This is a genomic window from Vreelandella sp. 162(4c), assembly GCF_058152265.1.
Window position 1 is genome coordinate 978115 of sequence record NZ_CM176981.1, and the last position, 461373, is coordinate 1439487.

Sequence of the window (461373 nt, forward strand, 5' to 3'; positions counted from 1 at the left end):
TCAAAACCGCCTGTATGGCCGCCTGCTTAGAGAGTGTGACTTGGTCTGAAGCGGTCAATGGCGAAGCCATGACAGATCTAGTGGAGAACGAAGGCGTCACTGCCAGCATGCTTCCCGCACCCGTTATCGATGCGCTGCACGAAGCCACTCAAGATACCCTGGCAACAGAGGCCAACGCCGACCCTCTGGTACGCAAAGTGCACGATAGCTACATGGCGTTTAAAGCCAATCATGACCGCTGGGCGGGCGCCAGTGAGCGTGCCTGGTTAAACGACATTATCGGAGTCTGATATGCGCGCCGTGGCATTTTTTGTCCACGGAGTTGAGGCGGTGGTTCGGCTATTTGGCTGGATCGCCGCCTGGACCTGCGTGGTTTTAGTCGGACTCGTCGCTGGCGACGTATTGATGCGCTATGTGTTCAGCATTGGCGCGATATGGCTGCAGGAGCTGCAGTGGCACTTGATCTCACCTATTGCACTGTTTGGCATGTCGTATTTGCTATTGATGGGCGAGCAGGTGCGCGTCGATGTTTTCTACGAGCGCTTCCCTGTAGGCCTGCAACGGGTGATTGAAGTGATCGGCGGACTCTTGCTGCTGGTGATGGGGCTGTATATCGCCTGGCTGACGCTGCCCTGGATCGCCCAGTCGTTCGCCCGCGGCGAGGCGTCGCCCAACCCCGGCGGCCTGCCTCTGCGCTGGCTTCTCAAATCTCTGATCCCATTCGGTTTTCTCCTTCTCGCGCTGCAAGGGCTGGCCCACGCGCTGCGTCAGGCTTTCGCCCTACCCACACGAGGTGAATAACGCATGTCTCCCAATGAATGGCTCGCGATCGGCATGATCGTGGCTTTTTTTGTGTTCCTGCTGATAGGTATTCCGGTCGGTATCAGTATCGCGGCGACGGCCTTTTTCTTTGGCTACGTTGGCTTTGGGCCAATGCTGTTTAATCTGCTGCCATCACGTATTTACGGCGTAGTGACCAATTACACCTTTATGGCCATACCGCTATTTGTGTTTATGGGGGTGATGCTGGAGAAGTCGAAGCTGGCAGAGGAGTTGATCGATGTCATCGGCCACTTGTTCGGCGGCATTTCAGGCGGCATGGGCGTGGCGATCATCCTCGTGGGAGTGCTGTTAGGCGCCGCCACAGGCATTGTGGGCGCCACTATCGTTACCCTTGGCCTGCTCACGCTACCGACGCTGCTACGCCGCGGTTACCCTAAAACCCTGGCCACCGGGATGATCTGCGCATCCGGCACCCTGGGGCAGATTATTCCGCCCAGCCTGGTGCTGATTCTGCTGGCGGAAATTCTGGGTGAATCAGTCGGTACGATGTTCGCCGCCGCCATGGTGCCGGGACTAACCCTGGCGGCGGTGTATATTATTGCCATTCTGGTGATCGCCAAGCTCTACCCCAACTTAATGCCGCCTATTCCTGCCGAGGAGCGTGCAGAAATGGGCCGGGGTCAGTTGATACGCAAAGTGATTACCGTGGTAGGCCCGCCAGTGGGGTTGGTGTTTGCGGTATTAGGGTCGATTATTGGCGGCATTGCCGCGCCTACTGAAGCAGCCTCAATGGGTGCGCTAGGAGCATTGCTAATTGTAGCCTGCTCGGGGCGGTTAACCTTTGCGCTACTCAAAGAAGTTGCCAAGGCCACGCTGGTGATCTCGGCCATGGTGTTCGTTATTTTGATCAGCGCCCAGGTATTTGGCCTGGCATTTCGCGGATTGGGCGGCGAGCATTTGGTTGCCCGTATGTTCGACTGGGTGCCCGGCGGCGAATTAGGCGCGATGCTATTCATGCTGCTGCTGATGTTTGTGCTGGGTTTCTTCCTGGAGTGGATTGAGATCAGCTATATTGCCCTACCGTTATTTTTACCCTTCTTTGTGCAGATGGGCGTCGATATGGTGTGGCTGGGCATTCTGGTGGGGCTGGTGCTACAAACGTCGTTTCTTACCCCACCCTTTGGCTGGTCGCTGTTTTTCCTCAAGGGTGTAGCGCCGAAAGAAGTCTCGACGCTGGATATTTATAAAGGCGCCCTACCGTTTATCGGCTTACAGTTTGTCGCCGTCGCGCTGGTATTTATCTTTCCCAGCATTGCTACCTGGTTGCCCGAAGCCATTGGCTGGTAACGATCTGCCTTAGCATTTATTTAACAATAAGGATTCAAAGATGCTCCACACCCAACGTAGTTACGGCGGCAGCTGCGTCGCTCCTCATCACCTAGCTGCCAGTGCCGGGCGAGATGTGCTTAAACAGGGTGGTAACGCGGTGGAAGCCATGGTCGCAGCCGCTGCTGCCATTGCGGTGGTTTACCCGCATATGAACGCCCTGGGTGGCGATGGATTCTGGCTAATTCATGAGCCGGGCAAAGCGCCCATTGCCATTGACGCCTGCGGCCCTGCGGCGGGGCTTGCCAGCACAGACTTCTACGCCGGTGAAACGCAGATTCCCGAGCGCGGCCCCAAAGCCGCCCTCACCATGGCCGGTACCATTGGCGGCTGGCATGAAGCGCTGAACGTGGCGTCGGCATGGGGCAAGCAGTTGCCTCTCACCACACTACTGGCTGACGCCATTCATCATGCCGAGGGGGGTATTGCGGTCTCCCAGAGCCAGGAAGCGCTTACCGCCAAACACCTTGAGCGTTTAACCCAAAGCCCAGGCTTTAGTGACACCCTGCTGCTTAACGGCCAGGTACCCCGTGAAGGCGAACGGCTGCGCCAGCCGCGTTTGGCCGCCACACTCAAGCGTTTGGCAGAAGCAGGATTAGATGACTTCTACCGCGGCGAGCTGGCCGCCAGTATGGCGCGGGATTTAGAGGCCGTCGGCAGCCCACTGCGCCTGGCAGACTTTCACGCCTACCGCGCCCAGCGAGTCACACCGCTGGAAGTAACGCTTCAGGATGCCACGCTCTATAACCTGCCTGCGCCGACCCAAGGCATGGCCTCGTTAATGATTTTAGGTATCTACGAGCGCCTAAAAGCCGCCGAGCCCAACGGTTTTGGCCACCTGCATGGCCTGATTGAGGCCACCAAACGCGCCTTTATCCTGCGCGACCAAAACATCACTGACCCCGGCCGTGTGCCAACACCGCTGCAAGATTTGCTCAGCGAAGAGAACATTGGCTTAGAAGCGGCTCAGATCGACCCGCAGCACGCCCTACCCTGGCCCCACGAACCAGCGCCAGGCGACACCATTTGGATGGGCACCGTGGATAGCGAAGGACGTTCGGTGAGCTTTATTCAGAGCATCTACTGGGAGTTTGGCAGCGGCGTGGTGTTACCGAAAAGCGGCGTGCTGTGGCAAAACCGCGGCATCAGCTTCTCGCTTAACCCCGACGACCTGCGCGGCTTAGCCCCTGGTCGCAAACCCTTCCACACGTTGAACCCGGCGCTGGCCAAATTTAACGATGGCCGCACCATGGTTTACGGCACTATGGGCGGTGAAGGCCAGCCGCAAACCCAGGCAGCGGTATTTTCGCGCTACGCGCTGCATGGCATGCCGCTGCAGCAGGCGATTACGGCCCCCCGCTGGCTGCTGGGGCGCACCTGGGGCGAAACCAGCACTAACTTGAAACTCGAAGCGCGTTTTGACGACACCCTAGTCACCGCCCTGGCAACGGCAGGCCACGATGTGGAAGTGCTGCCCGAGGCATTCAGTGACACCATGGGCCATGCAGGCGGTATTGTGCACCATCCGGATGGGTTGATAGAGAGCGCCCACGACCCGCGCAGTAACGGCGGCGCGGCTAGCGTATAGCGCTTACACTGGCACAGCGATGTATAATCGCCCATGCTGAAACTCATGATGATCAAGTGGTGTCACTAGGCTAGTGAGTCCAAACAACACTTGGCCTTAGCGATGTAAGCGCAATGCATAAGGGAGAGGAACAGAGCATGGCGAAAATAGAAAAATCCCCTGACGAGTGGCAACAGCAGCTAACCCCAGAGCAGTACCGCGTAGCACGTGAGAAAGGCACAGAACGCCCATTCACTGGCGATTATCAGGTGCGTGATGCGCAGGGTATTTACCACTGCGTCTGCTGTCATGCGCCGCTGTTTGAGAATGAGCACAAATTCGATGCTGGCTGCGGTTGGCCAAGCTTTGATCGGCCACTGGGTAGCCGCTGCGTTGAGGAGCATACGGATACCACTCACGGCATGCAGCGCACGGAGGTAGTTTGTTCCCACTGCGATGCTCATCTGGGCCATGTGTTCCCCGACGGCCCACCGGAGACTACTGGGTTGCGCTACTGCATTAACTCAGTGTCGTTGGAATTTCACCCCGACGAGTAATCGCTGATAAATCCTCTCAAGGAAACCCAGCAAGGCGGGCGCCATCTGCTAGAATGGCAGCCCGCTTTTTTGTGCCGCTATTTTGTACTTGCAGGAGAAACCCATGCTCGGCTGGTTCCCCGGACATATGAACAAGGCCCGCCGCCAGATTAAGGAGGTGCTGCCTGAAATTGACGTAGTCATCGAGGTACTCGATGCGCGTCTGCCCTACTCCAGCGCCAACCCAATGCTGGCCGAGCTAACCCGCCATAAGCCGGTGCTGAAAATTCTCTCCCGGGCAGATCTCGCTGACCCGGAGCGAACGGCCGAATGGGTGGCTTATTTCGATGCCCAAGAGAATATGCGTGCCTTGGCAGTCACGACGACCAACACCCGCGAGCTAAAGAAAATTCCCAAGCTGTGCCATGAGCTGGCCGGTGCCGTTCGTGCTGACCGGGATGTGCGCGTGATGGTGATGGGTATTCCCAACGTGGGAAAATCCACGCTGATTAACGGCCTGGCCGGGCGAAAAATCGCTAAAACCGGCAACGAGCCAGCAGTCACCAAGCGCCAGCAAAAGGTGCGTATCGATGGGCGTGTGGCACTCACCGACACCCCGGGAGTGCTGTGGCCGAAGATTGAGGACCAGGCCAGCGCCTATCGGCTTGCCGCCACCGGCGCCATTCGCGATACCGCTATCGAGTACGCCGATGTAGCCATTGTTACCAGCGCAGAGCTGGCCAAACGCTACCCCGAAGCGCTCACCGAGCGTTATAATCTCAAAGAGCTGCCCTCTTACACCGCGCCGGATATCCCCCATGACATTGATGCGGATGGCCCGAAAAAGCCCGACTTTCTCGCTATTGCTGGCTTCGACGGTAACGCCATCTTAAAAGATATCGCTGCCCGCCGAGGCGGCCTGCGTCCCGGCGGCGCCGTTGATCTGCACCGCGGCGCGGAAGTGCTGCTTCACGAACTGCGTGATGGCAAGCTGGGCAGGCTAACGCTTGAAACCCCGGCAGACATTCCTCCGCCGCCCGTGCAAAACGACGAAGACAATCAAGCACTTTCCGACGCATAATGGCCTAATAGCTCTATAGCCGACGATGGCTTGTGGACGCTGTTTTTAGTCACTCATGCTTTTTGGACACTTTTGGGCCTCTAGCTACTTTTGGACAGACACCTCATGGATACCCCGCAGTCGCACGAATCACAACCGTTAAAGAAATCTCATAAGCTGCACAATGTCTGCTACGACATTCGCGGCCCGGTACTCGACCACGCCAAGCGCTTGGAAGAGGAAGGTCAACGAATTCTCAAGCTAAACATTGGCAACCCTGCGCCCTTTGGTTTTGAGGCGCCGGAAGAGATTCTCCAGGATGTGATGCGCAACCTGCCCACGGCCCAGGGCTACTGCGACTCCAAAGGCCTCTACTCTGCCCGTAAAGCGATTATGCAGGAGTGCCAGCGCAAACAGATTCCCGGCGTAGGTATCGAAGATATCTTCATCGGCAACGGCGTCTCTGAGCTGATCGTGATGACCATGCAGGCGCTGCTCAACGACGGCGATGAAGTACTCATTCCCGCGCCGGACTACCCGCTCTGGACCGCCGCCGCCCACCTTTCCGGTGGTCACGCGGTGCACTACCTATGCGACGAGCAGGCGGACTGGACGCCTGACACAGCGGATATTCGCGCCAAGATCACCAGCCACACACGTGCCATTGTGCTGATCAACCCCAACAACCCCACCGGCGCGGTGTATCCACCCGCCGTGGTGAAAGAGGTATTGGCGATCGCCAAACAGCACAACCTGGTGGTGTTCTCAGACGAAATCTACGACAAGATCCTTTATGACGGCGTCGAACATACTGCCACGGGCGCACTAGCGGACGATGACCAACTGGTCATCACCATGAACGGTCTCTCCAAAAGCTATCGCTGTGCAGGCTTTCGCTCGGGCTGGATGACTATCTCCGGCACCTTGGCCAAGCTAAACGCTCAGGACTATATCCAGGGGCTGAATATGCTGGCCTCTATGCGACTGTGTGCCAACGTACCCGCCCAGCACGCGATTCAAACCGCGCTGGGGGGCTACCAGTCGATCAATGATTTAATCCTGCCCGGCGGGCGGCTGTTGGCCCAGCGAGACATCACGGTGGAGAAACTGAACGCAATCCCCGGCGTCTCCTGCGTAAAACCTAAAGGCGCGCTGTACGCCTTTCCACGGCTCGACCCCAAGGTCTTCAATATCAAAGACGACCAGCAGATGGTGCTGGATCTGCTGCTACAGGAAAAAATCTTACTGGTACAAGGCACGGCCTTTAACTGGCCAGAGCCGGATCATGTGCGCATCGTCACGCTGCCCTGGGCCGACCAATTAGGCGATGCACTCGACCGTTTTGCCAACTTCTTGTCACGCTATCGGCAGTAGCTTTTGTAGCCATGACTTGAAACTGCCATGAACAGCACGTATCTAAGCCATTAATCTAGTAATGCTTCGATGAACTTTAGGGGAGAACCTGCACCATGATGCGAATTCTGCTGTTTTTAGGCACCAATATAGCGGTCTTGCTGGTCGCCAGCATTACCCTGCGCCTGCTAGGCGTAGAGGGTTACCTGCGCGGCCAGGGCATCAACTTCACCAGCCTGCTGATTTTCTGCTTTATTTTCGGTATGGCGGGCTCCATTATCTCGCTGTTTATCTCCAAATGGATGGCTAAACGCAGCACCGGCACGGTGATTATCGAAACGCCCTCCAACTCTACCGAACAGTGGCTGTTGGACACAGTGGCTGAGCTCTCCCGCGAGGCGGGTATCAAAACCCCGGAAGTGGGTATTTTCCCGGCTCAGCAGTCAAACGCCTTTGCCACGGGTTGGAACAAAGACGATGCGCTGGTAGCCGTCTCGGCAGGCTTAATGAATCGCATGCGTCCAGAAGAGGTGCGTGCAGTACTGGCTCACGAAATTGGTCACGTCGCTAACGGTGATATGGTAACGCTGGCGCTGATTCAGGGCGTGGTGAACACCTTTGTGATGTTCTTTGCCCGGGTCGTGGCGCATCTAGTCGATAACTTCCTGCGCAGCCGCAGCGATGGCGAAGGCGGCCTGGGCTTTATGGGCTACTTTGCGGTGGTCATGGTCGCTGAAATTGTGTTTGGTATTCTGGCCTCGGCTATCGTCGCCTGGTTCTCGCGCTACCGCGAATACCGCGCCGACGAAGCCGGTGCGCGCTTAGCGGGCACCAACGCGATGGTCAGCGCCCTGGCACGCTTGAAAACCGAAACCGAACTGCCCGACCAAATGCCGGATACGCTGCGCGCCATGGCGATCACCAAAGGCCAAACACGCTCGCTGGTGGAAAAGCTATTTGCCAGCCACCCGCCGCTGGATGAGCGCATCCGGGCGTTAAAAGAAGCCGCTTATCGTCAGTAAGTTTTCTCTGCTGTTTATACATTTAAGGCCCGCATCTGCGGGCCTTACTGTTTTTCACTACTTTTTTTCACTACTTAGCTAGTGTTACTACAAACCCTGCCCCACGCAGCATGCCCTCTAGCGCTACCGCCTCCCCTGATAGCTGCACATTGAGCGTGGCGAATTCACGCCGCAGCGGGTAGTTGGCGCGGCAGTCATCAAAGCCTTTACGCATTCCATAATTCAGCGTTTGGCGCTGGAGAGCATCGTGATCACGACGCACGTCATATACCGCTCTCATACAGAGCCGCAGGGCGTCTTCCGGGGGAAGTGCGTGCTGCAGATGCAGGGACGCCAGCGCAGGCGGCGGGCAAATATCAGCAAACGTGAGATCGCTTGACTGGCCGCAGTAGCGGGCTAGCGCCTGCTCAATCATCCAGGTACCGCGCAGCTTGCCATCTAGGCTATGCCCGGCAATATGCGGCGTTGCCAGAGAGACCAAATCACGCAAGCCAGCGTCAATATCGGGCTCTTCCTCCCACACATCCAGTATGGCACTGATATCGCCCTTGCCCGCAAGACGACTACGCAGCGCTAAACCATCCACACAGTCCCCACGCCCCGCATTCAGCACTACGCTACCTGGCGCCAGCTCATCGATACGCTGGGCGTTGAGTAGCTGATAAGTCGCGTGCGGGCCTTCACGGGTTAGTGGTGTATGCAGGCAGAGCACGTCACAGCGCTCGATCAGGGCGCCCAAGGAGTGAAAGCCTTGCTCAGGCTCCTCTTCTGCCCTCTCTACAGCTGCCTTGGGCGGGTCACAGGCCAGCGTTGCCACGCCCATGGCGGTTAGCCGCGCCTGCAGCCGGCTGCCGACATTGCCCGCCCCCACAATACCCACGGTACGCTCGCTAAGTACCCAGCCATCGCGTTCCGCCAGCGTTAGCAGGCCGCTTAGTACGTAATCAACCACCGCTTCAGCGTTGCAGCCTGGCGCACTGGCGAAGGCAATATCGCGCTGAGCGAGCGCTGCCTGATCGATATGATCGGTGCCGATGGTGCAAGTACCAACAAAGCGCACGGGGCTATCGGCAAGCAACTGATCGTTGACCTGGGTAATGGAGCGGACGATGAGCGCATCGGCGTCCTGAAGGTGGGCGGCGTTTATCTCCCGCCCTGGCACGCGGATGAGCTTACCGAAATGGCCGAAACAGCGTTCGGCAGCGGGGATATTGGCGTCGACGACAAGTTTCATAGGCGTTTTGGTATCCGGGCTTTACAATACGCCCGCGACGGCTTGATGGGCAGGCGTGTTTAAAGGGTATTTAAGGAGAGTGTTGTGATCGTACGCTGGGAAACCAACCATGACTATGTGTTGGTTCATATTCACCAGGATATGTTTGGTGACTGGATTTTCAGCCGCGCCTGGGGCCAAATCGGCACTCAGTTTGGCGGTCTGAAACATCAGCTAGCCGATACGCTGGATCAAGCCCATATGTGGCTGGAGGACGAGACCACTATCCAGTCCTCACGAGGCTTTCGCAAGGTGCTGGAAGTGGCCGACCATACCCCCGAAGGCCAAGAAGCCATGCGTCAACTATCGCTACTGGACGTGATGTAAACCACTCGAACCCAGCCATGCACTTGTTAACCACGCACTTGTTAACCTAAGAAACGCCGCCCATGACGCTTATGGGCGCCTTTCGGCGGCGTAGTGTCTGGCGGTACTGTGAACCCCGCCAGCGCGTCTTCATCCAGCCAGCCGCGCTCGCGCAACCATGCACTTAATCGCTCCAGCTCAAAGCCACGATCCAGCTCATTGCCGTCACCATCCACCAGCACCGGTATCCGCAGGCCGTAGCGCTCAACCAAGGCTTCGTCGTCGCTAATCTCGATGTGGTGCAGCCACACCTTTTGATTCGCTAGTGCCGCCACCAAAGCCTCTAACTGGCTGCATAGGTGGCAGCCCATCGTTGTGTAAAGCGATAGCTGAATCATGCAAAAGCTCTCTTATGACGCCTTATGACGAAGTAAAAACACGTGGTGCAGGTTGGTGCGCCGCTGGAAATCGGGGTCGAAGCTACGCCCGGTGATATCCTCAACAGCGTAATGCTCGCTAAGCGCTTCATCGAGTTTAAAGCGCCGCTGGTTATTAGAAAACACCAAGGTTCCACCGGGTGCCAAGCGCGCCATGGCGAGCTCCACAAGCCGCGGATGATCACGCTGCACGTCGAGGGTATCACGCATTTTCTTCGAGTTAGAGAACGTCGGCGGATCCATAAAGATCAGGTCAAACTCAGCATTGGCGGTTTCCAGCCAGCGGAAACAGTCGTCGCGCACCACTCGGTGCAGTCGTGTATCGAGCTTATTCAGCGCAAAGTTGTCCTTGGCCCACTCCAGGTAGGTGTTGGACATATCCACGCTCACACTGTCGCTGGCGCCGCCTAAGGCGGCCTGCACCGTTGCTGTGGCGGTGTAACAGAACAGGTTTAAAAAGCGCTTGCCGCTGGCCATTTCGCCCAGCATCCGACGTACCGGGCGGTGGTCAAGGAATAACCCGGTATCCAGGTAGTCGCGCAGATTGATCCAGAGCCGTGCCTTGCCCTCTTGCACCTCAAAACGCTCGCCACTAGCGGCACGCTTCTGATACTGGGCGCTGCCGGTTTGGCGCTCGCGGCGCTTGATATAGATTTTACTGGCGTCAACGTTAAGCGCCTCGGGCATGACTTCCAAGGCATCGTACAAACGCTTCTGCGCTTGAGCCGGATTGATCGAACTGGGCGCCGCGTACTCTTGCACGTGCACGCGGTCACCGTAGCGATCTACCGCTAGTGCATACTCGGGCATATCGGCATCATACACACGATAGCTGGTCTCACCACTCTGCTTCAGCCATTTCTTCAAGCGCTTCTGATTTTTGATCAGCCGATTGGCAAACATCTGGGCATTGTCTTGGTTTTTGTGAACAGCTTGCTCTTCGCTAGCCTCTTCACTAGGCGTCGCTACTGCACTGTTCTCGTTCTGAACGGGCTTTGTATCGCTCGCGGCAGGCGGATGCTCGGCGCCACCAATCTCCATAAGCAACAGCTTGGCCTCCAGGGCACCGTTTTTGAGTGTGTACTGTTTGTGCGCACGCATACCCAGCCGGTGGCCTAAATCCGGGTTGCCAGTAAACACCGCCAGGGTCCAGCCGGGAAACAGCGCTTTGGCTTTATCACCTAGCTGGGCGTAGAGACGCACCAGTTCGGGCAGCTCGCCCAGCCGCTCGCCGTAAGGGGGATTGGTGATCAGCAGGCCGCTCTCAGCAGTCAGTGTTTCGGGACGCGTCAACTGGGCAAGGCTCTGCCCATGCAGGGTAATCAAGGCTGGGATGCCTGCCCGCATAGCATTGGACTTCGCCGCCGTAAGCGCCGCGGGACTCTGGTCGAAACCTAATAGCTGGGCTTTGCAGCGCTTGCGACCAATCGACGCGCGCGCTTCGGCTTCACGCTTCTGTTCCCGCCACGCTTCGTCATCGTGCCCTGCCCAGCCGTGAAAGCCGAACCGCTCGCGGTTCAGGTTAGGTGCTTGATCAGCGGCCATCATGGCGGCTTCGATCAGTAACGTGCCTGCACCACAAAGCGGATCAATCAGCGGTTCACCGGCTTTGAGGCGCTCAGGCCAGCCTGCGCGCACCAGCAGCGCGGCGGCCAGATTCTCTTTTAGCGGCGCATGGCCTACATCCCGGCGATAACCGCGACGGTGCAGGCTTTCACCAGAGAGATCCAACCCAATAGTCAGGTTCATCCGGTGGAGGTGGGCGTATATGCGCAAATGTGGGGTTTTAGTATCAACGTTGGGACGTTCCTGCCCTGCCAGTTGAAGGGCATCAACTACGCCGTCCTTAACGGTCTGGGCACCAAAACGGGTGTGGCGAATATGTTCGCTGCGGCCGTGGAAATCGACCGCCAAGGTGTTACCCGGCGCCAGGTGCTGCGTCCAGGCAATACGGGCAACCACATCGCGCACTTGCTCAGCGGTATCGATCATCGATTCGCGTACCAGGGTCAAAATGACCCGGTTAGCTAACCGCGACCACAGGCAGACACGATAAGCGATCGCTTGGCTGGCAGTGAAATAGACGCCCGCCACAGTGGTTTTACCCGGCGTGGCGCCCAATGCCACTAGTTCATCGTGAAGCAAGCCTTCAATGCCTTTCGGGCAAGTGGCTAGCAGACTCAAGGGGGCGTTTTGATTCAACTCGGTCATGATAATAACGGCGCGTAAAGGCGCAATATTCCTGTATATAACAAATGAGTTTACGTTTTATGACAAATTGGTAGTCGACAGATGACCCCATCATGGTCTAACAATAAGAGAGTAGCTACTGAAAAACGCATGCGTTTCTTGTCAGGGTCGGTTCAAGACCAGACCTATGGCGTATAAGTGTTCTTTGTAAGAGATTGCCGCTCGGCTCGTTCCGCCCGTGAGTGCCAAACAACAGGGCTGAAGCGGCGTCTCGCTCTTGAAGCAAGCTCTCGGAATAGTGGTTGTTGTTGATAACATAAGTCGATAACACCCTATTTCTTATCAAAGGCTTTCGTGAAAAGAGGTTAGCCAATGAAACGGCAAAAACGTGATCGCTTCCAGCGGGCTTATGTCCACGGCTACAAAGCGGGTGTATCGGGTCGTTCTCGTGACGACTGTCCCAGTCAAGATATCAATTTACGCGAATACTGGATGAGCGGTTGGCGTGAAGGTCGCGGCGACCAGTGGGATGGGATGACCGGCATCTCGGGCATCCACAAAAATCCCTTAGTCATGGCCTAACGTTTTATTTTTCAAGGTTTTAAAAGAAAAATTTTAAGCGAGAGGTTTTCAATGAGCCCACTTTTTCAAGTGGGCTTTTTAGTGCCCCTTTATGCCCACACTGCTTCGCTAATCATCTTCGCGCTCAACCTTTAGCTTTCAGTGCCCTCGCGCATTCACCGACCAGTTTAGGACCTTGATAGATCAACCCCGAGTAGAGTTGCACTAAATCAGCTCCCGCCGCGATTTTGGCCTGAGCAGCAGCAGCACTATCGATCCCACCGACACCTATGATAGGTAACGATGGTAGATGCTCACGCAGTTGGCGAATGACGCGATTGGATGCCTCGAAGACCGGTTTCCCAGAGAGCCCTCCAGCCTCCTCCGCTTGTGAGTCACCCTCTACCCCCGCGCGGGAAACCGTTGTATTGGTGGCAATCACGCCATCAAGTGCATTGCGCTGAATACTTTCTGCCATCAAGGCTACTTCTTCAGCGCTCATATCCGGGGCTATCTTAATCAGCAATGGTACGTTGCGGCCCGTTTGGTCATTGAGCTCTGAGGCTCGTGCTCGAATCGGCCCCAACAGCGCATCCAGCTGTTCGCCGAACTGTAGGCTGCGCAGCCCAGGGGTATTCGGTGAAGAGACGTTAACGGCAATGTAATCCGCATAAGAGTGCACCGCGTCTAAGCATACCAAGTAGTCATCCAGCGCGTGTTCTACTGACGTCGTCAGGTTTTTACCAATATTAATGCCCACAATGCCGCCGTAGTGGCGCTGTTTGACCTGCTGGATCAGGTGCTCAACCCCTTTGTTGTTAAAGCCAAAGCGGTTGATGATCGCCTCATGCTGCGCTAAGCGAAATAGCCGAGGCTTAGGATTGCCTGGCTGCGGCTTAGGCGTGACGGTACCCACTTCGACAAACCCAAACCCCAACGCGCCAAGGGCATCCAGGTGGTCGGCGTTCTTGTCCAACCCAGCGGCAAGACCCACCCGATTGGCAAATCGCAGCCCCATCAGCTCGATAGGATCATTCACCTGCTGACCAAACAGGCGTGCTACCCCACCCACCCGATGCAGTGCATCCAGAGCGCTCAAGGCCATCCCGTGAGAGGTCTCTGGGTCAACGCGAAAAAACAGCGAGCGAGCGAGGTTGTACATAGCGGATCTCTTGAAGCGGAGGCTGAAAACGGGCATCAGTATAACGCAATAAAGCGCGCCCTGGTGGAGAACCAGGGCGCGCTTTTTTAAGTGGATTAGGGTACGTCTACGCTTCGCTATCGCTCTCGGCAAGATCTACCAGCTCGCGTACCGCCACGGCGAAGAGCGCAAAGCCTCCTTCACTGCCACCGCGCACCTCTTCAATAAGGCGGCACCAGCGGCGATGCAGACCGGCGTGCTGATCCAACCACTGCGCAACCCGCTCTTGGGTATCGCGGCTGCCGGCGTCGAGCTTCAACACGCTGGTGGTCAGTGCCAGCTGCTGACGCTCAATGTCGTCGCGGAAAGTCTCACGAGCCTGAGCCTGCCAGGCGTCGCGCACTTCCAGCTGGGTTACCTGCTGAATCATCCACGGTAGCTCCAGGCGGCTGCCAATTTCGTACAGCACTTCCGCCACCCGCTGGGGTTTTTCATTGGTCAGGCGCGCCGCCTGGATAATACCCAGCCCCGCATAAAGGCTTGATGACGCCGCCACGCTGGATGCCAGTGCATCTGGCACACCCGCCTCCAACAACTCGTCACGACGCGAGTTCCAGGCGCCAAGCTCTTCACCACTGAGTAGCTCACCAATACCTTCCTGCAACTGCGCCAAGCGAGGAGCGAAGTACTCAATGGTATCTTGTGTCGAAAGCCCTAAGTGCTGACGCACAAACCAGCGCGTGGCACGGCGGATCAAGCGCATCAGGTCAAGCATCATCGAGTACTGAATGCGGTTGGGCACCTGATTATCGAGGGCTTCAATTTGCGCCCATAGACTGGGCAAGTTAAAGCTATCACGGGCCACGATGTAGGCTCGCGCAATATCGGCACGTCCCGCTCCAGTGGAGTCCATCAGGCGGCGTACAAAGACGACCCCCATATGATCGACCAAGTCGTTGGCGACCTGTGTCGCAACGATTTCACGCTTCAGACGGTGCTCGTACATTTCGTCTTTAAAGCGCTCGACCAGCACTGATGGGAACAGCCGCTCCAGGTGGCGGTGAATATATTGATCGTCCGGTACGTCAGAGGTGATCAAGTCGCCTTTCAGGGTGCTCTTGGCGTAGGAGATCAGTACCGACAGCTCCGGCAGGCGCATCCCTTGATTGTTGCTGGCCCGCTCTTTGAGCACATCATCGGTAGGCAGGAATTCCAGCTCGCGGTCAATCTGTCCGGCAGCCTCCAGCTCGCTGATAAAACGGCGGTAAGGGCCCATTGACTGGTCGGAAAGGGTAGCCGATAGATCCAGCGCCTGACTTTGGCGGTAATTATCCAGGATCACCAGATCCGCCACCTCATTGGTCATTTCCGCCAACAGCTGATTGCGCTGTTTCTCGGTCATGTCGCCGCGCTTGACCACTTCATCGATCAAAATCTTGATATTGACCTCGTGGTCGGAGCAGTTCACCCCACCGGCGTTGTCAATAAAGTCAGTGTAAACGCGCACGCCTTTGGCGGCGGCTTCCATTCGTCCGCGCTGGGTCAAGCCGAGATTACCGCCCTCGCCGACCACACGGCAATTCAGGTCATTGCCGTTGATGCGCAGGGTGTCGTTGGCTTTATCGCCCACATCCGCATCGGTTTCGTCGGAACCCTTCACGTAGGTACCGATACCGCCGTTCCAGATCAAGTCCACCTTGGATTTGAGCATGGCGCGGATCAGTTCATTAGGCGACAGGCGCTCTTCCTTGATACCAAATACCTGCTGCATCTCCGGCGTGATGCTAATCGACTTGGCGCTACGGCTAAAGATGCCGCCCCCAGCGGAGATCAGCTCCTGGCTGTAGTCTTCCCAGCTGGAGCGTGGCAGAGCGAACAATCGCTTTCGCTCGGCAAAGGACGCCTCGGCGTCCGGGTTGGGGTCTACAAAGATATGCAGGTGGTTGAAGGCACCCACCAGTTGGATCTTGTCGGAAAGCAGCATGCCGTTGCCGAAGACATCTCCGGCCATATCGCCGATTCCCACCACGCTAAACAGGTCGCGCTGGGTGTCGAGATCCAGATTTTTGAAGTGGCGCTTAACTGATTCCCAGGCACCGCGAGCGGTGATGCCCATTTTCTTGTGGTCGTAGCCGTTAGCACCGCCAGAGGCAAAGGCATCACCCAGCCAGTGGCCATACTCAATGGAAATTTCGTTGGCGATATCTGAGAAGGTAGCGGTGCCTTTGTCGGCAGCTACCACGAGATAAGCGTCGTTCTCATCGTGGCGGACAACATTTTCCGGCGGCACAACATCGCCGCCCACCAGGTTATCAGTGACATCCAGCAGCGCACGGATAAAGATTTGGTAACAGGCAATGCCCTCTTTCTGGGCGACATCGCGACTGGCATTTTCCGGCATGCGTTTACAGACAAAACCGCCTTTAGCACCAACCGGTACGATAACGGCGTTCTTAACCTGCTGCGCTTTCACCAGCCCCAACACTTCGGTACGGTAATCTTCAAAGCGATCCGACCAGCGCAGGCCACCGCGGGCCACTTTGCCGCCACGCAGGTGAACACCTTCCACCCGCGGCGAGCAGACAAAAATTTCAAACATTGGTCGCGGCTTGGGCATGCCGGTAACCTTGGAAGGCTCCAACTTATAGGCGATGTAATCTTTAAAGCGCCCACCCTCAGCCAGTTGGTAGTAGTTGGTGCGTAGGGTGGCGAGGATCAGCTCCATAAAGCGGCGCAGTAGCTGGTCATCGTTAAGGCTGGCAACTCCTTCCAAGCGCTCATTTAAGCTCGCGATGCACTCGTCGGTGGCGTGGCTCTGCTGCTCAGGATCAAAACGCAGGCGGAATAATTCAACTAACTCACGGGTAATGGCAGGATAGTTGGCCAGCGTAGCAGCGATGTAATCCTGGGACATGCCGAAGCGGATCTGTTTGAGGTAGCGGGCGTAGCCGCGCAGCATGGCCACTTCGCGCCAATCCAGCCCAGCGCCGATAATCAGGCGGTTAAACGCATCGTTATCGGCCTCGCCGGTCCAGATGCGCTTGAAGGCTTCCGTGAATACATCACGCATATCGCCCAGGCTGACATCCGCACCGCTGTGCTCAAGCTCAAAATCGTGAATCCAGTAGCGCTGTTCAGGGGCGTTAATATCGTAGGGGCGTTCACCAATTACGCGCAGGCCAAGGTTTTCCATCATCGGCAGCACGTCAGAGAGCGGAATCTGCGATTCACGGTGGAACAGTTTCAGGTTAACGCCACCACCCTGTTCTTCTAGTGGCCGATAGAGCGACAGCGAGAGGTCGTTCTCGCTATCCAGTGTCAGCAGGTGCTGAACATCAAACACCGCGGTGCGCGCAGAGAAGTCTTCACGGTAGCTGGCCGAGAACGCCTCGCGGAACCGATCCATCAGGTTGTTGGCGCGCTCTTCACCGAAGCCTTCGATCATGGCGTTCTGCAGCTCGTCACGCCAGCTGCGCGCCAGCCGTGACACTTTGCTTTCCAAACGCTTGAGGTCATAGTCGCTGGGCGCGTCGCCATTAAAGCGTAAAATCAATTGAATACGCGCCAGCACCGACTCAGATAAATAGGTATTGAAGTCGCCAAAGTGGGCGTCTAACTCGTCGCACAACACGTTTTGAATCCGCTGACGCAGATCCGTGGAGAACACGTCCCGGGGGACAAACACCAGGCAAGAGTAGAACTTGCCGCTGATATCGGCGCGGATAAACAGCCGCACCTGGCGGCGCTCGCGAATATTGAGGATGCCCAGCGCAGTGCTGGCCAGTGACTCGGTATCGATCTGAAAAAGATCATCCCGGGGGTAAACTTCCAGCACCTGGAGCAATTGCTTGCCGTTGTGACCCTGGGGATTGAATCCGGCAATATCCATCACCGCTTTTAGCTTACGGCGCAGCAGCGGGATATTGCGTGGCGATTCGTTATACACCGTAGAGGTAAACAAACCAAAGAAGCGCCGCTCACCAATTACATTGCCGTCGTCGTCGTAGCGATCAACGGTAATGTAGTCAGGGTAGGTAGGACGGTGCACCCGAGAGTGATGGGCGCTTTTGGCAAACGATAGTAGCTGCGGCACCAGCACATAATCATTGTGCTCATCCACCCCCTCTTCGGTGCGAATACGCTCGCAGTAGCGCGGCTGATCCAGGCGGAAGACGCCCAGCACGCTATCTGCGTCACGCTTTAACTCGCTGCCTTCCAGCAGGTACTCGTCGTAGCCCAGGAAAGTAAAGTTATCTTTGAGCATCCACTCTAAAAAGGCAATCGCCTCTTCGTGGTCGTCAGGATCGATCTGCGGCGGGCAGTTTTTCTCGAGTTCTTGAATCGAGGCGGTGATTTGCGAACACATGGCGTCGAAATCGCCCACAGCGGTACGTACATCGCGAAGCACGTCATTTAGGTTGCTTTCGATTTTCTCAAGCAACGCTACGTCGGTGTGCCGGTCTACTTCGATGACAATTAGCGACTCGCGCGCTTCTGGCGCGTTTTCTGCCCTGGGCGAGGCCAGCGCCTGCAACTGATGGCGCTCATCACGGGCGACCGCCAGCACGGCGTTTTGAATGGCGTGTACCGTCAAACCGCGGCGGTTGAGCTCGATACGCACCGAGTCGACCAAAAACGGCATATCTTCATGGAGAACGGCGACAAAAGTATGCGTCGACTGCCAGCCGTGCTCTTCAAAATCAGGGTTAAATACTCTTACCTTGGGACTTTGTGGGTCGTGATGCTGCAAAAACTGCCAGACCGACAGCGTTGCGCCATACAGATCGTCCAGGCGACGATCCACTAGGTCTTCCACCGGCACGGTGGCATAAAAGTGCCGAGCAAAAGCGTCCACAGTGGCGGCGCGAGCGGGGTCTAACCGCGCGTGTAGCCGCTCCTGGAGCTGCTTCAAAAGATCTTGCCGACTCTCTTCAATCGCAACGTAGTGCATCCATCACCTCGACTGCCTAGGCCATTAAACGGCCAAAAAACGAAGGACAATAGGCCTTTAGGCCAACATAACGGCTAGCTTACGCTACCTATCGTCGCGTCCCTAATCACTTGACGTGTTGTTCATGGCACATACCGTTTACGCATTAGGTCGTATGCTTACTCGCCTGTCCGCCGCTTCAACAGCACTCCACACTCACAGTGGTCGGTAAACGGAAACTGGTCAAATAGCGCAAAGCGTTCTATCCGATGAGTGTTGGTCAGTATGGTCAAGTTTTCAGCTAACGTGGCTGGGTTGCATGAAATATAGACGATTTGAGCGTACTCGCTGAGTTGTTCACAGCTCTGCTCGTCTAAACCAGCACGGGGCGGGTCGACCAGCACGGTGGAAAAATCGTACTCTCCCAGCGCCATTTCCGCCACGCGACGCCCGGCTTTTTCGCCCTTCAGCGCCAGCGAAAACTCCTCCGCTGACATACGACCAATCTGCGCGTTCGTTACCCCATTGGCTTCCAGGTTTACGTTGGCGCTAGCCACTGACGTGCGGGAAATCTCTGTGGCCAGCACGCGGCGGAAGTTATCCGCCAGGGCAATGGTAAAATTGCCATTACCGCAATAGAGTTCGACTAGGTCTTTCTTCGCATTACTCTCCTGCTGGCCAGCGGTGACTTCTCGCGCCCAGCTAAGCATTTTCTGGCAGATATGCGCATTGGGTTGGGTAAAGCTGTTTTCGACCTGCTGGTAGTGCAGCGTGCGGCCATCCACCTCTAGCCGCTCCCATACGTGGTCTCGGGTAAGTACGATACGCTGCTTGCGGGAGCGGCCAATAATCATAATACCCAGCTCAGCCTCCAGAGCGCGGGCTTCGCGCTCCCACTCATCGCCTAACGGGCGGTGGTAAATCAGCGTTATCAGCGCCTCACCTGACAGCGTGGTTAGAAACTCTACCTGGAACAGCCGCCGACGCAGCTCATCACAGCGAAGGCAAGCTTCGCGTAGCTGCGGCATTAGCTGATTGATTCGCTCACTGGCGACTGCGTACTGATCTAACCGAATCACCCGCTTGTTCTTCGGATTCTCAGGGTCTACCTCGAACATGGCGTAGAAGAGGTCGTCCTCTTCGTGCCATATGCGAAACTCGCAGCGCTGACGGTAATAGCCTGGCGGCGATTCAAACACTTCTAATGCCGGTGGTTGAAAAGCGGCAAAGGTACTTTCCAGATAGTCGCGTTTGGCGGCTAGCTGCTCAGCGTAGCGTTCAGGTTCTACAACGGGGATAGCCAAGGCTGCTCCTTTGAATAATTCGATCAGCAATAGTAGTAAATAGTGCTCAGTCGCCCACATTAAGCAATTGGGACGCCTTAAACCCATAGCGGGCTAGACCAGCGGTCAGATTGGCAGCAGGGGCAGTGGTAAAGCAGCGGCCATCCTGCTGATCACTGTTTAGCTCAGAAACGACTTGCGAAACCCGTCGGGCTATCGCATCGCCGGAGTCGACCCAATGTAGCGGCACGGGGGCCAGCTGCGTCAGCCAGGGCTTTAGCAGCGGGAAATGAGTGCAGCCCAGTACCACTGTATCTAGCTCTGGGGTATCCAGCGCCTGATGAGCAGACGATAAACAATGCGCAGACGATGGAGGTGCAACGGCGTGCCATAACGGTGCCAGCGCCGCCTGCATGCGATCAATATTGGGGGTGACACCAGCCAGGTATGCTTCCGCCTCGACCACCAAGGCATCGGCGGCGACGCGAGTAATCACACAGTCGCTGGCAAAACTATCAATCAAGCGCTGGGTGTAGGGCCGCCCTACCGTGGCCTTGGTGGCTAACAGCCCAATATGGCGTGTCTGGCTAATCGCTGCGGCAGGTTTGATAGCAGGTACGGTGCCCACGACAGGGATCGCCAACTGCTCGCGCAAGTTTTCCAGCGCCAGAGTGCTCGCGGTATTGCAGGCGACAACCAAAACACTCGGCTGGCACGCTTCCACAGCGGAACGACATACCGCCACAATGCGGTCGGTCAGGGCTGCATCTTCGCGCAGCCCATAGGGCAACCAAGCATTGTCGCAGGCATAGCACAGGGCAGCATCAGGGTAGTGTTGGCGCAGCGACTGCGCCACCGACAGGCCGCCGACACCGGAATCAAAAATTAACACGGGGCCTTTCCTGACTCTGCCTATCATGGCTCTGCCTAAAAAAAACGGAGCCGCTATTTTAGCATGCTCCGTCATTTTATTGATGCCCCGTAGCGGCCACTTGTCCGCTAGCGCTATACCACAGGCACGTCAGCACCACGCAGTTCAGCATAGAGCTCGGGATAAGCGTCCTGTAGGCGCTCTAGCTCTTTCTCTGCGCCTTCGGGGAGCGCCTGACGCAGCTCGTCCATATCTTCCTCGCTAAAGTGCTCGTCAATCAGCGGGAACAGCCCCTCGCGTTCGTGACGCAAATAGGCACGATGCGCTTCCAAATAATCTTTCAGGTCGTCGGCAAAACGATCCATCGGAATGATGTTATCCATTAACACCATGTCAATGTCGTTGGAGAGGCGCTGTAAGCGCGGCTTTAACTCACGATAGTCATTCGCCATCTGTTCGGTCAGGGCAACGTGCTCTGGGGCCTGGGTTTGCAATCGCTCCACGCAGACGCGTTCCAGAGGGGCTGCAAAACCATCCATATAGGACAAAATATAGTCGACGACCTCGCGCATAAGCTGGAAGTTGGGCCGCTCACCTTGGGCAAGGGTTTTCTGCTTAAGCTGCAGCACATGGAGTAATCTCGCCATGTTGGCATGATCTAGACGCAGTTGGTTTAACATCGAACTGTCTCCTTTATTGTGTCATGCCTACCGTCGAGCCTTCGTGATTGACGGCATGCGATAATAAGCGCGAGGTAACAAACATGTTGTGTCGCTAAAACATATCGTAACCTGAGCGTGTCGTAACTAACGGGGGTTATCAACAACAGTTATCATGAACAATGCCCCTCTCAAGCTATCCTCGCAAGTGTATCTTTCTGATAGGTTACGTCTAAGGTAGTTCTCTAAGACGCAGTTTACCACCTATACTTGTTGGCAATTTGTTGCTCAACGTACTGATTTATAACGGAAGCTTACATGGATCTTTTTGATAGCGCTCAGGCGACACCGGCTGACGATGCTCCGTTAGCCTTTCGTATGCGGCCACGCCAACTGGACGATTACGTGGGCCAGCAAGCGCTGGTGGGGCCAGATAAACCCCTACGTCGCATGGCGGAGTCAGGCATTGTGCGCTCAATGATTTTATGGGGGCCGCCAGGGGTTGGCAAAACCACGCTGGCAGAGCTGTTGGCCCGAGCCTCCCAGGCCCATCTGGAGCACCTCAGCGCGGTGATGGCCGGAGTAAAAGAGATTCGCGCTGTGGTGGAGCGGGCCCAACAGATGTCCTCCACGGTTATCCTCTTTTTAGATGAGATTCATCGCCTCAACAAGAGCCAGCAGGACGCATTATTGCCCCACGTGGAGTCGGGCCTGTTAACGTTGATTGGTGCCACCACCGAAAACCCCTCCTTCGAAGTCAACTCGGCGTTGCTATCCCGTGCGCGGGTATATGTGCTGAAATCGCTTACCCATGAGGAACTGATCACGGTGATGCGCCAGGCACTCAGCGACGTAGAGCGAGGGCTGGGCAAGCGTGACATTCAGGTTGATGACGAAGTATTAACTGCTCTGGCCCACGCTAGCGCTGGCGACGCACGACGGGCGCTGGGATTACTGGAAACCGCTTGCGATTTCGCTACTCAGGAAGCAAACGGCGAAGTACTGCATAAAGAGGTACTCGCCGATGTGATCGGCCATCAGGCCAGCGCCTTCGATAAGCAGGGGGACGCTTATTATGATCTACTTTCGGCCATTCATAAGTCGATACGCTCTTCACGCCCTAACGCAGCATTGCTGTATATGGCCCGCTTTATGCAGGGCGGCGGTGACCCGTTGGACGTAGTGCGCAGACTGACCGCGATTGCCTCAGAAGACGTCGGCAATGCTGACCCTCGCGCGCTACCGCTGGTGATTGCCGCCTGGGATGCTTATTTACGCCTGGGCGATTACGAAGGCCAGCGGGCAATTGCCCACGCGGCAATTCATTTAGCAGTGGCGCCCAAGAGTAACCGCATTGACCGCGCCTGGAGTGAAGCCAAGCAGTACGTACGCCAGCAGCCCCAGGTTGAGGTACCGACGTACCTGCGCAACGCGCCCACTAAGCTGATGGAGCAGTTGGGTCATGGCGAAGGCTATCGCTATGCGCATAACGAACCAGACGGCTACCCGGCGGGAAGCGCCCACGACTGCTGGCCTGAAGAGCTGCCTAAAGCCACCTTCTTCAAGCCAAGTGCCTTTGGTCAGGAGAAGCGCTTTGGGGAAATCATGGCATGGCGGGAAAATCTTGACCAGGAAACAGATCAGGCGCCCTAAGGCGCCTGATGGTTAAACCAGTGGCAGGTTTAACTGCCACTCTCCAGCAATTACTTATCTTTAACGACTGACTCCTCACACCTTACCATTCACGCTTCACCCTTAAAGCTCTTCACGAATAACATCGGTGCCTTCGGGAATTTCGAAATCAAACATGTCCTCAGCAATCTCGCCATTGAGGGTAATATTGCTAAAGGTGATGGCGGTGCGCTGGCCGGTACTGTCCATCATCCACAGCTCGGTTAGCGTATCGGCATCGAACACCATGCTTAGCTCTTCGAACAGCGTATCGGCCGAGATAGGCACTAGGGTAAAGACATCTTCTCCCCCGTCCTGCTCGTAGAACACCTCATAGCTTTCGGTTAAATCGTCCACGCTTCCCGACAGCAGTAACGCAGGGGTATGGGTTACTCGATCGTCCATCTCTTGAACGGTGACTTGTTCAAGGTCGGGATCGTACATATACACATCATCGCCGTCAGAGACCACGGTTTGAGAGTAAGGCGCTTCCACTTCCCAACGCAGCATACCGGGGCGAGACAGCCACATCTCACCACGCGCGCTTTGGAGGCGTTCCCCGCTGCCATCAAGAATTTGCTGCTCAAAATCCGCTTGATAACGCTCAAGCGGATCCAGCCGTTCAGTCAAACGCTCGGCAGCATCGTCTGCCCAAGCGGGAGCACCAAAGGTTAAACCCAAGGCACTTGCCGCAAATGCCAGTGGCGAAGCGCCCATTGCTGAAGTGCGTTTTGTTTGCGTATCGCGCATATAATCTCCCTAGGCAACCGTTGCCCGGTAACTGTTGCTCAAAACTGTTGCTTAAAAATCAAGCAGTGAGGTCGGCTTAACCGGCCATGGCTAACTCAAAAACGTAACAATCAGACGAGAAAAACGCCGCAGGGTTTCACCCGCGGCGCTACTTTCACGCTTATTGCATAATTGTGGCTTTCATCAAGCGGTTAGTGGCCCACCGGAGGCGGGGCAAGCACTTCCCGAGCACCGTTAGAGCCCATAGAGGTCACCACACCGGCGCCCTCCATTGCCTCAACTAAGCGAGCGGCCCGGTTATAGCCAATTTTAAAGCGACGCTGCACGGCGGAAATCGAGGCTTTGCGCGTTTCAGTGACAAACTGCACGGCTTCATCGTAGAGCGCATCCTGCTCCGCATCGTCGCCATCCCCCCCCTCAGCCTCAAGACCCGTTAAGGCATCGGCGGATACGCCACCAGAAAGGATCTCTTCGATATACTCGGGTGCTCCACGGCGCTTCCAGTCATCGACCACGCGGTGTACTTCGTCATCGTCCACAAAGGCACCGTGGATGCGGTTAGGTGGTCCGGAACCTGCAGGCAGATAGAGCATGTCACCATGCCCCAACAGACTTTCAGCGCCGCCCTGATCCAGAATGGTGCGCGAATCAATTCTGGATGAGACCTGAAACGCCATCCGCGAAGGAATGTTGGCTTTGATCAAGCCAGTCACAACATCCACCGAGGGGCGCTGGGTAGCCAGAATCAAATGGATACCTGCGGCGCGTGCCTTTTGCGCCAAGCGCGCAATCAGCTCTTCGACTTTTTTGCCGACGATCATAAACATATCGGCAAACTCGTCGATCACCACGACGATGTAGGGCAGTTTCTCCAGCACTGGATGCGGCTGATGCACTTCCCAGGGCTGCGGTTCCCAGAGCGGGTCTGCCACTTGGGCACCGGCGCGCTCCGCTTCATCCAAACGGCCATTGAAGCCCGCGATGTTGCGCACACCCATGGCCGCCATGAGCTTGTAGCGGCGCTCCATCTCGGCCACGCACCAGCGCAGGCTGTTGGCCGCTTCTTTCATATCGGTGACCACGGGCGCCAGCAGATGGGGAATGCCGTCATATACCGACAGCTCCAACATTTTCGGGTCGACCATGATCAGCTTTAGCTCACTAGGCTTCGCTTTAAGCAGCATTGAGATCAGCATGGCGTTAACGCCCACCGACTTACCCGACCCGGTGGTACCGGCTACTAGCAAGTGGGGCATCTTGCCCAGGTTGGCGACCACAGGGCTGCCACCAATATCTTGGCCTAACGCCATGGTGAGTGGTGACGTCTCCTGCTGGTAACGGTCGGAGTCGATAACTTCGCGCAGGCGGATCATGGCCCGGTTGGGATTAGGTATTTCAATCCCCACCGTGGGACGCCCTGGAATAACCTCGACCACTCGCACACTTTTCACCATCAGGGAGCGCGCCAGGTCTTTGGCAAGGTTACTGATTTTAGACACTTTGACGCCCGCGGCGGGCTTGATCTCAAAGCGGGTAATCACCGGCCCAGGCCAGGTATCCACCACTTCCGCTTTCACACCGTATTCGCGCAGCCGCACTTCAAGCAGCTCAGCCATATCAGCCAACTGCTCGTCACTATAATTGGGTTGATACGGCTCTGCAGGTGTCAACAGCTGCAAGCTCGGCACGTCGCCCTCAGGTTCGTCCAGAGTTTCAAAAGCAGGCCGCTGGCTCTGCAAATGCTCCACGGTCCACAGGGCGGGGCCTTCATCCGCCTCTGGCGTGCTCTCTTCGGGCGCAAAGCTGGGTTCTTGGCGAGCTGCTGGGGTGGGCGTGGACGGAGGAGTAGTCGTTGAGTGCGCTCCTCCATCGCGGCCTTGGGCATACAGCTCATCATCCATCTCTTCATCGTCCCACACCGGCTCAGGCACTACTTCCGCTACACGTTCAGGTTTACGTGCAGGCTCAGGCGCGGTGACGCGCTCAGGGCTCCAGGCAGCATCAGTGTCACCAATATGTGGCTCACCAACACGTGGTTCAGCTTGGCTGCTGCTGGGATCAGCGGTGAGTGATGGCTCACTGCGACGCTCAACGGGCGCGGCATGAACAGTCTCTTTCTCGGCGGGCGCCTCATCGCTGGCAAAGAAGTTACTCCTGGCAGGCGCCGGAGGCTCTTCTTGACGAGTAGCACGCAGCGGGAAGGAAGTCTCGGCTTCTTTGGGTTCATCACCGGGTGCAGGTGCTTGAGTCTCAGGCGCTGCTGACGTTACCTCTGCCTGGACAAAGGCATTTTCCCGCGGCGCTGGGGGTGCCGCTGCTCCCTCCTCTTCTGCCGTTTTAGCCGCTGGCGTCACTGACGGGGCTGCCCCAGGCGCTGAAACCGTCGGCTCCGCGGTAGGTGTCGAAGAGATAGGCGCGGGTGTTTTAGCAGGCACATGCTTATTACTTGAAAACGCTGCGGCCTCCCAGGGAATCGAAGTATCCGTGGTTTCGTTGCTATTTGAAGGACTCGCTTCTGACGCATTGCTCTCTGAAGAGCTGTTCGCCTCACGACTGGAAAGTGGTACAGAGAAGCCTGGCTCACGGCGTTCGCGGCCACTGGGGCTTTTGCCTACTGGCTCTGCCGCAGGCTTTATCTCAGCGGGTGCAGCTTCAGGTTTAGCTTCTTGAGACTGCGCTTCAGGCGCTACTTGAGGCTTGGCCGCAGTTTTGGCAGTTTTAGCAGCCGCTCGCTGAGCAGCGCGCATACGACGCGCTTGGCGACGTGCCGATAACCAGCTACCCAGCCGACATATACGCTTGCCGAGCTCATCAGCCACTTGCAGCCACGACATACCGCTAAACAGCGGAAAGCCGCTTAAAATTAACGCCGCAGCGATTAAACCAACGCCACCACTTCCCACTAAAGGCCTTAACGCACCGACCAAACCTTCGCCCAAAATACCGCCTGAGGCATAGGGCAGCATGCTATCAGGGTGATAAAAGTGCAGCGCCCCCAACATGGTAGTGCCGAAAATAAGTAGCACTAAGCCACCCGCATGGACAGCAATTGCCACGGGGTCGAGTTCAAAACGTACCTGGCGTGAGCGAATCAGCCACCAAGCGGCAAAGCCGAACATACCCGGCCACCACAAAGCGCTGGCGCCAAGCAGTGAGTAGAGAACATCGGCCAGCCAAGCGCCAACCTGCCCCATCCAGTTACCCACATCTGTCTCAGGGCCCTGATAAGACCAGCCTGGGTCAGAGGGTTGGTAACTAAATAGCGCTAATAATAAGAAAACACACAGCGCCAGCAGGATCACCACTACGCCTTCGCGCACGGAGCCTTGTAAGCGCAGGCCAAAACGACGAGCCTTATCCTTTGCGGCGTTAACGCGCGCAGCTGAAGCCGATGATGGTGTTTGACGCGCGCTACGCTGCGTTCGCTTGTTTACTGCTTTATTCACTTTCAAGCGACTCTCCCTTTACACCTCAATGGCGTCTTTAATCCACTTGCGAGTTTGCATGATACCGAGCATCCTTCCGCCGTCACAGAGGCTATCGTAAAGCGCTCAGTACAAGAACGTCGTAACAGGAGCAAGTAATGCTACCTTGGCTTTCCTCGCCACATCCTAATTTTCCAACTACCTCCCAAGCGCTGGCCTCCCCCAATGGCCTGCTGGCCGCCGGAGGGGAGCTCTCGCCCGCTTGGCTGGTAGAAGCCTATCGGCAGGGCATATTTCCCTGGTTCAGCGACGACGACCCCATTTTGTGGTGGAGTCCAGACCCGCGCATGATACTCCTACCTGAGCAATTTAAGCAGCGTCGTAGCCTCACCAAACGATTACGCCATGGTGGCTTTCATATCACCCTGGATCAACACTTCGATCAGGTGATTCAGGCCTGCGCCGCCCCGCGTGGTGAAGAGGCGGGCACCTGGATTACAGACGAAATGCGCGAGGCCTACGGGCTGCTGCACGCTCTAGGCATTGCTCATAGCATCGAAGTCCATCAACACGGCCAATTGGTGGGCGGGCTGTATGGCATCGCCATGGGGCCGGTGTTTTTTGGCGAGTCGATGTTCTCCCACGCTCCGGATGCTTCGAAGGTAGCGCTGGCCCATCTCGCCAGGGCCATGCGCGAACATGACGGAAAACTCATCGACTGCCAAATGCACACGCCTCATCTGGCAAGCCTGGGCGCTATTACAGTCGCTCGCGAGGCATTCATCAACTATCTTAAAAACTGGTTACCCGATAAGGCATTTACGTTTACCACGTCACCCACTGAAACACCCACTGTTCCTGCATCGCTCTGGCTTAAGGCGATTGCCACCGAGGGTAATGCGTAGTGATGAACCATAGTGACGAACTTATTCTGTTCCAACCATTTTTTTACAACGAGGAGGCAGGCCGTGAGTAGTAACACTCCGCGTCGGCCGGTGCGGGATTTGCGCTTTTTCCTTACCGTGCCGCATGCCTGTAGCTATTTACCCGGCAAGGAAGCGACAACGCTGTTTCTCGACCCGCAGGAGTCGCCCGTTCCAGGTGTCTATGACTCGCTGGCGCTGCTAGGGTTTCGTCGCAGTGGGCGCCATCTTTACCGCCCTCACTGTGAGGGCTGCAACGCCTGCCGCTCGGTGCGTATTCCGGTTGACCAGTTTGCGGCTAACCGCACGCAACGAAAAATTTGGCGCCGCAATGCCGATATAAACGTCCGCATTGTACCTGCTCACTTTGCATCTACTCACTACTCGCTTTACGCGAATTACATTCGTCAGCGCCATGCTGACGGCGATATGTTCCCGCCCAGCCGCGAGCAGTACCGCACATTCCTTACCCTTGATGAGTCCTATGCTCACCTGATGGAGATGTACCTCGACGAAGAGCTGGTTGGTGTGGCTGCATTCGACCAGTTGGAGCATGGGCTCTCGGCAATCTACACCTTCTTTGCCGTTAGCGAGACTCTGGACAAGCGCTCACTAGGCACTTTTGCCATTCTTCAGCTCATCGAGCTCAGCCGCGAAAAAGCGCTGCCGCACCTTTATTTAGGGTATTGGATCGAAGAGTGCCGTAAGATGCGCTACAAGCAGGCTTTCGCGCCATTGGAAATACTCGATGGACGCCATTGGCGGCCGCTGATTCGCTAAAAATGCCAGCTTTTTTGCCTTGACGACGGGCTTACGGCACAATATAGCGCTGTTTCTTGAGCGCCCACCTAGCGGCACTCAAATTCTGACCGATAATGACATTACTAACTCATCAGTGAGGACATGCCTATATGGCACGCGAAGATCATATTGAAATGGAAGGCGTTATCGTCGATACCCTTCCGAATACCATGTTTCGGGTTGAGCTGGAAAACGGTCACGTTGTTACCGCTCATATCTCCGGCAAAATGCGCAAAAACTATATCCGCATTCTGACCGGCGACAAGGTAAAAGTTGAGCTGACACCTTACGACCTGTCTAAAGGCCGTATCGTTTACCGCTCGCGCTAAGTCGTTACACCATTAACGCGTTCGGCTGACTTTAACTGTGCCAGCTAGACTGTCCTTTAACGACAGCGCCGATCAGCGTCAATGGCGGTTCACTAAAAACGACAACGCCCCGTCGATGACAGGGCGCTGCGTTTTTATGCATATAGCATGAGTATTAGAAAGATAGCTTTTAGCACGGCTTAGCGCCCTTTTCAGGGCGCATCTGCCATCTCAGTCTCTGTGGAAAGGTGCAACTCGCCCTCCTCCAGGCTAACGTGGACAATACCGCCCTGATCCGCCAGTTCTCCGAACAGAATCATTTCGGCTAATGGCTTCTTCAGCTTCTCTTGTATGAGGCGCGCCATTGGGCGTGCACCCATGTCAGGATCGTAGCCTTTATCGGCCAGCCAATCACGCGCCATGTCGTCTACATCCAGCTGAACACGCTTCTCATCCAACTGCGCCTGTAGCTCGATCAAGAACTTGTCGACCACATTGCGCACCACCGAGACCGGCAGCGAGTGGAACTGAATAATACCGTCCAGGCGGTTGCGGAACTCCGGTGAGAAGGTACGGCGGATCACTTCCATGGCATCGGTGGAGTGATCCTGGTGCTGGAAGCCAATGGAGCGACGCGACGCCTGCTCCGCACCAGCGTTAGAGGTCATAATCACGATAACGTGACGGAAGTCCGCTTCACGCCCGTTGTTGTCCGTTAAGCGGCCATGATCCATGACCTGCAGCAGCAGGTTAAAGACTTCCGGGTGCGCTTTCTCAATCTCGTCCAACAACAACACGCAGTGCGGCTGCTTGGTCACCGCTTCGGTCAGCAGACCACCCTGGTCGTAACCGACGTAGCCCGGAGGCGCACCAATCAGGCGCGATACGGTATGGCGCTCCATATACTCAGACATATCAAAGCGCACCAGTTCAATGCCCATGATATGTGCAAGCTGTTTGGCCACTTCGGTTTTACCCACACCGGTGGGGCCTGCAAACAGGAAGCTACCAACGGGCTTATCGGGAGATTTAAGCCCGGCCCGGGACAGCTTAATAGCCGCAGAGAGACTATCAATCGCCTCATCCTGACCGAACACCAGCATCTTCAGGTCACGATCCAGCTTCTCGAGCAGCTTGCGGTCGGAGCTTGAAACACTCTTCGGTGGGATACGTGCAATGGACGCTACCACGGCTTCCACTTGCTCGACATCGATCGTCTTGGCGCGCACTTCTGGCGGCAATAGACGCTGGTGAGCCCCTGCCTCGTCAATCACGTCAATCGCTTTGTCGGGCAGGAAGCGGTCATTGATGTAGCGATCCGCTAAGCGTGCGGCACTTTCAAGCGCACCATCGGTGTACTTAAGTTCGTGGTGCTCTTCAAAGCGTGAACGCAACCCTTTGAGGATTTTGATGGTGTCTTCCACCGACGGTGCCATCACATCCACCTTCTGGAAGCGCCGTGCCAGAGCACGATCTTTCTCAAAGATGCCGCGGAACTCCTGGAACGTAGTCGAACCAATGCAGCGCAATTCACCCGAAGAAAGCAGCGGCTTGAGCAGATTGGACGCATCCATCACGCCACCAGACGCGGCACCTGCACCAATCACCGTATGAATCTCATCAATGAATAGCACAGCGTTAGGCTGCTTGCGTAGTTCGCTCAGCAGGCTTTTGAGGCGCTTTTCAAAATCACCACGGTACTTGGTACCGGCCAGTAGCGCACCCATGTCCAGCGAGTAGACCACTGCATCGGCAATAACATCGGGAACGTCTTCTTCAACGATACGCTTGGCAAGGCCTTCGGCCACGGCGGTTTTACCTACACCCGCCTCACCGACTAACAACGGGTTGTTTTTGCGCCGACGGGCCAGAATTTGTACCACGCGCTCAAGCTCGTGGTCGCGGCCAATCAGCGGATCAATTTTACCCAGCCGTGCCTGTTCATTGAGATTGGTAGCGTAGCCAGTGAGCGGATGCGCAGCGCCCTCACTGCCACCCTCCTCCGCGTCTTCACTCTCAGGTGAAGAAGGCGAGGGAGACGGCCCGTGACCGGCCACTTTGGAGATACCATGGGCGATGTAGTTGACTGCATCGACCCGCGCAACGTTCTGCTGCTTAAGGAAGTATACCGCCTGACTCTCCTGCTCGGAAAAGATCGCCACCAACACATTGGCACCGGACACTTCGCTTTTGCCAGATGACTGAACGTGGAAGACCGCCCGTTGTAAAACACGCTGAAAACCAAGCGTGGGCTGGGTCTCACGATCACCCTGGCCTTCTGGAATCAGTGGCGTAGTCGAGTTAATAAAATCCTGCAGATCGGACCGCAGCTTGTCGAGGTTAGCCCCGCAGGCCTTCAGTACGTCTACCGCTGAGGCATTATCTAGCAACGCTAGCAGCAGGTGCTCAACGGTCATAAACTCATGGCGCTTTGAACGCGCCACGGTGAAGGCCGTGTTCAGGGTCATTTCAAGTTCTTTGCTCAGCATGGCAGTCCCCTTTTCGCTACTACCTAGGGCGTGTCGCCACCTAGGGCTTGCGTCGGATCAATTTAGTCGACCGGCACTCTCAACATCGGGTACAAATGGCACGGTTGCAAGCCTCACCACCAATTATTTCTCAACGCTTTTAATTGGCGGCCTCAATATCACTTATCAACGGGTGCTCACACTCACGGGCATATTCATTTACCTGATAGCTTTTTGTTTCGGCTATATCGCGCGTAAACACGCCACAAGTGCCCTTTCCTTGGGTATGTACGGCGAGCATGACCTGAACGGCCGTCTCGCTGTCCATGTTAAAAAAATCTTGCAGCACTTCAATGACAAATTCCATCGGCGTGTAATCGTCGTTGTGAAGCACCACCTTATAAAGCGGTGGTTGCGCCAGCGCCGGTTCTGCTGACTGTACCGCTATATCACCATCTTCATCGGGCATATCTGGCCGCGTCATCCCCGCTTTTACGGGTAACACGGTCAAGTATGAACTATCTTGGTTGGGCATAAGCTGCACGGTTGGTTGTCTCGACACTGACCGATGGAAGCGTTTATCAGACCTCACATCGCCAATTCACTAGTGTAGTTTCTTAACTGTAGCCTCTTAACTACTATAATTTCTTAACTACTATAGCTTATTAGCCTAAACGTAAGACGCTTTCGATCAGCAAGGGTTCATGGAAAACTTAAAATATTACAGCGCGCAATAGCGAGTGCAATGCAAAACCCCCGCCCGCCAAGCGGACGGGGGTCATTCAGCCTAATCACAGGCGGGCTCTATTAGCCTTTTGCGACCATGGCAAGCGTTTCGTTGAGAGTCTGGCTGGGACGCATCACCTGAGCCGTCAGCTCGTGATCCGGGTGGAAGTAGCCACCAATATCCGCAGGCTGGCCCTGAACGCTGTTCAATTCATCGACAATGGTCGCTTCTTTGGCCGTTAGCTCGTCAGCTAGGCGTCCGAATAGCGTCTGCATTTCGCTATCTTCGCTCTGCTCTGCCAACGCTTCAGCCCAGTATAGCGCCAAATAAAAGTGGCTGCCGCGATTGTCCAGCTCACCCACTTTGCGCGACGGCGACTTGTTGCTATCCAGGAACTTGCCGTTAGCCTGATCGAGCGCTTTAGCCAGCATTTTTGCCCGAGCGTTATCGAAGGTGCTGCCCAGGTGTTCAAGGGATGCCGCCAGGGCCAAAAACTCGCCCAGCGAATCCCAGCGCAGATGGTTCTCTTCCAGCAACTGCTGAACGTGCTTGGGAGCAGAGCCGCCAGCGCCGGTCTCAAACAGGCCACCGCCATTCATCAACGGTACGATTGAGAGCATCTTGGCGCTGGTGCCGAGCTCCATAATCGGGAACAGGTCAGTCAGATAGTCGCGCAGTACGTTACCGGTGACGGAGATAGTGTCTTCGCCCTTGCGGATACGCTCCAGAGAGAAGCGCATGGCCTCTTCTGGCGTCATGATACGAATATCCAGGCCAGCGGTATCGTGCTCTTTTAAGTAGCTCTCGACTTTCTTGATCAGTTGAGCATCGTGGGCGCGCTGGGCGTCCAGCCAGAAGATAGCCGGCGTTCCGCTTTCGCGGGCACGATTAACCGCCAACTTCACCCAATCGCGAACCGGGGCATCCTTGGTCTGGCACATCCGCCAAATGTCGCCCTGCTCAACGTTGTGCTCAAGCACTACATTGCCGCTGGCATCGGTGACGCGTACGGTACCGTCGGTAGGAATCTGGAAGGTCTTATCGTGGGAGCCGTATTCTTCGGCTTTCTGGGCCATCAAGCCTACGTTGGGTACGCTGCCCATAGTCGTCGGATCAAAGGCACCGTGCTGTTTGCAATCATCGATGACCGTTTGATAGATACCGGCGTAGCAACGATCAGGAATGACGGCTTTGACGTCGTGCAGTTGGTCGTCGGCGCCCCACATTTTACCGGAATCGCGGATCATCGCCGGCATGGAAGCATCGATAATCACATCGCTGGGCACGTGCAGGTTGGTGATCCCTTTATGGGAGTTCACCATCGCCAAACGCGGGCGCTCGGCATAAAGTGCTTGAATCTCATCCTCAATCTGGGTCTGACGCTCTTCCGGCAGTGACTTAATGGCCGAATAGAGATCGCCGATACCGTTATTGGGGTCGAAGCCCGCCTGCTGGAGGTCATCTGCGTGCTTACTCAGCACGTCCTGATAAAACTCGCTGACCACCATACCGAACATAATCGGGTCAGAGACCTTCATCATGGTCGCTTTAAGGTGCAGCGAGAACAGCACGTCTTTGGCTTTTGCGTCAGCGACTTCGTCGGCCACAAAACGACGCAGCGCGTTACGGCTCATGACCGAAGCGTCGACGACTTCGCCTTCCAGTACCGAGGTTTTCTGCTTGAGCACCGTGGTGCTGCCGTCGTTAGCGACCAGCTCGATCTTGAGATCGGTGGCTTTTTCAATCAGCGCGGACTTCTCGCTGCCGTAGAAATCGCCTTCACTCATATGCGCCACATGGGACTTGGAGTCGCTGCTCCACTCACCCATGCGGTGGGGATATTTGCGAGCGTAATTCTTGACCGACAGCGGAGCGCGGCGATCCGAGTTACCTTCACGCAACACCGGGTTAACGGCGCTGCCTTTAGTCTTGTCGTAGCGCGCCTGAATGTCTTTCTCTTCATCGCTCTGGGGCGCTTCAGGGTAGTCAGGAAGTTTGTAACCCTGCTGCTGCAACTCTTTAATCACCGCCTTTAGCTGAGGCAGAGAGGCGCTAATGTTGGGCAATTTGATAATATTAGCTTCTGGGGTCTTGGTCAGTTCGCCAAGCTCCGCCAGGTGATCGCCGATCCGTTGCTCTTCGCTCAGATAGTCAGGGAACTGAGCAATGATGCGAGCGGCCAGGGAAATATCGCGGGTCTCTACCTGAATGCCGGCAGAATCGGTAAAGGCATCGATAATCGGCAGTAGGGAGTGCGTCGCGAGCGCGGGCGCTTCGTCAGTGAGCGTATAGATGATCTTCGGCGTTTTGGTCATTTTTGCGTTAACCTCTCTCTTTTCGCTGCGATGGCAAGAAATCTTGAGCGGAGCGCGAGCTCAACGATGGGCGCCCCATCAGGTAGCCGGAGTATACCAGCGCTGCCCGCCATGCGCATTGTCGACATACCCATTCCTGAGAGTGAATAGAAAGTAAAAAGGGTAACGAGAAGTCATGAGCAACCTTTATTTACTGCATAAGCCTTTCCAGGTACTGAGCCAATTCACCGACCGTGAGGGGCGGCAAACCCTTGCACAGTATGTCGATGTGAAAGATATTTACCCCGCAGGACGGCTTGACTACGACTCTGAAGGCCTACTGCTGCTCAGCGATGATGGCGAGCTGATTCACCGCATTTCTCATCCGCGCCATAAGCAGCCCAAAACCTACTGGGCCCAGGTGGAAGGGCAAATCGATGACACGGCATTGAAGGCGTTGCGCCAAGGCATTGCGCTGAAAGATGGCCCAACGCAGCCGGCCAAAGCGCACAGAATAGATCCGCCTACGACCGCACCACGCCACCCTCCCATCGACCCCAAACGCCACCCCTCGACTAGCTGGCTGGAGCTAACCATAAGCGAAGGCCGTAACCGCCAGGTTCGCCGTATGACTGCTCATGTCGGCTACCCCACCCTGCGCTTGATTCGCGTAGCGATCGGCCCCTGGCGGCTGGATGGTTTGGCACCTGGCGAATGGCGCAAAGAAGCCCTACACGCGCCCAGACCGACGAATACACCCCCAAGTCAGCGACGAATAGCTCCGCAAAAAGATCAGCGTAGGCGGCCCACCACAAAACGCAGGAAACCCTGATGAGCCTTATTCGCAGCACGGCTGCCTGCGTCATCCAGCAGGGCGAGCGCTTTTTGATGGTAGAAGAGCAGCGTGGCGGCCCGCAAAGTGTGTTTAACCAACCCGCTGGGCATATTGAACCCGGCGAAGGTCCCATAGCAGCCATTCTACGCGAAGTAGTGGAAGAGACTGCTTGGCAGGTATCGCTCACCGGATATTTGGGTTTATACGTATTTCATACCGACGAAGGGCAAACGTTTCACAGCCACGGTTTTATTGCTGCGCCGCTTCATCAACTCGACCTTCCCCTCGACCCGGATATCTTCGCCACCCACTGGCTTACCATTGAGCAAATACGGTCGTTAGATCAGCAGGCGCGCCTACGCAGCCCGCTGGTACTCAAACGTATCGAGGATGCACTCAGCGGGCCTGGCTATCCCCTGTCGGTGATTCGCGAGTGAAGCACTCGAAGCCATTACCCCCCATCGTGTATAATCCTCGCCCAACTGCACACTGCTTATTTGCACCCTACTTCAACTGAGGATGCCCATGTCATCCACTGAACCAACTACGCCAGGCTCATCCACCACTGAGTCATCCGCCACAGCCGCTAATGGCAAAGTGATTGTCGGTATGTCCGGCGGCGTCGACTCGTCCGTTTCGGCCCTTCTCCTCATGCAACAAGGCTATGAGGTCGAAGGCCTGTTTATGAAAAACTGGGATGAAGACGACGGAACCGAATATTGCACGGCCAAAGAGGATCTCGCCGACGCCGAGGCGGTCTGCGCCAAACTGGGCATTAAACTGCACACCGCTAACTTTGCCGCCGAGTATTGGGATAATGTATTCGAGCACTTTTTAGCCGAATACAAAGCGGGCCGCACGCCCAACCCGGATATTCTGTGTAACCGGGAGATCAAATTTAAGGTCTTCCTTGAGTACGCTGAAATGCTCGGAGCCGACAAAATCGCCACCGGGCACTATGTTCGTAAAGGGCATGTTAGCCAAGGCGATGGCGATGTTCGCCCGCGCCTGCTGAAAGGCCTGGATAGCAATAAAGATCAAAGCTACTTCCTGCATGCAGTGCCAGAAGCCGCCATTGCCCGTACTCTGTTTCCCGTAGGTGAGCTGGAAAAGCCCGCCGTACGCGCGCTTGCAGAACAGCACGATTTGATCACCGCTAAGAAAAAAGACTCCACCGGCATCTGCTTTATCGGCGAGCGCCGGTTTCGCGATTTCCTCCAGCAGTACCTGCCCGCCCAGCCCGGTACCATTGAAACGCCGGATGGCGATGTCATCGGCAAACATATGGGGCTGATGTACTACACCCTGGGCCAGCGCCAGGGTCTAGGCATTGGCGGGCTTGCCAACTACTCCGAAGACCCCTGGTACGTGGCGGCAAAAGATCTTGATCGCAATGTACTGATCGCGGTGCAGGGTAAGCATGACCAGTTGCTCTACTCCGATACCTTGGTCACAGAGGCCATGGATTGGGTGGCGGGTGAGCCGCCGGTTCAGCAGGGGCGCTTTACCGCCAAGACGCGCTATCGGCAAAGCGACTGCAGCTGTGAAATGCGCGCGCTGCCCGACGGTGGCGTTGAGGTCACGTTTGACGACCCGCAGTGGGCGGTCACCCCTGGCCAGTCGTTGGTGCTTTACGATGGCGACATATGCTTGGGCGGCGGCGTTATTCGCGCTACCTGGAAGAAAGCCGCGGAGGCTGCTGCATGAATCCTACCCCGATTCATCGCGCCCCCGATTCTCCGGCAGTCCGCCAAGCACTTGCCCTTGCTGGCGTCTTTCAAGCCGCCAGCCTGGTCGATGAGCTGGCTCGCACCGGGCAGGTCGACACCCGCGCCTGGGAAACGCTGATTGAGGCCACTGTGGATACTAACCCGGAAAGCTTCGAGGCGATTTATGGCGGGCACCCCAATAATCTGCGCCGCGGCCTGGATACCTTAGAAGCCCTGGTGGGGCGTAAGCAGGCGAACCCGGTGGTGTTGCGCTACGGTTTTTCGCTGCTGATGCTAATGAATAAGCTGCGTACCAATAACGACATGATGGATTCACTGGGCCAAAAATTAACCCGCATTCAGGGTCAAGCCGAGCACTTTGGCACTACCCATGAAAACGTGGTGGCCAGTCTTGGGGAAGCGTACCAAGAGACGATATCCACCTTTAAAACCCGCATTGTGGTGCAAGGGGATCCATCACTGCTGCAGAGCCGCATGATGCCTGAGCGTGTACGCGCTTGCTTAATGGCGGGGATTCGCTTTGGATTATTGTGGCACCAGCAAGGCGGGCGCCGCTGGAAACTGGTATTCCAGCGTAAAGCGCTACGCCGGGCACTGGATAGCCTCGACTAGACGGCTACTCTGTTCTCGATCGACGTCTTTTCAATTAACTTGCTCTCGACTAATTTTCTTTCGAACCTCCTGGAAACGATGCCATGCAACTCTCCGCTTTGACCGCCCTCTCCCCCGTCGACGGCCGCTACGCCTCTAAAGCCGCCGCCCTGCGCGAACACTTCAGTGAATTCGGCCTTATTCGCGCCCGTGTGATTGTGGAGGTTCGCTGGCTACAGCGCCTGGCTGAGCATGCTCAGATTACCGAGGTACCGCGCTTATCTGCTGAGGCTACCGCGTTCCTTGAGCAATTGATTCGTGAGTTTTCTATCGCGGATGCCGAACGCATCAAAGAGATCGAGCGCACCACCAATCACGACGTCAAAGCAGTGGAGTATTTCCTCAAAGAGAAGATCGCAGGTCAGGCCGAGCTACATGCAGTGACCGAGTTCATTCACTTTGCCTGCACCAGCGAAGATATCAACAACCTCTCTTACGGCGTAATGCTCAGCGACGGCCTGAACGCCATGCTGCCCACCATGCACGAGGTTGCCGATGACATTGCCAAGCTAGCCATTGCCCACGCCGCCCAGCCGATGCTGTCGCGTACTCACGGTCAAACCGCCACCCCGACCACGCTGGGCAAAGAGATGGCCAACGTGGCGTACCGCCTTAAGCGTCAGCTGAAGCAGATCGAAGCGGTGGAAGTGCTCGGCAAAATCAATGGCGCTGTGGGCAACTATAACGCCCACCTGACCACCTACCCGGAGATCGATTGGGAAGCCAATGCCCGCACCTTTGTGGAAGGCTTAGGGCTGACTTTTAACCCTTACACTACCCAGATCGAGCCCCACGACTATATCGCCGAACTGTTTGACGCCATTTGCCGCTTCAATACGATCCTGATCGACTTCGATCGCGACGTTTGGGGCTATATCTCACTGGGCTACTTTAAGCAGCGCACGGTTGAGGGCGAAATTGGCTCCTCGACCATGCCACATAAAGTTAACCCGATTGATTTTGAAAACTCCGAGGGCAACCTGGGCCTGGCCAACGCTGTGCTTAGCCACCTTGCGCAAAAGCTGCCGATCTCCCGCTGGCAGCGCGACCTGACTGACTCCACCGTGCTGCGTAACCTTGGCGTAGGCTTGGCATATGGGTTGATTGCTTACCACGCCAGCCTCAAAGGCATCAGCAAGCTTGAAGCCAACCCTGAGCGTTTAGATGCTGATCTGGATAACAGCTGGGAAGTGCTCGCCGAGCCGATTCAAACGGTGATGCGCCGTTACGGTATTGAAAAGCCCTATGAAAAACTCAAGCAACTGACTCGTGGCAAACGTATTGACCAAGCAGGCTTTGCGGCGTTTATTGATACCCTTGAACTGCCCAGCGAGGTCAAAACCGAATTGAAGGCGCTCTCACCGGCCAACTATATTGGTAATGCCCAGGCGCAAGCCGAAGCACTGACACATCAGCTAAACTCTCTGTAACCCATTTGTTGTGACCAACTTGCTGTGACCAACGTTGCTGCGACCACTACACCAGGACACGCCATGAACCATCACGATAAGCCGCTAACACTGCTGGGCGATCTTACCGCTGCAGACTTTCTGGCCAATTATTGGCAGCAAAAGCCGCTGCTGATTCGTGGCGCCATGCCCGACTTCATCAGCCCGATTGAAGCCGATGAACTGGCTGGACTCGCCTGCGAGCCTGGCGTAGAAGCGCGTTTGGTTGAAGAGGAGGGCCCGGATGGCCCTTGGCAGGTCTCCCACGGCCCCTTCGATGAAGCCACTTTTGAACGGCTCCCGGAAAAAAACTGGAGCCTTCTGGTGCAAGCGGTTGACCACTATGTTCCATCGGTGGCTGCGCTAATGAATGAGTTTGACTTCCTACCTCGTTGGCGGCTCGATGACGTGATGATCAGCTACGCACCTCCTGGCGGAAATGTGGGTGCGCACATCGATCAGTACGATGTCTTTTTACTCCAGGCCAGCGGCCACCGCCGCTGGCAGCTGGGCGGCAAGCTCACGGAAGATGCGCCGATCATCCAAGGTATCGATCTCCGCATCCTGAAAGAATTCACCGTAGAGCCCGACTCCGACTGGGTGCTTGACCCCGGCGACATGCTTTATCTCCCTCCCGGCTGGGCGCATCACGGCGTTAGCCAAAGCGATGACTGCATGACCATTTCAGTTGGCTTTCGCGCTCCTTCGGCCGATGAGGCGATCACCTCCTACGCCGACTATTTGGGTGAGCAGTTGCCTGCCTCTCAGCGTTACAGCGATGCGGGCATGGCGCCTGCTCAGCAGGTCGGTGAACTGGACGACGCAGCCGTTGAGCGTATGCGTCAGCTGATTATGTCGACGCTGGATAACCCTACTCAGATTGCCCAGTGGTTTGGCCGGGTGATGACTCAGCCAAAATATGTCGATCAAGTGGTACCGCTTGAAACACCGTTGGACGAAGAGGCGCTTGTTGCTCAACTACAAGAGGGGGAGCCGCTCTACCATATGCCTGGCTCACGCTTTGCCTGGCGTCGCGATGCCAGCGGTACCACGCTATTTGTGGATGGTGACGGCCACGCCTGTTCAACTGAATTAGCCAAACGCCTAGCCGACACCACCCCTCTCTACGCCGAAGACCTTGAGCTTGACGGCGCAACTGCGCTCATCACCCAGTTGGTCAATACCGGCAGCCTCGGCTTTATGAGTGATGAAGGTGATGATGACGAGGAGTATTAATGGCGATTACCCACATTAGCACTGGCAGTTGGGAAACGCTGGGCCCAACGGCCAGCGAGATCCGCCGCAAGGTATTTATTGAAGAGCAGAGCGTGCCCCAGGATGAGGAGTGGGATGGCCTGGATCCGGCGTGCCAGCACTTTCTCGCCATGCTTGATCAGCAGCCGGTAGGCACCGCACGACTGCTGCCCGACGGGCATATAGGCCGCGTCGCCGTACTCGCTAATGCCCGCGGCACCGGTATTGGTGTACTGCTGATGCAGGCCGCGATTGAAGCGGCACGCCATGCGGGCCACTCCCAAGTGGCCCTGAGTGCCCAGGTACACGCACTGGCGTTCTATGAGCGTCTAGGCTTTATCGCCCATGGCAATGAGTTTCTGGATGCAGGCATCCCTCATCGAGAAATGACGCTTTCGCTCGATTAACAAGCCCTCTTGATTGATCTCTAGCACTGCCTCGGCAGTGCTTTTTTATGCGCTCTTGCCGCCATCTTGACGAAAAACGACTACACAAACCCTCCCTTCCTCTACCTCCCTGTCGTCGGGTTACAACGGCCTCTGCCCCCAAGTGTCAATTGTTGAAGGCGCCATCCTCGTGGATAGTTATTGCATTGCAGCGTTAAGCGGATTGGGTCAATCCATCAAGCTCAACGCTGTAGCTGAGGTCTCTAGCGTTACTGCTTCCAGCTTTCAAGACGTTTGCATGAGAGACGATTGACCTAGAGACACAATCACGAAAATCAATAATGCTAAATACAACTTCGCAGGTGCAGCATAAGCAAAAGCTGATTTGCGAAACACTATCCAGCCCGAAGAGGATAAGCTCATGACAGGACTGCTCGACGATATCAAAGCCATGGCCCAACTACGCGAGGCTCAAGGCGGCAAGTGGGAAACCATCAAACCTGAGTATGCCGCTCGCATGCGTGCACAGAACCGCTTTCACACTGGCCTGGATATTGCGCGTTACACCGCCAAGATCATGCGCGAAGATATGGCCGCCTATGATGCCGATACCGCCCAGTACACCCAGTCGCTAGGTTGCTGGCACGGCTTCATTGGTCAACAGAAGCTAATCTCGATCAAGAAGCACTTTGGCACCACCAAACGTAGCTACCTCTACCTTTCCGGCTGGATGGTTGCCGCGCTACGCTCCGAGTTCGGCCCGCTGCCCGACCAGTCGATGCACGAAAAAACCTCCGTCGCGAACCTGATCGAAGAGCTCTATACCTTTCTAAAACAAGCCGATGCCTGGGAGCTTAACCACTTGTTCCGCGCCCTTGATGAAGCCAAAGAGGCTGGCGACAAATCAAAAGAGCAGGAACTGATCGGTAAAATCGATAACTACGAAACTCATATCGTACCGATTATTGCTGATATCGACGCTGGCTTTGGTAATGCAGAAGCCACCTACCTGTTAGCCAAGAAGTTTATTCAAGCGGGCGCCTGCTGCATCCAGTTGGAAAACCAGGTCTCTGATGAGAAGCAGTGTGGTCACCAGGACGGTAAAGTTACTGTGCCCCACGAGGACTTCCTGGCCAAAATCAACGCCGTACGTTACGCCTTTTTGGAACTCGGCATTGAAGATGGCGTTATCGTTGCGCGTACCGACTCACTCGGCGCGGGCTTGACCCAGAAAATTGCCGTCACCAATGAACCCGGTGACCTAGGCGATCAGTACAACAGCTTCTTGGACGGCGATGTGATCGAAAATGCCGCCGACATTAACAACGGCGACGTAGTCATCAAGCAGAACGGCAAGCTGGTGAAACCCAAGCGTCTCGCTTCAGGCCTCTACCAGTTTAAACCCGGCACTGGTGAAGATCGCGTGATTCTTGACTGCATCACCAGCCTGCAAAACGGCGCCGACCTACTGTGGATCGAAACCGAGAAGCCCCACGTTGGCCAGATCGCCAGCATGGTCAACCGCATTCGCCAGGTCGTGCCGGATGCCAAACTGGTCTATAACAACTCTCCGTCGTTCAACTGGACGCTCAACTTCCGCCAGCAGGTGTTCGATGCATGGCAGGAAGAGGGTAAAGACGTTTCCGCTTACCAGCGTGACAAGCTGATGAGCGCAGAGTACGACGATACCGAGCTTGGCCAGCTGGCCGATGAGTGGACACGCAATTTCCAGCGCGACTCGTCTCGCGAAGCGGGCATCTTCCACCACCTGATCACGCTGCCAACTTACCACACGGCTGCCCTGTCCACCGACAACTTAGCGAAAGGCTACTTCGGCGATGAAGGGATGCTGGCTTACGTGAAAGGCGTACAGCGTCAGGAAATTCGCCAAGGGATTGCAACCGTTCGCCACCAGGATATGGCAGGCTCCAATATCGGTGATGACCATAAAGAGTTCTTCCACGGCGATGCCGCGCTCAAAGCCGGTGGCAAAGACAACACCATGAACCAGTTTGGCTAATTAGCAGGTTTCAACACCATAGTTCACTATGTCCCCCTTCAACAGGAGGCCTTCGGGTCTCCTGTTTTTGCTTGGTTATACGTATTTGCACACTGTTTTCTTAATACGCTGTTAAACTCTTGGTTAAGCTTTTTTTGGCGACTGCTCTACCAACTTTGATCTTTTTTCATGAACGCTGGTCAAAGCCGTTAGCATCGGCTATCTTTAACGAACACTGTTCTATAACTGCATCTACTCTGTGCCTGCCCAGTTATGAGCGCTATATGGATAACAGGCCAATGGATGACAGCTATAAAAATAGACACTCTGGAGGTTTTAATGAAACGTCTTCTTCTACCTGTTGTAGCACTGAGCATTCTCACGCTGGCAGGCTGTGCCAATACGTCTGGCTACTCTGGTGATGTCTATCGCGGCAGCCAAGCCAAAACCGGTCAAAGTGTTACTTACGGCACTATCGTGGCGGTTCGCCCGGTGCAGATCCAAGCGGAAAGCCGTGCCGGCGGCCTTTTAGGTAGCGGCGGTGGCGCGGTTATCGGCGGTCTTCTGGGTAGCCAAGTCGGCGGTGGCTCTGGTCGTCAGTTGGCGACTGTGGCAGGCGCCCTGGGCGGCGCTGTGGCAGGTACGGCCGCTGAAGATGCGACTAACCGCGTTAATGCGCTGGAGATGGAAATTCGTCGCGATGACGGTACCGACGTGGTTGTCGTTCAGCGTGCGGATCGCCAGTTCCAAGCCGGCCAGCGTGTGCGTTTGATTGGCAATGGCGCCAACATGAGCGTGGCCCCCTATTAATCGAGAGCGTTAATCTAGCGCTTAAGTATCAAAAAAGCCCGGCCATCAAATGAGAGGACCGGGCTTTTTATTTTATCGCGAACAGCTTAGTGATGGGTTTTATTCCCAGCCCATTTAGCCAGCGCCATGATTGCCCAGCCAATCAGGGCAAGCAGGATGACGACCAGCAGCATTTCAACCGGCTGCACCAGGGTGGTGGCCCCCAACACTGCCAGCGTAATCACCCATAGATAGCGATTGTCGCCATGGCTTTTCAAAAAACCGGGCAACACCTTATCTAACCCCTCGCTAACGCCGCTATTCCAGCGCTGATAGACAAAATAAGCAATCAGGCAAAAAGCGATAAGCCAAATAATCAAGATCGTCATTACATGCTCCAAAAGTGATAGGGCAAAGGAAAAAATGATGGTTGTAGGGTATCCCTGGTCACCCTGACGCGCAATACCGCCGAAAGTGGTGAGTAGGAAAAAGCGTCGCTACCCCCTGACAAGCCGGCGCACACGCGTTACCATATTGGGACATGCACTCACCGAAAGGTTATTCCATGCAAATTGCGCAAAACTCGGTTGTCGCGTTTCACTACACCCTGACCAACGATGCAGGTGAAGTGCTAGACAGTTCCGAAGGCCGTGAGCCGCTTACCTACCTCCACGGCGCTGGTAACATTATTCCGGGTCTTGAAAAAGAGCTGGAAGGTCGTGCAGCAGGCGAGAAGCTGAACGTTGCCGTATCCCCTGAAGAGGGTTATGGCGAGCTGCAAGAGCAGCTGATGCAAGAAGTACCCCGCGATGCGTTCCAAGGCGTTGAAAGCATTGAGCCGGGTATGCAGTTCCAAGCCCAGACTCAAGGCGGCCCTCTGATGGTGACCGTTAAGAAAGTCGAAGGCGATACGGTCGTTGTCGATGGCAACCACCCGCTGGCCGGCCAGCAGCTCAACTTTGATGTTGAGATCGCTGAAGTACGTGAAGCAAGTGCTGAAGAAGTTGAGCACGGCCACGTGCACGGCGAAGGCGGCGTTGAGCACTAAGACGCTCGCGTAACCGCTGCAAAAAGGGCGACCCTATCGGGTTGCCCTTTTTTATGCTTAAAAAGAAGGTTCTCCGTCAGGTATTAGCACCAACTGGCCGTGACGAACGCTGCGCGACGAAGTAACTTCAGCGGCAAACTGCTTGAGCGCCCGCCCCTGACCTTTGAGCAACGCCACTTCCAGGCAACTGTCATGGTTGATATGTACATGCAGAGTCGAAAGCGTCAGGTCATGATGGTCATGGGAGTGACGCGTTAAACGCTTGGACAGCTCCCGAGCGGCATGATCATAGACATACACCAGCGCGCCCATGCAGGGCGAGTCAGGTGCAGCCTCTTCTCTCGCCTGTTTTAAGCCGCTGCGGGTCAAATCGCGAATCGCCTCTGAGCGGTTTTGATAACCGCGCTCGCGCATCAACGCATCCACTTCTGCCACCAGCTCCTCATCAAGCGTTACCGTTACACGCTGCATTCACGCCCCCTGTACTGATTAACTTTGCATGCGCTGCCACCACCGGTAGTATGATGTTATTGTAAAAACATCATACTAGTGACGCTAACAGCATAAAGGATAAAGCGATGACTAAACCAACTCGGCCCATCTTACTGGGTATTGCGCTAAGTTGTTTAGTCGTAGCCTCCACTGCGCAGGCAAAAGAACAGCTGGTACTTGCCATTGGCGGCGAACCCGAACAGGGTTTCGACCCACTGCTGGGCTGGGGGCAGTATGGCAATCCACTGTTTCAGTCGACGCTACTTTCACGGGGCAAGGATCTTGCGCCGCAGCCAGAGCTGGCCACTGAGTGGCGGCTTTCTGAAGACCGCCTGACCTGGACACTCACACTCCGCGAGGACGCCCGCTTTGCCGACGGCACGCCGCTGACCGCTGAAGATGTGGCTTATACTTTTAATGCGGCAGCCCAGGCGGGCGGGCGAGCGGATCTTAGCGCCCTGGCTGAAGCAACCGCACTTGATAAGTACACTGTTTCGCTCCGCCTGAAGGCCCCGCGCATTACCTTTATCGACCAGTTGCTGACACTGGGCATTGTGCCCCGCGCCGAGCGTAATAACGGCTACAGTGATCAGTATGGTCGTCATCCCCTGGGGTCTGGGCCCTATCAGTTGGTAGAGTGGCAGGAAGGCGAGCAGCTAATTGTTGAGCGTAATCCTTACTTCTACGGCCCTACGCCTGCTTTTGAACGGCTGGTATTTCTCTTTACCGGTGAAGACGCCACGCTAAGTGCCGCCCATGCCGGCCAAGTGGATATCGCCTCGGTTCCCCCGGCACTGGCGGCCAATGTGCCAGCACATATGCAGCGGGTGATTATGGAGAGTGTCGATAATCGCGGCATTCTTTTTCCCATGCAGCTTGCTAATGGCGAACACGCCGCCTCCGGCGCGCCGGTTGGTAACAATGTGACGGCAGATATTGCTATACGTCAGGCGATCAACCTTGCGGTTGACCGCGATACGCTGGTGGAAGTGGCACTGCACGGTTATGGGCGCCCCGCCTTTGGCCCGGCGGACGGCCTCCCCTGGAGCGATAGCGATGAGCGCCTTACCGCTCCCGACCTTGACCGGGCGGAGGAGATACTCGACGCCGCAGGCTGGCAGCTACGCGATGATGGCCTGCGCTATAAAGATGGCCTGCCCGCTAGCTTTCGACTTACCTACCCCTCCAGCGATACCACCCGACAGCTGCTTGCGGAAGTCAGTGCTGAGATGGTGCGTCCACTGGGAATTGAGATACAACCCACCGGCCGCCACTGGGACGAAATCCAGCGCGAAGCGCTGCACCAGGATGCCATTATGTTCGGCTTTGGCAGCCATAGCTCCCAGGAAGTTTACTACCTCTTCCACAGTCAGCATGCGGGCAACGGTTTCTACAACAGCGGTTTCTACGCTAATCCAAAGGTGGATGCCCACTTGGACGCCGCCCAGGCGGCGTCTAGCCTTGAGCAAGCCAACCGCGAGTGGCAGGCAGCGCAGTGGGACGGCACCACCGGCTACGGAGTACGCGGCGATAGTAGCTGGGCCTGGCTGGTCAATCTTGAGCATGTCTATTTTACCAATACCTGCTTAGATGTCGGAGATCTAGGTGTAGCGCCCCACGGCCATGGCTGGCCGATCACCGCCAACCTGCTTGAGTGGCGCTGGACGTGCGACTAATTGCGCCTATCGCCAAGCGCATGGCTCGCCTGGCGCTGGTATTAATCTGCGTCGCCCTGGTGTCGTATGGGCTTATGATGGTCTCCCCCATTGACCCCGTTGATGCCTACCTAGGCCCACAAATGGCCCAAGTGAGCCCAGAGCAGCGCGCACTGATTGCCCAACGCTGGGGGTTTGATGAGTCAGCTGCCGTTCAATTTGGCCACTGGCTGCGCCAGTTAGTCAGTGGTGACTTAGGCTGGAGCCACGTATACAACCAGCCGGTCAGTGAGGTAATCGCTCAGCGCTTTCAGCGCTCCATTGCGCTACTCGGCAGTGCCTGGCTGCTCTCTGCGCTGGTGGGGTTTAGCCTCGGGGTTGTGGCGGGTGCCAAAGAGGGCTCCAAGCTGGATAACATCATCAGCACCTACGCCTTTATTACCGCCTCCACGCCCGCCTTTTGGCTGGCGATACTTGCGGTGCTGCTATTTTCGGTAACCCTGGGATGGACACCCACCTGCTGCGCAGGCCCCGCCGGGGCGTTAAACCAGGAAGTCACCCTCGCCACACGGTTGCACCATTTACTGCTGCCAGTGGCTACCCTGGCACTGCTGGGCATCGCCAGTATCACCCTGCACACCCGCACCCGCATGCTTGAGCTAATGCGCTCAGACGTTGCTACTCACGCCTTTGCTCAGGGCGCCAGCCGTCTTGATGTGGCTTGGCGTCACGGTCTTCGCCATGCCAGTGTACCGGCGATTACGCTAGCGTTTGCCTCACTGGGCGAACTGTTTGGCGGCTCCATTTTAATCGAGCAGGTATTTGCCTACCCCGGCTTAGGTCAAGCCACAGTGGCGGCGGGCCTGCGCAGTGACGTCCCACTGCTGCTGGGCATCGCACTCTTTACCGCCCTGTTTGTCAGCGTCGGCAATATGATCGCCGATAGCCTGTATGGCGTTATTGACCCGCGCATTAAGGCAAGTGGTTTATGAGTCAGGCTCAACCGCGCCTTCGTGCCGCCTTCAGCCTGGGTGTCACTGCCCTGCTGGTCATGGGACTAGTCGCTAGCCAGTGGCTGCTGGGTGATTCACCGCAACAGATGCAGTTTGACGCCCGCCTGGCACCGCCCAGCGTTGACCACTGGTTGGGCACCGACGCGCTGGGCCTTGAACTCTGGGCGCGCACTCTGGCGGGGCTGGCACTAAGCTTCTGGGTGGGCTGCTTGGCGGCGCTACTGAGCACGCTGATTGCCTTGAGCCTGGCAGCGATAGCCACGCTGTCAGCGCGGCTGGACGCACTGGTTAGTTTGCTGATTGATACGCTGCTTAGCGTGCCTCATTTGATTTTATTAATGCTGATCGCTTTTGCCCTGGGTGGCGGTACCCAGGCAGTGATTATTGCCGTTGCGGTGACTCACTGGCCAAGCCTAGCCCGGGTGCTGCGTGCCGAGCTGTGGCAATTGCGGCAGGCGCCCTATGTGCGCATCTCCCGCGCTCTAGGTAAATCGCGCTGGTTTGTGCTCCACGGCCACCTGCTCCCCCATCTTATTCCCCATTGCCTGGTCGGCGCGTTACTGCTGTTTCCCCACGCAATTCTCCACGAAGCCGCATTGACCTTTTTGGGCTTTGGTTTAAGCCCCAGTCAGCCCGCTATTGGCGTGTTACTGGCCGACGCCATGCGCTACTTAAGCGGCGGTTACTGGTGGCTGGGAGTATTTCCCGGCTTGGGGCTGTTACTGATGGTGCTGGGTTTCGAGCGCCTCTCAAGCCACCTACGCCGTGCACTTTAGCGCTTTTCAGAAAAATTGGCTGTAAAACTATTGATGGGAGGCCTACCGTGTTAACAATTGATCAATTATCGCTACAGCTACCTCTGTATGCCTCTTGGTGGAAGCGCGACTGGGCCACCTGCCTGGATGAATTTTCACTAACGGTGTTCCCTGGCGAGGTTCATGCGGTGGTAGGCGCCTCCGGTGCCGGAAAAAGCCTATTGGCTTATGCCATTATGGGTTTACTGCCAACACCTGCACGCTTAAACGGCCAGCTTTACTATCAAGGCAAACCGCTTAACGCGTCACGCCAACGCCAGCTTCGCGGCCGTGAGCTGGCGCTGATCCCCCAATCGCTAAGCGCCTTAGATCCGCTGGTGCGTACTCAGCGCCAGGTGACCTGGGCAGCCCAGCGCGCAGGCCAGCCATCAGCACATGCTTGGCACGCCTCCCAACAAGCCCTTGATCACTATCAGCTAGATGCCCGTGCACAGCAGGCCTATGCCCATGAGCTATCCGGCGGCATGGCCCGGCGCGTGTTGACGGCCATGGCCCATGTCAGCCAAGCCAAGCTGGTGATTGCCGATGAACCCAGCGTAGGCCTTGACCCCCACCAGCGTCAGCGGGTGCTGGATGCGCTGCGCGAACTGGCCAACCAGGGCAAAAGCGTGATTCTGATTACCCATGACCTGCGCCATGCGCTGCCAATCGCCGACCGCGTCACCATTATGCGTGACGGCAAGCTGGTCGAAACTGCGCCCGCCTGCGCCTTTCAAGGCAGCGGCGCTTCGCTTACCAACGCTTATTCACAGGCATTGTGGCTGGCGCTGCCGGACAACGCTTTTGCAACGACTGCCATAAGCCGGCGTGAACAGGAGGCGCACGTTGCTTAAAGCACGCCAACTGAGTTTTCACTTTGCCCCCAAGGTACCGCTACTTCAGGACATTTCGCTAACGCTGTGCGCGGGTCAGTGGCTAGGGTTAAGCGGCGACTCGGGGGCGGGTAAATCGACGCTAGGCCAACTGCTGGCGGGCTACTTAGCGCCCCAGGCAGGTGATGTCACCCTGGATGGCGAGGCGCTACCGAAAAGCGGTGTGCAGCCCGTGCAGTGGCTACCGCAATCGCCGGAGCTAGCGGTGAATCCACGCTGGCGGGTAGGTAAGATACTGCGCGAAGCCTGGACGCCTTCTGACGCACAGTGCCAAGCGTTTGGCGTACAAGCAAAATGGCTGTCGCGCTTCCCTCAATCGTTATCAGGGGGAGAGCTGCAGCGGGTATGCGTGTTGCGGGCGCTCGCGCCGGGAGTACGCTTTCTCGTCGCCGATGAGATATCCACCATGCTCGACCCCATTACCCAGGTTGAGCTTTGGCAGGCATTAAAACGGGAGGCGGAACAACGCCAGCTGGGCGTGCTGGTGATTAGCCACGACACCGCCCTACTGGAACGGCTTTGCCCACAGCGCTTGCACTTAAGCGAAGGGCAGCTGAAGCCATGGTAGTTGATGAAAGTTAGCCAACCGCTTGGCGACGCTCAAAGCGCCATAGGCCGAAAGCAATTAGCAGCGTGATACTCAGCAGCAACCACGAACCGACGCTCACGCCCGACCACCCGGCCCAGCGCCAGAACGGCTCCAGCCAGAAGCCGCCCAAACTGGCTCCCACATAGTAAAACACCAGGTAGAGCGCCGAAGCGCTGCCCCGCGCGCCTTGGGCATAGCGCCCTACCCAGCTGGAGGCCAACGAATGGGCCAGGAAAAAGCCAAAGGCATTAACGGTTAAACCGACGATAATCAGCAGCAGCGAATCCGCTAAGGTAATCGCCGTGCCCAGCATTAAAATCATGACCCCCACCATCATGCATGCCGCGGGAGAAAACCGCCCGGCCAGACGCCCGGAAATCATCGAACCGAAGGTGCCGCCGAGATAGGTCAAAAAAATCAGCCCCAGACCACTGGCGGCTAATTGATACGGCGCTGCCGCCAACCGAAAGGTGATATAGCTGTATTGATTGATAAAAATCAGGAAGTTGATACCCCCCAGGCAATAAGCAGCGAGTAGCACCGGGTTACGCAAATGATTGACTAAATCGCTTGCCGCTTTGCGCAGCTCAAAGCGCTGGGGAGTAAAGGCGCGGCTATTGGGCAACAGGCGCCAAAACACTCCACAGCCAATTAGCGTCATAATGCCGACCGCTAGAAATGCCGCCATGGGCCCGCCAATTTCAGCGGCGCCGCCACCGACGATACGCCCACTGATTCCGCCAAGTGAATTAGCGCCAATATAGAGTCCTACAGCGCTTAACAGCGCAGGCTTCTCAAACTCATCGCCCATCCAGGCGATCGCCACCGCTGGCAGCCCGCCCAGCACAAAGCCCTGCACCAGGCGCAAAAACAGCAAGCTTTCAAAGGTGGGGGCGAATGCCAAGGCAATAGAACAGCCGCCTGCAAGCAGCAGAGTAATGCGCATTATGCCTTCGCGACCAATGGCATCCGAGAGTGGCCCAAAGACCAACAGCGCAATGGCTAAGGAGAGAGTTGACACCGACATGAGCAGGCTGACACCTAAGGTCGAGACCTGATAGGTCTCCTTTAACCCCGGCAGCAGCGGCTGTGGTGCGTATAAATTGATAAAAACAAGAAATGAGCCGAGGCAAAGCGCCAAGGTGGCGCGCCACCAGGCGCGCGATTTGGCTTCAATCATGCCGTTCCTAAAACGTGTCCGATCTGGCTACTGGAAAACGCTGCCACCCAGCTGGGCCAGATGCGTTGGCTCCAGCGCGCGACGTGACTGCCAGTAGTAGCGCTGCCAGTAACTATTATTCAGGCTGGAGATAATGACCCCTTTTGAGGTCGAGGCGTGGAGAAAATACCCATCGCCCACGTAGATACCCACATGGTTATAACGACCCGGCGGTCGGAAGAACACCAGATCGCCCGCCTGCAGCTCTTGGCGGTCGATCGGGCGTCCCTCGTGTACTTGACCACGGGTGGAGCGCGGAAGCTCTAAATTAAAGGTGTCACGGTAAACATTGCGAACCAAGGCCGAACAGTCGATGCCTCTTTCTGAGGTGCCGCCAATTCGGTAAGGCGTTCCTGCCCAGCGCTGGTGTTGCGCCATCAGCGCCTCGCGAACCACTGTTGGCGGTGGTACTTGCAAGCTGCGCAAATGCGCATCGATGGGATCAACCGGGGACATTTGTGGGTTCGCCCCCATTCCCGGCAACGTCATTGAAAAGTAATTCTCGGGGGCCTGAATATTGTTTTGTCGCGCTGAACCTGCACAGCCAGCGATCAATGTAACTAAAAAACAGACACTTACGACACGGACAGCGGTCACAGCGGGGCGTGGCGACGCAACCATGCGATTAACCTCGTGACATTAATAAGAGGGCGGTATGACAAAACTCATTTTTTCTAAGCACGACTATAAGCTAATTATCATATGTTTGGCGAGCATCAATGTAATGTGCGCTGATCGCCCGGTAAGGTATCAATATGCAGTGGCGCAAAATGGCGCGGTTTATTGCCTGGAAAATCCAAGCTCACCCATGGGCCAGCCAAAACCGGCGCACCGCATATCCAGGCCACCAGCGCCTGACGAAAACCAGCTAAAAAGCTTTCTCGCTCCGGGGTTTCGCCCATAAAAAACGAGAAGCCTGCGTACATCCCCATGGCGTACTCCTGCCATCCGGCATAGTGATCTGCCGCCAGTTGGTAAGCACGATCCAACACCTTAGCGAAAGCAGCGCTATCCAGCCAGTTTAACTGTCGCGCGGCAATGGCCAAATCGACCAGCTGGGCAATATCCCAGGCCGCCATATCCACCTCATTACAGCCATCTTCGTTGTCGCGCACACGACGTAAGCGAAGCAGGTGGTGGCGTTCATCTTCAGCACAGTCGCCGGATTCAAGAATGGCGATTTCAGCGCTTAAGCGCTCAGTATTGAGGGTATAGGGCGCGTAGTTAATCTGATACTCCTGGCGATCCCCCGATTCGAGCATGTAGGTCAAAAACTCCTGCATATCGCCTGCGTTGCTCAAGTGGTAGTGGCTCTCCACCCACTCGCGAATCTCGGCACACTCACGGGCACTCTCAGGCTGGGGCTCACTCCATACCGCACTGTTCAACGGGCCCACCAGCGACATAGCGGTGAAGTGACTCAAGGTGGGGCGGCTACCCGGTTCGCGCCAAGCGTCGTGACGCCAATCCAACCAGTGAAACAGACTGCCAGGATCTTCAATGTGCCAAATAATTTCATTCACCAGCGAGGCGTGCTCAGGCTCGGGCAGACAGCTCTCCCAAGCGAACCAGGCTTCTAACAACCGTTTGGCATTGGGATAAAAACGGCACAGGCAGCTTCGCAGTGCGCTGGCATACTCCATTAACGGCGCGCGATCGAATAAACCGCTGTCGAGGGACATATGCAGATAGAAGGCGAATTTTTCGGCCATATGGATCGTCGCCGCATGGCGGCTTACCCCTTTAACCGCATTGCGCTGCTTAAGCTCTTCCGGAGTCGGCTGACCAAACCAGCTTTGCGAGGGAGGCAAAACGCCATGCACGGCGTCGGCCGCCAACTGATTAAGATGGTGCGCCTGAGCGGGTAACCAGTAGCGTGCCAGTGCATGAGCGCCTTCATCGGCATGTAAGCCAAGTGACTCCTGCAAATAGAGCGCCGCATCGGCACGCTGCTCTTCCGGCAGCGCCGCGGAGGGGGCTATCTGGCGCAGCATGGCATCCGGTTCGCGTACGCTGGCCAGCGCCAACAACCAGTGATGGGGCGTATTGCGCCACTGCCGAATGCGCGCTTGGGATGCCTTGCGCGTAGGTTCATCCAATAACTCCCCTGGGAGACATTTCCAGGGGCTATTCCAAGGGCTATGGGCGCTGTGCAGCAATAACTGATGCCGCTCGCTGGGTGTTTTACCCCGCCGGTCAATGCCGTCAAACAGGCTCTGCCCGCGCCCGTACGCATTCAGCACGGCATACCAGTCGTGGTAGCGCCGACTGAGTAAATCAGCGGCGTGCCCCGCTAAGTCATCAGCCTCTTCCTGGCTCAGCAAGCCACAGCAGGCGCCAGCCCAGGCAAGTTCCACAATCCGTAGCCAATCCCAAGCCGCCCACTCCAGGGGCTCGCCTTGAGTGACGAACTTATTCAGCACCGGCGCATAGGGCGAATCTTCCACAACGCTACGCTGCCACTCCATGCGTTGGGCGTTGTCCATACTGAGCAATTCGCGTGCTTCAATATCCCAGCGCTGGCGCTCACCTTGAGCGCCTAGCCAAAGTATCACGCCAATTAGCGCATCACGGTCATGGACATCCCACACGTGGGCCAGCCACTCAGTGGCCTCAGGCCAGTCGGTTTGGCTGGCAGGATAGACAATAACCGGCCGGAACAGCGCGCATAGCCGCCAGCTCTGCGCTTCGGGCTGCTGGGGCCATAGCGAAGCGGGAGCCGGCAGTTCAGCCAGGGCATTTTCAAGCGTATCCCAGGTAACCCCCTCGCCATCGGTTTCAAGCTTAGCCAGCGCTTGGCAAGCGTCAATAAAACGGTCATCGGCCCCCACTTCCCAGCCCCGCGCGCCTAACGCACGGCGCAGGTCTGCTAGCCAGGCACGTAGGTCGCTATAATCACTGGTGATGCGGCGAGTTAGGTGATGCGCCCAATGACGGGCTTGATCAGCCTCTAACCAGCCAGCCGCTCCCGCCAACGCGGCCCATTCCAAAGCGCCTAGCAAACGGTCAGCGCTACCTGCGGGAGCCCCCAGCCCGTGGAAGAGCTGTTCGGCCAGCTCGCCTCGATTGGTAATGCCCAGTTGTAGCAGGCGCTGCTCTGCCGCCCCTGCATCGACCGCCAGCGGATGAGGAGTAAACGCCCAATCACACAGCACCAGCTGTTGGGCCCACCAGGCATTTAACACGTCGATCAAGAGGCACCTCGAAAAAGCACAATAGCACCAGCAAATAGCCGGAAGTAAAGCTGCCTAGTGTAACGGAAAGTGGTGCGAACACCGATAGCCTTAGGCCTCGGTATGCATAAAACGACACCGCCCGGCAAAAGGCCGGGCGGTGACATACAGGTAGCAACTCAATCGCTACGCTTTTTTAACCTTACTGATTACCCAAAGAAGCACCACGGCCCCCACGATCGCGGTGACTAGCGAACCGATAAAGCCACCGGACGAAAGGCCCAGAAGGCTAAACAAAAAACCACCTATAACCGCACCAACGATACCGACACCGATGTTACCCAAGATGCCAAAACCGCCGCCGCGCATGATGTTGCCAGCAATCCAACCAGCCAAGCCACCAATGATTAACCATGCAATAAAGCCCATATAGTCTCCTTACTATCTCGATTACGGGTTGCAGTTACGCGTTTTACCTTAGAGTCACGCTTGTTCTACCATAGCACACAGCGTTAGTGTTCGGCGCCTACTCGGTATCGATGCTTGGCAACTCTTAAAGGAAAATTCATGATCCCCGACTCGCTCAATCAACTGATTAAAAGCACTCAAGGACAGCAAACGACACAGTGGGAAGGCCGCGACGTGGTGCTTTTCAATATGCCTTGGGGCGAGTTGGTGGTTAGTCTCCAGGGCGCTCAAGTGCTGCACTTCTGCCCTGCTGGTGATACCGGCTGGTTATGGCTGACGCCTACGCCCCAGGCGCTGCCAGGCGCTATCCGGGGTGGTATTCCGCTCTGCTGGCCGTGGTTTGCCGACGAGCGCTATGCCGATGAGAGCCCCAACCACGACGGCCCTTTCCATGGCCTTGCCCGCCATGCTGAGTGGCGTCTAGACGCTGTTGATGAGCACGCCGAGGGAATTGAGCTCCACCTCTCTCCAGCACAGCCCCTGCATACACTACTTACTGCGCGCCTGGTGGTACAAGCCAATGCCCAGCGCTTAAACGTGGAGCTGATTAGCGAAAACATCGGCGAAACGCCGATTAAAACCAGCGGTGCGCTGCATACCTATTTAGCCGTTGCCGATACCCACCAGTGTCGTCTGGAAGGCCTTTCCGGCGCACGCTATCTCGACAAACTGCGCGACTTTGCGGAGAGCGAACAGCAAGGCACGTTGGCCGTTCAAGGCGCCGTTGACCGCATTTATCACACCAATGAAGCCGTGCTGCTCAACGATGGTGAGCGCAGCCTGCGCATCGGCAAGCAGTCCAGCGACTCCACGGTAGTGTGGCACCCCAACAACGACCTTCCCAGCGACACGCCCGTCGACGTAGCACGACATTTTATCTGCGTTGAAGCCGCCAATACACGCCTAGACCCAGTCTGGCTAGTGCCTGGCGCCCAGCACCTGTTAGGCACCACCCTCAGCCGCAGTTAATCTTCGGTTCATCAATGCTTTGCTATCATGTGCTCAATGGCATTAGAGCTAGGGAGATCCAATGGATCCGCAACAATGGCTAGAAGCCGCCACGCTGGCGTTTAATTTAATCGGTATGGTGGTGTGCTTAGTGGGCCTAACCTTGGCGCAGAAGATGACCCGGCGCTGGCCAGGCTACACACTGGCGGGGGTTGGCTTTTTGATCGCCACCCTACCGATGCTTTCGCAACTGGTATTAATGTTTAGCCAGTAAAGGCTAAGAGAGCCTGCCTGGCTTGGCCGATCGTCGCGAGAAGCGCGGATTTTGAGCCAAATTTATCGATCGATTGAGGCGAATAGCGTGCTATTTAACGAAATCGATCGAATAAAGTTGGCCAAAATACTGGGATTCGCAGTAGATCAGTGTTAAGTCAGACAGGCTCCTACAAAGGGATCGAAAGGATGCGCCAGCCGTTAAGTCGCGAACTGAGCAATTTATTAGAGCGTGGGCGAGATCGCCAGCTGCGCTTGGCGGTCACCGGCCTTTCCCAAGCGGGGAAAACCGCGTTTTTGACGTCGTTGGTCAATCAACTGCGTCATGCGGGCGTTGAGGCGCAGCTCGATTTGCTACCCGCTGCCCGGGAAGGCCGCTTGCTGGGTGCCCAGCGGCTTAACCAGCCCGACTTAGGCGTGCCACGGTTTCCCTACGACCCCGGCATGGCTGCACTACGCGATACGCCGCCGCGCTGGCCGGAGCCCACCCGCGGCATCAGCGAGTTACGCTTACAGCTGCGCTACCGCCCTGCCCGCAGCGGCTGGTTAACCCCTGAAATTGCCCACCTTACTCTGGATTTATTCGATTACCCCGGCGAGTGGCTACTTGATTTACCGCTGCTGCAGCACGACTTTTACAGTTGGAGCCAAGCCCAAGCACTGCATGAAGGCGAACAGCGCCGCGGCCTATTTAGCGAATGGCTTGCCGCAGTGGAGCAGCTCGACCCCGCTGGTGAGGCCGATGAAGCCCAGCTTGCAGCCCTGGCGGAGGAGTATGCCCAAGGCCTTCGCCGCGCCAAAAAGGCCGGCTTTTCTGACCTACAGCCCGGACGTTTTTTACTGCCCGGCGAACTAGAAGGCGCACCCGTGTTGCAGTTTTTTCCGCTGCCGCAGCTCGACGCCTCTCAACACAACACATCGAGAGAAACGCTGGAAGCACTGCCTGCCAACAGCCTTTACGCTACCCTGGCCGCACGCTTTCGCTACTACCAGCAGCAGGTGGTGAAACCCTTTTATCGCGATCATTTCCGCCGCTTTGACCGCCAGATTGTACTGGTGGATGTGCTGGGCGCACTCAATGCCGGGCCGGAGCGCTTTGAAGATCTTTCCCGTGCGCTGCGCCAGTTAATGCACAGCTTTGACTATGGCCAACGCAGCCTACTGACCCGCCTCTTCGCACCGAAAATTGACCGGCTAGCCATTGCCGCCACCAAAGCCGATCACGTCACTCCCGATCAACACGGCCACTTGGTACAGCTGTTGGAGGCCCTGCTGGCAGAACCTCTCAAAGACCTTCGCTTTGCCAACGTGCCGGTTAAAGCGCTCTCGCTGGCAGCGATTCGGGCCACTGAAGCCCGTGAGGTAACCCATGAGGGTAAGCGTTCACCTGCACTGCGAGGCACCACACTAGAGGGCGAAGAGGTGCTGGTTTACCCCGGCGATGTGCCCGCCCGGCTGCCCGCTGCCGATTTCTGGCAGCAGCAGGGCTTCGACTTCCCCGCCTTTCGCCCGATGCCAACCAGCTCAGAAGCGTTGGATCATATCCGCATGGACGCCGCCATCGACTGGCTGATTGGAGATAAACTGACATGACCACCCCACAGCCACGCCGCCACTTCACGCTGGATGACCAGCCTGAAAAGGCCGCTGATGCAGAGACAGTCCTACGTCAGCGCGAAGCCTTTGCTGGCGCCAGCGAGCATCATCCATTGGCGCCCCTTCCCGAAGATAAAGCGCTGCCTGCTGCCAGTTTAGGTGCGCCGCGTAAACGCCGCTGGGGGCTGCTATTTGCCCTGGTGGGTGGTGCCGGGCTAGGCACGGCAGAACTGGTCACCGGCATTCCTGATGCGATGGCTCAGTCGCAGTGGCTAGCCATGGCCTGGCAGCTGTTCGGGGTCAGCCTGATTGGCTTGGGCGGCCTCTCCCTGCTCAAAGAGGTGGGCCGTTTGCGCCGTCTCAAGCGCCACGACAAACTGCGCGGCGATCTGGCCGAGCTGCCGCTACGCTCGCCCAAGCAGGCCCGGGCCATGGCCGAGCAGTTGAGGCGCCAACTTAAGCTCGCCGACGATGACCCGCACTGGCTAGCCTTTCAGCGCGCCAGCCAACCCCACCATAGTGGTGAGGAGATCCAGACGCTGCTGCGTTACCACCTGCTAGCGCCGCGTGACCGGGAAGCCCAGCGCCTGATTACGCGTATGTCCGGTGAAACCGCCATCATGGTCGCCATCAGCCCGCTAACACTGGTGGATATGGCGCTGGTGGCCTGGCGCAGCCTGGCGATGGTGGATCGACTCTGCCGCCTTTATGGTCTCGAGCTGGGCTACGCCAGCCGCCTGCGGCTGTTTCGTAACGTGCTGCACAACATGGCTTTTGCGGGTGCCAGCGAACTGGCTACCGACGCCAGTATGGATATGCTCTCGCTGGATTTAGCCAGCCGCCTTTCCGCCCGTGCGGGTCAAGGCCTCGCCACCGGGCTGCTTAGCGCGCGCCTTGGGTTACGCGCCCAGCGGCTCTGTCGTCCGGTGCCCTTCACTGCCGATGAGCAGCCCAAAATCGCCGATCTACGCCAAGACCTGTGGCGGCAAATCAAACGGCTCGATAAAGAAAAGGTGCCGCAGAATCGCTAAAGGGTTAAACGGCGGCACCCCTCCTTTTCGGCCACAAAATGGGATTCAACGCTGTTTATCCTCATGATGGGGGTTTGACATGGCATCTTCCACTGAGGAGACGTAGTGTATGAACCATCCCAATGATCCTGAGTCGCCTTCGGTAACGAGCGACATGCAGACCGACTATGTCGTCGGCCAGGACAATATCAAGGGGCAGCTTGGCCCCATCGGTTTCGACATCCACAACCGCGTTTTTGTGGTATCCGCGCTTGCTTCCGCTATCTTCATCGTCCTCACCCTGCTGTTTCCAGAGCGAGCGGGGAGCACTTTTCAGTCCATTGTTGCCTTCTCGACGGGAACGTTGGACTGGTATTTCATGATTCTGGTCGACTTCTTTATTCTGTTCTGCTTAGCGCTGGTGGTTTTGCCTTATGGCTCAGTCAGGCTGGGCGGGGCCGATGCGCGACCGGATCACAGCTATCTCTCCTGGTTCGCCATGCTGTTCACCGCGGGAATCGGCATCGGCCTGCTGTTCTTCGGCGTACTCGAACCGGTTTATCACGCCAATGTCTCGCTGCCTCTGGGCATCGCATCCCCCTTCGGCGCCGATGGCGAACTGAACTCAGCGGCTATTGATGATGCCAGCGCCATGGGCCTGGCGGGTACCTATCTACACTGGGGTATCCATGGCTGGGCGGTGTATGTGGTGATGGCGCTAGCGCTGGGCCTGTTTACCTATAACAAGGGCCTGCCATTCTCTATTCGCTCGGCGTTCTTTCCCATTCTCGGTGAGCGTGTCTGGGGCTGGTGGGGCCATGTGATCGATATCCTGGCGGTGTTTTCCACCCTCTTCGGGCTGGCCACCTCACTTGGGCTTGGGGCACAGCAGGCTAATGCGGGGATGAACTTTGTCTTCGGCCTGGAAGTAAGCACCTTGACCCAGGTCATCGTCATCATTCTGGTGACGGCGGTGGCGCTGGTGTCGGTTTGGCGCGGTCTTGAGGGCGGCTTGAAGAAGCTCTCAGAGATCAACATGATCCTGGCCGTTCTGTTCTTCTTTTTTGTGCTTTTCGCTGGCCCTACTCTGCTGGCCATGGCGGGTTTCTGGTCGGGACTTACCACCTATGTCACGGACTTTATTCCTCTGTCCGCGCCCTTTGGTCGTGAGGATGATGCCTACCGCCAGTCCTGGACGATTTTCTACTGGGCTTGGTGGATTAGCTGGGCACCTTTTGTGGGGATGTTTATCGCTCGGGTATCCCGGGGCCGCACGGTGCGTGAATTTATCCTCTGCGTTTTGCTGGTTCCCAGTCTGTTTATCTTTGTCTGGATGGGCGTCTTTGGCTCGACCGCGCTTGAACAGCTCTATGCTGACCCGGCGGGCAGCCTGGTTAAAGAGTATGTCATCGACAACTACAGACCCGAGCTTTCTCTGTTCGGCATGCTGAACGAACTACCCTTGACGGGGCTGATGTCGACCCTGGGCATCGTGCTGGCGCTGATCTTCTTTGTCACCTCCTCGGATTCCGGCTCCCTGGTCATCGATACCATCACCGCCGGTGGTAAAATCGATGCTCCGCGGCCACAGCGGATGTTCTGGGCGGTCGTCGAGGGTCTCATCGCGATTGTGCTGCTTATCGGTGGTGGTCTGACCGCCCTTCAGGCCGGTGTTACCGCCACCGCTATTCCGTTCTCGATTGTGATGCTGCTGATGTGCTACTCGATCATCAAGGCGCTCAATGGCGAGCTACGGCTTATTCGTAAGTAATACCTGCAGTTGAAATCTTTAGGTAACTACAAAAGAGGCCCCCTGCTGAAACCAGCAGGGGGCCCACTATTTCACAACAGGTTCAAGTCAAACCGCTTACGCAATACGCTGCTCGGTCTCGGCATCAAATAGAATCGCTCTGCCCATATCAACACGTAGCGATAAGCGCTCCCCTGCAACCACTGCGCATTTAGGCCCAACACGGGCGGTAACTTCCTGTTCGCCAAGGGGTAAACGCAGCAAGATATCCGCCCCGGTAGGTTCTACCACCGCCACACTGGCACTTAGCAGCGTTCCTTCGGCTTGGGACGTTAATCGCTCATCCTCTTCGCTGAAGTGCTCTGGGCGTAGGCCAAGAATGACCGGCTGGTTAAGCCGTTCGGCCATATCTGGGGCGATGCGCTCCTCCGGCCAGGGTAGCACCAGCTCATCCTCACCTGGCGTGGCAATCCTCAGTTGATACCCACCGTTATCGTCCTCCAGTGTGGCGCGAATGAAATTCATCGACGGCGAGCCCATAAAGCCAGCCACAAACATATCCACTGGGTTGTTGTAGACCTCATCCGGCGAGCCGAGCTGCAGAATATGGCCATCGCGCATCACCGCAATGCAGTCGGCCAGGGTCATGGCTTCGACCTGATCGTGGGTGACGTAAACAATGGTGGTACCCAGGCGCTGGTGGAGCTTTTTGATCTCGGTACGCATATCCACGCGCAGTTTGGCATCCAGATTAGAGAGCGGCTCGTCAAACAGGTACACCTTTGGCTCCCGGGCCAGCGCCCGCCCCATGGCTACCCGCTGACGCTGCCCGCCGGAGAGCTGGGCAGGCTTGCGTTCCAGCAGGTGAGTGATCTGCAGTAGATCGGCTACCCGCTCCACGGCCGCTTCCCGCTCGGCTTTGGGCACCTTGCGCATCTCCAGCCCGAAGCTGATGTTCTGGCGTACGGTCATGCTGGGGTAAAGCGCGTAGGACTGAAACACCATGGCGATATCCCGATCCGCGGGGGTGCGCCAGGTCACGTCTTCACCATCGATATAAATATTGCCAGAGGTCACCGGCTCAAGCCCGGCAATGGCATTCATCAGCGTGGACTTACCGCAGCCCGAGGGGCCAACCAGAATCAGGAACTCGCCGGAATCGATCGAGATGCTGACGTCTTTGAGCACCCGCTCGCTGCCAAACTCTTTGCGCACGTTGTGGATTTCTAAAGCTGCCATAATGAAAATCCTATTGTAAAGCGACTGACAAAACCCACTTATTTGGATGGTTAGAAGTAGCCCGTAGCGGGGGTCTTTCGCCATGGATGGCGAAAGTAGCGCCCAGGGATGGGTTCACAGCGCCCCCGCCTAGGGCTGCTTCTAACCTTTTAAGAAAGGTTGCCATTCACTTAATTGTTATTAACCTTTAACCGAGCCTGCTGTCAGCCCGCGCACGAAGTATTTTCCCGCCAACACGTACACCACCAGGGTGGGCAGCGCGGCAATCATCGCCGCCGCCATATCCACGTTGTACTCGCGAACGCCAGTGGAGGTATTCACCAGGTTGTTTAGCGCCACGGTAACGGGCTGGGTGTTGTGGGCTGAAAACGCCACGCCAAACAGGAAGTCGTTCCAGATTTGGGTGAACTGCCAAATCACTGAGACGACAATAATCGGAGCCGAAACCGGCAGTAGAATGCGCCAGAAGATGCGGAAAAAGCCCGCGCCATCCAACTTCGCCGCCGATACCAGCTCGTTGGGGATACCCACGTAGAAGTTGCGGAAGAACAGCGTGGTGAAAGCGATGCCAAAGACCACGTGAACCAGGATCAACCCGGCGCGGGAGCTGGAGATCCCCAGCCAGCCGAGGGTTTGCGCCATGGGCAACAGCACCACCTGGAAAGGAATAAAACAGCCAAACAGCATTAATGCGAAGACTAATTCAGAACCTTTGAAGCGCCATTTGGTTAGCGCATAGCCGTTAAGGGCACCGATAGTGGTTGAGATCAGCACCGCTGGAATCACAATCGCAAAGGAGTTCCAGAAGTAGCCGCCAACGCCATCGCAGCGCATGCCGGTACAGGCTTCACCCCAGGCTTTTGTCCACGGCGCGAAAGTAGGATTTTGCGGAAACGAGAGCAGCGACCCGGCGCTGATTTCGCTCAGCGGCTTCACCGAGGTCATCAGCATGACCACCAGCGGTAGAATATAGAACAGCGCGGCGAGTATCAGCACACCATAGAGCAGACCACGGCCCAGCCGCGCAGCGGGCGTCTGACGACGAATCACATTAGCCATGCTTGCGGCTCCTTAATTCGGAGTAGAGATAAGGAATCAAAATCGCCAACACGCCGCCCAACATCAGCATGGCGCTGGCAGAGCCCAAACCTATCTGCGCCCGGGTAAAGGCATGAGCGTACATAAAGGTGGCGGGTAAATCGGTGGCGTAGCCAGGCCCGCCGCCGGTGAGCGCGACGACTAGGTCAAAGCTCTTAATCGCAATATGGGCCAAAATCATCACCGCGCTAAACACGACCGGGCGCAGGCAGGGCATCACCACGCGCAGATAAATCCGCGGCAGACTAGCGCCATCCAACTGCGCTGCTTTGATAATGCTGTCGTCGATACCCCGCAGCCCGGCTAAAAACAGCGCCATCACAAAGCCTGACGCCTGCCATACGGCGGCAATCACCAGGGTATAAATCGCCATATCCGGATCGACAATCCAGTCAAAGCGAAACGACTCAAAGCCCCAGCCTTGAACCATCGCCTGAATGCCTAGCTGCGGGTTGAGTAGCCACTTCCACACCACGCCGGTAACGATAAATGACAGCGCCATGGGGTAAAGATAGATCGTGCGCAGTGCCCCCTCTTGGCGAATTTTTTGATCGAGTAGTATCGCCAGCAGCGAGCCAATCGCCAGGCAAATCACCACGAACAGCACGCCAAAAATCATCAGGTTGGTCGAGGCGACCCACCAGCGCTCATTGGCCATTAAGCGTGCATATTGACCAAAGCCGACAAAGTCATAGCTGGGCAGCATGCGCGAGCTGGTTAGCGAGAGCACGAACGTCCACAGCATGAAGCCGTAAACAAAGAACAACGAAATGGCCACCGACGGTGCCAGCACCAGACGAGGCAGCCACGCCTGCAAACCGCCGGATGGCGTCGACCGCTTAGCGCCAGCCCCTAAAGGCGTCGCAGAGGTATTTTTCATGGGGAGGGAATCTCTCATGGAGAAGTATCCTTGCCAAGCAACGAAGGCGCCGCCGTTGCAGCGGCGCCTGAAGAACGCTAACGCTAGAAAAGCCTAGAAAGAGGCCGCTTCGGCAGCGCTCACCATACGTTCTGCCGCTTCTTCAGCAGGCATATCGGCGTCGTTGAAGTAGTTGGTAACCACATCAAAAATGGCACCCTGTATATCCGCACGTACGGCCATGCCGTGGGCCATACTGGGCACTAGGCCACCCTCTTCAGCGGTGCGCTGGAAATCAGCCAACGACTGCTGGGCACAGCTATCGAATTCGCTCATGTCCAGATCTGGCCGCGCAGGAATCGAGCCTTTGGCAAGGTTAAACGCTTCCTGGAAAGTAGGCTCAAGCACTAGGCGGGCTAACGCTTGCTGCGCTTCGCGCTCATCGTCGTCAGTGACCCGGAACATGGCCAGACTATCGATATTGAAGGTGAACGCATCTTCGGTGCCCGGCGCTGCGGCACAGAGGTAATCTTCCCCGGCGGTCAGTCCAGCCGCAGTGAACTCCCCTTTGGCCCAATCGCCCATCAGCTGAAACCCTGCCACTCCTTCAATCACCATTGCCGTGGCAACATTCCAGTCACGCCCGGGCATGCCTTCATCCATCAGCTCGCGGGTACGCTTGAAGTCCTCAAGGGCATCGATCATTTGTTCGCCGCCCAGGGCTTCAGGGTCTAGTTCTACCAATGCCTGCTGATAAAACTCGCTACCCTGACCACCTAACAGTACGCTTTCGAAGACCGTAGCGTCCTGCCAGGATTGGCCGCCATGAGCCAGCGGTACGAAGCCCGCTTCTCGGATAGCCTCACCTGCCTCGAATAGTTCATCCAGCGTGGTGGGCATCTCTACCCCTGCCGCTTCGAGCACTTCGGGGTTGGCCCACAACCAGTTTACCCGGTGTACGTTGACGGGTACCGCCACGTATTGGCCGTCGTGACGCATGATATCGGCCACGACTTCCGGCAGCAGCTCATCCCAGCCTTCCGCATCGGCAACGCCGTTCAGGTCACCGAGCAAGCCAAGCTCACCCCACTCCTGAATTTCGGGGCCTTTGATTTGGGCTGCAGAGGGTGGGTTGCCCGACATGGCACGAGATTTAAGCACCGTCATGGCGGTTTCACCGCCGCCGCCTGCCACTGCAAAGTCCTGCCAACCGTAGCCTTCAGCTTCCATTAACTCTTTAAGCACGTTGGCAGCGCGAGCTTCACCACCGGAAGTCCACCAGTGCAGCACTTCTACTTCACTCGCTTGAGCGGTGGTGGCTAGCGTGGCACCTGCCAGAGCAAGCGCGAGGGTCGTTTTCTTTAACGTCGACATGGAGTAACTCCTTATATTGTTATTGTCCTCTCGGACGTTCGACATCCAAGAGGTTACGCCAAGGTGAGCGTCAACGGGAGTTACCGAGTACTGCATAGTGTTGGGGTTTTATTACAAACCTGTAATAGTTTCCTGGCGGGGTAGCGTGAGAGTTACCACCAGCCCACCATCAGCATGGTTGGCGAGCGTGATATCGCCGCCATGGGCGCGGGCAATATGCCGGGCAATGCCCAACCCGAGGCCACTACCGCCAGTATGTCGGCTACGTGAGGGCTCCAGGCGAACAAAGGGCGAAAACACCCGCCCCAACTGCTCTTCGGGTATACCTGGGCCGTGGTCACGAATACGCATGGTGACAACATCACCGTGATCGATTAGCTGCACATCGGCCTGCTTTCCGTAGAACACCGCGTTCTCAAGCAGGTTTGCCAGGCAGCGTTTAAGCGCTACCGGTTTGACAATCAGCGGCGCGATAAGAGAACCACTTTTAATCTCAATAGTGACCTTACCATCCTGAAGGCTAAGCTCTTCGGCCAGCTCTTCGAGCAGGTGCGTTAGATCAACGGGCGCGGGTTCCTCATGCAGGTCTAAGCCTTTTACCGAGGCCAAGGCACCTTTAACCAAGCTATCCAGCTCATCCAATGAGGCGCAAAAACGCTCGCGCTGATAGTCGTCATCGAGCATCTCAGCGCGCAGGCGCATGCGGGTTAAGGGGGTCTTTAAATCATGGGAAATCGCTGAAAACAGCCGTTCGCGCTCCTCAATCTGCTCACGAATACGCCGCTGCATACGATTGAACGCCGCGGCGGTGGCGGCCACTTCTTTGGGGCCACTCTCCCGTAGTGGCGGCATATCCAAATCATCGCCCAACTGATTCGCTGCCCGTGAAAGCCGCGCCAGTGGCCGGGTCACGCTGGTAATACCCAATAGAGAAAGCGCCAGCACACTCAGCAGCACCAGTAACCCGACCAGCAAACGCTCTTCAGAAAGCCAGCGATAACCGCTGAAAATATCGGGTACGCCCAGCAGCGTGGCAACATAGAGCCAGGTGCCTGGGGCAAGCTCCAGTTGAACCACTAAAATCGGCGGCGAGAGTGGCTCCATCAGCAGGCTGTGCTGCCCCCAGCGGGGCGGTAGGTCGTAAAGCAGTACTTCGTTATTGAGCACACGCAGGTTTTCCGGGCGGGAGAACTCGACAATCACGTCGTCGATATTGAGCTGCTGGGTGAGCACCGAGCGCACATTGTTCACCACCACCTGTTTTTCCGGCCCGGAGCCGATATCGTCGATGGCCAGCCTGCGTTCGTTGACGCTAACAAAAAAGCGCGTGCCACCCATATTACGCAGCTGATCGAGCACAATATGGCGGTAATCAACGGGCAGTGAGCGGAAAAACTTCATGGTGGAGGCGATGCTAAACGCCATATTGGTGGACAGCTCATCAAGCTGTGCCAAGTGGCTGGAGCGCACCTGGGAAGTCCAGATGGCGTAGCTGGCCCCTTGGGCGACAAGCACTCCGGCGATCATGATGATCACGAAGCGCCCGCGCAGCGACGCCGGCAGCCAGCGGGCAGCTCGTCGGGATAAGCGTCGACGAATGGTTGCCCACTCCACGCGTCTCACGTTAATGCATCTACTTGGGCGGTTAACACATAGCCTGCCCCGCGCACCGTTCGAATCAACTGCGAGTGCTGGGCATCTTCACCCAGCCGTTGGCGCAGGCGGCAAACGTGGACATCAATGGAGCGATCAAGCGGCGGCGCGTCCCGCCCACGGGTAAGCGCGTATAGATCATCCCGAGTGAGCACCTTCGCCGGATGCTCTAAAAACACCTGCAATAGCTGAAAATCAGCCCCTGAAAGCGCGGCGCGCTCGCCCTGCAGGTCAATCAACTCGCGGGTCATGCGGTCGAGTTGCCAATTACCAAAACTGACCCAGCGCGCCTGCCCCGCAGGCAACTCTGGTGGAGCACTGCGGGTGCGTCGCAGTACCGCTTTGACGCGCGCCAGCAATTCGCGGGGATTAAACGGCTTGCCCAAGTAGTCATCAGCACCCAGCTCCAGACCCAGAATGCGATCGGTCTCATCGGCGCTGGCGGTAAGCATTATGATCGGCACATCGCTGTGCTTTCGGACGTCACGGCAGATGGTAAAGCCATCGTCACCGGGGAGCATTAAATCGACAATAAGCAAGTCGGGGGCGTGTTCTGCACGCAGAGAATGCAACGCCTGCGCACCGTCCGCTGTGAATACCCGATAGCCATGGCGCCCCAGGTAGTCAGCGAGCAGTTCACAAATCTCTGGGTCATCGTCGACCACAATCAAAGTAGCAGGGGTTGTCGTCATCTCAGCGGGTTCAGCCCTACGCTATTGTCGTTATTGGGCCTTGATGATGGTCGAGGAAACTGTGCATCTCAAGCCCCCTTCGACTAATGATGAAATCACCTGTGGCTACGCTATTTCTGTGTATTAATAAGAATGCTAACAAAAAAATACAATATTTACTTAATGCTTTTGTTTGCTTAGCCGATTAATAATGTAGATATAGAGCAATAACCAGCGCTTTCGCCACTATCATCGGCCACATATTGATGGCGGTTAAGCAAAGCCACAAGGAGGTATTGCAATGACAATCGGTATCGGGCCATCTACTCCGGTGACCTCTCAATCTACATCGGGTAGCCGCACTCAGGGTGTATCAACCAAGGGAACTGAACAAGGCGAAAACGCAACGCCTACTTCTGGTTCATCGAAGCCAACAAGCCAACTTTCCACGTTGGCTCAGCAGTTAAGTGACAGCGCCCTACGGGCCGAAAAGCGTGATGCCAGCCTGGATCGTAAAGCGTTAGGGCAAAAAGCCGATGCACTGCTCAGCCAGATTACCGGCCAAGGCTACCATAATAACCGAGCACGATACGACGCCGAAGTGCCCAACACCGATGACCCAGAACTCTTGGAGCGAGCAAAACAGGCCACCTCCTTTGTTAATGGCAGAGGTAGCAATCCTTTTAGCGGCTTGTCTCAAGATCAATTAGTACTGATTATTTATGACGATAGTGGCACGTTTACGGCCAATGAACAGCGCGCAGCCTGGCAAGAAGATTATGATCAGCGGCAAGTATGGAAACAGGCCGTCGTAGCCCGTGGCAAGCTGGAGTACAGCCAAACAGGCAAGATGACCGACTTCTTCAAAGAAGTGCTTGGCAATTACAACGACCTGCCTCCCATCATGCAGGCACAATATCCCGACTTCTATGCCCCACGCCTTGAGCACCTGATCGAGATGGATTTCAACTTTATGACCCACCGCGCCGAAGGCAAAGGGGCACCTGAAGATATTTTTGACATACTGATGTCGAGCGAAGACTTTGCCAATCTTGGTAAACGCTTTGCTAACTCAACGGTTAGTTGAAAAGAGATAATAGTAAATGCGAAGCAATTCTAGCGCTGAGGAAGATATTTCACGCGAAGCGCTCATGGCCGATGCCAACGCTCTTCCTCAACAGCTTAATCAAAGTCTGCTTGAGGCTTTTATTGGCAAAAACGATGAAAAACCCACTGAACGTAGCTTTATAATGAAAATGTTTGATTGGCTGAAACCACCAGCGAATAAATAAAGCGTAACGTCAGTTTTTGAACAGCTCATCAAGGGAGTTGGCGGTCAAGATCGCTCCAGACCACTCATCCAACTGCGCAGGCGTTGCTTGCTCCAGCCGCTGTTCTGCCCAAACAGGCAGCTCGCCAAATTTTAGGCCAAGCTGTTGAGCTGCTTCAGATTGACCTCAGCCCCAAGTCGCTGCAAGTGACGAAATTAAGAGCCACTAATTAATACGTAACCCTACAGCCCAAAGCGCTTTTTCAGCCATTGGGCAACGGCGGCTTCGCCATGGTGACCGATACGTTCAGCGCCGGTGACACGATCAAATAGCGCAGGGTGGGCATTGGCCATTACCTGGGCCTCCCCTGCTAAATCGAGCATTTCGGTATCGTTAAGATTATCGCCAAACGCTAGGCAATCTGCAGGCGTTAAGCCCAACCGTTCCAGCAGTGATGACAGCGCCACGCCTTTGTTGACCCCACCGGCCATGATTTCCAGAGAATCAATGGTGGAATAGGTAATATGCAGCCCGTCGCCGTGGGCCTCTTGCGCCTGTGCTTCTAACTGCTTTAGCGCCTTTGGGTCGCCTAGATAGAGCACTTTGCCTACACCGTTAGTGTCCATTTGCGCGGGGGACACGACTTCATAGCCAAACCCTGTAGAGGCATGAAGAGATAATAAGTGCGGGGCCTCTGAATCAATATGCCAGCCGCTTTCGCGATAAAGATTAAGCCGTACTTGAGGAGGGCGCGGAAGACCGATTAGCGTCTTTGCATATTCAGGCTCAAGGTGATTAGCCGCCAACAAAGCATCGTTGGGATCATGTATATAAGCACCATTGGTGCTAATCAAGTGCGCCGGAATATCCAACTGATCACGAAACACCTTCATATCGTGGTAGTGGCGGCCAGAGGCGAGTGCGACATGATGACCTTGCTTCACCAATGCTCTTAGCACCTCTACGGTGCTTGCGTGCAGGGTGTGGTCGCTTCCTAATAGGGTGCCATCCAGGTCAGAAACAATCAGGCGAGGTGCCATAGCGCGCTCCGTGAGTATGAATATTCAGCTTAACCGATTCCCTTGAGCGCATGTAAGCCTTTGACTCGCCATTACCAAAGCCAACATCAGGGCCAACATCGCATAGCGACAATTGGCGCAGCCTGCGGGAATCCGTATAGTGGCAGCCTAACTCTCGCCAACTGATTGAGCTCATGCTTCAGAACAACGCCATGCTTGCCCAGCTCAAGCAACAGATTCGTCAAACCACCCCCCGCGCTGAAGGGGTGATCAAAGCTACTGACAAAGGTTTCGGGTTTCTCGAAACCGACGACGGTGAATCCTATTTCGTGCCGCCGCCCGCCATGAAGCAGGTGATTCACGGTGATCGCGTGGAAGGCGTGATTCACGAGAACGGTGACAAAAAGTCCATTGAGCCGGAAAAGCTGATTGAAGCGGGTCTTGATCGGTTTGTCGCCCGGGTGCAGAAGCGCGAAGGTCGCCTGTCCGTCGTACCCGACCACCCGTCGATTAAAAATGTGATCAAGGCACGGATTAAGAACAGCCTTGATGAGGACACCATTGCTGACGGCGACTGGGTCGTTGCCCGCTTGGTACGCCATCCGCTAAAAGCCGACGACCGCGCTTTCTTTGCCCAGATTGATGAGCTGGTCGCCAAAAGCGATGATCCGGCAGTGCCGTGGCGCGTCACGCTTGCACGCCACGCGCTGGAGCAAGAGTGCCCAGATGCGGGCACCGACTGGCCGCTGATTGATGAAGGCCTGACTCGCGAAGATTTAACGTCCACGCCCTTCTTCACCATTGATGGTGAGAAGACCCGCGATATGGATGATGCGCTGCACGTGGCTACTCGTGCGGAAGGCGGCTGGCGGTTGAGCGTAGCGATTGCCGACCCCACCGCTTATGTGGAAGAGGGCCATGCGGCTGATTTAGAAGCTCGCACTCGCGCCTTTACCGTTTACCTGCCCGGCCAAAACGTCACTATGCTGCCAGAGCAGCTAGCGGATGATCTCTGTTCGTTGTGGGAAGATAAGGAGCGCCCCGCGCTGGCCTGTACGCTGGATATTAATGCCGACGGCAGCATGGGCGATTACCGCTTTTTTGCGGCGAACGTTAAATCTCACGCCAAGCTCGTTTACGACAACGTCTCCGACTGGATCGAAGGTCAAGGCGACTGGGCACCCGCGGATGAGATCGCCGAGCAGCTTACTGCGCTGCGTGATTTGACCGAAGCGCGTACCGCTTGGCGCAATGAACACGCGCTGGTGTTTAAAGACCGTCCCGACTACGTGTTTGATCTCGATCCCGCGGGTAACGTATTGGCGGTGCGCACCGAAGAGCGCCGCATTGCCAACCGCATGATCGAAGAGTCGATGATTGTGGCCAACGCCTGCTGCGCGGACTTCCTGGCCCAGCATATCGGCCACGGTATCTTTAACGTGCACCGTGCTTTCGAGCCGGAAAAAGCCGAAGCCGCCCAGGAGTTCCTGGCAGGTCAGGAGATCGTGGTTGAGCGCGAAGCGCTCACCGAGCTTGCCCGCTACACCGAGCTTAAGCGTGCGCTGGAAAGCCGCGATGACGCCTGGCTGGATGCGCGCCTGCGGCGCTTCCAGGGTTTTACCAGCATGTCGGCCCAGCCCGGCCCTCACTTTGGCCTGGGCCTAGCCGCCTACGCTACCTGGACGTCGCCAATTCGTAAGTATGGCGATATGGTCAACCACCGCCTGATCAAACGCGTGTTGAAAGGCGAACAGGCCCCCGCCGAAGCGACCCAGCAGCTTACCGAGCAGTTGACGGAACGCCGCCGCTTGAACCGTATGGCCGAGCGCGACGTGAAAGACTGGCTCTACGTGCGTTACCTAACGCCCGCTGCGCAGAACCAGGATACGTTTGAGGCCGAAATCATGGCCATCAACCGTGGCGGCATGCGCGTTCGTCTGGTGGAAAACGGCGCAACGGCGTTTGTACCCGCGCCCTTGATGCACAGTGACCGTAGCAAAGTGGTCATTGACGATAAAGAGGGCCGTATCCAGATCGAGGGCGAAGAGCGTTACAAGCTTGGTGATCCGTTACGCGTAGTGCTCACCGAAGCGCGTGAAGAGACCCGCTCGCTGGTGGCAAAGCCCACTGATTGATGGGTCATCACTAGCTAGATATTACCTAAAGGGGCAGCAATCACGCTGCCCCTTTTTTAGTGTGTTTGATATCTGGATTCGCTACTAGCTATTGGCAAGTGGTCAAAAAAGCACTTCGTTTCGCTCACTGATTAAGGGCCAGCTAGCGTCTTTTTCAGACACCACCGTGGGTGGAATCGGCCACTCAATCGCGAGACGTTCATCGTTATAGCGCAAACCACTTTCAGCCTCGGGATGATAGGCAGCCGAGACCAGATAGCTGACTTCAACATCGTCGGTCAGCGTCTGAAAGGAGTGCGCAAAGCCTGGCGGTACATACAGCTGGCGCCGGTTTGCGTCGGTTAATTCAAATAACTGATGGTGCAAGTAGGTTTCCGAGTCTTTACGGATATCCACGATGACATCGACAATCGCGCCTCGAATGCAGCGCACCAGTTTGGCTTCGGCATGGGGCTGGCGCTGATAATGCAATCCCCTTAAGGTGCCTCGATGAGCAGAAAAGGAGGTATTCTGCTGCACAAAATCACTCAGCAGGCCATGGCGCTCAAACTCCGCATGGCACATGGTACGGGCAAAAAAACCGCGCTCATCACCATGTGGTTCAAGTTCTATCAGGCGGGCATCCTTGAGGTTCGTTTGATGAAAATGCATGTCTTACTCCGTGAAAGTAGCAGCGACACCAGACGTCAATTCCAGGGCAAACATGGCTTCCTGTTCGGCATAAAGACGGTCGATCAACCGCCCTGGTGGTATACGCACATCATCAAAGGTCAGCGCCGCATCCTTTTCCACATGCCCCACCACCTGGCAGCCCAGCGCTAGCCCGATAGGTAATAGCCGATCCCTGCGTATTACCTCGATATTTTCCGCCACTCCATAGACTTCGAAGCCACCGAGTTCTTCTATTGTTTCGCCCTCCTGCAAAGCTTTCTTGGCTACGGCGATAACGCCCACCCTCGGGCCCTCTAAGGGGGATAACACTGGATCACGGAAAAGCACGGCACGGGCAACGGACGTGGGCACTTCGAAATGGCAAAGGTGGTAGGGCGTTGTGAAGCAGTAATATGGCCCCTCGCCCAACTTGTAGAGTTCGAGATAGTGGCGCTGACGGGGACTGTCGGTCGTCCCTAGCACAAACACGCCCGGCCCCGGCCGCGCCCCAACAACGTAATCCACCAGCCCCGGCCCCTTCGGGTTCAGGTAGGGCTCAAATGCCGATACCGTCTGTTCGATGGGTATTAAGGGCCCACCGGCCACACCATCGGAGAAATCAGGGCCAAGCATGCCGCGCTGCGCCACTTGCATACCGGTGCCGTTGGCGACGATCGCCTGTTCGAACGATATCTTGGTGCCATCAGCAAAAGAGGCCACCATTGCCGGCTTTTGCCCCCAGCGTTTGGCAAAACCTTCCTGGGTAGCCGGGTTGCGATATGGGTCATGCAAGCCTTTAATGTTGCCACACAGTACCGGCTTAATGCCTAGCCCGGCGACGAACCGATAGAGATTCATCTGTACGCCAGGCTGGTCGCCATCGGCAAAGCTGTAGACAGCCCCTGCCGCATCGGCTTTCACTTTCAAGATGGGGCCGATCGTACCGTCGAGTTCCGCGTTCATTTGAATGACGTCTTTGCCACTTTCCAGCGCCGCCAGGACGGCATTCGCCGCGAACTCCAACGAGCCAGTGACTTCAATAATTGCATCCAATCCCTCTGCGCGTGCCAGTGCCACGGCATCCTCGGTGACTGCCGGTCGCCCAGCCGCAATCGCCGCTTCAAGTTCCTGCTGAGTCTCGCAGGCGACTGGCTCAATCCCGGTTTGCTGGAAGACTTTGATCGCTGCATCCAAATGACGATTGGCAATCGCACAAAGGCGCATCCCGGGCGTCGCGGTCATAATCTGCAGACCGATACCGCCCGCTTGAAACCCCGCCCCGACCATCCCCACTCGAATGGGATTACCCTGCGCCTCTCGTTGGGCAAGCGCCGTATCAACAATAATCATTGATGGTTCATTCCTTCCAGAGCTTCCAGGGGGCGCCTTCTGCCCAGGCGGTCTCGAGTACCATTCTGTCTCTCAGCGTATCCATGCTTTGCCAGTACCCGTTATGATGGAAGTAGCCCAACTTCCCCAGCTCGATCATCCGGTTCATGGGCTCGTTTTCCCATACGGTCTGGCTATCGTCGATCGTCTCGAACACTTCCGGATTACAGACGAAGAAGCCGCCATTGATCAGCCCTCCATCTATTTCGCCCTTTTCACGAAAGCCCTCTACCTGGCTGTTGCCCTCTTTCAAACGCAGGGCACCGTAGCGGCCCGGCTGCGTTACTGCCGTCAGGGTGCACCAATTTTTCGAGGCCAGATGTGAGTCGATCAAGGCATTGATATTCAGATCACTCAACCCATCGCCATAGGTCAAACAGAAAGGCTCATCTGCCAGGAGAGACATTGCCTTCTTGAGACGCCCTCCGGTCATGGCATCGGCGCCTGTATCCAGCACAGTGATTTTCCAATCATCATTAACGCTCTGAAGCCAGTCGACGTTACCTGTCTTCAGATCGATGGTGTAATCGGTTCGATTGCCGCGATAATTGAGGAAATAGTCACGGATGTACTCCACCTTATAGCCACCCAGGACGATAAACTCCTTTAAGCCATGATGGGCGTACATCTTCATGATATGCCAAAGGATCGGCCGACCACCCACTTCCACCATGGGCTTGGGGCGAATGGCTGTTTCTTCACTTAAGCGCGTTCCGAACCCTCCCGCGAAAATTGCGACTTTCATAGTCTAGCCTCCGTTTCAGGCCTCAAGGTTAATGTGGGTAGCAGCAGACAAAGCACTCGGGGTGACTGCATCACACATTTGCCAGCGCAGGTTTTCAGATAGACGGCGCGCAGTGATATGTGCCTGCAGCGCATGCAGACGCATATAGCGCGAGGCTCGGAACTGGGTATCGGAAAACTCCATGCTTTTGAGCCCATTGATCAATCCCATGATCGAATCTATTAGCGTCATTTGTGGTTGGTGCTCAGGTGCCAACTTGGCAAACAGGCTGAAATCCACTTGGTAGGAGCGACTGTCCGCCGGGGCTTGGGTATTGATACTCAGCGTGGTGCCGGGAACGGCTTTGGCCACTGCAGTGGCTAAGTCTCGCACTTGATGATTGCGTTCGTTCGATCCGGTATTGATATTGAGTATGCGCCCGCCGTTTTCAGGCTTGCGCTGTACTGCCCAATCGACAGCTCTGGCCATATCGGAGACGTCGATCAAGGGCCGCCAGGGAGACCCATCGCTAAGCACGGTAATATGCTGCTGACTTAGGGCACAGGCAACGAAATCATTGAGCACCAGATCCAGCCGTAAACGCTCTGACATTCCGCAAGCAGTCGCAAAGCGTAAACTGGTAATCACCATGTCGCCCCCAATGCCGGCTAACGCTTCTTCAGCTGCTATTTTCGAGCAGGCATAGGCGGTAACGGGAGCCACGGGATCCAACTCACTGCGCGGAGCCCCTAAAGCGATGCCATAAATGCTGCAACTTGAGGCAAAAACGAAGTTTTCTACCCCCGCCTGAGCCGCTGCCTTGGCAATCTCAACCGTCGCCTGCTGATTGACCTCAGCTGTCACTGCGGCGAAACGGTCTCCCATGGGGTCATTGGAAATCGCCGCCAGTTGAACTACAGCCGTATAACCTTCAAAAAAATCAGCCGGAATATCTCGCACATCCCCCATAAACTGCTGGTCGAGATAGCGCTCAGGAAGAAGTTCGGCATTCGTCAAACAGTGTGCGAAGTAGGCAGTGTCATACCCATGAAGAGTGGCGGATGGGTGACGTAAGGCTAGCTCCCGCACCACAACGGAGCCAACATAGCCCATGTTCCCTATGACCAAGATTTTCAAAATACCACCTCGCCATTATCGTCAATTAAACGAGTTTCCCTACGCTCTTATTTTCAAGCTTATTTAATTCCGATGTTTTTATTCATGCCTACTTGTTGCATTGCATATTTCTGGACTAAAAAGTGTATAGCAGGTAACACAAGGATACTTTAAAGCAATAAAAAAATTGCCACTTCCCAATCAGAAACACTTAAGCCGGACAATATGACTACTGCTTATATAAGTAAAAATCACATGTAAACTAACAACACTACACTCCTGCACTAGTTTTTTAATGTATTAAAAATCAATGTACTATGATCTTTATAATTAAATTTCTTCCGGTAGCCCTCATGAAAAGCCACACACCCACACACATTACAATAAGAAACATAAAAATTACCAAAGATTACATTTTAAAGATAAGTGACACCGCTTTTACTGTCAAGAATAGAGGCGGGTTAAAAATCTAGTCTGCAGTACTATTTTTTTCATGTAATAAAGCAAAAAAAAGAGTGCTTTTTTCAAACATTGCTTTTTATTTCTCTATATACTTTTTATAAAATCTGCCATCAATCAGTCTTACTAGCAGCTCACCCAGCCTATGATAAAGCCTCGGCGTTGATGCCAGTGGTGTTTGTTCCCATTGACTACGGCAGAGGAGTGATTGATGACAAAAAAGAGCGTACCCAGACCGAAGAATTAGAGTGTTATACGCTTGTCAGTTCGCTGCGCGAAGAGGGCCACTTCCTGATGGCACAACCTAGTGAAAAACTTTATTAGCCCATTAAAAAGCAGCAGCGCCTTTGAGGCGCCACTGTTGTTATCAGATTATTAGAACTCTGCTTGTCTTGCAGCCGAGGATAAGGCCATTGCAGGCTTGTACTCTGTTGCTTTTTTCACAACAGCTTCATCTATTTGAAAGGCAGCTACCAGCTCGCGAAGTCGCCCAGCCTGATCTTCCAGGGAAAATGCTGCATTAGTCGACTGCTGAACCAAGGTGCTGTTTTGCTGAGTGGTAGAATCCATTTCAGTAATAGCAGTATTGATCTGCTCAATACCACTGCTTTGCTCCCGAGTGGCAGAGGAGACCTCGACCATCAGCATAGCGAGGCGCTGGATCACCGCTTCCGTCTCACCTATGGTCGCAGCGCCTCGCTCCGCTTGGTCAGAACATAGCTTTATTTTGCTACGCGTATCGTCGAGCATACTACGAATCTCACCTGCTGAAGCGGCACTGCGGCTTGCTAGCGCACGAACTTCTGTAGCGACCACTGCAAATCCACGGCCTTTATCACCAGCACGCGCCGCTTCAACGGAGGCGTTTAAAGCCAGGATATTGGTTTGAAATGCAATCGTATCGATGGCCTCAACGATCTTATCCATGCTTAGCGATGCGGCTGTCACTTCGCGCATTAACTCCACACTTCGGGAAACTTCTTCACCACTGCTTTGCATCTGTTGCGAAGCATTATGGGCCAGCGTATCAGCCTCTTTGGTTGAATCACTATTCTGGCGAACCGTTGCCGTCATCTCCTCCATACTTGAAGCCGTCTCCTGCAAGGCAGCTGCTTGCTGCTCAGTACGAGCGGCGAGCTCCTGCCCACCTTGGGCAATTTCATTGGCTCCGTTCAAGACATTCTCGCTAGAGTCACGTAGTGATGCGACCAAGGTAGTGAGCTCTTTACTCATTTCGGCCATGGAGGTTAATAACTGAGCCGTTTCATCACGTCCTGTGGTTACGATATCGTGTCGCAAATCTCCTTCCGCAACGCGCCTAGCAACCTCAACCGCTCTCCGCAAAGGCAATACAATGCTACGCGTAATAGCAATTGCCAGCGCCAGCGCCATCAACAACGCCACCCCCGCGAAAATACAAAGCTGCCAAATAGCCAAACGATACTCGGCATTTATCGCCTCGTTAGCCGTCTTGACCCCTTCAGCAGCCACTAGGCTAATTTCATCAGCCAACTCCTCAAGCTGGTAGATACTCTCTTTATGCTCACCGAAAGCCAGATTGGCTTGAGAGGTTTCGGTAATACTGCCTAGTTCAATTTGGCGATAGACTGACAAAAAACCCTCTTCATACCCCTGGAGGGCTCTTCCTGCCTGTTGGTACAAAGCATCGAGGCTATCCTTATCGGCAATTTGGCTACCCGCCTGGAAGGCGGCCTGTATTGCTTCGATGGTCGCCGTCCAACTTTGCTGGTAAGCCGCTACCCGATCACTACTGTCGATATTGATGAAGATATCTTTTTCAAAACGCCGCGCTTGCAATGCCAGCCGCTGAATTTCTGCGGCATTGCTTGCGAGTGCTACGTCCGTGTCCAAGGTTTTTTGGGCAGTATCCTTGGTGAAGGTGATGCCCATAATTCCCGCTATTAAAGTGCCCAAAAGAAATAGCGAGACCAAGCCAAAAGCCAGTGCGAGCCGTGTACCGATCTTGAACCGTGAAAGCATTGCCAAATCCTAACAAGTGAAAGAGCTAGGATTTTAGGCAACAAGAATGAAAACTGTAACTCAACCTTTGCAAACTATTGTCAACTTTTATACATAATCAAAGAGTATCTACTATACCAGCGCGTCTCACCTGCGCTAACTTACTGACAGACTAGACATAACCTGAGCAGATATCGGCCAGTTCTATGACACTATCTGCCGATGCTGACAGAAGAACCGCAGCATTTCCCGGGCAGCGTCAGGGCCTTGAGGGTCGGTATAGCTGCCCTTTTTGCTACCTCCTGACCAAGCCATGCCCCCATGGATACGCCACTGCTCTAAGCATGGCTTACCCGAAGCATCACGGTGGGTGGTACAGGTGTAGCCGCGGCCCTTGGAACGTTGCCTTGCACTACCGTCGCTCCTGCTTGACGCGATGTGCTGTACTGGGCGGCCACGCGATCCGCGTTGCGGGGGAGCACGGTGGTGTCGCGGTCGCCATGAAACATAATCGCTGGCACATCCGACGCCCACCCGGCTCCTTTTGCTTTGTTACCGCCAGCGAGGGGCCCTGTGCCTCCCTGCATGACCCCCAAGGCATCGGGGGAACTCTTGACCACGCCGTGGAGCAGCCCAGAGTGCACGCCTACCGCCGCAAAGATATCGGGGTAGATCATCGCCAGAGTGGTCGCCATGGTGGCGCCTGCCGAGAGCCCTGCCACATAGACACAAACGGGCTCCGTTGTCTCTGAACTGACTTATTTCTCCTTTATGGTGAAACGATGACACTCTTTGGGGTTGGAGGTTAGCTTGCACATTGCCGATGTGACGATGTTTCATGCCCCCGCCAGCGGCGGTGTGCGTACCTATTTGCAGGCCAAACACCGTGTTTTCTCGCGTATTCCACAGCTGCGCACCAGCCTGCTGGTGCCGGGGGCGGAGCGGGATAGTCTTGGCGACCACCACACGCTACCGGCGTTACACCTTCCTTTGGGGCAAGGTTACCGCTTTCCGCTACGCGGTTCTCCGTGGCGTGATGCACTGATTGATCTGAAGCCCGATCTGATAGAGGCTGGCGACCCCTATGTAACGGCCTGGGCGGCGCTCGATGCGGGGCAACGCCTCGGCGTGCCTGTGGTGGGCTTTTATCACTCTGATCTTCCGCGCCTGATGGGTGATCGCTTTGGGCGCTACGTTGAGAAACGCTTAACCCACTATGTCACGACGCTTTATAGCCAGTTTGATAGCGTGCTGGCACCCTGTAACGCCATGGCGAATCGACTGAATGACTGGGGCGTCAATAACGTTCGCGTTCAGCCATTGGGCGTCGATTTGGCGCAATTCAATCCCCAGCAGTGTGACTCTGCGTTTCGCCAAACCATGGGTATACCCAGCGACAAAAAGCTGCTGATCTTTGTGGGCCGCAATTCCCGCGAGAAAAATATTGATGTGCTGCTTACGACGATGCGTCAGCTAGGCAGCGATTACCATTTGCTGCTGATGGGGCCCGGCATGCCACATCACGTACCCAGTAATGTCACCATCGTTGATCGCTGTTGTGGCGCCCACGAGGTCGCGAAGGCGCTAGCCAGTAGCGATGCGCTGTTACATGCGGGCACCCGAGAAACCTTCGGCTTAATTGCTCAGGAAGCGATGGCAAGCGGCATTCCAGTAATAGCAGCGAACGCAGGGGCGCTGGCAGAAAACGTGCCGCTGGGGGCGGGTATTTTATGCAAACCGCTCGACCCCGTTGCCATGGCGGAGGCGTGTGTGGCACTGTTCAGTAATGATGTCGCCGCCAGTGGGCGCTATGCGCGCCGCCATGTAGAGCGCCATTTCAACTGGGATGGTGTCATGCATTCCCTGCTGGAGCACTATCAGCAGCTTTGCCACGGCAGCCAACCGTATGCACTCCACCAACACCACTAGTCGCCGTCAGCTACTGAAGTGGCGACCCATCCATGGTGTGATGATTGCCTTAGCGCTGATTGCACCGCTAGTGCTCACTGCTTGGTTGGGTGGCGCTGAAGCACTGCAGCGCGTCAAACACTTCCCACTTGGGCTGCTGTTATTGATGCTGGTGATGGCCTTTCTGTGCTGGAACCTGAATGCAGCAAGGCTACGTTTGATGCTGGGTGGCCGTGCGGGCAGGCTCGGCCAGCGCGGCGCGCTGGGTATCGAGCTGGCGTCCAAGTTTGCCCTGTGCGCCACCCCAGGCGGCAGCGGTGGCCCAGCAACCCTGTTGTTGTTGCTTGCGCGGCGCGGTTTCCCGCCTGCCAAGGGCGCGGCGGTGTTCCTGATTGATCAAGGCTGCGATTTACTGTTCTTCCTGGCCATGCTGAGCGGCCTGGTGCTCTTTTCAATGCTAAGCGACACCCAATGGCCACATCAGTCGCTCGTGCAGTGGGCACTGGTAGGATTAGCGTTCATGGCAGCGCTGGTGATTGTCGTAATGCGTTATCTACCCAGCCTATTGCGTTCACCCGGCGTGAACACGCCATGGCCAAGCCGATATCAGCGACGCTGGCTCGTACGGCGCCTCTTGCGCTGTCGGCATGCGTTAAAGGTCACCCTTAAGCTCCCGCGCAGTATATTGATCACCATGCTAGCGCTGACGACGGCGCACTGGCTCATGCGCTACAGCTTGCTCTATTTGGCAGTACTGGGAGTAGGTGGCCATGCGGACTGGATGTGGACATTCTTGACCCAGATGCTGGCGATGGCAGCCAGCCAATTTAGTTTTCTGCCCGGCGGCGCGGGTGCTGCGGAGGTGGGCGTAGGAAGCCTGTTGTTACCGTTGATGGAGCGCGAGCAGGCCGCAGCAGCGGTACTGGTGTGGCGGTTGGTCAGCTACCATTTATATTTGGCGGCAGGCGCGCCGCTCTTTGTACTGTATAGCTATCGCATGCTGCGTCGCTCACCGACGCCATAGCAACATTAGCCAGAACAACATTAAATGTGCAGAAATGAATAAGGGCGCCCCGAGGAGCGCCCTTATAACGTGCAGCTAAACGTCAATGGCTTACCAGCCAGTCACTTCTTTCAGCGCATCACCGATTTCAGCCAAAGAGCGCACGGTTTTAACACCAGCGTCTTCTAGAGCAGCAAACTTCTCGTCAGCGGTGCCTTTACCGCCAGAGATGATCGCGCCCGCGTGGCCCATACGCTTGCCAGGAGGTGCAGTAACACCGGCAATGTAGGAAACCACGGGCTTGGAAACGTTAGCTTTGATGTAAGCCGCCGCTTCTTCTTCAGCCGTGCCACCGATTTCGCCGATCATGACGATAGCTTCGGTTTTCGGGTCTTTCTCGAACATCTCAAGAATGTCGATGAAGTTAGAGCCCGGAATCGGGTCGCCGCCGATGCCCACACAGGTAGACTGACCAAAACCGTGATCAGTGGTCTGCTTAACGGCTTCATAGGTCAAGGTACCAGAGCGCGATACGATACCGACACGGCCCGGCTGGTGAATGTGACCCGGCATGATGCCGATTTTGCATTCGCCTGGGGTGATAACACCTGGGCAGTTGGGGCCGATCAGACGTACACCCAGTTCATCGCACTTCACTTTGGCTTCGAGCATGTCTAGCGTGGCGATGCCTTCAGTGATGCACACAATCAGCTTGATACCGGCATTCGCCGCTTCAAGAATCGAGTCTTTACAGAACGGCGCCGGTACGTAGATAACGCTGGCTTCCGCGCCGGTTTTCGCTACCGCTTCTTTCACGGTGTTGAAAACGGGCAGACCGAGGTGCTCCTGGCCGCCTTTACCCGGCGTAACACCACCGACCATTTGCGTACCGTAGGCAATCGCCTGCTCGGAGTGGAACGTGCCTTGGCCACCGGTAAAGCCCTGGCAGATGACCTTGGTGTTCTTATCGATCAGGATGCTCATTACTTGCCCTCCGCCGCTTTAACGACCTGCTGAGCCGCGTCGGTCAGACTGGTAGCCGCGATGATGTTCAAACCGCTAGATGCTAGTTTTTCAGCACCCAGCTCGGCGTTGTTACCTTCCAGACGTACGACAACCGGTACGTTGACACCCACTTGCTCAACGGCACCGATAATGCCTTCAGCAATCATGTCACAACGAACGATACCGCCGAAAATGTTAACCAGTACGGCTTTAACATTGTCGTCAGAGAGGATGATTTTGAACGCTTCTGCCACGCGCTCCTTGGTGGCGCCGCCACCAACGTCCAAGAAGTTAGCGGGCTTGCCGCCGCTCAGGTTGACGATGTCCATGGTGCCCATGGCCAAACCTGCGCCGTTAACCATGCAGCCGATGTTGCCATCAAGCGCGACATAGTTAAGTTCCCACTTCGCCGCATCGGCTTCACGCTGATCTTCTTGCGAAGGGTCACGCATGGCCTGCAGGTCAGGGTGACGGTATAGAGCGTTGCTATCCAGACCCAGTTTGGCGTCGAGGCAGTGCAGATTGCCTTCTTCAGTGACGACCAGCGGGTTAATTTCCAACAGCGCCAGGTCTTTGTCGTGGAACAACTGAGACAGACCCAGGAAAATCTTGGTGAACTGCTTGATCTGGTCGCCCTTCAGGCCCAGCTCAAAGGCTAGCTCACGCGCTTGGTACGGCTGCGCGCCGACCAGCGGATCGATTTCGGCTTTGAGAATCTTTTCCGGCGTCTCTTCTGCAACCGTCTCGATCTCGACACCACCTTCGGTGGAGGCCATGAAGACCACACGACGGGTAGTACGGTCAACCACGGCACCGAGATACAGCTCATCGGCGATGTCAGTGCAGGTCTCAACCAAAATCTTGGCAACAGGCTGACCTTTTTCGTCAGTCTGGAAGGTTACCAGGTTTTTACCCAGCCACTGCTCTGCAAATGTTTTGGCTTCAGCCGGGTCTTTAATCAGCTTAACGCCACCCGCTTTACCACGGCCACCGGCGTGAACCTGGGCTTTAACCACCCACATGTCACCACCGATTTTTTTGCAAGCCTCTTCCGCTTCTTCGGGCGTGTCGACTGCAAAGCCTTTAGACACTGGTAGACCATAGTCGGCAAACAGCTGTTTACCTTGATACTCGTGAAGATTCATCGATTCATGCCATTGGTTGCATGTGACTCGAACGATGATCAGTTTCTAAAAAACTGGCCATCCCCGTTCTTTCGATCTTTGTGGATTAAGACAAAGCCGAAAGTTTGCGCCACCCTTAAAAGGTGGCGCTTCGTTGTTTAACTAAATTACTTACGCTTCTTGCGATTGGCCATATGAATCGCGTGACCATCTACCGCAAGCGCTGCTTCATGAATTGCTTCAGCAGTCGTTGGGTGCGCATAACACGTCAATGCCAAATCCTCAGCGCTGGAGCCGAACTCCATGGCAATCACACCCTGGGCAATCAATTCGCCAGCGTGTTGACCCACAATGTGCATACCGAGAATGCGGTCAGTTTCCGCATCAGCGATGATCTTAGCCATGCCATCTGAAGCGTTGTTGGCGAGCGCCCTACCGTTAGCTGCAAACGGGAAAGAACCCGTTTTAATCTCAATTCCAGCAGCCTTGGCTTCCTGCTCGTTAATACCGACCCAAGCCACTTCTGGTGCGGTATAGATCACGCTAGGAATAGCGTCATAATTCATCTCAGCCTTATGGCCAGCGATAATATCGGCCACCATAACGCCTTCTTCAGAGGCTTTATGCGCCAGCATCGGGCCGCGTACACAGTCGCCGATAGCATAAATGCCCGGGACGTTGGTACGGCACTGGTCATCGACAAAGATAAAGCCACGCTCATCCAACTCAACGCTAACGCCTTCGTCAATTACGCCTTTGGTGTAGGGGCGACGGCCAACACAAACGATGAGCTTGTCAAAGGTCATCTCTTGTTCGCCGTTGGCATCGCTGTACTTCACAACGACTTCTTCGCCTTTGACTTCCGAACCGGTCACACGAGCGCCGAGTTTGATATCCAGGCCCTGCTTCTTGAGTAGCTTCTGGGTCTCCTTGGCGATGGCGGTATCCACCATCGGCAGGAAGGTGTCCATGGCTTCAAGCATAGTGACTTCACTGCCCAGGCGACTCCACACACTGCCCAGTTCGAGACCGATGACGCCAGCCCCAATCACACCCAGACGCTTAGGTGCTTCGGTAAATTCAAGTGCACCACTAGAGTCAACGATCAAGCCTTCGGTCATCGGGGTCGGCGGAATCTCAACCGGCACAGAGCCCGCTGCGATAACAATGTTGTCAGCGTCATAGGTGGTTTTTTCACCATCATGGCCAGTAACTTCGACCTGCTTAGACGCGACTACTTTGCCGGTGCCTTCAAGGGCGGTAACACCATTGGCTTTGAACAGCGCGCTAATACCACCGACGTTCTTGGCGATGACCTGATCCTTGAACTCAAGCATCTTGGCAATGTTCGTTGACACATCGCTGATTTCAATACCAATCTCGGCGTAATGGTCACGGGCCTCAACAAACTTGTGCGAGGTTTCCAGCAAGGCCTTCGAGGGAATACAGCCCACGTTTAGGCAAGTGCCGCCGTGAACTGTTTTACCTTCCTTGTTAACCCATTTTTCGACACAGGCCGTTTTTAGGCCCATCTGTGCGGCACGAATGGCGGCGACGTAACCGCCAGGGCCGGCACCAATAACGATCACATCAAACTTATCAGCCATGTTGGCTCCTCTAGCTTGCTGGCCTTCCGCCCGCTTTAACTCGAACCGGGCGGAAGGCTGTGTACGATTGCAGATATATCCTGGTTAAGCAGAAGCGTACTAAATCAATATGACGCTTATGCTTTTTTAGATATCCAGCAGTAGACGTGCCGGGTCTTCCAGCAATTCTTTCAAGGTGACCAAGAATTGAACGGCGTCTTTGCCGTCGATCATACGGTGGTCATAAGAGAGCGCCAGATACATCATCGGGCGAATCTCGACCTTGCCGTTGATGGCCATCGGACGATCCTGGATTTTGTGCATGCCCAGAATGGCAGTTTGCGGCGGGTTGATGATCGGGGTGGACATCAACGAGCCAAAGGTACCGCCGTTGGTGATGGTAAAGGTGCCGCCGATCATGTCGTCCATGCCCAGCTTACCGTCACGACCACGCTTGCCGAAGTCGACAATCTTGCGCTCGACGTCAGCGATTTTCATGCTGTCGGTGTCACGCAGTACCGGTACAACCAAACCACGGTCAGTGGATACCGCAACGCCGATATCCTGATAACCGTGATAAACGATGTCGGTGCCGTCGATAGAGGCGTTAACGTCCGGGAACCGCTTGAGCGCTTCTGAAGCCGCTTTTACAAAGAAGCCCATAAAGCCCAGCTTAATGTCGTGAGCTTTTAAGAACGTCTCTTTGTACTGCGCACGGAGGGCCATGATCTCGGTCATGTCCACTTCGTTGTAGGTAGTCAGCATCGCCGCGGTTTGCTGCGCCTGAACCAGGCGCTTGGCGATGGTCTGACGCAGACGGCTCATCGGTACGCGCTTCTCGATGCGCTCACCTTCGGCAGTTGGTGCCGCGGCAGCTTTCGCTGGTGCAGACGATTTTGCTGCTTTCTTGGCAGAACCGTCTTTGACCGCTTTCTGAACGTCTTCTTTCAAGATGCGGCCACCTTTGCCGGTGCCTTCAATCTTGGCAACGTCCAGGTCATGCTCGGCAACCATTTTACGTGCGGCCGGAGCGAGGATTTTGTCACCGACTTTCTCGTCGGCGCCATCGCCATCGCTGCTGTCTGCTTTAGCGGACGCTGAATCGCCACCGCTTTCGCTTCCACTGTCGCCACCGGCCCCTTCGGTGAAGGTCGCAAGAATCGCTTCAGATTCAACCTGGCTACCCTCTTCGGCTTTAATTTCAGCCAGGGCGCCATCGGCCGGAGCGACCACTTCCAGCACAACCTTATCGGTTTCGATGTCGGCCAGCACGTCATCGCGCTTGACCGCTTCACCGACCTTTTTGTGCCAGGTCGCCACGGTGCCTTCCTGGATCGACTCAGGGAAGCTGGGGGCTTTTACGTCGTGTTGCTTGCCGCCACCGCTGGCTTTTTTCTCTTCTTTCTTACCTTCAGACTTCTCTTCGGATTTTTCAGCGCTGTCATCGCCCGAAGATTTCTCTTCTTTTTTGCTGCCAGACGCGCTGCCTTCGCCGATTTTGCCCAGCACCTGTTCTGACGCAACCGTATCGCCCTCTTCGGCCATTACGTCGGTCAGGGTTCCCGCTTCCGGTGCGACGACTTCCAGCACCACTTTGTCGGTTTCGATCTCAACAATCAGCTCGTCACGCTCAACGCTGTCACCCGGCTTTTTATGCCACGCCGCCACTGTGCCTTCGGCAACGGATTCCGGAAAGGTTGGCGCTTTGATCTCAGTAGCCATGTCGTTTCCCTTATATGTTCTCTAAATCCGGTGGTCGCTTATAAATTAAAAGCGTCTTCCACCAGCTGGCGCTGCTGTTCAGTGTGGACGGACATATAGCCAGCTGCTGGAGCAGCAGAGGCAGGACGTCCTGCAAATTTCAACTCGCGACCAAGGCCATCTTTCAGCATGTCGGCCACTGCACGCATATTGTGCTGGCTGGAGTACCAAGCGCCCTGATTAAGCGGCTCTTCCTGGCACCACACAATATCTTCTACGTTGGTATAGTCTTGCAGCGCTTCCAGAAGCTCTTCTTTCGGGAAGGGGTATAGCTGCTCAATACGCACAACTGCCGTGTCATGACGCTCATTCTCAGCGCGCCAAGCGGCTAAGTCGTAGTAGACCTTGCCAGCACATAGCACAACGCGTGTGACCTTCTTCGGCGCCAGATCTGCCTGGTCGGCGAGTACCATATGGAACTTACCGTGAGCGAGATCTTCAAGGCTCGAAATCGCTTCTTTATGACGCAGCAGCGATTTAGGTGTCATCACCACCAGCGGTTTGCGCAGCGGGCGAATCACCTGACGACGCAGTAGATGATAAATCTGTGCGGGCGTGGTGGGTACGCAGACCTGCATATTGTGCTCAGCACACATTTGCAGGAAGCGCTCCAAACGCGCCGAAGAGTGCTCCGGGCCCTGGCCTTCGTAGCCGTGTGGCAACAGCATGGTTAAACCACACACCCGGCCCCACTTCGTTTCACCCGACGAGATGAACTGATCCACGACCACCTGGGCGCCATTAAAGAAGTCACCAAACTGAGCTTCCCAGATCACCAAGTCATTCGGCGCAGTGGTTGAGTAGCCGTACTCAAATGCCAACACTGCTTCTTCCGAAAGGAAGGAGTCATGAATGGTGAAACGCGGCTGACCATCGGCCATATTCTGCAGCGGAACATAGGTAGTGCCATCTTTCTGATTATGCACCACCGCATGACGGTGGGAGAAAGTACCGCGCCCAACGTCTTGCCCGGTAATCCGGATCGGATGCCCCTGCTCTAGCAGCGTGGCGTAGGCTAGCGTTTCCGCAAAGCCCCAGTTAAGTGCCAAACCACCAGCCTGCATTTTACGCCGGTCTTCATAAATCTTGGCCACCTGACGCTGCACTTCGACGCCGTCCGGCACTTCACACATGCGAGCCGCTAACTGCTGCAGACGCTTCATATCAAACGTCGTGTCGGCATCACCAGACCATTCGTGACCCAGGTAAGGCGCCCAATCAACGAACAGAGAAGCGTTGGGCTCTTGCACCAGTGCATTGGCAACGTGGTTGCCTGCCACGAGATCATCACGATAGGTTTCGATCATCGCTTTAGCGGACTCTTCAGAGAGCACGCCCTGATCAACCAAGCGCTTGGCGTACAGCGAGCGCGCAGAAGGGTGATCTTTGATCTTGGAATACATCATCGGCTGCGTGCCTGACGGCTCGTCAGCTTCGTTGTGGCCACGGCGACGGTAGCAAACGAGATCGATCACCACATCTTTTTTGAACTGCTGGCGATAGTCGAGAGCGACTTGGGTGGCGTGCAGCACTGCGTCCGGGTCATCGCCATTGACATGAAAAATAGGCGCTTGAACCATCTTGGCAATATCAGTGCAGTATTCGGTAGAGCGTGCATCCAGCGGATGCGAGGTGGTGAAGCCCACTTGGTTGTTAATCACAATATGGACGGTGCCACCGGTTTTATAAGCACGGGTCTGAGACATCTGGAATGTCTCCATCACCACGCCTTGACCGGCAAACGCCGCATCACCGTGGACGTTGATCGGCAGTACTTTACTGCCCTCTTCGTCGTTACGGCGATCTTGGCGGGCACGCACCGAACCCTCTACGACAGGCGCGACAATTTCCAGGTGCGACGGGTTAAACGACATCGCCAAATGGACTTCGCCGCCCGGGGACATGACGTTCGAACTGAAACCCTGGTGGTACTTCACATCACCTGAGCCACGCTCGATGACTTTCTTGCCGTCGAACTCATCAATCAAGTCAGCTGGGTTTTTACCCAGAATATTGACTAGCAGATTGAGTCGACCACGGTGCGCCATACCGATGACCACTTCCTTGGTGCCATAACCGCCAGCACGCTGGATAAGCTCGTCCATCATCGGCACAAACGATTCGCCGCCTTCAAGACCGAAACGCTTGGTACCTGGATACTTGGATGCCAGGTAATTCTCCAAACCTTCGGCGGCCGTCAAACGCTCCAGCACGTGCTTGCGCACGTCGGCACTGAAATCAGGCGCACTGCGTACCGACTCAAAACGCCGTTGTAGCCAGCGTTTCTCTTCCGTATCGACGATATGCATGATCTCGCAGCCGATGGAGCGGCAGTAAGTACGCTCCAACGCATCTACGATGTCACGCAGTGGCGCTTTGTCGATACCTAAAAAGAAAGAACCGGTTTGGAACTCGGTATCCAGATCAGCTTTTGAAAGCTGATGAAAGGACAGATCGAGATCGGGGACGGGGGTGGGATTACGCAGCCCTAGCGGGTCGATATTGGCCTTTTGATGGCCACGGAAGCGGTAAGCGTTGATCAGTTGCAGGACTTTTACCTGCTTTTTGTTTTCACCGCTATCGGCAGCGGCGACTACCCGGCCCGGGCGACTTTCGCGCCCCAACTGGTAGAACTGATCACGCACGGGGCTAAGTGGAACATCGTGGGAGGCACTGCCCTCGGGACGCGGCAACTCATCAAAATAGCTGCGCCATTCGTCAGGGACAGACTCAGGATCGGCGAGGTACTGCTCGTAAAGCGCTTCCACGTAGTGAACATTGCCGCCACTAACGTGAGAGGAACGCCACATCAACTCCATTATGCCTTGTTGCATCTCTCGGTCACCCTGCACTGATGGGGTGGTATCGGTATCGTCGCAAACATGCGGCGACATCGCTATTGCCCTGCCGGCGGGGCGGGACATTTGCCGGCGGCGCCGGCCAACGGCCGGAAACCCTGTTCGTCTAGCTATTCTTCATCTAACACTTTATGTCGCATCTAGCGGTCATACTGTGCTTCTAGCGGTCATACGATGTTTCGTCTTCAGTTCATGCTCGAAAGCCGGTACCCCAGGCACCGGCTTTCAAACTTGTCTGATCAGCGGTGCGACGTGACGCCGCACCGCCTGACAAACCCTATGATAACAAGCGAAGCGCCATGATTTAAGTGGCATTATCACCCAACTTAAGTGGCAGGCGCTTTTTTACTAAGATGTCATAGGCTTAGGTAGCATCAGCGAGTAACATTTCGCGAATTTTACCAATTGCCCGGGTAGGGTTGAGCCCTTTTGGGCACACCGCTACACAGTTCATGATGCCACGGCAACGGAACACCGAGAACGGATCTTCCAGGTTGCTCAACCGTTCGCTGGTAGCCGTGTCACGTGAATCGGCCAGGAAGCGGTAAGACTGCAGCAAACCGGCCGGGCCGACAAACTTCTCGGGGTTCCACCAGAACGACGGGCAAGACGTTGAACAGCATGCACATAGAATACACTCATACAAGCCATCTAGCTTGTCGCGCTCTTCTGGCGACTGCAGACGCTCAATGGCCGGTGCAGGCGTATCGTTCTGCAGGTACGGCTGAATACGCTCGTACTGCTTATAGAACAGCCCCATATCCACGACCATATCGCGAATAACCGGCAGGCCCGGCAGCGGGCGCAGGGTCAGCTTGTTGTTTTTGACAACGTCTGACAGCGGCGTGATACATGCCAAGCCGTTTTTGCCGTTCATGTTCATGCCGTCTGAACCGCAGACGCCTTCACGGCAGCTGCGACGAAACGCCAAACCGCTGTCTTGTTCCTTCATCATATGAAGAACATCCAGCACCATCACATCGCGGCCTTTAGTATCGACCTGAAACTCCTGCATGTAAGGTGCGGAGTCGGTTTCCGGATTGTAGCGGTATACGGATACCTGAAGATTGGACATAGTGACTCCCTCTCGTCTATGCGGCGTTTAGTAGGTACGAACCTTAGGCTCGAACGTATCAACGGTTTTCGGCTTGAAGTTAACGTCGCGTTTTTTCAGCTCTTTCGTCGCTGGGAAGAAGAGCGAGTGCTTCAGCCAGTTGACGTCATCACGGTCTGGATAGTCGTAACGCGAGTGGGCGCCGCGGCTCTCTTTACGCTCTAGGGCAGCGATCGCCGTCGCTTCAGCCACTTCCATCAAGTTATCAAGTTCCAGTGCTTCTACACGGGCAGTGTTGAAGGCATTGGACTTGTCAGGCAAGTAGGCATTAGCGATGCGCTCGCGCAGCAGCGCTAGCTTGTCGACGCCTTCCAGCATGTTTTTCTCTTCGCGGAATACGCCGAAGGAGGTCTGCATGATTTCCTGAAGCTCAGCTTTCAGCTCAGGAATACTTTCACCACCCTCAGACTCATTCCAGCGCGTGATCCGCTTCATGGCCGACTCAATGTCAGACTCGGAAGCGTCCAGGTACTCAATGCCTTCGTTCAGCGCGCCTTCAATAAACATGCCTGCAGCACGACCGAAGACCACTAGATCAAGTAGCGAGTTACCGCCCAAGCGGTTAGCACCGTGAACAGAAACACACGCTGCTTCACCACAGGCAAACAGGCCGTTAACGATATGATCGTTACCGCTTTCGTCCATGGTAATCGCCTGACCATGAATATTGGTCGGAATACCGCCCATCATGTAATGGCAGGTCGGTACGACCGGGATCGGGTCTTTTGCCGGATCGATGTGAGCAAACGTCTTGGAGAGCTCAACGATACCAGGTAGGCGCTTACCAAGTACTTCTTCACCCAGGTGATCAAGCTTCAAGAAGACGTGATCGCCCTTCTCGCCACAGCCACGACCTTCCAGAATTTCCATGACCATCGAACGGGCGACAACGTCACGGCCCGCCAAATCTTTGGCATTCGGCGCATAACGCTCCATAAAGCGCTCGCCGTCTTTGTTGATCAGGTAGCCACCCTCACCGCGGCAGCCTTCTGTGACCAGCGTGCCCGCACCGTAAATACCGGTCGGGTGGAACTGCCACATTTCCATGTCTTGCATCGGGAAGCCCGCACGCAGCGCCATGCCAATACCGTCACCGGTGTTAATCAACGCATTGGTTGTGGAAGCATAAATACGGCCTGCTCCACCAGTAGCTAATACTGTGGCCTTGGACTTAATGTGAACCACTTCGCCCGTCTCGATACACATGGCGATACAGCCGACCACATCACCGCTGGCATTTTTGACCAAATCCACTGCATACCACTCATTGAGGAACACGGTATTGTTCTTCAAATTATTCTGGTAAAGGGTGTGCAACAGCGCGTGGCCGGTACGGTCAGCAGCGGCACAGGTACGAGCCGCCTGGCCACCTTCACCGAAGTTCTTCGACTGACCGCCAAACGGGCGCTGATAAATGCGACCGTTATCTAAACGCGAGAACGGCAGGCCCATATGCTCGAGCTCGAATACCGCTTTCGGGCCTTCAGAACACATATACTCCGCCGCGTCCTGGTCAGCGATATAGTCGCCGCCTTTAACGGTGTCGTACATATGCCAGCGCCAGTCATCATTCGGGTCATCGGACGCAATCGCGCAGGTAATACCACCCTGGGCAGAAACGGTGTGAGAGCGGGTCGGGAAAACTTTCGATAACACGGCCGTCTTTTTGCCGGACTTCGCCAGCTCCAGAGCGGCTCGCAGGCCAGAGCCACCGCCACCAATAATAATGGCGTCAAACGTCAGGCTACGCAGATTAGACATGTAATCAAGCTCCCCACAGAATTTGAATGCCCCACACCAAGTACACGAAAATGCCCAAGATGATGACAGCTTGGACACCCACGCGCAGGCGAGTGGACTTGAGATAGTCGGTGGTGACGGTCCACAGACCAATCCAGGCGTGTGCGGCTAAGGCGACGAACGCCAGTAGCGAGAAAATCCGCATCCACGTCTGGCTGAACAGACCGCTCCACGTGTAGTAATCGAGGTTCGGATTAAACAGCAGAAAGGCAACGATAAAGACCGTGTAGAGGGCCAAAATAACAGCAGAAACGCGCTGCATCAGCCAGTCAGAAAGCCCACTACGGCCAAAACTTGTAATGTTAGTTACCATACCCAAACTCCTGCCAGAATAATCAGAACAGCGCTGACCACGACGGTGATCTGCGCTTTTTTAACGCCACCCTCAAGGGTTACCCCAATATCGGCATCCATCAGCAGGTGCTTGATACCTGCTACAAAGTGGAATGCCAGTGCGGATAACAACCCCCAAGCAATCAACTTAGCCAAAAAATTATTGGCCAGTGCATCGCTAACGGCGTCGAAACCCGCAGGAGATGACAAGGACTTGCCCAGCGCCCAAAAAGCGAAAATCAGGCCAACGAACAGGATGACACCCGTGATGCGGTGTGTGATCGACGTCAGCGCCGGCAGTGGGAAATGTATCGTAGTAAGGTCTAGGTTTACGGGTCGTTTGCTATTCACGGCTTTGTACACACTCTCTTGGCCCGCTCTGCGACAGGTCGGGCATGGCCCGAGCGGGCGGTGGTTGCTGGAAGGGGCTCGGCCGTTGCCAAGTCGGGCACGACCACCTACCTGCCGGTCGCGCGCCGTGGATTATAAGAACCTTCGCCCTCGCTTACAAACCGAACTCAGCCCTAACTCGACTATGGTGCAAGAAAATTGTCCGCATCCTGAGTCGATTTTGCGCTGCAGCATGGTTATAGTGACAGTAGATTAGCAATTTGATAAGCCTGTTAACATATCATGTTAGCCTATCGTCAATCTTCTGACGCTTCGCCATAATGTAGGCTTTTTCATCGTATACAAAAACTATTCAAAGCAACAATATTTGTACAACCTGCAGCTAGCGCTTAGGCTAATTGACAAAATGTCGCACACTTCTATAGTGGGCAAGCCTTTTCGCCGGCGCGGTATGCGCAGCAATGACTTTACGTCCCAACCCGAATTCGAAAGGAGGCCAGCATGGCTGACAGGAAAGCGACATTGACGGTAGACGGTCTGGATAAACCGATCGAGCTACCCATGTATTCCGGCACACTTGGCCCCGACGTCATCGACGTACGCGGTTTAGGCGCTGAAGGCCTGTTCACCTACGACCCCGGCTTTATGGCCACCTCTTCCTGCCAGTCTGCCATCACTTATATTGATGGCGGCAAGGGCGTGCTGCTACACCGCGGCTACCCGATTGATCAACTGGCCAAAGAGTCCAATTTCGTAGAAGTGTGCTACACCCTGCTGTTTGGTGAGTTACCCAACGACGAGCAGTACGCAGATTTTGAATCGCGCATTCGTAACCACACCATGGTTCACGATCAGATCAACAACTTCTTTAAAGGGTTCCGCCGCGATGCCCACCCGATGTCTATTTTGTGCGGTGTAGTGGGCGGCTTAGCGGCCTTCTATCACGACCACATGGACATCACTCAAGAGGAAGATCGCGTGATCAGCGCGATCCGCCTGATCGCCAAGATGCCTACCCTGGCGGCAATGTCCCATAAGTATAATGTGGGTCAGCCCTTTAACTACCCGCGCAACGATCTGACCTATGCAGAGAACTTCCTCTACATGATGTTCAGCAACCCTTGCGAAGAGTACAAAATCAACCCGGTATACGCGAAAGCCATGGATCGCATCTTCATGCTGCATGCGGATCACGAGCAGAACGCCTCTACCTCGACTGTACGCTTGGCAGGCTCCACGGGGGCCAACCCATTCGCTTGTATTAGCGCAGGTATCGCGGCACTTTGGGGCCCCGCTCACGGCGGCGCCAACGAAGCCGTGCTGGCTATGCTCGACGAAATCGGTGAAGACTCCGAAGAGAACATCCAGCGCTTTGTTGATAAAGCCAAGGATAAGGACGATCCGTTCAAGCTAATGGGCTTTGGTCACCGCGTGTATCGCAACTTTGACCCGCGCGCCAAGGTAATGAAAGAGACCTGCGACGAAGTACTTGCAGAGCTCGGCATGGCCGACGACCCTCAGCTTAAAATCGCCAAGCGTCTTGAGCAAATTGCCCTAGAAGACGAGTACTTCATCGAGCGGAAGCTGTACCCGAACGTTGATTTCTACTCAGGCATCATTTTGAAAGCCATGGGTATCCCCACCAATATGTTCACCGTGATCTTCGCGGTATCGCGCACTATTGGCTGGATCTCGCATTGGCACGAAATGCTCAGCGAAAGCTACAAAATCGGTCGTCCGCGCCAGCTCTATATTGGCCACGACCAGCGTGACTATCCGAAAAAATAAACCATCCCCGCTTGACAGTACGATCAAAGGCCACCTTCGGGTGGCCTTTTGCGTATGGGCTGATTAACGCTGGTTCATAGACCACCAACGCACCACCACATGCGCTCGCGACCATTCACTAACCTACCAGATGCCTTGAGCAAGCTCTCCCCTTAGAGACCACCCCTTGCCCCTTCTGAGCCTAGGACGCTGCGATAGCCGGATGCAACATTGAAGGACGTCAAAAACGCCTAATTCGACTCCATTATCGCTTGACTTTTTTGCTTCTGGATCCTGCTCAAGGTTTTCCACACTATCTGTGGATAACCCTGTTCACAACCACTTCAAAACGTCCCGAAATCGCCATGGGCAGTGGGCCAGCCTTAAATTGGTTATTTTTTAACCTTCTGTAAGTCATTGTTTTTTAAAGACTTAAGTTCTGTTAAAGATTTTTTGCGTCAACAACAAGGGGTTGTGCACAACCTTTAAGCCAGAATCGCAAAAGTGGACAAGTCAAGCACAAAATCGTCCAAAAATTGTCGATTTGTAGCTCTTTTGTGAACAGCGGGAATACAAAAAGCCAGCAAATGAGAAGACTCATTGCCAGAGAAATAAACGATTAGGAGGGATACTGAATTAGTGGCGTCCCATAGGGGGTTCGAACCCCTGTTACCGCCGTGAAAGGGCGGTGTCCTAGACCACTAGACGAATGGGACGTATATCGAGCTGCTTCGCGAAAGGTACTGATAACAAGTACTACTAATTGGTGGAGCCTAGCGGGATCGAACCGCTGACCTCAACACTGCCAGTGTTGCGCTCTCCCAGCTGAGCTAAGGCCCCACATGTCGCGAAGACGGAGCGTATAATACTGATTCCGCTGGCCTTCGTCAACAGAAAAAACGCCAATTTCCTAAGGATGAGAAATTGGCGCTAGCGCTATCTCATGCGCGGTTAGCTGATTTTACTAAACTATTTCACGAAGCGATCTCACGAAATTCTTTTTCAAAGCGCTTGGCCTGCTTTTTCGAGACGCCGCCCAATACCTCTATCGCACTACGCAGGCGTGCCCGGGTAACGTCTGAACCCAGAATCGCCATGGCGTCCATCACTGAGGTGCTGGACGCGCTGCCGGTAATGGCAATAAACACCGGCGCCAGAAAGGCTTTCATTTTCAAGTCAAAGTGCTCAGCCAGCGTTTTCACCTCGTTCAACAGCGCCTCTTTATGCCAAGCCGAAACGCCCTCGAATCGCCAAACAAGGAACTGAAGCAGTTTGACCAGCTCCTCTTCCTCGAGCTTCACGCTATCAAACGACGCTTTTGTTAGCGCCGGAAGACCAGAGAAGAAGTGCCCTGCCAACGGCATTACCTGGGAGAGCGTCTCTACCCGTGGTCGCACCTGCGGCAGTATCTGCTTAACGTAAGCTTCATTGAAAGCCCAGTCACGCAGTGCGCTCAACAGTGCATCATCATCCAGGTCTTCACGGATATACACACCGTTTAACCAGGTCAGTTTCTCCAGATCAAATACAGGGCCACCTAACGAGACACGCTGAACGTCAAACTCCGCCATCATCTCTTGTAGACTGAATTTCTCGCGCTCATCAGGCATCGACCACCCCATCCGCCCCAAGTAGTTGGTAACGGCCTGGGGTAAAAAACCCATCCGACGATAATAATTGATGGAGGTCGGGTTTTTGCGCTTAGAGAGTTTGGATTTATCGGGGTTGCGCAGCAACGGCATGTGACAAAGTTGCGGCATTTGCCAACCAAAATACTCATACAGCAGTTGGTGCTTTGGTGCGGAGTTAATCCACTCTTCCCCACGCAGCACATGGGTGATCGCCATTAGATGATCGTCGACCACATTGGCGAGGTGATAAGTGGGCATGCCGTCTGATTTAAGCAGAATTTGCGCGTCCACCTGCGCCCACTCCACTTCAATCGTACCGCGCAGCATATCGTTGACCACACAAACGCCTTCGGCAGGCACCTTCATGCGCACTACATAAGGCCAGCCTTCCTGTTCACGGCGTGCTTGCTCCTGGCTCTCCAATGCTAAGTCAGCAGGCTTCAATGCCAGGTGCAAGCCCGCTGCCTTGCGGGTTTCACGCAGTTCATCAAGCTCTTCACTGGTGCGGTAACACTTAAATGCATGCCCGGCATCCAACAACTGCTGGGCGTATTGAGCATATATATCGCCACGCTCGCTTTGCCGATAAGGGCCGTGGGGGCCGCCAACATCCGGGCCTTCATCCCACTCAAGACCCAGCCAGCGCAGTGAATCGAGAATCATCTGCTCCGACTCAGGAGTAGAGCGCACCCGATCAGTGTCTTCAATACGAAGAATGAATTGGCCGCCGTGCTGACGCGCAAAACATAGGTTAAAAAGCGCGATGTAGGCCGTGCCAACGTGGGGGTCTCCTGTGGGAGAAGGTGCAATGCGAGTACGTACGGTCATGAAAACGTCCTATTGGCAAAAATGCATGGCGATATTATACGCACCTTAGGCGCAACCAACAGCGTCGCGCAGGGAACGACTAGCGCAAGAAAGCGTCAGAGAAATTAACTCAACGTTATTTGTCCACTAATGCGCGCTAAAGCACAATCGCTTAGTATGGCACTGCAGCAACATCTTGGGTGCATACCCCAAGCTTGAGATAGACCAATAAAGTATGTTCATAGCTCCACTATCTATATTAGAGAAATTTATAGTGGAAGACATTCAACGAGCTTGTTAGCTCATCATCAGGAAGACGAAATGGAATCGCTAGGCTCACGTATCAAGCAACTGCGGCTTAGGGCCAAGCTCAACAAAGCTGCTCTCGCACGCAAAGTTGGCGTGTCAGATGTCACCATTTCTTATTGGGAATCTGGGGCGATCAAACAGATCGGTCACGAACGCCTTGTGGCGCTCGCTGATGCACTCGACTGCTCCCTGGCAACTCTATTGGAAGGTGATAGCGCCCCCGAGCTATTAACGTTGACCCATACTGGTCCCCTCCCCTGGGAACAGGTACAGGCAACGACCATTAAAGTGCCCAGTCATCTGCCGCTGCACATCGACTGGAAAGCACCGTGCGTGATGGCAACACCCGGCCAAGATACAGATTTTTCACCCGTTAATGCTGGTGACCTTCTGCTGCTTGGGCCAACACATGTGTTTCACAAAGCGGGCCACTATGTAGTGCAACGCGACGATCGTTTCGTCATTGAGCACTTCGCCAAAGCCCCAAGCGACACATCGATTCATGCAGTACTGTTAGCCCATTGGCATCCTGCCTAAAGCGTCTACCTCCCCGGACTCTCTAGCACCTCCACCTGGTCACGCGTTTGTCTTGGCTCACTCCCCACCAAGAAGCGACGTGAGTAGGTGGCCACTTGGCCCAGCCCATGGCGGGATTGGCTTACCAGCTCTCCCGCCAGGTGCTGGCCCTCGTGGCCTATACGTGCCTGAACGGCCTCCGGCTGCACACTGCCTTCGGAAACCTCAACCCGTACTATATAGCCACCGTCAGGTAAGCCGCTGCCAGGGCCAAATGGCCCCGCTGCAAACACGCCATCCTCTATACGTGTCCGCTCGCGCCAACGCACGCTGCTAATCTCTCGCTCGACAATAATCTGCACCAGCGTTTCGTCAGGTAAGTTGCTTTCACCTTCCACCATTAAACGCCGATCGCTGCGCAGCGATACATGCGCAGACATCTCGACGACAAGTGGCGCCACTTCTTCCGCTTCAACAACTTCTATCTCGGCAACTGTCGGTTCAGGAACTGACGTTTGCTCTACGGTTGACGCTGACTCACTCGGCTCGTCTGTTCCGCCACAGCCTGCCAGTAGCGCAGCGGATATCATCAACACGCCAACACTGCTTAATACATTGCGCATACGCACTCCAAAATATTGCCCTGGAGCCTGTCAGGCTTGACCGATCATTGCGAAAAGCACGGACTTGCAGTAGATCAACGTTAAGTCTGACAGGCTCCTAGCAGCTTACCACTGCATAGCCGCTACCACAGTGGAATAGTTGTTTTTGGCCCCGCTACAGGCACCGCTTCCGGTACAATGTGCTTATCATGCTAACAAGACACTTTTAGGAGCAGCGGCTTTGGACATCATTTGGTGGTTGGCCTATGTAGCACTGGGCGGTTTTGTAGGTTTGATGGCAGGTTTATTGGGGATTGGCGGCGGCGGCATTATGGTGCCGATTCTAACGTCTCTTTTTGTACTCCAAGGCGTACCCCACGAGCACCTTGCCCACTTGGCCTTAGGCACCGCCATGGCGGCCATTATTCCCGCCTCTACCGCTAGCTTGCTCTCCCACCATCGGCACGGGGCCGTTCGCTGGGACATCGTGCGCTTTATTACCCCAGGCATATTAGTCGGCACCTTTTTGGCGACCTTTATAGCTGCGCTGCTCCCCACCCGCGGCCTTGCCATCTTTTTCGCCTGTTTTATGGTGCTAATGTCGCTCCAGATGCTAGCAAACATCAAGCCCAAACCGAGCCGCAGCTTACCCGGCCCTATCGGCGTAAGCGGTGTGGGCCTAGGCATCGGCGGTATTTCAGCGCTCGTCGCCATTGGCGGTGGCTCACTAACAGTGCCCTTCCTCACCTGGTGCAACGTCAAACTACCCCGCGCAATTGGCACCTCCGCAGCCGTAGGACTACCGATTGCCGTTGCCGGGGCACTGGGCTACATCATCAATGGCTGGTCTACTCAAGGCCTGCCCAGTGCGGCGCTCGGCTATGTTTATCTGCCCGCGCTACTGCTAATGGCACCCTTCAGTATCTTAACGGCTCCCATCGGGGCAAAGTTAGCTCATAGGCTACCCGTCAAACTCCTCAAACGAGTATTCGCTTTTATGCTGATGGGGCTGGCACTGCAGATGGTGTATGCGGTGTTTACTGCTTAAACCCAGGCTTTAGCGTATGGCCCTTTTTCGGAATGCTAAAATGGGCAGTATATGAGAAACTGCCGCCCCTTTTTGGACGCTTCACGATCGTCGCCATCACTGCCTCGAAATGTGATAAATGAAAGTGCCACGAAGTGCCAAATTTGTGACACCAATTAGCTAAAAACGTGGCTAAACCACTGTAAATATGAACAGTTATGAATGATACCACAACCGCGCAAACCCGCATGAAGTCTGGCATTGCCCGCCCGGAGCTGGATAGAACTTTCTCCGTCGCGCCTATGATGGACTGGACGACCCGCGATTACAGAGCATTTGCACGCACGTTAACTAGGCGTGCACTGCTGTATACCGAGATGGTCACTACCGGTGCTATTTTGCACGGGACGCCTCGTGAGCGCTTTTTGGGCTATAGCGAGGTGGAGCACCCGCTTGCGTTGCAGTTAGGCGGTAGCGATGCCGGTGAGCTGGCGGAGTGCGCGGCTATTGCAGAGGCGTGGGGCTATGATGAGGTCAACCTGAACGTAGGCTGTCCGAGCGACCGCGTGCAGAACAATATGATTGGCGCGTGCTTGATGGGTTACCCCGAAAAGGTAGCCGAGGCAGTGCGGGCGATGCAGGCAGAGGTTTCTATTCCGGTCACGGTGAAGTGCCGTATTGGTATCGATGACCAGGATGAAGATGCCGACCTTGAGCGGTTTATCTCTATCGTTGCTGACGCAGGCTGCGAGGTGTTTACCGTTCACGCCCGTAAGGCGTGGCTGCAGGGGCTGTCGCCTAAGCAGAATCGCGATGTGCCGCCGCTTAACTACCCCCGCGTTCATCGTTTAAAGCAGAGCCGACCTGAATTGCATATTGGCATTAACGGTGGAATTAAAACGCTGGCGGAGTGCCAAGCGCAGCTTACCCATGTGGATAGCGTGATGGTGGGGCGTGAGGCGTATCAAAACCCGTGGCTGCTCGCGGGCGTCGATGAGCAGCTGTTTGGAGAGCAAGGCCCGGCGGCAAGCCGCTTGGATGCCGCAATTGCATTCCGGCCGTATATTCAGCAGCGCCTGGATGAAGGCGCGAAGCTGAATCATATTACCCGCCACCTGCTTGGCTTGTTTCAGGGTTGCCCTGGTGGCAGGCGTTTTCGGCGTCATTTGTCAGAACATGCGCATAAAGAAGGCGCAGGATTGCGCCTATTTGATGACGCGCTTAGCTTGGTGAACGAACCCGAGTGCGTTGTATAAAAAAACCCGCTACGCAAGCGTAGCGGGTTCGTTTTTCTAATAGCGTAAGCTTACTGACCGTTTTCCCGACGGTTCGCCATTACGCCCTGCTCGACACGCTCGCCGATCGTTTGGTCGACGTTCTTCCAGTACTCAAATACCCGTGATAGCACCGGCTCTTCAACACCGTCGGAAACGTGGCCAACAATGTTGTTTACCAATCTGTCGCGGGCAGCATCATCCATTACCTTATTGACCAGGTCATTGGCTTGGTTAAAGTCGCCATCACCCGGGCGCAGCGTGTAGGCGGCGCGAACCAACTCGCCGTCAGTCTCCCATACCGCATCCTCAGGGTACTTTTCAGGGTTGGCGTGCGCGCCCCCTTTGCTATTAGGTGCGTACACCGGGTCGGTGGAGTGGTTAATACGCATCTGACCACCCTGACTGTAGCTGTTAACCGGGACCTTGGGCGCGTTAACGGGGATATGTTGGTAGTTCACCCCTAAACGCGCGCGGTGCGCATCAGCGTAGGATATGACCCGCGCCAACAGCATTTTATCTGGCGAGAAACCTGTGCCCGGTACAGAGTTGCTGGGCTGAAACGCTGCCTGTTCGATTTGGCTGTGGAAATCGACGGGGTTACGATCCAACGTCATCTTACCGACTTCTTGCAGCGGGTAGTCGCCGTGCGGCCACACCTTGGTCAAATCGAAGGGGTTGATGTGGTAGGTCTTGGCATCTTCAAACGGCATGATCTGAACTTGCAGCGTCCAGGTTGGATAATCTCCACGTTTGATAGCATCGAACAGGTCGCGGCGATGGTAGTCGGCATCCGCGCCCGCCATCTTATCAGCCTGTTCCTGGGTCATGCACTTAATGCCCTGATCAGTCTTGAAGTGGTACTTCACCCAGAAGCGCTCGCCTGCAGCGTTGACCCACATATAGGTATGGCTTGAATAGCCATTCATGTGGCGCCAACTGGCAGGGATGCCACGATCGCCCATTAGCCAGGTTACCTGGTGGGCAGATTGCGGAGAAAGCGTCCAGAAGTCCCACTGCATATCGTGGTCACGCAAGCCGTTATCCGCTCGACGCTTTTGTGAGTGGATAAAGTGCTGGAATTTAAGCGGATCGCGAACGAAGAACACAGGGGTATTATTACCCACCATGTCGAAGTTGCCCTCTTCGGTGTAGAACTTTAGCGAGAAGCCACGAGGATCGCGCCAAGTGTCCGGACTACCCGCCTCACCGGCCACCGTCGAGAAACGAGCCAACATCTCGGTTTTCTTGCCCGGCTGGAGAAAGTCAGCTTTGGTGTATTGGCTAACATCGTGAGTTACTTGGAAGTGACCAAAGGCGCCACTCCCTTTTGCGTGGGGCTGACGATTCGGAATCATTTCCCGGTTAAAGGCAGCCATCTGCTCCATCAAATAGTGATCATGCAGAACAATCGGCCCATCAGGGCCTACTGAGAGTGAGTGCTCATCACTGGTAACCGGTATACCCGCATCCGTTGTGGTGTGTTTTGGTTTATCGCTCGTCATCGCTTTTCCTCCATGTCACGGCAGACGTGGCGTATGATCGCCACTCGTTCTAGTACGATGAAAGCTTGGCTATTTATCCTCATTGTTGTCATTTTCATAGCCGCTAACAAAGCCCATAATAGGTATAGTCAACGAGTCACTAACTTGCCATTCGTGAAGGCTATCGCTTGCCTATCAGCTCAATAGTTTTTATTTATGAATAAGCACTTAAGAGAACGAATCAGTGGGCGGCACTAAGCTGGAATTAAAGCTTTCAACGGCGGTTTCGGCCTCTTCAATTTCATCAAAACGGGCAATATGAAACAGCGCTTCGCCTTCGTTGGCCAATGGCAAGCGGCTCATCCCAATCACGATGCCATCCGCCACAGCACGCACTTCGCCCTCGTCGTTACCAAAGGGGTCAGCCACTTTGCCCAGCACTTCGCCTTTGGCAACGCGGGCGCCCAGGCGCACCTTGGGGCGCAAAATGCCGTCAATCGGCGCGCGCGCCCAGCTTGACCCATTGGCCAATTCAGCGGGTGCTGGCGTGCGGCGGCGCTGCTCGCCGGTCAGCATGCCTAGGCGCCGCATTACCCGCAGCACACCGCGCACGCCGGGGGCAATCGCCCACTCGTCAAAACGCAGCGCTTCACCTGCTTCATAGGTCAATACCGGAATGCCGCGAGTCTGGGCGTAATGGCGAAGGCTGCCTTCACGCAGTTCCGCATTGAGTACCACGGGCGCACCGAAGGCATCGGCCATACGCTCGGTTTCACTGCCTGGGCGCAATTGAGCGCGGATTTGTGGCAGGTTAGTGCGATGAATGGCGCCTGTGTGTAGATCAATAATATGGGTGGCGTGATCGACGATTTGTTCGCGGAACAGCGCGGCAATGCGCCCGCCTAGCGAACCCGATTCACTGCCTGGAAAGCAGCGATTAAGATCGCGCCGATCAGGCAGGTAACGTGTTTGCTGTAAGAAACCAAACACATTCACCACCGGCACAGCGATTAAAGTGCCGCGAATGCTATTGATCGCTTTTGCGCGTAGCACCCGGCGAACAATTTCCACCCCGTTGATTTCATCACCGTGAATACCACCACACACCAACAGCACGGGGCCATCCTTACGGCCGTGAACCACTTCCACAGGGATATGCAGCGGCGTATGGGTATATAAACGCGCCACCGGCACATCCACTTGTAAGCGTTGGCCGGGCATAATGGTATGTTCGCCCAACTGAAAAGGAGCTCGCGCCATGCTTTATGTCCTGTTTTTAATCGGTTATTTTCGCGATGTTAGTAAGATTCAAAGCTAGTAACATTGCCTGTTTATACGCTTTCACTGGCAAAATGACGAATTTGTTAACTTACGTTATGCGTTGAGTCAATTATCCATACAGTTTTGAATGTAAAAACTCACTCGCTTAGGTTAAAATATGACCATACAGAGTTGATAACGAGGTTCCGTTTCCATGGCAAGAAAGACCAAAGCTGAAGCTGCTGCTACTCGCGAAGCGCTGCTTGAAGCTGCAGAAGAGGTATTTTTTGCCAAAGGCGTGGCACGCACATCGCTTGAGCAAATTGCTCGCCATGCGGGCCTCACCCGCGGTGCCGTCTATTGGCATTTCAAGAATAAAGGCGACCTGTTCATGGCATTGGTTGAACAGGTACGCATGCCCTTCCAGTCGTTAATGGATGAAGTCGACAAAACGGACACTGCCCTATCACCGTTAGAAGCGATACGTCTTGCCTGCCATGCGGGCTTAGTGCGCCTCGAACAACCGTCGTACCAACGGATACTGTCGATTTTACTGCACCGCTGCGAGTTCTTCAGCGATATTAACCCGCTTGATATGCAAGAAGAGATCGGTAACGAGTGTTATCAGGAAATGCTGGCGGTATTTGTACAGGCTAAAGAGCAGCAACTACTGCGCGAAGATTTAAGCCCGGAAATAGCAACACGGCTAATGCAATCCATGTTGGGTGGTCTTTTCCATGACTGGTTGCGTAATCCTGACGCTTTTGCAATACGTGAACGCGGCGGCGAGCTGATCGATACCTCTATTCGTATGATGCAGCGTTAAACACCTCCCCCATCCCTCGCTGCAATGCAGCAAATATGCTACTACTGGCGCTATGTCTAGCCGTGTGAGCATTCTATGGATACCCTGGAGTTTGTTCGCGTACGCGAATTAGAAGTTGCCGTACGCATTTGGAACCCTTCCGCCCCCCGCACGCTTATCGCCTGGCATGGACTTGCTCGCCACGGCGGTGACTTTAGTGCACTGGCGCGTGAGCTGGGCAGCGAATGGCGTATTCTTGCACCCGATACACCAGGCCGTGGGTTATCAAGCTGGTCGTTATTTCCGGCTCACGACTACCTTTATAGCCATTACGTGACGGTCGCCATCGCTCTATTAGATCACTTTAAACTTGATCACGTTGATTGGCTGGGCACATCGATGGGTGGCCTGTTAGGCATGCTGATCGCTGCTGATTCAGAACACAGCGCACGTATTTCTCGGCTAATCCTGAACGATGTAGGGCCTGAACTGAACAAACAGGGGCTGATTGCCCTTTCCAGCTACTTTGGCGTTACCCACCGTTTTTCTAGCTTTAGCGAGCTCCATCAAGAACTCACCCAGCACTACGCAAGTTTCGGTATCACTAAGGAGTCTGCTTGGCGTGAACTAGCGCTTAACAGTGCCCGTCGGTTGCCAGATGGTAGCTGGACGTATCACTTTGACCCACGCATCGGCGAGCAGTTTGTGCACGATACACCGCGCGACACCTGGGCCGACTGGGCGAGTATTCGCTGCCCGGTGATGGTTATTCGCGGCGAAGAATCAACCTTGTTAGATGCCGAAACGCTGCCCCGCATGGCCGAAGCACAGCCCACACTTGTCACCCTGACCGTACCGAACTGCGGCCACGCCCCCATGTTGGATCAATCTGCACAGGTCGATCCCATTCGCCGCTTTTTAAACCACCCCGTACCACACCCAATTCCAGGCAAGTCATCGCAACCCGGCACTGGCTGGCATTACATCTGGCAGCACCCAGTGCAGTGGTTGGCGCATCAGTGGCGGCGGTGGTGGAAATAAACCGGGATGCCCAAGCCTTGGGCATCCCGGCGGCGACCCTCAATGCGCGTGATAACTCAGTGAGAGGCCGAGTAATGGCTAGCAGGGTGATGTTTTTTGCTTAACCGCAGTTTATTCAAACGAACACGTGTCTCCAGATACTCTTGCTCAGTGACACTGCGGTAAGCCCCCTCTTTAGGCAGGTACTTCACCAATACCCGGCGCTCGCCCTGTACAGGTAAGGCGTCGCGTTTGCTGAGCAGCTTTACTGTGCTGTTAGGCTCATCATCAATTACCGCAAACGCCTGTTCGCCCTCCCCCTGGCGCTCGGTCACCACTACCGTTTGGCCAAGCAAACACCGCCGGGTAAAGGGGCGGTAGCGATGCAGCACGCGGTGTAACGCATTACAAAGCGCAGCCGCCACGGGCGAGGCAACCACCAACGTGGCCCAGAGCACCACCACGCCGACCGGAATACGTATTAAACCGAGCGGCAGCCAGCGCAACACTAGTAGCTCGATCGCGACGGTGAGTGCCGCCGCAATGGTTAGAATGACCGTTAATGCCAGCGTCGCTGGTACGCCCGCAAAGCCTAAAGAGACTAACGTGCTAGCCAAATGATCCTCTTTTAAGCTATCGCGCTCAAAGAGATCTAAGGGGGCTAAACGGATAATCACTAATAGCCAGTAGAGCGCTAATAACCCAAGTAGAAACGTAAATACAATGCTCGGGAATTGCGTCGCTGCGTGCAGTAGCTCGTTCATGGCGTCCTCCTCCCCCGGTACTTAGCCAGGGATGTATTGTACTTTCAGCTTAGTCGACATTAGCTTTCCAGCGCCACTTTTACTTTGACTTAGGTCATCACGACAAAAAAAGGGTGCCACCCGAAGGTGGCACCCATCTCTTTACACATTGGTTTATCCGCTAGGGGCTAAAACTTAGTGGTCATGCTCCAGCGCTGGCTGATTGGAAGCATGCTTTTTCCCCTTCATTTTGCGACCCAACCAATCAGAGGCTGTCGCAATCATGGCGTAGAAAGTGGGGATAAACAGGCTACCCAGAGTAGCAACGGCAAGCATGCCCACAGCGACCGTGGTACCGATATGGTGGCTGCTCACATCGCTGGCACCAGTGGCTAACGCCAGCGGCAAGGTACCGAAGATAAATGCTAACGACGTCATCACAATCGGGCGGAAACGCAGCTCAGCCGACGAAATCGCCGCCTCACGGATGGTTTTACCCTGCTCTTTGCGCTGCAGTTCGGCGAATTCAACAATCAGAATAGCGTTCTTCGCCGCAAGGCCAATGACCACCAACATACCGATCTGCACATACACGCTGGTGTCCAAGCCGCGCAATGCAATCCCGCCGATAGCACCCAGGAAAGCAAAGGGTGTCGCGGTCAATACCGCCAGCGGTAACGACCAACTTTCATACTGAGCAGCCAGAATCAAGAAGACCATTAACAACCCGAAGACGATAGCCAACGTTGCCGCATTGCCCTGGTTTGCTTCCTGGTAAGCCGTCCCGGTCCAGCCCATACCCCAATTAGCGCCTAGTGTCTCTTGAACGATTTCCTCCATCGCCTCAATCGCCTGAACAGAGCTATAGCCGGTGGCAGGACCACCCTGGAACTGGGCACCAGCATACACGCCGAAACGCGATACCACGGCTGCTCCCGTTTGACGCTCAAGCTCGACAAACTCCGACAGCGGGATGCGCTCACCATTACCGCCGCGCACATAAACACTGCTGAGATCCTCGGGCGTTTTGCGGAACTCATCTTCGTTTTGCAGATAGACCTGGAAGTTACGGTTTTGGTAGCTGAAGTAGTTCACAAAGCCGTTACCAAAGGTATTAGCAAGCGTCGACGTAATGTTCTCCAGCGCCACGCCGTAACTTAATGCTTTCTGCTGATCAATGTTCGCGCGGTAAGACGGCACGTTAACGTTGAAGGTTGAAAATACTTGGTTCAAGGCAGGATGCTGATTAGCCTTCTGCATAATTTGCAGCGAAGCCTCGTACAGCTCACGTGTGGTTGCGCCATCAAAGGACTGCAAGTAGCCGGTAAAGCCGCCTGTCGTCGAAAGCCCCATAATGGGCGGCACGTTAAACGCCATCGCTGAGCCACCATCAATGCTGGCGCCCAGCCCCATAATCTGCCTAACAAGACCATCCGCCGTCAGGTCACGCTCCTCCCAAGGGCGCATGTTGATAAACATAACACCACGCGCCGTATTCACAGCCCCCGAAAGAATGTCGTAACCCGCCACAGCAGAGGAGTATTCGACACCGGGGATTTTTTCAACCTCAGCACTGAGTTTCGCCATGTAGCGCTGGGTGCGGTCAAGCGATGCGGCGTCTGGCAGCGATACGCTCACCAACACGACACCCTGGTCGGTTTCCGGCACCAGCGTTGAAGGCGTATTGGCATACAGCCAGTAGGAGCCAACGCCTGTCGCCACCGTCAGCGCAAGCGCCAGCACCCAAAAACGCACCAGACCTTTTACCAGCCACATATAAACGGCGGTAATACCGGCAAACATACGATCAAATAGGCGCAGCGGCGTATTCACCGCACGCTTGAACTTAGATTGACCGGCACCGGCAATTTTATGTTTAATAAAAATAGCTGACAGGGCTGGCGTAAAGGTCAACGCCATTACCGCCGAAAGCCCAACAGAGAGTGCTATGGTAAGTGCAAACTGCTGGTAAATTTGCCCTGTAAAACCACCCAAAAAGGCCACGGGTACAAACACGGCCGCCATGATTAACGACGTTGCGATAACCGGTCCGCCAACTTCCTTCATTGCCCGGATGGTGGCATCGCGTACGCTGATATCATCTTCTTCACTCAGCACGCGTTCGACGTTCTCCACCACCAGAATGGCATCGTCGACCACTATCCCTATCGATAGCACCAGCGCAAACAGCGTTAACAGGTTGATCGAGAAACCGAACAGATAGAAAAATGCGAACGTACCTATGACCGATACCGGCACCACTGACATGGCAATCACGGTAAAGCGCCAGTTCTGTAGGAAAATAAACAGAATGACGATAACAATCAGGAAGGCTTCGACAAACACTTTTACGACGGTACTAACTGAGGCATCAATGAATAGCGTCGTGTCGTAGGGGGTAACATATTCAAGCCCGGGTGGGAATCGCCCCTGCAGTTCATCCATGGTCGCGCGCACGGCATCTGCGGTGGCTAAAGCGTTTGCACCAGGCTGCTGATTGATAATAATCGGCGTCATGGTCGAGCCGTTCAAACGCGCGTCGATACCATAAAAAGAAGCGCCAAGTTCAATGCGTGCCACATCTTCTAAGCGCAGCGATGACCCATCAGGATTAGTGCGTAGGTAAATGTTGCGGAAGTCGTCGACATTATTCAGACGCCCGCCAGCGGTAATCGTATAGGTGTAAGCCCGTGGATCGCTCTGGGGTGTAGCAGCCAGACTACCCGCAGGGATTTCAGTATTTTGCACTCTAATCGCACTCGCCACTTCGCTAGGCGTCAAGTCGTACTGGGCCAATTTATCGGGGTCCATCCAGACCCGCATGGCAAATTCACCACCGCCCAACACTTCTGCGTTACCCACCCCAGGCACCTGACGCAGTTCGTCAAGAATATTCAAAGTGGCGTAGTTCTGCATATAGACGTTATTGTAGTCACCGTTAGGTGAGGTTAACGCTAACAGCATCAAAATAGAGTCTGAACGCAGTTCAACGGTCACACCTTGAGACTGCACGGCCTCAGGGAGCTGTGAAAGCGCTCCTTGAACACGGTTGTTAACGTTGATGGTATTAATATCGCCATCGGTGCCGATGTTGAAGGCCACGCTCAGGCTCATAACGCCGTTATCAGAACTGTTGGAGGTCATGTAGAGCATGTCCTCAACGCCGTTAATGGCTTCTGCAAGCGGTGCCGCGACCGTTTGCGCCACGGTTTCAGCATCCGCGCCGGGGAACTGCGCTTGAACGGATACCGTTGGGGGAACCACGCTGGGATACTGTTCAATGGGCAGTATGCGCATCGACATAACGCCCACCAACGTCACGATAATGGCCAGCACCGTGGCAAATATCGGGCGGCTGATGAAGAAGTTAGAGAAGTTCATTATTGCGCACCCTCTTCTCCTTCAGCGGGCTGACCATCGGCTGCCCCCGCTTCCATCTCTTGCGCCGCTTCGGCCTGTTGCTGCGCCTCTTCTTGCTCGGCTTCTTCGACCACTGCCTCCGCATCACCACTAAACGGTTGAGGGTCAATCGCCATGCCTGGCTCTAAACCAGCAGGGTCGCCGACCACCACACGATCCCCCGGCTCTAGACCCTCACGAATCAACTGCCACGGGCCAGCCACTTCACCCAATGAAACAGTCCTTTCACGGGCTTTGTCCTCGTCATCCAGTACAAACACCTGCGGGCCCATTAGCCCTTGGGTAACGGCTATCTCTGGCACTGCCATCACGTCAAAACGCTTCAAGCCCTCAATACGTACACGTACAAACTGGCCGGGCAATATGGTCGCATCGGGGTTTTCAAACGTTGCGGACGCTTGCACGGTGCTAGTGCCGCTATCCACCCGTGACCCCAGGAAGTCTAAATGACCTTCCAGTTCAGAATCGCTACCCCCACTCACGCCTGGGATGCTTAAACGAGCACGAATATCAGACGTATCACCACCCTCACTCAATTGGCGGCGAAGCTCAAAGGCGTCACGCTGAGGAAGCTGAAAACGCACTTCTAGTGGATCCAGAGGGGTGATTGTCGCCAGTTCGGTACCGGAGGTAACCAGATTGCCCACGTTAATTTGGCTCAAACCAATCATACCCGAGACAGGGGCCGTCACCCGGGAATAGCCTAAATCCAGATTGGCGCTGGTCAAGGCAGCCTCTGCTTGCGCAACACTCGCCTGGGCGACCCGCTGGTCAGCCAATGCCTGGTCATACTGCTGACGACTCACCGAGTTTTGGCTTAACAGCTGCTCGAAGCGCTGGGCATCACGCTGAGCGCGGGCAAGCTCCGCCCGGGCGCTCTGTAAATCGGCCTCACGCTGATTGACCGTTGCCTGGTAAAGATCCGGCTCGATGGTGTAAAGACGATCGCCCTCTTCCACCAACTGGCCGGGTTCAAAGTGGCGCTCCTCCAGAAACCCATTTACACGGGCAACCAAAGTGACTTCATCATCACTGCGCAGCAGTGAGGGATAAGACTTATCCAGCGGTATATCTTGACGCGCCATTTCGGCCACTTCGACCTTATGGGGCGGGGCTTCTTGCTGGGCACCCTGTTGAGGTGCCTCGGTTTGTTCTTGACCACAGGCTGAAAGTGCCAGCGCAGCTACTAGCGTCACCAGACTCGCTCGGCGTGAGTGAATCATCTTCTTCATACGTTAAATTCCCATATATCTTTTTAAGGTGACCGATAGCACGTGCACACCTGAATCACTTCCAACCGACGGGCAATTACATGCCAGGCTGGGGCGGTGCACCGATGTTGAGCGCGGGCTCATAGCGGTCGTTGCCGCCGCTCTCTGGCAAGGTAAAGTTCACCTCATCACCGGTTAACCAAGCATTGACTTCCTCAATGGCATCCACATCCAGGCGCCCAGCCTGCTGACGCAGCGAAAGCAGATTGACGACATAGTCGTAGCGAGCCTCGGCGTAGTTGGCGATGGCGTTATACAGATTTTGCTCGGCGTTCAAAACATCCACGATGTTACGGGTGCCCACCTCATACCCGGCGCGAGTGGCTTCAAGTGCGCTGCGGTTAGAGACGATCGCCTGCTCGCGGGCTTCGACAGTCTCCACATCATTACTGACTTGGGTATATAGCGAGCGAACCTGCTGGATCGACGAACGACGCTGGGACTCGAAATCATACTGGCTACTTTCCAGTTGATAAGTCCCCTGGCGGATGCTGGCGCTGGTACTGCCGCCGGTGTAGACGGGTAAATTAGCGCGTATGCCCACCTGGCTAGAGGAGTCATTCCCGGTGGTGTTATCAATATCACTGTCGCCATACTGATAGTTGCCAAAGGCTTGAAGGGTGGGCAACCGTCCCGCACGGGCAATTTCCACACCGCTACGTGATACCTCAATACCTGCCTGTTGCGCCAAGACTTGAGGGTTAAGCTCAAGGGCTTGCTCTACCCAGTAGTCACGACTGCTGGGCTCAGGAAGTGCAATCGGCATGCTGTCGCCCAGCGCTTCAATGCTGGCGTAACGCTGGCCAGTTAACTGCTCTAATGCCTCAAAAGCCACCTGCAGGTTGCTCTCTGCGGCAATGCGATCAGCCCGGGACTGGTCGAAGGTGGCGCGGGCTTCCTCAACTTCGGTAATCGCAATCAAACCGACCTCAAACTGCTCACCCGCCTGCTCAAGCTGACGGCCAATGGCCCGCTCTTGGGCAAAACGCGCTTCTAGGACTTCGTAAGCACGCAGAATGTCGAAATAGGCGCTAGCTGTATCGATTAGCAACTGCTGTTCAGTGGCTGCCAGCAGGTATACCTGCTGGTCAATCTGGCGCTCGGCCTGGGTGACTTGTCGGCGGGTCACTTCATCATAGAGCGCTTGGGTGGCTTCCAGGGTGAGCGATACGGTGTTGTAACGGTCATCACCGGCACTCGCGCCCCCCGTGCCAGTACCTATTCCTGTTCCCGCTTGGGTCGAACCCTGGCTTTCATACTGCTCATTATGCGCCACAGTGCCCGACGCGTTGATTTGGGGAAGTAAGCCACCTCGAGCAATATCTCTACCTGCTTCAACGCCCAAATATTCTGAGCGTGCCGAGGCAAGTGCAGCGTTATTGTCTAACGCATCACGGGTAATCGTGATGAGGTCGGCAGCTTGAGCAGGCAATACAAAAGAAGCGGTGAATACCGCTAATAGTAAGGGTCGTAAAGGGGCATTGACTGCCCAGTGTGCCAGTCGCATGGGATTGCCTCTAGATATCAGCGTCAGGTTGGCGAACGCACTAAATCACTCAGCGCACTTATTCAATCAAAGCACGGTGCCACTCAAAGTACGGTGCCACTCAGAAAGATGAGCATTATAGTTACATTCATGTATGTATGCTAGCCTTGAACAATCGAAAAATGTGTGAACAGCCTATTGTCAAGTCGCTTCCAGCTTACCTTAGTCCAAAGCATGATGCGTTGGCGATTAATGCGGCGCTCTTTTACGAAATTCCCGTGTGTCGATGCCCCATTTATTTAGCCGTGAAGCAAGCGTCGTGGGCTTTATGCCAAGCAGTTCCGCCGCTCCACCTGCCCCTGAAACTTTACCTCCCGCCTGCTCCAGAGCGGCAATCGTGCTCTCCCGCTGGCGCTGACTCAGCGCATGTTCGGTAAGCAGCGCTACTTCACGTCGCTCCCCGCTGGCTTGGGTCGCCGTAGACATCAGGTTAGTAAGGCCTGTCGTAGGCAGCGGCTCCCCTAGCAACAGGTCGTCAAACATCAAACGTCGATCCTGGGTCACGATGACCTGGCGCTCGATGATGTTCTCCAGTTCACGAATATTGCCCGGCCAGGGGTAGCGCTGCAGAATTTCCAACTGGGCCGGGGGAATGCGCACTCCCGGCTTATTAAATTTCAGGCAGGCACGCTGTAAAAAGTGCCGTGCCAGTAGTGGCACATCTTCTATTCGTTTGCGTAACGGTACCGAATCGATTGGGAACACGTTGAGGCGAAAATAGAGATCTTCGCGAAAATGGCCAGCGTCAATCATGTCACGCAGCTCGCGGTTGGTGGCGGCAATCACTCGCACATCGACTTCTCGGGTACGGTTGTCGCCGACGCGCTCAAACTGCTGATCCTGCAACACCCGCAGCAGCTTACTCTGTAGCTCCAGGGGTATTTCACCGACCTCATCCAAAAACAGCGTGCCGCCGTGGGCAAGCTCAAAACGCCCTGGACGATCCTGTACCGCGCCAGTGAACGCCCCTTTTACATGACCAAAAAACTCGCTCTCAAACAGGTCTCTCGGAATAGCCGCACAGTTGACGCGGATCAACGGCCGATCACTGCGCGTGCTACCCGCATGAATGGCGCGGGCAATCAGTTCTTTGCCGGTGCCCGACTCGCCGCTGATAAGTACGTTGGCACTTGTGGGGGCAACCAGCTCAATCTGCTGGATCAGCTTTGCCACCGCCGGGCTGTTGCCGACAATATCGCGGTGGTTAAGCTCCGCTTTTATCTCTTCTTGAAGGTACTCATTCTCTAGCTCCAAACGCTGCTTGAGTGACTCTACCTCAGCGAGGGCATCACGCAGCTGCTGCTCAGCGCGCTTGCGCTCGCGAATATCGCGAAATAGCACCACCGCCCCGACCAAACGACCCATCTCGAAAATCGGCGTGCTGGTGTACTCAACAGGAATCGCTTCACCATTTTTATGCCAGAACACTTCGTTATCAACGTGATGCACCTGGCCGTCGCTAAACGAAGCATGAATAGGGCACTGCTGCACTGGAAAGTGGCTGCCGTCAGCGTGGGTATGGTGGAACATGAGGTGCGCGTCATGACCCACCATATCCTCAGTACTCCAGCCCAGAATGCGCTCAGCGGCGGGGTTAACAAAGGTGGTTTTGCCCTCGGCATCCAAACCGTAAATGCCCTCGCCTGCTGCGCCCAGAATTAGCTGGTTCTGCTTCTCAATCTGCTCGAAAACTTGCTCGACACGCTGCCAGCCCACCTCGCCCTGGCGGTGCTGGCGTCCTAACTCTGCTTTTGCACGCCGCTGCTCGGCTTTATTGCGATCAATCAGTGTAAATAACAGCTGCGAAGAGCCTTCGATATGCTGGGCGTAGACTTCTACCCGGTAAGGCTGGCGCAGCATGTCTAGCATCACCAGGTCATCCGACCAGGCCGTTTTTTGCACCAGTGTCTCATCGGTAAAACTCACCCATAGCGGCAGTGAAGCACTCAAACGATGGCTAAACGGTGACGTTAAGGAAAGTGCACTTTCAATACACAACAATTCGCAGGCAGCGGGATTAGCCGCTAGCAGCTGATCTGCAATCGGGTCGACAACAATCATTGCAAGCGGTGAATACTCACCCATAAGTGCTGAAGCTTCGGTCTGCGCAGCCACTCGCCCTACCATTGGCTATTACCTCAATGTTTAGAGATGATCCTTCTCTTTAGCTTTCAATTCCCGCGCCACTTACGAGTTTTCGTTAAATAAACAACGAAATATCGTTATTTACGATTTTTCGTGCCTTTTAAAGGCCCCCTCTCAAAGTTTTAAAAATTAAAATAATAAATTAATAAACAAACACTTAAAGATAATAAGCCCTAACTGGCACGCAATTCGCAATGCCTTTGTTAGCGCCGCATGCTTAAACCATTACGCACCAAGACGGCGCAGCCATCTGTTTTTTTGCTCCTGTGAGGTGAACGTCCATGAAAGACAACAACGACCACAGCAGTCTCGGCAACCCGTTCGACCACCGTCAATCTCTCATTCATGGGCGGCACTGTGATTGTCACGACTGCCAGCCTTCAGGTAACACCACCATTACGCCTGTCCAGGCAGGTCCCTCTTCAGCGCCCACCGATACTGAAGCAATGATGGATCGTATGGTGGAGAGTGCCTTGGTTCGCGGTATGTTCGGCCACAGCGACATGCATCGTCGTCAATTTATGAAGTTGATTGGCGGCGGCACGGCCGCAGCAGCATTAGCAAGTTTGCTTCCCATGGATGCCATTAAAGCAGCGATTAAAGAAAATTTAGGCCCCCTGGAGAAAACCCAGCTTAATATCGGATTTGTCCCCATCACCTGCGCCACACCAATCATCATGGCGCACCCCATGGGCTTCTACGAGCGCTATGGCTTGGATGTATCCGTTATCAAGACCGCTGGCTGGGCCGTGGCTCGAGACAAGTCGCTGAACCGCGAATACGATGCGGCGCACATGCTTACCCCAATGCCACTGGCTATGACCCTTGGTGCTGGCTCCAACCCCGAACACTTCATCATGCCTGCCGTTGAGAACATCAATGGGCAAGCCATCGTGCTGCACAACGACCATCAAGATAAACGCGACCCTCAGCAATGGAAAGGCTTTACCTTCGGCGTACCTTTTGAGTACTCCATGCATAATTTCTTACTACGCTACTACGTGGCTGAGCATGGCCTTGACCCTGATCAGGACATTCAAATCCGAGTCATTCCACCGCCGGAGATGGTGGCCAACCTTCGGGCGGGCAATATCGACGGCTTCTTGTCACCTGACCCCTTTAATCAGCGGGCGGTATTTGAACGCATCGGCTTTATCCATCTTCTGACCAAGGATATTTGGGACGGACACCCCTGCTGCGCCTTTGCCACTAGCGCACAATTTGCGCGTGAAAACCCTAATACCTACGGCGCCCTCTTGAGGGCGATTATCGACGCTACCCAGTACTCATCAGACCCAGCCAACCGTTCTGAGATCGCCGAGGCGATTGCGCCCACTAACTACCTCAACCAACCGGTAACCGTTATCGAACAGGTGCTGACCGGCACCTTTGCCGATGGCCTGGGTGAGGTTCAACGAGTGCCTGACCGCATCGATTTCGACCCCTTCCCCTGGGAGTCAATGGCGGTATGGATCCTTACCCAAATGAAGCGCTGGGGCTACATCGAAGGGGACGTGGATTATCAGCAGGTAGCAAGAGACGTCTACCTCGCCACTGATGCCCGAGAAGTAATGCGCGAGCTGGGCTACGACGCCCCCGAACAGAACGCGCGTAATTACCAAATCATGGGTAAAACCTTTGACTACACGCAACCCGAAGCCTACCTCGAGAGCTTTGCAATCGGGAGGAGCTAACATGGATCGCACAACTACTGAGTGGAATTTCAGTCTCAACGTACGCGCCAGTGTGCTCGCTGTGGTGCTTTTGGTTCTAGGCCTGGGTATATGGGAAGGCCTTAATCATGTTCCCCTTCTGACCGGTGGAGCTGGTGAGCTAAGCGAGTACGAACAGCTAATGGCCGGTGCTAATGAAACCGCCAAGGTTCCCCCTCCTTCTGAAGTTTTGGTTCGTGCCTGGGAAGAGTTATCCAACCCTTTTTATGATGCGGGCCCTAACGATAAGGGGATTGGTATTCAGCTTGGCTACTCTCTGTATCGTGTGCTTACGGGGTACCTGCTGGCAGCAGCCATTGCGATTCCACTCGGCTTTCTGATTGGCATGTCGCCACTGATGTATAAGGCGCTCAATCCCTATATTCAGGTATTGCGCCCTATTTCGCCGCTGGCATGGATGCCATTGGCGTTATTCATCATCCAGGATTCCGAAGCCTCAGCGATTTTCGTCATCTTCATTTGCTCTATATGGCCCATGCTTCTCAATACGGCATTCGGGGTCGCCGGGGTGAGAGAAGATTGGGTCAACGTCGCCCGTACCCATGAACTCTCGTCGCTGAAAACCGCGTTCAAAGTCATTCTGCCCGCCGCGGCGCCAACCATTCTAACCGGTATGCGGATCTCCATCGGTATTGCTTGGCTGGTGATAGTGGCCGCTGAAATGCTCGTTGGCGGCACCGGCATTGGCTACTACGTGTGGAATGAGTGGAACAACTTGGATCTCACCAGTGTGATCTTCTCCATCTTAATGATCGGTGTCGTCGGCATGCTGCTGGACATGTCCCTGGCCTATGTGACGCGCTTTGTGACCTACGCCGAATAGAGTAAGAGAGCGAACACAAAGAGCAACCGAGAGGAGTTAACTATGAGTCACGCTTTTGTTGAAGTGCAGCAGGCCGCCAAGCGCTTTCCTGGCGCTACAAAAACAGCACCACCACTAACGGTATTTGAGAACGTTAGCTTTCAACTGCAAAAGGGTGAGTTCGTCTGCATCATTGGCCACTCAGGCTGCGGTAAGTCGACCATTATGAATGCCCTGGCAGGCCTGGATCAGTTCTCCGATGGCTCCATGGTAATGGAAGGCAAAGAGATTAATGGCCCAGGACTTGAGCGCGGCGTGGTATTCCAGAACTACAGCCTGCTGCCCTGGCTCACCACCTTGGAAAACGTGCGCTTTGGGGTTCGTGCCCGCTGGAAAAACTGGAGCGAGCGCGAAGTCACCGAGCACAGCATGAAGTACCTGGAGCTGGTGGGGTTGAAAGAAGTCGTTGATCGCAAGCCTTCCCAGCTTTCCGGCGGCATGCGCCAGCGGGTGAGTATTGCCCGCGCCTTTGCCACCAAGCCAAAGCTGCTGCTACTGGATGAACCGTTTGGGGCGTTAGACGCGCTCACCCGAGGCGTTATTCAGGACGAGCTGGTCAAAATCTGGACTCAAGACCAGCAAACGGTGTTCATGATTACCCACGATGTGGATGAAGCGATCCTGTTGGCAGACCGTATCTTCTTAATGACCAACGGCCCAGAGGCACGTATTGCAGAGGCGGTGGAGATCGACCTGCCTCGGCCGCGTAACCGCGCCGAGATCATTAAGCATCCCCACTTCTATACCATCCGCAATTATTTGGTCGACTTTCTGGTTAACCGATCAGGCGACCTTCGCGTTCAGGAAAATGAACCCCAAGGCATGCGGTACCCACCATCGATTAACCCAGTCAACCTGGACGCAGCGGTTGATGCGCCCACTCACCCACCAGAGGCAACCCCAGCCGCTGGTCATGAAGAAAAACTAGTGAAGTTTACCCCTAAGGAGATTCGTCATGGATAAGCTCGAAATGCGTCATACCCTGCTCGCCGCTAAAGCGCGTAAAAAAATGAGCTGGGACGATATTGGTAAAGCCGTGGGTATGTCACCGGTTTGGGTGGCCTCCGCCTGCTACGGCATGAACAGCGCCAGCCCAGATGTAGCACATAAACTCTGCGATACCTTGGGCGTAGAGAGCAATGTCGCCGATGCTTTGGTAGCTTTCCCCACCAAAGCCTGGGATGAAGCGATTCCCCAAGACCCGTTCATCTACCGCCTGTATGAAGTCGTTGGTGTTTACGGCGAGACCCTGAAAGACGTAGTGCAAGAAAAATTTGGTGACGGCATCATGAGCGCCATCGACTTCACTATGGAGGTCGACAAAATCGAAGACCCCAAAGGCGACCGGGTACTGCTCACCATGAACGGCAAGTTTTTGCCCTATAAGTCTTGGTAAGACTCAAGTGAAAGACTCGACCCTCGCTACGCTGCGCTCAACCGCCGAACGGTAACCGGCACCGAACAGCAGCAGGTGGTTTAATAGCGGGTAAAGCTGAAACAACGCTTCACGCCTCGGCCAGTCGGCCGGGGCGTCGCCGTTCCAGTAGGCGTTAAAAAAGGCCTCCCCTGGAGAGCCAAATAGCGTCAGCATCGCCACATCCACTTCCGGGTAGTGGCGATATACTGCTGGGTCGATAATTGCCGGCCCTTTGGAAGTGAAAAGCACATTCCCTGACCACAAATCTCCGTGCAGCAAGCTGGGCGGTGCATCGGGCAACCAACTCTCCAAATCGTGGGCCAAGCGCTCGATACGACTGCGCAGCTCGCCGTTCAATAGCCCCCGCTGGAGGCACGCTTCACAAAGGGGGAGTAAGCGGCGCTCGCGCTGAAAGGCTCGGCCATCGCTGAGCGAGGCGTTCGGCTGGGGCGTAAGCCCGCAGGCGTTATCCTGATGCCAGCCGTGGGCATCACCAATTACGCTATGCAAACCGCGCAGCCCTTCGCCAAGCGCGGCTTCGCTCTTCGGCCCACCGGGCACGGTGTCCAATGACTCAATGACCAGCCAGCCTTCTGCCAAACCTAACACCTCTGGCACTACCAGCGATGAACAGGCGCCACGCAACGCACGCAGGCCTGCGGCTTCACCGCGCAACCGCGCTGCGTCGTCGTGCTTAATCACCACCGGCCCCTGCCGGGTCTCCAGGCGATAAACGGCAGCAATGTCACCCCCACTAAGCGACTGCAAATCGCCGACGGGGGTTAATTCGATAGATTCCAACAGTTGGCTCAGGGTGGCATCCATACGACTTTCTCCCTGTACCCGATTGTGTCACGGCGTCAGGGTTAGGGCGCACCCTAACCCTGACGCGCTTAAGCTATGAACTCGCTTATTTCTCAGCCTAACCGCTTATCGATCAGGCTTTCCAGCTCCAGCTGGTCATCATGGAAGCGGCGGATGCCATCGGCCAGCTTGTCGTTGGCCATGGCGTCTTGATTATGGCCCCAGCGGAAGGCGGCTTCGCTGAGCGGCTCGGTAGGCTTGCCGCTGCCTTCGCCGGCTTGAATTTGCGCAGCAACGCTGCCTTCAGTGGCATCCAGCTCTTCCAGTAATGCAGGCGAAATGGTCAACCGCGGGCAGCCTGCCAGGGCAAGTACCTGCCCGGTATTACGGAAGCTTGCGCCCATTACCACAGTGTTGTAACCGCCCTGATTGGCACGCTGGCAAACGCCTTGCACAAACTTAACGCCAGGGTCATTTTCCGGCGTGTAATCGTTGCCGGTCTCTTTTTTGTACCAATCGGTCACGCGGCCTACGAAGGGTGAGATCAGAAACACCCCGGCATCAAAGCACGCCTGGGCCTGGGCATCGCTGAACAGCAGCGTCAGGTTGCACTGAATACCTTCGCGTTCGAGCACCTCGGCGGCACGAATGCCTTCCCAGGTAGACGCCAGTTTGATCAGCACGCGGTCGCGGGACACGCCGCGGGCATCGTACAGCTCGATTAACTCGTGGGCCTTGGCAATGCTGGCCTGGGTATCAAACGACAAACGAGCCGCCACTTCGGTGGAAACACGCCCCGGCACAACGGCGGAAATCTCGCTGCCCATGGCCACCGCCAGGCGGTCAACGGCATGTTTGACCTGCTCTTCACGGTTGCCGCCAGAGGCTTTTACGCTGCTCAGCTCTTCGTCGATTAGCGCTTGGTAACCGGACAAGCTAAACGCCTTGAGCAACAGTGAGGGGTTGGTCGTGGCATCCTGCGGCTGATAGCGACGGATAGCCTCAAGATCACCGGTATCGGCGACGACAAGCGAATGTTGCTTTAACTGTTGCAGCTGGCTGGTCATAAAATCTCCTTGATATGCTTTTAAGCGCCGCCATGGCGTTGTTCAAGTGCTGCGCAATATCGCGCATAAATCGGTTGGTAGGCGGCCACATTTTCTGGTTGTGGGTTGGCCAACGACTTGGCATCCAAATGGACGAGCCGCTCACACAGAGCCTCCAGAGTTACGCCCTCTGAACGCTGGTCACACCAAGCCGCTTGTATGGCCGCGCCAAGCGCCGCTGCATCGGTTATCTCGGGGCAAATCACTTGGGTACCGGTAATATCCGCTACCATCTGCCGCCATACGGGGCTGTTAGCGCCGCCACCGATCAAACGAATCTGGCTGGCTCCAGCGGTTAAATCACCCAACAATTCCAGCCCATAGCGTAGCCCGAAAGTGGCCCCCTCCACCACGGCCCGACACAAATTAGCCTGGGTGGTATTCAGGCTGGTCAGGCCAAGGAAGTCCGCGGAGGCGTCGGGCAGCATCGGCACCCGCTCGCCGTTGAAGAACGGTAATACGGTAACGCCTTCGGCGCCTATCGGCGCACTGGCCACTTTCTCGCCAAACGCGGCCAGATCCAAGCCAAACAGCTCGCGTACCCGCGTGGTGGCCGAAGTGACGTTCATAGTGCAGATCAGCGGCAGCCAGCCGCCAGTGCTGGAACAGAAGTTGGCGACCATGGCGCTATCGCACTCAACAGGCATCGCCGAGTAAGCACAAACGGTGCCGGAGGTGCCTAAACTCAGCGTGATGAGCCCCGGGGTAATATTGCCGGTGCCAATGGCGCCCAACATATTGTCACCACCGCCGGAGGAGACAACCACTTGATCACCCAACCCAAGTTCGCGGGCCACCGCCGGGCGCACAACGCCTACTGACTCATGGGCTTCCAGCACGCGAGGAAGTACCCGATGAGGGTCTAACTCAGGAGCAATTTCAGCAAAAACATCGAGCTGCCAGCAACGCTTGCGGGTATCGAAATAGCCAGTACCGGAGGCGTCACCCGCCTCGGTGAGGCGCTCGCCAGTAAGCCAGAAGTTGAGGTAGTCGTGTGGCAGTAGCAGGCTCTCGATGCGCCGATACGCATCCGGCTGATGCTCGCGCAGCCAAGCGACTTTAGACGCGGTATAGCCGGTTTGCAGCACCAACCCCAGCTTCTCTAAGCAGCCTGCCTCGCCACCCAGTCGAGCAACTAAATCAGCGTTCTGGGCGCTGGTCTCGGTATCGCACCACAGCTTTGCGGGATAGACCGGCACGCCTTCGCCATCGAGCGCGACCATGCCATGCTGCTGACCAGAGACACCAATGCCGCGCACTTGGCTAGCCGATACAGCAGCTTTATCCAACGCGGCAAAAAACGCCGCCTTCAAGGCAGCTAACCACTCTGCGGGTGCCTGCTCTCGGCGACCATTTTCGCCCTCGTCCAGGTGATGAGGGCGGCTTGCTTCAGCCAGAATCTTGCCCCGCTCAACGTCTACCACCACTACCTTGGTACTCTGGGTACCGCAATCTACCCCGATATACATCACACTGTTCCTTTGGACGACGCCAGACCCTCTAGCGTAGCGCGTGCGCCACGTTCGTGCAGTGAACTTAGCGCAGTTAAATAGGCTTCCACAAAACGGGTGCTGTCGATTAAGTCGCCAAACAGCTCGCGGTTTTCGATAAAAGCCGCTGGCCGCTGGCGGTTCTCCGCAGCAATCGCCATGAGCGGCGCTTTCAAGCGATCAACAATTTCGATGGGCTCGCCCTGCTCGTCCACCCCTTCAGCGTAGCGTGCCCAGCTGGCCACTACGGCGGCGCTGCGCTCTATTTCACCACCTTGTGCTAACTGTTGGCGAATCACCGGCACTAGCCATTTAGGAATGCGGTCAGAGCTCTCGGCGCAGAGCCGTGCCAGGGTATCTTTGATTTGTGGGTTGGCGAAGCGCTCAATCAGCGTTAGGCGGTAGGTTTCCAAATCAACCCCCGGCACCGGCGCCAGGGTCGGCGTGCCCTCTTCGCGCATATAGCCCAATAAAAAATCAACGAATAGCGGATCTTGGCACACCTCATGGGCGTAGCGGTATCCGGCTAAATAGCCAAAATAGGTCAGCGCCTGGTGGCTGGCATTGAGCAGCCGCAGCTTCATCAATTCGTAAGGTTCAACGTCCTCGACGACCTGAACGCCTACCTTTTCAAACGCCGGGCGGCCAAGGGGGAAGTGGTCTTCCAATACCCACTGAGTGAAGGGTTCGCAGACTACCGGCCAGGCGTCCTCTACTCCAAAGCGCTGACTCAGTTCATCAATATCCGTGGTCGACGTTACCGGGGTAATACGATCCACCATGGCGTTGGGAAACGCCACTTCGCTTGCAACCCAGGCGCCTAGCTCGGCGTCCCGCGCCTGGGCATAGGCGCCGAACATACGTTTAGCGACATCGCCGTTACCTTGAATATTATCACAGGACATCACGGTGAACGGCGCAATGCCCCGCGCACGGCGGCGGACAAGCGCTTCCACTACCAGCCCGAAGCTGGTAGTGGGCTGGGTGGGGTTAGCAAGATCGGCGCGCACCTGGGGATTATTGAGATCGAACTCGCCGCTCACCGGGTGAAAATTGTAGCCGCCTTCGGTCACCGTCAGCGAAACAATGCGAATCGCCGGATCAGCCATCTGCTCAATCACTGCCTCGGTATCTTCCGGTGCAAACAGGTAATTCACCATGCTGCCAATGACCCGCGGCTCATACTGGCCATCAGGGTGTTTCACCACCAGGGTGTAGAGGTAATCCTGCGCTGCCAGCGCCTGCTGCATGCGTTTGTCGCCAGGCATCACTCCTACGCCGACAATGCCCCAATTCAGCGCCTCGCCCTGGTTCATCAGTGCATCCAAATACATTGCTTGATGGGCGCGGTGAAAGCCCCCAACCCCAATATGTACGATACCGGGTGTGAGCGTTTGGCGGTCATACTGAGGTTTGGCAACATCGTCGGTTAGCTTGCCCAGGTTGTGATTATTAAGACGGGTCATGGGACTCTCCAGCCAAGGCCTTCTTGGCGCGATGGGGTGAATAAAGGCAGGTAACAAATGACGCTATCAATGGGCTAAAACAAATGTTCTAAAACAAAGGGGCTAACACAAAGTACTAGCGCCAGCGCTGATCAGGCGGCAAACAGCAACTCTTCACTAATTGAGCGTTAAGCATGTCTTTGTGGTGGGTGCGCTGCAGCGCACCAGTGCGATCCTGGCCCATCTCAAGCCAGCGATTGATCAATCGATCGACTAGCACGACATCATCGACGTCTAGAAATAGCGTCCAATCGAACAGCGGTCGCAGTTCGCGCCAGGGGGAGCGGTCAAGCAGCAGGTAGTTGCCCTCGACAATGACGATACGCTGTTCAAGGGTGATCAGTCGTCCACCGGCACGGGCGAGATCCAACGGGCGGTCAAAAACCGGTACCGCTACCGGATGAGCCGCTTGGCGGATGCGTTCAAGGTCGCAGCGCAGCCCCTCTATATCGAAGGTATGGGGCGCGCCTTTTACCGGCACCTGCTGCTCGCCCAGCACAGCGTTATCGAAGTGGTAGCCGTCCATGGGCACCAGTCCGGCCTGGCCCGGCAGGTGCTGATTAATCGCATCGCAGAGCTGGGCGCTGCGATAGGATTTCCCCGCACCCGGCGGCCCTGCCAGCGCGACCAGGTAGCGCGTGGCACCTTCGGCGGCATGAATAATCTGTTGTGCTAAGGCATCAAGATCAGGGGTCATGGCCACCTCAGCTCATCCAGTTGCCGCCATCGACATTGAGTGTCTGGGCGACCACGTAATCACTGTCGTGACTGGCCAAAAACACCGCCGCGCCGGTGTGATCTTCCGGCAGGCCCATTCGCCCAAACGGCACCGCCTCGCCCACTAAGCGCTTCTTCTCGCCAAGCGGGCGATTTTCAAAACGGGCAAACAGCGCGTCGACCTCTTCCCACATTGGCGTATCCACCACGCCAGGGGCGATGCCGTTAACGTTGATGCGGTGTTTGATGAGATCCAAACCACTGGATTGGGTAAGGCTGATGACAGCCGCTTTGCTGGCGCAGTAAACGCTTACCAGGGCTTCACCGCGGCGACCTGCCTGGGAGGCCATATTGATAATTTTGCCCCCCTGACCACGGGCCACCATCGAACGGGCAACCGCCTGCAGGGTAAAAAACATGCCTTTGGTATTGACCGCAAACTGCTTATCGAAGCTCTCCTCGGTCACCTCAAGCACCGGCGCCATATCAAAGATGGCAGCGTTATTGACCAAAATATCGATGCCGCCAAAACGCTCTATTACCGCTTTAACCATGGCATCAATCGAGGCCTGATCGCAGACATTCAGCTCGACCCCCATCACTTTTTCGGCAGGCGCCTGCTGCTGCAGCGTCGCTAAAGCATCATCAATAGCGGCCCGATCAATATCGGCCACTACTACGCTGGCGCCTTCACTTAAATAACGCTGAGCAATAGCCAAGCCGATACCCCGCGCGCCGCCGGTAATCACCGCGATTTTGTTGTTTAGTTTCATCGTCATGCTCTCGTTAAGGCGAAAAGCTGGAAGCCTTGGCTTGCCACTCGTTCACCAGGGCTTCCAGGCCGTGCATATGCTCTAAAATACGCCAGGCGCCGACTTGAGTAAGGCGCGCCGCTTGATCAACATCCACATGACTGGCGCCGACAAACCCAATCACGCACATTCCCGCGGCACGGGCGGCCGTCACCCCGGCCACGCTATCTTCTACCACTAGACAGTCCCGCGGCATTTGGCCTAAGTGAGAGGCCGCCAATCGGTAGAGTGCGGGGTCGGGCTTGGGGTGTGCTACCTGATCAGCGGTAAAAATGGGCACCTCGCCAAACGCATCGGCCAACCCTGTGCTTGCCAGTGATGCCAATACGCGACTGCGTCGACTGTTGGAAACCACCGCCTTTTCCAAGGTAATGCCACGAACCGCCTTGTCGGCGCCGTCTATAGCTTTAAGCTCCTGCGCCAAACGGGCCTCGATAGCAGTATCCACCTGCTCGGTGGCATCAGACGGCAGCGTGTGGGCGCTTAACGCTTCAAGATGAGCAAGAATAGCCGCCGTGGTCATCCCCAGCGCTTGGCCTAGTTCCTGGTCGATATTCAGATCGGGCAGCCAGCGGGAGAGGTACTCCACCAGCGTACCTTCAGCCAGCGCCTCGCTGTCGACCAGCACGCCATCGCAGTCAAAGATGAGTGTCCTCATGCAGGCTCCTCAGAAGGCGAACCGGGCGCGCGGTTATCGTGTCGGGTTAGCCCTGCCAAGGGATGCTGTTGCAAGCTGGGCAAGGCCAGGCCGCCAGCGTCAAACAGGTGGGCGCGCTCAGGGGCAAAGCCGAAATGCACCGTATCGTTGACCCGATAGGCCACGTCGCCATCGGCCATAATCGTGATGAGTTCGTCGTCCATCTGGACATAAAGCGAGGTTTGGCCACCTAGCCGCTCCAGCACTTTGATCTCGCCACTCAGGGGCCCCTGCTCTTCGAGCACTAAGTGTTCCGGGCGAACACCCAGCTCAAGGGGGGCGTTGGCCTCCAGGTGCTGACCGTCCACCGGCACGCTGCGTTCACCGCCGCCGGGCATACGAATCCCTACGCCTTCAGGCGAAACGCTGGTCAGCGTTACCGGCAGAAAGTTCATTTTCGGCGAGCCGATAAAACCTGCTACAAAGCGATTGCGCGGATGATGGTAGAGCGCCATGGGCGAGCCCACCTGCTCGACCACGCCGTCGTGGAGCACAACGATTTTATCCGCCATGGTCATCGCTTCGATCTGGTCGTGGGTGACGTAGATCATGGTGGCGTCCAGCTCATCGTGCAGACGCGCCAGCTCAATACGCATCTGCACTCGCAGCGCGGCATCCAGGTTGGAGAGCGGCTCGTCAAACAGGAAGATGCTGGGGTTACGCACAATCGCACGGCCAATAGCCACCCGCTGGCGCTGACCGCCGGAGAGCGCTTTGGGCTTGCGGTCTAACAGCGGCTCTAGCTGTAGAATCTTGGCCGCCTCCAGCACCTTGGCGCGACGCTCCTCCTTGGGCACTCCGGCCAAGCGCATGCTGAAGCCCATATTGCCCTCTACCGTCATGTGCGGGTAAAGCGCATAGCTTTGAAACACCATGGCGAGGCCACGGTCTGCAGGGCCAACGTCATTGATACGCTGACCGTCGATCAAGATATCGCCATCCGTCGCGCTTTCCAGCCCGGCGATCATGCGCATCAGGGTCGATTTACCGCAGCCGGAGGGGCCAACGAAGACCACAAATTCTCGGTCATTAACCTCAAGGTCGATACCCTTGATGACCTCGGTGTCGCCGAAACGCTTGGTAATATTGTTCAGTTGTAGTGTTGCCATGAGGAAGATCCTTTACTTGACGGCACCAAAGGTCAGGCCACGCACCATCTGTTTTTGTGTCATCCAACCGAGTATCAAAATCGGCGCAATGGCCATGGTGGAAGCGGCAGACAGCTTGGCCCAGAACAGCCCCTCAGGGCTTGAGAATGAGGCGATATAGGCGGTTAACGGCGCAGCACTTGAGGTCGTTAGGTTGAGACTCCAGAACGCTTCGTTCCAACTCAAAATGACCGATAGCAGGCCCGTTGAGGCGATACCCGGCAGCGTGAGTGGCAGCAGCAGAAAGAACACTTCCTGGAGGGTGGAGGCGCCGTCCATACGCCCTGCTTCAAGAATGTCTTTGGGCATATCTTTGAAGAAGGTGTAGAGCATCCACACCACAATCGGCAGGTTCATCAGGGTATAGATGATGATTAGCCCGGTGCGGGTGTCGAGCAGACCAACGTCGCGGAAAATGAGATAAATCGGCACCAGCACGCCCACTGAGGGCAGCATTTTGGTTGAGAGCATCCACAGCAGCGTGCCTTTGGTGCGTTTAGTGGGCAAAAAGGCCATGGCATAGGCTGAAGGAATCGCAATCAGCAGCGCGAAGAACGTTGAGCCAAATGCCACCGCAACGCTGTTGAGCGCAAAGCGTGCATAGCCGGAACGCGCGTGCACATCCTGGTAGCTCTCTAAGGTGGGCGAAAAAATCAGCGAGGGGTCGGCAATCGCCGCTGTTTCTGTTTTAAAGCCAGTCAGGATCATCCAGAAAATCGGAAAGAAGATCACCAGCGCCACCGACCACCCCAAAAGTGTCAGCAAGATGCGCTTGCTTTGCGCCGACCGCCACCCTGACACCGAGCGTGGCGCTGCGGTTTTGGAACTTAATGTTGTCATCGAAGTACTCCCAAGACACAAGTGCCGGTCTAATCTTCCAGGTTCTTGGCTACCATACGAACCAGGAAGATCGCCACGATATTGGCGAGAATGATCGCAATCACCCCACCGGCGGAGGCAGTGCCTACGTCAAAATCCAGCAACGCACGAATGTAAATCAGGTAAGCCAGATTGGTCGTCGCCAAGCCAGGCCCACCGGAGGTGGTGACGAAAATTTCGGCAAAGATGGTCAGCAGGAAGATCATCTCAATCATGATCACCACGCTGATGGCACGCTTTAGATGCGGCAGAGTGATAAAGAAGAAAATCGCCACCGGCCCTGCGCCGTCCATCCGCGCCGCTTCCACCTGATCCTCATCCAGCGATTGCATGGCAGTAAGCAGAATCAGCAGTGCAAATGGCAGCCACTGCCATGCAACGATGATCACAATCGACGTCAGCGGTAGCGAGGAGAACCAATCGACAGCGGGCAGGCCAATGGACTCAGACAACCACGCCAGCACCCCGTTAGAGGGATGCATCATCATGTTTTTCCACACTAGGGCACTCACGGTGGGCATTACAAAAAACGGTGAGATCGCCAGCACACGAGCGATCCCGCGTCCCGCAAACTCCTGCTGAAACAGCACCGCCAGCAGGGTACCGCCCACCACGGTAATCGCCAGTACCCATCCCACCAGCAACAGCGTGTTGCCCATAGCGGCCCATAGGGCAGGGTCGGTGAGAAGGTATTCATAGTTTTCCAACCCGGCAAAGCCAGTCATACCGGGCATTAGCAGGTTATAACGCTGGAAGGAGAACCATAGCGTCATACCCAGTGGCACAATCATCCAAAGCAATAGCAACGTTACAGCAGGCGCTTGAAGCGAAAGCGTCCGTAGCCCGCCGACCGTCCGGCCAGAAGCACGTGTTTTATTCATGGAAATACCTGCAGAAACAGTGTGGGGGCAATGCCTGCCGGGTTAGCCAAGGCAGGCACTGCGGGTCACATCAGTCTAGATAACCGGCACGCTGCATGGTGCGTTCGGTGGCACGCTGAGCACTGTCTAGCGCCTGCTCCACCGTGGTGTCACCGGTCAACGCCGCGGCAATGGTTTGGCCTACCTGAGTGCCGATCGACTGGAACTCTGGAATGCCCACAAACTGCACGCCCACATAGGGATTGGGCTCCAGGGTGGAGTCGGTAGGATCGGCGTCTTGAATAGCCTTCAGCACGAAGTCTGCAAAGGGGGCTGCTTCGGTGTACTGCTCATTGGCGTAGGTCGACTCACGGGTGCCTGGGGGTACGCTGGTCCAGCCTTCGGTTTCACCGACCAGCTCAATGTACTCTTGTGAGGTCGCCCAGGTAATAAACTCAAGCGCCGCTTCCTGATTCTCTGAAGAGGCTGGGATAGCTAGCGCCCAGGACCACAACCAGTGTGAGCCTTTGGGTGTTTCTGCCACGGGTGCTGGGGCAAAGCCTAAGCTGTCCGCCACATCGGACTCATTGCCGTCATACAGCTTGCCCGCTGCCGAGGTGGCATCTACCCACATCGCGCAATTACCGCGGGAGAACAGCGCCAGGTTTTCGTTAAAGCCGTTGGAACTAGCGCCTGGCGGGCCATAGTCGTTGAGCAGATCGACATAAAACTGGATAGCGTTGACCCAGGCTTCAGAGTTGAGTTCAGGGTTCCACTCTTCGTCAAACCAGCGACCGCCGTAGGTATTCACCAGTGTGGAAACAAAGGCCATGTTTTCGCCCCAACCTGGTTTACCACGCAGGCAGATCCCTGCTACACCCTCTTCACTGCCGTGCAGCTCGCCCGCCCACTCACGCACCTCTTCCCAGGTGGGCTGATCGCTCATTTCAATACCCGCTTTCTCAAACAGATCCTGACGGTAGTACATCATTGAGCTTTCGGCGTAGAAAGGCAGCGCATGCAACGTGCCATCCAAGCTCAAACCATCGCGCACTGAGGTCAGTAGATCGTCTTCGTTATAGTCGTCGGGCAGATTATCCAGGGGGGACAGCCAGCCGCGCTCTGCCCAGATAGGCACTTCGTAAGTGCCGATGGTCATCACGTCGAACTGGCCGCCATCGGTGGCAATATCGGTGGTCATCCGCTGACGTAGCACGTTCTCCTCGAGCACCACCCAGTCCAGGGTGATATCGGGGTGAGCTTCTTCGAAAGCCTCGGTGAGGCTCTGCATGATCACCATATCGTTATTATTGACCGTAGCCACGGTAATTTCGGTTTGCGCCTGGGCATGGCCCGACATGGCAATGGCGGCCGCTAGCGTGGTAACGGGCAAGTGACGTGCGAGTCGCATAAAGCACTCCTATGGGCTGGTATTGGCATTGTTGTCGCCTTGATCTTATTGATCATCTATCGAACAAATGATCGTACGTAAGCCCAAAAAAAGCAAAGCCGATTAGCTTAGACTTTACGCTAATTCATTACCCCTAGCGCATGTTGCAGTGCACCCACTTAGGTTTTAAAGACCTAGAGCGGTTTGAAAGCCCTAGAGTGCTTCAACGATCTGCCGAGCAGCCACTTCGTCAGTCACCAAGCCCTTCAGCCAGCCGCCGCGCAACGCGGCGTGAATCGCCGGGGCTTTTTCGCGGCCACCGGCAATCGCCACCATATGATGCTTACCAAAACGTTCCAGGGGAAGGCTGGTAACTCGCCGCGTAATCGAACAGTCGATCACCTCGCCGTCACGGTTCAGCGGCCAGCCTAGCAACTCCCCTACCGCTTTCAGTCCCAGCAGTTCATCCAGCTCGCTTTCGCTAATAAAATGGTCTTGAAACAGCGTGGCCTGGCGGTCGATGCGCCCAACGCCGATAAAGGCAGCTTCTGACTGCCGCGCCACATCGGCAATCGCCGTAAAGAGACGCTGGGCCAGCATTGCCTCTTTTTCAGCCAGCGACTCTGCCACCACCGGCGCGGGCAGTAAAAAGCGCTCACCACCGGTTTTATCCGCCATCACCATTACTGCATCGTAGCGGTTGGCCGAACCATCTCGGGCGACATTACCCACCAGCGACACAAAGCGATGCTGGGGCCGCTCAACACGACTAAGTGCTTCCACCGCTGCCCGCACCGAACGCCCGGTGCCTAGCGACAGAGTCAACGGTTCGCTGCGTTCAACCAGCTGCGCAATGCGCTCGGCAGCGGCGACTGCCAGGTAGGAGGCGGCGCCGTCGGCTGCGTGACTATCGGCAGGTACCACTTCACAGAAGGTCAAGCCAAAGTGATCACGCAGCGTGCTGCCCAGCGCCATACAGTTAGAGATAGGATGATCAATATGTACTTTGACTAACCCCTCCTGGCGAGCCAACGCCAATAAACGCTGCACACCGGGTCTTGAGACACCCAGTTGGCTGGCGATCTCATCCTGAGTCATTCCACCTACATAGGACATCCACGCGGCTCTGGCCGCCTGATCCAGCTTTACCTCAAATTTATCCATAGGATGGCTCATCTAACAGTCGTGGGTAAACGTCATAAAAGCATCATCATACAAAGCCAAGCCCGCGACCAGTAGTCGCCTATCCGCTAACATAGCCAGAGTTCAACGTTTCACACTGGATTGATCGTTTGGAGGTACAGTATGTATAAGCTCGCATTTTTTGTCCCCGTAGAAGATGCCGAAAGCGTTAAGCAGGCGGTATTCGAAGCCGGAGCCGGGCGTATAGGGGCGTACGAACACGCCTGTTTTCAAACCCGAGGCACGGGGCAGTTTCGCCCAACGGAAGGCGCCCACCCGCACATCGGCTCGGTGGGCAGTTTGGAAAAGGTCGAAGAGTTCAAAGTCGAACTGCTCTGCGATGAAGCGCACATTCACGGCGCCATCGCGGCCTTGAAGCTTGCCCACCCCTACGAAGAAGTCGCTTATGATGTGTGGCAACTCGCCGACCTATAACCAGACTTTTAAATAAAGTATTACGCACTGCCAAAGTAACGCTCACGATCTTCTGGCGTTACCATGCTGATATGCAGCGGAAATTCATTGCGGGGGCGGTCGGCGTAAAAATGCTTGAGGGTGCGTTCAATCGTCATGAAGGCCAGCTCATCCCAAGGGATTTCATGCTCTTCGAACAGCGCGACTTCAAGGCTTTCCGGCCCGGCGCTGAAGCCGCCGACTAGCTCGGCACGAAAAATCATATAAACCTGATTGATATGCGGCAGGTCAATCAGGGTGTAGAGGTTGGCCAGTTCGACCTCGGCACAGGCCTCTTCACGGGTCTCTCTGGAAGCTGCCTGCTGGGTTGATTCGGCATTTTCCATATAGCCGGCGGGCAGTGTCCAGTAGCCTTTGCGCGGTGAAATCGCCCGCTTACAGAGCAGTACTTTACTACCGCTGACGGGCAGCGTGCCGGCCACGATGCGAGGGTTCTGGTAGTGAATCGTGCCGCAGGCATCGCACAAGTAGCGAGGCCGGTCATCGCCTTCCGGGACGGCAAAACGTACTTTATCACCACACTGGCTGCAAAAGTTCATCGCGTATTCTCAACGGCTAGTGAATAGAAGCCTCGACGCGCTTGACGCCAATGACCGCTGCTGGGTAAAAGAGAACAAAGTAACGGGATACCCCATGTTAGAGAAACTGCGTAAACAGCTGCAACAGCTGACTCCTCAACGCTTGGATCACATCGTGATGCCCGAGGCCGCCGTCCTGTTGCCGATTGTCGAGCGCCCAGCGCCTACCTTGCTGTTTACCCGGCGGGCCAGCCATTTGAGCACCCATAGCGGCCAAGTGGCGTTCCCAGGCGGCAAGCGCGAGCCCTTTGATAGCGACCTTTACGCCACGGCACTGCGCGAGGCAGAAGAGGAGATTGCCCTCGACCCCGCTCTGGTGCAACCCCTGGGGCGGCTGTCGGACGTTATTTCGCTGCACGGTATTCGCGTTACCCCCTGGGTGGGCATTATTCCGCCGGATTTACCGCTGATTGCCGACCCCGGCGAGCTAGACGCTATTTTTGAAGTGCCGCTAAGTCACTTTCTAGACGATCACCGCACCCATACCGACGTGATTACCGTGGATGGCGTTGCCCACTACGTGCCCAGCTATCATGTGGACGGCCATGTGATCTGGGGATTATCTGCCATGATGCTGGTCGAGTTACTGGCCGAGGGCTTCGGTATGCCAATTGATTTATATCAGCGCCCCCAGGGGCCGCTGCGCCACCACCCTGAGCGCAAAAACCGCCTATCGACACCCTCGACAACCGTTTCCAGTTCGGCGCCATCGAGATCCAACCAATGACACCCAGTGTTGCTACATCTTCACCTGCGCTTCAGCCCACGACGCAGGTCGCTCTTGTGGATGCGCTGGTTGAACAGGGCTGGTATGTGGGCCGCGGGGTTATTGACCTGGAGCTATGCGGCGCGCTGAATAATGAGCTTCTACACCGGGCGGCCTATAACGGACTGGATGAAGCGGGCATTGGCCGCGGTCAACAGCACCTGCTGCGTAAAGATATCCGCGGTGACGCTATTCACTGGCTTGATCGAGAAAGCGCTGCCCAGCGGCGTTACTTAGACGCCATGAGCGAGCTACAGCAGGCGCTTAACCACGCGCTGTTTTTGGGCTTATTTGAGTACGAAGCCCACTTTGCCCACTACCCGCCGGGGGCTTTTTATCAGCGCCACCTGGATAGCTTTCGTGGTCGCGCTAACCGCGTGATATCCACGGTCGGCTATTTGACGCCGGACTGGCCCAGCGACGGTGGCGGTGAGATGGTGATCTACCATCCGGACGACCCCAGCCAAGAGGTCGCCCGGGTGGTACCCGAAGCGGGTACCTTCGCCTGCTTCTTGTCTGAGACCATTCCCCACGAAGTACTGCCTACTCGCTGCCCGCGTACCAGCATCGCGGGCTGGTTTCGGCGCAATGCATCGCTGGGTGGGGTGTTGGATCCAGCACGCTAGCGCTGCACGATCGTTTAGCTAATCGGCACAATCTGGCCATTCGCTCGCTCTAATATTTCACTTACCTGCTCGTAGTTGGCGCTGGAGGCACCAATACCGTCATGCTTTTCAATTAAGCCAACAACGTTTAACAGCGTTTCCATACCAAATACTTGCTCATCCGTCGCAGTGAAGGCTTGTATGTAACGCTTCCCCCTTCACCCCAGCCGACTTTGATTGGTGAATCGATAATATTGACCTGGGTGCCTACCGGTACCCGCCAGAAGACCGACTCAATATCTTCCGGGTGCATTCGTATACAGCCACGGCTGGCACGCATACCAATGCCATCTGGCTGGTTAGTGCCATGGATCAGGTAACCGGGAATATCCAGCAAAATAGCGTATTCACCCAAGGGATTATCGGCGCCAGGGGGAACCACCGCTGGGGCTGGCTCGCCCCGCTCGGCGGCTTCACGACGAATCGACTCAGGTGGATACCAGGCCGGGTTTTCAAGCCGCATGGTGGTTTCGGTAATTCCCAGCGGGGTGTTATAAGCATCCCGCCCGATACCAATAGGGTATGTTTCGACCCGCGGCGTCTCGCCCTCTGCTACCTCGGGGTAGTAGTAAAGGCGTAGCTCTGCCACGTTAATCACAATGCCGCTACGCGTCTCATCGGGAAGAATATACTGCCCGGGGATCGTCACCTCGGTGCCTTCTCCCGGTACCCATAGGCTGGTATCCGGGTTGGCCATACGAATTTCTTCGTAGCCCACGTTGTGTGCCCGGGCAATATCCAGCAGCGTATCCTCTTCGGTCGCCGTGACGGTATACACCTGGCCCACCATATTGCCCTCTACAGGCAGCAGAAAATGCCCTTTAGGCAGCTCGCTGCTATCGGCCACTGCGCTTGAGGCTAATAGCCAAGCGCCTAGCGCAACGCTACTGACGCAGAGCTGCTTAATAATCTGCAAAGGGTGGGAAGTCATGGTCAGGATTCTCCTTTTTATGTGACCTCACTTTTATCAAACCAAGGATAAAAAGCGAGCCATTTGGAGACGAATATGAACACTGAGCGAAGGCGGGTCAACTCGACAGACTGCCGCACGAGGCGCGGTGTAGGCCCATGAGGGCGGAACAGCAGCGGTTATGTTACTTAAAAGTTTCACTTGAAAGGTTGTATTTTTGAACACAGCGACTAACCTGATAGTCGTCTTGGCGCAGTGAAGCGCAAGATAGCGTCAATTATCCTAGTGCATTAAATAACCAGGGTAATTAACACACTTAGGAATAATAGTATCGGCGTTGCTATCGCTTATTTTAGACGAAGCCAATACCGCCACTATTGATTTATTCGGGTTGTTACGCGGAGTCGTTAAGCCCAATAAAATCGCAAGGAGCAAGCAAAATGAAAACGATCAAACCCGCTATTCTAGGTACACTCATGGTTCCGGCCTTTATGTTTGCCGCTGGCAGTGTAAATGCTGAAGAGAGTACCACCACCATGGAAGCAACTTACCTGACGGAAACGCCAGAAAACACTTTCCATGCTGACGCTTTAACCGGCAACCAAGTCAAAAGCAGCGTCGAAGATGACGAAGATATCGGCACCATCACTGATCTGGTAATCGGTGAAGACGGCCAGATCAATGCTGTTGTTGTTGGCGTTGGTGGCTTCTTAGGTATGGGCGAGAAAAACGTCGCTATTAAATGGGACTCGCTTGAGCTGACCAAAAACGAAGATGACGATGATTATGTCATCACCGTTAATGCGTCAGAAGATGCGCTAGAAGCAGCTGAAGAGTACAATCGCAACGAAGACGAAGACAACAAATAAGCACCAGTCAGTAAATAAAAGCCTTGGCAATTGCCAAGGCTTTTTTAATGCCTATAACTTAAAAAAACACCTAAGAGGCTAAAATTAGTTTAGTCAACAAAATGGCTCGCGCACACTGTTTATACGCGAGCCATCTCTATTAAAAAACTATCTTCTTATAAGCAAATCACAGTCTAAAAAATTTAGGACTTCAGTTTAGCCGTCATGCTAATATCCGCATTAAGTACTTTGGAAACTGGGCAATTCGCTTTAGCCGTTTCCGCTGCTTCCTGGAATGCGGCGTCGTCAGCGCCACTGATCTCAGCCTCCACGTCCAGGTGAATTTTCGAGATACTGAACCCAGCATCGCTTTGGGAAAGAGTCACTTTGGCGCTGGTTTCGATGGCGTCAGCGGTATAGCCTTTCTCGCCCAAAATCATTGAGAGCGCCATTGAGAAACAGCTGGCGTGCGCTGCGCCAATCAGCTCTTCGGGGTTGGTACCTTTTTCATCTTCAAAGCGCTTGCTGAAGGAGTACTTGGCATCTAAAACGCCACTTTCGGTTGAAACGGTGCCTTTACCATCCTTGAGACCACCTTCCCAACGTGCGCTAGCTTTACGATCCATGAACAACTCCTTGTGTGTGCGATTATGCATAGACATGTTATCAGACAAGGCCTAACGGCAGTTGCCGCTCGACCACCTAACCAGCGTAGCTGATTTTCTCCTGTTCTGCCGAACCCGTGCTTCAATCACTTCCATCCCCTTCTATTCGGCCTTAAGCTAGTTAGCTACCTAACTGGATCACCTCTTGAACGTTAAGGACTTGCCATGTCGTCGGCTGATGCGCTGCGCTTGATACTGCTCTCTTCGCTATGGGGCCTGTCATTTATCTTTATGCGCGTGGCCGCCCCCGAATTCGGTGCAGTGCCTTTAGTGCTGGTGCGCATGGGCATTGGCGCGCTGCTATTGATGCCGCTGCTGATCAGCCTGCACTACCTGAGACTCATCTGGCAGCATAAGGGGCCGCTGCTGTTTTTAGGGGTAGTCAATCACGTACTGCCTTTTTCACTGCTGGCACTTGCCACCACGCGCCTTGAAGCGGGCTTTACCTCGCTGATTAATGCCACCACGCCGATTTTCACTGCACTAATTGGTGCGCTATTCTTCGCTACCGCGATACAGCGCCAGCAGTACCTAGGACTTGCCTTGGCACTCCTGGGTGTTTATGTGCTCTCTGCCGATCGGCTCGATTTTGCCCTGGGCGGCGACGGCTGGTTCATTTTGGCCGTTTTAGGCGCCACGTTTTGCTACGGTATTGCGGGCAACTACTCAAAAACACGCCTTGGCCATCTACCAACCCGTGTGCTGGCCGCAGGCAGCAGCGCCATGTCGGCGCTGGTGCTGATGATTCCCGGCATATTGCTGTGGCCAAGCGAACCCATTAGCCCACTGGCGTGGGGCAATGCCTTGGCCTTGGCTGCGCTTAGCACCACGCTGGCTTTTCTGCTCTACTTTGGCTTACTCGCCAGCGCGGGCGCTACTGCCACCTCAACGGTCACTTTTCTGGTGCCGGTGAGCGCGCTGATATGGGGCTATCTGCTGCTTGGCGAAACGCTCAACCTTCAGATTATCGCCGGTATGGTGATAACCCTTATCGGCACGGCGATTGCCACTAAGCTGCTGCGCATTAAGCGTCGCGAGTCGCCGCCGCCAGTCTATCCCCCACACGAATAACGCTGCCTGCGCCTTCAAGCAGCGTGGCATTTTGGCCAAAATGCGCGCCTTTAAGGTTGGGTTGCGTATTGAGTTCAATCAAGGTTTTTAGCGGTTCAGCAGGGGCAGGCACTGCCGCCGTATGCTGATCGATGGTGGTGATTTTGCAGCGCTTACAGGGCTTACGTAACGCTAGCTGAAAGGTGCCATTTTGCTCAGTCAACGTTGCCCAGCGATCTTCCGCCCACGCCTCGTCACTCTCTACGACGATATTGGGCCGAAAGCGGTTCATGGGCACAGGAGCATGCCCGCCTGCCACTAACGCTTGATTTAGAGCGTCTAACGACCCCGTAGTGGCAACCAAAAAAGGGTAACCGTCGGAAAAGTAGGTATGCGCCGCCCCGCCATCAAGGAAATCCTCTTCAACGGCACGGGTAAACTCGGTAGCAAAGCGCACCATGCTAAACCCCTGAACCTGCTCGCCTAGGGCGGCGACCAACCAGCGCGATACTTCATCGCTCTCCGGCAGAGCTTTGCAGTGGTCATTCCACACGCTGACCAGGCGCAAATTTCCCTCTGGCTCGGCCAGCGGTACGCTCATAGGCTCGACGTTAGGATGCGACAGCACCAAGTGCTCATCGGTCAGCGCGACCTCAACGGTGGCAAGCGCCGGGAGTTGGCGCTGGGTCACAAAACGCTGCTGCGCGTCTACCAGCATCCAGCGGCGATCCCAGGCTAGCCCGTGCTCTTGCAGCTCGCTTTGAGTCACGCTGATGCCTTTTAGCGATTTGACGGGGTAAATATTGAGTTGAGTAATCTGCACGACGGCCTCGCGACAAAAGTAAAAGGCTACTTTAGTCATTTACGCCGCTAACGGCTACTTGATAACGCGCTTTATAAGGTCATCCCCACTTCAATACGATAGCCCAAATCAACCACTTTTTGGGTCTGCTTCTCACCGCGAAGCCGCGCTAATAGCTCCCCCGCAGCCGCTTCACCGATGGCCTGACGGGGGGTGACCACACTGGCTAGGCGTGGTGTCATTACATGGCCTACATCGTGGCCGTGGAAGCCCGCCAGCGCCATCTGCCCTGGTACGTCAATGCCCCGCCGCTGACACTCGAAATAGGCCCCAACCGCGACGTCATCGTTGGTGCAGAACAGACCATCCGCCGTGGAGTAGTCAGTGATCACCTGTTGCAGCAGCGCCGCTCCCACACTGTAAGAGGAGCGCTGGGCGCTCTGCAGGGTAACGGGCGTCAAGCCGTGCTCTTCCATGGCGCGGCGATAGCCCTGTTCGCGCTGGCGAGTACGCTCATCCAAGCGTACCGCCAGATATATCACCTGGCGTCGACCCCGTAAGATCATCTCGCTGACCATGTCGTAGGCAGCTTGAACGTTGTCGTAGCCCACCGCCTGCTGTAGCGGAGGGCGGTGGGTGTCCATGATTTCTACAATCGGAATACCGGCGGTTTCCAGCATTCGCAGGCTGCGCGAAGTGTGGTCACGATCTGACAGAATGATGCCGTCGACATTATAGGAGAGCAGCGATGCCAGGCTGCGCTCTTCAAGCTCTGGGCTATAGCCATAGTGAGAAAGCATCAGGTGATACCCCGCCGGCTCCGTCAGCGTTTCGATACCGAGGATAACATCGGCGAATACCTGGTTGGTAAGCGATGGTACCAGCACCCCGATAGAGTGGCTGGTCGATCTGGAAAGCAGATCCGGCGCACGGTTGGGAATATAACCAATCTGTTCGGCAATCGAGAAGATGCGTTCGCGCAGGCCTTCCGAGACCGTTTCAGGGTCACGCAGGCAGCGGCTTACCGTCATTTTGGTAGCCCCTACGTGGTCGGCAATATCCTGCAGGGTGGGACGTTTTTTCTTCAAAAAGTAACTGCCTTATTCAAGGTGTAAGCATTGAGGTCTTCCCTAAAGCTGACCCCAATGCTTATTTTTCCTTTAACTTACTTCCTTTAAATGGGCGAGCGGCTGGGCGTCGGTAGCGTGGCAGCAAATTGCGTAATGATCGCTTGGGGCGATAAGGCAATCGAGGCATTGAAGGCCTCCTCTTCACTGGGCGGTTCCAGGTCGGCCAGTTGACTGGCCAACATGGTATCGCCTTTGAAGAAGTGTCCAGCCCGGGTTTCAAGCCGTTCAAGCAGTAGCTCCCGGCTGCCCTCTAAATAGAGAATCTGCAGCGCTGGGTCGCCTTGCCGCAGCCGATCACGGTAGCGCTTTTTTAATCCGGAGCAGGCAATCACCAGTGACTCCCCCCTTGCCCGATACTCGGCAAACAGCGCCGCCAAGGTGTCCAACCACTCACTCCGATCATCGTCGTTGAGCGGCTTGCCACTGGCCATTTTGGCCACATTGGCGGGTGAGTGATAGTCATCGCCATCGATAAACGTGGCACCCAGAGTCAACGCCAACTGGTGACCAATGTGCGACTTTCCGGAGCCGGACACGCCCATCACCAAAATACGATGCGAGTGGGTCTTCACTGCGGCTCTCCTATTCATTACCAAGAACCTTAATTGCCGCGCACGGCGGTAAGATCAGGCAGCCAAGTCACGATGCCAGGGAAAGCGATCAGAATTACCAGCACGACTAAGAGCGCCACATAGTAAGGCAGCATGGCTTTGACTAACGACTCCATGGAGACTTTACCCACACCACAACCTACGTAAAGGCAGGTACCTACCGGCGGGGTTAGCAGCCCAATGCCCAATACAAACGCCATCAGTACGCCAAAGTAAGCGGCATCAACACCTACCGAAGTCACGATCGGTGCCAGCATGGGCGCCATGATGACCATGGCCGGCGTTAAGTCCATTACGAAACCTACCAACAGCAGCAAAGTCGCCACAATCAGCAGCAGCATAAACGGATCTTGAGTTATCGCTTGCACTTGGCTGACCAGGGTTTGTGGCACCATATTGATGGTAAGGAACCAAGCAATAACCGTCGCAAACGCTAGCAGCATCATCACCATGCCGGTCAAACGAGCAGTGCGAATCAGCATACCGCCGAGCTCTTTGATCTTGAACTCACGGTAAACCACCAGCGAAATAGCCAGCGCATAAAGCAGTGCCGCCACGGCCGCTTCGGTGGCGGTAAATACGCCGCCAATAATACCGCCAATCACGATGACCGGCAGAACAAGTGCAAGCCAAGCATCTTTGAAGGCTTTCCAGAGACGATCCCAGCGGAACTGCTGCACGCCGCCGCCATCCTTTTTGGCAAGAATATAGGTGGTCACCATCAGCGCAAAGCCAATCAACAGCCCTGGAATGATACCGGCTATAAACAGGCGGCTAATCGAGGTTTCAGTGACGATGCCGTACAGAATCAGCGGGATGGAGGGCGGAATAATAATTCCGATCACCGACGACACGGTATTGATTGCGGTAGCATTAGCTGCGGTGTAGCCCTGCTCTTTCATAGAGGGAATCATCATCGCACCAGTAGCGGCCGTATCGGCCACCGCTGACCCACTGATGCCGCCAAAGAACATCGAACCGGTAATGGCAACCTGCCCTAGCCCGCCGCGCATAAAGCCGACCATAGCGCCAGCCAGTTCCATCAAGCGACGAGCAATACCGCCATTACTCATCACCTCACCGACTAAAATAAAGAACGGAATGGCGAGCAGCGGAAAGCTGTTCACCCCACGAATCGACTGCTCGATCATAATCGACAGCGGAATATCTGAGAGTACCGCCATGACCAGCGCCGCCACGCCTAAACCAAAGGCAATGGGCAGCCCAATAACGATAGAGACCAATAAAATGGCCAGGAAAATCCATAGCATGATTAGCGCTCCCGCTCAGAGTGGCGAATAACGTTAAGGCTGACCCACATTCGCCACACCGCTACCACCGCAATAAAGATGACACACAGCACCAGAGAAAGGCTGATAAAACTCAATGGCACATCCATAATCGCTGAGCGCCCGCTTGAACGCGACAGCACTTGGTAGCCACCCCAAATCATTACCACCATTAGGCCGGTAATAATTAGGTGCTGCAGTAAATAGAGCATGTGTGCCAAGCGCAGCGGCAAGCGCCGTACTAAGGCATCAACGGCAATGTGCTCGTAACGGGAAAACGCCGCAGCGGCCCCGATAAACACCAGCCATATAAACAGCATGCGCGCCAGCTCATCGGCCCAGGGCAGTGAGTAATTAAACAGCGCGCGCCCTACCACGTTGCAAGAAACGGACACAATCAACGCCACTAAAATAACGCCGATAAGATACTCCATACCTAAGGTTAGCCAGCGGAACAGTGCAGGGCCTTGGCGGGTATCGGTATCGATTTCCAGCAACTTGCGATTGGGGTCATCCAGATACACCGATGGATCTTCAATCGGCGTGGGGGTATTTGGGGGTGTAGAGGAGAGTGACATAGGAGCTCCAGAAGCACTGACACGTTGGGCAGGCTCGATGGCCTGCCCAACGGTGCGCTAAACGTAAGGTTTAGTTGCTGCTCTCTTCAACGATCTTTTGAATGTCGGCGATCAGGTCTTCGCCAATACGCGGCGCCCACTCTTCATAAACCGGTTGAACGGCATCTTGGAACGCGGCTAACTGCTCGTCGTCCAGGCGAGTAATTTCCATTCCTCGCTCTGCTAGCTGATCCCGAGACCAGTCATCATACTCAGCAGACAGCTGAATTTCATATTCAGCGGACTGGCGAGCGGCTTCCAGCACCAACTCTTGATACTCAGGCGCCATGCGATCCCAAGTACGCTCGGAAAGCATCATGATAAAGGGAGTATAGACGTGGCGTGTTTCAGTGCCATAGTCCTGCACTTCGTTGAAGTTAGAGGTCAGGATGGTGCTCCAGGGGTTTTCCTGACCATCAACCACGCCCTGTTCCATGGCGGAGAACAGCTCACCAAAGGCCATTGGCGTGGGGTTGGCACCTAAGGCTTCCCAAATCGCTAGGTGTACCGGGTTTTCCATGGTACGAACGCTTAAACCGCGCACATCTAGACCTGCAACGTCATCAGGACTAGCCACCGGTCGAGCGCTGTTCGAAAGCTGACGATAGCCATTTTCAGAGAAAGCGAGTGCTTTCAGACCGGTGCCTTCAAAGGCGTCCAGCATGTCCTGGGCAACATCGCTCTGCATGACCGCTACAGCGGCTTCACGACTAGGTAGCAGGAAGGGCAGATCAAAAGCGGCCAGTTCTTCAACGTAACCAGTGGTCGCCGAGCTAGAGGGATAGGTCATATCCAGCGTACCGGTTTGCAGCATTTCCATCATTTGAACGTCGTCGCCTAACTGACTGTTAGGGAAAACGTTAACCGTAATGCGGCCGTCGGTGCGCTGCTCCAGAATCTCACCAAAGTATTGGCTGGATAGGTACTGCGGAGAGCTTTCCGCCAGGCCGATCCCCATGCGCAAAGTATGCGAGCCGTGGTCGCCGACTACCTCGCCTTCAATTTCAGGCGGATCAGAGAGCTCCGGGCTTTGGGCATGGGCCATACCAAATGTCAGGGTGGTCGCGCCGACTAAGGTCAGCGTGTTGCGCCAAATAGAGGTCATAGCGTTGTCTCCAAATACTCATTGTTGTTAATGACTGGGTTGTTAATAGCTGAGTCGTTAATAGCGATGTTGTTAATGGCCGATTCAATGAACGGCAATTTGTTACCGGTAACATTGAGTATGCGAAGGCTAGCTACCCGCCTTGTGCGTGTCAAAACAAAACTGCCAACTTACGACCAACGTCTAGGGATAGCCACTAACTGCTTCCCGCGCTACATTAGGCGATGTATTTCGGATCGGAACCATACTTGTGCAACCATCTTGTAGCGAATTAGAGCTCGATCACCAACTTTGCTTTGCGCTCTATTCAACCTCGTTGATGATGACCAAAGTTTATAAACCCTTGCTCAAAAAGCTGGGACTTACTTACCCGCAATACCTGGCGATGCTAGTGCTGTGGCAAAACGATGGCATCACGGTAGGCACAATGAGTAAGCGCCTACTAACCGATCCTGGCTCACTGACGCCACTGCTCAAGCGCCTTGAAGCCGATCAGTTGTTGAATCGCAAACGCAGCCACGAAGACGAACGCGTGGTCGAGCTTTATCTCACTGAAAAAGGCAAAGCGTTGCGCGAACAGGCGTGCCATATTCCAAGCTGTGTGGTGCATGCCAGCGAGCAATCGATCGAGGCACTGACCACGCTGAAAGAGGACTTAGTGCGGCTGCGTGATAGCCTGCAAAAGAACCAATAGCCTTCGCTTTCTAGCGCAGGGCATAGAGATTTATTTACCATTTATATTGCGCGCAAAATAAAGCTGCGCTAAGTTAATAGCGCAGATTCATAATGAAAACACCGACAGGAGATACAGAATGACGACCACTATTGAAAACGTTGTTTATCGTGCCCACGCCACTGCTACTGGCGGCCGTGAAGGCCAGGCCAAATCGTCCGATGGCGCGCTGGATGTTAAACTCAGCACGCCCAAAGAGCTGGGCGGCGCAGGCGGTGATGGCACCAATCCTGAGCAGCTATTTGCTGCTGGCTACTCGGCCTGCTTTTTAGGTGCGCTTAAGCATGTCGCTGGCCAGGAGAAAGTAAAGCTTCCTCAGGATACGAAAATTGATGGCCACGTAGGTATCGGCGCCATTCCTACCGGCTTTGGCATCGAAGTCGAGCTAAAAATCAGTCTGCCCGGCCTTGAGCAAGACGTTGCCCAGCAGTTGGTCGAGAAAGCCCATGTTGTCTGCCCCTATTCCAATGCCACCCGTGGCAATATTAATGTCACCCTGACACTGGTCTAAGCGTCGTTACCTAGATTAATCATTTAGTGCCCACGCCACCGCTCTCTGGGCATGCAGAGCGGTGGTGTCGTAAAGAGGTACTGTGGTATCACGCTGGTTCACCAGCATAGCGATTTCAGTACAGCCTAAAATCACCGCCTGGGCTCCTTGGGCATGCAGGGAATCAATGATGGCCAGGTAGCGCTGCCGCGATACATCTTCTACTCGACCCTGGCAGAGTTCATCAAAGATCACCCGATGAATAGTGTCGCGCTCAGACTGATCGGGCACCACGACCTCAATACCGAACTGCTTTTCCAAGCGGCCGATATAAAAGTCCTGCTCCATGGTAAAGCGCGTTCCCAATAGGCCGACACGAGTGATTCCGTCAGCGGTAAGCTGTTCAGCGGTGGCATCAGCAATATGCAGTAGCGGAATCGTAATCGCCTGCTCAATAGCGGGCGCCACTTTATGCATGGTATTGGTGGCAATCAGCAGGCAGTCGGCGCCCGCGCGCTCAACACTTTGGGCAGCGTTGCCCAGTTGTTCACCAGCGGCGTGCCAATCGCCCTGCTGTTGCAGCGCTTCAATGTCGGCAAAGTCGACGCTAACCAGCACGATCTTAGCCGAATGAAATCCGCCCAGCGCTGCTTTTACGCCCTCGTTTAGGGCTCGGTAATAGCCTTGGGTCGACTCCCAGCTCATACCGCCCAACACACCAATAACACGCATCCGTCACCTCTGAAGAAAATGAGCTACTTTATTATCAGGCTAATCACCCTCTGCCACGAATAATAGCCGCAGCATTATCGATAAACCATTTATAGCGAGGAAACGAATGAGCGACAATACCTATACACCCCCGCGTGTTTGGAAGTGGGAACCTGGCAACGGCGGTAAATTTGCCAATATCAATCGCCCAATTGCAGGCCCTACCCATGACAAAGCGCTGCCGGTAGGCAAACACCCTCTTCAGCTCTACTCCCTGGCCACGCCTAACGGTGTCAAAGTCACCGTGATGCTTGAAGAGCTGTTGGAGAAAGGCGTAGCTGGTGCCGAATACGACGCTTACCTGATCCAAATTGGCGAAGGCGATCAGTTCAGCAGTGGCTTCGTCGAGGTGAATCCCAACTCCAAAATTCCCGCCCTAATGGATCACTCTACCAATCCCCCCCAGCGGGTGTTTGAGTCTGGCGCAATCCTGCTCTATTTGGCTGAAAAATTTGGCGAGTTCTTACCCAGCGACCCGGCGAAACGCACCGAGTGTCTCTCCTGGCTGTTCTGGCAAATGGGCAGCGCACCGATGTTAGGCGGTGGCTTTGGCCACTTTTACGCTTACGCACCGGAAAAGTATCAGTACCCGATTGACCGCTACACCATGGAAGTAAAACGCCAGCTTGATGTGCTTGACCGCCACTTGGCGGAAAACCGCTTTATGGCGGGTGATGAGTACACCATTGCCGATATGGCGATTCACCCTTGGTATGGCGCACTAGTGAAAAATCGCGTTTACGAAGCGGCTGAATTCTTGGAAGCCCATACCTACAAGAACGTTCTGCGCTGGACTGAAGAGATTGATGAACGTCCCGCCGTTAAACGTGGCCGTATGGTCAACCGCTCTTTTGGCGAGCCGCACGAGCAGTTGCATGAACGTCATGATGCCAGCGACTTTGAGCTTCGCACACAAGATAAGCTGGCTGATAGCGAGTAATTAGTCACCCAAAAAAGGGCCTACGCTTGAACTCTCAGCGTAGGCCCCGGTGCAGCATCAATACTCCAAGCCGAGTTCTGTTTAACGAGAAAAACTAAACTGACTCAATCCGCGAGTTATTCAACGCGTAATTCCAAACTCGATAGAAGTAGAAAATATACCCTAAACCAAAGGTGACCAGCGAAATCAACATCCATAGGATGATATGGCCGATATTGCTGAACAGGTTGATATCGCAAACCATTTTTCGCTCGACGCCAGTGCTGGCATCAACTAGCGATGTGCGATTGATGACAAACCGCGCAAACGAATAGGGAAAGAAAAATAACGCTATGCCAAACGTGATAATACTCAACACCACCCAGACAAGTAGATGGCCAATGATATCTAAAATGGAGAGGTCTGCTTTGATCTTCACAGGTTGCCCTTAGTATGCGTGGAAAGCGGCAGAGCGTAACACCGCAAGCCCCAACCGTGAATTATAAATTAATATAAATTAGGGGAGCTGCCGTTTACTCTCCCACCACTCGGCATAGGAACTGTTATGGGGCGCCAAACCGCCTTCATCGGGGGCGTCATCATCCCACCATACCGGGCCACGCTCGCCGAGGGCTTCTTTAGCGCTTTGCACCGCGTTGCGGGCTTGGCGCAGCGCGTCTTCATCGTCTTGCTGCTGGGCTGTTCTGACCGCCCTGCGGGCTTTCATCAATGCTTTGATATGGGTTCGCTTTTCGTCTTCATCTAAACGCGGGTCAGTGCAGCGCCAAAGCCGATTTTTGGCGACAAAATAGCGTCCATCGGGAGTGTGAGGATACTTGTTAGCCATAAGCAATACTCCTTTCCCGTTGGGCGCTTCTACTCACCTCATTTCACCTAACCGTTTAGAAGCGCTTAGATAGCGTGATAGAGCCGAATTTATCCTGCTCTTCCTGGCCGTCAAATTCACGTGAGCGCTGAACTGCCGCGTAAGTGACTTGCCAATCTTCCCAGGCCAGCGCCAGCCCTGCTGATACGTCGCCTACCCACTCTTTGCGATCAACCGAGTGGCTATTTCTAAACGTATTGCCGTCAAGCGTCAGGTTTTGCGCCATGTAGTAACCGTCTACGCTGGCAAACAGGTACCACTGCCACCCCTCTTTACCGGTCATGTGGTAGCGGCTACCAGGGCTTGGCGTTAGCGTAGGAATGCTAGGCGCCTCATCACCCCAGCGAACGCTATACCCGGCGCTTGCATAGGTGTAAAGGTTGCCCAAAGCGGCGCTAACGCTGGGGCCATGGGCAAACTGCTTACCCATCAAAGGGGAGCTATACCACCACTGGCGACGCATGGCGACGTTGACGATGGCTTCATCGCCAAGCTGGTTATCCCAACCGCTGGGGCGGTCGCTTTCGGTGATGCGGTGCACTTCGCGTTGAATGCTATCGGCAAGCGACGAAGGCCCTACCAAACCAATATCCAGGTGCAGGTCAGTCGCTTGGCGCCAATTGCCCATGGGCACGTCTTCGTAAAGTGAGATACCGCCGTAAACAATCCCGGCGTAGGGGCGATCATCTTCAATCAGTCCACGCTGCTCAATATTGTTTGGCGTATAAATCTGATGCACCAAACGAAAAGCTGCCATATCAGCGCTGCCAATAAGGCTATCGGGTAAAGCGGTGGCCAAGCGTTGCGTCCAGCTTTGTGCTTCAGGCTGAAACGTCCAATTAATCTCAAAGCCACTGGTAAAGTGGCCATCATCGCTGCTGGCCATGCCATCATTTGCGTGCTTAATCGAGAGGACACTATCGTCGGCTTGTGCCAGCGTTGACAGCAGGGTTACTACAGCCACTAGCGGTAGCAGCTGCCATCGTAGAGGGGAGGTACCTTTCATTGCTCGTTCCTTGAGATTGTCCTGGGGAGTGTTTTTTTGAGGCCACTTTTGAAGAACATCAACAAACATTGTTGATTGTATGTAATTGTGCAAAAAGATAGCAAGCATACTTTTACAGTCTTCTACAGAAAAGAGCTAAGTCACTAACATCAAAGGGTGGCTCGTAGGCCACCCCTTCTGCTGTCATTTGTTTAGATTTATTAGCGTAGTCGACTAGACGAAAGTTGGTAGGCCAATGACTTAGTTGAATCACTATCTGTCGCGCAGCAGCCACTGCGGAGTGATTTCATGTTGGCCGTTTTCATCAGTAATAAACAACGATCCTTCGCTGATCATTACTGCCCAGTTAATCGCCCGAGGCAGGTCTTTAGCGATAATCGCTAGGGCCTCTTGTGGCAGCCCCGCCACATGCACATTTTTCAGTGATGCCACGCTGGGCAACACTTTACTCTCCCATTGCTCTACCCGGCCGTAAGCAAGTAGCGACACGCGCTCTGCCCTACGTGAGCACCAGGTAATCCGCTCGGCATCGGGCAAACCCACTTCGATCCAGTGCAGTAGGCGACCGTCTAGGCTTTTCTCCCACAGTGCCGGTTCATCTACATCTGAAAGCCCACGCCCGAAGGCCAGCGTCTCGCTGTACCACAACACATAAGCAAGCAAGCGCGCGGTCATGCGCTCTTCGGTCTCTGACGGATGGCGAGCCACGGTAAAGCGCAGCGTTTCATACACCCCGCGATCCAGATCGGTCAGATTGATATCAACTTTGTAGGGCGTTGCACTAAGAGCCATGAAAATGTCCAAACGAAATTTGCGTCAGTGTACCCGATGCCGGGTGTCTCTGGTGAATAGTCTGACAGGTTAAGCTTTGCGGTGATCGTCCGTGACTGTGCCATTTTTCAGCGTATCGGCCTCGTGCATGGGCTCATGCCATGGCTCTTCGAGCGCGGCTTGATACCAAGTTTGCATTGCTGGCAGCGCTAGCAAGCGCTCGACATATGCCTGGGATTTCTCATGGATCGGCAGGTTGAATGTCTGCACGCGAAACGCCACAGGCGCATAAAACGCATCTACTGCTGAGAAGTGCTCACCCGCTAAAAACGGCCCGCCAAAGCGCTCAATCCCCTGCTGCCATAGCGCATCCAAGCGTGCCACATCGGCCTTAAGATTGGCCGATAAGCTATTCAATTCCACCCGCATACCGCAGTTCATTGGACACTCGTCGCGCAGGGCGCTAAAGCCGCTGTGCATCTCTGCTGTGGCTGAGCGCGCCCAGGCGCGGGCGGTTTTATCACTCGGCCAAACATTAGCGTGCTGCTCGGCCAGATACTCGATAATCGCCAGGGAGTCCCACACCGCCAGCTCGCCTTCATCCGTCACATCCACCAAGCAGGGCACCAAACCTGAAGGTGAGAAGCGAATGAAGGTGGCATGGCTTGCACCCAAACCACCCTCGAACGGCATCAGGTGTTCGTTAAACGGAATCTCCAGCGCTTTCATCAGCACCCAAGGGCGCAGCGACCAAGAAGAGTAATTCTTGTTGGCAATATAGAGATCAAACATGCAGCGCTCCTTATGTGGGAAATCGAATTAGCCGATCAATTAGGCAGCCACCTTAACGTGCTGCCTGAGCCAGTGTATTACCGCCTAATCCCATTAATACGCCACCGCCAATGCGCTGAATGAGCCGAGAGGAGCCATGGGATTTTTGTAACCACTCACGCAACGGGCTGGCCAGCAGCACCACCACAACATCCGCTGATGAGAACAGCACATTAGTGGCGATACCTAGCCAGAGCAGTTGCCACGCTACCGGCATAGCGCTCTCGGGCTGCACGAATTGAGGCAGAAACGCGACAAAGAAAAGCGCGGTTTTAGGGTTGAGCACCTCCACCAAAAAACTGTCGCGAAGCACGCGTTTAGTGGTTGCCAGCGGCACCTCATCATTATGGGCACGAATGCCCTGCTGCCATAGCCTCAGTCCCATCCAGAGTAAATAAAGCCCACCGATGATTTTCATGGCGATATAAGCAGGCGGAATCGCTGCAAACAGCAGCGCCAAGCCCAATGCGGCCGCCACCACATGAACGTAGCAGCCCATATGCACACCCATGACCGCTAACCATCCTGCTCGTCGGCCACGCCCCAGGGTTTGCGCTGCGGTATACAGCATTGCAGGCCCAGGAAGATAGGCAAAACCTAGTGCGGCGAGGATGAATGCGGCCCATTGCATATTGGCGATTCTCTTGAAGGTAATGGTTAGGTTTCGAGAATAAAACGGGGGTGACGTAAGCGCCACCCCCTAAATAAGTAAAGCTGGAATGAGGCGTGGTTTAGAAGTTAGGTTTACGCTTTTCAACAAAGGCTGACATGCCCTCTTTCTGCTCGTCACCGGCAAAGCAGAAGGCGAACAAGCTGGTTTCCAGTGCCAGTGCACTATCCAGATCCTGATCCATACCATCGTGAACGGCCTGCTTGGCACCACGCACTGATTGCGGGCCGTTGCCTTTCAGTTGCTTGGTGAGCTCTTCAGCGTAGCTTTCCAGCTCCGCTTGCGGCATCACGCGATTGACTAGGCCGATACGTAGCGCCTCTTGGGCATCGATTTTGCGCCCGGTAGTCACCAAGTCAATCGCCATTGCAGGGCCAACACGACGCGGTAACCGTTGGGTGCCGCCAAAGCCGGGGATGACGCCCAGCAGTACTTCCGGCTGGCCGAATACGGCGTTGTCACTGGCTACGGCCCAGTCGCAGGCCAGCGCCAATTCGCAGCCGCCGCCAAGGCAAAACCCGTTCACCAGCGCGACCACCGGCACGGGGAGAGTCTCTAGGCGTTTAATAGTACGCAGCGCTTGGCTGGCGAAAGCTCGCGCTTCTTCGGGCGTTTTTTCACGCATTTCAGTGATATCAGCACCCGCGACGAAAGACTTCTCGCCCGCACCGGTAATCAGCACGGCGCGTAGGTTCGGGTGAGCCTCAAGCTCTACTAAGTGCGCTTCCAGTGCGGAAAGCACTTCGCTGTTTAACGCATTCAGTGCTTTGGGACGATTGATGGTCAGACGCACCATCCCGTCGTTATCAACCTTCTCGATGACTGCTTCGCTCATGGCGGACTCCTTATTTGATTTGTTATGGAACATTAAAGTGAACACCACTCAACCCTAGCGAACGCTTGGTTGAGTGGCAATCACTTCTTTACGCCGCACTCTTCCCTTCAGTACAAGCTAATCGTAAGAGTAGAAGCCGCGCCCACTTTTACGGCCTAGGTAGCCCGCTGCGACCATGCGCTTAAGCAGTGGACAGGGGCGATATTTGGGGTCGCCAAAGCCCTCTTGCAGCACGTCCATAATCGCCAGGCACACATCCAGCCCGATTAAATCCGCCAGTGCCAGCGGCCCCATGGGGTGAGCCGCTCCTAGTTTCATAGCGTTATCAACCGCTTCCGGCGTTGCGGTGCCCTCCTGCACGATAAACGCTGCCTCATTGATCATGGGCACCAGCAGGCGATTTACCGCAAAGCCCGGCGCGTCGCCTACCGGCACAGCAGTTTTACCCAACGCTTTAGCTAGGGTTTCAATCTCGGCCACGGTAGCGTCCGAGGTTTGTTCGGCACGAATCACTTCCACCAGTTTGAGCACTGGCACTGGGTTAAAGAAGTGCATGCCCACTACGCGCTCGGGGTGATCGCACACCGCTGCCAAGCGAGTGAGCGACAGCGACGAGGTGTTGGAGGCCAGAATAGCGGTGCTGCTCAAGCGGCTTAGATCGCGAAACAACTTCTCTTTGAGTTCAGGCTGTTCGGGTGCGGCCTCGATAATAATTGCGCAGTCGCCTAGGGCACTCAGCGTGGTTGTGGTAGATAGACGGGCTAGAGCGGCGCTTTTATCCGATTCGCTGATTTTCTCCTTAGCGACCAACTTACCCAAGCCTTTATCGATGTTCGTTTTGGCACGGCCAAGCTGCTCTTCGGCCACATCGTAAAGGCACACGTTAAAGCCACTAGCAGCCACTACCTGAGCGATCCCCTGCCCCATGGTACCGGCTCCTACAACGCCAACAAGTTGGTCACTCATGCACTCTCTCCTCTATCGATTATCGCTACACTAGGGTTATCAATGGTTTTTAGCTTCTTCACGCAGTACGAACTTTTGGATCTTGCCTGTCGAGGTTTTGGGTAGCTCGCTGAAAATAACCGTTTTGGGGACTTTGTAGCCCGCCAAATGTTCGCGGCAGTGAGCGATAATGTCAGCTTCGGTGACTTCGCCGTAACCGACTTTGAGCTTCACAAAGGCACAGGGCGTTTCACCCCACTTCTCGTCGGGCTTAGCGACCACCGCGGCCTCTTCAACGGCGGGATGGCCATAAATAGCGTCCTCCACCTCGATGGTGGAGATATTTTCACCGCCAGAAATAATGATGTCCTTGGAGCGGTCTTTAATCTCGATATAGCCATCCGGATGCCAAACCGCCAGGTCGCCGGTGTGGTACCAGCCGCCCTCCAGCGCCTGCTCGGTGGCTTCCGGGTTCTTTAAATAGCCCTTCATAACGTTATTGCCGCGCATGAGTATCTCACCCATGGTTTGGCCATCCTTGGGCACTGTCTCCATGGTGAGCGGATCAGCCACGCACAGCGCTTCGAGCATGTGGTAGCGCACCCCCTGGCGGGCTTTAATTTTGGCTCGTGCTTCCAGCGGCAATTCATCCCACGCTTCCCGCCATGCGCAGACGGTTACCGGCCCGTAGACTTCCGTCAGGCCATAAACGTGGGTTACCTCAATGCCCAGCTTCTCCACCCCGGCGATCACCGAGGCAGGCGGCGCGGCACCGGCGGTGGTGACTTTGACCGGATGATCGAACTGATGCTTATCTTCCGCAGGCAGGTTCACGAGGCCATTAAGAATAATCGGCGCCCCGCTGAAGTGGGTGACCTTCTCTTCGGCAATGAGCTGCATGATCTTTTTAGGATCGACGCGGCGCAGACACACGTTTACCCCGGCGTTGGCGGCAATCGTCCATGGGAAGCACCAGCCGTTGCAGTGGAACATCGGCAGCGTCCACAGGTAGATCGGGTGGTGGGGCATCGCCCACTCCATGATATTGCTCACCGCATTGAGGTAAGCGCCGCGGTGGTGGTAGACCACGCCCTTGGGTTTGCCGGTGGTGCCAGAGGTATAGTTGAGCGAGATCGCATCCCACTCATCGGCAGGAAGCTGGTAGGCAAAGTCAGCGTCGCCCTCTTGAAGCAGCGCTTCGTACTCCACTTCCCCAATGCTCGGGGTCTCACCAAGAAACTCCACATCGGTCACATCGATGATAAGCGGCTTGTGGGGTAGCTTGGCAACCGCTTGCTGGATGACCTCAGCAAACTCGGGGTCGACCAGAATGGCTTTGGCCTCGCCATGTTCCAGCATATAGCTGATCGCCTCAGCATCCAGGCGAATATTCAGCGTATTAAGCACGCAGCCGGCCAGCGGCACGCCAAAGTGTGCTTCAAACATGGCGGGGATATTGGGCAGCATCGCCGCCACTGTCTGGCCCGGCTGAATGCCCCGCTTTTCGAGCGCCGAGGCAAGCTGGCGGCAGCGCGACCAAGTTTCGCTCCAGGTGCGTCGCGTACTGCCATGTACCACCGCCGGGTAATCGGGATAGATCGACGCCGAGCGCTCGATAAAGGTCAGCGGTGAAAGCGGCACGTGGTTGGCAACAGTTTTGGGCAAGCCTTGCTCAAAGATAGCGGTCATGGTCGGCTCCTGACTTTTGTTGATGTTTTTGAAAGCGTTCGTTTTAAGAGTTTGTTTAAAATGGTTGTTTTGATCGCTTAGAAACAGCGCCGCCGCCTCAAGAGGCGGCGGCGTGAAGCTGCAAATTAGCGTTAGTGAACCTCAAAATCGCTTAAGCACTGCATACCCGCCTCAATCACCGTGCGCTGGGCGCGGCCTACCGGCAGCCATTGAGTGATGGCAAATTCGGCGCTGCGCATCTTGGCAGTATAGAAGGGATCATCACTGCCGTTGTTAAGGGCAGCATGGGCGCTGAGAGCCGCCAGCCCCATCTGCCAAGCACACAGCACGTGGCCCGCCAAGTTCAGGAACGGCGTTGCGTAAGCCTGCACCGCATCTGCGCCGATTTCAGGGTCACTGCCTTGTTCCTGCACAATTGTCTGGGCAGCTTTCAAATCCTCAAGCCCTGCGGCCAAACTACTGCCCAACGCTGACAAAGCGGGGTCGGCATTGAGTTGCTCCACGGTGGCGGAAACGTCGTGAAGCAGCGCAGCGAGCGCTTCGCCATTGTCACGCTGGAGTTTACGTCCCGCCAAGTCGAGTGCCTGAATACCGTTGGTGCCTTCGTAAATAGGCGCAATGCGAGCATCGCGCAGTAGCTGCGCTGCTCCGGTCTCTTCCACATAGCCCATCCCACCGTGCACCTGAATCCCCATGGAGGCGATATCCACTGCCTGATCGGTAGAGAAGCTTTTGATCACTGGAATCAAAATATCCGCGCGGGCCTGGGCGGTTTGGCGGGCTTCGTTACTTTCAGCGTGGCGGGCAGTATCCAACTCGGCAGCGCAGTAGAGCGCCAGCGCACGCAGTGCATCGGTACGTGAGCGCATGGAGAGCAGCATGCGGCGCACGTCTAAATGATCGCTGATACTGCATTCAGCGCCGCCACGGGTTTTGGGAGAGCGCCCTTGGTGACGCTCCAACGCATAGGCAAAGGCGTGCTGGCAGGCACGTTCGGCCACGCCAATACCCTGAATACCGACTTTGTGACGCGCCTCGTTCATCATGGTAAACATATGATTAAGGCCACGCCCTTCTTCGCCAACAAGGTAGCCAATCGCCCCGCCGTTTTCACCAAAGCTCAGGGTGCAGGTGGGCGAGCCATGAATGCCCAGTTTGTGCTCGATAGAGGCGCAGGTGACGTCGTTGCGCTCGCCCAAGGAGCCGTCTTCATTGATCAGGAACTTGGGTACCAGAAACAGGGAAATACCTTTGTTGCCTTCCGGCGCATCGGGTTTGCGGGCTAGCACAAGATGGATAATATTTTCGGCGGCATCGTGTTCGCCCCAGGTGATATAGATCTTCTGGCCGCTGATGCGGTAATGGTCGTTTTCAGGTACCGCGCGAGTGCGTACTTGGGAGAGATCCGAGCCCGCTTGGGATTCGGTCAGGTTCATAGTGCCCGTCCAGGTGCCTTCCACCAGTTTGGGCAAGTAGGTCGCTTTGAGCGCATCGCTACCGTGATGGGCCAGCGCTTCGATAGCGCCAGCGGTCAGCATGGGGCAGAGCCCCAGCGCCATATTGGCACCGTGAAGCATCTCCTGCACCGCACTGGCAACCACTTCTGGCAGGTTCTGACCACCTAGTGCTTCTGATACACCAATACCGTTCCAGCCACCCTCGACATAAGCCTGGTAAGCCGTCGCGAAGCCTTCTGGCGTCGTCACACTGCCATCGGAGTGGCGCTTGGCCCCTTGCTGATCACCAATCTTATTAAGCGGGCCCCAAATGTCACCGGCCAGTTTTGCGGCCTCTTCGAGTACCGCCTCGACCAAGTCTGGCGTGGCCTCTTCAAAGCCCGGCAGGCTAAGCGAACGGTGCGCTAGCAGCTCTTCAAGCACAAAGCGCAAATCGCGTACCGGTGCGGCGTAAACATTCATAGCGAACCTCGGGCTGAAAATTAAACAATTGTTTGAAAGTGTACCCTTGATAGTAGTAACACTCTCTTGCCCACACCATTAGCCCAAGGTATCACCCGCTATGATTAGCGTCCTCACCCGTCTTTACTTTCGCTCACTTGCTTGCTCCACATCATCATAATAAGTGATATGGCTCTCATCTTCCGCAGGCGGCCCTACCACCGGTTCAGCGGCGTCGACGTCCCATACGGCATCTGAGAGATCCTCCAAGTGCTCGTGCTCCAGTGCCCCCTGCATCAACTCCTCGGTGACCACCAGCTCAGCACCAGCAGCGGTCATTGGCGTAGTCGGCGTAAAGGGTGCCACAGGCACAGGCGCCGGGCGCACGCTACGCCGCCAGGAGAAGAACATAACAAAGAACAGACTTAGTGAGCCGAAGGCCCAAAACAGACCCGCATCGCCCATCGCGGTCATCACCGGAGAAATCATTAGCGGGCTGATCGTGGCGCCAATGGAGTTGATCAGCAACAGGCCCTGGCTCATACGCACCAGCGCCCCTGCGGGGGCGCGGTCGGCGGCGTGGCTCACCGCCACCGGGTAGAGCGCAAATACCCCACCGCCAAGCAAGAATAGCAGTACCGCCAACAGCGGCGTAGAGAGCGGCAGCCAAAGCATCGCCGCCGAGATCAGCACGCAGAAACCGCTAATGCCAATCAGTACCATTTGTCGGTCATGGCGATCCGACCAACGGCCAATCGGGTACTGCAGCAGCATCGCGCCCATAATCACCACCGCCATCATCTGCCCCACCTGACTGACACTCATGCCAATACGCTGTAAATAGAGCGGGAGCAGTGTGTACGCTGCGGCTACCACCATCCCAGAGCCTAAACTACCCATCACACCGGTGGGCGTCAGGGTGATCAAACGGTGCGGGGGAAGCGGTTCGGCGTGCTCCATAATCGGTGACACGCGAGGAATCATCGCCATAGGTAGCACAGAGAGCGAGGCCAGTAGCCCAATCACCATAAAGGGCGCAGTGACGCCCATGGCGTTGGTAACACCCAGCAGCAGTTGGCCCAATACACCGGCGGCGTAAAGTGAAATCATATAAAGCGCCAGCAGGCGGCCGCGAACCTTCTGGTCGCCTGACGTGAGCAGCCAGCTTTCGATAACCAGATAAACCCCAACCGTGGCCCAGCCGCCGATAAGGCGCAGTACAAACCAGGCCCAGGGGTCGAAGAACAAGCCTTGCAGCAGCACCGTGACGGCCACTAATGAGGCAAAACTGCCGTAAGCGCGAATATGGCCAATGCGCAGCAACAGGCGGTCATTCACCATTGCGCCCAACGCTAAACCGATAAAGTAAGCCGACGAGACAATACCGATGACCGTGGCCGACTCACCGGCAGCATCCAAGCGCACGGTAATTAAGGTGGCAAGAAAACCGTTGCCAATCCCGAGAATGAAGAGCCCTAACAGGGGCGCCAGCGCCATGGCTAGCAGTTGCCGCGACATGAAAACCTCGTCTTGCCTAAAAGTGGTGAAACAAAGGACTGAAAACAGGCGTAAAAACGCTACTAAGCGTGTTCACAGGAACCGTCATCTCACCTGGCACATCGAGTCAGGCCGGGATAGCGGCGCGCAATTATTACCCCAAAGGGGGCAAAGTCAATGCTTTTCTAACGTTATAATTATTCACGTTAGCGTTTTGTGTAGAATAACCGTGTCTGGCCCAGGAAATTCCACTACTAAACTATTCTTTTGTGCCCACCAACGGAAGGTCTCCTCACTAAAAAAGCTGATATGGGTGGGGTCGCTAATATAGTGCCAGCGGGCAAAAGCCTCCGGCGAAGTGACGCGCTTGGTCATTAAGCCCAGATAGCCACCTGGCGAGAGCTGATCCGCCAACTGCGTAAGCACCTTGCCGGGCTGCGCCAAGTGCTCAACAACTTCTGTGGCGGTGATAAAATCATATATTTGTGTCAAAACTGAGGCATCGGGGGCGTAAAAAAGGTCGTAAATAGCCATCGGGTGCCCCTGCTCTGCGAACATAACCGACAGCGTCGGCCCTGGCCCTGAACCAAAATCAAGACCGCGGGCGTTGGGTTCGAGCTTAGCTAACAGCGGGGTAAATAAACGCCCTAAAAAGCGCCGGTATCCCGTATCATGCGGCGAGTTTTGATGTTTATCGTATTCGGCCTTTTCTGCAGCGGCGCTTAAATGCTGCTCGGGGGGGACAAATACCAGCTTGCACGTGGCACACTGGTAGTAGTCACGACGCCGATCCCGGTGGTAGGGCGCAGTAGTGGGCTCCACACAGAGCGGACAGCAGCGCATCATCGTATTCTCTGGCTTATCGTTACGTATTAAGGAAGGTGGCATGCTATCAGGTCTGGATCATCTTGTTGTAACCGTGACCGATATGGGTCGCGCAGTCGATTTTTACTCACGTGTTTTGGGCCTAGACGTGCGCTATCGCGATGCCCAACGGGTCGATTTAATGCTCGGTGATACGGCACTTCGCCTACATCAAACCGACACCGATATTGCCCCCATTTCAGCCACACCCACCCCTGGCAGCCTGGACTTATGCCTGCGCTGCCAGCTGCCGCTGGATGAGTTCAAGCAGCATTTAGATGCGCTGGCGATAGACGTAGAGCTAGGCCCCGTCGCCCGCCAAGGCGCCACAGGCCCGATTGAGTCGATTTATCTGCGTGACCCGGACGGTAACCTGCTAGAGATTTGCCGCCCCTCTTCGCGTTAATGCTAAGTCTAATGAATCAAGGTATTATATATCGCGCTTAAATAGCGCGCACTGATGTGCCAAGCACCATCACCCACTTCAGCATCTATACAATTGAATGAAAGGAAACGTTATGCTTGATAACGAAAGTGAATCCCCACTCGACGGCCAAGTCGTAAGCGAAGAGCAGAGCTCCCAGCCCGACACAACCATGGCAATGGTTATTTATGCGCTCTATCTGGCCAGTTTTATCCTTGGTTTTACGTCGATTATTGGTGTGGTCATTGCCTATGTCTATAAGGGCAAAGGCCCTACGTGGCTGGACGAGCACTACCGCTACCAGATCCGCACCTTCTGGATAGGATTGGTGTACGGCATTATTTTCTCGATATTGCTCTTTGCAGTGATCGGTTTCCCACTTTTGCTGGCGCTAGCCGTGTGGTTCATTATTCGCTGTGTTAAAGGTTTCAAAGGGCTGCAAGAGAAGCGCGCACCTTCCAATGTAGATACTTGGTTGATTTAACGATGACACCACAGGGGGCTAATAACGCTAGGCGTTTTTCCAAAGCCAGTGCGATCAGTTGGCTGTGGCGTCAACTGTCACGCTGGCCGCTTGCGCGCCTGTGGCGTATTTCTTCGGCGCTCGGCCCCCTGGTTTACCGCTTTAATAAGCGTGAGCGTTGGGTAACCGATCGCAACTTAGCGATCGTTTACCCAGACCTCTCCATTGCTGAACGTAAAACCCTTGGTCAGCACAGTTTACGCCACTCAACGGCTACGATGTTGGAGCTGGGCCACGCCTGGATGGCGGAACCAAACAAGGTAGAGACCAGCATTTTAGCGGTGCACGGTCGCGACAAGCTCGATAACGCCCGCACCGAAGGCCGCGGCGTGATTGTGCTTGCCCCGCACTTCGGCAACTGGGAGGTGCTTAACTTTTGGCTCTCGAGCCATTTCCCTTTCACCGCCATGTACGAGCCACCCAAAATCACCGCCCTCGATCCCGTCATTCGTCATGGCCGCGAGCGTATGGGGGCAAGTTTGGTTCCCACCAACCCCCGCGGCGTTGCGGCACTACTTAAAGCGCTTAAACGCAGCGAAGCGATTGGCATACTACCTGACCAGGAGCCCGACTGGGGCAGCGGCGTTTTTGCACCCTTCTTTGGTCGCGAGGCTTACACCGCCACCCTGCTGCCGAAATTGGTCGCCCGCACCCAGGCACGGGTAGTCACCGGCGTCGCGCTACGTATTCCTGGTAAAGGGTTTGAGATCCATTTTCTGGATGCCGACGAGCGGGTCTATAGCGACGATGATGTGCAGTCTGCCACAGGCGTCAATGCCAGCGTCGAGAGTGCGATTGCCTTGGAGCCTGCACAGTATCAATGGGAGTACAAGCGCTACCGTAAAGTAGTGCAGGAGCAGCAAAATCTAGCCAACTTCCGCGACTATCGTCTTTATTAGGCTGAAAAAGAGAGAACTGATGGCACAACCCCCTATACCCCGCGATGAGATACGCGCTCCGCAGATTATCTACGCGCTTTACTTAGCGGGTATTGTCACTGCCAATATCACCCTGCTGATTGGCGTAATCATCGCCTATGTTTATCGTAAAGAAGCGGCGCCCTGGCTGCAGCAGCACTACCGGTATCTGATCCGCACCTTCTGGATCGGCACGCTCTATGCCGGCATCGCCTTTTTACTCAGCATTGTGATAGTCGGCACCCTGCTCTGGCCGCTGCTAGCGGTATGGCTAGGCGTGCGCTGCGTACTCGGCTGGGTCGATGTTCGCAAAGGGCTAACACCGGCACGCCCTAATAGCTGGCTTTGGTAAGCCGCAAGTCATTCCGCCCTTCACTCATCACCATCCTCGGTGTAAACATCATTTAACTCTCCAAAATCGGCTTGTAGCCAGTGGCGTAATTGGCTCATTCTAGGTGCGTCGCGCGACTCTTCGAGCGTAGGCAACGTGCCGGGAACAAAGCCACGCTTTATAAAGGGCGCCAATAGCTCAGGGTTGCCACTAATAATATGCACCGGTACTGCCGCGCTGGCATCGTCACCGGTAATCAACGGCGCGGCTTGATGATCCCCCAGCACTATCATCAAGGTATTATCATCCACTACACGTTCAGCCCAGCGGCCGGTGACTTTCACAGCGTAGTCCACCGACCAGGCGTAGTGGTCACGAATGCGCTCAATGTCCTGCCACAGCACTTCTGGTGGGTCACCGGCATCCTCCCAGGGGGCAAAAATACGCCCATCGCCAATGGATGACCAATTGTCCAGTACCGGCAGAATCGGCGTCCATGGGGCATGGCTGGAGATCAGTGCCAATTGGGCAAACACCGGTGTCTCACCTAGCAAGTAGCGCTGGGTGTAATCGAGAGTGAATTGATCCGGCATGGTTACCCAGTTGAGAGCAGGCCCGGCGTAAGCGATATCTTTCGCTGCGGCAATTTCATCGAAACCGTAGGCCTCCCCTTCCGGCCACGCCAGGGTAATGGCGGGCATCACACTGAGGGTTCGCTGACCAGTGGCACGAAAATCATCGATCAAAGTGGAGTGGCCGCTGTCCAACATCAGCTGATACCACAGCTGGTTGTCGATCCAGCGGCCGCTGAGGGCTGTCGCGTGGGCTAGCCATGACTGCCCACCACGAATGGGTGAGGCCAACATGCCAGAGACCACGTGAAGGTTATGCTCCCCCAGGCGCTGTTGCATCTCGGCTAGAGTAGGCAGTAGAACGTCGGAGTAACGTGGGTTTTCCAGCGCCGAGATACCGTAGGACTCAATAAAGGTGAGCAGTACATTGCGCCCCGCCAATCCCGGCAGTGGTCGCGCCTCCATGGGTGCGGCCTCCAGCTGTGCAGTAAAGGCGAGGCGGGCGGCGTGGGTATCGGTAATTTGCTGCCACTGAAAACGCGTGGTGTCCACAGCTGGCAAGCGCGCGCTTTCTATCAGCCGTACTCCATTGAGTTCAAGCGCCGCGCCGGTAGTGGCAGTGACCAGCAGCGTTAACGCGACCACGCCAGGCAGGCGCTTAACAGAGTAGGCAACGGGTGGCATCATCAGGCGTGCCAAAACCAGAGTGATGGCTATCAGCAGGGCAACCCCCAGCAGCATTGCGCAAACTGCCAACAGTTGACCTACATTACCTACTAGCAGGTGATAAATTGAGCGCAGCAAAGGTATATCAAGATAAAGATTAAGTGGCCGGGCAAAGGCCATTTGGGTGGCGGCTGCGCCTAGATTCGCGGCGGTTGCCAACATCACCCAACTAACGAGTCCGATGGACACTATGCGGCGCGCTTGGCCGACGGGAAGTAGCAACATGAGCGGCGCAATGATAAGCGCCTCCCAAGCGAGCAAATATGAGCTGATCTCGCCAAAACGCCACCAGAGCGGCGCGATGAGTAAGAAATTCAGCGTTAGAAGCATTAGTAATAATCGACTCATCGCATCCCCATAGGTGCCTACTTTAGCTTACAGTGTCAAAGGTACAGTCTGTCAGCGCTTGGTCTCGTTGAGTAGCTGTACCCAATCGCAAGATAAGAGAGCAAGGAATAAGGCTGCTGAAAAGCGCAATAATCATGTACTGTAATATTTTATCGTATAGTTGTTGTGTAAAAATTTCACGCTTTGCTTGGCTTTAGGCCATGCGCTTTGCAGGCCCTCACCGGAAAGGATTTCGCCCATGCGTTGTAATCAAGTTGGTAGGAAGCCGGTTGCCAAGTGGCGGCCTGGCAAATGGATAGTGTTAATTGGCTGCGCGCTGACCTTGCCAGCGTTGGCCGCAGACGATGCGCACTTCAGGCAGGTTATTGAACGCGCCAAACAGCTTGCTCAAGAAACCTACCAAGCCCCGGAAGAGACCTTACCAGAGGTATTGCGTGAGCTTGATTACGATACCTACCGGCAAATTCGCTTTGATCCCGAACACGCCTACTGGAAAGACGAGAGCCCTTTTAACCTACAGTTATTTCATAGCGGCTTTCTGTTTCAAACCCCGATTGCCTTGAACGTTATCGAAAACGACACGGTAACGCCCCTGCCCTTTTCAGCAGAGGACTACACCTACGATGGCAATGCCGCCGCACTGAAAGAGCAAGACTTAGTCGGCAGCGGCCATGCGGGGTTTCGCCTCCACTACCCTCTTAACAGCGATGACTACGCCGACGAATTTGGTGTATTTCTCGGTGCCAGCTACTTCCGCATTGTCGGGCGTGACCAGGCTTACGGACTATCTACTCGCGGGCTGGCGATCGATACCGCCTCGCCAGATGGCGAAGAGTTCCCGGCATTTCGCGAGTTTTGGCTCTATAAACCCGAGGCTGATGCCGAACAGATTGAACTGCTGGCGTTAATGGATAGCCCCTCGGTCAGCGGCGCCTATCGCTTTGTTATCCAACCCGGTGAGAATACTCAGGTCGAGGTCGAAGCGGAGCTGTTTGCCCGGCAAGATATTGCCAAGCTGGGCGTTGCACCGCTCACCAGTATGTTCACTTATGGTGAGGCAAGCCGCGAGCGGCCGGACGATTTTCGTCCACAGGTGCACGACTCCGATGGCCTACTGATACATGCCGGTAGCGGCGAGTGGATCTGGCGCCCGCTGAGTAACCCATCTCACCTGCATACATCCGCCTTTGTAGACGACTCCCCTCAAGGCTTTGGATTAATGCAACGGGAACGGGATTTTAACCGCTATTTGGATACCGAAGCCCAGTATCACCGTCGCCCCAGCCAATGGATTGTGCCGCTGGATGATTGGGGCCCGGGCCACGTGGAACTTGTCGAAATCCCTACCCCCGATGAGACTCACGACAATATAGTCGCCTACTGGGTGGCGGACGACACCCTGGATGCCGGCGAATCGCGCCGCCTGCACTATCTCACTCACACGCTGAACACTCAGCCTGATGCGCACAATCTTGGCCGCGCCATTCGCACTCGTCATGGCAATGCGGCGGTGCCGGGGCAAGCGGACTCTGCCTCACAAGGCCAGCGCCAGTTTATTGTCGACTTTCAGGGAGGTGCCTTAGAGGAACTCACCGCTGACCAGCCCGTCGAGTTAGACATTAGCGCCCAACACGGCGAGGTACTGCTCCCCCAGGTCACCGCGCTGCCCAACAATGGCTGGCGAGCCAGCTTCCGGCTACCCGCCAGCGATCAACCCAGCGATGTTCGACTAAGGCTCACCTTAAACGGCGAACCAGTTAGCGAAACCTGGAATTACGTGTGGTATCCCGATGACGAATAGCACTTATCAAGCAAACCTTATCTCGCCAGCGCCTGTGTGGATCAAGGCACGTCCATTCAGAGAGCCCAACTAATGCGGCGCATGGCGCTACGACGACTGCGCAGCGCGGGTGGGCTAGCCCGCTCGCTGTTTATTTATTGGCGGCCTGGGCGTCAGCGTGGCCTGCAGCGCCTCTATCAGCCTTTCATACAACCCGGCACCGTTGCCTTTGATATTGGCGCGCATCTAGGCGACCGTAGCGCGGCTTTTCATGCGCTCGGCGCCAAGGTGGTGGCGCTGGAGCCCCAGCCCGACCTCGCCAAATGGTTTAAACGCCTGGTAAAGCCGCCGACCATTACCCTGCTGCCGATGGCGGCGGGCCCTACGGTGGGCTTTGCTGAGATAGCGATCAGCCCCAGCAACCCGACCCTGTCTACCTTGGCCACCGAGTGGCGGGAGCAGATCGGCGAACGCAACGCAGGCTTTAGTCAGGTACGGTGGGAGCAGCGTTTACGGGTGCCGGTGACCACGCTGGATGCGTTAATTGACGAGTATGGCGAGCCCAGCTTTATAAAAATCGACGTTGAAGGTTTTGAGGCGGAGGTTTTGGCGGGGCTAAGTTGCCCGGTGGCCGCGCTGTCGGTGGAGTTTGTGGCAGGCGCCCTGGAAATAAACAACGCCTGCGTGAACCACTTAAGCCGCCTTGGCGAGTACCGCTACAACGTGGTGGCCGGTGAACAACGCCACTTTCGCTGGACCGAGTGGCAAACACCACAAGCGGTTAGCGAGTGGCTAAGCACAGGGGCCGAAGGATTGCCTTCCGGTGACCTGTACGCCTGCCGCTCGGATCATCGATTACTTCTGAATGATGCTTAATACCTAAAGGCTTCTCATTTTATGATTCACCACTGGCAAACCCTCACCGCTCCACAGTTAGCCGAGTTCGCCCAATGCGACCCTGTAGCGGTACTGGTGCTCGGGGCCATTGAACAGCACGGCACTCACCTCCCTTTAGCCACCGACTTGACCATTGGCGAGGGGCTGCAAACCGCTATGTTGGAGAAGCTGGATACCCACCTGAACGTAATCTGCCTACCGCCGATTGCGGTGGGCGCCAGCGACGAGCACGCCAATTTTCCCGGCACGCTCAGCCTACCCGCGCCGCTGGCCATTGCTACTCTTGAAGCCTACGGCGACAGCTTAGCCCACGCCGGCATTCGCCGCCTGGTGCTGATTAACAGCCATGGTGGTAATAAGGCAGTGATGGATTTGGCAGGGTTAACCCTGCGTCGGCGGCATGGTATGCGCGTGGTCAAAGCGACTTACACACGGCTACCACCGCTAGAGGGCGCGATTGCCTTTGAAGAGTTGCGCTACGGCTTACACGGCGGACTGCTCGAAACCGCTATGATGCTCTATTTAGCGCCAACGCTGGTGCAGTTGGACGGCTATCAGGCCACCCCGCCTGCAGCGCCCCAAGGCGATGCATTAGTGAGCGCAGAAGGTGCTGCGGCTTTTGCCTGGCTGGCGGAAGACTTAAGCACCCAAGGTGTCGCGGGCGATGCCAGCCAAGCCAGCGCTGAACTAGGCGAGCAACTGGTTCAACACTACGCAAGACAGTTAGCAGCAGTGGTAAAAGAAACCGCCCAACTACCACCGCTAACCAACTAATGACAGCCCCGTCACTAGGTTCGTGTTGGTTCATGTTTAGCGCTTAGTACGGTTTAACGCTGGCTACTGAGCACATCTTCCAACAAGTGCCCGCCTCGGGTGGCTTTGGCATTTAGATAGCGCTGGTTGTGGTCGGTAACGCTGCCGTACAGCGCCTGGCGTGATACCACTTCAATACCACCCTGACGCAACGCTTCCATCTTCAAGGGGTTGTTGGTCAGCAGTTGAACTTGGTCGATATTGAGCGCATTGAGCATATCCACAGCCACCGCATACTGGCGCTCATCGTCACCAAAACCGAGTACTTGATCCGCATCCACGGTATCCAGGCCACCATCCTGTAAGGTGTAGGCGCGTAGTTTATTGGCTAAGCCAATGCCCCGGCCCTCTTGAGCCAAATAGAGCAGCACACCGCCACCCATGGCTTGAATATCCGCCACGGCGTTGCGTAGCTGCTCGCCGCAATCGCAACGCAGACTGCCGAACAGGTCACCGGTTAAACACGCCGAGTGCAGGCGTAGCGGCACCGCGCCTTCCCAGCGCTCCGGTTTACCGATCACCACAGCAACGTGCTCACGCAGGCCGTCCGGCTCACGGAAAAGCACAAAGCGGCTGTCGGCAGCATCCTCGAGGGGGATATTCGCTTCGCTCACCCGCTTGAGCATGCCCGGCGCCCCAGCAAGGCATTGTGTAGCGTCTTCAGCGCTGACTTGCAGCAGGCGTCCTTCTGCCAACTGCTGCTCAATGGTCGCTGTAGCCTCTTGGCTAACAAAAGCGCAGAGCGCTGCGGGAATCAGCAGGGCTCTGCGCATCAGCGTCACGGCGCCTAGTTCGGCTATTCCGGCGGGCTTTAACCCGCTCAGTAACCCACCCGCAGGTTGTGAAAGCGTTTCCGCCGTGGCCAAGCCATTCAGCTCATTGGTGCTAATGTGAGCTACCAGCGGTAGGCTGGCGGCCTCGGCGGACAAGTTCATGCCCATCGCCGTCAGGCGGTGACGAGTAAGCACCAGCGAAGGCCGCTCGCCTGCTAGCAAAGCCAGCGCTTCGACCGATTCACTGCCTTCCAGCGCCTGCACGAGCAAACGCTGCCCACTGGCATTCACCACCACTGGCAATCCACGGCGGATGTCGAAAATAGCGCGTTCAATCTGGTACATGTAGGCCTCCTGGCTTCCTTACGAGGGGGATGGCGCACGCTCGCGCTGAGCTATTTGCTCTGAACTGAATGAATGGCTGCCCCGAACGGCTTGCTCTTAACCAAGAAGCGCCCGCATGATGAAGCGAATCTTTAAGCGCGGAGGCGTCATGCCCGAATCTCATGTCAACACGATTACACTGGCCGACGCCTGGAATTGGCTGTTGGCACTGCGTCATCGGCGTCCTAGCGATGTGGCGATTAAGGTGTCGCCAACCGGCGAGTGGCAAACGGCTAAAGCGATCACCGCTGAGGCGCGAGAGCTGCTCGATTGCCTGACCCCGCTGGCCAGTCGACCGGCGTGGGTGGTGGCGCAGCTGGGACAGAGTATGGATGGCCGCATTGCCACGGAAAGTGGCCACTCCCACTACATCAACGGCCATGAAAGTTTGGTTCACCTGCATCGTCTGCGCGCTTTGGTCGACGCAGTGGTGGTCGGCGCGGGTACCGCCAGCGCCGATAACCCGCAGCTGACCGTGCGCCATGTTAGCGGCACTAACCCGATGCGGGTGGTGCTGGATCCACGCGGCCGCATTCCCAGCGACTTGGCACTGCTGAACACCAATAACGCCCCGACGCTGCATATCATGGGGTCTGAGCTGCAGGCAACGGCGAGCGTGGCCCACGTTGAACGTTGCGTACTGCCGCTGAATGCCAGCGGTCAGTTCAATCCCAAAGATGTTGTCACCCTGCTGGCCAAAAAGGGCTTGCCGCGGGTACTGATAGAGGGTGGCGGCATTACGGTGTCTCAGTTTATCGAAGCGGGTGCCGTTGACCGTCTGCATCTGTTGGTCGCCCCGCTGCTGATCGGCTCCGGTAGGCCAGGGCTGCAAATGACGCCTATTGAGACCCTTGAGAGTGCGCTGCGCCCGCCCATGCGGACTTTCCGCTGCGGTGACGACACGCTGTTCGATCTGCGACTGCGGGATACTACCGCCTGAAGGTTGCGCTTTTTCACGACGACTCAGCGCCACCCAGATACCCGGTAGGCTCGCCAGCAACACCAGCACCCCGTAAGCCAATGACACCGCCACGCCTTGAGCGGGTGGCAGGCCGACCAGCGCCCAGACCCCGGCAGCGGCGCCTTCACGCAATCCCCATCCGGCTACCGAAAACGGGATCAGCATGGCCAGTAGCAGTACCGGTGTCAGCGCCAGCACTTGCAGCGACGGTAGCTCAACGCCAATCGCCCGAGCCGCACAGACCATTACCAGACCATAGCTCAACACAATCACCAGAGACGAAAGCAACTGCTGGGGCCACACGCCGTGCCGCAACAAACCACGCCTTACATCGCGCGCCAGGGCTTGACACCAGCTCGGCAGCCTTGTCAGCCCATGGCTAAAACGTTGGCGCAGCAGCAGGCCGCTGGCGATGAGCGCCGCAAGAGCGGCGAATGCGCTTAACCCCACCGCTGTGATCACTGACTCACCCAGCGCGGCATGCCAGAGCGGTGAGAAAAGCAGCGCGGTTAGCGTTAGCATCACCACGGCGACCTGCCCCGAGGCGCGCTCAATAATCACCGCTCGCCAGGCGCGCCCCCTAGACTGCGCTTGAGTGGCATGGCGGTGCGCCCGCCCGGCGTCGCCTAATACACCGCCGGGCAACAGCTGATTGACCAGTAGGGCCAGGTAGTACTCCCGTAGCGCGTAAGCAAACCGCAGCGGTACATCAATAAGACCCGCGGTAAACTGCCAGCGCCAGGCGCAAAGCATGATCTGTAGCGTGCTGATGGCTAACGCCAGCACGACCCACTCCGCGGAGAAACGTTGCACCTCCGCCACAATCGCCTGGGGCTCCACCCACAACGCCACCGCACCCAGCAACGCTATGCTGACCACCATGCGGCGTAGCCATGGGCTTCTCCGCGCCAGCTTTTTATAACAAGCCCCCAGTCGAGTGAACATACCTTGATCAGGCCCCATAGGATTAGGCCTCTTCCCTGGGGTTGGCAAACAGAGGCGTAGCAAACAGGTCGCGGTGCCCCACCCAAATACCCCGTTCGCCATTGGCCACCGCCTGCTGGCGCTGCTGTAACCAGGTGGCAATACGCGCCGCCGCTTCCGGGGCTTGCTCGGTGGCAGCTTCGGCCCAGCCTTCGAGTAGCGCCATCATTAACGGCTGCTGTTCTTGACTGCCAGCAGCGAGCTGCCACGGTGTTTCAGCTTGTTCAATGCGATAATCAGCCCTCTCTAACGCGGCAACTAATGCCCCGTGCGCCTGCCCGCCTAGTGCATCACCTAAACCTTTATCGCGCTGCTGGTGAGCCATAAACATCGCCTGCAGCCAGCGGTCTTCGTCATCCAGCACCGGCGCGCCTTGAGGGTCAATAAAGTGCCACTCACCGGTCACGCTTAGCGCTATCAGCAGCGCCTGCTGCTGCCCAGCGATGCGGGTCACCAAGGCATCGATCCATTGTTGGGAGACCAGATCTAGCAGCGCCGATGCGGTGACGAGGTACGCGTCGTCAAGTGGCACCTCGGCAAGCGCCTCCAGCGATATGCAGTACGTCTCAATGGCCACGGGCTGCCCTTGGCTATTGCTTAATCCGGCAGCACACTGGCGCGCCTGGGCTAACAAAATGGCGTCGTGATCGATCAGCTTCCAGCGCTGGTGGCCATTCAGGCGCGGCGCCAGAAAGCGCATGTTACTGCCCCGGCCGCAGCCAAGATCCGCTATCAGCGGCGCCGGAGTACGCGCGCTCAGCCACTTCGCGGCAAGCTCAGCCAAGGGCTGGCTACGGGAATCGACATCAGCCGCCTCCCGCAGCGTCAGCCAGTCGGACGCAAACTGGCTGCCTGGGCGCAAATTTGGAGAATCGGCGGGCGCAGTTAACGCCGTGGCAAACTTAGCCCCCGCTTCTTGCCAGTCGCTTAACGCATCCAGGGCCTGGGCCGCTCCCTGGCGCAGTTGGTGGCGTAGTTTGTCGTCATGGCAAAAACGGCTGAGGGCATCTTGAAGCGCGTCGACGTCACCCGGTTCAACGCTCAAACCAGCGCCTGCAGGCAAGGTATCGCGAAGCGCACCACCGGTAGTGGTAATCACTGGCAGGCCGTGGGCCAGGGCTTCGGTGACCACCATACCGTAGCCTTCATACCAAGAGGGCAGTACCAGCGCATGGGCGCTGCGATAGGCCGCTTCCAGCGTAGCGCCATCGCACTCGCCGTGAAGCCGTACGCTGTCTTGCAAGCCGTTCTGATCAATCAGTTGCTGTACACGCTGGGTAAAAGTGGCATCCCGGGCGCCACCGTAGCAGTCGCATTGCCAGTGATCGCCGCTAACGCCCGCCAATGCCTTTACCAGAATATCCTGCCCTTTGCGCGGCGTTAACGTTGCCACACATAGCAAACGTAGTAGCTCACCCGGTTCTGCTGCGGAGCTGATCGGCGCCTGGGCAACACCCGGCTCAACCACAGTGACACTGGGATTGAGTGGCATTTCATAGTGAGCCGCCAGCTCAGGTAAGCGCCGGGCGGTAAAGTGACTGGTGACGATAATCCGCGCCACGTGGGCAAGCGCGTTTAACTCGCTGCGATGAAAGCGCTGCTGATCAGCCTCATCAAGGCCCAATTCATCGCCTAAGGGGTGGTGCAGCAACGCTGTGATTTCCAGCCGCTGGGCATGTTGGGCAACCACCTCCGGCAGCGCTCCCATGGCCAGGCCATCAATCACCACCGCCGCCTGATCGGGAAGCGACGCTAGGGCCTGAGTGAGCGCTTCTGCTGCCTCGGCATCCGCATCAGGAAACGTGCCAGCCAAGCCGACGACGTCAATTTCCCATCCCTGGTCACGCAGGGCCGAGACAATTTGGGCGTCGTAAATATAGCCGCCGGTACGCTGAGCAGGGTCACCGGCAACGATAAGGTTAAACCGCTTACTCATAGAGCGCCTTCATAGCTTGCCCAGGCTACATGGGATTCATGTAGCTTGATCTCCATATGGGTAATCCCTTTGGCGGTGATGCCCATTTTGCCCTCACCAATCGCCTTGGCGAGCTGGTCAAAGATCACCTTGGCCATGAACTCGGTGGTGGTATTTTTACCCGCGAACTCGGGCACTTCATCCAAATTACAGAAGTTGTAACCTACCAGTACTGATTTTACCGTTTCGCTGGCAAGGCCGATATCGATCACCAGGCCGTCCTCATCCAGCTCGGGGCGCTGAAAAACCACATCGACAACATAGGTAGCGCCGTGGGTACGCTGGGCAGGGCCAAAGATCTCACCATTGAAACTGTGGGCGATCATAAAGTGGTCACGGACACATAAACGAAACATAGAGACTCCAAATGATAAGAAACCTCTGATTAACTATTGCGCTCGACCATACGGCGTTAAAAATCGCCTCAAAATGCTCATTTACAACCCGTAAACTCCGCTTTTTCGTTGATTTTTGCCTTGTCTGGCCTTCGCTCATTACGTTAATCAGAGGCTCCATAAGTAAATAGGTTATGAGGGGTAGCGCAGGCGGTGACAGAGCTCAACGCTACCACGGCCAAACAACTGAGGAGCAAGCGTGGGCAGTTGTGCAAAGTCGCTTTCACCGCTGATTAGCGCATCCAACCGCTCGTCTACCAGCAGGCTCAGCGCTAATTGAAGGCGGCGCTGGTAGTCCCAGCGGGGACGTAGTTTGGGTGGCAGCTGGCCTACCTGGCTGGCCTTGAGCGTCAGTCGCTGGGAGTGAAAAGCTCCGCCCAATGGGATCGCAATATCCCCCTGGCCAAACCAGCTCATTTCGATAATGCGCCCTTCGCTGCCCGCTAACGCCAGTGCTTGGCGCAAGCCGGCGGACTGGCCGCTGGCGTGGATCACGCAATCTTGGTCATGAAGGGCTTGTTCGGGAGTGCAGAAGATCACGCCCAACTGCTCGGCAAGCTGGCGACGCTCAGGGTTAATATCGACTAACTGAACGGTAACACCAGGCACCTGAGCGCACAGGTACGCTACCAGCGCACCGACGACACCGGCGCCCATAATAGTGATTCGCTCACCCAGCATCGGCTCGGCGTCCCACACGCCATTGATGGCGGTTTCCATATTGGCCGCCAAGACGGCACGTTTAGCAGGCACATTGGTGGGTACTTCCAGCACTGCCGAAGCAGGCACAATGTAGTGATCCTGGTGGGGAAACAGGCAAAAAACGGTTTTATCCAGGAGAACGCTTGGCCCCTGCTCAACGCGGCCAACGCTGCAGTAGCCATATTTGACCGGGGCAGGAAACTCACCCGACTGGAAGGGAGCCCGCATGCGCGAGAATTCGCTTTCAGGCACACGACCATTGAACACCAACGATTCGGTGCCGCGGCTGATACCACTGTATAAGGTACGTATACGCACCTCATCCTGGGCGGGAGGACTTAGTTGTTCACGCCTCATCTCGCCTTGTGCTGGGTTGGTCACCCAAAAGGCGGTGGCCCAGGTTTTTTTAGCGGCATTGGGAGCTTTGCCAACATCGTCAAGCGCCGACATGAGCGTTCCTTTTCGTTACGAGCCCACTTGATTCGGGCTCTCTTTCATTCCGTTGAATGTGGCGTGGCACCATTGCGCTGCAAGTTAGGGATAAGAGACACGCCGTGTGTCTCAGCCCCCGAGTATAATGTGTGGCCATGCATTGCATGGCCTTAGGCAGAACAGTTTTCAATGGTTCACCATCTTCAGCGTAGCGGGTGAAAAGAATATATTCGATTAACCATTTGGAACAATTGAAACTAACCCGTCTATTTCTTGATCTTATGGACAACACTACCTTCTTCTACAAGAATGGTACATATAAAAATAGTTGCATCATTTATTTCAACTGCGGATAGCGACGCCGCTTCGTGAGCCACCATGCCGCTTTTTTCCAACGCTTCTTCTTACACCCTGCCTAAGCGTCTCTATGGCGCTGCAGAACTACTGCTGGGCAGCTTGCTGCTAATTGCTGTAGGCAAAGGCTTACCACTTTTAATGGCTACTCCGGCCAATTGGTGGGTGGCCTTTGCCTTCTACACGTTTATTTCCGCTCTGGTCATCATCTTCTGGCCCCACGGCGCACTGGGTTGGGCTAACCGGGTCACGTTGGTGCGTGCGATTGTGGTTTCATTAGTGGCAGGTGCGCTCGCCGCCAATGCCTTTGTAGGGGCAATCTGGCAATGGCTGGCGATCGCGGTGATCGCCCTACTGCTGGATGGCGTTGACGGCTGGATAGCCAGACGCACCAAAAGCCACACCCGATTCGGGGCGCGCTTTGATATGGAGTTGGATGCCCTGTTGATTTTGCTACTGTGCGCAGGTTTGTTGCGGCTGGAATCACTGGGGTTTTGGGTGCTGTTGATAGGCGCAATGCGCTACCTGTTTATCGCCGCCAGTTGGCAGTTCCCGTGGCTTTCAAAGCCGCTGTTTGCAAGTTTTCGCCGTAAGGCCGTTTGTGTCTGGCAGGCGGTGGCGCTACTGCTAGCATTAACGCCACTAACCTCCCACCTTGTTGCCAGCCTGCTGGCCATTAGTGCATTGATCTCATTGCTCTATTCGTTTGGTGTTGACGTGTGGTGGCTGTATCGAAAAACACAGCGCTCCTAGCCCACTGCATCTTGTTAGCGAGCCGCTTGGCGACTCAGGGAAATAACGGTTTGGATAAGCTGTTTCCTCCTGACTATAGTCATTGTTAGGCTATCTTTTCGCCTTTCGTGTACTGGGAGACTCTTATGGATCACTCAGCAACAGTTCCCCACGGCCCTTCTGAATTCCGCCGCGCACGTGCCCTCATCACGCGATGACTTTGCTACTGTCGAGCGCTCCCCAGGGAGAGCTAGGCACTTATCCTTTTGGAGTTTAGGCTGTTTTGGGGTTGAGAAGCCACACATGCACAAGCATCAAGAGCTTTTTGATGATCGACGCGCAGCAGGGCGAAAGCTTGCTTATGTATTATCCGACGCGCGTTATGACCTAGTGCTGGCATTACCTCGTGGGGGTGTACCAGTTGCTTACGAGGTAGCGGCAGCACTTAAACTTCCGCTTGATGTGGTCATCGTGCGTAAGATTGGTGCGCCTGGGCAACCCGAGATTGGGCTAGGCGCTGTCGTCGATGGCGACCCACCTCAAGTGCTGTGGACACCGGATTTGCTGCAGATTTTTCAGCCTTCTGAAAGTTATCTGGAAGCTGAAGTACAGCGCCAACTAAGCGAGATAACCCGCCGTCGTCAGACTTATATTGGTAATCAGGCGCCCATTAACGTTAGCGAACGTCACATATTATTGGTGGATGATGGTATCGCCACCGGTGGAACAGCTAAAGCAGCCGCCAGAGCACTACGCCAAGCAGGAGCCGCTTCCGTTACCTTGGCAGTGCCTGTCGCCCCGCAGTCCACGCTGGATGAGTTGGCTACCGAGGTCGACGATTTGATCTGTTTAGCTACTCCCGAGCCATTTATTGCCGTTGGCCTTCACTATCAAGATTTTACCCAAACCAGCGATGACGAAGTGATCTCCCTATTGCAGAAGGCTCACTCTCTTTAACGCATTCTTTGATATAGATTAAAGTACAAAAAAGCCAGCTTTCATACGCAGTGAAAGCTGACTTGTTTAATTGTTGAGGATTTTATGCGGCCTTAGGCAGCCATCGCAGCACACTCATTGGCGCAATGTTGGCACGCTTTGGCGCACTCCTGACAATGCTTAGCATCGTGTTTGGCACACTCATTTCCACACGCTTTACAAATATCAGCACATATCCGACAGATTTCCTTGGCGTATTCACTCCCCTGGGCCATGAAGGAGGCTGCCAAGCGGCATATCTGTGCACATTGACGATCTAAACGGATGCACTCAGCCATCATTTTTACATCATCTTCTTGCAAGCAGGCAGTGGCACAAGAATCACAGTAGATCGCGCAGATATTGCACGCTTCAATACATGGCTTATATTTTTCAAATTCCATCTTTCTACCCTCCTTGTCATCAAACGAGCACTCGGCCTACTCCTGCACAGGCGTGACAAGCCGTATGTTGAGTTCCTGAAGAACTCGTCTAATAGAGTATAACAGAGAGCTTGCAACACAAGCGCAGCAAGCGGCGTCACTTAACTCTAACACTCCAACCTCAGGCGCTGGTGCCACTCAGCAAGGCTTTCATCGGGGTATTCGTCGAAGCATTTATCTTGGAACTGCCCATTGACCTCGACCCAGTCGGCCCGACTTCCCAGCATCATGTGCGTTTTCCGGGGAGGGGTCGGCAAGTCCGTATCAATCGCCGAAGCGAAAGGGTGTACCAGCTCGGGCCATTCGGGGTCATAAACCCACAGCGACGATGCACAGTGCTTGCAGAAATGCCGCTCTCCCGTGCTCTGCTCCCCCTTAATGAAGGCGCGGTAGACAGTAATATGCTCTTCGCCGCTAACGTTGAGCGTTTTGCTGTCGCCGCTGAGATTGATGGCATAGCCACCACCGCCCGCCGTTTTACGGCAGATTGAGCAGTAACAGCGATTAAAAGGATAGGGGTGGTTTGACTTCACACTGAACGTCACTGCCTGGCAGTGGCATGATCCTTTGAGCAGCATAGTTACCTCCGTTTGCAGCGGTTACCCAAGACAAATATCAAGGTGCGACTGCATGAACCGAGTGCGATCTTAAGTACTCTCTTAAGTTCTCTCTCAAGCTCTATCTTAATATCTTAGCTTAGCGCATAGGATCTACGTCGCTTTCAACGGGGATAATTGACGCTGTTTGTGAGTCAATGCATCAGCGTTCAGACTTTAAGGCTTGGAGCAATTCAGCCACGGCCATCTCCCCTTCGGGCTCGTCAAACGCTTGTGCCAGCGAAGCTTGTACATAGCTCAAAAAACGAATGGCGGCGGGGGGTAAGCGGCGTTGCCGTCTGACCACAAAGTGCCAACGACTTTTCAGCGGAAAGCCCTGCAACGGCAGCTCTTGGACGCCGTTGGGCGAATCTGCAACAACGTGGCGAGACAGCACCGCTAGACCCATGTTTGACGCCACCGCTAGCCGAATAGCCTCGTTACTGGCGACCTGCTGGGTAGAGCGTAGCTCAATACCCGCACTGTACAGCCAGGCTTCAAAGGTATGCCGAGTCGCAGAGCCCGGTTCGCGCAGCAGAAATCGCTCCTCTTTGAGTGCGTCCATGCTGAGACCTTCTACGCCTGCCCAGCGGCAATGCTGCGGCCCCACCACTACCAATGGATTGCTCAGAAAAGGCGCGGCTAACACATCGTCATCAATGGGCGGGTGGCTAAATACGTAGATATCATCCTCATGGCGCTCAAAACGATTGAGCATCTGCTGGCGATTACCTATCTCCACCGTGACATCTACCTGGGGGTTAGCCTGACCAAACGGCCCTAACAGCCGTGGCAGTACATATTGCGCGGTGTTCACCAAGCCGATACTGAAGTGTCCGCGCCCTCCGCTGTTGTACTCCTCCAGGTACTGACTAAACACATCAGCACGGCTAAGCAAGTCCTGGCTGAGTTGATAAAGCGCCTGACCAACCTCAGTGGGCACCAGGCGCCCTTCCTCGTGGCGCACAATCGGTTCACCGACAATTTCTCTCAGCCGCTTTAGCTGCTGAGACACCGTGGGTTGGGTCAGGTGGAGCCGATTTGCCGTGGCCGTCAGTGAGCCTGTGCGAACCACGTCGGCATAGACCTGTAGCAAGCGAAAAGTGAGTTGTCGTACTTTCATAGCCAGCCCCATAGATAATCATCTATGACTATATAAATCTTATTTGTTTTCATCAATCTCTTTGGATCGCTAAAGTAACTGCTTTAAAACCCATCAAGGAGATTGTCCGTGCCGGATATTGTGGTGATGTTTTTTGTGCTAGGTGTGGTTGCCGGTGTGGTGCGCTCCGATCTCAGTATTCCCAAAGCCGCTTATGACATATTGAGCCTACTGCTGATGCTGACCATTGGCCTTAAAGGCGGCATGGCGCTGCATGGCAGTTTGAGCATATCGCTGCTGGTCGAGTTATCTGGCGTCACTCTGCTGGGGATCATCATTCCACTGCTTATCTTTCCGGTGGTTCACTATTTAGTACGGCTATCCATCGCCGACAGCGCCAGCCTTGCAGCCCACTATGGCTCCGTTAGCGCCGGTACGTTCGCCGTGGCCCTGGCGTATACTGAAGCGCATAGCCTAATAACAGGTGGGCAGGTGACGCTTTACCTGGTACTGCTCGAACTACCGGCCATCATGCTGGGCCTGTTGCTCTACCGGCGCTTCAGCCGTAAAAAGGCCGCTGACACAACGTCAGAGCCGATCAAAACTTCCGGGCTGTGGCACGAGACTCTGACCAATCGCGGTGTAATCCTGTTGGTGGGCGGTGTGCTTATTGGCTGGCTATACGGCCCAAATGCAGGTGAGTCAGTCACCGGGCTGTATACCAAAGCCTTCCATGGCATTCTGGCGCTGTTCCTGTTGGAGATGGGCTTGGTCGCGGCAGAAACACTGCGCAGCCTGCGGTGGGGGCACAGCCGTCTGATTATATTCGCGCTCGCGGCACCTATCGTGCTTTCCTGCTTTGGCCTGCTAATGGCGTACTGGCTAGGGCTATCCGCTGGATCAGCGGTTATTCTAGCCAGTCTCTCCGCCAGTGCCTCTTACATTGCCGCCCCCGTTGCTATTCGCGCCGCCATTCCAGATGCCAACATTGGCCTTGCCATGCTGGCATCTTTGGGGCTCACCTTCCCTTTTAACGTGTTAATGGGCATACCTCTCTATCATCAACTTTGGGCATGGCTGGTAGGGTGAGGTGAAGTGTCCAATGTAGCGCTATGATGGCTGACCAATGGGCCAGACAGTTTACGCAGCGCCACGTAGAACACCGGCGTGAGGAACAAGCCAAACAGGGTGACGCCGATCATGCCGGCAAACACCGCAGTTCCCAGCGCCGCCCGTACCTCGGCGCCTGCGCCGGTGGCAACTACCGAAGGCAACACCGCCGCGGTGAAAGCGATCGAGGTCATGATGATCGGCCGCAGGCGCAACCGGCAAGCTTCCAGGGCCGCTTCCACTACGCCCTTGCCCTGCAGTTCCAGCTCCCGGGCGAACTCCACGATCAGGATGGCGTTCTTACAGGCCAGGCCAATCAGCACCACCAGCCCCACCTGCACGAAGATGTTGTTGTCACCTCCGCCAAACCAGACACCAATCAGCGCCGCGAGCATCGACATGGGCACGATCAGAATCACCGCCAGCGGTAGCGTCCAGCTCTCGTAGAGGGCCGCCAACACCAGGAATACCAGCAGGATCGACAGCGGGAAGACCACTAGAGCCGCATTACCCTGGGTGGATTGCTGGTAGCTCAGGTCGGTCCACTCCAGCGCCATGCCCGGGGGCAGCACCTCTTCCGCCAGGGCGTTGATGGCATCCATCGCCTGGGCGGAAGAAAGCACGCGGGGGTCAAATTCGCCGGCCAGGTCTGCTGCTGGGTAGCCGTTGTAGCGCAGCACCGGGTCGGGCCCGAAGGTTTGCGTGATGTTCACCATCGTGCCGATAGGCACCATTTCTCCCTGGTCGTTGCGGGTGCGCAGGCGGGCGATGTCCTCCACGCTGGCCCGGAAGGGGGCGTCCGCCTGGGCGATCACCTGCCAAGTGCGGCCAAAGCGATTGAAGTCATTCACATAGGTCGATCCAAGATAGGTCTGCAGGGTGTCGAACAGCTCGGTCAAGGGCACGCCCTGGGCCTTGGCCCTCAGCCGGTCCACTTCGGCATCCAGTTGCGGCACGTTGGATTGATAACTGCTGATCGGAAAGCCCATTCCCGGCGTTTGCGAAATAGCCCCCTGGAGCTGGTTCACCGCCTGCTGCAGCGCCCCATAGCCAAGATTGCCACGATCCTCGATAAACAGCTGGAAGCCCGACCCATTGCCTAGCCCCAGAATCGGTGGCGGCATGAAGGAGAACGCAAAGCCTTCTTTCAGGCCGCCAATGCCCTGATTAATGCGGGCGTTTATCTCCGCGGCGCTAAGGCTGCGCTCACCAAAGGAACTGAGGGTAAGAAACGCCACACCGGTGTTGGAGGTGTTGGTGAACTGCAGCGCGTTCAGGCCGGGAAAGGCAATGGCGTGCTCCACGCCCTCGGTCTCCATGGCAATATCCACAACATCCTGAAGCATCTGGTCGGTTCTCTCCAGAGACGCGCCTTCCGGCAGGATGACGCCCGCAATCAGGTACAGCTTGTCCTGCACCGGGATAAACCCGGGCGGCACTGCCTTGAACATCACGCCGGTACCAAGCAGCAACAGCGCGTAGACCACAAACACCGCGCCACGATGCTTCAGGGAACGAGCCACGCCGCCCTGGTACTTGTTGGAGCTGGCGTTAAAGAAACGGTTGAAGGGTCGGAAAATCCAGCCGAACAGCGTATCGATCACGCGGGTGAGCCGATCCTTGGGCGCGTCATGGGGCTTGAGCAGCATCGCTGCCAGCGCGGGCGACAGGGTCAGGGAGTTGATGGTGGAGATCACCGTGGAGATGGCAATCGTCACCGCGAACTGGCTATAGAATTGACCGGTCACCCCCGACAGGAAGGCCATGGGAATAAACACCGCGCACAGCACCAGCCCCACGGCAATGATAGGCCCGGAGACTTCTTTCATGGCCTGATGAGCGGCGGCCTGGGGCTTCAGGCCCTCTTCGATGTTACGCTCCACGTTTTCCACCACCACGATGGCGTCGTCCACCACGATACCGATGGCCAGCACCAGCCCAAACAGGGTCAGCGTGTTGATGGAGTAGCCCAGCAGGTAAAGCGCCCCGAAGGTGCCGATCACCGAGACCGGCACCGCCAGCAGCGGGATAATGGACGCACGCCAGGTCTGCAGGAATAGCGTGACCACCAGCACTACCAGCAGCACGGCTTCCAGCAGGGTGGCGATCACTGACTTTATAGAGTCATTAACAAAGATCGTAGTGTCGTAGACCGCTTCGTACTCAACACCTTCAGGGAACTGCTCGGACAGCTCCTCCATGGTAGCGATCACCTGCTCTCGGATATCCAGCGCATTGGCACCCGGTGCCTGGAATATTCCCACACCCACCGCGTTGTTGCCGTCCAACTGCGAGCGCAGCGTATAGTCCCCGGCGCCCATTTCCAGCCGGGCCACATCCGAAAGCCTGAGTATCTCGCCGCCCTCGCCGCGCTTCAGCACGATGTCGCCAAACTCCTCTACTGTTTCCAGCCGCCCTTGGGCGTTGATCAGGGTAAGAAAGTCACTATCTTCAATGGGCTCAGCTCCCAACTGCCCGGCGGAGACCTGTACATTTTGTTCACGCATGGCCCCCACCACATCACTGGCCGTCAGGCCACGGGCAGCTATTCGATCAGGATCGAGCCACGCCCGCATGGCGTAGTCCCCACCGCCGAAGATTTGCGCGTCCCCGATCCCTTCGATCCGGGCCAGCCGGTCACGGACATTCAGTCGCACATAGTTGCGCAGGTAGAGGGTGTCGTATTCACCGCTGGGCGAGGTCAGGTGAACGACCATCAGAAACGTTGGCGACTGCTTCTGGGTGGTGACGCCTTGCCGACGCACGGCTTCCGGCAGTCGGGCTTCCGCTTGGCTGACGCGGTTCTGCACCCGAACGGCGGCCTGCTCAGCATCGGTACCAGGGCGGAAGGTGACGGTCATTTGCAGCACACCGTCAGAGCCCGCCACGGACTTGAGGTACATCATATCCTCAACGCCGTTGATGGCTTCTTCCAGTGGCGTGGCGACCGTTTCGGCGATCTCCTTCGGGTTAGCGCCGGGGTAGACCGTGCGAACGACCACTGATGGCGGCACCACGTCGGGGTACTCGCTAATGGGCAGGTTGGGTATGGAGATCAGCCCCACCGCTAGAATAATGATCGACAGCACCGCTGCAAAAATCGGTCGATCCACAAAGAAACGCGAGAAATTCATGGCGGTCTAGTCCTCCCTGGCAGCAATGGCGGGTTGGGCGTCAGCAGCCGGGGCGGCGGGCACCGTTTGGGGGCTCACTTCCATACCCGGCATGAAGACTTTTTGCACCCCGTTGACGATCACCCGGTCGCCGGCAGCAAGCCCTTCGCTGATGACCGTGCGTTCATCCACCCGGCGCCCTGTGTCGACCTAGCGACGCTGGGCGAGGTTGTTCTCATCCACCACGTAGACGTAGCGGCGATCCTGGTCGGTCAGGACCGCCTTGCCATCCACCAGCAACGCTTGGTCCAACCGCGCGACCGGCATTTCGACCCGCGCAAACTCCCCGGGCCGAATGCGGCCATCCGGGTTGTCCAGCACTGCCCTGAATTGCAGGGTACCGGTGTTGGGGTTCAAGCGGTTGTCAATAAAGTCCAGGGTGCCTTTGTACTGGCGCTGAGGGTCGCCGCCCAGCTCGATATTCAGGCTGTTCGACGCGTCACCGGTGAGAAGTGTCTGGCTGGCAAACGCGGCCTGCTCGTCGGCCTCAAAGTAGACGTGGATCGGATCAATGGTGACCAGCGTGGTCAACAGACTCTGGTCGGCGTTGGCTAAGTTACCGCGAGTGACCATCGCCCGACCGACGCGGCCACTGACCGGTGCTGTAATGCGGGTGTATTCAAGGTCAAGCTCGGCGGTCTGCAACGCTGCCTCAGCAGCATCGACCATGGCACGCGAATTACTCAGGGCCGATTGACGCTGGTCATGCACTTCCTGGGAAATGGCCTGACGCCCTAGCAACACCCGGGCACGTTCAGCTTCACTGCCAGCCTGAGCCTGCTGGCTCCTGGCCTGGGCAAGATCCGCTTGGGCGGCGTTAACACGGGCCTGGTATGGGCGTGGATCGATCAAGAACAGCAAATCTCCCTGCTCTACCAGCTCTCCCTCCTCGAAAGCGACTTCCTGGATATAGCCGCTGACTCGCGACCTTAATTCAACCGTTTCAGCCGCTTCCACCCGCCCGGTGAATGACTCACTCAACACCACTGGCTGAGCGGTCACTTCTGCCACCTCGACTTCTGGGGGTGGCGGGGGCGATGCAGAAGCCGCCTCCTCACTCTTGGCTTCGCAGCCGGTAAGCAAGGCCATCAGCAGCAGGAACAGGAATATCGCCCGGCTGCTTGCAAAGCGGGTTCTTAGAGACAGACTTCCCATGATTACTTGCTCCAGTGGCTATCGGACGCCGATAGCAGCATTCGTTATATAACGCCTCACCGCGTTGGCGGTTGGCATTTAATTAGTCGGTTCAGCAAGATCCATTTCGACATTGCCCTACGGCTTCCACCGTGAGGGGGAGTCTCAGACCGGTAGCGTTCTTGAAAGACGCTCTGGTCATACGGAGGGCAGGCAAGCCCGCAGCACCAGGCTGCGGGCTTAGCGCCCATCAGAGGCTACCTACAATAGGCGGTACGAGCGCGAGGGAGGTATCGTGTTCCTGCGGAAAGCTTGCCTGTTTCTGTCACGGGCAGAGAGCGGCCCAATAAGCAGGCCCAATCAAACAAACGAACGATTTTCGGACTTGCACAGCATGACGGTCAGGTGACAGCTGATGCGGGTTGTCGATTTCTACGGGGTACTTGCCTGATCCTGCAGAATCAAATGAAAAAGCCTACGATTTATAAATCGAAGGCATATACTGCGAACTAATAGGGAGGAAAGCCATTGACCACTATCTTGCCTGAGCAGATTGTCCAGCTCAGCGACAACCTATCGCAACAGTTAATCAGCGTTGCCCGTCGCTGGAGCCCACTTGAAGAGCTTCAGGATACGGCGATTGCCGAAGTGCAACTGGTGCGCGCTGACGCCCCTACCAGCTTTCACTGTGCGGTATACGAGCCGTGCCTGTGTTTTGTCATTCAAGGCAGCAAGACCGTGCTACTAGGTGACAAGGAGATCGTCTACACCGGGCCCAGCTACATGGGTAGCGCCGTTTACCTACCGGTGGTAGGCAGGATTGACCATGCCACCCCGGAAAAGCCCTACTTGGCGGTAAAAGTCTCAGTGGATCCCCAGGAGGTAGCAGGACTGATACTGGAACTGGGCGACACAGCGCCGCCCGCGGGAAATGATACTATCTGCTCCGAGACGGACTGCGGATTAAAATCGGCCCCCATGGATGCACGCATGCAGGGTGCACTTTATCGATTGTTGAGCCTGCTCGACTCCCCGGAAGACATCAAGGTGCTTTCCCCCTTGGCCCGTCGGGAGTTGATCTATCGGGCACTCATGGGTGCCATGGGGCCTCACATGCGCCGGTTTGCCGCCTCCGACTCCCAGGCTAACCGGATTGCGCGGGTCATCTATGCGCTTAAAGAGCGCTACACGCAACCGCTCAAGATCCGTGAACTGGCAGCAACCGCCAACATGAGTGAATCGACGCTTTACCATAGCTTCCGGCAAGTCACACGCATGTCGCCCCTGCAGTACCAGAAGAAACTTCGCCTGCACGAGGCCCGACGACTCATGCTGGCCGAGGGGCTCGAGGCGGCCACCGCCAGCTACCGGGTAGGTTATGAAAGCCCTTCCCACTTTAGCCGCGAATACAGCCGCATGTTCGGCGCGCCACCCCGAGCTGATGTTATTCAACTGCGGGCAGCGGGAACAGCACCGCAGACTGCATGACTTCCAGTGTAATCGGCTTCTGGTTTTCCCGATGATTCTGATAACGGCTATTTAGTCTTTTATAACTTCAAGCCACTTAATATTGAATTATTGCAACTAAATCACCAACAACAATAACGCTATAGATAACTATAAACCTTTAACCTTAAAAGCACATCACAACGTCATTAAACATGACGAACACAATAGATTCACATCTTTATCACAAGTCACACAAGTATATTAAAAGCAAACAAAATCAGCTAACACACACATTGTTAGCCAAGGCTATGTTAGTTCACTATTACAAACTTTATTTTTAAAGCTCTGTCTTGTTTGTTTAATAAATCGTGGTAGGATTCATCGCTATTGAATACCCGACTTTTACACTCAAGCATAGTATTACTACTCTGCCACTGGGTACATGTGCACGGTACTTTTCCAGCGAGCGAGTTCACACTCCATGACACCAATTACCCTGCTGTTTCTAGCCGTATCCATGTCGGCAGATGCCTTCGCCGCCTCCATCAGCAAAGGCGCCGAGCTGCAAAAGCCACGGTATCGTCACGCCATCGGGATTGGCCTGGTCTTTGGTGTGATCGAAGCCATTACCCCGGTACTCGGCTGGGTAGCGGGCAAGGCATCTCAGCAGTATGTGCAAGCCTGGGATCACTGGGTGGCCTTTACCCTGCTGACGCTTATCGGCCTTCACATGATGCATACCGGGCTCAAAAAGGAAGACAAGATAGAGCACCGCAAACAGACGCTCTGGTTATTGGTGTTGACCGCCACTGCTACCAGCATTGATGCCATGGCTGTGGGCGCCAGCCTCGCCTTTATCGATGCCAATATCATCGCCACCAGCCTAGCTATCGGCCTCGCTACTACGGTAATGGCCTCTATAGGCACTTTTCTGGGCAATAAGCTTGGCAAGTTCGTCGGTCACTGGGCAGAACTTATCAGCGGTATTGTGCTAATCGGAATTGGCTTAGCAGTATTGGCCGAGCACACAGCTTTTTTTAATGCTTAACCAGCAATTTATAACCTTGATCTCTTTTAAACCTGAAAGTCCTTCTTAAGCGATTGAGCTTTTACACATGAAGCTGCCGTAAAAGAAAAGCTTGAGAAAAATCTATTTACTTAACTAAAGACTAAAGCTGCGGTAGCTGGTCAGCCAAGTGGCGTAATTTATCCGGATTACGCACAACGTAAAGTGCCTGGATACGACTATCCACGACCTCCAGAGTCATAACCTGAGGTAGCCCATCGTGTTCGATCGTTAACCACCCCGGAAGCCCATTGACAATTACATGACTTACCCAGCAAGGGTTGGATGACGTCGACTTGTGGGCCAAGCCTGCAAAGAACCGGCTTATTTTATCTGCGCCGATAATGAGTCTGCGTACAGCAACTCTCTTGCCGCCTCCATCGGCATGCAGCGTCGCGCTGCCGCTCAACAAAGCCTTCAATTCGGTGACGTCGCCACTGCGTGCTGCTTCAAAGAAGCGTTGGGTCAGTTGGCTGTGCTCTCCAGCCGCCACCTGATAGCGCGGGCGTGCGGCCCGCACCTTTTTTCGAGCCCGGCTGGCAAGTTGGCGACAGCTTGTTTCACTACGTTCGAGGCTGATGGCGACCTGACCAAAATCCAGCCCGAACACATCGTGCAGTAGGAAAGCAGCCCGTTCCAAAGGCGACAGCCGCTCCAGCGCCAGCATCAGGGCGAAAGAGACATCGCTGGCTAGCGCCTCGGGGTCCACCGGAGTATCCAACGTTTCCACCAGCGGTTCAGGCAACCAGGGGCCCACATAAACCTCACGTTGTCGATGAGCGACCCTAAGGCGATCAAGACAAAGCCGGCTGGTGACAGTGGTCAGGTAGGCACGCACATCGTTCACCGAAAGGTGGTCAGTATCATGCCAGCGCAGGTAGGCATCCTGTACCACATCTTCCGCTTCGCTCACCGACCCCAGCATTCGATAGGCGATACCGGTCAGATAACGGCGCCAGTGATTAAACTGGCGCGCAGACTGTTCCGTCATGGTGATTGGCTCCCGCTACTCAAGCACGGCGGTCGCGTCCACTTCAAACAGCATGCCATCCAGCGCTAACCGCGGTACCGGCACAAGTGTTTGCGCAGGCAGCGCATCGCCAAAGGTCTCCTTCACATAGCGGGTCATAACCTCCAACATCGAAGGATCATAATTGACGACATAGGTGTTAATACGAGTAACCTGTTGCGGGCTCGCATCAAGTTCTTGCAACACAGTTCTAAGGTTGCGATAAGCTTGGGCAACTTGATCCGCAAACGACTCAGGCAGTACTCCCTGGGCATTTTCGCCTCCCTGACCGGCAATGTAGGCAACCCGGCTGCCTCCGCTGGCAACCACCGCGTGGCTATAGCCGTTAGGTGCAGGATCATAAAGTTCATCAGAATTGACGATGGTTGTTGTCACTCCACCTGCGTGAGCTGTGTTCAGCGCCATAGCGATAATTCCCCATTTAAAGCGTTTGATGATGCAACAAAACATATCACTACCCCTCAGCTCTGATCACTGACGGCTTTGGGTTTCATTCGGATGAAGCGAACGAAACCCCACACTAATGCGGTTCCAGACGTTAATCGCTCCAATCAGTAAGGTAAGGTCAACGAACTCTTTCTCGGTAAAATTCGCCACGCCCTGCTCGTAATCCTTCGTAGGAGCGCCTGTGTCGGGTAGCTTTGTCAATGCCTCGGTCCAGGCCAACGCCGCCCGTTCCCGTGGCGTATAGAGAGTGGACTCGCGCCAGGCAGACAGCAGGTAAAGGCGTGCCTCGCTCTCACCCGCTGCGCGGGCATCGCTGGTGTGCATATGCAGGCAAAATGCACAGCCATTGATCTGAGAGGCGCGTGTTTTAACTAGCTCAATCAGACTAAACTCCAGTCCACAGTGGCGAACGTACTCCTCTAGCTTAGTCATCGCGGTAATGCCCTCTGGAGAGGCTTTAAAGGCGTTCAGGCGTGTTTCCATTGTCTTGCTCCTCTGTTTTATATGGAGTGGAAAGCTATCCACCGGTCGTTCTACAGAGATAGACGGAACAGCCTTAATGTTTGTGACATGGTGAGAAATAATTTAGAAAATAAAACGCCTGGGAGACGAGGAGTACGCCAAAGCATTGGCTAGTGGCCAGGGCATTTCGGATACTTATCGCTATCTCCCCTACCCTGTGGGCCACTCAATCACTCTCTTTTCCAACGGCTTTCACATGCCGTAGAGTAACGGCTGATATCAACGCAAGCGCCAAAAGGGTGGCGCCACTTACTGCGGCGGCCATATTCATACCTTGCGTAAACGCAGACTGGGCTTGCTCAAGTATCCCATCGGGAAGTCGTTCAGCAACTGACGTTGTTGCCCACAAGCTTTCTCCAAGGGCACGGGAGATATCGTCTGGCATCCCGTTAGGAATCGCACTGGCAATCTGCACGCGATACAACAGGGTCGCCATGCTGCCGAGAAGTGCTACGCCTAGTGCCACCCCCAACTCTTGAACCATCTCGGACATCGACGATGCAGACCCGGTTTTTTCCGGAGGCGCAGACCCTACCACCAAGTCTGTGCCCAGCGCGGCGATGGTACCCAGCCCCAGGTATACCAGTGAAAATCCGATTACGACCTGGAGTACCTGAACGGAGAGTGGGTCTACTTGAGCCAGAAAACCACAACCGATGCTTGAAAGCATAAGCGCTAAAGCAATAACAAACGCTGGCCGAATTCGGCGCGCAAAGATAGGGGCAAGGATACCGGCTAGTACCATCATCAGCGCTGGCGGCCCCATCCACAACCCAGCAATCAGCGGCGTGTAGCCCGCCACTAGCTGAAGATATTGGGTAACTAAGAGCATCATTCCCGCCACGCCCACCAGCCCTATCAGGAGTATAAAAAGGGCGGCAGTGAAGGTTTTACTGGCAAACAGTTTGAGATCAAGCAGTGGATCGAGAAGCTGCTTTTGGCGACGCACAAAGAACAGTGTTCCCACTACGCCTAGTGCGAGAGTAACCAATACCAGTGGCGTCAATCCTGCTTTAGAGAACTCCTTTATGGCATAGATACTTGGCAAAATTGCTATCAACAGCAACAGGACACTCAAAAGATCCAGACGGCCTGCCTGTGGGTTACGGTACTCCGGCAGGAGTAATGGGGCAGTTAACAACAGTATGATGACGATGGGCACGGCAATTAGGAAAGCGGCTCCCCACCAAAAGGGTGCTAACAGCAACCCACCGACCACCGGGCCTAACGCCATACCCAGTGCGAACATGGTTGCCCATATACCGATCGCCAGTGCCCGCTGGTGCAAATCAAAAAACATATTGCTAATCAGGGCCAACGTAGAAGGCATCAGGGTTGCTCCGGCAATACCCAATGCTGCCCGCGCCACAATGAGCCACTCGGCATTGGGTGCATAAGCTGCAAACACCGACGCGACCGCAAACGCAGAGGCTCCCATCATCAGTAGCCGACGTCGGCCAATCCGATCCCCTAGCGTGCCCATAGTGATCAGAAAACCGGCGATCATGAAGCCATAGGCGTCCATAATCCACAGCGCCTGGGTACTGCTTGGCTGTAGCTCTACCGCCAGGGCTGGAAGCGCCAAGTAGAGAATAGTTACATCGAGCCCAAGCAGCATGGTGGGCAGTGCCAATACCGCAAGCCCCGCCCACTCTTTAAGGCCAGCCTTGTTATAAGGCCGTCCTCCTGCAACCGTATAGAGAGGGGTGTGAACATCACAATTGAATGACATGTAGCCTCCGACTTCATCATGGAAGCAGGCATTCTCAGACACTCAATATGGGGTTACAATATAGCCAATTATCCTATTACCAAAGGTAATAGCATGTCGAATCATAGGCTTGAACGAACACAGAGTGATCTCACCGAATTCATGCTGCGGCATCGTCGCAAATTGACGCCCGCGGACGTTGGACTTCCCACCAGCGGGCGAAGGCGTACACCGGGCTTAAGGCGAGAAGAGGTTGCGGCGCTTGCTGGGGTAGGACTGACTTGGTACACGTGGTTTGAGCAGGGCCGTGACATTAAGGTCTCCGAACGCTTCCTGCTCAATATCTCCCGTGCCCTGAAACTGGATGACGCCGAGTGCTGTCATCTTTTTCTGTTGGCACACCGCCGAGCGCCGCCAGCAGAAGCGTATCAAGAGCAGAGCATATCTCCCCGGATACGATCGCTGATGGATGATCTCTCTCGCCCTAGCTACGTCATGAATCTGCGCTGGGATGTTATTGGCTGGAATGCGCAGGCCGATAAGCTACTTCAGTTCAGCAGCCGAGAGGCGTCTGAACGCAACCTGCTAAGGATGGTATTTACCGCCCCCGATCTACGCCGACGACTTCCTGACTGGCAACTGGATGCCTCGCATATGCTGGCGCAGTTTCGTTGTGACTTAGCTGTCGCCCCTGAAGACCCGATCATGCAAACGCTGATCGACGAGCTTTGTCAGTTATCTCCAGACTTTCGGCGCTGGTGGGAAGCTTCGAGTATGGAAGGCTACCATCGAGGAATCAGCAGCCTCCTCGATACAGAGGGCGGGCATCATACTTATACCCATGAGACGCTAATCGTTGATGAGCACCGTCATCTCAAGATGGTTGTTTACTTCGACAGCTAAATCGTTCCTATGCCATCTTCTTTCACGGAATATTGAAGAGAAGACTCAACCGTCACACGGTCTCTGCTTCACGTGCCTCACTCGGCGGGTGGCCAATAATGCGTTTGAACGCGCGACTGAATGAGGCTTCGGAGTCATAGCCAAGCCGGTTCGCGGCCACGGCGATGCGCATATTGTCCCGCGCTATCCACTGTCGAGCCTGAAACATCTTTACCCGCGCCACATACTTGGCGGGAGTCACCCCTAACATCCGGCTGAACTTATCGTTAAAGCTTGAGCGCGAAGCTCCCATGACATCCGCTAACTCGGCGACTGACCAATCGCGCTCCGGCTGCGTATGGATGGCTACCAGCACCTTGCCGAGTTGTGGGCAGCGCACGGCTGCAATCCAGCCGCTAGAGTCGCTGCAGGCACACTCAATCCAAGCACGAATAATAGTGGCGGCCAGCACATCGGCCAAACGGGCAAGTATGCCGCAGGCACCGATTCGATCCAGGCTAATTTCTCGCTCCATTGCCTCCAATAAGGCAGGTACCGAGGGATCACGTTTAGCCAAATCGCTAGCGCGCATCATGTCAGGCATTATCGCAATCAGAGGGTGTAGCGGGTCGAGATTGAAGTGCATGGCGCCACAAAAAAGCACATCCGGCTCAATATCACTCTCTTTTGACTCACTGTTCACCAGATAAATATTCTCGGAGACCGGCCTACGAGCCAACGTAGCCTTATCCACTGCAGGCACGTCCTGCGAGCTGGCCATTACGTAGGACGCTCCACGCGGAAAGAGCACCGCATCGCCAGCGTTCAGGTATGTCCACTCGGTTGTCTCGGTACGCAACCAACACCCGCCTTGAGCCACAAAAAGAAAAAGTGCTGCTGGCTGGGCAGAGGTTGCGACGGCCCAAGGGGCGCGCAGCAGGCAGCGCCCATACTCCACGCCCTCAAGGCGCAGGCCGAGCAGAATTTCAGTTAAGGTGTCGCGCATATTAATGAACCCGGTTTGGACAAATAGTCATGCTTTACGGATTTTATATCATAGAAAAGCCAAACCCTTAATTTTACACTGCAGCTTCAACTAACACTTTAGTAGGCCTGCAATGAACGACACTACTTGCTCCGCCAGCCCGTCATTACTAACGGCAACACCCACCGCTGAACCTACCTCAGCCAATTGGATGGGCATTGTCAGCCTCGCGCTGGGGGTTTTTGGTTTAGTGACTGCCGAATTTTTACCGGCCAGCCTGCTGACGGCCATGGCAGCGGATCTCAACATCTCCGTTGGCGCCACGGGCCAAGCGGTCACGGCTACTGCTGCAGTAGCTGCGCTTGCCGCGCTAACAATCCCACTTCTGACCCGCAATTTTGATCGTAGGTTTGTGCTGCTTGGTTTATCGCTGCTGCTCGTCGTTTCCAACGTCTTGGCGGCAACGGCGAATAGCTTTTTTGTTTTAATTTTTGCTCGAGTACTGCTGGGAATTGCCTTGGGAGGGTTCTGGTCGATGGCCGCTGCCCTGGCAATGCGCATGGTGCCCGACAATCTGTTTGCACGCGCCATGTCTATTGTTTTGACCGGCGTGTCTGTCGCTACCGTTTGCGCAGCCCCTCTGGGCGCCTATATTGGTGGTCTCTGGGGGTGGCGCAGTGCGTTTATTGCCGCTAGTTGCCTTAGTCTAGTGACGCTCGTGACTCAGCTTTTCGTCATTCCTGCCATGCCGCCAAAAGACAACCCAAGCCTGCGCACTCTCTTCCAACTGCTCACACGCACGCAGGTTCGCGTTGTGCTGTTAGCCGTAGTGCTGATGATTTCAGGCCATTTTGCCGGATTTACCTACATACGACCGCTCCTTGAAGAGGTGGCGCAGCTATCCGTCAGTGCAATCTCTGCGGTACTACTCGGCTTTGGCATTGGTGGTTTTTTTGGCAATTTCGCCGGTGCATTTATCGCAGAACGTAGCGAGCGCAACGCCATTATGTTTGGTGGGGCACTCATTATTGCGATCACCATTACGCTACTGTTCGCGGGTAGTTTGGCCAGCGTTACTGCCGTGTCTATCGCACTGTGGGGGTTTGCTTTCGGCGCTTTTCCCATCGGATTTCAAACCTGGATAGTTCGTGCCGCGCCGGATCAAGTTGAAGCTGCAGGGGGCTTGATAGTTGCCGCCTTTCAGGTTGCTATCGCCAGCGGTGCTATAGGCGGCGGCATACTAGTGGATTACCTCGGCGCGCTGGGTGGGCCCCTATTAGCCCTGATCACTACCAGCCTGGGAACCCTGCTTGTGCTGTCATTTGGGCCACGCTCACAAAGCCCGGCCTGATAGCAAGAGAGCCGGGAGTAGTGAGACTTCCCGGCTCCTCAGTTGACTAGACCACCCAGCGGAAATGCGGTGATTCAAGCGTTACATGCCTCCTGCAGTTCCCGTTACCCACTGTTCATCACCGTTCAATATCGCACAGGAAACTCTCCAGAATGGCACGGCTTTGGGCCAGTTTGGCTGCTTTCTGGTCGGCAAACTCAATTTGTTCGTGCAAGACATTGCGTAGTTCGTCACAGGGCTCGAAAACTGGGCCCTCCCCTCTCACACACGGTAGGAATTGCTTGATGGTTGCCAGAGTCATGCCTGCTGAACCGAGCAGTTTGATCCGCTCGACAGTGCGAATCTCACCCTGCCCGTAATGACGGTACCCATTGGTGGCGCGCGTTGGCTTAAGCAAACCTTCCGCTTCATAGTAGCGCAGCATGCGAATGCTTACTCCGGTGCGTTTTGCCAGCTCGCCTATTTTCATTTCACTCTATTGACTCTTACAGCGCTGTTAGGGTTTAGGGTAGTGACTCCTCACTGCAAGTTCAATCAGGAGTTAATGCCATGTTCACTAACACCAGCACTTTTCAGGCCCATATTAATGGGCAACCAGCCACTCTTTCAGAGCTGATACCCCTGGCCTTTGCAGGGTTTGCCCATTTCACGGCCATGCAGGTACGAGATCGAGAGGTCAAAGGGCTAGATCTTCATCTTGCCCGCCTGCAGAAAGCGTCAAAAGAGTTTTTTGGAAAGATGCTTCCCGAGGAGCAACTGGTCTCCTACATCAAAACAGCTATTGATAAAGGCCCGAAAGACCAGTCATTAACGGTTACTCTCTTCTCCCGCCATGGCGAATTCACCGCGGCCAGCATGGATGCGGAGCCAGACGTGCTCGTCCGTAGCAGCGCACCGGCTAATGGCCCTAAAGGGCCGTTGAGGCTGAGTAGGGTAGATCACGAGCGACCTCTAGCTTCTATCAAGCACGTTGGTGAGGCGGGCAAAACCTACTATCTACATCAAGCTCTGCGCCAGGGTTTCGACGATGCAGCCTTTGTCGACCGCCATGGGCGATTGAGCGAGGCAACCATCTGGAACCTTGCCTTCTGGGACGGTGAGACGGTGATCTGGCCACAGGCAACGATATTGCAGGGCACCATGATGGGTATTGTTCAACGCCAACTGAACCGCCTCGGTATTGCCCAGCGCCACGAGGAGATCACCATTGAGCGTCTTCAGGAACTGCCCGGTGCCGCGGTGATGAATTCATGGACACCTGGGATCGCAGTCACTGCCATTGCTACCACTGCTTTTGCAGAAATAACCCCGTTCATCAGTCTGCTTCATAAAGCCTACCAAGCTGAGCCCAACAGTGTGTTGTAGGGGGTCTTTCCATATAGCGCGGAATCTGAGACAACACCATCGATTTTCCAGCGTTGTCTCAGCAAGCTCTTCGGCAAAGTGCATTGCACATTGCCCCCCGCCACCACAAGAGTGAACACGGCCTTTCCGTTCAAACGTTGCAATCAACAGACCAGTTGCTCGCTCAATGCTGGTAAGCGCACCTTTATTTAACAAAAGGCTTTCAAGGGCCTGCATGTAGGCTCGCTTGTATGTGTTGAATTGCCATGCCTTACTCACTCTTATAAGGGTAGATTTAGCAAACACAATGTGAAATTTAATTAACTTTAGACTTAAGCCAATCGACAAAGGCCTGCATTTTGGCGCTATGCTGCCAACTTTGGGTCGGGATGTAGTAACACAGTATTGAATCAACGCCTTGATACGACATTGGCTGTAATGTGTTAGCTTTCACAAAGTCAGAAACCAGAGTCTCTGAACAAAACACCAGCCCTTTCCCAGCAATAGCTTCATACACGCCATAGAGCTCCTGATCAAAATATCTTATTTCAAAGTTTGGAAGAGACTCCCCATTTTCCATTAACCAGCTTTCCCAAGGTGAATCCGGTAATTTACTATTCTTCCATTTAGTCAGGTAGACAATAGGAGGCTTATCCGCTGTGATAGAGTTGATAAAAGAAGAGCCTCCATACACGTTAAAACGTTCTTTTTTCAATAAGCTTGACTCATCAACACGGGTTACGTCTCCCAAACGGATAGAGAGGGCATTAATTTTAGATGCCACCACTTCACCTGTTGATATTTCAACATCAATATTTTGATAGATTTTATTGAAATCATGTAATAACGGAATTAACACCAGGGCAGCAAAGGATGAAGTGGTATCAACATTCAGTCGTGATGCCCCTGACTTTATATTATCTAGCGCAGTCTGAATTTTCTGCAGACCTGCTGTTGTTGCCTCAGCGAGCTGGTGCCCCTCTGAAGTTAATATCACTTTTCGGTTTTTTCGGTTAAACAGCCGCACTCCCAACCTACTCTCAAGGTTGCTGATGTGGTGCGACACACCTGCTGGCGTTATCGACAGCTCCTCAGCGGCATCTTTAAAGCTCCCCAGTCGAGCTGCTGCTTCAAACACCTTAATCGCTTGCAATGAAGCCTTCACCGCCAGCCCCCCATTTTGGACTCAAACCCGTTTCTCAATAGGTAAGTTTTACTCATCTATCGAGCCAGTTTATTCATTTGTCGCAGTATTGGCAAAAAGGCAGCATAGCCACTCCACATCACTATCAGTCGAGCCCACTATGCACACATTACTTCATATAGACGCCAGCGTACGCAAGACGTCCAACCCCAACCCCGACCACAACTCAATATCAAAGCGCATTGCTATGCAGTTTGTTGATAAATGGAGGTCTGCTAAAAGTACAGATAATTACATTTATCGTGATATTGGCTTAAATCCACCAGCTTTCATTGACCAAGACTGGATAGGCGCTGTGTTTACTCCGGATGACCGAAAAAGTTCTGAGCAACTCGAAAAACTGGCTTTATCAGATCAGCTATTTAACGAGTTATCTCAAGCGGATGTCATTTTAATATCTTCACCTATGTACAACTACGGCATGCCCGCCCCTCTTAAAGCATGGTTCGATCAGGTAATGCGTATAAATAAAACATTTAGCTTTGACTTGGCTCGTGGCGACCATCCTATAGAGCCACTTTTGTCTGGAAAAACACTTATTTTAGTGACCTCATGCGGAGAATTTGGGTTTGGGCCAGGAGGTGAACGTGAGCATATGAATCACCTCGGGCCACACATTAAAACATTGGGCAGATACTTGGGTGTCGAGTCATTTTATGAAATAACGTCAGAGTACCAAGAATTTGGGGACGAAAGGCATCAGGAATCAGTTGCTAATGCGCTTAAAAATGCAGGATTACTAGCGACTGATTTGGCTAGCAAAGCATAAATCCTTAAGCAGTAGTAGGGCAGTGCAATATGCGCTGCCCTGCTTAAAAGCTATTAATCTTGAACAGTAATACAGAAACTGCAACGCTAACCTGCCGTTTTAGGTGGGCTAAACGCTTTACTGTAATAGCCAGATGGATCGAAGCAGCAAACGCGGCGCTTTCCAGAAGCAAGCATGTCGCAAGCATCTAGAATCCGCTTCGCTCGGGTCTTGGACTGCTTGGCGGATGTAATCCAATGAATCCAGTCCAGGCGAGCAATCGTCGTGGTATCGCTCCAAACAGTTTGAGCTTCTGGAGACGCTGCAAGGGCGTCCTGCAAATCAGCGGGCACCTCGGGTTCAGGCTCCTGCTCTACGGGCGTAATCTCAAAGGTGACATCGTCGCCACTGTTAACGCCTGCCGATTCAAGCAGCTCTTTACTTACCCGCAACCAATGGCTCAATTGGCCGTCCGGTTCAAGAGTAGCCTGGAAGGCATAAGTATTGAGGGTGCCCTCTACCGTTGTCCTGCCTCGCCGTGGGAGCTTCTCACTCACGCTTTTGGGCAGCACGACAAAAGCCCATGAATTATCGCTATCCTGCTTGGCGGGCCGAAGAAGCGTTGCTTTAAACTGAGATGTCATAGCTCTTTGTATCCTATTTTTAGTGTGGCAATTAACAGTACTCCAATCAAAAGGGGCAGCCCCTCCTTCAGAACGGGCTGCCTGTGGCATGCTGCTGCATAGCTCAAGGCCCCTAATCCTGATTATAGTCAGAGTGAGGCCCTATATTCAGACGCGATTTATTGATACTCCACCATCTGCCAATAGTGCCGTTCCGGTCGTAAAGCTGGATGCATCTGAAGCCAGGTAGAGTGCGGATTGAGCAATCTCTTCAGGCTTTGCCGTCCGCTTCATTGCATGTAGGTTGGCTACGAACGCTAACGCTTCGGGAGTGTTGGCAAACTCCCTGGCTGCAGCAGTATCCGTGCCTCCCGGTAGTAGCGCATTCACTCGAATGTTATCAGAGCCATATTCACAAGCGAGTACTTGCGTCAGCCCGATTAATCCCGCTTTACTGGCCGCATAAGCAGCCATGCCTGGCATTCCAGCGCTATAGCCAACAAATGTTGAAGTGAAAATTAACGAACCACCGCCACTCGTTAGCATGGCCGGCAGTTGATACTTAGCTGCCAGAAAAGCGCTCGTTAAATTGGTCGTGATCACCTGATTCCAATCGGCCAACGACATCTCGGGCACCGGCCCCATCGCACCTAAAATGCCTGCGTTGTTAAATGCCGCGTCCAATTGACCAAACCTCGCGAGCGTCTCGTCAACGAGCTTTCTGGCGAAATCCTCATCACCTACGTCGCCAGCAACCGCTAACGCTTGGCCACCCTCCTCTTTTATTGCGCTGACCAGCACCTCCAGCTCTGACTCTCTTCTGGCCGCTACCACGACAGTAGCTCCCTCCCTAGCGAAAAGCCGGGCAGTCGCTCTACCAATACCTGCGCTGGCACCAGTAACAATGGCAACTTTATTTTCGAGTGCACCCATCTTTATGACCTCCATCACTGTTCAGAAAAAGGGGAAATTCCCCCACCAACAGCGAAGATCATAAGAAGCCTTTTACCTGGCGCCGACCCGAAACTTGCTACATTGCGCAGGTACTAAAATGCTGAGCATACCTGTGGCCTTTTCAGGGCACGGCGTAGCTGACCCGCCTGCTGATTCCCGACGAGCCGGGCTTCAACCTGTACTGTTCGAGCTTAAGGGAGTAGGGTAGCCCTCCGGATCGACTCCCCCAGCGCTTTGTTGCGATTCACTGTGGAAGTCCATCTGCCTCCCTATTTAAGGCGTTTCCAGCGCCTGACACTTGCACGACCTGATCGCCAACCGCGATATCATCTCGCTACAGACATACCTAGAAAGATGTTCTGTTTTTTGCTTACGTCCTGTCGCGGCCACTCCTTCAAGGGAACTGTGGTTGCTATTTAGGATGCTAGGGCTGCAAAGCCTATGGGTATTCAATGAACGAAGAAAGTTTCTATCAATTCTCGACCGTGACTGTGCTCGCCTTGTTGGCGTTTTTTTACGGCGGCACTTACCTGCTGACCTTGCTGATCAAGAAGAAAAAGGAAAATACTGACGCCTTTATGGTGTCTAATCACCAGATCGGCTTTGGCCTTGGCGCTGCCAGCATGACCGCCACCTGGATCTGGGCAGCCTCGTTCTACGGCGCCGCCACCTCGGGTTATACCTATGGCATTTCCGGCCCTTTACATTACGGGCTGTGGGGCGCGCTGATGATTCTGTTTATCTACCCCTTTGGCCGACGTTTTCGCAAACTGGCGCCCAATGCGCACACCCTGGGTGAGCTTATCCATGCCCGCCATGGTTCTTCCAGCCAGCTGATTCTTGCCTCCTCCAACATCCTGGGCAGCATCATCAGCCTGATGGTCAACTTCACCGCTTCCGGCGCGCTGGTTTCGGTGCTTTCGCCCCTCTCTTTCCAGGCCGGTGTGGTTATTGCTGGGGTCGGGGTGCTCTCCTATACGCTGTGGTCAGGCTTCCGCGCCTCAGTGCTGACGGACTTTGCCCAACTGATGGCGATGATGGCCGTGGCCATCCTGATTATTCCAGCGGTAATGTTTGCTCTCGGCGGCCCGGAAACGCTGTCAGACGGCATGAGTCTTCTTACGCCAGAACAAGCCAACCTGTTCTCGATGGACGCGATCCTCAATCAAGGTGCGCCCTTCTTTGTAGCGGTGCTGGCATACGCCATTGGCAACCAGACCATTTCCCAGCGCCTATTCGCCGTGCGTGAAGATCATATCAAACCGACCTTTATCACCGCGACCATTGGTTATGGTGCCATTGTCATTGGTCTTGGCATGATCGGCTTGATGGCATTGATGACCGGCATGGAGCCGATCGATGGCGACATGAACAATCTGATTCCGCAGATGGTTTCAATGTACCTCTCACCGGTGTTTATCGGGTTGTTCTTTATTCTGGTGATCGGTTCGCTCTCCTCCACTGCTGACTCGGATCTTTCCGCCATGTCGGCGATTTTGATGGCCGATGTCTACGGTAAAAACATTGCCAAAAACAAGCCCGACCCGACCAAGATGCTGTTTATTGGCCGGTTAACCATGATCGTCGCGACGCTGATCGGGGTGGTTCTTGCCAGCTTCTCGATGGACATTCTGATCATGCTGGTCTTCGTTGGTGCGCTGTGGGGTGCAATTGTGTTCCCGGTCATCGCCAGTTGCTTCTGGGATCGAGTCACCAACAAGGCCTTCACCTCCGCTGTCATCGCGGGCTTGGTGATGTTCTGTGTCGCACGATTCGAGCTAGTACCGATGATTGGCGTCACTGCGGGGCTGTTTGAACTACTCGCCGCCGTCGGCGGTGGTGTGGTGCTCGGTCTGATGGCCTTCGGCTTCTGTGGGCGCAGAATTGGTTTGGTTTTCGGCACACTCTGCGCCATTGTGCTGGCCTACTTCTGCGTCGGATTCCTGCGGGACTACACCGTGCTGCTGGCTTCCTTAATGGCTTACGGCGTCAGCACCATCTTCTGCATCGCGGTCAGCCTGATGAGTTCCAGTAAGTTCGACTTCTCGCAGATCGATCAGAAAGTGATCAACTACGACCCGACCAAACCTGCGACGCAAGGCTAAGTCCAGCGCCACGCTAGATTCATCACTTCATCCGCTGGTGCGCCAAGCGCACCAGCCAGACAATAGGAAAGCGCATGCAAACCTTTATCTTGGCGTTATATGTACTGATCTGGCCGTTGATCTCACTTGTCATCTTCGCGGTGATTGGCATCGCCACCGTCAAAGACATTCGCATTGCACGACGTGATAAGCGTGAACTGGTGTGATGTAGCTCTTCATCGATGAACAGTAACAGTGGTTAAGGAAAATAGAGGCAAGGAAAAGAGATGCGGCAAAGGATTGCCGTGGTTTGTAACCCTACATCAAGCTCCAAAATGCATCGACCAGCGGGTTTTTTAAGTTTTTCTTTAACGTAAACAAGCCAATATCGTAGGGTTCCAGCTCAGGCTTCACATCAAGCACCCGAATACGATCCTTCAATGGGCTGTTATCGAGCACAATTTTTGGCACTACGCCAATGCCGAAGCCCAAGCTCACCATACTTACAATCGCCTCATTGCCCGTGACCTGTGCATAAATGCGCGGGGCAATATCGCGTTGGCGAAACCATTCGTCCACACGAGTTCTTGAGACACCGCTTTCAGATAAAATCATCGGGATATTCGCCCACTCTCCGGGTGCGGTTGGCGAGGTCGTGGGAATATTTGGCACTTGCTGCTCAAGTGGTGCGATAAATAACAAAGGCGATGTGGCAATGGGCTTGAATGCTAACCCGCGAGGTAAGTTTGCGGGGCGTGCCGCGATGCTGAGGTCTTCTTTACCGTCCAGAACATGCGCAATCGCGTGTTCTGGATCCCCCGTGCGCAGCTTTATTTCAATCGCAGGATAGGCGATACGAAAGCGACGCAGCAGCTCGTACAGAAAACTGTAGCTCGCGGTGACTGAACCGTACAAGCTGATTTCACCGCTTAATTGATCAGAGTTGTCAGTTAACTCATGGCGGATCAAGTTCCACTGGCTGCTGGTATCGCGCGCGTATTTAAGAAATTTCTGGCCTTCCTGAGTCAATGCCACGGTTCGATTGTCGCGATTAAACAGCGGTACACCCAGCTCGTCTTCTAAATGACGAATGTTGCGCGACAGCGCAGAAATGCTGATATGACACTCATCGCTGGCGCGTCCAAAATGCAGCGTTTCTGCCAGGGCAAGGAATTGTTTTAAAAGTTTAATATTCATAATAAGACCGACGCTCCGCGACTGCGCTTGTGGCGATGTCCGAATACTAACCGACAGTTGCGAAAAATGGGACGTGTTATTGCAAATATATCAATTTAAGAAAGAGTCACTCTTCTATACATTACCTCTCATCACATGCTCTTACCGACATGGCGCTAGCGTTTCCCCCTAGCGACGGTGTCACCTTTTTAATATCGGTGTACCTTACACCGACACATTGATCATAAAATTAGGATGCTAACGATGGCTAACTATTTCAATACGTTACCGCTACGCGAGCAATTGGCTCAGCTAGCGCAATGCCGCTTCATGCACACCGCTGAGTTTGCTGATGGCGTCGAAGCGCTAAAAGGCAAAAAAATGGTGGTTATCGGCTGTGGCGCACAAGGCCTTAACCAAGGTTTGAACCTACGTGACAGCGGCCTAGATGTTTCTTATGCACTGCGTCCTGAAGCCATTGAGCAAAAGCGCCAGTCCTGGAAAAACGCCACTGAAAACGGTTTTGTGGTAGGAACTTACGAAGAGTTGATCCCCACCGCAGACGTTGTTTTGAACCTCACCCCTGATAAGCAGCACACTTCAGTAGTGAACACAGTGATGCCGCTGATGAAGGAAGGCGCCTGCCTGTCTTACTCTCACGGTTTCAACATCGTAGAAGAAGGCATGAAAATTCGCGACGACTTAACCGTCATCATGGTGGCACCGAAGTGCCCTGGCTCTGAAGTTCGCGCTGAATACGTGCGTGGTTTCGGTGTTCCCACCTTGATCGCTGTTCACGAAGACAATGACCCCAAAGGCGAAGGCCTTGCGCTCGCCAAAGCTTACGCTGTAGGTACTGGCGGCCATAAAGCGGGCGTGCTGATGTCCTCTTTCATCGCGGAAGTGAAATCCGATCTGATGGGCGAGCAAACGATCCTTTGCGGCATGCTGCAAACGGGCTCCCTGCTTTGCTTCGACAAGATGGTCGAAGAAGGTATCGACCCGGGTTACGCCTCTAAGCTGATCCAGTACGGCTGGGAAACAGTCACCGAAGCGCTGAAGTACGGCGGTGTGACAAATATGCTAGATCGTCTTTCTAACCCAGCGAAGATCAAAGCGTTCGATCTTTCTGAAGAGTTAAAAGACATCATGCGTCCGCTGTACAACAAGCACCAAGACGACATCATGAGTGGCCACTTCTCTAAAACGATGATGGAAGACTGGGCGAACGATGATGCGAACCTTCTAAAATGGCGTGCAGAAACGGCTGAGACGAATTTCGAGAAAACACCCGCTGGCGATGTAGAAATCTCTGAGCAAGAGTTCTTCGACAACGGCATTTTGATGGTCGCTATGGTGAAAGCCGGTGTTGAGCTTGCTTTCGAAACCATGACAGCGGCGGGCATCATCGCTGAATCGGCTTACTACGAGTCGCTACACGAAACGCCGCTCATCGCGAACACCATCGCGCGTAAGAAATTGTACGAAATGAACGCGACTATCTCTGATACGGCGGAATACGGTTGCTACCTCTACAACCACGCCTGTGTGCCGCTGTTGGCAGACTTTATGAAAGGCATCAAATCCGACGTGATCGGTAAAGGGCTTTCGCTAGACGACAACGGCGTTGATAACGCACGCCTGATCGAAGTTAACACTGCCCTTCGTTCACACCCCGTAGAAGCCGTTGGCTCGGTTCTTCGTGGCTACATGGCTGACATGAAAAAAATCGTTTAATCGCCTGATTAAACGATAGACGTTCAGGTCATCAAAACCTAAGCCGTCAAAAAAAGCCGAGATATCATCACGATATGCTCGGCTTTTTTGGTTCCCCGAACAGCGTAAGGAAGAGAGTAATGGATTCGTTAACCCGCCTAGACGATATTCACCAAAACCATATCCGCCTAACAAAAGCGACGGTTAGCTTTGATGATCGTTTCACACTAAGCGAGATTGATTGGACCATTACGCCAGAACAGCATTGGGTTATCACTGGCCCCAATGGCGCAGGTAAATCCGCCCTTGCTGCTGCGCTCGCGGGCATTGGTGACATCCAGAGCGGAAGCATTCAAGGCCTTCCCAACAACGTGGAAATCGTCTCTTTTGAAGCCCAGGCAGAGCTCATCGCCCAAGAGTTGAAAAAAGACGACGCCGACATTATGGACGTCATTTCACTCGGTACTCCCGTCAGTGAAATGATTTTCGACCACTGCCAAGACACTGAACTTGCCCAATCCTTGGTCGAGAAATTTGGCCTAGGGAAACTGCTCGATCGCGCGTTTCGTAAACTTTCCACCGGTGAAACCCGCAAAGTCATGCTGATTCGCGCGCTGGCCAACAAGCCTGATTTACTTATTTTAGACGAGCCCTTCGATGGCTTGGATGTCGATACCCTCGCCATGCTGCAAGCACATCTAGCCTCTATCATCGACACCGTTCCCATGGTCATGGTATTGAATCGCTTTGATGAAATGCCGGACTTCATCACCCATGTGGCCTATCTAGACAAAGAGCGTGGGGATAAACAGAGTGGCGACAAAGGCCGCTTGAAGCTCACGGTAGACCGTCAAGATGACGCCGCCTTTAATGAGCTCTACCAATTACTGCATTTGAAAACCACCGACCTAAGCGTGCCGGAGGCCGACCCCACCAATAAGCTACCCGCTCTCGACCCGAGCCAGCCATTAGTAAAACTAACGCAAGCGACCATCCAATACGGCGACACCGTGATTGTCGATAAGCTCGATTGGACGATAGAACGGGGCCAGCATTGGCAACTGAGCGGCCCTAACGGTAGCGGCAAAACCTGCGTTTTATCGTTGATCACCGGCGATCATCCGCAGTGCTATACCAACGATATTTTCGTGTTTGGTTTCCAGCGCGGTAACGGCGAAAGCATCTGGCAGATTAAACAGTTTATCGGCTATGTATCCACTAACCTGCAGTGGGAATACCGGGTTAGCACCAGCTGCAAAAACGTGATTATTTCCGGTTTCTACGACAGCATCGGCATGTACACCAAGCCCACTGACAGCCAGAAAAAAATTGCCGACCAATGGCTCGAACTACTCGGCATGCAAGACCGCGCCGACCAGCCGTTTAACAAACTCTCGTACGGCGACCAGCGCCTGCTACTCATTGCCCGCGCCATGGTCAAACATCCGCCCCTGTTGATTCTAGATGAACCTTGCCTTGGCCTGGACGACATAAACCGCCAGCTCGTCCTCGCCCTGATCGAAAAAATCTGCCAAGGCTCAGAAACCACCGTGCTCTACGTTAACCACCACGCGGAAGACCAGATAACAGGCATAGAGCATTATTTAGGGCTGGAGAAAAATAACTAATTTTTCAAATAGTTAAGATCAGTAACTATACTGAAAAATGGCCAGCCAGCTAGTCTTTTTTGTCTATCGTTACCTCAATCGATTTGCTATCGCCAGCAAACCATTTCTGAACATACAGAGTGCCCACGATAGGCGCCGTTCCTTCATCAGGCACTTCTTTATAGCGAACGCTGTTTTTGGTTTCTTTCTCGTATTCAAACATAACTACTTTCTTCGCCATGAAACATATCCAGTAAGTAATAATTAGGACTTGGGCGACTAATGCCGCTCAACAGGCTTGTTAGGTTTTGGAGTTAATCAGTCTCAAAGCGAACAGTTACTTTCGATCCGCACGCCTGAGCGACGCAACGCGCATAGCCTTCAAGAGATCATCGACCTTGTGATGATATAGATCAAGGTCTACGTTGGATGCAGGCGCAGCCTGTTGCCGTGCCTTCACGCATCACACGGAGGTGAATATTGTTAGCAAGCTCAGGATCCACGCCCAGTCGCAGACACTGCCCGGTAGCAAGGCCGCCTTCGTCAGCGGCCAAACGATCCACCCCAACGGTGGCACCATCGTCAATGGCTGAGGCGAGCGCCCTCTTGATCACATAAAGATATGGATGCAATGAACCACGGCACAAAGCCCCATGACACCGATCAAAAGCCCCGGCGCTGGCTCGATAGCGCCACCCACCCTTCTGGCTGACCCGCGAAGGGCTCGCGCTGTTTGAGTTCCACCGCCAGGAGCGTCTGGACTCCGGCGGCTTCGCACCGCTCGATGGTGACGGGCGCATACCCGACGACGCCGTGGCCGACACCATGCTTACCGCGCGCATGGCACATAGTTGTGCCTTAGCAGCGCTACAGGGCGTGCCGGGCGCTGCCGCGCTGGCCGAGCATGCTATTCGCGCGTTGGAAGGTAAGCTGCACGACGAGCAACACGGCGGCTGGTTCGGCGCCGACCCCGCCACCAGCGACGACCGCACCAAGCAGTGCTATATCCATCACTTCGTCGCCCTCGGCGCTGCCACTGCGACCCACGCCGATATTCCCGGCGCGGCTGCTCTGCTCGAAGAGGCCATTGGGGTGATCGACACCCGCTTCTGGTCGATGGATGAGCAAGCTTTCGTCGAGAGTTTCAGTCAGGACTGGAGCGAACTGAGCGACTACCGCGGCGGTAACAGCAACATGCACGGCGTAGAGCTGTGCTTGGCGCTAGCCGATGTGCGCGACGAACCGCTGTGGCTTGATCGGGCGCTGGCCATCGTCGAACGACTGATTCACCGCCACGCGGCTCCCCGGGAATACCGCATCATCGAGCATTTTCACGGCGACTGGTCGGAGTGGCCGGAACACAACGCCGACTGCCCCGACGACGGCTTCTCCCCCTATGGCGCTACGCCGGGGCACGGCTTTGAGTGGTCGCGTTTGATGCTGCACCTGGAAGCATCGCTGCAATCCCGCGGCCGAACGGTTCCTGCCTAGCTGTTCACCGACGCTGCGGCGCTATTTGACGCCAGCCTGCGCGACGGCTGGAATACCGACGGCGCCCCGGGGCTGGTATATACCGTCGATTGGGAGGGTAACCCGCACTCCCTGCGGCGACGCCACTGGACCCACGCCGAGGCGGCGGGCGCGGCGGCCGCGTTCCTACAGCGCACCGGCGAGGCCCACTACGAGCACTGGTATCGGCAACTCTGGGATGCGATCGACACCCTCTTTATCGATCGTAAACGGGGCGGCTGGTACCAGGAGCTCAGCGGTGAGTTGCAGATCGACCCCGCCGAAGGCGACGTCAAACCCGATCTCTACCATGCCTACCAGTCCACCTTGCTGCCACGGTTGCCCTTAGCCCCCAACCTAGCGTTAACCGTCCACCGGTTGTAGCTGGTTGTAATAAATAGTGCAACGTTCACCCGAGGTGGTCCCCCCTCAGTCGCCGTGCCTGTCGTGGGCCCGGCTTTTTCAGTTTATTTCAGTCATACCAGGGGTGGATTACGCTCGGTAAACTGGCCGTTCCAATAGGGATAATAGGGGTAAGGTGGCGTTACCGCGCTCGCCGCGTCTAATCGTGCAACTTGAGATTCATCAAGGCGCCAGCCAACCGCACCGAGATTCTGCCGTAACTGGGTTTCGTCCCGGGCACCCATCAAAACCGATGACACCGTCGGACGGCGCAGCAACCAGTTAATCGCCACCTGGGGCACGCTCTTGCCGACTTCGTCAGCGATCTCGAATAGCACGTCCAGTACCCGGTACAGTCTTTCGTTCGGCACCGGCGGCGCGAACCCTTCGGTCTCGTGAAGACGGCTCCCGGCGGGCAGTGGTTGGCCGCGACGAATCTTACCGGTCAGACGCCCCCAGCCCAGCGGGCTCCACACCAGAGCGCCCAGGCCTTGATCCTGCCCCAACGGCATCAGCTCCCACTCGTAATCTCTGCCCACCAGGGAGTAATACGTCTGGTTCGCCACGAAGCGCGCATAGCCATAACGCTCGGCAACGCTCTGGGACTTCATCAACTGCCAACCAGAGAAATTGGAGGCCCCGAGATAGCGCACCTTGCCAGCCCGTACTAGGTCATCCAGTGCGGACATCACGTCCTCCACCGGAGTCATGGCATCGAAGTGATGTAGTTGCAGCACATCGATATAATCGGTTCCCAGCCTTTTTAGTGCGCGCTCGGTGGCGCGGATCAAGTGGTGTCGAGAGCTGCCCACGTCATTGGCGTCCTCCCCGCTGCGTAGTGACAGCTTCGTGGACACGATCACCCGGTCACGACGGCCTTTGATCGCCGCACCAAGGATCGCTTCCGAAGCACCGTCGGAATAAACATCAGCGGAGTCGAACAGATTGACCCCAGCGTCCAGACATATATCGATCAGCCGCTTCGCTTGCTCAACGTCGGTATTACCCCAGGCACTGAACAGCGGTCCCTTGCCACCAAAGGTGCCAGCTCCAAACCCCAATGCAGGCACCTTGAAACCAGATCGCCCTAGATAACGATATTCCATCACACTCACTCCTGTTCGCAGTAAATTGCCGGGGCGGGCCCAATGGACTCGCCATGCTCACGCTTGATTGCCCAGACGGCCACCGCCAGTCCGGTAAGAGCAACCAGTGCGGCGGCGCCAGGCACGGCGGTAAAGCTGCCGCTGCGCTCGATCACCACACCGCCCAAGCCCGCACCAATGGCATTACCCAGATTGAACGCACCGATATTGAAGCTGGACGCCAGGCTGGCCGCGCCTTCCGCCCGGTTAAGTACCCACAGTTGCAAGGGCGCCACCGTAGCGAAACCGGCCATGCCCAGCAGGCCGACGAAGACCACCGTTGTCCACTGATAGCCGAGCGCAAAAGGAAACAGGCCCAGCACCGCCGCCAGCACTGCCAATGTGATAATCAGGGCCGGTGCCAGCCCCCGATCCGCGAGACGCCCGCCGAGCAGGTTACCGACGATCATGCCAACGCCGAATACCAGCAGAATCAGCGACACCGCATCCTGGGAGAAACCGGCGATGCCGGTCAGCATCGGCTGGATGTAGGTAAACACGGTGAACACCCCGGCGATGCCAAGCGCTGTCATCAGCAACCCCAGCAACACCGTGGGTCGACCGATCGACGCCAGACTCTTTTGCCAACCCAATACCTCTCCGTCACCGCTGTCGCGAGGCACCATGAGGGCGATCACCAGGGTCGCCAGTACGCCCACACCGGTGATTGCCCAGAAGGTGGTGCGCCAGCCATATTCGTGCCCCAGCCAAGCGCCAGCGGGCACGCCCAGCAGCGTCGCCACGGTCAAGCCGGTGAACATCGTGGCGATGGCACTGGCCCGTTTGTCCGGCGCCACCAGGCCAGTGGCGACCACCGAACCGACGCCGAAAAAAGTGCCGTGTGCTAGGGAGGTCACCACCCGGGCAACCATCAGCATCGAGTAGTTCGGAGCCAGCGCACAGGCCAGGTTGCCGAGGGTAAAAATAACCATCAACGCCACCAGCACCTTCTTGCGAGGCCAGCGGGCACTGGCAATGGTGAGCAACGGCGCGCCCACGAACACACCCAAGGCATATCCGGAGATCAGCAGGCCCGCTTGGCGGATACTTACATCCAGATCGGCGGCCACTTGCTCCAGCACCCCCATGATCACGAACTCGGTGGTGCCGATGCCGAAGGCACCAATGGTCAAAGCGTAGAGCGCCCAGGGGATCGGGCGCGAAGAGGTTGAAGCCATCATCAAAACGTCCATCAGGGAATGATGAGACGAATGCTAGACCTGCATCACCCTCCTTGATACCTTTAGGATCTTTAATGACTTTCAATATTTTATTGACAATGAGGCCATCATGGATCGTCTAAGCGACATCGCTCTCTTTCTGCGCGTGGTGGATCTGGGTACGATCAGCGCCGCCGCCCGCAGCCTTGACCTCTCGGTGGCCGTGGCCAGCCAACGTCTGCAGCGGTTGGAAAAGGGCCTCAATGTCCGGCTGTTGCACCGCACAACCCGTCGCCTCCACCCCACCCCAGAGGGGCTCGCGCTGGCGGAACAAGGCCGCGAGTTGGTGGAGGGGCTGGAAGCACTCACCCAGGATCTACGCGGCAGCGCCGACAACGTCACCGGCACCCTGCGCGTCACCCTGCCCCACTCCTTCGGGCGTCAGTACATTTCACCGCTGTTGCCCGAGTTCCTTAACCGTTATCCCCGGCTGGATCTGTGTGTCGGCCTGACTGACCAGGTAGTGGATCTGGTGGGCGAGGGCTACGATCTGGGCATTCGCATCGGCATTCTGGAAGATTCCAGTTTGGTGGCGCGACGCCTGGCCGACGACGAGCGGGTACTGTGCGCCTCTCCCGACTACCTGAAACGCCACGGCACCCCGCAACGCCCCGGCGAACTGGCTGATCACCAATGCCTGGTACTTTCCAGCAGTCGGCGTCGGCAGGATATCTGGCACCTCACCGACAACCAGGGGCAAAGCGAGGCGATACAAATAGGCGGCCGCATACGCAGCAATCAGGGTGAAATGCTCACCGAGGCGGTACTCGGCGGCCTGGGCATCGCACAGCACTCGGTGTGGCACATCCACGAATACCTGCACAGCGGTCAATTGAGCGTGGTATTGCCGGATTACCGGTTAACGGAAACCAGCATCTACGCGGTGATGCCCCAGCGCCAGTTGGTGCCACCTCGGGTGCGGGCGTTTGTGGCGTTTCTGGGAGAGCGGCTCGCTGAACATCCTGTCTGGGCGTTGCGGCGGGAAGATCAGTAAGTGTCAATTGCATCTAGATCGAGATGGATCCATCGATGTGAGCCGACCAGTGCTTTTCACCAATCTTGCCTATCAAAAAGTTTTCACCCAGCGGTCGTCCTGTTTAACGCTACGAAACTGGAAAACCATGCTTTCGAGCGGCCCAGACAGCCAACAGAGTTGCCGTCAGTAACACCAAGAGCGCGGGCGGGAAAGCACCAGCACCAAAGCGATCCAAAAGCACGCCGCCGATGACACCACCGCCAGCGATAGCCAAGTTCCAGACAGTAACCAGCATCGATTGCGCAACGTCTGCCGCTTCTCCAGCCGCCTTGGCGAGAGCTGTTTGGAACAGCGTGGCAGCTCCCCCAAATGCGAGTCCCCAGGCGCCGACAGCTACATAAATGGCAACAGGCATATCACCTGCGATACCAAGCATCAGTGCCGCTACCCCGAACAGGGAGGTGCTGGCGAGCGTCATTACACGAAGATAGCGATCAATCAACACGCCAATGACCCAAATGCCGACCAACGCAGCAATACCGAATACCAGCAAGACCAGATCGGTTCGCTCAGCCAGATTAGCATCAGCCAAAAAAGGAGCGATATAGGTGTAAAGGATGTTATGCGCGAGCACGAAGGCCAGTACTACAAATAGCACCGGACGAATACCTGGAAGGGTGAATACCTGCCTAAGCGTTAGCCGCTTACCAACGGATTGACCCGCGAAGTCAGGCACCTTTATATGAACCCACACGATCAGGATCAGCGCCATAAGCGTCATTATTCCAAAGCAAGCGCGCCACCCCATCAGTGTGCCTAGAAACGTGCCAGCCGGGACACCCAAAGAGAGTGCCAATGGTGTTCCCACCATCGCAATAGCAATAGCGCGCCCTTTTAAATGCTCTGGCACCATTCGAGCGGCATAGCCTGCCAATAGAGCCCACAATAGGCCTGCTGCTACACCAGCGAGAAATCGGGCCATCATCGTCAAGATATAGCTCGTTGAAAGCGTCGTGATCGTATTGGCGATAGCAAAGCCCACGATAGCGGCCAGCAATAAGGGCCTACGCCGCACCCCCTGCGTGGCTGCCATCAATGGAATAGCGGCTACTAAGGAGCCGATGGCATAGAGGGTAACAAGTTGTCCCGCAAGAGATTCTGAAACCTCCAGTCCTGCTCCGATCTGGGGCAACAGGCCCGCTGGCAAAGCCTCGGTCAAGATAGTCACGAAACCCGCTAATGCAAGTGCGAGCAAAGCCGTAATGGGCAGTCGATCCGATTGTTCGGTTTCGCTTCTCTCCCGATCTAAGTTACTCATTTCCGATGTAGACATCATTATTGCCCCGTCTAAAGCGAAGGTTCAGGTGCTAAAGCACGCTTACCTGCCGCATGTGAGAATAGGCACTCACATTAGGCATATTGAGCAATTAGGAGAATAATGCTAATTTTCCGAATATATCGGAACAAAATTCCTTAATGGAAAAATATGGATGTATTAAGCGGCATTGAGTACTTCGTACAGGCGGCTGAAACCCGTAGCTTCTCTGCAGCTGGGCGAAACCTGGGCGTGTCTTCTTCAGCAGTAGGAAAAAGCGTAGCCCGACTGGAAGCTCGCCTGGGTGTTCGTTTACTTCATCGAAGCACTCGCAGTATCACGTTGACGGCGGAGGGAGTACTCTTTCTTGAGCGCTGCCGTCGTATATTAAGCGAGGTGGAAGCAGCAGAACTGGAGTTGTCAGAGATACATACGGAGCCCAAGGGCAAACTTCGGGTGAGTTTTCCACTCGTTGGGCAGCTTGTGATGCCAGTGCTGACTTCCTTTATGCATCGTTATCCTTTGATCGAGCTAGATGTGGATTTTTCAGACCGGATGGTAGATGTAATCGAGGAAGGGTTCGATGCCGTTATTCGCACCGGAGAGCCAGCAGATTCTCGTTTGATGTCACGCCCACTTGGGAACTATAGCCTGGTGCTTGTGGCCTCACCGGAGTATCTATCCAAGCACGGTCACCCACAAACACCCGCTGACTTGGTCGATCATGCTTGTTTGCAGCACAAGTTTCCCAGTACCGGTAAATATGAGGCTTGGCCGCTTCGGGCAGTTGGCAACGAAACAACTCCCACGCTAAATACAGCCATGGTGTGCAACACCTCTGAAGCGTTAATCGCAGTGGCCCGTGCAGGACTGGGCATCGCGTGCCTACCGGACTTTATGGTGAGAGAAGCTATCAGCAAGGGAGAGCTGGTTACTGTCCTGAATGAGCATATCGAGCATCAAGGAACATTTCGCATGCTATGGCCCTCCAGCAAACACTTGGCCCCCAAGCTACGGGTATTTATTGATTTTATGGTTGAAGAGCTTTTTAAGGCTTAGCTTTTTCGGTTCCTTATAAGATTGCAAACCGAGGTGATCAGACTGAAGCAGAACGGCCTTTGAAACGCATGCACAATCTGCAAAAAAACGCCTCACTTCAATGGTTGTTTAGCTCACATATGAGTTTCAGCCGTCATACTCGTCGTGGCGGCGGTTCCACACATACGGCTTCGTCTGTGGCCAACCTTCCGGTGAGTCCTCCCAGGTTTCCTGGCGACCAAACGGCGTCAAATCCAGGTATGTCCAGTGGCTACCTAAATATTCGACGCCACGGGCACCGGTAAAGTAGGTACGATAAATGTCGTTTCCATCGCGGAGGAAGACACTCGCGCCATGCCTTTCGCCCTCCTCTGTCGTTGCGCCGACATCCTCGTTGAAGTCGCTTCCGTAAGAGGAGTACCAGGGAATCGTCCAGCCCATGCGCGTCTTATATTGATTGATTTTCTCTAGCGGAGCGCGTGACACCATGACCAGCGAAGTGTCACGTGCATGGAGGTGGGCCGGGTGCGTCATGGCATCGGCCACCCACGAGCACCCATCACACCCCGCCTTCCAATCGGGGGCAAACATGAAATGGTAAACAATCAGTTGACGTTGCCCAGCGAACAAGTCGCGGAATGACACGCTGCCCTCATCACCCTGGAAGACATAAGGCTTTTCCATTTTCACCATGGGTAGCTTGCGCCGCTCAGCGCTCAAGGCATCGCGTGCCCGAGTGTGTTCTTTTTCTTTAATGAGCAATCGGTTGAGTGCCGCCTCCCACTCTTCAGGTGAGACAACTTGCGGTAAAGGGTGTTTAGTTGTTGGCATATTTGGCCCTTCTTCTTTAAAGCCTGTTTGTTCTCGCTCCGCAGAAAGATCTAACTCATGGGTTGATACTAATAGCCGAGTCAGTGCTTGAGTAGCACCATAGCCGCCGCCTCCCTTTCGGTAAGGGTCAGCGCTTCTATCAACGCGGGGTGGCAAGGCACGTTTCAATAGATTTCCGCATGGAACAAATTAGCGCCTGGAACTCCCCCTGCTTCCCCTGCCATTGGTCGTCGACCTTTCCGAGATAGCCTTGCTTAGCGTAGTCCAATAAAGCCGCATCTTCCTTTGCCAGCTGTTCCTTTGCCCACTCTGCTGCCACATCTTTTGAAGCAATATCACCCGTTGCTACAGTCAGCCACATGCGAGACAAGGTTAAGAGCACATTGCGTTCATCGCCTGCTGTCTCTGCCAGCAGAGTAGGCAAGGAATCACGAATCGCTCTTTGGACATCAGCCATTGGCACTGGCCCAAACACCTCAGCGGCGTTGACTCCATATAGCGGCAGGCTGTTATCGATCACCTTTTTCAGCACAATCGCCAGATCAGGATCACAGGCTGGTTTCGGGATGTGCCCTGCCTCGAACTCATCCCGCAACCACTCACCGTATATAAGTTCCGCCCGCGGCGGGAACCGCCAGGGCACAACATCAGAGATCGTGATGACCGTCAGCTCTACTGGCCTGGTAGCTTGTGCATTGCCAATCGTGCCAGAGACCTTCATCAGCTGCGCAACCAGAGCCTCCCTCTGCTTACAGGTTGGTGAGTCGCTCACTGCCACCAGAACATCAACATCGCTGTTACGCTGCAAGCCCCCAGCAACAGCAGAACCAAAAAGATAAATACCCACAATCGACTCACCAAGCACGTCTTCCGCGATGGATTGCGCTTGTTGTGCTTCATATGGAATCACGGGTCACACCACTTTTGCTGGAATGTAGTTTCCTACACTGACGAAATGCGGCGATGGTAAAAATCGAACCAGATAGAGAGTGTTTTTGAGTTTTTAGGTGGCCCAATATCTTCATCAAACATAAGCTTATGACCTCGGGTGTTACTATCCCAAACTCATGCAGGCCCCACGGTCACGGTTTATCAGTGATTCTCTAAAAGATATTAACTCCACGACGCTGATAGTCGTGAACAATCTCGGCGAAACCTTCACAATCTACATAGTCAAAGTAGGAATGTTCTCACGCATCACGAGCAGATAATTCATCAGGACAGTGGCCTAATGAAAAACAAGCTGGACAAGTTCATCGGCCACGGGACTGAGCTTATAGGCGGCTTTGTGATGACCAGCACTGGCTGCTTGATGCGGCAGCACACACGACTTTTCAAACAGCTTTAGCTTTTAAGATGGCTATCGGCTTGCTGGAACAATGCATTGGCAGCTTTAACATATTGGCTAAAACAGATGCAAGTAGCCTCGCCATGGGCTATTACTGGCTCACTGACCGCCTCCATCTCCTCCGCCGCCAGAGCAATCGATGCTAGACGCGTCACCTCCAAAACTCGCTGACGCTGCTATTACGCTTGAACAGTTGAACTCAGTACTACCCGAAAAGTAGACACCGTCGACCTCTTCACGCAGCTTTTCATAGCTGAAATTTTCATGTAGCTCGCTCTGATAAACGACAAATTCTGGATGATTGGTATACATCGCCAGCGCGTAGTGCTGATGCTGGCTATTTAGCCCCGCACGCTCAATACTCCGCCTTACCTGCAGCTGTGTGTAATATTCCTGGCGGCCATAATCGTTGACCAAAACGTTAGGCAATTTCTCTATGTAGCTTTTAATAGCACGCTTCTTCTTAAAGTTATCGAGTAGCCCCACCCTTAACCTCCGTTTTTTAATAAATACCAGGAAACCTCTGGTTAACTATTACGCTTGGCCATACTCTATTAAGAATCGGCTCGTGCACGAGTCCAATCAAAGTACTCATTTACAACCCGTAAATTCGCACGCGAATCCGATTCTTTTTAATAGGCTGTGGCCTTACCTGGCCTGCGCACGCCGACTTTTCAGAAAAAGCCTAGGCATTAGTCTGACTCTATAGGCAACAGATTTTAAACGTCCCCTGTGCGCTCGTTAAGACGCTCTGTTTACTCATGGCCCAAGCAAACCCTGTGACACCGCAAAGAGTGCGAAGAGAGGAATCGCCACGACCGTTGCGGCCGCATCAAATGTAATGACAACAGGCGTTGCGATAACACGCCCGGCTGTATCGATGGGGCCCCTGGGCATGCTCATACTGACTTGATACTCCTTTTCGAGCTTTTCAAGCGGCAAACTTCCTTCAATGGTATATCGCTCGCCTCTAATCTCCCGTATCAAGTGGAAGCTATCGGTGACGGGGTTTTTCGTAAAGCCCAATGCGGTTAATTGACTGACAAGTTCGGCTGAAGGGTTCTGTTCATGCAGTGTGAGCTTAATGCTGCCGGTCACCACATTGGAGCTAGAGAGCGAGAAGCCGCTAAATTCGGGAAGAAACTCAACTTCTCGGCTAAGCACCAGCACCTGGCCAAGTTGCTGCTGAGAGGGAAACAAAAAAGCTTCACGCCGCGTAGTGACCACTAAGTCGTTCGTTTCTTTATTAACGTAGAAGCCGTTAACGGCCATCAATCTCTCTGGCTTGGGCTCCCACAGTTTTGTGGTGCAGCCCGCTAAAAAAATACATAGAACGATCACTACTCGATACATGCTTCCCTCCTGGTTATGGTCTATGGCAGTCCAAGTAAACTTTACCTGACCAGAGCTTTAAAAAACCAGGGTTTTTTATAAGTATAATTTCATATAAACCTGAAATGGGAGGAGAACGACTCGTCAGCGCTATTATCAATCCTACGGCGCACCAGCTCCTCGCTATGTTTCGACTGCCGACAACCGCACATACTCAGGAACCCTTTCCTTGAGCAAGGTGATGAGTTCAGGCTGCATTAGCTCGTAGTGGTCGGGAATATCCAGGCAGACTAATCTCTTCCCCTTGAGTAACTCCCCGTACTTCTTAGCGACTTCATCCCGGTGACTCTTTTCCATCACCAGGACGATGTCAGCCCACTCAATTAAGCGCCAAGAAACGGGCGTTTTAGCACTCGAACTTGTCCCAGCTCCGACTGCTTGAATACCGGGGTAAGCTGAAAAGATATGTTCAGCCGTCGGACTGCGGAGTCTATTTGCGCTGCATATAAACAGAAGATTCAAAGCTCCTCTCTGGCCCGGCTTTACGACGCGCCTAAAGCACAGCATAATTAATTAGCAGTATTTCGAGCCATCTATCTTTGCACTTTGCAACCTTTGTAACTTTCTCACGTTATTATAGTTGCTTAGTGCTAGTTAATTACTTAGAGCCCGTTAGCTACTTAGAAGAATTACGGGCCCCACGCCGCCACTCAACCGTAGAAGAGCTGTCATGGACGATAATCGCCTAAATACCCTGGACCGGGCCACCAGCCTGGGCTTGATTTTTCTCGCCTTTGTACAGGGTTGTGCGCTCTATGCGCTGCATTTGGCTATCGACCATGAGTACTGGCTGGTCGCCGACCAGCGCTGGCTTAAGGCGCTCTACACCGTCGCAGTCGCCTTGCCAGCGTTTTATCTGATCAGCATCGTGCGACTGCGTGATCGCATCAACTTCCTACCGCTGCTGCTGGCTCCCCTACTGTTTTGGCTGGGCTGGCACCTTGGCTGGGTTGAGCAGGTGCCCGAGCCGCAGCAGTGGAGAGGCCACCCGTTTACCTTTGCCTTTTGCATGGCCGTAGGAACTGCCTTGTTTATTCTTGCGCTGTTCTTTCGTAGCAGCGCCACCAGTGGCACTTGGCCAAAAACCTATCAGCCCATGCTGAATTACTCATGGGAGCATGCCCTGACAATCGCCCAACTAGGCCTATTCATTGGAGTTTTTTGGAGCTTGCTATCTTTGTGGGCAGCGCTCTTTTCAGCCATTGGCTTAGACTTTTTCAAAACATTGTTCCAAACACCCGCTTTTTTCTATCCAGTCACCTGGCTGGTGATTGGCATGGGGCTGGTGATGGTCCGCAATCGCTTTCGTTTTATCGCGAGCGTAAGACTGATGTGCGAAGCGCTTATCAAGGCGCTACTGCCGCTGGTTGCTTTAATATTATTGATGTTCTTTGCCGTGCTGCCCTGGACCGGCCTGCAGCCGATATGGGATACCGGCAGAGCCGCGCAAATACTTATGACGCTGATGTTGACCCTGCTGCTGTTCTTCAACGCCGTTTTCTATCAAACCGATAACAAGCTGCCCTATCCTATATGGTTACGCAGCGCCGTTATGCTCGCCGTCGTATTGCTGCCGATAGGTAGCCTGCTGGCCGCCTGGGCGCTCTGGCTACGAATCGACCAATATGGTCTCAGCTTGGATAGGCTCTGGGCGGCACTGCTGCAGGCACTGACGGCAGCGTTTACCTTCAGCTACAGCCTGCTTCTGCTCTGGCGAAGACAGGCGGCGCTCCCCAGTATGCAGCGCGCCAATATTGGCCTTGCCCTGCTGGTGGCCGGGGCGCTGATCGTGGTTAATACGCCGCTGGCGGATATGCGCCGCTGGGTGGCCCAGCATCAGGTCAAGCGGTTGATAGACGGACGCACCACCGTGGATGCTTTCGACTACCGCTATCTACGCTTTCACCTCGGCCAGCCGGGCAGTTTGGCATTACAAGCACTCGCTGACAGCGAGTTTGCCCAATCGCGACCTGAGCTGATACGGCGTATTGATCTCTCGCTAAAGCAAACCAATCGCTGGAACCAGGATCCACTAGTGGATACCCACAACCTGGATGATGTCGCCCAGCAGTTTAGCGTGACCCCTGAAGACGCCACGCTACCCGAGCCACTGCTCGCCTTGTTAATTGAGCAGGGCTCAGCCTGTCTGAGCCAAGTTGAACCCTGCCAAGCGTTGCAGGTAAGCAATGGATCAGGGTTCCAATGGCTTATCTACGCGTCCTACAGCTCGCATGGACAGGTCTATACCGAGCACAATGCAGGCTGGCAGCATCTAGGCACGCTGACTGAGTTAGGCGCAGCGCAGGATGAAAATGCTGACGACTGTCGACATACCAAACCGTCAACCGATTTACAGCCCATACCAGGGTCGTTAAACGCCTATCAGAGTGGTATCTGCCTATATAGCTTGCAGCCCAGCCTCGAAAGCGTCAGGCAACAAATACAAGCCCGCGCAGAGGCAAGCGATGTTCGGATTGATTAAGGTGGCTGCTCCCCGCATTGACTACGGTTTACGCGGGGGCTAAAGCCTTACCTCCACGGCTGGATCAGTGCCGGGCTCTAACTGCTCACCGACCCAGAGCCGATGCAATCGGGTTTTGAGAATATCGCCAGGTCCAGAGATGAATTTAGGTTGTCCGAAGTGAGTCATCACTTCGTGTTGGCGCTCTAGTGCACGACGATCCTGCGAGACCACTGGGGCCAGGAACAATCGTATGGCTGCTTGTTTGAGCCAGCTTGGCGCCAACCCCTTGGGTGTCGAAAAGCGCGCGAAAGGCGTGAAACTGTTTCCCGTCGCTGGCGTGAAAATGGCGGTGACACACAGGGTTAGCTTGGTCTCACCTTCCCACCGCGCTTGAACCGTAGTGGGCGGATAATAGCGCGATACACTGCGCGAGCGGTCGCGCTCCAAAAAGCGCGACATCAGACCATAGTCAGGCTGGGTTTGCTCGATGGCCATATCGATCCCGTCGCCGTGGCTGGTAACAATCAGCTCCACTGGCAAGCGTCGATCCCGGCGACGAATAAAACCATGATGCAGATGATTGGTGTGGAACGGATCCATCACATTTTCAACCGCATCGTAGGCGCGACCCACCCAGGTACCTTGTTGCCACCAGAAATGATCAAGTTCAGGGTTGCCAAAATCAGGCGGTAACACGGGCTCGGGCGGTGCCGCGTCAGAAAGCGCCACAAAGATCCCGCCGTGCCGTTCGACTACGCGCAGTGCGTCGGCCTTCAGCTTTTGATCATGGGCCGTATCGATCAGACAACCGGGCACTTCGATACAGGTTCCATCGCTTGCGAAGCGCCAGCCGTGGTAAGGGCACTCGAGTGCCCCCTTGTGCACACGCCCTTCAGAAAGTGGGTAATTGCGGTGCGGGCAGCGATCGACCAAGGCGCCAATCCCCTCTTCGCTGCGAAAGAGTGCAATCGGTGTATCGCAACACATGACCTTTTGCGCTTTGCCGCGTTTCAGGTCTTTCGATAAGGCAACCATGTGCCAGGCATCACAGACTGACTTGGGAAATGTCATTAAGGCAGCTCCTCACCATTCCACTCGAGATCGTAAGTGGCGGCGGCATTCGTCGAGATATTGTGTTTGAAACCCGTCAGGGAGAAGGAGGCGGCGTCGCAAAGCGCACCAAGCAAAGGCCAGCGATCGCCAGGCCGAGACACCACGTCGCGCCCGGTAGCAACGCAGCGCCACCAATCGCGCATACGCGCACCTCGCACCGCCTGCGGCAGGCCAAATACGACCATCGCCGGGCCAAGATAAAGAGTGCGTGGCGCGGCCTCGGGTGCGGCGATCCCGTCACCGATTGCATGGGCAAGATGACCGGCACCAGTGAGCAATTGCACACCGCTGGTCGCGCGCGGATTGCATTCAAGCAAGTAGGCAGCGCCAGCTTCATCGAACATTGCATCGCAGGCGAACTGCCCATGAATGGCGGCACACTGCGCCAGGCGAGAAGCTATTTTGCGCAGCGTTTCGCGATGGTGGTCAGTGACAGGTTCGAAAGCATAGCCAGCCCCTCCGCCCAGGCGCCAGCTGGAACGGTAGGCAGCAAAGGCAACCAACTCTCCCCGATGCGCCACGCCGTGAAAACAGACTTCTTCACCCTGGATACGCGCTTGTGCCATCCAGGGGTTGTCGGGGCTGGGTGTAATAGCGGCCAACGCACGCCGGTCAGGGGCGACCAGAGCGCTATCACCAAATCGGCTGAAGCGCGGTTTGAACACCCACTCGCGACTTCTGCTAGCGAAGCCCGCCAAGTCTTCTACGCAGTCTATCGGATGGCTTTCCGGCACAGGCAGGCCCCATTCGCCGCAGTGGCGCGCAAAGGCGAACTTGTCGTGCAGTTGGCGCAACGTGGCAAGGTTAGGCACAAACAGGCGCTCACCCAATCGGCGTTGAAGGGCGGGCGCCGCAAGATGGAAAACCTCCTCGCAGGTCGGCACCACCCGCTCGAAACCGAAGGTATCGACTAGCTCGACAATACGCGCGCGGAAGGCTGCGCCCTGCTGCCGGGGCGCAGGATAGCGGTGAACCCGCGCAGGGGCTTTCGACCAGCGCGCCATACGCACCGGTACGCTGTCAGCCAGATGCGGCTCCCATCCGGCCGCGGCGAAATCCCGGGCAATATCCAGCGCGGCAACCGCCCGGGCGCCGGTGATAAGCACGCGTCTAGCCATCGCGCCACACCACCTTACGGCGCTTAGGGCCGCTCCACGCGCTTAGATCATGAACGACCTCAACCGGCACCGGCAAATCCCATGCCTGGCTCAGCGCCCGAGCAGCAGTCGTTGCGCTTGGGGTGGAAATCGAGGCTGGGCAAGGCGGCGACAGATGAAGCACGACACGCTCAGGCCCTGCTTCGACCTGCCAGATATTGTCGCCCCCCAGCACCGCCTCAAGCGCTGCTACCACTAGAGGTGGCGTAACGGTGCGACCCTCAAAACGCCAGATATCGTTCACCCGGCCTTGTGGCGCATGGATGACCCGACCCGCAAAACCGCACGGGCAGGGACAAGCGTCGAGCTCAAGATAATCGTCACCGCGAATACGGACTATTGGTTGGCTGGTGCGGCGAAGATCGGTAATGATCGGTCGATAGCCGGGCGTGCCGGGAACCGGCTCAAGCTCGATAGCCAACGCATGGTCGTTGAGATGCAGCCGGCCGTTCGCACACTCAGCGGCCAGAAACCCTTCGGTCGCTTGGTATATTTGACGTGGCCTTACCCCCAGCCGCTCGGTAAAGAAGTGGCACTCAGCTTCACCGGCGGGTTCGCTGCCGCAAAACAGATGCTGCAGCGAGGGGAAATGCGCCCCTGCTTCAGCGAAAGCGGCCAGCCGATGGGGCGGTGCGATCAGGATCGTCGGCTCGAATTGCGCCAATTCCTCAATGCTCTGTTCAATCGACGCTTCGAGGGGGAAATGGGCAAACATAAACCGCCCTCGCCCAACATCGCTGTAGAGCGCATTACTGGCGCGCAAATGCAGGGCGAGCCGTTGGCGCTTGAGCCAAGCACGCGCCGGTAGCAGTCGGGCCAGGCTCTGGCCGATGTAGTCGGCACGCTCTGCGGGGCTGGCGAGAAATAGCCCTCGCGCACCGCCTCCCGTTCCGGTCGACCAGCCTGCCGACAATTCGCCAACGGCTGTGCCTTGCTCCGCGGCGGCGGCCAACCCGCGCAGTTCCTCATCGCTCATGCCTAGGCTATTCCAAGCGCCGTAATCAGCACGAAGATCCTCGATGTCAGTGACCGGAAACTCCGCCAGATCACGACCGGCATATCTTGCCAGTGCGGGAGTACGGGCGATGACAGGCTGCAGCTTGCGCCACATATTGGCTCGCCGCGCAGCCAGTTGCCCCGACGACAGGCTCAGCGCACGCCGCGTTCGTATCCACGCGGCTAAGACCCGGTCAGTTTGCATCATGGCCGCCAAAGCGCTTGGCACTGGCAGCGCAATGCGAAGGTAGGATGACCAAGTCGCCATTGCAGCACGCCGCCTCGCTCAACAGGTTTAGCGTAGCGCGATAACGCCGGGTATCGCCGAGAAGTGCGGTGGTAAGCCGCGGCGGCGGTCGGCGCTGCGTGATTGACTTGCCAAGCCACACCGCATCGGCAGCCAGCAAAACCTGGCGATCATCGGTGGTGCGCAGTGCCAGCCCCCAGTGGCCGACGCAGTGGCCGGGCAGTTCGACGGCGATCAGGCTACCATCGCCCAGGATGTCGCGACCTTCGTTAAAGGGCGCAAATCCGCTGGGTAGCGCCACTGCTGGAGCATCTTCGAAAAAGCGAGCATTGGCATCGGCCGCCTGAGGAACCAGCGCAGGCAGCAGGCCCTGGCGCACGCGGCTAAAGCGACCCGGTCGGCGCAACTCGGACAGGCCCGCACGGGCGCAATAGACCGGCCGCTGGGCAAGGTGGCTCATTCCCGCGACGTGGTCGCCATGAAAATGCGAGATGATGGTGCCGACAATCGCACTGTCTTCAATCCCATGGGTCGCGAGCCAGGCGCTCCACGCCTGCTGTGCATCGATTTTGACCGGCGTTGTCCAGCGATAGAACCGCTCGGGAAACGTCTCGGTTGCATCGATAAAAGCAGGATCATAGCCGGTATCGAACAACAAAATACCCCGCGTCGGGTGATCAATCACCCCCACCATGGCGGGAAAATCAACCGCACACAGGCTCCCACCTGAGAGAGTGGCGATCTCTGGATGTCGGCATAAACCGCGTTCAAGCCAACGGAGTCCGACGCGGATCATGGCTGCTCTTCCTTCGTGGAGAGCTGCCTCGCTTCGGCCAGCAGGGTTGCCAGTGCATCATGCTGGGGTCGGTAGCCGAGTAATCGCTGAGCAGGCTCGAGATCAAAGGTCTGAGAGTAGGCCAGCGTCGCCAGCTTGTAGCGGGTCAGCATCGGCTCGCGGGCGGCGCGCATCAGCAACGCAGAGTTTTCACTGAGAACAGCAATAGCACGCGCCAAGCCAACCGGCAGCGAGACCAGTTGCGGTGTTTTGCCTAACGCATCGGCGAGCTTACCAGCCACCTCTCGTACCGCAATAGGGTTACCTCCCGATATGTTGATTGCCTTTCCGGCAAGCCCGACTGCCTGCTCCTCAGCGGCGCAGATAGCCCATGCGGCGTCGCGCAGATCGGTCAACTCAATTAGCGCCCTGCCGCCACGCGGAAGCGGCATCCGCTCGCGCCCCGCCAGTTCGGCCAGCTTGGGCAGGATCACCTGATCGCCCGGCCCCACCAGCGCCCGCGGGCGAATGGCGCAGCAGGCCATGGCGTCTTCCCGCGACGCAAGCACGCTGCGTTCCGCCGCTAGCTTGGTACGTGCGTAGTGGTTAAGTGGCTGAAGCGCGGGGCCGTCATATTCGCCGATGGCTATCCGGTCACGATACGCAGCAAAAATTGACGGCGAAGACACAAACACGAAACGCTCAACGCCCGAGCGGCTGGCCGCTTCAAGCAGGCGTTCGGTCAGTTGAATGTTGTGAATCTCAAATGCTCGCCGGGGGCCCCAGCTGGCCGATAAGGCGGCGGCATGAATCACGCTATCGACATCCTTTAAGAGCCCGCGAAAATCAATTTCTGGCTGGGTAAGATCCGCCCTAACAAACTGCGCGCCGAGTGACGTAAGCGCCTCGCCCGCCGCCTGCGAACGCCCTGTGGCTCGCACAGCATGCCCGCGTTTTAGCGCCTCGCGCACCAGCGCCATGCCCAGCCCGCCGGTCGCCCCGGTGATAAGGATACGCCGTTGACTCATAGCTTGAGCACCATTGCACTGGCACTGATCCCCGCGGCAGTGCCCAACAGCAGGATATAGTCACCCGGCTTGGCGACCCCCGTCGTGAGTGCGTGGGCGAGCACGGTCGGGATTGAGGCGGCGATCTGGTTACCGGTATTCGGGAAGATATTGACCACGCGGTCACGGTTGGGCGCGAAAAGCCGCTTGATATGCTCGACCCCTGGCGCACTCGCCTGGTGGCAAATCACGCAGGCGAGATCATCCTTGCTTATTTCCGCCTGAGTGAGCGCACGCTCGATGACGCCAGGCAACGCTTTGGCAGCGGCCTTGAAGATGCCAAAGGCGTCCATCTCGAAATAGGAACCGGCGACCAGCGCCTGGTAACCTTCAGCGATGCGCAACTTTGTGCCGCCCGCGCGAAGCTGCGCTAGCGCGTGGTGAGCACCATGGGTAACCGAAACGCTTGAACGCATTCCACAGGTTGGGTCTGACGTCGCCTCAATCGCCAGTGCCGCCGCACCATCGCCAAAGATGGAGCGCGTTTTCGGCTCCTCAGGGTTAAGCCCTGCCGACGCGATATCGCTCGCAAATACAAGCGCGCGCCGCCAGCGCCCGCAGGCAATGCCCATGGCGGCGATATCCAGTGCCACCATAAAGGATAAACAGGTCTGGTTAACGTCAAAGCTAGGCACGCCGGACTGGCCAAAGCCGAGACGGTTCTGGACTAAAGCGGCTGTAGACGGAATCGGTTGCTCCATAACGCCACAACCGCCAATGATGACGTCGGGCGGTGTACTGCCCCAGCCAGCGCGGTTAAGCGCCTCACGGGCTGCCTCAGTCGCCATCATCGAGGTGGTTTCCTCCTCGTTCGCGACATGGCGCGCAGCGATGCCAAACTGGCGTTCAGTCCAGCCGGCCGATTGACCTTGACGCTCGTCCAGGGCGCGCGAAGTTAACAGGGTGCGAGGGCGATAGCTGCCCCACCCGGCAATCGTAAAGTTGCTAATCATATGTCCAATTCTAATCGATTCGCTCTCATACTCTAATAAAGCTTAATATCAATCAATTAGAAATTAGACGATGTTCATTTTATGGCTAACTTGGTGGAGCGCGTAAAGGAGAGCCAATCACACGCTAAAAAAGCTCGTGATTTGCGGATAGCTGTCTGCTGCTTACGTTTGTTAAATTCCAGTTGCACCGACCGTGGCGAGGCCCAGGGAAAGAGCCAACACCGCTAATAGCCTCACCCACCACAGAGTGAACTGCCTGCGAAACAGGTTTATAACAAACAGCATACTTCCTACTATCCCAACTAAAACACCTACTCCAACGACTATCGCCCCTGGCTCGCCACCGAGAAAGTAGGCGCGCATTATTTCGGGAAACAAACTCCAGGCAAAAGGGATGAGCAAAGCAACTGCAATACTTGCTAAACCAGTAACTAATGCCGCGACTTCGAGCCTAAACATAGCACTCCAATATATTTAATGCCGCTTCTCACGGGTGGCAAAAACGCGGAAATGTAGAAGCTATGGTATTCGATACTTGACCAACTGTTTTGGCGCAAAGACTTTGCGCTAAAACTAACGAAGCGCGACGATGAAAAAAGCGAACCAGGCTGAGAAGTGCGCCACCTGACGGTGCGATAGGTTGTATGTCTTTATGATTGCATTTTCTATAAGTCGGATTCATGGTCATAGCATATAACGTAGCTTTGGCTTCTGGCGCATGGATTGTGTATGCGGCCACAAAGGGCTCGGTGTCTCAATTAAACATAACCTACGCCCCTTGAGCAAAGCACCGCTTATAGCCTTCCAGCTGTCAGACCGGCGGCACCATCGTCAATGGCTGAGGTAAGATCCCACTCGATCACATAAGGCATGGCTGCGATGAACCACGACACCGATCAAAAACCCCGGCGCTGGCTCAATAGTGCCACCCATCACCACTGGCTGACCCGCGAAGGGCTCGCATTGTTCGAATTTCATCGCCAGGCGCGTCTGGCCTCTGGCGGTTTCGCAGTACTCAATGGTGACGGGCGCATTCCCGACGGCGCCAGCGCCGACACCATGCTCACCGCACGCATGGCGCACAGCTGTGCCCTAGCGGCGCTACAAGGTCTACCAGGCGCTGCAGCACTGACCGAGCACGCCATTCGCGCTTTGTCTGGCAAGCTGCGCGACGAGCAACACGGCGGCTGGTTCGGGGCCGACCCCGCCACCAGCGACGACCGCACTAAGCAGTGCTATACCCATCACTTCGTCGCCCTCGGTGCCGCCACTGCGACCCACGCCGACATTCCCGGCGCGGCTGCTCTGCTCGAAGAGGCCATTGGGGTGATCGACACCCGCTTCTGGTCGATGGATGAGCAAGCTTTCGTCGAGAGTTTCAGCCAGGACTGGAGCGAACTGAGCGACTACCGCGGCGGTAACAGCAACATGCACGGCGTAGAGCTGTGCTTAGCACTAGCCGATGTGCGCGACGAACCGCTGTGGCTTGATCGGGCGCTAGCCATCGCTGAACGGCTGATTCACCACCACGCAGCTTCTCGGGATTACCGCATACTCGAACATTTTCATGGCGACTGGTCAGAATGGCCGGAGCACAACGCCGACCGCCCCGACGACGGGTTCTATCCCTATGGCGCCACGCCGGGTCACGGTTTCGAGTGGTCACGGCTGATGCTCCACCTGGAGGCAGCGCTTGAATCTCGCGGCCGCGCAGCTCCTTCTTGGCTATTCGCTGACGCTGCGGCGCTATTTGACGCCAGCCTGCGTGACGGCTGGGCCACCGACGGCACCCCAGGGCTAGTGTATACCGTGGATTGGGAGGGTCGCCCAAACTCCCTGCGGCGTCGCCACTGGACTCACGCCGAAGCACTGGCCGCCGCTGCCGCGTTTCTACAACGCACCGATCAGGCCCACTACGAGCGCTGGTATCGGCGGCTTTGGGATTTCATCGACACCACCTTTATTGATCGCGCGCGGGGCGGCTGGTATCAGGAGCTCGACGGTAAGCTGCAGATCGACACTGCCGAAGGTGACATCAAGCCCGATCTCTACCACGCTTACCAGGCCACACTGATACCGCGGCTACCCTTGGCACTCAACTTGGCGTTGGCTGTCGAGAGGCTGTAGTAGCTCAACCTTTACCCGAACTGATCGTATTATGACCACCTGAGGTTAGCTGCCAGGGTAGTGGTCACTGTGGCTAACCTAGCTATTTTTCGACTGTCGCTAATCGTACATACTCTGGAACTCTTTCCTTGAATAATTTAATGAGTTCAAGCTGCATTAACTCATAGTGATCCGGAGTAGATTCAAAGCTCCCCCTAGGCCCGGCTATACGGCCTGCCTGAAGCGCAGCGATGACTTTGACGTATCGAAGCGGAGGCATTCGAGTGACGCGCCTGGCTAGCTGCTCCTAAGCATGTACGCCCGATGCTTCCGCTCTTCTCGCATGATATAGAGGACGAGAACCCACCTCTCATCCATTTACCCAACAACCAGGAGGAGAACATGCAGACAATCAAACTAGGCGGAGAAAGCGTACCCCGTATAGGCCAGGGCACCTGGCATATGGGAGAGAATGCCGGACAACGGCAGGCTGAGGTCAGGGCGCTGCGTGAAGGTCTGGATCTGGGCATGATGCTGATCGATACCGCAGAGATGTATGCCGAGGGCGGTGCTGAAGAAGTCGTTGGCCAAGCGATCCGTGGCCGGCGCGATGAAGTGTATCTGGTCAGCAAGGTCTACCCGCACAACGCCAGCACCAAGGGTGTTCAGGCTGCCTGCGAGCGCAGCCTGCGCCGATTGGGCACCGACACTATCGATCTATACCTGCTGCACTGGCGCGGCCAGTACCCGCTGAGCGAAACAGTGGAAGCCTTCGAACGGCTGCGTGAGCAGGGCAAGATCCTGCGCTGGGGTGTGTCGAACTTCGACATTGACGACTTAGCAGAGCTCAGCGAGCCAGCTTGCGCCACCAATCAGGTGCTCTACAACCCCGAAGCACGCGGCATTGAATACGACCTGCTGCCTTGGCAAGCACAACAAAACATGCCTCTCATGGCCTATTGCCCGATAGGGCAAGGTGGCGCACTACTGCATGATACCGCCCTGCAACGCATCGCCGACAAACACAGCGCCACCACCGCGCAAGTCGCCCTCGCCTGGGCACTGCGCCACCCCGGTGTGATTGCTATTCCTAAAGCCGTGAATCTGGATCACCTCAAACAGAACTTTGATGCAGATAACGTCAGGCTCGATGAGGATGATCTGGCACAAATCGACGCCGCCTATCCTCGGCCAACGCGCAAGCAGTCTTTGCAGATGGTGTGAGGACGAGTCATTAACGGATCAGGATTAACGGACTAGGACAGGAGCGCTGTCATGTCACTGCCCGCCCCAAAACCCAATGGCTGGATCCGCTTTCTCGCCCACCTGCTGTTTATCCTCGCAGCGTGGACGCTGTTCATCAAATACCTGTTTCCGGTGGGTTACGCGCTGGCATACGGCGAGCCCTGGGCGCGCTATATCTATTGGGATCTATGGCCACTGGCGCACGTCTGGCTGGGCTGGGCACTGCTCGAACGGCCTCGCTATACGCGTGCCTTGGCGGTGGGCATGTCCGTCATTGAAATCCTCATCATCTGCACCCTGTTCGCCCGTTTTCTCGCCGACCCTGAGTGGTCGATCTGGCGTACCAACTGGTTTGTGAATAAGGTGTTTGTGCTGACATGCTTTGTGCTGGTGTTGGCTGCCACGGTGCCGATTCAAAAAAATCTGAAGGAGCGGCCACTATGAACCCACGCATCAAACATCGCATCACGCGCCGACAAAGCCTTACGCTCATCGGCGCCACGCTCATCGGCGCCACGCTCACCGCCATGACGCTCCCAACCGCATCGCTTCTTGCCAACACAGGCGGGATGCGCCAGAAGGCCTTTGCGGGCACTGACAAAAAGCTGCCCGTTATCGGCATGGGCACCTGGCGCACCTTCAACGTTGGCAACGACCCACAATTGCTCGATGCGCGTACCGAGGTGGTCAAGGCATTCTTCGAGCATGGCGGCGGCCTGATCGACTCTTCGCCCATGTATGGCTCGGCGCCGGACGTGATGGGCTATGCCTTACAAGAGCTCGGCACGCCCGAGAGTCTGTTTGCCGCAGAGAAAGTCTGGAGCCCCGCCGGTGGTTCCGCCCGTGAGCAGGTGGCCGAGCTTGAAGACCGCTGGAAGGTGGAACAGTTCGATCTGGTGCAGGTACATAACCTGACGGACTGGCGCGAGCACCTGGTAGCGCTTCAGGAGATGAAAGCCGAAGGCATCATCCGCCATGTCGGCATTACCACCTCACACGGGCGCCGCCACAGCGAGATCGAGCAGATCATGGCGTCAGAGGATATCGATTTCGTTCAGCTCACCTACAACATCACCCACCGCGAGGCCGAAAACCGGCTACTGCCCCTGGCAGAAGAACGGGGCATCGGCGTGATCGCCAACCGCCCTTACGATGGCGGCAGCCTGATCAAGAACCTCAAACGCCGTAACGCGCCATTGCCCGAGTGGGCACAGAAAGAATGCGGCTGCGACACCTGGGCGGACTTCCTGCTGAAGTTCATCGTCAGCCACCCAGCGATAACTTGCGCGATACCCGCCACCACCCAGGTCAAGCACATGCACGAGAATATGCGCGCCGGCTACTCCTCCCCCATGCCTTCGGCCAACGCCCGGCAGCGGATGGCCGCCTATATCGAGTCGCTATGAACGAGTGGACGAGCTACCGGCTGCAGGACTTTATTCCCTTCACAGCGGAGGTTTACTTTCGCCTGCTGGAGCGCATGAGGGAAACCTTCTGGCCGCTGCATCTGCTGACCCTCGCCCTGGGCGCCACCACCCTTGTGCTGGCACTGAAACACCGCCCGCGTCTCGCCTGCCTGCTACTCGCCCCGCTCTGGGCCTTTGTCGCCGTCGCGTTTTTCTTTCAGCGCTATGCAGAACTCAACTGGGCTGGCGGCTATGTTGGTAACGCTTTTATCGCCCAGGCCGTGCTGCTGGCATTGATGGCGTTAACGGGATGGGGAATGGATAACGCGCCACGCCTCAAAAACCCACCGGTTGCTATAGGCATAGCCATCACCCTCTTTGGCCTGATAATAATGCCGCTGATGGCGCCGCTAAGCGGCGGTTCCTGGTACCAAGCGGAAGTGTTCGGCATACACGCCGACCCCACGGCGGTCACCACGCTAGGCCTGGTGCTTATCATACTTAGGGGTTTTGCCCTCTGGATCGCCGCCATCATGCCAGCGCTCTGGCTGGTCGTTTCAGGCATGACCCTGCAGGCACTGGATTCAACAGTCTCCGTCGTGCTGTTCGCCGTGTTGGCGATCACTCTGGTTGGGCTGGTCTGGAAAAGCATCAAACCCAAGCGATAACGTAGCAGCACCGGTGCCATTGACGGGGAGGCAAAGGCACTGCGTGCCGCGCTTGGTTAACGGTTTTGTTCGATATTTATGGTGCTAACTCTTTTTTATGACAACAGCCTGGGCCTTTTCTTTACTATACCCCAGAGACTCATAAAAGAGGTGGACCGGGGCCACCGGTGAGTATGAATCGATGGTTCATCTTAATTAAGAGTGCCCACAAGCTAGATAACCGCTGTAGCCTCGACTTCAAGCAAAATACTGGATTCCGTAAGCCCGGTCACCAAAACGACCGAATTTGCCGGCGGCTCGGTACCGAACGTACTTTCAAGTATCTTACGGAGCGCTGAAACGTCTTCTTGCCTCGTAAGGTAGGTCACAAGACGGACAACGTGTCGTAGATCGGCCCCGGAATTTGCAAGAACAGCAGCAATATTTTTAAAGACCTGTTCGGCTTGCGTTATGAAATCATCTGCTGGCAATAAATGGCCGTTTTCATCGGCAGGTACCTGACCAGAGCAAAAGAGGAACTTTGTAGGGTTCTGAACCTCTACGCAGTGCGTGTAATTGCTAAACGGGCGATGGACGGTTTCCGGGTTTATGAACTCGCGCAAAAGGCCTCCTATTTTCTCAAACACGATAACGAGGCTGTAGAAAAACCCGATTTTTAGCCATCTCTACCGCCTGTGATCCTAATTTAGTTACCCAGCCAGTCATCTGGCTGGATAATATTAATATCGGCATTCAGACACTAAAGTGCGCGCCTAACGCCAGTTAAGAGAACTACTTGGCTCTTATGTAGCGACTTATCTCGCTCATAGCCCTTCATGACGCGGCCAAATGACCATAATTCGCTAACTTCTCAATATTGTGCACCAAGCAGTAAAGCTGCCACTGACCTTGCACCTTTTTCTTACCCCGAAGGCTGAAGCGGTTCAGTCTTTTCGTTGTGCCAATATTGCCGAACACCGGCTCTACGACTGACATGCGATGGCTGTAAATTTCTTTGCCCTTCGGGCTATCAACTCGGTGCTTCATCCAGTCCGTGTAATTGGGTAAGCGGTTGTTCTCGATAATAAAAGACACTTGTCGCCCTGCGCCGTTGCGATGGTCGGCAGAGCTCGGGTTCTGCATGCATCGGTATTTCTTTGGGCAGTGCCGACATTGCAGTAAACGCCCTTCAAAGTGTACACGGATCTTGCCATTGTCTGTTTCTCGTTGCCCACGATAGGACAGCTTTTCACCGGTGGGGCAGATACACGTTAGGTTTACAGGATCAAACTGGAACGCGCTGGCGGGCGTCGTCTCTCGCCAGCCTTTATCTGGTAAGTTCTGGTGGCGCTTGCCGTATTTGTCTTTCTGGTTAGCGAACTTTGGATCTCGGCTGCGGAACTGGTTATCGGGGATGTAGCCGTTGATCTGCTGTTCGTTCAGATACTTCATATTGGCTTCGTTGGCAAAGCCTGTATCGGCGGTGACGACGGTGCCTTTCTGGTAGATGTTTTCCGCAATGCCCAGTTTCTTAAAACGAGATTCGACCATTTCCAGTACGGGCTGCAAGGTGTGATGTTCCTGGCCTTCGCCGAAGGCCTGAGCGTCAATGACGATCTGGTGTTTTTTATCCACCGTGGCTACGCCGTTATAGCCCTGGATCGTGCCCTTGCTTGTCGTCATTTTGGCACTTTCGTTATCGGTCAGATTGCTCTTCACTTCCTTGATTCGCTTCCCCCGGCCCATCCTTGGGCTGTGCGTCTTTAGGAAACGATCCACTTTATTCATGGCGGCATCTAGCGAGAGAATCGTCTTGGCCCGTCGGATATCCCTATCCAGATCGGCTTCCGTCTCGGCCTCATCACGCGCGTAGTGCTCCAGTAGGTGATGCCGAATCAGGCCTCTCAGTTTCTCACGTTTCTCGTCCAATTCTTTGAACGTGCCAGACCACTCTTTGGAGGCATCGGAGGACATCTTGCAGCCGTCAATGGCAAAGAGTTCGTTACCCAGCAAGCCCTGTTCATGGCACACCAGCAGCACTTGTTCGAACAGCGCTTCAATCTCATCGGCATGGCGACTGACAAAGCTGGCCAGTGTGGTGAAGTGAGGAACGGTATCGCAGGAAAGAGCTTTAAAAATAATATTGGTCTCGCAGCACCACTGCATTTCACGACTGGAGGTGATGCCTTTTGAGTAAGCAAACAGGATAATCTTAAGCAGGATGGCCGGATCATAGGCCAGCCGGCCGGTCGCATCGTTGCGGTACTTGGGGTGGAAAACGGACAAGTCGAGTTTATGCTCGATCAGGTAATGCACTGCGTGCTCAAAGGTGCCGGGTTGGAGTTGATCTTGGTAGTTGATCACCACCATGGCATTTTGATCGTGGTTATAAGGCTTGAAGCGCGGCATGCTGACCACTCCTCGTCTGTTTTCTCGATCCTACCAAAACTTAGCCGTCAGTGGGGTTTTTCTACAGGCTCAACGCTGAGCACAGCGGCGACCTTGGAGTGGCGACGAAGAAGCCAAGGAAAGGGCGGCCACCAGACGCGAACTGCTGCGACTTGTTATATCTTGTTAACTAACTGCAAAGTCTTCAAGCGCTTTTCCTGTCAAACGGTAGCCTATCCATTCATTTTGCGGTTTTGCGCCTATTGACTCATAGAACTGGATCGCAGGTTCATTCCAGTCAAGAACGTTCCACTCGAAACGGCCGCACTCTTTCGATATTGCAATGTTAGCAAGATACTTCAAAAGTGCTTTGCCAGCCCCGACGCCACGATATTTTTGAGTAACGTACAAATCTTCAAGATATAGCCCATGCTTACCGAGCCATGTTGAGAAATTGAAGAAATAGACCGCAAAGCCAATAGGTTCGTTATTGAAATAACAGATAACGGCCTTAGTCGTCGTATTATCGCCAAACAAAGCGTTTTCTATATCCGCGACTGTCGCTAACACTTCATGCTCTGCTTTTTCATAAGTCGCAAGTTCTATGACAAATTTATGGATTAAAGCCGAGTCTTCAATGGTAGCTTGCCGGATTTCCACTTCTGACATTACCTACCTCCGTATCTTGTAATAATGTTTGTGTTCCGCTTGCTGCGTCACCAATTCGCACGCAACCGCTCTCGCGCTACTCTACGCTGGCGTTATATAAGATCACTTCATCTCCAGCCCCATAGCCGCTAATCACGGCCGCGCGGGAGACTCCCAGCGTGGATTGATACAGCTTCTCTGCGAAGTTGCCTTCCGAGGTGGTCACCATCACCGCCCCCACATCGCAGCCCTGGCGACGCACGTGGGCCTTGAACGGCGCTAGCGACTCCACAATGAGCTGCTTACCCAGCCCCCTACCTGCTGCTTCCGGGTGAATGCCGATTTGCTCCAGCTCGATGATGCTTTTTTCCCGAAAGCCGTTCTTAACGCACCAAAGGATATAGCCACGCACCTGGCCTTCCACCTCCACCACGTAGTAAACGCCCCGTGGATAGGTGTTAAACGACGACTCAATCCACAGCACGTGATTTTTCTCACGGGGGAAACACGCTTGGTACACCTCGGCGATGGCGGCAATATCGTTTTTTTCTGCTGCTCTTACGGTCATTCTAAAGTCCTTTTTTCTTTGAGAGCCCGTTGCTATCGGCTCATACTCGCCCTTTCTGGGGCTTACATCATGACTTTTTCGAATCCAAAAAACTCTAGCTTGTGTGCCTTACTGCCTGCCTCCTCATCATCCGGCAAGGGGTAATAGCGGTTGTAAAAGGAGGCAATCTTAAAACCACACTTGTTGACATAAAAGTGGATGTTTCGCTTTTCGAAGTAAGGCGTATGGGTCATCCATACCCGCGTCTTGGGGTACGCCTGCTCGATGGCTTTCCACGCACGGTAGCCCACGCCACGTCCGTGGGTGCTGGGCAAGAGATAGAACAAGTCCAGCGAGTTGTGTTGGGTGGATTCGTCAATGACTACAATCGCGCCCCTCACTTTAACGCCATCTAAAAGGATGTGATGCACCATGGCATCTGGCGCATTAAGAGAGTTCTCAATATCTGAGTCAGAGGGAATCAAGCTCGGCTCCACCGCGCCAAAGGTCTCTTCTACCGCCACGCTAAACGAGGCTTTTAACTCTTGCTTGAACGCATCAAATGCCGATGCGTCTGCCAACGCCAGCGTGACTGCGGATGAATGTTCCATGGCTGCGCCTATTTGCTCAATGAGCGTCATCAACAAACCGTTTAGGCTAACCGCTGCCATGACGTTTTGCTATACCACGCCCCTGCAACCAACTACTTATCCGCTTTAACGCTGAATCTCGGTGACCACTTCTGCCTTAACGGAGTTGGCGATAACGCCAGCAAGTCGTCTTTTGCAGCACCAGCGTTATCAGTCTGCCATCATTTCTAGCGCTGCGCGCCCCGATGCTTCGCGCGACTTGCGATCAAAGAACCAATGACGATGAGCACGCTGGCACTCAATACGGCCACCGTGGCCTCGCCGTATCCTGCCAGGATCAGTAACACCACCGAAATGAGTGGCGCGCTGTAGGCTAGGGTGCCAAGTAGCTGGATGTTCCCGTGTTTGACGCCATAGTCCCAGGTAAAAAATGCGATTCCAACCGGCCCGAGTCCCAGCCCAACCACGCCTACCCATTGCATCAAGCCATCCGGCCACACCGTCTCTTCCCACAGCATATGGCACCCTAAAGCCAGCAGTGCCGTCACACCGCAGAACCAACCGATGGCATCGGTTGGCACTGAACGTACCAATCTGCTGAGCACGGAGTAAGAAGACCAAATCAATGCACACGCCAGCGCTACCAGATAACCGGGCAGGTTCTCCCAAGCAAATCCGCCTGCATTTCGGCTGATCAACAACCAACAACCCACCAGCGCCACCAAGGCGCCAACGATAGACTGAGCTCGCATCCTCTCGTCCGGTAACAGGGCAGACAGCAGAACGATCAGTAGCGGCCAGAGGTAAGCCAACAGGCTGACTTCCACCGCCGGTGCTAGCGTCATCGCCTTGAAATATGCAAAGTGATAACCGAATAACCCGACGATACCGATACACCAGGCAAACGGCGACTGGCGTATATACCGAACGCCCGTATGGCCAGCCAAGATCCAACGCCCACCCATCAACAGAAACGCAATGCCGAAAGTCATGGCCATCAGCTGGAACTCTGGAATATCTCCACCGGATAGCTTGGTCAGCAAAGCCAAAGTACCCCAAAGCAGAACGGAAATGGATCCGATCCAGGTAGCGGCATTCACGGTTGCCATGTCACTCTCCCCCGAGATTCTCATGCGTTAGCGGTTGCGGGAGAGCGTATCCATGGCATCAATGAGGATCTTTTGAATCCTGGCGGAATTATGTCGAGAGACGGCGGAAGTGGCTAGGCGGTTTGCCAAAGTGACGTCTGAAGCGGTCGCTGAAGGCCGATAACGACGAGTAGCCTACCGCATCAGCCACCCGCTGAACGCTGAGGCCTGACTGTTCCAGAAGCCGAAACGCCTCTTTCATTCGCACTTCTGTGAGGTATTGATGAGGCGTCATGCCCACCTGATGGCGAAAAAGATCGTTCAACTGCCGAATACTCAAATGGGCCACGTTAGCAGCCTCAGCCATGGAAATAGGTTGGTGGAAGTGATCATCCAGAAACTGTTTTGCCGCGTGAACCCTGCGATCCAGTTTCAATTGACTTCCATGGCGCTCCTGCAGCAGTTGTAACAGCAATAGCAGCATGTGATGCTGGGTAGCATCCGCTCCAGCCCCGCTCATGACCTGAGCATGTAGGAACTGGACGTAATGGCGCAAAGCCGAATCAAGCTCCACGAAACAAGGCAGCTTATCTAGCGCAGGAGCCAGCCCCTCAGGCAAATCAGCCACCAAAAACCGATTATCTTCTGTTGCAGCAAACCCATGGCCGCTTCCTGAAGGGATGATGGCCGCACGGTGCTGTGCCACCTCCCCCGCCATGGAGTCTACTGACAGGAACAGCGTGCCGACCAGTGGCAATACCAGTTGATGATGGTCATGGGAGTGACTTTTCACTTCATCATCATAGGTACGTATGTGCAGGCCGATCTCTGGATATTTCATGACCTTACTCAGCAGTCGTGGGCATATTCACTTCCTTGACCTGATTCCTCCAGCCTTAGGCTGTGCGTTTTTAGGCAACGCTCGCTTGGTGGATGGAGGTGGCATCCAGCGAGAGGATTCTCTTGGCTCGGCGCATATCGATAGTGATGATGCTGTAGTTCAGCAGTCTTGGTAAAGCGTGGGGAAGAAAACCGTCAACAACAATGACAATTTAAAGGCTATTTACATGCTGTAAAACGAACTTCACGCGCTCATCAATAGTGTCACGCGGCACTTCCAGCGTTTTGTAACCCCATTGCGAATACCAGCTTTTCATCCCCTCGAATACCTTGAGGGACTCCTCGAACGTTTGATCACGCTCTGAATCTGTACCGTAAATGTCTTCCCATGGCGGCAGAAGAAAAACAACGGGATTATAGGGGAACAGTTGAACATAGTTGGCGATGTCCGCCCGTGACAACGCGCTCTCCGCATCAAGCATGTACAGCGCATCCAGCACCCCACGATCAAAGAACGTGGCCTGCTCGCCAACAGCGACACTTCGGTACTTTTCAATATCGGTTTTCAGAATATCCTGAGCGAAAGCGACCGGGTCTGGCCGAGGTGATAGCTCCGCCGCCAATCGCTCTTTGATGATGCTACGGGCAGACTCAGGTACAACGCGATAGCCCCGCTCCGCTAGGGCATCAAGGAGAGCAGTTTTGCCACCACCGGGGCCACCGGTGAGTACGAATAGATGGTTCATATTATTAACGCCCTACAGCAGACAAGGAAAACGCTATTGAGTGAGATGCTGTCTCCCCCAACACAATAAAAGCTCAGGCTCCCCCATGATCTCATCTAGCTGCTCGCCCATTCGCACAAGACACCATGTTTCATAGGTGTACTCTGTTGGCATAGATGTTAGATATTTATATCAACGCAGTGCTCCTTTTTAAAGACTTTTCTAGCCCACTTAACTAAAAAAAGCGTTAGCAAAAATGCTAACGCTTAAAACAACCTTACGATGAAGCAAGGTTCAGATCACTATCCGCACAACTAGCCATAGACATATAATCAATTACAACTTTTTATTCAGGCCGAAGCCGCAGGTTAAAACCGATAGATAATACTCCCTTGTAGGCGATCGACACTTCCACTACGGCCATCCACAGTATGCCGTGCAGCATGAGCCAACTCAATTCCGTAGGTTATGTTATGACCAGGGCTCCATTGGTAATTAATATGCACAAGTTCACGCTCTTCATCATAAGCGCTTATGAACTCATTTGAACTACCAGTATTAACAAGAGACACGCCATCGCGCTCGGCATCATCCCAATCTGCATTAACAAGTGAGTATGAAACGTTGAAAGCACCGGGGCCTATATCGTGGCTAATGCCAATCGTTCCCCCCCATGCAAAGATGGTCTCTAGCTCGTTGCCTGCTCGATAAGCTGAGGGTGCCGGGTTTACTTTCATGTAAGCCCCAATCCCCTCACCGCCGGTTATTTGACCACGCAACGTCGTATTTGGCGTAAGAGCGTAATTAGCCGCGACAAAAGCGCCCCACCCGATCTTTGAGTCCTTTGCTGCACCATCGTCAAAGGCCACTTCTCGAATCATGGCAGCTGATGCCCAGCGTAATGCACCAGCCAATGACTCGTACCGAAGCGTAATGTCTGGCAAGCCATCTTTACGATCAACATCAGTACCAGCAATGGATCTACCACCGGTGACTGCATCGTATCCTCCGTCAAAAGAGTTGCCAGACATAGCACCACTCGGATCCTCAATAGCAACATGAAAATTGCCTACTGAATACCGTAGTTGTGCTTGTCGAAGGAATGCATCGCGACCTGCGGGGCCAGTAAAATCAAGCGTAGGAGTAGTGCTTATAAAGGTGTGAAAATTGCTCCACGTTTGTCCTGCCGTAATACCGTTCCATGAGCCATAGGCCTGACGCATTCGGAGATTACCGAAGAAAAAATCGCCTTCGATATTGGTAATCAAGTCACCTTTCTCTGTCGGCGTTGTAGTGCGGATACCCAGGCGTGACTCATTAGCATGCAGATTCGAATGCCCACTTGTGCTTGGTTGGCCATCCACAGCAATTTTAGAGAAGTTCACACTATCGCCCATGCCACTGCTATTTCCAGCCTTAATGTCGCCACTGTCATACATCACATCAAGCTTAGCGTAACCGTATAAAGAAACGTTGGTTCCATTCACATCATAATCAATTGCAAATACAGAAGGAGTAACGAATAGAAAAGAATAGCCTAAGAAAGGAAGCACTCTGCGCCACGACAGACACTTATTCATATCTTTATTCTCCATGTTTATAAATTTTTATTTTCAACTTAACCCAGGAGCCTAAAAACAAGCTGAGAAGACATTGCGAAAATGGTCACCAAACCCAGTAGAGCAAGCATGGTTTGCAAAGGGCCATTTTTTAGATCCCCCATCACATCTTCACGTCTTGTCAAAAGAAAGAGAATAATTCCCAAAAAAGGTGCTACTAGGACGGTTAAGGCTTGAGCGATAATAATTAGCTCAATGGGAGAACCTTTCGCCACCACAGCAACCGTAGCTCCCCAAGCCAACACCCCGTATACAAGCAGCTTGACTCTCCATCCGGATAAACTGCTGTTCCAGCCCAACGCATCCGCTAATAGCGTTCCTCCCGCAGAAGCATTTGCCGCCATTGATGAAAAGGCGGCTGCGAAGAACCCAAGGCTGAACAGTACCGCCCCTACCTTTCCAGCCAGCGGCTCCAATACGCTTGCCAACTGTGGAAAAGTCGTTGCTACAGTACCAGTGGAGTGAAGTACCGCTGAGGCTACAATGATGATGAGCATCGCCATAAATGCGGTTGCCACATTCCCCGGAAGAGTATCCATTAACGTAATAGCTCGGTACTGCTGCCTATTCAGCTTTCTTTCATGGATGGCATAGCCAGTATAAAAAGCTGAGTTAATGGAGAAATTTGTACCGATCAAAGCAATTAAAAGAACGCTGGCCTCAGCAGGAAATTTGGGAATAAGACCTTGCGCAGCAGCCGCCCAATCTGGGTCACTCAGTATGGTTGATGCTAAAAAACCTACGGACATAAGCCCAATCAAAGCGACCAACAAGCGCTCCATCGCCTTATAAGTATTCCGCATGGCTATTAATAAGCCGACTGCTACTGTACTAGCGAGCGTCCAGCCTACTACCGAACCTCCTAAAAGCAGGCTTAGCGCTAAACCAGAGCCAACGGCATTGCCTACAGCAAACATCAAAGTGATAGAGAAAACACCGAAGCCAGCCATGACACCAATTGGCCGACCAAGTTTTTGCTTGGTGACTTTGACCACAGAGTCACCAGATGCAAGGCCCAACCGAACAGCCATATCATTAAACACAAACATTAGCACTGCAGACACAAGGATTACCCAAAGCAGCATGTAGCCATATTGGCTGCCTGCCTGCACAGCGGATGTCAGCGCACCGGGTCCGAAACGCCAAGCGCCAGCGACAAATGCAGGCCCCATTAACGCAAGCATTTGTGGCAACGTCAGAGAAAACCGAGATCGATGGTGGTTTGTCGCAGGGGGAAATGGCCCTGAATCATGTTTGGTATTCATACTCATCCTACGCTCCTATTAAATTTGTTATTTAGGATGCATACGGTGATGCCTCATTGGCATCACCGTTCGGGGACGCCCAGCGTCTAAGGATTCGTCAATCCCGGTTAGACTAAACCGGCTTGTTTCATAGCAGCAGCAATTTCACGATCTGCGCCTTCGGCAAGCGGACGAAGCGGAGAGCGCACAGTAGCGTGATCAAGAATACCCCGGGCTACCAGGGCCCATTTTAGAGCCACAGTCCCTTCCATATGCGAACCACGGTGATAGACATTCTTGGTGACTGGAAGGAGGCGATCATGCAATTCGCGCGCCTTGGCATAATCCTTGGCTTTTCCTGCTTTGATCAGTTCGATCAGAGGCTCCGGTGCAATACTGCCATAGCCAACTAACGCACCATCGACATCAAACATGGTGTGAAGCAGGTACTCATCATGACAAGTCAGAATTTGTAGATCCGGGTGCTCAGCGCGAATGACAGGAATTTCAGTATCCCAGCGCTTCATATTGCGAACACCATTTTTCATCGCAAACACACCAGGTTGAGCCGCAATATCAAGCTGCGTCTGGAGGTTGTAAGTGGCTTTCGTGTTGTCCGGATATTGGAAAAGAATCAGCGGTAGCCCACTTTCCTCATGAATGCGGCGATAGCGCTCTTGAGGCGCTCCTTCCTGATAACCAAACCTTAGCCAGCCATGAGATGGGTAGACTAGACCAGCAGATGCGCCCGCCTCGACAGCCCGTTTTGCTTCTTCGGCTGCAACATGGTCGCCTTCGCGAGTGATGCCCGCAATAATTGGGATCTCACCTTTTACCGATTCAACAAATGCCTCAATAACACGCCTCTGCTCATCAGAGGTCATGAATGTACCTTCACCAGCGTGGCCAAGAACAACGAGACCTTTAACGCCGTCGATGCCGCCCAACCAAGAGCCAAGCTTCTTGATTGCAGCAAAATCAACCTCGCCATCGCGAGTGAAAGGAGTAACCGGCGCGGGGGTTAAACCTCGGAGATCGAGAGACATGATGATTCCTCTTATATGATTGTGTTATCGTTCCTGGGAACGATTGCAATCGTTTCACCAAATACACCACATCGAAAATTAGACGTTAGTCTACGACTCACAAATGATGTGTGGATACGGAAAGCAAACTAATAGTAAATCAGTGGGGTTAGCGTCATATCGCTTATAAGATCGCTGTAAAACCGATAGAATGGTTCGCCTAAATGCCTGTTTATGCGAGCCAACACAGAGGTTCAGTAATCCACCTCACGTCATGGAATAATATATTCATGAACGGTAAGCCTATAACTATGCAAGACGTTGCCAAAGCCGCGGGCGTCAGCACGTCTACAGTCTCTCGCGTTCTTGATGAGCGCCTTCCGCCTTCCAATAGCCCAGCCGCTCAACGGGTTAAAAAAACGGCGGAAGAACTCGGCTATAAGCGTGACATTCTTGCCTCCAGCTTGAGGCGAGGTGGTACAGGCACTATCGGTGTACTGGTGCCCCGACTGAGCGATACCGTCATGGCTCTTATCTACGAAGCGATCTCTAAAGTTGCTCAAGAACGTCACTATTTCGCTATCGTAGCAACCAGTGGTGACGATCCTGAAAGCGAGCGTCAAGCGGTTGAATTGCTTCTCAATCGACGTGTGGACGGCCTAATTTTGGCTACCAGCCGACTTGATGACCAATTACCATCTCAACTGCGTGACCGGGGAGTTCCGCACTCATTGGTGCTTCGTACCGATGGTAAAAGTCCTTCTGCCTTGGGTGACGATATTCAAGGTGGATACCTTGCTACTCGGCACCTCATCGACCTGGGGCACCGTGACATTGGCCTTGTTGCAGGCCCTAGCTTTACCTCTAGCGCTCGCGACCGACAAAAAGGCTTTCGCAAAGCCATGAGCGAATCAGGGATTCCTGTGCGTGAGCCATGGATTATCGAGTCCGGCTATGGAATCGAAGCTGGCGAGGAAGCAGGGCTGGCTCTGCTCTCACAGAATGAGAAACCAACAGCCATTTTTGCAGTCAACGATAACCTCGCTATTGGCGTGATGGCTGCTGCACATAGACTTGGCATTGAGGTGGGCAAAACGCTTTCATTAGTCGGATATAACGATATCCCTCTTGCCAGTCGTCTACCTGTGCCGCTCACGTCTGTATACATACCTTTTGACTATATTGCACAACAAGCTGTCGACTTACTGCTAAGCGATAAACACTCTGGCTCGCCGATCAATAGAGTGGCTATGCCTAGTTTGATCCCAAGATCATCATCAGTCCGACATATATAAAAAATCATGAGTACGCAGTATTAAGCTATTACTCTGAGAGCCCTCCTAATGCTAATCTAAATTATGGCAGAGGGCTATTCACTAGATACTCATTAGCAAATAGTATACGCCCTATATTTATAAAAATATTTACTTTTTCATTAACTGCTTATCATCAGAGAAGAACTTGATAGAATCCAGCGCTACTCAGCATCCTAACCTTACACTTAAGTAAGTTATTTTACGCACCTAGTTTAATCAAACGAGCTTTCCTACCATAACGTGTATTGCCCTGCATTCCATCACTGGCCTAGACGCCGTGAACATAGACACCAGCCTCGTATTCATTGATGTGAACATCATCACCGTCAGCCTCACCATTGGCTTAGCCATCACAGTGATGGCCTCCATAGGAGCGCTACTAGACCACAAACTCGGTAAATATGTTGGGCCATTGGGCAAAACTCATTGGCGGCGTAGTGTTGATTGGGATGGCACTCAGTTTTAGTAATGCTGCCGTTTCTTGAGCTGTAGCCAAAGTTGCAATAGGCATTGCAACGACAGTTTTGCTTGGCGTGAATCAGCCCCACTGTTTCAGAGTATTTATAGATTCCCTTGGTCAGAAAGTTTTTCCCTACTATGGATGGAGACTAGCAGGTATCCATCCGCTCGAACTGGAATTTGGTTTTGCACCAGACCGCAGGACTATTGGCACTGTAGCGGCAAATTCCCAGGGTAGCTGTGCGTGGCTTGGATCGCTGACGCAAAGGAACGGAGAACGACAATCCTGGTGAGCTTTCGGCCAGCAGCCGCCGTCAAAATGGCGCTCACCGAAACGACACAAAGCTGTTCAAAGTCTTTCGATCAACATATCGATAAAGGCGCGTACAGCGGGGTTGGTGCTACGACTCTGTGGCCATAGCGCAACGATATTATGCCGCTCTACGCCGAAGTCGGGCAGGATTGGTACCAGTTCCTTTCGCCTAACCCGCGGGGCAGCCATGAAACTTGCAGCCATCCCGATACCTGCACCCGTGGCCATAGCAGCTATGACGGCTTCGCTTGAATCAACGATAACAGGGGAAGATGGCACTATTTCGATCTCCTTCTCGCCGATCCGGAACGGCCAGCGAAACATTTGCCCCGTACTTTGGTAGCGCAAATTGATCGTTTCGTGCCCCACCAGTTCATCTGGATGCTCGGGAGCACCATACCTAGCCAGGTAGTCTGGCGAAGCGTAGCAAGAGAGCCTGTAAGGCGAGAGTCGCCTGGACAACAGTGACGAATCCGCAAGGTCACCGATCCGCACTGCAAGATCAATGCTCTCTTCAACCATACCGACGATGTGGTCGCTCAGCCGCAGGTCGATCGTTACCTTCGGGTAGTGTCTTCGAAAATCCGTAATAGCAGGAGCAATCAGATGCAGACCCAGTGGAAGTGATGTCGCAATTCGTAATGTGCCTGCGGGCTCGGAACGAGCGGACTTCACTACCTGCTCTATCTCTTCTGCTTGGCGCAGCAGCTCTAGCACACGCCCATGCAAGTCGCGGCCCTCGGCCGTGAAAGACAGCGAGCGTGTCGTACGAGTGAAAAGAGAGACGCCGAAGTGACGCTCCAACCGCTGGATGCTTTTGCTTATCGCAGAGGGCGAAACAGACAGCGAGCGCGCCGCAGCGGTGTAGCTGCCTAAGGAGCCGGCGCGTGCAAATGCGATAAGCCCCGTGAGGCGTTCCAATCCGATTTGTTCCTTCATGGAATTATTAAAACGAATCTACGCACCATTATCAATGACAAGGAACTTCCTTACTATTTGCCATGTGACTATTCTTGAGTGAGGTTGTGATGAACGACATGATGAAAGCAGTGCAGCTGCATAGTTTCGGTGGCCCAGAGGTCTTGCTTTACGAAGATACGCCCCGACCCGAAGTACAAACCGGTGAAGTGCTTATCCAAGTTAATGCGGCAAGTCTTAACCCACCAGACCTTTACCTGCGCGACGGCTATCGGGCGCTACCTCCAGAATGGCAGCCTAGCCCACATTTCCCGTTGATATTGGGCACTGATGTGTCAGGGGTCGTTGCTGCCATTGGCGACGAGGTTTCCAAAGTCAGCGTAGGTGACCACGTCTTTGCAATGGTGCGTTTTCCCGAAGACCTGATGACGGGCAGCAGCACCTATGCCGAATATGTCAGCGTTCCTGAAAGCCACCTAGCGTTGAAGCCAAAGGGCATTTCTCATGTCGAGGCAGCAGGTGCCCCAATGTCACTGCTTACTGTCTGGCAGTTTCTGGTTGATCCTGGTAATGACCTACCCAATCCATTCCAGGCATTTCGGCATGTGCCTGTACCGCTCGAAGGCAAGACCGTCTTGATCAATGGAGCTGGCGGTGGCGTGGGGCATCTAGCGGTTCAAGTCGCCAAATGGAAAGGGGCGCGTGTAATCGCGGTTGCTTCAGGTAAGCATGAAGAGCTTCTTCGCGAGCTGGGTGCTGATGACTTCATTGATTACACCAAGGCAGCCGCCGAAACGATCGCACATGATGTGGATCTGGTGCTTGACGCTGTGGGTGGCCCGAACATGGAGCGCTTCCTCAGCATTATTAAACCAGGCGGTTCGCTCTTTCTGGTCAACCCCTTGGGCTTTTCTGCCAGGGATGAAGCCGACAGGCTAGGGGTTACGGTTTCCTCACTACAGGTGCACTCAAACGGAATGCTGCTGGCGCAGGCCAGTCGCTTGCTCGACGACCGTACCATTCGGATCGTGATCGACAGTACCTATTCGTTGGCAGAAGCATCGGCTGCGCATCAGAGAGCTATGCAAGGCGGCGTTCAAGGTAAGGTCGTGCTTGTCGTTAAACAGTAACCGGCCAAGCGTTGTTTCTGAGCGCGAACCACTTCTGTCAGAAAATCCATCAAGGCATGAATCCTCACTACGCCTCGTAGATCCGGGTGCATCAGAAACCACAAGCCGTATTCCAGCTCGGGGATAGGATCAGTGAGCTGGATAATGTCCGGATCTTCGTCCGCCAAATAACAGGGCAGCACACCCAGCCCCATACCGGAGCTAACAGCGCTGAGTATATTGACCAGCGTATCGACACGGTAGACACAGGCCGCTTTCAGCGCGTTGTTGTCCATCCACTGATCCAGTGCTGAGTCCTGCAATCGCGGGCCAGCACCAATCCAGGGCTGGCTAGCAAGGGTCTTGATAGAAGCTCCTGGTGACAGATTGAGGCTTCGGTGTCCGTAGACCGCCTGCCCTATGGCCGTCAGCGGTCGCCCAATCAGATTTTCAGGAGGAGCATTGGACGGGCGGATGGCGACGTCAGCTTCTCTGCGTGTCAGATTGAATAGCTGGTTGGATACGGCGACGTCCAACACGATGCCTGGATATATATGCTGAAACTGCGTGAACAGAGGAGAGAGCAGCCCCATCAACAAAGAGTCCGTTGTGGTGAGCCAGATTTCCCCTCTCGGCTCCAAGTCGCGCCCAGCGACTTTACGTTCGGCGGCCAAGGCTACTTCATCCATGATTCTGGCGGTTTCAGCGAGCTCTTCTCCAGCAAGCGTTGGCCGGTAACCGGTTCGGCTTCTTTCAAAAAGAGCAACACCAAGGCGCTGTTCGATATCACCCAGCCGTCGGAAAACCGTAGCATGACTGACGCCCAAGGCGCGTGAGGCACCCGACAGCGAACCTGCAGTTGCGATTGCCAGGACGACCTCAAAGTCGTTCCACGCTAGGTGACTCCTGGTTTTCTGTGTCATGGCAGAAGGTTGCCTGAGATTTTTACCTGTTCGTTTTTGCAAAGTTAATTCTCACTTTCATGGAATACCTTGCAGCTTAGAACAAGATTAGCATGCACCTGAACCCATGAGATAACCCAATCGCCCCGGGAACAGGGACGATATGATGGAGGTCAGGCGCATGATGAACACAACAAAAGTGCAGAACTTTCACCACCACGGCTCGTTAGCCCGCTGCGATAACGATGCCGTGCCAGAAGGAAGTGCCGGCAGTTTGCTCAAGGGAAGCATCCCTTCCAGATACCGCGATGGGCGGGGAGGCGTTGATCTTGAGCGTGTGCGGCTGGATCAGCAAGAAGCTCGACGACAGGTAATCCAGGCGATGGTACGACGTATCGAAAAGCTATGGCGTCTGCGTTGAGACAACGCATTAGCAAACAAGCTGCCAACACGCGTAACTTTCCAATGGATTCGAATCCACAAAGCGGCGGAAAACCGAGCGCTGTGCAGTTGATTGTCAAACCTCACTACGTACTATATCCTGTACATTAACAACATCCTGTACAGGAGCAACCTTATGGATGCTATCAGCTACACAGCCGCTAGAACCAATCTAGCAAAAACCATGGAGCAGGTCTGTGAAGACCATTCACCTATGATCATCACCCGAAGCAAGGCGCAATCCGTGGTAATGATCTCTCTCGAAGACTATGAGGCGCTGCAAGAGACAGCCTATCTTCTGCGCGCACCTAAGAACGCCCGCCGTTTGCTGGAATCCGTTGCCGAATTGGAACAAGGTGGTGGTCAGGAGAAGGAACTTCTTGAATGAAACTAATCTTCTCCGAGAGCGCCTGGGAAGACTATCTGTACTGGCAGAAAACCGACAAGAAGATTCTTAACCGAATTAACAAGTTAATCAAAGAGACCAAACGAGAGCCATTTGAAGGGGTCGGCAAACCAGAGCCTCTCAAACACAGTCTCGCCGGTTATTGGTCTCGGCGAATCAACGAAGAACACCGAATGGTTTACAAAGTCACGGATGACGCTTTGCTAATTGCCCAACTCCGATATCACTACTGATTTAACGCAGCATTAAGGTGTAAGCAACGCTGCCACCTAACCTAAAACATTCCAGCCTTGAGCTGAAAATGCCAAGCGTTGCGATTCACTCTTAAACGCTTTGTTATGACGCTGAGCTTTGAGTCAGTTAATTTAATCGTGTGCCATAACGTTTTGTTAAGGGGTGGGCTTTAGCCCGTCCCAGCGAGCACAGCGAACGGTTTGAACCACTTGTTGGATGGTGCCAATATGACCTCACTATTTATTAGGGAAGTATTCAAGTATCTCATCTTCCGCATCATCAAATAGACCAGTTGAACGCCAGCCTAGGTGTCGATAAAGCCATATGAACGAGCTTTCGCATCGGATGAACACCCGAGGAAAAGTCGTTCAAACCCGAAAGAGTTGAAAGACTCAATCATTTTATTCAATAGTGCTTTGCCAACACCTTTACTTTCATATTCTGGCAATAGTGCCAAAACAACAATTTCTCCGGTTTCGCTATCACCGAAGCAATAGCCAATAATCTTTCCTTCACTAACACCAACGTAACCAGGTAAGGAGCCATCGCTAATTCCTGCTTTCCAGCTCTCTAAAGTAATACCGAGTTCTTCCAATTGTTCGACAGAGAAAGCGTTTTCTCTCGTCTTTCCTCTCAAGGCAATGCATTCGGCCGCATCGTCAGGTGTTGCCATCCTGTATGCAACTTTCATTAGGAGCTCCATTTTAGTGCTTGGTTGTAGATCTAACGCCGTTCAGCACGCGCGGCTACGAAATGAAGGCGTCGCCGTGACTGACCTGGTTAGGAGTTCTTTAGCCAGCCTTGATCCACTGCGTACTCAACCTTTGAAATAAACCAGTCGTATATTTCTGGGTTTTCCTGCTCTATGAACCCATGCATTTTCAGCACTTGGCTCTTCCGTATGCCATGGTCTCTCCAGGCACGACCCTCGCTCGTTACATTGCGCAGAAAGGGTAATAGACGGTCGATGACTTTCAGAAGCCTTGCTTCCTTAGTTTCCCCAGTCTCTTGCTCTTCCCAGAGCTCTGGAAGAGCTCCGATTGGGTTACCGGGATGAGAAGCCAGTTTCTCGATATATTTACGCTCTTCAATGTGGGCATCATTGCGGTTTGCGCTATAGAGAAATGTATCTCCTGCACCAATCTCACCAAGATCATGCACCAGGGCCAGTTTGAGTAATTTTAAGAGGTCAAAGTCTTCCTGTGACTGCTCCGCAAAAGCCCAGCAAGCCATCGCTAGGTGCCACGAATGTTCTGCTGAGTTCTCAACTCGCTCTCCACCGTTGATGTAGGTTTTGCGGTTTACCGATTTTAACGCATCAAACTGAAGTAAAAATTCCGATATCTGAGTGACTTTTTTGGTCACGTACTCCTCCTAACTCCGAGCACAGCGGCGACCTTGGAATGGTGACGAAGGAGCCATGTAAAGGGTATCCGGCGGTCGCAGGCCGCGTACTGATGCGAATTGTTATGGCGAACCTGCACTTAATGATTAGCGAAAAGAACTAAAAGCAAGCCAATTGCGCCTGGCAATGCCTGCACAAATAGAATTTTCCGGTTTGCTGTTGCTGCACCGTAGATTCCGGCCACAACAACGCACGCCAAAAAATATAACTTGAAATCGTATCCTGCCGCACCTTGAAAGATACCAACCAAAAGACCGACTGCAATAAAACCGTTATAAAGACCTTGATTCGATGCCAAAACTTTTGTCGTTGCGGCTTGCTCTTTGGAATGACCAAAGACTTTAAGGCCCATCGGCTTATCCCAAAGAAACATCTCCAATATCAAGAAATATCCGTGGAGCAAAGCTACCAATAACACTACCAAATCAGTAATCATTGCCATGTGCACTTACCTACTTTTGAGACATAATTGAGCTTATGTAGCCATCAAAATTAACTCTACCCCATTGATTCTTCAGGTGGCAAAGAAAATTTCGGCAGCACACCCAAGATTCGGGTGCTTGCGCGTTTTGCTCAACTCGACAACGCTGTATATAAGCACACATTTTGTAGGGAGCGGCCCCTATGAAACTGATGGAGCGGGTGAAGGCTACCCTCAGAGTCAAACGCTATACGGATTCAATATCTCGACCTGCCCCACTGATCACCATTGTCCATATCGGGGGAAGCTACTCAGGAACGATCAGAATGTAGCTTCCCACCTTTGGCCCAATGCTCATCATCAAAATTTTGCAGGAAGATTGTTACTGCTTCAGGGCTGGTTCCATATGCTTCTGAAAATGCTTCGGTTATACGCTTAACTAAGAGCTCACGTTGCTCTTTAGTCCTGCCTGGAGACTGCTGAACGGTTACGATTGGCATATAGATCTCCTAATAAAATCAAAGATATATATAGGTTTAAATGAGGCACCCTGAGCAACCTTATTCAACCTGACGGCTCTTCCACTGAAGTTCTATCAACTATATCTTGACTCTACTCCACTCTTTCACAACCAAGCAAAGCCTAATTCGGCAGTATCAACCTTCCCCTTGCATTTCCCCCACCCGCCTCCTGCACTCCACCAACAAAAAGCTTGACGGGGTGCCGGTGATATCAGGCTGAGATCGCGCAAGGTGAGCATTTTGCTGCCAAGCGCTGATCCCGCTAAACCTGATCCGGCTAATGCACTGCCTGTGCAGACACCGGAGTAGGGGGTTAAATATCACAGTCAACGCATTCTTATATCTTGTCTGTTACGCCTCAAGGTGATGCCCTTCCAGGCTTCGACAAAGCGCTGCCAACCTGTCGACCGCCTGCATCAACACTTCATCCGGCACTGTCAGCGCCAGCCGAATTAGAGATGTAGCACTCTCGCCAAAGGAAGCGCCCGGCATCACCGCCACACCCTGCTCTTCGAGAAGGCGCCAAGCGAAGGCCTCGCCGTCCATACCTGTTTTGGAGATATCGATCATCAGGAACATGCCGCCCTGGGGCAGGCTTGAAGACAGCATGGGGATTTGGCTGATGGCTTCGTGCAGTAGTTTGGCGCGACGTCCCAGCGCTTCGCGCAGACGCTCGGCGGTATCGAAATGCTGGCGCAGGGCTACCTCGGTCATGTCAGCGATAAATGGCTGGTTGCCAAACAACATGGTTTCAGAGATGGGCAGCAAGCGGCGCGAGAACTCCACCGGCCCAATTGACCAACCACTACGGAAACCAGTTGCCGCATGGCTCTTGGAGATCGATGACACCACCACGGTTCGCTCTCGTAGGCTGTCGATTTCCAGCGGTGAGACAAAATCACCGTCGAAAATCAACGCTTCATAAACCTCATCACAGAGAATCCACAAATCGTGCTTGATACACAGCTCGCCCAGCTGCACCAAGGTCTTACGATCCAACACCGCGCCGGTAGGATTGTGCGGAGTATTGAGCATTAGCACCCGACTTTCCGGAGTAATAGCGTCGGCCAGATCATCGGGCTGCATGATAAAACTATTCGCCATACGCAGCGGTACCGGTTGTAAATGCGCACCTGCCGCGCGAATAACCCCTTCATAGGTGGCATAGTACGGGTCGCCACTCAACACACCATCGCCTTCACCGACCAGTGCCAGAATGACAGCGAACAATGCAGTTTGGGTGCCGGGAAAACACAGCACGTTCTCTTCGCTGATAGAAGGAAGGCGTGGTGCATAGGTGTCGATAAGCGCATCGACCAATCCCGGTTCACCACGCCCGTTAGAATAGCGCGTTCGCCCCGCCCGCAAAGCATTGATGCAGTGTTCGACAAGAGCCGGATCTGTGGTGATATCCGGCTCACCGATGCTCAGTTCAATGACCTCTTTGCCTTTGGCTTGATGCGCTCTGGCGGCATTGTGCACCGCCCATTTGTCACCGCCAAGTTCATAAAGACGGTCGGTAATCGCTGCGTAGCGCATGAATAAATCCCTATTGTGTTGCGGGTTGAGAAGACGATTTGTCGACAGCGACATACTGCATCAGTGTGTTATTGGGCAGCGCTAGAATGCCTTCGGCGGCGCTCAACGCGATCTTAGGTAGCAACGCTGTGTCATATAGGCCGTGACCCAGCCCCCCTTCAAGCCACAGGCCATCAATCAGCGCATTCAGCGCAATAGCGTAGTGTTTACAGGTAACGGGGTCTGCCGGACGCTCCAGCGCTAAAAGTACCGGATGGATCAATGTTTCCAGCAAAGCCAGGAATTCTCGATAGCTTTCGCGGTGGATATCGGAATATTCCGGCTCGGTTCGCACGCGACCAATGAAGGTTGCCCACAGTGCGACCTTTCGAGACGACAGGTTCGGCGAGGTTACGTTAGCGACGATAAAGCGTGCCAAGCGCCGCTCTGGCACTTCGCCCGCTTGCTCAGAAGATTCCTCGGCTTCACCCGTCAGTTGGCCAATCAGGTAGGCATAAGCAGCACTCACCATGGCATCTTTAGAGCCGAAGTAATGCCTAATCAGCCCAGCCGTTACCCCTGCACGTTCGGCCACACGACGCGCGCTGGCACCATTCATTCCGTGCTCAGCAATACAGTGCAGCGTGGCTTCGAGTAAGCTGCGCCGCCGTGCATCCATAGACCAGCGCTGAAATGATTTCCTACTCATAATTCCCTTCGTTTCCGCTAAGAAACATCCGCCTAGGCATTTAATGCCACGTAAATTACTTCACAGGATCTACTTCGCATTGTTTCCAGCACATAAGTTAAGCAACTGAATAACCTTGTGAGATCAATACAAAACCTGCCTCAACAGTCGATCACCAACAGCAATCGACTCACCTTTCGTTGAACATTGATGCTTTGAATCTGACCGTACTTGGCTTACAGTTATACTGTCGTATAACAAGGAACTAATTGCAAGCGCCTGCTAAATGATGAAGATGTTTCCCCTCCGGGAGGCAGATGGGCGCCCCCAGAGACGAGACAATCAATGGCAAACGTACCTGCAATAGAGATCCGTGATCTTCACAAACAATTTGGCTCTCTCAAGGTCCTCAAGGGCATCTCCCTGACCGCATGCCAAGGCGATATCGTCGCCATCATTGGTGGATCAGGCTCGGGAAAGTCCACACTACTTCGCTGCATTAATCTGCTGGAGCGCCCGACCTCGGGCGAGATAGCTATCCAGGGTGAACCCTATCGCATGAAGGACGCCCGCCATGGCGGTCTTGAAATCGCAGACCGTCGCCAGGTTCAGCGTATTCGCGCTCACCTCGGCATGGTTTTCCAGAACTTCAACCTGTGGCCACACCGTACGGTTCTGGAAAACGTGATCGAGGTGCCTATTCATGTGTTGGGCATGAAGCGCGACGAGGCCATTCATCGCGCTGAGGAACTACTCAACCGAGTGGGACTTGGCAGCAAGAAAGACATATATCCGGCCGTCATGTCCGGCGGGCAACAGCAGCGCGCAGCGATTGCTCGCGTGTTGGCCGTCGACCCGCTGGCCATGCTGTTCGATGAGCCCACATCAGCACTCGACCCGGAGCTGGTCGGCGAAGTGCTATCCGTGATTCGTGACCTAGCAGCCGAGCATCGCACCATGCTGCTGGTGACTCACGAGATGGCGTTTGCGCGTGATGTGGCCACACATGTGGTGTTCCTGCGAGAGGGCATAATCGAAGAACAGGGCCCTCCTGATCAGATTTTTGGTGACCCTCGCTCACCACATTTGAAGCAATTCATCAGTTCGGTGGCCTGACCGCCACCGATATCCCACCACTCCTGCAGACAATCTGGAAGACAACCCCGAAAACAACAGAGGTAATCCCCATGTTCAAGACATTCACTGCTACCGCCGGCCTTATCGGCCTGAGCATTTTCGCTGCCCCTGTGTTGGCAGATAGCTACAAGATCGGGCTATCCGCAGAGCCTTATCCTCCCTTTTATGCACCAGATGCCAGTGGCAACTGGTCAGGCTGGGAAATCGATTTCATCGAGGAGCTGTGTGACCGCCTGGATGCCAAGTGCGAGATCAAGCCAGTGGCCTGGGAAGGCATCATTCCGGCCCTGAAAACCGGCAAGATTGACATGATCATCGGTTCAATGTCGATCACCCCTGAACGTGCCGAACAAATCGCTTTCTCGAATAAGTATTACTCCAGCCCCACCGGCATCCTGGCACGCAAGTCCACTGACATAGAGCCTACTCCCGAAGGCCTGGAAGGCGCCTACCTGGGCATTCAGTCGGGCACCAACCAAGAGCAGTATGCACGCAAGCATTTCGCGGATAGCGCCACCCTTAATGTCTATCAAACCCTCAACGAAGAGCTACAGGATCTGGTCGCTGGCCGTATTGATGCCATCGTCGCCGACACCCTGGCGGTACAGACCTTTATCAACTCTGAGACCGGCCAATCCTGCTGCGAATACCGCGGCGAGGTGGCCAGCGACCCTGAACTCATGAGCGAAGGCATGGGAGTAGGCCTGCGCCAGAGTGATACCGAACTTCGCGAACGGGTCAATTCAGCCATCGACGCGATGCGCGCCGATAGCACCTATGAAGAAATTAGCGCCCCTTACTTCGACTTTGATATCTACGGCAGCTAATCCCCACCAGCAAAGGCCGCCCACCCAGGCGGCCTTTGCTTTCCAATTTCACAAGGACAAGCCACTATGACGACTGTCTTCGATTTAAGCTTGTTGGCCTATGAGCCTCCCGGCTGGGGCAAGGTGTTGCTCGTCGGGTTCATGCGCTCGATCCAGCTGGCGGCGGGTGGCTATTTGCTGGGTATCCTGATCGGCATCGCAGGTGCCGCTGGCAAACTGTACGGCAACAAGGTCGTTCGCGACCTGTTTGAAATCTACACTGTGGTCATTCGTGCCGTGCCCGAATTGGTGCTGATGCTGCTGTTCTACTATGTTGGCACCGATCTTTTAAGCCGTGCTTCAACCGCCATGGGGTTTGGCAGCGTCGATATCGACGGCCTGACCGCCGGGATTCTGGTAATAGGCTTGGTACAGGGCGGCTATGCGACCGAAGTCTTTCGCGGGGCCATTCTCGCCGTCCCCCGCGGGCAGACCGAGGCGGCCCACGCCTTTGGCATGTCGCCCGCCCAGGTGCTGCGTCGGGTCACGCTGCCAGCAATGACACCACATGCCCTGCCCGGCATGGCCAACCTGTGGATGATTGCCACTAAAGACACCGCCCTGCTTGCCGTCATCGGCTTCAGCGAGCTCACACTGGTCACCCGGCAGGCCGCTGGCGCTACGCAGCATTACATTATGTTCTTTCTGGCCGCGGGCGTGCTGTATCTGGCGCTAACGCTGATATCAAACGTGGCCTTGCGCCGCTTCGAACGCTACGCACGGCGTGGTCTTGTCTCTACACGCTGAACTCAAGGAATGCCTGTGTCTGACCCTCAAACTCTGGCGTCGCTTACCCGACCGTCGCGAACGCCCATGTTAACCAAACTGCCGGGCCTACTTGAGCCTCACCGTATTATCCTGCTTTTGATATTCATCGTCGGTCTGGTGGCCGCGATTCAACTGATGGACTGGAGCTGGCTACCCCGCTACTTGCCCAAGCTCTGGGAAGGCCTGCAGATGACTTTGATCATGCTGGTATCCAGCGTGGTGGTGGGCTTTCTGATTGCTTTGCCTTTAGGGCTTGCGCAAGTCAAAGGAGCGTGGCCGCTGCGATGGCTAGCCACCGGCTTCTGCACCGTCATCCGTGGCACGCCACTGCTACTGCAGCTATGGCTGTTCTATTTCGGGCTAGGAGCGCTGTTCGGCCAGTTCCCGGAAATTCGCGACTCCTGGGCCTGGGACTACCTGCGCCAGGCCTGGCCCTATGGTTTCATTGCCCTCACGGTGTCATTTGCCGCCTATCAGGGTGAGGTTATGCGCGGTGCCTTTGCCGGTGTACCGCATGGCGAGCTGGAAGCCGCCAAGGCTTTCGGCATGTCGCGTCGCAAGGTTTTTAGCCGTGTCTGGTTTCCGCGTGCTGTTCATCGTGCTCTACCAACGCTGACGGGCGAGATCATCCTGCAACTGAAATCCACACCGCTGGTTGCCACCATCACCGTGATGGACTTGTATGCCGTCATCACCCAGGTACGCCAGACCACTTACCTGACTTACGAACCGTTACTCTTCCTGGTCGCCGTCTACCTCTGCCTGAGCGGCGTCTTGATCGTTGGGCTGCGCTGGCTGGAAAACCGCGTACCACAACACTAATGGTCACGGGCCTGTGCGAGCATCACGTTTATCAACGCTAATTCAGGACGTGGCACAACCAAAAAGGGGCCGTCCAGTGGCCCCCTTTTGCTTGTGTAGATATTCGTATAGTTCTGATACTGGCTTGCTTGCCGTGCTGGCAACCGCGCCAATTTAGTCTTTGTAGCTTGGATCCAGCGCCTCAAGCGTGCGCAGGTGCGCGGCCCATTCGAGTTCAAGATCGCCGTCTTCATGAATAGTCTGGTCGTATTGGCGCGCCACGTGCCGCGCCACCTCTTCTGGCACCAGCCGTAAGGGCTGGCCAGTAGACTGCGCCGCCACCTGTAGCTCACAGGCACGCTCAAGATAAAACATATTGTTGAACATCTCTGCAGCCGACGCACCGGTCGTCAGCAGGCCATGGTTACGCAACACCAGCGCCGGGTTGTCGCCAAGGCTTGCCACTATTCGCTCACGCTCAGCCAGATCCAGGGCAATGCCTTCATAATCGTGGTAAGACACCCGTTCGTGAAACTGCAGCGCAATCTGGTTAAGCCGTGTTTCAAGGCCCGACTCCAGCGACGACACCGCCACGCCAGCGCGCGTGTGGGTATGCATCACCCAGGCCGCATGGTGGCTAGCAGTATGAATCGCGGAATGGATGGTGAAACCAGCCGGATTCACTTGTTCTGGGCTGTTATCAATCTTATGGCCATCAACGTCAATCTTCACCAGCGAAGAAGCCGTAATCTCCTCCCAACGCCAACCGTAAGGGTTGATCAGGAAACGTCCCTTCTCACCAGGCACCCGCGCGGTAATATGAGTGTAGATCAGATCCGTCATGCGATAGTGGGCGGCCAGACGATAGCAGGCTGCCAGCGCGATGCGGGTTTCTTGTTCGGCGTTGCTCGTCGTGGTGCGTTGAGACTTATCGAGACTCATCAGGTGTTCCTTTGCAGCAAAGTGATTGTCATGCAACGTGGTTAGCGTTTACGTCAGTAACCGCGCGCCCGATCAACGCCCATGGCAAGCGGCTGCCCATCGCGAAGGGCGCGGGCGGTGTCGACAACCTGCCCTGCGACCACCTCTGGCAACGAATCACTGGCAATGTGTGGTGTGATGCGCAGGCACTCATGCTGCCAGAAGGGATGATCCGCAGGCAGCGGCTCTGCACGGAACACATCCAGGCTCGCCCCACCCAAATGGCCGTGTTCGAGCGCTAGGAGAAGATCGTCCTCGACCAAGTGCTCACCCCGACCGATCTGCACCAACCAAGCGTCTTTGGCGAGCTTCGCGAACAGCGCCTTGTTAAGCACGTTTTCAGTGGTAGCCGTCAGTGGCAGCACATTGATCAGATAATCGGCGCCATCCGCTGCCGCCATGACAGCCCCGTCACCTGTCAGATAGGTCACGCCTTCAACCGGCGCTTGTGGCTCGCTGCGGCAGGCTACGTGTACAGAAAAGCCAAGCGCGGCCACCGCTTTCACCACGGCGCGCCCCATGGTGCCGTGTCCCAGCACCGCCACCTTTCTTGATGCTGGCGCGCGCATCGTCAATGGCGCCCAATGCGCCTTGGCAGCATTTTGCTCCAGGGTGGTGAACTCACGCTCACGATGGAGCACCTCATGCGCGGCAAAACCCGCCATCAAGTCGGCCTGATGTGGATCCCGCACCCGGGCGATATGTACTTCATCGCTCAGGCCAGGATGCGCCAGCAGGGCATCAACACCGGCACCGATAGACATCGCCAGCTCAAGATTAGGATAGCTCTCGAAAGCCTTGTCATTGGGCAACCAGCAGATCGCAAAACGCACATCTTCGGGGTTATCGATCTCATGGGGATGGCGCAGGACGACATCACTCGCTTCATCGCGCAAGGCGTTACCATAAATGGCATCAAGGTCGAGCGAATCACTGAGATAGACGCCTAAAATCGAGTTCGTGTTGGTCATGCAACTTCCTACGGTTCACATTCGAAATAGCAGTGGCTGTAAAACAGCCACTTGTTACTCAACTGTATAATAATTCACGTACCGATGCCATGAAACGCCATTACAGCACCTAAACTCTCATCGCTGTAATGATGCTAATAAATTGTTTCCCGATAACTTTCCATGTCATACACCCTTGCATCTCCCTCACCCGCCTCCTACACTCCACCAACGAACAGCTTGACGGGGTGCCGGTGAAATCCGGCTGAGATGGCGCAGGGCGTAGCAATTAATGCTGCCGAGCGCTGATCCCGCAGAACCTGATCCGGCTAATGCGCTGCTACTTACACAAGTTCGCAGCGAGGGTACCGGCGTAGGGATCAAGCGATGGCCACGGCTGCTCTCTCACGATCGCACGCCGCCCTTCTGCGCCACTCCCTCGATCTTTTTCGCCCGCCCTCCGGATCATTACCACCGGAGGAGTCATGGGCTACCGCTTTACTGATCTCACTACCGCTTGCCAGAAAGATTGGCGCGCCTATATTGAGCACGATTTTGTGCGCCAGCTAGGCACCGCCACGCTGCCCGGGGCGTCGTTTCGCCACTATTTAAAGCAGGACTACCTGTTTTTGATTCACTTCGCCCGCGCCTATGCGCTGGCTGCCTACAAAAGCCCCACCCTCGCCGATCTTCGCCAAGCCCATGAAGGCTTGAAAGCCATTGTGGATGTGGAGCTGGGCCTGCACGTGGGCTTTTGTCAGGAGTGGGGGATTTCCGAGCAAGAACTGGAGGAGCTTCCCGAAGCCAGAGCGACGCTTGCCTACACCCGCTATGTGTTAGATACCGGCAACCGCGGCGACCTGCTGGATTTGCACGTGGCGTTGGCCCCCTGCCTGGTGGGCTACGGCGAAATCGCCAACTGGCTAAACGCCCAGCCTTCCACCCTGCGCGGCGCGCAAAACCCTTACGACGCCTGGATAGCCATGTACGAAGGCGAGGAGTTTCAGGCCGCCATGCAGGCGGAGCTTGAATGGCTGAATATCCGCCTTGCCGACATTACCCCCGCCCGCTTTGCCGAACTGAGCAAGATCTTCCGCGACGCCACCCGCCTGGAAATCGACTTCTGGCAGATGGGCCTAGAGCTGATAGACCAAGACCTCACCCACTAATTCAGCAAAACAACACAAGGAAACAACCGTAATGACTAAGACCGTAACAAGCAAAACCAGCCACTTTTTAGCCGAAACCGCCCAGGTCGATGCCGCCGCCATTGCGCCGCTGCCCGGCTCACGTAAGGTATATATCGAAGGTTCGCGCCCGGATATCCGTGTGCCGTTCCGGGAAATTTCACTGTCGCCGACCAAAACCACCGGCATTGATGAAGAGAACCCGCCACTGCTGGTGTACGACACTTCAGGCCCCTATAGCGATCCGGATGCTAACAATGACCTGCGCCGCGGTCTGCCGGAACTACGCCGAGCCTGGATTGAAGAGCGTGACGATACCGAATTTCTATCAGGCCCCACGTCTGATTACGGCAACCGCCGCGCCAACGACCCGACGCTTGCCCAGCTGCGCTTTGATCTAACCCGCACACCACGCCGAGCAAAACCGGGCAAGAACGTGACCCAGCTGCACTACGCCCGCCAGGGCATTATCACCCCGGAAATGGAGTTTATCGCCTTGCGCGAAAACCAGCGCCGTCAAGCGCTAGGTACCGCTGAAGTAGAGCGCATTCTGGGCCATCAGCACAAAGGCCAGAGCTTTGGCGCCAGCCTGCCGGAAGAAATCACCCCTGAGTTTGTGCGTGATGAAGTCGCCAGAGGGCGGGCGATTATTCCCAATAACATCAACCACCCAGAAAGCGAGCCGATGATTATTGGCCGTAATTTCCTGGTCAAAATTAACGGTAATCTGGGTAACTCAGCGGTGACTTCTTCTATCGAAGAGGAGGTGGATAAGATGACCTGGGGCATCCGCTGGGGCGCGGACACCATTATGGATCTCTCCACTGGGCAGAACATCCACGAAACCCGCGAGTGGATTTTGCGCAACTCTCCGGTGCCGATTGGCACAGTGCCTATCTATCAGGCGCTGGAAAAGGTCAAAGGCGTGGCCGAAGACCTCACCTGGGAAGTCTTCCGCGATACGCTGATCGAGCAGGCCGAACAGGGCGTGGACTACTTCACCATTCACGCGGGCGTACTGCTGCGCTATGTACCGCTCACCGCCAAGCGGGTCACCGGCATTGTCAGCCGCGGCGGCTCGATCATGGCCAAATGGTGTTTGTACCATCACCAGGAGAGCTTCTTGTACACCCACTTCGAGGAGATCTGCGAGATCTGCAAGCAGTACGATGTGGCGTTCTCCCTCGGTGATGGCCTGCGTCCTGGCTCAGTGGCCGATGCCAATGACGAAGCACAGATGGCGGAGCTAAAAACCTTGGGCGAGCTGACCCATATTGCCTGGAAGCACGATGTGCAGGTGATGATCGAAGGCCCCGGCCACGTGCCCATGCACCTGGTGAAAGAGAACATGGATAAGCAGTTGGAATACTGCGACGAAGCGCCCTTCTATACCTTAGGCCCGCTGGTAACCGATATAGCCCCCGGCTACGACCACATTACCTCGGGCATTGGGGCGGCGATGATCGGCTGGTTTGGCTGCGCCATGCTCTGCTACGTCACCCCCAAAGAGCACCTGGGCCTGCCCAATAAAGACGACGTCAAAACCGGCATCATTACCTACAAGATTGCTGCCCACGCGGCGGATCTCGCCAAGGGCCACCCTGCAGCACAGCGGCGGGATAATGCACTCTCTAAGGCGCGCTTCGAGTTCCGCTGGGAAGACCAGTTCAACCTGGGGCTAGACCCGGATACTGCTCGGGAGTACCACGACGAAACCCTGCCCAAAGACTCCGCCAAGGTGGCGCACTTCTGCTCCATGTGCGGACCAAAGTTCTGCTCCATGAAGATCAGCCAGGAGGTGCGCGATTACGCCAACGAACATGGCCTAAACGGCGATCAGGAAGCGGTGATGAAAGGCATGGAAGAGCAGGCAGAGAAGTTCCGCAACAAAGGCAGTGAGCTGTATCAGGAAGTTTAAAATAGCGACTTACTGAACAGCGTCGCAACTATATGTGGCCCTTGAGTCTTAGAAAAACTCAAGGGCCACTTTACATATCTACTTGCAACGGGTCAGACACTGCATGTTTTTCTGGCTTTGCAATTCCTTATAGAGTTCCCGTTCAACGACCTCAACTGTTGCCGCGATCAGGCTTCTAAGTACAAATAACCATTTACTGAATTTTCTCTAAAAGTATTTATCGCTCAAGTAGATTAATTATACATTGCTCGTGTATGATTCTCATTTGCGCAGCGCTCTGTTACGGCGTTCTATTTAAAACCAACACCATTCAAAGAACCGATTCCAGATGAAAACCAAACTTTCCTTGGCGGTAACCGCGGCTCTGCTCAGCGCAGGCTTATTAACCGGCTGCAGCGATGATAACGAACCAACAGCCGCAGGCACACAGGAGGAAGCGCCGAAAAATAATGCAGCTCTCATGCTGAAATATATTCCGGCTGACTCTCCCTACTTCATGGCAACACGTGAAGCAATGCCTGAACAAGATGCTTTTGATCGTTATCAACGCATGCAACCCAAGGCTAGCATTGAGTCTAGTCTGGATGAGCTACGCGAGACACTGCCCGAGATAGACGATGAAGTGATGCATTCGTTGATGACGGTATTGATCGCCATGAGTGAAGAACTGGTCGATGTTGAAACACTGGACGATGTCCATGCGCTAGGCCTGAAAATGAACCCTCAGGCCGCCCTCTATGGGTTGGGTGTCTTGCCTGTTTTACGCATGCAACTGCAGGATGAAGATGCCTTCCGCGAAACGCTGCAACGCATTTTGACCAAAGCAGACATTAACCTGAGCACGGCCACCACCAACGACACCGAATACTGGGTGCTGACGCCTGAGGGGCCCGTCAAGGCGATTCTAGCCATTGACGACCAGCAACTGCTGGTGTCTGTGGTACCACAGAATGCTAGTGACGAGCTGCTAGCACAAGTGCTGGGCAACACCCTGCCCGACAGCAGCATCGGTGATACCGATGCACTGGCAGAGCTTGAAAAGCGCCATGGCTTTACACCTTACGGCGCGGGGAAAATCGACTCCTCACGCCTACTTAATGAGCTGAGCACCCCCACTCACTCAGGTACTCAGGCACTGATGGAAGCGGTTGATGCCGAGCAATTGGATTTATCCGCCTGCCAGGCAGATATCGACCGTATCACGAACCGCTTCCCTGGCCTTGTAATGGGCTCGCGCGAGAACGATCTTGACCGCATGGAAATGAACCTGATTCTAGAAACCGATGAGGATATTGTCAGCGACCTGCGCACTCTGACGACTCAGGTGCCGGGCCTAGGTAGCACAGAAGGTATGGCCAGCTATGGCTTAGGTCTGAACATGCCGCTGTTGGTTCAGACCGTTCAGAAATATGCTCAGGAAGTGCGCCAGAACCCCTTCAGCTGTGATGAACTACAAGATCTGAACAGCTCCTGGAATGAGATCAACATGGCGATTAACAACCCGATCACCATGATGATTGGTCAGTCACTATCTGGCTTCAGAGCTCGTATCAACAGTCTGACAATGACAGACGGCGAACCTACCATGACGGGGCTCCTGACGCTTGCTTCACAAAATCCTCTTTCCCTGCTTTCTGCCGCAAGCTCTTTCGCGCCGGAGTTAGGGACTCTAGGGCTTGAACCCGGCGGGGAAGCCAAGCAAGTCGAGAGCATGATGCTGCCCCCTGAGGCACCGGAACTCTACGCCGCCATGTCTGACACGGCTATTGTACTGGGCGCTGGTATCAGTGATTCGGCGACACTGCAGAAAGAGCTGGAAGCCCCTGCCTCAGAGCGCAATCTGCTTGTTCATGGACACATAACAGGCGAGTTCTACCATTCACTGGCCGACTTTGTGGAACAGATACCATCAGATGATTTGTCAGCGTCCGATATTGATATGCTCAAGCAATATGGTGACATCTACAAAAACATGGAGTACTGGTTCAGAGTAGATGACGCTGGCGTGGAAATGAGTTTATCGCTGGAATTAAACTAAGATCAGGCCGCTTCAATAATGCGAAAAACCTGCTAGTGGGTTAGCGGTTTTTTCGTTTGAGCAAGACAACTGTTTAAAACCACTTAAACGCCAACAGGGGGCCGAAGCCCCCTGTTGGTATCAGTGTTACATAACTAGCGCTGTTTTTTCTGGCTCTCCTTGGCGTCGCCTTTGCCTTTTTGCAGTTCGCCTTTAGCCTGCTGGGCCTTACCTTTGGCTTCAGTTTTAGCGCTTCCTGTTGCCTTGCCCGCGGCTTCTTTCACTTTTCCCGCTGCTTTGTTGGCCGTTCCTTTCGCTTTATCTTCTTTACCAGTTGCCATGACGAACACCTCTAATCCGTTAGTAGGGAAACACATCAAATCACACGTCGACACATTCATCAGAGTAGCCTTTATTAAAAAAGTTGCGCTAATTAATTTAGGCCGGGTTGTTGGCGGGTAACCGCGTTGGTGCCCAGCGGTTCAACACGAAGTGCAGGGAAGCCATAGCCAGAAGCGTAAGAACCAGTGCCACACTCATGGAAGAGAAGCGATAGAGCGCGCTATACACCAGATCCTGCTGCGGGCCTAACGACTGGCCAAACAGAATCCCCAGAGTGGTCAGTCCACCAAAGCCAATCCCTGAACCGCCCCCTTCATGGATATGCTCCCGAGCGAAAAGCATTAACCCCAGCCAGTAGAGCAACACCACCAGCAGGAAATGGTGGCTCTGTGTATATAAGAATAACTGCATTAATAGAGCCAAGTTGCACCCTAGTAGGGTTCCTATGGCTCGCTTACCGGCTGATACTTTCGCTCCAGAGTACCCCAGCGTAAACAGCACCAGGATGGTCGCCATCTGCGCAGAGAGCGACCCTTGCAAGTCGAACATCTGAAACACTACAAATGAGAGCGTGGCGGTTAATCCACCGATTAAAGTTTCATGGCGAATTTGCGAGGGTGTTTTGGTAACCCTGGGCGGCGGTTTGCGGGCTTCCACGTCGGGAAACAGCGTATGCATCAGCATGGCAATAAACACCGCCAAACCACTGGCGACGAGATTACAGGCCAGTAAATCGCTCAAGTCCACATTGGGGTAGCTGGCGAAGTGAAGCAGAATGCTGAGCGTCAGAACACCGTTGGCGCCAAACAGAAACAGCGGCCCTTTCGCCATCAGGTTAAAGCGAAACAGAAAAATGCCCATCACCACCAGGGTCATCACCACCGGTATATGTTTGAGTAACCCCACCACCAGGCTGACTTCAAGCACGTTAAGCGATACGTTGGCTAAAAACTGGCGAATAATATGGCCATTCAGAATCGGCACCATGCCCAGCAAGAACATCGGGAAAACAGTAAAAAACACCCCGTAGTTCCAGCCCATTAGCTGGCTGACCACAAACCCCAGCGTGCCACCACCGGCCACCCGCAAGCACTGACGCAGGCCGTTTTGGGTTAACACCGGGCGAGCAGTTCCCTTGGCATTAGCCCGGTCACGCTTCCCCCACCAACCTTTAAACGGGGTCAACAACAGGCGCTTAATATACGGGCTCTTAATAAACATAGTGCAACCAGCTGATCAGATGTGCCTGTAACCATACAAATGGTTTGGTCAAAGCAGCATCTCCTGGCTGAAGCTGCACCGTGGCGCGGGCGCCGCTGGGTAATAAATTCGCGATTGGCTGAGTTAGCACCAGGTGTACACGCATCCGCTGGGCATCGCGTATCCAGCGATCGGTGGTGGGAATATCAGCCAGTTGACCATCGGCAGCCAACTGTCCTTCACGAACACCGGCATCCATGGCGAGCACTTGCGCATCAAATACCTGGCCTGGCCAAGCATCAAACACTATTTGCGCTGCGTCACCAGGTGCCGCATGGCGCAGGCTCTTTTCGCGAAAATCGGCAATGACATCTATCGCATCCGCCACTACTGCTACCGCTGGCTGCCCCGCCTGAACGTAGTCGCCTACATCTAGCTGCAGGTTGGAAACACTTCCGGCTTGCGCGGCGCGCACCTGGGTATGAGCAAGATCCAACTGCGCCTTGGAAAGCGCATTGTCTGCTTGGCGCAAACGCAGATTCGTCTCACCGGCCTCGCCCAGTTGCACTTCCAGGCTGACGATTTTAGCCCTGGCTGCCGCCACACTGGCCTGTGCGGTACGCTCAGCAGCCACCTGCTGTTCGTACTGTTGGCGCGATACGCTCTGCTGCGCCACAAGGGTTTCAGCACGCTGAAGTTCTCCCCGACGCTCGGCAGCCGTTGCCTCAGCGGATGCCAGCTCCGCTTGGGCAGAGGTAAGCTCTGCTTCCAACCGGGCATTCTCCCGCTTGGCCTGTTCGCGATTAAGCTGCGCCTGCTCAACGGCTAATCGAAACGGCGCCGGGTCAATCTGAAACAGCACATCGCCTTTTGCTACATGCTGGTGATTACTGACCAGCACCTCACTCACTGGGCCGCTGAGTTCGGGCGCTATTCGCGTGACCGGCCGCATCACCCTCGCCTCCGGCGTCATAGGCATAAAGCTATCGGCCACCAGAAAATAGATAAAAAGCAGTACAAAGGTAGCAAGGGCTACCCTCACCCATCGGGCAAATATTTGATCGGGGGTCATGCAGAGCTCACTTGTTAGCCACCAGGAAACCACCTGGCCAGCGCCTCTCAACGGGCGCGCATCGTGTAGGGAATCACATAGGGGACTTTAGTCTAACAATCAATTAGCGCGCTAACAATATATCTATGTCTATCTACTGCTACATAAACGCTCTCTACAAGCCTATAAACAAAAACCCCATGGCATAAAGGCCATGGGGTTTAGTCATTCGCTACGCTGTTACGCTAAGGATTTAGAACCGGTAGCGTAAACCTACGCTTGCAGCATCAAAGGAGTAAGCTGATTTATCCAGGTAGCGCATATAGTCCGCGCTGAGGGAGAGGTTTCTGGCCACATCCATCTCAGCGCCTGCGCCGTAGGAGAAGTCGCTTTCGCTGTCGCCGCGGTCAAACTCTACTTCCGTAAAACCCGCCAGGCCATAAAGACGTACTTCAGGTGCTATGGGAATAATCCCTTTAGCATAAGCACCCGCTACATAGTCTAATTCGGCACCACCGTCGGAACCGCCCGTACCTAAATGACCTTCAATGCCAAAGTAGTCATTGAACTGGGCACCGCCGCGCAGGCGTAAGCCTACGTCATCACGGGACGAGCCTCTGTCTGGATCCAGACTCCAGAACATGGCATCAGCGCCCAGGTAAGCTTGCGGATAACCGGTAGACTGTTGTGCTTGAGCAGTGGTTGCAAATGCGCCTGCACCCACCAGGAGTACCGCCGATGTAAGTGACAACATGGACATCTTCATAGCTTGCACCTCAGTTAAAAAACAGTGTTTCCTTACACATTTGTATTGTGATTCATAACTATGAAGAACGCAAACATTTACCGCCCCTTGGATAAGCTCAGCACGACAATACCGCCAACGACGACTGCCCCACCTACCAACTGGCCGGGGCTAAGCATTTGCCCCAACACAAAGTAACCCAGCACCAGGGAGGCAACCGGCTCGATATTCATCACCGGTGCGTTGCGGGCCATATCGAGTCGCGGCACAAAAATAAACAGCGTCGAAAACGCCGAACCATACAGCAGACCAAGCAGCGTCAGCCCTAGCCAGCCGGTACTGTTATCCGGCAGGCTCATACCCCCTGGCACTACACCGGCGATGCCGCCAATGATCATGACAATAAACACGGTCTGCATGGTCAACAGGCTGCGCAGGGTACTGCCCACTCCTGCAAGGCGGTGCTCGGTAACCCACAGCGCGCAGGCAAATACGAAGGCCGCCATTAATCCAAAACCAATGCCTGCTATCCACCCCGGCCCCATGCCATCGGCGCTGGCAATCCATGAGGGAATATCCAGCACCACCAGTAAGCCGATTAAAATCGTGCCCATGATCAGACAGCTACGCAGAGTAGGACGCGGGCCGCCCAACGCCCAACTGAGCAGCGCCAGCTGAATAGGAAAGGTATTGACCAATAGCAGTGCGATCACCACAGGCAGCCTGGCCACCGCCGAGTAGAGGCTAACGCTTTGGATCGCAATCAGTAGCCCCACGGTCAGTTGCCACGGCCAAGATCCCGCGGGCAGCCACAAGCGCTTTTTCTGCACGATGACTAGCGCCACTAAAATCAGGCAGGCAACCCCCGAGCGGGTTAATACCGCCAGTAACAGACCGGTGCCATTATCAAACGCCAGCCGAGCTGAAACGTGATTGGCGGCGAACATGGTGGCCACGGTCATCATTAACAGAATGGCCAAATGGCGCGGCAGTAGTTTCGGCAAAGAGGACGCTGACATAAGAACGGTACGGCTCGTTATAGGGGTGAAGGTGTAAGATGGCGAGTAGCCAGGTAGGCAAAGATCCCAGCATGCCAAGCTTTTGCCTAGAAGGCTAACGAAAGCCTGACGCTGCTTTTGCGCGCTGCAACATGTTAAACTAAAGTCTACCCCTTTGCTCAATAACCTCCTAGCGAAAAGGTTTTTATGAACGCACCGGTGCTGGTCATTAACTGCGGTTCCTCCTCTATTAAATACGCGTTGATTGATTCCGACCCTCAGGCACCGCGACTTGAGGGCATAGCGGAACGCTTGGGTAGCGAGGATGCACGCCTCAAGGGCAAAAACAGCGCCGGTGATCGTTTCAGCCAACCACTTCCTGGCGCTGACCACACCCAAGCACTTAACGCGATCCTTGAGCGTATGGAGGGCCGATTACCAGCGGCGGTGGGCCATCGCATCGTGCATGGCGGCGAGCACTTCACCCAGGCCGCACTCATCGACGCTAGTGTCATTGCGGCTATCCAAACCACCGCAACACTTGCCCCCCTTCATAACCCAGCAAATTTAGCGGGTATTGCGGCGACCCAGAACGTCTTTCCAGACCTGCCCCAAGTGGCAGTGTTCGATACCGCTTTCCACCAAACCATGCCGCCGCGTGCTTACCGGTACGCACTGCCAGAAAGCCTCTATGCTGAGCATGGCATTCGCCGCTACGGCTTTCATGGCACCAGCCACGCTTATGTTAGCCAGCGGGCGGGCGAACTGAGTAGCCGTGGCACAGGCGGCTGGCTGACTGCCCACCTGGGCAATGGCTGCTCCACCAGCGCGGTTTGGAACAATCAAAGCCAGGATACCAGCATGGGCCTTACCCCACTGGAAGGCTTGGTGATGGGCACCCGCAGTGGCGACGTTGACCCTGGCCTGCACGCCCACCTGCACCGCCAACTGGGCTGGTCGCTAGACAAAATCGACGACGTGCTCAATAAAGAGAGCGGCCTACTGGGCCTTTCAGGCTTAACCAACGACATGCGCGAAATTGAGGAGGCTGCTGAACAAGGGCACGCCACCGCACAGCTGGCGGTAGAGGTATTCTGCTACCGGATCGCTAAATCTCTGGCGGGGCTCTCCTGCGCCCTGCCCCAGCTTGATGGGGTTATTTTCACCGGCGGTATCGGCGAAAACTCGCCGATTGTACGTCGCCGTGTGCTCGCCCTATTGCCCCACTTCGGCTTTGCGCTGGATAACGACGCTAACGAAGCGACTATCCGCGGCAAAGAGGGCAAGCTGGATAGTGCCAGCCATGAAGGCCCCCAGGTGTGGGTGATCCCTACCGATGAAGAAGGCCGCATTGCCATGGAAACCCGCCACTGCCTAGAGACACGTGTATGACTCACCCCGACCAGCCACAAGCGATTCTGTTAGTGCCTACCAGCCAGGGCGTCGGGCTTACCTCCGCCTGTCTGGGGTTAATTCAAGCGCTGGATACCATCGGTCTGAAAGCCGGGTTTTTAAAGCCGTTTATGCAGAACGAGCTGAACGGCCCAGGCCTGGATCGATCCACCGCATTGGTTTCCCGGGCACTCAATCAGCGCCCGCCTTCGCCGATTTCCCAGGCTCGCCTTGAGCGCTTGCTGCGCGACGACCAAATCGATGAGCTGATGGAAAATGCCGTCGAGCTCTATGAACAGGTTGTTCAACAGGCCCACCGCGATGGCAGCACCCTAGACCTAGTCGTGGTAGAGGGCGTAGTGCCCACTCAGCACACCACCTACGCCACCCAAACCAACGCCCAGCTCGCCAACGCGCTTAATGCGCGAATTATTCTTGTCGGATCCGGTGATTTAAACGAGCCCCAGGCGCTGGCCGAGCAGCTTGATATGCACGCCCGCAGCTTTGGCGGGGTTAGCTCCAGCCGCACGCTGGGCGGCATTTTGATGCGCATGAAAAATCTGCCCTACGCGCAGGAAGATGATCTTTCTGCAGCACCGGGCACCTTCAAACCGCAGTTGGAAGAGTCAGTGCTCGCTGAGCTGCGCCAGTACTCCCCCGCCCTGGCGACCGATAAATTCCACCTGATTGGTGTGGTGCCTTACAGCAAAACGCTTAGCGCCCCGCGCACCCTGGATGTGGCCCGGGCGCTTAATGCCAAGTTGTTGAACGAAGGCGAGGCGGCCAGCCGTCGGGTACTCTCCACCAGCCTCTGCGCCCGCAGTGCTGCCAACGCACTGCATATTTTCACCCCTGGTAGCCTGGTAGTGGCTTCCGGTGACCGTGATGATGTGGTGCTGGCCTCAGCGCTGGCGACCATGAACGGTATTCAGCTAGCGGGCGTACTGTTGACCAACGGCTTTATGCCCAACGACAGCATGATCGAGATGTGCCGCCCCGCGCTCAAAACGGGTCTACCGGTCTTGGCAGTAGAAACCGACAGCCTGACCACGGCACAGCACCTCAGCCAGCTAAGCAGCGAAATCCCTATGGACGACTTCGAACGCGCCGAACAGGTGGCCCGTTACGTCGCAGCCCATATGGATCTTGAGTGGTTGAAAGCCCACCTGAGCAGCGGTTATACCCGCCGCCTTTCACCTTCAGCGTTTCGCCACCAACTGGTTAAACTTGCCCAGCTGGCTAAAAAGCGCGTAGTGCTGCCGGAAGGAGATGAACCGCGCACCGTAGAAGCGGCAATAATTTGCCAGCGCCGCGGCATTGCCGACTGCGTACTGCTGGGTAAGCGCGACGATATCGAAAATGTAGCGCGCAACCGCGGTCTGACACTGCCAGAATCGCTGACGATTGTTGACCCTGAAAGCACCCGTGCGAACTATATTGGCCCGATGGTCGAGCGTCGTCGTGGCAAACTCAACGAGCTAACCGCCGAAGCGCAGTTGCAAGATAACGTGGTGCTCGGCACCATGATGCTGCAGTTAGATGAAGTCGACGGACTGGTTTCCGGCGCCGTACACACCACCGCCAACACCGTGCGGCCCGCCTTCCAGTTGATTAAAACCGCGCCGGAGTATAATCAAGTCTCGTCGATCTTCTTTATGCTGCTGCCCGAGCAGGTGGTGGTCTACGGCGACTGCGCGGTGAATCCCGACCCAGACGCTGAAACCCTGGCCGAAATCGCTCTACAAAGTGCCCGCTCCGCTGAAGCCTTCGGTATCGAGCCACGTGTCGCCATGATCAGCTACTCCACCGGCGACTCCGGCACCGGCGCGGATGTGGATAAAGTCCGCGAAGCCACCCGGATTGCTAAAGAACGCGCGCCGCACCTGGCCATCGACGGCCCGCTACAGTACGACGCCGCCGCTATCGAGAGCGTGGGCAAACAGAAAGCCCCCGACTCGCCAGTGGCAGGTAAAGCCACCGTGTTTGTGTTCCCCGACCTCAACACCGGCAATACCACCTACAAAGCAGTGCAGCGAAGTGCCCGCGTCGTGAGCGTTGGCCCCATGCTGCAAGGGTTGAACAAGCCAGTGAATGACCTTTCCCGCGGCGCACTGGTCGACGATATCGTTTACACCATTGCACTAACCGCCATTCAGGCCAGTCAGCGGGAAAGCTGAGTTACAGAAACTTTCCCTAGCCAATAAAAACGCCCCAAGCAGATAACTGCTTGGGGCGTTTTATTAACGGCTTAACGGTATGTGAGGGCTAAACCCACATCGGCACCATCGATTCCAGCACCATGACTAAACTCATCGCGGTGATGGTAAGGATAGAGACGCCAAACACCTTTTTGGCCCAGCGCACATCGTCATCTAAACGGTAGCCGCGCAGTGCCAAGTAGAGCCAGTAGCCGCCCATGGTCAGCGCCACGCACAGATATCCCGCGCCCGCTTGGCTGGCCAGCCCTAGCGCCAGCGAGGCGGGAATAAACGCCACAATGTAGCCAAGGATATGGTGTTTGGCCATTTTCACCCCGCGCACCACCGGCAGTACCGGAATCGATGCCCGTTGATAATCGGCGTAGCGGAAGATCGCAATCGCATAGGAGTGCGGCATCTGCCACAGGCAGAAAATCACCAGCAGCATAATGGCACCGCTGTCGAACTGACCGGTCACGGCGCAGTAGCCTACCACCGGCGGCATGGCGCCGGAGAGGCTGCCTACCAAGGTGCCGTACTCCGAGCGGCGCTTCATATAGAGGCTATAAAGCCCCACATACACGCCCCAGCCAATCACCGCCAAGGCAACGGTTAGCCCGTTGGTGCCCAGCGCCAGGCACACCACCCCCGATACACCCAGCAGCGCCGAAACGCCCAGTGCCTGGGTAATAGAGATGCTGCCTCTTACCAGGGGGCGATGGCGCGTACGCGCCATCAATGCATCAATATCGCGGTCAATAACGTTGTTACACGCACAGCCTGACGCGATGATTAATGCAATCCCCACCATGACCGAGACAAAGCTGAGCCACTCGAACTGCCCCTGGGCGGCGAGAAAATAGCCCCCCAGGGTGGCAATCAGGTTGCCGCCGATAATGCCCGGCTTGGTCAGCTCGAGCAGATCCCGCCAGCGGCTGGGCGCTGAGATTAGCCGATCATCATGTTGAGATGCAGATGCTGCATGATCCACAGCGAGCCTCCTACCACTAGGACGAGAATCGTCAGTGTGAAGACGAAGGACATCAGATTCCAGCCTTCGTCGGCTTTGGTACTCATATGCATAAACATGACCAGTTGCACCAGTATCTGCAACACCGCGGTCACGGCTATCACAATCACGGTAGCCAATACGCTAAAAGCGCCACTCATCACCACCGCAAAAGGGATAATGGTCAGTATCAGCGACAATACCAGTCCTGTCACATACGACTTAACGCTGCCATGGGCATTGGTTGAACTTGCACTCATCTCACAACACTCCCATCAGATAGACGAATGAGAAGACACAGATCCAGACAATATCGAGGAAGTGCCAGAACAGGCTTAGGCACAAAATCCTCGGCCGGGTCATATCGTTCAACCCTTTGGTGTAAAGCTGTACCAACATCACCAAAATCCAGATCATGCCAAACGTAACGTGCAACCCGTGAGTACCGACTAGGGTAAAGAAGGCCGATAAAAAGCCGCTACGGTCCGGACCGTACCCTTCATGGATTAGATGCTGGAATTCATAGACTTCCATCCCCAGGAAGCACAAGCCCAGTAGAAAGGTAATAATCAGCCACACTTTCACTTGGCCAACACGGTTGGCATGCATTGCCAAAACGCCCATACCGAAGGTGAAACTACTGATCAGCAGTGCAAAGGTTCCGAAAAGGATCAAAGGTAATTCAAAGATATCAGCGCCAGTTGGCCCACCCGCCGTGCCCTTCATCAGCACGGCGTAAGTGGCGAACAGTGACCCGAAGATCACCAAATCGCTCATTAAGTAGACCCAGAAACCAAACAATTTCGTGCCCGAGGCATCGTGATGCTCTTCTTCGTGCTCTACCGGGTGGTGCGAGCTATGATTTAGCGTATCTGTCGACATTACGCTTGCGCCTCCACGCCTAGTTTTTGTTCACATTTGAGTTGATGCTCACGTTCGATTCGCTCAACTTCAGCAGCGGGAACGTAGTAGTCGATATCGTCGTTAAATACCCGTGCCATAAAGCTGATGAATACACCCACGGCGCCGACGCCGGCTAACCACCAGATATGCCACACCAGCGCAAAGCCGATGACCAGCGCAAAGAAGCTGATAACTGGCCCGGCCACGGTATTACGAGGCATATGAATATCGGTATAGGGGGCTTCTTCAAGCTGCTCTTCGCTACGCTGCTTTTGCGACCAGAAGCTGTCGATATCGCCCACTTCCGGCAGACGTGCAAAGTTGTAGAACGGCGCTGGAGAAGAGGTTGACCACTCCAAGGTGCGGCCATTCCAGGGGTCGCCGGTGACATCAGCGTTCTGTTTGCGGTCACGAATACTCACCCAGAACTGGATGATGGTGCAGACAATGCCCAGCATAATGATTACCGCGCCTACCCAAGCCAGAATCATCCACGGCTGCCATTCGGGGTTGGCGTAGGACTGCATGCGGCGCACGGCACCAAAGAAGGCCAGTACGTAAAGCGGCATAAAGGCGACGTAGAAGCCGATAAACCAGCACCAGAACGAACGCTTGCCCCACTTTTCGTTCAAAGTGAAACCGAACGCTTTGGGGAACCAATAGGTAAGCCCCGCCATCATGCCGAACACCACGCCGCCGATAATAACGTTGTGGAAGTGCGCAATAACGAACAGGCTGTTATGCAACACAAAGTTAGCCGCGGGCACCGCCAGCATAACGCCGGTCATACCGCCTAGGGTAAAGGTGATAATAAAGCCCAGCGTCCATAGCACCGGCGAAGTGAGTTCCAGGCTGCCGCGGAACATGGTGAACAGCCAGTTGAACACTTTCACCCCGGTAGGAATGGCGATGATCATTGTCATAATGCCGAAGAAGGCGTTGACGTTGGCGCCCGCCCCCATGGTGAAAAAGTGGTGCAACCAAACCACAAACGAGAGCAAGGTGATCGAAATGGTCGCCCACACCATGGTGGCGTAGCCGAACAGCCGCTTACGGGCAAAGGTCGCAATCACTTCAGAGAACACGCCGAAGGCTGGCAGAATCAGGATATAAACTTCCGGGTGGCCCCAGGCCCAGATGAGATTGACGTACATCATCATGTTGCCGCCAAAATCATTGGTAAAGAAGTGCATACCCAAATAGCGATCCAGCGTTAGCAGCGCGATGGTCGCGGTCAAAATTGGGAAAGAAGCAATGATCAGCACGTTGGCGCACAGCGAGGTCCAGGTGAAGATCGGCATGCGGAACATCGTCATGCCTTTGGTGCGCATTTTAATGATGGTCACGAAAAAGTTAATACCGGTCAGCGTGGTGCCTATACCGGATATCTGCAACGCCCATATCCAGTAGTCGACCCCCACCCCGGGACTAAACTCGATCCCCGATAACGGCGCGTAAGCGAGCCAGCCGGTTTTGGCGAATTCGCCCACCACCAGCGAGATATTGACCAGTATCGCGGAGACCGCAAACAGCCAAAAGCTTAAGTTATTCAGGAAAGGGAAAGCAACGTCGCGGGCACCAATTTGCAGCGGCACCACCAGGTTCATCAAGCCGATGACCATGGGCATGGCGACAAAGAAGATCATAATCACGCCGTGGGCGGTAAAGATCTGGTCGTAGTGTTCGGGGGGTAAATAGCCCGCTGCATCCCCGGCGGCCATCGCCAGCTGGGTGCGCATCATTATCGCATCCGAGAAGCCGCGCAGCAGCATCACCAGAGCGACGATGAAATACATAATGCCGAGCTTTTTATGGTCAACGGAGGTAAACCACTCGTTCCACAGCCAGCCCCACTTACGGTAATAGGTGATTAAACCAAACAGTGCGATCCCACCAATGGCCATAAAGGCCGCGACGACCATGATGATCGGCTCGTGGTAGGGAATTGACTCTAACGTGAGTTTTCCAAACACGGCTTAACCTCCCACTTCTACGCTAGAGGAGTGGCTGCGCATGGCATTATCCTGACTAGCATGGTTGTTAGTGACATGACCTGATTCGGCCGCGTGATCGGCAGTCTTCTCATTTTCGCCATCGTGGGAGTCAGCATGATCGCCGCCCATCTGATGCTCGCCGCCGGTATGGAAGCTTCGTAAGATGCTTTCATACAGCGATGGTGAGATGGCTGAGAAGTACTCAACCGGATTCGATTCGCTAGGTTCCGCCAACGCTTCATAACCTTCTGGGTAGGTCAGCGTTTGTGGAGCAGCGCGTACCGTTTCCACCCAGGCGTCAAAATCCTCGGGGTTGGTCACCTTGGCTTCAAAGGTCATGCCAGAGAAGCCCGCGCCACTGTAGTTGGTGGAACGACCAGGGTAGCTACCAATTTCATCGGCGATGAGATGGACATCGTTATCCATGCCCGCCATGGCATAAATCTGGCTGCCAAGATGGGGGATAAAGAAAGCGTTCATCACTGAGCCTGAGCTGACCCTAAAGCGCACCGGTGTATCTACCGGAAAGGCCACTTCGTTAACACTGGCAATACCCTGCTCGGGGTAGATAAACAGCCACTTCCAATCAAGCGCCACCGCCTGTATTTCGATCGGCGCCACATCGCTTTCCAGCGGTTTGTGGGGATCAAGGCTATGGGAGGTCTTCCAGGTCAACAGGGCGAGCACCGCGATAATCGCACAGGGCACGATCCACACCACCGCTTCAATCACGTTGGAGTGCGCCCAATCAGGCGTGTATTTAGCCAGGCTATTACTACGCCGGTAACGCCAGCCAAACAGCAGCGTCATGACAATCACAGGAATAACTACAATCAACATTAGGCCAAAGGCGGTCAGAATCAGTGTGCGCTGCTCAGCGCCAATCTGGCCTTTTGGGTCTAGCAGCGCTGAACTACAGCCTGCTAGAAACAGACACAGCGCAAGGAGCACTAGAGTGCCTCGCCTGCGCCAAAGTGAGCGTCGTTGCATGGTGTGATCTCGTCAGAGGTTGTTTAAAACACTAGCTAGCCATGTCGCCCTTCTACATAGCAGGCTAACTACCACCCCATACTCTTCCCAAAACATGCTCTGCATGGCGCTCTTGAAAACGTGCTAGGAAAACGCTCTCAAGGACAGTGCACACGTGACGCTGGGCGCCATTGCTCCGGGAAAAATATGCGTCGCCGGATGGGAATTGGCGACGAGCCTCGCTGGCCTAAGCACTAAAGGCTTAAGCAGTTAAGACTAAAGTATTTTCTATTGATCGAGATCATGAAAGAAGTGGCGCATTGCCGCACCCAAGGTATTGACTGGGATGAGCAAGGGGGAAATCGCTTACGCCACTGTGACGGTGGGAACCACTATCTCAGGTACAACGCGGCCATTTTTTTTAAGCAACTGCGGGGCGCCCTCTTCGTCGGTAACCACCACATCAAAATCGTCCAGAGCAGCGAAATAGGCCGGGCGAACTACGCTGAACTTACTGGCATCTACCACCAACAGGCGCTGCATAGCGGTGGCAATGGCAGCCTGTTTAGGCGCCACTTCGTGAAAGTGAAAGCAGCTAACACCACGCTCTAAATCCACCCCTGCAGCGGAGATCAGCGCCTTATTAATGCCTAACCGCTCGATAGCAGCAGTCATATTGTCGCTACCGAATGACTGCGAGGTGGCATAAAACAGCCCGCCCAGTAGCACCAAGCGCACGTTGGGCAGGGCGGCAACGGCATTGGCAACATTAAGCGCATAGGTCACTACCGTCAGCTCTCGGAAATGACTTAACTGGCTCAGCAGCGGCATTAGCGTTGAGCCGCAGTCGATAAACAGCGTATCGCCCTCTTCTATGTAGGCTAACGCCCGCTGACAAAGCCGATACTTGGCCTGGTAGTGGCTAGCCTGCTGTTCGGTCAAGTCATAAATAGGCGTTACGCCAGGGTAGTTTGCCATCACTAGGCGTCCACCCAGCAGGCTAATGGCAGTATCCTGAGTCGTCAGATCGCGACGGATGGTCATTTCGGAAACATCGCATAGCTCTGCGGCATCGCGCAGATGAAGAGTACCGCCACTGGCAAGCGCTTCCTGAAGCTTGGCAAGGCGCAGCGCACTACGGCCATTCATGGTGGGCATCTCCTGGCAAACCCCTCTTGTTGTGATTTTCGCAACGAGAGCATCGGTGTTGCGTCCATTTTCATTTCTATGCTGAGCGAGCGGCGGCGTAATTTCCACTGCTACGACGGCTATTGGTGCTATTAGTGCCTCAATGAGAGCCATATGACATTTAAATAGCGTTGATGTGACAACTCTTGCAAATCAACGTTAGAAAAATAACACTAAATGTTATAATTTTAACATTAACGCCAGCCCGCACGACTACAACCTCGGATAGCCACACCCAAGTGGCTCCGCGACAACCAATGTTGAGGCTCTCATGACTGCTCGTACACACTCTCGCCCCCCTTCGTCTAAGATCGCGCTTGGCGCTGGCGTATTAGGGGCCATACTCACTACGCCGCTAATGGCAGACGAGGCTGCTCAGTCGCATCCTCTAGATCGACTGTGGTCATTCGCCAACGTTTCGGTTAACTACCTGGACTGGTCAAACGGCACCGAGGCGCGCACCGCTTCCAACGCGGCGAAAAGCGACTTTATGTTTCTCGAAATCGAAGGCGGCGCTGGCTTTAGCTGGGGCGAGTTCTACGGCTTCTTTGATTTCGAGAACCCCACCAACGACCAGTTCGATGAGTCCAGCGGTGGTAAAGACAACTTCCGCACCGCGGGTAAAGTGACCTCACACATTTACCTGGGTGACAGCTCGCTGTCGATTTACGCCCACCTGTATGACTTCCGTGATTACGGTTATGACAGCCGCGAGCAGGATCAGATTCTTGGTTTGGGTTACCGCACTACCTTCGACAATGGCCTGTGGTTCAAGCCCTTTATCGGTGCTGCGCGGGTACAAAGTAACAGCTATACCGGCATGAACGGCTATATGGCAGGCTGGGTCGCGGGTTATGATTTCACTGCACTCAACCAGGACTTCAGCGTCACCAACTGGCACGAACAGACCTTTGGTCGCGACGATGAGTATCTGGAGCAGAACTACGTGGGCGATACAGCGGGCAGTGTAGGCACCAACGGTGCACTGAGCCTATGGTGGCATCCGAGTGATTTGATCACCACTGGCATTCAGTATCGCTACTCTGACAATAAGTTGGGCACCCCCAACAATTATCAGAATGCGATGATCTACTCCGTCAAGCTCAACTTACTATAAACGCGCTTCTTACTCGCGGACTCGAAGGATCTCCTTATGACACTCCTTATGAGCTTGGTGGGTATGGTCACTCTGGTGGCCATTGCCCTGATCTTCTCCTACGACCGTAAATCGATCCGGCTACGTACCGTGCTGGGCGCCTTTGCTATACAAGCGGGGATTGGTGCCTTTGTACTTTATGTGCCGTTTGGCCAAGCGGTACTACAGGCCATCTCCTCCGGCGTTAGCCAAATTTTGGTGTATGCCAACGATGGTATCGGCTTTCTGTTCGGCGGCTTAGCCGATGTGGATAATGTCGGCTTTGTATTTGCGATCAAAGTACTCCCCGTCATTATCTTCTTCTCCTCGCTGATCGCCGTGCTCTACTACATCGGCATTATGCAGTGGGTGATTCGCATCCTCGGTGGTGCCCTGCAAAAAGCCCTGGGCACCTCTCGCACGGAGTCGCTTTCTGCAACGGCAAATATTTTCGTCGGCCAGACCGAAGCACCTTTGGTGGTGCGTCCGTTTATCGCCCGCATGACGCCTTCGCAGCTGTTTGCCGTTATGTGTGGTGGTCTGGCATCGGTCGCCGGTTCAGTATTGGCGGGCTACGCCGCGCTGGGTATTCCCATGGAGTACTTGGTAGCGGCCTCCTTTATGGCGGCGCCGGGCGGGTTGCTGTTCGCCAAGCTGATCATGCCGGAAACCCAAGACGTTACCGACAGCGACAGCGTTACCAAGGTGGAAGAAGAGATTGAAGCCCTGGAAGATAAACCTGCCAACGTACTGGACGCTGCAGCATCGGGCGCTACCTCGGGCCTAATGCTCGCGGCCAACGTGGGCGCCATGCTACTCGCCTTTATCGCGCTGATTGCGTTGATCAACGGCATCCTGGGTGGCATTGGCGGCTGGGTGGGCTTTGACTCGCTGAGCCTGGAGCTGATCCTGGGCTGGCTGTTTGCCCCGCTTGCCTTCCTGTTGGGTGTACCCTGGGAAGAAGCGACGCTGGCTGGTTCATTCATTGGCCAAAAATTAGTGGTCAACGAGTTTGTCGCCTACATCAACCTAGCGCCTTACATTGATGGGGAACAGGTGGTAGCTGCGACGGGTCAGATAATGACACCGCACACCATGGCGATCCTCTCTTTTGCGCTGTGTGGCTTTGCGAACCTCTCCTCCATTGCGATTCTGCTGGGTGGCCTGGGTAGCATTGCCCCTACCCGCCGCAAAGAGATTGCTCGTTTTGGCGTCAAAGCCGTATTGGCCGGTACACTGTCCAACTTGATGTCGGCCTCGATTGCTGGCTTCTTTATCGCCCTAAGTAACGTCACTGCTTAACGCAGCGGGTTTTACTGAAGGTGGCGGGCACTGCGGCTTTATCCGCAGTGCCCGTTTTTATCTTTTACTGATTTGTGAGAATTCCATGACTGCGACCGCCTCTCCCCATATCGTCCAAGCCGCCCGCCAAGCACTCACCCTCATGGATCTGACGAGCCTGAACGACAACGACACGGACAGCACCATTGAAGCGCTCTGCCAGCAGGTGAAAACGCCCTTTGGCACCCCTGCCGCGGTCTGCGTATACCCACAGTTTATTGTCACCGCCCAGCGTGCCCTTACGGCTCACAAGCTAAACGAGCAGGTGAAGATCGCCACGGTCACCAATTTCCCTAATGGCGACGACGACATTATGGCCGCCGCCCGTGAAACCCGCGATGCGGTTGCCTCCGGCGCCCATGAAGTTGATGTGGTATTTCCCTACCGCGCGTTGATGGCAGGCGACGAAGAGACCGGCCTTGAGCTGGTAGAAATGTGCAAAGCCGCCTGCGCTGGTCAAGCACTGCTCAAAGTGATCATTGAGTCCGGCGAGCTCAAAGAACCTGCGCTGATCAAACGCGCCAGCGAACTGGCCATTGAAGGCGGTGCGGATTTCATTAAAACCTCGACCGGCAAAGTAGCTGTTAACGCTACACTGGAAGCCGCAGAAATTATGCTCAAAGCCATCAAGGCCAGTGGCCAAGACGTTGGTTTTAAAGCAGCAGGTGGCGTCAAAACCGCCGAAGACGCAGCAGAATATTTGGCTCTTGCTAACGATATTATGGGCTCAGGCTGGGCGACGCCCGCTCACTTCCGCTTTGGTGCCTCTAGCCTGCTGGGTAATCTGCTGGCTACGTTGACCGGCAACACCAACGCGGCCACCACTGACGGAGGTTACTAATGTCTGCCAACGCGACTAAACACACCCTTCTTCCCCAGGAGCTGATTCGCCTAAAGCGTGATAACCAGCCGCTGCCCGCGGAAGAGATTAAAGCCTTTGTGCAGGGCATTGCCGATGATCGCATCAGCGACGCCCAAATTGGCGCCTTCACCATGGCCGTGTTTCTCAACGGCATGAGCCGTGAAGAAGTCGTTGCGCTGACCACCGCCACCCGCGACTCTGGCCACGTGATGCAGTGGAGCGATCTAAACCTGCCCGGTCCGATCGTCGACAAGCACTCCACCGGCGGCGTGGGCGATTTGGTTTCGTTGGTGCTCGGCCCCTGGGTCGCCGCCTGCGGCGCCTTTGTACCGATGATCTCCGGTCGCGGCCTGGGCCACACCGGTGGCACCCTGGATAAGCTCGAATCGATCCCCGGCTACGACCCCTACCCTGCCCCTGAGCGCTTCCGCGAGGTGGTGAAAACCACCGGCGTGGCGATTATTGGCCAAACGGGTGATCTCGCCCCCGCCGACAAACGCATCTACGGCGTACGCGATGTGACCGCAACGGTAGAATCAATTCCGCTGATTACCGCCTCTATCTTGGGCAAGAAGCTGGCCTCCGGACTGGATGCGCTGGTAATGGACGTTAAAGTCGGCAGCGGCGCTTTTATGCCTACGCCGGAAAAATCCCGCGAACTGGCCAAAAGCATCGCCAATGTGGCCACCCAGGCAGGCACGCCCACCACCGCCCTGCTCACCGATATGAGTCAGCCGCTGGCGCCCTGCGCCGGTAACGCCGTAGAGATCGTTGAGACTCTGGCCCTGCTGCGTGGCGACCGCCCCAACAGCCGCGTGATGCAAGTCACCCGTGAACTGGCCGTGGAAATGTTGATCGCCGGCAGGCTCGCAGGCTCACGTGAAGAAGCGCTTACTCAGCTTGAGAAGGCGCTAACCTCTGGCGCAGCTGCTGAAGTATTCGCCCGCATGGTGCGCGAACTCGGCGGCCCCAACGACTTTATGGAGCGCTCAGAGCACTACCTGGCCAAGGCCGACGTTATTAAACCCGTGTATGCCGAGCAAGCCGGTGTGGTCCAACGTATTGATACCCGCGCTGTAGGTATGAGCGTGGTGGAGCTGGGCGGTGGTCGCCTGCGCAACGACGCCAGCGTCGATCACAGTGTCGGCTTTACGGATATCGTCGAAATCGGCGAAAGCGTGGATAGCCAGCGCCCCATTGCGACGGTTCACGCCCGCAGTGAAGCCGCCGCTGAACGTGCCGCCGAACAGCTGCGCGCGGCGTTTTCGATTGGCGAAGGTACGGCCAGCGCCGACACCCTGCTACAAGACACTTTTCGTGGAGAAACCTTATGAGCCGCGCGATTGTACTGGTACTTGACTCCTTTGGGATTGGCGCCGCCCCGGATGCCGCGACCTTCGGTGATGAAGGGTCCGATACTCTGGGCCATATCGCCGCTGCCTGCGCCCGTGGCGAAGCGGATAACGCCAACCGTTCAGGGCCGCTGAAACTGCCCAATATGGCCAAGCTGGGGCTATTTCACGCCCACCGCGATGCCACGGGCAGCGTTGCCGAAGGCGTCACGCTGCCGGATAGTCTGGAAGGTGCTTACGCCCACGCCAAAGAAATTTCCAGCGGCAAAGATACCCCTTCCGGCCATTGGGAAATTGCCGGAGTCCCGGTACGCTTCGAGTGGGGTTACTTTCTAGATAAAACCGACAGTTTCCCCCTTGAGTTGCTCGACGCCATCGTGCAAGAAGCCGACCTCACTGGGGTGATTGGCAACTGCCACGCGTCAGGCACCGAGATCATCACCCGCCTGGGTGAAGAGCACGTCGCCACCGGCAAGCCAATTGTTTACACCTCGGCGGATTCGGTCTTTCAGATCGCCGCTCACGAAGAGCATTTCGGCCTTGAACGGCTTTATAAGCTGTGCGAAACCGTCCGCGAACTGCTTGAGCCCTACAATATTGGCCGTGTCATTGCGCGTCCGTTTATTGGCGAAGACAGCACCACTTTCGCCCGCACCGGCAACCGCCGCGACTACAGCGTTGAGCCGCCCTCGCCCACCGTACTGCAAAAGCTCGCCGATGCCGGTGGCGAAGTGGTCTCGCTTGGTAAAATCGCCGATATCTACGCCCACTGCGGCATTACCCACAAGGTAAAAGCCAGCGGCCATGACGCACTCATGGACGCCACCCTCAGAGAGATCGAGCGCACCAACCAACGCGACGAAGGCGAGCGCGCCATGATCATGACCAACTTTGTCGATTTTGACTCGGTCTATGGCCACCGCCGGGACGTGCCGGGCTATGCCGCCGCGCTGGAAGATTTCGATGCAAAGCTGCCTAAGCTACTGGCTGCGCTAAGCGAAGATGATCTGCTGATTCTCACCGCCGATCACGGCTGCGACCCCAGTTGGCACGGCACCGAGCACACCCGCGAGTACATCCCCATTCTGGTACATGGCCCCGGCTTTACCCCCGGCCCGCTGGGCGAGCGCGGCACCTTTGCCGATATTGGCCAAACCCTGGCCGACTTTTTCCTGCTACCGGCCATGGCCGATGGCAAAAGCTTTCTACCCGACGCCGCTTAACGACTAGCGCCGCTTAAAGGAGACCTTTGATGGCAACCCCACATATTAACGCTGCTCCCGGTGATTTTGCCGATACCGTACTGATGCCCGGCGACCCGCTGCGCGCCAAATACATCGCCGATACTTACCTGGAGAATGTGCGTCAGGTCAACGACGTGCGCAACATGTTTGGTTATACCGGCACCTATAAAGGCCGCGAGATTTCCGTGATGGGCCACGGCATGGGCATTCCGTCGGTCTCCATCTATGCCAAAGAGCTGATCACCGACTACGGCGTAAAATCGCTAATTCGCGTGGGCTCCTGCGGCGCGGTGCGCGACGATGTCAACGTCCGCGATGTGGTCATCGGCATGGGCGCCAGCACCGACTCCAAGGTCAACCGCATGCGCTTTAACGACCACGACTTCGCCGCGCTTGCGGATTTTGAACTCACCCAGCACGCAGTGGCCGCCGCCAAGGCCAAAAACGTGCCGGTCAAAGTGGGCAACATCTTCTCTGCAGACTTGTTCTACAACCCGCAAACCGAAATGGCTGAAATGCTCAAGCGCTACGGCATTGTCGGCGTCGAGATGGAAGCCGCAGGTCTTTACGGCGTCGCCGCTGAGTTTGGCGCCCGCGCCATGACCATCTGCACCGTATCGGATCACATCCTGAAAGGCGATTCGCTCTCCAGCGCAGACCGTCAAACTACCTTTGACGACATGATGCTGATTGCTTTGGACACCGTGTTACGCGACGACGCAGCCCGCGCTTAAGAGGAAGTTGTGATGAGTCAGCAAACGGATGAAGTATCAGAAGAGATCGTTGAGAAGTTATTCAGCGCGCGGGCTAACGCCTATGTGCCCTACTCTAATCACCCGGTGGCGTCGGTGATGGTGACCCCTGACGGTCAGCAGTTTGCGGGCGCTAATGTGGAAGTGGCGCACTACAAAGGCCTGTGTGCTGAAGCCTCGGCCATTTCCGCCATGGTGACCGCAGGCCAACGCCAGTTGGCGACCGTCTACGTCATGGGCCCCGCTGATCACTTATGCACGCCCTGCGGCGACTGCCGTCAGCGCATTCGCGAGTTCGCCACGCCAGAGACTCAGATCAAGGTGCTATCCGGCAGCGGCGAACTGCTCAAAACCTACACCATGGAAGCACTGCTCCCCGACGCCTTCGGGCCGGAGCAGTTGCCGCCGCGTTAACTCGTTTCCCGTAGCACCAGCGCCACCGGCAACGATACGTGCCGGGGCGCTTCTCCCGCCCTTGCTTCTGCCAGTAGTGCCATGCTCGTCTCGGCTATCTCGGCAATATCCTGCCGTACGGTGGTGAGCCCAGTAGCGAGGGTGGGCAGGTCATCAAAGCCTGTCACCGCGACCTGAAAAGGCACTTCAATCCCGCGGTCTTCAAGCGCGGCCACACAGCCCAACGCTAGTTCGTCGGTGGCGCATACCAGCGCATCAAAAGGCAGTGATTGAGTGCCCTCTTCGTCTAAATAGCGATTTAGATAGCGATAGCTGTTAAGGGAGTCTGACGCGAAGCGGTGCGGTAGGCTGATCAAGCGTTCAGCAAACCCAGCCTCTGCCAACGCCCGCCGGTAGCCCTCCAAACGGCTATGGGGACGCGGCACCTCTAGCTCGCCGCCCATAAACGCCAGCCGCCTGCGACCCTGGGTAATGAGGTGGTGGGTCATCTCATACAGCCCCTGCCGATCGTCCGGGGCGACGGAAAAGCCTTCCCCGGCATCACCTATGCGCACAAAAGGAATCGCAGCGGCCTTAAGCAGCGCTGGGCGCTCATCGTCTGGGGCTTCACCAAGCAAAATAGCTGCCCCCGCGCGTTCGGGTAATTCAGCGGTTTGTTGGTGATTAAAGAACACCGGCACTATACCCTGCTGATGAAGGGCCACGGTAAGGTGCTGGTAGAGCAAGATATAGTAAGGGCGCAGCTCGATATCCTGACGGCCAAGAGAGATGCCTACCACCGCCGTTTTACCGCTTATTAGCTGACGAGCCGCGGCGCTGGGTTGGTAGGCCACTTCATGGCTAATCGCCAAAATCTTCTCACGCAGGGCGTCACTGAGCCCTGGCTTGCCGTTCAGGGCCCGGCTAACCGAGGCAATCGATACCTCAGCCCGCCGGGCAATTTCTCGAATGGTGGCCGTTTGGGCGCTTTGTTTGCTCTTTATCACCGAATCTCTCAACGACTATTTCCCGCCCTATTACTCATCTGGAAGGCTGTCAGTGTGCCGAAAAACGCCCTGTGTTGCGACGCTGATTACACTGCAATTTCCAGGCTGCGATCTTCCTGACTGGAGATAACACAGGCATCAAGAACGGTTTGAATCGCCGCGCCGCGGGCAAAGTCCGGCTGGTCGTTTTGACCACTGCGGATGCTTTCCACAAAACGCTGATAGATACTGGGTGTTGGTGGTGCCTTCACTGTGTTCCAGCGCGCCGGGTGAACGTCATCGTCCAAACACACCTGCACGTCGTCTTTTGAGGCGTCTAAATCGACGCGAGTAGCACCTTTATCGCCGTGTACGCTCAGGGTTAACGAGTTGTGGTGCCCGGTCGCCCAGCGGGTGGCTTGAATGGTGCCCTTGGCCCCATTGGCAAACGTCACTCGCATTAGCGCGGTATCGTTGGCATCCAACAAATAATCACCAATCCGGTTGTCTGGAGCTTTTTCAAAACAGGTCAGTTCGCAGTTAACGCGAGTAATATCGCCGACCGGAAAGCTGGCAAAATCGACAATGTGAACTCCCACATCGCCCAGTACACCTTTGCTGCCATGGGCTTCCGAGAGCCGCCATAGCCACTGGCTCTCCTGATCCCAGCGCCCCCACTCATTGCTGACCAGCCAACTTTGCCGGTAGCTGGCATCTACGTGGCGAACTTGACCAATCGCCCCAGCGGTAATCAGCGCGCGAGCGTGCTGAATGGCCGGGGCATCGCGATAGCTAAAATTGACCATATTGATGACCTTGGCGGCCTGCGCCGCTTGGGCCATTTCATGAGCATCATCCGCATTCGTCGCCAGCGGCTTTTCGCACAGGATATGCTTACCTGCGGTGATCGCGGCCAATGACGTGCGCTTATGAACACCATCTGGCGTGACATTGCTAACGGCTTGGATATCTTCCCGCGCCAGCATAGCTTCCAGGTCGTCATACGCATCGGCGATACCAAAACGGCCAGCAAAGTCGCGGGCCTTGGCCAGCTCCATATCGCACACCGCCACTACTTCCACCCCCTCGATCCGGCTAAAGTGCTTGGCGTGTTCCCCCGCCATACTGCCAGCGCCAATTATCGCTAAACGGATCATTTGAAGCCCTCCTCGCCAGGTTTATGCAGCCCTTCGCCTTTGATTTCCACCGGGTTGGGGGCCTGGTCGGCAGGAACATTGGGGCAGCTATCGATCCAGCGGGAGCCTTCCGGGCGCGCCCATTTCACAGCGTTCTTCAGCACGGTTTTTACCTGTTCGTTGTAATAGATCGGATAGGTTTCGTGACCTGGGCGGAAGTAGAAAATCTTGCCGTTGCCGCGCTTGTAGGTCAGCCCTGAACGGAATACCTCACCGCCCTCAAAGGCGCTGATAAAAATCACTTCATCGGGGTTTGGCACCGCAAATGGCTCGCCGTACATTTCAGTATGCGGCAGTTCGATATAGTCGCCCAGGCCCTGAACGATAGGGTGACCAGGGTTAACGACCCACAGCCGCTCGCGCTCTCCCGCTTCCCGCCACTTAAGTGAGCAGGTCGTGCCCATCAGGCGTTTGAAGATTTTTGCGTAGTGCCCAGAATGCAGCACAATTAGCCCCATCCCCTGCAACACGCGCGCCTGCACGCGGTCGACAGTTTCCTCCAACACATCGCCATGGGCAGCGTGGCCCCACCACAGCAGCACATCGGTATTCTCGAGAGTCTCTTCACTTAAACCCTGTTCGGGATCTTGCAAGGTAACCGCGTTGGCGTGGATACCCTCCGCTTCGTTTAAACCTTCCGCGATGCAGTGATGCATACCTTCTGGATAAATTCGCGCCACGACTTCATTGGTTTGTTCGTGGACGTTTTCACCCCAAACGGTAACGTTAATGGTCATCTATTCTCCTTAGCCATAGCTGGTTAACAGCACAAAAGCAGCTTAAAAGTGCTGCATAACCCACAAAGTAAACGCTTACCTCGAATACGTAAACGTTTACCCATGTGCAACTTTAGTCGCTAGCCCGCTTATAGTGCCTAGACCATCACCATTGGCATCGCGACGAAGTTATCCGTATTCTGAAACGCAACCTCGCGCTTTAGCGTGACTCACGATGCGTGTTTAATGATTTGCTTCTAACAACAGGCTGTTTCTAAAAACAGGAGAACGCCATGGCTGGTTTACTACCCAACGTCGACCCCGACGGCTTGCTTGAATACTCGGTGGTCTACACAGACCGTTCGCTGAATCACATGTCACAGCAGTTTCAAGGTGTGATGCGGGATATTTCAGCCACGCTGAAAGAGGTGTACAACGCCCAAGCGGCCGTTATCGTGCCCGGTAGCGGCACCTTTGGTATGGAAGCGGTGGCGCGCCAGTTTGCCGTTGACCAGAAAACCTTGGTTATTCGCAACGGCTGGTTCAGCTACCGCTGGACGCAAATTATTGAGATGGGTCGCTTAACCGATCAGCACACGATGCTTAAAGCACGACGTCTGAATGCCGATGACCCTCGCTCGCCTTTTCAGCCAGTGCCCATTGAGGAGGCCGTCGCGCAGATTCGTAGCGAAAAACCTGCCGTTGTGTTCGCCCCGCAAGTCGAAACCTCTGCGGGCTTGCTACTTCCGGATGACTATATTCAAGCGCTCGCCGAAGCCACTCACGAGGTAGGTGGCCTGTTTGTACTGGATGCCATTGCCGCGGGCACTCTGTGGGTGGATATGCAGGCACTCGGCATTGATGTGGTGGTAAGCGCGCCGCAAAAAGGCTGGAGCGGTTCGCCCTGCTGCGCCATGGTAATGCTCTCAGAACGCGCCACACAGCGCTTAAGTGAGACCCAGAGCAACAGCTTTGCCTGTGATTTGGGCAAGTGGCACAGCATTATGCAGGCCTACGAAAATGGCGGGCACGCCTACCACGCCACCATGCCTACCGATGCACTGCGGCAGCTAAGGGACATTATGCAGGAGACCCGCGCTTACGGCTTTGCCAAGGTAAAAGAGGAGCAGCAGGCGATTGGCCGGGAAGTCCGCGCCATGCTTAAACGCCACGGTTTTGTGAGCGTTGCTGCGGAAGGTTTTGAGGCCCCGGGGGTAGTAGTGTGCTATAGCGACGATAGCGGCTTAGTGGGCAAACTTGCCCAGGCGGGCGTGCAAGTGGCGGGAGGCGTACCGCTGATGTGCGATGAAGGCGATAACTTCCAAACCTTCCGCATCGGTCTATTTGGCCTCGATAAGCTGCACCACACAGAGCGCAGCGTGAACAGCTTAGAGCAGGCGATTAAAGCAGTGGTTTAAGGTAAAGAAGGCAGAGCCCGCTATTTTAATAGCGGGCTTTAGGTCACATATAGCCCACGCCCCGCGGCATCATGCCCAGATGATTTTCAACTTGGGTAACCCCAGGCACGTTTTCCGCAGCAACGGTTACCGCCTGCTTCTGTTCAAGGGATTCGACCAGCCCCCATACCTCCACAGCGCCGCCATCCACAATCACGCTAATGCCTTCAACTTGTACGCCGGTATTATTCTCAACTTCTTTGAGAATAGCCTCACGAATTTGGCGATCATCCGTGGGCGACTGGGTTGGCGCCACTGCGGCATTGGCGATACCCTGGAGCAAGTTAGCACGGCTAACAATACCCACTAACTTGCCATCACGTAGCACAGGCACCCGCTTGATATGATGTTTTTCCAGCATTCGCGCAATGGTATGCAGCGGCGTGTTCTCTTCCACGGTCATTGGATTCGGGGTCATGACCTCGTGGGCTTTACGACCATGGGACTTAACATAGTCGCCAGCATCCTTGCCGCCGGTAAACAGCGATAACCACCAGGAGTGTCCATGATCACTGTCACTTTTTACCCGGCGCATTAAATCACCTTCGCTGACAATGCCAATCACCCGCCGCTCACTATCTACGACAGGCACCGCACTAATACGGTGCTTGAGCAGCAGTTGCGCAATTTCACGTACTTCGGCGTCAGGCCCCACACTCACCACTTTGGGCGTCATAATATCGATAGCTTGCATTGTACTCCTCCTTGAGCTCAACCTTTAAAGACTGAGCCGCAGATGCAGATTATCCTGCTTGTTCTTTGAGCCTAGCTCGCTGCTGAAGATTTGCCCATGCTGGCCAGCGATCTCAAAGAACGCATTGAGGCTGAGTTGACCTAGCGCAGTTTATTGGCACTTTAGTTACTTTCCTTCACCACGCTGCTCTCTTCGACTTTCTCGACATCGACAATGCCCGAGCGGCTAACGACAACCTTCCAGCGGGCCAAGTAAGGAGTATCTTCGCTGCCCGTCTCCCGAATCACTAAGTTAAACAGATGACGGCGCTCGACGCCCTCGCGAACCGCTTGGCCATCTTTTAAACGATAGATGTGATGCTTGCCCTTACTCATTAGTCGCGTAAGCATCGAGATATCCAGATTGAGCGTTTCGCGGGTATGCTCGTAGCCGCTCAAAAAGCGCGTAGGCGACATACGTGAGCTTGAACGATAGTGCAGCACCACTTCTTCACGCTGGGCTACCGTACGGCGGCGCATCTGCTTGATATCATCGCCCAGCGATGCGTAGCGCTTGTAGTCAAACCACTCCAACTGGCGGCCCACCACGGCGTTGCGCGTGGGGTCTAAATACTGGCGCCGCCACTTGGGACGGCCTTTACGCAGCCAGCGCCACAGGGTATTGCGCAAATCATCCTTAAACACTTCGCGCAGGGCGTAGAGCAGCGCCATGGCTAATACGAACAGCGCGGTGATATCTCCCAGAGCATTACGCAACTGCAGCACGCCTAACGATACAAAGGCCATTACCACGGCGGTGGCAAGCGCTTTGACCGCTTTTTGCTCGCCGCCACCCAGCTCCAATGCCTCTTGTTTCAGGGTAATCGGGTGCTCAATCAGGCGCCGCAACAAGCGCATTTTATTCGACATCCGCGTGGGATCAGCCATCACGCGCTCGGCGTTGTACTGCTGTTCGCGGCGATACTCGCCCTCCCGGTGACACACGCTAATAAAACGTCGGCGAATATCGGTAAACTCTCCGCCGCGGGGCATGTGTGCCACCAGCGCCAGCAGCTGTTGCTCGGTAAACCAGGAGAGGTAGTTATCGATATTGGCAAAGTACTTATATAGACTTTCGTCATCAGGCTGGTGGCGACGCAGCCGCTTGAGAATACCATCGCTCAAGTCGATCATCTCATGCAGTTGGTCACGTAGGGCAACGGCACTCTCTTGCACCTCACTGTTCTCTTCGCGCTCCTCTTGGCGAGCATGGCGCAGCTTATTGGCATTCACCAACATTGCTCGAGTAGTGCGCTCCATCGCTTCCACGTATTGATAGGCGTAGAGACTCAAGCTCAACCGATACGAGTCGCTGCCGAGCCGATTACGGCTGGCCAGCCGACTGTGCACCAGCGGTAAGAGATACTCGTCACTGTAGTAGGTGCGCGAGACATTGATAGCGGCATGATAAAAGGCTTCTTCTGAGATAAGCTGGGTGCTTAATCCCAAATCGCCAGGCACAAAAAGATAGACGTCGAGGTTATGCGATGTCTCTTCCTTGAGCCGCCGGGTAAGACGCAGCTGAAAGCTGTTTTTACGCTCAACGTTGATCAACTCATCAATCTCCTACTCCTTTGCCTAACGCGATGATATACCATGGCTAACTTGATCATGGCGCTACCTAAAGCCACCCCTCTGCTCACCTCTTCACCTATGGAGCTAGGAAATGTCCATTGCCCGTTTTTCACCCTTTGAGCTGCTGCTATTAAAGAGCCGCAGCCAAGTGGATACGGCAACCCTGCTGCTGTTGGCCTGGGTGCTGGTGCACCGTCAACATGTTTCAGAGGGGCAGCGGCGCCGCCGCCTGGCTCAGGTGACCGCACAGTTTCGCCACGGGCATGAGCTGGGGCCAGTAATGAGTATTGCCCGTAGCCAAGACTTGCAAGCGATCCAACTAGCTGCCGAGGTGGTTCGCAAAGAATGCGGCACAGAACGCAGCCTGAGCGTTATTCATCAAGCGATTACCGTCGCCACTGACGACGGCGAGCTGTCCCTGGCCAACCACTATATTTTGCGTTTTTTGGCCGACCTGCTAAGTATCGCACCAATGACCTTGAATACTCTGTTTAAAGAGCTCACCGGCACACCCCTTGCCACACCCGAAGACCCCAGCCGTGATGCTTACTGGCAAGCACACGACCCAGATTATCATGCCCGAAAAGCACGCGAAGCCGAGGCCGCTGAGCAGTACCACCAACAGGCCAATGCTCGGGCCAAACAGCAGCAACAACAGAAAGAGCGACGCCACCAGCAGAAGCAACAAAAACAGCAGGAGAAACAGCAACGCCAGGAGCAGGCTCGCCAAGCCCGCGAACAGGAACAGCAGCGCCAGCGTGAACAGACGCGCCAACAGGAGCAGGAACGGCAACGGCAACAACAGCAGCGCGAACAGGCCGAGCGCGAACGGCGCCGCTCTCGCCAGCAAGATTCTCGTCACCAGCATCGCCAACAAGAGCATCGCCAGCAGCGCGCCTCACCGCCGCCCGATCGCACCACTCGGGCGCTTTCGGTGCTAGGACTTACCCCAGGTGCCACCCGGGTAGAGGTTCGCCACGCCTATCGGCGGATGGCGCAGCTCCACCATCCAGACCGCTTCTATTCGGAAAGTGAACAACAGGTCGCCTTGGCCTCAGCGCGGTTTCAGCGTATTAAAAACGCCTATGATTATTTGATGCAAACTTACTAAGACCATGTAACGCTAGACGTTTCGCAGGATGCACTGGCCCATGAGAATAAATTGACCCTATGCGCGATTTGTACCAGCGCCTCGCGGTTTCCCCCGAGGCCAACGAACAAGAAATCAGCCAAGCCGTGGCTAGCTGCCAGCATAGCGCGCTACGCCAGGATGCCGAGGCGGTGTTCGCGGTTGCCGAACGCCGCGAAACCTACGATACGCTGCACGACACCGTCAGCGATATCGGAAAGCTACGAGCGCGCCTGGGGCTCAGTCACGGCGCCCACTGGCAGGGCGATGTCGCCAACGACTTTTCGCTGCCGCCGGATCACGCCATTTCCCGTCACGACGAACTGGTCGACCGCGTTAGCCACGCGGTCTCGTTGTACAACCGTTGGCGCCGCTGGCGGGGCCCGTGGCTATTCATCGCCGTGTTCGCCACCGGGGCTGGCATAGGAATCGCTCTGGGGCTTGCCCTGTGCCTGGGGCTTTTGCCGATGTGACGCAGCACGATTAGTCGTATTATCGTGCTTGCGCGCCTGCTCATCCTGGCGAATCTCAGCTTTTGTTGGGCGCGGCGCGGGCTTCGGAGGTGCCGGTTTCTTATGCTCCTGTGGGTTGAAGTCACTTGCTTGCGTCGCGCTATGCTTGCCTTGTTCACTCTCAGGCGAAGTGTTTTCTTGCCCAGCTTGTTCTTGCGAGCCCTCTTCTAAAGAGAATGAAGTACCCGCGGTCGCCTCCATGCGGTCTTCAGCGCGTGCTTCCATACTGACACTAAGACGCGGCACGCCCAGGTCAATCTCTTGAGCTTCCATACGCTGCTTCAGCAACAGGTTAAACGCCCGCGAGACATCCCACTGCATCTCCGGCGCGGTGCGAAAGCGCATGCGTAAAATGGGGCAGCCATCTTCAAAGCCCTGAACGCCCTGCATCTCCAGCGGCGACCAGATGTAGTGGCGCATCATCGGATCACGGCGCAGCTCCTGGGCAGTCTCCTGCATCAGCGTAATCGCATCGTCGATTTTCATATCAAACGGAATGCGTATTCGCATCAGCGCGATGCCGAACTGGCGGGACATGTTATGAATCGACTCAATGCGGCTAAAGGTGATGATGTGCACAATGCCATCCAAATCGCGTAGCCGCACAGTGCGCAGCGTCAGCCCCTCGACCGTGCCCATATGGTTATTGATCTGCACGAAGTCATCGACCGCTAACGAATCTTCGATCAAGATAAAAATACCGGTAATCAAATCCTGCACTAACGTTTGCGCACCAAAACCGATCGCCAGACCGATCACACCAGCACCCGCCAGCAGCGGTGTGACGTTGACACCCAAATTAGCCAACCCGGCGATAACGGCAATAATCAGAATGGTTACAAAGATGACGTTGCGGATCATCGGCGTGATGGTTTGCGCCCGGGCCTGATTGACCCGCCGCCCACGTGAACGGGCTGACGATGTTAGCGCTCGCTGAATGGCGGTATCGGCAAATATCCATACCAGCCATGCAAGCAACACCGTGGCCCCCAAGCTAACCAGCGCTTGGCCAATCCGCGCGCTGGCCACGGCTTGTTGGCCCAAACCGAAGAACGAACTGCCCCACACCTGCATTGAGAGTTCGGCAAACACCATCCACGAGCAGATGTGCGCCAACACGAAGCCGAAGCGCTCTAAACGTTTACGATACTGGCTATAACGGCGGCGGTGGCGACGCTTACCCATCCGTTCCGCTTGGCGGCGCAGCAACCCGGTGACTACCAGTGTCAGTACCAGCAGGCTGGCGGAAATAATCGAGCGCGCCAGAGCAGTGCCCACATCGCCCACGGTGATAAAAATCGCCAGCAGCGAACCACTCACCAGCAGCAGCGCGGGTATGTGCCATAGCCCCCCCAGGGAGCGAATCATTTCGACCGCGGTGCTGGCGTCACGCCGCTGCTTGAAGGGCCGGTTGCAAATCAGGTGGCGCACGGGGCGCTTAAACTTGAGAATAAACCGCGCTGCAAGCAACGCCGCGAGCATATTGGAAAGCACAGAGGCTAGGCTCGACAGCTCGCTACCCAGCATTTCAACGAGACGAGTGGAGTTGACCGCGTCGCCAAGCGCAATCAAAGCACCAATCACAAACAGCCCGCGCAGCGCACGCTGTTGAAGCAGTTGAACCGCAGTAAAACGATGGCCACGGCTAAAGAACGCGATGACTGTTTCAAACACCACCGATAGCGCCCTGCCACACAGGCAGATATAGGCCACTACCAATACTAGCGTACGCCCAGGGCTATCGGGCAGCACCTGGCCAATCCCCAAGGTAATGGCAAACGACAGTGCCCAGGGCAGCATGCGACGCAAAAAGTGCACTGCCATCAGCCAGCCCTTGGGATCCCGAGGCAGATCCAACGGCCACTCACGCCGGGTAGCGATCATGCGCCCAAAGGCAATCATCAGCACCAACAGTACGCCCCAAACCAAGGCCAGCACCGCCCCTTCGGCAATCGCTCGAATCGCCTCCCCCTGGTCGGCATCATCGTTAAGCGCGCGCAAATCATCTACGCCCTGAACCAGCTGGCGTGACCACTGATCAACCGGCGAATCCCCCGCCTGGGCCTGATCACCCAGGTCACTTAAGGTATCGGCGAGAGCACCCAGTAATCCTTGGCGTACTACGCCCTCATCTGCGCTGGCAGCGTCTGCGGTTACTTGCAATTCGCGTAGCGATTTAAGCAACTCTGTGCGCCGCTCTTCGTTTTCAAGCATGGTGATGACGTCAGTGAGCGACTTCTGAAACTCTTCACCGCTAACGTCAGCGCTTTCCTCTTCGGAACCGCTGCTCAGGCCGGGCAGCGACACCGTTTGCGCCTGGGCCTGAGTGATTGCCATGCTCGTCATTGCTAGGCTTGCCAATACAAACAAGACAAAACCTATTAACGAATTGATTAACCAGTGCTGTCGCACGCCTTACTCCTGAAAATTAGCTTAGATGGCGTCCTGCTTATCATTTGCCGCCGCTATTAATACGCTCAGTCTCAACGCGTGACTATGATAGGCTGAAGACTTAAACGTTCACCTCAAGGACGCCGAGATGACGCTACAAGCTCCACCTAACCGCTTAAACAGCCAGGGGAAAATCCGGCACGTTGGCATTGAAATCGAGTTCGCTGGACTGCCGCCCCGAGACACGGCGATGATCGTACGTGAACTGTTTGGCGGGGAGCTTAACGTGGTAAGCCCCCATCGGCTACTCGTTGAGGATACCCGCTGGGGCGAATTTGGTATCGAGCTCGACACCCAATACGCGCATCCCGACAAATCGCTGGCCGACGACCCTCACCCAGAAGATAGCGAGTGGGCGCGCCATCAGCATCAACGCCGGGTCGAGTTCCATCACAAAACCCGCGAGCTGATTGGCGACATGGTCACAGGCCTGGTGCCTACCGAAATCGTTTGCCCACCGATACCTTGGAATGAGCTGGAAGATTTAGACGCGCTGTTCGAGGCACTACGAGCACATGGCGCTAAAGGCACCGATGCCAGCCTGCTGTATGGGTTCGGCTTACACCTAAACCCTGAAGCGGAGCGTTTCGACGTTGACTATTTGCTAGCCATGCTGCGTGCGTACCTGCTGCTGGCTGGCTGGCTGCGCGACGAAATTAAAGTCGATATTACCCGTGAGATGCTGCCCCACGCGAATCCATTTCACAAAGCCTATGCGTTAAAAATACTGGATAGCCACTATTCGCCTGATCTCGACACGTTAATTGACGACTACTTGCACCATAATCCCACGCGCAATCGCGAGCTGGATATGCTGCCGCTATTTGCCTATCTACGCCCCGACCACTCTCATGAATTGCTGCATACGCAGCTTACCAAGCCGCGCCCCACCTTTCACTACCGCTTACCCAACGCTCAGCTTTCCCAGCCGGGGTGGGGCTCAGTGACCGAGTGGAATCGCTGGGTGGAAGTCGAGAAACTTGCCGCTAATTCTGAGGTGTTACTCGCTCGCTGCGCTGAACATATCGCCGACCATAACCGACCGATGCTGACCCGCGTAAAAGAAAAACTAGTTCGTTTGCTTCGCCGCGAACACTGATTGTGTTGTAGAGCCCAGCTATATAAAACCCGTTTAGCATTCTTCATTTCCTGTCACAGTGAGTAACTATCCACATGACTCGGCCGCTTATCGGAATTACTACCTCTGACCAAAAAAGCCACTTAGCGTGGTGGTTTGATTGGTTCGCCGTCTGGCGGCATGGCGGCAAACCGTTGCGGTTATCGCCTTCGCGCCCGCAGCCGGAAAGCCTGGACGGCTTGATCATTGGCGGCGGCGACGATATTCAGGCCCACCTCTATGGTGGCGAAGTACAATTAGATGTTCGTTTAGACCCTGCAAGGGATGAGCTGGAGCTAGCCCTGCTTGAACGTTTTATTCCGCTGCATACACCGGTGCTGGGTATTTGCCGAGGGGCACAATTAATCAACGTGCATCTTGGTGGCACACTGGATCCCGATATCTACACCACCCACGAAGGGTTAAAACGGCGACGCACCGTTCTGCCGCGCAAAACCGTTGATATCGTGGGGGCAAGTAAGTTGCATCGCCTGCTAGGAGTTACCTGGTGTCGGGTTAACAGCCTGCATCATCAAGCCGTTTATCAGGCAGGCAGAGGGATTGAAATCGTTGCACGCGACCGGGATGGCCTAGTGCAGGGCATTGAGTCACCGGAGCACGACTTCTTGATTGGCGTGCAGTGGCACCCGGAGTGGCTGATTTTCAATCGCCCCCAGCAGCGCTTGATTCGCGCGCTGGTGAGGGCGTCAGAGCGGCATGCTACACGGCATACGAGCTAGCTCAGCACCGCCAAGGCAGCATCATAATCAGGCTCGTTCTTCAACTCGCTCACCAGCTCGCTGTGCAGCACTCGGTTATCGGTATCCAGTACGACGACTGCACGGGCGCAAAGACCTTCCATGGAGTTGTTGCACAGCGCTACGCCCCAGGCTTCGCGAAACTCGGGGTGGCGGAAAGTAGACAGCGTTTCGACGTTATCCAATCCTTCCGCGCCACAAAAGCGTTTGGCTGCAAAGGGTAAATCCGCGGAGACGACCAATACCACGGTGTCGGCAAGGTTAGACGCCAGCTCGTTAAAGTGACGCGTGGACATGGCACAAGTGGGCGTATCCACACTGGGGATGATATTGAGCACTTTACGCTTTCCTGCGTACGTATCGAGCGTAACGTCTTGCAGATCGGTGTTGGTCAGCGTCATCGCCGGTGCCGCCTGCCCTTTTGCTGGCAATGTGCCAGCCACATCCAGCGGTTCGCCTGCGCGGGTAACCTGTTGCATTATTGTCTCCTTATGATGTGCATAATTAATGCGTTCTTACCATTTAAGCAGCCATGGTAGGCTATCTTCACGCCTTTGCGCTCTTCCTGAAAGGCCTTTGTTCAATGTTTGCGTTTCATCATACTGAGGGAGTGATATGGCCTGTGTATTGATCGTTAAAACCGGCGACGCTTTTCCGGAAGTCGTCGACCAGCACGGTGATTTTGAAACGCTATTTATAAAGCAGCTTAGCACCGCGCTGCCCGCGCATTTAGAACTACAGGTGTGGGATGCAACCCGCCAACCCAGCGCTCCTGAACTTAATACACTCGCGGGTATTGTGATTACAGGTTCGCACAGTATGGTCAGCGAGGCCGAACCCTGGAGCGAAGCACTGAAGCCGTGGCTGAAGGAGGCGCTGGCAAACGACATTCCCATGCTAGGCGTTTGCTATGGCCACCAGTTAATGGCCGCCGCTTTTGGTGGCGTGAGTGACTACCATCCGGCAGGCCGTGAATCCGGCACACGCACCGTGCGGCTCACTCAAGCAGGCCAACAAGACCCCCTGTTTAGCCAACTACCGGAGAGCTTTGCCGCCCACCTGACCCATGCCCAGTCGGTGATGCAGGCGCCCCAAGGTTGCACGGTGCTGACCCATAACAGCCACGACGCCCACCAGGCGCTGCGCTACGGCCCGCGCCAGTGGAGCGTGCAGTTTCACCCGGAATTTACGGCACCGGTGATGCGCGCCTACCTTGAACGCCAACGCGCCACCCTACGCGACCAAGGCGAAGAGCCCGACACCCTGCTGGCGAACATTACTGACTGCCAAGAGGCCTCCAGCCTACTGCGACGTTTTTTGGCGTTTGTATAGCCCTTAGCCATTGGCAATCGAAAGCTACTTACGCTGATCACGCCGAGAGGCCAGCCGATCTGCCAGCCGCGTTGGCTCAGGTAGCTTGGTACGCCCCAAGCAGCGCAACACCCAGGCCAGCGAGGTTTCTAAAGTGATCCGGTGGCCAGGTGATACGTACACGGGCTTGACCTTGGTGCGGGAACGCAAAACGGCACCAATGGTTTCCTGCCCCGCGGAGAGTGGCACCCAGTCGCCGCGCTGCTCGCCCACCTCGGCGTGTTGGCCATATAGGCGTGACTTGGCAATACCGATGGTAGGTAGATCGAGCCATAGCCCTAGGTGAGCCGCCACGCCTAACCGGCGTGGGTGTGCAATCCCCTGGCCGTCGACCATCACCAGTTCAGGCATCACGCTGAGTTTTTCAAACGCGCCTAGCGCGGCGGGGATTTCTCGAAACGAAAGCAAGCCGGGGATATACGGCATTCGGGTGGGCTCGCGATGAACGACCTGTTCCACCACGCTTAAATCGGGTGCGGTGGCAGGATCCCATTTCAATACCACCACCGCTGCCCGAGTGATTTCGCCGCCCTCTTCGAACCCAATATCCACCCCGGCGATATGCGTTATCGGCGCTAGGCGATCAGTAAGTTCCAATCGCCTCGCCAACTGCAACTGCAGCGCCATCGCTTCCTTGGGTGCCAGATTCCATTCGTGTAGTGGTGCGGACATGGTTTCCTCCTTGAAGTGGTGAATGGTGAATGGTGAATGGTGAATGGTTGGAGTGCCCCTAGTTTAGTAGACACTTGATGTTAAGAGGCGGCTACGTAGGCGCTGGGGGTCAGTCCACCCAGCGTCATATGACGCCTCACTTTCGAATAATAATGATCAATATAATAGCGAACTTCATCTACCATCTCGTCTCGATGGATCATACCCAGCGGCTGAATCCATTCTTTCTTCAGTAGAGCAAAGAAGCTTTCCGCACAGGCATTGTCCCAACAATTACCTCGACGAGACATGCTAATCGTTACTTGCCGATTGTTTAACCAAGTCATCACCTCTTCGCTTCGGTACTGAGTCCCCTGGTCGGAGTGGAACAAGAGGTTCTTTCCCGCCGGCCGTTGATGCTTCCATGCATGTTCTAACGCCTTCAAAACAAGCTGTGAGCTATTAACTGGCCCCATCGCCCGACCCACGATTTGGCGAGTACCTAAATCAAGCACCGCGGCGATATAAAGCCATCCCTCCCGACAGCGAACCTGAGTAATGTCTGATACCCAAACTCGATTGCCAGCCCCTACCGAAAACTGGCGATTCAACAGATTTGGCAGGACAGGCAAGGATGACTTGCTACGCCTATAGCCTGGCTTTGAGGCTGTTCGTGAGCGGTATCCTGCCTCTTGTAACAGACGTTGTACCTGATTTTTGCCACAGCAGAAACCAGCATCCTGAGCCTCTAGCCATAATTTCCGATACCCCGGCACATGCTCCATTTGGCGAGCACGATTAAGCAGAAATTCCTTGATAGCTAGGTGTCGCGCTTGACGCGGGCCAGGACGACACTGTCGCTCCCGCCAACGATAGTAACCTGCACGCGAGACGCCGAGTACTTCACAAACGACCGATACTGGCCATTGCTGACAACGGCGAGCATCAATAAAAGCAAACCTTATTTGCCGTGTTTGACGAAGTACTCGTCCGCCTTTTTTAGAATGTCATTCTCCAGCTCAGCGCGCTTCAGCTGCTTTTTCAAGCGCTTCACTTCGCGTTCTAGTTCTTGAACACTCTTCTCTGGTTGCGTATCCCTGATTAATTTATCCGACGAATTCTTGCCCATCATCCACTCCCTACGCCAGCGGCTTAACGTGTTCGGGTGAATGTTTAGCTTGGCAGCAAGTTGAGCCTGTGTCTGCGGCGAAGTGAGTGAGACCTGAATAACCTGACGTCTGAACTCGTCACTGTAGCGAGGGCTAGATTTAAATTTCATAACACCTTCTCTCTATAAAGGTGTCTACTTTTTCAGGGCCACTCCAGGTGAATAAGGTAGCAAAAAAACGCCCCCGCACCAGTAACGGTGCGAGGGCGTCGAGATTCTCTCAGTTGCCGCTTGGCGGCAGCTGATTAATCCTTACAGTGGTGAAGACTTAGGCGCGTTCGCGACGACGAACCGGCGCATCACCTTCGTCACGACGACGGCGTGGAGCGCGCTCAGCCGGTGCGCTGTCTTCGCTGATTTCCAACGGACGACCGGCCACACGGGCACGGGCCATCTTGGTCAGAATCGTCGAGGGCAAGCCGCTCGGCAGTTCGACCACAGAGAAAGCGTTGCGAATATCGATACGACCGATACGCGCGCCTTCAATGCCGCCTTCGTTGGCGAGGGCACCGACTAGTTGGCCAGGCTTGACGCCATCTTTATGACCAACCGATACGCGGTAGCGCGTCATACCTTCAGTTGGTGCACCAGTGCGTTCGCGGCGTGCTCCCGGCTTACCGCCAGACGCTCCATCACGCGAGGGCTTCTCTTTGCGCGGCGCCTGAAGGCGACCGATCGGCGCTTCGTCAGCACGCGCCATAGCGGCAAACGCACAAGTCAGCTCGATCGGGTCATGGCCTTCTTCGATCAGACGCTCAATCAGCGCACGCTGCTCTTCGGCGCCCTTCGTTAAGGAGGCGATAACACGCTGATAGAAGACGTCATCGCGATGGGCACGAATAGCGGCTTCATCAGGTAGCGGCATTTCGGTCATTTTCTGACCGGTTGCCTGCTCCATCCAGCCCACTTTGCGGCCTTCACGGAAGCCAGCAAAGGTAATCGCGATACCGCTACGGCCCGCACGACCGGTACGGCCAATACGGTGCGTATAAGCCTCTGCATCTTGAGGCAGATCGTAGTTGATAACGTGAGTGATACGCGACACGTCAAGACCACGGGCAGCTACATCGGTAGCGATCAGTACGTCGACTTTGCCACGCTTCAAGCGCGTAATAGTACGCTCACGCAGGCTCTGATCAAGATCACCGGACAGGCCAGCAGCGTTAACGCCACGAGCAGTCAACTGCTCAACGAGCGTGGTACAAGCGGCACGGGTACGTACAAAGACGATGGCCCCATCGACCGGCTCGACTTCAAGAATACGCGAAAGAGCTTCAAGCTTAGCGCCACCATCAACACGCACAATGCGCTGTTCGATGTTTTCGCCGGTCGTGGTGCCCGACTCAATCGCGACTTTCACTGGGTTAACCAAGTAACGGTTAACGATGCGCTCGATTTCAGTGGGCAGTGTCGCTGAGAAGAACACACGCTGAGCATCTTTCGGGGTATCGGCAACCACGCGTTTTACGTCGTCGATAAAGCCCATGCGCAACATTTCATCAGCTTCGTCCAGCACTAGGGCGGAGAGGCCATCAAGCTTCAGGCTACCGCGGTCCAGGTGGTCGATAATCCGGCCGGGGGTACCGACAACCACTTGCGCGCCACGCTTAAGGGCGCCCAGCTGTTCACGGTACTCTTGGCCACCACATAGGGTCGCAACTTCGAGACCTTTCAGGTTTTGGCCATATTTACTAAACGAGGCAGCTACTTGCTGAGCCAATTCGCGGGTTGGCGCCATAACCAACACTTGGGGCTCACGGCGAGTCAGCTCTAAACGTGACAGTAACGGTAATGCAAACGCTGCGGTTTTGCCGGTACCCGTCTGGGCCTGGCCCAGCATATCGCGGCCTTCAAGCAACGCAGGAATAGTTTGTGCCTGAATCGGCGAGGGAACGAGGTAGCCCTGTGATTCAACAGCAGACAGAACGGCAGGCAAAAGAGCCAGATCGCCGAAGCTCGGCGAGGCGACAGAAGTCGAGGTCATTAATCACACCTTGGTAGGCCGGCAAGTACCGGCAAAAAACATCATAAGCGTCTCTGACTCAGTCATCGCACAACGACATGAAGAATGGTCATCATCGATAACAGGCACCGCCGTAGCGGTCAAAGCCATCAGTGGAGTCGGAGACGCCGGTCGCACCTAGCATCCGGTTGGCAAACAACGCATTAGCGGGCCAACCGTTGTGGCGACCTTCTGCGCCGATTTCACCCGTTTGGTGAAATACTGGAGGCGCGCCATCTACACAGCAATGAACATCTAGCAATTGGCGAGATGTTCCCGCAAGCGACACTACAAATAACTATTAACATCTACTCATTAATAACTATGCAGTTAAACGCTTACCGTCGTGATGGAGGGGTCAACACATGCGAGGAGCGCGCATCCTACCATTGCATTTGGCGTCTGACCAGTACTTTTAACTTACACCACAGTGAAACAAGGACTTGCGCTCATGCACATATGGTCTAACCTGAAAAAGTGCCTAATCAAGTTCACTATTCTCAAGGAGCGATGCAATGAACTGGGATCAAATTGAAGGCAAATGGAAAGAGATGAAGGGTAAGGCACGCTCAAGCTGGGGCGAGCTCACCGACGATGAGTTGGATCAGATCGGTGGTAAAAAGGATCAATTGATAGGCAAGCTTCAGCAGAAGTACGGCCTAGAGCGCGAAGAAGCAGAGCGTCAAGCCGATGACTGGGCTGATAAGCAGTAATAGCATTATAAGCCCCCCCCTTAATTACACCATTTCCGTTTTGGTAGGTCGTTTTTTTTAGCAACACGATGTGTTGGTGGTTCTAGTTACGTTATCCCCCAATACACCTACAAGCACACCGATCTATTATCTATCGTAGCCACATGGAGAGATGCTATGCGTAAGACAATCCTCACAACCGTTATCGGTACCGCCCTTATGGGCAGCGTTGCCATGAATGCTCACGCGCAGGATGAGCCCCAGGGCATGTATTCTGCCGACGACATTCTTGATGCAGAGGTCTATTTTGCCGGCGGTTCCGGTGAAGAGATTGGTGACGTCGATGACATCCTGTTTGATGAAGAGATGCGCATTACCGCGATTGTGATCGAAAGCGGTTCAGTACTGGGCCTCGGCGGCCGCGAGATCGTTGTTGATACCGACTACTTCACCCTCGAAACCGAAACGGACGCCGATGGTGATACAGAACATCGCATTATGGTCGAAGCCAGCCAGGAAGAAGTCGAAGCCTTCCCGGCTTACAATAACGAGTGGTGGGAGCAGACTAAAGCCAACGCTCGCGATGCCTGGCAAACTACCCAAGAGGGCGCTGAAAGCGCTTGGCAGCGTACCCGTGAAGCGTTAGATATCGATGATAATGGCTAACGCTTCCCCATTGTTTTTAATAGCAACGTTTTTAATAGCAACGAAACGCTAGCAGTAGAATCTCAGCATTAGAAAAAGGGCTGCCCAACTGGGCGGCCCTTTTTGCTAGTTAGCGATACGCATCTATTTACGCCGCACGCCCTGCCCCGGTAAACGCTCCCGGTCGTGAGACCGTTCAAGGTCGAGTAGTGGCCCAGCAGGTACGATTCGCGTTGGGTTAATCGTGTCGTGACTATAATAGTAGTGGCGTTTGATGTGATCCATATTGACGGTCTCCGCCACTCCCGGCCACTGATAGATTTCCCTCACGTAATTGGAAAGATTGGGATAATCTTCAATGCGCTTAAAATTGCATTTGAAGTGGCCATAGTAAACCGCGTCAAACCGGATCAGCGTGGTAAAGAGACGAATATCCGCCTCGGTTAACCACTCCCCCGCCAAGTAACGATGCTCGGCCAAGCGTGCTTCCATACGCTCTAGACCGTCAAACAACGCCTTCACGTGCTTCTCATAAACCGCCTGTTCGGTGGCAAAGCCTGATTTATAAACGCCGTTATTGATGTGGTCGTAAACATCGGCGTTTACGTCATCAATGACACCGCGCAGATCTTCTGGGTAAAAATCCAGGTCGTTGCCGGTCAATTCATCGAACGCACGGTTAAAAATACGTAGCAAGTCTGCAGACTCATTATTAACGATGGCGCTGCGCTGTTTGTCCCATAGCACGGGCACGGTGACACGCCCGGTATAGTGGGGGTCGGTCATGGTATACAGCTGGTGATGGTAGTCGACGCCGTTAACGGGGTCGCCACTGGCACCTTCGTCCTGACGGTACGTCCAGCCTTGGTCGAGCATCAAGGGGCTAACATGGGACGTGCCGATCAACGGCTCTAGCCCTTTCAACTTACGCATAATCAGCGTGCGATGCGCCCAGGGGCAGGCTAGCGAGACATATAAATGATAACGCTCTTTTTCCGCTGGGTAGCAGTCACCGTCAGTCTCCGGATGGCTGCCCACCCAGTCGCGAAGCTGAGCGGACTCACGAACAAATTCGCCGCCGTGTTTTTTAGTGTCATACCACTGGTCTTGCCACTTGCCATTTACCAGTAATCCCATTGGGCGTCTCCTGAAAGTCATTAGAGGTGCTAACAATTACGTTCTTTTCTTCAGCATACGCCCGCTTCAGGAACGCTCAAGCGGATGTTTTACGGCCTTTCATTCGAGTCAGTCGAATCATTCAGCGCGCATTCGCTCACCACGGCCTGTTTCAGTGCGGCGGCCATCGCATGAGCCGCTGGCCCTGCCCGGTCTCGGTCGCGAAAAATCATCTGAATCGGCACTTCACGAATACCGCCCGCGGGTAGTGGCAGCGGCTTTAATTGCCCGCTGTTTAACTCCTCCGCAATTCGTGTTTCCGGCATCCAGGCAAACCCCAAGCCACGCCTTAGCATATCCAGTGAGGTATTGAGGTGGCTGACGGTCCAACGCTGCTCGGCTTTCAACCAGCCAGCATTGGTTGATTGGCGCAGCGCTGAATCACGCACCACCAACTGCCGATACTGGGCTAGATCGCGTAGATCCAACGAGCGGCCCAATTGATGTAGCGCATGCTGGGGATGCGCCACGGCAACAAAGCGCACCGTGACCAACGGCTCGCCCAAGAAGCCCTGCGCCTCAATGCCGGAGACTACCAAGTCTGCGCGGCCATCATAGAGCATCTCAATGCCGCCATTGAGAACACTCTCGTGCAACTGAACGCGCACCTGCGGGTACGTTTCAGAGAATCGCTCTAGCGCTTTAGCTTGAGCAGCAGCGGGAAACACCTGATCGATTGCCACTACCACTTCCGCTTCTAAACCAGCGGCTAGCCGGGTGGCGACATCTTCAAGTGACGCTGCGCTCTCTATTAATTGACGCGCGCGCCGAAGCAGCAGCTCGCCCGCTTCGGTTAACCGTACTTGTCGGCCAATAGGCTCCAGCACCTGCACGCCTAGCTGCTCTTCTAATTTATGAACGGCATGGTTCAGCGTGGAGGGGCTTTTATGTACCGCCTCTGCCGCACGCGCAAATCCACCGTGGTCAACCACGGCGGCCAACATTTGCCATTGTGAAAGTGTTACCCGGGACATTTCGATTTCCTCAACGCAATACAGCGAAACAATGCGCTTAATGTTCGAAAAAACATGGCTAGAATGCCAGGAAACAGCTAACACTTCCGCCCATGCTTACAAAATGCTTGAGATTAACTGCTGGTCGCAGGTAAAAGAGCACGTTATTTCTATCCAGCGGGAAAATATTTGACACAGATTATACTTTAGCTTTTAAAAGCGTAGTTTTCGTCTATAGTTAACACAGATTATTTAGTTAGCACGCTTCACTGGTTACATTTGTTAGCAAACGCTGTTTATAAATAGTAATCTCTGTCTGTTAGTGCTATTTTTGTATTTAATTACGCTTTATGTATAGATATACAGTCTATGCACCCCTGCCTTCATGGGGTATGGTTTCCGGGTTTATTCGCTTAATAGTTACTTTTAATCACGAACTCGGCGGTCCATTTACCCATGTTGCGAATCCTCCATTCGCTGCCCCGTACGCACAAATTATTACTGTTACCCGTGGCCACAATGGTCACCGTGCTGGGCACACAAAAGTTATTGACGACATACCAAGATTTAACTCAACTAAACACACCGCTTGAAAGCGTGCTAGTACCGCTCCCAAGCGACTCTACTCCGGGCGTCCCTTCCCTGCATCAAGAACGCACCCCGGTAGCAGATGCGATCGATCGCGCCTCGCGCGCCCTCGACGCGACCCGCGAAAATATCCCCCTCAGTGAACTCACCGCAACCGAGATCGTTGATCTTGACGTCATTGCCAGCGCAGAGGCCGACATGGCGAACCAGCCGGCTTTGGGCGGCGACGTCACGGTACCGAATACCGCAGCACTGGAAAGCGGTGGTCTCGATGACGGTGCGCTGCATATGGCAATTGTGCTAGGCACATTGGCTAGCGGCATGCTGGATAATAATGTAGACAACAGCTCTTCCGTCGAAATTGCCGACGCTACCTCTTATGAGGATTATGGCGTTGAGCTATTCGATGATATCTCCTTTCTGGATTTAGAGCTGGCAGCTGAAGAGCCCTTTGTACCTGAGTGGGAAACCCACATTGTTGAATCCGGCGAAACTTTTGCCGTACTGGCACAAAACGAATTAGGCCTAGGCTATAGCGAAGTGATGGCTCTGCTGGAGGATTTACCTGACCCGCGCATGCTAACCAATTGGCGCGCCGGGCACAGCTTTGATTATCAGTTGGATGAAGATGGGCGTTTATTGTCGCTACGCATGATGAAAAACACCCGTGACGGCATACTGCTGGAGAAGGACGCAGACCACTTCGCCATCACCACGATTGAACGCCAAGGAGAACCTGTTCAGCGCCTCTATGCCGGTAGCGTCAGCGGTAGCTTTGCGCGCTCCGCCCAGGCGACAGGTTTGAACAGCGGCTCGGTAACAGAACTGACGAAACTACTCGAAAAGAAACTCGATTTTCGGCGTGACAGCCGCCGCGGCGATCGTTTCCAGGTACTGGTCGAGTCAGACATGATCGATGGTGAAACTTTAGATTCCCGTGTATTGGCTGTTCATTACAACGGCGAACGCATGGACTTAACCGTTGTGCGTAATGCCAGCGACGATAACTTCTATACACCTGAGGGTGGTAGCCTGGATCCTGCCTTTGCGCGCCACCCGTTTGAAGGCAACTACCGTTTAAGCTCCAGCTTCAATCCGCGCCGTAAGCATCCAGTAACCGGCCGCACTAGCCCGCATAACGGTACCGATTTTGCTATGCCGATTGGCACGCCGGTAACGGCTCCCGCTAACGGTGTTGTGGAACGAGTGAGCAACCATCGCGCCGCAGGACGCTATGTCGTCATCCGTCATGACAATGGCTACCGGACGCGCTACCTGCACCTCTCCCGGCCGCTGGTGAAGCAAGGTGAACGTGTAACAATGGGCGAGCGTATCGCGCTATCAGGCAATACAGGCCGCAGCACCGGCCCTCACCTGCACTACGAAGTCATCGTCAACAACTCACCGGTCAATGCGATGACGGTTCCCCTACCCGAAAACACCAGCTTGAGCGGCGATACGCTTATTGCGTTCCAGAATCAGGCAGCACCCATATTGGCGGCGCTGGAAAGCGGCGAAACAGGCCCGGTTAGCGTGGCTAATTATCGGCAGGAGAGCGACGACTAGCGACCGCTATATAGCTACCGTGTACTCAAACGCAAAACACCGCCACTGGGCGGTGTTTTGCGTTGGCTTACGTATTTTCAACTGTCTAGACTGACCGCTGCAGCGCGGCCAGTAGCGTTGCATCCCGGCGGTAGATATCAGGTCTAAACTCCACCTCGCCTTCGGCATTTGGCCACGCGGTCAAATAATGCAGCGCAATGGGAATACGCTGAGATAAGCTCACATTGCGATCACTCCCTCCTTTTAACAGCGTACTCATTTGATAACGACTGCCGGTGTCTTGCAGCAGCATTTGCGCCAGCTCAGTCACACCTTCAACCCGAATACAGCCTGAACTCAGTGCACGCTGATCACGCCGGAACAATCCACGCGCGGGGGTATCGTGCAAATAGATCATTTCATCGTTGGGAAACCGTACCACGACGCGACCTAGCGGGTTACCTGTACCCGCTACCTGACGCAACATAACGCCGCCAGGACGCTGCCAGTCGATCTCCTCCGCAGCAAGCGGTTCGCCCATGGGGCTAATCACCTGGATGTTTTTACGCGCCAAGTAGTCGATATCGGCACGCACCTGGGGCAACACATCCTCGCGCATGATCGTCGGCGGGATTGTCCAGGAAGGATTAATGGTTAAATGGCTGATCGTAGAGTGGATAATCGGCGTCTCGCGCCGCGGGGTTCCTACCACCACACGGGCGTCCCAGTGCTGGCCGTTAGGGCGCACGTAGTGCATCCGGTAGCCTGCAATATCAACCCATACTCGTGGCTCAGCAGATTGCATCGGACGGATCCACCGCGCGCGCTCTAAATTGACCCGCAGTTGGTCGATTCGCGACGCCACTGAGGTGTTCAACGCCAAGCGAGTTTGTTCGCCCACTACACCATCTTCCTGCAGCAAATGACGGCGCTGGAAACGCCTCACCGCGGCTTCCAGCGGTGCATCAAAGGCACGCCGATTCGACCCGGCTTGTACACCGATTAATGGATAGGCGCTGCTATCCGCCACCTGTAACTCAGCCTCTCCCCATAGTGCCAGGCGCTGGCGCAGCACGCTCACATCGTCGGCTTCATCGCCTGGCCGCAACGACTCTTCCCGCGCAGCCAAGTAGGGCACGCTGCCCAGGTTAGCCAGCTGATAATGCTGCTTCAAGGCATCGCGCAGTTGCTGATATTCAGCAGACGAGGGCCGAGCCAGCGCGATCGCGTTATCAAGCGAGCGGTCATCGACGGCATGCACCACACGCAGCAGTGAGTAGCGACGTTCAGGGCGCGGCGCATCCCACTGGGGTTCGACATCGCGCGGGTTCACCTTACCGCGCTCTAAATGATCCAGCGCCAGCAGCAACGCTCGAGTTGCTTTAATATCAAACGACGCCTGAGCGGCTTGACTGCTTGCCTGACTGCGCTGGAACTCATCAATCAGTGTATCAGCGTGGTAATCCTCGGGTGTTAGACCATCGGTTTCCAAGCTATTCAACGCAGCCACCAGTGACTCAACCGCCACGGCTGCCTGCCAGGCGGGCTGCCCATCACGCAGTTGATAAAACTCAGTAACGGGTAGCCGCTGCGCCTCAACCGCGCTTAATTGCTGGGCTAACGCCTGTTGTAACGGCGCTGAATCCGCATTCGCATAGCTAATGCCTAAAGGGCTGTGGGTAAGCGTGAGACAAAGAGCGACCCCTATCGCCCATTGTCTTAGTGGCTGTATCTCGTTCATCGCCCTCTCCTTGCGTTACTATAGTCTTCCACATCGCCGACCCTGTTTTTTATATTAGTCGGCTAATCTTTATAATGACTTATATTGCTCGTAGGATCGACTTTTATGGCTCTTCGTTTAAATGTTGCCACGTTATTATTTTCTCTCCCTTTTACATTATTTACATTACCGCTCCACGCTGCCAGTTTCTTCGCCCAAGTTGATTCAACGCCACCTCGCGGCATACTGCCTTTACACCATCAGTTGCTGCAGCTCGCCCCCCAGGCCTCGCCCGATGCGCTGCGTTTAGCCGCCCAAGCGCTTAACTGCGCCGAGCCTAATGCCGAGCGCTTGGCAGTGATCGATTACTCGCTGCCATCTACCGAGCCGCGCTTGTGGGTATTTGATTTGCGCCAGCATAAGCTACTCTTCGAAGAGCTGGTCTCCCACGGCCAGGGGTCTGGCGACGCCCAAGCAGAGACGTTTTCCAATACCCCCGATAGCCATCAATCCAGCATTGGCCTATTTCGCACTATGAACAGCTACTATGGGCGCAACGGCTATTCACTGCGCCTGGAGGGTCTGGAACCCAACGTCAATGACTTGGCGTTTGAGCGCGCTATTGTGATCCACGGCGCGGACTATGTAAGCGACGCCTTTATCACCCAAACGGGGCGGCTCGGTCGCAGCCATGGCTGCCCGGCGGTACGCGAGGACGTCACTTACCCGCTGATCGACAGTCTAAAAGAGGATCAGTATGTGTTCGCTTATTATCCCGATGCCGAGTGGCTGGCCACCTCCGCGTTTTTAGGCTGCACGGCCACCGCCGCACAGCTAGCCCGGCGCTAATGTTACCCAGAATCTTAATGAGGGGAACGTTAACAACCTCAGCCTTACAGGCAATCAGTAGCTGAATTTTATCATTTTCGGCCGCTAAATCAGGCGCACAGGGGAACCCTCTGCAATACTTTGTGACAAATTAACACAAAATATTGCTATCTGCCGTAGGTGTCTCTGCCATGTTCACCTTTATGCACCCGTACCAAAAAATTCGCCGCCTGGAACAGGAAGTTGCCGAGTTACGCACTCAGCTTGACGCTGCTACCCCCTCCCCCAGTTGTCGATTATTGAGCCTGATGAAACCGGCACAATCCATCGGCATGCTGCAGGCAAGAGGCGCGGATATGCTGGCTTCTCTCAATAGTGGCATACAGGAGTACGCGGATCAGCTTGCCGGCGAGCGGGCCACCCTAACGGAAACGGTTAATTTAATTGCCACCGCTGAACAGGCGGTCAGTAGCCTTGACCAACGCTGCCACGACACTGAACGTACCGAAGCGTTACCCCCATTAGTGTTAGCTAAAACTCTGCACGCCTTAAGCCAGCTACAGGTCGCTCTCGCCCGTAGTGCAGGCCACGCCCAGGCGTTAGCGGTAAGTACGGCCCTCGAAACGGCCCATAGCCAAGGTCTGCTTGGCAGCACCGATGCCGCTAGCCAGCAATCTCCAGGATTGGCAGCCATTGCAGACGATGTCCACCGCTTAGCGTTGACTATGCACAGCTTGAGCCATCAGCTCAGCCTACTGATGGAGCAAATTAATAGCCAGGTAAGAGAACACTCGCAGGCCGTAGTGAAAAAACGTCTGGCCGACGAGGAGATTACCCATTCCGCGCAAGCAGCCAAGCAGGCAGTGCATCAGCTTGCTGACCAAGCTCAGCATATGCACAAGGTGATTCATCACAATGCCACCGCTGCGTTTTTACACTCCGCGAAGCTTGATCATGCGGTGTGGAAGTGTCGGCTTTATAAGCAGCTCCTCTCTGCCAACACAGACACTCCCCTAGAAGACCATCACCAATGCCGTTTAGGGCGCTGGCATCAACATGGAGAAGGTCACCAACGTTACGCCCGCACTGAGGCCTATCGAGCGCTGGCGGCACCCCATCGCCGTATGCATGACAGTGGCGCGGAAGCACTTAAGTTTGCCCGCCTGGGCGACCGCAATGGTCAACTGGCCGCCTTGGGAGTCATGGAAGAAGCCAGCCAGCAGCTCGCCCTGCAGTTGGACAACCTCATGGAGCACGCCATGTATGAGGCGCCCTATTCAACCAATCATCACTCACCGCTTGCGGGCGCACCTTAAATAGCCGTTGTACGCTAAATAGCCTTTCGTCTTATCTAGCCGCCTATGCCATGCTGGTTGCAATAAAACCACTTTCCTCACCAGCAGCAATGGGAAAAAGCATATGGCACAGGTCAAAAAGCTAGATCTCGCGTTACAAGGCGGTGGCGCCCACGGGGCTTATACCTGGGGTGTCATTGATCGCCTACTGGCAGATGACCGCATTGAGATTGAGGGCATCAGCGGCACCAGCGCCGGGGCAATGAATGGCGTGGTAATGGCCGATGCGCTCACAAGAGGCGATAAAGAGACCGCTCGGCAAGCACTGCACGACTTTTGGCAAGCGGTGAGTCGCGCGGGTATGGCCAGCCCCATCCGCCGCTCTCCCTTGGACATATTGACCGGCAACTGGAGCCTGGATCACTCGCCCGGTTTTATTGCGATGGATCTATTAAGCCGTGTGGCCTCCCCCTATCAACTCAACCCACTCAATATAAATCCGCTGCGCGATATCGTGGCCGAACATATTGATTTCGAGCGGGTTAGGCAATGCCAACAGCTTAAGCTGTTTGTCGCGGCCACTAACGTACGCACGGGTAAACAGCGGGTGTTCCGCCGTGAAGAGATGAGCGTTGACGCGGTGATGGCCTCCGCTTGCTTGCCCTTTATATTCCAAGCAGTGGAGATCGACGGCGAAGCGTATTGGGATGGTGGCTACATGGGTAACCCCGCCCTGTTTCCTCTCATGGAGGAGTGCAGCGCACGGGATATTCTGCTGATACAAATCAACCCAATCAGCCGTAACGAAGTCCCCACCTCGGCATCGGCCATTATGAATCGCCTCAACGAGATCACCTTTAACTCAGCACTGATTAAAGAGATCCGTATGATTGCGCTGCTTAAGCATACCCTCGATGAGCAAGGCATTGAAAACTGCTACCAGCAGGCGTTGTTCCACCGCATTAGCGGCGAGCAGGCACTTGAGGGCCTCTCTGTCTCCAGCAAATCCAATTCTGAGTGGCCTTTTCTATGCCATCTTTTCGAGCAGGGACAAGCTGCCGCTGAACGTTGGTTAAGCGAACACTTTGAAGCGATTGGTAGCCACTCCACACTGGATATTGATGCCGTCTATTTACATGAATAATGGCTGCACGTTCAGTCCGCCCATTGCACCCTTCTAGCACCAAGATGCCGCAAAATCGGCGTTGCATGCCCAATCATGCAGCATAGACTTGATCACTCATCTCTAATACGCACAACAAAAATAAATTAAGATATTGATTTTTAGCAATAAATATTCAACTGGCAAACTACCTGCATAACTCCTACCAGTGGTGGTAGGCGTGGACCAGGCCCAGTCGGGTACGAGTGCGTCGAACCTGACCTTCAACGGTGAAGGCATGTTCTCGTCAATTGTTTGCGTAACGCGCTAACTTGTTTGCGTTGCGTAGCGATCAACTCGTTTTATGCCCCGTGAGGCCATCCCATGGACATACGCAACAAAGCCAACCGCATTCGGCTGTTTAACTTCTCGACTCCTCAGATGCGCGCTTTCCACTTTTCATGGTTCGCGTTTCATATCTGTTTCTTCGGCTGGTTCGGCATCGCCCCTCTTATGGCGATTGTTCGAGAAGACCTTTCACTGACTCAAACACAAATCGGCAATACGATTATCGCTTCGGTAGCGATCACGGTCATTGTGCGCCTTGCAATTGGCGTACTGTGTGACCGCATCGGCCCGCGTAAAACCTATACCGGGCTACTGATATTAGGCGCTATTCCGGTGATGGGCATTGGCTTGGCCGATAGTTTTGAAACCTTTTTATTGGCGCGCTTAGCCATTGGGGCCATTGGCGCCTCCTTCGTGATTACCCAGTACCACACCTCGATGATGTTCGCCCCCAATGTGGTCGGTACCGCCAACGCTACTAGCGCAGGTTGGGGAAACCTGGGTGGTGGCACCACGCAGATACTGATGCCACTAATCTTCTCGGGTATGCTGATGCTGGGCGTTAACGAAGCCTTTGGCTGGCGTTTAGCGATGATGGTGCCTGGTGTAGTGATGTTCTTTACCGGCATTGGCTACTGGTTCTTTACCCAGGATGCCCCCAACGGCAACTTCAGCGACCTGCGCGCACGGGGTGAACTGCCTGAAGCTTCTGGCGAAAATGGTGCCGCGCAAAGCTTTCTAGCCGCCGCCAAGGATATTCGTGTTTGGGCGCTGTTCGTTGTCTATGGCCTCTGCTTTGGCGTGGAACTGACGATCAACAATATTGCCGCCATCTACTTCTTTGATAAGTTTGAGCTTACCCTGGCCACCGCGGGTCTGATTGCCGGTCTGTTTGGTTTAATGAATATTTTTGCGCGTACTTTAGGCGGCGTCTTCTCGGATCTTTTCGCTAAGCAAGGGGGCTTGAAAGGACGCGTTCGCTGGCTGTTTATTGCCTTGGTTTGCGAAGGTATTGCGTTGGTAGCGTTTTCGCAGATGCACGTATTAAGCCTAGCGATAGGTATCATGCTGGTGTTCAGCCTGTTTGTGCAGATGGCGGAAGGCGCTACTTTTGGCGTGGTTCCGTTTATCAACAAAAAGGCACTGGGTGCCGTAGCAGGCATAGTCGGCGCTGGCGGTAACGTGGGCGCGGTAGGCGCTGCCTTTCTGTTCCGCAGCGAAAGCCTGACCTATCAGCAAGGTCTGTTCTATTTAGGCCTCACTGTACTGATCCTGGCTTCATGTGTGTTGGTGGTACGCTTTAGCGATGCTACCGAAGCAGAAGAGGCCAAAGCGTATAGCGACGCAGTAGGTGATGATGTAGGCGCGGGCGCTCTGTCGTTACGCTAAGCGCTTTCCAGTACACTCATACTTCCATAACGTTCCTGTTCACTCCCATACGCTTCAGCATGGTATGGGAGAATAACGGTATGGGAGTGTTCACATTTAGGCGGCGAGTCACCAAGGAAATTTCTATGTCTTCAGCGCAGCAACTGCTCTTAACCGCCATCCGTTGCGATATCGACAACCTTACCCACCTTGCCACCACCGCCGATATTGTCGGCGACATCAGCCGCTTTATTCATATGCTCCAGCGTGAACGGGGCGCATCGACGATTTACCTTGTTTCCCAGGGGCAGCGCTTCAAAACCCGCCGCGACACCTACCGGCAACACAGTCAGCAGGCCGAAACACTAATGCGCCAACGGCTGGAAGCGCTCAGTGAGGAGGCCCGCCCCCAGGCCGCCGCGCGCTTACTGCGCCGGATTGCCGCCGTCTGGTACGCGCTTGACGAACTTGGCGCGCTTCGCCAGGCCATTGATACCTTTGCTATCACCCCCGATGCAGCGACCCAGGCGTTTAACCAGTTGACCAGTGGCCTACTAGCCATTGTGTTTGAGGCCGCAGATACCTCTATCGATCCCGATATTACCCGCACGCTAGTAGCGATTTTCCACTTAATGCAAGGCAAAGAGCTGGCGGGCCAGGAGCGCGCCTGCGGCGCCTTTGGCTTTACCCATGGCCACTTCGACGAGCCTCACCGTGCCCTGCTCAACCAGCTAATGTCGGATCAACAGCGCTGTTTCGACACCTTTGTAGAGTTTGCGACACCCGAAGCGCAGCAGGCATGGCAGAAGGAGCTTTCACCGCGCACGCTGTCGGGTATTTGCCATCTACGCGATATCGCCTGCCAACGCTCGTCGGCAAAACAATCACCACCCAAAGAGACACCCGATAAGCTGGGTGAAACCTGGTATGAACTCACCACGCTGCGCATCGACTCAATGAAAACGGTTGAAGATGCGCTGATTGAACAACTGAGTGTGCTTTGCCACCGCAAAATCGCCCAGGCCGAGGAGGCTTTAGAAAAAACCAAGGCGGATCCCTGTCGCCCAACATCCGCCCCCTGCGAGCAGCTGTTGGCGCTGAATGGAGCGCAACCATTAGGTGACCTGACCGCCAACGCTCTCACCTCCCCCCTGGGCCGCTCGCTGATCGAGCTCACCCAAGCCCAGGCCAGCCGCTTACAAGGGCTCAGCGATGAGCTTGAAAATACCCGCAAAGCGCTACGAGAACGCAAACTGATTGAACGCGCCAAAGGTCTCATCATGGCCCACCAGGAGATGAACGAAGAGGAGGCCTACCGCTTTCTGCGGAAAACCTCAATGGATCAAAGCAAAAGCATGGCAGATATGGCTCAAGCGATACTGGATCTCTCAGCGATGCTAAAACGCAACGATGCTAAAACGTAAAGTAGATGGGCTCCTCGTTAGCAGTCAGTTAGCAGCACAATACCAAGCTGCTTAAGCCTATATTTGCAGGATGCTGTCACCTTAGCCATGCTAAAAGCTCACTTGACTGACCAAGCAAGGAGCGCACCCCATGCAACACCGCGTGCTATTAATTACCGGCGCATCTAGCGGCATCGGTGCGGCCACCGCTCGCGCAGCTGCACGTGAAGGCTATAAGTTAGTACTCGCTGCACGTTCTAGCGACAAGCTCACCGCACTGGCGCTAGAGCTGGGGCCGGAAAACGTACTGACCTGTGAGCTGGACGTGATTAACATGGAACAGCAGCAGGCCATGGTTGAGCAGGCGCTGGAAACCTTTGGCCGCCTGGATGGCGTCTTTGCCAACGCTGGCCGTGGCGGTTCACCCGGCGGCTTTAGTGAAGCCGACCACGACGCATGGCGTGAGATGATTCTCACCAATATCTATGGAGTGGGCCTCACTATTCAAGCCTGTTTGCCCGCCCTTAAACGCAGCAAAGGCCATGTATTGCTCACCGGCTCAGCCGCAGGCCGCACGACTATTCCAGGCTCGATGTATAGCGCGACCAAGTGGGCGGTCACCGGAATTGGCTACAACTTACGTGAAGAGTTACGTGGCACCGGCATGCGTGTGACGCTAATTGAACCTGGAATGGTCGACACCCCCTTTTTTGATGAGCCGCCAACTCATGCCTTAGAAGATCGCGATATCGCCAATGCGGTAATTTACGCACTAGCGCAACCTGCCCATGTAGATGTGAATGAAATTCTTATTCGCCCCACTCCACCTTTAAGTGAGGAGTGAGGAGCCAACGAACCTGTATATCCGCCACCTGGATAGTCGACACCTTGCAATTCATCTGCAATGGCCGCATAACGTGTAATTACCAAGCGCGCTAAGTAATTTTTCACCCGACGCGCCCACGAATTAATTTGCAGGTGATCCATGAGCCAACTCGCTTCCACGGCACTTTCCGTTCTTGATCTGGCACCTATTCGCCAGGGCGGCAGTGCCGCAGAGACCTTTCGCGATAGTGTTGCCCTGGCGCAATTAACCGAGCGACTAGGCTATACCCGTTACTGGCTTGCCGAGCACCACAATATTGCCGGTATCGCCAGTGCCGCAACCGCCGTGTTGATTGGTCATATAGCCGGGCAAACGTCCACCATCCGCGTGGGTAGCGGCGGCATTATGCTGCCTAACCATCCACCGCTGGTGATTGCCGAGCAGTTCGGCACACTGGAAACGCTCTACCCTGGCCGTATTGATCTGGGATTAGGCCGTGCGCCTGGCTCGGATGGTGCCACCATGCAGGCTATGCGCCGCAACGCCCACGCCGGGGTCGATGATTTTCCACAACTGCTGAATGAGCTGCGCAGCTACTTAGCCGATGCAGAGCCCCAGCAGCGAGTGAAAGCGGTGCCTGGCCAAGGTACCCATGTGCCTATTTGGTTGCTGGGTTCCAGCGGTTACAGCGCGCAGCTGGCAGCCAAACTGGGCTTACCCTTCGCGTTTGCGGCTCAGTTCGCGCCGGGCTATTTATTTGAAGCGCTGCGTTTGTACCGTGATAACTTCCGCCCTTCGGAGCACCTGGATAAGCCCCATGCGATGGTCGGCCTTCCCGTGATGGCCGCAGAGAGTGACGCGATGGCTCACTACTTGGCCACGACAGCGCAGCAGAAGTTTTTAAACCTTATTCGCGGCAAGCCGACTCAGTCACAACCGCCGGTTGAGCAGTTGGATTGGTCGCCGATGGAACAGGCCCAAGTCAGCCAATTTTTAGGCGCGGCGATTATTGGTGGGCCCGAGACAGTTAAAGCCGAGCTTGAGGAATTCCAAACACGCACTGGTGCCGATGAACTAATGATTAATAGCGATTTTTACAACCACGCCGACCGTCTACGCAGCTACGAGATTGTGGCTGAGGTCGCCCGATAAGCGCTTAGCTGCACAGGATAGTTATGACCACACTCGCTTTCTCTCCAATAACGGATGACGATTTTGCTGCTTTCTGGCCCACCTTCCAAGCCATTGTTGCAGCGCAAGAGACCTATGCGTTTGATCCCGATATCAGTTTTGAAGCTGCCCGTCAGTTATGGTGTAAAACGCCTAACGCCAGTGTGGTTGCCAAAGATGAAACGGACAAGTGCTGGGCGCTTACTACTTAAAAACCAACGCGGCTGGCCCCGGCGATCATATATGTAACTGTGGTTATATGGTGCCCCCCGCCGCACGGGGCAAAGGCGTAGCGCGAGCCATGTGTGAGCACTCCCAGCAACAGGCCCGGGAACTAGGGTTTCTGGCCATGCAGTACAACGCCGTGGTGGCCACCAATGAGGTGGCTGTCGCGTTATGGCAGAAGCTTGGGTTTAGTATTGTGGGTACCGTTCCTAACGCCTACCGCCATGCGCGCTTCGGTTTTGTCGATACGCATGTGATGCATAAGACGCTTTAACAATCATCCATTTACCAAAGGGTTCTTTACCAGACGACTATTTACTAAGCAACTCTTTATCAAACAATTATTTTCCAAACAACTCTCAAACAAGTTTAAAAAAACATTTAATTATACGGCTTTATTATGATTTAGCATTTAACAATATAGAAAACTAGCACCAACTTAATCAAATTATTATTTTAACGGAAAATTGATACCTTTTAAAACTCCTCATGCACCAATTCAGGTGCGGGGAGTATTAGGAGAAGTATCAATGCAAAACATATCAGTTAAGAGAGTGATTGCTGGCGCACTGATTGTGCTTTTAGCCATGCTTATCATTTTGGGTAGCATGGGTGTCATGGCAGAACGCGAAGGTGCACAGCTGCTGGCAGAAATTAATGAAATCAGTGCTCAACAAGCGAGTGCTGCTAACCGTGCAGAAACCAATCTAATGGAAGTGCGGGTCAGGCTAGAGCGCATGTCACAGCACTACCGCAATGGCAACGAAAGTTACGCTGAGCGGGCGCTGGGAGAAGCGCTGGTGAGCCTGGAGAAATCTGACCAGCGTATTGCAGAACTCACTCGCCTTGAACTCCCGATTGATTCCGAGCGTCGCCCACTAATCGATGCAATTGTCGATAGTTACCACCTTATTGTCACTGACACCTTAAGAAGTGATTTAGCCAACGAGCGCTATGAGACACTGGACGAATACCGTGATCCCATTAATCAGAAGTTCTCTGGCTTTAGCACTGCGATCAGTAATTTCAATGATTATGCATTGAGCAGAGGCAACCAAGTTCACTCGGAAGCGCAGCGCGACAGCGTCATTTTTGGTATCACCGTAGGCGTTCTCATTTTAACCGCGATTGTACTCTATATTGTGGTACAAATAATGATTAATCGGCTCGTCATCAGTCCCCTACAGCGGGCAGTCAGCATTTGCGAAAACATTGCAAAGGGGGATTTGACCAGCCATATCGATGCCCTAGGGCGTAACGAGATTGGCCGCCTTTATAGTGCCATGGAGGATATGCAGGAGCGCCTGGAAGAGATAATCGGTACGCTCAATCAAAGTAGCGAAGCCGTCGCCTCCAGCTCTACGCAAATTGCCAGCGGCAGCCAGGATCTCGCTTCGCGTACAGAGCAACAAGCCGCAGCTTTGCAGCAAACCGCCGCGAGTATGGATGAAATTTCATCGATTGTGCGGCAAAACGCAGATACTGCCGGTCAAGCACAGCAATTGACCCAGGACGCCGCGCAACAGGCGAATAGTGGTAAGCAGGCATCTGAACGCACCAGCCTACTGATGCGGGAATTAGAAGAGACCTCGCACAAAGTCCATGACATTATTCAGGTGATTGACTCGATCGCCTTTCAAACCAATATCCTGGCGTTGAATGCATCGGTAGAAGCTGCCCGGGCTGGCGAGCACGGTAGAGGCTTTGCGGTGGTGGCCAGCGAAGTACGCTCCTTAGCCACCAAGACCTCCACCTCATCGAAAGAAATACGCACCATGATTGAAGATATCTCACAGCGTATTGTTGTCGGTGCGGAACAAGCAGCGAAAAATGGCCATGATATGGCGGAGATCAACGAAGCTATTCGTAAAGTGACGGAAATGATGCAAGAGCTTGCTCTCGCCGCAAAGGAGCAGGAGTCGGGCATTAGCCAAGTCAGCACAGCGGTATCCCAGATGGACTCGGCGACCCAGGAAAATGTATCGCTGGTTGAAGAGACCAGCACCGCGTCAGCCTCACTCCAGGATGAAGCTACTCGTTTGGCCGAGTTAGTCACGACCTTCAAACTTAAGCGCGTAACGCACGGTGGCTCGGAATCCCCCACCGCCTCTTCATCACCGCAGGCATTTGCAGCGTCTAACGCTTACTCAACTAGAAAACTGCCCAATGCCACACCTGATTGGGAAGAGTTTTAATTCATGTTTTTGGGCCAGCTTGACTGGCCCTTTTTCCATTGGTCTTCCGCTTCAGGTCATAAAAATTAGCGGCTCGTTAAATGCGAATATCGACATAATACAACTTGCGGATGGCGCCCTGTATGCCGCTAAAAGCAAAGGCAAGCATCAGCAAGCGATTCACAAACCTTAGTCGCTCACGTCAAAACAGTGCTGCAACTGCTGCTCAGCGACGTCGCTGCCCATCGCCGTTAACTTAGCGATATTGCGCTCAGGAATCGCGTCGGTATCGCCGTAAAACTCGATCGCCTTTTCAACACTCTCTTCACGTAGCAGATGCACCATGGCATAGGGAGAGCGATTGGTATAGTTGGCAGCGTCATCGGGCTCAGCCCCGTCGAAGCAGTAATCGGGATGAAAAGTAGCGAGCTGATAGACCCCTTCATATCCCTGATCGACCAAGATACTTTCGGCCAGCTCAACAAAATCCAGGTAGTGATCAAAGCTTTTAAAAAGCGTAGGAAATACCAGCAACGTCGTTTCAGTTTCAGGGTGTTCGTCCAGCCACGCTACCTCGACCATCAGCTCTTCAAGCGCCACTTCAATTTTTTTAGAGCGCACAACCTCAACGCGGATGGCTTCACGCGCTAGCTCCCGCTGAGCGAACGGGCAAATATCGTGGGCGACAATGAAGGTGCGCACCCAGTTCAGCGTTTGCGCGGCTACTTGGTCATCTGCGTGTTGGTTATCTGTGTGCATAGCACCCTCATGATCATGGTTAGGTCGGCGATGGCCGACGCTTTATGCGCAGCAGTTTACCAACTGTTCATGACCAACTACACGTGCTCTTGGTAGCGCTTCAGGGCGACTTCATAGGATTTATGGATATGGTCGTCCATTAATTCACGCGCTGCTTTAGCATCCCGCTGTAGCGCCAGCTCCACCAGCTGATGATGCTGCTCGTCCAGCTCTTGACGTATCGTCGGCATTTTTGGCCCCAAACGTCGGTAGCGATCGAACTGGTCGTGTAACTGCTCAATAAAACGCAATAACCAGACTGACCCACACGGCGCCACCAGGGTGCGGTGAAACTGTGTATGCAGATGCTCCCACTCTTCGCCTTTATCCAGGGTTATATCGGCCCGTTTCAGGCGATGTGCGGCGGCAAGCAAATCGGCCTCCCAAAGCGAGTCACCGTTAGCAATAGCTCGCTCTAGCGCCATCCCCTCCATTTCCAGGCGCATTTGGGCAATATCGTCCAGTTCATCCCGCGACAGCTTCGGCACCCGAAAGCCGCGCTGGTTTTCCTGCACCAGCAACCCATAAGCCGCCAATCTATTGAGTGCTTCTCGCAGTGGGCTCAAACCGACTTGATAGCGCTCTTTGAGGGCATTGATAGCGAGCTTTTCACCGGCCACAAAACGCCCACCCACCAAATCCTTGCGTAAATGATCAAACACGCGACTTGATGCGGTACCTGCTGGCCCCACTGGCCCTACTGACTTGGCTGACGTAGGTAGAGAATTATTCATCACGATGTCCTTTGTTCATCTCAGTTCCCGCTGTCCATTCTGTTTTGACTGTTGACGTTGGGTCGGGCACTACCTATATTCTATTTTAGACGAGATAATCGATTTTTTAACCTACAAACGATAAATAAGGTCTAGGTATGCTTCTGATCTCCTCTTTGGCTTCGCGGGATATGCATCAATGACACCACCCGCCACCTCCTGGCAACTTTTCTGGGCCTTTTTCCGCATCGGCATCTTTGGTTTCGGTGGCGGCCCCGCCATGATTCCATTAGTGCGCGCCGAAGTCGTCACCCGCCACCACTGGTTAACCGATGAAGAGTTTGCCGATGTACTGGCGATTGGCAATACCTTACCCGGCCCCATTGCCACCAAGATGCCCGGCTATATTGGCTATCGTGTAGGGGGAGTCGTCGGCTGTATTGCGGCCGTCATTGCTATTATCGTCCCAATGATTGTGGCGATGATTGTCATGTTAGGCATTTTCAGCCGCTACCGCGATGTGGCTTGGATTCGCGGCATGGGCCAAGCCGTGGTGCCGGTGGTCATGGTGATGATGGCGCAGCTCACCTGGGACTTTTTTGATAAATCCCAGGCCGCTCTTGGCTGGCTGGTCAGCATTGCCATGGCCATCATTGCCGCCGGGCTGATCTACTGGCTTGGCATTCACCCAGGCTGGGTGATTGGCGCCATTCTACTTGCCGCCCTCCTGCGCCCTGCCGGTAAGAAAAAAGCGGAGGGAGCGGCATGATTTATTGGGATCTCTTCCTAGCCTTTTTTATCCCAAACATTATCGGTTATGGCGGCGGCCCGGCCATTATTCCACTGATCGAAGCCGAAGTGGTTGGCCGTTATGGCTGGATGACCGCACAAACCTTCGCGGAAACATTAGCCCTCGGCAACGCATTACCTAGCCCTATCGCGACCAAAATGGCCGGCTATGTGGGCTATGAAGTAGCGGGTATTGGCGGTGCCTTCATTGCCGTAGCTGCCACAGTGATCCCTACGCTGCTACTCATGTTAGGCGCGTTAGGGTTGCTCTACCGTCATCGTGATTCCCCCCGGGTTAAGCGCATGAGCCAATGGGTGCGCCCTGTCATCGCCATGATGATGGCCTGGCTGACCTTGGGGTTTCTGCTCGAAAGCCTTAATACCAGCGGGACGATTCATACCCTGATCATTGGCATAGTCGCCGCTATAGCACTGATTCGTTTTAACACGCACCCCGCCTTTGTGGTTATGGGCGCCCTGGTTTATGGAGGTTTCTTTCTAGGCTAACGCTTATTGGCAGATGTATTTATTAGATAACAAAAACCCGATAACGGGATCACGCGCTCACCACGTCGCTGCAGTCAGGGCGGCATCCCACAACACCAACCTCAATCTATAAAGGTGTATAAGAATGACGCGTTCAACATTTACTCTAAGCACTACCCTCGCAGCCATCGGACTTGCGTCTAGTTTGGCAATTGCCACCACCGCACAAGCTGACTATCCCGAGCAGGATATTCGCTTAATTATCCCTTATGGGCCTGGGGGAGCAACGGATATCCTCTTCCGGTTGATTTCTCAGGAAGCTGAAAAGAACCTTGGAGAATCCATCGTTCCGGTCAATATGGCAGGAGCAGGCGCTACCCTGGGGTCTCGCAATGTAAAAGACGCAGAACCCGATGGCTATACACTGCTTGGCAGCCACGACACCATTGCACTTTCAAAGCTAGCGGGCACCGTCGACTACTCGTTTGATGCCTTCGAACCTATCGCGCTACTTACCCAAACCATCAATATCCCAACCGCCCATGCGAATCACCCTGTCCAGAGCGCTGATGAAATCGCTGACTATGTTAGCGAAAACCCAGGCCAAGTGCGCTTCAGTATGATTCCTAGCTCCACTGACCACTTCTTCTGGGCACAGTTCTTCCAGGAGGCTGGCATTGATATGGCCGACGTGCGTCTAGTCGGCTATCCAGATACGGGTGAACAGGTATCGGCTTTGATGGCGGAAGAAGTTGATTTCGCAATGTTCAACCTGCCCTCTGGCGGTGCATTTTTTGAAGATGGCACCTTCCGCGCGCTCGGCATCGCCCATCCAGAGCGCCTTGATAGCATGCCAGATGTAGCCACCCTGCGAGAGCAAGGCATCGAGATGGATCACTCCACCAGCAGAGGTATTTTTGCTCCCAAAGGCACTCCGCAAGAAATCCTCAATACCATCGCTGACGCTTACGAACAGGCCTTGGAAAATGAAGAAGTACAGAGCCGCATTGAAAATGAATTTGGCTCTGTTGTTCGCTTTCTGGCCGGTGATGATTATCAAACGTTTCTGGATGAAAACGAAGCAGCACTATCCGCCGCTGCTGAGAACATCGATTTCCAGAACTGAGGGCGCACCCTCTAGCCCTCGTGAGTACGGGGGCTAGAACTACCGGAGGCATCGCTAATGCTTACGCTAACGAAAGACCGCGCCTTGGCGCTGGCTCTGCTATTAATTGTGGCTGTCATGTGGATGGAGTCAGGAAGCATTGCTCCACCGACCAGTTGGCAACCGTATGGGTCAGCTCTTTTCCCACGTATTTTGTTGGTAGTGATTGGTTCGTTCTCACTGCTGATCCTAGTGCGCTCCTTATTAGTAAAAGTACCTGAGCGGGCGGGCGCAAAGCAGCTTGTTGCTGGGTGGTTTAAAAGCCGGCGCACCATACTCGCTCTGTTTCTACTGTTTGGGCTTTATGCAGCACTTCTCCCAGCAGTTGGGTATATCGCAACCACTATGGGCTTCTTAGTCGCCTCGCTTGCTTTACTTATGGGTATAGATACGCGGCGAAAATGGATCATTAATCTCACGTTGAGTTTCACTCTGACGCTCGTGATATTTGTGGTTTTCCGCTATGGCTTAAATGTCTGGCTGCCCTAATCTGCGGAGTAAATAATGACCAATTTTTTTCTCCAAGCTCTCGCTGAGGTCGGTACTCCCTCGGTGCTGGGCCTAATTGTAATCGGTGTTTTGTTTGGCATTATTGGCGGTAGCATCCCTGGCTTTACCGTCACCATGGCCATCCTGGTGGTCTTCCCTTTTACCTTTGCTATGGATCCGGTCAGCGGCGTCTCACTGATGGTTGGTGTATTTGTGGGGGGATACTCGGGCGGCATTGTGTCTGGCGTCATGTTGGGGATACCCGGCACACCCTCGTCTATTACTACTGTTTATGACGGCTACCCGATGGCACAGAAAGGCGAACCGGGCCGCGCCCTAGGCATTGGCGTCGCTTCATCGTTTCTAGGCACCATTATCAGCGTGGCGGTGCTGGTGTTCTTCGGGCCGCTAATTGCAAGCTTCAGCATGAACTTCCGTCCTTGGGAAATCACTGCATTAATCGTTTTCGCTCTGACACTTGTGGCAGGCCTTTCCAGTGGCGCTCTGCTCAAAGGCCTGATGGCCGCCGCTTTGGGGCTTTTGATTACCACCGTTGGCTATGACCGCAACAGCAATCTTCGCTTTGACTTCGGCCTGCCGGCGATGGGATCTGGGTTCGAAATTCTCCCCGTGATGATCGGTATATTTGCTTTTTCGCAGCTACTTGGAAATATAGAGAAGCTCAAAGATGAGAAAAGCGAAGCCAAAAACATCGATACCAATGTAACGATTCCCTACGGCCAAATACTCAAAGATATGGCGGGACAAAAGCTTAACACGCTGCGCTCTTCACTCATTGGTAGCTTGGTGGGAGCGCTACCTGGCACGGGTGGCACCGTGGCTAATTTCTTAAGCTACGACCAAGCCAAGAAATTCTCAAAACATCCAGAGAAGTTTGGCACTGGCACACCCAGCGGCATCGTGGCGTCTGAAGCCTCCAATAGCGCGGTGGCAGGCGGCGCGTTTGTACCTACGCTCGCGTTGGGAATACCGGGCGATTTGCCCATGGCGATCATGATGGGGGTTCTGATCCTGCACGGCATTACGCCGGGGCCAATGATGTTTGAACAGAACCCGGTGCTGGTGGGTGCTATTTATGCCAGCTTACTGATCGGTGCGGTGGTCATGGTGCTTTGCAATCTGCTGCTAGTACGCTGGTTCGCCAAAATATCGTTGATCCCCCAACAGATCCTCGTTCCTGTCGTATTAATGCTGTGTGCCATTGGTGCTTATGCACTGAACAACAACCTGTTTGATATTTGGGTGCTGTTTATCTTTGGCATCATCGGCTACCTGCTGTGGAAAGCTGAAGTACCGCTAACGCCTCTGATACTCGGCGTAGTACTTGGCGATAACCTTGAGCGCCAGCTCTTCCGCGCCCTTGAGCTTAATGAAAGCTGGCTGACTTTTTTGACTCGACCACTCTCTGCGCTTTTTCTGGCACTCGCTGTCGCTTCGATACTGTTTTCGCTCTATCAAGATCGCAAGATTCAGCGCTTAAAAGGTGCCGCACAGCAAGAGAATGTTTAATACCTCTACGTTATTTCAAAACATTGTTATTTCAAAAAACTGTTGTTTCAAAACAACGTTCAAAAGGACACTGGTATGCAACATGATGCTCTCTATTACCCCAGCGCCTCGCGCCGGATGGCAACGTTCGGTAAACGTGGCATGGTCGCCACCTCACAACCGTTAGCAGCGCAGGTAGGTATTAGCATTTTGCAGCAAGGTGGTAATGCGATTGATGCAGCCATTGCCACGGCAGCCGCATTAACGGTGGTGGAGCCCACCTCGAATGGGATCGGCAGCGACGCTTTTGCCATTGTGTGGGTCGATGGCAAACTGCATGGGCTTAACGCCAGCGGCCCTGCTCCACAAGCGGCAACCATTGAAGCGCTAAAAGCCCTCAGCCATGACACGATGCCCAACCACGGCATGCTCCCGGTAACGGTACCCGGCGCACCCGCTGCCTGGGCGGCGCTATCTGAGCGCTTCGGCAAACTTCCGTTCGCAGAGTTGCTGGCGCCTGCGATTGCACTGGCCGATGAAGGATTCCCGGTTTCTCCCGTCATTCATCAAATGTGGAAAGAAGCTTTCAACACCTACTCGGCTTACGATGAGGCTTCCTTCAAACCCTGGTTTGATACGTTTGCTCCCAAAGGGCGTGCGCCGGAGCCCGGTGAACTGTGGCGCTCCGAAGGCCATGCTAAAAGTCTAAAAGCGATTGCTGACAGCCGCGCCAAAGCATTCTATGAGGGCGAACTGGCCGAGGCCATTGATGCCTTTTCCCGCGAACACGGTGGCCTATTACGCAAAGAAGACCTAGCGGCTTACCAGCCAAAGTGGGTAGACCCTATTAGCGTGCGCTACAAAGGCCACGATATTTGGGAAATTCCCCCTAACGGCAGCGGCATAATTGTCCTGCAAGCGCTGGGCATGCTTGAACATTTAGGCGATGAAGGCCGCGACCCCGTCGAAACCCTGCACCGTCGTATTGAGGCCACCAAGCTGGCTTACGTCGATGGCTTCGCGCATGTGACCGACCTTGATGCTATGCGACCCACCATTGATCAGATGTTGAACGACGACTATTTGAAGTCGCGGGCAGCGATGATTGGCGAGCAAGCCGTCGACCCTATACACGGCAATCCGATCAAGGGCGGCACAGTGTATCTCGCTACGGCTGACAACGATGGCAATATGGTGTCGCTGATTCAAAGCAACTTCAAAGGCTTTGGTTCTGGCATGGTGGTACCGGGCACCGGCATTAGCCTGCAAAACCGTGGCTGGTCGTTCTCCCTCGACCCGCAGCACCCCAACGCACTAGCCCCTGGCAAGCGCACCTACCACACCATCATCCCAGGCTTTATCACCAAAGATAACCAAGCCGTTGGGCCGTTCGGTGTGATGGGTGGCTATATGCAGCCCCAGGGCCATGTGCAGGTGGTAACGGCGATGCTTGAGGATCAACTGAATCCTCAGGCGGCGCTCGATATGCCGCGTTGGAAATGGACCAAAGGCAAAACCATCGAAGTTGAAGCCGACTTCCCCAATCACTTAGCGCTTGCCCTGGCACGCCGCGGCCACGACATCGTTAAAGTCGCCGATTCAATCAGCTTTGGCCGTGGCCAAATCATTCTGCGCGATCCTGACACCGGCGTACTCCAAGGAGGCACCGAGCCACGCACCGATGGGGCTGTGCTCCCCTGGTAATATCTCACCACTAAACTGGGTCTCCGCCGTGTTGCCGTTGAAGGCAACCGGCGGCTGAGCTGGCTATCCACGCTCAACCACCGCATCATGGCACTCTTTTTTTCGTCGGTACTTTTTGCCAGCCTAACTATGTCTCCACCACCTTCTGAATCGACTTCCTCACCACTAAGCGGCTTTTTTGGCGTATTTCGCTATAGCCGACGTGCACTTGGCTTAGTCTGGGAAACCTCTCGCTGGATGATGCTTGGGCTGGCGCTGTGCACGCTGGTCGCAGGGGTTCTGCCTGCCGTGGCGGCCTGGGTGGGTCAATTGATTGTGGATGGGGTGGTAAGTGCCATGGAGGCCCATCAAGCAGCCACTGATCCCAATCTACTAGCGTCCATCACACCGGTGCTAACGCTGGTGGGGATCGAAGCCGTGATTATTGCGCTCATTGCCCTGGCCCAGCGCGGCCTCTCAGCCCAACAGTCACTGCTGCGTGCGCTGCTGGGGCAGAAGGTCAATGTGATGATTCTGGAGAAAGCGGGACAACTGTCACTTAGCCAGTTTGAAGATTCAGAGCTTTACGACCAGCTCACGCGAGCGCGCCGTGAAGCATCTACGCGCCCGCTTGCACTGGTGAATAAAACCTTTGGGCTGCTGCAAAACGCTATCTCGCTGGGTAGCTTCGGCGTGCTACTGGTGCAGTTCTCCCCTTGGGCGCTGCTGATTTTGGTGGCAGGCGCCCTACCGGTATTTATCTCAGAGGCCAAATTCTCGGGCGATGCTTTCAGGCTGTTTCGCTGGCGCTCGCCGCAAACCCGTATGCAGATCTATTTAGAGACGGTGCTTGCAAGGGAAGACAGCATTAAAGAGGTCAAACTGTTTGGCCTTGAAGGGCTGTTTCTCAAGCGCTATCGCGACATTTTTACCAAATTGTTTGCTGAGGATCGCCGCCTAACTTTGCGTCGTGAAAGCTGGGGGTTTCTGCTCGGCCTGCTTGGCACCTTAACCTTTTACGCCGCCTACGCCTGGGTGGTGATTGAAACGATTGCCGGGGCGCTTACCCTGGGCCAGATGACCATGTACCTGATGGTCTTCAAGCAGGGGCAGGCCGCGCTCTCCGCAAGCCTCACCGCCATCAGTGGCATGTATGAAGATAACCTCTATCTCTCCAATCTTTATGAGTATCTTGAGCAGCCGGTAGAAGGCGAGAACGGTACACTAACCCAAGGTGCACTGCCCGGCGACGGGCTGCGCTTTGAGCACGTTAGCTTCTCCTACCCTGGCGGCGACTCTGTTCTCCAAGATCCGGTTCTTCACGATATCTCACTGCACCTCTGCCCTGGGCAGAGCCTGGCTTTGGTAGGCGAAAACGGCTCGGGTAAGACGACCCTTATCAAGCTGCTCACGCGGCTCTACCACCCAACCCAAGGCCGAATTCTGTTAGATGGTAGCGACCTGCGGGATTGGAGTACCCAAGCACTACGTGAACGCACCGGGGTGATTTTTCAGGATTTCGTGCGCTATCAGTTGCAGGTGGGCGAAAACCTTGGTGTCGGCGATACGCATGCCTTTAACGACCAAGAAAGGTGGCAGAACGCCGCTCGTCACGGTATGGCGGATGAGTTTATTACCCGCATGGCCAACGGCTACAAAACCCAGCTTGGCCGCTGGTTTAAAAATGGCCAAGAGCTCTCTGGTGGCCAGTGGCAGAAAATTGCCCTCTCCCGAGCGTATATGCGCGAAAACGCGGACATTTTGGTACTGGATGAACCTACCGCTGCCATGGATGCTGCCGCAGAAGCCGAAATATTCGCCCGCTTTCGCGAGCACAGCCGCGATAAAATGGCGATATTGATCTCTCACCGTTTTTCCACAGTACGCAGCGCTGATCTCATTCTGGTTATTGATCAAGGGCATATCGTTGAACGCGGCACCCATGAAGAACTCCTGGCCACTGCAGGCCGCTATGCGAAACTATTTCAACTCCAGGCAGCGGGTTATAAATAGCCACTAAAATATTAATAATTCTCATTATAATTATGTTTAAACTCTTACCACGCTAATTAAAACCTCGAACGTGAACAAACGTCACAAGCGTTACAAATCTGTCGACCGTTCTAACGCTTTAAAGGTAATGTGCTCTCATGGTTTGACACTACAGGAGTGGCACATATGAACCGTCTTCATCAGATAAGAGTTAAGTATGCTCTTGCCTTTATCAGCGTTGCGTTAGCACTACTGGTTATTGTGGTAGCCGATGCACTGCTGGTTAATATGGTAAAAAGCCGTTTAGATACGTTTATCACCAACTATATTCCGGCGACTTCAGCCACACTCAACGGCGACCGAGACCTTTATCAAGCACGCGTTGCTGAGATTGAGTATCTGTTATCTGACCCCAGCTCCGAGCGAGCAACAGCGTTAATCGCCGAGTTTGAAGAGAATGCTCAGCAGGCTTATGACCGCATGGAGCTCTACGCCGAACTAATGCAGAACTACCCAGAGCTAACCAAGCAACTAGCTAACTTTGAAACGCTGTATAGCGATTGGAAACAAGAGGCAACACGTGTTTTTGAGCTGCACCAAAGCGGCAATACCGCAGCAGCATTAACGATGCTATCCGGTTCATCATTAGACGACTTTAATGCACTGCGTGATATATATGATGTATCGGGAATAAATATTGAGACAGCCACTTATCAAGCAGAAGCAGCGGTGGTTGATAGAATCCAAGTGCAGCAAACATCCACTATTATTGTTGCTTTAATCATCTTTATTGCTGCAACGCTTATTGCGCTACTGGGGCCGCTAATGATGTCTCGGGCTATCCGTCAAATTAGTGGACGTATTAAAGAGATTACCGAAGGCGATGGCGATTTAACCGCGCGGATTGAGAGTCAACGCCGTGATGAAATTGGTGAATTGGCACAACAGTTCAATGCCTTTATTAAACGCATTGACGATACGCTTCAGTCAGTTAGCAGCAGTACCGTTAGCCTGCAGCATGCATCTACTGAAATTGCCAAAGGCAGTCAGGAGCTTGCGGCACGTACTGAGCAAGCTGCTGCGAATTTACAGCAAACCTCTGCTTCGATGGAGCAAATCGCAGCAGTGGTCAACAACGCCTCTGATTCTGCCCAGCAGGCTGACCAGTTGGCGCTTTCAACCCGGGATCTCGCTCAACAGGGTTTGCACTCCATGCACAGTGTTGAGCAGACAATGGATACGATTAACGACTCTTCCTCTGAAATCAGCAGCATCGTCAACCTTATTGATAGCATCGCTTTTCAAACCAATATCCTGGCGCTGAATGCGTCTGTAGAGGCCGCCCGCGCAGGCGAGCATGGCCGTGGCTTTGCGGTAGTTGCCCAAGAGGTACGTATATTGGCCAGCCGCTCAAGTGATGCATCCAAAAACATTGCCACTCTGATCAATACGTCGTTAAACCGCACAAAGGTGGGCGTTGACCAAGTGAAACAAACCGGCGTCACCATGCAGGAGATGGTAAAAAGCATCGAGCGTGTGGCGGACGTGATTGCTGAGATCAGTGCTGGTGCTAAAGAACAGAGTGTAGGTATCGGTCAAGTAAATGACGCAGTCAACGAGCTGGATAGCATGACCCAGCACAATGCCTCCATGGTAGAAGAGTCCAGCGCTGCGGCGGCGGAACTAAGAGAACAAGCCGACCGACTGGGCGTGCTAGTGGGAGGCTTCAAGCTCAGCAATGCTAACGCGCAACCAGCTCTTGGCAAAGCAGCGCTCACCTCGACAGCACACAGACCTGCGACTACGCCTATAGCTCAACGACATTTGGGGAGCTCCCCTCAACCCGAGTGGGAATCGTTCTAAGCAGCCAGTACCTTTACCTTCCTTGGGCTTTCATAGGCCCAAGGAATTTAACCAATTAGTTTTAAGCATTTTCCTTTCGAACTACCGCGCCACCCGAAAACACATAGCTAAGAGTATGGGGTCATCTAAGGAACCACTATGCTGTCTAATGCTTTAATTATTGATGATGACTGTAACGTTCAACTCTTGGGCAGAATGCTATTACGCCAGCACGGTTATCAGGTGGTGACGGCGAGCAGTTTTGGCGAGCTGGTGCGCCAACCCGACCTACTCAATGTCGAGCTGATCTTGCTTGATCTCGGGCTAGGTGAATTTACGAGCCTTGATATTCTGGAATATCTGTATGATTTACGCTTAAACGCTTCAATTTTATTAATTAGCAGTTGTACGGAAGAAACTGCCGCGCATGCGCTTGCAGCAGGTGAAACAAAAGGCTTGCAAATGTTAGGTTTCCTATCTAAATCCAAGCTGCTCACCGGCCTAACGACATTTCTGGGGCCCTTAAAAAAAGCGCCCAAAGCGCCTACAGGCGATGAATTGGCGAAGGCCATTCGTGAACAACAGCTTTTTCTAGCTTTTCAACCCCAAATAAGCCTGCAACAAGGCACTCAACAAGGGCAGGTTATTGGCGTTGAAGCGCTGGTACGCTGGCAAGACCCTCAACGCGGCGTGCTATACCCCGACAGTTTTATACCTCTAGCAGAGCAAAACGACCTGATGCTTCCACTCACTTGGTACGTTATTGAGCTTGCCATGAAGCAGCAAGCCCAATGGCTGTCACAAGAGTGGGACTTAAACGTCTCGATAAATATACCGGCGGCCTTTATTCAGGCAGAAGGCGTACTCGACGCGTTTGATCAACTCACCCAAGCGCATCATGCTGTGCTTAGCAAGATCACCCTGGAACTCACCGAAACAGCGGGGGTTGAGTGCTTGGGCTACGCTTGCTACGTGCTCAAAGCTTTGCGACAACGGGGCTGCAAACTGGCGTTAGATGATTTTGGTACCGGCCACTCTTCGCTGACACAGCTCTATCGGTTGCCTTTCAGCGAGCTCAAAATTGACCGTAGCTTTGTCTCACTGATCGATCAGGACAAAGAAGCACTGGTGATAACAGAGTCGATTGTCGACTTAGGCAAACGCCTGGGACTGACTGTTGTCGCCGAAGGTATCGAAACGTCGGCACAGCTCACTCGGCTTGTTGAAGCCGGGTGCACTGTTGGACAAGGCTACTGTATTGCACACCCGTTAACCGCCGACGCTTTCAACACCTGGTTACGCGAGTACTCACCGTCCACATCAAACGAGCATGCTTTCTTGCTCCAAAGCCAGCTTAGTAGTGGCCTCAAGAGCAACTAAACGCTCCAGATAGATCATCAATTCGCTTAATGGGGCTTCTAGCGCTGCTTGCTCCAATTGGCTTGCTTGCTCAGCAATCGCAGCACAGCCTAGAGAGGAAGCGGCGCCCTTTAGTGAATGGGCTTCTTGGCACAAGGCTTGTCGATCCTCTGACTGCCAGTAGGCATTCAAGCGGGCGATACGTTCACCAAGCCGTGTTAAAAACGTGCTCAGCAGCGCATCCAGTGCCTTGGGTTCAAAGGTACTTTGCAGCTCTTCGCAAAGACGCTTATCCAGCACTTGAACTGCCCCAGCGCTATCCGCCCAGCGATTCAGGTTTTTTAGCAGGAGCAGCAGCGTGAATGCTGACAGAGCCAACGCTTTCGTCGTTTGAGAGATAGCGACAGATCACCTGATGCAACTCATCGCGGGTAAAAGGCTTATGGATCATATCGTCCATACCGCTTTGCATGCAGCGCTCACGATGCTCAGGCATCACATTGGCGGTCATCGCCACTATGGGCAGCTTAGGCAGTTGATGCACAGCTTCATAATCGCGCCAGCGTTGAGTGGTTTCCGTGCCATCCAGCTTGGGCATCTGCATATCCATTAACACCAAATCAAATCGACCATGGTCAGCTTTCAACTGATCGAGTGCCTCCTGGCCGTTCTCTGCAACCGATACCTGCTGGCCAAGGCGCTCAAGCATGACGCGTGCCACCGTTTGATTTAGCGGATTATCTTCTACCACCAAGATATGGTGATGAGAGGTCATTGCTGGCGGGTGTTCACCGCTTTGATAAATGGCCAAAGGTTCGGTTTCCGGCAGGCTGACCGTGAACCAGAATCGACTGCCGAGCCCCTGCTGGCTGTTAACACCTATCTCGCCCTGCATGGCATCGACCAAGCGCTTACAAATTGCGAGCCCAAGCCCTGTGCCTTCGTGACGACGCGCCATTGAGGTATCCACTTGCGAGAACGCCGAGAACAGCTGCGTTTGATCCGCTTCCGTGATACCACAGCCAGTATCGTGCACCTCCACTAAAATATTATCGTCTCCAAGAGGTTTTACCTGGCACTTAACGAACCCCTCTTCAGTGAACTTCAAGGCATTATTGATTAAGTTCATCATGACTTGGCGTAGCCGCGCGATGTCTCCCAACACATAGCGGGGCAGTGCCGGGTCGATAGCGTAACTAAAGGTGACCTTGGCCTTCGGTTCGCGAAGAGTGTAGCTTTCACAGAGCTGGTCGATGCATTGGTGAAGATCAAACGGCTGGATATCCAGGTCGAGGCGTCCCGACTCAATTTTGGTGTAGTCGAGAATATCGTTGATCACCGCGCGTAGGCTCTCTGCACTGCGCTTAAGTGCCGCTAGATAAGTCTTCGCACTTGTTGTTTTAACCTCCTCGCTTAACAAATCCGCCATACCTACGACGCCATTTAACGGGGTTCTAATTTCATGGCTCATCACCGCCATGAACTCAGATTTTGCCAGGCTCGCTTTCTCTGCTTGCTTGGCGGCCTCGTTCAGCTCTTTACCCTTGGCTTCTAATGCTTGTGCCTTGTGATCACTTGAACGGCTTTCCAGAATCAGCGCGCGAACCAGCATGCCACCTGAAAACATTAACAGGACAATAAGCAACAGCACCAATCCGTAGAGACGCGTCAATGCGCGGTGTTCTTCACTATGTAGATGTGAAACATGGGCGTTGGTTTCGATCAGAATGTTACCGGTGAGTTGCTGTAGCTCAGCCGTTTGCTGCAGCAGGGTGGCCGTTAACTCGCTATTTAACTGGGTAGGGTTGTCCCATACTGTTTCGAGTAGGGTTTCCATCTCTAAAATGCGGATGTGAGTTTGCTGAATGATCGCTTCAATATCCTCAAGTTTCGCCACCATTCTTCCTATTTCACCTTGAAAAAAAAGTGATTGTCGGCTAAAGAGAATCTCAAAACGCAGCAACACATCATCAACCGTAGCGTTCCCTGCACTCGTTTCGAATAGCGAGAGGCGCAATTCGCGCACCTCTCGATCAAACTGATACCCGGCCCATAATAAGTTTTCGAGCAGGCGATTCTCCAACGCATGCTGACGATTATAAATAATCCCACCGGTAGTTAGCGCTGAAAGAAAAAAAAGGATCGCTGAGAATGTAGCGACCCTGGTGCTGCGGGAAAAATAGAACTTCAATAAGGCCAGCATGGCAATTGTCCGATTATTTTATTCAACGTCGATGCGCGCCACCTGCCACACAGAGCGCGAAAATATCTCTTCATCTAGCAGCTCGGGGTGCTGATCAAAGGGATAAATGACAAATAGCGGCCCCTGATCGCGAATTCGCAGCGCTTTGCCGTTTGCCTGCATAGCCAGAATGACATCGTAATTCTCAAAATCGCTGATAGGCACTGTCGCGGCGTACTCATTCAACGCTACTACACGAATATCCTCCCCCTCAGCATCAACGGCTTCCAGAATAGTTCGCACCAAGGGGCCAGAGAAGCGCATCACACCGTCGTGCCAGGGTGTACGGGTAATCGTTTCGTGCTGCCTTAAGCTTTCTAACATCGCTTTATCAAAATGGGCTTCGTTACCCACATTAGTCTGCCCCACCTTTCCACTCACTACCAATATCACTGGGCCTTCAGGTACTTCCAAGGCAATAGCCTGGGATGACAGCAAGGCTATACACAACGCGACGATGCCCTCCCTGAATTTAAGAACCAAAGAACGACGCATTGAGCTGCACCTCGGTATTAGCGATTAATAGTGCAATGAGTATATATCGGCAGTCTGCGGATAAACTGTGAACCTTTGTGTCAACGCATCATCATCCACTAAACTTAACGTATGAGTTTGCCGCTTCTACGGGTGTAACATTTATAAGACGATAATACGGGAAACCACCATGCATATTGGCGTACTTGAAGATGACCTCGACCAACAGGCCTTTATTGAGCAGTGCCTACTAACGGCAGAACACCAAGTCTCGCTGTTTAGTCGCTCTAGCGAGCTTCGCCGGGCGACGCAGCAGCACACCTTTGACCTGCTCATTATCGATTGGCGCCTGCCCGACAGCGACGGCATGGATGTGGTTGCTCATCTTCGCCAGCACGACAGCTGGCATGGGCCAATCCTGTTTATTACCGCCAGCCAGGGCGAAGACGATGTTGTTAAAGCCCTGGAGCGAGGCGCCGATGATTTTCTCGCCAAGCCCCTTCGCCCCAGTGAGCTGATTGCCAGAGTGAGTGCGTTAGGTAGACGCTCTGGCTATGCCACATCGCGCCCTGCACCGGCCTGTCCCGAGATATTTACCCTGCATACCGATGAGCACTACATCAGCGTGGCGGGCGACGCCATTGATCTAACCGAACGTGAATACCGGTTAGCCACGCTGTTTTTCTCTAAAATGGGTGAGCTAATTACCCGTGCGCACTTACTAGAGCTGGTGTGGGGCATTAAAGGGGATATTTCGACGCGTACCGTTGACACCCACGTAAGCCGCCTACGCCGCAAGCTGGAACTGGATGGTCGGCATGGCCTGCGTCTACGTAGCGTTTACCAATCGGGGTATCGCATGGAAACTTGCCAGCCCCCCCACCTTGAACAAGTCGCTAAATAGATTGACGCTCATATAAGCATCGGTTAAAACATAAGAGCTCCCCTTTAAGGGGCAGTTCTTTTTTATTAACGAAACTTTTTCAGAGACCTTCTCATGCGCTGGCAAATCCCCGCGACACGAATGAATAAGCTGCATCGCATTATTAATAATGCGGTATCAGCTTATTATTGTCGCGCGCCAGAGATGTAAAGAGGAAATTGGCCGCGGCAAGTGTCGCGGCCATGTTGTTTTATCGTTACCTTTGAGACTCCCTGATCGCGATGTTGCCCGGCCTCCTAACCCAGGAGACCGACCCCATGGCAATCGCAACCATTACCCGCAAACTACTCAGCGCTTTCACCCACTATCGTACCCAGCGGCGCTTTTACGAAGACCCGCGCTTTCATGACCCGCACCTGTTAAAAGATATCGGTTTACGCTGGGAGCAGGGCCAGCTGGTATCCATTCATGGTGTAGAGGAACCAAGTCAGCGCAACCAACGCCATCAGGCTGAAACCCGCGATGCCTACGAAAAATGTCCACACTGTGGGAGTAGGTTGGCATAGCCAACGCCCCGGTCACAGGAAGTGGCCGGGGCGTTTTCAGTGGCGTGCCACGCCTGGCGCGCAATAAAAAAGCCGATCCATTGGATCGGCCAAGCTGATGGGATATTGCACAGCATGGGGAATACTGTGCAGAGATGCCTGGGGAAGGCATCGCCAAAACGCCGGGTTAGGCGGCTTGGCGATGCCCTCCCAAAGAGTTGCGTCCTTTCCGAGAGTAGCTGCCTTTACCTTTTTTCGGGGCTTGCTGCTGCATTTTAAACATCGGCGTTCGCAGCTGCGCTTTTAACGCGTTGTCTTTTATCTTGCGCTGTTTCATCGTTTTCTCCATTCTTTTAAAGATGCCTGCCTGGGCAGGCACCTACTACGACACATACTATTAATTGAAGTTCATCGTTTAGCGTTTCAAGCCCTGGTTATTCATTCCTCTTACTCATCCCAGAGCGGCGCTATTTCAGGGTTGGCGATACGCTCTTTACGATCCAACTTGGCGATTTCCGTCATCTCGCTGTCGCTCAAGACTAAGTCAAAGGCGGCAATGTTGCTTTGAATATTTCGCGCCTTGGTCGATGAAGGAATCGTAATCATATTGCGCTGTTTTACCCAAGCAAGGGCAATTTGCGCAGGCGTGGCGTTATGCGCGTCGGCGATCTGCTTAAGGGTTGGGTCATCCATGACTTTACCCACGGCCAGGGGCATAAAGGCAGTAATTTGAATGCCATGCTGCTCGCAGTGATCGACCAGTTTACGGTTCTGTAAGAAAGGATGAACCTCGATCTGATTGGTGAGAATTTCACCTTTACCCAGAATGCTAACCGCTTCGTCCACCTGTGCGATGGTAAAGTTGGAAATGCCGATATTGCGCGCCTTACCCTCGGCTTTGACCTCTTTAAGCGCCGTCAGGTAATCGACCATCGGCACTTCATCCTCTGGGGACGGCCAGTGGATCAGCAGCAGGTCAACATAATCGGTGCCTAATTTCTGCAGGCTTTCGTCCACGCTGGCTTTAAGCGTTGTGGGCTCAAGATTATCGAACCACACCTTGGTGGTTAGGAAAATATCGCTGTGTGGCACGCTGCTGTCGCGAATCGCCTCCCCTACCCCTTTTTCATTGCCATAAAACTGTGCTGTGTCGATGTGCCGATACCCGGCCTCAAGCGCTGCGTGGATACTCTGCTTGAGCGTATCGCCTTCCAGGCGAAAAGTACCAAAACCAGGGTTGGGTATCACCGTCTGCATCATTAACGTCCTTTTCTATTGATAGCGTGTTAACTAACATGGGGTGGTCACTGCCCCACTTCAACCCCCTTGTTTGTTATCTCTTGATCAGCCTCGGTGCTTATCAACGCACTAGCAGGAGGATAACTACTACCACCAAGATCAGCGATACGCCCTTCCAGAACAGCACCGGATCACGTTCCAGCAGCGGTAACTGGGCGCGCTTCAGCATGTCTGGGCTTGGCGAGCGTAGCTCGAAGATAAACTCCGAAAGCGCCGGAAAGCGTTTGTGGGGAGTGGGATGTAATGCCTTTTTGAGCACCTCATCCACCCAGGCGGGCAGTTCACGGTTCTCGCTAAGCGCCGATTGGTAGGCAAGCTTATGCTGCGCTGCCCGAGTGCGAGTTTTGGCCACCTCGGTGCCATAGGGCAGCGTGCCGGTTAGCATCTGATAGGTAATCACTGCCAGTGAGTACTGATCCGAACGGGGCGTGCCTCCTTCACCCAGAAAATACTCCGGCGCGGTGTACTGGGCAGTGCCTAGAATATCGTCGCTAGCCGACCCGACCTCTTCGGCAAGACCCGCCACCTTGGCAGCACCAAAATCGATCAGCTTCACCGTGCCGTGGCTATCGATCATGACGTTATCGGGGCGTAAATCTTGATGCAGCATTTCCAGGCGATGAAAGGCGCGTAGCCCCTTGGCAATCTGCTCGACGATGGGGCGTACGCTGGCTAATTCGGCGTTGGGGTGGTCGCGCATCCACTGGGTCAGGGTTTGCCCTTCGATATACGCCAGCACGGTGTAAAGGTAGCGGCGAGGGCGCTCTTGGGCGGGGGCTTTAAGCACGTGCTGATTATCGATGCGTCGGGCAATCCACTCTTCGCGCACAAACCGCTCGATACTCGCCGAGTCTTGGCTTAGCTCGGTTGAGAGGGTTTTTAGTGCCACCTTCTCGCCACTCGCTACCTCTTCCGCCAGGTAGACATGGCTGCGACTGCTGGCATGCAGTTGACGCACAATGCGGTAGCCGTCCAGCTCGCTTCCTGCGCGCAATTCAGACGGTGACGGCAGTGTGCTCAGCGCCGCGTAGAGTTCATTAGCGTGGCGCTCAGGCAGCGAATCAATGCGCACAATTTGCACGGTGAGGTTGTCATCGCTGCCATGATCGATGGCAGCCGCGATTAGCGCCTCAGCCGCCGCATCGAGATCGCCCCAATGGGCGTGAATCAATGCGGCCATTTCAGCGCCGGTTAGCCACTCATAAACACCGTCGGTAGTGAGTACAAACACATCGCCCACACTCAGCGATACCGAGGAATAATCCAACTCCAGGTGTTGGCTGGCCCCCATGGCACGGCTTAAATGACTAACTTCCCGGGATGCCCAAAAGCGATGATCCTCGGTCAATGGCTCCAGCGTATTGCCGGCGAGCTGATAGATACGGCTATCGCCAACGTGAAACAGGTGCGCAGTGGTGGATTTAATCACCATCGCGCTCAGGGTGCACACATAGCCACGATCCAGGTTATAGCGATACTGGCTCTGCCGGGTTTGGGCGTAAAGCCATGCATTGGTGGCCTGCAGTACCCGCTGGGCGGAGGTTTTAACCGCCCAGGTAGCCGGGGTGGCGTAGTAGTCTGTTAAAAACCCACCCACCGCCGCTTCACTCGCTTCCCGGCTCACTTCGCTGCTGCTGATCCCATCCGCTAACGCAACCGCAATGCCTTTGGTGGCACGCAGGGGATCGCTGGGTAGATAAGCGCCGTAAAAATCCTGATTGCTTGGCTTGCGCCCTTTATCAGAGTGCTGGCCGAGCGAAATGGTCAGCGCTGCCATTATGCTTCCCCTAAAAAAAGCCTCCGCCGGAGCGAAGGCTTGGTTAATGACAAACTCTATTGCAACTTTATCGAGGTCTGAACCAACCCGTAGCGGGGGTCTTTCGCCATGGATGGCGAAAGTAGCGCCCAAGGATGGGTCTACAGCGCCCCCGCATAGGGTTGTTCAGACCGTTTAATGCACAAGGCTCGCTCACCGTAGTTAATCATAGGGCTTTCTGGGGCGCGGTACGCACGTGAGTGGTGTAGAGCGTGAGCCCCGTTAATGCCAAGCCACCGATCAAGTTACCCAGCACTACCGGAATTTCGTTCCAGATCAGGTAATCCATAATCGAGAAGTTACCGCCCATCATCAACCCAGATGGGAACAGGAACATGTTGACCACCGAGTGCTCAAAGCCCATACCGAAGAACAGCATAATCGGCATCCACATAGCAATGACCTTACCGCTCACCGTGGTTGAGATCATCGCACCCACAACCCCCAGCGAGACCATCCAGTTGCACAATATGCCGCGAATAAAAATCGTCGCCATGCCGCCAACACCATACTCTTTATAACCAACCGTGCGCCCTTCGCCCACTTCACCAATGACCCGCCCCACTTCGCTGGGTGCGGTGCTAAAGCCGTAGGTGAACACAATCGCCATGAGAAAGGCGACCGTTAATGCCCCACCAAAATTACCGATAAACACAATACCCCAGTGCTTGAGAATACGATTAATCGTCACCCCAGGTCGTTTATCCAGCCACGCCAGCGGCGTTAACACAAACACCCCGGTCAACAGATCAAAGCCCATTAGATAGAGTATCGAGAAGCCCACCGGAAACAGGATGGCGCCGATAATCGGGTAGCCGGTTTGCACCGCTACGGTCACCGCAAACACCGCCGCGATGGCCAAAATAGCCCCCGCCATAAAAGCGCGAATCAGCGCATCACGGGTAGACATGTGCAGCTTGGCTTCGCCAGCATCGACCATCTTGGTGGCAAATTCGGCAGGCAATAAGTAGGACATCGAGAGCGTTTCCTTTGTTGTGAGTTTTAAGGAATAGAAGGGTCAGAAGAATAAAACGAGCACCGCAAACCCTGCCGTTAAGGCGTGGTTTGCTGTACAGAGCAAAAATTGGTGGCTAGGGCAGCGGGCGTCGTGGCGACTCTTTGCACGACGCTGCCCACCACAATCAAGCAGGGTGACGGTAAGGGTGTGGCGGCGAGCCTCTCGGGCATATCAGCCAGCGAGCCCACCAACGACTGCTGATCACTCTGGCTGGCGTTAGCCACCAGCATGACCGGCCACTCATCCGGAAGGCCTGCCTGGCGCAGGCCGTGGCAAATTGCACTCACTTTTGAAAGCCCCATATAAAACACCAGGGTTTCATCCTTGCGCGCCAGCGATGCCCAATCCGGCGTACCGTCTTCGCGGCATAGCTGGGCAGTCACAAAGCGCAGTTGCTGCGCATGACCGCGATCAGTGAGCGGAATGCCCATGCAGGCAGCGGCAGCAGAGGCCGCGGTAATCCCTGGCACAATGGCAGCGGGGGTCTCTGCGGCAGCCAGGGCATCCAGCTCTTCGCCCATCCGCGCGAATACCGCTGGATCACCGCCCTTCAGACGCACCACCGATTTACCTTCCCGGGCGAGTTTTACCATCAGCTCGCCGATCTCCGTTTGGGGTACACTGTGGTGGCCGCGGGCTTTGCCAACGTAGTAGCGTTCGCTGCCGCTAGGAATCAGCGCCAGAACGTCATCGCCCACCAAGCGGTCATACACCACGGCGTCTGCCTGCATCAGTAAGCGTGCAGCCTTGAGGGTTAACAGCTCCGCATCGCCGCTGCCTGCGCCAACCAGGTAAACCTGCCCGGCGCGGCACTCGCCACGCAGTGGCAAACGTATGTCTACAGCCTGCTGAACCCACGGCGTTAGCGCGCGGTGCGATAACCGCATAAAGGCGTTAAACCACTTCTGTAGCAAGGGGTTGCTTAGTGCGGGCATTGGGCCGCTCCTCTTCAATAAGTGATTTCAATTCGGGAATACAGCTACCGCACTGGGTGCCGCAGGCGAGCCTGGCGCCCAACGCTTCTACGCTGGTGTCGCCCTCTCGGATAGCGCTGACGATGGTGGTTTGGCCCACTTGGTGGCAACTACACACCACCGGCCCGGTATCCGCAGCACCGTCGTCGCAGCCCGCCAATAGGCGCCGGCGGTGGGTATCGCTCAGCGCCGCCTCGTTAAAACGTGCTTCCAGCCACGCCAACCCTGGCAACTCTTTGGGCGGGCCAACCATCAGCCACCAGCGCAATTGACCGCTTTCCACGCAGGCGGCGCGCAGACGTCCGTTAGTAGGGTCTTGGCTGATAACCGATACGTCGCCGGGCAGCCACGTTTTCAGTTGCGCCAACCAGTCATTAACCGACTGCGTATTGGCAAGCTGCCAGCGTTGGCAGCCGCGCATGGGAATACGTGTCCAGTAGGCACTGGTGCACCAAGGTGTTGATTCCGTTGCCCCTTCGGCGATCAGTAGAGTGGCCTGCCAATCAGTAGCAAGAGGCGCCAGCGCCACGGCGCCGTGCTTCGACTCTGGCTGCCCAGAGAGCGGATCGGTAATGCTGTCGATCAGCGCGCTACTTATGGCCTGCTGGGTGAAGCAGTCAGTCCAGTGGATGGGCACGAAGATCTCACCACGGCGTTGGGCATTGGAGACCCGCACCCGAGCGCGAAATTCGCCTTTCTCGGCGGTTAACACCGCCAGCCCTTGATCGGTTACACCGGCAGTGTGGGCATCCTCTGGGTGAACATCCATAAAGGGTTCGGCGCGGTGATTCATTAACCGCGGTGAGCGAGCGGTGCGGGTCATGGTGTGCCACTGATCACGAATCCGGCCGGTGTTCAGACGCAGCGGATAAGCGGCGCTCAGCGCCTGTTCAGGCCCTTTGGGATGGATCGCCAGCAGCTTGGCGCGACCATTGGCGGTGGCAAACTCGCCATCCTCAAACAGCCGAGCAGTGCCATGGGGTGCGGCCTTTGTGACCGGCCATTGGATGGGGGCTAAGGCGTCGTAGCCATCCCGGCCCAGGCCCACCAAACCCGATATATCAAACAACCGCTGCGGGCTGCCGGGCACCGTGCTGTTATCAAAGCCGTTTTCAAACCCAGAGAGCTTGGCGTGCTCGTCGAAAATCTCCCAGGGGTGCGCGTAGTTAAACGCCTCAGCAAACCCCAACCGTTTCGCCACTTCGCACATTATCCACCAGTCGTGGCGGGCCTCACCTGGGGGCGGCAGCATGCCCCGCTGGCGAGAAATGCGCCGCTCGGAATTAGTCACGGTGCCATCTTTTTCCGACCACCCCGAGGCGGGCAGCACAATGTCGGCATAAGGCAGTAGGTCGGTATGGGCAGCGCACTCGGAAACAATCACCAGCGGGCACTTTTCCAGCGCAGCACGCACCCGCGCAGCATCGGGAAGGCTAATCGCGGGATTGGTGGCCATCACCCACAGCGCTTTTATTTCGCCACGCTCAATGGCTTCAAACAGCTCCACTGCTTTATAACCCGGCCCTTCCGGCAGGACCGGAGTAAGGCTGTCGGTAGCCCAGAAGCGGGTGACCAAATCCAGGGCGCCTGGGGTGTGGTAATCCATATGCGCGGCTAACTGGTTGGCCAGCCCGCCCACTTCGCGGCCCCCCATGGCATTGGGCTGGCCAGTAATCGAGAACGGCCCTGCCCCCGGCAAACCGATTTTGCCGCCGGCCAAGTGGCAGTTAATAATCGCGTTACACTTATCGGTACCGCTGGCGGATTGATTAACGCCCTGGGAATAGAGCGTGACCACATGCAGTTGACTGGCGAACCAGTAATAGAAGGTTTCCAGTCGCTCGGGGTCAACATCACAGACCGCCGCTACCTCCGCCACCGAGCCTGCGGTTTGCTGGGCTGCCGCCAGCGCATCGTCAAACCCTTCGGTGTGGCGTTCAAGGTAGAGGGTATCAAGCTTGCGACGCTTTGCCATCCACGCCAATAGGCCGTTAAACAGGTAAGCATCGCTGCCTGGCTTAATCCCCAAATAGAGGTCGGCGATTTCGCAGCTGTCGGTGACGCGCGGGTCGATCACCACCAAACGCATCAATGGATTGCGCTCTTTGGCCACTTTGATGCGCTGGTAAAGTACCGGGTGGTTCCAAGCCAAGTTGGAACCCACCAACACGATCAGTTCCGCCTCTTCCAAATCTTCGTAGTTACACGGCACCGCATCCGCACCGAAGGCACGCTTGTAGCCAACCACCGCTGAGGCCATGCACAGCCGCGAATTAGTATCTAAATGGGGCGTGCCTAAAAAGCCTTTAAACAGCTTATTGGCTACGTAGTAGTCTTCGGTAAGCAACTGACCGGAGAGGTACGCTGCCACACTGTGGTTGCCATGCTCGGCCCGTAGGGTGTTTAAGCGTTCGGTAGTAGTGCTTAGGGCGGTGTCCCAGGAGACCTCAACACCATCAACGCGAGGGTGAGTCAGCCGCCCCTGTTGTCCCAAGGTTTCATGTAGCGCAGAACCTTTGACACACAGCCGCCCGAAGTTCGCCGGATGCTCGCGGTCGCCTTCTACAGCGCTCAGCGTACCCGCTTCAACGGTTGCTGTCACACCACAGCCAACGCCGCAATAGGGGCAGGTGGTTTTGGCTTGCTGCGTCGTTGTGGACTGCTGCCCTGCTTTTGCCCCTCGCATAACACCTCCTCGGGTCGAACCTGAACGCCGTATATACGTATATAAATGGCGGGCATAAAAAAACGCCCAGTCCCATTCTCTAATGCGCTATATAAACGCATTAAGAGAAGAGGGCTGGACGTCGTTGCCACAGCGCACCTTCATCGGTGCATTACTCTTTACAATAGTCTCTTCAAACAAATGAAGATTTACTAACAGCTACACATTTTCTAACGGCTTTGGAATTGTTCGTTGCCATCGCCAAACAATGAGCGCTTATCCCTTGTTAACTTACTTATTGCCTAGGGAACTGCAAGAGCCAAGCCGACAATCGAATATATAAAATTTAATCATTTAAAAACATGTAGTTAAAAAATAAAAAATCATCACGCAACGCTCTTTTTCGCCCTGTGCACATGCTAAATGGTTCTTGAGAGTGCAGGCCACCTCTCTTTTCGCACCATCACCGTGCAGTCTATCCGAAGAGCCTGGCCACCGCTCACCCACCACCTAAACATAAGCAACTGAAGTTATTTAAAAAAATATGCTATACGGCCAGTTGGCTAGCTCCTTGCTTGTTACAGGGTAAGGTTTTTAATCAGCTGACAGCCAATGGCGGTTGTCGCGTATTTAAAACGACGCTATCGGGCAACGACGCCCCTGTTACGCACGCTTTTGCGATTATTTGCAAAGAGGTGCGCGACAGGGGCGTTTTTTTGTTTGGTGCTCAAGCAGCCGCAAAGACACAGAGGAGCCCCCCATGGAAACTACTTCCCGGTGCTCATCCAACGACCATCTGGTGGTCATTGGCAATGGTATGGCAAGCCACCGCCTAATTGAGGCGTTGGTAAAACAGCCCACACGCCCCCAGCGCATCACGGTGATTGGCGCAGAGCCAAGCCCTGCCTACAACCGTATTCTGCTTTCGCCACTGCTGGCCGGTGAGATGCAGCAGGAGGCGCTTACCCTGCGCGATACCCAGTGGTACACCGAACAGGGCGTTACGCTGATACTGGGTGAAAAGGTCGAGATGCTTGATCGCGCACGCCAAACATTGACCACCGATAGCGGCCGATCGCTTGATTACGATCATTTGGTCATCGCCACCGGCTCGCGCCCAGCGCTGCCCGATGTTCCCGGGATTGAGCTTGAGGGCGTACATGGCTTTCGCGACCTGCAAGATGCCGAATCACTAGAAGCCATTGCCCAGCGTGGCGGTGACGCTGTCGTGATTGGCGGCGGCCTGCTGGGTCTTGAAGCGGCTGAGGGGTTACGTAAACGCGGCAGCGACATCAACGTAAGCGTGCTCCAGCGCAGCGAGCGGTTGATGAACCGTCAGTTGGATACCACCGCCGCCCACCTGCTTAAAGACACCCTCACTCAACGCGGTCTACAGATCATCACCGGCGCGCAGTTAGCGAGGCTAGAGAGTGACGCCCTGGGCCGGGTAGCTAAGGTGCATCTTGCCGATGGCCGCCAGTTGAACGCCTCCAGTGTGATCGTTGCCGCGGGCATTACCCCTAATGCGGAACTTGGCCGCCAGGCAGGTCTGCGCACGGATCGAGCTATTGTGGTGGACGAATGGCTCACCACCAGCGACCCGGCGATCTCAGCACTGGGCGAGTGCTGCCAGTTCGAGGGCACCACCTACGGCTTAGTGGAGCCGATCTGGCGTCAGGTAGAAGTGCTCGCCGCGACGCTGTGCGGCACGCATACCCAAGGCTACGCGGATGCTCCCAGCGCTACCAAACTCAAAATCAGTGGCGTAGCGCTCTACGCCTTTGGCCCCACCGAGGCCAGCGCCGAGCATGACGTACTGAATTACCACGATCTTGAACGCGGCGACTACCGCCGCCTGCTGCTACGCGACGGCCAGATTGAAGGCGCGGTGCTTTACGGCGACACCAGCCAAGGCCCCTGGTACTTCGGACAGGCGCTCGCGGGTACCGATCTCAACGCTTACCGCCAAGCCTTGTTGTTTGGTGGTGCTGATGTCGAGGTGCTCCGCGAAGCATCTCAACACAGCCCTGATTCTTCTGAACTCTCTTCAAAGTACTCTTCTTCAAAACACTCTTCTTCTACAACGTCGGAGGCGGCTTAAATGTCTACCCAACAGCAGCTTATTATTATTGGTAACGGCATGGTCGGCCACCACCTGGTCGAGCAGTTAGTCGATAACGGCGCCCTTGAGCGCTATCAGGTCACCGTGTTTGGCGAAGAGCGCCACCGCGCCTACGACCGGGTGCACCTGTCTGAATACTTCAGCGGCCGCGATGCCGATTCGCTAGCGCTTTGCGAAGCGGATTACTACGCCACCAGCGGCGTTGAACTGCGCACAAGCGAAGCCGTCATTGAGATCGACCGCAACTCACAAGAGGTGGTCACCGAACAAGGCCGTTACCCTTACGACCGCCTGGTGCTGGCTACCGGCTCGTTCCCCTTCGTGCCGCCGATTCCCGGTAACGACCGTGATGGTTGCTTGGTTTACCGCACCCTGGACGATTTAGACGCCATCCAGGCGGCCGCCGAAAACGCCACCACCGGCGTGGTCGTGGGCGGCGGTTTGCTGGGCCTTGAAGCGGCAAATGCCCTGCGCGGGTTGAACCTGGATACCGCTGTAGTGGAGTTCGCCTCACGCCTAATGCCCATGCAGGTGGATAATGAAGGCGGCGAGCTACTGCGGGAAAAAATCGAAGCGCTGGGCGTACAGGTGCTTCTTGAACGGGCCACACAGCGTATTGAAGATGGCGAGGCAAGCCGCCACCGCATGGTCTTCCAAGACGACAAAGTGCTGGAAACCGACCTGATTGTGTTCTCAGCAGGCATCCGCCCCCGCGACCAGTTGGCCCGTGACTGCGGCCTGGAGATTGGTGAACGCGGCGGCGTGGTGGTGGATAACCAGTGCCTCACCAGCGACCCGGCCATTCTCGCAATTGGTGAAGTGGCGCTGTGGAATCAGAGCATTTTTGGCTTGGTCGCCCCCGGTTATCAAATGGCCAAGGCGGCGTTTTCGACGCTAACTGAAGGCGACACCCAGTTTGGCGGTGCGGATATGAGCACCAAGCTCAAACTGCTTGGCGTGGATGTGGGCTCGATTGGTGATGCCCACGGCAACCAAAACCCCAGCGCTCGCATGTTCCGCTACCTAGACCCCATCAAGCAGGAGTACCGCAAACTGGTGGTCTCCAGCGACGGTAAAAAGCTGCTCGGCGCCATGCTGGTGGGCAATAACAGCGTTTACGACACGCTGCTGCAGTACTACTCCAACGGCATTGAGTTGCCCGACGAGCCCGCCTCATTGATTTTGCCCCAAAGCAGCGGCGGCGCACCCACTCTCGGCCCCGGTGCGCTGCCGGAAACCGCCTCCATCTGTTCTTGCCACAACGTCACTAAAGGCGATATTTGCGCCACTATTGACGCTGGCGCAGTAGATCTAGGCGGTGTCAAAGCGGCCACCAAAGCCAGCACCGGCTGCGGGGGCTGCACCGCGCTGCTCAAAAGCGTGGTTGACCATGAGTTGGAAGCCCGCGGTGTCGAAGTCGATAAATCGATTTGCGAGCACTTCGCCCATACCCGCCAGGAGCTTTACGATATTGTGCGCGTTGAAGGTATTAAAACCTTCACTGACTTGATTGAAAAACACGGCAACGCCGACACCCACCGCCTGGGCTGCGATATCTGCAAACCCGCCGTGGCGTCCATTCTGGCCTCCTGCTTCAATGAGCCGATCACCGACGCGGCGCATATTCCCCTGCAAGACACCAACGACACCTTTATGGCCAACATGCAGAAAAACGGCACCTACTCGGTAGTGCCGCGTGTTGCCGGTGGCGAGATTACCCCGGACAAACTTATCGTGCTGGGTGAAGTGGCCAAAAAATACAGCCTCTACTCCAAGGTCACCGGCGGCCAGCGTATTGACCTGTTCGGCGCCCGCCTGGAAGACCTGCCGGATATCTGGGGCGAGCTGATTGCCGCAGGCTTCGAGACCGGCCACGCCTACGGTAAATCGCTACGCACGGTGAAATCCTGCGTAGGTAGCACCTGGTGCCGCTACGGCGTGCAGGACAGCGTCGGCATGGCGATTCAGTTAGAGAACCGCTACAAGGGCCTGCGCTCACCCCACAAGATCAAGTTTGGCGTTTCCGGCTGCACCCGCGAGTGCGCCGAAGCCCAGAGCAAAGACATCGGCATTATTGCCACCGAAAACGGCTGGAACCTCTACGTTTGCGGTAACGGCGGCATGCGCCCCCGCCACGCTGAACTGTTTGCCACCGACCTGGACGACGAGCAGCTCTACCGCACCATTGACCGCTTCTTGATGTTTTACGTGCGCACTGCCGACCGTTTGCAACGCACTTCGGTGTGGCGCGAAAACCTCGACGGCGGCCTGGAGTACCTCAAAGAGGTGATTCTGGAAGACAGCTTAGGCATCAACGACGAGCTAGAGCGCCAGATGCAAACCGTGGTGGATACCTACCAGTGTGAATGGGCCGACGCTATCAGCGACCCGGAGAAGCTCAAGCGCTTCCGCAGCTTCGTCAACGACGACCGCCCGGATCCGTCAATCATTATGACCTCCGAGCGCGGCCAGCTGCGCCCCGCTTAAGCGACGCTGGGCCCTGACACTGACAACGACACTGATTCTGAATAAAAACGAGGCAACCCATGACCGCAACGGCACTGAAAAAAGAGATGGATATGGCGGATGTGCACAATAGCGAGGCTTTTGAAAACCACGCTTCTGAAAACAACACGGCGTGGCAAAAAGTTTGTACCAAAGATGATCTGGTAGCGTTCTCTGGCATCGCCGCCTGGCTGGAAACCGCCGAAGGCCCCGCCCAGGTAGCTATTTTCTACTTGCCCGGGCTACGAGGAAAGGGCGATGAACTCTATGCTCTCGACCACCATGACCCCTTCTCAAATGCTAACGTGATCGCCCGGGGCATCGTTGGCGACCTTAAAGGCGCGGCGGTAGTCGCCTCGCCTATCTACAAGCAGCACTTCCGCCTTGAAGACGGCCAGTGTTTAGAGGATGAGGACGTTAAGCTACGTACCTGGAAGGTTGAATTTAAAGGTGATGAGGTGTGGGTTGAGGGGTGATAACGCTGCTTAACACTGTTAAGGACGGCCAGAACCGCTCTTAACATTATTGAAACACACCTCAATCTCAGCTTGCTTTAGAATCGACTGCATCTGGCTATCGAAAACCTGATTGCCTGATGCAGAATCTCCTTACGCTTAGGTGACGGAAGCTCTACTTTTGACGATCGTTATTTTTTTGAAGGGATTACCATACCGCACCATTTTAATATTTTCTTAAAAGAAAAACGTGAGAGTAGCGTCGTTGTTGAAGAGTGCTGAGTAGTGTCAGGATGACATAGCAACGTTTCACCTTGAATAACCGCGCAAGTTTTAGGCATTGGCTGCCCACCCTGCTCTGGCGGAAGGCTGATAACTTCATCCTCAATAAACGCTAACCACCACTGCTTCAGGCGGCGCCCAGGCTCACTGGTTAAGGGAAAGGCCTGTTCAACCAACAGCAGCTGAGAGGCAGCATGATCATACTCTGCATGATCCAATAAAAGACTGTTTACCATAATAAAAAGCGTATGCCACGCTTGCAATTGGTCTTGTTCGGAGGGGCTCTGTTTCAAGTATTCGATAAATTCACTAAAGAAATTATTACTAAGCGCCATGGGGCTGCCTGCTTTTTCAAGGCGAGCATCATGTTGTCTAATATCGTTTAGGAAATCTTGTCGCCCTCCCCCTCTTTGCATAGAGCTAGGTTCATATTCATCGCTAGTCAATGGTGCAGTCATATACACATAGAGTTCTTGTATCAAACGTGCGCGATCCAACGCATCAGGCGCATCCAGAGCGACTTCTAACGCCAGGTTAACCAAGCGCTCGTTCAGTTCTTTGAAACAAGTGCAGATTGATGAACTAAGGTTTGCAGAACACTCTGAAACAAGCCACATTAAATGCTCATGGGGTACAAAACGACTGCCCGCTCGGTTATGAAATGCTACTAATGGCTGAGCAATAGACACCCAGTTACGGGCTTTATTTTCAGCGGTATCGACATACTCAAAAAGCTCTTTTTCAGACTCACTTAGCTCATTCGACATTGTGTCCTCATAGGACAATCTTTTCTCTGAACTAACCGCTTGATAAATTTCAGTAGATATAGACTCAAGACCTTCTTCTAACTCTGCTAGCAAACCAGCAACATTTTCATGATACGTATCATATAAAAAAACGGCTAACTGATTTTTAGCAATATCAATTTTTTCATCTTTACTTATTGCCATTAAGACACTGCCCAGCACAGAAGCACCGTGCGGTTCAAAGGCGTTCACTACAGCATGAGCAATGCGCGTTGCATGCCATTCCAGGGCGTATTCAAGCTCTATCATCGACACTTCACTGAAGTGCCCGGCACGCCGCTGCTGGTTAATACTATCTAATAAGGTAGATTTATTAAGTTTCTGCCACTCGTATAATACATTGTTTACCGTATCAGGCTTTAACATACTTTCGGCTGTTAAATTGTGAACCGACAAGTTAAACCTAGCAAATGGTGGGCTCATCGAATCCTCATCAAGCTTCCCTTCAACCGCTTGGAGAGCTTGGGTAAAACCAGCACCTGGCAACCACGCCACCTCTGCTTTCAAACGCATAGCAGAGTCCACTAGAGCAGACTCAATCATGTTGGCCTCTTCGGTATTTAAGCAGGATTGCTGAACGTTATGCCGCAGCCGATGCTTTAAATCCGTATGGCTATTACTGGGCGAATAGTTTAAAAGGCAAAAAAGATTGTCATTTAATGAAAATGAGGAAATTTTCATTTCTCGAAGAGCGCTGACTTGCGCCCTGGATTCATAGAATAACCGCAGCACTTTGGATCACACAGTAGAGGAAGGAGGGCCAGCGCCGGTACCCTCTCGACTTTACCGACCAAAGTGAAGCAGAGAATGGGATACCGACAACTGACCCAGGCCCAACGATACCAAATTTTCGCTTACCTCGAGACTGGCATCAGCCAGCGACAGATAGCCAAGGCTATTGGGGTTCACAGCAGCACCATTAGCCGGGAGATAAAGCGCAATGGGCTTACTGCTGGCTATGCGCCTGAGCAGGCTCAATTGAGAAGTGATCAGCGTCGACGCAGCGCCTGGAAAGTGACGAAGCGACTGCCCAGCCTAATTCGATGGGTCACTGATCAACTGATGGACGAATGGAGCCCCCAGCAAATTAGTGGCTTCATGGCGAATGCCAACGGCGTTTGCGTAAGCCATCAGTGGATCTATGCGTTAATCTGGGACGACAAGAAACACGGCGGCGACTTATGGAAGCGACTCCGCTTACCACACCAGCGGCGCTATCAGCGCCGATTGGCCAAGCATGCGGGATTGGGCAAAATTCCACACCGGGTAGGTATTGAACAACGTCCCGCCGAAGTGGAAGAAAGGCGCCATATCGGCCATTGGGAAGGCGATACGGTGCTCAAGGGCCACAAAGAATCCGGCCTGGTGACCCTGGTCGAGAGACGCAGCGGATACCTCTTGGCAGCGCGCCTGCCGACAATCACGGCCACAGGAACGGCCAAAGCGATGACCCGGTTATTAAAACCACGCCGAGGTGCAGTGCAGACCATCACCTTGGATAACGGTTCGGAATTCGCCGAGCACCGACAGGTTGCCAAGGCCGTCTCGGCCAAGACCTATTTTTGCGACCCGTACCGCTCATGCCAGCGTGGCACCAATGAAAACACCAACGGACTGATTCGCCAATATTTCCCGAAAGGGACGGACTTCCGAAAGGTGAGCGACTCAGCACTGAGGCGAGTCGTTGCCAAGCTGAATAATCGCCCCAGAAAACGCTTGGGGTATCGGACACCGGCACAAGTGTTCCTGGGAGAGTATTCAGGAGCGCTGGAAACCGCGGGTGCTGCGCTTAATGTTTGAATTCAGGGCCTGCATACGGCCATTCATAATACTTCCTAAATCAAAAGAGAGAAAACATTAACATCAGAAAAACAACAACTAATCAACAGCAAGCCCTTAAATCCAACCACTTCTTTTTAAAATGTGGCATAGGTCAAGAAACTGACTCCAAAACCCAGCCACACTTCTAACATCCTGGTCAACCCTCTACCAAATAGACAACATCACCATCATCAGGCTTTATTCAGACCAATTGTCAAATCAGTCTGGTTATCAACGAGCGCCTTCAGTAAACCAAAAATCCCCAGCCCGACGGGCATATAAAGAATAAACCCAAGTCCGCCAAAGTAGAGAGACACGATTAGTCCCCCGAGGGTGTAGAGCAGCATAAAGACAACCATCGCCTTCCCGAATCGCTCTCTTTTCTTCATAACACTCGCTAGGCGATCCTTGTCTTCAGTCCCAATCAGCAACTCGCCTTCACAATCTGGGCAAGTAGCCTTATTGGCTTTCAAAAGGTCGGCAATCCATGGTGAATCTTCGCAGAAACAAGAGCTGCATGAGGGACACTCGAAATCAATGTTTTCAACTAAGGCTTTCTCTTCTTTTGTGCAGGCTTCTTTTTCACTCAATGCTGTACTCTCCAATACTGGGTTATTGATACACTATCGCTAAGCGACCTGGTTGCGCACCCACTCTCGGTTCTTCAGGCTGAGAGTAGCGTTTCCTCTGCATAGACCTCGGCGAAGATAGCCGTGATTGGCCGGTTTGGCTGTTGCGCATGGCGCTGTTTGACTTCTTTTGATAGACGCGTGAGCTCTTCGCTGGGCTTGGCCCACTGCGCTTCGGGTAACGGCTGAGACCACTCATCAAGGCTCGCCGGTAGCGTCTTCTGTCCGGCCTTTTGGATAACGCGTATTTCCCATTCCGCCAGATGGAAGGGAGTCGTCCATAGGTCGATAATGTGCCACAGGTACCACATCGTGACCTTGAACAGGCCTACTTCGCCCTCGCGGTAACGGCGGTGCAACCGGCGCCGGGCATTATGGAAGGTATGCACACCCTCGTAGGGCGGATCGCCGGGGCGATACAGGCCGTGCGGGTCTTGGAGTTCCTCGCGAGTATTGACCTCGTACTCCATATAAGCCCGCACCGCTTCCCAAAGCTCCAATGCCAATGGCATGCCGGGCTGTGATAACTCCAGGAAGTGCTGCTGCCCGGTTTCAGGCTCGATAAAGCCTATCCCCAAGCCATACTGACGCTGCACACCGTATTGCGTTACCCCTTGCGCCTGGGTCACCCAGGCTGCCACGTTTTCCCAGGGCACGATGATGGGCGGTTTTCCGCCACCCGGCGCAAAGGCCACCTCACGGCGCTGGCGATGAAAACGCGTAGGCACAGCCTCACGGAACTTGAAGTGGAAGTGGGCTTTAATCACTAAGGCTAATAGTAATATCAATATCGAGAACACAACGGCCTGAGCAAATACCTCATTAAAGAGCCCAGCAATCCCTACGTAAAATAGTGCGATATCCTTTCCTATTATCCACATTAGCCCCCCCCCCAACATTGGAATAATAAAAACCAACATTAAAAAACCTATAAAAGGTATGCCTAACGTAAACTGCCAAGTGAAGGGAGTAGGAAGACTGCCGCCGAAATCCAAGTAGGCATCGTTTACTTCCCCAATCGCCTGATTGAAATCCAAGGGGGCTACACCCGTAGGCAAGGGGACTGGCGACAGGTAAATAACCTTGCCACCTGGAAATGACTCAACATCACCAGCCCGGTGGGGATGGAGAATATCAGGCCGAGGCGAGTCCGGTATCTTCTGGTTCATAACTGACATCCTTGTCGCGTTAACATAATCATGCTTTGAGCCCCTGCCACCGGTAGGGCGACATCGGGTGCTGCACATATGGCGCTAGGTATTGATGGCCTCGGCGTCTTCCCCGCCCTGGTTAAGCCTCCTCTGTAGCTTGGCACGCCCCAAGTAATTGATCATCGGTAAGGCCAGTAGGCTCGATGGGGCAGTGGGTAAAGCGCCGATCGCGAGGAGTACCATAGATGGGATAGACCACTTCTCTTGGCCAGGCTTATAAGCATAAGCCCTCAATGCCAGTCCAGAGAGGACGAAGATGACACAGGCCAAGGCATAGGGGTAGAGAAACGCGACATTGTTGTGAGTGGTATACAGCAACCCACCGCCAGCGACCAGAACGACATAAAGAAGAAGACAGCCGATACCGATATCAGGCGTAACCTCCTGCTGGTGAATATCCCGCTCCTTCAGAAAAGCAAACAAGGGGTCTTGAAGCGGCCCCGCATGCTCCGTGTGTACGATTCCTTCCTTCGGGCTCATCCCGAACAGCTGCTTGTTGTTGGCATTGCGAATTTCTCCAATACCGGCCTTCTCGGGGTCATCGGTCTTGCGCCCATTCTTTGTCCTGAGTATCAGCTTTAGAGAGTCATCATGGGACACAAGCCGGTCATACAGCGATTGAATAAGCTCAATATCAAAAGACGTTTTAAAACTTAATGGAAGCACGCACACTCTCCTTAACACGAAGGTTTAATTGAAAGCAAAATCAAGAAAAAGACATACTTTCACCTTTATCTTTTAATGCTCTCTTGTTGACAAACTTTATTTTCGGCTTGGCTTCTGAAGAAATTGCTAAATTTTGATTAGCCGCTTCTATTATAGCGACGTACTAAAAAATGTTTTATAAGTCTGGTATCAGGAGAGCGACTTTCATCTACAAGCGCAACCACACCTTTTAGCAAAAAAACATGCTCTAAACACTCACTAAACCTAGCCTTTCATAGAACATTAACTTTCCCCTCTTCATACTCCGCATCAGGCAGATGCTCTTTGAAGAGCTGAATGCGCTCATCCAATTCGTCTGCGCGGCAGAAAATAAAGTGGGTGCGTGGCCTATAGTAGGAGTTTTTGCTAAAAGGCTTCCATTGATAGGTCAGCGCAATAATGCTGCGTTTGCGCCATACCTTGATATGCTCGGTTTTCTCCCACGTCCACTCTTCATGTCGACTATTACTCTGCTTCGCCTGTTGCGACCCCATGATCCACGCCATCAGCCCCATCCCTAATGGCCCAATCCCCGCAATCACGAGGGAAGGATCCATTAAAATCAGCACACCCACGATGGGCAACAAAATAATCGCAGACCACTTCAGGAAAGAAGCAGCGGCAGCCTCTTGTGGCTTCCATGAATACTCCTCAGCCAACGTTTCGGTAAAGCGGTAGACAAGTATAGTGGTATCATGGGTTACGCTCATGGAGATCAGCATAAAAAACAGAAACGCCCCCCCTCCCACCAGAAAGGAAAAAAATAATGTCTCTGCCAGGAGGGACATGGCATAAGCCGCACCTATGTTAATTAATGTCAATACAAACAATATTGTATTAGTCACAAAGGTATTATAATTACGCGCTCTAATTTGCCACGCCATGATCGCTGGCTCATCGGCATGTTTCCAGGGTATTTCGGGAATATAGTCCTGCTTGGGTTGAATAAACCACATACCTGTATCCTTACTCTTCTGGGGTTATGGGAACCATGAGTTCAAAGCGGGGAGGCGCGCTGAGCCCCCAGTTCGGATTCCCCTATAAGGCATAGTTACTAAACACCTTAAGCTCTCGCTCGTGATACGGAACGTTTGGCAATGCCTTTCTCAGGTATTGGATATTTTCGTCAAAATTATGCGGCTGACAATAAATGGTGCTATAAAAAAAAGTCTCTATTCCATCTTCGTGAATATCAGTAAAACGTAAGCCAATTAAATTCCGCTTACGCCAAGCTACAATTTCCTCGGCTTCCATCCATTCTATTTCTTTATGTTGAATTTTATTCTGCTTCGCCTGTTTCCTTCCCATCATCCATGCCATTAGGCCCATTCCCAATGGCCCGATACCCGCAACCACCAGCGAAGGATCCATTAAAATCAGCACACCCACGATGGGCAACAAAATAATCGCAGACCACTTCAGGAAAGCAGCAGCGGAAGCCTCTTGTGGCTTCCATGAATACTCCTCAGCTAACGTTTTGGTAAAACGGTAAACAATAATGGTGGTATTATGGGTTACGCTCATGAAAATCAACATAAGCAACAGGAACAACCCCCCTCCCAGTAAAAATGAGCCTAACAATGATTGTCCAAATAAGGACATTACATACCCCCCCCCCAAAGCAATGAGTGACATTGGAATTAAAGCAAGATTATCCGGAGTGGTGTTATAATTACGGGCTCTAATTTGCCATGCCATGACTGCTGGCTCATCGGCATACTTCCAGGGCATTTCGGGAATATAGTCCTGCTTGGGTTGAATAAACCACATACCTGTATCCTTACTCTTCTGGGGTTATGGGAACCATCAGTGCAAAACGGGTGGGCGCGCTGAGGCCCTGGCTCTCCTCGCTATTGGGTTCGATCTCTTTTTTTCCTGCGGCAGCGTTGGGCTTGTAAAAGGTGAAACTTAAGGTGTTGTCGCTTGAGAGCAACTCTTCGGCATAGTCCACCGTGAGGATGAAAGAGGCATTTTTCCCTTGTTCGCTGGCCGGAATCCAGGCCTGCCAGATACGCACATCGTCTGGGTTATATTCTGTGTCAGCGGGTAACGCTGCGCCGCGCTCCGCTTGTTGCGAAGGACTCTGCTCGAAGCTATCGCCCGGTGCCCAGAAGCCGTCTCCGGCGATCTCGGAGATTCTGACGATGTCACCTGCTAGCGAAGCGGGGAAGGAGATTTGTAGCCAATAGCCATGATACGTAGTGCTCATTCTACCTGGGCTGTAATTGGACGCACTAGACATATCGAATGTCGTATGACTTACTTGTGTCAATTTGACAGAGGGGCGTAGCAGAGTTTCCATCAACGCCTGCCACTCGTTTTTTTCGCCTTCGTCGGTTTGCTCCCACTGATACTCTCCATTGCCCCAAGTGCTGGTGTATAGCCAAATGCGCACCCCTTCACGGTTATAGCGGGCGGCAAAATGTGAGGCGATTAGGTGAATAATACCCGCCGCAAACAGAATGCCAGAGACCCACCCGCCAAGTATCCAAGCGAAAGCTTTTGAACCTGCCCGAGCTGCACCATAAATTTGAGCACCGGCTGTACCAGCCATAGCGAATCCTGCAAAAGCTTTAACTGCTAAGGCCAAACGCTCTTTCCCACTTGTCGCCTCTCCATAGTCACTTAGGCTATTCCACGTATCGAGCCCTGCAGAGATTGCACCGATAGCCGACAAGCCCGCCACTCGCGTGGCTAATTTGGCCGCTAAACGCGCCGTTTGCGGCGAGTTCTGACCTGACCATTCGGTAATACCAGCCTTTGCTACTTCTGTCATAGTTCGTGACAGCATGAACTTTTGCGTAGCATACTTGTTCCAAAATGGCATGACCCATAGGCTCATTGTTGCACCAGCGGCGAAACTGGCGGTCGTCGCCAAGTTCCGTGCTTCCTCTCCATCAATGCCTTCTTTGTTAGCGGTGCGTACCGCTTCCTGAAAGTTGTAGAGGTTTAGCCCTGCAATTAAGAGTGGCAACCCGCCACCCAGTCGTTCGACTAACCCCGTTAGATGTCGACGAGCAGCCCTCACGCCGCCCATGATTTTTAAGCGGTGTATTTCACGCTGTTCGTAAAAACCGACGGAGGCAAGATTATTCGCACGCGCCTGATTGCCGGGACTACTGCGGTCAAGGGTATCGTCCGCAGCGGTGACACGCCTGGGTTCATCATAGGCATGCTCGTAGCGTTGTTGCTCCAGTCGCTTCATCTCATCGACATTTCTTTGCCGCTTTGCGGTACGGATGTCTGTGGTTAGCTTCCAGGACTTTTCCCGCCATTCGCGGTGCTTAGCCTCGTACTCAAGGTCTAGCACCAGTTGTGATGAAGCAACATCTGGATGGACAAGAACGACCATAAGGGGGTGCAAGAGTGCTTTGGTTGCTTTTGCCACAGACACTTGGCCTCTGGCACTTAAGGAAGGAAGAAAGTGGTAGGCGATGCTTTCCCAAGCTTTTTGTGTTGGCCCGTTCACCCCCACGCGCAAGGTATCAAATGCCTCTTTTACATGCGGTGCCAGGGCTTTATAGGCGGGATGACTCTGCACCTTTTCGTACTTGAGGATACCGCGAAATGCACTGATCCGCGAAGCCACGCTCGCAGCGCCAATGCCATTATCGGCGGGTTCTCCATCTTCCGTACCTTGTTCAATAAAATGTTGTGCAATGGTTTCAAGGGCCTCGGCCAAGGCGGGGTCAAGGTTACTCATCGCAAAACCAATCAATGAGTCGCTCGCTTGATAGGTGTCATTCAACCAAGCACGGCCAGTCTGCGTAGCGCCGAGGGCTTCAATCACCATGCAACCAAATTCATGAATGCCCTGGTTCTGCTTGACATTGCAGGTATCAAAACAGAGCTCTTGGGCGGACAGCGGCAAGCGTTCTAGCCAAGTAATCAGATCCGCCAAGCTGTTTTCGATATGCGCCTGCAGACGCTCAAGCTGTGGCACTTTTTCGGTCAGAAAAGCGATGGCCTCATCCAGCCTGACATCAAGGCGGGGAAGCTCTTTGCCATGCCACTCTTCATACTGCTCGCTATTACGATTGGGGGGGTTGGGCATGCCTAATTCGATTAGCTCTTCTCGAATCTCTGTTACGCGCCTTTGCCTAGCGATCAATGTATGATCAGAACCGTTCTCTGCCCTTTTCATTGCATCGAGCAGTTCACCAGTCTTAACGGTTATTTCACGATAACGCTCTGGATCTTGGCGCGCTTCATCACTGATCAGGTCATCAATATCGATCAGGCACAGGGATTTGACGACCTGCGCGGTCTCAAGCTTATGACCGTGTTCATCCAGAAACGCTTCTAACTCCATTTCGCGACCGGCTAACGCCATGTGCAGATCGTTAACAATCCCCAAATCGTCATCGAGCGCTACAAAGATAGCTTCATCGTGATTATCGATATTGGCGAGAACGCTAGCCTGGGTTATCTCCGGCTTGACCTCACAATGCCGATAAACGCTTGCCTCTTTACTATCGTCTTCACTCTCCCCATTTTTATCTGCTCGGTTTTCGCTATCGCTGCTGTCGTCGCTTTCCGGTGCGGTCTCCCTCTCTACCGTCGAAACGGTCGTGCTGGTAAAACTATCCACAGCACCATCGGGCGTAATGTCCGCCACGTGCTCGCCGAGCTGCGTTATAGGGGCAGCATGGGAAGAAAATGACGCGCAGTCGCCCGTTGCATTGATCGCCGCTATCAAACTGACGGAACGCATGATGCGTTGACGAAAATCCGCGTTCTCCAGCACATACTCACGAATACGTTCAGTCCATTGGACAGAGGAGTAAGCTAACGCGATGGAGGCGTAAGTGGGATACGTTAGGTGAGGGGCTTTATTAAACGTTGCACCCTCTATGCAGTACTCATCAATGCGCGGCTCCTTGCCAGCTTCACTCACCCAGACATAAAGCCAGCCATCGCGCAGTTGCCGAAGCGTGTAGTCGCGCGTTTCGATAGTAGGGTAGCCCGGCCCCTGCCACTCCTCATCAATCGGGTGTGGCGCTGGAGCACCGGCCTCGGCAGGCGCCTCGTCAATGGCGTAGCGCACGGGAAAAATGTCTATATCGATAAACAGCGGGCAAACACCGCCACCTATGGGGGTTTCATCAAAGGCGGCATCGCGTTCCTGTGCCTGAACATCCGTGTTAGCCATTGGCTTCCTCGTCTACTGATAGCGGTGCTTGGGAAGGTGACCCGTAATTTTGGGTGCGTTGCGAGGCGCCAGCAGCCGGTGTTCGGCTCCAGGCGTCAAGGGCATATAGCTGCTCCTGCCGGGGAAGACACACTTGGTCAGATGAGTGTCTTGCCCACTGGGCATATAGCCCATCATCAGCCGTCATAAGTGCTTTGCCCCAGTGCAAACTGAGATCTACCCAGATGGCGAGCTGACGTTCGGTACTGGCCCCCCATGCGATGGCATCGTCCAAGCGTTCGTCAAGCCATCGGCCGTGATCGCCCTCAAGTCGTTGCCACGCATTAGGCACATGCTGTTTAAAGTAGTCCGTTAACCGCTCTTTAAGCTGCCAGCGCGCCACGGCTTTGAGCGCTGCATACTGTTGATGCCCCATTGGCGGAAAATCGGGAGCTTGTGCCGCAGGGGTTGATTCGGGGTGGTGGCTGGCTTGAAAGGCTTGCCATTTCTGAGCACGCTGACCAGCCCAGTTAGGCGTCCAATCGGCGACCCACCACGTATTGATGGAGCCCATGAGGATAGCCGGTAACTCGTCGCCATAGCTCCTTAACCAGTGGCGTGTCACCAGGGGGTCGGCGAAGCGCAATAACTGTTCTTGCCCTGCCTCGCTGTTGAAGGTAATGAACCGGCGGAGATGCTTGCTTAGAGATTGCGTGCTTGCTTGGCTACTGAGCAGGGAAAGCGAGCGATAAAGCGGAGTGTGGTCATTTTGGCTGGCCTGACTGATCAAGCCAGCTCCTTTAAGAGTGACCAGCATGGGCCCATGCTCGGCCACCGCACTCCACCGGGTTGACAAGTAAAGTGGCTCAACTTCCTCAACACTATCGTGTCGATATAAGCGCTTCCATGCATCGGGATAGCAGACACCGTCTACCAGCGCATGGGTCGCGGATGATATAGGCGGCATTTAGCTTTCCCCCTGATTCGACTCTTCACAAATTTCGCAGTAGGCAGGCGCTCTGAGCAGGGCTTTAAGCTGTGCGGCCTGATTGATCGGAGGGCCCAACAACGGCGAATGCCCTATCGCTTCTGCCCGGTCATGATCTTTACCTTCTAACACCGGTGGCAGTTTGGGCGGCTCGGCCGCTTGCCCGGTGCCATTACCAGGGCTGCCGCCGGCGTTGATCTTGACCTGGGGGCCGACGATGGTGATGCCGCTGGCGTCCAGTTTGATAAAGCTGCCACCCACCTTGAGGGTGATTTCGCTACCGGCTTCGAGTACCGCTTTTTGGCCCGACTTGATATGCAGTTCCCGGCCACTTTCGCTTAGCCAGGCCTGCCCGGCACGCATATGCATAGTGCCTTCAACATTTAAATGTTGGGCGCCTTCGGTGTGCTCAAAACGGTGGCGATGCACCGTGTGGTGCTCGTCGTTGTCGATCTCACTGATACGGTCGTTGTGCACTTTGAGATGGCTATCGCGTTTGATCTCTTCGGTGCGGTCATTAAGCGTCAGCAGCTCTAGATCTTTTTGGGCGTGAAACCATATCTGCTCTTCGCCAGTGGCGTCCTCGAAGCGCAGTTCGTTAAAGCCTTCCGACTTATGGCTCTGGGTGCGGATCACCGTGCGGGTCTTGTTGTCCGGCAGCGGGTAGGGCGGGGTGTTCACCGCGTGGTAGGTGCGACCGGTGACCAGCGGTTGATCGGGGTCGCCCTCTAAAAACGAGACAATGACCTCATGGCCGATCCGCGGGATCGCCATGCTGCCGTAGCCACCCCCGGCCCAGCCCTGGGCCACCCGTATCCAACAACTGGCGGTCTCATCAGGATCAGCATAACGATCCCAGGGGAACTGCACCTTGACCCGGCCGTGTTCGTCGCAGTAGATCTCTTCGCCTTCGGGGCCGACCACAAAGGCCACCTGGGGGCCATCGACCCGCGGCTTGGGGTTGGGCACTGGGCGGAAAGTCTGATCCCGGGGCATGATCACCACGTCGTTGTGGTAGCGGGTCATCAGCTCGCCTGCTTGCGCCGAGGTAGCACTGCTGCCATTGTTTCCCCGCGCCATACCGTCCTCTTCCAGGGCCTGGGGCTGTTCGCCGTGGTGTACCACCGAGACCACCTGCCACGCTTGGTTAAGGCTATCGATATCGTGGTCGGTGAGGGTAAAGCAGATGCCGGGGGCGAGCTCGGGCAGGTCACTCTCGGCTTCGGCGGTGGTGGCGTCGGCGCGCAGGGATTCTAAGCGGTGGCGGGTAAAAGGCTTACCGGAAGCGTCCTTCTTATAGCGGCCGGGGTAGTCGAAGTGCTCGTAATCCTCCCGCTGGGCGTGCTCGCCCAACCCCGGCGCCAGGTGCTCGTGGATCTGGGCGTAAGGCGGGTTCTTAAAGGTGTAGTCCTTGAGCATGGCCGAGGCGGGGCGCACGCGGTTGGCCTGACGCAACTTACGCAGGTGACGTCGGGGCGGCGTGCCCCCGGCGCGGCCGTGGTAGGTGCGCTCGCCCACGCTGGGCAACACCACCGTGGCGTCCGCAAATACCAGCTGGTGTTTACCGCCCTCGGCGTTCTCGAACTCATGGAAATAGAAGCAGCCCTCTTCGGCGGCTAAACGCTCGATAAAGGCCAGATCGGTCTCGCGGTACTGAACCAGAAACTCCCGATCAAGGGGCGTGCGGGTGGTGGCAAAGCCGATATCGGTGAGGCTACGCTCATTAGCGAGGGTGGTGATGGCATCAAACGGCGAGGTGTCCTGAAAGATACGCGAATTATGGCGCAGCGATAACCGCCACAGTGCAGGGCGAATCTCCACCCGATAGAAGCTGCGCCGGTGTCCCCTATCGCCGCGGTGCAGCTCTGAAATCATCCCATGCACGCGGCGCAGCGGCTCGCCGTCCTGCCAAATGGTCAGGGTGGCGTTTTGATCCAAACAGTCGCTGGGCGACAGGTCGTGGGTGCGGCTGGCAAACTCAACCGAGAGCGAAAACGGCTCAGAGAGAGCCTCGCGATGGGTAAAGCGCACCACGGCGGTGTCATCGGCCCCGGGTAGGGTCAGGGTAAATTGCAGGCCCGTTTTGTCCGCCATCGCTCCGCTCCTTGGATCATCAACTGCTAATGAGAGGCAGTCAGGATAGCGAGCCAGGGGCAGAGGGCAACCCCTTGAGGGCACGAAGCGTCAATGTCTTACACGCTTGTAAGAGATCTCTTACAAAATAGGGCCGAAGACTCATCAAACAGGCAGCCAGCATTCAATAAGCCACTGACGTTGTGACCAACAAAGTTGCTATGCTTATTGGCTATTTTGACTATGTACACTGGAAGAAACCTTCGTGAAGACAGAATCAAGCACTCTAGCGTTCTCCGCTTTTATGGCGCTGTTAATTGGTTGTGCAGGCATCGTGGCCACACTCGCCTCCAACTCCCAGGCGATCCTACTGGATGGGCTGTTTAATCTGATCTATTTCAGTGTTGCCCTGGTGACGATCAAGGTGAGCAAGTTAGCCAGCCGCCCCGATAGCGAATCCTACCCGTTCGGCTATAGCTACTTTGAGTCGCTGGTGAATTTGTGCAAAGGGCTGCTTATTTTAGGCGTGTCTATTTTTGCCTTGGTCGATGCCATTGCCGCCCTACTCACCGGCGGCCGCGAGATCGCGGCAGGCTTGGCGGTGCTGTACGCGCTATTCGCCACCGCGGCTTGTTCACTCACCGCTTGGGTGATGCACCGCAGCCAGCGCCACGTAAGCAGCCCACTGGTGGCGGCAGACAAACTCAACTGGCTAGTCAACAGCGTTATCTCTGCCGCTGTACTCGTCGCCTTCTGCCTGGTGATGCTGTTTGAGCGCCTAGGCTGGCAGACTATTCTGCCTTACGTGGATTCGGTGTTGGTCATTGCGGTGGTGGTGCTGTGTTTAGGCGTGCCGGTGCGGATGGCCTCCCAAGCCTTGAAGGAGCTGCTCAACAGAACCCCGGAAGAGGCTATCGCGGTGCCCGTTCGCCAAGCCGTGGCGAGTGCCCTGGCGGATACCGACACCCAAGAGGTGCGGGTGCGCATGGTTCGCCCTGGACGCCTGCTATATGTGATAGTGCATGTGGTACTACCCGACGCATCCGATGTTTCGGTCTCCACCCAGGATTTACTCAGGGCACGCGTCGATGACGAGGTGCGCCGCTACTACTCTCCCGTGGTGTGTGACGTGGTGTTTACTGCCAACACCCGCTGGGCAGCGCCCTCCTGTGGTCTATTGGTAGAGAAGCAACCATAGATCAGTTGTCCAAGTTACCGAGCCTTGCGCAATAGAACTAGCGTGGCGATCACGCCCACCAGTAGCGCAAGGCCAAATAGCGTTAACGCCAAGGTATGCCCTACAGCATCAATGAGTACCCCAGTAGTGATCACCGGGATACTGAAGCCCAGATAGGCCATCAGGAAATAGCCCGCGCTGGCTTGGGTGGCTTGTTGACTAGCCGAGCCGTCCGCAATCGCCAACACGCCGCTTAATCCCCCCAGGTAGATAAACCCATAGCAAGCGCTACTGGCTGCTACCGTGCCCAGCAGCACCGCCGCAAGATAACCATGAACCGCTCCCCAGGCGATCAACCCATAGGCAATCGGCAAAATCACCAGCCCCAGTCGGGTAGCGCTGCGCGGCGCAAGTCTTCTCGCCCAGGGCTGAAACAGCACCCCGCAGCTGCAGATACCGAAGGTGGCGAAGCCACTCCAGGCGGATAAACCGTGTTGGCTTAATGCCGAAGGCAGAATCGCAATCACTAGCCCCACCAACGCCCAGGCCAACAAAATCGCCAACCCATAGGAGATAGCCCCTTGGGGATAGCTGGGCAAACGCAGCATAGAACTTTTAGTGGTGCTCGGTGCACGATCCTTAAGCGTGGTGACCACCACCAGCGCCAACGAAGCGGTAGCCAAATAAATCCACAGGCTGGGTGGCGATACGCTTGGGGTGTGGAAAACAAACAGGCTAGTCACCGCGGCCCCTAGCCCAAACCCGAGAGCGGTACTGGCCGTTACATAGTTAGTCGCCACACGGTTGTCCTCACCACCCAACAGCATCTGCATATAAGCGGGAGCTACCGCAGACGTTAGCCCCGTACTGATACCCAGCAGAAAGCGTGCAACACCCAGCGCCAGCAAACCGGGCGCTATCAGGGTGATCCCGGTCGCCAAGAGACATAACAACAGCGCAGTCATAATTAGTGGCTTGCGCCCTACCCGATCGGCCAAGCCATTTAACCCCAGCAACACCGGTATAATGCCCACCACATAGCAGGCAAAAGCGATACTGGTGGCGCCAACGCCCAAGCTATCCCGCGCCGCCAGCGCATCGTAAAGTGGAGCCTGTAAATTAACCGCCGTGGTAATCGTACATAGCGCAAACGCCAGGCAGGCTGCGCTCCTTCTATTGTTAGCGCGATTGACAGTGCGGCTCATGGCTAAGTCCTAAATAAGTAAGTCATTGAACCGCTACCCTCCCACGCTTACTGCACAGCGGTAAGGTACACTTAACCTCCACTTTCCAGACACTGTTCCGCCTTTTTAGTGAACAGTTGAAAGCCATAGGGAACGTTATGAAACTAGAGGTTAATCGGCACGCCACAACGCCCATCGCCCAGCAGCTCGAAGCGGGTATTCGCGCTTGGATTGCAGCGCACGGTGCCGGTGGTGGCCGTCGTTTACCCTCTATTCGTCGCTTAGCCGCCACCCACCACATCAGCCGTAATGCGGTGATTGAAGCCTACGAACGGCTTGTCGCTTCTGGCTTAGTGCGTTCACGACCCGGTTCAGGTTTTTATGTGGCGGATAGCGCGGCAGCACTGGTATCACAACCCGCAGCTACGAGCGGATTGGAAGAGGTCACCAACGGGCTATGGGGGCTTTTCAGTGCCAATGAGCACACGCTCAAGCTGGGCTGCGGCTGGCTGCCCAGCAATTGGCGCGAAGGCGATGACCTCACTCACGCCATTCGCCAAGTGGCACGTAAAAGCCGTTCGGGGATTTTCGAGTACAGTACTCCTCAAGGGCCGCAGGATTTACGCGGCTTAATCCAGGAACGCCTGCGCCCAATGGCGATTACTGCGGACGCCCAGCAGATCGTGATGACCGGTGGCGGTAGCCATTCGCTGGATCTACTAGTGCGGATGCTTCTTGAGCCTGGCGATGTGGTCTTCGTGGAATCACCAGGCTATTACAATCTGTTCGGCCTGCTGCACTTACAGCGAATCCGCGTGATTGGCGTGCCGCGATTAGCCGATGGGCCTGATATCGAGCGCTTGGAGGTGTTGTTGGCCGAGCACCGCCCAAAGCTGTTCTACATCAATAGCGTTTTTCACAACCCCACGGGCAGCACGCTAACCCCGGCGGTGGCGCACCGAGTGTTACAGCTCGCCGAGCAACACGATTTTCAGATTATTGAAGATGATATCTACGCGGATTTTCAGCACACCCCCACCACCCGCTTGGCAGCGCTAGACGGTTTGAGCCGGGTGTTCTACCTGGGCAGCTTTTCGAAAAGCCTTTCCTCTTCACTGCGAGTAGGCTTTGTCGCCGCCCCCGTGGCTTGGGTGCAGCGCCTTGTGGATATCAAGATGTTGACCAGCATCTCCGCTTCGCGGTTTGCCGAGCAAGTGGTCACCACCCTGCTACAAAACGGCAGCTACCGGAAGCTTACCGAACGGCTGCGCATCAAGCTCGCCAATCAAATGGCAATGGCACTAACGATGCTGAAAAATGCCGGCTGGGAGGTGTATACCCAACCGGCTGGTGGGATGTTTGTGTGGGCAAAACCACCGGTAGCCATCGCCCCTGAAACCCTGAGTGAACTGGCTAACCGGTGGGAAATCACGCTATCGCCGGGGCATCTGTTTTTTGCCGATCACCAGCCAACACCCTGGCTCCGGCTTAATGTAGCCTATATACAAGATCCCAGAGCCAAAGGGTTTATTGAGGCGGCAAGTTAGGATTAAAGCGGCCCTTCTGATATCGCTGAAGGGGGCTGGTAACCCCCCGTTAATTACAGCTCGCGTTTGCCGTCAACTAACCGCGACACCTTCAGCGGGTTGCCCTCTTTCAGCGCATCGGGCAGTAAGCCTTCTGGCAGGGACTGGTAACAAACCGGACGTAAGAAGCGGTGAATAGCCGCCGAACCGACGGAGGTCGAGCGCGAATCAGAAGTGGCCGGGAACGGGCCACCGTGCACCATGGCATGGCACACCTCGACACCCGTGGGCCAACCATTGGCGAGAATACGCCCTGCCTTGCGCTCAAGCGTAGGCAGCAGCGCTTTAGCGGCATCCAAATCGGCGTCGTCCATATGCAGTGTGGCGGTGAGCTGGCCTTCCAGCTGTTCAGCAACACGTTTTACTTCCGACGCGTCTTCGCACTCAACAACCAGCGAGGTGGCGCCGAACACTTCCGCTTGCAGCGCTTTTGATGCAAGGAAATCGCTCGCTGAAGCGGCAAACAGGCCTGTCTGGCACTGGTAGTCGCTGCCGGTTTGGCCACGGGCGATTTCGCGCACTTTAGCTGCGCCGCTCAGACTGGTCACGCCCTCTTGATAGGCGCGGTGGATACCCGGCGTCAGCATTGTCTGCGCGCCGCTGGCTTCCACGGCGCCTCGCGCTGCCTCAATAAAGGCATCCAACTCAGGACCTTTTTCCGCAATGACCAAGCCAGGATTGGTGCAGAACTGGCCCGCGCCCATATTGAGTGAGCCAACAAAGGCTTCGCCCAGTGCTTTACCGCGCGCTTTAAGTGCCGCTGGTAGCAAGAACACAGGGTTAATACTGCTCATCTCAGCGTAGACTGGGATCGGCTGAGGCCTTGCTTGCGCCGTTTTCATCAGCGCCATACCGCCACTGCGCGAGCCGGTGAAACCAACCGCTTGAATACGCGGATCATCCACCAGCGCCTGGCCAATTTCGTTACCGGCACCAAACAGCAGCGAGAAAACGCCTTCCGGTAAATTGCAGGCTTTTACGGCTTTTTGAATCGCCTGGCCCACCAGCTCAGAGGTGCCTGGGTGCGCAGAATGACCTTTCACCACCACCGGGCAGCCAGCCGCTAGGGCCGAAGCGGTATCACCACCCGCAACCGAAAATGCTAGCGGAAAATTGCTGGCGCCAAATACAGCAACAGGCCCCAGGGCGATATGACGCTGACGCAGGTCAGCACGCGGCAGCGGTTGGCGATCTGGCATGGCCGGGTCGATGCGTACATCAAGCCATTCACCGGCACGTACTACTGAAGCGAACAGTCGCAGCTGCCCGCAGGTTCTGCCTCGCTCGCCTTCAATGCGTGCCTGGGGCAGGCCCGTTTCAGCCATGGCGCGCTCAATCAGCTCACTACCAATCGCTTCTATTTCACTGGCGATGGTTTCTAAAAACGTAGCGCGCTCTTCTAGAGACGTTTCGCGGTAGATGGCATAGGCCGTTTCAGCTAGCTCGCAGGCTTGCTCAACATGGGCTCGACTGCCGCCAATATAGACAGGCTCTAGTTTTTCGCCGGTGGCGGGGTTAACCGCTTGAATATTGGCTTGGGTGCCGGTCACTGCTTGATGACCGATCAGCATTTCGCCTCGAATCGTCATATGTTGCTCCTTATATGGGTCAGCGATATCACTGGTCACGATACTGGGCGTACGTGTTGCGCGCCCGGTTAAGGTGCTGGTACATGGTTTCGCGGGCTGCTTGAGCATCACGAGAAAGAATAGCTTCGAGAATGTAGGCGTGCTCTTCCTGAACTCGCTCTAAGTAGCGCTCGGAGGAGATAGGATTAATATCAATGCTCAGCAACTTCGCGCGGGGAATCACGCTCTGACTCCACTGCTTGTAAAAAGATTGAAAAAAAGGATTTTTAGTCGCAGTAACAATCGCAAAATGGAACAGGTAATCTTCTTCACGGGCTTGGGTTTTGGCAGTATATGCATTACTAAAAGCTATATGCTGCGCCTCAAGCCGCTGGCGATCCTCATCGTCATGACGTAGGGCCGCCAGTTCGGCTGCCGCTGGCTCTAAGGTTAGCCTCAGTTCCAGTAGGTGCAAGATATCTTCCACGGTGGTCGGGTTGATACGCTCGGCGGGCCGCGCCTCTACCGTAGAAGAGCGCAGCACAGAGGTGCCTACACCACGCCGGGTCTCAACAAGCCCCAGTGATTTAAGGTGTGTGATGGCCTCACGTATGACTGTGCGGCTAACGCCGAAGGAGTCACAAAGACTGTTCTCAGTGGGCAGTTTTTCTCCCACGCCTACTTTCCCCTGAGTGATCAACGCTTCCAACTGGTCGGCCACATGCACGGACAAGCTTCCCTGCTGTGTCACTTTACTTATTTGAAGCGGTTTTAGGGCAGATGCCGCTGTGCTGGTTTTGACCATGGAAGCTATCCTTCATTAATATCCAAGTTGTATTATATCGCACAACTGAAGTCCTAGAAGTGTCGTCTTAACAGAAATTTAGGTGCATTCAAAAATGCTGCAGCCACAAAATAAGAATTCTTAGCCTTTGTCAAGGTTCTATTTTCCAAAACCGCTTGGCTAATTATGCAAAACACAAATGAAACCAATGCAAAAGGAAGAAATTATTCTTCTCAAAAGAATGGAATATCACTCTATTCTACAGTTAATTAGCGAACTATCTTTAAAATGATCACGCCAACTTCCAGAAGACGAACCTGAAAATTGACGTGTATCGATGTTGATTCTTAATAGTTTCAGCTGCCGTAACTGTTACAATAAGTCCCTTTAATAATGCAAGAGCAAGTGAGCTGAGTTAGAAACAATGAAAAGACAGATCTTTCTCAACTTCCATTGTAGCCGTAAGTTGCCTTGGCTTGTTCGGCAGAAACATACCCATTGTGTACGTCGCTCATCATGGCTTCGCGCGAACGAGCCTTAGGATCACCATAGCCACCACCACCAGGTAGTGAAAACACAACGCGATCCCCTTCAGGCACCTCGGTGCGCATGCCCTTCCCTTTTAGCTTCGTACCATTGCTTAACATGAGCGTTCCACTCTCACCATCCAACCCATTACGACGACCTCGAGCCGGGTTGTTAATACGATCAAACATAGAATTGAAGGTCATAGTGTAGCCTGTAGCTGGGGCAATTTCGATAATTTGCCCCAACCCTCCACGGTGCTCGCCTGCGCCACCAGAATCTGGCCGTAACTCCTTACGCCAAACGACTATAGGCCCAACCTGTTCGGTGGCTTCGACAGGCATCGTATGGATACCACTTGGAAATGCGGTCGCATTTATACCGTCAATACTAGGGCGTGCACCTGTTCCGCCACTGTTGAACATCAGAATTTCAGCAGAACGACGAACATTCGGATCGGTAATAGCATCGGTAGCGCGAGCGCTAATTTGGATATTCCAAGTTGGTCCCGACCCCTCCACGGGTAGTTCATCAGGCAAAAACTTATGCAAGGCACCCAATACAGTATCAGGTACAAAATGACCTAAAACGTGACGCACTGACACCGGCGCAGGATGGAGTGCGTTAAGAATACAGCCAGGGGGAGCGGTGATTTCAAATGGTGCTAGCGATGCTGCGTTGTTGGGGATTTCTGGTGCAATCGCGCATTTCAATCCATAACAAGCATACGCTTTAGTATAAGTAAGAGGCACGTTAATACCATAACCACTAGGCCCCGAGGTGCCGTCAAAGTCGGCAATAACGCGATCCTCTTCTATTGTGACAGTGACAGCCATAGTAACAGGGGCTTCGTAGCCATCGACTTGCATGCGATTATTGTGTGAGCCCCGAGGAAGAGCTGCAATTTTCTCAAGCGTAGCTCGGCGGCTATTGTCAAGAATATAGGCACCCAACATCTGAAGACTATCCAAATCAAACTCATCCATCATGCCTGCAAGACGCCGAATTCCCGTATCATTGCAAGCTGCTAATGCATAAAGATCACCAACAACCTGATCTGCCTCGCGTACATTGTTGAGCACAACGTTAATGAGATCCTGATTAACTTCGCCACGCTTCGCAAACTTCATTATTGGTACTAGCAAACCCTCTTCGTAAACTTCGCGGCCATCCGGCCCAAACCCACGCCCCCCAATGTCGACTACGTGAGCGGTGCAAGCGAAATAACCAATCAGACAACCATTACGGTGCGCCGGGCTGACGACAGTAAAATCGTGCAGATGCCCCGTTCCTTTCCAGGGATCATTGGTGAGGTAAACGTCTCCTTCATAGATATTGTCCTCACCTAGGTCACGGATAAAGTGACCAACGGACTCAGCCATAGTATTAACATGTCCCGGTGTGCCAGTGACCGCCTGGGCCAGCATCAGGCCGTCCGCATCGAATACACCAGCCGATAGATCACCAGCCTCACGTACACTAGTACTAAATGCGGTACGAATCAGTGTCAGTGCCTGCTCCTCGACTACAGAAATTAGACGATTCCACATTACCTGCATCTGAATATTATTTATTTTAGTTTTCATTTATAGCTCCTTGCTAGGTGTGTTCACTCGAGCCTGGACGAATAGACAACGATCAGTCTGAACGGTGGCATCGAAAGTCGCAGGTAGAATGGTGGCGGTTTCACGCTCAACGATAACCGCAGGACCTGTAATGACATCCCCGGATTCTAAAGTGTCACGGTCATAGACACCTGCCTCAACGAAGACTTGATCACGTGCCTCAAAAATTTTGCGCTTACTTTGGGGCTTAATGGTTCGAGTTTTTGCAACAGGTACTGACGGAGTAACCTTTTGCCGTGCTGAGACTGCTTTAATGGACCAGCTCACAATCTCGACATCCAGCCTATCAATGGCACGACCAAAGAAGCGCACATATACAGTTTCAAAAAGTTCACGCAAATAGTTAGTGTCATTTTGGGTAAAAGTGCGTTCGGGAATTACAACTGGAATTTCCCAGCCCTGACCCGCATAACGCATGTGGGCGGTGCGCTCGATAGTTGGATTACTCTTATCCAAGCCCTGTTTCGCAAAGCTAACCGCCTCATTAGACATATCTGAGATCAGCTCGTTTACCGCAGTGGCATCAAACTGACTCAGACGCATGAAGCCACTACGAACAGATTCAAAACCAAAAGGCGCGCGCAGAAATCCTATTGCAGACCCCACTCCAGCACCAGGTGGAACCAGATAGCGGTCAATGCCCATTTTTTCGCACAAACGCCCTGCATGCACAGGCCCACCCCCTCCAAAGGTGATCATTGCAAAGTTGCTGATATCGTGGCCACTCTCAACTGCATGAACACGCCCGGCATTTGACATACTCTCGTCTACGACCTCAATAATACCGTATGCAGCATCATCGACTGAGAGCCCCAGAGGAGTAGCAATTTTATCTTCGACTGCAGCTTGGGCGAGCGCGCTGGATAACCTCATGTCTCCGCCTGCAAAGTTATCGGGATCCAAACGTCCCAACAGTACATTGGCATCGGTGACAGTAGGGTGTTCACCACCACGCTGGTAGCACGCTGGCCCAGGCTCCGAGCCAGCACTACGGGGGCCTACGCGAATCTGTCGCATGCCATCGACCGACGAAATAGACCCACCACCAGCACCGATTTCAACCATTTCAACCACAGGTATAGAGATTGGCATGCCACTACCTTTTTTGTAGCGATAAGTGCGCGCTACCTCGAAGGTTTTAGCTGTTTTGGGAACATAATCTTCGATCAAACATATCTTCGCAGTCGTCCCCCCCATATCAAAGGATACGACTGAATTTAAACCATAACGCTCTGCTATATAAGCGGCAAAAATAGCACCGCCTGCAGGGCCAGACTCAACTAGCCGCACAGGAAACTCTGCGGCAATATCTACAGAAATAATGCCTCCGCCCGAATGCATCATGAATATAGGACATGGTGCTCCAGACTCTTTAAGTGCATCGCTAAGCCGGTCTAAGTAGGATTTTATAAGCGGCTTAACGTAGGCATTAGCGCAAACAGTATTGAAGCGCTCATACTCACGGATTTGTGGTGAAACCTCCGAAGAGACCGAAATACTAATTCCTGGTAGGCGCTTTTGCAGAGCCTCACGCACGAGACTCTCATGGGATCCATTGGCGTAGCTATGTAAAAATCCGATCGCTACGCTTTCATAGTCCCCCTCCTCAATCAGGTCAATTAAATTTTCAATATCCTCTGCCGCTGGCTTGATTAAGACATTACCGTTTACATCAATACGTTCTTTAAGCACATGACGATCATGACGTTCAACCAATGCTGGCGGCAATTGAATATTGAGGTCATACTGTTCGAAACGATTCTCTGTGCGCATCTCAATTACATCTCGAAATCCTTCGGTAGTAATGAGAGCAGTACGTGCGCCATCACGCATAATTAAAGAGTTTGTGGCTAGAGTTGTTCCATGAATAATAACTTCGATATCAGAAAATTGTAGAGATGCTTTTTCAAGCACCTGCTTTAAGCCAGTTAGAATGGCGCGCTCGGGAGCCGTATAGTCGGTTAGCACTTTTGTCGAGTGCAATTCGGAGCCTACTTCAAGCGCTACATCAGTAAACGTTCCTCCTATATCGACACCTACACGAACTGCTTGTTTCTTGGAATTCATGCTGACCTCCACTATAAAGTTTCGATGTTTGGTCTTTTCGGCACCATTACATCTTGAGTATTGTCGTCGACCATGACGACGAAACTAATCACAAAGACAAATGCATACGACGCAAGATCGATAACAATGCCTTCCGACACTAACCCTTATCTAATAATAATTATAGCTAAAACGTGACCTTCAAACTTTTACCAAACCAATATCGCATTAACAATAATACTGGGGCAATCAGCTTTTCAACGTTCTAACAAATATAGACAAAAGCATCATTTAAGAAATTAACTTTTAAATCCTTAAGAGCATCACCAAACCTCTATTTTCGACTAAATCTTTTGATATATTTCAAACATCTAGCTAAATAGACTTGGCAACCATAATGAAACTGAGGGAATATAAGCCACTATCAGTAGCGTCGCCAAGCAAGCCAAATAATATGGCCAAAGCGTCCTAAGCAAATCACCGACTTTGACTTTTCCTACGGCGCAGCCTACGAATAACAGCGTCCCAACCGGCGGCGTACATAGGCCAATTCCTCCAGCCAGAATAAGGATCACACCAAAGTGTACCGGATCAATATTGAACGCCATCGCGATGGGTAGAAAAATTGGTGTAGTGATAATAATCATGGGTGCAAGATCCATGAACGTACCCAAAGCCAATAAGATGAGCAGTATTAACAGCAATACAATATTCGGATCAGACGAGAGCGAACTTATTAGGGCAATGACTTTACTGGGAACCTGCAGAAAGGCCATAAACCAGCCAAATGAAGCAGCGGCACCAATAATCAGTAATACCATCGCTGTAGTGCGTGTAGCACTAATGACAGATTGGCTCAGCAAATGTATCGAGCCTGTCCGGTAGACGATGGCCATCAAGGCAAAAACGTATAATACTGCCATACAGGCGCTTTCAGCAGCAGTAAAGATGCCGAAGCGTACGCCACCAAAGATCACTCCAATTAAGAAAAACGCAGGAATAGCTGCTACGAAGTAGCGACCGATAGCGACAAAACCAGCAAAGCGCTCGCTAGGATACCCTTTGCGTACTGCCTCGATGTAAGCCACAGCCATCAGGGCAAACGCCAGCAACACGCCGGGCAAGATTCCTGCCGTAAACAAATCAACAATCGAAATGCCACCACCCGCAATCGAATACATGATTAAATTAGGTGAAGGCGGCATCACAAGCGTTACAATAGCACTGGTAATTGTGATATTGACGGCATAAGTACTCTTATAGCCCCGTTTAGTCATTTGCGGTACCATAATCCCGCCTATTGCTGATGCATCGGCAACAGGGGAACCCGAGATACCGCTCATCAATAAAGAGGAAGTAATATTGACCTGCCCTAACCCTCCACGCACATGACCGACTAAGCTGTTGGCAAAAGCAATCATGCGGTCGGCAATTCCTCCGCGCATCATGAGCTCACCAGCAAAAATAAATAACGGAATAGCAATCATCGCCATGGAATTAAAGCCTGCGTTGATTTGCTGAAATACAATAAGTGCTGGCATTCCCATGTATAGCGCCGTACAGAGCGAGGAGATTGCCAAACAAAAGGCAATTGGCATGCCAATCAACATCAATAACACAAAAATGCCAAAGAGGACATAAAGTTCCATGAGTTACTCCTCATCTGGCAGGGTATATACCTGCATCAATTTTTCTGTAGAATAAATAGCAATCAGCACACCACTAATAACCAGAGGTATATAGTCGACTCCTTGAGGTAAAAACATACCGGGCATGTTTCCTGCCCAAGTTCCTCGCACTAAAGCAACGCCATACCAAGACATTAGCACACCGAATACCATCATTAGGAAGTAATTTACTGTATACATTGCCCTACGCACTTTGGGCGTTGCCATGCTTAAACCAATGGTAAAGCCTAAATGATCTCCGTGACGGACGCCGGCCGCTGCTCCAATTAGAATAAACCAACTCATTAACAGCAGTGCAGTACCCTCACTCCAACTGGGCGAATCGTTTAGAACGTACCGTCCATATACTTGCCAGGATATGACGATTGTCATCAGAACTAGTGAGCTGCTCGCCACCCAGCGTGACAACCAACTCAATAGATCAAGCATGCGGGTTGCAGTTGTTTTTTTAAGCATAATAGTTGCGCCCATTAATAATTATCATATTAGGCAAAGCGATGGTCGACTCTTACCTTCTGGAGTAGTGAACAAATAGAGAGAAGCTAACCATCGCAGGTATCTATATTGCGTTAAGAGTTACTCAACAGCCTGGATGCGCTCAAAAAGATCTTTGAGCTCTGGGCTATCAAGATACTTTTTTTGCACTGGCACCATAGCATCTATGAATGGCTGTTTATCTACAGTAAATACCTGTGCGCCTTGTGAACGCACCGTCTCTTCAGCGCTTTTTTCGCGCTCATCCCAAAGCTCTCGCATATACGGAACGATATCTTTGGCAGCTTGACGCACTAATTGCTGATCCTCAGGGCTTAAGCCGTCAAAAACTGTTTTAGACATCACCAAAGCTTCGGGCAAAATGAGATGTTCGGTGATTGAGTAGTACTCGGCCACGTCAACATGGTTAGCGGCCTCATAGGTCGGCCAGCTTTGTTCCGTCCCATCAATAACACCAGTTTGCAGGCCTGAGTAAAGCTCACCAAACCCCATCGCTACAGCATTCGCTCCCATCTCATTAACCATGTCAATGAAGATATCCGAAGGCTGCACTCTAATCTTGAGACCCTCCATGTCTTCGAGTGACTCGATAGGACGTACCGAATTATAGAAATTCCGAGTTCCAGCATCCAAGAAAGCTAGGCCAACCAATCCATGCGGCTCAAAGGCTGACAGTATCTCATCACCAATAGGGCCATCAACGGTATTTCGCATATGCTCAACCGAACGAAAGACATAAGGTAACGATAAGACCACTGTTTCAGGAATAAGGTTGTTAAAACCGCCCAAACTAATGCGGTTCATATCGATGATGCCAAAGCGTGCCTGCTCGATGGTTTCCTTTTCATTGCCTAATTGCCCAGAAGCAAAGACATCGACACTTAGACGGCCATCGCTTCGCTCTTCAAGGAGTTCTCCCATGTACTCCACAGCTTCAACCGTTGGGAATCCTTCAGGCTGCACATCGGCAGACCGAAAAACTCTCTCCTGAGCATTAGCTTGTGTGCTCAAAGATAGGGCAACTGCAGCGATACTCGCACTCAGAGCGATGCCTAATTGACGCAAAAAAACGGGCGACTTGTTTGAGGGACTAAGGTAAGTGACGGCTGGGATCATGAGCATCTCCTTATTGTTGATATAAAATTGACCTAATGCTTTAGCGCCTTATATGCGGCCAATTATTATTAGAACTTCTTAAACGTTATTTTGTAACTTCAAATATACGACAACTGACTTACTGCAGGTACTTCAACAAACTATGTATAAGAACACATAGAGTGATGTGCCAAAGACAAAGGATAAGCCCCTGTTGTCATACATCGTACAAGTATAAATGTAAGGTAGAAAATAGATCATTGCAACCCTGATCCTTAACCCTCAGACCAAAGTCTAGGAAAATGCAGTGATATAGTGAATTTGACTGGCTAAAATGGGGATAATATAACGCGTGAGCGCGACGTCACCCCATCCTCAGTAGCACCCGGGTTTAGAGTCTGAAGTTACTTTATCGTTTTTTAACACCAGTTGCTCGGCATAGGCGAAAGGCGTTAATACTCCAAGCCCCTTCTTCGGTCTTTCCTCGTTGTATTTCCGTCGCCACGCCTCGATGACAACTCTGGCGTGATGCAGGCTAGTAAACCATTGTTCATTCAGGTATTCATCACGGAAGCGCCCGTTAAACGATTCGATATAGGCGTTTTGATTGGGTTTTCCAGGTTCGATTAAAAAAAGGGCAATACCGCGTAGAGGCGCTCGACGCGCTTATGATTGCCCCGTTCACCGGCTTGACGCAGCCCCCTCTGTCAGCCTAGTTGTCCGGTTGGCGATATCGCCTAAATCTAACCCAGAGGGAGCGGCATGGAGCCCTTGTGCCACGTTATTCTGCAGAGCGTAGAGCAGCCGTCCTGAAGAAGTTGTTACCACCCCATAATCACAATGTGGCATCGGTAGCGACAGAGGAAGGTATCTCAGACGCGACTCTGTATGGTTGGTTAATACAGTGTCGAGTAAAAGGAGTGCCTGTGCCGGGTTACACTTCAGGCGACAGCGAATGGTTGCCCGACGCCAAGCTAGTCGTGGTCATCGAAACCGCCACCCTTTCAGAGGCAGCGCTTGGCGCTTACTGTCGCGAAAAAGGCCTTTATCCCGAGCAAATTCAGCAGTGGAAAGCGGCTTGCCTCGAAGGCGCTGGTCGGCAAGAAGATCAGGAAACAGCGGCGCAAAAGCAGCGTAAAGAAGACCGTAAGACCATCAAGCAACTCAAAGCGGAAGTGCGGCGCAAAGACAAGGTAGTGGCAGAGACGACGTCGTTACTGGTGCTCTCAACAAAGCTCGAAGCTTTGTACAGCGAGGATCCCGACAGCGGCGAGGACGACTAACGCCGCTCGACGAACGTGCAAGGCTCATCGCGCTACTTGACGAAGCGGTTGTGGGTGGCGTTTCCCGCTATCAAGCAGCCGTTATTATAGATGTAAGCGAGCGCACACTAAAGCGTTGGCGATCTGAGTGTGGGACTATTGTTGAGGATCAGCGCCCACAGGCGGCACAAGGTAGGCAGCCGCATCAACTCACGCATGAGAAAGAGCAGACCATTTTGAACACTTGTCATCGTCCCGAATATCAGAGCTTGCCGCCGTCTCTAATTGTGCCCTTACTGGCAGACAACGGTGTCTATCTGGCCTCCGAATCGTCGTTTTATCGGGTCTTGAAAAAGCATCCCAGCACCACCATCGTAACCGTATGAAACCACGCCGTCCAGTTTTACGGCAACAGGGCCAAACTAGGTCTGGAGTTGGGATATTAGCTATTGCGACTCCGTTGTACGAGGCCAGCACTGGTATCTCTACCTGATCATGGATATCTACAGCCGCAAAATCATTGCCTGGAAAGTTCATGAGACGGAATCGGGCGACTTGGCTAAACGGCTGATGGAGCGTGCATTATTGCGTGAGAAATGCTGGCGTCAGCCGCCGTTATTGCACTCGGATAATGGGGCGCCGATGACGCCCTATACGCTCAAAGCGAGGCTAACCGAACTGGGCATGTTGATGTCTTACAGTCGGGCAAGAGTGAGCAACGACAACCCTTACTTGGAGTCACTGTTCCGTACCGTCAAATATTGCCCAGCATGGCCCACCAAGGGCTTTGCATCGCTGAACGCGGTACAAGAATGGATGTTGGTGTTCGGTAAGCGCACCATAAACCTTTCAATTACCCACAAGTCATCGATCACATGAGTTTCTACTTGATTAGCCGGGGACGGTTATGATTCGTTGTTGAATATCTTCAACAACGTTGGGAAAGGCTCAAATATGGAACGATGGGTGGATGCGGAAACGTCTGGCTGCGATCTGGGTGATGCACGATTGAACCGAAGGCTAGGGATGATCTTGGAAGATATTGGCGAGAGACCAGATAGATCCCTCCCCACGGCATTCCAGGATTGGGCGAATACAAAGGCCGCCTATCGTTTCTTCACCAACGAAAATGTTAGCGAAGACAAAATATTAGAGGGGCATTTTGCAGCCTCGGCTTTACGAATCCAGGCCACCGATGGCCCCGTTCTGATCTTGCAGGACACAACAGAGTTTTCTTTCAAACGCTCTTCACCCGAGAAAATCGGGTTTACCAAGGTATCTACCGGGTGCAAGATGAAGGAAGGACGACACCAACAACACACCGTCTGTGGTCTGTTGATGCATGCTAGTCTGGCGATCACCCCAGAAGGTTTGCCATTAGGCTTAACGGCCACCAAGTTCTGGACGAGGGACAAGTTCAAGGGAGCCTCGGCTCTCAAGCGTAAGATCAACCCTACCCGGGTACCCCCATTGATCAGAAAGAGAGCATACGTTGGCTCGATAATTTGCGTCTATCCACTGAGCTAGCCGGTTCACCTGAACGTTGCGTACATATCGGCGATCGAGAAAGTGACATCTTCGAACTCTTTTGCTTAGTTCAAAAACTGGGCACTCACTTTCTGGTTCGAAGCTGCGTCGACCGCCTCGCTGAGGATGGAGGAACAACCATTTCCCAAGTAATGGCGGAGACGCAGGCCAGCGGAACGCACGATATTCAGTTTCGCGATGATCGAGGTAATGAGCAACAAGCTAAATTGTTGGTTCGACATGCAGCGATGACTGCCTGCCCACCGATTGGGAAACAGAGAAACTATCAGCACCAACAGTTGAATATCATTTTTGCGGAAGAAATCAATCCACAGAAAGACCGCTCTCCCATCTTTTGGAAACTGATCACCAACCTTCCCGTCGCCAACCACGCCGATGCGGTGCAAAAGCTCAACTGGTATGCACAACGCTGGAACATAGAGACATTCTTCAAGACCCTGAAAACGGGATGCCGGATTGAGAAGATGCGGCTCACCACTGCTAGTCGAATCTCTAACTGTATTGCGCTTTGCTGCGTCGTATCATGGCGAATATCCTGGCTGACTATGCTTCGACGTCAGTTCCCAACTGCCTCACCAGCAGCGGTGTTTACGGGTACTGAAAGAGCCTTGCTCGACCGTTCAATGACTTCAACTAAACAGGGTATGCGACGCCGCGATATTGATTTTTACATGACGGCGGTTGCTCGTTTGGTTGGCTACTTGGATCGATCAAACGATGATCCGCCAGGCACAACGTTTCTCTGGCGAGGCTTCACACGATTAGCTGACCTCGTCGAAGGGTTCCAAGCTGCGAATCCAAACGCATCACCAACTTGTGGGTAATTGAAAGGTTAGTGGAGCTCTTACCAACTAGGCAGGATATGCGACGCGATATCGTTTTTTACATGACGGCGGTTGCTCGTTTGGTTGGCTACTTGGATCGACCAAGCAATGATCCGCCAGGAACAACGGTTCTCTGGCGAGGATTCACACGATTAGCTGACCTCGTCGAAGGATTCCAAGCTGCGAATCCAAACGCATCACCGACTTGTGGGTAATTGAAAGGTTGGTGGAGCGCTTACGATGTTCGAGCGGGCTTACAACGAACAGCACCTTCACAGTGGTATACAATATGTCACGCCAGCTGACCAGCATCGTGGTGTTGATCTAAAACGCCTTGAACGTCGTAAAGCGATTTATGAAAGCGCTAAGCATCGCTATCCGCAACGCTGGTCGGGCAGCACCCGAAACTGCGAGGTCACTGGTTCAGTGCCGCTTAACCCAGGGAAAGTGCAGGAAATCGAGCGTAATAAACATGCTGCTTAAGCGCAGCAATTTGGACAACTGGGTTGAAAATCACCGGCAGCTTCAGGTAAATCATTCCAGCGCCGTACGACGATGCCGATGTGCCAAGGTAACAATGAGTACACGCAATGGCCCATTGCGGTCAGGGGCCGATTGATAGTGCAACGCACTGGCACTCATACGGATAACACAGAGCGCTCGGCGCTCACTCAGACCACGTGACACCATGAAACGCACTTATCTCTCGGTGTGCAGGGGCGCTCACCACTTTTTTCTCAGCGCCTCGCAAGTGACCTCCATCTCCAGTAGCGATTCGGCGAGAAGCTTCTTTAATCGCGTATTTTCAGTTTCGAGTTCTTTAAGCCGTTTGGCGTCCGGCAGGCTCATGCCGCCAAACTTGCTGCGCCATAGATAGTAACTGGCTTCTGAGAAACCATGCCGACGGCATAGCTCCTTGATGGGCAGTCCTGCTTCTGCTTCGCCCAGAAAACCAATGATCTGTTCTTCGCTGAAACGCTTCTTCATGTCCAATCTCCTTACGCATAGGATCGGACTCTAAAGTGTAGCGCTACTCAATCAGGGGGTGACGTCGGTCGCTTGTAAACCCCGTTTTGGTCGAATAGTTAGCAGCTTGCTATACCATTTGTGAACTGACGTGCGAATAGCCCACTAGGATCCGATGCCACTGGCATCCTCTAAAGACCAGATATACGTGTGCAGTCGTACCTACTAACCATCGTGCTTTGTGCTTGCACCCGAGTAGGAATTCATATCACTACCAAAGTGAAGCAGAGCATGGGATGGATACCTACAGTTGACCCAAGTCCAACGATACCAAATTTTTGCCTATCTTGAGACTGGCATCTGCCAGCGACAGATCGCCAAGCCCATCGGCGTCTACAGCTGCACCATTAGCCGCGAACTAAAGAGCAACGGTCTGACTTCGCCTAAAGAAGCCCAATTGGCCAGCTAGCGGTGCCGACGTAGTGCTTGAAAAGTGACTAAGCGGCTGGGTTACCGAACCCCAGCCCAGGTGTTCTTAGGTGAATACTCAGGTGCAATAAAAATCGCAAGTGCTGCATTTATTAATTTAAATAAGGAGATCAAAATTAAACAATCTCAAAAATCATTTCAATCTCTACTGGCATATTAAATGGGAGAGAATTCACACCTATTGCAGTTCTAGCACCTTTCCCAACATCCTCTCCAAATATATCGACAAGAACTTGAGACGCACCATTTAAAACCTTAGTTTGTTCAAAGAAGTCGTCACCACTTGATATAAAACCCAATACTTTAATTATTTTTTTAATTTTATTTAAATCTTTTATCTCTGCTTCAATATTCCCCAATAGGTTAAGCATGCTCATGCGTGCTGCTTCTTGACCTTCCTCTACACTTAAGTCTTTTCCAATCTTACCGGTACAAGCAGGCCTACCCTCTTGAGTCCAACCTTTCCCCGAAGTATAGAAAAGCTTATCACTAAAATTCGCCACAGTTAAATAAATACCCGAAGGTTTTGCAATACCAGGTAGTATTATTCCATTTACTTTCATATTCTCATACACATCGCTCATACAAAACTCCTCAACACAGTCTATTTTAAGTGGATAACAAAAATCAATAGAGACAAAGCTAAAACAAATAGCGCCTTGAGATATTACCTGACAATCTTCTACCTATATTTCTATCTACTTAACACCCCCATCTAAAGGAAAATTTTTTCCACATATACAACTCATGTGATTTTATGTATACCTGTAGTTCCTAGCATGCTCGTGAAGCCAAAAACCTTCAACCCACATGCTTAACTCATTCAATATTAATATCTCGCTAAAGTTATATATCGAAACAATAAGTAATAATGAGAACTTATTATATTAATAAAATCAGAAAAAAATTGATCATAGCACCAAGTGTGATATCGCATTATCCAAGCGTTTACAAGCCTCTTTTAACTCATTAAGTGGAGCAGCAAAAGACATACGAAAATATGGCGACAGACCAAACGCAGATCCTGGTACGACTGCAACATGTGCCTCTTCAAGAAAATAAGATGCTAGCGCTTCATCATCATAAATAGTTATGCCTTCTGCTGTCTTTCGTCCAATTATATTACTGCACTCAACGAATGCATAAAATGCACCATTCGGCTTTCGTGCATGTAACCCCGGAATATTATCTAGCGCATCAAAGAGCACCTCTCTTCGCTGTGAATACTCTGTCATTGCCGAAGCTAAAAAATCCTGCGGCCCATTTAGTGCTGCAATAGCCGCAGCCTGTGAAATTGAACAAGGGTTAGAAGTACTTTGCGATTGAATTTTGGCCATAACTTTAATCAGCTTTTCAGGCCCAGCTGCGTAGCCTAAGCGCCAGCCAGTCATAGCATAGGCTTTTGATACACCATTTACAATTACAACACGATCATGCAGCTCTGGGCACGCATTTAAGATTGATGGAATTCGTTCAGAGCCATAATTAATATGCTCATAAATCTCATCAGATAAAACCAAGACTCCCTTATGGCGTTTAAGAACATTACCAAGCTTACGAAGTTCTTCTAACGTATAAGCCATGCCTGATGGGTTGCTAGGTGAATTCAAGATTAACCAACGTGTTTTAGGTGTAATTGCTGCTTCAAGCTGATTAATATTTAACTTATAACCACTCTCGACAGGGCATTCTAGTATCTTTGGCACTCCTCCAAGCAGTAAAACCATGTCTGTATATGAAACCCAATACGGAGCAGGTACAATTACTTCGTCTTCAGGTTCCATCGTTGCCATTAAAGCGTTAAATATAACCTGCTTAGCACCATTACCTGTAGAAATATTGTGGCGAGAAAATTTCAAACTATTTTCGCGTAAAAACTTGTCTACGATTGCATTCTTTAAAGCAATAGTACCGTCTGCAGGTGTATAATGAGTTTCACCACTTCTCATAGCCGCTACAGCAGCATCAATTATATGACTAGGCGTATCAAAACCAGGCTCTCCCACACTAAGATTGATAACATTCATACCCGCCTTACACATTTCCTGCGCTTTTACAGATATCGCCATTGCTGGTGAAGCTTGAATAGGCTTTAACCGACTTGACTCATACATCAAGGAAACTCCTTCAGCCTGTAGGGTACAAAAAAATTACTTTTTTATATGTTGATTCAGATCTATAGTAAAAATCATATATCTTATTGAAATGCATTGATGAAAATCAATCGATATTTTATAGCTTTATAGCAGCAACTAATTACCAGCAAGATAGCAATTTTTATTTTCATTAACATTTAACCTCATCGGGCTTCGTGCTTAACCAACTACTAGCTATCTTACTGGCATAATAATGGACTCTAAAAAAATGCGCACTAGAAATTTCTTGCCACACTGATCAAAGCTTCAAGCCGTCGAACTTCATCTTCAGTTGGCATAGTTAGTGGTGCGCGAACATTACCGGCTGGCCGGCCTATCATTGAAGCTCCTGCCTTAATCAAGCTGACTGCATAACCTGCTTTATTATCACGTAAATCCACAAACGGAATAAAAAATTCATTAGTGATTTTCTTGACAGCCTCTTTATTTCCTTTACGCAGCTCCTTATAAAAGGTAACAGCCATATCAGGTACAAAGTTGAATACGGCAGAGGAGTAGGTATTTACCCCAATAGAAAGATACGCTTCTGCAAAGATTTCTGCTGTTGGCACACCACCGATATAGGTGAGGCGACCCCCTACCGTTTTGATAATTTTGTTTAACGCCTGAATATCACCTTTGCCGTCTTTAAGGCCGATCAAATTAGGACAGCAATCAGCCAATTGCTGAACAGAAGAAGCTGTTAAAACACCGTTACCACGATTGTAATAGATAACATTGACTGATGTGGCATCACAAATTTGACGCGCATACTCAACCAAACCATCTTGCGGGCATTCAGTAAGATACGGAGGCATTAATAGAATGCCATCAGCGCCCGCTTCTTCCGCAGCTTTTGCAAATGCCAAACCTGATGCAACACTTAAGCCAGCGCTAGCTATAACCGGCAGGCGGCCATCAATTACCTCAACCGCCACACGAACAATATTATGATATTCTTCAAGCGATAAACTAAAAAACTCGCCTGTCCCACCCGCTACGAAAACGGCTGAAATTTCATGACTAATGAACCACTCTAGCCGTTTACGATAGCTCGCCTCATCAAAGCGACCTTGGCTATCGAAGTCGGTAATGGGGAATGACAGCAAGCCATCGCCGATAGCATTCGTTACTGCTTCTTTTGAAAACTTCACGTTGTACCCTCTCAGTAAATGCGCCGTACCTTGGGTGAGCAAGTCCTATCAAACTGCCCAACGCCAATGTAATACATCATACAACATCAAGACTAAATATTTTGAATCGATGAAGCAAGTAGAACAAGCAAAATATAAACCAAAGTAGTAGCCAAAAAATATTTGAGAATAATTCTCAAAAACCCTCAAAACAATGCTCTACCTATGGAAATAATTCATTGTATTACACCTCGACAACCCAATCTGGCTTAAACAACGCTGGAGTAAACTCATCAGGGTATCCGCCGGGGTTGGCAATGATACGCTTGCCATTCCGCAAAATATCCACGGGTTCGTGAACATGCCCGTGCACCCATACATCCATATTGCCCATTAAATGAGGCAAATGGGAGGCAAACGCAGGGGATAACGCGTCGCCCAGATATTGATCAGGAATACACTCATGCAGCGGAGCATGATGACTAATCACTACCTTAGGGCCATCAAACGGCTGGGACAGCTCGTTCTCAAGCCACGCGAGTGCTTCAGCGTGCACGTGCTGGCTCGCCTGAGGGGTAAACGTCTCCCCTGGCGTGGCTTGAACGATTTTAAAATCGGGCATGTAGCGCAGCGCCTTAGCCTCTGTATCGGCGGGGTTTTGAGCTGGGTCACCGGCGTATAACGCAAAGTCAGTCCATAGCGTAGTACCGTAAAAGCGTACGCCATTGAGAGTTACGGCACGATTATCCAGCAGTTCAATGTCGAGCCGCTCGGCTTCGAGCGCCAGCTCCTCGCGCAGCAGCGGCATGCAGGTACCGTAGAACTCATGGTTGCCTGGCACATAGATAATCGGCGTGTCTGGAAACTGAAGGCGCGCCCAGGCAAGGCCTTCGCACTTGCGGTGTATGTCCCCCGCCAGAATGACTACATCGGCCTCCACCTCAGGCAGCTTGCGGTTCCCGTCAAAAAATTCCAGGTGCAGGTCAGACAAAATACGCAGACGCATAGGGCTCCTCGTAGCAAATACCTATTTAAACTACCTTAGCCAATCTTACCCAGCCTAGGACACTTTGTCGCAGGGCATCGGAGTCATGCCAAGATATGCTGCACTGCAACAAAAATAGGCTATAATAACGATGTCGTCCCAATAGGAGGACCGCACAATGACTTCTTTAATAACCCCTGCACGCGATAATGAAGTTCTAGAGTTCTGGAGCTTGAATGCTCAGTGGCATCGTGCCGCAGTTGAAGCGCTGAAAGCCTATTTAGGCTAATTCAGGTGCTTTTGCACCCTTTAGACCAAAGATAATCACCGAAGCCGGAATATTTTCCGGCTTTTTTATGCCTATGAAAACCTTTTCCATTCAAATACCTAATATCGTCATTTCAGCATTTGTAAGCCATCGCTTACGAAAAATGGCAAATCACCTACATCGTTAGGACTAGCCCTGCGTAAAAAAAGCTCATAATATCTCACCACAGCTAACTTGCTGCTATGCACAACACAGGCTGCGTACAACATAAGCTTTACAACAAAGGCTCATCGCATTCCCTGACCCTGAAAAAGGAGTGAACCCCATGCAACACTTAGACACCCCAACGCAAGCGTTGGAAGTAGATGTTATGGAAGTATGGGCACAGCGTGCACGCCAGCAGCGTGCGGCACTTGACGCTATTAAAGATTACCTGCGTTAAGTCCCCAAACGCCATATTGGTTCAACGCCGCTCAACGCCTCGTTTCAGCGAGGCGTATTTTGATCATTTACGACCAGCTTTTGTCGGGGTCTTCAACAATGTCTAGCTGGTCAAGGTAAGTTTCCTGCAAGATATACATCCGCTTTACATCGCGGTACTTGCCATTGATAAAGAACTCCTGCACCAAGTGGCCCTCTTCTATAAAGCCACTCTCCTCGTAAAGATGAATCGCTTTAACGTTCTCCACCGCCACAATGAGGTATACCTTGTGCAGGTTTAAAATGGTAAACGAGTAATGCAGCGCTTGGCGAATTAACGTTCGGGCAAACCCTTTGCCCTGATGCTCTGGGGTAATAATGATTTGAAATTCGCCGCTGCGATGGATGTAGTCGATCTCAATCAGTTCTACCAGACCAATGGCATTTCCATGGCTATCTTCCGCGACAAAGCGCCGTTCGGCGTTGTCATGGATATGCTTGTTATACAGCTCCTCCAGCTCATCGAATGACTCGTAAGGCTCTTCAAACCAGTACGACATAATGCTCTGGTTGTTATTTAGCTCATGAACAAAGCGCAGGTCGTTGCGCTCCAGTGCACGCAAATAAAGTGTGTGGCCCATTGCCCGCTATCCTTATGAATATCCACTCAGGATACTCGTTTTAAGCTTGTTCGCTATCCGGTTCTTGCATTTAGGTTAGGCTATTTTGGCCAGTCGCCTAAATGAAAACAGCTCTGCCAAAGGGTGTTCTCTACCCTCTATAAGCGCTCGCAGCAGTTTGGCACCTATCATGCTATAGCTGATGCCGTTGCCGCCGTAGGCCATAGCAAAATGCACGCGTGGGCCTAGGGCGTCATGCGGGCCGAAAAAAGGCAGGCCGTCGTCGGTTTCAGCAAAGGTGCCACCCCAAGAGAATGTTGGGTTGATATCGAGCTTAGGCCATAGCGTTTCTATTTTAGCTGTTAACCCTTCGGCCTTCTCTTCTACCCGCGCATTGCGGCGCTTGGGAATATCTTCATCGTCGTCGTCTCCCCCTACGAGAAGTCGCCCATCACAGGTAGTGCGCATATATAGGTAGGGGCGCGATGATTCCCACACCATGGTGTGGCGCAGTTTGCCCAATGCCTCTGGCGGTAGCGGGTCGGTGATCAGCGCATAGCTGCTGCGATTGACGGCCACCTTTTCTGGCAGCCAGGCTTGCGACTCATACCCTGCGGCCATCACCACGTACTGACAACGCAGCTTGGCACCATTGGCGAGCGTGAGCGTGACGCCTTGATCATCCGGCGTCATCGTCTCCATTTGTGTGCGGTCATATACTTCTCCTCCACGCTCGACCACCCTGGAAAACAGCTGATATGCCATGCGATAAGGATCAATAGTGGCGGCTAGCTGAGTAAGAATAGCGCCGGGTGCCTCAAAACCGTACTCCGCCAAAATAGCCTCGCGTTCAACCCACTCGGCTTCAAAACCGTGTTTTTGGCGCAGCGCCAACTCCTCCTGAAGCGATGCGACATCCTCTTCGCTACTGGCATAGTAAAGGCTTTGCTGACGCTCAAAGTCCACATCGCCCAGCCCTGCCGCCAGGGACTCAAGCTCACCAATGGCCTCTGCACAGGCGCGGTAAGCACGCACTGCATCGGCTTCCCCGTAGCGCTCGGCTAGCTCTGTCATATGGGTGTCAATTTCGTACTGCAGCAAAGCAGTACTGGCGGCTGAACTGCCCCACCCCACATCCCGGCGTTCAAGCACCACCACATGGTGACCATTGCGGCTTAGCTCATCAGCAATCAATGCCCCCGTAATACCGCCACCAATCACAACAACCTCGCATTGATGATCGCGAGTCAGCTGAGGAAAGGTTTTCAACAGGCCATTTTTGACTGCCCAAAAGGGATAACCACTTTTCAGATCCATCTGTTTGCCTTTGCTTGAGAGACTTGCAGTATGCTGTTAACCATAGATGGTTCCCCAGAACTTGCTTGAGAAAACGCTTCCGAGTGATTGCTCCACACAATAAAGGAGATGCGCATGATTGATTTACGCAGTGATACGGTGACTCGTCCGACCTCTGCCATGAAAGACGCCATGATGGCCGCCCCGGTTGGCGATGATGTGTGGGGCGATGACCCAACGGTCAACGCGTTTCAAGCAAATCTGGCCGAACAGGCAGGCAAAGACGCGGCGCTGCTATTTCCTAGTGGCACACAAAGCAACCTAGTGGCGCTAATGGCCCATTGCGAGCGTGGCGATGAGTACATTGTTGGGCAGTCAGCCCATACTTATCGTTATGAAGGCGGTGGCGCAGCGGTGTTAGGCAGCATTCAGCCACAGCCTATTGAGAATGACGCCGATGGCACGCTGCCACTGGAAAAAATCAGTGCCGCGATTAAAGCCGACGATTTTCACTTTGCGCGTACTAAGCTGCTGGCATTAGAAAACACCATTGGCGGCAAAGTGCTGCCCACAGACTACGTTTTAAGAGCCACTGAGCTCGCCCGCGAGCGTGGCCTGGCAACGCATTTAGACGGCGCGCGCTTATTCAATGCCGCTGTCGCTACCGACACCTCGCTCAAGCAGCTCTGCCTGCCGTTCGATAGCGTGTCGCTGTGCTTCTCAAAAGGCCTGGGTACGCCATTAGGGTCGGCACTGGTGGGCTCACAAGCATTGATCGACCGCGCTCGGCGCTGGCGTAAAGTTGTGGGGGGTGGCATGCGCCAGTCAGGCATTATCGCCGCCGCCTGCCAGTATGCGTTAGATAATCACGTGGCGGACTTAGCTGACGACCACCGTCGTGCAGAGCGCCTTGCAGGGGGCTTAGCAAAGCTGCCAGGGGTCGAGATCACCGCTCAAGCAACTAATATGGTGTTCGCGCATTTCCCCGATGAGCATGTAAAGCCACTCTCCGCCTGGCTAAAAGAGCACGGCATATTGATTGAGCTGCTTTACGCTACGCGGTTCGTTACGCATCGCGATGTTAATGACGCGGATATCGACAAAGTCATCGCGGTGATGGAGGCCTACGTTAGTCGTCATTAAAAACGAGCCGCTATCAACCAGTAAGCGGCTTAGCTAAGAGAGGATGCCCCTAAAGCAAGATGCACGGCGATGCCGGCCATCATCAAGCCAATCAGGCCATCGATAATGCGCCATGCGATGGGTTTTGAAAGCCAAGGCGAAAGCGCAGCGCCCCCCCAGGCCAGCAGGCTAAACCAGAGGATGGAGGCAGTAGATGCTCCCGCTACAAAAACACCGGCACTCTCCTGCTGGGCGCCAATGGCGGGTATCAACAGCAGCGTATCCAGATATACCTGGGGGTTAAGCACGGTGACGGCAAGAGTGGCGAAAATCACTTTGGTTAAGCTGCGCGCTTTTCCGGCTTCAGCGCTTAACCCTTGCCGTCCGCTACAGGCTCTAAATAATGCCTGGGCCGCCAGCCAGCTTAAAAACACTACGCCTATCCAGCGCATAGCCTCCAACGCACTGGGCATCGTCAGCAGAAAAGCACTTACTCCAAACATCCCCGCCGTGAGCAGTATAATATCCGCACTCATGCACAGACCTGCCGACCACCAGTGGTACTCACGACGAATAGCCAGCCCTAGGATGTAGGCGTTTTGCGCCCCAATCGCCATGATAATTCCGCCGCACACCACCAGCCCGGTAATATAACTTTCCCACATTGCCCTGCCCTCATTGCCGGAATTAGCGTCGCGTCAATAAATCTGGCAATAAAGTAACTGGGAATGCTGATTGCTAAAAATCATCCTGCTAATGGGGTATTAGTTTTTCTTATACTCACACCCTTACACACAGCCTATCTATCTTGATTCCAAGGCTATGATTTGCTCGAGCGTTTGAACTGAAGCGCACGCTCAACACCACGAATTTCCGCCATGCCGCGCAAACGCCCGATTGCCGGGTAGCCAGGCTTAAAGTCGCTGCGCAAATCACTCAACATCGCATGACCATGGTCTGGGCGGAAGGGAAGTTGTTCGCCCCTTTTTGCTTCAATGTCCAGAATGATATCGACTAGGCGAACCATATCGGTATCACCCTCTAAATGGGCATCTTCGTGGAAACTGGCCCCATCTGCTTCCAGGGTGGTATTGCGTAAGTGTAAAAAATGCACCCTATCCGCCTGTTCTTGCAATATTGCAGGCACATCGTTATCAGCTCGTACGCCCAATGATCCAGAGCAGAGCGTGAAGCCATTTACCGTCGAATCAACCATATTCGCAATGTCTCTTAAGTCCTGAGCGGTTGAGACCACTCTCGGCAGCCCGAACAGAGAATACGGTGGATCGTCTGGGTGAATCGCTAATCGAACGCCGGTATGCGCTATCTTTGGGATAACTCTTGAGAGAAACGAAGCGAGGTTTTCTCTCAAAACCTCGGCGGTAATGTCTTTGTAGGCAGCGAGCCGCTCGCTGAAGCTATCGAGACTGTAGCTTTCTTCAGCGCCGGGTAGGCCAGCAATAATAGTATTCGTTAGCTCCTCAACCTGATCTGCGTTCATTTCAGATAGGCGAGCCCGGGCTGATTCCTGCGTTTTCTCGTCATAATCTGACGCTGCGCCGGGGCGCTGCAGTATAAGCAAATCAAAAACGACGACGCTAAGCGCGTCATACCTTAAGCATAAGGCGCCATCAGGTAACTCATGGCGCAAGGACGTCCGGGTCCAATCAAGAACCGGCATAAAGTTGTAACAGATGGTTTTTATGCCAGCCTCGGCAAGGTTAATGGCACTTTCTGCCCAGGCATCAGCCAGTGTTTCCCAACCATGGGCGTGAGTCTTTATATCTTCATGTATTGGAATGCTTTCTGCTACTGTCCACTCAAGCCCAGCAGCTTCGATAATAGCTTTACGCTCCATGATTTCACTCAAGGGCCACACACAACCGTTCGGTAAGTGATGCAGAGCCGTCACAACACCAGTCGAGCCCGCTTGTCGTACATCCGACAAGCTGATTGGATCGTCCGGCCCAAACCAGCGCCATGTATGTTTCATCAATCTTCTCCCCCGTATTATTAGTGTTAAATAATGCTCTTATTAAATTGTGCTCTTGTTAAACAGATAACCGTCAAAATTCGGGTCTTCCACGTCGGAAAGCTCCATTAGGGTGTCTCGGACGTTATCTAAATGAACCCACATCGCCTTACGCGCCCCTTCGGCATCTTTTAGCTGCAGTGCAGAGAGAATATCCTGATGATCCTTTAGCCATTTTTCTCGGTAGTTGGTATCAAATATCCGCTCATGCAGTCTGGCCCACATCAAGCTCTGGTCTCTTTTGGCCCACAGTTCAGAAACCATATCGACCAGTACACTGTTTTGCGTGGCCTCTGCTATCAGGCGATGGAATAGTTCATCACTGGAGTAGTCGTTATTCTTTTCTTCAATGCCCTTGCGCTCCATATCAAGCGCTTCCCGCATGCGTACAATATCGTTTTTGGTGACTGACACCGCGGCAAAGCCGGCGATGCTGCTTTCCAAAAGCTGCCTTGCCTGTAACAGTTCAAACGGTCCTATATCATCCACAACAGGCTGTGCTACCGAGCGACTGTCGGAAAGCAAATAGATGCCAGACCCTTTTCTCACTTCAACCAGCTCTTCAATTTCAAGCATGAGTATGGCTTCGCGTGCGGCAGACCTGCCCACGTTCAAAGCCTCTGAAATCTGACGCTCAGTCATAATACGATCGCCGACTTTATACCCTTTCTGCTGAATCAAAATCTTTAAGTCGCGAGCCAGCTCCTGGTAACGCCGTAAACCTTTATGCATTAGATTTCATTTCCATTTTTAACCTTTTATAGAGTGGTAAAAAGAAGCTAGAACATTAAATGCTTCTTTTTTTGTAGATTTATCAGCAGCAATTAACCCTTTTCGATTGAATCCTCTCTGGAAGATATTTTGTCTTCGCTCAACTCTAAAATCGTATAAAATCCAAGGCGACATGCCTTTGATATACGCTAATTTTTGCAGCGTATCGATCTGCCGCCGGTAAACATCCGCCATATACTTTTCGCTGAACAGGCCTTCAGATGGGCCTTGAGACGAGTTATCGCCATCCGCCCCCGTTTCAGAAATGATGACGGGGCGATCAGGGTCGGAATTTTTTCCGATGGCGTACAGGTCGTCGAAGTTTTCATCGTACCAACCGTAGTACTCATTAATGCCTATAACGTCTAAATGGTCGACTAACCGATCCTCAATTTTCAATTTTGCATGATTAATTAGGCACGCTGCGGCGACTAAGCGCGTGGGGTCATACAAGCGTGCAGTTTCAGCCAGGTCTCGCATAAAAGAGAGACGACTATCCGTATCTGGATTCTCGTTACCAATCGACCAAATAATGACGCTAGCCCTATTGCGATCACGCTTTATTAATTCAATGAGTTGGTTTTTAGCGTCTTTAAGCGTGTTGTGATTATCAAAGTCAATGGCCCAGTAAACGGGAATTTCTTGCCACAGTAAAAAGCCCATCTCATCGGCTAGTTCAGCTGCGCGTTCATGATGGGGATAGTGCGCGAGGCGAAGAAAATTGCACCCGAGCTCTTTCGCATGAGCGAGCCGTCTGCGAATGTCTTCGTCGGACGTCACTTTCCCTAGGATGTCGTCGTCTTCATGGACAGAAATGCCGCGCAGCCAGATAGGCTCGCCGTTTAGGAGAATATCTACCCCTTGGCGAACGATGGAGCGGAATCCAACATTGTCAGTGATACGGTCTTCACCAGCCGTCAGCACCACTTTATATAGGCGTGGGTTTTCAGGCGACCATCGCTCTGGCTCTGCTGCTATTCGGCAAGTACCTTTGCCATGTTCAATGTTAATCTTTTGAGCAATTCCTAATTCAGGTATCTCAAGGTGAGCATGGTGAATGCTGGGGCCATCAACAGCGCTATCAACAACTACATCAACCTCTATCGCCCTTCCATCCTGAGAAAGGCGAATGAACATATCGCGAATGAATTCTCTGGGTAAGCTAAAGAGCTCGACCTCGCGGTAAACGCCACCGTAATTAAACCAGTCTGTATTGCGCATCGGGACGCGATCCAGCGTACGGGTATTATTGACACACAGCATCAGCCAATTGGTTTCTTCGGCAAGGTCATCCGTCAACTCAACGTAGAAGGGCGTCGAGCCGCCATAGTGATTGCCTAGGAATTTTCCGTTAAGAAATACTTTACAGTCGTACTGAGCCGCACCGACCCTAAGGATGTAGCGTTGGTCTGATTCAGCGGCGCTATCCCGTTTGTTAGCCAGCTTTTTGGTGTACCAAGCACTGCCCTCAAAGAAGTACCATTTTTCCTTTAACATGGCCCAGTTTGAGGGCACCGGGATGGACTCACCCATAAATGGGTCGTAGTCCCAGGGTTCAACGCGATCGACAGGGTTGGCCGGCTGCATTTCATACCATTTTTGACGCAGACCTGTATCAAGCAAATCCACGCAAAAATTCCAACTGCCGTTAAGCGACGTTGACGTGCGGCCTTTCGTGAACACCATGGTGGAGTGGTTCAGATTTTGCAGATTCAACGGCACGTCGTACTCTTCGTCATGTAACGACGTTAGGGCATTCTCAGCCAAGGATGATCGCTCTAGCATCTCCCACCTCCCCTGCAGCGGTTTTAGTTAGCCTCTGCCTTGATTCGGCTGATTAGGTCGGCCAATTCAGCAGATTGGTTGGCCACTTCATCGTGCATAGGCATGACCGCTTCAATAAAGGGCGCTTTATCTACTTCATTAATCTCAACCCCCATCTCAGTCTCTGCGGTTTCCAATGCTGCCATTGCCGCTTTATTCCAGGAATCGGAATGGAATGCCTGAGCCTCTGATGCCGCCTGTCTCATCGCCGCTTGCTGATCCTCCGACATACGATCCCAGGCGCAGCTGGAGATGACGACCACGGATGGGATGATGGTATGTTCATCAAGCGAAAAATGGCTTGCTACCTCGCCATGACGCGCGTTCGTCAGGGCCGTTGGGTTATTTTCTGCCATCTCGACCACCCCTTGCTGCAGCGCACTGTAAAGCTCGCCCCAATCAATAGGTGTCGGATTGCCTCCCAACAGCTCAACCATTCTTACCGCTGATGGGCTTGGTTGTACTCTTACATTCAGACCCTCTAGGTCTGCTGGCGATTGAATGGCCCGGTCACCATAAAAGGAGCGAGCCCCCTCGGTTAAAAAGGCAACCCCTATGAATCCTTTATCACGTGACGCGTTAAGAATATCTTGGCCAATATCTCCGTTAATGACCCGTTCAAAATGCTCTTCGCTTTCAAAAATGAAAGGTAAATTCATGGCGCTGTACATTGGCTCGAATGCTTCCAGTTCGGCCGTATTGCTGCGCGCCATATCCAATGTACAGTTTTGTACCAACTCCATGGATTCACGCTGCGAGCCAAGCTGTGCGTTGGCATAAATGCGGATATCCAGTTCACCATCGGTGAGCTCTGAAAGACGTTCACTCATGTACTGCATGCTGACATGAGTAGGATGGTCTTCAGGATTATTGTGGTTCAGCCGCAGTGTCTGGGCTTGAGCTGAGGCCGCTGACATGAACAGCGCCGCACTGATTAGAGCCGTGTGTCGCAAGGCTTTTGTTGTCATCAGCTGTTTCTCCTGCTTGTTATGCTTGTTGTTGTGAAAGCCGACTATCATTGAGGCACTCACTTTCTAAGTTACAGATGCAAGATGGCTTACCGACTATATCATGTCAACCAATAAAACAAATTGGTTGACATCTTTTAGAGTAGAAGCGACTCTCTGCACAATGACTAGGGAGTAAGAAGCTAGTCACCCATACACAAAAATAAAACCAGAGGTCTTACGTATGAAACGCACAATGGACTATGTGCTTGGCACGTCTGTGTTTTTAATACTGTTGATCATCGTCGTCAGTGTGACGTGGCAAGTATTATCCCGGTACGTACTAGGCACCCCAAGCACAGCGACAAGTGAAATCGCTCGCTTGTTGTTCATGTGGTTAGCGCTACTTGGAGGTGCTTACACCTTTGGCCAAGCTCGACATCTCGCCATTGATATATTGCCTCTTGCCTTAAACGGCCGCTCACGTCAGTTACTTAATACACTCATACTGTTAATCGTGGCTGGCTTTGCCTTCTTTGTAATGGTTTGGGGTGGTTGGCAAATGGTCTCCCGAACGCTGGCATCGGGCCAAATCACCCCCACGTTGAGACTCCCCATGGGCTATGTATATGGTCCCATTCCAGCTTCCGGGCTAATCATCATTTTTTACTGTTTTATCTTTTTAGGGCGGGTTTGGCTTAACCCTAAGTCGGAGGGCGGCTTCACTATCGATCCGCAACAAGCACCTGCTCCACAAGAGAGAGATTAATATGAATATAACCGTCCTGGTGCTTTTTGGGTCGTTCGCGCTTTTAATGGTCTTAGGCATACCCATTGCGTTCGCGATTGGCGTATCTGCGACACTCACCTTCCTGCTATTCATGAGCGTCGACCAATCCCTCAGCATTGTTGCCCAGCAAATAGCGTCGGGGCTTGATAGCTTTACGTTAATAGCCATCCCCTTCTTCATTTTGGCTGGCAACATTATGAATCGAGGCGGCATCGCACTTCGCCTTATCGATTTAGCGAAAGTGCTTGCCGGAAGGCTTCCCGGCTCGCTTGCCCACGTCAATATCATTTCCAATATGCTGTTCGGCGCTTTATCCGGCTCAGCCGTTGCGTCAGCGGCGGCCGTTGGGGGCGTAATGGCTCCTATCCAGAAGCGGGAGGGTTATGATCCTGCTTTTTCGACAGCCGTTAACGTCACCTCTTGTCCTACGGGTCTGTTGATTCCTCCCAGCACAACACTCATTGTTTACTCGCTGATTACTGGCGGCACGTCGATAGCCGCGCTTTTTTTGGCGGGTTATATCCCCGGTATCATCATGGGCTTATCCCTGATGGTGGTGGCAGGGATCATATCTAAAAGAAAGGGCTACCCCGTCGCGGAGAAACCCTCCCTTGCCGAAGTTAAATCAGCAGTACGCCGGGCGATATTACCTTTAGGCCTTATTGTTGTGGTGATTGGCGGGATTATTAGTGGCGTATTTACGGCGACCGAAGCCTCAGCGATCGCAGTTGCTTATTCACTGTTCCTGTCTTTATGTTGGTACAGAGAAATAGGGGTAACGGATCTCCCCAAGATCTTTATCGACTCGGTCGTCACAACGTCTATCGTATTATTTTTAATCGGCTGTTCCATTGCCATGTCCCGCGCTATGGCATTCGGCGACATACCTTTAACGATCTCTTCTTTTATGATCGGTATATCTGATAATCCGATCATCATTCTACTGTGCATTACCGCCGTACTGCTGGTGATTGGTACTTTTATGGATATGACACCGGCACTGCTTATCTTCACCCCTATCCTTATGCCAGTGATGCAGGATATCGGTATAGACCCGGTTCACTTCGGCATCATCATGACGATCAATCTCTGCGTCGGTATCTGTACCCCGCCAGTGGGCTCAGCACTGTTTGTCGGCTGCTCCATCAGTGGCGTGAGTATTGGTCAAGTGATGAAACCCATCCTGCCATTTTATTTAGTCTTGATAGCCATTGTTCTACTGGTGACCTTCGTTCCACAAATCAGCTTATTTTTGCCCCAGCTTATTTTAGGTTATTAACGAGTTGGTTCCAGGTGATGACCACCGTTAAATCCTGAATTCAGGAATCAAAGGATAAACAATGAAAACCTTAAAAAACTGGCGCCTGGAGCACCACGACGACACGACAGTGCAACTGAGAGTGCACGATAGACATTTAATCTGCATCAACATTCTAGACAACAAATTGTTCCGAGTGCGGCTGCTAAAAGATGGTGCATGGCGCCTTAACCGCTCATGGACGGTAAACCCGGATGGCCACACCTTACCAAAGGGGCGCTCACGTGATTCGGTGACGGGGTTCAGTTGTCCCCAGTACAAGCTTGGGTGGTCGGATGGGCAGTTGCAGATCGAGACCGATGCCTTACGGCTCATCGTCTCTCAGCCGCTGCATTTTAGGTGGGAAGCCTTCGTGGATGAGGGCTGGAAGTATTTAACTGAAGACAGACCCACCGGCGCTTATATGCTGGGCGTTAAGAACCATGCCCACGCCCACTATTTACGTCGGCACCCCGATGAGCGGGTTTATGGCTTGGGCGAAAAAGCCGGGCTGTTGGAGCGGACGGGGCGGCGTTTCGAAATGCGCAGTTTAGACGCTATGGGGTATGACGCAGAGCGCACCGACCCGCTGTATAAACACCTGCCGTTCACCCTTACCCAAACCGCGTCCACCGGTAGTTTTAGTATCTTCTACGACACTTTGAACACCTGTGTATTGAACATAGGGCAGGAGCTTGATAACTACCACGCCCCTTATCGCTCCTTTACCGCCGATGATGGCGACCTGGATTACTATTTCCGCTGGTCTCCACAGCTTCTAGACCTGGTGAAGAGCCAGTTGGCCTTAACCGGGGGGATGGCATTTCCGCCACGCTGGTCGCTGGGCTATTCCGGGTCAACCATGGCCTATACTGATGCACCCGACGCTCAGGATCAGCTCATCGGCTTTTTGCGAAAGCTGGAGAACGAGGCTATCCCCTGCGACAGCTTTCATCTTTCTTCGGGTTACACCTCCATTGAAGATAAGCGTTATGTGTTTCATTGGAATAACGACAAGGTGCCCAATCCAACCACGTTGACGAAAGCCTTTAATGATTCCGGGGTGCGATTGATCGCCAACATCAAGCCCTGCTTGTTAAGGAACCACCCGCGCTACGCAGAAGTGGCAAACAATAAATTATTTATCCAAGACAGTGAATCTGACACACCGGAGCTTTCAAGCTTCTGGGACGATGAAGGCTCTCATCTCGACTTCACCAATCCCGATACGCTCAGTTGGTGGAAAGAGAACGTCACTCAACAACTGCTGAACCTCGGCATCACTTCCACTTGGAATGATAACAACGAATTTGAAGTGTGGGATCATGGCGCTCGCTGCGTTGGCTTTGGTGAAGAGGTCGAGGTGGGGCTGATACGGCCCTTGCATTCGCTGTTGATGGTTCATGCTTCATGGGAGGCGCAGTCACAACATGCGCCCCAACATCGCCCATACGTGGTGACCCGCTCAGGCTGTGCTGGCCTACAACAGTTTGCCCAGACCTGGACGGGAGACAACAAAACCAGTTGGGAGAGCCTGCGTTGGAATATCCGCATGGGGCTGGGCCTGTCGCTTTCGGGAATCTACAACATTGGGCATGATGTCGGCGGGTTTGCTGGCCCCCAGCCTGGGCCAGAGCTTTTACTCCGTTGGGTTCAGAACGGCATTTTTCACCCCCGGTTCTCCATTCACAGTTGGAATAACGATGGCTCTGTGACCGAGCCTTGGACGCACCCCAGCGTTGCCGACGGCATCCGTGCCGCTATCCAATTCCGTTACCGCTTGTTGCCATATTTTTATACCTGCCTTTGGCAGGCGGTCAACAACCATGAACCCATGCTACGGCCCACTTTTCTCGATCACGAGAATGACGCACAGACCTATGCAGACACCGACGATTTCCTTCTAGGTCGAGACCTACTCGTAGCGTCTGTAGTTGAGCAAGGCGCAGATAAGCGGCGCATCTATCTGCCCGACAACCATGCAGGATGGTGGGACTACTGGACAGGCCAACTGCATGCCCCAGGAACATGGTTAGAGAAGCCGGTTTCATTGGCGGATATGCCGCTGTTTGTTAAGGCTGGATCAATACTGCCGCTTGCTAATGAGGCCATAAAAGCAACGCCGGAGGCGCAAGTTGGCCGAACGTTGGCACTGTTTCCACAGCCTGGATCGTTTTCCTGCACCTCACTGATTTACGATGATGACGGCGAGTCCAAAGATGGCCCGCACTGCATCACCACTCTGCTGCTTACCGGCGATGAGCATAGTTTGGAACTGCAAATCAGCCATGCTGGGGATATGCCTTTTCCTTTTTCACAACTCAATATAGTGCTACCAGCAGGTGAAAATCGCCCCTTGAACTACGGTGGTCGCGTCATAGAGCATGGCGGGCTAATCACCGTGGGAGAAGCGTCGTGAGCAGCGATAACACATTACTTTGGCGCTTTTGCACGAGCCGCTATCGCTGAAATGGTAAACCAGAAGGCTTTTCTATGAATAATTACCTACACACTGATTTCTTGCTGGATACAGAAACAGCACGCCGCCTCTACCATGATGTAGCTGCGGACTTGCCGATTATTGACTACCACAACCATCTTCCGCCCGAAGAAGTGGCTCACAATCGCAGCTGGGACAACCTGGGCAATCTATGGCTGAGCCATGACCACTACAAGTGGCGTGTCATGCGCTGGGCGGGCGTCCCTGAATCTCATATTACCGGTAGCGCAACAGACAAAGAGAAGTTTCTGGCGTTTGCCCAGATTCTGCCTAAGGCAATTGGCAACCCCATGCACCACTGGAGCCATCTCGAACTGTGGCGCTACTTTGGTGATGAGGGCAAATTGATCAACAGCGATACCGCAGAGGAGATTTGGCAAAGCACGCAAGCAATGCTGAGCCAGCCTGAGTTCCGCGCCCAGGGCTTGCTAAAAAAAATGAAGGTCGAACTCATTGGCACCACCGATGACCCGCTCGACAGTCTTGAGCACCACCAAGCGTTTGCTGCCTCGCCACACAAAGACGGGCTTACCATGGTGCCTACGTTTCGCCCGGATCGCGCGCTGGCCATCGAAGGTTCGGGATTCAGCGCCTACCTTGAAAAACTGGAGACCTTGACCGGACAGCCCATCAGTACCTTCGAACATCTGGTAAGCGCACTCACGGATCGCCTGGAGTATTTCATTGCCAACGGCTGCCGTGCCGCCGACCACGGTATTGGCCAGCTAGAGCAGGCCGATGAGCTAAGCGCTAGCCAGCTTGATGCCATTCTTGGAAAAGGCCGCCAGGGCAAAGCCTTAGCGCCAAAGGAAGCAGAGAGCTTCCGTATGGCCGTATTGGTAGAGCTTGGCCGTGGGTACGCGCGGGCTGATTTGGTGATGCAACTTCACATAGGGCCACTGCGTAATAACAGTACGCAAATATTAACGGCGGCTGGCAGCGATTCAGGTGCTGATTCCATTCAAGATACGCCCATTGCCGAGCCGTTAAACAAATTGCTGGATCGCATGGATAGCACCAATGAGCTACCGCGCACCATTCTTTATGCGCTGGATCCCAGTAAAAACCCCATCATCGTCACCACAGCGGGTAACTTTCAAAGCGGTGGCATAGCAGGCAAGGTACAGGCGGGGACTGCATGGTGGTTCAATGACCAACTCGACGGCATGGAAAACCAGATGAACCATCTGGCGCAAATGGGCCTGTTGTCTACCTTCACCGGCATGCTAACGGACAGTCGCTCCTTCTTGTCCTTTCCTCGGCATGAATACTTCCGAAGGTTGCTATGCCGTATCGTCGGGCGTTGGGTTACTGATGGACTGGCACCGAATGATCACAAGATGCTTGATGAGATCATTGCGGATATCTGTTACCACAACGCCCGCCGCTGGTTCATTGAATGAATTAAATACATGATGATTTAGTAGTGCGATTAGCCAGCAGCATTAGGGGGCGCTTGCGCCTCCAAGGCTTCAACAAGCGACTCGGCGAAACGGAGGGCTGAGGGGAACCCTCCCCATGGCCAATAATTTACTTCTATATTGACCGGGGTATCATCCAACCAATGCTGCCATAGCCCCGACGTTGGCAAGGCTGAATCAGTTAAGTATTGAGAGTAAGTCGGGTGAAGCAGAATGAACCTACCTTCTAATTGAAACGCCTCTGAAATGGTTAATGTGCTGAAGCCCCAGTCGTTAGTAGGGCCTTGCCAGGCATTTTCCAATCCCAACTGAGTGATAACCATATCTTCCAGGCTTCCATGCCCATAAATGCGGACATGTCGGTCGTCTCGAATTTCTACAACCAACAGGGGGTCTACAGGCCTTGCAATCTGTGCCGCTATTACTGCCAGCCTAGTTTGGACAGACTCAATTAATTCTTGGGCCAGCTGTTGCTGATCGTTCAGCTCCCCTACTTTTCTAGTAAGTTGTTCAAGGTTCTGCCAAATATTTAAGTTTTCTCCAAATAGCGGGATTTTTATTACATCAGCAATACTGGAAAGTTTATTCTCTAAATTCAAATGGGCCGGTGGCGATATTAGAATAGCATCAGGCTCCAACGACGCTAGGTATTCCTGAATTCAAACATTAAGCGCAGCACCCGCGGTTTCCAGCGCTCCTGAATACTCTCCCAGGAACACTTGTGCCGGTGTCCGATACCCCAAGCGTTTTCTGGGGCGATTATTCAGCTTGGCAACGACTCGCCTCAGTGCTGAGTCGCTCACCTTTCGGAAGTCCGTCCCTTTCGGGAAATATTGGCGAATCAGTCCGTTGGTGTTTTCATTGGTGCCACGCTGGCATGAGCGGTACGGGTCGCAAAAATAGGTCTTGGCCGAGACGGCCTTGGCAACCTGTCGGTGCTCGGCGAATTCCGAACCGTTATCCAAGGTGATGGTCTGCACTGCACCTCGGCGTGGTTTTAATAACCGGGTCATCGCTTTGGCCGTTCCTGTGGCCGTGATTGTCGGCAGGCGCGCTGCCAAGAGGTATCCGCTGCGTCTCTCGACCAGGGTCACCAGGCCGGATTCTTTGTGGCCCTTGAGCACCGTATCGCCTTCCCAATGGCCGATATGGCGCCTTTCTTCCACTTCGGCGGGACGTTGTTCAATACCTACCCGGTGTGGAATTTTGCCCAATCCCGCATGCTTGGCCAATCGGCGCTGATAGCGCCGCTGGTGTGGTAAGCGGAGTCGCTTCCATAAGTCGCCGCCGTGTTTCTTGTCGTCCCAGATTAACGCATAGATCCACTGATGGCTTACGCAAACGCCGTTGGCATTCGCCATGAAGCCACTAATTTGCTGGGGGCTCCATTCGTCCATCAGTTGATCAGTGACCCATCGAATTAGGCTGGGCAGTCGCTTCGTCACTTTCCAGGCGCTGCGTCGACGCTGATCACTTCTCAATTGAGCCTGCTCAGGCGCATAGCCAGCAGTAAGCCCATTGCGCTTTATCTCCCGGCTAATGGTGCTGCTGTGAACCCCAATAGCCTTGGCTATCTGTCGCTGGCTGATGCCAGTCTCGAGGTAAGCGAAAATTTGGTATCGTTGGGCCTGGGTCAGTTGTCGGTATCCCATTCTCTGCTTCACTTTGGTCGGTAAAGTCGAGAGGGTACCGGCGCTGGCCCTCCTTCCTCTACTGTGTGATCCAAAGTGCTGCGGTTATTCTATGAATCCAGGTTCAAAATTGGGCTGAAACCTATTCCCGAGCTCCCGGGTGTCAGGCAGTAAGGGCTCTCGGTAGAAGCGCCTATATTGTGCCAAGCCCGCCATCGCTAAAGGAGGCTGTTGCAAAGCAGAAAGTGTATCTGCAATGGCATAGTCAAAAGCGACCAGCTTTTTGGACTCTTCAGCGTTAGCGAATGAGACGAGTAGCGGTAAAAATATAACTAGGAGAAAAATTATACGGCCTGATGGTAGAAAATTACCCATATAGATCATCAATATATTTTCTATTTTGGCTCTTATAAAACAATGACAGGCGGTGAAGCCGCCTGCCATTGTCACTCTTGGTAATGACGTTACCACTGATAACTTACTGAGCCTACAATGCTTCTCGGTTCACCATAGAAGCATCCATAAGTGCAGGACTCGATATAGGTTTTGTCAGTGAGATTGGTGGCATTCAATGCATACACCCAAGATCCGGTTTCATAACTCACTCGCGTATCGACAAGTGTAAACGACGGCACTTCTCCCTCTACCCAAGTCGCCCGGGTTGGGCCTACGTAGCGAACTCCACCTCCTACCTTCAACCCCGGCAGGCCGAAATCGCCAAAGCGATAATCACTCCATAGCGAGAATTGGTTATAGGGTGTATTGGCCGTTCTCCTGCCCACCTGATCTGGCGTAACGGGGCTGCTTTTCGTTGTACGCGCATCAGTGTAGGTGTAGGCTGCTACCAAGTTGGCGTTGGGGCCTAGTGCCGTCTTCGCTTCCAATTCGACACCACGTGAACGTACTTCCCCTATCTGTGTCTGGAAGCTGGTGTCCACCGGATCGGTGACGCTGACGTTTTCCTGTGTCAGCTCATAGGCGGTGGCGGTGAGCATGGTATCCCACCCTTCCGGCTGAAAGCGAACGCCCAGTTCATATTGCTCTCCTCGCGTGGGCTCGAATTGATTGCCGTTACGGTCGGTGCCGCTGGTAGGTTCAAACGACTGGCTATAGCTAATGAAGGGCGCCAAACCGTTATCGGCAAGATAGACACCCCCTACACGTCCAGTGAAAGCATTATCCGTTTCACTACTCCACACTGTGGGGCCAAAGTAGGGAGAGGTCTCAGATTCAGTCCAGTCCTGACGCCCTCCTAACATGAGAACCCACTTGTCGGCGACTTTCATCTGATTTTGAGCATACAAGCCAACCTGCTCGCTGCGTTGCTTGGATGACCATGCAAAAGGCACCGGTTCGCCGAAATCTTCACTGCCGTAAACAGGATCAAAGAGGCCTGGATTCATAGAATAACCGCAGCACTTTGGATCACACAGTAGAGGAAGGAGGGCCAGCGCCGGTACCCTCTCGACTTTACCGACCAAAGTGAAGCAGAGAATGGGATACCGACAACTGACCCAGGCCCAACGATACCAAATTTTCGCTTACCTCGAGACTGGCATCAGCCAGCGACAGATAGCCAAGGCTATTGGGGTTCACAGCAGCACCATTAGCCGGGAGATAAAGCGCAATGGGCTTACTGCTGGCTATGCGCCTGAGCAGGCTCAATTGAGAAGTGATCAGCGTCGACGCAGCGCCTGGAAAGTGACGAAGCGACTGCCCAGCCTAATTCGATGGGTCACTGATCAACTGATGGACGAATGGAGCCCCCAGCAAATTAGTGGCTTCATGGCGAATGCCAACGGCGTTTGCGTAAGCCATCAGTGGATCTATGCGTTAATCTGGGACGACAAGAAACACGGCGGCGACTTATGGAAGCGACTCCGCTTACCACACCAGCGGCGCTATCAGCGCCGATTGGCCAAGCATGCGGGATTGGGCAAAATTCCACACCGGGTAGGTATTGAACAACGTCCCGCCGAAGTGGAAGAAAGGCGCCATATCGGCCATTGGGAAGGCGATACGGTGCTCAAGGGCCACAAAGAATCCGGCCTGGTGACCCTGGTCGAGAGACGCAGCGGATACCTCTTGGCAGCGCGCCTGCCGACAATCACGGCCACAGGAACGGCCAAAGCGATGACCCGGTTATTAAAACCACGCCGAGGTGCAGTGCAGACCATCACCTTGGATAACGGTTCGGAATTCGCCGAGCACCGACAGGTTGCCAAGGCCGTCTCGGCCAAGACCTATTTTTGCGACCCGTACCGCTCATGCCAGCGTGGCACCAATGAAAACACCAACGGACTGATTCGCCAATATTTCCCGAAAGGGACGGACTTCCGAAAGGTGAGCGACTCAGCACTGAGGCGAGTCGTTGCCAAGCTGAATAATCGCCCCAGAAAACGCTTGGGGTATCGGACACCGGCACAAGTGTTCCTGGGAGAGTATTCAGGAGCGCTGGAAACCGCGGGTGCTGCGCTTAATGTTTGAATTCAGGGGTTAAGCGGTGGCGCTGTGCGGTTGTAGCGCTCGGTTTCGTGGCGTTGTCGTATGTAGTCTATTCCGATCAAGCTGGTGTTGGTGGTATTTCCAGCCTCCCAGTCGTATTGCAAGGAGGTATCTGAGGTCAAGGCCGATGACGCATCACGGCGATCCTGGGCGCTCCGGGCATAAATCCGCTGATCGCTACTTTGGCCGAGACTTATAGAATCGTAAGTCCGGTCGGATCGGAAAGTGCGGAGGCTATGTCGAAGGTGGAGGTTGTTAGAGAAGTCATGCTCGAGTAAGTAGCCGATCGAATAGCGCTCGTTATCGTATTCATCATAGCCGGGCTCTCCGGTGAAAAGCTCCAGGGGAATGCCACCATTCGGGTTAGTAAGAATGGTCCCGCTGGAGGGTAGCCCATACACATAGATTGTTTGATCGCGCTGATACTCGCTCAGCAGAGTGAGCGAGGTATCCTCATTTGGCTGCCATTTCAACGCTGGAGCAATATAGGTGCGGTCATCCGGCACATGGTCGATAAAACTATCGCTATCCCGATGCAGCATGGTCAGGCGATATGACCAAACACCATTCTCATCCAGAGCATCGGAGAAATCAGCAGATATTTGGCGACGGTCGAAACTGCCCGCCTCAACATTCACTTCGCGCAGAGGGGAGCTAGTGGGGCGTTTACTGACGGCGTTGATCATGCCTCCGGGGGCAGCTACCCCATAAAGAATAGAGGATGGGCCCTTTAACACCTCCAGTCGTTCAAGGCCATAAAGCTCTTGCTGACCATCATAAAGATTAGCTTGGTATTTGCTGCCGTCACGATAGGATCTATCAACGGTGAACCCGCGCACTCTTAGTGATTCAGTAGTGCGATCAGCACCTTCCTGCCTTGATACACCAGCTGTGTAACTCAATGCCTCATTGAAATTTCGAGCACCATAATTTTGAAACTCTTCGCTACTTACAACTGAGATGGACTGTGGCGTCTCAATGATAGGCGTACCGGTCTTGGTGCCTGTTGCGCTACGAGTGGCGGCAATACCCTCTACTGGCCCTCTGGCCGTCTCACGTATCCAGTCGGCTTGCACCTGCATCGTCGTCAACGCCACATCAGCCGCCCGCTTTTCCAACCGATAACTACCCTCAGCGCTGCGCACTGGTACAAGGCCGGTATCTGCCAACAAGCGCTCCAAACCTTCGTTTATTCCATAGTTACCTTGCAGCCCTGCGGTTTGCTTGCCAGCGGTCAAAGTGGCATCGAAGGCAATCTCGATGCCTGCACTGACCGCGAAACGGTTTAGTGCCGTATCGAGTCGTCCTGCTTCGATGGAATAGCGTTGCTGAGCGGCGGCACTCTGCCCTGCTTCTTGCTGGGCAAGCGCCGTTGCGGGTAGGCCAGCCAAACAGCTGGCGAGTAGACTGTATTGAATGGCGCGGGCCAAAGGCGTTCGGATAAAGCGTGAGTGCGCTTGCTGCGTCGTCATGAAGATCCCCGTTGATTTTTATGTCTACATCTTCTCTTCCGAACGAGAACGAGAATCCCTCAATGTTTTCTGACATTTTTCTTCTTAGCTTTCGCCGTCGCTGCGCGGCATGACCGTGACCCAAAATGGCGTTCGGTAGACCACCTTTAATGACAGTGCATCGGCAAGACTAGCCAGGGCGCGGTCGGTATCTTGCAGCGAGAACACGCCGCTCACCCGCCGGTCGGCCACCTCTGGTGCGCAGCGCACTACACCATGGCGATAGCGGGCCAATATCTCGACCACCTCACTAACCCGCATGCCTTCGGCCACCAGCCGCCCCTGAAAGCGGGCTAACCCAGCGGGTTCCAAGGGCGCCGGTGGCGTTACTCCATCGGCGCTCATGGCAGCCTGCTGACCAGCATCCAGTGTCGTCCGTTCATCGCTTCCACGCCGCTCCAGAGCCACCCGCCCTTCGTAAACGGCCACTTGGGTGCTGTCATTATGCTGCTGCACACTGAAGCGGGTTCCCAGCGGATAGGATAGTCCCTCCTTCGTCATAACGCTGAATGCCCGGGCGTCCGGTGTTTTTGCTGTGGTAATCAACACTCCGCCACGTAGCAGGTGGAGTCGCCGCTGGTGAGCATCGAACCTTATGTCGATGGCGGTATCGGTATCCAACGCCAGATGAGTGCCATCGCTCAGCGTCACTTCGCGGCTCTCGCCAATACCGGTGGCGTAGTCGGCGAACTGACGCTGCCACTGGGGCGTACGCGGTAGCCCAAACCCCAGCCCGCCTAACAGCACGGCCAAGCCGCCCCACTGCAGCAAGCCCCGCCGGGAGACCTGGGAAGACGAAAACAGCTCGCTACGGGCAGCGTGACGCGGCAACGCAGCCAGCCGGCCATCAATCGCCTGCAACTGCTGCCAGGCTCGCTCATGTTCCGGCGACGCTTGTCGCCAGGCCAGGCAAGCCTCGCGCTGGGCCTCGCTGATGTCGTCGCTCCATAGTCGTGCCATCCACAGGCTGGCCTGCTCCAGCACGGCAGGATCAATGGCCTCATGGGAAGCGTCGGCTGACGTGCGGCTCATAGCATTCACTTAAGGTTGAGATTCGCTTATCGCGCGGTGGCAGGCCAGCAGCGCCCGAGCGATATATTTCTCTACCGAAGAGACCGAGACACTCAGCGTCTCGGCAATGTCTTGGTAGCTCTGGCCATCCAGGCGGCACATGAGGAAGGCCCGGCGAGGCTTGTCAGGAAGCTCATGGAGCAGCGTATCAATCTCTACCAGCGCTTCGATAGTGAGTGTTTGCTCCTCGGGAGAAGGCGCGTGTGTCTCTGGAAGCAGACTGAGAGTTTCCAAATAGGCAGTTTCGATTCGCCGACGGCGGTAATGGTCGACGACCAGCCCTTTGGCGATCTGGGTCAAAAAACGGCGTGACTGTTCGGGCGCTGGCGTAGTGCCCCGCGCCAGTATGCGTAGGTAGGTATCATGCGCTAGGTCAGCAGCGGTATGAGAACAGCCCAGCTTGGCGCTCAACCAGCTCCGCAACCAGCTATGATGATTGTGATAGAGGGCGTCGAATGGAACCTCGCTTTCGCCCTGTTGCTTTATCGATACCATCGCCCGTTGCCATTGATTGCCCGTGCCAACTGCCCCAAAAAAGGGGCAAAACTAGACGCAAACAATAAATGATAATACTTATCATTACAAATCATATGGCGGTGATCAGATCAGTGTTAGGGCGTAGTTGGCCCCTCTAATGCCTCAACGAGGGAGTCGGCGAAGCGAAGGGCGGAGGGGAAACCTCCCCAAGACCAGTAGTTGATAGGGACAATTGTATAGTTGCCCTCTTTCACGGTTGGCAAGTGTCTCCACTGACCATCATAGAGGAGCTGTCTCTGCCCTCCAGGTGGATCGTAGGGGCTTTCAAGAAATATTATTTGAGCCTTGATATTAGAAAGGGCTACTGCGCTGACGGTAATCGACCCCCATTGGCCTAAATCTCTTTGCCATGCATTCTGAAGGCCAAGGCGATTTATCACCATACCTTCAACGCCTCCCTTACCATAAATACGAGCATGGCGCTCATCCACTAAGCGCACTATTAATAGGGGAACGTCTATGCTGTTAAGCTGATTTTTTAAATCATCAAAATAGCTGTTGGTTCTCTCCACATACTGCTCTGCAGCAACAGAATCATTGACAAGAGAACCAAGTTCACGAGTCAATTCCTCAACCGCTTCCCAATGGTTCTGCTCAGCATTAACATCATCAGAAAAATTATAAAGCGTATATTCTTTAACATCAGCAATCTCTCTGAGTCTTGGTATTAAGCTGACATGGGCCGGTGGAGAAATTAGAATATGCTCTGGCGGATGATGTGCAAGAAGTTCATAGTTGGGAAGAAAACGGGAGCCAAGATTCGTCGTGTTAGGGATGACATTATCTTGACGTGAGTAGGTTTCGTACCCTTTTAGACCCGCTAGAAACATAGGCGGATGGCCTATCGCATTGAGCGTCTCGGCGATTGCGAAATCAAATGTTGCCAATGATGATTCATTGATATCGTTACTTGCCATCGAAGCAGCACTAGTCTGCAACCCAACCAATAGAATTAAAAATAAGGGGATACTGCTAAGACATATTGAACGATTAAGAATGCATCTGTGACACTTCACTATTATGCCTGCCTTTACGGAGTAGAATATAGCGTTTCCACTTAGTAGTTGAGGATCAACCAACTTGCCATATAAGGTTCTTGGGCTGCTTTAGAAACTCTTTGCCCAATAGACAATTCCGTTCTTACTCATGGAAATATGCATGGGCAATGTTAGGTTCGCTGGACAACAAGGTCTTATAGAAGCAAGGGGAAAAATGTCGCACCGCCATGCGGGATGTCGGTGCGAAATATTCAAGATACGCTTCAGGGCCAATGCCTTACCAGCTGTAAGACACGGTACCCAGGAACGTGCGATCGCCCCCCCAGTAGCAACGTCCCCCGTTGTTACAGCGGGCAACATACTCACGATCAAATAGATTCTTGGCGTTGACCTTAGCGCTCCAGTTATTGCCGAAATCATAACCGATGGATGCGTCTACTAGCGTCTCGCTACCTACCTCGAGAGTGCCATAATCTAGACTCTCCGGCGGATAGGCGTAGGATTTACCCAAGTAACGGACACCAAGCCCCGTTTGCAAGCCGTTCAACACCCCTTGGCGAAAGGTGTAATTGGCCCAAAAAGAGGCTTGGTGGCGTGGTATTCCAGTAATCTGCTCATCTTCTAAACGTGAGCCCGCATCATCAATGATCCTGGCGTCAATGTAACTATAGGCAGCGGTCAAGCTCAGGCTTTCGTTAATATCGCTTTTGACCTCAACTTCCAAGCCCTGGGATTGCGTCTCGCCAATTTGTCGGTATTCACCGGAGCTTGCATCATAGCTAATGTCATCTTGCTTATTAATATCGTAAGCAGCAACTGTCACCTGTGTATTCCAACCCTCAGGCTCATACTTCACCCCCAACTCTACCTGATCGCCAGTAATAGGCTTGAATTCATCAGCCGTTTGGAGCTGCACTGGTACGAAAGTTGTGGAGTAGCTAACGTAGGGAGAGAAGCCATTGGCAAACTGATACATCAATCCAGTTTGCCAACTGAATTCCTCGTCGGAGCGCTGAGTATCATCGTTGGCTGCCGTGTAGTCATCATATTCACTATCTGACCAGTCGTAACGACCTCCCACCAGTGCAATCAAACCGCCCACCTTGCCCTGCCACTGAGCATAGGTTCCAGACAAATCCTGCTTGAGATCGCCATCATCTGATAACCTAGAGGTTTGCGGCGCGCGACTATACTTCGGATCGAAAATATTAATAATTTCGAATTCGCCATTGGCTATATCACCAGCATACTGCTGCTGTTCAAATGATGTCTTGTCAAAGCTAACACCAAACAGCAACGTATTTTCGAGCGCCCCGGTGGTCACGTTACCCACCACCTGGTTATCGATGGAATAAACTCTAGACTCGTTGGCCCGATCAAGATTATAGGTGCCAATATTAGAGCCGAAACCTGCATCGATAAATTGCAACCAACTTTCCTGGCGATCTACCAAAGATCGCGTGTAACGCCCATTTTGACGAAACGTCCAGTCGGCATTAAAGCGATGCTCGTATTCATAACCCAATGTCCAGAATTCACGATTAAAAGCGTCCCAATCGGTACGCCCCAGATTGGCATCGGTACTCAATTTTCCTTCGGCATTGCCAAGCAAACTCCCCGATGCTGGCAGCCCTAGCTGCATTTGAGTACTGTCCTTTTGATATTGTCCTAGCAAGGTCAAGGTATCCCTATCGCTAAGGTCTATAGCAAGCGAAGGAGCGAGGTAGACTCGGTCGTCTGGCATGCTATTGATTTGAGTGTCAGCATTTCGGATCAAGGACACCAGCCGACCACGAACACTGCCCTCTTCGTTGAGAGCGCCCGCCACATCGAGAGAGACCTGCTTGCGATCATGAGTACCATAGCTAAGATTAACCTCACCCTGACGTTCATAAGTAGGCCGTTTGCTGACCAAGTTGACCATTCCGCCAGGCACATTTTCACCGTATAGAATCGCTGAAGGCCCCTTGAGCACTTCGACCCTCTCCAGACCATAAGGCTCGGCAGATGTGGAGTAAGCATTGGGCTGAACACGTAGGCCATCACGATAGGTACCGTAGCCATAATCACGCTGGTTCATGCCACGAATGTAGAAGATATCACCGGCCAAAGACTCGCCGCCAGGGTAACTATACCTGTTAACACCGGGTATATACTCCAAAATATCTTCCAGCGTTTGCGCTCCTTGATCCTCTATCTGACTCCTCGTTACCACCGAAATGGAACGTGGTGTCTCTGAAAGCTGAGTATCTGTTTTGGTTGCCGACAGGCTACGTTGAGCCCGATAGCCCTCGTCAGGCCCTACGGCAGAAAGCCCCAACCAATCCGCTTCCACCCGCACCGTCGTCAACGCCACATCAGCCGCCCGCTCTTCCAACCGATAACTACCATCACTCTGCCGGGCTGCCGTTAACCCCGTTCCATCCAATAGTCGCCCTAGCCCTTCATCAACTAGATACTGGCCTTGCAGGCCGGGGCTTTGGCGGCCTTCCCCCAGCTCGCCAGCGCCGCTGATAAAAACACCCGACTCGGCGGCAAAGCGGTTGATGACGCTGCTTACCGGGCCGCTGGCAATGTCATAGTGGCGTGCTTGCTGCTGGGTAGTTTGTGCCATGGCGGGCTGCGATAGCTGCGGCACGGCCAATAATCCGACGGCGGCAAAATGAACCGCCAGCGCCAAGGCGCGGCGGTTAAGCGCCGGTTGGTGCTTGGCAGTAAGCGGTTGAAGTGCAGTGCGCTGTTGGAGCATGTCGGTTCCCCTTGCAGATACGTTTTAAGTGCTTATAAAGGGGAATCGAACCAGCGCGAAAAAGGGGAACCAGAAAAACCAATTTTTGCTCTTTTTTATTCCTCGCTGGAGCTTGCTTTGCCTGCCTCGATTTTGATCCACCAGGGCATTACCCGGCGCACCTTCACTGGCAGCGTGGTCTCGACCATGTTCAGGGTGCGCTCTAGATCATTGAGCGGGAAAGCGCCGAGCAGGGTGAGATCCGCCACCGCCGGGTCGACTTCAAGGCGGCCACGGTGATGGCGGCTAAGCGCCGCGGCGAAGGTTTTAAGCGACATGCTCTCGGCCAGCAGAATCCCGTTGGCCCAGGCTTCCCGACGGCCTTCGGCGGGGGTGAGTTCCCCAATGCGGTCAGCGGCGAAGTGGGCCTGCTGCCCCGCATTAACCACCTGTCGCTGGCTCGCATGCTGAGCATCGCCCAGGGTCTGGATGGCCACGGCACCGTCAAACACCGCCAGCAGTTCGCCTGATGGCTGCTCACCCACGCTAAAACGCGTGCCCAAGGGCGTTAGTCGCGCACTGCGGGTATCCAGGTAAAACGGTCTTTCGGTGTCTTTGCCGGTCTCTATCAGTATCTCGCCGGTCACCAGCGCCAAACGGCGCTGCTCTTGGTCGTAATCGACATTCAGCGCCGAGGCGCTACTCAGCCAGACCTGAGTGCCATCCTCCAGCACGATGTGAGTGATTTCGCCGGTGGCGGTGTGATAATCAGCGCCCCACTGCTGTACTAGTCGTGTCAGCGGTGTGCTTTGCCAGAGCGCTGCGGTGAGTACAGAGACCAGCGCAAGGCTTGCCAGCCCACCCAAAAGGTGACGACGCCCCCGCCGTCGCTGGCGCGCCAGGCTAATCACGCTGTCAGCGGTTTGGCGTTCATCTTCGTCTAGATGCTCGGTGAAGCGGCGGCTTACGCCCTCCACCTGCTGCCAAGCCCAACGATGGGTGTCGTTGGCATCCCGCCATGCTTGCCAGCGTTGACGCTCTGTTGCCGACAACTCCTCCGCTTGCCACTCGGCAAACCACTCGGCTGCCTCCGCCAACGCACGACGTTTGGCGGCTTCCTCGGAGCTGGCGGCAGAGGCCATTTAGAGACTCGCCTCAAAGCCCGCTTCGATCAACGCGCACTGCAGCATGGCCTGAGCCATATATTTTTTGACCATGCGTTCGGAAACACCCAGCTCCTCAGCAATCTGCCGATAGGGTTTGCCATGCAGTTGGGAGGCCAAAAAGGCGCTAGCGACTTTCTCGGGCAACCGCGCCAGCATGCGGTCGATTTCGCACAGTGTTTCGATGACAATTTGCTGGTATTCGGCAGAGGGCAAATGCGCCTCGGCGCTGGCCGCCAGGGCTTGCTGCCAGGCGCGCTCGATATCCTGGCGGCGCCAATGATCCACGCACAACCCTTTGGCCATACGGCTGAGATAGGCTCGGGCACCTTCGAAACTATCCAGGTGGCGGGGCGTTTTCATCAATCGCACAAACGCATCCTGCGCCAGATCCGCCGCCGACTCACTGCACCCCAACCGCTGGCTGAGCAACTGCTGAAACCAAGGCTGATGGTGGTGATACAGCTCACCGAGGGAGTCTCGACAGCCGGTATGGTAAGCCGCAGGCTCGGCTGATCGGGGTGCCGCCGCCATATAAAAAGTGCCCCACTTCTACGAAAATGATTCTTATTCTTTTTCAATTCGCAGACAGTGTCAATGCACAGTGCTCAACGAATCTCTCCATTTTTTGATATGACACCCTGCAAAATCCTACCCCCCAGCAGCGCCATCACTGTCACCGCCGCCATGCCTAGCGCCAACGCCGTAAACATAGCCGGGTAGCCCAGCCGGTCTAGCAAAATACCGGCGAGCACAGGCACAGCCAAACGCGACAGGGTGAACAGACTGGCCTGTAGACCGTAATCCAGCGCCTGATACCCAGACCGGGCGAAGTGCATCATCAGGCCGAACATTACGCCCGATAGCGCTCCCATGGCACAGGCCAACAGTCCTGCGCCCACCAGCCACAGGCCATACCCCGCAGCCATGTAACCCACTCCCCCCAGAGTCGCCAGGGCCAGCGTTGCCAAAGCGGCTAACAGCGGTAAGGCACGGCCAAGCCCAACACTCCGTGCCAGGCGTTGCCCCGCCAGGCTAGCCAGGGCGCCCGCTATGCCACCACCAACCCCCACCCACCAGGCGACTTGCTCCGCTGGCATCCCCAGGTCGAGCAACAGCGGTTTTAGATAGACCCAACCGGCGCCAACGAAGGGAAAGAGTAGCATCAGCAGGGCTACCCAAAGACCTGCGGCTGGCTGACGGACAAAGCCCATTGCCCCCTTATGGCTCACAGGTTGAACTGCTTCCGTTACCGAGACATACCGTTGCCTGCCGGTCTCTGGCGGTAACGATATCCAGCGCAATAAGAGTCCTCCCACGGCCAATAGCAACGCCATCAGTACGAAGGGCACTGCTCCCCCTGCACGCTCGTGCACGACCAGCAATAGGCCACCGCCCACCACCGCAGCCAGAAACAGCGCCGCCGAACGAATTCCCCCGGCGCGTAGTCGCTCTTCGACGGGCAGACAGCGAATCGCCAGCGCGTTCACGGGCACATCAGCCCAAGTCGCCAACCAACTGATCAGCAGCACCCAGGCATAGAAACGCGTCGGCTGCGCTAGTGGGAAGTCGTACGCTAACCCTAGCAACGCCAAGCCCAACAGCAATCCGAGCAGACCAGCCCAGGCGCGATAGCCTCCGCCACCCAGGCGGCAGCGCTCAACGGGAACCGCCATCACCAGTTTGAGCACCGCTGGCAGGCCCGCCAGTTGCAGTAGGCCAATCTGGGTACCGCTCCAGCCCTGCTCGCGCAGTACCAGCGGCATTCCCAACAGCAGATAGATACTGGGCAGCGCCAGAGCAAAGTGGAGCCAGCCAAATGCCAGTTGCCGGGCGGTCAGGCCGCGCATCATTTCGCCCTCCTACGCGCCACCAGAGCCGTGGCAGGCGCCATGGGAAGCGCAATCGGCTGCGCCTCACACACCTCGAAACCCTGCGCCAGCAGTGCCTGACGCAGCTCACCGGCCTGGGTCACCCGACGACCCTGCCACAGCAGCGGCAGGTAATAGGACAGCATGCGGCGGACCGCCTCGGGTTCTTCGGGAATTTCAGCGTGCACGCAGATCAACTCGCCGCCGGGCTTTAGTGCGGCATGCAGTTTGGCCAGGCAGGCCGAAAGCTCGGGCACGAAATGCAGTACCGAGGAGCACCAGATCAGGTCGTACCCGGTGCCGATATCATCCCTCGCCAGATCGCCGCCCCGCGCTTCGAGACGCGATGCCAAACCAGCCTCGGCGATGTGTTGCGCGGCGACATCGGCGGCTTCGGGCAGTTCAAAGACCACGCCGTGCATATGTGGAAACGCCTTCGCCAGGGCGACGGCGACCAGCCCCGGGCCACCGCCTAGATCCAGCAGCCGCCAGGCTGATTCAGTCGCCCTCCGTTGTGCCACCAATTCACAGGCAGCAGGCGCCGTTACCGCCGCCTGCTCGCGTGCCAGATGGCCGCGCGCTGCCACGGCCCAGCGCTCACCGTTAGCCAGCGGTGCTGGCCGGCTTTGTCCGCGCAGGCCATCGGCTAGCCCGGCACCGAAATCACGCAGTGAAGCAAGCCGAAAACGCCAAGCATCACCACAGTCTAACGCTGAGGAAGACGCCAGATAGCGCCGCGCCACCTCGCTGCTGGTGTAGTGCCACTCACCCTCCGCATCGCAGCTTCGGTCGAGCAGTTGCATGCTCCATAACAGCGTCAACCAGTGACGCGTGGCTTCAGGCTGCCATGCATGCATTTGTGCCAGGGCCTCGGGGGTGCAGGGCGACGCCAGCGTCTCAAATAGATCCTCTGCTAAGGCAAGCTGTAGGGCCTCGGCCTGTACAGCGGCCAGCGATAGATCCCAATAGGGCTGCAGTGCATGGGGAAGCGCATCCACGAGCCGGCTCATAACGATACCCCCACACGCAAGCCAATCTCACGGGGCGGGCTGTACTCCCGTATCGTGCCGTTGAGCAGGCCCACTGCATCGTATTGTCGGTCAGTGGCGTTGTTCACATAGCCCCCCAGTTGCCATGGCCCCTGTTGATAGCCACCAGCCAGATCCAGCAGGGCATGACCGGGACGACTGAAGCGGTTGGCCGCATCCAGGTAGGTCTTACTCATGCCACTCAGGTTGGCCTGGGCATACCAGCCCTGGGGTGAGTCGTAGCGCAGCCCCAACCGACCACTGATATCGGGCGCAAAGGGGTTGTGGTGGCCGGCGTGGTCACCGCTAAGATCGTTGAACTCGCGAAATCGGGTACGATTGAGCGCCAGGCCCGCCTGGAGCGTCCAATGTCCGCCCAGCAGGTAGTCAATATCCAGCTCTACGCCCTGGGAACGCGCCGCGGCAGCATTGGTGATCTGCACACTACCGGGCTGAATAACTTGCTGAACTTGCATGTCGTCAATGATCATCCAGTAACTGGCTAACCCATAGCGGAGCCGTTGCGACAGCGCTGTTCCCTTGATACCCAGCTCGTAGGAAGCCACTTGCTCAGGTTCGTAGCCGGGATAGTCACTCTGAGCAGAGAAGGCGTTGAAGCCACCGGCGCGAAACCCTTCGGCATAGCGGGCATACAGCCAGTCGTCGTCACCCAAGCGGTACTGCAGGGCTAACTGCGAGGTAACATCCCCCCAGCGCTCGCTGCGCTGCCCGGCTCCTCGGGGCGTCAACGCCACCCGGCTCTGCTCTAAGCGCAGGCCTGGTGTTAGGCGCCAACGCTCGCCCAGCGGCAACGTCCACTGCCCGAACAGCGCGAGGTTCTCAGCCTCCAGCGTCGCCTCACTGCGCTGGGTGCCCATCGGGTTGCGTTGCTCGAACTGCAGTTGATGATCATCACGGTCACCGTACAGGCCCAGCACCCAACTGCTCTGCCCCTCATCACCCTGACGCTCCAGACGCAGTTCCTGGGAGAAGGTGGTCAAACGCTGGTCGCGCCCGACGGCAAAGCGCTGAGCTGGCGTTAAATCGGTATCCTGGGTGACGCGATCACGAATCTCGCGCCGCGCTGTGATGGATCGCAGCGTCAAATCAGGCGCTAAGGCATGACGCGCATCCAGGGAAATATCCCGTCCGCTTGAGCGGTTACTACCGGGATGAGGGGAGTCAATGCGACGCGTATCGTGACCGTTTGACCCGACAGGCCCCCAGGGAGCCGCACCGTCTTGGTAGTGTAACTGCCCATAGCGCAGGGTAACGTCCGTCTCCGCTGTCGGCATCCAGAGCAGACGTAGCCGACCGTTCTTGCGCTCGCGGTCATCTGCCTCACCCGCGCGCGCCAGGTTATCCACGAAACCATCCTGCTGGCGCCACTCCCCGCTGACCCCAAAATAGAGCTGCTCGGGTACGAGTGCCTGAGCGGCATCGAGGCGTAGCGCGTTCAGATCACGGCTGCCCAGCGTAGCCTCCAGTTCGGCATAGGGGCCTGCATCCGGCTGACGGGTATGCAGGCTGACCACGCCTGCCTCGGCGTTGCGGCCATAGAGCGTCGACTGGGGCCCGCGCAGCACCTCAACCCGTTCCACACCCTGCAGGTTGTGATCAAACCCTTGGCCAGCCACGACGGGCACCCCATCCACCAGCATTAGGACTGATGAGGAGAAAGCGGTAGCACCTGAGGTTAGCCCACGCATTACCGGCAGGGCGGTACCCGACTGGCCAAAAGGCTGAAAACTCAACCCAGGCGCATAGCGCGCCAAGTCGCCCATATTGGAAGCACCGGCATCCACCAGCGTCTCGCCGGATATTACCGCTAAGCTCGCCGGTACCTCTTGCTCAGTCTGCGCGACTTTGTTAGCCGTTACCTTCACCACGGGTAGTACTTCCCCTTTAGCGATGCTGCCCACGCTGCATCCCCCCAGCAGAAGCACCACCACTGCATTTCTTTTCAACCCCTTGCTCTGCATCGCCCCCCCCCTTAGTGCTGTTTCTGGCTCCCGACTAGCGCGGGAACCTTCAAGGGAGTAGGCTAGCTATAAACGATAGCAATTATCATACTCATTCATATGCAAACCAATTCACTTCTTATGCGTAGCGATGCATCACGCCCCATTGGCGACTCTCTGCAAGGTTCTCAATGCTGCGTGCTGGATGATGGCCTCTCGGTAGTGTTAACCCGCTACCGTACTAAACAAGCGCTCGTCGAAGAGAGCCGCACACCCCATACGGGCGCAGGCGTGATTGTGACCTTTGGTCTACAAGGCCACTCTGATTACCGAGAGCGCTGGGGGCCGCGCATCGATTTCGGTCACGGTCACACCACGGTAACCACCTTTAACCACAGCCAGGGGGAGCGCCATATACCGGAAGGGGAAACAGTGCTTCAGTTACGCCTTGTCGCCAGTACTGGCTGGCTAACGCGCTACCTGGGCGAGCGATATCAAGCAGCACTCCCTGCCTCTGGGGGTATTCGACCGCTGGCTTTTCAGCCTACGTCGCCGGTCAGCCGGGCACATCTGCAGGCGCTCCAGGTATGCCTCCAAACAGGCAGCGCTCGGCTCCAGCAACACATTCACGCCTTGAGCTTATTGGGGGAACAACTTGAGATGCTGCTGCCGGAACCCTGCCCTACACAGACTATCGCCAGCGCAGACGCCGAGCGCATCGTTCAGACCCGTGCGATCCTTCTCAACGAACTGGATCGCCCCTTGCCCCTGGCCTATCTAGGAGCACGAGTGGGGCTAGGAGAGCAGAAGCTTAAGCAGGGATTTCGTCGCATGTTTGGCACGACGCCTCAGCACTTTCTTCATCAACAGCGCATGCGCCACGCCCATACGCTGCTGGAGAGCGGTCAACAGGTCGCTCAGGCCGCCTACGCCACGGGCTATCGGCACCCAAGTAACTTTAGCTTAGCCTTCACACGCTTCTTCGGTTATGCCCCTAAAGCCATCAAACAGCGCAAAAGTTGATAACAAGTATTGCGAGTACTGATGCAGCTGTCCGAGCGAGTTCCGGCGGAATTGCACACTGTCGCGCGACACACTACAATAAATAAAAGCCAGTTAGGCATAAGCCGGTACGATGGATGATTAAAAGCATCAAGCATAAGGGACTAAAACTGCTTTTTGAAAAAGGCAGCACCAAGGGCGTTCGTGCCGATCATGTCGACCGTCTCCGTGATCGTCTGACCGTACTGAACGCAGCCACAAGTCTCGACGATATAGCGGCTGGCAACTGGGGCCTTCACCCTCTAACTGGAAAACTGGACGGCCAGTATGCCATCAAGGTGTCGGGTAACTGGCGACTGTTCTTCGAGTTCCGAGACGGTAATGTTTACCTGCTGGACTATTTACCTTCTGAACCATGACGATTATCACTGATGGGAGAAGAAACAATGGCGATGTATAACCCCTCACATCCGGGTCGCATTATCCGGCAACGTCTGATTGAGGATGAAGACGGCCACAAGATTGGCAGCGTGGCATCGGTCGCTGAACAACTCGGCTGCCACCGTAACACCCTGAACCGGGTAATTAACGGCAGCGCCTCCGTCACACCTGAAATGGCATTGGCTCTAGAAAAATTGCATGCCGGAAGCGCCGAATTCTGGCTATCCATGCAAACCAATTATGACCTATTTCAGCTTCGCCATAACCAGGGCGCAGCTTAGCTAAGCGATATCACTCACTATAACTAATTATTCTAAGCGACTCACATCAATGACTACCCACCCGGGCCACCGCATCGCGGCTGGCGGCTTCTCGCTGTTCGCCGGTGAGCTCTACCAACTGCCCCTGTCGCATTTCCAGCAGCCGGTCGGCTTGGTCGAAGTAGTGGTCGTCGTGGCTGATCACCACCAGCGTCTTGCCCAGCGCTCGCAACTGCGGCAACAGCTCACGGTAAAAGACCCGGCGGAACTGGGGGTCTTGGTCGGCGGCCCACTCGTCTAGCAGCAATAGGTCGCGCTGTTCAGCGACCGCTAATAGCATCGCCAAGCGCTTGCGTTGGCCCTGGGAGAGGTTGACGTTGGTGATGCGATCGCCGTCGAAGTCGAGCTTGCTATGCATGCCCAGCGCGGCAAGCCACTCCTCCACCAGCGCCGGGTCGGGTGACTCGCCCGCTGGGCCCATCAAACGATCAAACAGGTGCAGATCGGTGTAAATGGCCGAGAAGTGCTGGCGATAGCGTGTCCAGTCTTCCTCCTGCAGCGGCCTGCCATCGACCCGTACGCAGCCACTTTGGGGCTGGTAGAGCCCAGTCAGCAGCCTCGCCAAGGTCGATTTTCCGCTGCCGTTACCGCCGATCAGAAACACTACCTCGCCACGCATCAAGGTCAGGTCGATAGGGCCGATGGCAAAACCCGCCCGAGACTCCTCATCCGGGTAGCGATAGCTAACCTGCTCCAGGGTTAGCTCTTGCCAGTCGTGGCGCAGCGCAGAGTGGCCGAATGCCTCGCGATGCTCGGCCAGGTCTAAGCTGCTGATTTTTTCGAACGCCACTCGGGCGTTAATCAGCGTCGGAAAAGCGCCAATGGCCTGCATCAACGGCGCACGCAAAAACAGCAGCGTGAGTGAAAAAGTAGTGGCTACCTGCACCGATGCCCAACCCAGGCCGTTGGCCAAAAAGAACGCGACGCCGATGGCGCCCAGCATCATGATGTTGAACCAGTTCACTGCGCTGAGATGATAGGTATCACCAAGAATAAAATGACGCCGACAATCCTGTGCGTTAGGCGTATAGACATCGCGATACAGCCATTCGGCGCGGTCACGGTTGAGCGCCAACTCTTTGCGCCCCTCGATCACCGACTGGTAATCCGCGTAGAGACGATCCTGTATGTCGCGCAGTTTGGCCATATGCCCATAGACCCGAGCTACCAGACGTATGCCAATTAAAATAGTCACGATCACCCAGAGCGCGGTGACACCCAGCATGGCAGGCGAAAGCCACGCCAAGTAGAGCGTAGCGCCTATCGTCAGCACCCCGCCCTGCACCAGCTCCGGCAAGCGTATAAAAGCAACGGTCACTGAACTCACATCGGTGGAGAGGCTCGCCAGCAAACGCGCACTGCCAATCTGCTCGGTGCGTTCGATATCGGTATCCAGAATTCGCTTGATCAACTGCCCCCGCAGCCGGTAAACGAAATGGTGACCCAGCGTGGTCAGCGCTAACTGTGATGCCAGGGTAATGACCAGCAGCAGCGCGATCAGCCCCAGGAATTCGGGTAGGATGCGCCAGGGGTCAGTGAAGGTACCCAGCAGCCGTTGATTGATAAAGGCGATGACACCGATGCCCAGGCCAGCGCTTGTCAGGCTAAGCAGTACCACGGCCACAAACGGCCAGCGATAATCACGCCATACGATTCTGAACAGTTCCATTAACTTTGACTCCTTGCAAGAGTTGAACGCTAAAGGAAGCGCTGCGGCGTGCCGTACTACCCTAACGGCGTTTCTTGGCCGGTTTATTTTCGGGTTTTAGCGGGCATCCACCGCACAGCGGCTCACCGGGTAGCCGGTATTTGATACAGCATAGCCGTCGCACACGAGCAGGCGTTTCACCGCCCAGCTCCAGATAACGCACCGGCTGATAGAGCGGATTACGACGCCCATCGGGAAGCGTCTTGGTGGCGAGATAATCCAGCAGCGGCTCACCCGCCCCTGTAAAGGTTGGATGCCGCGAGCAGGTCTTGCCCACGAACTCCACGTAGTGACCAAGATTGCTCCAGAACACCTTGGCAGAAAGCCCAGAGACAGCGGCCAACGCCTCGATCAGTGGGGCACAGTGGTCATCGAATAGACTGCTGAAGCGTGCCTGGAGCGCTTTAGAGGCCAGCGGCACACCACCATGCGGCAACCAGATACGAGCCGTCTGGCCGTGATCACCAAACGCCAGTCTCAGTTCATCCCCACCCACCGGCAGGTCGTAGCCCAATAGCAGGTTGGCCACCAGCGTCGGGATCGAGACGCTGCTGAAATGAAATTTCGACCATATCGAAGCGACGGCCAGAAAATCGGCATCGTCACCGTGGTATCGCCGGTAACGCGTCAGCTGGGCGTTAAGCACCTCATGGTTCAGCAGCTCAGAGGCCGCTAGCGTCGGCACATCAGGCTGACCAAAACAGGGAGCCTTGGCGTTATCCAGCGGCGGCTGGCGGTAAAGCGCCAACAGCGCCTCCGCTGGATCCACCGTTGCTAAAAGCTCCCTCGTTTTGATCGCCACGTTACTCATAGCCGCCGCAGCCCCCACATAAAGTAAGCGCCGCCAATCAGGGAGGCGACCAAGCCCGCTGGTATCTCATAGGGGAAAATAATCTGGCGCCCCACCCAGTCAGCCAGCACCATCAATAACATGCCGATCAACGCTGCTCCCAGCAGATGCTGACCCGCCCGGGAGAAGCCGACCAAGCGCGCCATATGCGGCGCCAGCAGGCCAATAAACGAAAGCGGCCCCACCACCAGGGTGGCGCAGGCGGTTAACAAGGCCACCAACAGCAGCAACGCCAAACGGGCTCGATTGAGGGTTACCCCAAGCGCCTTGGCCGTCGGCGCGCCTAAGGGCAAGATATCCAACCAGCGGGTGAAGGGCAGCGTGATCAGCGCCAATACAGCGGCAATGCCCCCAACCACCACCGCATTGGTGATATCCACGTAGTAGGTGGAGCCCGCCAGCCAGGCAATCACCTGCTGGCCACGAGGGTCGCCGCCCGCCAGCATCACGCTGCGCACTGCATCAAACAGCGCGCTGACCGCCACCCCGGTGAGCAGTAAACGCTCGGGGAGATAACCGCTCTTGCGGTTGATACCCACCAACACCAGCAGCGTCGCGAAAGCACCCAGGGTACCCACGCCAATCAGCATCATATTGGTGGGCGCAGGCAGCAGGAAAATCCCCAAAATCAGCGCAATGGCACAGCCACCACTGATACCCAGTACTTCGGGGCTGGCCATGGGGTTGGCGGAAAGGCGCTGGAGAATAGTCCCGGCAATCGCCAGCATTAACCCGCTGGCGGCTGCCGCCATCACCCGGGGCATGCGCCACTGCATGACATTCCAGTTATTGGGCGCCAGCCAGTACCAGCCATCTACACCCTGGCCAAACAGCAAGCCGAGAACCGTTGCCCCCAGTAACGCGAGGATTAAACCAGTGGCTAAACGTGAAGGCGCTGGGTGACGACGGGCGAAAATCCCCGCCCCTTTCGGCGGCTGGTCGCCCTGCAGTTTCAGGCGCGGAATCAGCCACATTAACAGCGGTGCCCCCAGGGCACCGGTAATCGCCCCGGTAGGAATAAAAGCTGCCACCATGCCACCGAACTGCTGCAGCAGCAGATCCGTGGTAGCCAGCAGCACGGCCCCTAATAGCGTCGACCAGATTAGCCGCGGCCCTAAGCGGCGCGCACCGGCCATGCGCACGATATTCGGCGCTGCCAAGCCGATAAAACCGATGATGCCCACCACGCTGACAATGCTGCCGGTAATAAATACTGCCAACCCCATCCCCGCAAAGCGTAGATAGGTCAGCGAGACTCCCAGGCTCTTGGCACTGGCATCGTCCAGCTCCAGCACCGCCAAGGGCCGTAGCAAAAACCACGCGGCCACGCAGCTAATCGCTAGCCGAGGCCAGAGGATTGTAACGCCGTCCCAACCGTTTTGCGCCAGCGAGCCCGCCCCCCAGATCAGCAGCCCGGAGAGCGCCTCGTGGTTGAACAGCAGCAGCGCCGTAGACAGCGCCCCCAAGTACAGATTGACTACTAGGCCCGCCAGCACCACCACGATCGGCGCCAGCCCGCGCCGCCAGGAGAGCAGAAACACTAATCCAACCGCTAGCGCACCGCCCAATAAGGCGACCCATTCGCGCCCGGCGACAAGCAGCCCCGGCGCCAGCAAGGTGGCGGTCATCAACGCCAGGTTAGCGCCCGATGCCACCCCTAGGGTGGTGGGCGAAGCCAACGGGTTGCGCAGCACCTGCTGCATAAGCACGCCTGCCAACCCCAGGCCGCCCCCGGCGAGCAGGGCGATAGAGAGGCGCGGCCACCAAGCGTAGTAAAGCAGCAGCTCGTCAACGTTCTCAAAAGAAGGGGCCACTAATGCCTGCAGGCCCAGCGCGAAACCGCCTTGGCCCTCTAGGCCCACCCAAAACAGCACCACCATGGGCAGGCTAAGTAATAGGCAGGCTTTAGCAGGCGACATTCCCCCCATTCTTTGGGTAAATTGCGCAGCGCCTAGCATAGCGAGCACCCTTTTGTGATAACCGGACAGTTCGCCAAAAGAGACGTGATAGGCAGCAGCGTCATTTTCTTAGCCTTACTATTTATGCAAACGAGTTTATGGAAATTAGCGATTGAATAACTAACAACGATTCTAAATGATAATAATTAGCACTACAATTGACTCCTTATATATAAAGGAGGCATCACTATGGCAGCCAAACCGAGCTACCAGCTTTTCGATATCACCCTCGACCGGCGCACCCAAGTCAGCGCCTCATTAGTCAGGTTCACCTTTACTGGCCCAGAGGTCAGCCAAATGGCGACCTACGCACCGGATCAGCGCGTCAAGCTATTCTTTCCCGAAGGCGGTGGCAGTCTCGACCCGCTGTTTGAAATTGCCAAGCTGGAAGAACACGACTGGTACGGTGCCTACCGCGCGCTGCCGGATGCCCAAAGGCCCTCAGCGCGCACCTACACTATTCGCGCCCTCCGCCCGGAGCAGGCTGAGGTGGACGTTGAATTTGTACTCCACGGCGACAATGGCCCCGCGTCGCGCTGGGCAATGCACGCCCGCCCGGGTGACCGGCTAGCCATGACAGCCCCCGACGCTAACGCGGAAGGCCCAAAGTTGGGCTACGAGTGGAAGCCGCCCCAAGGCGTACGCCGTATTCTGATCATCGCCGATGAAACCGCCCTCCCCGCTGCCGCCGGCATTCTGGAAACCCTTGATGATTTGCCGCTCAAACCCAAAGTCGAAGCGCTGTTCGAAGTGCCTCGCCGCGACGATGTTCAGCCGCTGCCCCAGGCCGCCAAGCTGCGCTGGCTGGCACGTGACGCTGAGTCCGGCTGCCAACATGGTGAGCTACTAATGAGAGCAGTACGCGATATTGATTTACATAGGGAAATTCAAGCGCTAGGCGGCACGCCTGCTAACACCACTACCAGCGCCACTACCGGTGCCACGACCAACGACGAAAGCGACGATGAGGATGGCCCACTCTGGGAACCCGCCACCCTGGATGACAGTGCGCCCTTCTACGCATGGATCGCCGCTGAAACCAAGGTCGCCATGAAGCTGCGTCGCTATTTGGTCAACGAGTGCGGGCTACCCAAGCAGTACGTCACCAGCATGGGCTACTGGCGCCAGGGCAAGGCCAATGGTTAAAGGAACGGCAAACAACACGGCGTTAAACAGTGATATCACAAGCAAGCCAGCTCAAACGCCTATTGGCTGGCGAGACAGCCCCAACGGCTATGGGCGGGTCAGCCGTGTACTGCACTGGTTGACCGCCGCGCTGGTCACGCTGCAATTTTCCGTGTTGTTGGCCTGGAGAGGAATGGGCGAAAACGCTATCACGCTGTTCTTGGCGAGCATCGGGCCTCACGGCTCATTAGGATTTATGATTCTGATCGTGACGCTGGCTCGCCTTGGCTGGGCATGGATAAATCGCAAACAACGCCCGCCCCACACGCCAGGGCTAGGTGGGCGCTTAGCGCGCTTTGTCCATATCACCTTTTATGGGCTACTAATGTGGTTGCCCGCTTTCGCTATTTTGCGCCAGTACGGCCGCGGCGGGGCGCTACGCTTTTATGGCATGGAGCTGCTGCCCGAAGCGGAACGCGATATCACTTGGATGATCGCCCCCGCCGAGCTCCTTCACGGCCCGCTCTCGTGGCTGCTATGTGGATTAGTCATCGGCCACATCATGATGGCGCTGACTCACCGCTTCTGGCTTAAAGACCGAGTACTGGCGCGTATGGTGGGGTCAAGTGGCCGATGAGGGTTCCGCTAGCGGCTCTTCGGTAGTCTCAGACTCAGCAGTCAACAGCTTGCCACTCTCTAGCCGCACCAATCGATCTGCGAGGTGGAAATAGCGGTCATCGTGGGTGATGACCAGCACCGCTTTACCCATGCGTTTTAGCTCGGGCAACACCTCGCAGTAAAACACCTCTTTGAATAACGGATCCTGATCCGCCGCCCACTCGTCAAACACCAAGAAGGGCCGATCCTCAAGGTAGGACACCACCAGCGCCAGACGCTTACGCTGGCCCTGGGAGAGTGCTTGGGTGGTGAACGCACCGTTTTCAACCCGCACCTTGTGCTGCAGGTGCAACTTGGCCAGCAGGCGATTACCCTCCTCGTCCAGACCATCACGCGGTGCCTCTAACAGGCGTTCAAAGAGATGGAAGTCCGAGAACACCACCGAGAAGAGCTGCCGGTAGGCATCCCAGCCATCCGCTTCGACCCGCTCGCCATTGAGCAATACCTCGCCACCTTCCGGCGGGTAAAGCCCCACCACTACTTTGGCCAGCGTGGTCTTACCGCTACCGTTGCCCCCCACCAGAAACACCACTTCCCCCGGCGTAAAGCTCAGATTAATCGGCCCCAACTCAAAGAAGTCATCGCTCTGCTCGTGGTAGTACTGATGGGTGACGTCGCGCAACTCAAGACGCTGCAAAGCAGGCACCTGAGGTGACGCTTGCCTCTCCTGCCCCTGGGGCATCTCTCGTGTGATGTCATCAATTCGGCTAGCGGCTACCCGCGCCATATTGATCCGCGGAATATTGATCAGCAATCCTTCAAGGGGGGTCACCATAAACACAAACACCAGGGCAAATCCGGTCATTACCTGGGTTTGATTAGGCCCATCGCCCGCCAACACAAACAATACCAGACCGATAAAGGCGTACATCAGGAACTGCCCCCAACTGGTCGAGATCACGAACAGCGACATGCCATAGGTGCGCAGCCGCCGCACGCCTTCAACCGACTCCCCCAGTATCTGATCCATAAAGACCCGGCTCTTGCGCTGGTGTAGGCGTAGCTCTTTTGCACCATCGGTCAGCGCGCGGAAATGACCAAACAATCGATCCTGCTCTGACGAGGCATCCTGGAGGTAGTGAATAGCGCGTAAGTGCACCAAGTGGTAGCCGACAGCGCCCAGCCCAATCACCCCAAGTGCAAATAAAAACACCTGCCATGAAAGCATTGCCAGGTAGCCCAAGCACCCCACCACGATGACCGTATTGGTCAAAATCACCGGCAAGCTAACGAACAGCACCGCCACGTTGTTGCTGTGCTCGGTGAGTGCTGACTGGATCCGCGCACTGCCCACACGCTCGAACTGAGCAAAGGAGGTCTCGGCCACACACTGGGCGACAAAACTGCGTAACTCGGCCAGAGCACGCTGCCCCAACCGCTCAAACAGCGCCGTCGACACCATCCGACAGACCATTAGGGCCACGGCGATACCCGCGAAGGCCCAGGCAGCATTGGCGCGGCTGGCGGAGTCGCTGGTTAACGCCGCATTAATTTGGGCAATCAGCAGCACGCTGAAAAGCCCCGAGAGAATGCTGGCCAGCGCAGCAGCGGTCATCAACCCGCGGGTTCGACGAAACAGATAGAGAAGCACATTCACCTCATTGGAAAGCTATTAGAAAAAGCGATTGGAAAGCAGTACCTACCCATACAGACGAATCACCGCTGCAAAAAGTTAAACACCTTTCTTGTAAACATGCCTCATTCTCATTCGTCTTTAGATAGAGAAGTCAGTACGCCGCCCTTCGATGGGGGTGATTTTTTATTGCTGTTTTTTGATTCGTTTTTTCGATAGGAGCTTAGCGGTGTCCAGTTCTGTCCAGGCACAACCACAGGTACACGTACCCTCTGAAAGCTACGCGGTGGCCCCGCTGCTCTCACGCCCAGAGGGGTGCACCTATCAAGTTTCCTATGAGGTAACCACGCAGACACTTTATGTGGAAGGACATCAAGAGCGTCTTGAGTGGTTGCTAGTAGACGATAACAGCACCTTGATACTGCAGTGGTCACAGCGTTCAGCACCACCTTTCCCGGCATTGCTTGCCGCTATCGAAGGGGCTTTTGCCTTTTACCCGGCCAGTGTTGCGCTACGCCTTCAGCTACCTAGTGTTTTGCACGCCAACCTGTGTGCCGCCGGCATCGCGGTTCAAGAAAGCCATGGGGAGCTCTGGGTCTATGCCGAGTTAATTTGGCAGTTACCCACACTTTGGCTTAACTCGCCACCCACGTGCCCTTACCCGCAGCAGCCCATATTGGAGAATGGAAAACGACACCCACGCCGCCCGCCGCGCCCCAGTGGCACGGTCTATCAGCGTCATATTGCCTGGCTGGATGCCACCTTAAGCTTTCGAGTGCTTGACCTGGAACTTGATCTGGAGCGCTTCAACCGCTGGATGAACGACCCGGTCGTCGCCCATTTCTGGGAAGAGCGGGGTGATTTGGAACAGCATCGCGAGCGGCTAGAAAGCACGCTCCAGAACCCCAGCGTTGTGCCATTGATCGGCTGTATCGACGGTGAACCCTTCGGTTATTTCGAGACCTACTGGGCCAAGGAGGATCGCATCGGCGCTTATTACGATGTCGGTGACTTTGACCGCGGCTGGCACGTGCTGATCGGCGAAGCCGCTTTTCGCGGGCGGCCTTATGTCGCCGCTTGGCTGCCCTCTATCTCTCACTACCTGTTCCTGGACGACTGCCGCACCCAGCGCCTGGTAATTGAACCCCGAGTAGATAACGCCAAGATGCTGCGCAACCTTGCCCAGTGCGGTTACGCCCATGTTAAGGCGTTAGACTTTCCTCACAAGCGGGCCATGCTCGGCATGCAGCTACGCGAACACTTTTTTAACGAGCGCTGCTGGGTTCCGCTGCCCTCGCACCCTGGGTCAGCCCCACGACCCGATCCACGCCTCACCCCATAGACACATCAGCCACGAGGACTCTTATGCATATTCACGATTTGATCGGCATCGGCTTCGGCCCCTCCAATATTGCCCTGGCCATTGCGCTCGACGAACAGCGCCAAGCAGGGCAAGCGAAGGATGCCTTGTTTATTGAGCGTCAGCCCTGCTTTGCCTGGCACCCGCATATGTTGCTGGAAAATGCCCATATGCAGATCTCCTTCCTCAAAGATCTGGTCACGCCGCGCAACCCTGGGAGCCGTTACAGCTTCCTCAATTACCTCCACAGCAAAGGCCGCCTGCAGGACTTTATCAATCTGCAGACCTTCTTCCCCAGCCGTCATGAGTTCAATGATTACCTAAGCTGGACTGCCAGCCACTTTGAACACCAGTGCACCTATGGAGAGGATGTGTTTGAAGTGCTGCCTGAAACTGATAACGACGAGGTAGCCTACCTTCGCGTTCGTTCACGGGATGAGAGTGGCGCGGTGCAGGAAAGGCTCACCCGTTCATTGGTAATTAGCGTGGGTGGTGCGCCCAATGTGCCTGAATGCTTCGCCGGGCTAAAAGACGACCCACGGGTCTTCCACTCCAGCCACTACCTCCGGGAGTTGGCGAAGCAAGACGCCCCCAAACGCATCGCGGTGATCGGTGCGGGCCAGAGCGCCGCTGAAATATTCCTTGATCTGCACGGTCGTGAAGGCATTCAAGTGGATCTTATTAGCCGGGCATGGGCCTTTAAACCCTCCGACGATAGCCCCTTCGTCAACGAGATTTTCAATCCCGAATACACCGACTACGTGTTCAACAACCCCACCGGCCAGCGGGAAGCACTGCTGCAGGAGTACAAAAGCACCAACTACTCAGCCCCTGACTTGGCGCTGATTCAGGAGATTTACGATGTGTTCTATCAGCAAAAAGTAACCGGCCAGGCCCGCCACCGCTTCCGTCGCCGCCATGAGGTTACCAGCAGTGAAGCAGGCCCTGAAGGCGTTGAGCTAAACGTGCGTGATTTGGAGACTGGCCATACGGATATCACCCGCTACGACGCAGTAGTGTTAGCCACCGGCTATGTACGCGACACCCATAAACAGCTACTGGCCCCCGTCGCGGACTACCTGCCTGAGTTTGCTGTCAATCGCCACTATCAGCTCTACACCAAGCCTGAGTTCAAACCGGCTATTTTCCTGCAAGGCAGCTGCGAGCCCACCCATGGTTTAAGCGACACCCTGCTGTCGATTTTGGCAGCACGGACAAGCGAGATATGCGATGCACTAGATCATGCAGCAGCCTTCTATGCCCCCTCACCCTGCAAGGAGGAAGCTACTACACCTTAGTTTTCACCAACTCACTTTCATAAATCGTACCAGTGGTCAGGCCACCTCCTGGCCACTGGACGTAGCAACTAGATGCCGTTCTTCAATACGTTCTCGGTTAGAGAACAGGCGTTGACTCAGCATGGCTGATGCACCTTAAGACCACCACCATCTACTATTAAAAAGCATGGGTAAAACATGTCTAAACTAAAACTAGCTTATATCCTGTCACTGAGAAATGCTGCAGCCGATAAAGCAGGGCAATACATTGAGTATAAGGGGGAGAAACAGTACATGATGTCCCCTCTTGAGTATCTGGTGACATCCCTCAACGAAACTCCGCTAGGCGATGCTTACTCTCTGGAAACTGTGATTTATGATGACGATGAAGGCTCAATAAAAGATCAAGAGAAGCTCAAAGACTATGGCTTCTGTCGTCAACTAGGAAAGCCGTGGATCTTGCCACAAGAACTCTTTGTGAAGGGATCACACATTGACGATCTTTTCTGCTCTATACCATCCACTTACCGACGCTTACCAACCGACTCGCCCGATAGACTCCCTGCGAAATCGACTTTTGAAAAAAGCTTGCTAGAAAAGTTAGTGGCAGTCGGAGCAGACGTCGTCGTTCTTGACGGACTATTAGTCATTCTAGACGAGCTCATCCGACCTCATAGCCCTTTTTATCGCAAGATCGTCAATATCCATCCCGGACTTACGCGCCAAGACTCCCCATATCAAAGACGGGGTGCCTCCGCAACACTTGATGCACTGTACGGGGCTCAAGGAAAAAAAGTTATCAACTGGCAGACAATGGAGACCGAAAGCGTTCCTGCTATCAACAAGACTGGCGCCTCACTCCATTATGTCGACAGTGGAATTGATTCTGGCGAAGTCATCTACGACCTATTGGAAACTCATATCGAACCAGATGACTCCATCATTGAATTACGGTGGCGAAACTTTAATAAAAGCCTCTTTCCCACGCTTCACGAGGGGCTGAAAGCTCTAAAAAACAACATCACAGCTTCTCAGCATGCTGAATTAATTGAATAGCCGCAGCGCTAACCCAAGCAACAACACTTCGTGCTCCCCTACCTGTGAGCACGAAGCCTTCGCACCATAATCTTAAGCCAATCCCCATTTTTTGATTTGAATTCAGGTTTTGTCCCCCTGGGTGCTCACATGAAGTTGACATCAAGATACAGATACCCATAATACAAACAATAACAATTAGCATTTACATAAAATCAAAATGAACCTCATGCAAGGAGAACATTCGTGAACCAACCCTTTTTCCGCAAGCGGTGGCTAACGGCCGCAGTTGCTTTGGCTGCCTGCAGCACGTCGGCAGCTGTGCTTGCTCAAAATGCTGAGCAGAACACGCAATTAGATAGTAATGCGCCGAACACATTGCCTACAGTGCGAGTAACAGGGGACAGAGTTTCAGGTGCCCTACTGCCGACTGAGGGATATACCGCCGATACTAGTCTCAGTGCCACCAAGACTGACACTCCTCTGATGGAGACAGCCCAGTCGGTATCCGTGGTCACACGCGAGCAGATCGAAGATCAAAGCGCGCAAACGATACAGCAAGCCCTACGCTATAGCCCTGGTGTCTTCACAGGCACCCGCAATGGCATTGGAGGTCGTGTTGATTTTATCAATATGCGCGGCTTTGGGGGCGTCGGCAGTATCGACAACATCTATTTTGACGGCCTTAAAATGGCTAGCGATGTTTCCGGCTATAATTCATTACAAATTGATCCCTATTTTCTTGAGCGGATCGATGTTTTCAAGGGGCCGACATCCGTTTTGTACGGGCAAAGCTACCCTGGTGGCTTGGTTGGGCTGACCAGTAAACGCCCTCTATTTTCATCTAGCCATGAGATCCAACTAGAAACGGGCAGCCATAATAAACGTACAGCACGATTTGACGTCAGTGGCCCCATAGGGGAAAACCAGCAGGTCGCCTATCGCCTAGTAGGGCTAGCCAGCGGTTCGGACAGTCAGTTCGACCATGTAGAGAACGAGCGCTATACCATTGCTCCCTCTTTGACGTTCTTGCCAACCGATGCGACATCATTAACCGTCATGGCCTACCTGCAGCACGAGCCAAATCGTGGTTACTATGGTTGGACACCAGCCGACGGTACGGTGCGAGATTATAATGGTAGACGGATCGATAATAACTTTTTTGATGGCGAGCCAGGCGTCAATGGGTTCGAGCGTTATCAACGGCTAATAGGTTACCAACTAGAACATCAGTTCAACGATCAGTGGCAAGCCCGGCAGAACTTCCGCTTTACCTCTTCGACTATCGATTATGATTCAATTTATTCCAGTAGTTACGTAGGGGATAGTAATCTGCTAAATCGACGCGCAGCGAGAGCCGATGAATCCATGCACGCCTACCATGTGGATAATCAGCTACAGGGGGATTTTACGACCGGATCTCTTGAACATACACTGCTAGCCGGTGTGGACTACCAGTACCAACGCAACTCTGGAGACTGGCAGTTCGGATCGGCGTCTCCCCTGGATGCTTTCAACCCGCAGTATGGAAACACTCAAATTACATATGGAACACCCACCAATTTCATAAATAAGGTAGAGCAGACTGGATTTTACTTGCAGGATCAGATCAGTTTCAATCGCTGGCGTTTCAACCTGTCAGGGCGTCAGGATTGGGCAGACACCAGTACCGCCTATACCAACTTAGGCATGTCTTCTGAAAGCGACAATGAGAAGTTCACTAGTCGTGCCAGCTTATTGTATGCCTTTGATAACGGTATTTCCCCTTACGTCAGTTACTCGGAATCATTTCAGGCAGCATCCGCCACAAGAACTGATGCCTCAGGAAACACATTAGATCCCAGCGAGGCCTCTCAGTACGAGACAGGTATCAAGTATCAACCCCCTGGCAGCAATGACCAATACACGGCCGCTTTATATCATTTAGAGCAGAAGAATGTTTCCGAAGCCATTCCTAACACATCATTCTATGAGTCTATCGGGAAAGTACGTTCGCGCGGCTTAGAACTCTCTGCCATCTTACGTCCCACTGAGCAGCTTTCGTTACTCGCCAACTACACATACACGGACATGGAGTACGTCGAGACCAACGATGAAACCCAAGGAAATACTCCTTATGCCGTGCCCCGTCATATGGCCTCTGCGTGGAGCAAATATGAATTCACGAAGGGTGCGTTAAACGGCCTGGGGATTGGCGCGGGAGTCCGCTACAACGACTCTACATGGGGTGATGAGGCCAATACATTCCAAGTAAGTGGCTATACTCTGGTCGATGCCATGTTGGAATATGATCTGGGCGCGTTATCAAGCGACCTTGAAGGCATGGACTTGCAGATCAATGCCAACAACCTACTTGATAAAGAGTATACGTCCTCTTGCTCTAGCTTCAGGATTTGTCATTTTGGCGAAGAGCGCAATGTGACAGCAACCGTCAGCTATCGTTGGTAGGTGCTTGTCCTATTGAGGAATTAAGAAAAAATATTCAGGCTACAATGAAAAATCGAGGTGCCTTTATACTCATAGGCATCTCGTTTTTTTATTTAAACTCCCCTATTATAATGACAGATCAAAAACCAAAGTTTAATTTTTTATCTATTAGTCAAGGTATACAAAGACGACATGACATCATCAGCCTATAAAAATCTTATGTTACCAATATTGCTTATATTAATTTTATTATCTGCGGCTAATGCTGATGATCAGCAGCGTGATGTTACTTTTGATTATGCGGTGGCAGATACGCTTAGTGCCTTACACCAACCACCCATTGCTTTAGCTGGCCTAGCACAATACAGACAATTATACAAAGAATATCTACTTCCTGATACCTTTGAACTCGGACTTAGGTTTCAACCCAATCTTGAGTATCTTGCATCACTGAAACCTGATGACATAGTGATAGCACCACCAGCCCATCTGAACTTAGAAGACAAACTTTCCCGTATTGCTCATGTAGTAAAAATCCGGCCATTTATGCAAGGTCTGGATGTTTGGCTAAGCCTTGAACAATTGACCAGGGATGTGGGGGAGCTGAATGGCGGGCAACAGCAGGCCGAAGCATTCATTGACTCTGTAGAAGCCAGAATGTCAGCGATTGCGGCACAGATTGGGAGGCCTGCAGAAACTCTACTGATTATCGAAATCCGAGACAACCAGCATGTGCGTGTCTATGGGCCAGGGAGCCTGGAAGATGCAGCTTTGACACGGCTTGGATTTGAAAATGCTTGGCAGGGGCCTACTAATAACTGGGGGTTCAGTACTCTTTCAGTTCGTGAAGCATTTGCACTAACAGGCCAAATCGTTGTTCTCCAGCCAGCTTATTTTCAAGACATATCTGGTTCAACATTACCAAAGTCAGGGCTATGGCAGCATTGGCTAGATGATACGTCGGTAAGTATGGAAAGAAACTATTGGCCATGGGGAGGCTTCCCTTCCATGCTCCGCTTTGCTGAATCTCTCCAAGAAGCACTCCAAGCAGATACCCAAACTTAATCAAAGCGCGCTAAGCGTACCTAGCGCGCTACTGAAACCACCTTAAGAGTTATAAACTCAAAAAATTATATTATTCAAAATAGGTTTTTCTCCACTTCGTACGAGTGTTGCCCAGCACTAACTCTTAACCGCTTCTCCAGTTGAGAGAGCAAGGCACTATCAGTAATGATTGAGAAATGATCATTGAGAGTCTCAATTGAGGTTTTCGGGACGCTATTCAACTGATTCGCCAGCGCCTGCTGTTCTTCCCAAGCTCTTCCCGCTTCCCACCAACAGTCCACTTCACAGTTTAACGCTGGCAAGGTATCAAGCTGCTGTGAAAGCAATTTCAGATAACGCGCCACACAAAATATCCGAGCAAGTGCTTCACTACCCAGTGCAGCATAACCCTCGCGACCATGTATATCGGATGATGCTATTGATCTCTCCAACTTAATGGCAATTTCTTCCTCGCTCGGCTCTTTCGTGTCCTCTTCATTACTTTCGAATGCTTCAAGCGAAGCACCTGGCAGTATGACCGATGAGAAACTAACAAGATCTCGCTGCCAGCTATCCTCACTATGTGGACCACCGCCCGGTATATAGGGATCTATCAAAGCCAGTTGACTCACACCTTGCCCGAGCCCTTCAAGTCGAGCCGCGATCATCGCAGCCAATGCCCCGCCAAGAGACCATCCTAATAGCCGATAGGGGCCCACAGGCTGTATGCGACGTATTGTCTCCACATAATCATCAGCCATTGCTTCAAGTGAGGAATCTCGATGCTGTGGATCAGTCAACATTCGGCTTGGCAGACCGTAAACAGTGCATACTCCGTGCAAGCGCCGGGCTAACGGCTGATAATCAAAAACTGTTCCCATTACGGCATGGATGCAGAACAGCGGTGGCTGATTAGCACACTCGCCATTTAGCATGATAGCCCCTTTGGGCAGCACCTCAGTGTTTTTCCTCACTCCCAGCAGATCAGCAATGGTCGGTTTCTGCATTAGGTCAAACAGCTTAAAGTTAAGCTGTGGTTCCTCTAAAACTTGTACTCGGCTCATCACTTGTAGGCTCAACAGAGAGTCTCCACCCAGCTCGAAGAAGTTGTCGGTCTCGCCGATCCGTTTAATGCCAAGCACTTCTTGCCATATCTCGGCGAGCTTTCGGGCTGCCCGCGTCGAGGGAGCGACATACTTGCGGCCTTCCTCAACATTAGGTTCAGGTAGTGCCTTGCGCTCCACTTTGCCGTTGGCATTTAGCGGCAGTGAATCGAGCATGACCACGACTCCTGGCACCATATAGTCAGGCAATCGTTGACCCAAACGCTCGCGTAGTATGGTGGTGTCGAGTTCAATGCCGACTTGGGGAACTACGTATGCCACTAGCCTCGAACCATTTAGGCCCTCTTGGGCGACCACAACCGTCTCACGAACCTCTGGCTGAGATAATAGTTCGGCTTCAATTTCTCCTAGCTCAATACGCAAGCCGCGGATCTTCACTTGATGATCAAGGCGGCCCAGGTACTCGAGCTGGCCATCCTCCCGCCAGCGAACTAGATCGCCGGTACGGTAAAGGCGGTCGCCTGCAGCAAATGGGTCGGCAACAAAACGCTCCGCCGTTAAATCACTTCGATTGAGATATCCACGAGCCAGACTTACCCCGCCCAGGTATAACTCACCCGCTACACCCTGTGGGACGAGGGTGAGCTCATTATCTAATACATAGGTGCGGGTGCCACTGATGGGACGTCCAATGGGTATTTGACGTTGAGTGTCACCACGACACCACCAGTGAGTGACATGAATGGTGGTTTCTGTGGGGCCATAAAGATCGTGCAGGTTGGCACCCTCAAGACACTCAGCTACGTCCTGCTGTAACGTGGCTGGAACGGCCTCGCCACCGCACATAATATGCTTGAGCCGCGTCCTGGTCTTAACATCGGGATAGGTCAGGAAGGCCTTTAACATTGAGGGCACAAAATTGAGCGTGGTAACGCCGTGCCGCTGGATCAGCTCAATGATGCGCTCTGGATCTCGATGATCACCTGGCTGAGCTACCACTAGGCGAACCCCGACACTCAATGGCCAGAAAATCTCCCATACTGAAACGTCAAAACCGAAAGGTGCCTTGTGTAGTACGGCATCCGTATCGTTGAGCTGATAGGTTTGCTGCATCCAGACCATGCAATTAGTTAAGGAATCATGGCGGATGGCCGCACCTTTAGGCTTCCCAGTAGAGCCCGAGGTGTAAATCACATAGGCTAGATGCTCGCCGTGCAGCTCCACCTCCGGGTTAGTTGACGCATGATGCGCCACATCCAGCCGGTCCAGTTCAATAACATTCAGCCCATCGATCACCGGCAACAACTCGCGCAAGTGTTGCTGGGTGATCAGCAATTCTATACCGCTATCTTCGGCTATGTAGGCCAAACGTTCGGAGGGATAATCAGGATCCAGCGGCACATAAGCACCACCCGCTTTGAGAATACCCAACAGCCCCACCACCATTTCGATGGAGCGTTCCATAGCGATGCCCACGCGGGTTTCGGAACGCACGCCCATACCGATCAAGTAATTGGATAAACGGTTGGCACGGGTATTGAGTTCGGCGAAGCTAAGAGATGTGTTTTCGAATACTAGCGCCGTGGCCTCTGGGATTACCGCAGCTTGGCGCTCAATCAAGTGGTGAATAGGTGGAGTATCGGGTATCTGGTCTGAGCTTTCTCCCCATTCGTTTAACAGATACTTCTCGTCCTCCCCTAGCAACGTGATGTTGCTCACAGCTTGTTGCGGTGCCGTTTTTAGGCTCTCTATGATACCTGCAATGGATGTGCACAAGTAGTCGCACAGCCGCTGAGCACTGATCAAGCGGCTGGTCTGCCCAACCAGTTGGAAGCCTTCGCCAAGATCATCGACTGACATCACAATTGGGTAGTTGGTACGACCCCTATTGCCTAATGCCTCCATACCGTCCCACGCCCGGCTAGTTGCATCTTCCTTCTCTGGAGTACTGTAACGATAGTTCAGCAAGGTTGAGAACAGTGGTGATCCTCCACCTACTCCGCTGCATCGCTGTGCTAGTCCGAGACTAGCATGCTCGTGGTTCAACAATTCGGCCAACTCACTATGGGTCTGGCGTAAACAGTCGGCCACACTGTTAGTACCTAGTCTAATACGAATAGGTAAAGTGTTAATGAACATCCCAAGTGCTCTTTCGGCGCCCTCAATACCTTGCATACGGCCAAATAGTAGAGTGCCGAACACCACATCGTCCCGCCCCGTCGTTTTACTCAGCACGTGCGCCCAGGCTAGGTGAAATAGGGTAGCGGTACTGACACCATGTCGCTGTGCCTGCTGTCGAACTTGTTGGGCCAGTTCTTCTGTCAGTTGTAGGCGAATCTCCTCAATACCACTGCCATCGCCGCGTACATCCAGTAATCCGAATGGAGCAGTAGGCTCGTCCACATCACCCAGCTTCTCTCTAAAGAAAGCCTCATGCTCTACCGGACTCACCCCCAACCTTGCCTGTGCTACGAAGTTTCGGAATGGCAGCGGTTTGGGTAACTCGCCTTCTCGTCCTTGCTGGATTAGGGCAATCTCGTCCACTAGCAGATCAAGTGTGGTGTGATCCAGTACCAGGTGGTGGCTGGGCAGTTGCAGCAGCCATCGCCCTTGCTCAGAATCTTGTGCCGCAATAGCTCGCGCCATCGGCGCCTGGCGTACATCAATGCGATAGTGTTCAGGATCCACATAGGCGTTTAGTCGTTCGGAAACGCTGCACGAAACACCGGTTTCTTCCAGTTCCAGCCACTCCACCTCTAGTGAGGCGTGCCGGTGCACCACTTGTACTGGTTCATGAAGCCCTTCCCAGAGCACTGCTGTGCGCAAAATATCGTGACGGGTAATCAGTTGATTGAAACCAGCAACAAACTGCTCAAGCCGTTCCTGACTATCAAAACCAAGTAAGCAAGGGAGTACATAAGTGTCACCCTCCTCCTGCAACCGATGATGGAACAGGATGCCCTCCTGCAATGGCGCCAGAGGGTAGATATCCTGGATATTGGTCGCTCCGCCTGGCACTGCATCTTCTATGCGACTGATTTCATCAGTATCCAAATCGATCAGTGTCAGCATATCCGGCTGGATCGACTGACAATGCTCTGGAATCCTATTGGGCGGTACAACCAGTTGTTTCCTATTAGGCTCTAGGGACAGTGCCTTGGCGAAGGCCGCCAATTCGGGCGACTGGAACAGCGTTCGTACTTGAGACTCAAGGCCTCGAACCCGCATACGCTCGAGCACACTCAGTGCCAACAGCGAATGCCCCCCTAACTCGAAGAAGTTGTCGTGACGCCCTACCCACTCGACACCCAGCACCTCGCTCCAAATCGCCGCTAGCGTCTCTTCCGTCTCACCTTGGGGTGGCTCATATTGCGCGCTACTGGCGAAGTCGGGCTCGGGCAATGCTTTGCGATCCACCTTGCCGTTGGGCGTTAGTGGTAAGGCATCGAGCATTACCACTAAACTTGGCACCATATAGTCGGGCAATACCTGCCCTAGACGCTCGCGTAGCTCGGCCGTATTGATCAGTTCATGTGGCTGGGCGACGGCATAAGCCACTAACCTGGCGCCTCCTGGCCCCTCCTGGGCCACCACTACCGCTTCTCGTATAACATCGAATTCCACCAACCGAGACGCTATCTCTCCCAGCTCAATGCGCTGGCCCCGTATCTTGACCTGCTGATCGGTGCGTCCGATGTATTCAAGCACCCCATCAGTGCGATAGCGGGCCAGATCGCCTGTCCGGTAGAGCCTTTCCCCGGGCACATCGGCAAACGGGTTGGGCACGAAGCGATCCGCCGTCAGTTTCGGCTGGCTCAGGTACCCCCGCCCAACACCGACACCGGCGACATATAGTTCGCCGCTCACCCCCATAGGTAATAGGTTTAATTGATTGTCGAGAACGAGTAGCTGGGTGTTATCAGCCGGTTTGCCGATTGGCATCACGGCTACATGCTCATCATCGTCGCTACGCAGCAAATGCAGGGATACGTCATCGGCACATTCAGCAGGGCCGTACGCATTGACCAATGGGATCGCTGGATAGCGCGCAAACCATTGGCGCACTAGCTCGCAGGTGGAGGCTTCACCTGTGGGCAGCAGCCAGCGCAGTGCTGGCAGGTCGACTGAGACAGTGTTCAACATTCCCTGGATCAGTGCGGGCACGCTTTGCAGCACCGTGACGCCGTTGTCGCGCACATAAGGAAGCAACGCACTGGGGTCACGTGCAATCTCATCAGGCACGATATCTATGCTGGCGCCACATAACAGTCCCGCCAAAGTTTGCCAGACGGAGATATCGAAACTCAGCGCTGCGGTCTGGGCAATGACATCGCTGGCCGACAGATCCAGGTAGGGAATCTTACTCAACTGGTTGTTGAGCATGCCACGGTGACTGACCACTACGCCCTTGGGTTCACCGGTTGAGCCGGAGGTATAGATGATGTAGGCGGCCTGATCAGGGTGAGCCGTTACAGCGGCATCCCCCTCTAGTCCTTCCGCCGTGACGAGATCCTCGAACACGAGCATCCGCGGCGGATTGGGTATGGATTCAAGCACAGCTTCGAGGCGCGGTGTTTGCTCAGCAGTGGCAACCAGAACCGATGCATGGCTTGACGTCAGCATATTGGCGATACGCTGATCAGGAAGTCGGGTATCCAGCGCTAGATACGCACCGCCAGCCTTGAACGTACCCAGAATCATGCTTGGTAACGCTAGGCCGCGCTCGGCATGCAGGGCTACGACATTATCCTTCTTCACCCCTGCTTGCCGCAGTGCTTGGGCAATGCGATTGGAGGTGTCCTCTAGCTGACCATAAGTGAGTGTGTCTCCCTGATGGCGAACGGCAACTTGGCGTGAATGCTGTCGTACCTGCTCACGGAACAGGTCGATATAACCTCGCTCAAAGGGATAAGCAACCGACTGCCCTCTACAGTGCGCCCGCTGTGTCTCCATCTCATTAACAGGCAATACGTCCAATTCATGATAGGGAGCATCAGGCCTGTCAATAATGTGCAAGAGAATTTGACGGAAGCCCGAGAGCAGCCTCTCGACCTCGGAATCGTCAAACTTACGGGCGTCGTAGGAGAGCTGCAGCATCAATTGCTCGCCAGGCACCACCACTACGGTCAAGGGGTAATTGGTGTGGGTGCGGTTGCCCTTGATAGACACATGAAGATCATGGATTTTCTCCGTTATGCTGGCATCTATCGGCGCATTTTCGAATACAAAGAGGCTATCGAATAGACTGCGTCCTTGTGACTGCTCTCCCAACGATTGAATTTCGACTAACGGTAGATGCTCGTATTGACGCATCTCCAGGTTTTTCGCCAATAGCCCATGCAGCCAATCAAGGACAGATGTTTGCGGCGAAGGGGCTGACACACGCAGAGGAATCGTGTTGATAAACAGCCCCATCGTCTCCTGTATGCCCTCCAGTTCTAGCGGGCGCCCAGCCACTGTCACGCCGAATAGGATGTCATCTACCTGGGAAAGCCGCCCTAACAGCAGTGCCCATGCCCCTTGTATGATCGTATTGACAGTCAATTGATGCTGTCGGGCAACGTTCTGTAGCTCTGCACTCTCATCGTGGGAGAGCGAGGAGAATACATCAGCCACCGTGGCAACACTGTCGTGCGAACCGTGCGGCTTAAGATAAGGAATCGGCGTTATCTCATCGAAACCTTCAAGCTCATGTTGCCAATAGTTGCGTAGCACATTGGCATCCTGCTGCTGCAACCAAGCGATAAAATCACGATACGGCCTTGGTTGCGTCAACTCGTAACTCGTCCCGAGACGATAGGCATCGTAGTAGTGGAAAAAATCGCTGAGCAACAGGGAGCGGCACCAGGCATCCATCAGAATATGGTGGAAACTCTGTACGACGTAGAACAGGTTCTCCGCCAGTTGAATAAGGCGTACCTTTAGCAATGGTGGCCGTTCCAGGTCGAAGCCATCATCAAGCTCCTGACGCAATAACACCGCCAAGCGCCGATCGGCCTCATCCTCGTCAATACCGCGCCAATCGATATATTCCACAGGTGAAGGAATTTGCCGATACACCACCTGCAACTGTATCTCTTCGGTTCGCCATACGAACCCTGTACGTAGAACCTCATACCGTTCGCCGACTCGCTGCCAGGCTTTCTCGAAAGCATTGACGTCGATAGGCGAAGCAAACCGGTAGCGATCCTGCATCATGTACATACCAGCGCCTGGATTGAGCAGGGTATGCAATAGCAGCCCTTGCTGCATCGGCGCCAACGGGTAGATGTCCTCAACATTGGCGACATCCAATCGCAAGCCGTCCAGTTGCCCTTGACTCAGCCCCACCAGCGGGAAGTCCGAAGGTGTTGCGCCACGAACGCCACTAGCACAGTGCTCAATCAATGCCTCTAGTTGCGCTTGGAAGCTTACTTGCAAGGCATGTATCGCTGCCTCGCTGTGAATCTCACGACTGTAATTCCAGTCGAAGCGCAGTTGGCCATCTTGAACCCAGGCCACCACCTCAATCCAGGTACGGCGCTTGCTTTGCGGCGCGCGAGCCTGCCCTGCATTCTCTTTGGCGAGCCGCCAGGCCCCATCGCCCTGTAGGGAGCGATCCAACTGGCCTAGATAATTGAAGGTGACCTGGGGGTAGGCACCACCGACCAGCGCGGGCTCTTCTTTCAAATAGCGCAGCACGCCGTAGCCGAGCCCCTTGTCGGGCACTTGGCGAAGTTGCTCTTTGATTGCTTTTAGGCTTGTACCGGGCTCCGCATTATCTGGGGTCAGGCGAACCGGGTAGAGCGAGGTGAACCAACCTACGCTGCGACTGAGATCGACACCGTCGAACAGGTCTTCGCGGCCATGGCCTTCCAGTTCAATCAGTACGCTATCTCTCTCTGCCCATTGGCACAGGGCGCTCGATAGTGCAGTGAGGAGCAGGTCATCCACCTGGGTGCGGTAGGCTTTATGCACCGGCCCCAGCAGTTGCGTGGTCGCTTCGGTAGGCAAGCTGCCAACGAGCGATGCGGTATCGGCGACGGTGTTGCTGCCATGTGGATTATGTGCGGGTAGGCTAGGCTCTGGCTCTTTGACAAGGCTCTCCCAATAGGAGCATTGCTCAGCCAAAGCCTCCGATTTGGCATAGTCGGCCAGGGCATGCGCCCACCCATCTAGCGAGGTGGTTGCCGGTGGTAGGTCGATTGCCTTTCCTACACTTAACTGCGCGTAGGCCACTTGCAGGTCGTCGAGGATCACGCGCCACGAAACACCATCTACCGACAAGTGGTGAGCCACGAGCAGCAATCGCCCGCCGCGCTCGCCTCCCAGTGCCATCCAGATAGCACGGAACGGCCGCGCCAAACTCAGACTGCGTTGCGCAGCATCGGCGGCCTGGGTGATGGTCTGTGCCGGATCCGCATGATCGCTTACGTCCACGTGCTCGAAGAGATCATCGGCTAGCTTACCATAGGCTTGTTGCCAGCTATCGCCAACGCGTTCAAAGCGCAGCCGTAAGGCGCTATGGTGAACTACCACTGCCTCAATGGCACGCCGTAGCAGCGTGGTATCTACACCACTGACCGCTTCCAGCATCAACGACTGATTCCAGTGGTGTGGCTCGGCAAAGTTCTGCTCGAAGAACCAGCGCTGTACCGGCAGCAGCGCAAAGGAAGCAGCCTTATTGGGCGCAGCCGCTTGTTTAGGAGCGGTAGCAGCTAGAGGCGTGGCCATCGCCGCCACTGCGGCAATGGTCTGCCCTTCCATCAACTGCTTGGGCGTTACCTTGTAGCCACGCTTGCGCGAGCGCGCGACGATCTGCAAGCTGAGGATGGAGTCACCACCCAGCTCAAAGAAGTTGTCGTTACGCCCCACCTGCTCGCAGCCGATCACGTCAGCCCAGACCTCTGCCAACGTCTCTTCTGCTTCTCCCAGGGGCGCCTCGAAGGCTTTATCACTACCGGCTTGCACCGGCTCGGGCAGCGCCTTGCGATCCAACTTGCCATTGGCGGTTAGCGGTAAGGCATCCAGCCGTACCAAGCCGCTGGGCACCATATAGTCCGGCACATGCTCGCCAAGCTGCGCGAGTAACGCGGCGTCATCGATGTCGCTCCCGGCTGCCATCACCACATAGGCGTAAAGTTGCGCGCGGCCTTCCTCGTTTTCTCGTGCAATCACCTCAGCTTCCGCAATACCCGGCTGTTCGCGCAACAGGGCAGCTATTTCGCTTGGTTCCACCCGATAGCCGCGAATCTTGACCTGGTCATCCATACGGCCAAGGAACTCCAGGCTACCGTCGGCCAGTTGGCGCACCCGGTCACCGCTGCGATAGAGCCGTTCGCCTGCATGGAAGGGGCTGGCAACGAAACGTTCCGCCGTTTGCCCCAGGCGCTGTAGATAGCCTTGAGCAAGCCCTGGGCCACCCAAGTAGAGCTCCCCAGCAACACCTTGCGGCACCGGATTAAGCCAGGGGTCAAGCACATAGGCCTGAGCATTGGCCAGCGGTGTGCCGATCGGCAGCGTGCTGGCAGCTCGATCGGCCATGTCGGCTTGCTGGGTGAGAATACCTACCGTGGTTTCCGTAGGGCCGTAGTGATTGAGCACCCGACAGGTTGGCTTCAGCTCGGCGATACGCTCCAGTAGCGCCCAGTCGGTCGCTTCGCCGCCCAGAATCAGGCGCTCGTGCGGAAGCGCGTCAGCCGGGGTTGCCGCACTCAGCAGTGCCCGCAGATGGCTGGGCACAATCTTGAGCACATCCACCTGCTGTTCCCGCATATAAGCCGCAAAGGCATCCGGGTCAAAGGCGCACTCGGGAGAAATGAGGTGCAAGGTGCGGCCGGTGCACAAGGCGCCAAACAGCACCGTATGCCCCAGATCCGCCGCTACCGTCGACACCATCGCCATGTTGCGGGCGCCCTCTGGTAGCGCCAGCGCCTCCAGAACGCCCTGCACGTAATTAGCCAGAGCACCGTGACTCACCGCCACCCCCTTGGGCTTGCCCGTGGAGCCAGAGGTATAGATCACATAGGCGGTCTGCTGGGGATGGATGACGGAGGATTCACTCTCTACGGCAGCTGGAATATCGTCGGCAAACGCCAGCGCCATTACCGGAACGTCACCATTCCAGTCGCAAGCCATGCTGCTCAGCATTAAGCGAGCGCCACTGTCAGCCAGTTGATAGGCCAAGCGTTCGCTCGGCAGTTGTGGATCAAGCGGTACGAAAGCCCCGCCCGCTTTGAGTACGGCGAGAATGCCAAGTACATATTCGCATGAGCGTTCAGCGTGAATGGCAATGCGTACTTCGGGGCCGACTCCCTGTGCCATTAACTCTGCCGCTAACCGTTGAGCCTGGGCATCCAAGCTGGCATAGGTGGCTGCATTATCCGGTTCATCTTGCATCGCAAGTTGTTGGGAGTGCTCTTCGACGGCTCGATCCCAAAGCCCTATAACGCTCCCAGAAGTGAATGTAGTTGTATTTCCTTCAAGCACCGAAGTGGGGGCGGGGGTTTCGAGCAATGCCAATGGCGTACTCGGCGTTTTCAGCACTTGCTCAGCCAGGCTTTGTAGTGCTTCGGCGAATCTCTTGACTGTTGTTTCGTCGAACAGTGCCGCCGCATAGGCGAATACACAGCGAATACCATCAGTGGTATCGGTAAAGTCAAAGCTCAGATCGAAGTGCGCATCACCGCCGCTGAGTGCTTCAAGATGTACCTTTAAATCACCTACGATCTTTTCTCTTTCCAACTCTTTCTGCTGGGTGCACTTGACCTGAAATAGCGGATGTACGCCAGGAAGTCGCTCAGGTTGTAACGCTTCTACCAGAGTATCGAAAGGAATATCCTGGTAGTCCTGTGCATCAAGCACGGTTTCTTTAACGGCGCCTAATAAACTGGTAAACCCCTTGGTAGGCTCTAATAAGGTTCTAAGCACTTGAATATTGAGCAGATAACCAATCAAACCATGTGTTTCAGCTTTGTTCCGATTAGCACTGGGAGAGCCTATACGTATGTCGCTTTGTCCACTGAAACGATGTAGCGTCAGCTTTAAAAGTGACAGCATCACCATATACAGTGAAGCGCCATGCTCACGGGCTAGCTGATGAATACCATGGCTCACCTCTCGAGATAATTGAACATGGCACAGACCGACTTTCGATGTCGCCTGTGAACCTCTTGGACGATCCAAAGGAAGCTCGATAGGCGAATGCGAGTCACCCAGACGCTGGCGCCAGTGGTCTAGCTGCCGCTCCATTTCGCCAGCCTCGAACCAACTTCGTTGCCAAACAGCATAATCACCAAACTGAATGGGTAACGAAGCTAATGCAGCATTGCGCTGTTGGATTCGGGCTTCGTAAAACTCGAACAACTCATTGATGAGCAACTGAATCGACCAACCGTCACAAGCGATATGGTGCAATACAATGGCAACCGCATGATGGTTAGTATCTAACTGGTAGATTGCCATGCGGAATGACGGCTCAACATCAATCGCAAACGGGCGCTGAGAGAACCCGCCAATGAGGCACTGTAGCTCTTTTTCCTGTTCTAACTCGGTATATTGCTGTAAATCATCGTGTAATACGGGAACACGCCAGTCATTGAGAACCTCCTGGAGAGGTTCTCCCTCACTGCTCTGAGGATATATCGTGCGGAGTACTTCATGACGCGTCACAAGGTCATTCACACTCGACTCGAATGCAGCAACATCCAGTGGGCCTTGCAAATAAAACACACCTGGCATGTTGTAAGCCGGGCTTGCCGGATCAAGCTGCCACGTCAACCATAAGCTACGCTGCGAATATGACAACGGAAGTTGCTCAGCTCGGTTAGCGGGCACGATAGGAAGCTCACGAAAATCAATGCCACTACTATTCAGCTTATTTAGAAAACTTCGCTGTGCATCAACCTGTAATTCTGCAAAACGTTGAGCAATCTTTCTTTCGTCCAATTCCATGCCTTACTCCTCCAATTCGTTGAGCAGTTGATCCATAGTGGAGAGTCTCTTCGCGCGGCCACCATCGGCATTAACCTGTTGTAACGCGACTCGTGTTGCCATTTTCGCCAGCGTCGGGTGTTCAAAAATAAGTCTTACTGGCAACGCCTCTCCAAAGCGCTGCGTGAAACGTGCTGATATCTGAATCGCTGCAAGCGAGTGACCTCCTACCTCGAAGAAGTTGTCATGGCGGCCTATCCGTTCTGTCCCCAACACCTCGCTCCAGATCGCCGCTAGTGCATCTTCCACCTCATCTTGAGGTGGCTCGTACTGCGTGCCGCTGATTAAGTCCGGCTCGGGCAGCGCTTTGCGATCCACCTTGCCGTTGGCATTCAGCGGCAGCGCATCAAGTGCTACTATCGCTCTCGGCACCATATAATCCGGCAACTGTTGGCTCAGTCGCTCGCGTAGTGGGCTAGTGTCGAATTCGATGCCTACTTGGGGAACCACGTACGCCACCAGCTTCGAGCCATTAGGATCTTCTTGGGCGATCACCACTGCCTCGCTAACCTCTGGCTGAGCCAGCAGTTCAGCTTCTATCTCGCCCGGTTCGATGCGTAGGCCGTGGATCTTCACCTGGTGATCAAGGCGCCCCAGGTACTCGAGCTGTCCATCCTCCCGCCAGCGCACCAGATCCCCCGTGCGATAGAGGCGTTCGCCCTGCGCAAACGGATCAGCAACAAAACGTTCCGCCGTTAAATCACTACGGTTTAGATACCCCCGGGCCAGACTTACCCCACCCAAATACAGCTCTCCAGAGATGCCCTGAGGTACTAGGTTGAGTTCACCATCTAATACATAGGTGCGGGTGCCGCTGATGGGCCGCCCAATGGGAATTTGGCGGTGAGTTTGATCACGACACCACCAATGAGTGACATGTATCGTGGTTTCGGTTGGGCCATACAGGTCATGCAGATTGGCACCATCAAGTCGCTCAGCCACATCTTGCTGTAACGTCGCTGGAACAGCCTCGCCACCGCACATAATATGTTTGAGACGCGTCTTGGTTTTAACATCGGGAAAGGCCAGGAAGGCCTTCAGCATCGAAGGCACAAAATTCAGCGTGGTAATTCCATGCTTCTGTATCAACTCAATGATACGCTCAGGATCGCGATGATCACCCGGCGGTGCGATCACCAAACGTGCCCCGACACTTAGCGGCCAGAAAATCTCCCATACAGAGACGTCGAACCCGAACGGTGCCTTGTGAAGTACGGTATCGGTATCGGTGAGCTGGTAGGTCTCCTGCATCCAGATCATGCAATTGGTCAAGGCATCATGTCGGATGGCGGCGCCCTTGGGCCGACCGGTGGAGCCTGAAGTGTAAATCACGTAGGCGAGGTGCTCGCCGTGCAGCACCACTGCAGGATTGGAAGAGGCGTGATGTGCTATATCCAGTCGATCTAACTCAACAACGCTGAGTCCATCCGCTACCGGCAATGAGCCATGCAAGTGGTGCTGAGTCAGCAGCAGCTCAATGCCACTATCTTCGGCGATGAACGCCAGCCGCTCCGAGGGATACTCTGGATCCAGCGGCACATAGGCACCGCCCGCCTTGAGAATCGCCAGCAACCCCACCACCATCTCGATGGAGCGCTCCATGGCGATGCCCACTCGGGTTTCGGGGCGCACTCCCAGGCCGATTAGATAGTGCGCTAGATGATTGGCGTGGGTATTAAGCTCAGCATAGCTGAGTGACTGATCAGCAAATACAAGCGCCGTGGTTTCAGGGGTTGCCGCAGTTTGTTGCTCAATCAAATGATGAACTGGCGCAGCATCGGAATATCCTTGAGAGTTTACTCCCCATTGAATAAGTTGCTGCTGCTCAGAATTTTCAAGCAACTCGATATCGCCCAGTGCCTGCCCTGGTGACGTAAGCAACCTTTGCAGTAGTGTCTCAAAGTATCCTGCAAGGCGTTGAATGGTCTCAGGCTCGAAAAGCTCTGACGCATAAACCATGCTAAATTTCAGCTGTCCTTCAGGGAAATCCCGCACCTCTAGCGTTAAATCGAACTGAGCATCCTGCTGTAGAAACCCTGACTCAGCCAGTATCAAATCGGGCAATGTCTGAAACCCAGAGAGATCCTCTTGCCGATAGTTGAACATGACTTGGACAAGTGGGTTATGAGCCGAATTACGTGTGGGCTGTAGCGCTTCCACTAGCTGCTCAAAAGGTAAGTTTGAGTGCGCCAAGGCACCGACAACAGCGTCTTGACACTGTGTCAGTATCGTTTCAAATGAGTGGCGACTATTGATGTCATTGCGCAATACCAAGGTATTAACAAAAAAACCGATTACCCCCTCTATTTCCTGACGCTGCCGATTAGCTACCGGCACTCCCACGCGAATCTCTTGCTGCCCGCTATACCGGTGTAACAGTCCTTGAAAGCCTGCCAAAAGCACAGTGAAGAGGCTCGTATTCTGGCTCTCAGCGAGGCGACGCAGGCCTACTAGAAGTTCTTTAGGAAGAGAAAACGCATGTTGCCCGGCACGTTTGGCCGTCAACCTCTGCCGGGGGTGATCAGTAGGCAGATCCAACGTAGGGTGTTCACTGCCCAGCTGTTGTTGCCAATAAGCAAGCTGCCGTTCCCCTTCTCCGGATGCCAGCCACTCACGCTGCCAAACTGCATAATCAGCGTATTGGATGCTCAAGTCAGGCAACTGAACAGGCTCACCGCGCATCTGAGCACGGTAAGAAGCTGCCAGCTCATCGAGCATAATCTGCATAGATACACCATCGGAAATGATGTGATGCATGACGACGATCAAGGCATATACATCGGCGCTCAATCGTAGCAACGCAGCCCGCAACAAGGGGCCTTCTGAGAGATCAAACGGCTCGTCATTAAGCCTTCGTATCGTGTCTTCCTCGTGCTGCTGAGCCTCACCAGCAGACATGCCACGAAAATCAACGACCTCCAGACCGAAGGAGACATCAGGCCTGATCGACTGTTTGGCCCCCCCTTCACTGGCAACGTAAAACAACGTACGCAGCGACTCATGCCGCGCTATCAAATCGTCAAAGGCAACACGCATCGCGTCTATATTCAGGTGACCCGATAAACGTAGGACACCACCGATATGATAAGCCGTACTTTCAGGGTCTAGTTGCCATAAGAACCATAGGCGTTGCTGGTCATGAGAGAGAGGTAGTGGCTCGGCACGGTGTGTAGGTGACAATATTGGGATCGGCGAGCGCCCAGAATTGACATGATCACTGCTGATACGCTCGACTTCATTTGCCATAGCGCCCAGTGAGGAGTGTTCGAAGACTGACTTAGCTGAAAAATCAATCGCCCAATAATCGCTAATACGTGAAGCCAACTGCACCGCCGCCAGAGAATTACCCCCGCTAGCAAAGAAGTGGGCATCTTTTCCCAACGGCTTTTCCTTGCCGTCCCTCAGCACTTGGCGCCAGAGCTTCGCTAACGCTTGCTCCGTTTCGCTTCCAGCTTCCGCAGTAGAGTGCGATGACTTTCCACCACCAGCATCCTCATCGCTGCCGCCACTGACAAAACGCCCAAAGGCGTGAATGGCGTAGGCATCCAGGCTACCCGCCTCCCAGCCTTGGCGGCAGGCACTGCGCTGCAGTTTGCCGCTGGAGGTTTTGGGAAGGCCACCTGGGTTAAGCAGTAGCACTACCGAAAGCGGCTCGTGGCAAGCGCTCCCCACCGTCTCGCTTAGCGCTTCGACCAGCTTCTCGGCGGGCACTAGCTTCTGTATGCCGCGGGAAACTTCTGCCGCCACGCCGATCCCTTCAGCGCCTTCCGGTGTGGTCACGGCAAAGGCCGCCACGCGCCCTTTGCGCACCGCTTCCACCTCGGCTTCGATAGCGCTCTCGATATCCTGGGGGTAGACGTTATGGCCGCGCAGAATGATCAGGTCTTTGATACGCCCGGCGATATACAGCTGCCCTTCGTGCAGAAAGCCTAGATCGCCAGTGCGCAGCCAGCGATCATCGCGGGCGTCGTGGTTCTGTGCATCAGCATCATCGGTGCGCTGCCAACTGACCCCATCGCGGGTAACAAAGGCTTGAGCTGTTGCTTCTGGGTTCTGCCAATACCCGTGCGCCACGCTAGGCCCATTGACCCAGATCTCGCCGACTTCACCACTTGGCAGCGAGTGAAGCCCCTCAGGATCGACAATATCGATAGCGTGACCGGGTTCCGGTGTACCGCAGCCCACCAGGGTGTTGCCTTCAACCGCTGAGGCAGCCTTTCCCTCGGCCAGCGACTGTTGAGAAAAAGCCGAGCCTACCACGCCCGTACCGCGCGAATTACAGCTAACCAATAGCGTCGCTTCGGCCAAGCCATAACAGGGTGCTGCGGTGTCAGCGGCAAAGCCCGCCGGGCGGAAGCGTTCGATAAAGCCAGTGAGGGTATCGTGGCGTACCGGCTCGGCGCCTGAGAACGCAACCCGCCAGCTGGATAAGTCGAGCGCCTCAAGCTGCTCGTCGCGGATACGCTCAAGACACAGCCGGTAGGCAAAATCAGGGCCACCGCTAATGGTGCCCCGGTGGCGGGAGATCGCTTCCAGCCAGCGTACCGGCCGCTGTAAAAAGAAGGTGGGGCTCATCAATACCGCAGGGATACCGCGATAGATGGGCTGCAGCAGGCCACCGATCAGCCCCATGTCGTGGTAAAGCGGCAGCCAACTGACGAAAACATCGTCGGCACCAATCGAGAAGCCCGTCTCGATAGCACGCTCGTTCGCCATCAGATTGCCATGGCTCACCATCACCCCTTTGGGAGTGGCCGTGGAACCTGAGGTGTACTGTAAAAAGGCGAGATCACCGCGCTTTGGGCGATGCTCGACCCAGTGTTCAGCGCGGCTCTCATCTACGGCATCCACGGGGATCAGTTCGGCGCTGCCGAAGCCTTCGCTTGCAGATGCGACCACATCGATAATCGTTGTAGAGGTGAGCACACAGGCGGCCTGAGAGTCGGCGGCAATGGCGAGCAGGCGCGCCAGATGCTGCTGCTTGGCCGACTCTGGAGGGAAGACCGGCACGGCAATCACCCCGGCATATAGGCAGGCGAAGAACGCCACCACATAGTGTTCATCGTTATCCAGCAGGATCAAGGCACGCTCACCAGCCGGGAACCGCTGCTGGAGCTCGCTGGCCAGGGCGCGGGAGCGCCGCTCCAGGGTGGCGTAGTCAAGGGTGGTCTCACCTTGTGCGTTCACTACAATCAGCGCCCTGTCGCTGGGCATTTCCCGGGCCAGGCGACTTAAATGTTCAACGAAGCTGTGGTTAACAACGTTATGGGACGGGTGGCTGTTCATCGTCTGGGCGTGCCTTATATTCATATGCGTACCTGCTGGAACTCCTGGCCGTGGCGTGGGATTGAGCCGTTGTATTCAGTCTTTGGAGAGGTTGCCGTGACCTTCCGCCATGGCCACGACGACTTTGCGCGGCCCTTTGAACGGCGTGCGCGCATGGGCGACCAGCATGTTGTCGAGCATCAGCACATCGCCTGCCTGCCAGGGGAACATCACCGTTTCGTCGGCCAGTACGCCGCGGATCTCATCGAAGATGGCATCGTCAATGGGGCTACCATCGGCAAAGAAGACGTTACGCGGCATGTCTTCGGGGTCGAGCAGCTCTTCCAGCGACTCTCGCACCTCTGGCTGCAGGTTGGAGACATGGAAAAGATGGCCCTGGTTAAACCACACCTGCTCACCGGTGACAGGGTGAGTCTCTATGCTTTGGCATAACTGGGTAGTACGCAGGTCGCCATCAGGCTTCCACTCACAACGAATCCCCGCGCGCTGGCAGAATGCCTCCACCTCGGCACGGTCTTCGGTGTTAAACACCTTTTGCCAAGGCATGTCGAAATCGCCGTAGTTGCGTACGTAGAGAATGCCGGGGGCAAAGCGCTCGCGGATCTCTGCAGGCATACGGCGGTAAATAGCGCGGCTATCGGCTATCGGCGTCTCTCCCCCTTCGGGGGAAGCGGTGACACAGTGGAACCAGATTTTCATCGGCCACTCGCGGGTGTAGGCCTGCTCATTGTGGAGGGGAATATGTTGATGAGCGGGGTACTCGGTCGAGGTATAAATGCCCGACGAAACCGCTGAACGCGGTGTTGAGGCGAACTCATAACTCAGCAGAGGATGACCAAAGGCGGCAGCAAACTGCTGAAAATCGTCCACGGAGGGAACATCGAAGCCTCTTAGCAACACCCCACCGACTCTGGCCACCAGCGTCTCAATATCAGCACGCAACTCGCCAAAGGCTTCCAGCAGCGGCTGCCCTGGATAGGTGGGGGAAATCATAATGGGCAGCTCCGAATCAGCAGGCCCCTGACGTTTGGATATGGTGTTGGTTTGTTGCGTTGGTGTTGCGCTTTGGCTGTCCATTATTGAACTCCTGAAAATTCGTTGAGTAGCGTTTACCCTGGGCGTTTGTGTGTGAATAGCCTGAATCGACATAGCTTGATTCGACATAACTCAGGGCAGCGGCATAGCCACTCGGCGCTGGCAGCGGCCATGCTTGCAAAGGTGATGAAACGGGAAGCGAGTGCTCAAGGTGATAGGTGCCTGGCGGCCCTAAAGAGGAAGTGATCGAGAGCGCCTGCAAATGATCAGCGATGCCCAGGCCCAAGGCTTTGAGCACCGCCTCTTTAACCACCCAGCGCTCCATAAAGGGCAGTGCGAAGCCGTCGCGTGCGTGGCCGAGCTGCTCACTTGGCGATAGCACCAGCCCTTGCAGCGGCGCCAGCTCGGCCTCGGGTCGGCAGCGCTCAATATCGACCCCCACCGCGCCGCCGGGAGCAAGCGCGATCAGGGCGACATGGCCAGAGTGGGAGACATTGAAAGCAGGCCCATCAGCGTTTTCCAACGCTGGTTTGCCGTAAGCGTTCTGAGTGAACACCAACTTTTCAGGCGCCACGCCGGTGCGCGCTGATAGCAGTCGCCGTAGGGCAGCGCGTGTCGCCACAGCGCGTACGACATCAGCGTGATGGCGAAGCCGCTGGGCGCGCTGCCGCTCGGCTCGACTCAGCAACCGATCATCTTCGTCAGCCACCGGGGCGTTCAGGTCGAGCGATAAGCGCCAGACTTCAAGCCCCTCAGGAGCCCCTTCAGCTAACTGCAGGCGCTGCATGGGGCACCTCCTCAAGCCGTCGAGTTAGCGCCCGTTCGATAGTCTCCAGCACTTGTGCTTGCTGCTGGCGAATAAAGAAGTGCCCTCCTTCGAACCAGTCCAACGAGAATGCCCCGCCCGCTTCTCGCTGCCACGCTTCTAAACGCTCTCTTTCGATATCGTCATCGCGCCCTGCGAGTACCTGTAAGGGATAACCAAGCGGCGACCCGCCGCGATAGCGGAAACTGCGGCAGAGGCTATAGTCCGCCATCAAGATATCGAGGGTAAGGCGCAGCAGTTCCGGGCTTTCGAACACTTCCTCTGGGGTGCCGCCCTGTTGGCGAAGATCCGCAATCAGGGCTTTGTCGTTATCAAGGCCCGCCAAGCGGTCTGAGTCGCGCATTGAGGGCGCCGCGCTGCCTGAGGCGAACAGCATCCGCGGCTGAGGTCGCCCTACATCGCGCAAGCGAGCTGCCATGCCGTAGGCCAACAACGCCCCCATGCTGTGACCGAACAGGACAAAGTCTCCACGCATCCGCGTTGCTTGCTCTTCGCACAGCCGCACGACCTGGGTCTCGAAGTCATCGATGAGCGACTCACCCAGGCGTTCACCACGCCCAGGCAGCTCGACGGGATATACCTCGATCCAGGCGGGCAACTGACGCTTCCAGCGCAAATACATAGTGGCGCTAGCCCCGGCACAGGGCAGGCAGAGCAGCCTTAAACGCTTAACCTGCATCCACCTGCTCCGCCTCACTTTTGGCCTGCGCATCCATCCACTGGCGCAGCGACAATGGCCGCATATCAGTCCAGGTCTTTTCGACGTAGTCGAGGCAGGTTGGCTTATCGCCGAGTACGCCGGTATCGGTCCAGCCAGCGGGAATCGCTTTCCATTCTGGCCAGAGGGAGTACTGCTCTTCGTGGTTGACTAATACGCGGAAGACACCATCTTCACGATCAAAACAGCTTGTCATGGGACTAACCTCATCGTTGCCAAAGGAATGAGAAATAAAACGCAATTACTTCTCATTACTCAATGACGAGTGAGGCACAGGAAAATTTAATGTGAAGGAAGAAGAAAGTAGAAAAAATACGTGCGGGGGCTAAACGGCTCTAGCGCTTAAAAACGCGACAGCCGTTAAATCATCAATGAAGAAAACCAGGGGGAACAAAAAACGGAGTGGGCAAAAAGCAGCGATTTATCAGTTGCTCTCATCACTGCGCGGAATCATCCCCGTTAGCAGCCATAGCTGTTCGGCTTCACGAAATACACGGCGGTGCTGAGAGGAAGCCGCTAACCACGCATGAAGCGCCTCGCGATCAGCGTCGCTCAACGTCTCTTCATGCTCGCGCATCAGCCAGTCTAGCGCCGTTTGCCAAACGGCATCATCGCCGCTGTCGTTATCCATCGTTACTGTCAAACCTCGCTACTGCTGCCTGCTGAACACCTGTCTCGGGAAGCGTGTAATATTATCAACGCTATTTGCTGACAGTGTAACAAAGCGACAACAAAGAAGGGACGGAACGTGGGCTTACCTATCTGGCAACATCTGGCCTTGTAGCGACTGGCGGCAATGAGTCAGTGCATCGCGAATCATAAAATTAACTAACGTGGTGGAAATACCTAACAAGTGGGCCACTTCCCGCTGCGTATGACTTCCCGAACGATAGAGCTCAAAAGCGCGCCGCGTACGCTCGGGCAGCTCGTCCAAAGCGTTAACCACCTGGGCCAAGGCTTGGCGATCAATCGCGATCACCTCTGGGGAGTGTGATGCGTAAGAGGTGGTATCCCCCTCCTCTTCTTTTGCAAACAAAGTTGACTCAAACGCCGAACGGCGGCAGCGGTCAATGGCGAGGTTGCGCACCACACGTGACACATAGGATATGGGCTGCTTCACCTCAAAAAGAGTGGTTGCCTCTGAAATTTTCAGATAGGCATCCTGCACAACATCATCGGCTTGATCAGCATTGCCCAATACTCTTGCAGCGACACAGCAGAGCCGGGGCCGCTGATTAACGAAGATATCTTCTAACTCAGCGCTCCAGGTCTGGGTATCCACAGCTCGGCCTCCTGCCTTGATTAACACCACGGAATAAATGGCAATAATTATTATTTGCGTTAGAGCCTGACAAGTCAACTGGTGAGAGCTAACTCACTTTTTATAACGATATGCTTGTTGATTTTTTTGTTGACTCAGTTAATAGCAACATGTAGCGGGGGCATCTCTCATACGCCAAATGCATAGATGATCTACCATTAAACCAACTTGACTCCTGTCATCTCCGCGTCATGAATGGCTAGTTACATTGAATGCATACAGTTTTTGCCATTCACTAAGACACGATGAATGCTCAGGGGAAATACAATGCTCGATAGCAGTAACGACCTACTCGAAACGGTGAAGCAGGCGGCGTACGAGGCAGGTGCGCTGTTACGCGAGGGATATTCGCTAAAGGGAAGAATTGCCTTTGAGCAAAAGGGGGCGTCAGACTTTGTCAGCTACTACGATACGGCCGCCGAGAACATCATTATCGACTGTATCAACAGCGCTTTTCCCGATATCGCTTTCCTTGGTGAAGAGAGCGGGCTTACGCCCACCGATAGTGACTATACCGTCATCATTGACCCTCTTGATGGCACCAGCAACTTTCTGCATGGGGTGCCTCACTTCTCAGTCTCCATCGCGGTTACTAAGGACGATGAGCTGATCATCGGCGTTGTCTATCAACCGCTGCTTGATGAAATGCTTTGGGCCAGCCTTGGCACCGGCGTCTTCCTCAACGACACGCCGCTCACGACGCCTGAACCGCGCCCACTGAACGAGATGCTGGTAAGCACCTGCCTGCCCTACCACGCTAAAGGCGACTGTACGACGGCCCTAGATCAACTCGCTGCTCTAATGCCCCAGGTGGCCGGTATCCGCAGCCCAGGATCGGCGGCGCTGGAGATCGCCTACACCAGCCTGGGCCGGTTTGATGCTTTTTGGTCTCAAGGCGCTAAGCTCGACTTTTGGGATATCGCCGCCGGCATTGTGATTGCCAGAGAAGCTGGCTACACCGTCACGGATCTCACTGGCGAGCCGAATCCCGCTCAATGGAACAGCCTGATTGCAGCGCACCCTGAGCGGCATAGCCAACTGCTAGCGTTTTTAACTTCCCACTGATAAAAAATCTACCTCGCTTCTAGGCTCACGCGTGTTCGATTCACCATCGAATATCCCGTGAAACCTGCCTACACTCAAAACACCCACGCCGCGGCCCAGAGGACGTAATTAATGAAGCCTTCCTATCTTCTGCCTAATTTGCCCATTACAGCAACGATTATACTTTTTGGCCTGCTGGCCGCTAACACCGCCCATGCTCAAGAAGAGGCTGACGCAAAGCTCTGGGATGATGCCCTGGTTAAGGCGGCACAGCAGGTAACGCTGGGGCCGCGCCCGTTGTTCTTAGTAAACGACATGAGTGCGGATAACGATCACGAGCGCGAACTGAAAGCCTCTTTATTGAGCTGCGCTGCTGAGCAAACCCAGTGGCAGCGGTCTCCATTAACGATTGGACATCGTGGCGCGCCGTTACAGTTTCCAGAACATACTCTCGAATCTTATATTGCCGGTGCTCAAGGCGGGGCGGGTATTCTTGAGTGCGACGTCGCCTTCACTGCCGATGAGGAACTCGTCTGCCGTCACTCTCAGTGCGATTTACATTACACCACCAATATCGTCGAGACCGACTTAGCTGAAAAATGCAGCGTGCCTCCCGCTTTTGATGAAGAAAACGGCGAGCTAATGAATGCAGCAGATATTCGCTGCTGTACCAGCGATATTACCTTAGCCGAGTTTCGTAGCCTTCAAGGCACCATGGAGGGGGTGAACACCGATGCCACTACCCTTGAAGAGTACTTAGCAGGCACACCGGAATGGCGCACTGAGCTTTACGCTACCCGCGGCACATTAATGAGCCATGCCGACAGTATTACGCTATTTCAACAGCTTGGCGTGCAGATGACCCCAGAGCTGAAAGTGCCAGAGGTAGAGATGCCGTTTACGGGTAATTCAGAAGGCTTTACGCAGCAGGCGTACGCACAGAAGATGATAGATGAGTACAAAGCGGCAGGCGTTTCCCCCAATAATGTATTCCCACAATCTTTCAATCTGGATGATGTACTTTACTGGATTGAACATGAACCTGAGTATGGAAATCAGGCGGTTTACCTGGATGGCCGCTACAGCGATGACTCCTTTGATCATACAAACCCCGATACGTGGCAGCCAAGTATGCAGTCGCTGGTGGAAAGCGGCGTTCAGATTATCGCTCCTCCTACCTGGATGCTGGTCGAAGCGAATCCAGAGTTCGGCAGTGACGAGCAGGCAAGACGCCTGCAATCTTCACTTTATGCCCGCCGCGCCCGGGATGCAGGCCTATCTATGATCACCTGGACACTTGAGCGCTCGGGGCCGTTGAAGGAAGGCGGCCAGTGGTACCACAGCACCACTGACGATGTTATTCAGCGTGATGGCGACAAACTGGTTACTTTAGATGCCCTCATCAATTACGTTGGCGTTATCGGCGTGTTCAGCGACTGGCCCGCCACGGTTGCTTTCTATGACAATTGTGCTCAGCGGGGCGCGCCCTGAACTGCACCCCGCGGGAGCAGCGCGAAGCGGTGCCGGGGTTGGTGTGGTGCCATTGGGCGTCGTTCCGACGCCTCCCGCGGGTGCCTTGAAACGCTCGCTGAACTCGCGCTCTTCGTTACCACGCGCTACGGGATGTGCACGGAGCTGAAGCAATGGGTTTTCGTAGCGCGTATATGGACTCCTCCTCGTCTGCAAGCACAAAAGGTCATAGCGGCACGGTCGACTGCTAGCGTATATCCGGTCTCGTAAAGGATGCCTAACGTGGACATCGGACCTTAATGGGCTATTCGCACGTCGGGTACCCTCAGCGTAAACGAGCTTTATTACTCTACGCGCTACACGGTATGGCCCGACGTCGGTTCGACCTGTTCGCCATCTCTCTTTTGGTGGTGCAGTCGGGGCGGTAGGAACACCGGTTAAAGGTTCAACATTGATGGTCGCGTCGCCTGCTTAAGCGGCGGCCAACTCAGGGTTATACGGCACTTCGTAACGTGTGACGGCCCACGCCATGCGCGCTGTCTTATTGGCGAGTGCCACGATCGCCACGTTGCGATGTTTGCGCACGGCAAGGTGCTTGATCCACTGGCTGAGTCCGTCGTCTTTTTTCACCGCATAACGAAGGACGGCGCGGGCGCCATGTACCAGCAGCTTGCGTAAGTAACTATTGCCACGTTTACTGATCCCCAACAGGCGCTCTCTCCCGCCCGTGCTATGTTGACGCGGGGTCAGCCCTAACGAGGCGGCAAAGTCGCGTCCTCGCTTATATATAGCGCCGTCACCCAGCACACCCGATAAGGCACTGGCGGTGATGGGGCCAATGCCGCGGAGGGTCATCAAGCGCTTGGCAACCGGGTCGGTATTGGCATGCGTTTCAATGGCGGACGTTAACTGCGCAACACGCTCGTCTAAATAACGTAAGTCATCCGCTAAGTCGGCCAATAGGCGGCGAAAGCGGTCACTGAGCCCGTTGGTGGCATCCTCCAGCCAAAGAGGCAGCGCCCGCCGTAACTGCTGAATACCGGTGGGGGCAATAAACCCATACTCACCGATGAGGCCACGGATTTGATTGGCCTTCGCTGTGCGCTGGCTAATCAGCTCTTCACGGATCCGGTGGGTGGCCTGGCTGTCCTGTTGATCAACGGTTTTTACGGCCACGAAGCGCATCGTGGGACGGCCTAATGCTTCACAAATCGCTTCAGCATCTGCCCGATCATTTTTATTCGTTTTAACGTAAGGCTTCACGAATTGGGCCGCAATGAGCTTCACATGGTAGCCACGCGCTTGAAGTTTGCGCGCCCAATAATGCGCCGATGCACATGCTTCCATGCCGATGGTGGCGCCTTGAGGAACGCGCCGACAGACAGCCTCCAGCCACTTGGCCCGGGTATATTTACCTCGCCATTGAGGCTTCTCATGCCGGTCAACGCCATGTACGTGAAAGACAGACTTTGCGATATCCACACCAACTCGGCTAATGTTCATATGGGCTTCTCCTGACTCTCAAGCTGATAGTTTTCCAACCACCTACCAGTATGGCGCACTGACGCCGGAGTAGGGTGAGGAGGAGTCCATCCCATTGGGTAAGCGTCAGCGCACCCGCGGGAGCAGCGCGAAGCGGTGCCGGGGTTGGTGTGGTGCCACTGGGCGTCGTTCCGACGCCTCCGGCGGGTAATCAAAGATTAGCTGGCTGAGGCTTATCCACTTATCTGCTTCCCCAAGCGGCGTTTGCCCTCTATCACGTAAATCTTTTCATTTTTTTGTTAAAAATGAGAACCATTAGCACTAGAATGGAGGCATTATCATCAACCCTATCGCCAGGAGTCATTCATGTTCGAGGTCAAAGGCGCCACCTTTGAAATCAATGGTAAGCAGATTTTAAATCCCATTGACCACAGCTTTCATGAGGGCAAGGTTTACGGCCTGATTGGCCATAACGGCTCGGGTAAGTCGACGCTGATCAAGCTCATGGCCCAGCAGCAGCCGGTAAGCCAGGGAGAGATTCACTTTGAACAGCGCCCACTGAGTGACTGGGAAAATCGTGAGTTTGCCCGTCAGGTGGCTTACCTGCCCCAGCATTTACCGAGTGCAGAAAGTCTTACCGGGCGCGAGCTAGTCGCCTTTGGCCGCTACCCATGGCACGGGCTGCTGGGCCGCCACACCCAGAAAGACAAAGATGCCATTGATCGCGCCATTGCCCTGACCCACACAGAGGCCTTTGCCGACCGCTTGGTCGACACGCTCTCTGGTGGTGAACGTCAAAGGGTGTGGTTGGCGATGCTGCTAGCCCAGGGCAGCCGATTCCTGCTGTTGGATGAGCCGCTAGCGGCGCTGGATATCGCCCACCAAATCGAAGTGCTGGCGCTGATCCGTAAGCTGTGCGATGAGCTAAATCTTGGGGTCATTATTGTACTGCACGATATCAACATGGCCTCGCGCTACTGCGACGAGCTGATGGCACTGCACAGCGGTCGCTTACTGGCCCATGGCAGCCCGGGTGATTTGATGAGCTGCAGCACCTTAGAGGCGATTTATGGCCTACCGATGCAGGTCATGAAGCACCCCAACGGAGAGCACAATATCGCTGTTGCACAATGAGACGCTGCTTTCGCCGTGGCTTTTTAGCGTTGGCCTGCCTTGGCACACTAGCATCCAGTGGAGTCGCTGCTTCAGCAAAGGTAGTCACCCTGGATTGGGCAATAGCCGAAACGCTGATCGCTTTAGATAATCCCCCCGTTGGGTTAGCAGAGATTCCCCAGTACCAGCGATGGTCTGGTGCCGAGCGATTACCGTATGGCGTTCTTGATGTCGGCCTGCGCGCTCAGCCCAATCGAGAGCTCATTGCTCAGCAGGCACCCGATTACGTCCTTCTCTCACCGCTGTTTATGCGGCTGATCGACCAGTTAAATACCATTGCCCCCGTCACTGCGCTGGGCACTTACCAGCTTGGCGATCCACTCTGGCAACGCCTGCAGCGCACAACGCATACCCTGGCCGCACTGAGCGGCAATCACGAGCAGGCGGTTGCAATGGTCGACACCATCGAAGAGGCCCTGGATCAACAAAAGGCGCAGTTAGAAGCGCAGCCGCCGCTAATGGTGGTGCAGTTTATCGATGCGCGGCACCTGCGAGTATATGGCGAAAACAGTCTATTTCAGTCGGTACTGGAACGCTTGGGGCTAATCAATGTTTGGCAACAGTCTACCAATCAATGGGGGTTTTCGACGGTGGCGCTGGAAGAGCTGTTGGCTTACTCCGATGCGACTATTGTCGTCGTTGAGCCGCTGCCTTTAGAAATGCGCGATGGGTTTGAGAGTAACGCGCTGTGGCAGCATTTGCCTGCGGTAAAAGAAAACCGCGTTGTTCGCCTACCGCCAGCGTGGAGTTTTGGTGGTTTTCCATCTGCAGCACGCTTCGCTGAATTACTCAGCGAAGCGCTATTAGCCCGTTAAACAAAGCCCTTTTAAAGGAAGCCCTCTAAAGAACACTCTGTAACGAAAACTTAGAAGTCCAGTGACGCCGAGAGTTTCACCGTGCGCGGCTCGCCTTGGGTCAAATAACCACCGGTTGCCGAGGCCCAGTAGTTCTCATCTGTAATATTTTCGATATTAGCGCGCCAAGTAAGCGTATTGCTGTTGAGCGGCATGGCATAACGTACACCGAGATCCCAGCGCGCCCAGGCGTCAACTTCAAGCTGATTGGCAGCGTCTAAATACTGGCTGCCATTACGCACCGCACGGCCACTGAGCGTCCAACCCGGGGCTTGTGGAATATCCCACTCGCTGCCTAAGACTAGCCGATAACCGGGCACCCCAACCGCATCGTTACCCTGGTTAGTGCCATCGTCAGTACGCGTCAGTTCAGGATCTATCCACATCGCACTGCTTAGCAAGCGCAAACCGTCTACCGGTTCACCATAAACGCTCAACTCCACACCACGATTCCGCTGTTCGCCGTAATAGCCATAAACGCCGGTTTCAGTGTTAATAAAGGCATTGGGTTGCTCAATTTCAAACAGGCTTAAGCTGCCACCCAGGTTACCCAGATCGAGTTTGGCACCGACCTCGTTCTGTTTAGCTTCGACCAAACCAATACTCTGCCCAGCATTTACCGCCGTGGTAGGAGCCGTATCACCCGGCTGTAATGCCTCAATATGGTTGGCGTATAGCGATAGGGATTGGGTCGGTTTTACTACAACGCCATACACAGGCGAAAGCCGCGTATCGCTGAAGTTGTTGTCAAAATCACCCTCATAGTCATAGTTGGTGACGTCGACTTCCTGATAGCGGGCGCCCAGGGTAAACAGCAGTCGATCATCCAGAAAGCCCAGCGTATCGGAAAGCGATACACCACTGTTGCGGGTGCGGCTACGTAGATTAGGATCATTCATATCCCCCCCTGCAAATACAGGTTCGCGCACCGAGATGTCGGAAGGCTGATAAATATTGGTGGGTAAACCAGGCGAAGCCATTTCATAAGCCGAACGAGTGGTGCGATAAACGCTAGAGTAGCCAAGATCCAACTGATGGCTAACCGCACCTGTATCGAATGCACCACGCAAACCAGCCTGCCCACCAATACTTTCAGCACGATAAGGCACTTCCATCTGGCCGATAGTGGATGAGCCGTCCACTGCATTAACCGTAGGCGTTGCATAAATGCCGCTTTCACGAGTGTCGTTACCACCCAGAGCCGCATAGGCAGTCCAACTGTCGGCAATATCGTACTCACCACGCAGCATCGCGAAGCTGGTCTCTAGCTCGGTATTGACCCACTCCGGCGCATGGTTGCTACTTGCTGAGGGGGCACCTGGCACCCGGCTTAATCCGGATCCTACGCGTACCACTGGACGGCCACCGTTCACAGTATGACTTTGGTGACCGATATCCAACGAGGCACGACCACGCTCACCGCGATAATCCAGCCCAATAACGGCGGAGGTCGCACGGCGTTCTTCATCGTCAATCGCTGTGTCGCCGCGCCCACGCATGACATTAGCGCGCACGCCAAACTGATTTTCATCACCAAAACGCCGCCCAAGCTCGATGCCGCTTTCGATATAGCCGCTATCCGACACCCCAGTAGTAAGCCGATTGAGGGGGGCATCGGCGGCGCGTTTAGGCTCAATGTTAATAGCACCACCAACGCCAGAACCACTGGGCGAAACACCATTAGCGAAGGCGTTGGCGCCCTTAAATAGCTCCACACGCTCGGCAATATTGGTCGCGACTATCTGGCGAGGTAGTACGCCATACAGACCGCCGTAAGCAATGTCTTCGCCATCGAGTTCAAAACCGCGGATCTGAAACTTTTCAGCGTAGTTGCCGAAGCCAAAACCACTTTGTACCGATGCATCATTGATTAACACATCGGCCAACGTCTCAGCCTGCTGGTTTTCGATCAGCTCAGCGGTAAACCC

At 54.6% G+C, this 461373-nt stretch carries 400 protein-coding genes, 2 tRNA genes, 9 pseudogenes and 1 riboswitch (2 of these 412 cut by a window edge); of the genes and pseudogenes, 171 read left to right on the forward strand and 240 right to left on the reverse strand.

The window, feature by feature from the left end; translation table 11 throughout:
- The 8 genes from AC4EYZ_RS04400 to htpX form a co-directional block, all read left to right on the forward strand.
- On the forward strand, positions 1–290 hold the 3' portion of the coding sequence (locus AC4EYZ_RS04400; protein ID WP_022520405.1) for a TRAP transporter substrate-binding protein. 814 nt of this gene lie to the left of the window's left edge; 290 of the gene's 1104 nt are visible here — the last part of the coding sequence; its start codon lies off the left edge, out of view; its stop codon occupies positions 288–290.
- A gap of 1 nt (position 291) precedes the next feature.
- Positions 292–801 (forward strand): TRAP transporter small permease subunit, encoded by a 510-nt coding sequence (locus AC4EYZ_RS04405; RefSeq protein ID WP_009288055.1) that lies wholly within the window; start codon positions 292–294, stop codon positions 799–801.
- Positions 802–804: 3 nt separating this feature from the next.
- The gene (locus AC4EYZ_RS04410; RefSeq protein ID WP_490204136.1) at positions 805–2130 is read left to right on the forward strand and encodes a TRAP transporter large permease; all 1326 of its coding nucleotides are present in this window, start codon (positions 805–807) and stop codon (positions 2128–2130) included.
- A gap of 40 nt (positions 2131–2170) precedes the next feature.
- Positions 2171–3757 (forward strand): gamma-glutamyltransferase family protein, encoded by a 1587-nt coding sequence (locus tag AC4EYZ_RS04415; RefSeq protein WP_041157884.1) that lies wholly within the window; start codon positions 2171–2173, stop codon positions 3755–3757.
- Between the two features lie 137 nt (positions 3758–3894).
- Positions 3895–4293: a peptide-methionine (R)-S-oxide reductase MsrB gene (gene msrB / locus AC4EYZ_RS04420; RefSeq protein WP_022520408.1), complete on the forward strand. Its 399-nt coding sequence runs from the start codon at positions 3895–3897 to the stop codon at positions 4291–4293.
- A gap of 103 nt (positions 4294–4396) precedes the next feature.
- Positions 4397–5353, forward strand: a complete 957-nt coding sequence (gene ylqF / locus AC4EYZ_RS04425) for a ribosome biogenesis GTPase YlqF (RefSeq protein ID WP_490204137.1) — start codon at positions 4397–4399, stop codon at positions 5351–5353.
- Between the two features lie 105 nt (positions 5354–5458).
- Positions 5459–6706 (forward strand): pyridoxal phosphate-dependent aminotransferase, encoded by a 1248-nt coding sequence (locus AC4EYZ_RS04430; protein ID WP_022520410.1) that lies wholly within the window; start codon positions 5459–5461, stop codon positions 6704–6706.
- A 95-nt stretch (positions 6707–6801) separates the two neighbouring features.
- A complete protein-coding gene (htpX, locus tag AC4EYZ_RS04435; RefSeq protein WP_022520411.1) occupies positions 6802–7707 on the forward strand; it encodes a protease HtpX in 906 nt (301 codons plus the stop codon).
- A 70-nt stretch (positions 7708–7777) separates the two neighbouring features.
- On the opposite strand, the gene pdxB is transcribed toward htpX, so the two are convergent.
- Entirely contained in the window at positions 7778–8941 is a 1164-nt protein-coding gene (gene pdxB, locus AC4EYZ_RS04440) for a 4-phosphoerythronate dehydrogenase PdxB (RefSeq protein ID WP_022520412.1), read from the reverse strand.
- Between the two features lie 84 nt (positions 8942–9025).
- Between pdxB and AC4EYZ_RS04445 the strand changes: the two genes are divergently transcribed.
- Positions 9026–9307, forward strand: a complete 282-nt coding sequence (locus tag AC4EYZ_RS04445; protein WP_022520413.1) for a hypothetical protein — start codon at positions 9026–9028, stop codon at positions 9305–9307.
- A 41-nt stretch (positions 9308–9348) separates the two neighbouring features.
- Here AC4EYZ_RS04445 and AC4EYZ_RS04450 read toward each other — a convergent pair whose 3' ends face one another.
- Together AC4EYZ_RS04450 and rlmKL are read right to left on the reverse strand one after the other, a co-directional pair.
- On the reverse strand, positions 9349–9684 hold the full coding sequence (locus AC4EYZ_RS04450) for a glutaredoxin family protein (RefSeq protein WP_474192248.1): 336 nt from the start codon (positions 9682–9684) through the stop codon (positions 9349–9351).
- Positions 9685–9696: 12 nt separating this feature from the next.
- Positions 9697–11934 carry a bifunctional 23S rRNA (guanine(2069)-N(7))-methyltransferase RlmK/23S rRNA (guanine(2445)-N(2))-methyltransferase RlmL gene (rlmKL, locus tag AC4EYZ_RS04455; RefSeq protein WP_490204138.1) on the reverse strand — a complete coding sequence of 746 codons (2238 nt, stop codon included), beginning with the start codon at positions 11932–11934 and terminating at the stop codon, positions 9697–9699.
- Positions 11935–12285: 351 nt separating this feature from the next.
- Between rlmKL and rmf the strand changes: the two genes are divergently transcribed.
- Positions 12286–12495 carry a ribosome modulation factor gene (gene rmf, locus AC4EYZ_RS04460; protein ID WP_007111057.1) on the forward strand — a complete coding sequence of 70 codons (210 nt, stop codon included), beginning with the start codon at positions 12286–12288 and terminating at the stop codon, positions 12493–12495.
- Between the two features lie 124 nt (positions 12496–12619).
- Here rmf and AC4EYZ_RS04465 read toward each other — a convergent pair whose 3' ends face one another.
- From AC4EYZ_RS04465 to AC4EYZ_RS04485, 5 genes are all read right to left on the reverse strand, one after another.
- A complete protein-coding gene (locus tag AC4EYZ_RS04465) occupies positions 12620–13636 on the reverse strand; it encodes a quinone-dependent dihydroorotate dehydrogenase (protein WP_022520416.1) in 1017 nt (338 codons plus the stop codon).
- A 106-nt stretch (positions 13637–13742) separates the two neighbouring features.
- Positions 13743–18566 (reverse strand): NAD-glutamate dehydrogenase, encoded by a 4824-nt coding sequence (locus tag AC4EYZ_RS04470; protein WP_490204139.1) that lies wholly within the window; start codon positions 18564–18566, stop codon positions 13743–13745.
- A gap of 158 nt (positions 18567–18724) precedes the next feature.
- On the reverse strand, positions 18725–19849 hold the full coding sequence (gene trmA / locus AC4EYZ_RS04475) for a tRNA (uridine(54)-C5)-methyltransferase TrmA (RefSeq protein WP_027959675.1): 1125 nt from the start codon (positions 19847–19849) through the stop codon (positions 18725–18727).
- A 46-nt stretch (positions 19850–19895) separates the two neighbouring features.
- The gene (gene murI / locus AC4EYZ_RS04480) at positions 19896–20747 is read right to left on the reverse strand and encodes a glutamate racemase (protein WP_035538518.1); all 852 of its coding nucleotides are present in this window, start codon (positions 20745–20747) and stop codon (positions 19896–19898) included.
- 86 nt (positions 20748–20833) lie between these two features.
- A complete protein-coding gene (locus AC4EYZ_RS04485) occupies positions 20834–21379 on the reverse strand; it encodes a hemerythrin domain-containing protein (protein ID WP_009288045.1) in 546 nt (181 codons plus the stop codon).
- Between the two features lie 297 nt (positions 21380–21676).
- Here AC4EYZ_RS04485 and AC4EYZ_RS04490 point away from each other — a divergent pair, with 297 nt between their 5' ends.
- A complete protein-coding gene (locus tag AC4EYZ_RS04490; protein ID WP_022520419.1) occupies positions 21677–23011 on the forward strand; it encodes a replication-associated recombination protein A in 1335 nt (444 codons plus the stop codon).
- Between the two features lie 102 nt (positions 23012–23113).
- Here the strand turns inward: AC4EYZ_RS04490 and lolA are convergent, their stop codons facing one another.
- Together lolA and AC4EYZ_RS04500 are read right to left on the reverse strand one after the other, a co-directional pair.
- The gene (gene lolA / locus AC4EYZ_RS04495) at positions 23114–23779 is read right to left on the reverse strand and encodes an outer membrane lipoprotein periplasmic chaperone LolA (protein WP_009288044.1); all 666 of its coding nucleotides are present in this window, start codon (positions 23777–23779) and stop codon (positions 23114–23116) included.
- A 191-nt stretch (positions 23780–23970) separates the two neighbouring features.
- A complete protein-coding gene (locus AC4EYZ_RS04500; protein ID WP_490204140.1) occupies positions 23971–27231 on the reverse strand; it encodes a DNA translocase FtsK in 3261 nt (1086 codons plus the stop codon).
- A 131-nt stretch (positions 27232–27362) separates the two neighbouring features.
- On the opposite strand from AC4EYZ_RS04500, the gene aat reads away from it, so the two are divergent.
- The 3 genes from aat (at position 27363) to infA (ending at position 29257) form a co-directional block, all read left to right on the forward strand.
- Positions 27363–28109, forward strand: coding sequence for a leucyl/phenylalanyl-tRNA--protein transferase (gene aat, locus AC4EYZ_RS04505; RefSeq protein ID WP_141439638.1), 747 nt, complete (start codon positions 27363–27365; stop codon positions 28107–28109).
- Between the two features lie 63 nt (positions 28110–28172).
- Complete coding sequence (locus tag AC4EYZ_RS04510; protein WP_022520421.1) at positions 28173–28907, forward strand: arginyltransferase; 735 nt, start codon at positions 28173–28175, stop codon at positions 28905–28907.
- Between the two features lie 131 nt (positions 28908–29038).
- Complete coding sequence (gene infA / locus AC4EYZ_RS04515; RefSeq protein WP_007111068.1) at positions 29039–29257, forward strand: translation initiation factor IF-1; 219 nt, start codon at positions 29039–29041, stop codon at positions 29255–29257.
- Positions 29258–29448: 191 nt separating this feature from the next.
- On the opposite strand, the gene clpA is transcribed toward infA, so the two are convergent.
- The 3 genes from clpA to AC4EYZ_RS04530 all read right to left on the reverse strand — a co-directional run bounded on the left by clpA (position 29449) and on the right by AC4EYZ_RS04530 (position 34746).
- On the reverse strand, positions 29449–31725 hold the full coding sequence (clpA, locus tag AC4EYZ_RS04520; RefSeq protein WP_022520422.1) for an ATP-dependent Clp protease ATP-binding subunit ClpA: 2277 nt from the start codon (positions 31723–31725) through the stop codon (positions 29449–29451).
- A gap of 139 nt (positions 31726–31864) precedes the next feature.
- The gene (gene clpS / locus AC4EYZ_RS04525; RefSeq protein ID WP_035538640.1) at positions 31865–32173 is read right to left on the reverse strand and encodes an ATP-dependent Clp protease adapter ClpS; all 309 of its coding nucleotides are present in this window, start codon (positions 32171–32173) and stop codon (positions 31865–31867) included.
- 338 nt (positions 32174–32511) lie between these two features.
- Positions 32512–34746, reverse strand: a complete 2235-nt coding sequence (locus tag AC4EYZ_RS04530) for an NADP-dependent isocitrate dehydrogenase (RefSeq protein WP_490204141.1) — start codon at positions 34744–34746, stop codon at positions 32512–32514.
- A 175-nt stretch (positions 34747–34921) separates the two neighbouring features.
- Here AC4EYZ_RS04530 and AC4EYZ_RS04535 point away from each other — a divergent pair, with 175 nt between their 5' ends.
- From AC4EYZ_RS04535 to AC4EYZ_RS04575, 9 genes are all read left to right on the forward strand, one after another.
- Positions 34922–35557 (forward strand): pseudouridine synthase, encoded by a 636-nt coding sequence (locus AC4EYZ_RS04535; RefSeq protein WP_490204142.1) that lies wholly within the window; start codon positions 34922–34924, stop codon positions 35555–35557.
- Positions 35557–35997 (forward strand): NUDIX hydrolase, encoded by a 441-nt coding sequence (locus AC4EYZ_RS04540; RefSeq protein WP_039860137.1) that lies wholly within the window; start codon positions 35557–35559, stop codon positions 35995–35997. Before AC4EYZ_RS04535 ends, AC4EYZ_RS04540 begins: the two co-directional genes overlap by 1 nt.
- Positions 35998–36079: 82 nt before the next feature.
- Positions 36080–37267 (forward strand): tRNA 2-thiouridine(34) synthase MnmA, encoded by a 1188-nt coding sequence (gene mnmA, locus AC4EYZ_RS04545; protein ID WP_141439641.1) that lies wholly within the window; start codon positions 36080–36082, stop codon positions 37265–37267.
- Positions 37264–37902, forward strand: a complete 639-nt coding sequence (hflD, locus tag AC4EYZ_RS04550) for a high frequency lysogenization protein HflD (protein ID WP_039860134.1) — start codon at positions 37264–37266, stop codon at positions 37900–37902. Before mnmA ends, hflD begins: the two co-directional genes overlap by 4 nt.
- Positions 37903–37985: 83 nt before the next feature.
- The gene (purB, locus tag AC4EYZ_RS04555) at positions 37986–39371 is read left to right on the forward strand and encodes an adenylosuccinate lyase (protein WP_041157877.1); all 1386 of its coding nucleotides are present in this window, start codon (positions 37986–37988) and stop codon (positions 39369–39371) included.
- A gap of 63 nt (positions 39372–39434) precedes the next feature.
- Positions 39435–40625 carry a cupin domain-containing protein gene (locus tag AC4EYZ_RS04560; protein ID WP_022520430.1) on the forward strand — a complete coding sequence of 397 codons (1191 nt, stop codon included), beginning with the start codon at positions 39435–39437 and terminating at the stop codon, positions 40623–40625.
- Positions 40625–41050 (forward strand): GNAT family N-acetyltransferase, encoded by a 426-nt coding sequence (locus AC4EYZ_RS04565; RefSeq protein ID WP_490204143.1) that lies wholly within the window; start codon positions 40625–40627, stop codon positions 41048–41050. The genes AC4EYZ_RS04560 and AC4EYZ_RS04565 overlap by 1 nt, the downstream gene beginning before the upstream one ends.
- Positions 41051–41450: 400 nt before the next feature.
- On the forward strand, positions 41451–43049 hold the full coding sequence (locus AC4EYZ_RS04570; protein ID WP_022520433.1) for an isocitrate lyase: 1599 nt from the start codon (positions 41451–41453) through the stop codon (positions 43047–43049).
- 318 nt (positions 43050–43367) lie between these two features.
- Positions 43368–43838 carry an outer membrane lipoprotein gene (locus AC4EYZ_RS04575; RefSeq protein ID WP_022520434.1) on the forward strand — a complete coding sequence of 157 codons (471 nt, stop codon included), beginning with the start codon at positions 43368–43370 and terminating at the stop codon, positions 43836–43838.
- Positions 43839–43924: 86 nt separating this feature from the next.
- Here the strand turns inward: AC4EYZ_RS04575 and AC4EYZ_RS04580 are convergent, their stop codons facing one another.
- Entirely contained in the window at positions 43925–44206 is a 282-nt protein-coding gene (locus AC4EYZ_RS04580) for a hypothetical protein (RefSeq protein WP_027959688.1), read from the reverse strand.
- 176 nt (positions 44207–44382) lie between these two features.
- On the opposite strand from AC4EYZ_RS04580, the gene AC4EYZ_RS04585 reads away from it, so the two are divergent.
- The gene (locus tag AC4EYZ_RS04585) at positions 44383–44865 is read left to right on the forward strand and encodes an FKBP-type peptidyl-prolyl cis-trans isomerase (RefSeq protein WP_022520436.1); all 483 of its coding nucleotides are present in this window, start codon (positions 44383–44385) and stop codon (positions 44863–44865) included.
- A 57-nt stretch (positions 44866–44922) separates the two neighbouring features.
- Here AC4EYZ_RS04585 and nikR read toward each other — a convergent pair whose 3' ends face one another.
- Positions 44923–45336, reverse strand: a complete 414-nt coding sequence (gene nikR, locus AC4EYZ_RS04590; protein WP_233973686.1) for a nickel-responsive transcriptional regulator NikR — start codon at positions 45334–45336, stop codon at positions 44923–44925.
- Between the two features lie 107 nt (positions 45337–45443).
- Here nikR and AC4EYZ_RS04595 point away from each other — a divergent pair, with 107 nt between their 5' ends.
- From AC4EYZ_RS04595 to AC4EYZ_RS04615, 5 genes are read left to right on the forward strand one after another with little or no spacing between them, the layout of a single operon-like run.
- Positions 45444–47033 carry an ABC transporter substrate-binding protein gene (locus tag AC4EYZ_RS04595; RefSeq protein WP_490204144.1) on the forward strand — a complete coding sequence of 530 codons (1590 nt, stop codon included), beginning with the start codon at positions 45444–45446 and terminating at the stop codon, positions 47031–47033.
- Positions 47024–48004 (forward strand): ABC transporter permease, encoded by a 981-nt coding sequence (locus tag AC4EYZ_RS04600; RefSeq protein WP_490204145.1) that lies wholly within the window; start codon positions 47024–47026, stop codon positions 48002–48004. The genes AC4EYZ_RS04595 and AC4EYZ_RS04600 overlap by 10 nt, the downstream gene beginning before the upstream one ends.
- Positions 48001–48801: an ABC transporter permease gene (locus AC4EYZ_RS04605; protein ID WP_490204146.1), complete on the forward strand. Its 801-nt coding sequence runs from the start codon at positions 48001–48003 to the stop codon at positions 48799–48801. Before AC4EYZ_RS04600 ends, AC4EYZ_RS04605 begins: the two co-directional genes overlap by 4 nt.
- A 47-nt stretch (positions 48802–48848) precedes the next feature.
- On the forward strand, positions 48849–49673 hold the full coding sequence (locus tag AC4EYZ_RS04610; RefSeq protein ID WP_490204147.1) for an ATP-binding cassette domain-containing protein: 825 nt from the start codon (positions 48849–48851) through the stop codon (positions 49671–49673).
- Positions 49666–50280, forward strand: coding sequence for an ABC transporter ATP-binding protein (locus tag AC4EYZ_RS04615; RefSeq protein WP_490204148.1), 615 nt, complete (start codon positions 49666–49668; stop codon positions 50278–50280). The genes AC4EYZ_RS04610 and AC4EYZ_RS04615 overlap by 8 nt, the downstream gene beginning before the upstream one ends.
- 10 nt (positions 50281–50290) lie before the next feature.
- On the opposite strand, the gene AC4EYZ_RS04620 is transcribed toward AC4EYZ_RS04615, so the two are convergent.
- The 4 genes from AC4EYZ_RS04620 to AC4EYZ_RS04635 all read right to left on the reverse strand — a co-directional run bounded on the left by AC4EYZ_RS04620 (position 50291) and on the right by AC4EYZ_RS04635 (position 55122).
- Positions 50291–51481, reverse strand: a complete 1191-nt coding sequence (locus AC4EYZ_RS04620) for an MFS transporter (RefSeq protein WP_457547317.1) — start codon at positions 51479–51481, stop codon at positions 50291–50293.
- 27 nt (positions 51482–51508) lie between these two features.
- Positions 51509–52141, reverse strand: coding sequence for a C40 family peptidase (locus AC4EYZ_RS04625; protein WP_457547318.1), 633 nt, complete (start codon positions 52139–52141; stop codon positions 51509–51511).
- A 95-nt stretch (positions 52142–52236) separates the two neighbouring features.
- Positions 52237–54714: a DUF1266 domain-containing protein gene (locus tag AC4EYZ_RS04630; protein WP_278369018.1), complete on the reverse strand. Its 2478-nt coding sequence runs from the start codon at positions 54712–54714 to the stop codon at positions 52237–52239.
- A gap of 165 nt (positions 54715–54879) precedes the next feature.
- Entirely contained in the window at positions 54880–55122 is a 243-nt protein-coding gene (locus tag AC4EYZ_RS04635) for a GlsB/YeaQ/YmgE family stress response membrane protein (RefSeq protein ID WP_008958536.1), read from the reverse strand.
- A gap of 138 nt (positions 55123–55260) precedes the next feature.
- Between AC4EYZ_RS04635 and AC4EYZ_RS04640 the strand changes: the two genes are divergently transcribed.
- From AC4EYZ_RS04640 to AC4EYZ_RS04660, 5 genes are all read left to right on the forward strand, one after another.
- A complete protein-coding gene (locus AC4EYZ_RS04640; protein WP_414126902.1) occupies positions 55261–56130 on the forward strand; it encodes a D-hexose-6-phosphate mutarotase in 870 nt (289 codons plus the stop codon).
- A 61-nt stretch (positions 56131–56191) separates the two neighbouring features.
- Positions 56192–56383, forward strand: a complete 192-nt coding sequence (locus AC4EYZ_RS04645; protein WP_022520445.1) for a hypothetical protein — start codon at positions 56192–56194, stop codon at positions 56381–56383.
- Positions 56384–56571: 188 nt separating this feature from the next.
- Positions 56572–57975 carry a YcjX family GTP-binding protein gene (locus AC4EYZ_RS04650; RefSeq protein ID WP_490204149.1) on the forward strand — a complete coding sequence of 468 codons (1404 nt, stop codon included), beginning with the start codon at positions 56572–56574 and terminating at the stop codon, positions 57973–57975.
- Entirely contained in the window at positions 57972–59009 is a 1038-nt protein-coding gene (locus AC4EYZ_RS04655) for a YcjF family protein (protein ID WP_009287311.1), read from the forward strand. Before AC4EYZ_RS04650 ends, AC4EYZ_RS04655 begins: the two co-directional genes overlap by 4 nt.
- Positions 59010–59118: 109 nt before the next feature.
- The gene (locus tag AC4EYZ_RS04660) at positions 59119–60759 is read left to right on the forward strand and encodes a BCCT family transporter (protein ID WP_009287310.1); all 1641 of its coding nucleotides are present in this window, start codon (positions 59119–59121) and stop codon (positions 60757–60759) included.
- Between the two features lie 96 nt (positions 60760–60855).
- Here the strand turns inward: AC4EYZ_RS04660 and AC4EYZ_RS04665 are convergent, their stop codons facing one another.
- The 6 genes from AC4EYZ_RS04665 to AC4EYZ_RS04690 form a co-directional block, all read right to left on the reverse strand.
- On the reverse strand, positions 60856–61977 hold the full coding sequence (locus tag AC4EYZ_RS04665) for an ABC transporter ATP-binding protein (RefSeq protein ID WP_022520449.1): 1122 nt from the start codon (positions 61975–61977) through the stop codon (positions 60856–60858).
- 180 nt (positions 61978–62157) lie between these two features.
- The gene (locus AC4EYZ_RS04670) at positions 62158–63036 is read right to left on the reverse strand and encodes a carbohydrate ABC transporter permease (protein WP_009287309.1); all 879 of its coding nucleotides are present in this window, start codon (positions 63034–63036) and stop codon (positions 62158–62160) included.
- Complete coding sequence (locus AC4EYZ_RS04675) at positions 63029–63955, reverse strand: carbohydrate ABC transporter permease (protein WP_027959701.1); 927 nt, start codon at positions 63953–63955, stop codon at positions 63029–63031. The genes AC4EYZ_RS04670 and AC4EYZ_RS04675 overlap by 8 nt, the downstream gene beginning before the upstream one ends.
- Before the next feature lie 93 nt (positions 63956–64048).
- Positions 64049–65308, reverse strand: a complete 1260-nt coding sequence (locus AC4EYZ_RS04680; RefSeq protein ID WP_039859314.1) for an ABC transporter substrate-binding protein — start codon at positions 65306–65308, stop codon at positions 64049–64051.
- 111 nt (positions 65309–65419) lie between these two features.
- Complete coding sequence (locus AC4EYZ_RS04685; protein ID WP_490204150.1) at positions 65420–66931, reverse strand: ATP-binding protein; 1512 nt, start codon at positions 66929–66931, stop codon at positions 65420–65422.
- Complete coding sequence (locus AC4EYZ_RS04690; protein ID WP_009287305.1) at positions 66928–67653, reverse strand: response regulator; 726 nt, start codon at positions 67651–67653, stop codon at positions 66928–66930. Before AC4EYZ_RS04690 ends, AC4EYZ_RS04685 begins: the two co-directional genes overlap by 4 nt.
- 280 nt (positions 67654–67933) lie before the next feature.
- Between AC4EYZ_RS04690 and AC4EYZ_RS04695 the strand changes: the two genes are divergently transcribed.
- On the forward strand, positions 67934–68719 hold the full coding sequence (locus AC4EYZ_RS04695) for a hypothetical protein (protein WP_490204151.1): 786 nt from the start codon (positions 67934–67936) through the stop codon (positions 68717–68719).
- Between the two features lie 64 nt (positions 68720–68783).
- A complete protein-coding gene (locus tag AC4EYZ_RS04700; protein WP_155705729.1) occupies positions 68784–68924 on the forward strand; it encodes a hypothetical protein in 141 nt (46 codons plus the stop codon).
- Positions 68925–69145: 221 nt separating this feature from the next.
- On the opposite strand, the gene AC4EYZ_RS04705 is transcribed toward AC4EYZ_RS04700, so the two are convergent.
- Entirely contained in the window at positions 69146–69943 is a 798-nt protein-coding gene (locus AC4EYZ_RS04705) for an HAD family hydrolase (protein WP_490204152.1), read from the reverse strand.
- A 173-nt stretch (positions 69944–70116) separates the two neighbouring features.
- On the opposite strand from AC4EYZ_RS04705, the gene AC4EYZ_RS04710 reads away from it, so the two are divergent.
- Positions 70117–72057 (forward strand): exoribonuclease II, encoded by a 1941-nt coding sequence (locus tag AC4EYZ_RS04710; protein ID WP_490204153.1) that lies wholly within the window; start codon positions 70117–70119, stop codon positions 72055–72057.
- A gap of 102 nt (positions 72058–72159) precedes the next feature.
- Here the strand turns inward: AC4EYZ_RS04710 and rfbC are convergent, their stop codons facing one another.
- The 6 genes from rfbC to AC4EYZ_RS04740 all read right to left on the reverse strand — a co-directional run bounded on the left by rfbC (position 72160) and on the right by AC4EYZ_RS04740 (position 79071).
- A complete protein-coding gene (gene rfbC / locus AC4EYZ_RS04715) occupies positions 72160–72708 on the reverse strand; it encodes a dTDP-4-dehydrorhamnose 3,5-epimerase (RefSeq protein WP_490204154.1) in 549 nt (182 codons plus the stop codon).
- A 3-nt stretch (positions 72709–72711) separates the two neighbouring features.
- Entirely contained in the window at positions 72712–74058 is a 1347-nt protein-coding gene (locus AC4EYZ_RS04720; protein WP_490204155.1) for an NAD(P)H-dependent oxidoreductase, read from the reverse strand.
- A gap of 7 nt (positions 74059–74065) precedes the next feature.
- A complete protein-coding gene (gene rfbF / locus AC4EYZ_RS04725) occupies positions 74066–74842 on the reverse strand; it encodes a glucose-1-phosphate cytidylyltransferase (protein WP_009287302.1) in 777 nt (258 codons plus the stop codon).
- Between the two features lie 15 nt (positions 74843–74857).
- Positions 74858–75958, reverse strand: coding sequence for an NAD-dependent epimerase/dehydratase family protein (locus AC4EYZ_RS04730; RefSeq protein WP_039859311.1), 1101 nt, complete (start codon positions 75956–75958; stop codon positions 74858–74860).
- Between the two features lie 813 nt (positions 75959–76771).
- On the reverse strand, positions 76772–78397 hold the full coding sequence (locus AC4EYZ_RS04735) for a methyl-accepting chemotaxis protein (RefSeq protein WP_230804470.1): 1626 nt from the start codon (positions 78395–78397) through the stop codon (positions 76772–76774).
- Between the two features lie 317 nt (positions 78398–78714).
- Positions 78715–79071 carry a PHB depolymerase family esterase gene (locus AC4EYZ_RS04740; RefSeq protein WP_278369039.1) on the reverse strand — a complete coding sequence of 119 codons (357 nt, stop codon included), beginning with the start codon at positions 79069–79071 and terminating at the stop codon, positions 78715–78717.
- Between the two features lie 115 nt (positions 79072–79186).
- On the opposite strand from AC4EYZ_RS04740, the gene gpgS reads away from it, so the two are divergent.
- Entirely contained in the window at positions 79187–80305 is a 1119-nt protein-coding gene (gpgS, locus tag AC4EYZ_RS04745; RefSeq protein WP_035538532.1) for an N-acetylglucosaminyl phosphatidylglycerol synthase, read from the forward strand.
- Complete coding sequence (gene gpgF / locus AC4EYZ_RS04750) at positions 80283–81308, forward strand: glucosaminyl phosphatidylglycerol flippase (protein WP_022520464.1); 1026 nt, start codon at positions 80283–80285, stop codon at positions 81306–81308. The genes gpgS and gpgF overlap by 23 nt, the downstream gene beginning before the upstream one ends.
- Before the next feature lie 90 nt (positions 81309–81398).
- Here gpgF and sucD read toward each other — a convergent pair whose 3' ends face one another.
- From sucD to sdhC, 9 genes are all read right to left on the reverse strand, one after another.
- Positions 81399–82271, reverse strand: coding sequence for a succinate--CoA ligase subunit alpha (gene sucD, locus AC4EYZ_RS04755; protein ID WP_009287300.1), 873 nt, complete (start codon positions 82269–82271; stop codon positions 81399–81401).
- Complete coding sequence (sucC, locus tag AC4EYZ_RS04760) at positions 82271–83437, reverse strand: ADP-forming succinate--CoA ligase subunit beta (protein WP_009287299.1); 1167 nt, start codon at positions 83435–83437, stop codon at positions 82271–82273. The genes sucD and sucC overlap by 1 nt, the downstream gene beginning before the upstream one ends.
- A gap of 146 nt (positions 83438–83583) precedes the next feature.
- The gene (lpdA, locus tag AC4EYZ_RS04765; protein ID WP_009287298.1) at positions 83584–85023 is read right to left on the reverse strand and encodes a dihydrolipoyl dehydrogenase; all 1440 of its coding nucleotides are present in this window, start codon (positions 85021–85023) and stop codon (positions 83584–83586) included.
- 126 nt (positions 85024–85149) lie between these two features.
- The gene (gene odhB, locus AC4EYZ_RS04770) at positions 85150–86724 is read right to left on the reverse strand and encodes a 2-oxoglutarate dehydrogenase complex dihydrolipoyllysine-residue succinyltransferase (protein ID WP_039859309.1); all 1575 of its coding nucleotides are present in this window, start codon (positions 86722–86724) and stop codon (positions 85150–85152) included.
- A 38-nt stretch (positions 86725–86762) separates the two neighbouring features.
- A complete protein-coding gene (locus AC4EYZ_RS04775) occupies positions 86763–89597 on the reverse strand; it encodes a 2-oxoglutarate dehydrogenase E1 component (protein WP_027959716.1) in 2835 nt (944 codons plus the stop codon).
- Positions 89598–89985: 388 nt separating this feature from the next.
- Entirely contained in the window at positions 89986–90696 is a 711-nt protein-coding gene (locus AC4EYZ_RS04780; protein ID WP_009287296.1) for a succinate dehydrogenase iron-sulfur subunit, read from the reverse strand.
- A gap of 27 nt (positions 90697–90723) precedes the next feature.
- On the reverse strand, positions 90724–92496 hold the full coding sequence (sdhA, locus tag AC4EYZ_RS04785) for a succinate dehydrogenase flavoprotein subunit (RefSeq protein WP_022520468.1): 1773 nt from the start codon (positions 92494–92496) through the stop codon (positions 90724–90726).
- A gap of 4 nt (positions 92497–92500) precedes the next feature.
- Positions 92501–92848, reverse strand: coding sequence for a succinate dehydrogenase, hydrophobic membrane anchor protein (gene sdhD, locus AC4EYZ_RS04790; RefSeq protein WP_022520469.1), 348 nt, complete (start codon positions 92846–92848; stop codon positions 92501–92503).
- Positions 92842–93219, reverse strand: coding sequence for a succinate dehydrogenase, cytochrome b556 subunit (gene sdhC, locus AC4EYZ_RS04795; RefSeq protein ID WP_196518187.1), 378 nt, complete (start codon positions 93217–93219; stop codon positions 92842–92844). The genes sdhD and sdhC overlap by 7 nt, the downstream gene beginning before the upstream one ends.
- A gap of 501 nt (positions 93220–93720) precedes the next feature.
- On the opposite strand from sdhC, the gene gltA reads away from it, so the two are divergent.
- Positions 93721–95007 (forward strand): citrate synthase, encoded by a 1287-nt coding sequence (gltA, locus tag AC4EYZ_RS04800; RefSeq protein ID WP_009287293.1) that lies wholly within the window; start codon positions 93721–93723, stop codon positions 95005–95007.
- A gap of 619 nt (positions 95008–95626) precedes the next feature.
- On the opposite strand, the gene AC4EYZ_RS04805 is transcribed toward gltA, so the two are convergent.
- The 3 genes from AC4EYZ_RS04805 to gltX all read right to left on the reverse strand — a co-directional run bounded on the left by AC4EYZ_RS04805 (position 95627) and on the right by gltX (position 97445).
- A tRNA-Glu gene (locus AC4EYZ_RS04805) sits at positions 95627–95702 on the reverse strand.
- Positions 95703–95750: 48 nt separating this feature from the next.
- Positions 95751–95826: transfer RNA gene (locus tag AC4EYZ_RS04810), tRNA-Ala, on the reverse strand.
- Positions 95827–95960: 134 nt separating this feature from the next.
- Positions 95961–97445, reverse strand: coding sequence for a glutamate--tRNA ligase (gltX, locus tag AC4EYZ_RS04815; protein ID WP_022520472.1), 1485 nt, complete (start codon positions 97443–97445; stop codon positions 95961–95963).
- A 300-nt stretch (positions 97446–97745) separates the two neighbouring features.
- Between gltX and AC4EYZ_RS04820 the strand changes: the two genes are divergently transcribed.
- On the forward strand, positions 97746–98270 hold the full coding sequence (locus AC4EYZ_RS04820) for a helix-turn-helix domain-containing protein (protein ID WP_022520473.1): 525 nt from the start codon (positions 97746–97748) through the stop codon (positions 98268–98270).
- 5 nt (positions 98271–98275) lie between these two features.
- Here AC4EYZ_RS04820 and AC4EYZ_RS04825 read toward each other — a convergent pair whose 3' ends face one another.
- Positions 98276–98872: a hypothetical protein gene (locus AC4EYZ_RS04825; RefSeq protein WP_022520474.1), complete on the reverse strand. Its 597-nt coding sequence runs from the start codon at positions 98870–98872 to the stop codon at positions 98276–98278.
- Between the two features lie 220 nt (positions 98873–99092).
- Here AC4EYZ_RS04825 and AC4EYZ_RS04830 point away from each other — a divergent pair, with 220 nt between their 5' ends.
- Together AC4EYZ_RS04830 and dusA are read left to right on the forward strand one after the other, a co-directional pair.
- Complete coding sequence (locus AC4EYZ_RS04830) at positions 99093–99899, forward strand: sulfite exporter TauE/SafE family protein (protein ID WP_022520475.1); 807 nt, start codon at positions 99093–99095, stop codon at positions 99897–99899.
- A gap of 197 nt (positions 99900–100096) precedes the next feature.
- Positions 100097–101134, forward strand: a complete 1038-nt coding sequence (dusA, locus tag AC4EYZ_RS04835) for a tRNA dihydrouridine(20/20a) synthase DusA (RefSeq protein ID WP_022520476.1) — start codon at positions 100097–100099, stop codon at positions 101132–101134.
- A gap of 50 nt (positions 101135–101184) precedes the next feature.
- Here dusA and AC4EYZ_RS04840 read toward each other — a convergent pair whose 3' ends face one another.
- A complete protein-coding gene (locus AC4EYZ_RS04840; protein ID WP_022520477.1) occupies positions 101185–102657 on the reverse strand; it encodes a catalase in 1473 nt (490 codons plus the stop codon).
- Positions 102658–102864: 207 nt separating this feature from the next.
- Positions 102865–103896 carry a succinylglutamate desuccinylase/aspartoacylase family protein gene (locus AC4EYZ_RS04845; protein ID WP_022520478.1) on the reverse strand — a complete coding sequence of 344 codons (1032 nt, stop codon included), beginning with the start codon at positions 103894–103896 and terminating at the stop codon, positions 102865–102867.
- A gap of 214 nt (positions 103897–104110) precedes the next feature.
- Here AC4EYZ_RS04845 and AC4EYZ_RS04850 point away from each other — a divergent pair, with 214 nt between their 5' ends.
- Together AC4EYZ_RS04850 and AC4EYZ_RS04855 are read left to right on the forward strand one after the other, a co-directional pair.
- Positions 104111–104722 (forward strand): TetR family transcriptional regulator, encoded by a 612-nt coding sequence (locus AC4EYZ_RS04850; protein ID WP_022520479.1) that lies wholly within the window; start codon positions 104111–104113, stop codon positions 104720–104722.
- A 75-nt stretch (positions 104723–104797) separates the two neighbouring features.
- A complete protein-coding gene (locus AC4EYZ_RS04855) occupies positions 104798–105742 on the forward strand; it encodes an alpha/beta fold hydrolase (RefSeq protein WP_022520480.1) in 945 nt (314 codons plus the stop codon).
- A 56-nt stretch (positions 105743–105798) separates the two neighbouring features.
- Here AC4EYZ_RS04855 and AC4EYZ_RS04860 read toward each other — a convergent pair whose 3' ends face one another.
- The 5 genes from AC4EYZ_RS04860 to AC4EYZ_RS04880 form a co-directional block, all read right to left on the reverse strand.
- Positions 105799–106485, reverse strand: coding sequence for a hypothetical protein (locus AC4EYZ_RS04860; protein ID WP_022520481.1), 687 nt, complete (start codon positions 106483–106485; stop codon positions 105799–105801).
- A gap of 174 nt (positions 106486–106659) precedes the next feature.
- Positions 106660–109845 carry an efflux RND transporter permease subunit gene (locus AC4EYZ_RS04865; protein ID WP_022520482.1) on the reverse strand — a complete coding sequence of 1062 codons (3186 nt, stop codon included), beginning with the start codon at positions 109843–109845 and terminating at the stop codon, positions 106660–106662.
- Positions 109845–111116: an efflux RND transporter periplasmic adaptor subunit gene (locus tag AC4EYZ_RS04870; RefSeq protein WP_022520483.1), complete on the reverse strand. Its 1272-nt coding sequence runs from the start codon at positions 111114–111116 to the stop codon at positions 109845–109847. Before AC4EYZ_RS04870 ends, AC4EYZ_RS04865 begins: the two co-directional genes overlap by 1 nt.
- A 76-nt stretch (positions 111117–111192) precedes the next feature.
- Entirely contained in the window at positions 111193–112662 is a 1470-nt protein-coding gene (locus AC4EYZ_RS04875) for a TolC family outer membrane protein (protein WP_022520484.1), read from the reverse strand.
- A gap of 228 nt (positions 112663–112890) precedes the next feature.
- On the reverse strand, positions 112891–114786 hold the full coding sequence (locus AC4EYZ_RS04880) for a sigma-54 interaction domain-containing protein (RefSeq protein ID WP_170834103.1): 1896 nt from the start codon (positions 114784–114786) through the stop codon (positions 112891–112893).
- Between the two features lie 341 nt (positions 114787–115127).
- Here AC4EYZ_RS04880 and AC4EYZ_RS04885 point away from each other — a divergent pair, with 341 nt between their 5' ends.
- Genes AC4EYZ_RS04885 through cynS form a run of 4 tightly spaced genes read left to right on the forward strand, consistent with a single transcriptional unit; the run spans position 115128 to position 118837 of the window.
- Positions 115128–116540 (forward strand): CmpA/NrtA family ABC transporter substrate-binding protein, encoded by a 1413-nt coding sequence (locus AC4EYZ_RS04885; RefSeq protein WP_022520486.1) that lies wholly within the window; start codon positions 115128–115130, stop codon positions 116538–116540.
- A 1-nt stretch (position 116541) separates the two neighbouring features.
- The gene (gene ntrB, locus AC4EYZ_RS04890; protein ID WP_022520487.1) at positions 116542–117402 is read left to right on the forward strand and encodes a nitrate ABC transporter permease; all 861 of its coding nucleotides are present in this window, start codon (positions 116542–116544) and stop codon (positions 117400–117402) included.
- A gap of 42 nt (positions 117403–117444) precedes the next feature.
- Positions 117445–118404, forward strand: coding sequence for an ABC transporter ATP-binding protein (locus AC4EYZ_RS04895; RefSeq protein ID WP_022520488.1), 960 nt, complete (start codon positions 117445–117447; stop codon positions 118402–118404).
- Positions 118397–118837, forward strand: a complete 441-nt coding sequence (cynS, locus tag AC4EYZ_RS04900; RefSeq protein WP_022520489.1) for a cyanase — start codon at positions 118397–118399, stop codon at positions 118835–118837. The genes AC4EYZ_RS04895 and cynS overlap by 8 nt, the downstream gene beginning before the upstream one ends.
- A 3-nt stretch (positions 118838–118840) precedes the next feature.
- Here the strand turns inward: cynS and AC4EYZ_RS04905 are convergent, their stop codons facing one another.
- The 12 genes from AC4EYZ_RS04905 to AC4EYZ_RS04960 all read right to left on the reverse strand — a co-directional run bounded on the left by AC4EYZ_RS04905 (position 118841) and on the right by AC4EYZ_RS04960 (position 131430).
- Positions 118841–119683 carry a fructosamine kinase family protein gene (locus AC4EYZ_RS04905; protein ID WP_022520490.1) on the reverse strand — a complete coding sequence of 281 codons (843 nt, stop codon included), beginning with the start codon at positions 119681–119683 and terminating at the stop codon, positions 118841–118843.
- 92 nt (positions 119684–119775) lie between these two features.
- Entirely contained in the window at positions 119776–120729 is a 954-nt protein-coding gene (tal, locus tag AC4EYZ_RS04910; protein WP_022520491.1) for a transaldolase, read from the reverse strand.
- Positions 120730–120749: 20 nt separating this feature from the next.
- Positions 120750–122237 carry a xylulokinase gene (gene xylB, locus AC4EYZ_RS04915; RefSeq protein ID WP_022520492.1) on the reverse strand — a complete coding sequence of 496 codons (1488 nt, stop codon included), beginning with the start codon at positions 122235–122237 and terminating at the stop codon, positions 120750–120752.
- Positions 122237–123724, reverse strand: a complete 1488-nt coding sequence (locus AC4EYZ_RS04920; RefSeq protein ID WP_022520493.1) for a mannitol dehydrogenase family protein — start codon at positions 123722–123724, stop codon at positions 122237–122239. Before AC4EYZ_RS04920 ends, xylB begins: the two co-directional genes overlap by 1 nt.
- A 115-nt stretch (positions 123725–123839) precedes the next feature.
- On the reverse strand, positions 123840–124460 hold the full coding sequence (locus tag AC4EYZ_RS04925) for a nucleoside/nucleotide kinase family protein (RefSeq protein ID WP_022520494.1): 621 nt from the start codon (positions 124458–124460) through the stop codon (positions 123840–123842).
- 7 nt (positions 124461–124467) lie between these two features.
- A complete protein-coding gene (locus AC4EYZ_RS04930; protein WP_053856844.1) occupies positions 124468–125253 on the reverse strand; it encodes an L-iditol 2-dehydrogenase in 786 nt (261 codons plus the stop codon).
- A gap of 13 nt (positions 125254–125266) precedes the next feature.
- Entirely contained in the window at positions 125267–125950 is a 684-nt protein-coding gene (locus AC4EYZ_RS04935; protein WP_022520496.1) for an HAD family hydrolase, read from the reverse strand.
- Positions 125947–127098 (reverse strand): ABC transporter ATP-binding protein, encoded by a 1152-nt coding sequence (locus tag AC4EYZ_RS04940; RefSeq protein ID WP_022520497.1) that lies wholly within the window; start codon positions 127096–127098, stop codon positions 125947–125949. Before AC4EYZ_RS04940 ends, AC4EYZ_RS04935 begins: the two co-directional genes overlap by 4 nt.
- Before the next feature lie 12 nt (positions 127099–127110).
- The gene (locus AC4EYZ_RS04945; RefSeq protein WP_022520498.1) at positions 127111–127977 is read right to left on the reverse strand and encodes a carbohydrate ABC transporter permease; all 867 of its coding nucleotides are present in this window, start codon (positions 127975–127977) and stop codon (positions 127111–127113) included.
- A gap of 29 nt (positions 127978–128006) precedes the next feature.
- Positions 128007–128897, reverse strand: coding sequence for a carbohydrate ABC transporter permease (locus AC4EYZ_RS04950; RefSeq protein WP_009287276.1), 891 nt, complete (start codon positions 128895–128897; stop codon positions 128007–128009).
- A gap of 70 nt (positions 128898–128967) precedes the next feature.
- Entirely contained in the window at positions 128968–130287 is a 1320-nt protein-coding gene (locus AC4EYZ_RS04955) for an ABC transporter substrate-binding protein (RefSeq protein WP_022520499.1), read from the reverse strand.
- A 192-nt stretch (positions 130288–130479) separates the two neighbouring features.
- Positions 130480–131430, reverse strand: coding sequence for a sugar-binding transcriptional regulator (locus AC4EYZ_RS04960; protein WP_022520500.1), 951 nt, complete (start codon positions 131428–131430; stop codon positions 130480–130482).
- A gap of 141 nt (positions 131431–131571) precedes the next feature.
- On the opposite strand from AC4EYZ_RS04960, the gene AC4EYZ_RS04965 reads away from it, so the two are divergent.
- Entirely contained in the window at positions 131572–131883 is a 312-nt protein-coding gene (locus AC4EYZ_RS04965; protein ID WP_022520501.1) for a YqfO family protein, read from the forward strand.
- Positions 131884–131903: 20 nt separating this feature from the next.
- Here the strand turns inward: AC4EYZ_RS04965 and AC4EYZ_RS04970 are convergent, their stop codons facing one another.
- Positions 131904–132461 carry an NUDIX hydrolase gene (locus AC4EYZ_RS04970; RefSeq protein WP_022520502.1) on the reverse strand — a complete coding sequence of 186 codons (558 nt, stop codon included), beginning with the start codon at positions 132459–132461 and terminating at the stop codon, positions 131904–131906.
- 94 nt (positions 132462–132555) lie between these two features.
- Here AC4EYZ_RS04970 and AC4EYZ_RS04975 point away from each other — a divergent pair, with 94 nt between their 5' ends.
- Both AC4EYZ_RS04975 and AC4EYZ_RS04980 read left to right on the forward strand, forming a co-directional pair.
- Positions 132556–133227, forward strand: coding sequence for a CoA pyrophosphatase (locus tag AC4EYZ_RS04975; protein WP_022520503.1), 672 nt, complete (start codon positions 132556–132558; stop codon positions 133225–133227).
- Positions 133224–133892: a 2OG-Fe(II) oxygenase gene (locus AC4EYZ_RS04980; RefSeq protein ID WP_022520504.1), complete on the forward strand. Its 669-nt coding sequence runs from the start codon at positions 133224–133226 to the stop codon at positions 133890–133892. The genes AC4EYZ_RS04975 and AC4EYZ_RS04980 overlap by 4 nt, the downstream gene beginning before the upstream one ends.
- 14 nt (positions 133893–133906) lie before the next feature.
- Here AC4EYZ_RS04980 and AC4EYZ_RS04985 read toward each other — a convergent pair.
- Positions 133907–134862 (reverse strand): annotated as a pseudogene (locus AC4EYZ_RS04985) (L,D-transpeptidase family protein).
- A gap of 419 nt (positions 134863–135281) precedes the next feature.
- On the opposite strand from AC4EYZ_RS04985, the gene AC4EYZ_RS04990 reads away from it, so the two are divergent.
- A complete protein-coding gene (locus AC4EYZ_RS04990) occupies positions 135282–135710 on the forward strand; it encodes a PRC-barrel domain-containing protein (RefSeq protein ID WP_022520507.1) in 429 nt (142 codons plus the stop codon).
- Positions 135711–135892: 182 nt separating this feature from the next.
- Here the strand turns inward: AC4EYZ_RS04990 and AC4EYZ_RS04995 are convergent, their stop codons facing one another.
- Positions 135893–136315 carry an OsmC family protein gene (locus AC4EYZ_RS04995; RefSeq protein ID WP_022520508.1) on the reverse strand — a complete coding sequence of 141 codons (423 nt, stop codon included), beginning with the start codon at positions 136313–136315 and terminating at the stop codon, positions 135893–135895.
- Between the two features lie 204 nt (positions 136316–136519).
- Here AC4EYZ_RS04995 and AC4EYZ_RS05000 point away from each other — a divergent pair, with 204 nt between their 5' ends.
- Positions 136520–137425, forward strand: coding sequence for a DMT family transporter (locus AC4EYZ_RS05000; protein ID WP_022520509.1), 906 nt, complete (start codon positions 136520–136522; stop codon positions 137423–137425).
- Here AC4EYZ_RS05000 and AC4EYZ_RS05005 read toward each other — a convergent pair.
- The 6 genes from AC4EYZ_RS05005 to AC4EYZ_RS05030 all read right to left on the reverse strand — a co-directional run bounded on the left by AC4EYZ_RS05005 (position 137379) and on the right by AC4EYZ_RS05030 (position 142958).
- The gene (locus AC4EYZ_RS05005; RefSeq protein ID WP_041158127.1) at positions 137379–138227 is read right to left on the reverse strand and encodes an MOSC domain-containing protein; all 849 of its coding nucleotides are present in this window, start codon (positions 138225–138227) and stop codon (positions 137379–137381) included. The genes AC4EYZ_RS05000 and AC4EYZ_RS05005 overlap by 47 nt on opposite strands.
- Positions 138228–138298: 71 nt before the next feature.
- Positions 138299–139294, reverse strand: coding sequence for a gluconate operon transcriptional repressor GntR (gene gntR, locus AC4EYZ_RS05010; RefSeq protein WP_022520511.1), 996 nt, complete (start codon positions 139292–139294; stop codon positions 138299–138301).
- Between the two features lie 86 nt (positions 139295–139380).
- The gene (locus AC4EYZ_RS05015; RefSeq protein ID WP_022520512.1) at positions 139381–139908 is read right to left on the reverse strand and encodes a gluconokinase; all 528 of its coding nucleotides are present in this window, start codon (positions 139906–139908) and stop codon (positions 139381–139383) included.
- A 29-nt stretch (positions 139909–139937) separates the two neighbouring features.
- Positions 139938–141218, reverse strand: coding sequence for a TRAP transporter large permease (locus AC4EYZ_RS05020; RefSeq protein WP_009287268.1), 1281 nt, complete (start codon positions 141216–141218; stop codon positions 139938–139940).
- Positions 141219–141220: 2 nt separating this feature from the next.
- Positions 141221–141814 carry a TRAP transporter small permease gene (locus AC4EYZ_RS05025; protein WP_009287267.1) on the reverse strand — a complete coding sequence of 198 codons (594 nt, stop codon included), beginning with the start codon at positions 141812–141814 and terminating at the stop codon, positions 141221–141223.
- 70 nt (positions 141815–141884) lie between these two features.
- The gene (locus tag AC4EYZ_RS05030) at positions 141885–142958 is read right to left on the reverse strand and encodes a TRAP transporter substrate-binding protein (protein WP_009287266.1); all 1074 of its coding nucleotides are present in this window, start codon (positions 142956–142958) and stop codon (positions 141885–141887) included.
- A gap of 250 nt (positions 142959–143208) precedes the next feature.
- Between AC4EYZ_RS05030 and AC4EYZ_RS05035 the strand changes: the two genes are divergently transcribed.
- Complete coding sequence (locus AC4EYZ_RS05035) at positions 143209–143652, forward strand: MarR family winged helix-turn-helix transcriptional regulator (RefSeq protein WP_022520513.1); 444 nt, start codon at positions 143209–143211, stop codon at positions 143650–143652.
- A gap of 118 nt (positions 143653–143770) precedes the next feature.
- Positions 143771–144202: an organic hydroperoxide resistance protein gene (locus AC4EYZ_RS05040; protein ID WP_022520514.1), complete on the forward strand. Its 432-nt coding sequence runs from the start codon at positions 143771–143773 to the stop codon at positions 144200–144202.
- A 15-nt stretch (positions 144203–144217) separates the two neighbouring features.
- Here AC4EYZ_RS05040 and AC4EYZ_RS05045 read toward each other — a convergent pair whose 3' ends face one another.
- Positions 144218–144913: an aspartate/glutamate racemase family protein gene (locus tag AC4EYZ_RS05045; RefSeq protein WP_022520515.1), complete on the reverse strand. Its 696-nt coding sequence runs from the start codon at positions 144911–144913 to the stop codon at positions 144218–144220.
- A gap of 106 nt (positions 144914–145019) precedes the next feature.
- Here AC4EYZ_RS05045 and yghU point away from each other — a divergent pair, with 106 nt between their 5' ends.
- Positions 145020–145892 carry a glutathione-dependent disulfide-bond oxidoreductase gene (yghU, locus tag AC4EYZ_RS05050; RefSeq protein ID WP_022520516.1) on the forward strand — a complete coding sequence of 291 codons (873 nt, stop codon included), beginning with the start codon at positions 145020–145022 and terminating at the stop codon, positions 145890–145892.
- A gap of 94 nt (positions 145893–145986) precedes the next feature.
- On the opposite strand, the gene AC4EYZ_RS05055 is transcribed toward yghU, so the two are convergent.
- The 12 genes from AC4EYZ_RS05055 to AC4EYZ_RS05110 form a co-directional block, all read right to left on the reverse strand.
- Positions 145987–146310, reverse strand: a complete 324-nt coding sequence (locus tag AC4EYZ_RS05055; protein ID WP_022520517.1) for a DUF6693 family protein — start codon at positions 146308–146310, stop codon at positions 145987–145989.
- 78 nt (positions 146311–146388) lie between these two features.
- Positions 146389–146718, reverse strand: a complete 330-nt coding sequence (locus AC4EYZ_RS05060; RefSeq protein ID WP_022520518.1) for a hypothetical protein — start codon at positions 146716–146718, stop codon at positions 146389–146391.
- 55 nt (positions 146719–146773) lie between these two features.
- The gene (locus AC4EYZ_RS05065; RefSeq protein ID WP_022520519.1) at positions 146774–147763 is read right to left on the reverse strand and encodes a lipid A deacylase LpxR family protein; all 990 of its coding nucleotides are present in this window, start codon (positions 147761–147763) and stop codon (positions 146774–146776) included.
- 252 nt (positions 147764–148015) lie between these two features.
- Entirely contained in the window at positions 148016–148555 is a 540-nt protein-coding gene (locus AC4EYZ_RS05070; RefSeq protein WP_022520521.1) for a YaeQ family protein, read from the reverse strand.
- Positions 148556–148624: 69 nt separating this feature from the next.
- Positions 148625–149326, reverse strand: coding sequence for a glutathione S-transferase family protein (locus AC4EYZ_RS05075; RefSeq protein ID WP_022520522.1), 702 nt, complete (start codon positions 149324–149326; stop codon positions 148625–148627).
- Positions 149327–149378: 52 nt separating this feature from the next.
- Entirely contained in the window at positions 149379–149996 is a 618-nt protein-coding gene (locus AC4EYZ_RS05080) for a LysE family translocator (RefSeq protein ID WP_022520523.1), read from the reverse strand.
- A 100-nt stretch (positions 149997–150096) separates the two neighbouring features.
- Positions 150097–150870 (reverse strand): enoyl-CoA hydratase-related protein, encoded by a 774-nt coding sequence (locus tag AC4EYZ_RS05085; protein WP_022520524.1) that lies wholly within the window; start codon positions 150868–150870, stop codon positions 150097–150099.
- 117 nt (positions 150871–150987) lie between these two features.
- Positions 150988–151836, reverse strand: a complete 849-nt coding sequence (locus AC4EYZ_RS05090; RefSeq protein WP_022520525.1) for a 3-hydroxybutyryl-CoA dehydrogenase — start codon at positions 151834–151836, stop codon at positions 150988–150990.
- Between the two features lie 39 nt (positions 151837–151875).
- Complete coding sequence (locus tag AC4EYZ_RS05095; RefSeq protein ID WP_022520526.1) at positions 151876–153504, reverse strand: acyl-CoA synthetase; 1629 nt, start codon at positions 153502–153504, stop codon at positions 151876–151878.
- Positions 153505–153635: 131 nt separating this feature from the next.
- Complete coding sequence (locus AC4EYZ_RS05100) at positions 153636–155423, reverse strand: acyl-CoA dehydrogenase (protein ID WP_022520527.1); 1788 nt, start codon at positions 155421–155423, stop codon at positions 153636–153638.
- A 123-nt stretch (positions 155424–155546) separates the two neighbouring features.
- Positions 155547–156920 carry an MFS transporter gene (locus tag AC4EYZ_RS05105; RefSeq protein ID WP_009287257.1) on the reverse strand — a complete coding sequence of 458 codons (1374 nt, stop codon included), beginning with the start codon at positions 156918–156920 and terminating at the stop codon, positions 155547–155549.
- Positions 156921–157100: 180 nt separating this feature from the next.
- Positions 157101–157745: a class I SAM-dependent methyltransferase gene (locus tag AC4EYZ_RS05110; RefSeq protein WP_022520528.1), complete on the reverse strand. Its 645-nt coding sequence runs from the start codon at positions 157743–157745 to the stop codon at positions 157101–157103.
- Between the two features lie 40 nt (positions 157746–157785).
- Here AC4EYZ_RS05110 and AC4EYZ_RS05115 point away from each other — a divergent pair, with 40 nt between their 5' ends.
- The 4 genes from AC4EYZ_RS05115 to AC4EYZ_RS05130 all read left to right on the forward strand — a co-directional run bounded on the left by AC4EYZ_RS05115 (position 157786) and on the right by AC4EYZ_RS05130 (position 159979).
- Positions 157786–158169 (forward strand): VOC family protein, encoded by a 384-nt coding sequence (locus AC4EYZ_RS05115; protein ID WP_022520529.1) that lies wholly within the window; start codon positions 157786–157788, stop codon positions 158167–158169.
- A 112-nt stretch (positions 158170–158281) separates the two neighbouring features.
- Positions 158282–158671: a DUF4870 family protein gene (locus AC4EYZ_RS05120; RefSeq protein ID WP_022520530.1), complete on the forward strand. Its 390-nt coding sequence runs from the start codon at positions 158282–158284 to the stop codon at positions 158669–158671.
- 2 nt (positions 158672–158673) lie between these two features.
- Positions 158674–159609, forward strand: coding sequence for a lysophospholipid acyltransferase family protein (locus AC4EYZ_RS05125; RefSeq protein WP_022520531.1), 936 nt, complete (start codon positions 158674–158676; stop codon positions 159607–159609).
- 19 nt (positions 159610–159628) lie between these two features.
- Entirely contained in the window at positions 159629–159979 is a 351-nt protein-coding gene (locus AC4EYZ_RS05130; RefSeq protein ID WP_022520532.1) for a DUF4870 family protein, read from the forward strand.
- A 20-nt stretch (positions 159980–159999) separates the two neighbouring features.
- On the opposite strand, the gene AC4EYZ_RS05135 is transcribed toward AC4EYZ_RS05130, so the two are convergent.
- Positions 160000–161604, reverse strand: a complete 1605-nt coding sequence (locus AC4EYZ_RS05135) for an alkaline phosphatase family protein (protein WP_022520533.1) — start codon at positions 161602–161604, stop codon at positions 160000–160002.
- A 238-nt stretch (positions 161605–161842) separates the two neighbouring features.
- Here AC4EYZ_RS05135 and AC4EYZ_RS05140 point away from each other — a divergent pair, with 238 nt between their 5' ends.
- The 3 genes from AC4EYZ_RS05140 (at position 161843) to AC4EYZ_RS05150 (ending at position 165055) form a co-directional block, all read left to right on the forward strand.
- Positions 161843–163405, forward strand: coding sequence for an OpgD/OpgG family glucan biosynthesis protein (locus tag AC4EYZ_RS05140; protein WP_022520534.1), 1563 nt, complete (start codon positions 161843–161845; stop codon positions 163403–163405).
- Between the two features lie 72 nt (positions 163406–163477).
- A complete protein-coding gene (locus AC4EYZ_RS05145; RefSeq protein WP_022520535.1) occupies positions 163478–164260 on the forward strand; it encodes an FkbM family methyltransferase in 783 nt (260 codons plus the stop codon).
- A 21-nt stretch (positions 164261–164281) separates the two neighbouring features.
- Complete coding sequence (locus AC4EYZ_RS05150; RefSeq protein ID WP_022520536.1) at positions 164282–165055, forward strand: creatininase family protein; 774 nt, start codon at positions 164282–164284, stop codon at positions 165053–165055.
- A 53-nt stretch (positions 165056–165108) separates the two neighbouring features.
- Here the strand turns inward: AC4EYZ_RS05150 and ribA are convergent, their stop codons facing one another.
- Complete coding sequence (ribA, locus tag AC4EYZ_RS05155; protein ID WP_022520537.1) at positions 165109–166212, reverse strand: GTP cyclohydrolase II RibA; 1104 nt, start codon at positions 166210–166212, stop codon at positions 165109–165111.
- 367 nt (positions 166213–166579) lie between these two features.
- On the opposite strand from ribA, the gene AC4EYZ_RS05160 reads away from it, so the two are divergent.
- On the forward strand, positions 166580–167191 hold the full coding sequence (locus tag AC4EYZ_RS05160; RefSeq protein WP_238326115.1) for a RibD family protein: 612 nt from the start codon (positions 166580–166582) through the stop codon (positions 167189–167191).
- Positions 167192–167251: 60 nt separating this feature from the next.
- Here the strand turns inward: AC4EYZ_RS05160 and AC4EYZ_RS05165 are convergent.
- The 4 genes and pseudogenes from AC4EYZ_RS05165 to AC4EYZ_RS05180 form a co-directional block, all read right to left on the reverse strand.
- A pseudogene (locus AC4EYZ_RS05165) lies at positions 167252–168259 on the reverse strand (lysylphosphatidylglycerol synthase transmembrane domain-containing protein); the annotation flags it as partial.
- Positions 168180–170132 (reverse strand): glycosyltransferase, encoded by a 1953-nt coding sequence (locus tag AC4EYZ_RS05170; protein ID WP_022520540.1) that lies wholly within the window; start codon positions 170130–170132, stop codon positions 168180–168182. The pseudogene AC4EYZ_RS05165 and the gene AC4EYZ_RS05170, both read right to left, overlap by 80 nt.
- A complete protein-coding gene (locus AC4EYZ_RS05175; RefSeq protein ID WP_022520541.1) occupies positions 170129–170527 on the reverse strand; it encodes a 6-pyruvoyl trahydropterin synthase family protein in 399 nt (132 codons plus the stop codon). The genes AC4EYZ_RS05170 and AC4EYZ_RS05175 overlap by 4 nt, the downstream gene beginning before the upstream one ends.
- 171 nt (positions 170528–170698) lie before the next feature.
- Positions 170699–171718, reverse strand: a complete 1020-nt coding sequence (locus AC4EYZ_RS05180) for a zinc-dependent alcohol dehydrogenase (protein ID WP_022520542.1) — start codon at positions 171716–171718, stop codon at positions 170699–170701.
- A 360-nt stretch (positions 171719–172078) separates the two neighbouring features.
- On the opposite strand from AC4EYZ_RS05180, the gene AC4EYZ_RS05185 reads away from it, so the two are divergent.
- A complete protein-coding gene (locus AC4EYZ_RS05185; protein WP_022520543.1) occupies positions 172079–172807 on the forward strand; it encodes a CDP-alcohol phosphatidyltransferase family protein in 729 nt (242 codons plus the stop codon).
- 282 nt (positions 172808–173089) lie between these two features.
- The gene (locus tag AC4EYZ_RS05190; protein WP_022520544.1) at positions 173090–173743 is read left to right on the forward strand and encodes a phosphoribosyltransferase; all 654 of its coding nucleotides are present in this window, start codon (positions 173090–173092) and stop codon (positions 173741–173743) included.
- A 92-nt stretch (positions 173744–173835) separates the two neighbouring features.
- Here AC4EYZ_RS05190 and AC4EYZ_RS05195 read toward each other — a convergent pair whose 3' ends face one another.
- The 3 genes from AC4EYZ_RS05195 to AC4EYZ_RS05205 all read right to left on the reverse strand — a co-directional run bounded on the left by AC4EYZ_RS05195 (position 173836) and on the right by AC4EYZ_RS05205 (position 175923).
- On the reverse strand, positions 173836–174165 hold the full coding sequence (locus AC4EYZ_RS05195) for a four-helix bundle copper-binding protein (RefSeq protein ID WP_041157838.1): 330 nt from the start codon (positions 174163–174165) through the stop codon (positions 173836–173838).
- A gap of 146 nt (positions 174166–174311) precedes the next feature.
- Positions 174312–174782 (reverse strand): GFA family protein, encoded by a 471-nt coding sequence (locus AC4EYZ_RS05200; protein ID WP_022520546.1) that lies wholly within the window; start codon positions 174780–174782, stop codon positions 174312–174314.
- A 181-nt stretch (positions 174783–174963) separates the two neighbouring features.
- Complete coding sequence (locus AC4EYZ_RS05205) at positions 174964–175923, reverse strand: LysR family transcriptional regulator (protein WP_236557260.1); 960 nt, start codon at positions 175921–175923, stop codon at positions 174964–174966.
- 108 nt (positions 175924–176031) lie between these two features.
- On the opposite strand from AC4EYZ_RS05205, the gene AC4EYZ_RS05210 reads away from it, so the two are divergent.
- The gene (locus AC4EYZ_RS05210; RefSeq protein ID WP_022520548.1) at positions 176032–176991 is read left to right on the forward strand and encodes a sodium-dependent bicarbonate transport family permease; all 960 of its coding nucleotides are present in this window, start codon (positions 176032–176034) and stop codon (positions 176989–176991) included.
- Here AC4EYZ_RS05210 and AC4EYZ_RS05215 read toward each other — a convergent pair.
- The 3 genes and pseudogenes from AC4EYZ_RS05215 to AC4EYZ_RS05225 form a co-directional block, all read right to left on the reverse strand.
- Positions 176964–180146, reverse strand: a complete 3183-nt coding sequence (locus AC4EYZ_RS05215) for an efflux RND transporter permease subunit (protein ID WP_022520549.1) — start codon at positions 180144–180146, stop codon at positions 176964–176966. The genes AC4EYZ_RS05210 and AC4EYZ_RS05215 overlap by 28 nt on opposite strands.
- A gap of 6 nt (positions 180147–180152) precedes the next feature.
- Positions 180153–180323: pseudogene (locus AC4EYZ_RS05220) on the reverse strand (permuted SH3 domain-containing protein); the annotation flags it as partial.
- A gap of 12 nt (positions 180324–180335) precedes the next feature.
- Positions 180336–181340, reverse strand: coding sequence for an efflux RND transporter periplasmic adaptor subunit (locus tag AC4EYZ_RS05225; protein ID WP_022520551.1), 1005 nt, complete (start codon positions 181338–181340; stop codon positions 180336–180338).
- A gap of 507 nt (positions 181341–181847) precedes the next feature.
- Between AC4EYZ_RS05225 and AC4EYZ_RS05230 the strand changes: the two genes are divergently transcribed.
- Together AC4EYZ_RS05230 and AC4EYZ_RS05235 are read left to right on the forward strand one after the other, a co-directional pair.
- Positions 181848–182807: an AraC family transcriptional regulator gene (locus tag AC4EYZ_RS05230; protein WP_022520552.1), complete on the forward strand. Its 960-nt coding sequence runs from the start codon at positions 181848–181850 to the stop codon at positions 182805–182807.
- A gap of 442 nt (positions 182808–183249) precedes the next feature.
- Positions 183250–183816: a manganese efflux pump MntP gene (locus AC4EYZ_RS05235; RefSeq protein WP_022520553.1), complete on the forward strand. Its 567-nt coding sequence runs from the start codon at positions 183250–183252 to the stop codon at positions 183814–183816.
- A gap of 121 nt (positions 183817–183937) precedes the next feature.
- Here the strand turns inward: AC4EYZ_RS05235 and AC4EYZ_RS05240 are convergent, their stop codons facing one another.
- The 4 genes from AC4EYZ_RS05240 to AC4EYZ_RS05255 form a co-directional block, all read right to left on the reverse strand.
- A complete protein-coding gene (locus AC4EYZ_RS05240) occupies positions 183938–184825 on the reverse strand; it encodes a sigma-70 family RNA polymerase sigma factor (protein WP_022520554.1) in 888 nt (295 codons plus the stop codon).
- Between the two features lie 15 nt (positions 184826–184840).
- Positions 184841–185269: a RidA family protein gene (locus AC4EYZ_RS05245; protein ID WP_039859290.1), complete on the reverse strand. Its 429-nt coding sequence runs from the start codon at positions 185267–185269 to the stop codon at positions 184841–184843.
- A 66-nt stretch (positions 185270–185335) separates the two neighbouring features.
- The gene (locus tag AC4EYZ_RS05250; RefSeq protein ID WP_022520556.1) at positions 185336–185794 is read right to left on the reverse strand and encodes a carboxymuconolactone decarboxylase family protein; all 459 of its coding nucleotides are present in this window, start codon (positions 185792–185794) and stop codon (positions 185336–185338) included.
- Positions 185795–185999: 205 nt separating this feature from the next.
- Positions 186000–187565, reverse strand: a complete 1566-nt coding sequence (locus AC4EYZ_RS05255; RefSeq protein ID WP_022520557.1) for an MFS transporter — start codon at positions 187563–187565, stop codon at positions 186000–186002.
- A 93-nt stretch (positions 187566–187658) separates the two neighbouring features.
- Here AC4EYZ_RS05255 and AC4EYZ_RS05260 point away from each other — a divergent pair, with 93 nt between their 5' ends.
- Positions 187659–188447: a helix-turn-helix transcriptional regulator gene (locus AC4EYZ_RS05260; RefSeq protein WP_022520558.1), complete on the forward strand. Its 789-nt coding sequence runs from the start codon at positions 187659–187661 to the stop codon at positions 188445–188447.
- Positions 188448–188499: 52 nt separating this feature from the next.
- Here AC4EYZ_RS05260 and AC4EYZ_RS05265 read toward each other — a convergent pair whose 3' ends face one another.
- Positions 188500–189432, reverse strand: coding sequence for an AraC family transcriptional regulator (locus AC4EYZ_RS05265; protein WP_022520559.1), 933 nt, complete (start codon positions 189430–189432; stop codon positions 188500–188502).
- Positions 189433–189544: 112 nt separating this feature from the next.
- On the opposite strand from AC4EYZ_RS05265, the gene AC4EYZ_RS05270 reads away from it, so the two are divergent.
- Complete coding sequence (locus AC4EYZ_RS05270) at positions 189545–190762, forward strand: MFS transporter (protein WP_022520561.1); 1218 nt, start codon at positions 189545–189547, stop codon at positions 190760–190762.
- Positions 190763–190880: 118 nt separating this feature from the next.
- Here AC4EYZ_RS05270 and AC4EYZ_RS05275 read toward each other — a convergent pair whose 3' ends face one another.
- Entirely contained in the window at positions 190881–191231 is a 351-nt protein-coding gene (locus tag AC4EYZ_RS05275) for a MerR family transcriptional regulator (protein WP_022520562.1), read from the reverse strand.
- A gap of 80 nt (positions 191232–191311) precedes the next feature.
- On the opposite strand from AC4EYZ_RS05275, the gene AC4EYZ_RS05280 reads away from it, so the two are divergent.
- Positions 191312–192127, forward strand: a complete 816-nt coding sequence (locus tag AC4EYZ_RS05280) for an aminotransferase class IV family protein (protein WP_022520563.1) — start codon at positions 191312–191314, stop codon at positions 192125–192127.
- A gap of 295 nt (positions 192128–192422) precedes the next feature.
- On the opposite strand, the gene AC4EYZ_RS05285 is transcribed toward AC4EYZ_RS05280, so the two are convergent.
- Complete coding sequence (locus AC4EYZ_RS05285) at positions 192423–193271, reverse strand: LysR family transcriptional regulator (protein WP_053856845.1); 849 nt, start codon at positions 193269–193271, stop codon at positions 192423–192425.
- Positions 193272–193410: 139 nt separating this feature from the next.
- Between AC4EYZ_RS05285 and AC4EYZ_RS05290 the strand changes: the two genes are divergently transcribed.
- Positions 193411–194079: an FMN-dependent NADH-azoreductase gene (locus tag AC4EYZ_RS05290; protein ID WP_022520565.1), complete on the forward strand. Its 669-nt coding sequence runs from the start codon at positions 193411–193413 to the stop codon at positions 194077–194079.
- An 86-nt stretch (positions 194080–194165) separates the two neighbouring features.
- Here AC4EYZ_RS05290 and AC4EYZ_RS05295 read toward each other — a convergent pair whose 3' ends face one another.
- Positions 194166–194702: a YdeI/OmpD-associated family protein gene (locus AC4EYZ_RS05295; RefSeq protein ID WP_022520566.1), complete on the reverse strand. Its 537-nt coding sequence runs from the start codon at positions 194700–194702 to the stop codon at positions 194166–194168.
- Between the two features lie 147 nt (positions 194703–194849).
- A complete protein-coding gene (locus tag AC4EYZ_RS05300; protein ID WP_022520567.1) occupies positions 194850–195614 on the reverse strand; it encodes an SDR family oxidoreductase in 765 nt (254 codons plus the stop codon).
- Between the two features lie 473 nt (positions 195615–196087).
- Between AC4EYZ_RS05300 and AC4EYZ_RS05305 the strand changes: the two genes are divergently transcribed.
- Together AC4EYZ_RS05305 and AC4EYZ_RS05310 are read left to right on the forward strand one after the other, a co-directional pair.
- A complete protein-coding gene (locus AC4EYZ_RS05305; RefSeq protein ID WP_022520568.1) occupies positions 196088–197740 on the forward strand; it encodes a sodium:solute symporter family protein in 1653 nt (550 codons plus the stop codon).
- Positions 197741–197814: 74 nt separating this feature from the next.
- Entirely contained in the window at positions 197815–197946 is a 132-nt protein-coding gene (locus AC4EYZ_RS05310) for a putative transporter small subunit (protein ID WP_022520569.1), read from the forward strand.
- 91 nt (positions 197947–198037) lie between these two features.
- On the opposite strand, the gene ilvY is transcribed toward AC4EYZ_RS05310, so the two are convergent.
- A complete protein-coding gene (ilvY, locus tag AC4EYZ_RS05315) occupies positions 198038–198916 on the reverse strand; it encodes an HTH-type transcriptional activator IlvY (protein WP_009287237.1) in 879 nt (292 codons plus the stop codon).
- A gap of 243 nt (positions 198917–199159) precedes the next feature.
- Between ilvY and ilvC the strand changes: the two genes are divergently transcribed.
- Together ilvC and modF are read left to right on the forward strand one after the other, a co-directional pair.
- The gene (ilvC, locus tag AC4EYZ_RS05320; RefSeq protein ID WP_022520570.1) at positions 199160–200632 is read left to right on the forward strand and encodes a ketol-acid reductoisomerase; all 1473 of its coding nucleotides are present in this window, start codon (positions 199160–199162) and stop codon (positions 200630–200632) included.
- 119 nt (positions 200633–200751) lie between these two features.
- A complete protein-coding gene (modF, locus tag AC4EYZ_RS05325; protein WP_022520571.1) occupies positions 200752–202239 on the forward strand; it encodes a molybdate ABC transporter ATP-binding protein ModF in 1488 nt (495 codons plus the stop codon).
- A gap of 49 nt (positions 202240–202288) precedes the next feature.
- Here the strand turns inward: modF and AC4EYZ_RS05330 are convergent, their stop codons facing one another.
- On the reverse strand, positions 202289–202459 hold the full coding sequence (locus AC4EYZ_RS05330) for a hypothetical protein (protein ID WP_022520572.1): 171 nt from the start codon (positions 202457–202459) through the stop codon (positions 202289–202291).
- A 172-nt stretch (positions 202460–202631) separates the two neighbouring features.
- A complete protein-coding gene (locus AC4EYZ_RS05335) occupies positions 202632–202850 on the reverse strand; it encodes a hypothetical protein (RefSeq protein WP_141224352.1) in 219 nt (72 codons plus the stop codon).
- A 193-nt stretch (positions 202851–203043) separates the two neighbouring features.
- Between AC4EYZ_RS05335 and AC4EYZ_RS05340 the strand changes: the two are divergent.
- A pseudogene (locus tag AC4EYZ_RS05340) lies at positions 203044–204111 on the forward strand (AGE family epimerase/isomerase).
- 92 nt (positions 204112–204203) lie between these two features.
- Here AC4EYZ_RS05340 and AC4EYZ_RS05345 read toward each other — a convergent pair.
- Complete coding sequence (locus AC4EYZ_RS05345) at positions 204204–205235, reverse strand: aldo/keto reductase (protein ID WP_053856846.1); 1032 nt, start codon at positions 205233–205235, stop codon at positions 204204–204206.
- Positions 205236–205240: 5 nt separating this feature from the next.
- The gene (locus tag AC4EYZ_RS05350; protein ID WP_022520576.1) at positions 205241–206455 is read right to left on the reverse strand and encodes an MFS transporter; all 1215 of its coding nucleotides are present in this window, start codon (positions 206453–206455) and stop codon (positions 205241–205243) included.
- A gap of 109 nt (positions 206456–206564) precedes the next feature.
- Here AC4EYZ_RS05350 and AC4EYZ_RS05355 point away from each other — a divergent pair, with 109 nt between their 5' ends.
- A complete protein-coding gene (locus AC4EYZ_RS05355; protein WP_022520577.1) occupies positions 206565–207488 on the forward strand; it encodes a LysR family transcriptional regulator in 924 nt (307 codons plus the stop codon).
- Between the two features lie 109 nt (positions 207489–207597).
- Here the strand turns inward: AC4EYZ_RS05355 and AC4EYZ_RS05360 are convergent, their stop codons facing one another.
- A complete protein-coding gene (locus AC4EYZ_RS05360; RefSeq protein WP_022520578.1) occupies positions 207598–208806 on the reverse strand; it encodes an MFS transporter in 1209 nt (402 codons plus the stop codon).
- 150 nt (positions 208807–208956) lie between these two features.
- Here AC4EYZ_RS05360 and AC4EYZ_RS05365 point away from each other — a divergent pair, with 150 nt between their 5' ends.
- Positions 208957–209844, forward strand: coding sequence for a LysR family transcriptional regulator (locus tag AC4EYZ_RS05365; RefSeq protein WP_022520579.1), 888 nt, complete (start codon positions 208957–208959; stop codon positions 209842–209844).
- A gap of 126 nt (positions 209845–209970) precedes the next feature.
- On the opposite strand, the gene AC4EYZ_RS05370 is transcribed toward AC4EYZ_RS05365, so the two are convergent.
- The 5 genes from AC4EYZ_RS05370 to AC4EYZ_RS05390 form a co-directional block, all read right to left on the reverse strand.
- On the reverse strand, positions 209971–210654 hold the full coding sequence (locus tag AC4EYZ_RS05370; RefSeq protein WP_053856848.1) for a DUF899 domain-containing protein: 684 nt from the start codon (positions 210652–210654) through the stop codon (positions 209971–209973).
- A 139-nt stretch (positions 210655–210793) separates the two neighbouring features.
- Positions 210794–211564 carry an aminoglycoside nucleotidyltransferase ANT9 gene (locus AC4EYZ_RS05375; protein ID WP_022520581.1) on the reverse strand — a complete coding sequence of 257 codons (771 nt, stop codon included), beginning with the start codon at positions 211562–211564 and terminating at the stop codon, positions 210794–210796.
- A 537-nt stretch (positions 211565–212101) separates the two neighbouring features.
- Positions 212102–212488, reverse strand: coding sequence for a DUF6559 family protein (locus tag AC4EYZ_RS05380; RefSeq protein ID WP_490204156.1), 387 nt, complete (start codon positions 212486–212488; stop codon positions 212102–212104).
- Positions 212489–212761: 273 nt separating this feature from the next.
- On the reverse strand, positions 212762–213355 hold the full coding sequence (locus AC4EYZ_RS05385) for a hypothetical protein (protein WP_474192307.1): 594 nt from the start codon (positions 213353–213355) through the stop codon (positions 212762–212764).
- A gap of 162 nt (positions 213356–213517) precedes the next feature.
- Positions 213518–213856 (reverse strand): low molecular weight protein tyrosine phosphatase family protein, encoded by a 339-nt coding sequence (locus tag AC4EYZ_RS05390; RefSeq protein ID WP_053857110.1) that lies wholly within the window; start codon positions 213854–213856, stop codon positions 213518–213520.
- Positions 213857–214064: 208 nt separating this feature from the next.
- On the opposite strand from AC4EYZ_RS05390, the gene AC4EYZ_RS05395 reads away from it, so the two are divergent.
- Positions 214065–215876, forward strand: coding sequence for a DUF4153 domain-containing protein (locus tag AC4EYZ_RS05395; RefSeq protein ID WP_474192308.1), 1812 nt, complete (start codon positions 214065–214067; stop codon positions 215874–215876).
- 39 nt (positions 215877–215915) lie between these two features.
- Here AC4EYZ_RS05395 and AC4EYZ_RS05400 read toward each other — a convergent pair whose 3' ends face one another.
- The 7 genes from AC4EYZ_RS05400 to AC4EYZ_RS05430 all read right to left on the reverse strand — a co-directional run bounded on the left by AC4EYZ_RS05400 (position 215916) and on the right by AC4EYZ_RS05430 (position 222625).
- The gene (locus AC4EYZ_RS05400) at positions 215916–216929 is read right to left on the reverse strand and encodes an aromatic ring-hydroxylating oxygenase subunit alpha (RefSeq protein ID WP_190373738.1); all 1014 of its coding nucleotides are present in this window, start codon (positions 216927–216929) and stop codon (positions 215916–215918) included.
- Positions 216929–218089, reverse strand: a complete 1161-nt coding sequence (locus tag AC4EYZ_RS05405) for an ATP-grasp domain-containing protein (protein ID WP_159176319.1) — start codon at positions 218087–218089, stop codon at positions 216929–216931. The genes AC4EYZ_RS05400 and AC4EYZ_RS05405 overlap by 1 nt, the downstream gene beginning before the upstream one ends.
- Entirely contained in the window at positions 218082–219392 is a 1311-nt protein-coding gene (locus AC4EYZ_RS05410) for a hypothetical protein (protein WP_490204157.1), read from the reverse strand. The genes AC4EYZ_RS05405 and AC4EYZ_RS05410 overlap by 8 nt, the downstream gene beginning before the upstream one ends.
- On the reverse strand, positions 219319–220167 hold the full coding sequence (locus AC4EYZ_RS05415; protein ID WP_159176317.1) for an MBL fold metallo-hydrolase: 849 nt from the start codon (positions 220165–220167) through the stop codon (positions 219319–219321). Before AC4EYZ_RS05415 ends, AC4EYZ_RS05410 begins: the two co-directional genes overlap by 74 nt.
- Positions 220164–221174, reverse strand: a complete 1011-nt coding sequence (locus tag AC4EYZ_RS05420; protein WP_159176316.1) for an NAD-dependent epimerase/dehydratase family protein — start codon at positions 221172–221174, stop codon at positions 220164–220166. The genes AC4EYZ_RS05415 and AC4EYZ_RS05420 overlap by 4 nt, the downstream gene beginning before the upstream one ends.
- A complete protein-coding gene (locus tag AC4EYZ_RS05425) occupies positions 221171–222166 on the reverse strand; it encodes a 3-oxoacyl-[acyl-carrier-protein] synthase III C-terminal domain-containing protein (protein ID WP_490204158.1) in 996 nt (331 codons plus the stop codon). Before AC4EYZ_RS05425 ends, AC4EYZ_RS05420 begins: the two co-directional genes overlap by 4 nt.
- 171 nt (positions 222167–222337) lie before the next feature.
- Positions 222338–222625: a hypothetical protein gene (locus AC4EYZ_RS05430; protein WP_027959842.1), complete on the reverse strand. Its 288-nt coding sequence runs from the start codon at positions 222623–222625 to the stop codon at positions 222338–222340.
- Positions 222626–223045: 420 nt separating this feature from the next.
- Here AC4EYZ_RS05430 and AC4EYZ_RS05435 point away from each other — a divergent pair, with 420 nt between their 5' ends.
- The 5 genes from AC4EYZ_RS05435 (at position 223046) to AC4EYZ_RS05455 (ending at position 227591) form a co-directional block, all read left to right on the forward strand.
- The gene (locus AC4EYZ_RS05435; protein ID WP_474192683.1) at positions 223046–224293 is read left to right on the forward strand and encodes an AGE family epimerase/isomerase; all 1248 of its coding nucleotides are present in this window, start codon (positions 223046–223048) and stop codon (positions 224291–224293) included.
- A 381-nt stretch (positions 224294–224674) separates the two neighbouring features.
- Positions 224675–225496: an aldo/keto reductase gene (locus AC4EYZ_RS05440; protein ID WP_474192682.1), complete on the forward strand. Its 822-nt coding sequence runs from the start codon at positions 224675–224677 to the stop codon at positions 225494–225496.
- 51 nt (positions 225497–225547) lie between these two features.
- The gene (locus AC4EYZ_RS05445; protein ID WP_474192681.1) at positions 225548–225961 is read left to right on the forward strand and encodes a hypothetical protein; all 414 of its coding nucleotides are present in this window, start codon (positions 225548–225550) and stop codon (positions 225959–225961) included.
- A complete protein-coding gene (locus tag AC4EYZ_RS05450; RefSeq protein ID WP_474192680.1) occupies positions 225958–226923 on the forward strand; it encodes an aldo/keto reductase in 966 nt (321 codons plus the stop codon). Before AC4EYZ_RS05445 ends, AC4EYZ_RS05450 begins: the two co-directional genes overlap by 4 nt.
- A complete protein-coding gene (locus AC4EYZ_RS05455; RefSeq protein ID WP_474192679.1) occupies positions 226920–227591 on the forward strand; it encodes an MFS transporter permease in 672 nt (223 codons plus the stop codon). The genes AC4EYZ_RS05450 and AC4EYZ_RS05455 overlap by 4 nt, the downstream gene beginning before the upstream one ends.
- A gap of 212 nt (positions 227592–227803) precedes the next feature.
- Here AC4EYZ_RS05455 and AC4EYZ_RS05460 read toward each other — a convergent pair whose 3' ends face one another.
- The 7 genes from AC4EYZ_RS05460 to AC4EYZ_RS05490 form a co-directional block, all read right to left on the reverse strand.
- Positions 227804–228193 (reverse strand): RidA family protein, encoded by a 390-nt coding sequence (locus tag AC4EYZ_RS05460; RefSeq protein WP_474192678.1) that lies wholly within the window; start codon positions 228191–228193, stop codon positions 227804–227806.
- Between the two features lie 211 nt (positions 228194–228404).
- Positions 228405–229979, reverse strand: coding sequence for a transposase (locus AC4EYZ_RS05465; RefSeq protein WP_490204047.1), 1575 nt, complete (start codon positions 229977–229979; stop codon positions 228405–228407).
- Between the two features lie 165 nt (positions 229980–230144).
- Positions 230145–230627: a GNAT family N-acetyltransferase gene (locus tag AC4EYZ_RS05470; RefSeq protein WP_474191176.1), complete on the reverse strand. Its 483-nt coding sequence runs from the start codon at positions 230625–230627 to the stop codon at positions 230145–230147.
- A gap of 76 nt (positions 230628–230703) precedes the next feature.
- Positions 230704–231174 (reverse strand): GNAT family N-acetyltransferase, encoded by a 471-nt coding sequence (locus AC4EYZ_RS05475; RefSeq protein WP_474191177.1) that lies wholly within the window; start codon positions 231172–231174, stop codon positions 230704–230706.
- Between the two features lie 62 nt (positions 231175–231236).
- Positions 231237–231764, reverse strand: coding sequence for a GNAT family N-acetyltransferase (locus AC4EYZ_RS05480; protein WP_490204159.1), 528 nt, complete (start codon positions 231762–231764; stop codon positions 231237–231239).
- 206 nt (positions 231765–231970) lie between these two features.
- On the reverse strand, positions 231971–232852 hold the full coding sequence (yddG, locus tag AC4EYZ_RS05485; RefSeq protein ID WP_474191179.1) for an aromatic amino acid exporter YddG: 882 nt from the start codon (positions 232850–232852) through the stop codon (positions 231971–231973).
- A gap of 88 nt (positions 232853–232940) precedes the next feature.
- Positions 232941–233672: a helix-turn-helix domain-containing protein gene (locus AC4EYZ_RS05490; protein WP_474191180.1), complete on the reverse strand. Its 732-nt coding sequence runs from the start codon at positions 233670–233672 to the stop codon at positions 232941–232943.
- Between AC4EYZ_RS05490 and AC4EYZ_RS05495 the strand changes: the two genes are divergently transcribed.
- A complete protein-coding gene (locus tag AC4EYZ_RS05495; protein ID WP_155705713.1) occupies positions 233671–233847 on the forward strand; it encodes a hypothetical protein in 177 nt (58 codons plus the stop codon). The two genes, AC4EYZ_RS05490 and AC4EYZ_RS05495, sit on opposite strands and share 2 nt — an antisense overlap.
- Positions 233848–233883: 36 nt before the next feature.
- On the opposite strand, the gene AC4EYZ_RS05500 is transcribed toward AC4EYZ_RS05495, so the two are convergent.
- The 4 genes from AC4EYZ_RS05500 to AC4EYZ_RS05515 form a co-directional block, all read right to left on the reverse strand.
- Positions 233884–234417: an AAA family ATPase gene (locus AC4EYZ_RS05500; RefSeq protein ID WP_474191181.1), complete on the reverse strand. Its 534-nt coding sequence runs from the start codon at positions 234415–234417 to the stop codon at positions 233884–233886.
- A gap of 347 nt (positions 234418–234764) precedes the next feature.
- Complete coding sequence (locus AC4EYZ_RS05505; RefSeq protein ID WP_474191182.1) at positions 234765–235991, reverse strand: DcaP family trimeric outer membrane transporter; 1227 nt, start codon at positions 235989–235991, stop codon at positions 234765–234767.
- Between the two features lie 23 nt (positions 235992–236014).
- Positions 236015–237286 (reverse strand): Nramp family divalent metal transporter, encoded by a 1272-nt coding sequence (locus AC4EYZ_RS05510; RefSeq protein WP_474191183.1) that lies wholly within the window; start codon positions 237284–237286, stop codon positions 236015–236017.
- A 101-nt stretch (positions 237287–237387) separates the two neighbouring features.
- The gene (locus AC4EYZ_RS05515; protein ID WP_474191184.1) at positions 237388–238305 is read right to left on the reverse strand and encodes a dihydrodipicolinate synthase family protein; all 918 of its coding nucleotides are present in this window, start codon (positions 238303–238305) and stop codon (positions 237388–237390) included.
- Positions 238306–238574: 269 nt separating this feature from the next.
- Here AC4EYZ_RS05515 and AC4EYZ_RS05520 point away from each other — a divergent pair, with 269 nt between their 5' ends.
- Positions 238575–239579 carry a LacI family DNA-binding transcriptional regulator gene (locus AC4EYZ_RS05520; RefSeq protein ID WP_474191185.1) on the forward strand — a complete coding sequence of 335 codons (1005 nt, stop codon included), beginning with the start codon at positions 238575–238577 and terminating at the stop codon, positions 239577–239579.
- Between the two features lie 298 nt (positions 239580–239877).
- A complete protein-coding gene (locus AC4EYZ_RS05525) occupies positions 239878–240066 on the forward strand; it encodes an MntP/YtaF family protein (protein WP_022520608.1) in 189 nt (62 codons plus the stop codon).
- Between the two features lie 342 nt (positions 240067–240408).
- On the opposite strand, the gene AC4EYZ_RS05530 is transcribed toward AC4EYZ_RS05525, so the two are convergent.
- Complete coding sequence (locus tag AC4EYZ_RS05530) at positions 240409–241293, reverse strand: LysR family transcriptional regulator (protein WP_342583894.1); 885 nt, start codon at positions 241291–241293, stop codon at positions 240409–240411.
- 107 nt (positions 241294–241400) lie between these two features.
- Between AC4EYZ_RS05530 and AC4EYZ_RS05535 the strand changes: the two genes are divergently transcribed.
- Positions 241401–242420 (forward strand): NADP-dependent oxidoreductase, encoded by a 1020-nt coding sequence (locus tag AC4EYZ_RS05535; protein ID WP_027959857.1) that lies wholly within the window; start codon positions 241401–241403, stop codon positions 242418–242420.
- Here the strand turns inward: AC4EYZ_RS05535 and AC4EYZ_RS05540 are convergent.
- Positions 242387–243322: a LysR family transcriptional regulator gene (locus AC4EYZ_RS05540; protein WP_474191186.1), complete on the reverse strand. Its 936-nt coding sequence runs from the start codon at positions 243320–243322 to the stop codon at positions 242387–242389. The two genes, AC4EYZ_RS05535 and AC4EYZ_RS05540, sit on opposite strands and share 34 nt — an antisense overlap.
- Positions 243323–243482: 160 nt before the next feature.
- On the opposite strand from AC4EYZ_RS05540, the gene AC4EYZ_RS05545 reads away from it, so the two are divergent.
- The 3 genes from AC4EYZ_RS05545 to AC4EYZ_RS05555 all read left to right on the forward strand — a co-directional run bounded on the left by AC4EYZ_RS05545 (position 243483) and on the right by AC4EYZ_RS05555 (position 244381).
- Positions 243483–243722: a hypothetical protein gene (locus AC4EYZ_RS05545; RefSeq protein ID WP_474191187.1), complete on the forward strand. Its 240-nt coding sequence runs from the start codon at positions 243483–243485 to the stop codon at positions 243720–243722.
- A 156-nt stretch (positions 243723–243878) separates the two neighbouring features.
- Positions 243879–244130: a type II toxin-antitoxin system Phd/YefM family antitoxin gene (locus tag AC4EYZ_RS05550; RefSeq protein ID WP_022520613.1), complete on the forward strand. Its 252-nt coding sequence runs from the start codon at positions 243879–243881 to the stop codon at positions 244128–244130.
- Positions 244127–244381: a Txe/YoeB family addiction module toxin gene (locus tag AC4EYZ_RS05555; RefSeq protein WP_022520614.1), complete on the forward strand. Its 255-nt coding sequence runs from the start codon at positions 244127–244129 to the stop codon at positions 244379–244381. The genes AC4EYZ_RS05550 and AC4EYZ_RS05555 overlap by 4 nt, the downstream gene beginning before the upstream one ends.
- A gap of 305 nt (positions 244382–244686) precedes the next feature.
- Here the strand turns inward: AC4EYZ_RS05555 and AC4EYZ_RS05560 are convergent, their stop codons facing one another.
- From AC4EYZ_RS05560 to AC4EYZ_RS05585, 6 genes are all read right to left on the reverse strand, one after another.
- Positions 244687–245073: a GNAT family N-acetyltransferase gene (locus AC4EYZ_RS05560; protein WP_474191188.1), complete on the reverse strand. Its 387-nt coding sequence runs from the start codon at positions 245071–245073 to the stop codon at positions 244687–244689.
- An 89-nt stretch (positions 245074–245162) separates the two neighbouring features.
- On the reverse strand, positions 245163–245747 hold the full coding sequence (locus AC4EYZ_RS05565) for an HD domain-containing protein (RefSeq protein WP_474191189.1): 585 nt from the start codon (positions 245745–245747) through the stop codon (positions 245163–245165).
- A 119-nt stretch (positions 245748–245866) separates the two neighbouring features.
- Positions 245867–246229 carry a DUF1304 domain-containing protein gene (locus AC4EYZ_RS05570; protein WP_027959862.1) on the reverse strand — a complete coding sequence of 121 codons (363 nt, stop codon included), beginning with the start codon at positions 246227–246229 and terminating at the stop codon, positions 245867–245869.
- Between the two features lie 290 nt (positions 246230–246519).
- Complete coding sequence (gene thmT, locus AC4EYZ_RS05575) at positions 246520–246708, reverse strand: 2-hydroxymuconate tautomerase (protein ID WP_022520619.1); 189 nt, start codon at positions 246706–246708, stop codon at positions 246520–246522.
- A 372-nt stretch (positions 246709–247080) separates the two neighbouring features.
- Positions 247081–248268 carry a pyridoxal phosphate-dependent aminotransferase gene (locus AC4EYZ_RS05580; RefSeq protein WP_039859267.1) on the reverse strand — a complete coding sequence of 396 codons (1188 nt, stop codon included), beginning with the start codon at positions 248266–248268 and terminating at the stop codon, positions 247081–247083.
- A 10-nt stretch (positions 248269–248278) separates the two neighbouring features.
- Positions 248279–248956 (reverse strand): TetR family transcriptional regulator C-terminal domain-containing protein, encoded by a 678-nt coding sequence (locus AC4EYZ_RS05585; protein WP_022520621.1) that lies wholly within the window; start codon positions 248954–248956, stop codon positions 248279–248281.
- Positions 248957–249280: 324 nt separating this feature from the next.
- Here AC4EYZ_RS05585 and AC4EYZ_RS05590 point away from each other — a divergent pair, with 324 nt between their 5' ends.
- From AC4EYZ_RS05590 to AC4EYZ_RS05605, 4 genes are all read left to right on the forward strand, one after another.
- Positions 249281–250051 (forward strand): ABC transporter ATP-binding protein, encoded by a 771-nt coding sequence (locus tag AC4EYZ_RS05590; protein WP_039859266.1) that lies wholly within the window; start codon positions 249281–249283, stop codon positions 250049–250051.
- Positions 250052–250122: 71 nt separating this feature from the next.
- Positions 250123–250899, forward strand: coding sequence for a transporter substrate-binding domain-containing protein (locus AC4EYZ_RS05595; RefSeq protein WP_009287214.1), 777 nt, complete (start codon positions 250123–250125; stop codon positions 250897–250899).
- Between the two features lie 66 nt (positions 250900–250965).
- Positions 250966–251685, forward strand: a complete 720-nt coding sequence (locus AC4EYZ_RS05600) for an ABC transporter permease (RefSeq protein WP_027959867.1) — start codon at positions 250966–250968, stop codon at positions 251683–251685.
- Between the two features lie 9 nt (positions 251686–251694).
- Positions 251695–252528, forward strand: coding sequence for an ABC transporter permease (locus tag AC4EYZ_RS05605; protein WP_009287212.1), 834 nt, complete (start codon positions 251695–251697; stop codon positions 252526–252528).
- A gap of 153 nt (positions 252529–252681) precedes the next feature.
- Here AC4EYZ_RS05605 and AC4EYZ_RS05610 read toward each other — a convergent pair whose 3' ends face one another.
- Together AC4EYZ_RS05610 and AC4EYZ_RS05615 are read right to left on the reverse strand one after the other, a co-directional pair.
- Positions 252682–253449 carry a class II aldolase/adducin family protein gene (locus AC4EYZ_RS05610; RefSeq protein ID WP_022520626.1) on the reverse strand — a complete coding sequence of 256 codons (768 nt, stop codon included), beginning with the start codon at positions 253447–253449 and terminating at the stop codon, positions 252682–252684.
- A gap of 53 nt (positions 253450–253502) precedes the next feature.
- Complete coding sequence (locus AC4EYZ_RS05615) at positions 253503–254459, reverse strand: NAD(P)-dependent oxidoreductase (RefSeq protein ID WP_027959869.1); 957 nt, start codon at positions 254457–254459, stop codon at positions 253503–253505.
- Positions 254460–254672: 213 nt separating this feature from the next.
- Positions 254673–254835: riboswitch (TPP riboswitch) on the forward strand.
- 88 nt (positions 254836–254923) lie between these two features.
- On the opposite strand from AC4EYZ_RS05615, the gene tenA reads away from it, so the two are divergent.
- The 3 genes from tenA (at position 254924) to AC4EYZ_RS05630 (ending at position 259581) form a co-directional block, all read left to right on the forward strand.
- A complete protein-coding gene (gene tenA / locus AC4EYZ_RS05620; protein ID WP_009287211.1) occupies positions 254924–255607 on the forward strand; it encodes a thiaminase II in 684 nt (227 codons plus the stop codon).
- A 31-nt stretch (positions 255608–255638) separates the two neighbouring features.
- Positions 255639–257543: a phosphomethylpyrimidine synthase ThiC gene (gene thiC / locus AC4EYZ_RS05625; protein ID WP_009287210.1), complete on the forward strand. Its 1905-nt coding sequence runs from the start codon at positions 255639–255641 to the stop codon at positions 257541–257543.
- A 328-nt stretch (positions 257544–257871) separates the two neighbouring features.
- Positions 257872–259581 carry a hypothetical protein gene (locus tag AC4EYZ_RS05630; RefSeq protein ID WP_474191192.1) on the forward strand — a complete coding sequence of 570 codons (1710 nt, stop codon included), beginning with the start codon at positions 257872–257874 and terminating at the stop codon, positions 259579–259581.
- Between the two features lie 134 nt (positions 259582–259715).
- Here AC4EYZ_RS05630 and AC4EYZ_RS05635 read toward each other — a convergent pair whose 3' ends face one another.
- The 5 genes from AC4EYZ_RS05635 to AC4EYZ_RS05655 all read right to left on the reverse strand — a co-directional run bounded on the left by AC4EYZ_RS05635 (position 259716) and on the right by AC4EYZ_RS05655 (position 263917).
- On the reverse strand, positions 259716–259961 hold the full coding sequence (locus AC4EYZ_RS05635) for a CsbD family protein (RefSeq protein WP_022520629.1): 246 nt from the start codon (positions 259959–259961) through the stop codon (positions 259716–259718).
- A gap of 37 nt (positions 259962–259998) precedes the next feature.
- Positions 259999–261123, reverse strand: a complete 1125-nt coding sequence (locus AC4EYZ_RS05640) for a DUF2955 domain-containing protein (RefSeq protein ID WP_400668603.1) — start codon at positions 261121–261123, stop codon at positions 259999–260001.
- Positions 261113–262174, reverse strand: coding sequence for an HlyD family secretion protein (locus tag AC4EYZ_RS05645; RefSeq protein ID WP_474191193.1), 1062 nt, complete (start codon positions 262172–262174; stop codon positions 261113–261115). The genes AC4EYZ_RS05640 and AC4EYZ_RS05645 overlap by 11 nt, the downstream gene beginning before the upstream one ends.
- A gap of 232 nt (positions 262175–262406) precedes the next feature.
- Entirely contained in the window at positions 262407–262919 is a 513-nt protein-coding gene (locus AC4EYZ_RS05650) for a porin family protein (RefSeq protein WP_027959874.1), read from the reverse strand.
- A gap of 77 nt (positions 262920–262996) precedes the next feature.
- The gene (locus AC4EYZ_RS05655; protein ID WP_027959875.1) at positions 262997–263917 is read right to left on the reverse strand and encodes an EamA family transporter; all 921 of its coding nucleotides are present in this window, start codon (positions 263915–263917) and stop codon (positions 262997–262999) included.
- 186 nt (positions 263918–264103) lie between these two features.
- Here AC4EYZ_RS05655 and AC4EYZ_RS05660 point away from each other — a divergent pair, with 186 nt between their 5' ends.
- Together AC4EYZ_RS05660 and pta are read left to right on the forward strand one after the other, a co-directional pair.
- Positions 264104–265288: an acetate/propionate family kinase gene (locus tag AC4EYZ_RS05660; protein WP_474191194.1), complete on the forward strand. Its 1185-nt coding sequence runs from the start codon at positions 264104–264106 to the stop codon at positions 265286–265288.
- A complete protein-coding gene (gene pta / locus AC4EYZ_RS05665) occupies positions 265285–267465 on the forward strand; it encodes a phosphate acetyltransferase (protein ID WP_009287205.1) in 2181 nt (726 codons plus the stop codon). Before AC4EYZ_RS05660 ends, pta begins: the two co-directional genes overlap by 4 nt.
- Positions 267466–267553: 88 nt before the next feature.
- Here the strand turns inward: pta and cyoE are convergent, their stop codons facing one another.
- From cyoE to AC4EYZ_RS05695, 6 genes are all read right to left on the reverse strand, one after another.
- Entirely contained in the window at positions 267554–268477 is a 924-nt protein-coding gene (cyoE, locus tag AC4EYZ_RS05670) for a heme o synthase (protein ID WP_009287204.1), read from the reverse strand.
- The gene (gene cyoD / locus AC4EYZ_RS05675; RefSeq protein WP_022520636.1) at positions 268435–268755 is read right to left on the reverse strand and encodes a cytochrome o ubiquinol oxidase subunit IV; all 321 of its coding nucleotides are present in this window, start codon (positions 268753–268755) and stop codon (positions 268435–268437) included. The genes cyoE and cyoD overlap by 43 nt, the downstream gene beginning before the upstream one ends.
- Position 268756: 1 nt before the next feature.
- Positions 268757–269377 (reverse strand): cytochrome o ubiquinol oxidase subunit III, encoded by a 621-nt coding sequence (gene cyoC, locus AC4EYZ_RS05680; RefSeq protein ID WP_009287203.1) that lies wholly within the window; start codon positions 269375–269377, stop codon positions 268757–268759.
- Positions 269377–271371 carry a cytochrome o ubiquinol oxidase subunit I gene (gene cyoB, locus AC4EYZ_RS05685; protein WP_022520637.1) on the reverse strand — a complete coding sequence of 665 codons (1995 nt, stop codon included), beginning with the start codon at positions 271369–271371 and terminating at the stop codon, positions 269377–269379. The genes cyoC and cyoB overlap by 1 nt, the downstream gene beginning before the upstream one ends.
- 3 nt (positions 271372–271374) lie before the next feature.
- The gene (gene cyoA, locus AC4EYZ_RS05690; RefSeq protein WP_009287201.1) at positions 271375–272382 is read right to left on the reverse strand and encodes a ubiquinol oxidase subunit II; all 1008 of its coding nucleotides are present in this window, start codon (positions 272380–272382) and stop codon (positions 271375–271377) included.
- 345 nt (positions 272383–272727) lie between these two features.
- On the reverse strand, positions 272728–273510 hold the full coding sequence (locus AC4EYZ_RS05695) for a DeoR/GlpR family DNA-binding transcription regulator (protein WP_022520638.1): 783 nt from the start codon (positions 273508–273510) through the stop codon (positions 272728–272730).
- Between the two features lie 310 nt (positions 273511–273820).
- Here AC4EYZ_RS05695 and AC4EYZ_RS05700 point away from each other — a divergent pair, with 310 nt between their 5' ends.
- From AC4EYZ_RS05700 to cdd, 7 genes are all read left to right on the forward strand, one after another.
- On the forward strand, positions 273821–274666 hold the full coding sequence (locus tag AC4EYZ_RS05700; RefSeq protein ID WP_022520639.1) for an outer membrane protein OmpK: 846 nt from the start codon (positions 273821–273823) through the stop codon (positions 274664–274666).
- Positions 274667–274702: 36 nt separating this feature from the next.
- Positions 274703–275986: a NupC/NupG family nucleoside CNT transporter gene (locus AC4EYZ_RS05705; RefSeq protein WP_474192697.1), complete on the forward strand. Its 1284-nt coding sequence runs from the start codon at positions 274703–274705 to the stop codon at positions 275984–275986.
- Positions 275987–276071: 85 nt separating this feature from the next.
- Complete coding sequence (gene deoC / locus AC4EYZ_RS05710; protein ID WP_009287197.1) at positions 276072–276866, forward strand: deoxyribose-phosphate aldolase; 795 nt, start codon at positions 276072–276074, stop codon at positions 276864–276866.
- A complete protein-coding gene (gene deoA / locus AC4EYZ_RS05715) occupies positions 276866–278221 on the forward strand; it encodes a thymidine phosphorylase (protein ID WP_490204160.1) in 1356 nt (451 codons plus the stop codon). Before deoC ends, deoA begins: the two co-directional genes overlap by 1 nt.
- On the forward strand, positions 278218–279462 hold the full coding sequence (locus tag AC4EYZ_RS05720; RefSeq protein WP_490204161.1) for a phosphopentomutase: 1245 nt from the start codon (positions 278218–278220) through the stop codon (positions 279460–279462). Before deoA ends, AC4EYZ_RS05720 begins: the two co-directional genes overlap by 4 nt.
- Before the next feature lie 29 nt (positions 279463–279491).
- Positions 279492–280217 (forward strand): purine-nucleoside phosphorylase, encoded by a 726-nt coding sequence (gene deoD / locus AC4EYZ_RS05725; protein WP_027959881.1) that lies wholly within the window; start codon positions 279492–279494, stop codon positions 280215–280217.
- A 12-nt stretch (positions 280218–280229) separates the two neighbouring features.
- On the forward strand, positions 280230–280649 hold the full coding sequence (gene cdd, locus AC4EYZ_RS05730; protein ID WP_474192364.1) for a cytidine deaminase: 420 nt from the start codon (positions 280230–280232) through the stop codon (positions 280647–280649).
- Here cdd and AC4EYZ_RS05735 read toward each other — a convergent pair.
- The 3 genes from AC4EYZ_RS05735 to AC4EYZ_RS05745 all read right to left on the reverse strand — a co-directional run bounded on the left by AC4EYZ_RS05735 (position 280646) and on the right by AC4EYZ_RS05745 (position 283547).
- The gene (locus tag AC4EYZ_RS05735) at positions 280646–281635 is read right to left on the reverse strand and encodes a LacI family DNA-binding transcriptional regulator (RefSeq protein ID WP_474192365.1); all 990 of its coding nucleotides are present in this window, start codon (positions 281633–281635) and stop codon (positions 280646–280648) included. The two genes, cdd and AC4EYZ_RS05735, sit on opposite strands and share 4 nt — an antisense overlap.
- Positions 281636–281721: 86 nt before the next feature.
- The gene (locus AC4EYZ_RS05740; protein ID WP_474192366.1) at positions 281722–282771 is read right to left on the reverse strand and encodes a Gfo/Idh/MocA family protein; all 1050 of its coding nucleotides are present in this window, start codon (positions 282769–282771) and stop codon (positions 281722–281724) included.
- A complete protein-coding gene (locus AC4EYZ_RS05745) occupies positions 282768–283547 on the reverse strand; it encodes a ThuA domain-containing protein (protein ID WP_138799909.1) in 780 nt (259 codons plus the stop codon). Before AC4EYZ_RS05745 ends, AC4EYZ_RS05740 begins: the two co-directional genes overlap by 4 nt.
- 272 nt (positions 283548–283819) lie before the next feature.
- Between AC4EYZ_RS05745 and AC4EYZ_RS05750 the strand changes: the two genes are divergently transcribed.
- Positions 283820–284944, forward strand: a complete 1125-nt coding sequence (locus tag AC4EYZ_RS05750; RefSeq protein WP_474192367.1) for an aminotransferase class V-fold PLP-dependent enzyme — start codon at positions 283820–283822, stop codon at positions 284942–284944.
- 43 nt (positions 284945–284987) lie between these two features.
- Here the strand turns inward: AC4EYZ_RS05750 and AC4EYZ_RS05755 are convergent, their stop codons facing one another.
- Positions 284988–285677 carry a CBS domain-containing protein gene (locus AC4EYZ_RS05755; protein ID WP_027959889.1) on the reverse strand — a complete coding sequence of 230 codons (690 nt, stop codon included), beginning with the start codon at positions 285675–285677 and terminating at the stop codon, positions 284988–284990.
- Between the two features lie 161 nt (positions 285678–285838).
- Positions 285839–287269 carry a hypothetical protein gene (locus AC4EYZ_RS05760; protein WP_490204162.1) on the reverse strand — a complete coding sequence of 477 codons (1431 nt, stop codon included), beginning with the start codon at positions 287267–287269 and terminating at the stop codon, positions 285839–285841.
- A 112-nt stretch (positions 287270–287381) separates the two neighbouring features.
- Here AC4EYZ_RS05760 and AC4EYZ_RS05765 point away from each other — a divergent pair, with 112 nt between their 5' ends.
- Positions 287382–288401 carry a J domain-containing protein gene (locus tag AC4EYZ_RS05765; RefSeq protein ID WP_022520650.1) on the forward strand — a complete coding sequence of 340 codons (1020 nt, stop codon included), beginning with the start codon at positions 287382–287384 and terminating at the stop codon, positions 288399–288401.
- A gap of 59 nt (positions 288402–288460) precedes the next feature.
- On the forward strand, positions 288461–288892 hold the full coding sequence (locus AC4EYZ_RS05770; RefSeq protein ID WP_474193064.1) for a hypothetical protein: 432 nt from the start codon (positions 288461–288463) through the stop codon (positions 288890–288892).
- Here AC4EYZ_RS05770 and AC4EYZ_RS05775 read toward each other — a convergent pair.
- Positions 288809–291343, reverse strand: a complete 2535-nt coding sequence (locus AC4EYZ_RS05775) for a mechanosensitive ion channel domain-containing protein (protein ID WP_474193065.1) — start codon at positions 291341–291343, stop codon at positions 288809–288811. The genes AC4EYZ_RS05770 and AC4EYZ_RS05775 overlap by 84 nt on opposite strands.
- A gap of 127 nt (positions 291344–291470) precedes the next feature.
- On the opposite strand from AC4EYZ_RS05775, the gene AC4EYZ_RS05780 reads away from it, so the two are divergent.
- Together AC4EYZ_RS05780 and AC4EYZ_RS05785 are read left to right on the forward strand one after the other, a co-directional pair.
- Positions 291471–292481, forward strand: a complete 1011-nt coding sequence (locus AC4EYZ_RS05780; protein ID WP_490204163.1) for an amidoligase family protein — start codon at positions 291471–291473, stop codon at positions 292479–292481.
- Positions 292482–292555: 74 nt separating this feature from the next.
- Entirely contained in the window at positions 292556–293239 is a 684-nt protein-coding gene (locus tag AC4EYZ_RS05785; RefSeq protein ID WP_035538585.1) for a gamma-glutamyl-gamma-aminobutyrate hydrolase family protein, read from the forward strand.
- On the opposite strand, the gene tpx is transcribed toward AC4EYZ_RS05785, so the two are convergent.
- Positions 293236–293736: a thiol peroxidase gene (gene tpx, locus AC4EYZ_RS05790; protein WP_022520654.1), complete on the reverse strand. Its 501-nt coding sequence runs from the start codon at positions 293734–293736 to the stop codon at positions 293236–293238. The genes AC4EYZ_RS05785 and tpx overlap by 4 nt on opposite strands.
- A gap of 136 nt (positions 293737–293872) precedes the next feature.
- Between tpx and AC4EYZ_RS05795 the strand changes: the two genes are divergently transcribed.
- On the forward strand, positions 293873–294589 hold the full coding sequence (locus AC4EYZ_RS05795) for a glutamine amidotransferase (protein WP_141439733.1): 717 nt from the start codon (positions 293873–293875) through the stop codon (positions 294587–294589).
- Between the two features lie 24 nt (positions 294590–294613).
- Here AC4EYZ_RS05795 and nfi read toward each other — a convergent pair whose 3' ends face one another.
- From nfi to AC4EYZ_RS05815, 4 genes are all read right to left on the reverse strand, one after another.
- Positions 294614–295300 carry a deoxyribonuclease V gene (gene nfi, locus AC4EYZ_RS05800; RefSeq protein WP_009287185.1) on the reverse strand — a complete coding sequence of 229 codons (687 nt, stop codon included), beginning with the start codon at positions 295298–295300 and terminating at the stop codon, positions 294614–294616.
- A gap of 80 nt (positions 295301–295380) precedes the next feature.
- A protein-coding gene (locus AC4EYZ_RS05805; RefSeq protein ID WP_490204164.1) for an IS3 family transposase occupies positions 295381–296558 on the reverse strand; the annotation gives its coding sequence in 2 pieces (ribosomal slippage) (positions 295381–296267 and positions 296267–296558; 1179 coding nt in all).
- A gap of 157 nt (positions 296559–296715) precedes the next feature.
- Positions 296716–298431 (reverse strand): DEAD/DEAH box helicase, encoded by a 1716-nt coding sequence (locus AC4EYZ_RS05810; protein ID WP_009287184.1) that lies wholly within the window; start codon positions 298429–298431, stop codon positions 296716–296718.
- A 91-nt stretch (positions 298432–298522) separates the two neighbouring features.
- On the reverse strand, positions 298523–298711 hold the full coding sequence (locus AC4EYZ_RS05815) for a hypothetical protein (protein ID WP_039859330.1): 189 nt from the start codon (positions 298709–298711) through the stop codon (positions 298523–298525).
- A gap of 253 nt (positions 298712–298964) precedes the next feature.
- Here AC4EYZ_RS05815 and AC4EYZ_RS05820 point away from each other — a divergent pair, with 253 nt between their 5' ends.
- Both AC4EYZ_RS05820 and AC4EYZ_RS05825 read left to right on the forward strand, forming a co-directional pair.
- Complete coding sequence (locus AC4EYZ_RS05820; RefSeq protein ID WP_141439734.1) at positions 298965–299162, forward strand: CsbD family protein; 198 nt, start codon at positions 298965–298967, stop codon at positions 299160–299162.
- A 156-nt stretch (positions 299163–299318) separates the two neighbouring features.
- On the forward strand, positions 299319–299807 hold the full coding sequence (locus AC4EYZ_RS05825) for a PRC-barrel domain-containing protein (RefSeq protein WP_022520659.1): 489 nt from the start codon (positions 299319–299321) through the stop codon (positions 299805–299807).
- Between the two features lie 123 nt (positions 299808–299930).
- On the opposite strand, the gene AC4EYZ_RS05830 is transcribed toward AC4EYZ_RS05825, so the two are convergent.
- Positions 299931–300923, reverse strand: coding sequence for a glutathione S-transferase family protein (locus AC4EYZ_RS05830; RefSeq protein ID WP_022520660.1), 993 nt, complete (start codon positions 300921–300923; stop codon positions 299931–299933).
- Positions 300924–301012: 89 nt separating this feature from the next.
- Positions 301013–301936: a LysR family transcriptional regulator gene (locus AC4EYZ_RS05835; RefSeq protein WP_027959901.1), complete on the reverse strand. Its 924-nt coding sequence runs from the start codon at positions 301934–301936 to the stop codon at positions 301013–301015.
- A 435-nt stretch (positions 301937–302371) separates the two neighbouring features.
- Between AC4EYZ_RS05835 and AC4EYZ_RS05840 the strand changes: the two genes are divergently transcribed.
- On the forward strand, positions 302372–304069 hold the full coding sequence (locus tag AC4EYZ_RS05840) for a peptidoglycan DD-metalloendopeptidase family protein (RefSeq protein ID WP_022520662.1): 1698 nt from the start codon (positions 302372–302374) through the stop codon (positions 304067–304069).
- Between the two features lie 85 nt (positions 304070–304154).
- On the opposite strand, the gene AC4EYZ_RS05845 is transcribed toward AC4EYZ_RS05840, so the two are convergent.
- Positions 304155–305789 carry a L,D-transpeptidase family protein gene (locus AC4EYZ_RS05845; protein ID WP_490204165.1) on the reverse strand — a complete coding sequence of 545 codons (1635 nt, stop codon included), beginning with the start codon at positions 305787–305789 and terminating at the stop codon, positions 304155–304157.
- A 105-nt stretch (positions 305790–305894) separates the two neighbouring features.
- Between AC4EYZ_RS05845 and AC4EYZ_RS05850 the strand changes: the two genes are divergently transcribed.
- The 9 genes and pseudogenes from AC4EYZ_RS05850 to AC4EYZ_RS05890 all read left to right on the forward strand — a co-directional run bounded on the left by AC4EYZ_RS05850 (position 305895) and on the right by AC4EYZ_RS05890 (position 316528).
- Positions 305895–306617 carry a murein L,D-transpeptidase catalytic domain family protein gene (locus AC4EYZ_RS05850; protein ID WP_027959903.1) on the forward strand — a complete coding sequence of 241 codons (723 nt, stop codon included), beginning with the start codon at positions 305895–305897 and terminating at the stop codon, positions 306615–306617.
- A 170-nt stretch (positions 306618–306787) separates the two neighbouring features.
- Positions 306788–307912, forward strand: a complete 1125-nt coding sequence (locus AC4EYZ_RS05855) for a CZB domain-containing protein (protein ID WP_022520665.1) — start codon at positions 306788–306790, stop codon at positions 307910–307912.
- 103 nt (positions 307913–308015) lie between these two features.
- Positions 308016–309035: a patatin-like phospholipase family protein gene (locus AC4EYZ_RS05860; RefSeq protein ID WP_009287178.1), complete on the forward strand. Its 1020-nt coding sequence runs from the start codon at positions 308016–308018 to the stop codon at positions 309033–309035.
- 342 nt (positions 309036–309377) lie between these two features.
- A complete protein-coding gene (locus tag AC4EYZ_RS05865; protein WP_490204166.1) occupies positions 309378–310730 on the forward strand; it encodes a NarK family nitrate/nitrite MFS transporter in 1353 nt (450 codons plus the stop codon).
- Between the two features lie 125 nt (positions 310731–310855).
- The gene (locus AC4EYZ_RS05870) at positions 310856–312133 is read left to right on the forward strand and encodes a nitrate- and nitrite sensing domain-containing protein (RefSeq protein ID WP_474192810.1); all 1278 of its coding nucleotides are present in this window, start codon (positions 310856–310858) and stop codon (positions 312131–312133) included.
- 130 nt (positions 312134–312263) lie between these two features.
- The gene (locus tag AC4EYZ_RS05875; protein WP_474192809.1) at positions 312264–312956 is read left to right on the forward strand and encodes an SDR family oxidoreductase; all 693 of its coding nucleotides are present in this window, start codon (positions 312264–312266) and stop codon (positions 312954–312956) included.
- 141 nt (positions 312957–313097) lie between these two features.
- A complete protein-coding gene (locus AC4EYZ_RS05880) occupies positions 313098–314090 on the forward strand; it encodes an LLM class flavin-dependent oxidoreductase (RefSeq protein ID WP_027959907.1) in 993 nt (330 codons plus the stop codon).
- Between the two features lie 23 nt (positions 314091–314113).
- A pseudogene (locus AC4EYZ_RS05885) lies at positions 314114–314607 on the forward strand (GNAT family N-acetyltransferase).
- A 256-nt stretch (positions 314608–314863) separates the two neighbouring features.
- Positions 314864–316528 carry a methyl-accepting chemotaxis protein gene (locus AC4EYZ_RS05890; protein WP_474192492.1) on the forward strand — a complete coding sequence of 555 codons (1665 nt, stop codon included), beginning with the start codon at positions 314864–314866 and terminating at the stop codon, positions 316526–316528.
- Positions 316529–316696: 168 nt separating this feature from the next.
- Here AC4EYZ_RS05890 and AC4EYZ_RS05895 read toward each other — a convergent pair whose 3' ends face one another.
- Positions 316697–317266 carry a DUF1415 domain-containing protein gene (locus AC4EYZ_RS05895; RefSeq protein ID WP_027959910.1) on the reverse strand — a complete coding sequence of 190 codons (570 nt, stop codon included), beginning with the start codon at positions 317264–317266 and terminating at the stop codon, positions 316697–316699.
- 77 nt (positions 317267–317343) lie between these two features.
- A complete protein-coding gene (locus tag AC4EYZ_RS05900) occupies positions 317344–318039 on the reverse strand; it encodes a GntR family transcriptional regulator (RefSeq protein ID WP_022520673.1) in 696 nt (231 codons plus the stop codon).
- Between the two features lie 178 nt (positions 318040–318217).
- Here AC4EYZ_RS05900 and AC4EYZ_RS05905 point away from each other — a divergent pair, with 178 nt between their 5' ends.
- The 9 genes from AC4EYZ_RS05905 to AC4EYZ_RS05945 all read left to right on the forward strand — a co-directional run bounded on the left by AC4EYZ_RS05905 (position 318218) and on the right by AC4EYZ_RS05945 (position 329353).
- Positions 318218–318787 carry a chromate transporter gene (locus tag AC4EYZ_RS05905; RefSeq protein WP_009287174.1) on the forward strand — a complete coding sequence of 190 codons (570 nt, stop codon included), beginning with the start codon at positions 318218–318220 and terminating at the stop codon, positions 318785–318787.
- On the forward strand, positions 318784–319314 hold the full coding sequence (locus tag AC4EYZ_RS05910; RefSeq protein WP_009287173.1) for a chromate transporter: 531 nt from the start codon (positions 318784–318786) through the stop codon (positions 319312–319314). Before AC4EYZ_RS05905 ends, AC4EYZ_RS05910 begins: the two co-directional genes overlap by 4 nt.
- A 124-nt stretch (positions 319315–319438) precedes the next feature.
- Positions 319439–320419, forward strand: a complete 981-nt coding sequence (locus AC4EYZ_RS05915; RefSeq protein ID WP_009287172.1) for a Bug family tripartite tricarboxylate transporter substrate binding protein — start codon at positions 319439–319441, stop codon at positions 320417–320419.
- A gap of 84 nt (positions 320420–320503) precedes the next feature.
- Positions 320504–320947, forward strand: a complete 444-nt coding sequence (locus AC4EYZ_RS05920; protein ID WP_236557252.1) for a tripartite tricarboxylate transporter TctB family protein — start codon at positions 320504–320506, stop codon at positions 320945–320947.
- Positions 320948–320962: 15 nt separating this feature from the next.
- On the forward strand, positions 320963–322477 hold the full coding sequence (locus AC4EYZ_RS05925; protein ID WP_009287171.1) for a tripartite tricarboxylate transporter permease: 1515 nt from the start codon (positions 320963–320965) through the stop codon (positions 322475–322477).
- A 75-nt stretch (positions 322478–322552) separates the two neighbouring features.
- Positions 322553–324160, forward strand: coding sequence for a gamma-glutamyltransferase family protein (locus AC4EYZ_RS05930; RefSeq protein WP_474191959.1), 1608 nt, complete (start codon positions 322553–322555; stop codon positions 324158–324160).
- Between the two features lie 129 nt (positions 324161–324289).
- The gene (locus tag AC4EYZ_RS05935) at positions 324290–326152 is read left to right on the forward strand and encodes an ABC transporter ATP-binding protein (protein WP_490204281.1); all 1863 of its coding nucleotides are present in this window, start codon (positions 324290–324292) and stop codon (positions 326150–326152) included.
- Between the two features lie 165 nt (positions 326153–326317).
- Positions 326318–327994, forward strand: coding sequence for a methyl-accepting chemotaxis protein (locus AC4EYZ_RS05940; RefSeq protein ID WP_474191957.1), 1677 nt, complete (start codon positions 326318–326320; stop codon positions 327992–327994).
- 138 nt (positions 327995–328132) lie between these two features.
- Positions 328133–329353 carry an EAL domain-containing protein gene (locus tag AC4EYZ_RS05945; RefSeq protein WP_474191956.1) on the forward strand — a complete coding sequence of 407 codons (1221 nt, stop codon included), beginning with the start codon at positions 328133–328135 and terminating at the stop codon, positions 329351–329353.
- Here AC4EYZ_RS05945 and AC4EYZ_RS05950 read toward each other — a convergent pair.
- The 3 genes from AC4EYZ_RS05950 to AC4EYZ_RS05960 are packed head-to-tail and all read right to left on the reverse strand — an operon-like array spanning position 329294 to position 332069.
- Positions 329294–329710, reverse strand: a complete 417-nt coding sequence (locus AC4EYZ_RS05950) for an Hpt domain-containing protein (RefSeq protein WP_490204167.1) — start codon at positions 329708–329710, stop codon at positions 329294–329296. The two genes, AC4EYZ_RS05945 and AC4EYZ_RS05950, sit on opposite strands and share 60 nt — an antisense overlap.
- Positions 329649–331535, reverse strand: coding sequence for an ATP-binding protein (locus AC4EYZ_RS05955; RefSeq protein WP_474191954.1), 1887 nt, complete (start codon positions 331533–331535; stop codon positions 329649–329651). Before AC4EYZ_RS05955 ends, AC4EYZ_RS05950 begins: the two co-directional genes overlap by 62 nt.
- 18 nt (positions 331536–331553) lie before the next feature.
- Positions 331554–332069 (reverse strand): putative pterin-binding protein, encoded by a 516-nt coding sequence (locus tag AC4EYZ_RS05960; protein WP_474191953.1) that lies wholly within the window; start codon positions 332067–332069, stop codon positions 331554–331556.
- 169 nt (positions 332070–332238) lie between these two features.
- Here AC4EYZ_RS05960 and AC4EYZ_RS05965 point away from each other — a divergent pair, with 169 nt between their 5' ends.
- Together AC4EYZ_RS05965 and AC4EYZ_RS05970 are read left to right on the forward strand one after the other, a co-directional pair.
- Positions 332239–332952 carry a response regulator transcription factor gene (locus AC4EYZ_RS05965; RefSeq protein ID WP_009287164.1) on the forward strand — a complete coding sequence of 238 codons (714 nt, stop codon included), beginning with the start codon at positions 332239–332241 and terminating at the stop codon, positions 332950–332952.
- 296 nt (positions 332953–333248) lie between these two features.
- Positions 333249–333497 (forward strand): hypothetical protein, encoded by a 249-nt coding sequence (locus tag AC4EYZ_RS05970; protein ID WP_008957723.1) that lies wholly within the window; start codon positions 333249–333251, stop codon positions 333495–333497.
- 166 nt (positions 333498–333663) lie between these two features.
- Here the strand turns inward: AC4EYZ_RS05970 and arfA are convergent, their stop codons facing one another.
- From arfA to AC4EYZ_RS06000, 6 genes are all read right to left on the reverse strand, one after another.
- Entirely contained in the window at positions 333664–333813 is a 150-nt protein-coding gene (arfA, locus tag AC4EYZ_RS05975) for an alternative ribosome rescue factor ArfA (protein WP_474191951.1), read from the reverse strand.
- A gap of 110 nt (positions 333814–333923) precedes the next feature.
- A complete protein-coding gene (gene dkgB, locus AC4EYZ_RS05980) occupies positions 333924–334733 on the reverse strand; it encodes a 2,5-didehydrogluconate reductase DkgB (protein WP_474191950.1) in 810 nt (269 codons plus the stop codon).
- Positions 334734–334836: 103 nt separating this feature from the next.
- Entirely contained in the window at positions 334837–336552 is a 1716-nt protein-coding gene (locus AC4EYZ_RS05985) for a bifunctional protein-serine/threonine kinase/phosphatase (protein WP_490204168.1), read from the reverse strand.
- Positions 336553–336757: 205 nt separating this feature from the next.
- A complete protein-coding gene (locus AC4EYZ_RS05990) occupies positions 336758–337567 on the reverse strand; it encodes a formate/nitrite transporter family protein (RefSeq protein WP_474192629.1) in 810 nt (269 codons plus the stop codon).
- 77 nt (positions 337568–337644) lie between these two features.
- Complete coding sequence (cobA, locus tag AC4EYZ_RS05995; protein WP_474192630.1) at positions 337645–338544, reverse strand: uroporphyrinogen-III C-methyltransferase; 900 nt, start codon at positions 338542–338544, stop codon at positions 337645–337647.
- Positions 338504–341269 carry a nitrate reductase gene (locus tag AC4EYZ_RS06000; RefSeq protein ID WP_474192631.1) on the reverse strand — a complete coding sequence of 922 codons (2766 nt, stop codon included), beginning with the start codon at positions 341267–341269 and terminating at the stop codon, positions 338504–338506. The genes cobA and AC4EYZ_RS06000 overlap by 41 nt, the downstream gene beginning before the upstream one ends.
- A gap of 739 nt (positions 341270–342008) precedes the next feature.
- Here AC4EYZ_RS06000 and AC4EYZ_RS06005 point away from each other — a divergent pair.
- Genes AC4EYZ_RS06005 through nirD form a run of 3 tightly spaced genes read left to right on the forward strand, consistent with a single transcriptional unit; the run spans position 342009 to position 346351 of the window.
- Positions 342009–343349: an NAD(P)/FAD-dependent oxidoreductase gene (locus AC4EYZ_RS06005; RefSeq protein ID WP_490204169.1), complete on the forward strand. Its 1341-nt coding sequence runs from the start codon at positions 342009–342011 to the stop codon at positions 343347–343349.
- Entirely contained in the window at positions 343350–345857 is a 2508-nt protein-coding gene (nirB, locus tag AC4EYZ_RS06010) for a nitrite reductase large subunit NirB (protein ID WP_474192797.1), read from the forward strand. It begins immediately after the preceding gene.
- Positions 345858–345916: 59 nt separating this feature from the next.
- A complete protein-coding gene (gene nirD, locus AC4EYZ_RS06015) occupies positions 345917–346351 on the forward strand; it encodes a nitrite reductase small subunit NirD (RefSeq protein WP_027959929.1) in 435 nt (144 codons plus the stop codon).
- 170 nt (positions 346352–346521) lie between these two features.
- Here nirD and AC4EYZ_RS06020 read toward each other — a convergent pair whose 3' ends face one another.
- Positions 346522–347961, reverse strand: coding sequence for a hypothetical protein (locus AC4EYZ_RS06020; protein WP_474192798.1), 1440 nt, complete (start codon positions 347959–347961; stop codon positions 346522–346524).
- 264 nt (positions 347962–348225) lie between these two features.
- On the opposite strand from AC4EYZ_RS06020, the gene AC4EYZ_RS06025 reads away from it, so the two are divergent.
- Positions 348226–349218, forward strand: a complete 993-nt coding sequence (locus AC4EYZ_RS06025; protein ID WP_490203942.1) for an IS30 family transposase — start codon at positions 348226–348228, stop codon at positions 349216–349218.
- Positions 349219–349430: 212 nt separating this feature from the next.
- Here the strand turns inward: AC4EYZ_RS06025 and AC4EYZ_RS06030 are convergent, their stop codons facing one another.
- The 8 genes from AC4EYZ_RS06030 to AC4EYZ_RS06065 form a co-directional block, all read right to left on the reverse strand.
- Entirely contained in the window at positions 349431–349829 is a 399-nt protein-coding gene (locus AC4EYZ_RS06030; protein ID WP_141439751.1) for a hypothetical protein, read from the reverse strand.
- 74 nt (positions 349830–349903) lie between these two features.
- Positions 349904–351037, reverse strand: coding sequence for a hypothetical protein (locus tag AC4EYZ_RS06035; RefSeq protein WP_474192327.1), 1134 nt, complete (start codon positions 351035–351037; stop codon positions 349904–349906).
- A gap of 84 nt (positions 351038–351121) precedes the next feature.
- The gene (locus AC4EYZ_RS06040) at positions 351122–351745 is read right to left on the reverse strand and encodes a hypothetical protein (RefSeq protein ID WP_474192328.1); all 624 of its coding nucleotides are present in this window, start codon (positions 351743–351745) and stop codon (positions 351122–351124) included.
- A 272-nt stretch (positions 351746–352017) separates the two neighbouring features.
- A complete protein-coding gene (locus tag AC4EYZ_RS06045) occupies positions 352018–352740 on the reverse strand; it encodes a hypothetical protein (RefSeq protein ID WP_474192329.1) in 723 nt (240 codons plus the stop codon).
- 82 nt (positions 352741–352822) lie between these two features.
- A complete protein-coding gene (locus AC4EYZ_RS06050; protein WP_009287156.1) occupies positions 352823–353554 on the reverse strand; it encodes a hypothetical protein in 732 nt (243 codons plus the stop codon).
- A gap of 10 nt (positions 353555–353564) precedes the next feature.
- Positions 353565–356936 carry a T6SS effector BTH_I2691 family protein gene (locus AC4EYZ_RS06055; RefSeq protein WP_474192330.1) on the reverse strand — a complete coding sequence of 1124 codons (3372 nt, stop codon included), beginning with the start codon at positions 356934–356936 and terminating at the stop codon, positions 353565–353567.
- Positions 356929–357882, reverse strand: coding sequence for a DUF4123 domain-containing protein (locus AC4EYZ_RS06060; protein ID WP_474192331.1), 954 nt, complete (start codon positions 357880–357882; stop codon positions 356929–356931). The genes AC4EYZ_RS06055 and AC4EYZ_RS06060 overlap by 8 nt, the downstream gene beginning before the upstream one ends.
- A complete protein-coding gene (locus AC4EYZ_RS06065) occupies positions 357883–359997 on the reverse strand; it encodes a type VI secretion system Vgr family protein (RefSeq protein WP_490204170.1) in 2115 nt (704 codons plus the stop codon).
- Positions 359998–360241: 244 nt separating this feature from the next.
- Here AC4EYZ_RS06065 and AC4EYZ_RS06070 point away from each other — a divergent pair, with 244 nt between their 5' ends.
- The gene (locus AC4EYZ_RS06070; RefSeq protein WP_176316287.1) at positions 360242–361174 is read left to right on the forward strand and encodes a cation diffusion facilitator family transporter; all 933 of its coding nucleotides are present in this window, start codon (positions 360242–360244) and stop codon (positions 361172–361174) included.
- 14 nt (positions 361175–361188) lie between these two features.
- Here the strand turns inward: AC4EYZ_RS06070 and AC4EYZ_RS06075 are convergent, their stop codons facing one another.
- Positions 361189–362358 carry an MFS transporter gene (locus AC4EYZ_RS06075; protein ID WP_009287151.1) on the reverse strand — a complete coding sequence of 390 codons (1170 nt, stop codon included), beginning with the start codon at positions 362356–362358 and terminating at the stop codon, positions 361189–361191.
- Positions 362359–362495: 137 nt separating this feature from the next.
- Between AC4EYZ_RS06075 and AC4EYZ_RS06080 the strand changes: the two genes are divergently transcribed.
- A complete protein-coding gene (locus AC4EYZ_RS06080; RefSeq protein WP_039859242.1) occupies positions 362496–363884 on the forward strand; it encodes an aminotransferase-like domain-containing protein in 1389 nt (462 codons plus the stop codon).
- A gap of 53 nt (positions 363885–363937) precedes the next feature.
- Here the strand turns inward: AC4EYZ_RS06080 and AC4EYZ_RS06085 are convergent, their stop codons facing one another.
- From AC4EYZ_RS06085 to AC4EYZ_RS06120, 8 genes and pseudogenes are all read right to left on the reverse strand, one after another.
- Positions 363938–365512 carry an aldehyde dehydrogenase (NADP(+)) gene (locus AC4EYZ_RS06085; RefSeq protein ID WP_490204171.1) on the reverse strand — a complete coding sequence of 525 codons (1575 nt, stop codon included), beginning with the start codon at positions 365510–365512 and terminating at the stop codon, positions 363938–363940.
- Positions 365513–365540: 28 nt separating this feature from the next.
- Positions 365541–366296 carry a FadR/GntR family transcriptional regulator gene (locus tag AC4EYZ_RS06090; protein ID WP_474191783.1) on the reverse strand — a complete coding sequence of 252 codons (756 nt, stop codon included), beginning with the start codon at positions 366294–366296 and terminating at the stop codon, positions 365541–365543.
- Positions 366297–366718: 422 nt separating this feature from the next.
- Positions 366719–368386 (reverse strand): hydantoinase B/oxoprolinase family protein, encoded by a 1668-nt coding sequence (locus tag AC4EYZ_RS06095; protein ID WP_474191782.1) that lies wholly within the window; start codon positions 368384–368386, stop codon positions 366719–366721.
- Entirely contained in the window at positions 368387–370492 is a 2106-nt protein-coding gene (locus AC4EYZ_RS06100; RefSeq protein ID WP_474191781.1) for a hydantoinase/oxoprolinase family protein, read from the reverse strand.
- A gap of 350 nt (positions 370493–370842) precedes the next feature.
- Complete coding sequence (locus AC4EYZ_RS06105) at positions 370843–372120, reverse strand: TRAP transporter large permease (protein WP_474191780.1); 1278 nt, start codon at positions 372118–372120, stop codon at positions 370843–370845.
- Between the two features lie 3 nt (positions 372121–372123).
- Positions 372124–372630 carry a TRAP transporter small permease gene (locus AC4EYZ_RS06110; protein WP_474191779.1) on the reverse strand — a complete coding sequence of 169 codons (507 nt, stop codon included), beginning with the start codon at positions 372628–372630 and terminating at the stop codon, positions 372124–372126.
- Between the two features lie 105 nt (positions 372631–372735).
- The gene (locus AC4EYZ_RS06115) at positions 372736–373770 is read right to left on the reverse strand and encodes a TRAP transporter substrate-binding protein (RefSeq protein WP_474191778.1); all 1035 of its coding nucleotides are present in this window, start codon (positions 373768–373770) and stop codon (positions 372736–372738) included.
- Between the two features lie 354 nt (positions 373771–374124).
- Positions 374125–374394: pseudogene (locus AC4EYZ_RS06120) on the reverse strand (integrase core domain-containing protein); the annotation flags it as partial.
- A gap of 128 nt (positions 374395–374522) precedes the next feature.
- On the opposite strand from AC4EYZ_RS06120, the gene AC4EYZ_RS06125 reads away from it, so the two are divergent.
- The 5 genes and pseudogenes from AC4EYZ_RS06125 to AC4EYZ_RS06145 all read left to right on the forward strand — a co-directional run bounded on the left by AC4EYZ_RS06125 (position 374523) and on the right by AC4EYZ_RS06145 (position 377866).
- The gene (locus AC4EYZ_RS06125; protein WP_490204172.1) at positions 374523–375032 is read left to right on the forward strand and encodes a hypothetical protein; all 510 of its coding nucleotides are present in this window, start codon (positions 374523–374525) and stop codon (positions 375030–375032) included.
- A 417-nt stretch (positions 375033–375449) separates the two neighbouring features.
- Positions 375450–375890, forward strand: a pseudogene (locus AC4EYZ_RS06130) (transposase); the annotation flags it as partial.
- Between the two features lie 39 nt (positions 375891–375929).
- Positions 375930–376538: an IS4/Tn5 family transposase DNA-binding protein gene (locus AC4EYZ_RS06135; protein ID WP_474193005.1), complete on the forward strand. Its 609-nt coding sequence runs from the start codon at positions 375930–375932 to the stop codon at positions 376536–376538.
- The gene (locus tag AC4EYZ_RS06140) at positions 376517–377383 is read left to right on the forward strand and encodes an IS4 family transposase (protein WP_474193004.1); all 867 of its coding nucleotides are present in this window, start codon (positions 376517–376519) and stop codon (positions 377381–377383) included. The genes AC4EYZ_RS06135 and AC4EYZ_RS06140 overlap by 22 nt, the downstream gene beginning before the upstream one ends.
- A gap of 240 nt (positions 377384–377623) precedes the next feature.
- The gene (locus AC4EYZ_RS06145; protein WP_474193006.1) at positions 377624–377866 is read left to right on the forward strand and encodes a hypothetical protein; all 243 of its coding nucleotides are present in this window, start codon (positions 377624–377626) and stop codon (positions 377864–377866) included.
- A 37-nt stretch (positions 377867–377903) separates the two neighbouring features.
- Here AC4EYZ_RS06145 and AC4EYZ_RS06150 read toward each other — a convergent pair.
- A pseudogene (locus AC4EYZ_RS06150) lies at positions 377904–378370 on the reverse strand (transposase); the annotation flags it as partial.
- 289 nt (positions 378371–378659) lie between these two features.
- Between AC4EYZ_RS06150 and AC4EYZ_RS06155 the strand changes: the two are divergent.
- Positions 378660–378815 (forward strand): annotated as a pseudogene (locus AC4EYZ_RS06155) (helix-turn-helix domain-containing protein); the annotation flags it as partial.
- A 139-nt stretch (positions 378816–378954) separates the two neighbouring features.
- Here AC4EYZ_RS06155 and AC4EYZ_RS06160 read toward each other — a convergent pair.
- The 6 genes from AC4EYZ_RS06160 to AC4EYZ_RS06185 all read right to left on the reverse strand — a co-directional run bounded on the left by AC4EYZ_RS06160 (position 378955) and on the right by AC4EYZ_RS06185 (position 385716).
- Positions 378955–379422, reverse strand: a complete 468-nt coding sequence (locus tag AC4EYZ_RS06160; RefSeq protein WP_474193003.1) for a RidA family protein — start codon at positions 379420–379422, stop codon at positions 378955–378957.
- Between the two features lie 327 nt (positions 379423–379749).
- Positions 379750–380952, reverse strand: a complete 1203-nt coding sequence (locus AC4EYZ_RS06165) for a pyridoxal phosphate-dependent aminotransferase (protein WP_474191673.1) — start codon at positions 380950–380952, stop codon at positions 379750–379752.
- Between the two features lie 257 nt (positions 380953–381209).
- Complete coding sequence (gene kdgD / locus AC4EYZ_RS06170) at positions 381210–382127, reverse strand: 5-dehydro-4-deoxyglucarate dehydratase (RefSeq protein ID WP_474191672.1); 918 nt, start codon at positions 382125–382127, stop codon at positions 381210–381212.
- Positions 382128–382350: 223 nt separating this feature from the next.
- Positions 382351–383112: a metallophosphoesterase gene (locus AC4EYZ_RS06175; protein WP_474191671.1), complete on the reverse strand. Its 762-nt coding sequence runs from the start codon at positions 383110–383112 to the stop codon at positions 382351–382353.
- A gap of 756 nt (positions 383113–383868) precedes the next feature.
- Positions 383869–384420: a spermidine N1-acetyltransferase gene (speG, locus tag AC4EYZ_RS06180; protein WP_474191670.1), complete on the reverse strand. Its 552-nt coding sequence runs from the start codon at positions 384418–384420 to the stop codon at positions 383869–383871.
- Between the two features lie 75 nt (positions 384421–384495).
- Positions 384496–385716 carry an NAD(P)/FAD-dependent oxidoreductase gene (locus AC4EYZ_RS06185; protein WP_474191669.1) on the reverse strand — a complete coding sequence of 407 codons (1221 nt, stop codon included), beginning with the start codon at positions 385714–385716 and terminating at the stop codon, positions 384496–384498.
- A 114-nt stretch (positions 385717–385830) separates the two neighbouring features.
- Between AC4EYZ_RS06185 and ltaE the strand changes: the two genes are divergently transcribed.
- Positions 385831–386838 (forward strand): low-specificity L-threonine aldolase, encoded by a 1008-nt coding sequence (gene ltaE, locus AC4EYZ_RS06190; RefSeq protein WP_474191668.1) that lies wholly within the window; start codon positions 385831–385833, stop codon positions 386836–386838.
- Positions 386839–386867: 29 nt separating this feature from the next.
- Here the strand turns inward: ltaE and AC4EYZ_RS06195 are convergent, their stop codons facing one another.
- The 5 genes from AC4EYZ_RS06195 to AC4EYZ_RS06215 all read right to left on the reverse strand — a co-directional run bounded on the left by AC4EYZ_RS06195 (position 386868) and on the right by AC4EYZ_RS06215 (position 392412).
- Positions 386868–387482: a LysE/ArgO family amino acid transporter gene (locus AC4EYZ_RS06195; RefSeq protein ID WP_280112777.1), complete on the reverse strand. Its 615-nt coding sequence runs from the start codon at positions 387480–387482 to the stop codon at positions 386868–386870.
- A gap of 155 nt (positions 387483–387637) precedes the next feature.
- Positions 387638–388810 carry a mannonate dehydratase gene (uxuA, locus tag AC4EYZ_RS06200; protein ID WP_280112778.1) on the reverse strand — a complete coding sequence of 391 codons (1173 nt, stop codon included), beginning with the start codon at positions 388808–388810 and terminating at the stop codon, positions 387638–387640.
- Positions 388811–388852: 42 nt separating this feature from the next.
- Positions 388853–389581 (reverse strand): FCD domain-containing protein, encoded by a 729-nt coding sequence (locus tag AC4EYZ_RS06205; RefSeq protein WP_027959959.1) that lies wholly within the window; start codon positions 389579–389581, stop codon positions 388853–388855.
- Between the two features lie 18 nt (positions 389582–389599).
- Positions 389600–391405, reverse strand: a complete 1806-nt coding sequence (locus AC4EYZ_RS06210) for a glycoside hydrolase family 2 protein (protein WP_474191666.1) — start codon at positions 391403–391405, stop codon at positions 389600–389602.
- A gap of 23 nt (positions 391406–391428) precedes the next feature.
- Positions 391429–392412, reverse strand: coding sequence for a TRAP transporter substrate-binding protein (locus tag AC4EYZ_RS06215; protein WP_041158114.1), 984 nt, complete (start codon positions 392410–392412; stop codon positions 391429–391431).
- A gap of 223 nt (positions 392413–392635) precedes the next feature.
- On the opposite strand from AC4EYZ_RS06215, the gene AC4EYZ_RS06220 reads away from it, so the two are divergent.
- The 4 genes from AC4EYZ_RS06220 (at position 392636) to uxaC (ending at position 398381) form a co-directional block, all read left to right on the forward strand.
- A complete protein-coding gene (locus AC4EYZ_RS06220; RefSeq protein WP_009287128.1) occupies positions 392636–393160 on the forward strand; it encodes a TRAP transporter small permease in 525 nt (174 codons plus the stop codon).
- A gap of 1 nt (position 393161) precedes the next feature.
- Positions 393162–394460 (forward strand): TRAP transporter large permease, encoded by a 1299-nt coding sequence (locus AC4EYZ_RS06225; RefSeq protein WP_009287127.1) that lies wholly within the window; start codon positions 393162–393164, stop codon positions 394458–394460.
- A 61-nt stretch (positions 394461–394521) separates the two neighbouring features.
- Entirely contained in the window at positions 394522–396897 is a 2376-nt protein-coding gene (locus AC4EYZ_RS06230) for a glycoside hydrolase family 31 protein (RefSeq protein ID WP_474191665.1), read from the forward strand.
- Positions 396898–396971: 74 nt separating this feature from the next.
- Positions 396972–398381, forward strand: coding sequence for a glucuronate isomerase (uxaC, locus tag AC4EYZ_RS06235; RefSeq protein WP_490204173.1), 1410 nt, complete (start codon positions 396972–396974; stop codon positions 398379–398381).
- Between the two features lie 29 nt (positions 398382–398410).
- Here the strand turns inward: uxaC and AC4EYZ_RS06240 are convergent, their stop codons facing one another.
- The 4 genes from AC4EYZ_RS06240 to AC4EYZ_RS06255 form a co-directional block, all read right to left on the reverse strand.
- Positions 398411–399058 (reverse strand): ABC transporter substrate-binding protein, encoded by a 648-nt coding sequence (locus AC4EYZ_RS06240; protein ID WP_490204282.1) that lies wholly within the window; start codon positions 399056–399058, stop codon positions 398411–398413.
- Complete coding sequence (locus tag AC4EYZ_RS06245; RefSeq protein WP_490203942.1) at positions 399059–400051, reverse strand: IS30 family transposase; 993 nt, start codon at positions 400049–400051, stop codon at positions 399059–399061.
- An 84-nt stretch (positions 400052–400135) separates the two neighbouring features.
- Positions 400136–400474, reverse strand: coding sequence for a hypothetical protein (locus AC4EYZ_RS06250; RefSeq protein ID WP_490204174.1), 339 nt, complete (start codon positions 400472–400474; stop codon positions 400136–400138).
- Positions 400475–400494: 20 nt separating this feature from the next.
- Complete coding sequence (locus tag AC4EYZ_RS06255; RefSeq protein ID WP_490204175.1) at positions 400495–401433, reverse strand: TonB-dependent siderophore receptor; 939 nt, start codon at positions 401431–401433, stop codon at positions 400495–400497.
- A gap of 91 nt (positions 401434–401524) precedes the next feature.
- Here AC4EYZ_RS06255 and AC4EYZ_RS06260 point away from each other — a divergent pair, with 91 nt between their 5' ends.
- Positions 401525–402517, forward strand: coding sequence for an IS30 family transposase (locus tag AC4EYZ_RS06260; RefSeq protein ID WP_490203942.1), 993 nt, complete (start codon positions 401525–401527; stop codon positions 402515–402517).
- Positions 402518–402519: 2 nt separating this feature from the next.
- Here AC4EYZ_RS06260 and AC4EYZ_RS06265 read toward each other — a convergent pair whose 3' ends face one another.
- The 10 genes from AC4EYZ_RS06265 to AC4EYZ_RS06310 all read right to left on the reverse strand — a co-directional run bounded on the left by AC4EYZ_RS06265 (position 402520) and on the right by AC4EYZ_RS06310 (position 415424).
- Entirely contained in the window at positions 402520–404007 is a 1488-nt protein-coding gene (locus AC4EYZ_RS06265) for a TonB-dependent siderophore receptor (protein ID WP_474191578.1), read from the reverse strand.
- Positions 404008–404091: 84 nt separating this feature from the next.
- On the reverse strand, positions 404092–405078 hold the full coding sequence (locus AC4EYZ_RS06270) for a FecR domain-containing protein (RefSeq protein WP_474191579.1): 987 nt from the start codon (positions 405076–405078) through the stop codon (positions 404092–404094).
- A 9-nt stretch (positions 405079–405087) separates the two neighbouring features.
- Positions 405088–405612 (reverse strand): sigma-70 family RNA polymerase sigma factor, encoded by a 525-nt coding sequence (locus AC4EYZ_RS06275; protein WP_342583927.1) that lies wholly within the window; start codon positions 405610–405612, stop codon positions 405088–405090.
- 116 nt (positions 405613–405728) lie between these two features.
- Positions 405729–406571, reverse strand: a complete 843-nt coding sequence (locus AC4EYZ_RS06280; protein WP_474191581.1) for an ABC transporter substrate-binding protein — start codon at positions 406569–406571, stop codon at positions 405729–405731.
- A 358-nt stretch (positions 406572–406929) separates the two neighbouring features.
- Positions 406930–409401 carry a TonB-dependent siderophore receptor gene (locus AC4EYZ_RS06285; RefSeq protein WP_474191582.1) on the reverse strand — a complete coding sequence of 824 codons (2472 nt, stop codon included), beginning with the start codon at positions 409399–409401 and terminating at the stop codon, positions 406930–406932.
- 95 nt (positions 409402–409496) lie between these two features.
- Positions 409497–410522: a FecR domain-containing protein gene (locus AC4EYZ_RS06290; RefSeq protein WP_474191583.1), complete on the reverse strand. Its 1026-nt coding sequence runs from the start codon at positions 410520–410522 to the stop codon at positions 409497–409499.
- Complete coding sequence (locus tag AC4EYZ_RS06295) at positions 410523–411077, reverse strand: sigma-70 family RNA polymerase sigma factor (protein WP_474191584.1); 555 nt, start codon at positions 411075–411077, stop codon at positions 410523–410525.
- Between the two features lie 74 nt (positions 411078–411151).
- Entirely contained in the window at positions 411152–412396 is a 1245-nt protein-coding gene (locus tag AC4EYZ_RS06300; protein ID WP_474191585.1) for an MFS transporter, read from the reverse strand.
- Positions 412393–413424 (reverse strand): methyltransferase, encoded by a 1032-nt coding sequence (locus AC4EYZ_RS06305; RefSeq protein WP_474191586.1) that lies wholly within the window; start codon positions 413422–413424, stop codon positions 412393–412395. Before AC4EYZ_RS06305 ends, AC4EYZ_RS06300 begins: the two co-directional genes overlap by 4 nt.
- Positions 413421–415424, reverse strand: coding sequence for a TonB-dependent receptor (locus AC4EYZ_RS06310; RefSeq protein WP_233973833.1), 2004 nt, complete (start codon positions 415422–415424; stop codon positions 413421–413423). Before AC4EYZ_RS06310 ends, AC4EYZ_RS06305 begins: the two co-directional genes overlap by 4 nt.
- A gap of 120 nt (positions 415425–415544) precedes the next feature.
- On the opposite strand from AC4EYZ_RS06310, the gene AC4EYZ_RS06315 reads away from it, so the two are divergent.
- From AC4EYZ_RS06315 to AC4EYZ_RS06325, 3 genes are all read left to right on the forward strand, one after another.
- Entirely contained in the window at positions 415545–416426 is an 882-nt protein-coding gene (locus tag AC4EYZ_RS06315) for an AraC family transcriptional regulator (protein WP_474191587.1), read from the forward strand.
- A gap of 116 nt (positions 416427–416542) precedes the next feature.
- Positions 416543–416824 carry a type II toxin-antitoxin system RelE/ParE family toxin gene (locus AC4EYZ_RS06320; RefSeq protein ID WP_474191588.1) on the forward strand — a complete coding sequence of 94 codons (282 nt, stop codon included), beginning with the start codon at positions 416543–416545 and terminating at the stop codon, positions 416822–416824.
- A gap of 27 nt (positions 416825–416851) precedes the next feature.
- Positions 416852–417127 (forward strand): HigA family addiction module antitoxin, encoded by a 276-nt coding sequence (locus AC4EYZ_RS06325; RefSeq protein WP_039860845.1) that lies wholly within the window; start codon positions 416852–416854, stop codon positions 417125–417127.
- 46 nt (positions 417128–417173) lie between these two features.
- Here AC4EYZ_RS06325 and AC4EYZ_RS06330 read toward each other — a convergent pair whose 3' ends face one another.
- The 3 genes from AC4EYZ_RS06330 to fhuB are packed head-to-tail and all read right to left on the reverse strand — an operon-like array spanning position 417174 to position 421682.
- Positions 417174–418922 (reverse strand): multidrug ABC transporter permease/ATP-binding protein, encoded by a 1749-nt coding sequence (locus AC4EYZ_RS06330; protein ID WP_474191589.1) that lies wholly within the window; start codon positions 418920–418922, stop codon positions 417174–417176.
- Positions 418897–419685, reverse strand: a complete 789-nt coding sequence (gene fhuF / locus AC4EYZ_RS06335; RefSeq protein ID WP_027959973.1) for a siderophore-iron reductase FhuF — start codon at positions 419683–419685, stop codon at positions 418897–418899. Before fhuF ends, AC4EYZ_RS06330 begins: the two co-directional genes overlap by 26 nt.
- Positions 419682–421682 carry a Fe(3+)-hydroxamate ABC transporter permease FhuB gene (gene fhuB, locus AC4EYZ_RS06340; protein WP_027959974.1) on the reverse strand — a complete coding sequence of 667 codons (2001 nt, stop codon included), beginning with the start codon at positions 421680–421682 and terminating at the stop codon, positions 419682–419684. Before fhuB ends, fhuF begins: the two co-directional genes overlap by 4 nt.
- A gap of 189 nt (positions 421683–421871) precedes the next feature.
- On the opposite strand from fhuB, the gene AC4EYZ_RS06345 reads away from it, so the two are divergent.
- Both AC4EYZ_RS06345 and AC4EYZ_RS06350 read left to right on the forward strand, forming a co-directional pair.
- A complete protein-coding gene (locus AC4EYZ_RS06345) occupies positions 421872–422828 on the forward strand; it encodes a siderophore-interacting protein (RefSeq protein WP_400668354.1) in 957 nt (318 codons plus the stop codon).
- The gene (locus AC4EYZ_RS06350) at positions 422821–423444 is read left to right on the forward strand and encodes a cytochrome b (RefSeq protein ID WP_400668351.1); all 624 of its coding nucleotides are present in this window, start codon (positions 422821–422823) and stop codon (positions 423442–423444) included. Before AC4EYZ_RS06345 ends, AC4EYZ_RS06350 begins: the two co-directional genes overlap by 8 nt.
- Here AC4EYZ_RS06350 and AC4EYZ_RS06355 read toward each other — a convergent pair.
- Complete coding sequence (locus tag AC4EYZ_RS06355) at positions 423430–425076, reverse strand: cyclic peptide export ABC transporter (RefSeq protein WP_474192726.1); 1647 nt, start codon at positions 425074–425076, stop codon at positions 423430–423432. The two genes, AC4EYZ_RS06350 and AC4EYZ_RS06355, sit on opposite strands and share 15 nt — an antisense overlap.
- Positions 425077–425287: 211 nt before the next feature.
- On the opposite strand from AC4EYZ_RS06355, the gene AC4EYZ_RS06360 reads away from it, so the two are divergent.
- From AC4EYZ_RS06360 to AC4EYZ_RS06380, 5 genes are all read left to right on the forward strand, one after another.
- A complete protein-coding gene (locus tag AC4EYZ_RS06360) occupies positions 425288–426400 on the forward strand; it encodes a GNAT family N-acetyltransferase (RefSeq protein WP_490204176.1) in 1113 nt (370 codons plus the stop codon).
- 23 nt (positions 426401–426423) lie between these two features.
- Positions 426424–427716: a lysine N(6)-hydroxylase/L-ornithine N(5)-oxygenase family protein gene (locus tag AC4EYZ_RS06365; protein WP_474192724.1), complete on the forward strand. Its 1293-nt coding sequence runs from the start codon at positions 426424–426426 to the stop codon at positions 427714–427716.
- Positions 427717–427893: 177 nt separating this feature from the next.
- Positions 427894–428751: a formyltransferase family protein gene (locus tag AC4EYZ_RS06370; protein ID WP_474192723.1), complete on the forward strand. Its 858-nt coding sequence runs from the start codon at positions 427894–427896 to the stop codon at positions 428749–428751.
- 225 nt (positions 428752–428976) lie between these two features.
- The gene (locus tag AC4EYZ_RS06375) at positions 428977–431178 is read left to right on the forward strand and encodes a TonB-dependent siderophore receptor (protein WP_088700810.1); all 2202 of its coding nucleotides are present in this window, start codon (positions 428977–428979) and stop codon (positions 431176–431178) included.
- Between the two features lie 171 nt (positions 431179–431349).
- A complete protein-coding gene (locus tag AC4EYZ_RS06380; RefSeq protein WP_088700809.1) occupies positions 431350–432222 on the forward strand; it encodes an ABC transporter substrate-binding protein in 873 nt (290 codons plus the stop codon).
- A 74-nt stretch (positions 432223–432296) separates the two neighbouring features.
- Here the strand turns inward: AC4EYZ_RS06380 and AC4EYZ_RS06385 are convergent, their stop codons facing one another.
- The 8 genes from AC4EYZ_RS06385 to AC4EYZ_RS06420 all read right to left on the reverse strand — a co-directional run bounded on the left by AC4EYZ_RS06385 (position 432297) and on the right by AC4EYZ_RS06420 (position 453383).
- Entirely contained in the window at positions 432297–444197 is an 11901-nt protein-coding gene (locus tag AC4EYZ_RS06385) for an amino acid adenylation domain-containing protein (protein ID WP_474191684.1), read from the reverse strand.
- 3 nt (positions 444198–444200) lie between these two features.
- Positions 444201–449546 carry an amino acid adenylation domain-containing protein gene (locus AC4EYZ_RS06390; protein WP_490204177.1) on the reverse strand — a complete coding sequence of 1782 codons (5346 nt, stop codon included), beginning with the start codon at positions 449544–449546 and terminating at the stop codon, positions 444201–444203.
- Positions 449547–449597: 51 nt separating this feature from the next.
- On the reverse strand, positions 449598–450599 hold the full coding sequence (locus AC4EYZ_RS06395) for a TauD/TfdA family dioxygenase (RefSeq protein ID WP_138799732.1): 1002 nt from the start codon (positions 450597–450599) through the stop codon (positions 449598–449600).
- A complete protein-coding gene (locus tag AC4EYZ_RS06400; RefSeq protein ID WP_474192659.1) occupies positions 450532–451344 on the reverse strand; it encodes a 4'-phosphopantetheinyl transferase family protein in 813 nt (270 codons plus the stop codon). The genes AC4EYZ_RS06395 and AC4EYZ_RS06400 overlap by 68 nt, the downstream gene beginning before the upstream one ends.
- Complete coding sequence (locus tag AC4EYZ_RS06405) at positions 451322–452062, reverse strand: thioesterase II family protein (protein WP_027957182.1); 741 nt, start codon at positions 452060–452062, stop codon at positions 451322–451324. The genes AC4EYZ_RS06400 and AC4EYZ_RS06405 overlap by 23 nt, the downstream gene beginning before the upstream one ends.
- On the reverse strand, positions 452052–452297 hold the full coding sequence (locus AC4EYZ_RS06410) for an MbtH family protein (RefSeq protein WP_144810397.1): 246 nt from the start codon (positions 452295–452297) through the stop codon (positions 452052–452054). Before AC4EYZ_RS06410 ends, AC4EYZ_RS06405 begins: the two co-directional genes overlap by 11 nt.
- A gap of 228 nt (positions 452298–452525) precedes the next feature.
- Entirely contained in the window at positions 452526–452744 is a 219-nt protein-coding gene (locus tag AC4EYZ_RS06415) for a FecR/PupR family sigma factor regulator (RefSeq protein WP_474192657.1), read from the reverse strand.
- A 111-nt stretch (positions 452745–452855) separates the two neighbouring features.
- The gene (locus tag AC4EYZ_RS06420; RefSeq protein WP_039858926.1) at positions 452856–453383 is read right to left on the reverse strand and encodes an RNA polymerase factor sigma-70; all 528 of its coding nucleotides are present in this window, start codon (positions 453381–453383) and stop codon (positions 452856–452858) included.
- Positions 453384–453689: 306 nt separating this feature from the next.
- Between AC4EYZ_RS06420 and AC4EYZ_RS06425 the strand changes: the two genes are divergently transcribed.
- Both AC4EYZ_RS06425 and AC4EYZ_RS06430 read left to right on the forward strand, forming a co-directional pair.
- Positions 453690–454487: an inositol monophosphatase family protein gene (locus AC4EYZ_RS06425; RefSeq protein WP_474192656.1), complete on the forward strand. Its 798-nt coding sequence runs from the start codon at positions 453690–453692 to the stop codon at positions 454485–454487.
- Positions 454488–454598: 111 nt separating this feature from the next.
- Positions 454599–455957 (forward strand): glycerophosphodiester phosphodiesterase family protein, encoded by a 1359-nt coding sequence (locus AC4EYZ_RS06430; RefSeq protein ID WP_474192655.1) that lies wholly within the window; start codon positions 454599–454601, stop codon positions 455955–455957.
- A gap of 450 nt (positions 455958–456407) precedes the next feature.
- Here the strand turns inward: AC4EYZ_RS06430 and AC4EYZ_RS06435 are convergent, their stop codons facing one another.
- Positions 456408–457439, reverse strand: a complete 1032-nt coding sequence (locus tag AC4EYZ_RS06435) for an IS110 family RNA-guided transposase (RefSeq protein WP_490204178.1) — start codon at positions 457437–457439, stop codon at positions 456408–456410.
- A 345-nt stretch (positions 457440–457784) separates the two neighbouring features.
- On the opposite strand from AC4EYZ_RS06435, the gene AC4EYZ_RS06440 reads away from it, so the two are divergent.
- Positions 457785–458552: an ABC transporter ATP-binding protein gene (locus tag AC4EYZ_RS06440; RefSeq protein WP_474193287.1), complete on the forward strand. Its 768-nt coding sequence runs from the start codon at positions 457785–457787 to the stop codon at positions 458550–458552.
- On the forward strand, positions 458549–459406 hold the full coding sequence (locus AC4EYZ_RS06445; RefSeq protein ID WP_474193286.1) for an ABC transporter substrate-binding protein: 858 nt from the start codon (positions 458549–458551) through the stop codon (positions 459404–459406). Before AC4EYZ_RS06440 ends, AC4EYZ_RS06445 begins: the two co-directional genes overlap by 4 nt.
- 50 nt (positions 459407–459456) lie before the next feature.
- On the opposite strand, the gene AC4EYZ_RS06450 is transcribed toward AC4EYZ_RS06445, so the two are convergent.
- Positions 459457–461373: the 3' portion of a TonB-dependent receptor gene (locus AC4EYZ_RS06450; protein ID WP_490204179.1), read on the reverse strand. Its footprint extends 252 nt past the window's final position; only the last 1917 of its 2169 coding nucleotides appear in the window; its start codon lies off the right edge, out of view — the gene reads right to left on this strand; its stop codon occupies positions 459457–459459.

Excerpts from the sequence above, each read along its gene's own strand:
- AC4EYZ_RS05770 (WP_474193064.1), top strand. The coding sequence starts at position 288,461 with ATGCGCGATTTGTACCAGCGCCTCGCGGTTTCCCCCGAGGCCAACGAA.
- AC4EYZ_RS05580 (WP_039859267.1), bottom strand. The coding sequence starts at position 248,268 with ATGCGCTACGCAGCGATTACCGACCGTCTTTATGAACTTGGCGGTGAC.
- AC4EYZ_RS06345 (WP_400668354.1), top strand. The coding sequence starts at position 421,872 with ATGGCAGCCAAACCGAGCTACCAGCTTTTCGATATCACCCTCGACCGG.
- AC4EYZ_RS05305 (WP_022520568.1), top strand. The coding sequence starts at position 196,088 with ATGAACGAAGAAAGTTTCTATCAATTCTCGACCGTGACTGTGCTCGCC.
- AC4EYZ_RS04660 (WP_009287310.1), top strand. The coding sequence starts at position 59,119 with ATGAACCATCCCAATGATCCTGAGTCGCCTTCGGTAACGAGCGACATG.
- cynS (WP_022520489.1), top strand. The coding sequence starts at position 118,397 with ATGGATAAGCTCGAAATGCGTCATACCCTGCTCGCCGCTAAAGCGCGT.
- AC4EYZ_RS06425 (WP_474192656.1), top strand. The coding sequence starts at position 453,690 with ATGCTCGATAGCAGTAACGACCTACTCGAAACGGTGAAGCAGGCGGCG.
- AC4EYZ_RS05300 (WP_022520567.1), bottom strand. The coding sequence starts at position 195,614 with ATGGGTGCACTCGAAAATAAAGTTGCCATTGTTACTGGTGCCAGCGCA.
- AC4EYZ_RS05445 (WP_474192681.1), top strand. The coding sequence starts at position 225,548 with ATGTCACTGCCCGCCCCAAAACCCAATGGCTGGATCCGCTTTCTCGCC.
- AC4EYZ_RS05750 (WP_474192367.1), top strand. The coding sequence starts at position 283,820 with ATGGCTGGTTTACTACCCAACGTCGACCCCGACGGCTTGCTTGAATAC.
- AC4EYZ_RS05065 (WP_022520519.1), bottom strand. The coding sequence starts at position 147,763 with ATGAAAGGTACCTCCCCTCTACGATGGCAGCTGCTACCGCTAGTGGCT.
- AC4EYZ_RS05605 (WP_009287212.1), top strand. The coding sequence starts at position 251,695 with ATGCCTGTGTCTGACCCTCAAACTCTGGCGTCGCTTACCCGACCGTCG.
- nirB (WP_474192797.1), top strand. The coding sequence starts at position 343,350 with ATGTCTACCCAACAGCAGCTTATTATTATTGGTAACGGCATGGTCGGC.
- AC4EYZ_RS06390 (WP_490204177.1), bottom strand. The coding sequence starts at position 449,546 with ATGAATATAAGGCACGCCCAGACGATGAACAGCCACCCGTCCCATAAC.
- AC4EYZ_RS05115 (WP_022520529.1), top strand. The coding sequence starts at position 157,786 with ATGCTATCAGGTCTGGATCATCTTGTTGTAACCGTGACCGATATGGGT.
- AC4EYZ_RS04825 (WP_022520474.1), bottom strand. The coding sequence starts at position 98,872 with ATGCGCAATGTATTAAGCAGTGTTGGCGTGTTGATGATATCCGCTGCG.
- AC4EYZ_RS05935 (WP_490204281.1), top strand. The coding sequence starts at position 324,290 with ATGTCTCCACCACCTTCTGAATCGACTTCCTCACCACTAAGCGGCTTT.
- AC4EYZ_RS04930 (WP_053856844.1), bottom strand. The coding sequence starts at position 125,253 with ATGAAACTAAACAACAAAATCGCGGTGATTACCGGCGGCGCGCGGGGT.
- arfA (WP_474191951.1), bottom strand. The coding sequence starts at position 333,813 with ATGAAACAGCGCAAGATAAAAGACAACGCGTTAAAAGCGCAGCTGCGA.
- AC4EYZ_RS04575 (WP_022520434.1), top strand. The coding sequence starts at position 43,368 with ATGAAACGTCTTCTTCTACCTGTTGTAGCACTGAGCATTCTCACGCTG.
- AC4EYZ_RS05465 (WP_490204047.1), bottom strand. The coding sequence starts at position 229,979 with ATGCCGCGCTTCAAGCCTTATAACCACGATCAAAATGCCATGGTGGTG.
- clpS (WP_035538640.1), bottom strand. The coding sequence starts at position 32,173 with ATGCCCGATGAAGATGGTGATATAGCGGTACAGTCAGCAGAACCGGCG.
- AC4EYZ_RS04585 (WP_022520436.1), top strand. The coding sequence starts at position 44,383 with ATGCAAATTGCGCAAAACTCGGTTGTCGCGTTTCACTACACCCTGACC.
- ribA (WP_022520537.1), bottom strand. The coding sequence starts at position 166,212 with ATGTACCAGATTGAACGCGCTATTTTCGACATCCGCCGTGGATTGCCA.
- AC4EYZ_RS05240 (WP_022520554.1), bottom strand. The coding sequence starts at position 184,825 with ATGACGGAACAGTCTGCGCGCCAGTTTAATCACTGGCGCCGTTATCTG.
- AC4EYZ_RS06075 (WP_009287151.1), bottom strand. The coding sequence starts at position 362,358 with ATGAGCCGCACTGTCAATCGCGCTAACAATAGAAGGAGCGCAGCCTGC.
- tenA (WP_009287211.1), top strand. The coding sequence starts at position 254,924 with ATGGGCTACCGCTTTACTGATCTCACTACCGCTTGCCAGAAAGATTGG.
- AC4EYZ_RS06395 (WP_138799732.1), bottom strand. The coding sequence starts at position 450,599 with ATGGACAGCCAAAGCGCAACACCAACGCAACAAACCAACACCATATCC.
- sdhA (WP_022520468.1), bottom strand. The coding sequence starts at position 92,496 with ATGTCTAATCTGCGTAGCCTGACGTTTGACGCCATTATTATTGGTGGC.
- AC4EYZ_RS06325 (WP_039860845.1), top strand. The coding sequence starts at position 416,852 with ATGGCGATGTATAACCCCTCACATCCGGGTCGCATTATCCGGCAACGT.
- AC4EYZ_RS04415 (WP_041157884.1), top strand. The coding sequence starts at position 2,171 with ATGCTCCACACCCAACGTAGTTACGGCGGCAGCTGCGTCGCTCCTCAT.
- AC4EYZ_RS05250 (WP_022520556.1), bottom strand. The coding sequence starts at position 185,794 with ATGGAAACACGCCTGAACGCCTTTAAAGCCTCTCCAGAGGGCATTACC.
- AC4EYZ_RS06185 (WP_474191669.1), bottom strand. The coding sequence starts at position 385,716 with ATGGATCTGAAAAGTGGTTATCCCTTTTGGGCAGTCAAAAATGGCCTG.
- AC4EYZ_RS04580 (WP_027959688.1), bottom strand. The coding sequence starts at position 44,206 with ATGACGATCTTGATTATTTGGCTTATCGCTTTTTGCCTGATTGCTTAT.
- AC4EYZ_RS05235 (WP_022520553.1), top strand. The coding sequence starts at position 183,250 with ATGACACCAATTACCCTGCTGTTTCTAGCCGTATCCATGTCGGCAGAT.
- AC4EYZ_RS04945 (WP_022520498.1), bottom strand. The coding sequence starts at position 127,977 with ATGACAACATTAAGTTCCAAAACCGCAGCGCCACGCTCGGTGTCAGGG.
- AC4EYZ_RS06055 (WP_474192330.1), bottom strand. The coding sequence starts at position 356,936 with ATGGCTAACACGGATGTTCAGGCACAGGAACGCGATGCCGCCTTTGAT.
- AC4EYZ_RS05695 (WP_022520638.1), bottom strand. The coding sequence starts at position 273,510 with ATGAATGGCCGTAGTGCGCTGCGCCTTGCCAAGCTTCAGGAAGCGCTT.
- AC4EYZ_RS06365 (WP_474192724.1), top strand. The coding sequence starts at position 426,424 with ATGCATATTCACGATTTGATCGGCATCGGCTTCGGCCCCTCCAATATT.
- AC4EYZ_RS05025 (WP_009287267.1), bottom strand. The coding sequence starts at position 141,814 with ATGTCACTCTCCTCTACACCCCCAAATACCCCCACGCCGATTGAAGAT.
- AC4EYZ_RS05385 (WP_474192307.1), bottom strand. The coding sequence starts at position 213,355 with ATGTATCGAGTAGTGATCGTTCTATGTATTTTTTTAGCGGGCTGCACC.
- AC4EYZ_RS05190 (WP_022520544.1), top strand. The coding sequence starts at position 173,090 with ATGCACAAGCATCAAGAGCTTTTTGATGATCGACGCGCAGCAGGGCGA.
- AC4EYZ_RS05415 (WP_159176317.1), bottom strand. The coding sequence starts at position 220,167 with ATGATCCGCGTCGGACTCCGTTGGCTTGAACGCGGTTTATGCCGACAT.
- AC4EYZ_RS05110 (WP_022520528.1), bottom strand. The coding sequence starts at position 157,745 with ATGATGCGCTGCTGTCCGCTCTGTGTGGAGCCCACTACTGCGCCCTAC.
- AC4EYZ_RS05550 (WP_022520613.1), top strand. The coding sequence starts at position 243,879 with ATGGATGCTATCAGCTACACAGCCGCTAGAACCAATCTAGCAAAAACC.
- AC4EYZ_RS04955 (WP_022520499.1), bottom strand. The coding sequence starts at position 130,287 with ATGCGACTCGCACGTCACTTGCCCGTTACCACGCTAGCGGCCGCCATT.
- AC4EYZ_RS05295 (WP_022520566.1), bottom strand. The coding sequence starts at position 194,702 with ATGACATCTCAGTTTAAAGCAACGCTTCTTCGGCCCGCCAAGCAGGAT.
- AC4EYZ_RS06220 (WP_009287128.1), top strand. The coding sequence starts at position 392,636 with ATGAAACGCACAATGGACTATGTGCTTGGCACGTCTGTGTTTTTAATA.
- AC4EYZ_RS05085 (WP_022520524.1), bottom strand. The coding sequence starts at position 150,870 with ATGAGCGAAGCAGTCATCGAGAAGGTTGATAACGACGGGATGGTGCGT.
- AC4EYZ_RS05135 (WP_022520533.1), bottom strand. The coding sequence starts at position 161,604 with ATGAGTCGATTATTACTAATGCTTCTAACGCTGAATTTCTTACTCATC.
- AC4EYZ_RS04650 (WP_490204149.1), top strand. The coding sequence starts at position 56,572 with ATGCGCCAGCCGTTAAGTCGCGAACTGAGCAATTTATTAGAGCGTGGG.
- AC4EYZ_RS06435 (WP_490204178.1), bottom strand. The coding sequence starts at position 457,439 with ATGAACATTAGCCGAGTTGGTGTGGATATCGCAAAGTCTGTCTTTCAC.
- rfbF (WP_009287302.1), bottom strand. The coding sequence starts at position 74,842 with ATGAAAGTCGCAATTTTCGCGGGAGGGTTCGGAACGCGCTTAAGTGAA.
- rlmKL (WP_490204138.1), bottom strand. The coding sequence starts at position 11,934 with ATGACCGAGTTGAATCAAAACGCCCCCTTGAGTCTGCTAGCCACTTGC.
- AC4EYZ_RS05740 (WP_474192366.1), bottom strand. The coding sequence starts at position 282,771 with ATGATCCGTTTAGCGATAATTGGCGCTGGCAGTATGGCGGGGGAACAC.
- AC4EYZ_RS04965 (WP_022520501.1), top strand. The coding sequence starts at position 131,572 with ATGTATAAGCTCGCATTTTTTGTCCCCGTAGAAGATGCCGAAAGCGTT.
- AC4EYZ_RS05635 (WP_022520629.1), bottom strand. The coding sequence starts at position 259,961 with ATGAATGTGTCGACGTGTGATTTGATGTGTTTCCCTACTAACGGATTA.
- AC4EYZ_RS06205 (WP_027959959.1), bottom strand. The coding sequence starts at position 389,581 with ATGCATAAAGGTTTACGGCGTTACCAGGAGCTGGCTCGCGACTTAAAG.
- AC4EYZ_RS05845 (WP_490204165.1), bottom strand. The coding sequence starts at position 305,789 with ATGAACGAGATACAGCCACTAAGACAATGGGCGATAGGGGTCGCTCTT.
- AC4EYZ_RS05640 (WP_400668603.1), bottom strand. The coding sequence starts at position 261,123 with ATGTTTATTAAGAGCCCGTATATTAAGCGCCTGTTGTTGACCCCGTTT.
- AC4EYZ_RS05615 (WP_027959869.1), bottom strand. The coding sequence starts at position 254,459 with ATGACCAACACGAACTCGATTTTAGGCGTCTATCTCAGTGATTCGCTC.
- modF (WP_022520571.1), top strand. The coding sequence starts at position 200,752 with ATGGATTCGTTAACCCGCCTAGACGATATTCACCAAAACCATATCCGC.
- AC4EYZ_RS04430 (WP_022520410.1), top strand. The coding sequence starts at position 5,459 with ATGGATACCCCGCAGTCGCACGAATCACAACCGTTAAAGAAATCTCAT.
- AC4EYZ_RS04605 (WP_490204146.1), top strand. The coding sequence starts at position 48,001 with ATGAGTCAGGCTCAACCGCGCCTTCGTGCCGCCTTCAGCCTGGGTGTC.
- AC4EYZ_RS04670 (WP_009287309.1), bottom strand. The coding sequence starts at position 63,036 with ATGGCTAATGTGATTCGTCGTCAGACGCCCGCTGCGCGGCTGGGCCGT.
- AC4EYZ_RS05830 (WP_022520660.1), bottom strand. The coding sequence starts at position 300,923 with ATGGGATTACTGGTAAATGGCAAGTGGCAAGACCAGTGGTATGACACT.
- AC4EYZ_RS05185 (WP_022520543.1), top strand. The coding sequence starts at position 172,079 with ATGCCGCTTTTTTCCAACGCTTCTTCTTACACCCTGCCTAAGCGTCTC.
- lpdA (WP_009287298.1), bottom strand. The coding sequence starts at position 85,023 with ATGGCTGATAAGTTTGATGTGATCGTTATTGGTGCCGGCCCTGGCGGT.
- dusA (WP_022520476.1), top strand. The coding sequence starts at position 100,097 with ATGAATGATACCACAACCGCGCAAACCCGCATGAAGTCTGGCATTGCC.
- AC4EYZ_RS05905 (WP_009287174.1), top strand. The coding sequence starts at position 318,218 with ATGACACCACCCGCCACCTCCTGGCAACTTTTCTGGGCCTTTTTCCGC.
- AC4EYZ_RS04470 (WP_490204139.1), bottom strand. The coding sequence starts at position 18,566 with ATGCACTACGTTGCGATTGAAGAGAGTCGGCAAGATCTTTTGAAGCAG.
- cyoD (WP_022520636.1), bottom strand. The coding sequence starts at position 268,755 with ATGAGTGCAAGTTCAACCAATGCCCATGGCAGCGTTAAGTCGTATGTG.
- AC4EYZ_RS04995 (WP_022520508.1), bottom strand. The coding sequence starts at position 136,315 with ATGGATCGTAAAGCTAGCGCACGTTGGGAAGGTGGTCTCAAGGATGGT.
- AC4EYZ_RS04675 (WP_027959701.1), bottom strand. The coding sequence starts at position 63,955 with ATGAAAAATACCTCTGCGACGCCTTTAGGGGCTGGCGCTAAGCGGTCG.
- AC4EYZ_RS04925 (WP_022520494.1), bottom strand. The coding sequence starts at position 124,460 with ATGACCCCTGATCTTGATGCCTTAGCACAACAGATTATTCATGCCGCC.
- AC4EYZ_RS04735 (WP_230804470.1), bottom strand. The coding sequence starts at position 78,397 with ATGCTTTCACGGTTCAAGATCGGTACACGGCTCGCACTGGCTTTTGGC.
- ntrB (WP_022520487.1), top strand. The coding sequence starts at position 116,542 with ATGGATCGCACAACTACTGAGTGGAATTTCAGTCTCAACGTACGCGCC.
- AC4EYZ_RS05825 (WP_022520659.1), top strand. The coding sequence starts at position 299,319 with ATGCGTAAGACAATCCTCACAACCGTTATCGGTACCGCCCTTATGGGC.
- AC4EYZ_RS05170 (WP_022520540.1), bottom strand. The coding sequence starts at position 170,132 with ATGAGTAAGCGGTTTAACCTTATCGTTGCCGGTGACCCTGCTCAGCGT.
- AC4EYZ_RS04740 (WP_278369039.1), bottom strand. The coding sequence starts at position 79,071 with ATGGCGACCACTCTGGCGATGATCTACCCCGATATCTTTGCGGCGGTA.
- uxuA (WP_280112778.1), bottom strand. The coding sequence starts at position 388,810 with ATGAAACATACATGGCGCTGGTTTGGGCCGGACGATCCAATCAGCTTG.
- AC4EYZ_RS05655 (WP_027959875.1), bottom strand. The coding sequence starts at position 263,917 with ATGTCAGCGTCCTCTTTGCCGAAACTACTGCCGCGCCATTTGGCCATT.
- AC4EYZ_RS06285 (WP_474191582.1), bottom strand. The coding sequence starts at position 409,401 with ATGCTCCAACAGCGCACTGCACTTCAACCGCTTACTGCCAAGCACCAA.
- AC4EYZ_RS05585 (WP_022520621.1), bottom strand. The coding sequence starts at position 248,956 with ATGAGTAGGAAATCATTTCAGCGCTGGTCTATGGATGCACGGCGGCGC.
- AC4EYZ_RS06105 (WP_474191780.1), bottom strand. The coding sequence starts at position 372,120 with ATGGAACTTTATGTCCTCTTTGGCATTTTTGTGTTATTGATGTTGATT.
- AC4EYZ_RS05720 (WP_490204161.1), top strand. The coding sequence starts at position 278,218 with ATGAGCCGCGCGATTGTACTGGTACTTGACTCCTTTGGGATTGGCGCC.
- AC4EYZ_RS06290 (WP_474191583.1), bottom strand. The coding sequence starts at position 410,522 with ATGGCCTCTGCCGCCAGCTCCGAGGAAGCCGCCAAACGTCGTGCGTTG.
- AC4EYZ_RS06165 (WP_474191673.1), bottom strand. The coding sequence starts at position 380,952 with ATGTATGAGTCAAGTCGGTTAAAGCCTATTCAAGCTTCACCAGCAATG.
- AC4EYZ_RS05175 (WP_022520541.1), bottom strand. The coding sequence starts at position 170,527 with ATGTTTCGTTTATGTGTCCGTGACCACTTTATGATCGCCCACAGTTTC.
- nfi (WP_009287185.1), bottom strand. The coding sequence starts at position 295,300 with ATGTCCGCACCACTACACGAATGGAATCTGGCACCCAAGGAAGCGATG.
- AC4EYZ_RS05440 (WP_474192682.1), top strand. The coding sequence starts at position 224,675 with ATGCAGACAATCAAACTAGGCGGAGAAAGCGTACCCCGTATAGGCCAG.
- AC4EYZ_RS06245 (WP_490203942.1), bottom strand. The coding sequence starts at position 400,051 with ATGGGATACCGACAACTGACCCAGGCCCAACGATACCAAATTTTCGCT.
- xylB (WP_022520492.1), bottom strand. The coding sequence starts at position 122,237 with ATGTATATCGGGGTAGATTGCGGTACCCAGAGTACCAAGGTAGTGGTG.
- AC4EYZ_RS04655 (WP_009287311.1), top strand. The coding sequence starts at position 57,972 with ATGACCACCCCACAGCCACGCCGCCACTTCACGCTGGATGACCAGCCT.
- uxaC (WP_490204173.1), top strand. The coding sequence starts at position 396,972 with ATGAATAATTACCTACACACTGATTTCTTGCTGGATACAGAAACAGCA.
- AC4EYZ_RS04840 (WP_022520477.1), bottom strand. The coding sequence starts at position 102,657 with ATGACGAGCGATAAACCAAAACACACCACAACGGATGCGGGTATACCG.
- AC4EYZ_RS05570 (WP_027959862.1), bottom strand. The coding sequence starts at position 246,229 with ATGGCAATGATTACTGATTTGGTAGTGTTATTGGTAGCTTTGCTCCAC.
- deoC (WP_009287197.1), top strand. The coding sequence starts at position 276,072 with ATGACTGCGACCGCCTCTCCCCATATCGTCCAAGCCGCCCGCCAAGCA.
- AC4EYZ_RS05860 (WP_009287178.1), top strand. The coding sequence starts at position 308,016 with ATGGCACAGGTCAAAAAGCTAGATCTCGCGTTACAAGGCGGTGGCGCC.
- AC4EYZ_RS05515 (WP_474191184.1), bottom strand. The coding sequence starts at position 238,305 with ATGTCTCTCGATCTCCGAGGTTTAACCCCCGCGCCGGTTACTCCTTTC.
- hflD (WP_039860134.1), top strand. The coding sequence starts at position 37,264 with ATGAATCCTACCCCGATTCATCGCGCCCCCGATTCTCCGGCAGTCCGC.
- AC4EYZ_RS05345 (WP_053856846.1), bottom strand. The coding sequence starts at position 205,235 with ATGGAATATCGTTATCTAGGGCGATCTGGTTTCAAGGTGCCTGCATTG.
- yghU (WP_022520516.1), top strand. The coding sequence starts at position 145,020 with ATGAGCGACAATACCTATACACCCCCGCGTGTTTGGAAGTGGGAACCT.
- AC4EYZ_RS05125 (WP_022520531.1), top strand. The coding sequence starts at position 158,674 with ATGACACCACAGGGGGCTAATAACGCTAGGCGTTTTTCCAAAGCCAGT.
- sucC (WP_009287299.1), bottom strand. The coding sequence starts at position 83,437 with ATGAATCTTCACGAGTATCAAGGTAAACAGCTGTTTGCCGACTATGGT.
- AC4EYZ_RS04705 (WP_490204152.1), bottom strand. The coding sequence starts at position 69,943 with ATGGCACCTCGCCTGATTGTTTCTGACCTGGATGGCACCCTATTAGGA.
- gltA (WP_009287293.1), top strand. The coding sequence starts at position 93,721 with ATGGCTGACAGGAAAGCGACATTGACGGTAGACGGTCTGGATAAACCG.
- AC4EYZ_RS05470 (WP_474191176.1), bottom strand. The coding sequence starts at position 230,627 with ATGTCAGAAGTGGAAATCCGGCAAGCTACCATTGAAGACTCGGCTTTA.
- AC4EYZ_RS05225 (WP_022520551.1), bottom strand. The coding sequence starts at position 181,340 with ATGGGAAGTCTGTCTCTAAGAACCCGCTTTGCAAGCAGCCGGGCGATA.
- AC4EYZ_RS05150 (WP_022520536.1), top strand. The coding sequence starts at position 164,282 with ATGATTCACCACTGGCAAACCCTCACCGCTCCACAGTTAGCCGAGTTC.
- AC4EYZ_RS05965 (WP_009287164.1), top strand. The coding sequence starts at position 332,239 with ATGCATATTGGCGTACTTGAAGATGACCTCGACCAACAGGCCTTTATT.
- AC4EYZ_RS05215 (WP_022520549.1), bottom strand. The coding sequence starts at position 180,146 with ATGAATTTCTCGCGTTTCTTTGTGGATCGACCGATTTTTGCAGCGGTG.
- AC4EYZ_RS04860 (WP_022520481.1), bottom strand. The coding sequence starts at position 106,485 with ATGAACGAGCTACTGCACGCAGCGACGCAATTCCCGAGCATTGTATTT.
- AC4EYZ_RS04690 (WP_009287305.1), bottom strand. The coding sequence starts at position 67,653 with ATGACGACAACCCCTGCTACTTTGATTGTGGTCGACGATGACCCAGAG.
- AC4EYZ_RS05700 (WP_022520639.1), top strand. The coding sequence starts at position 273,821 with ATGACTGCTCGTACACACTCTCGCCCCCCTTCGTCTAAGATCGCGCTT.
- AC4EYZ_RS06380 (WP_088700809.1), top strand. The coding sequence starts at position 431,350 with ATGACATCATCAGCCTATAAAAATCTTATGTTACCAATATTGCTTATA.
- AC4EYZ_RS05355 (WP_022520577.1), top strand. The coding sequence starts at position 206,565 with ATGGATCGTCTAAGCGACATCGCTCTCTTTCTGCGCGTGGTGGATCTG.
- AC4EYZ_RS05755 (WP_027959889.1), bottom strand. The coding sequence starts at position 285,677 with ATGCAAGCTATCGATATTATGACGCCCAAAGTGGTGAGTGTGGGGCCT.
- AC4EYZ_RS06195 (WP_280112777.1), bottom strand. The coding sequence starts at position 387,482 with ATGTGGGAAAGTTATATTACCGGGCTGGTGGTGTGCGGCGGAATTATC.
- AC4EYZ_RS06405 (WP_027957182.1), bottom strand. The coding sequence starts at position 452,062 with ATGCAGGTTAAGCGTTTAAGGCTGCTCTGCCTGCCCTGTGCCGGGGCT.
- AC4EYZ_RS05070 (WP_022520521.1), bottom strand. The coding sequence starts at position 148,555 with ATGGCTCTTAGTGCAACGCCCTACAAAGTTGATATCAATCTGACCGAT.
- AC4EYZ_RS06300 (WP_474191585.1), bottom strand. The coding sequence starts at position 412,396 with ATGATGCGCGGCCTGACCGCCCGGCAACTGGCATTTGGCTGGCTCCAC.
- AC4EYZ_RS04820 (WP_022520473.1), top strand. The coding sequence starts at position 97,746 with ATGGAATCGCTAGGCTCACGTATCAAGCAACTGCGGCTTAGGGCCAAG.
- aat (WP_141439638.1), top strand. The coding sequence starts at position 27,363 with ATGCTACCTTGGCTTTCCTCGCCACATCCTAATTTTCCAACTACCTCC.
- AC4EYZ_RS05555 (WP_022520614.1), top strand. The coding sequence starts at position 244,127 with ATGAAACTAATCTTCTCCGAGAGCGCCTGGGAAGACTATCTGTACTGG.
- AC4EYZ_RS04485 (WP_009288045.1), bottom strand. The coding sequence starts at position 21,379 with ATGTTAAACCAACTGCGTCTAGATCATGCCAACATGGCGAGATTACTC.
- AC4EYZ_RS06400 (WP_474192659.1), bottom strand. The coding sequence starts at position 451,344 with ATGCAGCGCCTGCAGTTAGCTGAAGGGGCTCCTGAGGGGCTTGAAGTC.
- AC4EYZ_RS05160 (WP_238326115.1), top strand. The coding sequence starts at position 166,580 with ATGGATGGCCGCATTGCCACGGAAAGTGGCCACTCCCACTACATCAAC.
- AC4EYZ_RS04940 (WP_022520497.1), bottom strand. The coding sequence starts at position 127,098 with ATGGCAACACTACAACTGAACAATATTACCAAGCGTTTCGGCGACACC.
- AC4EYZ_RS06115 (WP_474191778.1), bottom strand. The coding sequence starts at position 373,770 with ATGATCCCAGCCGTCACTTACCTTAGTCCCTCAAACAAGTCGCCCGTT.
- AC4EYZ_RS05955 (WP_474191954.1), bottom strand. The coding sequence starts at position 331,535 with ATGCTGGCCTTATTGAAGTTCTATTTTTCCCGCAGCACCAGGGTCGCT.
- AC4EYZ_RS06250 (WP_490204174.1), bottom strand. The coding sequence starts at position 400,474 with ATGGCAGGCGGCTTCACCGCCTGTCATTGTTTTATAAGAGCCAAAATA.
- AC4EYZ_RS06225 (WP_009287127.1), top strand. The coding sequence starts at position 393,162 with ATGAATATAACCGTCCTGGTGCTTTTTGGGTCGTTCGCGCTTTTAATG.
- AC4EYZ_RS06005 (WP_490204169.1), top strand. The coding sequence starts at position 342,009 with ATGGAAACTACTTCCCGGTGCTCATCCAACGACCATCTGGTGGTCATT.
- AC4EYZ_RS06280 (WP_474191581.1), bottom strand. The coding sequence starts at position 406,571 with ATGGCAAGTAACGATATCAATGAATCATCATTGGCAACATTTGATTTC.
- htpX (WP_022520411.1), top strand. The coding sequence starts at position 6,802 with ATGATGCGAATTCTGCTGTTTTTAGGCACCAATATAGCGGTCTTGCTG.
- AC4EYZ_RS05660 (WP_474191194.1), top strand. The coding sequence starts at position 264,104 with ATGAACGCACCGGTGCTGGTCATTAACTGCGGTTCCTCCTCTATTAAA.
- AC4EYZ_RS05090 (WP_022520525.1), bottom strand. The coding sequence starts at position 151,836 with ATGAGTGACCAACTTGTTGGCGTTGTAGGAGCCGGTACCATGGGGCAG.
- AC4EYZ_RS04680 (WP_039859314.1), bottom strand. The coding sequence starts at position 65,308 with ATGTCGACGTTAAAGAAAACGACCCTCGCGCTTGCTCTGGCAGGTGCC.
- AC4EYZ_RS04560 (WP_022520430.1), top strand. The coding sequence starts at position 39,435 with ATGAACCATCACGATAAGCCGCTAACACTGCTGGGCGATCTTACCGCT.
- ylqF (WP_490204137.1), top strand. The coding sequence starts at position 4,397 with ATGCTCGGCTGGTTCCCCGGACATATGAACAAGGCCCGCCGCCAGATT.
- AC4EYZ_RS06350 (WP_400668351.1), top strand. The coding sequence starts at position 422,821 with ATGGTTAAAGGAACGGCAAACAACACGGCGTTAAACAGTGATATCACA.
- AC4EYZ_RS06160 (WP_474193003.1), bottom strand. The coding sequence starts at position 379,422 with ATGAGCGATGTGTATGAGAATATGAAAGTAAATGGAATAATACTACCT.
- AC4EYZ_RS05520 (WP_474191185.1), top strand. The coding sequence starts at position 238,575 with ATGAACGGTAAGCCTATAACTATGCAAGACGTTGCCAAAGCCGCGGGC.
- AC4EYZ_RS05255 (WP_022520557.1), bottom strand. The coding sequence starts at position 187,565 with ATGTCATTCAATTGTGATGTTCACACCCCTCTCTATACGGTTGCAGGA.
- AC4EYZ_RS05985 (WP_490204168.1), bottom strand. The coding sequence starts at position 336,552 with ATGGCAGCGCTGACCATTTCGCTCGGCCAGCACTCTGATAAAGGGCGC.
- AC4EYZ_RS05195 (WP_041157838.1), bottom strand. The coding sequence starts at position 174,165 with ATGGAATTTGAAAAATATAAGCCATGTATTGAAGCGTGCAATATCTGC.
- AC4EYZ_RS05145 (WP_022520535.1), top strand. The coding sequence starts at position 163,478 with ATGCGGCGCATGGCGCTACGACGACTGCGCAGCGCGGGTGGGCTAGCC.
- AC4EYZ_RS05430 (WP_027959842.1), bottom strand. The coding sequence starts at position 222,625 with ATGTTTAGGCTCGAAGTCGCGGCATTAGTTACTGGTTTAGCAAGTATT.
- AC4EYZ_RS06230 (WP_474191665.1), top strand. The coding sequence starts at position 394,522 with ATGAAAACCTTAAAAAACTGGCGCCTGGAGCACCACGACGACACGACA.
- AC4EYZ_RS06060 (WP_474192331.1), bottom strand. The coding sequence starts at position 357,882 with ATGCCGCCTATATCATCCGCGACCCATGCGCTGGTAGACGGTGTCTGC.
- AC4EYZ_RS05820 (WP_141439734.1), top strand. The coding sequence starts at position 298,965 with ATGAACTGGGATCAAATTGAAGGCAAATGGAAAGAGATGAAGGGTAAG.
- AC4EYZ_RS06045 (WP_474192329.1), bottom strand. The coding sequence starts at position 352,740 with ATGTGGTTTATTCAACCCAAGCAGGACTATATTCCCGAAATACCCTGG.
- cyoA (WP_009287201.1), bottom strand. The coding sequence starts at position 272,382 with ATGCAACGACGCTCACTTTGGCGCAGGCGAGGCACTCTAGTGCTCCTT.
- AC4EYZ_RS05510 (WP_474191183.1), bottom strand. The coding sequence starts at position 237,286 with ATGAGTATGAATACCAAACATGATTCAGGGCCATTTCCCCCTGCGACA.
- AC4EYZ_RS05855 (WP_022520665.1), top strand. The coding sequence starts at position 306,788 with ATGTTCACCTTTATGCACCCGTACCAAAAAATTCGCCGCCTGGAACAG.
- AC4EYZ_RS05140 (WP_022520534.1), top strand. The coding sequence starts at position 161,843 with ATGCGTTGTAATCAAGTTGGTAGGAAGCCGGTTGCCAAGTGGCGGCCT.
- deoD (WP_027959881.1), top strand. The coding sequence starts at position 279,492 with ATGGCAACCCCACATATTAACGCTGCTCCCGGTGATTTTGCCGATACC.
- AC4EYZ_RS06315 (WP_474191587.1), top strand. The coding sequence starts at position 415,545 with ATGCGTAGCGATGCATCACGCCCCATTGGCGACTCTCTGCAAGGTTCT.
- AC4EYZ_RS04410 (WP_490204136.1), top strand. The coding sequence starts at position 805 with ATGTCTCCCAATGAATGGCTCGCGATCGGCATGATCGTGGCTTTTTTT.
- msrB (WP_022520408.1), top strand. The coding sequence starts at position 3,895 with ATGGCGAAAATAGAAAAATCCCCTGACGAGTGGCAACAGCAGCTAACC.
- fhuF (WP_027959973.1), bottom strand. The coding sequence starts at position 419,685 with ATGAGTAACGTGGCGATCAAAACGAGGGAGCTTTTAGCAACGGTGGAT.
- AC4EYZ_RS05535 (WP_027959857.1), top strand. The coding sequence starts at position 241,401 with ATGAACGACATGATGAAAGCAGTGCAGCTGCATAGTTTCGGTGGCCCA.
- AC4EYZ_RS05895 (WP_027959910.1), bottom strand. The coding sequence starts at position 317,266 with ATGCACACAGATAACCAACACGCAGATGACCAAGTAGCCGCGCAAACG.
- AC4EYZ_RS04530 (WP_490204141.1), bottom strand. The coding sequence starts at position 34,746 with ATGACCAAAACGCCGAAGATCATCTATACGCTCACTGACGAAGCGCCC.
- AC4EYZ_RS05645 (WP_474191193.1), bottom strand. The coding sequence starts at position 262,174 with ATGACCCCCGATCAAATATTTGCCCGATGGGTGAGGGTAGCCCTTGCT.
- AC4EYZ_RS05780 (WP_490204163.1), top strand. The coding sequence starts at position 291,471 with ATGACGCTACAAGCTCCACCTAACCGCTTAAACAGCCAGGGGAAAATC.
- AC4EYZ_RS06085 (WP_490204171.1), bottom strand. The coding sequence starts at position 365,512 with ATGACGATTCGAGGCGAAATGCTGATCGGTCATCAAGCAGTGACCGGC.
- AC4EYZ_RS05100 (WP_022520527.1), bottom strand. The coding sequence starts at position 155,423 with ATGAATGTTTACGCCGCACCGGTACGCGATTTGCGCTTTGTGCTTGAA.
- AC4EYZ_RS06095 (WP_474191782.1), bottom strand. The coding sequence starts at position 368,386 with ATGAAAACTAAAATAAATAATATTCAGATGCAGGTAATGTGGAATCGT.
- AC4EYZ_RS06445 (WP_474193286.1), top strand. The coding sequence starts at position 458,549 with ATGAGACGCTGCTTTCGCCGTGGCTTTTTAGCGTTGGCCTGCCTTGGC.
- AC4EYZ_RS05360 (WP_022520578.1), bottom strand. The coding sequence starts at position 208,806 with ATGATGTCTACATCGGAAATGAGTAACTTAGATCGGGAGAGAAGCGAA.
- AC4EYZ_RS05900 (WP_022520673.1), bottom strand. The coding sequence starts at position 318,039 with ATGAATAATTCTCTACCTACGTCAGCCAAGTCAGTAGGGCCAGTGGGG.
- AC4EYZ_RS06275 (WP_342583927.1), bottom strand. The coding sequence starts at position 405,612 with ATGGTATCGATAAAGCAACAGGGCGAAAGCGAGGTTCCATTCGACGCC.
- gltX (WP_022520472.1), bottom strand. The coding sequence starts at position 97,445 with ATGACCGTACGTACTCGCATTGCACCTTCTCCCACAGGAGACCCCCAC.
- AC4EYZ_RS05020 (WP_009287268.1), bottom strand. The coding sequence starts at position 141,218 with ATGCTATGGATTTTCCTGGCCATTTTATTGGTCTCTATCGTTATTGGG.
- dkgB (WP_474191950.1), bottom strand. The coding sequence starts at position 334,733 with ATGCAGACGGTGATACCCAACCCTGGTTTTGGTACTTTTCGCCTGGAA.
- AC4EYZ_RS06110 (WP_474191779.1), bottom strand. The coding sequence starts at position 372,630 with ATGGGCGCAACTATTATGCTTAAAAAAACAACTGCAACCCGCATGCTT.
- AC4EYZ_RS05910 (WP_009287173.1), top strand. The coding sequence starts at position 318,784 with ATGATTTATTGGGATCTCTTCCTAGCCTTTTTTATCCCAAACATTATC.
- nikR (WP_233973686.1), bottom strand. The coding sequence starts at position 45,336 with ATGCAGCGTGTAACGGTAACGCTTGATGAGGAGCTGGTGGCAGAAGTG.
- AC4EYZ_RS04775 (WP_027959716.1), bottom strand. The coding sequence starts at position 89,597 with ATGCAACAAGGCATAATGGAGTTGATGTGGCGTTCCTCTCACGTTAGT.
- AC4EYZ_RS05395 (WP_474192308.1), top strand. The coding sequence starts at position 214,065 with ATGGACGATAATCGCCTAAATACCCTGGACCGGGCCACCAGCCTGGGC.
- AC4EYZ_RS05595 (WP_009287214.1), top strand. The coding sequence starts at position 250,123 with ATGTTCAAGACATTCACTGCTACCGCCGGCCTTATCGGCCTGAGCATT.
- AC4EYZ_RS05785 (WP_035538585.1), top strand. The coding sequence starts at position 292,556 with ATGACTCGGCCGCTTATCGGAATTACTACCTCTGACCAAAAAAGCCAC.
- sucD (WP_009287300.1), bottom strand. The coding sequence starts at position 82,271 with ATGAGCATCCTGATCGATAAGAACACCAAGGTCATCTGCCAGGGCTTT.
- AC4EYZ_RS05795 (WP_141439733.1), top strand. The coding sequence starts at position 293,873 with ATGGCCTGTGTATTGATCGTTAAAACCGGCGACGCTTTTCCGGAAGTC.
- AC4EYZ_RS05970 (WP_008957723.1), top strand. The coding sequence starts at position 333,249 with ATGGCAATCGCAACCATTACCCGCAAACTACTCAGCGCTTTCACCCAC.
- AC4EYZ_RS05490 (WP_474191180.1), bottom strand. The coding sequence starts at position 233,672 with ATGAAATATCCAGAGATCGGCCTGCACATACGTACCTATGATGATGAA.
- AC4EYZ_RS06430 (WP_474192655.1), top strand. The coding sequence starts at position 454,599 with ATGAAGCCTTCCTATCTTCTGCCTAATTTGCCCATTACAGCAACGATT.
- AC4EYZ_RS04880 (WP_170834103.1), bottom strand. The coding sequence starts at position 114,786 with ATGGGTGAGTATTCACCGCTTGCAATGATTGTTGTCGACCCGATTGCA.
- rmf (WP_007111057.1), top strand. The coding sequence starts at position 12,286 with ATGAAACGGCAAAAACGTGATCGCTTCCAGCGGGCTTATGTCCACGGC.
- AC4EYZ_RS05350 (WP_022520576.1), bottom strand. The coding sequence starts at position 206,455 with ATGATGGCTTCAACCTCTTCGCGCCCGATCCCCTGGGCGCTCTACGCT.
- AC4EYZ_RS06295 (WP_474191584.1), bottom strand. The coding sequence starts at position 411,077 with ATGGCGGCGGCACCCCGATCAGCCGAGCCTGCGGCTTACCATACCGGC.
- AC4EYZ_RS06410 (WP_144810397.1), bottom strand. The coding sequence starts at position 452,297 with ATGACAAGCTGTTTTGATCGTGAAGATGGTGTCTTCCGCGTATTAGTC.
- thmT (WP_022520619.1), bottom strand. The coding sequence starts at position 246,708 with ATGCCAATCGTAACCGTTCAGCAGTCTCCAGGCAGGACTAAAGAGCAA.
- AC4EYZ_RS04405 (WP_009288055.1), top strand. The coding sequence starts at position 292 with ATGCGCGCCGTGGCATTTTTTGTCCACGGAGTTGAGGCGGTGGTTCGG.
- AC4EYZ_RS04885 (WP_022520486.1), top strand. The coding sequence starts at position 115,128 with ATGAAAGACAACAACGACCACAGCAGTCTCGGCAACCCGTTCGACCAC.
- AC4EYZ_RS04870 (WP_022520483.1), bottom strand. The coding sequence starts at position 111,116 with ATGAAGAAGATGATTCACTCACGCCGAGCGAGTCTGGTGACGCTAGTA.
- AC4EYZ_RS05930 (WP_474191959.1), top strand. The coding sequence starts at position 322,553 with ATGCAACATGATGCTCTCTATTACCCCAGCGCCTCGCGCCGGATGGCA.
- AC4EYZ_RS06305 (WP_474191586.1), bottom strand. The coding sequence starts at position 413,424 with ATGAGCCGGCTCGTGGATGCGCTTCCCCATGCACTGCAGCCCTATTGG.
- AC4EYZ_RS05765 (WP_022520650.1), top strand. The coding sequence starts at position 287,382 with ATGTCCATTGCCCGTTTTTCACCCTTTGAGCTGCTGCTATTAAAGAGC.
- AC4EYZ_RS05610 (WP_022520626.1), bottom strand. The coding sequence starts at position 253,449 with ATGAGTCTCGATAAGTCTCAACGCACCACGACGAGCAACGCCGAACAA.
- tal (WP_022520491.1), bottom strand. The coding sequence starts at position 120,729 with ATGACCAGCCAGCTGCAACAGTTAAAGCAACATTCGCTTGTCGTCGCC.
- AC4EYZ_RS05420 (WP_159176316.1), bottom strand. The coding sequence starts at position 221,174 with ATGAGTCAACGGCGTATCCTTATCACCGGGGCGACCGGCGGGCTGGGC.
- AC4EYZ_RS04700 (WP_155705729.1), top strand. The coding sequence starts at position 68,784 with ATGGCCGATGCCAACGCTCTTCCTCAACAGCTTAATCAAAGTCTGCTT.
- AC4EYZ_RS06440 (WP_474193287.1), top strand. The coding sequence starts at position 457,785 with ATGTTCGAGGTCAAAGGCGCCACCTTTGAAATCAATGGTAAGCAGATT.
- AC4EYZ_RS05120 (WP_022520530.1), top strand. The coding sequence starts at position 158,282 with ATGCTTGATAACGAAAGTGAATCCCCACTCGACGGCCAAGTCGTAAGC.
- AC4EYZ_RS06145 (WP_474193006.1), top strand. The coding sequence starts at position 377,624 with ATGTTCGAGCGGGCTTACAACGAACAGCACCTTCACAGTGGTATACAA.
- AC4EYZ_RS06025 (WP_490203942.1), top strand. The coding sequence starts at position 348,226 with ATGGGATACCGACAACTGACCCAGGCCCAACGATACCAAATTTTCGCT.
- AC4EYZ_RS06215 (WP_041158114.1), bottom strand. The coding sequence starts at position 392,412 with ATGACAACAAAAGCCTTGCGACACACGGCTCTAATCAGTGCGGCGCTG.
- AC4EYZ_RS04535 (WP_490204142.1), top strand. The coding sequence starts at position 34,922 with ATGAGCAACCTTTATTTACTGCATAAGCCTTTCCAGGTACTGAGCCAA.
- AC4EYZ_RS05540 (WP_474191186.1), bottom strand. The coding sequence starts at position 243,322 with ATGACACAGAAAACCAGGAGTCACCTAGCGTGGAACGACTTTGAGGTC.
- AC4EYZ_RS05280 (WP_022520563.1), top strand. The coding sequence starts at position 191,312 with ATGTTCACTAACACCAGCACTTTTCAGGCCCATATTAATGGGCAACCA.
- AC4EYZ_RS06265 (WP_474191578.1), bottom strand. The coding sequence starts at position 404,007 with ATGACGACGCAGCAAGCGCACTCACGCTTTATCCGAACGCCTTTGGCC.
- AC4EYZ_RS05270 (WP_022520561.1), top strand. The coding sequence starts at position 189,545 with ATGAACGACACTACTTGCTCCGCCAGCCCGTCATTACTAACGGCAACA.
- AC4EYZ_RS06370 (WP_474192723.1), top strand. The coding sequence starts at position 427,894 with ATGTCTAAACTAAAACTAGCTTATATCCTGTCACTGAGAAATGCTGCA.
- AC4EYZ_RS05840 (WP_022520662.1), top strand. The coding sequence starts at position 302,372 with ATGTTGCGAATCCTCCATTCGCTGCCCCGTACGCACAAATTATTACTG.
- thiC (WP_009287210.1), top strand. The coding sequence starts at position 255,639 with ATGACTAAGACCGTAACAAGCAAAACCAGCCACTTTTTAGCCGAAACC.
- AC4EYZ_RS04905 (WP_022520490.1), bottom strand. The coding sequence starts at position 119,683 with ATGGATGCCACCCTGAGCCAACTGTTGGAATCTATCGAATTAACCCCC.
- AC4EYZ_RS05405 (WP_159176319.1), bottom strand. The coding sequence starts at position 218,089 with ATGGCTAGACGCGTGCTTATCACCGGCGCCCGGGCGGTTGCCGCGCTG.
- AC4EYZ_RS05480 (WP_490204159.1), bottom strand. The coding sequence starts at position 231,764 with ATGGAACATTCATCCGCAGTCACGCTGGCGTTGGCAGACGCATCGGCA.
- AC4EYZ_RS04635 (WP_008958536.1), bottom strand. The coding sequence starts at position 55,122 with ATGGGCTTTATTGCATGGTTAATCATTGGTGGCTTGGCTGGTTGGATT.
- cdd (WP_474192364.1), top strand. The coding sequence starts at position 280,230 with ATGAGTCAGCAAACGGATGAAGTATCAGAAGAGATCGTTGAGAAGTTA.
- AC4EYZ_RS06100 (WP_474191781.1), bottom strand. The coding sequence starts at position 370,492 with ATGAATTCCAAGAAACAAGCAGTTCGTGTAGGTGTCGATATAGGAGGA.
- AC4EYZ_RS05745 (WP_138799909.1), bottom strand. The coding sequence starts at position 283,547 with ATGACCATTAACGTTACCGTTTGGGGTGAAAACGTCCACGAACAAACC.
- AC4EYZ_RS05495 (WP_155705713.1), top strand. The coding sequence starts at position 233,671 with ATGACCTTACTCAGCAGTCGTGGGCATATTCACTTCCTTGACCTGATT.
- AC4EYZ_RS04450 (WP_474192248.1), bottom strand. The coding sequence starts at position 9,684 with ATGATTCAGCTATCGCTTTACACAACGATGGGCTGCCACCTATGCAGC.
- fhuB (WP_027959974.1), bottom strand. The coding sequence starts at position 421,682 with ATGCTAGGCGCTGCGCAATTTACCCAAAGAATGGGGGGAATGTCGCCT.
- AC4EYZ_RS05915 (WP_009287172.1), top strand. The coding sequence starts at position 319,439 with ATGACGCGTTCAACATTTACTCTAAGCACTACCCTCGCAGCCATCGGA.
- AC4EYZ_RS06065 (WP_490204170.1), bottom strand. The coding sequence starts at position 359,997 with ATGGCGGACAAAACGGGCCTGCAATTTACCCTGACCCTACCCGGGGCC.
- AC4EYZ_RS05865 (WP_490204166.1), top strand. The coding sequence starts at position 309,378 with ATGGACATACGCAACAAAGCCAACCGCATTCGGCTGTTTAACTTCTCG.
- AC4EYZ_RS04780 (WP_009287296.1), bottom strand. The coding sequence starts at position 90,696 with ATGTCCAATCTTCAGGTATCCGTATACCGCTACAATCCGGAAACCGAC.
- tpx (WP_022520654.1), bottom strand. The coding sequence starts at position 293,736 with ATGCAACAGGTTACCCGCGCAGGCGAACCGCTGGATGTGGCTGGCACA.
- AC4EYZ_RS04980 (WP_022520504.1), top strand. The coding sequence starts at position 133,224 with ATGACACCCAGTGTTGCTACATCTTCACCTGCGCTTCAGCCCACGACG.
- ilvY (WP_009287237.1), bottom strand. The coding sequence starts at position 198,916 with ATGAATATTAAACTTTTAAAACAATTCCTTGCCCTGGCAGAAACGCTG.
- AC4EYZ_RS05650 (WP_027959874.1), bottom strand. The coding sequence starts at position 262,919 with ATGAAGATGTCCATGTTGTCACTTACATCGGCGGTACTCCTGGTGGGT.
- AC4EYZ_RS05505 (WP_474191182.1), bottom strand. The coding sequence starts at position 235,991 with ATGGAGAATAAAGATATGAATAAGTGTCTGTCGTGGCGCAGAGTGCTT.
- AC4EYZ_RS05590 (WP_039859266.1), top strand. The coding sequence starts at position 249,281 with ATGGCAAACGTACCTGCAATAGAGATCCGTGATCTTCACAAACAATTT.
- AC4EYZ_RS04625 (WP_457547318.1), bottom strand. The coding sequence starts at position 52,141 with ATGGTTGCGTCGCCACGCCCCGCTGTGACCGCTGTCCGTGTCGTAAGT.
- AC4EYZ_RS04850 (WP_022520479.1), top strand. The coding sequence starts at position 104,111 with ATGGCAAGAAAGACCAAAGCTGAAGCTGCTGCTACTCGCGAAGCGCTG.
- AC4EYZ_RS04975 (WP_022520503.1), top strand. The coding sequence starts at position 132,556 with ATGTTAGAGAAACTGCGTAAACAGCTGCAACAGCTGACTCCTCAACGC.
- AC4EYZ_RS05455 (WP_474192679.1), top strand. The coding sequence starts at position 226,920 with ATGAACGAGTGGACGAGCTACCGGCTGCAGGACTTTATTCCCTTCACA.
- AC4EYZ_RS04845 (WP_022520478.1), bottom strand. The coding sequence starts at position 103,896 with ATGGCGCGAGCTCCTTTTCAGTTGGGCGAACATACCATTATGCCCGGC.
- AC4EYZ_RS05475 (WP_474191177.1), bottom strand. The coding sequence starts at position 231,174 with ATGACCGTAAGAGCAGCAGAAAAAAACGATATTGCCGCCATCGCCGAG.
- sdhD (WP_022520469.1), bottom strand. The coding sequence starts at position 92,848 with ATGGTAACTAACATTACAAGTTTTGGCCGTAGTGGGCTTTCTGACTGG.
- AC4EYZ_RS05425 (WP_490204158.1), bottom strand. The coding sequence starts at position 222,166 with ATGATTAGCAACTTTACGATTGCCGGGTGGGGCAGCTATCGCCCTCGC.
- AC4EYZ_RS05990 (WP_474192629.1), bottom strand. The coding sequence starts at position 337,567 with ATGTCCTACTTATTGCCTGCCGAATTTGCCACCAAGATGGTCGATGCT.
- AC4EYZ_RS04720 (WP_490204155.1), bottom strand. The coding sequence starts at position 74,058 with ATGATTATTGTTGATACGGCGCTTGCCCAACGAGAGGCGCAGGGTAAT.
- AC4EYZ_RS05960 (WP_474191953.1), bottom strand. The coding sequence starts at position 332,069 with ATGCGTCGTTCTTTGGTTCTTAAATTCAGGGAGGGCATCGTCGCGTTG.
- AC4EYZ_RS05945 (WP_474191956.1), top strand. The coding sequence starts at position 328,133 with ATGCTGTCTAATGCTTTAATTATTGATGATGACTGTAACGTTCAACTC.
- AC4EYZ_RS05105 (WP_009287257.1), bottom strand. The coding sequence starts at position 156,920 with ATGTCGCGGCAACTGCTAGCCATGGCGCTGGCGCCCCTGTTAGGGCTC.
- AC4EYZ_RS05205 (WP_236557260.1), bottom strand. The coding sequence starts at position 175,923 with ATGAAAGTACGACAACTCACTTTTCGCTTGCTACAGGTCTATGCCGAC.
- AC4EYZ_RS06310 (WP_233973833.1), bottom strand. The coding sequence starts at position 415,424 with ATGCAGAGCAAGGGGTTGAAAAGAAATGCAGTGGTGGTGCTTCTGCTG.
- AC4EYZ_RS05630 (WP_474191192.1), top strand. The coding sequence starts at position 257,872 with ATGAAAACCAAACTTTCCTTGGCGGTAACCGCGGCTCTGCTCAGCGCA.
- AC4EYZ_RS05400 (WP_190373738.1), bottom strand. The coding sequence starts at position 216,929 with ATGACATTTCCCAAGTCAGTCTGTGATGCCTGGCACATGGTTGCCTTA.
- AC4EYZ_RS04875 (WP_022520484.1), bottom strand. The coding sequence starts at position 112,662 with ATGCGACTGGCACACTGGGCAGTCAATGCCCCTTTACGACCCTTACTA.
- AC4EYZ_RS05265 (WP_022520559.1), bottom strand. The coding sequence starts at position 189,432 with ATGCGCGACACCTTAACTGAAATTCTGCTCGGCCTGCGCCTTGAGGGC.
- AC4EYZ_RS06090 (WP_474191783.1), bottom strand. The coding sequence starts at position 366,296 with ATGGTCAAAACCAGCACAGCGGCATCTGCCCTAAAACCGCTTCAAATA.
- AC4EYZ_RS05330 (WP_022520572.1), bottom strand. The coding sequence starts at position 202,459 with ATGGCGAAGAAAGTAGTTATGTTTGAATACGAGAAAGAAACCAAAAAC.
- AC4EYZ_RS04865 (WP_022520482.1), bottom strand. The coding sequence starts at position 109,845 with ATGAACTTCTCTAACTTCTTCATCAGCCGCCCGATATTTGCCACGGTG.
- AC4EYZ_RS05835 (WP_027959901.1), bottom strand. The coding sequence starts at position 301,936 with ATGTCCCGGGTAACACTTTCACAATGGCAAATGTTGGCCGCCGTGGTT.
- AC4EYZ_RS05925 (WP_009287171.1), top strand. The coding sequence starts at position 320,963 with ATGACCAATTTTTTTCTCCAAGCTCTCGCTGAGGTCGGTACTCCCTCG.
- AC4EYZ_RS05450 (WP_474192680.1), top strand. The coding sequence starts at position 225,958 with ATGAACCCACGCATCAAACATCGCATCACGCGCCGACAAAGCCTTACG.
- AC4EYZ_RS04895 (WP_022520488.1), top strand. The coding sequence starts at position 117,445 with ATGAGTCACGCTTTTGTTGAAGTGCAGCAGGCCGCCAAGCGCTTTCCT.
- AC4EYZ_RS05880 (WP_027959907.1), top strand. The coding sequence starts at position 313,098 with ATGAGCCAACTCGCTTCCACGGCACTTTCCGTTCTTGATCTGGCACCT.
- AC4EYZ_RS05260 (WP_022520558.1), top strand. The coding sequence starts at position 187,659 with ATGTCGAATCATAGGCTTGAACGAACACAGAGTGATCTCACCGAATTC.
- AC4EYZ_RS05435 (WP_474192683.1), top strand. The coding sequence starts at position 223,046 with ATGAACCACGACACCGATCAAAAACCCCGGCGCTGGCTCAATAGTGCC.
- AC4EYZ_RS04695 (WP_490204151.1), top strand. The coding sequence starts at position 67,934 with ATGACAATCGGTATCGGGCCATCTACTCCGGTGACCTCTCAATCTACA.
- AC4EYZ_RS05370 (WP_053856848.1), bottom strand. The coding sequence starts at position 210,654 with ATGCCAACAACTAAACACCCTTTACCGCAAGTTGTCTCACCTGAAGAG.
- AC4EYZ_RS05200 (WP_022520546.1), bottom strand. The coding sequence starts at position 174,782 with ATGCTGCTCAAAGGATCATGCCACTGCCAGGCAGTGACGTTCAGTGTG.
- AC4EYZ_RS05000 (WP_022520509.1), top strand. The coding sequence starts at position 136,520 with ATGTCGTCGGCTGATGCGCTGCGCTTGATACTGCTCTCTTCGCTATGG.
- AC4EYZ_RS05850 (WP_027959903.1), top strand. The coding sequence starts at position 305,895 with ATGGCTCTTCGTTTAAATGTTGCCACGTTATTATTTTCTCTCCCTTTT.
- AC4EYZ_RS05500 (WP_474191181.1), bottom strand. The coding sequence starts at position 234,417 with ATGAACCATCTATTCGTACTCACCGGTGGCCCCGGTGGTGGCAAAACT.
- AC4EYZ_RS05870 (WP_474192810.1), top strand. The coding sequence starts at position 310,856 with ATGTCTTCAGCGCAGCAACTGCTCTTAACCGCCATCCGTTGCGATATC.
- AC4EYZ_RS05365 (WP_022520579.1), top strand. The coding sequence starts at position 208,957 with ATGGATGTATTAAGCGGCATTGAGTACTTCGTACAGGCGGCTGAAACC.
- AC4EYZ_RS05410 (WP_490204157.1), bottom strand. The coding sequence starts at position 219,392 with ATGGCGACTTGGTCATCCTACCTTCGCATTGCGCTGCCAGTGCCAAGC.
- pdxB (WP_022520412.1), bottom strand. The coding sequence starts at position 8,941 with ATGAAACTTGTCGTCGACGCCAATATCCCCGCTGCCGAACGCTGTTTC.
- AC4EYZ_RS04620 (WP_457547317.1), bottom strand. The coding sequence starts at position 51,481 with ATGATTGAAGCCAAATCGCGCGCCTGGTGGCGCGCCACCTTGGCGCTT.
- clpA (WP_022520422.1), bottom strand. The coding sequence starts at position 31,725 with ATGCTGAGCAAAGAACTTGAAATGACCCTGAACACGGCCTTCACCGTG.
- AC4EYZ_RS05040 (WP_022520514.1), top strand. The coding sequence starts at position 143,771 with ATGACGACCACTATTGAAAACGTTGTTTATCGTGCCCACGCCACTGCT.
- AC4EYZ_RS04640 (WP_414126902.1), top strand. The coding sequence starts at position 55,261 with ATGATCCCCGACTCGCTCAATCAACTGATTAAAAGCACTCAAGGACAG.
- odhB (WP_039859309.1), bottom strand. The coding sequence starts at position 86,724 with ATGGCTACTGAGATCAAAGCGCCAACCTTTCCGGAATCCGTTGCCGAA.
- AC4EYZ_RS05060 (WP_022520518.1), bottom strand. The coding sequence starts at position 146,718 with ATGGCTAACAAGTATCCTCACACTCCCGATGGACGCTATTTTGTCGCC.
- AC4EYZ_RS04595 (WP_490204144.1), top strand. The coding sequence starts at position 45,444 with ATGACTAAACCAACTCGGCCCATCTTACTGGGTATTGCGCTAAGTTGT.
- AC4EYZ_RS05810 (WP_009287184.1), bottom strand. The coding sequence starts at position 298,431 with ATGACCTCGACTTCTGTCGCCTCGCCGAGCTTCGGCGATCTGGCTCTT.
- AC4EYZ_RS05545 (WP_474191187.1), top strand. The coding sequence starts at position 243,483 with ATGATGAACACAACAAAAGTGCAGAACTTTCACCACCACGGCTCGTTA.
- AC4EYZ_RS04570 (WP_022520433.1), top strand. The coding sequence starts at position 41,451 with ATGACAGGACTGCTCGACGATATCAAAGCCATGGCCCAACTACGCGAG.
- AC4EYZ_RS04920 (WP_022520493.1), bottom strand. The coding sequence starts at position 123,724 with ATGACCCGTCTTAATAATCACAACCTGGGCAAGCTAACCGACGATGTT.
- mnmA (WP_141439641.1), top strand. The coding sequence starts at position 36,080 with ATGCCCATGTCATCCACTGAACCAACTACGCCAGGCTCATCCACCACT.
- AC4EYZ_RS04855 (WP_022520480.1), top strand. The coding sequence starts at position 104,798 with ATGGATACCCTGGAGTTTGTTCGCGTACGCGAATTAGAAGTTGCCGTA.
- AC4EYZ_RS04540 (WP_039860137.1), top strand. The coding sequence starts at position 35,557 with ATGAGCCTTATTCGCAGCACGGCTGCCTGCGTCATCCAGCAGGGCGAG.
- AC4EYZ_RS06320 (WP_474191588.1), top strand. The coding sequence starts at position 416,543 with ATGATTAAAAGCATCAAGCATAAGGGACTAAAACTGCTTTTTGAAAAA.
- AC4EYZ_RS05130 (WP_022520532.1), top strand. The coding sequence starts at position 159,629 with ATGGCACAACCCCCTATACCCCGCGATGAGATACGCGCTCCGCAGATT.
- ltaE (WP_474191668.1), top strand. The coding sequence starts at position 385,831 with ATGATTGATTTACGCAGTGATACGGTGACTCGTCCGACCTCTGCCATG.
- AC4EYZ_RS05310 (WP_022520569.1), top strand. The coding sequence starts at position 197,815 with ATGCAAACCTTTATCTTGGCGTTATATGTACTGATCTGGCCGTTGATC.
- purB (WP_041157877.1), top strand. The coding sequence starts at position 37,986 with ATGCAACTCTCCGCTTTGACCGCCCTCTCCCCCGTCGACGGCCGCTAC.
- AC4EYZ_RS05890 (WP_474192492.1), top strand. The coding sequence starts at position 314,864 with ATGCAAAACATATCAGTTAAGAGAGTGATTGCTGGCGCACTGATTGTG.
- infA (WP_007111068.1), top strand. The coding sequence starts at position 29,039 with ATGGCACGCGAAGATCATATTGAAATGGAAGGCGTTATCGTCGATACC.
- AC4EYZ_RS06385 (WP_474191684.1), bottom strand. The coding sequence starts at position 444,197 with ATGGAATTGGACGAAAGAAAGATTGCTCAACGTTTTGCAGAATTACAG.
- AC4EYZ_RS05075 (WP_022520522.1), bottom strand. The coding sequence starts at position 149,326 with ATGTTTGATCTCTATATTGCCAACAAGAATTACTCTTCTTGGTCGCTG.
- AC4EYZ_RS05080 (WP_022520523.1), bottom strand. The coding sequence starts at position 149,996 with ATGCAATGGGCCGCATTCATCCTCGCCGCACTAGGTTTTGCCTATCTT.
- AC4EYZ_RS05705 (WP_474192697.1), top strand. The coding sequence starts at position 274,703 with ATGACACTCCTTATGAGCTTGGTGGGTATGGTCACTCTGGTGGCCATT.
- AC4EYZ_RS06270 (WP_474191579.1), bottom strand. The coding sequence starts at position 405,078 with ATGAGCCGCACGTCAGCCGACGCTTCCCATGAGGCCATTGATCCTGCC.
- deoA (WP_490204160.1), top strand. The coding sequence starts at position 276,866 with ATGTCTGCCAACGCGACTAAACACACCCTTCTTCCCCAGGAGCTGATT.
- AC4EYZ_RS06255 (WP_490204175.1), bottom strand. The coding sequence starts at position 401,433 with ATGAATCCAGGCCTCTTTGATCCTGTTTACGGCAGTGAAGATTTCGGC.
- AC4EYZ_RS05940 (WP_474191957.1), top strand. The coding sequence starts at position 326,318 with ATGAACCGTCTTCATCAGATAAGAGTTAAGTATGCTCTTGCCTTTATC.
- AC4EYZ_RS04935 (WP_022520496.1), bottom strand. The coding sequence starts at position 125,950 with ATGAGGACACTCATCTTTGACTGCGATGGCGTGCTGGTCGACAGCGAG.
- AC4EYZ_RS05290 (WP_022520565.1), top strand. The coding sequence starts at position 193,411 with ATGCACACATTACTTCATATAGACGCCAGCGTACGCAAGACGTCCAAC.
- AC4EYZ_RS05275 (WP_022520562.1), bottom strand. The coding sequence starts at position 191,231 with ATGAAAATAGGCGAGCTGGCAAAACGCACCGGAGTAAGCATTCGCATG.
- AC4EYZ_RS06000 (WP_474192631.1), bottom strand. The coding sequence starts at position 341,269 with ATGCGAGGGGCAAAAGCAGGGCAGCAGTCCACAACGACGCAGCAAGCC.
- AC4EYZ_RS06210 (WP_474191666.1), bottom strand. The coding sequence starts at position 391,405 with ATGCTAGAGCGATCATCCTTGGCTGAGAATGCCCTAACGTCGTTACAT.
- cobA (WP_474192630.1), bottom strand. The coding sequence starts at position 338,544 with ATGCCCGCACTAAGCAACCCCTTGCTACAGAAGTGGTTTAACGCCTTT.
- lolA (WP_009288044.1), bottom strand. The coding sequence starts at position 23,779 with ATGCGCGATACGCAAACAAAACGCACTTCAGCAATGGGCGCTTCGCCA.
- AC4EYZ_RS04645 (WP_022520445.1), top strand. The coding sequence starts at position 56,192 with ATGGATCCGCAACAATGGCTAGAAGCCGCCACGCTGGCGTTTAATTTA.
- AC4EYZ_RS06175 (WP_474191671.1), bottom strand. The coding sequence starts at position 383,112 with ATGCGTCTGCGTATTTTGTCTGACCTGCACCTGGAATTTTTTGACGGG.
- AC4EYZ_RS04565 (WP_490204143.1), top strand. The coding sequence starts at position 40,625 with ATGGCGATTACCCACATTAGCACTGGCAGTTGGGAAACGCTGGGCCCA.
- AC4EYZ_RS04970 (WP_022520502.1), bottom strand. The coding sequence starts at position 132,461 with ATGAACTTTTGCAGCCAGTGTGGTGATAAAGTACGTTTTGCCGTCCCG.
- cyoC (WP_009287203.1), bottom strand. The coding sequence starts at position 269,377 with ATGTCGACAGATACGCTAAATCATAGCTCGCACCACCCGGTAGAGCAC.
- ilvC (WP_022520570.1), top strand. The coding sequence starts at position 199,160 with ATGGCTAACTATTTCAATACGTTACCGCTACGCGAGCAATTGGCTCAG.
- AC4EYZ_RS05600 (WP_027959867.1), top strand. The coding sequence starts at position 250,966 with ATGACGACTGTCTTCGATTTAAGCTTGTTGGCCTATGAGCCTCCCGGC.
- murI (WP_035538518.1), bottom strand. The coding sequence starts at position 20,747 with ATGATAGGCAGAGTCAGGAAAGGCCCCGTGTTAATTTTTGATTCCGGT.
- AC4EYZ_RS05245 (WP_039859290.1), bottom strand. The coding sequence starts at position 185,269 with ATGGCGCTGAACACAGCTCACGCAGGTGGAGTGACAACAACCATCGTC.
- AC4EYZ_RS06080 (WP_039859242.1), top strand. The coding sequence starts at position 362,496 with ATGAAACTAGAGGTTAATCGGCACGCCACAACGCCCATCGCCCAGCAG.
- AC4EYZ_RS05560 (WP_474191188.1), bottom strand. The coding sequence starts at position 245,073 with ATGAAAGTTGCATACAGGATGGCAACACCTGACGATGCGGCCGAATGC.
- AC4EYZ_RS05045 (WP_022520515.1), bottom strand. The coding sequence starts at position 144,913 with ATGCGTGTTATTGGTGTGTTGGGCGGTATGAGCTGGGAGTCGACCCAA.
- AC4EYZ_RS06020 (WP_474192798.1), bottom strand. The coding sequence starts at position 347,961 with ATGATTGAGTCTGCTCTAGTGGACTCTGCTATGCGTTTGAAAGCAGAG.
- AC4EYZ_RS05875 (WP_474192809.1), top strand. The coding sequence starts at position 312,264 with ATGCAACACCGCGTGCTATTAATTACCGGCGCATCTAGCGGCATCGGT.
- AC4EYZ_RS04950 (WP_009287276.1), bottom strand. The coding sequence starts at position 128,897 with ATGAATAAAACACGTGCTTCTGGCCGGACGGTCGGCGGGCTACGGACG.
- AC4EYZ_RS04465 (WP_022520416.1), bottom strand. The coding sequence starts at position 13,636 with ATGTACAACCTCGCTCGCTCGCTGTTTTTTCGCGTTGACCCAGAGACC.
- pta (WP_009287205.1), top strand. The coding sequence starts at position 265,285 with ATGACTCACCCCGACCAGCCACAAGCGATTCTGTTAGTGCCTACCAGC.
- AC4EYZ_RS04665 (WP_022520449.1), bottom strand. The coding sequence starts at position 61,977 with ATGGCAGCTTTAGAAATCCACAACGTGCGCAAAGAGTTTGGCAGCGAG.
- speG (WP_474191670.1), bottom strand. The coding sequence starts at position 384,420 with ATGGGCCACACACTTTATTTGCGTGCACTGGAGCGCAACGACCTGCGC.
- AC4EYZ_RS06260 (WP_490203942.1), top strand. The coding sequence starts at position 401,525 with ATGGGATACCGACAACTGACCCAGGCCCAACGATACCAAATTTTCGCT.
- AC4EYZ_RS04960 (WP_022520500.1), bottom strand. The coding sequence starts at position 131,430 with ATGGATAAATTTGAGGTAAAGCTGGATCAGGCGGCCAGAGCCGCGTGG.
- AC4EYZ_RS04710 (WP_490204153.1), top strand. The coding sequence starts at position 70,117 with ATGCTTCAGAACAACGCCATGCTTGCCCAGCTCAAGCAACAGATTCGT.
- AC4EYZ_RS05095 (WP_022520526.1), bottom strand. The coding sequence starts at position 153,504 with ATGACCGCTATCTTTGAGCAAGGCTTGCCCAAAACTGTTGCCAACCAC.
- AC4EYZ_RS05180 (WP_022520542.1), bottom strand. The coding sequence starts at position 171,718 with ATGTCGGCGCTTGACGATGTTGGCAAAGCTCCCAATGCCGCTAAAAAA.
- AC4EYZ_RS06035 (WP_474192327.1), bottom strand. The coding sequence starts at position 351,037 with ATGAACCAGAAGATACCGGACTCGCCTCGGCCTGATATTCTCCATCCC.
- nirD (WP_027959929.1), top strand. The coding sequence starts at position 345,917 with ATGACCGCAACGGCACTGAAAAAAGAGATGGATATGGCGGATGTGCAC.
- rfbC (WP_490204154.1), bottom strand. The coding sequence starts at position 72,708 with ATGCATTTTCATCAAACGAACCTCAAGGATGCCCGCCTGATAGAACTT.
- yddG (WP_474191179.1), bottom strand. The coding sequence starts at position 232,852 with ATGGCAACCGTGAATGCCGCTACCTGGATCGGATCCATTTCCGTTCTG.
- gpgF (WP_022520464.1), top strand. The coding sequence starts at position 80,283 with ATGCACTCCACCAACACCACTAGTCGCCGTCAGCTACTGAAGTGGCGA.
- AC4EYZ_RS06050 (WP_009287156.1), bottom strand. The coding sequence starts at position 353,554 with ATGTGGTTTATTCAACCCAAGCAGGACTATATTCCCGAAATGCCCTGG.
- AC4EYZ_RS04990 (WP_022520507.1), top strand. The coding sequence starts at position 135,282 with ATGAAAACGATCAAACCCGCTATTCTAGGTACACTCATGGTTCCGGCC.
- AC4EYZ_RS04490 (WP_022520419.1), top strand. The coding sequence starts at position 21,677 with ATGGATCTTTTTGATAGCGCTCAGGCGACACCGGCTGACGATGCTCCG.
- AC4EYZ_RS05030 (WP_009287266.1), bottom strand. The coding sequence starts at position 142,958 with ATGACCTCTATTTGGCGCAACACGCTGACCTTAGTCGGCGCGACCACC.